Origin of the sequence: Streptomyces sp. AHU1 (assembly GCF_045343905.1) — a bacterium.
Taxonomy (GTDB): domain Bacteria; phylum Actinomycetota; class Actinomycetes; order Streptomycetales; family Streptomycetaceae; genus Streptomyces; species Streptomyces triticiradicis.
This window is the reverse complement of record NZ_CP174284.1, coordinates 57,672-519,044: the sequence shown is the minus strand read 5'-3', so window position 1 is coordinate 519,044 and position 461,373 is coordinate 57,672. Positions and strand designations below refer to the sequence as shown.

At 64.9% G+C, this 461,373-nt stretch carries 286 protein-coding genes and 55 pseudogenes (2 of these 341 running past the window's edge); 157 read left to right on the top strand and 184 right to left on the bottom strand.

Annotated elements, in window-relative coordinates; all coding sequences use genetic code 11:
* Positions 1-40, bottom strand: partial view of a bifunctional DNA primase/polymerase gene (locus ACICHK_RS43125; RefSeq protein WP_406841806.1) — the beginning only. Its footprint begins 1,052 nt before the window's first position; the window shows 40 of its 1,092 coding nt (coding positions 1-40); the start codon lies at positions 38-40; the stop codon falls past the left edge of the window.
* Between the two features lie 825 nt (positions 41-865).
* Between ACICHK_RS43125 and ACICHK_RS43120 the strand changes: the two genes are divergently transcribed.
* Positions 866-1,042, top strand: coding sequence for a transposase (locus ACICHK_RS43120; RefSeq protein ID WP_406841805.1), 177 nt, complete (start codon positions 866-868; stop codon positions 1,040-1,042).
* A gap of 149 nt (positions 1,043-1,191) precedes the next feature.
* Here ACICHK_RS43120 and ACICHK_RS43115 read toward each other — a convergent pair.
* Positions 1,192-2,420, bottom strand: a pseudogene (locus ACICHK_RS43115) (IS110 family transposase).
* A 664-nt stretch (positions 2,421-3,084) separates the two neighbouring features.
* Here ACICHK_RS43115 and ACICHK_RS43110 point away from each other — a divergent pair.
* Together ACICHK_RS43110 and ACICHK_RS43105 are read left to right on the top strand one after the other, a co-directional pair.
* Positions 3,085-3,813, top strand: a pseudogene (locus tag ACICHK_RS43110) (transposase family protein).
* A gap of 159 nt (positions 3,814-3,972) precedes the next feature.
* Complete coding sequence (locus ACICHK_RS43105; protein WP_406841804.1) at positions 3,973-4,737, top strand: hypothetical protein; 765 nt, start codon at positions 3,973-3,975, stop codon at positions 4,735-4,737.
* Between the two features lie 764 nt (positions 4,738-5,501).
* On the opposite strand, the gene ACICHK_RS43100 is transcribed toward ACICHK_RS43105, so the two are convergent.
* From ACICHK_RS43100 to ACICHK_RS43090, 3 genes and pseudogenes are all read right to left on the bottom strand, one after another.
* Positions 5,502-6,689: a ParB/RepB/Spo0J family partition protein gene (locus ACICHK_RS43100; protein ID WP_406841803.1), complete on the bottom strand. Its 1,188-nt coding sequence runs from the start codon at positions 6,687-6,689 to the stop codon at positions 5,502-5,504.
* Positions 6,686-7,951, bottom strand: a complete 1,266-nt coding sequence (locus tag ACICHK_RS43095) for a ParA family protein (protein WP_406841802.1) — start codon at positions 7,949-7,951, stop codon at positions 6,686-6,688. Before ACICHK_RS43095 ends, ACICHK_RS43100 begins: the two co-directional genes overlap by 4 nt.
* 300 nt (positions 7,952-8,251) lie before the next feature.
* A pseudogene (locus ACICHK_RS43090) lies at positions 8,252-9,249 on the bottom strand (IS5 family transposase).
* Positions 9,250-9,481: 232 nt separating this feature from the next.
* Here ACICHK_RS43090 and ACICHK_RS43085 point away from each other — a divergent pair.
* A pseudogene (locus ACICHK_RS43085) lies at positions 9,482-10,672 on the top strand (IS701 family transposase).
* Here the strand turns inward: ACICHK_RS43085 and ACICHK_RS43080 are convergent.
* Positions 10,602-10,928: pseudogene (locus tag ACICHK_RS43080) on the bottom strand (nucleotidyl transferase AbiEii/AbiGii toxin family protein); the annotation flags it as partial. The pseudogenes ACICHK_RS43085 and ACICHK_RS43080 overlap by 71 nt on opposite strands.
* Entirely contained in the window at positions 10,925-11,377 is a 453-nt protein-coding gene (locus ACICHK_RS43075) for a hypothetical protein (RefSeq protein ID WP_406841800.1), read from the bottom strand. The gene ACICHK_RS43075 and the pseudogene ACICHK_RS43080, both read right to left, overlap by 4 nt.
* On the opposite strand from ACICHK_RS43075, the pseudogene ACICHK_RS43070 reads away from it, so the two are divergent.
* Positions 11,297-11,692 (top strand): annotated as a pseudogene (locus tag ACICHK_RS43070) (toxin Doc). The gene ACICHK_RS43075 and the pseudogene ACICHK_RS43070 overlap by 81 nt on opposite strands.
* Positions 11,693-11,718: 26 nt before the next feature.
* Here the strand turns inward: ACICHK_RS43070 and ACICHK_RS43065 are convergent.
* From ACICHK_RS43065 to ACICHK_RS43055, 3 genes are all read right to left on the bottom strand, one after another.
* On the bottom strand, positions 11,719-12,108 hold the full coding sequence (locus ACICHK_RS43065; protein WP_406841798.1) for a DUF6009 family protein: 390 nt from the start codon (positions 12,106-12,108) through the stop codon (positions 11,719-11,721).
* Positions 12,109-12,253: 145 nt separating this feature from the next.
* The gene (locus ACICHK_RS43060) at positions 12,254-13,828 is read right to left on the bottom strand and encodes a phage/plasmid primase, P4 family (protein WP_406841796.1); all 1,575 of its coding nucleotides are present in this window, start codon (positions 13,826-13,828) and stop codon (positions 12,254-12,256) included.
* Entirely contained in the window at positions 13,825-14,883 is a 1,059-nt protein-coding gene (locus ACICHK_RS43055; RefSeq protein ID WP_406841922.1) for a bifunctional DNA primase/polymerase, read from the bottom strand. Before ACICHK_RS43055 ends, ACICHK_RS43060 begins: the two co-directional genes overlap by 4 nt.
* An 827-nt stretch (positions 14,884-15,710) precedes the next feature.
* On the opposite strand from ACICHK_RS43055, the pseudogene ACICHK_RS43050 reads away from it, so the two are divergent.
* Positions 15,711-16,291 (top strand): annotated as a pseudogene (locus ACICHK_RS43050) (IS5 family transposase); the annotation flags it as partial.
* Between the two features lie 5 nt (positions 16,292-16,296).
* Here the strand turns inward: ACICHK_RS43050 and ACICHK_RS43045 are convergent.
* Complete coding sequence (locus ACICHK_RS43045) at positions 16,297-16,680, bottom strand: hypothetical protein (protein ID WP_406841795.1); 384 nt, start codon at positions 16,678-16,680, stop codon at positions 16,297-16,299.
* Between the two features lie 576 nt (positions 16,681-17,256).
* Between ACICHK_RS43045 and ACICHK_RS43040 the strand changes: the two genes are divergently transcribed.
* Both ACICHK_RS43040 and ACICHK_RS43035 read left to right on the top strand, forming a co-directional pair.
* Positions 17,257-17,538, top strand: coding sequence for a hypothetical protein (locus ACICHK_RS43040; RefSeq protein WP_406841794.1), 282 nt, complete (start codon positions 17,257-17,259; stop codon positions 17,536-17,538).
* Positions 17,538-17,957 carry a hypothetical protein gene (locus ACICHK_RS43035; RefSeq protein WP_406841792.1) on the top strand — a complete coding sequence of 140 codons (420 nt, stop codon included), beginning with the start codon at positions 17,538-17,540 and terminating at the stop codon, positions 17,955-17,957. Before ACICHK_RS43040 ends, ACICHK_RS43035 begins: the two co-directional genes overlap by 1 nt.
* Before the next feature lie 8 nt (positions 17,958-17,965).
* On the opposite strand, the pseudogene ACICHK_RS43030 reads toward ACICHK_RS43035, so the two are convergent.
* Positions 17,966-18,512 (bottom strand): annotated as a pseudogene (locus ACICHK_RS43030) (relaxase domain-containing protein); the annotation flags it as partial.
* 277 nt (positions 18,513-18,789) lie between these two features.
* On the opposite strand from ACICHK_RS43030, the gene ACICHK_RS43025 reads away from it, so the two are divergent.
* Positions 18,790-19,896, top strand: a complete 1,107-nt coding sequence (locus ACICHK_RS43025) for a hypothetical protein (RefSeq protein ID WP_406841790.1) — start codon at positions 18,790-18,792, stop codon at positions 19,894-19,896.
* Between the two features lie 125 nt (positions 19,897-20,021).
* Here ACICHK_RS43025 and ACICHK_RS43020 read toward each other — a convergent pair whose 3' ends face one another.
* The 5 genes from ACICHK_RS43020 to ACICHK_RS43000 all read right to left on the bottom strand — a co-directional run bounded on the left by ACICHK_RS43020 (position 20,022) and on the right by ACICHK_RS43000 (position 24,778).
* The gene (locus tag ACICHK_RS43020) at positions 20,022-20,192 is read right to left on the bottom strand and encodes a transposase (RefSeq protein WP_406841921.1); all 171 of its coding nucleotides are present in this window, start codon (positions 20,190-20,192) and stop codon (positions 20,022-20,024) included.
* Between the two features lie 15 nt (positions 20,193-20,207).
* Positions 20,208-21,536, bottom strand: coding sequence for an ISL3 family transposase (locus ACICHK_RS43015; RefSeq protein ID WP_406841788.1), 1,329 nt, complete (start codon positions 21,534-21,536; stop codon positions 20,208-20,210).
* A gap of 135 nt (positions 21,537-21,671) precedes the next feature.
* Positions 21,672-22,124 (bottom strand): hypothetical protein, encoded by a 453-nt coding sequence (locus ACICHK_RS43010; protein WP_406841787.1) that lies wholly within the window; start codon positions 22,122-22,124, stop codon positions 21,672-21,674.
* 246 nt (positions 22,125-22,370) lie between these two features.
* Positions 22,371-23,519, bottom strand: coding sequence for a ParB/RepB/Spo0J family partition protein (locus tag ACICHK_RS43005; protein ID WP_406841785.1), 1,149 nt, complete (start codon positions 23,517-23,519; stop codon positions 22,371-22,373).
* Positions 23,516-24,778: a ParA family protein gene (locus ACICHK_RS43000; RefSeq protein WP_406841783.1), complete on the bottom strand. Its 1,263-nt coding sequence runs from the start codon at positions 24,776-24,778 to the stop codon at positions 23,516-23,518. Before ACICHK_RS43000 ends, ACICHK_RS43005 begins: the two co-directional genes overlap by 4 nt.
* A 322-nt stretch (positions 24,779-25,100) precedes the next feature.
* Between ACICHK_RS43000 and ACICHK_RS42995 the strand changes: the two genes are divergently transcribed.
* From ACICHK_RS42995 to ACICHK_RS42985, 3 genes and pseudogenes are all read left to right on the top strand, one after another.
* Positions 25,101-25,685 carry a GNAT family N-acetyltransferase gene (locus ACICHK_RS42995; protein ID WP_406841782.1) on the top strand — a complete coding sequence of 195 codons (585 nt, stop codon included), beginning with the start codon at positions 25,101-25,103 and terminating at the stop codon, positions 25,683-25,685.
* A 99-nt stretch (positions 25,686-25,784) separates the two neighbouring features.
* Positions 25,785-26,113, top strand: a pseudogene (locus ACICHK_RS42990) (IS5/IS1182 family transposase); the annotation flags it as partial.
* Positions 26,114-26,331: 218 nt separating this feature from the next.
* Positions 26,332-27,273 carry an aldo/keto reductase gene (locus tag ACICHK_RS42985; protein WP_406841780.1) on the top strand — a complete coding sequence of 314 codons (942 nt, stop codon included), beginning with the start codon at positions 26,332-26,334 and terminating at the stop codon, positions 27,271-27,273.
* A 215-nt stretch (positions 27,274-27,488) separates the two neighbouring features.
* Here ACICHK_RS42985 and ACICHK_RS42980 read toward each other — a convergent pair.
* Positions 27,489-28,417 (bottom strand): annotated as a pseudogene (locus tag ACICHK_RS42980) (NADP-dependent oxidoreductase).
* Positions 28,418-28,509: 92 nt separating this feature from the next.
* Between ACICHK_RS42980 and ACICHK_RS42975 the strand changes: the two are divergent.
* The gene (locus ACICHK_RS42975; protein ID WP_406841778.1) at positions 28,510-28,896 is read left to right on the top strand and encodes a winged helix-turn-helix transcriptional regulator; all 387 of its coding nucleotides are present in this window, start codon (positions 28,510-28,512) and stop codon (positions 28,894-28,896) included.
* Between the two features lie 525 nt (positions 28,897-29,421).
* On the top strand, positions 29,422-31,299 hold the full coding sequence (locus tag ACICHK_RS42970; RefSeq protein WP_406841776.1) for a hypothetical protein: 1,878 nt from the start codon (positions 29,422-29,424) through the stop codon (positions 31,297-31,299).
* A gap of 39 nt (positions 31,300-31,338) precedes the next feature.
* Here ACICHK_RS42970 and ACICHK_RS42965 read toward each other — a convergent pair whose 3' ends face one another.
* Entirely contained in the window at positions 31,339-31,998 is a 660-nt protein-coding gene (locus ACICHK_RS42965) for a hypothetical protein (RefSeq protein WP_406841920.1), read from the bottom strand.
* A gap of 423 nt (positions 31,999-32,421) precedes the next feature.
* Here ACICHK_RS42965 and ACICHK_RS42960 point away from each other — a divergent pair, with 423 nt between their 5' ends.
* On the top strand, positions 32,422-32,781 hold the full coding sequence (locus ACICHK_RS42960) for a hypothetical protein (protein WP_406841775.1): 360 nt from the start codon (positions 32,422-32,424) through the stop codon (positions 32,779-32,781).
* A 13-nt stretch (positions 32,782-32,794) separates the two neighbouring features.
* On the opposite strand, the pseudogene ACICHK_RS42955 reads toward ACICHK_RS42960, so the two are convergent.
* Positions 32,795-33,085, bottom strand: a pseudogene (locus ACICHK_RS42955) (transposase); the annotation flags it as partial.
* A 3-nt stretch (positions 33,086-33,088) separates the two neighbouring features.
* Here ACICHK_RS42955 and ACICHK_RS42950 point away from each other — a divergent pair.
* Positions 33,089-33,373: pseudogene (locus tag ACICHK_RS42950) on the top strand (transposase); the annotation flags it as partial.
* Here ACICHK_RS42950 and ACICHK_RS42945 read toward each other — a convergent pair.
* Positions 33,297-33,845, bottom strand: coding sequence for an SUKH-3 domain-containing protein (locus ACICHK_RS42945; RefSeq protein WP_406841773.1), 549 nt, complete (start codon positions 33,843-33,845; stop codon positions 33,297-33,299). The pseudogene ACICHK_RS42950 and the gene ACICHK_RS42945 sit on opposite strands and share 77 nt — an antisense overlap.
* 613 nt (positions 33,846-34,458) lie before the next feature.
* Here ACICHK_RS42945 and ACICHK_RS42940 point away from each other — a divergent pair.
* The 6 genes and pseudogenes from ACICHK_RS42940 to ACICHK_RS42915 all read left to right on the top strand — a co-directional run bounded on the left by ACICHK_RS42940 (position 34,459) and on the right by ACICHK_RS42915 (position 40,137).
* Positions 34,459-35,319 carry an alpha/beta fold hydrolase gene (locus ACICHK_RS42940; RefSeq protein WP_406841772.1) on the top strand — a complete coding sequence of 287 codons (861 nt, stop codon included), beginning with the start codon at positions 34,459-34,461 and terminating at the stop codon, positions 35,317-35,319.
* 368 nt (positions 35,320-35,687) lie between these two features.
* Positions 35,688-36,374 (top strand): DUF4304 domain-containing protein, encoded by a 687-nt coding sequence (locus ACICHK_RS42935; protein WP_406841771.1) that lies wholly within the window; start codon positions 35,688-35,690, stop codon positions 36,372-36,374.
* A 404-nt stretch (positions 36,375-36,778) separates the two neighbouring features.
* Positions 36,779-37,363 (top strand): TetR/AcrR family transcriptional regulator, encoded by a 585-nt coding sequence (locus ACICHK_RS42930; RefSeq protein ID WP_406841769.1) that lies wholly within the window; start codon positions 36,779-36,781, stop codon positions 37,361-37,363.
* 88 nt (positions 37,364-37,451) lie between these two features.
* Positions 37,452-38,141, top strand: a complete 690-nt coding sequence (locus ACICHK_RS42925; protein ID WP_406841767.1) for a type 1 glutamine amidotransferase domain-containing protein — start codon at positions 37,452-37,454, stop codon at positions 38,139-38,141.
* Between the two features lie 970 nt (positions 38,142-39,111).
* On the top strand, positions 39,112-39,240 hold the full coding sequence (locus tag ACICHK_RS42920) for a hypothetical protein (protein ID WP_406841766.1): 129 nt from the start codon (positions 39,112-39,114) through the stop codon (positions 39,238-39,240).
* Between the two features lie 76 nt (positions 39,241-39,316).
* Positions 39,317-40,137: pseudogene (locus tag ACICHK_RS42915) on the top strand (IS5 family transposase).
* Here the strand turns inward: ACICHK_RS42915 and ACICHK_RS42910 are convergent.
* Complete coding sequence (locus ACICHK_RS42910; protein WP_406841765.1) at positions 40,127-40,483, bottom strand: hypothetical protein; 357 nt, start codon at positions 40,481-40,483, stop codon at positions 40,127-40,129. The pseudogene ACICHK_RS42915 and the gene ACICHK_RS42910 overlap by 11 nt on opposite strands.
* A gap of 78 nt (positions 40,484-40,561) precedes the next feature.
* Entirely contained in the window at positions 40,562-42,007 is a 1,446-nt protein-coding gene (locus ACICHK_RS42905; RefSeq protein ID WP_406841763.1) for an FAD-dependent monooxygenase, read from the bottom strand.
* A 142-nt stretch (positions 42,008-42,149) separates the two neighbouring features.
* On the opposite strand from ACICHK_RS42905, the gene ACICHK_RS42900 reads away from it, so the two are divergent.
* Entirely contained in the window at positions 42,150-42,749 is a 600-nt protein-coding gene (locus ACICHK_RS42900; protein ID WP_406841762.1) for a TetR family transcriptional regulator, read from the top strand.
* Positions 42,750-43,715: 966 nt separating this feature from the next.
* Here ACICHK_RS42900 and ACICHK_RS42895 read toward each other — a convergent pair.
* The 10 genes and pseudogenes from ACICHK_RS42895 to ACICHK_RS42850 form a co-directional block, all read right to left on the bottom strand.
* Positions 43,716-44,048 carry a hypothetical protein gene (locus ACICHK_RS42895; RefSeq protein ID WP_406841760.1) on the bottom strand — a complete coding sequence of 111 codons (333 nt, stop codon included), beginning with the start codon at positions 44,046-44,048 and terminating at the stop codon, positions 43,716-43,718.
* A 43-nt stretch (positions 44,049-44,091) separates the two neighbouring features.
* Positions 44,092-45,204: an IS110 family transposase gene (locus tag ACICHK_RS42890; RefSeq protein ID WP_406841759.1), complete on the bottom strand. Its 1,113-nt coding sequence runs from the start codon at positions 45,202-45,204 to the stop codon at positions 44,092-44,094.
* A 186-nt stretch (positions 45,205-45,390) separates the two neighbouring features.
* Positions 45,391-45,891 (bottom strand): hypothetical protein, encoded by a 501-nt coding sequence (locus ACICHK_RS42885; protein WP_406841757.1) that lies wholly within the window; start codon positions 45,889-45,891, stop codon positions 45,391-45,393.
* A 267-nt stretch (positions 45,892-46,158) separates the two neighbouring features.
* Entirely contained in the window at positions 46,159-46,512 is a 354-nt protein-coding gene (locus ACICHK_RS42880) for a transposase (protein ID WP_406841755.1), read from the bottom strand.
* Positions 46,513-46,913: 401 nt separating this feature from the next.
* Positions 46,914-47,171 (bottom strand): annotated as a pseudogene (locus ACICHK_RS42875) (transposase); the annotation flags it as partial.
* A gap of 162 nt (positions 47,172-47,333) precedes the next feature.
* Positions 47,334-47,629 (bottom strand): annotated as a pseudogene (locus tag ACICHK_RS42870) (alpha/beta hydrolase); the annotation flags it as partial.
* Positions 47,630-48,093: 464 nt separating this feature from the next.
* Positions 48,094-48,714, bottom strand: a complete 621-nt coding sequence (gene wrbA, locus ACICHK_RS42865; protein ID WP_406841753.1) for an NAD(P)H:quinone oxidoreductase — start codon at positions 48,712-48,714, stop codon at positions 48,094-48,096.
* Positions 48,715-50,240: 1,526 nt separating this feature from the next.
* Positions 50,241-50,542: pseudogene (locus ACICHK_RS42860) on the bottom strand (DUF6518 family protein); the annotation flags it as partial.
* Positions 50,543-50,751: 209 nt separating this feature from the next.
* A complete protein-coding gene (locus ACICHK_RS42855; RefSeq protein WP_406841752.1) occupies positions 50,752-53,601 on the bottom strand; it encodes an AfsR/SARP family transcriptional regulator in 2,850 nt (949 codons plus the stop codon).
* Between the two features lie 765 nt (positions 53,602-54,366).
* Positions 54,367-54,594: a hexameric tyrosine-coordinated heme protein gene (locus ACICHK_RS42850; RefSeq protein ID WP_406841750.1), complete on the bottom strand. Its 228-nt coding sequence runs from the start codon at positions 54,592-54,594 to the stop codon at positions 54,367-54,369.
* Positions 54,595-55,555: 961 nt separating this feature from the next.
* Between ACICHK_RS42850 and ACICHK_RS42845 the strand changes: the two genes are divergently transcribed.
* Entirely contained in the window at positions 55,556-56,125 is a 570-nt protein-coding gene (locus ACICHK_RS42845) for a response regulator transcription factor (RefSeq protein ID WP_406841748.1), read from the top strand.
* Positions 56,126-56,356: 231 nt separating this feature from the next.
* Here ACICHK_RS42845 and ACICHK_RS42840 read toward each other — a convergent pair whose 3' ends face one another.
* The gene (locus tag ACICHK_RS42840) at positions 56,357-56,674 is read right to left on the bottom strand and encodes a YbaB/EbfC family nucleoid-associated protein (protein ID WP_406841746.1); all 318 of its coding nucleotides are present in this window, start codon (positions 56,672-56,674) and stop codon (positions 56,357-56,359) included.
* Between the two features lie 442 nt (positions 56,675-57,116).
* Here ACICHK_RS42840 and ACICHK_RS42835 point away from each other — a divergent pair, with 442 nt between their 5' ends.
* A complete protein-coding gene (locus ACICHK_RS42835) occupies positions 57,117-60,425 on the top strand; it encodes a right-handed parallel beta-helix repeat-containing protein (RefSeq protein WP_406841919.1) in 3,309 nt (1,102 codons plus the stop codon).
* Positions 60,422-61,708 carry a S8 family serine peptidase gene (locus ACICHK_RS42830; protein WP_406841745.1) on the top strand — a complete coding sequence of 429 codons (1,287 nt, stop codon included), beginning with the start codon at positions 60,422-60,424 and terminating at the stop codon, positions 61,706-61,708. Before ACICHK_RS42835 ends, ACICHK_RS42830 begins: the two co-directional genes overlap by 4 nt.
* A gap of 364 nt (positions 61,709-62,072) precedes the next feature.
* Here the strand turns inward: ACICHK_RS42830 and eccCa are convergent, their stop codons facing one another.
* Positions 62,073-66,026, bottom strand: a complete 3,954-nt coding sequence (gene eccCa, locus ACICHK_RS42825) for a type VII secretion protein EccCa (protein WP_406841918.1) — start codon at positions 66,024-66,026, stop codon at positions 62,073-62,075.
* Between the two features lie 382 nt (positions 66,027-66,408).
* Here eccCa and eccD point away from each other — a divergent pair, with 382 nt between their 5' ends.
* The 13 genes from eccD to ACICHK_RS42760 all read left to right on the top strand — a co-directional run bounded on the left by eccD (position 66,409) and on the right by ACICHK_RS42760 (position 112,477).
* Entirely contained in the window at positions 66,409-67,806 is a 1,398-nt protein-coding gene (gene eccD, locus ACICHK_RS42820; protein ID WP_406841743.1) for a type VII secretion integral membrane protein EccD, read from the top strand.
* Positions 67,807-67,820: 14 nt separating this feature from the next.
* The gene (eccB, locus tag ACICHK_RS42815; protein WP_406841741.1) at positions 67,821-69,287 is read left to right on the top strand and encodes a type VII secretion protein EccB; all 1,467 of its coding nucleotides are present in this window, start codon (positions 67,821-67,823) and stop codon (positions 69,285-69,287) included.
* 194 nt (positions 69,288-69,481) lie between these two features.
* On the top strand, positions 69,482-69,814 hold the full coding sequence (locus tag ACICHK_RS42810) for a hypothetical protein (RefSeq protein WP_406841740.1): 333 nt from the start codon (positions 69,482-69,484) through the stop codon (positions 69,812-69,814).
* Between the two features lie 55 nt (positions 69,815-69,869).
* Positions 69,870-70,193 carry a WXG100 family type VII secretion target gene (locus tag ACICHK_RS42805; protein ID WP_406841739.1) on the top strand — a complete coding sequence of 108 codons (324 nt, stop codon included), beginning with the start codon at positions 69,870-69,872 and terminating at the stop codon, positions 70,191-70,193.
* A gap of 40 nt (positions 70,194-70,233) precedes the next feature.
* On the top strand, positions 70,234-70,701 hold the full coding sequence (locus tag ACICHK_RS42800) for a type VII secretion system-associated protein (protein ID WP_406841737.1): 468 nt from the start codon (positions 70,234-70,236) through the stop codon (positions 70,699-70,701).
* A 51-nt stretch (positions 70,702-70,752) separates the two neighbouring features.
* The gene (locus ACICHK_RS42795) at positions 70,753-73,341 is read left to right on the top strand and encodes an AAWKG family protein (protein ID WP_406841735.1); all 2,589 of its coding nucleotides are present in this window, start codon (positions 70,753-70,755) and stop codon (positions 73,339-73,341) included.
* Positions 73,342-73,381: 40 nt separating this feature from the next.
* Entirely contained in the window at positions 73,382-73,831 is a 450-nt protein-coding gene (locus tag ACICHK_RS42790; protein WP_406841733.1) for a YbaB/EbfC family nucleoid-associated protein, read from the top strand.
* Complete coding sequence (locus ACICHK_RS42785) at positions 73,828-74,178, top strand: hypothetical protein (protein WP_406841731.1); 351 nt, start codon at positions 73,828-73,830, stop codon at positions 74,176-74,178. The genes ACICHK_RS42790 and ACICHK_RS42785 overlap by 4 nt, the downstream gene beginning before the upstream one ends.
* A complete protein-coding gene (locus ACICHK_RS42780) occupies positions 74,179-107,079 on the top strand; it encodes a hypothetical protein (protein ID WP_406841729.1) in 32,901 nt (10,966 codons plus the stop codon).
* Between the two features lie 247 nt (positions 107,080-107,326).
* Positions 107,327-108,178 carry a type VII secretion system-associated protein gene (locus tag ACICHK_RS42775; RefSeq protein ID WP_406841727.1) on the top strand — a complete coding sequence of 284 codons (852 nt, stop codon included), beginning with the start codon at positions 107,327-107,329 and terminating at the stop codon, positions 108,176-108,178.
* An 853-nt stretch (positions 108,179-109,031) separates the two neighbouring features.
* Positions 109,032-109,652 (top strand): ricin-type beta-trefoil lectin domain protein, encoded by a 621-nt coding sequence (locus ACICHK_RS42770; RefSeq protein WP_406841726.1) that lies wholly within the window; start codon positions 109,032-109,034, stop codon positions 109,650-109,652.
* 571 nt (positions 109,653-110,223) lie between these two features.
* Positions 110,224-110,877: an LAETG motif-containing sortase-dependent surface protein gene (locus tag ACICHK_RS42765; protein ID WP_406841724.1), complete on the top strand. Its 654-nt coding sequence runs from the start codon at positions 110,224-110,226 to the stop codon at positions 110,875-110,877.
* A 415-nt stretch (positions 110,878-111,292) separates the two neighbouring features.
* Positions 111,293-112,477, top strand: coding sequence for a globin domain-containing protein (locus tag ACICHK_RS42760; RefSeq protein ID WP_406841723.1), 1,185 nt, complete (start codon positions 111,293-111,295; stop codon positions 112,475-112,477).
* 282 nt (positions 112,478-112,759) lie between these two features.
* On the opposite strand, the gene ACICHK_RS42755 is transcribed toward ACICHK_RS42760, so the two are convergent.
* The 4 genes from ACICHK_RS42755 to ACICHK_RS42740 all read right to left on the bottom strand — a co-directional run bounded on the left by ACICHK_RS42755 (position 112,760) and on the right by ACICHK_RS42740 (position 118,511).
* Complete coding sequence (locus ACICHK_RS42755) at positions 112,760-113,743, bottom strand: aldo/keto reductase (protein ID WP_406841722.1); 984 nt, start codon at positions 113,741-113,743, stop codon at positions 112,760-112,762.
* Positions 113,744-113,931: 188 nt separating this feature from the next.
* Complete coding sequence (locus ACICHK_RS42750) at positions 113,932-116,100, bottom strand: SpoIIE family protein phosphatase (RefSeq protein WP_406841720.1); 2,169 nt, start codon at positions 116,098-116,100, stop codon at positions 113,932-113,934.
* Between the two features lie 263 nt (positions 116,101-116,363).
* Positions 116,364-117,149: an SDR family NAD(P)-dependent oxidoreductase gene (locus tag ACICHK_RS42745; RefSeq protein WP_406841719.1), complete on the bottom strand. Its 786-nt coding sequence runs from the start codon at positions 117,147-117,149 to the stop codon at positions 116,364-116,366.
* Positions 117,150-117,308: 159 nt separating this feature from the next.
* Positions 117,309-118,511: a cytochrome P450 gene (locus ACICHK_RS42740; protein WP_406841717.1), complete on the bottom strand. Its 1,203-nt coding sequence runs from the start codon at positions 118,509-118,511 to the stop codon at positions 117,309-117,311.
* 942 nt (positions 118,512-119,453) lie between these two features.
* Between ACICHK_RS42740 and ACICHK_RS42735 the strand changes: the two are divergent.
* Positions 119,454-120,223, top strand: a pseudogene (locus ACICHK_RS42735) (transposase family protein).
* 974 nt (positions 120,224-121,197) lie between these two features.
* Here the strand turns inward: ACICHK_RS42735 and ACICHK_RS42730 are convergent.
* Positions 121,198-121,614 carry an organic hydroperoxide resistance protein gene (locus tag ACICHK_RS42730; RefSeq protein ID WP_406841716.1) on the bottom strand — a complete coding sequence of 139 codons (417 nt, stop codon included), beginning with the start codon at positions 121,612-121,614 and terminating at the stop codon, positions 121,198-121,200.
* A 93-nt stretch (positions 121,615-121,707) separates the two neighbouring features.
* Between ACICHK_RS42730 and ACICHK_RS42725 the strand changes: the two genes are divergently transcribed.
* Both ACICHK_RS42725 and ACICHK_RS42720 read left to right on the top strand, forming a co-directional pair.
* Positions 121,708-122,190 (top strand): MarR family winged helix-turn-helix transcriptional regulator, encoded by a 483-nt coding sequence (locus ACICHK_RS42725; protein WP_406841714.1) that lies wholly within the window; start codon positions 121,708-121,710, stop codon positions 122,188-122,190.
* A 219-nt stretch (positions 122,191-122,409) separates the two neighbouring features.
* Entirely contained in the window at positions 122,410-122,610 is a 201-nt protein-coding gene (locus tag ACICHK_RS42720) for an e9imm peptide (RefSeq protein ID WP_406841712.1), read from the top strand.
* Between the two features lie 107 nt (positions 122,611-122,717).
* Here the strand turns inward: ACICHK_RS42720 and ACICHK_RS42715 are convergent, their stop codons facing one another.
* Positions 122,718-123,458 carry an IS5 family transposase gene (locus ACICHK_RS42715; protein ID WP_406841711.1) on the bottom strand — a complete coding sequence of 247 codons (741 nt, stop codon included), beginning with the start codon at positions 123,456-123,458 and terminating at the stop codon, positions 122,718-122,720.
* A 691-nt stretch (positions 123,459-124,149) separates the two neighbouring features.
* On the opposite strand from ACICHK_RS42715, the gene ACICHK_RS42710 reads away from it, so the two are divergent.
* Complete coding sequence (locus ACICHK_RS42710) at positions 124,150-125,724, top strand: ABC transporter substrate-binding protein (protein WP_406841709.1); 1,575 nt, start codon at positions 124,150-124,152, stop codon at positions 125,722-125,724.
* 55 nt (positions 125,725-125,779) lie between these two features.
* On the opposite strand, the gene ACICHK_RS42705 is transcribed toward ACICHK_RS42710, so the two are convergent.
* Positions 125,780-126,109, bottom strand: coding sequence for a hypothetical protein (locus ACICHK_RS42705; protein ID WP_406841708.1), 330 nt, complete (start codon positions 126,107-126,109; stop codon positions 125,780-125,782).
* A gap of 1,039 nt (positions 126,110-127,148) precedes the next feature.
* Here ACICHK_RS42705 and ACICHK_RS42700 point away from each other — a divergent pair.
* Positions 127,149-127,796, top strand: a complete 648-nt coding sequence (locus ACICHK_RS42700) for a response regulator transcription factor (RefSeq protein WP_406841707.1) — start codon at positions 127,149-127,151, stop codon at positions 127,794-127,796.
* Between the two features lie 203 nt (positions 127,797-127,999).
* On the opposite strand, the gene ACICHK_RS42695 is transcribed toward ACICHK_RS42700, so the two are convergent.
* The 4 genes from ACICHK_RS42695 to ACICHK_RS42680 all read right to left on the bottom strand — a co-directional run bounded on the left by ACICHK_RS42695 (position 128,000) and on the right by ACICHK_RS42680 (position 132,898).
* Positions 128,000-129,043, bottom strand: coding sequence for an MHYT domain-containing protein (locus ACICHK_RS42695; RefSeq protein ID WP_406841705.1), 1,044 nt, complete (start codon positions 129,041-129,043; stop codon positions 128,000-128,002).
* A gap of 151 nt (positions 129,044-129,194) precedes the next feature.
* Positions 129,195-131,597, bottom strand: a complete 2,403-nt coding sequence (locus tag ACICHK_RS42690; protein WP_406841703.1) for an FtsX-like permease family protein — start codon at positions 131,595-131,597, stop codon at positions 129,195-129,197.
* Between the two features lie 39 nt (positions 131,598-131,636).
* On the bottom strand, positions 131,637-132,386 hold the full coding sequence (locus tag ACICHK_RS42685) for an ABC transporter ATP-binding protein (protein WP_406841701.1): 750 nt from the start codon (positions 132,384-132,386) through the stop codon (positions 131,637-131,639).
* Entirely contained in the window at positions 132,383-132,898 is a 516-nt protein-coding gene (locus tag ACICHK_RS42680; protein WP_406841700.1) for a PadR family transcriptional regulator, read from the bottom strand. The genes ACICHK_RS42685 and ACICHK_RS42680 overlap by 4 nt, the downstream gene beginning before the upstream one ends.
* A 121-nt stretch (positions 132,899-133,019) precedes the next feature.
* Here ACICHK_RS42680 and ACICHK_RS42675 point away from each other — a divergent pair, with 121 nt between their 5' ends.
* The 7 genes from ACICHK_RS42675 to ACICHK_RS42645 all read left to right on the top strand — a co-directional run bounded on the left by ACICHK_RS42675 (position 133,020) and on the right by ACICHK_RS42645 (position 142,007).
* Entirely contained in the window at positions 133,020-134,288 is a 1,269-nt protein-coding gene (locus ACICHK_RS42675; protein ID WP_406841698.1) for an ABC transporter substrate-binding protein, read from the top strand.
* 182 nt (positions 134,289-134,470) lie between these two features.
* Positions 134,471-136,087: a glycoside hydrolase family 13 protein gene (locus ACICHK_RS42670; protein WP_406841696.1), complete on the top strand. Its 1,617-nt coding sequence runs from the start codon at positions 134,471-134,473 to the stop codon at positions 136,085-136,087.
* Between the two features lie 39 nt (positions 136,088-136,126).
* Positions 136,127-137,455 carry an ABC transporter substrate-binding protein gene (locus ACICHK_RS42665; protein ID WP_406841694.1) on the top strand — a complete coding sequence of 443 codons (1,329 nt, stop codon included), beginning with the start codon at positions 136,127-136,129 and terminating at the stop codon, positions 137,453-137,455.
* A 6-nt stretch (positions 137,456-137,461) separates the two neighbouring features.
* Complete coding sequence (locus ACICHK_RS42660; RefSeq protein ID WP_406841693.1) at positions 137,462-138,826, top strand: ABC transporter permease subunit; 1,365 nt, start codon at positions 137,462-137,464, stop codon at positions 138,824-138,826.
* A complete protein-coding gene (locus ACICHK_RS42655) occupies positions 138,823-139,662 on the top strand; it encodes a carbohydrate ABC transporter permease (protein ID WP_406841692.1) in 840 nt (279 codons plus the stop codon). The genes ACICHK_RS42660 and ACICHK_RS42655 overlap by 4 nt, the downstream gene beginning before the upstream one ends.
* A 469-nt stretch (positions 139,663-140,131) precedes the next feature.
* A complete protein-coding gene (locus ACICHK_RS42650) occupies positions 140,132-140,773 on the top strand; it encodes a hypothetical protein (RefSeq protein ID WP_406841691.1) in 642 nt (213 codons plus the stop codon).
* A gap of 334 nt (positions 140,774-141,107) precedes the next feature.
* Positions 141,108-142,007: a LysR family transcriptional regulator gene (locus ACICHK_RS42645; protein ID WP_406841689.1), complete on the top strand. Its 900-nt coding sequence runs from the start codon at positions 141,108-141,110 to the stop codon at positions 142,005-142,007.
* A gap of 605 nt (positions 142,008-142,612) precedes the next feature.
* Here ACICHK_RS42645 and ACICHK_RS42640 read toward each other — a convergent pair.
* The 3 genes from ACICHK_RS42640 to ACICHK_RS42630 all read right to left on the bottom strand — a co-directional run bounded on the left by ACICHK_RS42640 (position 142,613) and on the right by ACICHK_RS42630 (position 144,902).
* Complete coding sequence (locus ACICHK_RS42640; RefSeq protein ID WP_406841688.1) at positions 142,613-143,710, bottom strand: Gfo/Idh/MocA family protein; 1,098 nt, start codon at positions 143,708-143,710, stop codon at positions 142,613-142,615.
* Positions 143,703-144,095, bottom strand: a complete 393-nt coding sequence (locus tag ACICHK_RS42635; RefSeq protein WP_406841686.1) for an ester cyclase — start codon at positions 144,093-144,095, stop codon at positions 143,703-143,705. Before ACICHK_RS42635 ends, ACICHK_RS42640 begins: the two co-directional genes overlap by 8 nt.
* Positions 144,096-144,296: 201 nt before the next feature.
* Positions 144,297-144,902, bottom strand: coding sequence for a TetR/AcrR family transcriptional regulator (locus ACICHK_RS42630; protein WP_406841684.1), 606 nt, complete (start codon positions 144,900-144,902; stop codon positions 144,297-144,299).
* 147 nt (positions 144,903-145,049) lie between these two features.
* Between ACICHK_RS42630 and ACICHK_RS42625 the strand changes: the two genes are divergently transcribed.
* The 5 genes from ACICHK_RS42625 to ACICHK_RS42605 all read left to right on the top strand — a co-directional run bounded on the left by ACICHK_RS42625 (position 145,050) and on the right by ACICHK_RS42605 (position 147,628).
* Positions 145,050-146,021 carry an aldo/keto reductase gene (locus ACICHK_RS42625; RefSeq protein ID WP_406841917.1) on the top strand — a complete coding sequence of 324 codons (972 nt, stop codon included), beginning with the start codon at positions 145,050-145,052 and terminating at the stop codon, positions 146,019-146,021.
* A 250-nt stretch (positions 146,022-146,271) separates the two neighbouring features.
* Positions 146,272-146,733 (top strand): hypothetical protein, encoded by a 462-nt coding sequence (locus ACICHK_RS42620; protein WP_406841683.1) that lies wholly within the window; start codon positions 146,272-146,274, stop codon positions 146,731-146,733.
* A gap of 57 nt (positions 146,734-146,790) precedes the next feature.
* Positions 146,791-147,033: a hypothetical protein gene (locus ACICHK_RS42615; protein WP_406841681.1), complete on the top strand. Its 243-nt coding sequence runs from the start codon at positions 146,791-146,793 to the stop codon at positions 147,031-147,033.
* The gene (locus tag ACICHK_RS42610) at positions 147,030-147,416 is read left to right on the top strand and encodes a transposase family protein (protein ID WP_406841679.1); all 387 of its coding nucleotides are present in this window, start codon (positions 147,030-147,032) and stop codon (positions 147,414-147,416) included. The genes ACICHK_RS42615 and ACICHK_RS42610 overlap by 4 nt, the downstream gene beginning before the upstream one ends.
* Entirely contained in the window at positions 147,413-147,628 is a 216-nt protein-coding gene (locus ACICHK_RS42605; protein WP_406841677.1) for a transposase family protein, read from the top strand. Before ACICHK_RS42610 ends, ACICHK_RS42605 begins: the two co-directional genes overlap by 4 nt.
* Positions 147,629-147,736: 108 nt before the next feature.
* Here the strand turns inward: ACICHK_RS42605 and ACICHK_RS42600 are convergent, their stop codons facing one another.
* From ACICHK_RS42600 to ACICHK_RS42580, 5 genes are all read right to left on the bottom strand, one after another.
* Complete coding sequence (locus ACICHK_RS42600; RefSeq protein WP_406841916.1) at positions 147,737-148,282, bottom strand: IS3 family transposase; 546 nt, start codon at positions 148,280-148,282, stop codon at positions 147,737-147,739.
* Positions 148,283-148,485: 203 nt separating this feature from the next.
* Positions 148,486-148,644, bottom strand: a complete 159-nt coding sequence (locus tag ACICHK_RS42595; RefSeq protein WP_406841675.1) for a hypothetical protein — start codon at positions 148,642-148,644, stop codon at positions 148,486-148,488.
* Positions 148,645-148,851: 207 nt separating this feature from the next.
* Positions 148,852-149,325 carry a group III truncated hemoglobin gene (locus ACICHK_RS42590; protein WP_406841674.1) on the bottom strand — a complete coding sequence of 158 codons (474 nt, stop codon included), beginning with the start codon at positions 149,323-149,325 and terminating at the stop codon, positions 148,852-148,854.
* Complete coding sequence (locus ACICHK_RS42585) at positions 149,322-149,738, bottom strand: hypothetical protein (RefSeq protein ID WP_406841672.1); 417 nt, start codon at positions 149,736-149,738, stop codon at positions 149,322-149,324. Before ACICHK_RS42585 ends, ACICHK_RS42590 begins: the two co-directional genes overlap by 4 nt.
* Positions 149,739-149,982: 244 nt before the next feature.
* A complete protein-coding gene (locus ACICHK_RS42580; RefSeq protein ID WP_406841671.1) occupies positions 149,983-150,423 on the bottom strand; it encodes an RrF2 family transcriptional regulator in 441 nt (146 codons plus the stop codon).
* Positions 150,424-151,292: 869 nt separating this feature from the next.
* On the opposite strand from ACICHK_RS42580, the gene ACICHK_RS42575 reads away from it, so the two are divergent.
* The 3 genes and pseudogenes from ACICHK_RS42575 to ACICHK_RS42565 all read left to right on the top strand — a co-directional run.
* Positions 151,293-153,056 (top strand): aminotransferase class I/II-fold pyridoxal phosphate-dependent enzyme, encoded by a 1,764-nt coding sequence (locus ACICHK_RS42575; protein WP_406841670.1) that lies wholly within the window; start codon positions 151,293-151,295, stop codon positions 153,054-153,056.
* A complete protein-coding gene (locus ACICHK_RS42570) occupies positions 153,053-153,856 on the top strand; it encodes a phosphatidate cytidylyltransferase (protein ID WP_406841668.1) in 804 nt (267 codons plus the stop codon). The genes ACICHK_RS42575 and ACICHK_RS42570 overlap by 4 nt, the downstream gene beginning before the upstream one ends.
* A 669-nt stretch (positions 153,857-154,525) precedes the next feature.
* Positions 154,526-155,125 (top strand): annotated as a pseudogene (locus tag ACICHK_RS42565) (IS5 family transposase); the annotation flags it as partial.
* Positions 155,126-155,146: 21 nt separating this feature from the next.
* On the opposite strand, the gene ACICHK_RS42560 reads toward ACICHK_RS42565, so the two are convergent.
* Positions 155,147-156,382, bottom strand: coding sequence for an IS110 family transposase (locus ACICHK_RS42560; protein WP_406841666.1), 1,236 nt, complete (start codon positions 156,380-156,382; stop codon positions 155,147-155,149).
* 344 nt (positions 156,383-156,726) lie between these two features.
* On the opposite strand from ACICHK_RS42560, the pseudogene ACICHK_RS42555 reads away from it, so the two are divergent.
* Positions 156,727-156,882: pseudogene (locus ACICHK_RS42555) on the top strand (IS5/IS1182 family transposase); the annotation flags it as partial.
* A gap of 28 nt (positions 156,883-156,910) precedes the next feature.
* On the opposite strand, the pseudogene ACICHK_RS42550 reads toward ACICHK_RS42555, so the two are convergent.
* Positions 156,911-158,120 (bottom strand): annotated as a pseudogene (locus ACICHK_RS42550) (IS3 family transposase).
* Between the two features lie 482 nt (positions 158,121-158,602).
* Here ACICHK_RS42550 and ACICHK_RS42545 point away from each other — a divergent pair.
* Entirely contained in the window at positions 158,603-160,921 is a 2,319-nt protein-coding gene (locus ACICHK_RS42545; RefSeq protein WP_406841664.1) for a M4 family metallopeptidase, read from the top strand.
* Positions 160,922-161,075: 154 nt separating this feature from the next.
* On the opposite strand, the gene ACICHK_RS42540 is transcribed toward ACICHK_RS42545, so the two are convergent.
* Positions 161,076-162,224 carry a HoxN/HupN/NixA family nickel/cobalt transporter gene (locus ACICHK_RS42540; RefSeq protein WP_406841663.1) on the bottom strand — a complete coding sequence of 383 codons (1,149 nt, stop codon included), beginning with the start codon at positions 162,222-162,224 and terminating at the stop codon, positions 161,076-161,078.
* Between the two features lie 947 nt (positions 162,225-163,171).
* On the opposite strand from ACICHK_RS42540, the gene ACICHK_RS42535 reads away from it, so the two are divergent.
* Entirely contained in the window at positions 163,172-163,417 is a 246-nt protein-coding gene (locus ACICHK_RS42535; protein ID WP_406841662.1) for a hypothetical protein, read from the top strand.
* A 446-nt stretch (positions 163,418-163,863) separates the two neighbouring features.
* Here ACICHK_RS42535 and ACICHK_RS42530 read toward each other — a convergent pair whose 3' ends face one another.
* Genes ACICHK_RS42530 through ACICHK_RS42520 form a run of 3 tightly spaced genes read right to left on the bottom strand, consistent with a single transcriptional unit; the run spans position 163,864 to position 166,414 of the window.
* Positions 163,864-164,547: a 3-oxoacid CoA-transferase subunit B gene (locus ACICHK_RS42530; RefSeq protein ID WP_406841661.1), complete on the bottom strand. Its 684-nt coding sequence runs from the start codon at positions 164,545-164,547 to the stop codon at positions 163,864-163,866.
* The gene (locus ACICHK_RS42525) at positions 164,544-165,215 is read right to left on the bottom strand and encodes a 3-oxoacid CoA-transferase subunit A (protein ID WP_406841660.1); all 672 of its coding nucleotides are present in this window, start codon (positions 165,213-165,215) and stop codon (positions 164,544-164,546) included. Before ACICHK_RS42525 ends, ACICHK_RS42530 begins: the two co-directional genes overlap by 4 nt.
* Positions 165,212-166,414 carry a thiolase family protein gene (locus ACICHK_RS42520; RefSeq protein ID WP_406841659.1) on the bottom strand — a complete coding sequence of 401 codons (1,203 nt, stop codon included), beginning with the start codon at positions 166,412-166,414 and terminating at the stop codon, positions 165,212-165,214. Before ACICHK_RS42520 ends, ACICHK_RS42525 begins: the two co-directional genes overlap by 4 nt.
* Positions 166,415-166,498: 84 nt before the next feature.
* Here ACICHK_RS42520 and ACICHK_RS42515 point away from each other — a divergent pair, with 84 nt between their 5' ends.
* A complete protein-coding gene (locus ACICHK_RS42515; protein ID WP_406841658.1) occupies positions 166,499-167,422 on the top strand; it encodes a LysR substrate-binding domain-containing protein in 924 nt (307 codons plus the stop codon).
* The gene (locus ACICHK_RS42510; RefSeq protein WP_406841657.1) at positions 167,419-168,360 is read left to right on the top strand and encodes an AraC family transcriptional regulator; all 942 of its coding nucleotides are present in this window, start codon (positions 167,419-167,421) and stop codon (positions 168,358-168,360) included. Before ACICHK_RS42515 ends, ACICHK_RS42510 begins: the two co-directional genes overlap by 4 nt.
* A 15-nt stretch (positions 168,361-168,375) precedes the next feature.
* Here the strand turns inward: ACICHK_RS42510 and ACICHK_RS42505 are convergent, their stop codons facing one another.
* The 4 genes from ACICHK_RS42505 to ACICHK_RS42490 form a co-directional block, all read right to left on the bottom strand.
* Positions 168,376-169,284, bottom strand: coding sequence for a dioxygenase (locus tag ACICHK_RS42505; protein WP_406841656.1), 909 nt, complete (start codon positions 169,282-169,284; stop codon positions 168,376-168,378).
* Complete coding sequence (locus ACICHK_RS42500) at positions 169,281-170,336, bottom strand: maleylacetate reductase (protein WP_406841655.1); 1,056 nt, start codon at positions 170,334-170,336, stop codon at positions 169,281-169,283. The genes ACICHK_RS42505 and ACICHK_RS42500 overlap by 4 nt, the downstream gene beginning before the upstream one ends.
* A 3-nt stretch (positions 170,337-170,339) precedes the next feature.
* A complete protein-coding gene (locus ACICHK_RS42495; RefSeq protein WP_406841654.1) occupies positions 170,340-172,133 on the bottom strand; it encodes an FAD-dependent oxidoreductase in 1,794 nt (597 codons plus the stop codon).
* A gap of 915 nt (positions 172,134-173,048) precedes the next feature.
* Positions 173,049-173,576: a hypothetical protein gene (locus tag ACICHK_RS42490; RefSeq protein ID WP_406841653.1), complete on the bottom strand. Its 528-nt coding sequence runs from the start codon at positions 173,574-173,576 to the stop codon at positions 173,049-173,051.
* A gap of 234 nt (positions 173,577-173,810) precedes the next feature.
* On the opposite strand from ACICHK_RS42490, the gene ACICHK_RS42485 reads away from it, so the two are divergent.
* Positions 173,811-174,086, top strand: a complete 276-nt coding sequence (locus tag ACICHK_RS42485) for a hypothetical protein (RefSeq protein ID WP_406841652.1) — start codon at positions 173,811-173,813, stop codon at positions 174,084-174,086.
* Between the two features lie 557 nt (positions 174,087-174,643).
* On the opposite strand, the gene ACICHK_RS42480 is transcribed toward ACICHK_RS42485, so the two are convergent.
* From ACICHK_RS42480 to ACICHK_RS42470, 3 genes are all read right to left on the bottom strand, one after another.
* Complete coding sequence (locus ACICHK_RS42480; RefSeq protein WP_406841651.1) at positions 174,644-175,243, bottom strand: TetR/AcrR family transcriptional regulator; 600 nt, start codon at positions 175,241-175,243, stop codon at positions 174,644-174,646.
* 83 nt (positions 175,244-175,326) lie between these two features.
* A complete protein-coding gene (locus ACICHK_RS42475; protein ID WP_406841650.1) occupies positions 175,327-175,785 on the bottom strand; it encodes a MarR family winged helix-turn-helix transcriptional regulator in 459 nt (152 codons plus the stop codon).
* Positions 175,786-176,004: 219 nt separating this feature from the next.
* Positions 176,005-176,811 (bottom strand): alpha/beta hydrolase, encoded by an 807-nt coding sequence (locus ACICHK_RS42470; RefSeq protein WP_406841649.1) that lies wholly within the window; start codon positions 176,809-176,811, stop codon positions 176,005-176,007.
* A gap of 320 nt (positions 176,812-177,131) precedes the next feature.
* On the opposite strand from ACICHK_RS42470, the gene ACICHK_RS42465 reads away from it, so the two are divergent.
* Positions 177,132-180,920, top strand: a complete 3,789-nt coding sequence (locus tag ACICHK_RS42465) for a carboxypeptidase regulatory-like domain-containing protein (protein ID WP_406841648.1) — start codon at positions 177,132-177,134, stop codon at positions 180,918-180,920.
* 696 nt (positions 180,921-181,616) lie between these two features.
* Here ACICHK_RS42465 and ACICHK_RS42460 read toward each other — a convergent pair.
* The 3 genes and pseudogenes from ACICHK_RS42460 to ACICHK_RS42450 all read right to left on the bottom strand — a co-directional run bounded on the left by ACICHK_RS42460 (position 181,617) and on the right by ACICHK_RS42450 (position 187,631).
* Positions 181,617-182,015, bottom strand: a complete 399-nt coding sequence (locus ACICHK_RS42460; RefSeq protein ID WP_406841647.1) for a hypothetical protein — start codon at positions 182,013-182,015, stop codon at positions 181,617-181,619.
* A 461-nt stretch (positions 182,016-182,476) separates the two neighbouring features.
* Positions 182,477-186,544, bottom strand: a complete 4,068-nt coding sequence (locus ACICHK_RS42455) for a S8 family serine peptidase (RefSeq protein WP_406841646.1) — start codon at positions 186,542-186,544, stop codon at positions 182,477-182,479.
* 522 nt (positions 186,545-187,066) lie between these two features.
* Positions 187,067-187,631, bottom strand: a pseudogene (locus ACICHK_RS42450) (YceI family protein).
* An 801-nt stretch (positions 187,632-188,432) separates the two neighbouring features.
* Between ACICHK_RS42450 and ACICHK_RS42445 the strand changes: the two are divergent.
* The 7 genes from ACICHK_RS42445 to ACICHK_RS42415 all read left to right on the top strand — a co-directional run bounded on the left by ACICHK_RS42445 (position 188,433) and on the right by ACICHK_RS42415 (position 197,114).
* On the top strand, positions 188,433-189,581 hold the full coding sequence (locus ACICHK_RS42445) for an FAD-binding oxidoreductase (protein ID WP_406841645.1): 1,149 nt from the start codon (positions 188,433-188,435) through the stop codon (positions 189,579-189,581).
* A gap of 10 nt (positions 189,582-189,591) precedes the next feature.
* On the top strand, positions 189,592-190,167 hold the full coding sequence (locus ACICHK_RS42440; RefSeq protein ID WP_406841644.1) for a DivIVA domain-containing protein: 576 nt from the start codon (positions 189,592-189,594) through the stop codon (positions 190,165-190,167).
* A gap of 632 nt (positions 190,168-190,799) precedes the next feature.
* The gene (locus ACICHK_RS42435) at positions 190,800-190,988 is read left to right on the top strand and encodes a hypothetical protein (protein ID WP_406841643.1); all 189 of its coding nucleotides are present in this window, start codon (positions 190,800-190,802) and stop codon (positions 190,986-190,988) included.
* A 1,085-nt stretch (positions 190,989-192,073) separates the two neighbouring features.
* Entirely contained in the window at positions 192,074-192,721 is a 648-nt protein-coding gene (locus tag ACICHK_RS42430; protein WP_406841642.1) for a LuxR C-terminal-related transcriptional regulator, read from the top strand.
* 131 nt (positions 192,722-192,852) lie between these two features.
* Positions 192,853-195,279 (top strand): hypothetical protein, encoded by a 2,427-nt coding sequence (locus tag ACICHK_RS42425; protein WP_406841641.1) that lies wholly within the window; start codon positions 192,853-192,855, stop codon positions 195,277-195,279.
* A gap of 34 nt (positions 195,280-195,313) precedes the next feature.
* Positions 195,314-196,537 (top strand): ricin-type beta-trefoil lectin domain protein, encoded by a 1,224-nt coding sequence (locus ACICHK_RS42420; protein WP_406841640.1) that lies wholly within the window; start codon positions 195,314-195,316, stop codon positions 196,535-196,537.
* Between the two features lie 175 nt (positions 196,538-196,712).
* Entirely contained in the window at positions 196,713-197,114 is a 402-nt protein-coding gene (locus tag ACICHK_RS42415; RefSeq protein WP_406841639.1) for a hypothetical protein, read from the top strand.
* A 19-nt stretch (positions 197,115-197,133) separates the two neighbouring features.
* On the opposite strand, the gene ACICHK_RS42410 is transcribed toward ACICHK_RS42415, so the two are convergent.
* Positions 197,134-197,942, bottom strand: a protein-coding gene (locus tag ACICHK_RS42410; protein ID WP_406841638.1) for an IS5 family transposase whose coding sequence is annotated in 2 segments (ribosomal slippage) — positions 197,134-197,622 and positions 197,625-197,942 — 807 coding nt in all. Because the reading frame shifts where the segments join, the coding sequence is not laid out codon by codon here.
* 345 nt (positions 197,943-198,287) lie between these two features.
* Here ACICHK_RS42410 and ACICHK_RS42405 point away from each other — a divergent pair.
* The 3 genes and pseudogenes from ACICHK_RS42405 to ACICHK_RS42395 form a co-directional block, all read left to right on the top strand.
* Positions 198,288-198,894 (top strand): annotated as a pseudogene (locus ACICHK_RS42405) (transposase); the annotation flags it as partial.
* Positions 198,895-198,965: 71 nt separating this feature from the next.
* Positions 198,966-200,137 (top strand): IS3 family transposase gene (locus ACICHK_RS42400; RefSeq protein WP_406841637.1). Its coding sequence is split into 2 segments (ribosomal slippage): positions 198,966-199,230 and positions 199,230-200,137, totalling 1,173 coding nucleotides; the frame shifts between segments, so codons are not numbered across the junction.
* 169 nt (positions 200,138-200,306) lie between these two features.
* A protein-coding gene (locus tag ACICHK_RS42395) for an IS5 family transposase (protein WP_406834925.1) occupies positions 200,307-201,154 on the top strand; the annotation gives its coding sequence in 2 pieces (ribosomal slippage) (positions 200,307-200,661 and positions 200,661-201,154; 849 coding nt in all).
* Here ACICHK_RS42395 and ACICHK_RS42390 read toward each other — a convergent pair.
* From ACICHK_RS42390 to ACICHK_RS42370, 5 genes and pseudogenes are all read right to left on the bottom strand, one after another.
* The gene (locus tag ACICHK_RS42390) at positions 201,151-201,495 is read right to left on the bottom strand and encodes a DUF2750 domain-containing protein (RefSeq protein ID WP_406834927.1); all 345 of its coding nucleotides are present in this window, start codon (positions 201,493-201,495) and stop codon (positions 201,151-201,153) included. The genes ACICHK_RS42395 and ACICHK_RS42390 overlap by 4 nt on opposite strands.
* A 143-nt stretch (positions 201,496-201,638) precedes the next feature.
* Positions 201,639-201,818, bottom strand: coding sequence for a hypothetical protein (locus ACICHK_RS42385; RefSeq protein ID WP_406841636.1), 180 nt, complete (start codon positions 201,816-201,818; stop codon positions 201,639-201,641).
* Complete coding sequence (locus ACICHK_RS42380) at positions 201,799-202,161, bottom strand: Imm21 family immunity protein (protein WP_406841635.1); 363 nt, start codon at positions 202,159-202,161, stop codon at positions 201,799-201,801. The genes ACICHK_RS42385 and ACICHK_RS42380 overlap by 20 nt, the downstream gene beginning before the upstream one ends.
* A gap of 417 nt (positions 202,162-202,578) precedes the next feature.
* A pseudogene (locus ACICHK_RS42375) lies at positions 202,579-202,860 on the bottom strand (hypothetical protein); the annotation flags it as partial.
* 47 nt (positions 202,861-202,907) lie between these two features.
* A complete protein-coding gene (locus ACICHK_RS42370; protein ID WP_406841634.1) occupies positions 202,908-203,219 on the bottom strand; it encodes a winged helix-turn-helix domain-containing protein in 312 nt (103 codons plus the stop codon).
* Between the two features lie 602 nt (positions 203,220-203,821).
* On the opposite strand from ACICHK_RS42370, the gene ACICHK_RS42365 reads away from it, so the two are divergent.
* Complete coding sequence (locus ACICHK_RS42365; protein ID WP_406841633.1) at positions 203,822-204,235, top strand: hypothetical protein; 414 nt, start codon at positions 203,822-203,824, stop codon at positions 204,233-204,235.
* A 376-nt stretch (positions 204,236-204,611) separates the two neighbouring features.
* The gene (locus tag ACICHK_RS42360) at positions 204,612-205,628 is read left to right on the top strand and encodes a DUF4331 family protein (protein WP_406841632.1); all 1,017 of its coding nucleotides are present in this window, start codon (positions 204,612-204,614) and stop codon (positions 205,626-205,628) included.
* Between the two features lie 22 nt (positions 205,629-205,650).
* Here ACICHK_RS42360 and ACICHK_RS42355 read toward each other — a convergent pair whose 3' ends face one another.
* From ACICHK_RS42355 to ACICHK_RS42335, 5 genes are all read right to left on the bottom strand, one after another.
* Positions 205,651-205,950, bottom strand: coding sequence for a hypothetical protein (locus tag ACICHK_RS42355; protein ID WP_406841631.1), 300 nt, complete (start codon positions 205,948-205,950; stop codon positions 205,651-205,653).
* Positions 205,947-206,309 carry a DUF1622 domain-containing protein gene (locus ACICHK_RS42350; protein ID WP_406841630.1) on the bottom strand — a complete coding sequence of 121 codons (363 nt, stop codon included), beginning with the start codon at positions 206,307-206,309 and terminating at the stop codon, positions 205,947-205,949. Before ACICHK_RS42350 ends, ACICHK_RS42355 begins: the two co-directional genes overlap by 4 nt.
* A gap of 288 nt (positions 206,310-206,597) precedes the next feature.
* Complete coding sequence (locus ACICHK_RS42345; RefSeq protein ID WP_406841629.1) at positions 206,598-208,235, bottom strand: ricin-type beta-trefoil lectin domain protein; 1,638 nt, start codon at positions 208,233-208,235, stop codon at positions 206,598-206,600.
* Between the two features lie 99 nt (positions 208,236-208,334).
* Positions 208,335-209,258 carry a cysteine/serine endopeptidase inhibitor gene (locus ACICHK_RS42340; RefSeq protein WP_406841915.1) on the bottom strand — a complete coding sequence of 308 codons (924 nt, stop codon included), beginning with the start codon at positions 209,256-209,258 and terminating at the stop codon, positions 208,335-208,337.
* A 436-nt stretch (positions 209,259-209,694) separates the two neighbouring features.
* Positions 209,695-211,380, bottom strand: coding sequence for a non-ribosomal peptide synthetase (locus ACICHK_RS42335; RefSeq protein WP_406841628.1), 1,686 nt, complete (start codon positions 211,378-211,380; stop codon positions 209,695-209,697).
* Positions 211,381-211,681: 301 nt separating this feature from the next.
* Here ACICHK_RS42335 and ACICHK_RS42330 point away from each other — a divergent pair, with 301 nt between their 5' ends.
* Complete coding sequence (locus ACICHK_RS42330; RefSeq protein WP_406841627.1) at positions 211,682-215,683, top strand: non-ribosomal peptide synthetase; 4,002 nt, start codon at positions 211,682-211,684, stop codon at positions 215,681-215,683.
* Between the two features lie 62 nt (positions 215,684-215,745).
* Positions 215,746-216,734 (top strand): IS5 family transposase gene (locus tag ACICHK_RS42325; RefSeq protein ID WP_406841626.1). Its coding sequence is split into 2 segments (ribosomal slippage): positions 215,746-216,520 and positions 216,520-216,734, totalling 990 coding nucleotides; the frame shifts between segments, so codons are not numbered across the junction.
* 265 nt (positions 216,735-216,999) lie between these two features.
* On the opposite strand, the gene ACICHK_RS42320 is transcribed toward ACICHK_RS42325, so the two are convergent.
* Positions 217,000-218,955 (bottom strand): FHA domain-containing protein, encoded by a 1,956-nt coding sequence (locus ACICHK_RS42320; protein ID WP_406841625.1) that lies wholly within the window; start codon positions 218,953-218,955, stop codon positions 217,000-217,002.
* Positions 218,956-219,216: 261 nt separating this feature from the next.
* The gene (locus ACICHK_RS42315) at positions 219,217-220,917 is read right to left on the bottom strand and encodes a serine/threonine-protein kinase (RefSeq protein ID WP_406841624.1); all 1,701 of its coding nucleotides are present in this window, start codon (positions 220,915-220,917) and stop codon (positions 219,217-219,219) included.
* A gap of 700 nt (positions 220,918-221,617) precedes the next feature.
* Here ACICHK_RS42315 and ACICHK_RS42310 point away from each other — a divergent pair.
* Both ACICHK_RS42310 and ACICHK_RS42305 read left to right on the top strand, forming a co-directional pair.
* On the top strand, positions 221,618-222,028 hold the full coding sequence (locus tag ACICHK_RS42310) for a hypothetical protein (protein WP_406841623.1): 411 nt from the start codon (positions 221,618-221,620) through the stop codon (positions 222,026-222,028).
* Positions 222,029-222,413: 385 nt separating this feature from the next.
* Positions 222,414-223,772: a mycothione reductase gene (locus tag ACICHK_RS42305; RefSeq protein WP_406841622.1), complete on the top strand. Its 1,359-nt coding sequence runs from the start codon at positions 222,414-222,416 to the stop codon at positions 223,770-223,772.
* Here the strand turns inward: ACICHK_RS42305 and ACICHK_RS42300 are convergent.
* From ACICHK_RS42300 to ACICHK_RS42285, 4 genes and pseudogenes are all read right to left on the bottom strand, one after another.
* On the bottom strand, positions 223,766-224,071 hold the full coding sequence (locus ACICHK_RS42300; protein WP_406841621.1) for a transposase: 306 nt from the start codon (positions 224,069-224,071) through the stop codon (positions 223,766-223,768). The genes ACICHK_RS42305 and ACICHK_RS42300 overlap by 7 nt on opposite strands.
* A gap of 98 nt (positions 224,072-224,169) precedes the next feature.
* Positions 224,170-225,362, bottom strand: a pseudogene (locus tag ACICHK_RS42295) (IS110 family transposase).
* Positions 225,363-225,671: 309 nt separating this feature from the next.
* Positions 225,672-226,928: a group II intron reverse transcriptase/maturase gene (gene ltrA, locus ACICHK_RS42290; protein WP_406841620.1), complete on the bottom strand. Its 1,257-nt coding sequence runs from the start codon at positions 226,926-226,928 to the stop codon at positions 225,672-225,674.
* A gap of 956 nt (positions 226,929-227,884) precedes the next feature.
* A complete protein-coding gene (locus ACICHK_RS42285; RefSeq protein ID WP_406841619.1) occupies positions 227,885-228,259 on the bottom strand; it encodes a transposase in 375 nt (124 codons plus the stop codon).
* On the opposite strand from ACICHK_RS42285, the pseudogene ACICHK_RS42280 reads away from it, so the two are divergent.
* From ACICHK_RS42280 to ACICHK_RS42270, 3 genes and pseudogenes are all read left to right on the top strand, one after another.
* Positions 228,243-228,862: pseudogene (locus tag ACICHK_RS42280) on the top strand (transposase family protein); the annotation flags it as partial. The gene ACICHK_RS42285 and the pseudogene ACICHK_RS42280 sit on opposite strands and share 17 nt — an antisense overlap.
* A 654-nt stretch (positions 228,863-229,516) precedes the next feature.
* Positions 229,517-230,599, top strand: coding sequence for a multiple monosaccharide ABC transporter substrate-binding protein (gene chvE / locus ACICHK_RS42275; protein ID WP_406841618.1), 1,083 nt, complete (start codon positions 229,517-229,519; stop codon positions 230,597-230,599).
* Between the two features lie 581 nt (positions 230,600-231,180).
* A pseudogene (locus ACICHK_RS42270) lies at positions 231,181-231,399 on the top strand (transposase); the annotation flags it as partial.
* A gap of 2 nt (positions 231,400-231,401) precedes the next feature.
* Here ACICHK_RS42270 and ACICHK_RS42265 read toward each other — a convergent pair.
* Positions 231,402-231,959 (bottom strand): transposase, encoded by a 558-nt coding sequence (locus ACICHK_RS42265; protein WP_406841617.1) that lies wholly within the window; start codon positions 231,957-231,959, stop codon positions 231,402-231,404.
* A gap of 139 nt (positions 231,960-232,098) precedes the next feature.
* Here ACICHK_RS42265 and ACICHK_RS42260 point away from each other — a divergent pair.
* The 3 genes and pseudogenes from ACICHK_RS42260 to ACICHK_RS42250 all read left to right on the top strand — a co-directional run.
* Positions 232,099-233,033: pseudogene (locus tag ACICHK_RS42260) on the top strand (IS3 family transposase); the annotation flags it as partial.
* A gap of 271 nt (positions 233,034-233,304) precedes the next feature.
* A pseudogene (locus tag ACICHK_RS42255) lies at positions 233,305-233,528 on the top strand (IS5/IS1182 family transposase); the annotation flags it as partial.
* 179 nt (positions 233,529-233,707) lie between these two features.
* Positions 233,708-234,043, top strand: coding sequence for an Lsr2 family protein (locus ACICHK_RS42250; RefSeq protein ID WP_406841616.1), 336 nt, complete (start codon positions 233,708-233,710; stop codon positions 234,041-234,043).
* A 6-nt stretch (positions 234,044-234,049) separates the two neighbouring features.
* Here ACICHK_RS42250 and ACICHK_RS42245 read toward each other — a convergent pair whose 3' ends face one another.
* Positions 234,050-234,799, bottom strand: coding sequence for a transposase family protein (locus ACICHK_RS42245; protein WP_406841615.1), 750 nt, complete (start codon positions 234,797-234,799; stop codon positions 234,050-234,052).
* Between the two features lie 714 nt (positions 234,800-235,513).
* On the opposite strand from ACICHK_RS42245, the gene ACICHK_RS42240 reads away from it, so the two are divergent.
* Positions 235,514-236,707, top strand: a complete 1,194-nt coding sequence (locus tag ACICHK_RS42240; protein ID WP_406841614.1) for a cation:proton antiporter — start codon at positions 235,514-235,516, stop codon at positions 236,705-236,707.
* A gap of 1,474 nt (positions 236,708-238,181) precedes the next feature.
* Here ACICHK_RS42240 and ACICHK_RS42235 read toward each other — a convergent pair.
* Positions 238,182-238,637: pseudogene (locus ACICHK_RS42235) on the bottom strand (IS5 family transposase); the annotation flags it as partial.
* Between the two features lie 454 nt (positions 238,638-239,091).
* Between ACICHK_RS42235 and ACICHK_RS42230 the strand changes: the two are divergent.
* Positions 239,092-240,422 (top strand): annotated as a pseudogene (locus ACICHK_RS42230) (IS110 family transposase).
* On the opposite strand, the gene ACICHK_RS42225 reads toward ACICHK_RS42230, so the two are convergent.
* Together ACICHK_RS42225 and ACICHK_RS42220 are read right to left on the bottom strand one after the other, a co-directional pair.
* Positions 240,406-240,945: a GNAT family N-acetyltransferase gene (locus ACICHK_RS42225; protein ID WP_406841914.1), complete on the bottom strand. Its 540-nt coding sequence runs from the start codon at positions 240,943-240,945 to the stop codon at positions 240,406-240,408. The pseudogene ACICHK_RS42230 and the gene ACICHK_RS42225 sit on opposite strands and share 17 nt — an antisense overlap.
* 77 nt (positions 240,946-241,022) lie before the next feature.
* Positions 241,023-241,364, bottom strand: a pseudogene (locus ACICHK_RS42220) (transposase); the annotation flags it as partial.
* A 400-nt stretch (positions 241,365-241,764) separates the two neighbouring features.
* Between ACICHK_RS42220 and ACICHK_RS42215 the strand changes: the two are divergent.
* Positions 241,765-242,244, top strand: coding sequence for an HIT family protein (locus ACICHK_RS42215; protein ID WP_406841613.1), 480 nt, complete (start codon positions 241,765-241,767; stop codon positions 242,242-242,244).
* A 65-nt stretch (positions 242,245-242,309) separates the two neighbouring features.
* Here ACICHK_RS42215 and ACICHK_RS42210 read toward each other — a convergent pair whose 3' ends face one another.
* The 4 genes and pseudogenes from ACICHK_RS42210 to ACICHK_RS42195 all read right to left on the bottom strand — a co-directional run bounded on the left by ACICHK_RS42210 (position 242,310) and on the right by ACICHK_RS42195 (position 245,613).
* Positions 242,310-242,963, bottom strand: a complete 654-nt coding sequence (locus ACICHK_RS42210) for a hypothetical protein (RefSeq protein ID WP_406841612.1) — start codon at positions 242,961-242,963, stop codon at positions 242,310-242,312.
* Positions 242,953-243,747 (bottom strand): IS21-like element helper ATPase IstB, encoded by a 795-nt coding sequence (gene istB / locus ACICHK_RS42205; protein ID WP_406841913.1) that lies wholly within the window; start codon positions 243,745-243,747, stop codon positions 242,953-242,955. The genes ACICHK_RS42210 and istB overlap by 11 nt, the downstream gene beginning before the upstream one ends.
* An 11-nt stretch (positions 243,748-243,758) precedes the next feature.
* Positions 243,759-245,117 (bottom strand): annotated as a pseudogene (locus ACICHK_RS42200) (Mu transposase domain-containing protein).
* A gap of 169 nt (positions 245,118-245,286) precedes the next feature.
* Entirely contained in the window at positions 245,287-245,613 is a 327-nt protein-coding gene (locus tag ACICHK_RS42195; protein ID WP_406841611.1) for a hypothetical protein, read from the bottom strand.
* Positions 245,614-245,757: 144 nt separating this feature from the next.
* Between ACICHK_RS42195 and ACICHK_RS42190 the strand changes: the two are divergent.
* From ACICHK_RS42190 to ACICHK_RS42180, 3 genes and pseudogenes are all read left to right on the top strand, one after another.
* Positions 245,758-246,948, top strand: a pseudogene (locus tag ACICHK_RS42190) (IS110 family transposase); the annotation flags it as partial.
* 61 nt (positions 246,949-247,009) lie between these two features.
* The gene (locus ACICHK_RS42185) at positions 247,010-247,777 is read left to right on the top strand and encodes a hypothetical protein (RefSeq protein WP_406841610.1); all 768 of its coding nucleotides are present in this window, start codon (positions 247,010-247,012) and stop codon (positions 247,775-247,777) included.
* 85 nt (positions 247,778-247,862) lie between these two features.
* On the top strand, positions 247,863-248,597 hold the full coding sequence (locus ACICHK_RS42180) for a transposase (RefSeq protein ID WP_406841912.1): 735 nt from the start codon (positions 247,863-247,865) through the stop codon (positions 248,595-248,597).
* A 52-nt stretch (positions 248,598-248,649) separates the two neighbouring features.
* On the opposite strand, the gene rbsD is transcribed toward ACICHK_RS42180, so the two are convergent.
* From rbsD to ACICHK_RS42135, 9 genes and pseudogenes are all read right to left on the bottom strand, one after another.
* Positions 248,650-249,039 carry a D-ribose pyranase gene (rbsD, locus tag ACICHK_RS42175; RefSeq protein WP_406841609.1) on the bottom strand — a complete coding sequence of 130 codons (390 nt, stop codon included), beginning with the start codon at positions 249,037-249,039 and terminating at the stop codon, positions 248,650-248,652.
* Positions 249,036-249,938 carry a ribokinase gene (locus tag ACICHK_RS42170; protein ID WP_406841608.1) on the bottom strand — a complete coding sequence of 301 codons (903 nt, stop codon included), beginning with the start codon at positions 249,936-249,938 and terminating at the stop codon, positions 249,036-249,038. Before ACICHK_RS42170 ends, rbsD begins: the two co-directional genes overlap by 4 nt.
* A gap of 83 nt (positions 249,939-250,021) precedes the next feature.
* Complete coding sequence (locus tag ACICHK_RS42165; RefSeq protein WP_406841607.1) at positions 250,022-251,971, bottom strand: substrate-binding domain-containing protein; 1,950 nt, start codon at positions 251,969-251,971, stop codon at positions 250,022-250,024.
* On the bottom strand, positions 251,961-253,493 hold the full coding sequence (locus ACICHK_RS42160) for a sugar ABC transporter ATP-binding protein (RefSeq protein ID WP_406841606.1): 1,533 nt from the start codon (positions 253,491-253,493) through the stop codon (positions 251,961-251,963). The genes ACICHK_RS42165 and ACICHK_RS42160 overlap by 11 nt, the downstream gene beginning before the upstream one ends.
* Positions 253,490-254,533: a LacI family DNA-binding transcriptional regulator gene (locus ACICHK_RS42155; RefSeq protein ID WP_406841605.1), complete on the bottom strand. Its 1,044-nt coding sequence runs from the start codon at positions 254,531-254,533 to the stop codon at positions 253,490-253,492. Before ACICHK_RS42155 ends, ACICHK_RS42160 begins: the two co-directional genes overlap by 4 nt.
* 185 nt (positions 254,534-254,718) lie before the next feature.
* Positions 254,719-255,698 (bottom strand): annotated as a pseudogene (locus ACICHK_RS42150) (IS5 family transposase).
* Between the two features lie 96 nt (positions 255,699-255,794).
* A pseudogene (locus ACICHK_RS42145) lies at positions 255,795-256,792 on the bottom strand (IS5 family transposase).
* A gap of 349 nt (positions 256,793-257,141) precedes the next feature.
* Positions 257,142-257,733: pseudogene (locus tag ACICHK_RS42140) on the bottom strand (transposase family protein); the annotation flags it as partial.
* Between the two features lie 31 nt (positions 257,734-257,764).
* Positions 257,765-258,687: pseudogene (locus ACICHK_RS42135) on the bottom strand (IS630 family transposase); the annotation flags it as partial.
* Between the two features lie 168 nt (positions 258,688-258,855).
* Between ACICHK_RS42135 and ACICHK_RS42130 the strand changes: the two are divergent.
* Positions 258,856-260,106 (top strand): IS701 family transposase, encoded by a 1,251-nt coding sequence (locus ACICHK_RS42130; RefSeq protein WP_406841604.1) that lies wholly within the window; start codon positions 258,856-258,858, stop codon positions 260,104-260,106.
* Between the two features lie 142 nt (positions 260,107-260,248).
* The gene (locus ACICHK_RS42125; protein ID WP_406841603.1) at positions 260,249-261,178 is read left to right on the top strand and encodes a hypothetical protein; all 930 of its coding nucleotides are present in this window, start codon (positions 260,249-260,251) and stop codon (positions 261,176-261,178) included.
* 11 nt (positions 261,179-261,189) lie between these two features.
* On the opposite strand, the pseudogene ACICHK_RS42120 reads toward ACICHK_RS42125, so the two are convergent.
* A pseudogene (locus tag ACICHK_RS42120) lies at positions 261,190-261,707 on the bottom strand (transposase).
* A gap of 162 nt (positions 261,708-261,869) precedes the next feature.
* Positions 261,870-262,322, bottom strand: coding sequence for a helix-turn-helix domain-containing protein (locus ACICHK_RS42115; protein WP_406841602.1), 453 nt, complete (start codon positions 262,320-262,322; stop codon positions 261,870-261,872).
* A 418-nt stretch (positions 262,323-262,740) separates the two neighbouring features.
* Between ACICHK_RS42115 and ACICHK_RS42110 the strand changes: the two genes are divergently transcribed.
* The gene (locus ACICHK_RS42110; protein WP_406841601.1) at positions 262,741-263,892 is read left to right on the top strand and encodes a DUF3103 family protein; all 1,152 of its coding nucleotides are present in this window, start codon (positions 262,741-262,743) and stop codon (positions 263,890-263,892) included.
* Between the two features lie 1,257 nt (positions 263,893-265,149).
* Here the strand turns inward: ACICHK_RS42110 and tnpA are convergent.
* Positions 265,150-265,578, bottom strand: a complete 429-nt coding sequence (gene tnpA / locus ACICHK_RS42105; protein ID WP_406841600.1) for an IS200/IS605 family transposase — start codon at positions 265,576-265,578, stop codon at positions 265,150-265,152.
* A 23-nt stretch (positions 265,579-265,601) separates the two neighbouring features.
* Here tnpA and ACICHK_RS42100 point away from each other — a divergent pair, with 23 nt between their 5' ends.
* Positions 265,602-266,834 (top strand): RNA-guided endonuclease InsQ/TnpB family protein, encoded by a 1,233-nt coding sequence (locus ACICHK_RS42100; protein WP_406841599.1) that lies wholly within the window; start codon positions 265,602-265,604, stop codon positions 266,832-266,834.
* Between the two features lie 1,020 nt (positions 266,835-267,854).
* Entirely contained in the window at positions 267,855-269,285 is a 1,431-nt protein-coding gene (locus tag ACICHK_RS42095; RefSeq protein ID WP_406841598.1) for an FAD-binding oxidoreductase, read from the top strand.
* A 361-nt stretch (positions 269,286-269,646) separates the two neighbouring features.
* Here ACICHK_RS42095 and ACICHK_RS42090 read toward each other — a convergent pair whose 3' ends face one another.
* Both ACICHK_RS42090 and ACICHK_RS42085 read right to left on the bottom strand, forming a co-directional pair.
* A complete protein-coding gene (locus tag ACICHK_RS42090; RefSeq protein ID WP_406841597.1) occupies positions 269,647-270,321 on the bottom strand; it encodes a response regulator in 675 nt (224 codons plus the stop codon).
* Positions 270,318-271,082, bottom strand: coding sequence for a sensor histidine kinase (locus ACICHK_RS42085; protein WP_406841596.1), 765 nt, complete (start codon positions 271,080-271,082; stop codon positions 270,318-270,320). The genes ACICHK_RS42090 and ACICHK_RS42085 overlap by 4 nt, the downstream gene beginning before the upstream one ends.
* Positions 271,083-271,223: 141 nt before the next feature.
* Between ACICHK_RS42085 and ACICHK_RS42080 the strand changes: the two genes are divergently transcribed.
* From ACICHK_RS42080 to ACICHK_RS42065, 4 genes are all read left to right on the top strand, one after another.
* Positions 271,224-271,763, top strand: a complete 540-nt coding sequence (locus ACICHK_RS42080; protein ID WP_406841595.1) for a winged helix-turn-helix domain-containing protein — start codon at positions 271,224-271,226, stop codon at positions 271,761-271,763.
* Positions 271,760-272,308, top strand: a complete 549-nt coding sequence (locus ACICHK_RS42075; RefSeq protein ID WP_406841911.1) for a transposase — start codon at positions 271,760-271,762, stop codon at positions 272,306-272,308. The genes ACICHK_RS42080 and ACICHK_RS42075 overlap by 4 nt, the downstream gene beginning before the upstream one ends.
* A gap of 675 nt (positions 272,309-272,983) precedes the next feature.
* Positions 272,984-273,691: an ABC transporter ATP-binding protein gene (locus ACICHK_RS42070; RefSeq protein WP_406841594.1), complete on the top strand. Its 708-nt coding sequence runs from the start codon at positions 272,984-272,986 to the stop codon at positions 273,689-273,691.
* Positions 273,688-276,042, top strand: coding sequence for an FtsX-like permease family protein (locus ACICHK_RS42065; protein ID WP_406841593.1), 2,355 nt, complete (start codon positions 273,688-273,690; stop codon positions 276,040-276,042). The genes ACICHK_RS42070 and ACICHK_RS42065 overlap by 4 nt, the downstream gene beginning before the upstream one ends.
* Before the next feature lie 236 nt (positions 276,043-276,278).
* Here the strand turns inward: ACICHK_RS42065 and ACICHK_RS42060 are convergent.
* The 9 genes and pseudogenes from ACICHK_RS42060 to ACICHK_RS42020 form a co-directional block, all read right to left on the bottom strand.
* A pseudogene (locus ACICHK_RS42060) lies at positions 276,279-277,068 on the bottom strand (transposase family protein).
* Between the two features lie 270 nt (positions 277,069-277,338).
* The gene (locus ACICHK_RS42055; protein ID WP_406841592.1) at positions 277,339-278,331 is read right to left on the bottom strand and encodes an ROK family protein; all 993 of its coding nucleotides are present in this window, start codon (positions 278,329-278,331) and stop codon (positions 277,339-277,341) included.
* A complete protein-coding gene (locus tag ACICHK_RS42050) occupies positions 278,328-280,019 on the bottom strand; it encodes a class I mannose-6-phosphate isomerase (protein ID WP_406841591.1) in 1,692 nt (563 codons plus the stop codon). Before ACICHK_RS42050 ends, ACICHK_RS42055 begins: the two co-directional genes overlap by 4 nt.
* 229 nt (positions 280,020-280,248) lie before the next feature.
* Positions 280,249-281,163, bottom strand: a complete 915-nt coding sequence (locus ACICHK_RS42045; protein ID WP_406841590.1) for a carbohydrate ABC transporter permease — start codon at positions 281,161-281,163, stop codon at positions 280,249-280,251.
* Positions 281,160-282,092: a carbohydrate ABC transporter permease gene (locus tag ACICHK_RS42040; protein WP_406841589.1), complete on the bottom strand. Its 933-nt coding sequence runs from the start codon at positions 282,090-282,092 to the stop codon at positions 281,160-281,162. The genes ACICHK_RS42045 and ACICHK_RS42040 overlap by 4 nt, the downstream gene beginning before the upstream one ends.
* On the bottom strand, positions 282,089-283,474 hold the full coding sequence (locus ACICHK_RS42035) for an ABC transporter substrate-binding protein (RefSeq protein WP_406841588.1): 1,386 nt from the start codon (positions 283,472-283,474) through the stop codon (positions 282,089-282,091). Before ACICHK_RS42035 ends, ACICHK_RS42040 begins: the two co-directional genes overlap by 4 nt.
* Positions 283,475-283,568: 94 nt before the next feature.
* Entirely contained in the window at positions 283,569-284,666 is a 1,098-nt protein-coding gene (locus ACICHK_RS42030; RefSeq protein WP_406841587.1) for an enolase C-terminal domain-like protein, read from the bottom strand.
* A 50-nt stretch (positions 284,667-284,716) separates the two neighbouring features.
* Positions 284,717-288,010 (bottom strand): discoidin domain-containing protein, encoded by a 3,294-nt coding sequence (locus ACICHK_RS42025; protein WP_406841586.1) that lies wholly within the window; start codon positions 288,008-288,010, stop codon positions 284,717-284,719.
* 127 nt (positions 288,011-288,137) lie between these two features.
* Positions 288,138-288,971 carry a FadR/GntR family transcriptional regulator gene (locus ACICHK_RS42020; protein ID WP_406841585.1) on the bottom strand — a complete coding sequence of 278 codons (834 nt, stop codon included), beginning with the start codon at positions 288,969-288,971 and terminating at the stop codon, positions 288,138-288,140.
* A gap of 382 nt (positions 288,972-289,353) precedes the next feature.
* Between ACICHK_RS42020 and ACICHK_RS42015 the strand changes: the two genes are divergently transcribed.
* The 12 genes and pseudogenes from ACICHK_RS42015 to ACICHK_RS41960 all read left to right on the top strand — a co-directional run.
* Positions 289,354-290,190: an SDR family NAD(P)-dependent oxidoreductase gene (locus tag ACICHK_RS42015; protein WP_406841584.1), complete on the top strand. Its 837-nt coding sequence runs from the start codon at positions 289,354-289,356 to the stop codon at positions 290,188-290,190.
* A 3-nt stretch (positions 290,191-290,193) separates the two neighbouring features.
* Positions 290,194-290,517: pseudogene (locus ACICHK_RS42010) on the top strand (L-rhamnose mutarotase).
* 113 nt (positions 290,518-290,630) lie between these two features.
* Positions 290,631-291,464, top strand: coding sequence for an amidohydrolase family protein (locus tag ACICHK_RS42005; RefSeq protein ID WP_406841583.1), 834 nt, complete (start codon positions 290,631-290,633; stop codon positions 291,462-291,464).
* Positions 291,461-292,495 carry an aldo/keto reductase gene (locus tag ACICHK_RS42000; RefSeq protein ID WP_406841582.1) on the top strand — a complete coding sequence of 345 codons (1,035 nt, stop codon included), beginning with the start codon at positions 291,461-291,463 and terminating at the stop codon, positions 292,493-292,495. Before ACICHK_RS42005 ends, ACICHK_RS42000 begins: the two co-directional genes overlap by 4 nt.
* 806 nt (positions 292,496-293,301) lie before the next feature.
* Positions 293,302-294,498: an ATP-binding protein gene (locus tag ACICHK_RS41995; RefSeq protein ID WP_406841581.1), complete on the top strand. Its 1,197-nt coding sequence runs from the start codon at positions 293,302-293,304 to the stop codon at positions 294,496-294,498.
* Entirely contained in the window at positions 294,495-295,343 is an 849-nt protein-coding gene (locus ACICHK_RS41990; protein ID WP_406841580.1) for a roadblock/LC7 domain-containing protein, read from the top strand. The genes ACICHK_RS41995 and ACICHK_RS41990 overlap by 4 nt, the downstream gene beginning before the upstream one ends.
* On the top strand, positions 295,336-295,716 hold the full coding sequence (locus tag ACICHK_RS41985) for a DUF742 domain-containing protein (protein WP_406841579.1): 381 nt from the start codon (positions 295,336-295,338) through the stop codon (positions 295,714-295,716). Before ACICHK_RS41990 ends, ACICHK_RS41985 begins: the two co-directional genes overlap by 8 nt.
* Before the next feature lie 3 nt (positions 295,717-295,719).
* A complete protein-coding gene (locus ACICHK_RS41980; protein ID WP_406841578.1) occupies positions 295,720-296,280 on the top strand; it encodes a GTP-binding protein in 561 nt (186 codons plus the stop codon).
* A gap of 10 nt (positions 296,281-296,290) precedes the next feature.
* On the top strand, positions 296,291-297,652 hold the full coding sequence (locus ACICHK_RS41975; RefSeq protein ID WP_406841577.1) for a cytochrome P450: 1,362 nt from the start codon (positions 296,291-296,293) through the stop codon (positions 297,650-297,652).
* A 104-nt stretch (positions 297,653-297,756) separates the two neighbouring features.
* Positions 297,757-298,995 carry a cytochrome P450 gene (locus ACICHK_RS41970; RefSeq protein ID WP_406841910.1) on the top strand — a complete coding sequence of 413 codons (1,239 nt, stop codon included), beginning with the start codon at positions 297,757-297,759 and terminating at the stop codon, positions 298,993-298,995.
* Complete coding sequence (locus ACICHK_RS41965) at positions 298,992-299,789, top strand: enoyl-CoA hydratase/isomerase family protein (RefSeq protein ID WP_406841576.1); 798 nt, start codon at positions 298,992-298,994, stop codon at positions 299,787-299,789. The genes ACICHK_RS41970 and ACICHK_RS41965 overlap by 4 nt, the downstream gene beginning before the upstream one ends.
* Positions 299,790-300,010: 221 nt before the next feature.
* Positions 300,011-300,210, top strand: a pseudogene (locus ACICHK_RS41960) (hypothetical protein); the annotation flags it as partial.
* Here the strand turns inward: ACICHK_RS41960 and ACICHK_RS41955 are convergent.
* The gene (locus tag ACICHK_RS41955) at positions 300,180-300,548 is read right to left on the bottom strand and encodes a hypothetical protein (RefSeq protein WP_406841575.1); all 369 of its coding nucleotides are present in this window, start codon (positions 300,546-300,548) and stop codon (positions 300,180-300,182) included. The pseudogene ACICHK_RS41960 and the gene ACICHK_RS41955 overlap by 31 nt on opposite strands.
* 1,003 nt (positions 300,549-301,551) lie before the next feature.
* Between ACICHK_RS41955 and ACICHK_RS41950 the strand changes: the two genes are divergently transcribed.
* Positions 301,552-305,433, top strand: coding sequence for a kelch repeat-containing protein (locus tag ACICHK_RS41950; RefSeq protein WP_406841574.1), 3,882 nt, complete (start codon positions 301,552-301,554; stop codon positions 305,431-305,433).
* Between the two features lie 68 nt (positions 305,434-305,501).
* On the opposite strand, the gene ACICHK_RS41945 is transcribed toward ACICHK_RS41950, so the two are convergent.
* Positions 305,502-308,399 (bottom strand): helix-turn-helix transcriptional regulator, encoded by a 2,898-nt coding sequence (locus ACICHK_RS41945; RefSeq protein WP_406841573.1) that lies wholly within the window; start codon positions 308,397-308,399, stop codon positions 305,502-305,504.
* 355 nt (positions 308,400-308,754) lie between these two features.
* Between ACICHK_RS41945 and ACICHK_RS41940 the strand changes: the two genes are divergently transcribed.
* Positions 308,755-309,012, top strand: a complete 258-nt coding sequence (locus ACICHK_RS41940; protein ID WP_406841909.1) for a transposase — start codon at positions 308,755-308,757, stop codon at positions 309,010-309,012.
* Between the two features lie 819 nt (positions 309,013-309,831).
* Here ACICHK_RS41940 and ACICHK_RS41935 read toward each other — a convergent pair.
* Positions 309,832-310,596 (bottom strand): pirin family protein, encoded by a 765-nt coding sequence (locus tag ACICHK_RS41935; protein WP_406841572.1) that lies wholly within the window; start codon positions 310,594-310,596, stop codon positions 309,832-309,834.
* Positions 310,597-310,729: 133 nt separating this feature from the next.
* On the opposite strand from ACICHK_RS41935, the gene ACICHK_RS41930 reads away from it, so the two are divergent.
* The 5 genes and pseudogenes from ACICHK_RS41930 to ACICHK_RS41910 all read left to right on the top strand — a co-directional run bounded on the left by ACICHK_RS41930 (position 310,730) and on the right by ACICHK_RS41910 (position 316,240).
* On the top strand, positions 310,730-311,209 hold the full coding sequence (locus ACICHK_RS41930; RefSeq protein ID WP_406841571.1) for a MarR family winged helix-turn-helix transcriptional regulator: 480 nt from the start codon (positions 310,730-310,732) through the stop codon (positions 311,207-311,209).
* A 1,140-nt stretch (positions 311,210-312,349) separates the two neighbouring features.
* A complete protein-coding gene (locus tag ACICHK_RS41925) occupies positions 312,350-313,696 on the top strand; it encodes a glutamyl-tRNA reductase (protein WP_406841570.1) in 1,347 nt (448 codons plus the stop codon).
* Positions 313,697-314,201: 505 nt separating this feature from the next.
* Positions 314,202-314,459, top strand: a complete 258-nt coding sequence (locus ACICHK_RS41920; RefSeq protein WP_406841569.1) for a hypothetical protein — start codon at positions 314,202-314,204, stop codon at positions 314,457-314,459.
* On the top strand, positions 314,456-314,827 hold the full coding sequence (locus ACICHK_RS41915; RefSeq protein ID WP_406841568.1) for a fic family toxin-antitoxin system, toxin component: 372 nt from the start codon (positions 314,456-314,458) through the stop codon (positions 314,825-314,827). The genes ACICHK_RS41920 and ACICHK_RS41915 overlap by 4 nt, the downstream gene beginning before the upstream one ends.
* Positions 314,828-315,695: 868 nt before the next feature.
* Positions 315,696-316,240 (top strand): annotated as a pseudogene (locus ACICHK_RS41910) (hypothetical protein).
* A gap of 81 nt (positions 316,241-316,321) precedes the next feature.
* Here the strand turns inward: ACICHK_RS41910 and ACICHK_RS41905 are convergent.
* On the bottom strand, positions 316,322-316,831 hold the full coding sequence (locus ACICHK_RS41905) for a transposase (protein WP_406841567.1): 510 nt from the start codon (positions 316,829-316,831) through the stop codon (positions 316,322-316,324).
* A gap of 39 nt (positions 316,832-316,870) precedes the next feature.
* Positions 316,871-317,056 (bottom strand): transposase, encoded by a 186-nt coding sequence (locus ACICHK_RS41900; RefSeq protein ID WP_406841566.1) that lies wholly within the window; start codon positions 317,054-317,056, stop codon positions 316,871-316,873.
* 251 nt (positions 317,057-317,307) lie between these two features.
* Here ACICHK_RS41900 and ACICHK_RS41895 point away from each other — a divergent pair, with 251 nt between their 5' ends.
* The 4 genes from ACICHK_RS41895 to ACICHK_RS41880 all read left to right on the top strand — a co-directional run bounded on the left by ACICHK_RS41895 (position 317,308) and on the right by ACICHK_RS41880 (position 325,688).
* A complete protein-coding gene (locus ACICHK_RS41895; RefSeq protein WP_406841565.1) occupies positions 317,308-318,060 on the top strand; it encodes an aminoglycoside phosphotransferase family protein in 753 nt (250 codons plus the stop codon).
* Between the two features lie 992 nt (positions 318,061-319,052).
* On the top strand, positions 319,053-322,634 hold the full coding sequence (locus tag ACICHK_RS41890) for a S8 family serine peptidase (protein ID WP_406841564.1): 3,582 nt from the start codon (positions 319,053-319,055) through the stop codon (positions 322,632-322,634).
* Between the two features lie 952 nt (positions 322,635-323,586).
* Positions 323,587-325,317 carry a cytochrome c oxidase subunit I gene (ctaD, locus tag ACICHK_RS41885; RefSeq protein WP_406841563.1) on the top strand — a complete coding sequence of 577 codons (1,731 nt, stop codon included), beginning with the start codon at positions 323,587-323,589 and terminating at the stop codon, positions 325,315-325,317.
* A gap of 71 nt (positions 325,318-325,388) precedes the next feature.
* Positions 325,389-325,688: a hypothetical protein gene (locus ACICHK_RS41880; RefSeq protein ID WP_406841562.1), complete on the top strand. Its 300-nt coding sequence runs from the start codon at positions 325,389-325,391 to the stop codon at positions 325,686-325,688.
* A 303-nt stretch (positions 325,689-325,991) separates the two neighbouring features.
* On the opposite strand, the gene ACICHK_RS41875 is transcribed toward ACICHK_RS41880, so the two are convergent.
* The 11 genes from ACICHK_RS41875 to ACICHK_RS41825 form a co-directional block, all read right to left on the bottom strand.
* Entirely contained in the window at positions 325,992-326,648 is a 657-nt protein-coding gene (locus tag ACICHK_RS41875) for a transposase family protein (protein ID WP_406841561.1), read from the bottom strand.
* Between the two features lie 255 nt (positions 326,649-326,903).
* The gene (locus tag ACICHK_RS41870) at positions 326,904-327,461 is read right to left on the bottom strand and encodes a WhiB family transcriptional regulator (protein ID WP_406841560.1); all 558 of its coding nucleotides are present in this window, start codon (positions 327,459-327,461) and stop codon (positions 326,904-326,906) included.
* A 508-nt stretch (positions 327,462-327,969) separates the two neighbouring features.
* A complete protein-coding gene (locus tag ACICHK_RS41865) occupies positions 327,970-328,233 on the bottom strand; it encodes a hypothetical protein (protein WP_406841559.1) in 264 nt (87 codons plus the stop codon).
* 326 nt (positions 328,234-328,559) lie between these two features.
* A complete protein-coding gene (locus tag ACICHK_RS41860; RefSeq protein WP_406841558.1) occupies positions 328,560-329,180 on the bottom strand; it encodes a TetR/AcrR family transcriptional regulator in 621 nt (206 codons plus the stop codon).
* 1,456 nt (positions 329,181-330,636) lie between these two features.
* Positions 330,637-331,905: a cytochrome P450 gene (locus ACICHK_RS41855; RefSeq protein WP_406841557.1), complete on the bottom strand. Its 1,269-nt coding sequence runs from the start codon at positions 331,903-331,905 to the stop codon at positions 330,637-330,639.
* A 60-nt stretch (positions 331,906-331,965) separates the two neighbouring features.
* Entirely contained in the window at positions 331,966-333,228 is a 1,263-nt protein-coding gene (locus tag ACICHK_RS41850; protein ID WP_406841556.1) for an MFS transporter, read from the bottom strand.
* A gap of 1 nt (position 333,229) precedes the next feature.
* Entirely contained in the window at positions 333,230-342,928 is a 9,699-nt protein-coding gene (locus tag ACICHK_RS41845; RefSeq protein ID WP_406841555.1) for an amino acid adenylation domain-containing protein, read from the bottom strand.
* 55 nt (positions 342,929-342,983) lie between these two features.
* Positions 342,984-344,747, bottom strand: coding sequence for an acyl-CoA dehydrogenase family protein (locus tag ACICHK_RS41840; RefSeq protein ID WP_406841554.1), 1,764 nt, complete (start codon positions 344,745-344,747; stop codon positions 342,984-342,986).
* Positions 344,748-344,780: 33 nt separating this feature from the next.
* A complete protein-coding gene (locus tag ACICHK_RS41835) occupies positions 344,781-346,379 on the bottom strand; it encodes an amino acid adenylation domain-containing protein (RefSeq protein ID WP_406841553.1) in 1,599 nt (532 codons plus the stop codon).
* A 177-nt stretch (positions 346,380-346,556) separates the two neighbouring features.
* On the bottom strand, positions 346,557-352,526 hold the full coding sequence (locus tag ACICHK_RS41830; RefSeq protein WP_406841552.1) for a type I polyketide synthase: 5,970 nt from the start codon (positions 352,524-352,526) through the stop codon (positions 346,557-346,559).
* Positions 352,527-352,709: 183 nt separating this feature from the next.
* Positions 352,710-353,405, bottom strand: a complete 696-nt coding sequence (locus ACICHK_RS41825) for an aspartyl/asparaginyl beta-hydroxylase domain-containing protein (protein WP_406841551.1) — start codon at positions 353,403-353,405, stop codon at positions 352,710-352,712.
* A 776-nt stretch (positions 353,406-354,181) separates the two neighbouring features.
* Here ACICHK_RS41825 and ACICHK_RS41820 point away from each other — a divergent pair.
* Entirely contained in the window at positions 354,182-355,975 is a 1,794-nt protein-coding gene (locus tag ACICHK_RS41820) for an asparagine synthetase B family protein (RefSeq protein WP_406841550.1), read from the top strand.
* A 597-nt stretch (positions 355,976-356,572) separates the two neighbouring features.
* Here the strand turns inward: ACICHK_RS41820 and ACICHK_RS41815 are convergent.
* From ACICHK_RS41815 to ACICHK_RS41780, 8 genes are all read right to left on the bottom strand, one after another.
* A complete protein-coding gene (locus ACICHK_RS41815) occupies positions 356,573-357,013 on the bottom strand; it encodes a transposase (protein ID WP_406841908.1) in 441 nt (146 codons plus the stop codon).
* Between the two features lie 646 nt (positions 357,014-357,659).
* Positions 357,660-358,613, bottom strand: a complete 954-nt coding sequence (locus ACICHK_RS41810) for a transposase family protein (protein ID WP_406841907.1) — start codon at positions 358,611-358,613, stop codon at positions 357,660-357,662.
* A 416-nt stretch (positions 358,614-359,029) separates the two neighbouring features.
* Positions 359,030-376,264, bottom strand: coding sequence for a non-ribosomal peptide synthase/polyketide synthase (locus ACICHK_RS41805; RefSeq protein ID WP_406841549.1), 17,235 nt, complete (start codon positions 376,262-376,264; stop codon positions 359,030-359,032).
* Between the two features lie 178 nt (positions 376,265-376,442).
* On the bottom strand, positions 376,443-377,708 hold the full coding sequence (locus tag ACICHK_RS41800; RefSeq protein WP_406841548.1) for an MFS transporter: 1,266 nt from the start codon (positions 377,706-377,708) through the stop codon (positions 376,443-376,445).
* A 78-nt stretch (positions 377,709-377,786) separates the two neighbouring features.
* Positions 377,787-378,512, bottom strand: coding sequence for a thioesterase II family protein (locus ACICHK_RS41795; RefSeq protein WP_406841547.1), 726 nt, complete (start codon positions 378,510-378,512; stop codon positions 377,787-377,789).
* Positions 378,513-378,583: 71 nt separating this feature from the next.
* A complete protein-coding gene (locus tag ACICHK_RS41790; RefSeq protein WP_406841546.1) occupies positions 378,584-378,790 on the bottom strand; it encodes an MbtH family protein in 207 nt (68 codons plus the stop codon).
* Positions 378,791-378,897: 107 nt separating this feature from the next.
* Positions 378,898-381,993: an amino acid adenylation domain-containing protein gene (locus tag ACICHK_RS41785; protein ID WP_406841545.1), complete on the bottom strand. Its 3,096-nt coding sequence runs from the start codon at positions 381,991-381,993 to the stop codon at positions 378,898-378,900.
* 247 nt (positions 381,994-382,240) lie between these two features.
* Positions 382,241-382,474 (bottom strand): hypothetical protein, encoded by a 234-nt coding sequence (locus ACICHK_RS41780; RefSeq protein WP_406841544.1) that lies wholly within the window; start codon positions 382,472-382,474, stop codon positions 382,241-382,243.
* A gap of 1,357 nt (positions 382,475-383,831) precedes the next feature.
* On the opposite strand from ACICHK_RS41780, the gene ACICHK_RS41775 reads away from it, so the two are divergent.
* Positions 383,832-384,683: a class I SAM-dependent methyltransferase gene (locus ACICHK_RS41775; RefSeq protein WP_406841543.1), complete on the top strand. Its 852-nt coding sequence runs from the start codon at positions 383,832-383,834 to the stop codon at positions 384,681-384,683.
* A gap of 34 nt (positions 384,684-384,717) precedes the next feature.
* Here ACICHK_RS41775 and ACICHK_RS41770 read toward each other — a convergent pair whose 3' ends face one another.
* Both ACICHK_RS41770 and ACICHK_RS41765 read right to left on the bottom strand, forming a co-directional pair.
* Positions 384,718-387,720 carry an AfsR/SARP family transcriptional regulator gene (locus ACICHK_RS41770; protein ID WP_406841542.1) on the bottom strand — a complete coding sequence of 1,001 codons (3,003 nt, stop codon included), beginning with the start codon at positions 387,718-387,720 and terminating at the stop codon, positions 384,718-384,720.
* Between the two features lie 786 nt (positions 387,721-388,506).
* A pseudogene (locus tag ACICHK_RS41765) lies at positions 388,507-389,315 on the bottom strand (IS5 family transposase).
* Between the two features lie 548 nt (positions 389,316-389,863).
* Between ACICHK_RS41765 and ACICHK_RS41760 the strand changes: the two are divergent.
* Positions 389,864-390,691 (top strand): annotated as a pseudogene (locus ACICHK_RS41760) (IS5 family transposase).
* Positions 390,692-390,712: 21 nt separating this feature from the next.
* On the opposite strand, the gene ACICHK_RS41755 reads toward ACICHK_RS41760, so the two are convergent.
* Positions 390,713-391,009, bottom strand: a complete 297-nt coding sequence (locus ACICHK_RS41755) for a barstar family protein (RefSeq protein WP_406841541.1) — start codon at positions 391,007-391,009, stop codon at positions 390,713-390,715.
* 56 nt (positions 391,010-391,065) lie between these two features.
* Positions 391,066-391,864, bottom strand: a pseudogene (locus tag ACICHK_RS41750) (transposase family protein); the annotation flags it as partial.
* A gap of 93 nt (positions 391,865-391,957) precedes the next feature.
* Here ACICHK_RS41750 and ACICHK_RS41745 point away from each other — a divergent pair.
* Together ACICHK_RS41745 and ACICHK_RS41740 are read left to right on the top strand one after the other, a co-directional pair.
* Positions 391,958-392,173, top strand: a pseudogene (locus ACICHK_RS41745) (transposase); the annotation flags it as partial.
* Positions 392,174-392,712: 539 nt separating this feature from the next.
* Positions 392,713-393,126: a helix-turn-helix transcriptional regulator gene (locus ACICHK_RS41740; RefSeq protein ID WP_406841540.1), complete on the top strand. Its 414-nt coding sequence runs from the start codon at positions 392,713-392,715 to the stop codon at positions 393,124-393,126.
* Between the two features lie 1,057 nt (positions 393,127-394,183).
* Here the strand turns inward: ACICHK_RS41740 and ACICHK_RS41735 are convergent.
* From ACICHK_RS41735 to ACICHK_RS41675, 13 genes are all read right to left on the bottom strand, one after another.
* The gene (locus ACICHK_RS41735; RefSeq protein ID WP_406841539.1) at positions 394,184-394,765 is read right to left on the bottom strand and encodes a hypothetical protein; all 582 of its coding nucleotides are present in this window, start codon (positions 394,763-394,765) and stop codon (positions 394,184-394,186) included.
* Between the two features lie 217 nt (positions 394,766-394,982).
* Entirely contained in the window at positions 394,983-395,777 is a 795-nt protein-coding gene (locus ACICHK_RS41730; RefSeq protein WP_406841538.1) for a hypothetical protein, read from the bottom strand.
* Complete coding sequence (locus ACICHK_RS41725; RefSeq protein ID WP_406841537.1) at positions 395,770-396,522, bottom strand: ABC transporter permease; 753 nt, start codon at positions 396,520-396,522, stop codon at positions 395,770-395,772. Before ACICHK_RS41725 ends, ACICHK_RS41730 begins: the two co-directional genes overlap by 8 nt.
* Entirely contained in the window at positions 396,522-397,469 is a 948-nt protein-coding gene (locus ACICHK_RS41720; RefSeq protein ID WP_406841536.1) for an ABC transporter ATP-binding protein, read from the bottom strand. The genes ACICHK_RS41725 and ACICHK_RS41720 overlap by 1 nt, the downstream gene beginning before the upstream one ends.
* Positions 397,466-398,647: a hypothetical protein gene (locus ACICHK_RS41715; RefSeq protein ID WP_406841535.1), complete on the bottom strand. Its 1,182-nt coding sequence runs from the start codon at positions 398,645-398,647 to the stop codon at positions 397,466-397,468. Before ACICHK_RS41715 ends, ACICHK_RS41720 begins: the two co-directional genes overlap by 4 nt.
* Before the next feature lie 38 nt (positions 398,648-398,685).
* Positions 398,686-399,795 (bottom strand): glycosyltransferase, encoded by a 1,110-nt coding sequence (locus ACICHK_RS41710; protein ID WP_406841534.1) that lies wholly within the window; start codon positions 399,793-399,795, stop codon positions 398,686-398,688.
* Positions 399,792-400,868: a glycosyltransferase gene (locus ACICHK_RS41705; protein ID WP_406841533.1), complete on the bottom strand. Its 1,077-nt coding sequence runs from the start codon at positions 400,866-400,868 to the stop codon at positions 399,792-399,794. Before ACICHK_RS41705 ends, ACICHK_RS41710 begins: the two co-directional genes overlap by 4 nt.
* Positions 400,858-401,391, bottom strand: a complete 534-nt coding sequence (locus tag ACICHK_RS41700) for a tyrosine-protein phosphatase (RefSeq protein WP_406841532.1) — start codon at positions 401,389-401,391, stop codon at positions 400,858-400,860. The genes ACICHK_RS41705 and ACICHK_RS41700 overlap by 11 nt, the downstream gene beginning before the upstream one ends.
* On the bottom strand, positions 401,381-401,869 hold the full coding sequence (locus ACICHK_RS41695) for an NUDIX hydrolase (RefSeq protein ID WP_406841531.1): 489 nt from the start codon (positions 401,867-401,869) through the stop codon (positions 401,381-401,383). The genes ACICHK_RS41700 and ACICHK_RS41695 overlap by 11 nt, the downstream gene beginning before the upstream one ends.
* Positions 401,866-402,507 (bottom strand): hypothetical protein, encoded by a 642-nt coding sequence (locus tag ACICHK_RS41690; RefSeq protein ID WP_406841530.1) that lies wholly within the window; start codon positions 402,505-402,507, stop codon positions 401,866-401,868. Before ACICHK_RS41690 ends, ACICHK_RS41695 begins: the two co-directional genes overlap by 4 nt.
* Positions 402,504-403,172, bottom strand: coding sequence for a hypothetical protein (locus tag ACICHK_RS41685; protein ID WP_406841529.1), 669 nt, complete (start codon positions 403,170-403,172; stop codon positions 402,504-402,506). Before ACICHK_RS41685 ends, ACICHK_RS41690 begins: the two co-directional genes overlap by 4 nt.
* Positions 403,173-403,285: 113 nt before the next feature.
* Positions 403,286-404,059 carry a GNAT family N-acetyltransferase gene (locus tag ACICHK_RS41680; RefSeq protein ID WP_406841528.1) on the bottom strand — a complete coding sequence of 258 codons (774 nt, stop codon included), beginning with the start codon at positions 404,057-404,059 and terminating at the stop codon, positions 403,286-403,288.
* On the bottom strand, positions 404,056-405,273 hold the full coding sequence (locus ACICHK_RS41675) for a M16 family metallopeptidase (RefSeq protein WP_406841527.1): 1,218 nt from the start codon (positions 405,271-405,273) through the stop codon (positions 404,056-404,058). Before ACICHK_RS41675 ends, ACICHK_RS41680 begins: the two co-directional genes overlap by 4 nt.
* Before the next feature lie 406 nt (positions 405,274-405,679).
* Here ACICHK_RS41675 and ACICHK_RS41670 point away from each other — a divergent pair, with 406 nt between their 5' ends.
* Both ACICHK_RS41670 and ACICHK_RS41665 read left to right on the top strand, forming a co-directional pair.
* Positions 405,680-406,636: a JmjC domain-containing protein gene (locus ACICHK_RS41670; RefSeq protein ID WP_406841526.1), complete on the top strand. Its 957-nt coding sequence runs from the start codon at positions 405,680-405,682 to the stop codon at positions 406,634-406,636.
* 273 nt (positions 406,637-406,909) lie between these two features.
* The gene (locus tag ACICHK_RS41665) at positions 406,910-407,041 is read left to right on the top strand and encodes a hypothetical protein (RefSeq protein WP_406841525.1); all 132 of its coding nucleotides are present in this window, start codon (positions 406,910-406,912) and stop codon (positions 407,039-407,041) included.
* Positions 407,042-407,419: 378 nt separating this feature from the next.
* Here the strand turns inward: ACICHK_RS41665 and ACICHK_RS41660 are convergent, their stop codons facing one another.
* Positions 407,420-408,331 (bottom strand): hypothetical protein, encoded by a 912-nt coding sequence (locus ACICHK_RS41660; protein ID WP_406841524.1) that lies wholly within the window; start codon positions 408,329-408,331, stop codon positions 407,420-407,422.
* Between the two features lie 1,242 nt (positions 408,332-409,573).
* Here ACICHK_RS41660 and ACICHK_RS41655 point away from each other — a divergent pair.
* On the top strand, positions 409,574-409,918 hold the full coding sequence (locus tag ACICHK_RS41655) for a DUF2750 domain-containing protein (RefSeq protein WP_406841523.1): 345 nt from the start codon (positions 409,574-409,576) through the stop codon (positions 409,916-409,918).
* On the opposite strand, the gene ACICHK_RS41650 is transcribed toward ACICHK_RS41655, so the two are convergent.
* From ACICHK_RS41650 to ACICHK_RS41640, 3 genes are all read right to left on the bottom strand, one after another.
* Positions 409,915-410,744, bottom strand: a protein-coding gene (locus tag ACICHK_RS41650; protein ID WP_406841522.1) for an IS5 family transposase whose coding sequence is annotated in 2 segments (ribosomal slippage) — positions 409,915-410,384 and positions 410,384-410,744 — 831 coding nt in all. Because the reading frame shifts where the segments join, the coding sequence is not laid out codon by codon here. The two genes, ACICHK_RS41655 and ACICHK_RS41650, sit on opposite strands and share 4 nt — an antisense overlap.
* Positions 410,745-410,957: 213 nt before the next feature.
* On the bottom strand, positions 410,958-413,750 hold the full coding sequence (locus ACICHK_RS41645) for an ATP-binding protein (RefSeq protein ID WP_406841521.1): 2,793 nt from the start codon (positions 413,748-413,750) through the stop codon (positions 410,958-410,960).
* A gap of 913 nt (positions 413,751-414,663) precedes the next feature.
* Positions 414,664-415,437, bottom strand: a complete 774-nt coding sequence (locus tag ACICHK_RS41640; RefSeq protein WP_406841520.1) for a transposase — start codon at positions 415,435-415,437, stop codon at positions 414,664-414,666.
* 129 nt (positions 415,438-415,566) lie between these two features.
* Here ACICHK_RS41640 and ACICHK_RS41635 point away from each other — a divergent pair.
* A pseudogene (locus ACICHK_RS41635) lies at positions 415,567-416,014 on the top strand (transposase); the annotation flags it as partial.
* A 94-nt stretch (positions 416,015-416,108) separates the two neighbouring features.
* Here ACICHK_RS41635 and ACICHK_RS41630 read toward each other — a convergent pair.
* Together ACICHK_RS41630 and ACICHK_RS41625 are read right to left on the bottom strand one after the other, a co-directional pair.
* Positions 416,109-416,317 (bottom strand): annotated as a pseudogene (locus ACICHK_RS41630) (transposase); the annotation flags it as partial.
* A 538-nt stretch (positions 416,318-416,855) separates the two neighbouring features.
* The gene (locus ACICHK_RS41625; RefSeq protein ID WP_406841519.1) at positions 416,856-417,680 is read right to left on the bottom strand and encodes a methyltransferase domain-containing protein; all 825 of its coding nucleotides are present in this window, start codon (positions 417,678-417,680) and stop codon (positions 416,856-416,858) included.
* A 301-nt stretch (positions 417,681-417,981) separates the two neighbouring features.
* Here ACICHK_RS41625 and ACICHK_RS41620 point away from each other — a divergent pair.
* Both ACICHK_RS41620 and ACICHK_RS41615 read left to right on the top strand, forming a co-directional pair.
* Positions 417,982-418,838 (top strand): IS5 family transposase gene (locus ACICHK_RS41620; protein ID WP_406841518.1). Its coding sequence is split into 2 segments (ribosomal slippage): positions 417,982-418,299 and positions 418,302-418,838, totalling 855 coding nucleotides; the frame shifts between segments, so codons are not numbered across the junction.
* A gap of 9 nt (positions 418,839-418,847) precedes the next feature.
* Entirely contained in the window at positions 418,848-419,219 is a 372-nt protein-coding gene (locus ACICHK_RS41615) for a hypothetical protein (RefSeq protein WP_406841517.1), read from the top strand.
* Between the two features lie 2 nt (positions 419,220-419,221).
* On the opposite strand, the pseudogene ACICHK_RS41610 reads toward ACICHK_RS41615, so the two are convergent.
* Together ACICHK_RS41610 and ACICHK_RS41605 are read right to left on the bottom strand one after the other, a co-directional pair.
* Positions 419,222-419,509 (bottom strand): annotated as a pseudogene (locus tag ACICHK_RS41610) (transposase family protein); the annotation flags it as partial.
* A 108-nt stretch (positions 419,510-419,617) separates the two neighbouring features.
* Positions 419,618-420,088, bottom strand: a pseudogene (locus ACICHK_RS41605) (IS5 family transposase); the annotation flags it as partial.
* Between the two features lie 653 nt (positions 420,089-420,741).
* Between ACICHK_RS41605 and ACICHK_RS41600 the strand changes: the two are divergent.
* From ACICHK_RS41600 to ACICHK_RS41585, 4 genes are read left to right on the top strand one after another with little or no spacing between them, the layout of a single operon-like run.
* Positions 420,742-421,290 carry a dihydrofolate reductase family protein gene (locus tag ACICHK_RS41600; RefSeq protein ID WP_406841516.1) on the top strand — a complete coding sequence of 183 codons (549 nt, stop codon included), beginning with the start codon at positions 420,742-420,744 and terminating at the stop codon, positions 421,288-421,290.
* Between the two features lie 50 nt (positions 421,291-421,340).
* Positions 421,341-421,685 (top strand): DUF1801 domain-containing protein, encoded by a 345-nt coding sequence (locus ACICHK_RS41595; protein ID WP_406841515.1) that lies wholly within the window; start codon positions 421,341-421,343, stop codon positions 421,683-421,685.
* Positions 421,686-421,709: 24 nt separating this feature from the next.
* Entirely contained in the window at positions 421,710-422,138 is a 429-nt protein-coding gene (locus ACICHK_RS41590; protein ID WP_406841514.1) for a YciI family protein, read from the top strand.
* 2 nt (positions 422,139-422,140) lie between these two features.
* On the top strand, positions 422,141-423,400 hold the full coding sequence (locus tag ACICHK_RS41585; protein ID WP_406841513.1) for an RNA polymerase sigma factor: 1,260 nt from the start codon (positions 422,141-422,143) through the stop codon (positions 423,398-423,400).
* Between the two features lie 227 nt (positions 423,401-423,627).
* Here ACICHK_RS41585 and ACICHK_RS41580 read toward each other — a convergent pair whose 3' ends face one another.
* The 3 genes and pseudogenes from ACICHK_RS41580 to ACICHK_RS41570 form a co-directional block, all read right to left on the bottom strand.
* Positions 423,628-424,167: a transposase gene (locus tag ACICHK_RS41580; RefSeq protein ID WP_406841906.1), complete on the bottom strand. Its 540-nt coding sequence runs from the start codon at positions 424,165-424,167 to the stop codon at positions 423,628-423,630.
* Positions 424,164-424,632 (bottom strand): annotated as a pseudogene (locus ACICHK_RS41575) (winged helix-turn-helix domain-containing protein). The gene ACICHK_RS41580 and the pseudogene ACICHK_RS41575 overlap by 4 nt, the downstream one beginning before the upstream one ends.
* A 620-nt stretch (positions 424,633-425,252) precedes the next feature.
* Positions 425,253-427,589 carry a nitric-oxide reductase large subunit gene (locus ACICHK_RS41570; RefSeq protein ID WP_406841905.1) on the bottom strand — a complete coding sequence of 779 codons (2,337 nt, stop codon included), beginning with the start codon at positions 427,587-427,589 and terminating at the stop codon, positions 425,253-425,255.
* Positions 427,590-427,964: 375 nt separating this feature from the next.
* Here ACICHK_RS41570 and ACICHK_RS41565 point away from each other — a divergent pair.
* Positions 427,965-428,156: pseudogene (locus ACICHK_RS41565) on the top strand (transposase); the annotation flags it as partial.
* Between the two features lie 33 nt (positions 428,157-428,189).
* Positions 428,190-429,815: an ISL3 family transposase gene (locus ACICHK_RS41560; protein ID WP_406841512.1), complete on the top strand. Its 1,626-nt coding sequence runs from the start codon at positions 428,190-428,192 to the stop codon at positions 429,813-429,815.
* Between the two features lies 1 nt (position 429,816).
* Here ACICHK_RS41560 and ACICHK_RS41555 read toward each other — a convergent pair whose 3' ends face one another.
* The 3 genes from ACICHK_RS41555 to ACICHK_RS41545 all read right to left on the bottom strand — a co-directional run bounded on the left by ACICHK_RS41555 (position 429,817) and on the right by ACICHK_RS41545 (position 431,781).
* Positions 429,817-430,239, bottom strand: a complete 423-nt coding sequence (locus ACICHK_RS41555) for an SMI1/KNR4 family protein (RefSeq protein ID WP_406841511.1) — start codon at positions 430,237-430,239, stop codon at positions 429,817-429,819.
* Positions 430,240-430,432: 193 nt separating this feature from the next.
* Positions 430,433-431,383 carry a hypothetical protein gene (locus ACICHK_RS41550; protein WP_406841510.1) on the bottom strand — a complete coding sequence of 317 codons (951 nt, stop codon included), beginning with the start codon at positions 431,381-431,383 and terminating at the stop codon, positions 430,433-430,435.
* Positions 431,384-431,385: 2 nt separating this feature from the next.
* Entirely contained in the window at positions 431,386-431,781 is a 396-nt protein-coding gene (locus tag ACICHK_RS41545; RefSeq protein ID WP_406841509.1) for an effector-associated constant component EACC1, read from the bottom strand.
* 883 nt (positions 431,782-432,664) lie between these two features.
* Between ACICHK_RS41545 and ACICHK_RS41540 the strand changes: the two are divergent.
* Positions 432,665-433,599: pseudogene (locus tag ACICHK_RS41540) on the top strand (IS3 family transposase); the annotation flags it as partial.
* On the opposite strand, the pseudogene ACICHK_RS41535 reads toward ACICHK_RS41540, so the two are convergent.
* Positions 433,593-434,390, bottom strand: a pseudogene (locus tag ACICHK_RS41535) (transposase family protein). The pseudogenes ACICHK_RS41540 and ACICHK_RS41535 overlap by 7 nt on opposite strands.
* 233 nt (positions 434,391-434,623) lie before the next feature.
* On the bottom strand, positions 434,624-437,146 hold the full coding sequence (locus ACICHK_RS41530) for an AAA family ATPase (protein WP_406841508.1): 2,523 nt from the start codon (positions 437,144-437,146) through the stop codon (positions 434,624-434,626).
* A 522-nt stretch (positions 437,147-437,668) separates the two neighbouring features.
* Here ACICHK_RS41530 and ACICHK_RS41525 point away from each other — a divergent pair.
* Together ACICHK_RS41525 and ACICHK_RS41520 are read left to right on the top strand one after the other, a co-directional pair.
* On the top strand, positions 437,669-440,410 hold the full coding sequence (locus tag ACICHK_RS41525) for an ATP-binding protein (protein WP_406841507.1): 2,742 nt from the start codon (positions 437,669-437,671) through the stop codon (positions 440,408-440,410).
* A gap of 98 nt (positions 440,411-440,508) precedes the next feature.
* Positions 440,509-441,279, top strand: a complete 771-nt coding sequence (locus ACICHK_RS41520; RefSeq protein WP_406841506.1) for a transposase family protein — start codon at positions 440,509-440,511, stop codon at positions 441,277-441,279.
* A 58-nt stretch (positions 441,280-441,337) separates the two neighbouring features.
* Here ACICHK_RS41520 and ACICHK_RS41515 read toward each other — a convergent pair whose 3' ends face one another.
* From ACICHK_RS41515 to ACICHK_RS41500, 4 genes are all read right to left on the bottom strand, one after another.
* A complete protein-coding gene (locus ACICHK_RS41515) occupies positions 441,338-442,597 on the bottom strand; it encodes a cation:proton antiporter (RefSeq protein WP_406841505.1) in 1,260 nt (419 codons plus the stop codon).
* 1,480 nt (positions 442,598-444,077) lie between these two features.
* Positions 444,078-445,070, bottom strand: a complete 993-nt coding sequence (locus ACICHK_RS41510; RefSeq protein ID WP_406841504.1) for a cytochrome P450 — start codon at positions 445,068-445,070, stop codon at positions 444,078-444,080.
* Between the two features lie 331 nt (positions 445,071-445,401).
* Complete coding sequence (locus ACICHK_RS41505; RefSeq protein ID WP_406841503.1) at positions 445,402-446,427, bottom strand: DUF4331 family protein; 1,026 nt, start codon at positions 446,425-446,427, stop codon at positions 445,402-445,404.
* 35 nt (positions 446,428-446,462) lie between these two features.
* Positions 446,463-446,876: a cupin domain-containing protein gene (locus tag ACICHK_RS41500; protein ID WP_406841502.1), complete on the bottom strand. Its 414-nt coding sequence runs from the start codon at positions 446,874-446,876 to the stop codon at positions 446,463-446,465.
* 339 nt (positions 446,877-447,215) lie between these two features.
* On the opposite strand from ACICHK_RS41500, the gene ACICHK_RS41495 reads away from it, so the two are divergent.
* Together ACICHK_RS41495 and ACICHK_RS41490 are read left to right on the top strand one after the other, a co-directional pair.
* The gene (locus ACICHK_RS41495) at positions 447,216-447,416 is read left to right on the top strand and encodes a hypothetical protein (RefSeq protein WP_406841501.1); all 201 of its coding nucleotides are present in this window, start codon (positions 447,216-447,218) and stop codon (positions 447,414-447,416) included.
* A 235-nt stretch (positions 447,417-447,651) separates the two neighbouring features.
* Positions 447,652-448,904 (top strand): annotated as a pseudogene (locus tag ACICHK_RS41490) (IS256 family transposase).
* Between the two features lie 54 nt (positions 448,905-448,958).
* On the opposite strand, the gene ACICHK_RS41485 reads toward ACICHK_RS41490, so the two are convergent.
* On the bottom strand, positions 448,959-449,663 hold the full coding sequence (locus ACICHK_RS41485) for an alpha/beta fold hydrolase (protein WP_406841500.1): 705 nt from the start codon (positions 449,661-449,663) through the stop codon (positions 448,959-448,961).
* A gap of 420 nt (positions 449,664-450,083) precedes the next feature.
* On the opposite strand from ACICHK_RS41485, the gene ACICHK_RS41480 reads away from it, so the two are divergent.
* The 8 genes from ACICHK_RS41480 (at position 450,084) to ACICHK_RS41445 (ending at position 458,669) form a co-directional block, all read left to right on the top strand.
* Positions 450,084-450,395 carry a chaplin gene (locus ACICHK_RS41480; protein WP_406841499.1) on the top strand — a complete coding sequence of 104 codons (312 nt, stop codon included), beginning with the start codon at positions 450,084-450,086 and terminating at the stop codon, positions 450,393-450,395.
* Positions 450,396-450,582: 187 nt separating this feature from the next.
* Entirely contained in the window at positions 450,583-452,211 is a 1,629-nt protein-coding gene (locus ACICHK_RS41475; RefSeq protein ID WP_406841498.1) for a sulfite oxidase, read from the top strand.
* Between the two features lie 104 nt (positions 452,212-452,315).
* Positions 452,316-452,978 (top strand): fasciclin domain-containing protein, encoded by a 663-nt coding sequence (locus ACICHK_RS41470; RefSeq protein WP_406841904.1) that lies wholly within the window; start codon positions 452,316-452,318, stop codon positions 452,976-452,978.
* Positions 452,979-453,192: 214 nt separating this feature from the next.
* A complete protein-coding gene (locus ACICHK_RS41465) occupies positions 453,193-454,503 on the top strand; it encodes an NAD(P)/FAD-dependent oxidoreductase (protein WP_406841497.1) in 1,311 nt (436 codons plus the stop codon).
* Positions 454,500-455,261: a DUF1365 domain-containing protein gene (locus tag ACICHK_RS41460; RefSeq protein WP_406841496.1), complete on the top strand. Its 762-nt coding sequence runs from the start codon at positions 454,500-454,502 to the stop codon at positions 455,259-455,261. The genes ACICHK_RS41465 and ACICHK_RS41460 overlap by 4 nt, the downstream gene beginning before the upstream one ends.
* Positions 455,258-456,544: a class I SAM-dependent methyltransferase gene (locus ACICHK_RS41455; protein ID WP_406841495.1), complete on the top strand. Its 1,287-nt coding sequence runs from the start codon at positions 455,258-455,260 to the stop codon at positions 456,542-456,544. Before ACICHK_RS41460 ends, ACICHK_RS41455 begins: the two co-directional genes overlap by 4 nt.
* A complete protein-coding gene (locus tag ACICHK_RS41450) occupies positions 456,541-457,857 on the top strand; it encodes a class I SAM-dependent methyltransferase (RefSeq protein ID WP_406841494.1) in 1,317 nt (438 codons plus the stop codon). Before ACICHK_RS41455 ends, ACICHK_RS41450 begins: the two co-directional genes overlap by 4 nt.
* Complete coding sequence (locus tag ACICHK_RS41445) at positions 457,854-458,669, top strand: DUF1295 domain-containing protein (RefSeq protein WP_406841493.1); 816 nt, start codon at positions 457,854-457,856, stop codon at positions 458,667-458,669. Before ACICHK_RS41450 ends, ACICHK_RS41445 begins: the two co-directional genes overlap by 4 nt.
* A 45-nt stretch (positions 458,670-458,714) precedes the next feature.
* Here ACICHK_RS41445 and ACICHK_RS41440 read toward each other — a convergent pair whose 3' ends face one another.
* The 3 genes from ACICHK_RS41440 to ACICHK_RS41430 all read right to left on the bottom strand — a co-directional run bounded on the left by ACICHK_RS41440 (position 458,715) and on the right by ACICHK_RS41430 (position 460,928).
* A complete protein-coding gene (locus ACICHK_RS41440) occupies positions 458,715-459,464 on the bottom strand; it encodes an anti-sigma factor domain-containing protein (RefSeq protein WP_406841492.1) in 750 nt (249 codons plus the stop codon).
* Positions 459,461-460,045: a sigma-70 family RNA polymerase sigma factor gene (locus ACICHK_RS41435; protein ID WP_406841491.1), complete on the bottom strand. Its 585-nt coding sequence runs from the start codon at positions 460,043-460,045 to the stop codon at positions 459,461-459,463. The genes ACICHK_RS41440 and ACICHK_RS41435 overlap by 4 nt, the downstream gene beginning before the upstream one ends.
* A gap of 409 nt (positions 460,046-460,454) precedes the next feature.
* Positions 460,455-460,928, bottom strand: coding sequence for an ATP-binding protein (locus ACICHK_RS41430; RefSeq protein WP_406841490.1), 474 nt, complete (start codon positions 460,926-460,928; stop codon positions 460,455-460,457).
* 199 nt (positions 460,929-461,127) lie between these two features.
* Here ACICHK_RS41430 and ACICHK_RS41425 point away from each other — a divergent pair, with 199 nt between their 5' ends.
* Positions 461,128-461,373, top strand: the 5' end (the start) of a protein-coding gene (locus tag ACICHK_RS41425; RefSeq protein ID WP_406841489.1) for a haloacid dehalogenase type II. The gene runs 495 nt beyond the window's last position; the window shows 246 of its 741 coding nt (coding positions 1-246); it begins with the start codon at positions 461,128-461,130; the stop codon falls past the right edge of the window.

The following is a 461,373-nucleotide window of genomic DNA, read 5'->3' as shown; positions in this document are numbered from 1 at the left end:
TGTCGAATCGCCATTCTGCGCGCCGGTTGTCATCGGCCATGCGCGGAGCACCTCCCCTCGTTCGGTCGCTCTTTCTTCGAACCCGACTGATGATCCATACCGAGGAAAAAGTCCTGGTCAGTAAGTCGTTGTTTGCATCGGAGCGACCGAAGCGACTCAACACTCAAACGGGGTCAACATAACGTAGCCGAGGACCCATCCGGATTGCTTCAAACACGTGAGTCTGGCGAGCCGCAGCGATCAAGCATGGCTTCAGCGACTCGCCGCTCTTGAGTAGCTCGACGCTCTGCGTAGAAAAACCCAAGGTCAGATGGCATTCGACACCTAGATGAGCGACTCAAGCGACTGTAGGTCCAATGTATGACGCGCACACGTGCACACAGGAACGACGACATATATGCGACCTTCGGTCGCTTGGGTCGCTGTTTCGCTTTCCGTGACCCCTCTGACCTGCACCTTTTTGTAGCGACTGGCGACCAGCGACTCAAGAGACCGGCATGAGTCCCCCCTCCTCCCGGAGCACTCCTTGCCCCATCGGGCAGATGCGACGCCTGACCAGGCAGGCCCCCCAAGCCAACCTCCTCCACCTTTTTGCATACTTTTGACACAGCTACTCAAGCGACCCAAGCGACCCAAGCTAGAAGTAGCCTCGACCAGTGCAGAGGAAAAAGTGATGAGCTGCGCTCTGTCCTCGTCGAGGGCCGCGAAACTCTTGAGCTATTCGCAGGAATACCCCTATAGGACCTCGGAATGATGTTTTTCAGAGCGACAACAGCGCTCCTGAAGCGCTAGGGTCCGTCTTCAAAGATCATCGGATGGTGGATCGTGGTGGGGTGATACGCCGTCATGAACTCACCGATCAGGAGTGGGAGTTACTCGCTCCGCTGATACCGAGGGCCGCCACCGGCCGGCCCGTGTGTCGGACCGGCAGGTCGTCAACGGGATGGTCTACAAGATCCGGACCGGGATCTCCCGGCGCGACCTGCCGGAACGCTACGGACCGTGGAAGATGGTCTGCACCCGCTCCGTCGCTACGCCCTGAACGGCGTGTTCACCCGGGCACTGCAGCAGGTCCAGGCACGTGCGGACGCGGCCGGCGACATCGACTGGCCGGTCCAGATCGACTCCACCATCGTCCGCACCTACCAGCATGCCGCCGGAGCCCGAAAAAAGGTGCCTCTATGGCTTTCATCAAGCTGTAGCAGGTGTGGGAGGCTGGTAGAAGATGCCGTCTCTGAGCATGGCGAAGAGGATGTCGATGCGGCGGCGGGCCAGTGCGATGTGGTGCTTTCCCTCGCGTGGTTTGCGGTCGTGGTAGGCGCGTGAGTCAGGCTGGGAGAGCGAGGCGAACGCGGCGAGGTAGAAAGCCCGCTTCAGTTGTTTGTTGCCGCGTTTGGAGGGGTGTTCGCCGCGGATGGAAGCGCCGGAACTGCGGGTTACGAGTGCGAGGCCGGCGTAGGCGGGGAGGTGTCCCGCGGAAGCGAAGCTGTCGCCGACGTCGATGAGGATGCGGGCCGCGGTCCTGGTTCCGATGCCGGGCATCGAAATCAGGACCTGGGAAAGAGGGTGGGCGTCCAGGAGCTTTTCGATCCGGGCGGCGAGGAGTTTGCGGTGGTTGAGCACTGCCTGGAGTGAGTTTGCGAGGCTGGGCGCGATCAGCGTGACCGCGTCGGTGCCGGGGACGACGACGGTCTGCTCGTCGAGTGCGGCGAAGATGTCGTCGGCCAGTCGCTCGGCCAGGCGGGGTGTCTTCGGCCGTATCAGTGTGACCAGACGTCGTTTTCCTGCCTTGCGGATCCGGGCCGGGGAGCCGAACTGGTCCAGCAGTCGGAGCACAGCCGGATGCTGGATTCGCGGGCCCAGGACTCGTTCCGGGGACGGATGGATCTGGGTCAGCAGGCCACGGAGCCGGTTGGCGATTCGGGTGGACTCGCCCGCCAGGTCGTCGTCGAAGCCCGTGATCATGGCCAGTTCCGCGACTGTCTCGTCGGCGAGGTCGAGGGTCCGTAGGGTGTGGGCATCGCTCGGGCGGCATCGGCGATGATGAATGCGTCACGGGCGTCCGTCTTGGCCTCGCCGGGGTATAGATCGGCGATCCGTCGCATCGTCAGGCCGGGTAAGTAGGCCACTGGGCAGCCCACATCGCGGGCAACTGCCAGGGGAAGAGCCCCGACAGAAGCCGGCTGGTCGACGACCACCAGCACCGTCCCGTGCCTGGCCTGCGGCTCGACCTGACCACGCACATCCCGGTCGGAAAACCATAACGATGGGGAACGTTTTCTCGCTGGGGGTTCCCCACGAGCCCAAGTCGGAACACTTTCTGCACTCGCAGCGGCAGCCTCAACCCTTGATGCACTGGTCAGTGCCGAATGCTTAGCGGTCTCCTTGGCGCGGTCGTCAAGACGTCGACACGACACCAGTCGTCCCCCAAGCGCACCGGACGCGCCACAGGTGGCGGGATGCGTTTTCGCGTGTCGGAAGTTGAGTCCCGTCAGTCCCTCTATTGAGCCCGCGTCGGTCGCGGACGGCGGGGCAACCTTGGATCGAGCCTTCAGTCCCGTTTGAGTCCCGCGTTAAAAAACAGCAGGTCAAAGCACGTGCAAGATCGGTTCACGGGACTGACGGGACTGATCCTTGAAGTTATCAGTGCAGGGTGCTGCTGTGTTCTGTATGTTCTCGCGGGCGCATGCGTGCGCGTTTTGACCATAACCCCGAAGGTGGGTCCCGTAAGTCCCGCAGCCTGTCGGAAAGTAGCTCTGACCTGCACTTTTACCTAGCGGGACTGAACGCAACCGTTGGTAGCCGTCAGCCACCTCATCACTCTGCTGTATCCGGACATGACGGTCCCGTCGGTCCCGTGAGCCGCTGCTCGGGATATTCAGAACGTCAGAGGGAGCGATGCAAGAGGACACTCATCGCTCTTATGACTGGGATGCCCCCGAACCACTTTGAGATACTGAACGTTTTCAGGGTGGCCACTGATTGAGTGACGGGGCGGTGTGAAGGGTGGGGCGCGCAAGAGACAGGGCTCCTGTGCCGTTGAGGGAGGTGTTCGACGTCTCGACTCAGCAGCACAGGAGCCCATTGGTTCCGTATGCTGCCGCATTCGACCTGCCCCACGCCCTGGTCGAGTGGGTCACGATGCTCGTCGTCACTCGTGAGGGTGACCGACGGTGCAAACTCCCGCCGTGCGCTGGTGGCTCTCGTGTACCTGCGTCGCCACGAAATCCTCGCTCGTATCGCCGCGGGCTTCGGGATGTCCGTCGGCACCGCCCACGCCTACGTCAGCGCAGTCAGGGGTCTGTTCGCCGGGCGGGCGCCGGGTCTGCTGAAGGGCTGCGCACATACGACCCGGACTTCGTCCTCTTGGACGGCATGCTCGCATAGTGCAACCGCGTCGGCGACGGCAGGGCCGACTGCTCCTCGAAGCACAAGCGGCACGGGGTGAATGTGCAGGTCGTCACGGACCCGGCCGACGAGATTCTGTGGCTGTCGCCGGCCCTGCCAGCCGGGACCCACGACCTGACGGCCGCCCATACACACAAGATCCTCCGGATCTGCGCATCCTGATCCTCGCCGACATGGCCTACATCGGTACGGGCGACTGGGTCCCCCCGCCAGGCGCCGCCCGTCAGGCGGTGAACTCATCCTCACTGACCAGCCCCAGAACCGGGCCCTGTCCGCGGCCCGGCACCTGTCGAACGAGGCATGGCACGGCTGAAGTCCTGGCAGATCCTCCGCAAATCCCGCATCAGCCCCAACCGCATGAGCGTCATCACCAAAGCCGTCCTCACCCTGGAGAAGCAACGCTGAAGCGGCGATCCTTCTCGTAGCGGCGCCGCCCTGTGCAGGCGCATATGACTAACCGTCGGTGGCAAGTGCCTCAGGGCCCGCGCGCTGTCACTGGCGAGTCAGGACACCATGCAAAGATCAACTCATGTGCCCGGCGTCAACGAACGGAGCTCCAGCAGGATGACGACCTCTGCAATCAACAGTGCAGGCCTCCATCCTGCCCAGATACCGGGCTATGACAGTGCCCCCCTCCGAGCCGAAGCCGCGCTCCTTCACGAACCTCTCTTCTGGCTGGGGCACCTCTACTCGTGCGCCCAGAGCGAGAATGCCGAAAAACTCTTGCTGGGTACACACCACGATGCTGCCGATGACTTCCAGTGCCGGCTGTGGGAACGCGCTGAATGGCCGACGTTCACCATCCCGCTTGCTGCAGGCCACAGTCTTCACATTGTGCACCGAACCTTTGTAGACGACGCAAGGACCGACTACCTTCTCCACCACCCCGATTGGGACCAAGCTGAGCTTCTTGCACAGGACGATGGCCACTTCATGGGGCCGGGCCTGTCGTGGCCTGAGCTTGTAGCCGTCGCGGACAATGGCCTGCCTGGAGGCAGCACTGACGATCCCCATGCTCGTCTGTTGCTCCTGCTGCCGGCGTTTGGTGATACGGCGACATCCGATGACGCTTTTGTTCGCCTGACTGCTGCACTGCGAGCTAGAACCGCTGTAGAAGAACCCGATGTCCTTGCCTCAGAGCTCATGAAGGATCAAGGAGTTGCGGGTCCCGTACATTGGACGTTCGATGAGCACGGCTTCTACATCAACGGTGGTGAGTACTCCTTCCGCAACCCTGCCAACAGGTTTGCACTGCGAGCCGATTCTTTGGCTCGGGTGGCCAGCGCGCTGGCACCGCCCCTCATGGATGCTGCTCTGCTGACCTCGTAGGAGAGACGTCGCTCTGATGACTCCGGCTAGCTCTGGCTGCTGTAGGGATCCCTTCAGTAGCCGTCTGTCGGGAGCAAGGGATCGTTTGTTAAGAAAAGGTCCCCCAGGCCGCCATGGCACCGGGAAAAGTCCGCGATCGCGCACCTGACCAAGCCGAGAGATGATTCCCTTTGTCCTGTCTGACCGGGACAGCCTGGCATGCTCCCCGGCATTTTGGTCACGGCAGCATCCTGACAGGGTTGGCTTGAGCACCGATGCAGTCCTTTAGCCGATGAGATCTACTCCTGGGTACCGCGGTCGGTGCTGAGGACTTTTACTGCGTGGCTCCTGTACCAAGCCGGTTCGGACATTGTCATCTCCGCGATGTTGGCCGCGGCAATGCCAGCGAGGCCTCTCCATGAGGTAGACGTGATAGCGGGTGGGTAGTAGCGCTGTCAGGCATTCTGGCGGGGGCTGGGTCTGCCGCACGATCGGGTGACGCCAGGCGTGGCTGTAGCGGTGCAGGGTGACGCTGATGGACAGACCTTCCTGTTCCAGGTTGATGATGTGGCTGTAGGAGCTGCGCTCCTACAGCCACATCCGAACCGGCGATGACGAGCGCACCGATGAGAACCCGGTGCGCTCGTACCCCCGCTCAGATGCGTCACGGAATCAGCGGTCATGCCCGCTCCGCCACAACACCGTCGTTACTGAAGACCATCGAAACTGCCTGTTTTTGGTGGTTAAGCGGTCTTCAGCGAATCCACGTCGCGAGTGGAACCTGATCAACGTGCCGTTTCCGTAGCGAGTGTTGTCAGGATCTCTGCGTACTTTTCAGGGTCACGCTCCTGCCCGAGCTGGTTCAGGGCACGCAGCATCTCGAAGAACGCGGGCAGTTCCATTTTCCGCACCAAGTGCATTGCGATGAACATTGGATCGTCGTACGGCAGCTGACGTGGTGGCTGGTCCTCACTGACGGAATCACCCTTCAATGAGGGTTCACCCACGCCGCGTGGCTTCGGCACGGCCTGTTCGACTTCCGGCTCGCTGTCGGGACCAGACTCAAGTCCTGGTGCCGGAGCCACGCTGGCTGTGTCGGTGATTGCGCCGTGGTCATCCGGAGCCTCCGCAGGCTTGTCCGGCACCGCTTCCACCGGTTGCGGTGGTTCTTGAGGCTGAGCGGATGATGCCTTCATCGTTCCGGTAGGGGCTGGTTCTGCTGGCGTCGGCATCGCAGGTCGAGGCTGAGGAGCCCGGTTCGCGTTCTCCTTGCGGGTCCTTTCAGCCTTGAGTTCTTCCAGCGCCTCTTTTTGCTGGTCGGCAGGCTTGTTACCCACAGCCCGCAGCAGGTCGATGGGTTCTTCGCCGATCCGATGCTGAAGCTCAGGGGTGAGATTGAGGAGTGCCAGGCGCTGCGACACCCACCCTTGCGAACGATGCAGGCGTTTGGCCAGCTCCCGCTGACTTCCGTGTATCTGCAGGAGCCGTTGGAGTGCGCGTGCTTCGTCCAGTTCATCGAGATCCTGGCGGTGAATGTTAGCGACGAGGGCGGATTCGAGAAGCTCCTCGGAAGTACCTCCCTGCTCGTCACTGACCATGACCTTGATTGTGGTGAGCCCGGCTTCGCGGGCAGCAGCAAGCCGGCTGCTGCCGTCGATGACGACGTGAGTAGTGTCCGGTTCGAGGTCGCCTTCGCGCTCCGGATTGGCCTTCACGTATGCGTCGCGGTTCATGACCGTGATCGCCACTTTCTGACCATGGGTGGCGAGGCTACCGGAGAGGTCGGTCAGATCGCCGAGTCTGGAACGCGGATTGTCGGGGTTCGGGCTGATGCGGTGTACAGGGAGCTCTCCGGGCGGGGCGACCCCTTCCGTCGGGACGCCTGTTGCGGCGGCGACAGCCTGGCGGCGGGCGCTGACCGTGCGCACTCCCCCACCGAAACGACCGTTGCCGAGCTGGTCGGCCTTGCTCACAGAACCTCCCTGGCGAGGGCACGCATGCCGACCGCCTGCTGCGACTTCGGTGCGTAGGACAACAACGGCTTCTTCACACGGACGGCTTCCTTTTGTTCCTTGAGGTCGCCGATGAGACCCACAACCCGCGGATCCTTTATATCGACCCAGCCCTGAAGGGAGGATGTGGCGATATAACCGCGGCGGGAGTCGTACAGGTTGACGACGATGCCCAGGTAGTCGATGTCGATCTGCAGGTCACTGCGTAGGTCGTCGACCTGGGTGGTGAGGAGTTCATACGCGTCAGCTGAACTGTCCTCTGCCTGAACGACGACGAGAGCTCCGGACTGTCCGGGCTTCTCGCCATCACGACGCCGGCCGTAGTAGGCAGCGGCGTCCATGCTGAGTCCGAGGCTGGGCGGGCAGTCGACGATGATTACGTCGTAATCACTCTCGAGTGGAGCAAGGGCCCGCTCGAGAGCCGCTTCCCGAGCACGGACCGCGGAGAGCCGCACGTCGAGAAGGAATGCGTCGTTGCAGGCGGGCAGCAGGTGAAGCCGGCCGTCAAAAGCGTCGTCATCCACAGAAACCACGAGATCGCGAAGTTCTCCCTTGGGATCTCCGGCCATGTGGTTGGTGAGGCTGTCCCCATTTAGCGGCAGGGGATTGGCACCGAGCTGGTTCGTGAGGTGGCACTGCGGGTCGAAGTCGACGAGCAGCACGCGCAACCCGGGCCCCGGCAGGTTCTCGATGTCGAGCGGGTCGTCCTCTGATTCCGTGTGGGCTGCATGAGTTTCACTTGCGCGCAGGGCTTTGGTGAGGGCCTTGGCAACACGCACGGAATGCAGTGAGTTGGAATCCTCGGCGAGTGCTTCACCCAGCCCCGCAGTGATGGCGGTTTTGCCGACACCGCCCTTCTGGTTGCACACGACGATGCGTCGCGTGATTGCGGGCCGCTGGATGTCGGGCGCCGGATTGGTATCGAGCCAGAGCTGAACCGACTGCGCGAGACCCTGGATAAGGGAGACGCGTCGGTCAGTGGTGATCTGACGGAACTCTTCCCACTGGCCGGGGGGCAGGAATGTGGAGAAGGAATCGGCTCCCGAGGTGTCGAGCGCAGCGGGGGTGGAGGCGAGGCTGCACCATTCGCGGATGCCTTGCTCGACGGCGGCCTGGATGTCGACGCCGTGCTGGGCGGCTCTGATTTTGAGGTTCTGTCGGAGCCATCCCGGCAGCTTCGAGACGACCTTCTCGCGGTCGCTGGAGGCGGTTGTCGAACTCATGGAGACACCATACTAACGTCCTTGATCCTTAGTGTGATTGACACGTTAGTTAGGCCAAGTTGGTGCCCAGATGGGAAGCTGTATGCAAAAATATGTCCTGTATGATCATGTTTGAGAATCGCAGGGAGTCCACGGCAATACTCCGTGCCGGTTGGTGGTTCCCTCCTCTATGCATCGTCAACAAGCAGCAGCAGGCTGGCCACGCATGATGAACCGGTGATCTGAGAGGCCTGACGCTGTCCCGGAAGCGATATGACTCCGGCACGCGATCAGCGCCCTAGGGTGCGTATCGAGTCGTGATCAATTGGTGGTTCGGGTGAGGTCTTTGATCCAGATCATCGAGGCTCGGAGGTGGAGGCCGGCCAGGTAGCTGTCCGGGGTCTTGTCGTATCGGGTGGCGATGCCTCGCCAGGCCTTGAGCTTGTTGATCAGGCGCTCGACGGTGTTCCTCTCCTTGTAGAGGGCGGCGTCGTGGCTGACGGGCCGACCGCCCCTGGACCCCTTCTTCTTCCGGTTGGCGGCCTGGTCCCTCTTCTCCGGGATCACTGCCTTGATGCCGCGTTCGCGCAGGTGGGCCCGGTTGCCGCGGGACGAATAGGCCTTGTCCCCGGCAACCGCGTCCGGCCGGGTGCGGGGGCGGCCGGCGGGGCCGCGGACCCGTAACTTCCTGAGCACCGGGATGAACTGTGGACTGTCCGCAGCCTGGCCCGCGGTCAGCACGAACGCCAGCGGGCGGCACTTGCGGTCGGCGGCCAGATGGACCTTGCTGGTCTGCCCGCCCCTGGAACGTCCCAGGAGAGCGGCCTTCAGGCGGACTCTTCGCCGACGCCGGACGCGTCGCCGCTCCTGCCTTTCGGGATCGGCGTCCTGCCCGCTTTGTTCTTCGAGGCTGCCCCCTTTGACCTGGCCTTCTCCTCCTCGGCAGCCGCCTTCTCCAGGGCGGTGACGACGTCCTTGTCCAGGTGCATCCCGGCGGCATCGTGGTGTCCCCGCACGGTGGTGGAGTCGATACTGACCAGGGACAGGTCCACCTCGCCCCGCTTCGCCGCTTCCGCGATCAGGCCCTCCAGCAGAGCCTCGAAGACGCCGGCGTCACGCCACTGCCGGAAGCGATTGTGCACGGTCGACCAGGCACCGAACTCCCGCGGCATCTCACGCCACTGCCCGCTGGTCCGAAACCGCCAGATCACACCCTCGAACTGCTGCCGCAGCCGCTCGGGGTACGGGCCGTACTCGCCGACCGGCAGGTACGGCTCGATGAACTCCCAGTCTGCATCAGTCAGTTGCCCTCGCGTCACGCAAGAAGGTCTACCGGACCAGACCCCACCGCGAGAGCGAATCCCGCAGATTGATCACAACTCAATACGCGCCCTAGTACTCCAGCAGCACTTTGACGTTTTCCCTGTTCAGGGGCGGTTTGGGTGAGTGTAGAGAGCTGGCTGCCGACCTGTGTTCTCTTTCCCGGCCCGCCCCTCGATCGTGTGCAGCCGACGCTGATAGTGGCAGCGGTGCGGGCAGTCTCCCGGCGTGATCGACGAGCGTGCAGTTGAGATCTGGAACGACGAGCTCGAGGAACTGTTTCTGCGCACCGGCCACCGTTTCCGGCGTGTCGAGCCTCGTCGCAGGATGCGTGACTACATCCGTGGACTGCTGGGCCTGGTCGGCCGCAAGAACGGCTGGCAGCTGGCCGAATACGCTGGACACCGGACCCCCGACCGCCTCCAGCGACTCCTCAACGGCGCCCGCTGGGACGCCGATGAACTCCGCGATGACCTGCAGCACTACGTAGTCGAACGGCTCGGCGAGCCCGACGGGATCCTCGTCCTCGACGACACCGGCTTCCTCAAGAAGGGCACCACCTCGGCCAGCGTGCAACGCCAATACTCCGGTACCGCCGGCCGCACCGAAAATTGCCAGATCGGCGTGTTCGCCGCTTACGCCACCACTCGCGGACGCGCCCTGGTGGACCGGGAGTTGTATCTGCCCAAGTCCTGGACCGACGATCGCGACCGCTGCCGCGCCGCCCACATCCCTGACGAGCGAACCTTCGCCACCAAGCCCGACCTGGCCAAGGCCATGGTGCTGCGGGCGATCGCCTCACCGCTGCCGATCACCTGGGTCACCGTAGACTCGGCCTACGGGCAGGAGCTGCGGCTGCGTCGCATGCACGAGGAAACCGGCATGGGATATGTGCTCGCAGTCCCCAAGTCCCAGCAGGTGCCGCATTTCGGACGCATCGATCACCTCTTCTCCCAGGCTCCTGCCGAAGCGTAGGAGAGACGTTCGTGCGGTGACGGCGCGAAGGGCCCGCACATCTACCATTGGGCCGCCCTGCAGATCACCGCCGTCGAGGACTTCGACGGCTAGATGCCCACCCACCAGAGGTGGGCACTGGCCCGCCGCAGCCTCAGCAAGCCCGAGGAGATCGCCTACTACCTCGGCTACGTACCGCTGGGCACCACGGTCGAGCAGCTGGTCCGCGTCGCCGGGATGCGCTGGGCCATCGAGGAAGCCTTCCAGGCCGCGAAGAACGAATGCGGCCTCGACCAGTACGAAGTCCGTCGCTACACCGGTTGGATGCGGCACATCACCCTGGCCATGCTGGCGCACGCCTTCCTGGCCGTCATGGCCGCCGACGCCGCGCTAAAAGGGGCGGCAGAAACGGTTCCTGCAGGACGTCCACCTCGCACGTCTCGCGAGTTTTGGAGCGAGTGTCGGTGACGTTGAGGCGTGCGGAGAGCGGGGCTACTTCGATCACCTCAAGGTGCCAGCCACGTTCAGTGAGCCCGTCGGTAAGGGTGCGGACGATCTCGTCCATCGGTGCGGGATTCTCGGTGGCGACGTCGAGGTCCTGGCTCGGGCGTGAAAGGAGATGGTGGGCCTGGACGGCGTATCCGCCGGTAAGTACCAGCGGGTAGGGGGAGCCGATGGCCAGGACGTCCGCCAGGAGGCGGGCGTGCAGGTCGGGCAGTCTCACGCGGCCGCCGGACCCTCATGGGTGCGCCGGGCCGGGGGCTGGGCGGGAGGTACGTCGGCCAGCGCCCGTAGCTCCGCGAACCGGTCCTCCCACACACCCCGGACCGTGGTCGAGACCAGGATCCGCAGAGTAGGCCATGACCGCAGGAGAATGGCGTGGTTCAGGAGAGCAGTCAGGTCCTTGTGCATGCCCTCGGCCAACACGGTGCGGTACAGACTCATCCGCTGGCGTTCATTGCCCAGGTCGAAGGCACGCAGCCCGGACCAGACCACGGTGATGGGCGGCTGCACGACCCCTTCCGCCGGCCCATGCAGCTCCTCCAGCGAATCCGGCAGCCGTCGCCGGAACTTCTCCCGGTACAGCTCCAGATCCGTACCGCCGGAGCCCGCCTTTACAACGGCACCCGCAGGGGGCGGTGCGGGAGCTGGGTGCTGCGGCGTGACGGGCATGCCTCCAATTATGACGGCTGCTACCCGGGACGGGGCGGCAACAGCACGTACCCGCTCACCACATCCTCCGGACCCGACACCGCGTGACGAGCGGCCGCGCTACTGCACACCATCGTGCACCTCGAACCACTCCCCCACCGCAACGTCCTCTTCGCCGCCTTCGTCACCGCGCAGTACATGGGCCAGTCCGGGAACGGGATCGGCCTTCCCTACGGAGCTCTGTGCGGAAAAGTCCGCGAAACCCTGCTGAGCATCTACCCCGTCGGTGACGTGCTCGGCCGGGGGCCGGGCGGTTCAGGGTGCCCGCCGCTGTGATGGTTGGGCACGGTGTCGGGTGGTGTTCAGGATCGGGAGGCAACTATCTCCGTAGTGCCCTGGGATCGGGCGGTTTTCTGTCCGACTTTGCCTACGGCGACGGTGCGGGGGTCGACTGCTTCGAGGGGGGCGCCGACGTTGTAGGGGCAGTCGGCGTCGCCGGGGCGGTTGGGGCGGTCGTGGGGCAGCAGGTAGAAGGTGCGGCGGGCGAAGAGTCCGCTGTCGGCGCTGCGGGGTGCTTTGGGTTCGAGGTTGCTGTAGCCGATGAGGCGGCCGTCGCGTTCGTAGCGGGGTTTTCCCTTGCGGGTGTTGACCTTGTCGAGGGCCTGGCGGACGTAGTCGAGGTCGGTGGGGTCTTCGAGCCAGACGATCTCGGCCTCCTGGGCGAGATCGCCTTCCTGCGGCATCGCGCTCATCGGGCCTCCTGTGTGCGGGCGGCCGGGGTTGGGCCGGTCGTTGTGCTGTTCTCCTGGCTGCGCCGCGGTCGGCGGGTGTGGTGCGTGGGGGTGGAGCCAGGTCCATCGTACGGTCGGTCGGCGGCCGCTCCCAGTACGCGTGTGCTCATGTGCTCTTCGTTTCGTCCGGTTCGGCGTCGTCGGGGAGCAGGCCCAGGCCGGGGTAGAGCTTGGTTGCATTGTTTTTGATCATGTCGGCGGGTGAGGCGAGGCCGAGTTCCTGGCGGATGCGGCTGGCGAAGGCGCGGGGCGTGGAGGAGCGGATGCCTTCGTCGGAGCACCAGCGGCCATAAGCCTCGTAGAGGAGTTTTTGTTCGACGCGCAGGTCGGGGTCGGGCCGGCCGTCGGGGCCCTTGGTGCAGCGTTCGGTGATGAAGCGGCCGATGTGGTCTTCGGTGGTCTCATACGCGGCGGTGGCGATGCGTACGGAGGGCGGGCCGGTGAGAGGGTCGCGGGTGGCGAGGTACTGGCGGGCTCCGTCAATGAGCCACTGGAGGATGCCGGGGCCTTCCTCGGCGACGAGTTCGGCGGCCAGATTGTCGATCTTGCGTTCGTCGGGGACGCGGCGCTCGAAGGGGATGATGCGCATGCGGCGCCAGAAGGCGTGGCCGCCGGTGCCGACTTCGGGGCGGTGGTTGCCGAGCAGCCATAGTTTGTGGGTGGGGGTGAAGTTGAAAAAGTCCTGCCTCATACGGCGGGCGGTAATGGTGTCACCGCCGGTGAGGAGTTTGACGCGGGCTTCGTTGAACTTGTCGTTCGGCTTGAGTTCGCTGCACACGACGATGCGCCGGCCGTGGAGCTCGGTGAGTTCAGTGGAGTGCTCGGTGAACTTGCCTTTCTCCATGAGGAATCCGGGAGGGGCGGCGTTGGCGTAGTCGCCGAGGATCTGCATGGTGACTTCGAGCAGCACTGATTTGCCGTTGGCACCGGAGCCGTAGAGGAACGGCATGACCTGGGCGCCGACGTCACCGGTGACGGAGTAGCCGAGCAGCAGGTGCAGGAACCGGATGGTCTCCAACCCCTTGTCGTCGTCGCCGAAGGTGTCGCGCAGGAAGCTCTCGAAGCGCGGGATCGGCATCTTGTGGGGGGCGACGGTGGTGGCGCGGGAGTGCATGTCGGTGAGCGGGTTGGGCTTACGCAGCTCGCCGGTGCGCAGGTCGACGACGCCGCAGGGGGTGCACAGGGCGTAGCGATCGCCGTCGAGGACGTCGGGGTCCAGGCGCAGGCCGGGGGCGGCCTGCGCCTGGTAGAGCAGGGCTTTGACTCCGGAGGAGGACTCCGAGTGGTTACGGTGGGCTTTGAGCTGGCGGTCGGTGAACTTGCCGCGGGGGTCGTGGTCAGGGATCTGCTCGGCGAGTTCGCCCGCGGCCCAGCGGGCGGCTTCGTCGCCACCGGTGAGCTTCCAGCGGTAGGTGTCCCAGGAGTGCCAGCCCATGCCGATGACGTAGCGAAACCGGTCGCTGAAGTGGCGGGCGAAGAGCTTGGCGTTTCCGCGGTCGGTAAGGGAGTCGGGCATGAACGGCAGAGGCAGTTCCGTCACGCGCGCGGGCTGGGCTTCGATCCCTTGTGCTGGCAGGCTCGCTCCGGGGGATTCGGGCATGACGAGGTCGAGGGCCTGCTGCTGGTTGATCTGGGCGGCGGCGGCTTCGGCGTCGAAGCGGCGGGCGGGTTCGGCGCTCATGAACGTCCCTGAGGGTGAAGCGGGCGCTGCGCGCCGGCGGACAGAGCGGACTCGATGATCGTGGTGTTACGGCGTTCATGCTGCGGGCGGGCGGCATGTGCCACGTCCTGCAGGAGCGTGCGGGCGTCAGCTTCGGTGAGGTGTCCGCCTGCGGTCAGGCCGCCTGCGGTGTAGGCGGCCCGGTTGAGCTTCTCGGTGAAACTCGCGCCTTGGGGGATTGCTGCGCAGGCCGCGACCTCATCGAGGAGCGGCTGCAGCATCCGTTCGGCGGCTTTTCCTGCACGGCGAGAGCGCGGGGCTACAGCCTGGCGCGGGGCGTGGGGCTGGCTCGCAGGGGTATGTCCGGTGCGGACGAGTTCGGCTGCGATCCAATCGGGGAGCGGGGCGGGCTGTCGGCAGGTGCCTATCCGGCGGTAGGTCCCGGCGGGGGTACGGGTAGTGGGCGCGACGATGTAGCCGTTGTCGGCGCGCACGTCGACCTGCCAGGCAAGGGCTGTCCGGGGGCTGGAGCCGGTCGAGGAACGGTAGCGGATCTGCGGGGCGGGGTTGCGGTACCAGATGTGCAGTCCGCCGGAGGGGGTCTGGACGCGCAGCGTCGTGTCGTCCTTGGTGGGGTCCGGCTGACGCCGCAGTGCGGCCAGCAGCGCGAGAGTGTCGAAGCCGGTGGCTAGCCCGTCGAGGTTGACCTGGGGGCCGATCACGATGCCAGGCAGGAGGCGGGAGCGGTCGGGAACCTGGGAGGCGTGCGCGTCAACGTCCAAGACGATGAGATTCGCGGGCCCGCAAGAGACTCCGACACCGAAGCCGGGCTGCTCCTGCCACCATGCGTCGATACGGCCGGGTGCGGTGGTGGCAGCGTGGAATCCGTGGCACCAGCGGCCTCGTACATGGCACGGGCATTCGGCGGCCGGGTGCCCGTGCTCGCGGCATTCGGCACAGTTCGCCGCCGGCACCTTCTGTCCCGGCGCCAGCGGGTGAACCGGCCAGCCCTGCTGCGCGCACCAGCGGGCGACCTTATGGCTTGGACCTACCCCGCTAGGGACCGCGGGTGTGATCGCGGACTGGCTGGCCAATGAATCGTCCTTGCGGATCTGAGCTTCGGTTCTGGGGCCCCGTCAGACCGGCCCCCCTACTGGTTTAACGGGGCTGAAGGGACTGACGTTTCGGGTTTGCCCGACAGGAGCGTAGCCCAGCCGGGGGGCAGCTGGAGGGCAAGGGCGTGCGTGTCCCGAAAGTTTGGTCCCGTCAGTCCCGCGGTCCCGTTCCGCTGGGCGAGACGGGGCGCGCCGTTTCAGTCCCGTGAGCGTCGGTCCCGTTCAGGCCCGTCACATATCTTGGCAGGTCAGGCGGCTTTCGCTACAGGCTACGGGACTGACGGGACCAAGATCTACAGTTATCACACGCTGAAGCGGAAAGAGATCACGTGCGCGCGTACGTGACGTCATTACTCCAAGCCGGTGATAACTGCCAACCTGAGTCCCGTCAGCCCCGTCCCCCGGGAAAGAAACCCGCTGACCAGCACGTTTCCCTGCGGGACCAAACACGGGACTGACTCTCCCGAACCCCTCAGCCCCGCCACCGCCGAGTCTCTACTGATCGTTCTGGAGCGACGTGCGGAGTCGCTGGAGCCAGATGATGTTGTAGGCGAGTTTTAGGAAGCCCTGCTGGAGGTTGAGAACGGTGTTCGTAGCGGGTCCGGAGTCGTTTGAACTGGTGTAGCCGGGCGAAAGCGCGCTCGACGCCCCAAGGGGCTTTGCTCAGGACGATCCGTGGGCGATGCTGCATCGGACGATGAGCGCCTCGATACCAAGTTGCCGCAGCAGTCAGCGGTACTCGTTGTAACTGCGGTCGGCAAACAGCGCAGAGGGCTGAGGACATCGACTGGACCGTGTCGGTGGACTCCCCTGTCTGCCGGGCTCACCAGCGTTCCGCCGGTGCCAGGAAAAAGAGGCTCCAGACCTGGCCGAAACGACGACCACTCGCTGGGCTGCTTCCGTGGCAGCCTGAGTCGGCGGTTGACCTCGCCAGTGACGCCCGTGCATGCCCCCTGGCCCTCCGCGTCACCGCAGGCCAGACGGCGAGGCACCAGCCTTCGAGACCGTCATAGCAGCCATCGGCGTTCCGCGAAGCGGCCCCGGAAGATCGAGGACCCGCCCTGGTGCCGTCTTGGCGGAGCGCGCGTATTCCTCCCGCGCGATTCGGCAGCATCTACGCCGACGCGGAATCCGCGCTGCTGTCATTCCCCAGCCCTGCGACCAGATCGGCCACCGTCTGTGACAAGGTCGCGTCGGCGGCCGACCGCCTGCCTTCGACGCCGAGGCATACAAGCAGCGCAACTCAGTCGAACGCCGCATCAACCGGCCTAAGCAATGGCGCGGCCTGGCCATGCGGACCGACGAGCTCGCCATCGCCTACCAGGCTGCACTCCACCTCGCCGCCGTCCTCATCCGGGCACGGCCATAACCCGCTCAGTGATCGACCACCCAACGCGCGTCCGCAGGCCAAGAGTCCGTGCCAACGATGTGCTCCACGAGCCTGAACGCCTCACGGATGGAGACGGTGTCCTCATCCCGATACTCGTCGCTCTGCCCGTTGGAGAGGACGAATCCGAAGCCCAACCCCTCAGCTCCGGGGTCCACGGCATGCTCGCCGGGATCACCCTCGTCTTCGAGCAGCATCACCATTGCTCGCTCAGCATTCGTCACGAAGGCCAGCGACCGTCCGGACGAACTCGTCAGCCACGTCTCAAGCTGCCCGCTGTCGATCCTCGACCGAAGAGCCTCCAACACCACCGCCGACGACACAGGGACAGAGCTGTCGTCATTGATCACCCAAGACTCGATCACGAGCACGACAATCTCACGGACGGATCCAAGAGACAGGCCCGAGCCTTGACTCCACTTTCTGATCCTCCCAGGCTTCAGCTGCGATAGGGCCGGTTGCCGGCCGCTGAGCTTGCCATTGCGAGCTGCGGTGTCGAACTTCTTCAGTGTCGACCTCAGAAAACCGCACGTCCTGCAACAGGACGTACGTGTCCCGAAAGTTTGGTCCCGTCAGTCCCGCGGTCCCGTTCCGCTGGGCGAGACGGGGCGCGCCGTTTCAGTCCCGTGAGCGTCGGTCCCGTTCAGGCCCGTCACATATCTTGGCAGGTCAGGCGGCTTTCGCTACAGGCTACGGGACTGACGGGACCAAGATCTACAGTTATCACACGCTGAAGCGGAAAGAGATCACGTGCGCGCGTACGTGACGTCATTACTCCAAGCCGGTGATAACTGCCAACCTGAGTCCCGTCAGCCCCGTCCCCCGGGAAAGAAACCCGCTGACCAGCACGTTTCCCTGCGGGACCAAACACGGGACTGACTCTCCCGAACCCCTCAGCCCCGCCACGCCGCAGACCAGGGGAGCTGGCACCCGCCGTTCCTCTACCAGTGGTAGAGGAACGGGGTAGAACCGGGTTATGGGTGAGCGCGGCCGCGCGGGACCGGCTTGCCCAGCTGGCGGCCGAGCACGGCACGAGCATCCGCAGCCTGGTCGAGGAACTGGCGCAGAGCACGCCGACGCAGGCCGAGTATGCCGAGCGTGCCGAGCTGGCCCGCGCCGAGCTTGCCTCCGCTCTTGGTAGCGTGCCGAGTCCGGAGGCCGAGGCGGAGGCCCGGGCTCTGCTGGAGCGTCTGGGCGCCTCTCAGCACGGGCCGCGGGCGGCCGCGTAGTGGCGGCGATCGCGGTCGTTTTGGACCACACCGCCGCTGGGGCTCTGTACGACCCGAAGGACCCGTTCAACGAGGCGGTCGCCGCGTTCTACGTCCAGGCCTCCGGCGGGCTCGGTGATCTGTGTGCGCCGGTGCTGTCGCTGACAGCCGGTGACACGGAGCGGCCCGGGCTGCTCGGCTACATCAAGGGGCTGCGGTTCATCCGGATCGAGGCGTTCGACACCGACGCCGCGGTCACCGCGACCGAACTGCTGCACCGCCTTCACCGACCCCGACCACCTCGTGAGCACGCTTCGACGCGGTCTCCGCCAGATCCAGTACTGCAGCAACCTCATCGACGGATGCCTCGCCGAAACCGGCCTCACCTTGACGACATCACAGCAACAACGTCAGTAGCAGCCCGGCAGGCCAGTGCGTAGGCGGCCTACTCCCCCGGCGGATGCCCTTGCCGTTCCTCGTAGCCCACCATGAGGACATACAGGGCGTCCTCAATTTGCTGGCGGCAGGCTGACTGCCAGCAGATGAGCCACTGGTCGATCCCGGTGATCCCCAGAGCAGGTCGATGGCCGAATATCACCTCACGAGGCTCCCAGACCCACCCGGGCCGGATAGACACCTGCCCATGAAATACAGGGTGCAGAGGGTGTCGGCGGCGACGATGTGGGCCAACACGAGTCCGCAGACAGGTTGCCCCACGTTCCCTTGCTATCCGGCCGCCAGGCGCGAATCAAGACCACAGCATGATCGTGCAGCAGCGGTCTCGACTGGGCAGCTCTCGACTCGTAGTGCCCGAACACCGCGACGATCAATCCGTCCCGAATCGGCTTGCGGTGCTTGCCGCCACTCCCCCACCGGATTTGTGCGACCTCATCCTCCAGCCACGCCAGCACCTTGTCCCGGGAGATGTCCTGGCACAGCTCCAGCACCAGGCAGGTCTCGTCATCGCCGAGCGCCCACGCGATGGTTCTGTTCACGAGAACGGGCTCTGGCGCAACTTCTGTGGAGTGGCGCCGGTGAGTGCTTCTATATGAGCCGGGTCACGCGATTGATCTGCCAGTCCTCGTGTTCGGGGTACCTGGTACGCCGGGCGTTGGCCGATCCACACAGAAGTTGAGCCAGAACCCGAGAATGGGCAGCAGATGTTCACTACTTCGGGAGGGTGGCAGGTGCCATTCCCGCAGCGGATGAGAAGCATGTTGGCCGCCCGCCGGTGAGCTGCGAGGATGCGTCTGTTTCCCAACCGGAGGAAGTTTGTTCGTTTTCGTGTGTGCGGGATGCGGCGCCGAGCTGACCGTCCCGCTGTCCCAGGTCTCACTACCGGTCCATGCCCGTCAGCAGTACGGGAACGGAGCCCAGCTTCCGGTGCTCATGGAGTCGGGGACGTTTGCCGTGGACCCGGATCCCTGGGGAGGGCCGTGGCAGCTGTGGGACGAGATTGATCCGGGCGAGGCTGAGGCGCGCGGCATCTACGCGCCGGTCCATGCCTTGTCCGACGGCGTGCCCGGGGCAAGTGTCATTGCGCCCGGTGATATCCGTGGAACCCGGCTGCTTCCTGAGAAGCGTGGTGGTGCCTGCTGTGGCCTCGACGGGGCCGACGGGCCCAACATGGCCTGCGAGGCATGCGACCTCCCCGTGGCGACCAGGGTCGACGACTGCTCGCTCTGGCAGATGGTGCGACTCGGCTCGGATGCCGTGCACCGCGTCCCCGTCGACGGTATCCACGCCGCGCTCTTCTCCTGGGCGGAGCTGGCAAAGAAGGGGGAGAAAACGCCCCCGTTCGAGCCGATCGCCACGTGGGGAGGACGGCTGGGGCCGAACCACTACTGGTCCTGGAGTCCGCAGTGGGAGGCGGCAGCCGGCCAGGCGCTCGCCCACCTGCTGACTGCCTCCGAGGGGCAGCCGGTGACGGTCCCGGACGGCCTGACCGCGGACGTGTTTCAACGCGCGCTCGACGCCTTGCTGCCGACAGGCACCCTGAAGCGGCGCGCCGTCCTGGCCGGACCGGGACAGCCCTCCCCAGACGCGGGCGTCGACATCCTCCTCGTCCCCGTCCACCCCCAGACGGGCCGGACCTGGGCCCCCGCCGACCCGACCACACCGGCATATCTGGTGCCCCTGCCGCTGGGGGTGTGGCTGTGGCTAACCTCTCCCGAACCGAACTTGCCGGTTCCCGCGTCGGGCCGCATAGCCCAAGACGTCCTCCGCGACGACCCGCTTCCGCTGCTCCCCAACCACCTGTTCCGGGCCGACCGGGGAACGTTCCAACACACCTTGGTCCGGCTACCAGCCGTGCGCAGCCCGTGGCTGCGCACGATCCTCGAGAACCTCACGCAGAACACCTCGGCTGGCCTCTTCTAGGCCTCCGGCAATCGAACAGCACCAGACCCTCGTGCCTCCCAAAGTGGTCGACATCTGCTGTCCAATCTCGGGCTCTGGTCCACTTCCTGGGCTCTGTCGCTGATTTGGGGGTGGTGGCTGGTTGATCAAGGTGACAGGAGGATTCGGCGTCGCAGGAGGTCGAAGTTGGCCCGGCCGTACATCTGTCTCTTCAGCAGCTTGATTCTGGTGACATTGCCCTCGACCGCTCCCGAGGTGAAGGTGGTGGTCAGGGCGGCAAGTACGGCTGCTCGGTCGCGCCGTATGCCGGCGGCCAGGGTGCGTAGTTCCCGTTATCCGTCGAGGCGGACATCGGCGAGCCAGACGTCGAGGGCCAGGTGCTCGCTGCGGCGCTCGCGCACCATCAAGGCCAGGCGCCGGGCGTACTGGGTGGTCGTGGCCAGGGCAGGGCTGCGTTCGCACAGCTCGTCGAGGCACTTGCGCTCGGTGTCGGTGAGGTGTTCGGGTCGCCGCATGATCCAGTCGGTGACCCTGCGGACGATCAGATGGGGCAGCGGGGTATCCGCCGGGATCGTCCCGGTGCGGTAGGGCCGCAGGTGACGGCGGACGGTGTTGACATCTCCGCGGTAGCCCAGCTGCTGGATCTCCCGGGTGAGCGCGGCAGCGTTGGTGCAGCCCTCCATCCAGCGGTGATGCAGGTAGAGGCGGTAGTCGTCGATCATGCTCGGCCTGTGGGTCGCCGCGACGAGAAGCTGTTCGACATCGGCGGCCCGGGCGAAGCGCAGGACGGTGCCGCGGCTGAGGCGGAGCTCCCGGGCGATGGCCCGCAGGCTGTCGCCGCGTTCGATGCGTTCGTGAATCTGCTGGTGGCGCTCGCGGGTGCGGGCGACCAGCGGGCGCGGCCGTCCGTGCACGTCCAACTCGTCCGAGGCGGTGGGGTGGACGCTTGCGGGTGGACGGATCCCGTCCTGATCGGGCCGGGCAGTAAGGGGTTCCCGCAGATCAGCGCGGTGTCGTCCGACGACGCGCTCGACGGCCTCAGCGAGGTTGTGCAGCAGGTGCCAGGCATCGGCCACTTGCCGGGCCTGTGGCGCACCGGCCTGGGCACCATCGCGGAAGGAGCCGGCACGGTCGCGGCAGACAACCCTGACCTCAGGGTGTTCGCGCAGCCAGGCCGCGAAGGTGTGCGCGGTGCGGTCCGCGAGAACGTCGACGGGGCGCCGGGTGTTCATGTCGACGAGGATCGTCGCGTAGGTACGGCAGCGGCGCACGGCGAACTCGTCAACACCCAGATGGGGGACAGATTCGGGAGCCGGGACAGGCAGTGCGCGAAGGAGGCGGAGCAGAGTGTCCTTGCCGGTGGCCACGGCCAGGCGTCCGCACAGATTGGCTCCCGCACGTCCGCCCAGAAACAAGGCGATGTCTGTGAGCTGAGTGGTGAGGGCATTCGTGCGGCGGGCATGTCGACGCGTCAAGCCCGGTATCTGCTCGGCGAATGTCCGACGTTCGCAGCTGCCGTTGCCGCATACGAGACGGCGTGCCCGCAGATCGAGGCGCACCTGACGGCCTGCGACGGGACGGTCCGCCAGACACCGCTGGTAGTAGCAGTGCACACGCGAGGATCTCCATCCGCATCCCGGGCATGCGGCCGATCCCACCATGGACCGCACAGTCAGCCGGACCTCAGTGTCCCCAAGAACCATTCCTCCTACCGCCACCCCAACCCCCGGGAGAAGAAGGTCGGCGAGGCGAACCACATCCCCCACTCCGAGGTGATGCCCACCTGCTCTTGATGGTCACCACCCCCAAATCAGCGACAGAGCCCAAGATCTGTGCCAGAACCGAAACTCGTGAACAGAGCCACACGCGATATGCGCCGTCGGCGGCGTCCGGAACACCGAGTCCACGGCCAGCCAGGACGTCCGCTCTTTGGCCTTCTCGGTTTTCGGCGAGTGATTGTGCTCGATGGGCCTGCCCAGCACGGTCGCCCGCCGTCCTGTCGCCGGATCATCGCCCGCTTCCAGGCGCTCGCGCTCGATCCGGTCGGCATCTGGGTGCCGACCTTCCCTCAAGAGCAGTTCGGCATGCCGCACGGTCACCACACCCCTGGCCGTAAGACCGACTGCAGCCAGGCCCTGCCCCTTCCAGACGCCGGGTGGGACACCGGCTTCGTCCTGGCCGCCGCGCAGCGGCGTACCCGCGGCGCGCCGGCCATCTCCGACCATTACGCCGCAGAAGAGCAGCGCCACCCGTTCCTACGCCCCTATGCACGCCAGATGGCAGAGAAGTGTTCAGAGCTGTCGGTTCTGGCGGCAGTATCTGATCAGCCTTGCCGCGCGCCGATTACTGGATGCTGCGAGCTTTGGGATCAACGCGGTGGGACCGCTGAACAACGTCACGGCCACTGAAGGCAGCGGGTCTCGACGAAGGCTCCGCTTATGCGAAGGTCCCCCTACGGTGAACGGCAGGGGGACCTTCGCATCTACGTAAGCAGGTCAGTTGCGGGGGCGGCTGTCGACCGCGTCCCGGTTTCTGTGGTGCTCGTTGAGCGTGTACAGCATCTTGTCGAACTCGCTGGCGTTCATCTTGCGGATGAGGTGCATGGCGATGAAGACGCCATCGTCGTAAGGGAGCTGCTTGGGTGACATCGTCCCGGGAGTCTCAGCGGCATCGGAGACTGTGGGCCGTCTGTCGCTTCGCGGTTCGGGAACGGTCTCCGCGGGAGAGGTAACGACTGTCTGAGCGGATGGTTTCAGAGCACTCTGCTCCCCCGGCTCGCGGCTCTCGGCGATTACGTCGTCATCACCAGTGCCAGCCTCTGGATTGGTTCGCGAGGCCACGACTTCGGTGATTACGCCGTAATCACCGGCCTGTGGGTCCTGCCCGGTCTTCTTGGGTTCTTCGGTTCTGTCGGGTGTTCGTGCCTGCTTCTTCTCATCCTTGCGGAGCCGCTCTGCCTTCAGCTCTTCGAGGGCTGCCTCCTGCTGGTCAGCGGGCTTGTTGCCGACTGCGCGCAGCAGGTCTATGGGTTCCTGGCCGACACGCGCCTGGAGTTCGGGGGTGAGGTTGAGGAGGGCGAGGCGCTGAGATACCCAGCCTTGGGAGCGGTGGAGTCGCTTGGCGAGGGCTCGCTGGCTGCCGTGGATGGCCAGGAGGCGTTCGAGGGCGCGGGCCTCGTCGAGCTCCTCGAGGTCTTGGCGGTGGATGTTGGCGACGAGGGCTGATTCGAGGAGTTCTTCGGAGGTGGTGCCCTGGTCGTCGCTGACCATGATCTTGATGGTGTCGAGGCCGGCTTCGCGGGCGGCGGCGAGGCGGCTGCTGCCGTCGACGACGACGTGGGTGGTGTCCGGCTCGAGGTCGGCTTCGCGTTCGGGGTTGGCGCGGATGTAGGCGTCGCGGTTCATGACCGTGATCGCCTGCTTCTGCCCGTGGGTCTTGAGACTTCCCGCGAGATCGGTGAGGTCGCCGAGCTTGGAGCGGGGGTTGTCGGGGTTGGGGCTGATCCGGTGGAGGGGCAGCTTGGAGGGTGCGGCGACACCTTCGGTGGGGACGCCGGTGGCTGCGGCGACGGCTTGGCGGCGTGCGCTGACGGGGCGTACTCCCCCGCCGAAGCGTCCGGAGCCCAGCTGGTCGGCCTTGCTCACAGCACCTCCCTGGCCATCGCGCGCATGCCGACGGCCTGCTGCGATTTGGGGGCGTAGGAGAGCAGGGGCTTCTTCACTCGGACTGCTTCCTTCTGTTCCTTGAGGTCGCCGATGAGGCCGACGACGCGTGGATCCTTTATGTCGACCCACCCCTGGAGGGAGGAGGTGGCGATGTATCCGCGGCGGGAGTCGTACAGGTTGACGACGATGCCCAGGTAGTCGATGTCGACCTGGAGGTCGCCGCGCAGGTCGTCGATCTGTGTCGTGAGGAGTTCGTAGGCGTCGGCCGAGGAGTCTTCTGCCTGGACGACGATCAGGGCGCCGGACTGGCCGGGCTTTTCGCCGTCGCGTCGGCGGCCGTAGTAGGCGGCGGCGTCCATGCTGAGGCCGAGGCTGGGCGGGCAGTCGACGATGATTACGTCGTAATCAGCTTCGAGTGGGGCGAGTGCGCGTTCCAGTGCGGCTTCGCGGGCGCGGACGGCGGAGAGGCGTACGTCGAGCAGGAATGCGTCGTTGCAGGCGGGGAGCAGGTGGAGTTGTCCGTGGAATGCGTCGTCGTCGATGGAGACGATGAGGTCGCGGAGTTCGCCCTTCGGGTCGCCTGCCATGTGGTTGGTGAGGCTGTCGCCGTTCATCGGCAGGGGAGTGGCGCCGAGTTGGTTGGTGAGGTGGCACTGGGGGTCGAAGTCGACGAGGAGGACCCGCTGTCCGGGGCCGGGCAGGTTCTCGATGTCGAGTGGGTCGTCGCCCTGGTCGTCGGTGTTGTGGGTCTCGCTGTCGCGCAGTGCCTTGGTGAGGGCTTTGGCGACGCGTACGGGGTGGAGGGTGTTGGGGTCTTCGGCGAGTGCTTCGCCCAGGCCGGCGGTGATGGCGGTCTTGCCGACTCCGCCTTTCTGGTTGCAGACGACGATGCGGCGCGTGATCTCGGGGCGTTCGATGTCGGGTGCCGGGTTGGTGTCGAGCCAGAGGTTCACGGACTGGGCGAGGCCCTGGATGAGGGAGACCTTGCGGTCGGCGGCGATCTGACGGAACTTTTCCCACTGGCCCGGGGGCAGGAAGGTGGAGAAGGAGTCGGCGCTGGCGGTGTCGACGGTCGCGGTGGCCGAGGCGAGGCCGCACCAGTCCCTGATGCCTTGCTCGACTGCGGTCTGGATGTCGATGCCGTGCTGCGCGGCTCTGATTTTGAGGTTCTGCCGGAGCCATCCCGGCAGTTTGGAGACGACCTTCTCGCGGTCGCTGGAGGTGGCTGGCGAACTCATGAGGGACACCATACTAACGTTCATGATCAAAAGCAGCTTCGACACGTTACCTAGACCAAGTTGATAGCTGCCGAACGGTCAGCCGGGTGATTACGCCGTAATCACCCGGCTCCCCAACAGCTGTCTCTGGGCAGTGATTACGGCGTAATCACTGCGGCACCCGCATCAGCGTCCGGAGCCGAACTTGAGCCCGCAGAGCGAGGCAGCGCGGGTTGTTACTCGCTGGAGGGGATGTGCGAGAAGAGGTACGGGCCCGGGCAGCCGCGGGTTGACCGGGCCGCGAGCCTTGATCACTACCGAGCCTGTTGATTAGCTGGCCTGCATGACTGAGTTAGGACCCGCCGTCTGGCCACCTGCCCCGATCAGGGCAGAAAGGCTCGTCCTCCGTGAGTCCGAGGCACGAGACCGTGCGGCGGCCATCGAGCTGTCCGCCTCGCCGGAGGTGGGTACCTACATCGGTGGCGCGCGACCGCGTGACGAACTCGAGCGCACGATGCCTGAGGTGCCCGGGCAACGTCCTGGCGTCTTCGTGGTCGAGCTCGACGGGGCGATGATCGGTTTCGTCGAACTCAACCGACGCGACGCGGAACATCGAAGTCAGGTCCGTCCGGATGCCGGGGAGACCGAGCTCGGCTACATGTTCCTGCCGCAGGTGTGGGGATACGGGTACGCCACCGAGGCATGCGCGGAGGCACTCGACTGGTTCACCGGCTCGCATCCTGGCGAGCCGGTGGTGCTCACCACCCAGACCGCCAACGTCCGCTCGATGCGCCTCGCGGCGAAGCTCGGGTTCACCGAGATGCAACGGTATGAGGAGTGGGGTGCCGAGCAGTGGTTCGGCAGGTGGTGCCCGGTCGCACTGTCTGGCGGAGGTCGTGCTTGGCAATCCCCGCGCTCATCGCGATGAAGCCGGGTGAGCGCGAGAAGATCAATCAAGGTTCAAAACGGGACGGGACGACACGTCAGCTGTGAGAGCGGCGCGCCGTCGAGCCGGTGCCGGTCTCGATTACCCAGTAGCCCGCGGCTGAGCTTGGACGCCGGATACGACTACAGCATGGTTGACCAGAGCCTTCCGACGAGAGGGGGTCATCGGACGGATCGCCAAGCGCGGCGCGAAGACTCCCATCCAGGCCAGCAGGCGCTGAGTGGTTGAACGCACGAACTCATGGATGAACAACTTCGGCAAGCTCCGCCGCTGCGCCGAGCGACGAAGAGCTCCGCTCGAGTTCTTCACCGTCCAGGCCAGCACCATCGTCACCGTCCGGTGCCTTATCCGACACGCTTGGTCCTTCTGCTGCTGGGGGCACCCGCCCTCGAAGCCCCCGTATCCGATGACCCGCTGGTGGACGCTTTGCCCTGCTAGATTGCTGGTCATCAGGTGAGCCTTCTCGGCGCGGATTCCGATCTGCCGGGGAGGCTTTTTTCATACCTGGGGCCCGCTTGCTTCGGTACTGGTGGACCCGCTTCAAGGTCCTCGCCGTGTCGGGTGTCCCGGACGCGCCGCGCCCCACTCATCGCTTCCTTGTTTCTAGTCGCAAGAGGAGATCCATGTCATGAGCCCACGGACGATCACCGCATCTGTCATTGGAACTTGGCAACTCGGTGACCTGACCGTCAACCGCATCGGGTTCGGTGCGATGCGGTTGACGGGTACCGCGCCCTTCGACCACGGCGTGCCGTGCGACCGCGAGCAGTCGATCGGCGTGCTCCGGCAGGCGGTCGAACTCGGCGTGAACCACATCGATACCGCCGCGTTCTACTTTTCCGCGACACGCTCCGCCAACGAGCTGATCAACCGGGCCCTGGCGCCGTACCCGGAGGATCTGGTCATCACCACCAAGGTCTGGCCGGGCCGCGATCCCTCGGGCGCGTGGTGGTGGGCCGCTCCGGAGCAGTTGCGCGGCCAGGTCGAGGAGAACCTCCGCCAGCTGGGCCGCGATCACCTGGATGTGGTGAATCTGCGCGTGCCACCGAGCCGGCGGACCGGCCCGATCAGCGAGCACTTCGGAGCATTGGCCGAGTTACGTGACGCCGGTCTGATCCGCCACCTCGGTATCTCCAACGTCACGTCCGAGCAACTGACCGAGGCCCAAGCCATCGCCTCAGTAGTCTGCGTGCAGAACCCCTACGGGATCGGTGCGTCGAGCGAGGACCGGGCACTCCTGCGGCTCTGCGGTGAACTCGGCCTTGCTTTTGTTCCGTTCTTCGCGATCGCTGGTTTCGGGCGCGAGGCGGGGCCGGCTGCCAGAGACCACGAGGCGGTACGCGCCATCGCCCGCGCGCACGGTGTGTCCGTCGCGCAAGTCCGGCTGGCCTGGACCTTGCAGCAGGGGCCGCATGTGCTGGCGATCCCGGGGACCGGTGACCCAGACCATCTCGCGCAGAACGTGTCGGCCGGAGCGCTGCGGCTCTCGGAAGACGAGATGGCACGCCTCACCTCGCTGCGTCCGGACGAGCTGGCAGGAATCCATTCCACCGACCACCGCTCCCGCTGAAAGGGCCCGCCAGCGTCCTACTGGCGAACCCTCCAAGACGGGACAGCGGTGTCCTGTCTCAACGAAGTTAGTCGTCCGCATGACGGTGACCTGCGTGGACTGAGTTGGACGAGACAGGTCTACTCGGTTCGTTGAGACGAAAGACCGGAGCTGGCCCGTGGGGACTCACAGGACACCTCAGTGGGGCCTCGCTCACACGAGGCCCCGCGACGGGATCAGACGGTGAGGACGAGCTTGCCCTGGAGGTGACCGCCGTCGAGCAGCCGGTGCGCGTCGGCGACGCGCTCAAACGGGAACGTCTCCTGCACGTGGACCCGGAGCTTGCCCTGGTGGACGAGTTCGACGAGACCCCGCAGAGCGACCGGATCGGGTTCGACCGCGATGCCGCTGAAGCGCATGCCAGCCGCCTCGTACTTGGCGATGAGCTCCGAATCCTCCTCGGCGACCGCCGTCACCAGGTGACCGCCCGGGTGGAACACGTCGAGCGACCGCTCGACGGTGTCGCCGCCGATCGTGTCGAGCACGACGTCGATGTTGCGGACCGCTCGGTGAAGTCGACCGCCGTGTAGTCGATCACCTCGTCGGCGCCGAGTTCCTTGACAAACTTCCGCTTGCTTCCGCTGGCGGTGGTGATCACGTGCGCGCCGAGCGCTTTCGCGATCTGGATCGCGACGTGGCCGACCCCGCCGCCACCGCCGTGGACCAGGACGCGGTCCCCGTCGGTCACGCCGCCGAGGTCGACGAGGCCCTGCCACGCCGTCAGACCGATGATCGGCAGCGCCGACGCCTCGACGTGCGAGAGCGATGCCGGCTTGCGTGCCAGGTGCAACGCCGGCGCCGACACGACCTCGGCGTACGCGCTCGCCGCCCGCGGGAACAGCGGCATCCCGAACGCCTCGTCGCCAGGCCTGAACCGCTACGTCCCCGGGGCCTTCTCGACCACGCCGCTGACATCCCAGCCCAGAATGAACGGCGGCTGGCCGATCAGTGGGAACTCGCCGGCGCGCAGACGCGCCTCCAGCGGGTTCAGCCCGATCGCCTTGACGCGGACAAGAACCTCGGTCGGAAGAAGCTGAGGCTCGGGCGCGTCCACGACGGTGAGCACCTCGGGACCGCCGAGCGTCTGCTGGGTGATGACTCGCATGACTCTCCTGGCTTTTGGATTGGGGGAGAGAAGCCAGGCTAGGTTTCCGATAGGAACCAGCAGGTATCTTCGGCGCAGGTGCTTTTGGCGCCATGAGCGGTTTCGGTCCCGGTGATCTCTTTCTCTCCGACTGCCCGGCGCGGCTAGCAGTCGAGCTCATCGCCGACAAGTGGACGGTGGTCGTGCTCTACGGCCTCAGCAAGGGCCCGGTGCGCCATGGCGAACTGATCGAGCTGATCGGCGGCATCTCCCGCAAGATGCTCACCCAGACGCTTCGACGGCTCGAGGCGCACGGACTCATCCGCCGCCACGCCTACGCCGAGGTGCCGCCCCGCGTCGAGTACGAGCTCACCCCGCTCAGGGCGACACTGATCGATCCGATCCACATGCTGACCGAGTGGGCGAGGGCGAACGGCGACACAGTGCTTGATGCGCTCGACCCCGACCCCGACCCCGAGCCGGTCGCTCGTAGCGACTGAGGCCCCCGCTCGGGGCGGGCCTTCCAGATCCACCCCAGCCGGTACAGCCATCCAGCACCCTCAGCGCACTCAGCCGCGCGACTCGGTTTGCTGAGACAGAAGGACGAACGACTCGGTTCGTTGAGAAAGCGACTCGATTGAGTGAGACGGGACAACCGTCCACCTTGCTCAGGCCATAGATCACTTGAGGGCGTGCGGGTGATTACGCCGTAATCACCCGCACGCCCTCAGCGCAGCACTTCCACTGATTACGGCGTAATCAGCTTCCAGTCCGTCGGGTATCGGTCAGCAGCGACGTTTCGTCCTCCCCTCATGCGGAGGGGAACTCTTCTCCCCCCGGGCAGCATCCCTAGGAGTGAGCGAGGCGACCTCTTCTTGGAGCGGCTGATGGCAGGCAGTGGACTATCCCCGCAGGAACAGGTTCTCTGGGACGCCTTCCCTACGGGGCGAGTCGTTGATCTGGGTGCTGGCCCCGCTTCGTCTTCCGCTGGCCAGGTAGTCGTACGTGCCAGTGTGATTTCGCGGTTGCTGTTGGGGGAGCGAGAACCGCGGCCGGGCTTCGTGGCAGCGGTGCGGCTGCGCGGTGCCGCGGTGACGGGGCTGCTGGACTTATCAGAGTGCGATGTGCTGTACGGCTTGGCTCTCACCGCATGTTCCTTCGAAGAGGCCCCGCGGTTGGAAGCTGCAACCACGAGGCTGGTCGATCTCAGCGGCTCCCGGTTTCCCGGCCTGTATATGGGAGGTGCACGCGTCGATGGGCCTCTCCGGCTTGTGTGGTGCCGTAGCAGCCAGCAGATTCTGCTCAGCCAGGCCACCGTGACGGGAACGGCAGACTTTACTGGCCTGCGCGTCTTGGGGGAGCCGGCCCTGTTGGCTGACAGCTTGACGGAGGAGCGGGACCTGCTTCTCAAAGATGCCGACATCACGGGGGAGGTCCTCATGTGGAGCGCGCGCATCGGCGGAACCCTCGTACTCAACGGCGCCCGCGTCGCCAACCCTATGGGAGTGACCCTGAACGGCGACGGGCTCGTCGTTGACGGCGGCTTCTTCGCCGACACAGCGGACCGCCCGTTCATCTCCCACGGCGAACTCAGGCTGAAGGACGCCAGGATCTCGCGCAGCTGCACCCTGGCCGGGGCACAGTTGCGCAATGATCATGGCATCGCGTTGAACGCGGATCATCTCCATGTCGATGGCCCGCTCGCCCTGAACGATCGATTCGCTGCCGATGGATCTGTGGTGCTGACCGGTGCCCGGCTGCAGGGCCAACTACTACTGCACACTTCAACTATCAACAACCCTGGCGGTCTTGCCCTGGACGCTTCCCTCGCCCGGATAGGCGGCGACCTGAATGCTTCCAGCCTGTCCATCACGGGGCAGATGCGTCTGGAAGAAGCACATATCGATGGCTCAGCCGATCTCACCGGGGCCCAACTCGACCACCCTGGAGGCGAGAGCTTTTCCGCCCGTCGCCTGCGCCTACAGGGCCGTCTATACGGCTCCGGCCTTACCTCGTCAGGAGACATCGTCCTGACTGATGCGCACATCGGTGCCAGCGTCGAACTTCCCCTAGCCCAGTTGACCAACTCAGATGGGAACACCCTGACAGCTTGGGGGATGACGGTCGGAGGCACGGTCGACTGCTGCGACGGCTTTGTCTCAGAAGGCCCGGTCTCCTTCACCAACGCCACCATCGCCAGCACCCTGTGCTTCATGAACGCGACGATCACGAAGGACCTGTCCCTCAAGAGCGTCCGTGTCGGCACACTCAAGACGAATGGGGCCACCGCGCTCCGCGGCGAAGTCGATCTACGACACGCACAGATCGGAATCCTGGCAGACACGCCTGCCAGCTGGCCCGACAGAATCCATCTGGACGGGCTCACCTACACACATCTGGAAACAGCCCCTCTCCAGGAACGTCTCGTCTGGCTTCGCCGGCAGACCACCAGATTCCTGCCGCAGCCATACGAGCAGCTCGCAGCCGCCTACACGCGCCAGGGCAACGACCAGGCAGCACGCACCGTACTCCTGGCCAAGTGCCGCCATCACCGTTCCGTTCAATCCGCGGGACTGCGCTTGTGGGGGTGCCTCCAGGACTGGACCGTCGGCTACGGGTACCGGCCGATACGTGCCGCGGCCTGGATGCTGCTCCTGCTCGCCATCTCCACCATTGCCTTCACCTCCCACCATCCATCCCCTGCGAAGGTGTCGGAAGCCCCACCGTTTAACCCTCTGCTCTACTCCCTCGATCTGCTGCTGCCCGTCGTGGACTTCGGACAACAGCAAGCCTTCAACCCCCTGGGCTGGCAGCAATGGCTCGCCGCCAGCCTCATCGCTGCTGGTTGGATCCTCGCCACCACCATTGCCGCAGCCCTCGCCCGAACTCTTTCCCGGCGGTAAGCCCACGGCACTGCGCCAGAAACTGGTGATCGGAGGCAGTCAGCCGCTTGTGACGAGTTGGCCCGCAGCAGCAATCGCCGAACGCGCGTTCTCGCTCAAGACAGCCAAGCGCTCCGCATAGCTGCTCTTACGAACTTCTCGCACCAGGGCTTCCACATAAATGCCCAGACTGACGAACTGGGTAGGTGTCTCACAGTGGGGGAGTACCGCTTCGATCTGGTCCAGCCAGAACTCGACGTCGTCATCGTCGTCAAGCTCGGCGCGATGCTTGAGCAGACGGCTGGCCGCAGGTTCCAGTAGCGCGTGCCGTCGTGCCGCTTCCTCCCCGGCCCGCCGCTCGGCTGCGGCTTTGGCCGCAGCCTGCTGTTCTGCCAGCAGGACTGCCTCGGGAGTTCTGCGCAGGGGCCGTTCGGGATCTGCCGGATTGGAAAGAACCGCAGCACGCAGCCTCAACGCTTTGTTGTATGCGGCGCTGGGAGCCCTGACGGCCAGCGCTGGTGCCAGCTCGGCCCACTCCGCGTTCGCTGCCCTTGCATCGTCCACCGCCCGGACTTGATGAATGTCTGCCTGCTGACGCAAGTACTCCCAGAGCCGGACACGTTCTACTGCGGCGGTACGCCGCGCTTCCGTGCTCTTCAACGCCCGGGCGCGCCCTTCGAGATACAGCAAGGCCCCGAACAACTCCTCATCGGCCGGCATACGGTCCACTTCCACGTCCTCTGCCTGTTCGTGTAGATGCCGCAGCTGGCCAATGAGCGCTGCGGCATCGAGGTTACTGAATCGAACAGGCGCTCTGAGCAGGGGTTTTGTGGCAGGGGACTGTCTTCGAGTTGAACGAACCATGCACGAGAGTCTGCCTCATTCCAGCGATTCACATTCTGTGAAACAGCATCGCCAGATGCTGCCCCTTCTTGTGGTGTAGCCGATCAATGAGTGGTCGTGTTAGTGGTGTTGGGTGGCGAGAGGGCTCGTTCGAGGAGTTTGGAGGGCTCGCGCACCGCAGCATCTGCGGCGTTGAGAAGGTCTAGAGCGGTGCTTTGCCGCAGGTGCGGCTTGCCAGGCCAGCTCAGGCCCGCGAAGGTGATCACCTCAGGAAGGGGCGATCATGCAGGTGGTTACGCGATGAGCTTCGATCTCTATGTCTGGCATGAGCCGACGCCAATCACGGTCGAGCGGGCACTGTTTGTCTGCCAGAGCCTGGCAGACGGCGATGACAGCGTCGTTCAGCCTGACCCCCGCAATCTCGCCCTCCTGGATGATCTGCTGGTCGGATTCCCCGATCCCGATGACCCGGATGACGATGAGATCGACGACATCGTCTGGAGCGTGAGCCCGGACGCGAACGAACACCGGCTGATCCTTGCCGTCGGCTGGTCGCGAGCAGAGGGCTTCTCTCGCGCGGTCTTCGCTCTTGCGCGAAAGCACGGCCTGATCTGCTTTGACCCCCAGCGCAACGAGGTCCACAACCCGTCGACCCTCTGAGGGAGCACGTCGATCAATTGGACCTTGCGTCGGTGGTGTCGGGCAGCGCGGAGGCATGTCCGGGGAGCTCGGGGTAGAGCTGGTCCATGCTGCCCTCGGGCAGGTAGCGGCGCGGGAAGGCGATCCACTCGTCGTGCAGCTCGAAGAGCACGGCGGTGACCAGCCGCAGCAGCGCATCGTCGTTCGGGAAGACCTGGACGACGTCGGTGCGGCGCTTGACCTCGCGGTTGATCCGCTCCAGCGGGTTGGTCGACTGGATCTTCTTCCCATGCCGCTCCGGGAAAGCAGCGAACGCGATCAGATCGTCCTCGCCAAACACGTGCGGACCTTCGCCCATATGGTCACGGACCTGCAGGGCGACCAGCTGCCAGAGTGGATCAAATCAGCCAGAGCAGCTACTGGCCTGCCCAGTCTCAGCCGGTTCGCCCACCACCTCGAACGCGACCTTGACGCCGTTGTCGCTGCCCTCTCCCAACCGTGGAACTCCGGTGTCGTCGAGGGCGATGTCAATCGGATCAAGATGCTCGAGCGTCAGATGTTCGGCCGCGCAGGATTCGAGCTCCTGCGCAAGCGCGTCCTGCTCGCCAAATGACCATGTCAGGAGCCTGATCCGGCTGCCTGGGATCGTCATCGATCCGGCAGGGCATCACGCCGAGGATCAGATTTTCGAGGGCGTGTGGCATTGGCCCGAAGCTGGCGACCCAGGTTTCGACAAGGTAGATCTCACTGCCCTCATCGATACCGAGAAAGAATCGGCCGTGATCGAGTTCGCCGAGCGGGAAGAGACGTCTCCCCAAGGAGTTGCTCCACTCGGAGAACCGGTCATCCTCTCCCCAAGCCAGCTCCGGGTCCAGCTCAAATGGTTCCCGGGCGCAGTTGATTCCCGGGCCGCTGATGCTCACGATCAGCCCTCCGAACTCCTGGAGAAACTTCTCGGCAGCGTCGTGCATGACGATCCCGACCGCTTCGAACCTGGACCGCCAGCCGGTCGTGTCGACCCGCCTGCCCGCCGTCCATCCCGAAGCCTCCAGGACCTCCAGCACCTCCGGTGACCACTCACTCATGACAGGCCCAACTCCCCGGCTTGGAACATGAGGCGATCATCCCAGCAGGCGACCCGAGAGAACAGCGTGTGACCGCACCACAAGAAGTGGATCAGAGCCCGTTTCACCTACGAAGCCAGATGATCCGGGCCACCTCGCACAGAACGTGGCAGCCAGCGCGCTGTGGCTCTCGGGAGATGAGATGGCGCGCCTCGCCTCGCTGCGTCCGGACGAGCCGACCGGACCATTCCACCGACCAACGCTCACGCTGAAAGGGCCCGCCAGCGTCCTACTGGCGGGCCCTCCAAGACAGGGCAGCGTCTCGAGAACCGGTACTTTCGCGAGGCCTGCACGCGCCGGGTGATTACGACGTAATCACCGCGGCACAGCTCATGCGGACGCATGAGCTTCTGGAGACGCGGAAGGGACCGGGGGAGCGCTGCCAGCTGTGCGCCGGTGCCCTCGGACTTTCGGATGTGAGCCCCGGGAAGGGCGACCAGAGCCCTGGCTTGGGCTGCGTCAGCATCAGCGCTCTGGCTTCTCGGCCGTCCAGATGACGTGCCGGGACTCATCCTGGGCAGGCGGAATGAAGGGGTACCGCGGGCCAGGCTCAGGAGTGGGGGAGGGGTATTTCGTGTTCGAGGAGTTCGCCACCAGGACGGTGCGCACCGGTGAGGCTTCCGTCTTCGTTCGGTACGGGGGCGAGGGCCCGCCTCTGCTGTTGTTGCATGGTCACCCGCGCACGTCGGCGACCTGGCACCGGGTCGCGCCCGTGCTGGTGCGGCGCGGGTTCACCGTTGTCTGCCCCGACCTGCGTGGTTACGGGCGCTCCCGCGGTCCGGCGCCCGCTTCTGATCATGTCCCGCATTCCAAGCGTGCCGTGGCCAAGGACATGGTTGAGGTCATGCAGGCGCTCGGGCACCGCCGCTTTGGGCTCGTCGGCCATGATCGTGGGGCCGCCGTGGCGCTCCGGCTGGTGCTGGATCACCCCACTGTGGTGGACCGGGTGGCGTTCCTGGACGGCCTGCCGCTGAGCGAGCACCTGAACCGTGCGGATGCCCGGTTCGCCACCGCGTGGTGGCACTGGTTCTTCTTCGCCCAGCCGGAGATTCCCGAACGCGTCATCAACGCCGATCCCGACGCCTGGTACCGCGGCGACCCCGAGAGCATGGGACAGGAGAACTACGACGAATGGCGGGCCGCTACCAGGAACCCGGACGTCGTCCGCGCCATGCTGGAGGACTACCGCGCCGGACTCACGGTGGACCGCCGGCACGAGGAGGCGGACCGCGCCCGGGGTGCACGGATCGACTGCCCCGTCCTGGTGCTGTGGTCGTTGCGGGACGACCTGGAGGACCTGTACGGCGACCCGCGCGCCATCTGGCGCGATTGGGCCAATGATGTCCGGGGCCACGGTATCGATGCCGGTCACCATGTGGCCGAGGAAGCCCCCGGCCCGCTCTCCGCCGCCCTGGGCGACTTCTTCGCCCGCTGACTACCCCGGTCCGCTGTTGAAACGGCATGCGCCCCCATGGCCGAGGTGGCGTCCAAGGAACCTCATGGCCGACGGCAGGTGCTGAGTACCGCAGTTGGCGAAAGCCGCCAACTGCGGTGTTCAGCCACAGCGGAGCAAGTCACTCAAAAGGCGTTTTTGTTAAAAATCAACACAGAAAGCGAGCCTCAGAATGGGGGTCAGGAGCGGCGTTCACGGCTCCCCTGGTGTGATCGGGCCTTGGGTGACGCGTTCGGCCGCCAGCGGGCCGCAGAGCGCTTTTGGGTGTTGCTGTACCCGCCGATCGGGCCGAAGCTGACGACGCGAGAGGGCGTTAAGTCCGATCTTCCTCGGTTCGTGATCGCTCGCTCGTGGTGGTGATCATCGCGATCTGGCAAGGTGGCCGCATGACAGCGCAGGCGGCCCTCAAGGCGGCGCTTCGGGAGATTGTCGGGCCTGCGGCGCGCACCGCAGGGTTTAAGGGTTCGGGGTCAACCTGGCGATTGACGAACTCGCAGGGCGACTGGGCGGTCGTGAACGTGCAATCGTCCTCGTCGGGTACGGCTCGGTCCGCGCGCTGCGTCATTAACCTGGCTGTGGCGCCGGCCCCGTGGCTGGACTGGAAGCGTGAGTCGCTCGGGTCGCTACCGAAGTCGATCAATGAATCGCTTGGGCTGTACCGCGCACGGCTTCATCCAAATGGCACGCCCGCGGGACGCGACTGGTGGTGGGAGATCAGTAGCGAACGGGATGCCCGTGCCGCAGCGGTTGACATGGTCGTGCAGCTTGCCGATCACGGCTGGCCAACGCTTACACGGTTGCTGGACCGGCAAGCACTACTTGGCTCGATCCGCGCGGGCGATCTTGGGTACCTGAAGTCCGGGCACTTCGACGTGTTCTTCGCGCGAGCCGAAGCTCTGCTTATCGCCGAGGACGGCCCGAGTGCCCGGTTGGACGAGCTCCTGGATCGCGCGACAACGAACGCCATCCCGGCTCAGAAGGCAAACGCTGAGAAGTTCGCGGCATGGGCCCGCTCTCGTGCCGCGCAGGCAAGTTGACTTCTGCGGCGGCAAACCAGACCAGACCAGCTAAGTCCGTTTCTGTTAGCAGCCTCGTCCGGGTTGGGTGAGGAAGCCTTGGCGGGTGAGGCGTCCGAGGCGGCTGCGGGTGACATTATGGCTGACAGGCAGCGTCCAGCCTGAGGGGTACAGCCCAAAGCGCGGCGTCGACTTCCCCCCCAACGCGCGAGCAGGACGCGACCGCGGCAGGTTCGACCAGGCTGCGCGACCCGGCATGGGCCAGGGTCCCTCAAGCGGGGCGCGACCGATGTCGATGTCGAAGAGCGCCCCTGGTGTCCGCCTGCTCTTTGGTGCATTCAGACGAGTACGCGGACACCCGTCAGATCACGCGCCCGACCATGGATTTCTAGACGACTGGTCTACTCCGATGCTACGGTTCTTCCATGCCAGTCGCCACGGACACCCGTCGGATCATCCTCGATACCGCCCAGAGGATCATCGCCCGCAAGGGTTATTCGGCTGTGGGTATCAATGAGGTGCTCGTGGAGGCCGGCGTGCCGAAGGGGTCCTTCTATCACTACTTCGCCTCGAAGGACGCCTTCGGTGAGGCGATCCTGAAGAGCTACTTCGCGGACTACCTCACGGACATGGACGGTATTCTCGCTCGCTCCGGCCAGTCGGCAGCCGAGCGGCTGATGGCCTACTGGCAGCAGTGGCGGGAGACGCAGAGCATTGAGGACTGCCAGGGCAAGTGCCTGGCCGTAAAACTCGGCGCCGAGGTCGCGGACTTGTCCGAGTCGATGCGCTTGGCCCTGAAGGAAGGCACGAGCGTCATCGTCGACCGTATAGAGCGGACGATCGCCAGCGGCCTGGAGGACGGCTCTCTCTCGATCGACGGTGAAGCCCGCGAGGTCGCACAGGCCCTGTACGACATGTGGCTGGGCGCCAGCATCATGGCCAAGATCCACCGTAGTCTGACCCCGCTCGACAGCGTCACAGCGACAACCCGCAGGCTCCTGCACCTGTAGAAGGCCTGCACCTCATGCCCGGTCCGGTCATAGGGAACCCGGTTTCAGCATTACTAGTAGACTGGTCTACTCATACAAGGAGTGTGTCATGAAGGTTCTGATTGTCCTCACCTCGCACGACGAGCTGGGAAACACCGGCCACAAGACCGGGTTCTGGCTGGAGGAGCTGGCGGCGCCGTACTACCGCTTCAAGGAGGCCGGCTGGGAGATCACCCTCGCTTCCCCGAAGGGCGGGCAGCCGCCGCTGGACCCCAAGAGCAACGAATCCGGCTTCCAGACCGACGACACCCGGCGCTTCGAGGCCGACCCCGAGGCGACCAACGCACTGGCCAACACCGTGCGCCTCGACGCGGTCGCGGCCAGCGACTTCGACACGGTCTTCTACCCCGGTGGGCACGGACCGCTGTGGGATTTGGCCGAGGACACCGTCTCCGCGCGGCTGATCGAAACCACCCTCCGCTCCGGCAAGCCGGTGGCACTCGTGTGCCACGCTCCCGGCGTCCTGCGCCACACCGTCAACGAGGACGGCACCCCCCTCGTCTCGGGCAAGAAGGTCACCGGATTCGCCAACTCAGAGGAGGAAGCCGTCCAGCTCACCGACGTCGTCCCCTTCCTGGTCGAGGACGAACTCACCAAACTCGGTGGCCTCTACTCCAAGACCGGCGACTGGCAGCCCTACGTCCTGCAGGACGGTCTGCTGATCACCGGACAGAACCCGGCTTCCTCGGCTCCCGCAGCCGACGCCCTGATCGAACTGGTCACCAAGAGCGGTGTGTGAGCGTCTACGTGGGCATGCTCCGCAAGCGTGTGACCAACCCGGCCGAGCTGGCTCTTTGCGCTAGCTCGGTCCGGGCGGCCCGGACAGGCCACAAGGTGACACCCCTCGTCGGGTACAGGGCGATCGAAACCCTGGAGGGTGCGCCGTTCGACGGTGTCCTGATCCATTGCTTCCCGGGCTCCGCCAGGACGGCTGGTGGTTGGACGACATCATGGCCCAGGGCGGGATACTGCTTGGCCTCGGCCGAGAGGCCTCCTGTTCTTTGCATGGGAGAGCCCCAGCACTGAGCTACGCCACCGCGCGACCATGTTCGAGCTGATCGGAGCCGCGTGGCCGGGCTGGAAGGTCTTGCTGGCGGTACGAGGGACCGACCGGACTGCGCCAGTACGTCGGATTGGACCCGGAGTACGTCCGCCGCCGCGATTCGGACCCCTCTTTGGCCCCGCTGCTTGTTCCTGACGATGAGGACTTGGCCGGCCCGACCCGGACGGTGTGGTGATCATGGTCAGCACCGGTCGCTGTCACGCCGCTTCTGACGCCTTCGACCACGCTGTCCGCGAGGACGCCGCCCTGCTCGACCGCCTGACAGACGCCCTCGGGCACGGCGCCAGTCACCTGCACGTCAACTCCGGCATCCGGCATCCACCTCGATCCGGAACGCCGCAGTCTGGGCCGGTGGTCCCTCTACTCCTCGCCACAGGCTTACCAAGTACCGGAGTTGTGGCCGAACTGGACGGTGGAGTTCTGACAGAACGACTGGGGACGGCACGTCAGGCCCAGCGACCGGTTTTCTCCGACGCCGTTCAATGCCAAAGCGGAAACCAGAGCCGCAGTACTCGCTGAGGCCATGGAGCGCCGGGCTGGCAGGGGCCGCAATTGCGCCCAGGTCATCCGTCTACCGACCGCACCGGCTCGATGCCAGGATCGATGACACCGGCGCGTCCGCGCGCATCGAGCACACCTCGCCCATATGAAGAACTGGAAGATCCTGCGCGACTGCCGTCAGAAGGGAGAGAGCCTTCATCACGCCGTCCAGGCCGTCGACACCATGCACAACCTCGCCCTCACCGGGTGCAAACACCAGGCCAAACACCACTGAGGCCTGCCAGCGAAGGACCTTCTGTAACACCCTTTAGACGTCGTTTCTTATGGCGTGATCGTTCGTTGAGCCGCGCATGACGGATTTGGTCGAGCGGCTAGTGCCGGACGAGTTGTGGATGCTGTTTCGGCGGGTGGTACCGCCGACTGAGGTCATACGCCCCCAGGGCGGCGGCCGACGTCGGGCGGGTGACCGTGAAGCATTGGCCGCGATCATATTCGTGGCCACCTCGGGCTGTACCTGGCGGCAGCTCCCGCCGGTGTTCGGTGCGCGCTGGCAGACGGTCTACTGACGCTTCGCCCAGTGGAGCCGGGCCCGGGTCTGGGCTCGGCTCCACCGCGTCATCCTCGACGAACTCGGCGCCCGCGGGGAACTGGACTGGTCGCGCTGCGCGATCGACTCCGTCAGCATGCGGGCTGCAAAAGGGGGCCTCTGACGGGACCGAATCCGACCGACCGTGGCAAGCCTGGATCGAAAATCCACCTGATCACCGACCGGAACGGACTGCCGCTCTCACTGGGCATCTCGGGTGCGAACATGCACGACAGCCTCGGTCTTGAACCGCTCGTGCGGGGCATCCCGCCGATCCGGTCCCGACGCGGACCCCGTCGACGGCGCCCCCACAAGCTCCACGGAGACAAGGGCTATGACTACGACCACCTGCGTCGATGGCTCCGCGGACGCGGCATCCGCCATCGCATCGCACGCAAGGGCATCGAGTCCTCACAACGTCTCGGCCGCCACCGGTGGGTGGTCGAACGGACTGTGTCCTGGCTCGCCGGCTGTCGTCGGCTCCACCGACGATACGAGCGCAAGGCCGAGCACTTCCTCGCCTTTGTCGGCATAGCCGCAGCCCTCATCGGCTATCGCCGGTTGGCGACCCGCCTCAAGGCCTGAGCCGGTCCTGCTGCACGTCGAAACAGACCAGACCCATGGACTCTGCCACGGCTGCCGCGTAGGCCGACGCCTCCTCGGCCATGCTCCACCGCATGGCGAAGTAGATCAACGGACCGCTGGCCTCATCGATCAACGGACCGGTGGACCAGGGCGAGGTGTCATCCTCGTCCTTGGTGATGTCACACCACCGTTCAAGCAGCGCAGCCGCGTATGCCGCAATGCGTTCGGACGGAGGCTCTTCCACCTCGCCGTCGATGTAGCGGTCGTACAGGTTGCTGAAGACCCGGCCAGCAGACTTGTCATCCGCCGGCCTCTCGCCTTCCCACACAGCCAAGTCGTAGCTCATGCCCGGAGGCTCTCACAGAGCACTGACACACATCGTCGCTGGCCAACAGCACGGACTTCAGCCAAAGGAAACGACGTCTTAACCCAGATGCCGGGCCAGCGCCTTCTCAATTTCCGTCGTGTCCGCGTCCTTTGCCGCCCAGGCCGCGTATCCGTCGGGCCGTACCAGGACGGTCGTCCGGCGGTCGCTCACCCAGCGCTCCACGGTCAGCCACCCCTTATGGACACCAAGGCCTTCGTACGTCTGGGACGTGATGAGTACGAACCGGCCGCCGCGCAGCGCCTCGTAGAGCCGGCCCTTCTTCAGGGCGACGTCGGGGACACGGGTGCCGGTGAGACGGTGGGCGCCACGGGGGGCGGGGTAGGCGTACCCGATCCCGGTGATCTGAGCCAGGGCCTTGCGCTGGACGGGCGGGGCCATGCCCGCGAATGCGGAGACCAGGGCGCGGGCGGCACGCAGCAGCGGATTTCGCGCGCGGGCCAGCCGGACCAGTCCGCCACTACTGCGCAGCACCGCCCTGCCGACCGGGTGGCGCTCGGCCTCGTAGCTGTCGAGGAGCCCTTCGGGCGCCCGGCCCTGGACGGCCGCGGCGAGCTTCCAGCTCAGGTTGGCGGCGTCCTGGAGCCCGGTGTTCATGCCCTGCCCGCCGGCCGGGGAGTGGATGTGCGCGGCGTCCCCGGCGAGGAAGACCCGCCCGGCCCGGTAGTGCGGTGCCTGGCGCTCGTCACTGTGGAAACGGGAGAGCCAGCGGGCGTCGTGCATGCCGTAGTCGGTTCCCAGGGCGCGGCGGGTGATCTCTTTGACCTCGTCGAGGTCGAGCGGGGCGTCGTCGGAGACCTCGTTGCGGCGGTTCCAGCCCATGACCCGGTACCAGCCGTCGCCGAAGGAGGCGATCATTGCGAAGGCGTCGCCGCGGCCGTTGACGGTAAGGACGTCCTCGGACTTCTCGGCCAGCCGGACATCGGCCAGGATCAACGACTTGATGACGGAGACACCGGGGAAGTCCAGGCCGATCGCCTCCCGCACGGCGCTTTGGTGGCCGTCGGCGCCGACGACATAGGCTGCCCGTCGGGTGACGACCGCCCCGTCTGCGTTACGCACGTCGAGGTCGACCCCCTCGTCGTCCTGCCGCAGCCCCACGACCTCGCTCTCGTACGCGAACTCGACCCCGGCCTCTCGGGCCCGCCGCTCCAAGAGCCGTTCGACCTCGTACTGCGGGGTGATGAGCATGAAGGGGAAACGCGAGGGCAGCGTGCTCAGATCGAGGGAGAGGCGGCGGAAGAGCCGCAGACCGGTGATGGTGTCGCCGGTGGTGAGGAGTTCGTCGGCGAGGCCGCGGGCGTCGAGCTGCTCCAGGGTGCGGGCGTGCACCCCAAAAGCGCGGGAGAGGTTGCTGGTCTTGCGGGGCCGCTTCTCGACGAGGGTCACGGTGACGCCGGCTGTGGCGAGGTCACCGGCGAGGAGGAGGCCGGTGGGGCCGGAGCCGACGACGATCACGGTGCGGTCGGTGGAGGTGCCGTTCATGGTGGCCTCCTGCTGCCAGAGCCTGCTTCCCGGCGCCCGTTTGCCAACAAGTGTTGGCCAACGCTCGTTGATGACGATAATGGGGTGCCGGGAGGAATGTCAACAGCTGTTGGCAAACGGTTGTTGACCTACGCTTGTTGGCATGAACGGTAGCGACAGCACCTCCACGATTCCCGGCTCCGGCGCCCCCCGCCGCTCCGACGCCACCCGCGGCGCGATCCTCGCGGCGGCCCGCGAACGCTTCGCGAACGACGGCTACGAGCGAGCCACCATCCGCGCCATCGCCAAGGACGCGAACATCGATCCGTCGATGGTGATGCGTTACTACCGCAGCAAGGAAGGTCTCTTCGCAGCGGCCGTCGCCATCGACCTGCGACTGCCGGACATGAGCGGGGCGGACGGCCAGCAGGATGCGGGGCAGATCCTCGTCGAACACTTCCTCGATATGTGGGAGAACAATGAGGTCCTCACTGCCCTGCTGCGGGTCGGCGTGACAAACCAGGCCGGGGCCGAGCGCATGCAGGACATCCTGCAGGACCAGCTCCTGCCGGTCGCCCGACAGGTATGCCCCGACCCCGAACAGATCCCGGCACGATCGGCACTCATGGCGTCGCAGCTGCTGGGGCTCGCGCTCACACGGTACGTGCTGCGGATGCCGCCGGCGGCGGGGCTGGCGCGGAAGGAGATCGTGGCATGGCTGGCACCGACGATCCAGCGGTACCTGACCGCGCCAAGCCCCTGAGGCGTGCCGGGCACTCGTATCCGCCGGGGCCACGGGACCTACAGGTGCTGGCTGATGACGATTCGTGAAAACGGCTACGGTCGCAGTTCCGTGAACCCACGAAGGACGCGTGCAGAGAGGCGGTGCGTGAAGCTCAGAGAGCCCCGGGGTGTTACCCAGGCCCAGGCCGCTGCTCAGGATACTGCCGGTTAACGATCTCGGTAGCGGTTTCCGGCCGAGCCCCTCCCCACAGGCGGTTTGATGAAATGAAGTGGCGTCGCTGGTGCCCTGTTGCTCGGATGCCCGGCGTGACTTCTGCTGCTTTGACGATCATCCTGAGCGGGCATTGCTGGACCGGCTCGAGGAGTACCACGACGCGGTCCCGCGCCACGGCGCCCGAGTCGAGGACCACGGACCGCTGACCCTCTTCGTGCGGGAGGGCCAGGGCTGACCGTTCTACGCACGTCCCGCACGGGGACGGACCGGACCGCTTGAGACCACCGACGTGCAGAAGGTCCGTGCCCGCCAGCGGGAACTGGGGATCCCGGAGAGTTTCGAATGGGTCGCCGAGACCACGCCCATGCTGCGGGCAGCAGTCGAGGAGTCAGGGCTCGTGGTCCACGAGCATCCGCTGATGGCGCTCGATCCCGGTACTCCCGCAACTCCACTGGAGGAGTTGTCCGGCAACATATCCGTGCGAATCGTAGGCACGGACGATCCGATACTGCCCAGCGCACTGGCCGTTCCTCACCTCGCCTTCGCCGAGCCTGGAACCCACATCGGTCTCGCGGGAACACCGCATCTGGCGGAAGCAATCGACGCCCGCGTCACCGACGGATCGGTGGAACGCATGATCGTGCGTATCCGGGCAGGTCTGACGGCGGTCGCCGCAGCTGTCGAGCATGGGTCAGTGCTGTCCGCAGGCCGGCACCAACCGCTCGCAGAAGTCAGCGAGATCGTCGGCGTCGGAACGCTCCCCGTGCCTTGTCAGCGGCGGGTCGGTTGCAGGCGCTCGATGCGGTCAAGGTCGTCGGCGAGAAGGCTCCGGTGGCTGATAGTGAAGTCTCCGTTGAGCAGGGTCCGCCCTTCGCCGTAGTACCGGCCCACAACGGCGGTAGGAAGGAAGGCGCGCAGGCTGTGGCGCATGTTCCTGGGGTAGTCGACGGGTTCACCCCAGCCGGTAGGGGCTTGGTCGGTGGAGAGCAGGACCCAGTGGTCCACGGTCACGGCGGCGTCGAGGTTCGGTGCCGCTCCGGTGTGGCTGTCCAAGGCCGGCACGGTCAACTGGTCGGGGTCGAGCGGCGGGTACCACAGCAGCAAGGGCTTGGCGCGTTGCGCGTCGGCGTTGATGCCCCTATGGATGTCAAGCGGCGTCCCGGGCTGTGGCCGTGCGGTCTGTCAGGGGGGTTTGGGGGACGATGATTCGGTAGATCTCTCGTGCGACGTACCGTTTGAGGCAGCGGATGATCTCGCGGCGCGTCCTGCCCTCGGCAAGGCGTCGGCGCATGTAGTCCTGGGTGCGGTTTTCCCAGCGCAGGCGGCTGAGGATGATCCGGAAGAGGGCGGCATTGGCCTGGCGGTCGCCGCCTCGGTTGAGCCTGCGGCGCTGGGTCTTGCCGGAGGAAGCCTCGACCGGGCTGGTGCCGCACAAGGCGGCGAAGGATGCCTCGTTGCCAAGGCGTTCGGGGTTGTCCCCGGCAGCGATGAGCAGGGCCGCGGCGCTGTCCGGGCCGACGCCGTTCACCTCGAGCAGTCCAGGAGTGTTCGCCGTGATCGCTTCGGTTATCCGTCCGGTGAGGTCGTTGATCTCCTCGGTCAGGCTCTGGATGCGGCGCGCCAGCAGTCTCAAGGTGTGCCGCGCGGCCCCTGCCGGCCCGGAGATGCCCGGCTGCGCGAGTGCGGCGCACTGCTGGAACAGTTTCGGGTTGCTCAGCCCGGCCAGGGACTCGCGAAGTTCGGCGTCCGCGCAGACCAGGACACTCTTGAGCTGGTTGATGGCCTGGGTGCGGGACTTGATCGCGGACCCTTTTGCCAGTTTGAACAGCCGCAGCATCTCCACCGGGCCGTCGCTCGTCTTCGCTGTGGCCGTGGCCCGGCCGGACAGCACGGCGCGGGCGGCGGCTTCGGCATCGATGGCGTCGGTCTTGCCGTGGCGCCGTCGGGCCGCCTTGTCGGGCTGGTTGACCTCGGTCACCTCGATGCCTTCGGTGCGCAGGTGCCGTGTCAGAGCGGCTCCGTAGGAGCCGGTGCACTCGATGCCAGCCCGTCGCAGCAAGCCGAACGAGCGTGCCCAGGAAACGAGTTGGCGATAGCCCTCAGCAGTCGCCGGGAAGCTCCGGCCGTCCAGGCTGGCGCCGAGCGTGGTGATGACGGCCGCAGCATGGACGTCCTTGTGGGTATCGACGCCGAGCAGGACTTCCCCGGCTGCGTCGGCCGGGATGTGACACGGGGCAGCGGACTGCGTGATGCTGGGCAAGGTCGCCTGTCTCCTGATCGCCTCGGGTGCGGGTGGCCGTCGCCGGGCCGGGGCGGTCAAGACTGTGACGGTGCCTGTCGCGAAGGCCCCTATCGGGACACATCCCCTGCCCGGCGGCAGCGAGTACCGCTCCAGGCAGTGGCCGACAGATCAACGCAAAGGCAACAACGCCAGTCGAAGCACGGGTCAGGCCACCGCCCGAAGCGGCACCTGATCATCCTCACAGTCGAAGCAGCACACGGCGATGGTGTGGTCAGGAAAGTGGTCGGCGTAAAAGCGCAGGAGGTCCGGGTCGAGGTCTGGGCGGCGGTGCAGCGGCACTTGCCACAGCGCGGTGGGCACCGCGGTGGGGTCGGTAGCCAGGAGCACCGTGTAGATGTCGTGGTCGAAGACCTGGACGGGCTGCGGTTCCGCGCTCATCCACGCGATGTCGTGTCCGGCGGCGACGGGTTCGACAGCGGCGACCATGCGGCGCAGGACGTCGCCGGTGCGCCCAGCGGAGAGGAAGTGCCTGGGGGTGAGCTGCCTGGTAGGCAGGTGCAGCAGCATGGCGTTCGGCCCGTCCGTCAAATTGACAGCGGTGTTCTGGTAGCCCAGGACGTGGATCAGGCCATGCACCGGATGATGCTGCCTTCCGCAGTACACGATCGTGCCGGAGAACGCGGCCTCATCTGTCGAGATGCACATGGCGGCAAGGTACCGCTCAACCGTCCGGGATGAGTTCGGCGGTAGCGCGGCAGACGTCGACCAGGTCGGGGCGGTACTGGATCTGCTTGAGCCCGCGCTTCACGGCCCGGGTGATCTGCCCGAGATCGGCGGCGGCGAGATTGCCGAGCTCCCGTTCAACGAGCGACCGGACACCCTCATGCGGATTCAGGGCGGGCGCTTAGGAGGGCAGATGGAAGACGGTGAGCCAGTGGGCGTTCCCGTCGATGAACTCACGCATTCCGGCGGTCAGGGGAAGATGTCGGTGAACTGGGCGCGGAGCCGGTTCACGGCGCGGGTGCGGTCGGCGACCAGGTCCGTGCGTCGGCCGGTGAGGATCTTGAGGCCGGTGACCGTCTCGTCGCCGGAGCGTAAAGGGTGCAGATCGCGGCGGATGCATGTCTGGCCGGCGATGATAGAGAAGGAGGACGCATAGATTCTGATGAGCTGATGTACGAATTTCGGCGCGATGTCACGCGGCCCGCGGATCGCCCGAACCTTCTGGACGTGACAGGGGCGAAGGGACTGGCCCAAGCCGTCGGCATAGCGAGCTTGTGGATCCGCAAGGGGATCGCCGACCGCGTTGAAGTGCTCGGCCGGCAACGACTGGTCCTTGCCGTCTCATGGTCCGATGTTCGCATGCTCGATGATCCCCATCAGCAGGACACCTACCATGTCCGGACGCTGGACGATTAGCATGCCTGGACGCGCGTTGGCCGTGCAGCCCATCTGCGAGACGCGTTGGCCGTGGCCGATGACCACTTGTCGTCTGGAAGCGCGTCTGCTGCGGTCGAGATTCGTCGAGGCTGCTTCAGAGTCGTCCTCCTGATGTGGGCGGACCTGGGCCGGGTGTGGCCCGGCAAGCCCAAGAGGCACGTCGAAGCCGGACCGGCTCGGTGAGCAGCGGCCACGGGAACTTCACCGCGTGGCTGGCCATCGACTGCGGAGCGGAAGATCATTCACGGAATCACGGTCAGAACCAGATTCAAAGAGCGCCATCATTGCTTCGCTGCTTCCGCGATCAGGTCCTCCAGCAGGGCCTCGAAGACGCCCGCGTCACGCCACTGCCGGAAGCGGTTGTACACAGTGGACCAGGCGCCGAACTCCTTCGGTATCTCTCGCCACTGCCCGCCGGTCTTGAACCACCAGATCACGCCCTCGAACTGCTGCCGCAGCCGCTCGGGATACGGGCTGTACTCGCCGATCGGCAGGTACCGCCCGATGAACTCCCATTCCTCGTCAATCAGTTGCATGCGGATCACGCAAGAAGATCTGGCATCCCCGGGTGAGACACTGCTTACGGCGAACGGGCCTGGGGGTCTTGAATGGCCCTCGGAGCGGGGCGGGGCCCGCTGCCAGAGAGGGGAACGGTGAGCCAGGGCCCGGGGTGTGGGCCGTCGTCCGTGTGAGGGCGTCTGCAGCCTTCAGTTTGCTGGCGTGTGTGCCGTGCCCTTGGTGCGGATGTGCTGACGGAGAAAGAGAGCGGCGCGCTCCAGTGCCTCGTCGGCTTCGTCCAGGACGCCAGCGAACGCCTGGAAGACATGTGGAACATCAGCGGTGACGTCCAGGATGACGTCCACTCCGACTTCCCTCCCGCGCGTGGCCATGCGTGTGGAGTCGTCCAGGAGCATTTCGTTGGTGCCCGCCTGCAGAAGTATCGGGGGAAAAAACCGGTCAGGTCGGCGCGGATGGCGGGGCTGAGCATGGGCGGTTCTGGCTCAGCTTTTGGGCTCTGGCTCACTTTCGGTGGTAACGCCGAATAAGTTCGGGTGCGCAGAGTAGTAGCTGCTGGTCAAATCGCGATATGCGCTGTCGGGGCCTCTGAGATGCAGCTCCCAGAGCGTGACCCCGACGGTCGGGAGCGTCTCCCTCAAGCTGCGGCGGAGGCCTTCAGGGGCGACCTCCGCGGCATGACGCTCCGTTACCACCGAAAGTGAGCCAGAGCCCACAACCTGAGCCAGAACCCAATCTCGTGAACAAAGCCAGGCCGGTGTGGGGACGTCGCCGTGGATCGTGTCGGATGAGCTGTCTGGGAATCTTGCGATCTGCACAGCATCGAGGACGTCGAGCCGCACGAAAACTATGGCCCATCCCCAGGCCGGGGGAGGCGTGTGGGGATGGGCCATAGCGTGCCCGTCGGTGCTGAGGACACCAGACCGGACGTTTCGTGGGGTATTGCCGGGCTCAGGCCGCTGTGAAGCCGGTCTTGAGGGCGGTCGTGATGTGGACGATGCGCTCTGCCTGGATCCGGGCGGCCTCGCGCGTCGTGTCGTTGACCGGGTTGTTGCCCTGGGCGTCGACGTGGGAGGTGCCGTAGGGGTTGCCGTCAGCAAACTTCGCGGCGTCGGTGTAACCGGGGGCGACGACGATACCGCCGAAGTGGTGGAAAGAGGTGTAGAGGGCGAGGAGCGTGGACTCCTGGCCTCCGTGAGTTGTGGCGGAGGAGGTGAAACCGCTGTAGACCTTGTTCGCGAGCTTGCCCTGAGCCCACAGGCCCCCGAGGGTGTCGATGAACTGCTTCAGCTGAGAGGCGATGTTGCCGAAGCGAGTCGGGGAACCGAAGATCACGGCGTCGGCCCACTCGATGTCGTCGGGCGTGGCGTGCGGGATCTCGGCGGTGGCAGCTGCGTTGGCGGCCCAGGCAGCGTTGGAGTCGATCGCTTCCCGGGGGGCCAGTTCGGCGGCCTTGAGCAGGCGGACTTCGGCGCCTGCCTTTTCCGCGTACTGGGCGATCTCCTTGCTGACCTCGGCGATGGTGCCGGTGGAGGAGTAGTAGACGACAGCTACCTTGATCGGGACGCTCACGGTTCGGGCTCCGTTTTCTCGAGGAAGTTCGTTCAATGTTGAACAATACCTCGTTGAATCTTAAACGATGCCCAAAGTGGGGCAGGTCACACCAAGGGGAATCGTGCGACTGCGGGCGGTTGAGATGTCCGGACCGCAGGCTCCCGTTGCCCGTTCTTCGGGAAATTCCGACCCGCGATGCGTGCGCCCTGCAGCTCCGGCTCCTCAGTGAAGCCTCACGAGGTGATCCTGTGAACCCTCCAGAGCTACCGAGCCCGGACTGCTTTACTCAGGGTGTTGACCCCGGCTGCGGTGGTGACTGCCCTTTTGGGTAATCGACTATGGCCTTCGGAGCACGCCGATCGAATCAGGCTTGTTGTGCAGTCGCGAGAACTGCCAGGCTGGCGAAGCAATCCGGTCCGAGTAACTCTCTAGATCGGAGGGCGGGCGAAGCAGTCTGGTCGAGTTCGAACAACTGCGTGCGGGACCCAGGTACGTGTAATGGATCAGGGGAGACCTGGGGCGAAGCAATACGCCTTATGCGCGAGAGCCAGGGCCTTGCTACTGAGTTGGCCCTGGCGCTCAAGTTCCACCAGCCGTGTCCCGGCGATGGTGGGATGCAGGTGGTCACTTCAAGGTTGTGGGAGGTGACCACCCGCACGCTCTCGCGCATCCTGTTAGCTGTGGGGGCAACAGGGCCCGCACGGTGGAGCCCGGCTCACGCTTCCCTGATTGAGGGTCGGGCTTCGCCCTTCAGGTACCTGCTCCTAAACTCCACAGGAGCAGCCAGGGGACACGTTGCAACAACCCTCCACCGCCCCTGGAGTTGTGACGTGTCCCCTACGTACCCGCGTTGCGGCTGCCTGCCCGTCGCTTGCTCTGGCAGGGAGCAGGTCGTACACGACCTCGCAGCTGTCGCTGGTGCGTCCCGTCCGCCGCGCCGGCATGCCGCCTGACCCCGGCTGCCATCGCGGCCCTCGGTGGGCTCTGCCTCATGCGTCCCCCCGTCAGAGGCAGAGCCCCCATTAGTGTGAGAAACCTGTTTGGTTTCGGGAGTGACCGGTAGCGCCCGTGGATCGACGCACCGCTGTCCATGACCGACCAGTAGCGGTGATTCGAAGTAACACGCAAGATATGCGACGGTCCGTTGTCCTTGAAAATTCTCCGGGCATTAAATGCGCTGTGCGATGTCTTCGAGCTCATGTCGGTAGAGGAGACAAACCCTCGATGTGAGGACAGACGGGTGCCGATCAGCAGCTTTCAAACGCTGTTGCGCTGAAAGACATGGCCGGTCACCGGATCACTCTCGAAGCCTTGGTCGTGCTCCTGACATAGTCCTGGCCGGATCAAAGCGGAACTTGTGCCCCGCGACGGTGCCACCCGTGCTCATCAACTGCCCGAGTAGGGCCGATACGCCGCCGACTGGGGGCGTGTCAATTTAAGCGCTGATCTTGATTGTTGGGATTCAGTTTTTCGCTGGGTGAGCCGCCCTTCGAAGGCGATCTGGAAGGCATTCAAGGGCGCCTTTCTCTTGCGGCTTTTCCCCGGTCCCATTCCTGGCGGGAGGCGTATCGGAACGAGTTCCGCAGCAGGTGCACCACACATCTGGACAGTCGTGCGAGGCCAGACGGTCTCCATGGCTTTTGGAAGACCCTTCAGCCCGTCGCAGACCAGCATCAGCACGTCCTCCAGGCCGCGTTTTTAGCTCGGTGAACACATGCAGCCAGTGCTTCGCGCCGTCGCAACCGGCCCAGATGCCGCCGCTCTCGGCCATCTGGGTCCAGGTTCCAGGAAGCCTCCCCTGGGCCAGATGCGTCAGTACGCCGAGCACCGGGCCGCCGGGTGCAGCGATCATCGCGCTGCGCCCGGCGATGTCAGCTGTTGCTTCGACCAGGTTGCCTGACCTGAACTCGTTGTCGCCTCTACCTCAATGTGGAGCTGTTGTCAATGGAGTCGCACTCGGGTCATGTACTTCGGCGTGCATGGTTCTGGTGTGACGCGGAGATCACACAACGGTGATACATATCTGTCCTCAGGCAGGATCTGCGGCGAGGCTGCTCAGCGAGCCGCGTCCCGCTGCAGGCGGTCGCGCACCTCCGCCGCCTTTGGATGGCGCAGGGTTTCCAGGAGGGTGAGTGCTTTTTGGAAGGTGGTTCGCGCGGTATCACGGTTGCCTGACTGCAGGTACGCCGTGCCGAGGTCTTCGAGCGTGAGGGCTTCCTGCAGGCGGTGGCCCGCCTGCTGAAAGAACATCAACGCTTGTTGGAAGGACGAGACAGCCTCTTCCGTGTGACCATGCCGATGATGCGCCAGGCCCAGGTCTCGCCAGACCCGCCCACGGTCCTGGGGGTCCGTGAGGAGATCGACACTTTCAAGAGCTTGCAGTGAGCTGGCCAGTGCCTCCGTGAGCTCCATCCGTCCCCTATGCGCGGCGCTGAGACGGCTGAGGAAGAGAGCGAGGGCTGTTTGGTTGTCCGACGTGCGATAGAGGGCCACTGCTCGCCTGACCTGATGGAGGGTGGCGTCCAGGTCACCTGTTTCCTCGGAGAGATAACTCGCGTTGTACAGGGTGCGGGCCAGTTCCAGGGGATCGTCGAGTTGCTCGAAGAGTCGGTGAGCCTGGTCGAAGTGGTCCTTCGACTCGATGAAGCGGTGTAGTTGGGCGTAGGCATTGCCCAGGCCGCGGTGGAAGTAGGCCTGTAGGCGGGGATCCTCCATGCGCTGTGCCGCAGCCAGGCCGATCGCGTAGGCCTTTGCGTAGTCATGCACCTGGTCGATGGTCTGCAGGTACGCCATTGCCCATGCCAGCTGGCAGGCATGCTGGTCGAAGTTCTGCTGGGCGGCGCGTTTCAGCAAAGAGAGGAGAACTGTCCTTTCCGCGGCGAACCATCGACCGGCGTGCGCGACATCCCGCAGAGCGGGGCCACGGGCGTGCCGGCTGCACGCGTCATTGACTGAGACCGGATCTCGAGCGGGCAGCAGCAGCCGATCGGCCGAGCACGCGGTGACGGTGTAGTGATCCAGAAGGAAATGGAAGGCGTCACGGCGCTTGCTGCCGGCGTCGTGTTCCTGGGAAAGCTCGGAGGCGTAGGCGCGCAGTAGGTCATGCAGTGTGTAGCGTCCGGGGAGCCGTTCGGTGACGAGACGTGCGCAGACCAGTTCACTGAGCAAGTCCCGGGTATCGGGAATCTCGCGTTGTATAAGTGCGGCAGCTGCTGCGGTTGTGACATCCGGTCCCGGATGGACGGCGAGGAGCCGGAACAACTCGGCTGCGCCGTCACTCAATGCGCGGTAGGACCAGGAGAAGACAGTCCTGGCATCCAATGTGGGTTCCGGGTCGCTGAAAGCGTCGAGGGTGCCTTTGCTTTCCTGCAGCTGGTCGGCGATGGCCGCCAACGGCCAATCGGGGTGAGCGCTGGCGCGGGCCGCCATGACAGCCAGAGCCAGCGGCAGGCGATCGCAGAGCATGATGATTTCCTGTGCTGCCTCCGGCTCGCTGTCCACGCGGTGCGCTCCGAGGCGTCGGACGAGGAGTTCGTGTGCTTCTTCGTCCGACAGTACGTCCAGCCGGATCATCTCCGCCCCAGTGAGGGCTGCGAGAGCAGGCAGTGGCCGCCGACTGGCGACGATGGCCATGCATCCGGCCGAAACGGGCAAGAGGGGCAGTACTTGGTCTGCATCGAGAGCATTGTCGAGGACGACCATGACGCGGCGCTGTGCCAGCACACTGCGGTACAGGGCGGCACGCTCGTTGGTGCCGTGTGGAACGTGTTGTCCCGGTACGCCCAGCGATTCCAGGAAGAACCGGAGGGCGTCTTCTGCAGGCAAGGCGGATTCCCCGGCAGAGAACCCCCGCAGGTCAACGTGGAGTTGGCCGTCGGGGAAGTGTTCGGCCAGTTGGTGGGCCAGGTGTATAGCAAGCGTGGTCTTCCCGATTCCTGCCATACCGCTGAGTGTCATGACACGCGCCGCCGACACATGACTTCCGGGTGTCTCGAACGGCTCCAGAGCATGTCGCAGTTCGTTGTGACGACCGGCGAAGGTGGCTTGGTCACGGGGGAGTTGTGCGGGAGTGACGGAAAACATCGGTGCCCGGTCGGGAGCCGCTTGGTTTGACGAGGTCGAAGAAAGGTCGTGAACCGGAACATCCGAACGCAACACTTCGAGATAGGCCTCGCGCAGTTCGGTGCCGGGGTCTATGCCGAGTTCTTCGCGGAGTCTGAGACGCGTGGTCTGGTAGACGGCGAGCGCCTGGGCGGAATTGCCTGATGCGGCGAGCAGTCGGATAAGAGAGGCATGCAGTGGTTCGTGGTGGATGTTCACCACTATGGCTGCCTGGACCGCCTCCAGTGCGAGTTTGGGCTTCCCTGTGCGCAGAGCCCATTCGGCTGCATCTGTGGCGGCAGCCGCCTGTTCTCGGTCGAGAACCTCGAAGGCAGGATGTGAACGAGCGTCCGGAACGATTCCTTGTGCTGCCTGACCGTGCCAGAGATTGAGTCCTTCCATCAGGAGAGTGAGGGCGGACTCATAGTCATGTTCTTGCCCGGCTCGACGGGCCTGGTCCCAAAACTCGCGGAACTGTAGGACGTCGAGGTCGATTGCTTCCTTGCGCAGCTGGTATCCGCCTGCCGCGCGATGGATCCACTGTCCTTCGGCGCGTGAGGGCAGGTTGGGTTCCAGGAGTCGTCGTATCGCGCTGACATGCCGATGAACGATGTTTGTAGCTGTCTTGGGTGGATTGTCTCCCCACAAGACGCTGCAGATCTCGGCTGCGACCACCGGATGACCGCACCTCGCTGCGAGGAGGGAGAGGAGTGTCCGCTGTTGGGCGGAGCCCGGGTCCACCTCGAGGTTGCCACGCCAGACGCGAACCGGACCGAGTATCTCGATCCTCGGACCTGGCGTCATGATCTTGCCTCATTCCTCGAAATTCACCCGTGTGCTCCGGCGGGTCAGACCCCTGGAGGCCGGATGCCATGTCAGGTCAGCGTGATCGTTGACATCCTTGTCTCAGCGCTGACCAGCTGATCGGCATGAGGCCAGTGGGCGTGTCTGGCCCGATGTGTAGCGGGTTACCTCCAGGCATTGAGGATACCTATTCAGCCGAACGCTATCTAGTTGTACACAATATAGTGATGCACGTCATTTTTTGCCATTCAGAGGAGCGGCGGACTTTCCGAGAGCGCTCGTGCTGGCTCGTCAAGCGGCCACCCGATCCAGTCCGGCAAGCTCCGCGTCCCCGTATCTGCCTGCTGCTTTGCGACCCACGAGGCCGAGCACAGTCTGCGGTGGCTCCACCGACGCGGTCGATCGATGGCGTGTGGAGCAGGCGCGGCAAAGAACGGGCCTGCACCTGAGAGCGATCGGCCACCAAAACCCAGTCACGGGAATGAGCAGCGGTTCTGTGCAGGGCCCAGCCGGCCGGGATCCGCGAGATGGTACGGCAGGCAGTCCTCGGCGCTGGCGCGGACAGATCCGAAGATCGCCGCGCACGATTTTCCTGCGTCGACCGGCTGGCGCATCGCTGTGCCAGCCCCGGCCGGGCTACGGCATCGCCTGGATCTACTCTCGGCCAGGCCAGATCCTTCTAGGCCACTCCGGTGGGTGGGCAGCCTGCTCCTCGGCTCGTGCACCCATCATGGGGTGCTGCCAGCGGTAAGAGGACGCCAGCAGTCACCGCCAGTAGTTGTTGGCGGCTGCGACCGTCTGAAAGTTCATGGCCACGACCTGCGAGGACGCGATGAGACTGTCTGCATCCTCCGCGTAGACGGAACGCAGCCGGGTGCGCACCTCGTCCGACGGCTGCGTCGCCTTAACCCCCATTCGGGACAGCTTTACCGCCAGGTTCCACCCGTCTTCCGGGGTCTCCGTCTGCAGGGTAGCCAACCACGTACCGGACATTGCATTCTCCAATTCTTGATCTCATTAGCCTGCCGCCTGGATGAACGCCTGCGATGGGACACGGCCGCGCACTGACTGGCGACCCCTCGACGCGTTTGCGAGTGCGGCACAGCCGTCTTGGACACTCGCCGCGCGACAGCGTCAGGTGTTTCCTGGCGCATCCGCGTGCGATCTCAGCACCGTCGAAGCGGTACCTCCCGCCCCATACGTGGCCGGCTGAGAAGACTCTCCGGGGTCCGAGAGCCGCCGTTCGTGTTCTTGCGACGCCACGTGCCGCCTGGCGCCCGACATCCCACAGGCTCCGGACCATGTACGGGGTGGGCATGATCCGGAGCATGCTGGGCGGTTTTCGGATCACCGATCCGGCCCCTGGATCCGCTGATCACAAACATCGGATGCGAGCAGCCGAACAGGATCGTCAGGCCCCTCGCTCCGCTCGTCTGCGAGGCGGAATCATCTAGATCAGATATGCCCCTTGCATCCGGGCGCAAGGAGTGACGGGAGGTGATGCCCGAAAAGGCACTCAAGCTACGCGAACGGCACTAAGGGCCCCAGCCTTGCACGCGGTCGAGCGAGAATGCAGACCAGTCGAACTCCAGGACACTGAGTCAGAAATGTGTGAAGGGCCCATGACACCAGGGACGCCGGTACCGGGGACCCTGGCAGCGTGATCGATAGGCCAGAGCCGAAGCCTCCACGAAACGTCGGGTCAACGCATACTCCGAGGCGCAGCGGCGATCGGACGCGGCACGATGATGGATCGCCGACGCTCTGACTCTGATCGAGTCGCGTCAGCCTGTCAGTGTCTGCTCAGAGTTTGATTCCTCCGGCGTACCTACTGTCGTCTCCCATCGAGAATCAGCGCTGTGCGCGGTAGGAGGCCCACGTGCCGGGCGGTGAACGTCAAGCGCATCCAGTAAGTGTCGTAGTGCGAGCCGGGGACCCCGTGACAAGGGATGGCGTGTACGCCTACTTGGCCTCGTGCCCGAATGTCGTCGTCCTTCCACCCGATCTTGAGCAGCGTGCCGATGTCCTGCTCAGCGTGACGCACGAGGTGGACGATGAGCTCATTGGGTGGATGGCCCAGCTGGCTGCGGGGCGGGAGGAGAACCTTCCGCGCCACATCCTGGTGTCCACTGCTCTGAGCGAGAAGCAGGCGATCCGGGCGGTGAGCCACGGCTTGGTGGCGTTCATGCCTCGAGACTGCGCCACTCTGCCCGAAGTTGTGCGTGCCCTCACGGCGGCAGTGTCCGGTCATGCGCATATGCCCACGGAGCTGATTCGGAGTCTGACAGAGGAGATCCGACGGCTGGAGTCGGGGAAGCCGACTGACCTCGCTTCGGGTTTCTCGGAACGCGAGATCGACGTTTTGCGATTGTTCGCGGAGGGGTTCGACACGGCCGACGTGGCCTCAAAGTTGTGTTATTCCGAACGCACCATCAAAAATGTCGTGCACCATCTGACGAAGCGGCTCGGTTTGCGCAATCGCACCCATGCCGTGGCCTACGGCGTGCGGCTTGGGGTGCTGTGATCGCCGTGGCGCAGCCGGGCGGTCCGAACGAGAAGTGAACGGATGCGGTGCGGGGCACTGCCGGTTCAGTGTCCAGGCTTGACCACCTGTTGTCTGATGTGGTGACAAGACCTGCGCCCTGGTTTGTCTGGGCCCGTCGATGCGCCCGCAGCATGAAGCCGCCGCACTGTACGGGCACGGTGTCGATGCGCTTGTCTTGGAGTGCTCCGCCACTGCTTTCCGCCGAGCGTTTCATGCGTCGAAAAGGGCCGCGGCGGTGTACAGCCGCGCATCGTGCGCGTTCAAAGCCTGGCGTCGTGCCTCTGCCACACTGCACAGAACCAGCTCAGCAAGGGCTTGAGCTGTATGCTCCTGAAGCGCTTCTGAGGTGATGTGCAACCTGCGCAGCCACCCAAAACCATTGACTTCTGTGATCACGTGACCGTTCCCGCTGCTGCCCGTGAACACTGAATGATCGGCTCGCTGCAGGATGCTGCCCAAGCGCTCCTTGGCCTCTGCAGTCTCGTGGAGGAATTGGTCGACAAGTGCGTGGGTACTCGACAGAGCCATTGTTACCAGTCCTCCTTCACGATTTTGGAACGGCAACACCATTGCTTCGGCATGAGGAGTTGTGCAAGTCCGATACGCTGCCTAGTGGAAAATTTTCACCGGATATAGTCGAGCTGATCGCGACCCTCGGCCAAAAGCCCGTTTAGTGATCCGTTATGGCTTCGTGTTGATTCCGCACTGGCCCGCATGCTTTAGATGCACGGTACTTCCGAAACCGACAGATATCACGGGCCGCCGAATTTCTTACGAGGATAGTCCCTCGGGATCTCATCCGATCTTGTCCTTTCGTGCAGAAATCAGGTACCAACGGGCAGGAACATGCCCGGGCTCCTCCTTGTGTCCTATCCGTGTAGGGATTGCAGCGCCAGCCCGGCATGATGGGTCCGTGGTGTACGGCACCGAGTTCCGCGCTTCGTTCGGTGCCCCGAGAAGGAGGTTCTGCGTGTCACGCCAGGTACTCACGGTCTGTCCGGAACGGTCGGACAGCTATCGGACGATCGGCGAGGCACTGGCGAATGCACGCACCGGGGCGGTCATCAGCGTCATGCCCGGACAGTACGAAGAAAATCTCGTGGTCACCACACGCGTCACCATCGTGGCCCAGCAGTCCCGCGGAACGGTCGAGATATGCCCGAGAAGCGGGAGTGCCGTCGTACTTCAGTCAGACTCGATGATGCTGACCGACCTCGTCCTGCGCGGCCGGGACGAGGAAGTGCCCACCATAGACTCGTTCCGAGGGCAGATCGCCATGGACGGGTGCATGATATCCGGCGCCGCGTGGACTGCCGTTCTTGCCCGTGGAACAGGCTCGCTGGCCATGCGCGACTGCCGGGTGACGAATGTGGCGGGTGCCGGCATCGTCGTTACCTCCTCCGTCGAAAGCTTCGTGGAGTCCTGCACCGTCGAACATCTTGGAACCACCGGTGTGGTGGTCAGCGAACGAGGACGGGTAACCGTCAGAGGAAGCACCGTTCGCGATGCGCGAGGCAACGGCCTCCTCGCCAACGGCGACGCCCACACCGTGATCGAGGACTGCGACATCGCCTCGACCGACAAGCCGGCGATCGCTCTTGAAGGGGACAGCACCACCCGTGTGCTGCGTACGGTCATCCACGACGGTGAGATCGGCGTCAGCCTGGCCAGTGCCTCACGAACCCATCTGGAAGAGGTACGGGTCACCGGAACGTCGGGCCCTGGGATCATCCTCTCGGGCAGAACCGATCCAGTCGTACGACGCTGCCGCACGGCACGGACCAAGGGCAACGGCATCGTGGTCACAGACCGTTCCCGTGGCACCTTTGAAGACTGCTGGCTGGAAGACTCTGAGGCGGCTGCCCTTCGTGTGGCGGGCTCATCCTCCCCTGTTTTCACCGGCCTTGTTGTACGTGACTGCAAAGGGACGGGCGTGCTCTTCGAAGAGGACAGCGCCGCCGAGCTCGATCGTCTGGAAGTTCTCAACGCCGCGGGGGCCGGGGTCACCGTACGGACCGGCGCCAACCCGCTGCTGCGCAGGGCCCATGTGGGCTCCTGCGGAGGTGACGGCGTCGTCGTCCTGAACGGAGGGCGTGGACGCCTGGAAGATTGTCTTATTCAGCAGCCCAGCGGCGCAGGCATCTCCGTTCAGGACGGTGCCAATGTCTACGTGGGGGGCGGCGGTGTGGAGGAGGCCGTTGCTGCAGGCATCGTCGTCGGATCAGAAAGCCGCGTCACCGCACGGGACTTCCGCATCACATCCCCGGGCAAGGAAGGCGTAATCGTGGAGGCGGGAGGCGACCTCACCGCCACGAGGATCACGGTCCACGCGAGCAACGCCAGCAGTGTGCTCGTCGCCGCAGGCGGCCGCGCATCCCTGAACGCAGCCACGGCAGCCAGCAGCGCCGGGGACGCCTTCCGCATCGAGTCTGCAGAACCTACCTCCCTGGTCAACTGCGTTGCTCGCGACAACGAGGGCGCAGGCCTCATTCACACGGTCGAGGGCAGCCGCCTGGCAGTCGAGAACCTCGTCAGCGTCGGAAACAATCGCGAAGACTCCTGGGGTGCCGAACGCAGCCAGACCGCCCCGGCCACCGGCGCGACGCAGGCCATCTCCGGCCCGCTGGCCGAGCTCGATGCCCTCATCGGCCTGGACAACGTCAAACATCAGGTGCGTACCCTCGTCAACCTCACCCAGCTCGCACAACGGCGGGCCCAACTGGGCATGTCTGCACCACCGATGAGCCGGCACCTTGTCTTTGCAGGCCCTCCCGGCACGGGCAAGACCTCGGTGGCCCGTCTCTACGGCGCGATCCTGGCCGAACTGGGCACACTGCGCTCTGGGCATCTCGTCGAGGTGTCCAGAGCCGACCTGGTGGCACAGGTAATCGGCGGCACAGCTATCAAGACCACCGAAGCTTTCCAGCGCGCCCTAGGCGGAGTCCTCTTCATCGACGAGGCGTACACGCTGACAGCCGACGGCCGCAACTCCGGCGCCGACTTCGGCCGAGAGGCTGTAGACACGCTGCTGAAACTGATGGAGGACCATCGCGACGACATCGTCGTCGTGGCGGCCGGCTACTCCAAGGAGATGGATGGTTTCCTCTCCTCCAACCCAGGACTCGCCTCCCGGTTCTCCCGCACCATCGAATTCGAGAACTACAGCGTGCCCGAGCTCGTCGACATCATGCAGAGCATGTGCGAGCGCCACCAGTACCAACTGGGTGACGGTGCCCGTGAAGCACTTGCCCAGCACTTCCAGCGCATGCCTCGTGACGCCACGTTCGGCAACGGCCGCGCGGCGCGCCAGGTCTTCGAAGAGATGGTCGACCGTCAGGCTCACCGGCTGGCATCCGTTCAGGACGTCAGCAGCCATGACCTCTCTCTCCTGATGCCTGAAGACGTCGCGTCATCTGCCGGGGGTGCCGCAGCGGGCAAAGCCGACGGTGGTGAGGAGGAAGACGCCCTGGCTCGCCTGCACGACATGGTCGGACTCGGAGCGGTCAAACGTGACGTCACGGCGATGGTCAATTTGCTGGCCACTGCGCGACAGCGCGAGGCGGCGGGCCTTCCTGTGCCTCGGATCAGCCACCACCTCGTCTTCACTGGGCCTCCTGGCACCGGTAAGACGACGGTGGCCCGACTCTATGGCGAACTCCTCGTCTCCCTTGGCGTCCTTCCTCAGGGACAGCTGGTCGAGGTGTCCCGGGCAGACCTGGTCGGAAGGTATGTGGGCCACACGGCGCAACTCACCGCCGAGGTATTTCGACGTGCCCTGGGCGGAGTGCTCTTCATCGACGAGGCGTACACCCTCACTCCGGAAGGCGGATCCGCCGGCGCCGACTTCGGCCGCGAGGCTGTGGACACCCTCCTCAAACTCATGGAAGACCACCGGGACGAGGTGGTGGTCATCGTCGCCGGATACACCCGTGAGATGGAACGCTTCCTCTCATCCAACCCGGGACTGGCATCGCGTTTCTCCCGGAGGGTGGAGTTCGAGGACTACTCGTCTGATGAACTTGTCACCATCGTGCGCCATCATGCTGTCACCAGCGGCTATGAGTGTGGACCCGGCACCTCGGTGGCACTCCGCGAGCACTTCGAAGCGATCCCTCGAGACCGCTCGTTCGGTAACGCACGTCTGGCGCGGCGCGTCCTTGAAACCATGATCACACGTCAGGCCGGTCGGCTCAGCACCATGACAACGCCACCCGCGCTGGATGACCTCCGGCTGCTCATGCCGCAGGACCTCGCCGACCACGGAGCTGTCCCACGATGAGGAACGGAACCCGGAGCTCCTTCCTGCGGAAGTCTGCGTGCAAACCCGTCCCGGAGCAGGCGGATCACCAGCCTCGGTCGACAACAGCTACGCGGTCGCACCGACTTCTCACACTGTTCCTGACTTGCGGGGCTGCGATGGTCATGCTCATACCGCAGGCCGCTGCCCGCCCCGGGGAGAAAGCCGTGCGCCTGCCCGTCATGTACGCCCAGGTGTCAAAAGGACAAGACTGCACAAAATCGTCGCCCCGGAAAGTCACGGTTCTCCCCTGGCAGCAGCGCCCGCTGACCTCGATAAGAAGCCTCACGCAGGGCTTTGGCGTCACCGTCGCAGTCGTTGACACAGGAGTCTCCTCCGATGCCTCCGCTCTCGCAGGGCGTGTAACCGCGGTTGGTTCAGCTGCACGGGACTGCGTCGGGCACGGTACCTTCATGGCCGGTATCGTCGCCGCAGGCCCCACTCGGGGCACGCAGATTCTTGGCGCGGCTCCCCAGGCACGGATTCTCGCGGTGCGCGGCACCGACGAGCTGGGCGTGGCGACAGCTGCTTCCGCCGCGACGGGGATCCGCGAGGCGACGGAAGCAGGAGTCCAGATCATTGTCGTCTCGGCAGCGCTGCCGAGATCCTCCTCCGAACTCACCGCAGCCGTTCAGGATGCCGAAGCCCACGACATCCTCATTGTTGCGCCCGCGGTCCCCGACACCGCCGCCTCACCCCAAGGCAGCAGCGAGTCGCAGCCGCTCAAAGCCTGGCCTGCCGTACAGGCCGGCGTCCTGTCCGTACTGGATGTCGGGCAGAACGGACTTCGACCGCAAAATGCCCCGCAGCCGGTGGGCGCCGACCTGGCCGCCCCGGGCGACGGGGTAGTGGGCATCGGTCCGCACGGCTCCGGGCATTTCATCGGTACCGGCTCGTCGTTCGCCACCGCCTATGTTGGGGGAGTAGCTGCGCTCGTGCGCTCATCGCACCCTGACTGGTCGGCAGCCCAGACCGCACGGTGCCTCGTCGCCACCGCGTATCCCGCCGACGTGCCCAGACTCGACCCGTACGCGGCCCTCACCTTGGCATTGCCAACTGACAGCAAACCTGCTGCAGCCCAAGACAAATCCGCTGTGCACTTGACGTTCCCTCCGTCTCAGGGACCTGTGCTGCATCGAGCCCTTCTGATCAGTGGCCTGGGATTTTCGTTGGGGCTCCTGGTGATTTGGGCAGCAGTGATTGTTCCCCGTGGCCAGCGCCGCCGCTGGAGTCCACCCGAGGAAGACGGCATGAACGCGGGCTGAGTCCGCGTGCCGGGCAGGATCCCTTCCCGCTCGAGATCTGATTTGTCCTTCGATATGGCAGATGGGTTCAGCACTCTGTGGAGGCTTACAGCTGCCCGGAACTGTTCTGGATGGCGGCCCGTGGGTTCGGAGTGCGCGGTTACCACGCAGTCTGTTGAAGCGCTCGTAGGCCGCGCTCACGGCGTTGTCCTGGGCTGCCGCACTGCCCCGGATGTTCGTCGGAAATGACAGGCGCCGGCCGGCCAGGGTTTGTACCCTGACCGCCGACGTGTGTTGACTTCGGGCGAGGTCTACTGCCACGCGTCGGATCTGGCAGGCGCGAGCAGTCGAGAAGCCGTCGTGGTGTCTGATCCCTAGCCCACACCTACATGAGCCCGTCCTGACCAGCTGAATCTTCATCCAAAACCGCCAGTTGGATGAGCGACGCCTTGCGGCGCACCACATGCTGGGCGCGTCCGGCGGGAAGTTCACGGGCTTTGACGCCGCCGAACAGGAGCCCTTCCGAGGGCGGGCAGGACAGCAGCAGACCGGGCGTGTTGACTTCGTCCATCCGCCGCAGGAGTGCATCGTTCAACCCGCGTCCGGATCCGGTGGCGCTGCGGGAGACGATCAGATGCAGGCCGATCTCATGCCCCAGGGCCAGGTATTCCATGAACGGCGCGAACGGGTGGTCGTGCATCATGCCGTTGCTGACCATGTCGTAGTCGTCAATAAGTACGAACAGGCGGGGGCCCGTCCACCAGTCGGCGGCGCGCATGCGTGAGGGAGAGATCTCCGGTCCGGGCATACGGGCTTTCATCGCCCGGGCCGAACCATCGACGAGTTCCCGCAGAGCGTCGCCAGACACTGCGTGTCCCAGCCGGTAGGCATCGGGTACCTCTTCGGCAAGGGTTCGCCTGTAGTCGACCAGGAGAATGCGTGCCTCGTCGGGAGAGTGCTTGTCCATGACCGCTTTCGCGACCAGACGCAGCAGGTTCGTCTTGCCGCTTTCGCTGTCGCCGACCGCCACAAGGTGCGGGGTGCGGCTGAAGTCGTGCCAGACAGGTTCCAGCCGTTCTTCGTCGATGCCAAGAGCGATACGCAGGTTGGCGTCGCGTGTGGCGACCGGGAGCTCGGTGGCCGGGAGCCGAGCAGGCAGCATGCGGACGCTGGGGGCTCTGTCTCCTTGCCAGTAGCCGTTCACGAGGCTGACCAGGCCGGTGACTCCGTCTGCGAGATCCTCGGTGGTCTGGATGCCGTCGAAGCGGGGGAGGGCACCCAGGAAGTGCAGCTTTTCTTCGGTCAGGCCGCGGCCGCCGGTACGCGGCACCGTGTCGGCTTTGCGGATGTCGATCAATGAGTCCATGTTGTCACCGAGCCGCAGTTCCAGCTTGGTGGCGGCCTGGTCACGGACCTGGGCGGACAGTTCCACCCAGCGGGTTGTGGTGACGATGAGGTGGATACCGTAGTTCAGCCCGCGTGCGGCGAACTGGTTGAAGGTGGGGATGTAGGCGTCGAAGTCCTGCCGGACAGTCGACCATCCGTCGATCACCAGGAAGACGTCTCCGTGGGGTTGGTCGGCGAAGCGCCCTTGTGTGCGCAGGCGGCGATAGGTCGCCATAGAGTCGATCTCGTGGTCCAGGAAGAATTGCTCCCGGTCGTTGAGGATGGCGTTGACCTCGGCCACGGTGCGGCTGATGCGGTCACGGTCCAGGCGGCCCGCCACTCCGCCGACGTGCGGCAGTCCGGTCAGCGCCGAAAGTGCGCCACCACCGAAGTCCAGACAGTAGAACTGCACTTCGGCGGGCGAGTGGGTGAGAGCCAGGGCTGTGATCAGTGTGCGGACCATAGTGGATTTGCCGCTCTGGGATCCACCTGCCACCGCGACGTGTCCCCCGGCCGCCGACAGATCGACAATCATCGGGTCGCGACGCTGCTCGAAGGGCTTGTCGACGATGCCCAGCGGGATACGGAGGTGACCCGTTCCGGGCCAGCCCGCAGGGCTCATTCCGCGGCGGGCATCTGGCTGCAGCGCGGGTAGCAGCTGGTCCAGGGAGGGAGGCATGTCCAGGGGCGGGAGCCACACTTCGTGGGCCGGCGGCCCGGCGTCGCGGAGTCTGTCGAGGGCTACGGACAGCAGTGTTTCGCTCTTGCCATCGGCCATCTCATCGTCATTGCTGGGTTCGTCCGGGACCGGGGTGACAGGAGCCCGGGGCACTACATAGCCGGCCGTCCAGGGGACGACCTGGCTGGCGACCTTGGCCTGCGCCACGGCACCGCGGCGCCGGAGGTAGGTGCCGGAAACATACGCTGCGCGGAAACGGATCAGTTCCTCGACGCCGCTCTTGAGGAAGCCGCTGCCCGGCTGCGAGGGAAGTTCGTAGGCATCCGGAACGCCAAGCACACCGCGGCTCTCCATCGCGGAGAAGGTCCGCAAGCCGATGCGATAGGACAGATGTCCTTCGAGCTGGTGCATGCGGCCCTCGTCGAGGCGCTGTGAGGCCAGCAGCAGGTGTACACCCAGGGACCGGCCCAGGCGGCCGATCATGACGAACAGTTCCATGAATTCGCGGTGGGCGGAGAGAAGTTCACTGAACTCATCGACCACCACGAAAAGGCTGGGCATGGGGGTCAGCGGTGTGCCTGAGGCGCGTGCCTTCTCGTAGTCCAGGGCTGATGTGTAGTTTCCGGCCTTGCGCAGGAGTTCTTGTCTGCGGATCAGTTCGCCGTGCAGGGCATCCTGCATACGGGCCACGAGGGCGACTTCGTCCGCAAGGTTGGTGATGACGGCAGAGGTGTGGGGCAGTTCGTCGAGTCCCAGGAAGGTGGCGCCTCCCTTGAAGTCGACGAGGACAAAGTTCAGTGTCTCCGATGAGTTGGTGAGCGCCAGGGCGAGGACCAGGGTGCGCAGGAGCTCGCTCTTGCCGGAGCCGGTGGCGCCGATGAGCATGCCGTGCGGTCCCATGCCGCCGAGCGCGGACTCCTTGATGTCCAGGTCGACGGGGGTGCCGTCGGCCCCCACTGCGATGGGTACGCGCAGCCGAGAGGAGCCGACGGCTTTGTGCCACAGGGTGGCGGGTGTGTGCTCGTGCAGGTCGCGGATGCCGAGCAGGGTGGTCAACTGCACATCGGCTGAAAGGGGCTCTGCGATGTCGGTGTTGAGGCTCATCCGGTATGGCGCCACCAACCGTGCCAGCGCCTCGGCGCCCACAGATCCAAGGGCGTCAGGGACGCCGAGATCCGTGACCTCCTCTTTACGGTTGCGGTCGGTGCGGACCAGTTGCACGTTGTCGGGGTGCACCTCGAGTCGCAGGGTGGTGCGGCCTGGCTTCCACTGCAGGGCTCCGCCGAGGTCGAGGACGACAGTGTTCCTGAAGCCTTGGGTGTTGATGCGGTGCCCGGCGGGGATCACTGCACCGTCCAGGACCAGAACCGTGAAGGGCTCGTCCCGGCTGGACATCGCCTCCGGGTCGAAGGCCGGACGCTCGGAGAACTCCGGTCCGAGGAGATCCTCGAGCACCGTCAGCGACCCTGCGATCATCCGTGCGGGACCTGCCCCGTCCTGTTCCTGAGGGTGCAAGGTGTGCGGGAGCCACTTCGTCCACTCCCATTCGGCCCGCCGTTCGTCGGCGGCGCACACTGCGATCCACACGTCGTCGGGCGCGTGGAAGACGGCTACCTGGGCCAGCATCGCGCGGACTGCAGATCTGATGGCGTCGTCATCGCCACGGAAGAGGACTCGTGACCAGGCGCGCAGGTAGACGGCGATAGGCTGGTCGGGGACGGTGGTGTAGGCCCGAAGCATGCGGCGCAGGGCATGGGCGCACAGGGGCTCGAGATCTTCTACCGGCTTCGTCGCCAGGGGATTGAGGCGCAGTTCCAGCTGTTGTGCGCCGACGGCCAGACGGACTTCTGCGAAATCCTCGTCGGTGGCCCTGCGCTCCCACAGCCTGCTGGTGCGCACCATGGACCGCAGCGTGTCCGGTGCAGGGTGGCGCCAGGCGAGAGCCACCTGTTGCTGTGCCACTGCTTTGCGCACCTTCTGGCGGATTTGGTCCAGATAACGCAGGTAGTCACGTCTTTCGCCACGCAAGCGCTGTTTGCGCTCACTGCTCTTGCGGACCGTCTGCCCGACCAGCATGGCCGCAGAGGCGACGACCATGACGCCCAGTGCGACGTAGCTGAAGACTCCGGCTGCGCCCCGGCCGGGAACGACGAACATCAACATCATCGAGACCGACATCATCGATGTCGGCAGGTAGGTCCATATTGCCGAGGTATCGGAGACGACTTCGGGCAAGGAGGGCGGCTCTTGGAGGTTGATCTCTCCCTCGGGCATCTCCGGTCCCCTGCGGCGGGCCGGCCTGCGGAACAGCACCACGGTCAACGGACATTCTCCTTCAGGCGGCCATGATCGCGGGCACGGCGACAGGTGCCCGGCTTCTTCTGCCTGCGGGGTGCGCACGATGCGGCGCTGACTTCTCCCGGCTGGCACACGCGCTCGAGCGAAGGCGCGCGAGAGCGAAAAACGTACCTCGTGCGGTGAGTTCTTCCGAAGCTAGGAATCAGGACGAAGACTTTCCCTTGCCCGAAAGTTCACGGATCAGAGCCGTTGTGCCCTCAGCCCCGGCCAACCCGTTCGGCCGTCAGTAGGGTGCACTCGATCGGCGGCGTGTCAAAGCCGCTTACCCCATTCACTCCACGGAGAAGCGGTTTCTTCGATGACCGACTCCTCGGCCGCAGCCCTGTGCCGGCTGACCGTCCGCACACCCGGCCGCAGCATTGATCTGGCCGTTCCTTCCGATGTGCCGGTCGCGGACCTCCTGCCGGCATTGCTGCGCTATGCGGGCGACGAAACAGAGGAGAAGGGGCTCGAGCACGACGGCTGGATACTGCAGCGCCTGGGCAGCGCACCTTTCGACGAAGAGGCGAGTCTTGAGGCAGCCGGGCTCTCGGATGGAGATGTCCTGTATCTGCGCCCGCGCACTGAAGCGATGCCCGAGGTCCAGCTCGACGATCTCATCGACGGCATCGCGACGACCATGCACGAGCGTCACCACGGCTGGAGTACCGAGGCGAGCCGCCGGCTGCTGTACGGGGTGACCGGTGCGCTCCTGGCAGCGGTCCTTGTCGTGCTTGGATGGCCGGGGGAGCCCGCAGGCTCCAGCGCAGCTGCCGCAGCCGTTATCGGTCTGGTGCTCCTTGCGGGCTCGGCGTCCGCCAGCCGAGCCATGGCCGACGCCACGGCAGCGGCCGTGCTCGGATTCGCAGCGACGCCGTACCTGGCTTTCGCCGGGTGGCTCATGCCTGGGGTCGGCATGCATGGCAATGCCGTACCGGCGTTGGGAGCTCGCCTCCTGGCAGCCGGGTCCGCGGCGGCGGGAAGCGCGGTCCTCGCCCTGGCTGTCGGCGGTGTGTTCACTCCCTGGTTCGTCGCCCTGGCTTTGGTTGGCGCCGTCACCACAGCAGCCGGTTTGGTCATGGGCTTCATGGGGCTGGGCTTGGCGTCTACAGCCTCCCTTGTTGCGGCCACCGCCGTAGTCCTGGGCGGCACTGTTCCATCGGTCGCCTTCCGGATGTCCGGTATGCGGATGCCGCCCATGCCCACCAACCCCCAACAGCTGCAAGAAGGCATCGAACCTCACTCCATGAGCGATGTTGCGACACGTACGGAAATTGCCAGCACGTGGATGACCGCTCTGTACGCGGCTACGGGAGTTCTTTGCACGGTGTCCGTGCTCGTGCTCGCCAGCAGCCCGAAACTCCCCTTCGACCTGACTTCGTGCACCTTGTCCTTGCTGCTTCTGCTGCACGGCCGCAGCCTGGTCAACGTCGCTCAGCGTCTTGTTCTGGTCATCCCCGGAGTTATCGGCTTCGCGGGATTCGCTCTCACGTGTGCCGAGAGTCTCGCGCCGACGAGCCGACTGGTTCTCGTAGCGGCTCTCATAAGCCTGACCGCCGTCGTCACCATCGCGGCGTGGACCGTGCCCGGGCGCCGCCTGGCCCCGTACTGGGGCAGAGCCACCGAACTCATCCACTCGGCTGCGGCCATCAGCCTGCTTCCGCTCATCTTGTGGTCCACCGGTCTCCTCGCCGTGCTGCGCGGACTCAGCAGCTGATACGGGACATCCACATGCAATCCAAACGCGATCAGGTCCAGGCGCACATGTTCGTCATGGAACGCCTCTCCTCCGGCATGCTCGTGGCCAACCCCGATGCGCCCGAAAGCCCGCTCTCACGCACCGGCAGGGGAGCCGTCGTCGGGATCGTGCTGGCCGTACTCGTGGCTGCGGGCGCCTACGTCTTCGGATTCTTCTCACCCGGCCAGGACAACAGCTGGCGTGCCCCAGGCACTCTGGTGATCAACAGCGACACCGGCGCCCGTTACCTCTACAGCAACGGGCGGCTGCACCCGGTCCTCAACTACGCGTCAGCCCTGCTGCTTGCCGGAAAGGACCTCAAGACCACAACCGCGCATTCCGGCACGCTGTCCGGGGCCCCGATCGGATTGCCCGTCGGCATCCCGGACGCCCCCGACTCGGTGCCCGCCGCGTCGTCCCTGGACACCAGTTCCTGGAAGGTATGCGTCGCCACCAGCGCTGCAGGACGGACCTCCACCACCCTGGTTGCAGGCGCACCGATTGGAGAAGTACCCGCGAAGGCTGACGAAGCTCTGCTCGTCAGCGGGCCGGACAAGAGCAAATACCTGGTGTGGCGCGGGAGTCGTCTCGAGCTTGACAAGTCCACCCATGCAGCGGAGTCGTTGGGTTTCGCCGCCGTGGAACCACGGCACGTCTCGGCTGCGTTTCTCGGTGCGTTGTCGCAAGGACCGGCTCTGAAGGCGCCCACGGTCGCCGGCCGCGGACAGCGCGGACCTCGTGTCGGCGGCATTGACACAAGGGTCGGACAGATCCTGAGTGTCATCGTCCCTGGCTCGAGTGCCACGCAGGCATACCTGGTGACCCGGCAGGGACTTCTGCCTCTCACACCGACGGGCGCGGCTTTGATTCTGGGAGACCCCGCGACGCGGACCCTGGCATACCAGAATGCCAACCCCGTTGCGGCCCAGGTGGGCTCCGCCGCAGTGAGCCAGTACCTGGCGCCGAGCGGTTCACGCCTGCTTCCCACCACCCTGCCTGAGACCCCGCCGTACCCCATGTCCGTACCCGATGACACAGCGGCCTGCGCCGTGCAGCATCCCAGCCGGGCCGGCGTGCAGATCTCCCTTGGCCTGGTCCGGGCCGAGACTCTTGGCCCCCGTGCACAACAGCCGACGAGCACGGTGAAGCCGGGATGTCTGCCTGTCGACGCCGTCGTCGTACGTCCAGGCCACGCAGTGCTCGTCAACGCCCTGGCGGGAGACGGCAGCGCGATTGGTGACACCACCTACCTGGTCACAGAGACTGGGGTCAAGTACCGGATCCCTAGCACTGATTCCCTCACCGCTTTGGGCTTTGGGGATACGGACGCCGAGCGTCTGCCAGCCCCGTTGCTGTCCATGCTTCCCAGCGGACCAGATCTGGGTACGGACGCTGCCGCCGGTAGTGCTCAGGTCCGCATAACAGCTCCTGATTGCGGTGGCCCGCTTCAGAGGCAGTAGGCCGATCCTTCGGGTTGCCCGATAAGGCAGCAGACCCTGCCCGTATTTGTATTGATTCCCGATCACCAGCGATCGAGGATTGCCGGGCTATCTCTTTGGCCGCGGCCGCCCTGTGACGGTTGGTGAATCGTCGGCCGTGCTCTGTGCAGCCCAGCCGGCCGCCATACACATGACTGTTCGAAGGAGAACCGCTCATGGCATCCAACGCCCAGATTTCTGACGAGGCGGCCACCCGCAACGGCATCCATGCGCTGGACCAGGCATACAAGGCCATCAGCAAGTGCAAGGGCGATGTGGACAGTACGGCCGGCAATCTCGCCAACAGCTACAAGGGCGCGGACGGCGCCGCCTACACCCAGTTGCTGCAGTCCTGGGATGCACAGGCCAACGTCATCCTGAAGAACCTCAGCGAGATGATGGATGCGCTGGACCAGAGCCTGAAGCAGCACGGTAAGACCGTGGAGGCGCACAGCAACTGGATCTCCTCGGCCTCCTCGAATCAGGCTTACAACTTGCTTACCCCGTGACAGCGCCCCTCTGTTCCCCCTGTAACGGCCCTTAGCGCGAGGAGACGAAGTCGCCATGCCAGACAACCTGACCGACGGCAGCATTTACGTCGACTACAACCACGTCGACAATGCGGCGGAAGACATGGTCATGCAGACCAAGGCGATCGCCAACACCATCTCCCACTTGGAAATGGAGCTGAACGCGCTCGTGAAGTCCTGGTACGGCGAGGATGCCTCGGCCTACCACGACCGGCAGCGCGCCTGGGACCAGGCCGTGCGCAACATGGAAACGATGCTCAACTCGCATGCGAACCTCCTGAACGAAATCTCAGGCAGCTACAAGTTCAGCGAAAACGGCCTGGCTGACATGTGGTCGCAGATCAAGATCGGTTCGTGAGCAGGCTGCCGGCGCATCCGCCGTTTCTCGGGACAGACATATGACGAACCTGACGCATCTCGATGCGAAGACACTGCAATCGTTCATGGACCACGATCTCAGTGACTTCATCACTGCTTTGAAGAACATTCGGCTCGACCAGCCGTTCGGTGCTCGCGCCCTGAAGAGCCTGCTCGAGGGAATCGGCACGCCGGATACGCTTCAGGAGAACACGATCCTTGGCATCGGCCTCATGGCTGCGGACGGAGCTTCGGTCAAGGGATCAGCCCTCATCAAGGCTGTGACCAATGGAGCACAGTCCATTGACACTGTCCTGGAGCGGCAGGGCAAGGTTTTCAACGAGATCCACAATGATCTGATCGAGACCATCTCCACTTTGCTGAAGACGCAAGGCACATCGCTCGACTCACTTGAAGACAGCAAGTTCCTTGATGTCTTTTCCGACGTGAACCGGGATCTGGGCCCGGGCACGGGAGCAGGCACCGGTACCGGTACGAAGCCTGCCTGATCACCGGAGCCTGACCGCCGTCACCCTCCACGCCGCGCCTCGGAGCCAGCCATGCCCGCCACCTATTCCCCTGATGACTACTGGGGGGCCATCACCACCCTGTTCACCGGATACTCCATGCCAGACCGGGCCAAGCTTTTCGAAAAGCTCGTCGACACGCACGGCGTGCCTCTTATGCGTGTCGAGATCGATGACATGCGCTACGACAACGGCGGTGGTGCGAACGCCGGATGGCTGCCCATCGATGGTGATCAGGACTACAACCTCTTCTTCGCCCCCAAGGACGGAGTCCAGAATCAGATCGCCCCCTTTCAGGTGAGGATCTGGCTCATGGGTGCCAGCCACGGAACCAATCGATTTGGGTTCAGTGTCGGAAAGATCGCAGGTGGCGGCGGCCTGGGAGTTGGTGGCGGGTCGGGGAAGATCGGTGAAACCGACTATTCCGCCGCTGACCTCTTCAAGTGGGTGGGCGGCAGCCGCTCGGCGCTGCTCACTCTGCAGACCAATCACACCACCCGCGGCTTTCAGTACGATGGTGTCACCGTGGCTGACGCCGATGCGGTCGACCTTCGGTCCTTCGACATCACAGCGCTCGCCTTCGATCGGTCTCACGGTTTTTTTGCGCAGCAGGCCGACGTCCTTGCAGCATGGGAGAAGAGCCTCGGCGGCGAACACTCTTCGTGGCATGGAAAAGCAGCAGGTGTTTTCTGGAACTTGGTCCACCATCTGCACACCAACTACGAGAGTTACGTAACCCAGCAGGGCGGGCGCAACTACAAGGGCACCAATACCACGGTCTTGGGCTATGTGCCCCGGTCCAAGTTTGCTGATGCCGTCGCGGGTGCGCAGAAGCACCTGGCAGAGTCGGTCGACAAGATGAACAATGCATGGACGTCCTGGGCGAGTGAGGGCAAGCACGACCCCTACTGGTGGGCCTTGAACTACCTCGACCAGATCGCTGCCTGGTCCAGCGCCCACAACATCGGCAAGCTTATTCCGGCAGTGCGGTTGGTCGACGGGCAGCTCACGGTGGAACTGCAGCCTGCCGAAGGTTTTGAGGCCACCAATCCCATGTTCGGGGATCCCAAGTCTTACGACTTTTGGAAGGCGCTTGGGCAGCGGGCTCTCAGCGACTGGAACAATCACACCGATACAGAACTTGCGAATCCTGCAAAAGTTACCTTGTCGGGCCTGGCGTCCACGTGGTTGGCGGATGCCGGCAACTTTGACTTCGGCCTGGAGGACAAGGACACCAGTCCCCTTTCCTCGGGGAGTAGCAAGGACGGCGGCGACGGCGGCCTCGACGACCTCAAGAAGAAGATGGGCCAGGGCTTCAAAGGGCTCGGTAACGGTCTGAACGGGCTTGGGAACGGTCTGAACGGGCTTGGGAACGGTCTGAACGGGCTCGGGAACAACTTCAAGGGGCTTGGCAACAACCTCAACACCGGGTTGAACAACCTCGGAAACGGCTTTAAGAACAACTTCAATAACCTGGGATTGGGCCTCGGTAACGGCCTCAACCAACTCGGTACCGGACTCAAGGGTCTGGGTGACGGCTTCAACTCCAGCTTCACCAACCTCGGAGCGGGCCTGGGCAACGGCTTCAACCAACTCGGGTCTGGCCTCAATGGCCTCGGCAGCAATCTTGGCGGCATCGGCGGGATCCTGGGCGGCCTGGGGGGAGGAACAGGCGGGAACTCCCTCCTCGGAAACAACGATCTCGGCGGAGCTCTCACCCCCGGTGGCGGGCGCACCCACCTGAATCCTGACGGCACGATCAGCACTACCTTCCCCGACGGCACGGTCCAGACCATCGACCCCAAGACCGGCAAGGTGACCACCAAGGCGCCCGACGGCACGATCAAGACGTCCCAGCTCCACGACAGCCAGATCCTGCACAACCCCGACGGAAGCACGACGGTGCTCAATCCCGACGGCACCCTCACCACGTCGTACCGGGACGGAACGACCACCACACTCGACCCGACGACAGGCCACCTCACTACCACCAACCCCGACGGCACGAAGACCACCCAGGACCTCCTGCACCCCGCCCAGAGCGGAAGCGGCAGCGCCGGAAATTTCCACCTCACGCTGCCCAAGGGATTCGGGAGCACCTCCGGACTCCTGAGCGGACACTCCAACAACTTCGCTGGCACGGGCGGTTCAAGCGGCGCCGGACAAAGCTATGAGGAGTACGACAGCAGCCCGCTCGGAGGCGGAGCGCTGGGCGCCCCCGGTGTCGGCGCCGGCATGGGAGCCCTGTCCTCGTCCGGTGGCATGGGAGGTATGCCTATGGGGGGTATGCCCATGAGCGGGCCTGCCGGCGGCGCAGGGGGCGGAGGTGGGAACTCCGGCGAACGCCTCCGCAACGTCCTGACTGACTCTTCAGGACCCACCAACCGCCGCGGTACCAAATCTCGAACGTCCTCCACCGGTGACGACGAGAACGACCTGGTCGTCAACAAATCCAGGACCCCAACCACCAGCGGCGCCTCTCCAACGGATCGGTCGAAGGACTCGCGAAAGTCCGGCCGATCGGTACAGAGCGTGGGGCCAGCGCGCGTGAACTGGGACACAGAGGACGACGATGTCTGGGGCGCGGAAGAGGGCGGCGCACCTGCAGTCCTTGGGCGCTGAACCCAGTACACAGACGCATTTCTGAAAGAGGCGATACGGCGTGGATGAAATTGGTGAAAAGCTTGTAAAAGCTATGGAGCAGCTTGAATCAACCCAAAAAGCTGTTCAGCGGGCGGAGAAAGAGTTGAAGACCTCGTCGGTCACCATCAGGTCCAAGGACCTGGCCGTCGAGGTCACCGTAGGGGCGCAGGGCGATCTGACCGGGCTGCGCTTCCTTGGAGACAAGTATCGGTCTATGTCAGGCTCGCAACTGTCGTCCTCCATTCTCGACGCCGCGCTTGAGGGCCGCCAGATAATGGCACGTAAGGTCGTTTCCACGTTCTCCGAGATTGCTGAGAGTGAGCGGACCTTGGAGGAGTTTGGGTTGATGGATTTTCAGTGGGAGAGGGTTTTCGGTCCGGAGGTCTTGGAGGGCGGGGAGTCGATGTCTGGGGGGCGTTCGGGCGGTCGTGTTTATCGGGATGAGATTATTGAGGATGGGGAGGGGTGAGTGGGGTGTCGGGTGGTGGTGCGTACGACGCGAATCCTGCGCAGGTTCATGCTGCGTCGCTCGAGGTGGGGTCTCTGTCGAAGGATTTGATCGAGACTTTCGGTAATCTGCTTGATGGGATTCATTCTCTGGGTGCGTGGTACGGGGAGGATCCGCATGATTCATACGCGCAGAAATTGAAGGAGAGGACGGGCAAGGAGAACAAGTCGCTGATCGAGACGGCGTCGGCTATCGGGAAGGCTTTTGAGCTGACGGTAGACGGTACGATCGCGAGTGTGAAGAATATTCTTGGGACGCAGTCGGGCATTGTGGATGCGATCCACGAGTCGGGTTCCGGGCGTCACTAAATGTACGATCTTCATTTTACCGACGAGCAGATTGGGGTTTTTGTTCTCCTGATTGGTGAGCGCCCGCCTAGCGCCGATGTGGTGAAGGCTTTGCTGAGCGGGCAGGGTTTGCTGGGTCATGCAGATAATGTTGACAAGCTGGTCGACCATTTGGAGAAATCCGTCCGGTCGGCGGGTGGGGCGTTGCCGGGGTCGGCGGGGCGTGCGTATGTGTCGATCGTGGGGGAGCTGACCTCGGGCGACGGCGGGGGTTATCTCCGGGCCCACGGGAAGAATGCCCGGGATGTGGGCCGGGGCCGGATCGAGACGGCCAAGAATATTTATGAGACGAAGTGCCAGCTGTTGGCGGAGCTGGTTCGTTTCATGGTTGAGCTGATGATCGCCACAGTGTTGTCGGTTTTCAGCGGGGGTGCAGGTTCGGCGCGTTTGTTGTTGGCGCAGGCGCGTGCGCGGGCGGCGATGCTGGCGTATTTGGATCTGCTGATGAAGCGGACACATGCGATGCCGACGATCTCCGAGGCGATCGAGGAGATGGTTCAGGATCTTTTGGTGCGGCTTGCGTTGACGAAGCATGCGCCGAAGGTGTTGCGTCCGTCGGGGGTGGACTGGAAGTCGATCGGGATTTCTGGTCTTGCGGGTGGTCTGACGGGTTTCTTCCATGGTCCGTTGCACGGGCTGCTGCCGGGGGTGGGGAAGGGGCTGGGGAAGGGTTTCGGTCCGTTGTCGGGCCGGGGGCCGGGTGGCGGGGTGCCGAACCCGGTGCGGAATCTGCCGGGCACGGGTGCGGCGGGTGTAGGTCGGGGTGTGGGCTCCGGTGTGGGTGCGGGGGCGGCCGGCAAGGGCCTGGGCAAGAGTTCCACGGGTGGTTCGGGGGTGGGGGGTTCCGCGGGGTGGGGTCCGCGGAATCAGGTGGCGCAGGATCTTGCGGGTGTGCGTGCGGTGGGCGGGCTGGCGAACTCGGCTGCTGCGGAGGGCACGGCGGAGGGCCTGGGCTCGGGCTTTGCGAATCTGGCGACGGGCAGTGCGTTCGGCGACGGTTTTGGGATGACCGTGGGCGGGGCGGCACTGAGCAGCCTGTCCGAACGGGGCGCCATCGGTGGTGTGACACAGGGTGCTGCGCTGGTGAGGGAGCTGCATTCGCCCCAGAGCCTCGGCACCGGCCAGCCCACCACTGGCACCAGCAACGGCACCGGCACCGGCACCGGGACCGGCGCGGGAACCGGTGCGGGTGTGGGGAGCTCGGGCCGGGCCGGGGGCGGGCAGGGTTTGTCGGGGGTGGGGTCGTCCGCGGGTGCCGGCGTAGGGACGGCCGCTACTGGGGGTGGCGGGCGTTCGGGCGGGCCGCAGGACGGTGTGCAGGTGCCGGACACCACGGTCCACGGCCCCCACGGCCAGGACCTGGACCTGGATGTGCCGTCGGTGGCGCACGGTCAGGGCCTGCCCGGTGTTCCTGGTGTGCCGGGTGTCGCGGGGCCGTCCACCCAGACGAGCGGGGTGCCGGACAGCGTTCACGGGTCGGGGGCATCGGCGACGGCGCAGCCCGCTACGGGTGGGTCGGGTGGGGGCCTGTCTCGGGCGGCGGAGTCGGTGCTGTCACCGAACTCCCCGGCCGCTGCCGGGGGTCCGGGCAACGGCGCTGCGGCTGCGAACTCGCCGGGTTCGGCCGCTGCCGGTCCTGCGAGCACTCTGGGTGCGGGTGCGGGTGCGGGTGCGGGTGTGCAGGCGGGTGGTCCGGGCCGGGTGGCCACGACCAGTGCTGCCACTTCGATGGGAGCTTCACCCACAGCGACCGGGGGTGCTGCGGCTGCGGGGACACCCCTGCCCGGAACTGCCGGAGCGCAAGCCCCCACAACGACCCCGGCCGGCGCGGACCTGCAGCGCGGGCAGACGACAGCCGACGCCGTGGACATGTCGGAGTCCGGGCCCGCGCAGCCTGTGAGTACGGTCTCCTCCACGGCTCCCGGCACAAACGGGTCTCACGACCAGACCACCGACACCGACGCTGACAGTGACAGTGATTCGGAGTGGGAGCGGGACTCGCTGTTCGGGTCCGAGACCGATGACGACTCCGGCGACGGCTACTACAGCGACGGCGACGATGAGTTCACCGGCCCGGTCATCGCCACCATCGCAGACGCCGCCGGTTCGCCCGCCGCGCAGCAGGCCAAACCCGACACGGACACGAGCAGGCCCGCACCCAGCGACAACGACCCCACACCCGCGGCCGACCCCGCGGTCGAGGAGGCATTGAACGCCTATGTCACCGCCCGTGGTGACTTGGTCCGTGCCCTGGAGGCAGAACAGGCGATCGCCCAGGAATCCATGGACCAGGCCGGCCCCTCCGCAGGCGACCCGCTCGCCGACGCCCGCGCCCGCCGGATCACCGCACAGCAGTCACTCACCGCGGCGCAGCGCGACCTCGACCGCCTCGGCGTCACCCTCCCCGCCCCCGCCCCTGCCGACGGCCGCCTCCCCGGCGGAGCACCAGCGTTCCCGCTTCCCACCGAGAGCTCGTCCTCAGCAGCCTTCGATCCGGTTTCTACCAGCAGCACGGGCGTACCCGACGTTGACCCGGGCTCCGCTGGCGATATACGCGGAGCCCAGAGGGAGACTGAATCTGGCTCCGACCTTCCCAGTGTGGTGCCTTCGACGACCTTTGCGTCCGTCAGGCCGACGACACAGCAGACGGACGAGACTGGGAACACGCTTCAGGATGTCTCGGGCGAATCTGTCGACGCCTGGAGTGGTCTGGACGGCTCCGGGACGCCAGGTCCCGTGCCTTCTGACGGTGCGCCAGCCTCCGCCTGGGTAGAGGCGGGACTTACCGCACGAGGCCTCGGGGCTCTGACCGTGGTCGATTTCACGTCGCCCAGCCCTGGTACCTCGGATGAACTGCGGTCGTATCGGGCTGTTGCACGGCCCGAGGGTATTGCTTGGCTTGATGAGCAGGGACAGCCGATTGAGGCGGGACTGCCGGACGACGCTCAAGTGGCGGAGATCCGGGAGTTCGGCGCTTATCAAGTGCTACCAGCGGCGGCTGCGACCCGTCCCGTGGCTGGAGTGCCCGACGACGGAGACGGCCTGTTTCACAGCGTCAACATCCTGTCCGGACATGCACCGTTGCCCGCGCACGCTCTGTGGCTACGGACCCACGTCGCTGAGTGGATGCACGAAAATGCAGATCTCGTCCGGGAGCATTTCGAGGGCCTCGCGGACTACTCAGCCCTGCACCGGACCGTCGCGACGAGCCGGGCCTGGACGAATGATCCGACCGCTGTCTTCGATGAGGGGGACGCCCTCCCCCTGCTGATCGCGAGCGCGTTGAATGTCCGGTTGGTCATCCGTATCGGCGGCAACGAGGTCACAGTCGAGCCCCTGTCCGGAGACGAGGCAACCCGCCGCACACTGCACCTGGACCTGTCCGACAACACCTACACCCCTGCCCGTCAGCCTGAGACCGATGTCGCGCCTTTGAACACCGCGACGACGACTGACCTGGATACCGGAACACCAGGTGGCCGTGGCCCGACCGTCCCTGAGCACGCCGCTGGTGCTGAGGGCCAGGGCATTGTCGTTGCGCCGGCGGGTGCGGAGATGTCCGTGAGCCCGGACGGTGTGGCGGGCCTGGAAGTGTTCGCGTTCGCGCAGGGCGCGACGCGGCTTGGGAACGATTCGGAGCAGGTTAAGGCGATCGCCACGTTGGCGAGGCATATTTGGAACCTGGCAGTGAGCCACGCCGAGCGTGAACTGCCGCCGCCGGTGGTGACGATCACCGCGGGTGGCAACGAGACGATGTGGTCGGCCAACTACAAGCATCCGCAGACCGTAGGAATGCGCCGCGCTCGAGCGATCGAGGCGCTGCTGACTGCGCAGTTGAAGACACTAAGCGCGCAGAACAAGAACGCGTCGAACGCTCCTGTGCAATTCAGGGTGGTCTCCGCAGGGTTCGACATGCACACACATCTTCCGGAGGGGCAGTCGGGCTCGGACCCGGAACGGCGGCGTCGCGCCGTGGTGACCATCGCAACCACCACCACTTCGGACGAGGCCTGGCATCAAGGTGTCCTGTACAAGCGTGTGCCTGGCGATGCCACGGACACGGGCAACCGAGAGAACGTCACGCCTCTGAGGCCAGTCACCTTGCCGTCCGAGTCTGCGGACGGGCCAGTTACCGATCCCGTCGATGAGGTCGTCACCGCGACGGACGGTGGTGTGAGGCGAAGCGTTGTTGTGGTGCCGGCGGGTGGGGTGGTGCCTGCGCGTCCGGATGGTGTGGCGGCTGTGGAGGTGTTTGCTTTTGGTCAGAAGTCGACGAGTTTGCGGCGTGACCCGGAGCAGGAGCAGGCGGTCAAGGACCTGGCGCGTTATGTGAGGCAGGTGGCGGCGGTCAATGCCGCGCGTGGTCTGCCGATGCCGGTGGTGACGATCACTGCTGGTGGCAACGAGACGATGTGGTCGGCTGGTGACGAGCGTCCGCGTTCGATCGGGATGCTGCGGGCTCGTGAGATCGAGCGACTGCTGCTGCCGGCCCTGAACGGGTCCCAGGCGAAGGTGACCGTCAACCTGGTATCCCGGGCGGCGTCGATGGAGACGGTGCTGCCGAAGGGGCAGTCGGGCACTTTGCAGGATCGGCGGCGTCGGGCCGTGGTGGAGGTGAAGACCGAAACCGGTGATAAGAACAAGCCGGTGTGGCACGACGGCCGTCTGTACGAGGTCTCCCAGGACGGTCAGAGCCGTCCCCGCACGCTCGGCGACACCCCCGCCACCGACACAACCAACCACCAAACAGATCTCGGCGAGACACCTTCGGGCCAGACTGAATTCGAGGATCTGCGGTCCCAGGGCGAAACTTCGCCAACGCGGTCGGCGACACCGACCGGTTGGGACACCGGCGCAACAGCAGACGCCGTCGGCTCGAACACGCCACAGAACGGCTCAATGGTCGTCGCGGAAGATATGGCTCAACCGACGATTTCCTCGGCCCTTGCTGCACTCCCGGCAGCTGACCGGCCACTCGTGATGGACCTATTGCAGCGGCGCAGGACACTCGAATCCGACCTGTACAAGGCACTCGAGAAAGAACAGCTGCACCTTGAGAAGACTGCTGGTCAGAACCACATCCCGGGACCGTCGGCTGTGCCTCTGTCCAGCGAAGCGGTCAGCGAGCGCCGCAGAGCTGAGCAGGCGCTGGACACCCTCGACAGTGAACTGACTGCACTCCTTGCCGGGCACAACGTGACTATCGAGTCCTTGCTGTTCCCGGCTGACAGCAGGAACGAATCGACCACAGACCTGCCTGATCCTGACGCGCGCCCGGATGGCAGCCAGGTAGACAGCAGCGTCATTCCGCGGCCTGTTGCTTTGCCGTCACAGGTTGTGGAACTGCCGGTTGATGATCGGACGGAGGCTGCTGAAGCAGATTCTGGTGCTGAGGCGGGGCGGAGCGTTGTCGACGTCCAGACCGGCGAAGGACCGCTTGCCCAGTCAGACGCTGTGGGGGATGGGGAGGCAGCTGACGTTGATGTACCGGCCACAGCGGTCAGCCTGGAAGTCGCACCTGAGGGTGCCGCAGGCGCGGCGGCCCACGACATCCGTGCCACCCTCAGCTCATTGCCCAAAAATGTCGCACTGCACGTGGAGCGTCTGCAGCAGCGCAGGATCAAGCTCTTGCGCACCGCGCGCGAGGTCTACGCCGAGATGGGCAAGCTGCGGGAGCAGGCGCAGGTCCCTGGTGCAATCAGCTCGTATCTGGAGTCCGAGCTCAGGTATTTGTCCGGTTTGAGAACTGATGTTCTGAAAGACATCGATAACGCCGAGGAGGAGATCAGCTCGGTTCTCGGCCCGTACGGCGACCTCGGCACGGCCGCGCTGCTGTCTCTTGACGATGCGCTGCACATCACAGCAGACAGGCGCGTAGAGACTGTTTCACCATCTGGTGTCGATGTGGTGCCGGCGGGTGGGGTGGTGCCTGCGCGTCCGGATGGTGTGGCGGCTGTGAAGGTGTTTGCTTTTGGTCAGAAGTCGACGAGTTTGCGGCGTGACCCGGAGCAGGAGCAGGCGGTCAAGGACCTGGCGCGTTATGTGAGGCAGGTGGCGGCGGTCAATGCCGCGCGTGGTCTGCCGATGCCGGTGGTGACGATCACTGCTGGTGGCAACGAGACGATGTGGTCGGCTGGTGACGAGCGTCCGCGTTCGATCGGGATGCTGCGGGCTCGTGAGATCGAGCGACTGCTGCTGCCGGCCCTGAACGGGTCCCAGGCGAAGGTGACCGTCAACCTGGTATCCCGGGCGGCGTCGATGGAGACGGTGCTGCCGAAGGGGCAGTCGGGCACCTTGCAGGATCGGCGGCGTCGGGCCGTGGTGGAGGTGAAGACCGAAACCGGTGATAAGAACAAGCCGGTGTGGCACGACGGCCGTCTGTACGAGGTCTCCCAGGACGGTCAGAACCGTCCCCGCACGCTCGGCGACACGACCAACCAAACAGACCTCGGCGAGAACTCGCTCGAGGACAACCGCCACCAGGCTGACCTGGGCACGTCACCTGCCCAGGAACAAGGCACATCACCAACAACGTCCGAACTCCCCATGGACGCAGCCTCGGCTCCGGCATCCGATCCAGCGGCCACAGCGAGGAATGCAACGAACCCAGCCGATCCAGGCGTTCCGCTGATTCTTCAGGACCTGCCCACGAACGACCGCCAGTTGGTGATGAATCTCCTGCTGGACAGGAAGGTGGCCCAGCGCAGCTACGAAGACGCACTTTCCCTCCGTCAGAATGCAGGAGCACCAGCCAATCAGACGGGTCAGAAGGTTGCGGAGGCCCGGGACCTGTTGCTGGACATCGACGGCAAGATCAAGTCTGCTCTGGACGAACATGGCTTGGATCTCGACTCCGTCCTGGTGTCCCTGACCGACAGCGATGTGGCACTGAGCCTCGCCACGGATAACGCTGCGCCGCTGCTCCGCCCCTCCTTGGGCCAGGAGCGCACCCCAGTTCGTCCGGAAACGCCCACCATCCCCAACGCGGGCACAGTCTCCCTTGACACCACGTCGAACGAAACGTTGAACCCCTGGCCGACGTGGGACCCGCTGATGGTCCCGCCGGCTCTGGAGGGCCTGCCCGAGGAAGTGGTCTCGGATGTGATGCGTCTTCTGGGGATGCGGCGTGTGCGTGCCTACGTGTATGAGGACGCTCTGGCACGGCAGCGGCGTCTGTCGGCGGATGGTGGTGTCGATGAAGCCCGCGACGCTCTGCACGCCGTGGATGAGGCACTCAATAGCGTCATTAGTGGATACAACATTGATCTCAACCTCCTTTTGGGCTCCCTCAGGGAAGAGAGGGATGAGGAGGATGCCGACATTTACATGCCGGCAAATGGCGGTGGTTTGAGTGAAGCTGTCGATCTAGCGGCTGACCCATCCTGGTTGGATCAGGGCTCCACCGTGCCGCCGCCCAGCACGCTCGCCAATCAGGGCACTCTCCCAGGCCCCCAGGCTGCTGATGCCGACGATGTTCTTCAGACGACGGACATCTCTCCGCGTGACGCGCGGACCGGTCTGACTGAGACGCAGGCCGTAATCGCTTCGGGCGTGCTGCGCTGGCATCTGATCATCGGCACGGACGCCCAGGCCGAAGCTGAGCGAGCAGCCAGGAACGCCTATCTTGTGCGAATCAACGCCGCGCTGGCAGCTGGAGATGTGCTGACGGCGGAGAACATCGCCCGTGAGGCCGAAAGGGAATGGAATCTCGCTCCCGACCGCAGGGTCGGGGGCGCTGCTGCCGTGGGCCCAGAGGACAGTGATGCCGCCGAACTGACGGCCCTCGCGCCACAGCCACTGGCCAGCGGTTCTTCTAGCTCCATTGCGCCGTCGCCACCCGGTCCTGTAGCGGACCGTACGCCGTCGGTAGTCGAGGACAACCCACAGCCGGCTTCGCCGACGGACGCCACTGACTTCCCGGACGGATCCGGTGTGCAGTTGGCTTCCACCACAGACGCCGCGCAGGCTGATGCGGTCGTCGAAGTCGCGTCGGCGACCGACGTTTCTGGCGCGGTCGCCACGGTGGTCGACGCCGACGGAAATGTGATGGGCAACCCGGTTGCTACCAAGCCATCCACCGGAACCGTCGATGCTGTCGCCGATGGGCAGCACGATCACGTGGCAGACGTTTCGCAGGGGATACAGGTGCAGGAGGTATCTGCCCCGGACGCGAACCAGACCGCACGTGACGGGGCCGATCAGTCTGCAGTACCGTCTCCCACGCCTCCAGTCGCTCCGACAAGGCTTGTCGTCGAATCAGGGCCGGTCGTGCCGACCACACCGGTCCCCCTCGCGACCGGTACTACATCGGCTGATGCGGAACCGGACCCGGCCTCGCAGCGCGAGGTCCCCACTGACGCGCTGGTGGGCCTGGACGTCCCGCAGGCCTCTCGAGACGACCTCACTCCCGAGATCCTGAACCAGGACATCGAAGCGATCGAGGAGGCTGGGGACCGGTCCTCTGTCCGCGCCGTCAGTGAAACTCCCGAAGCCACTGACATTGCCACGGACGTTCAGAACGTGGTGGACGCTGGGGTTCAGACCGCAGGTACACAGATGGAACAAGGTGTCCGAGGGCAGCAGGGGCCTGACCCTCAGGCTGAGGATCCGTCGACGAATGACGACGTCGCTCGGGAGCGTGCTGCGAGCCAGTTGCGGGCCGCACTTGCCGCGATGGACGCCGACGATGCTGAATCCATTTTCGCACCGCCGCGTGGTCGCGCTCCGATGACGGTCGAGCTGCCCAACAGTGAGCTTATCGATACGATTCGCCAACAGGTCGGAATTCTTGTACCAGAATCAGTTGGCGATCTGCGGGAGTTGATCAGAGAAGACCTGATTACCGAGCGGTGGTCCACTGTGGTGGAGACGGGCGTCATGCTGTATCTCCGCCCCGATGTTGCCGTTCATATTAGTGCCCAGATGGGTGAATGGGAGCAGCTGACCGGTCCGCAGGGTAATGCGGTGACGGATCTCAGTGACCTCGGTGAGGAATATAGGAAGTTTCTTACCAAGCCGGAGCCTCGTGTCCAGGAGTTTTTGGAGACAGCGTATCCGATTTCCAGCAGCAGCAGCAGCGACCGGGGAGGTCGACTTGCTTACGTTGTTGCTGCTCTCGGTGTATTGCAGGCTGTGGCCCCGAGCAGTATTGTCAAAAATATTGGCGGCTCATTTAAGGAGACGTTTGCCAGCGTCACACACACAAGGGGGAGTGCCGCCAGTCTGACTGTGAATGAGATGCACCATGCCAAGAATTCCTCCTACCGGGCTGCAGCTTTCCAGACGGATGTAGTGCTGCACATTGTTGTTCAGCGCCCGAACGCCAGGCCTGACATCTGGAATGGTCTCGTGAAAAATGGTGTGGTGGTTCGCTACGCCAGGGAGGAGCTCCGTCGTCGGCGGGCACCCGCGGGTGTCACAAGCGCCACGGCCCGTACTTGGGACCCGAGCGGTGCTGAGGAGCCCAGCAACAACCGCCTTCTGGGACTGCTGCAGCCGGTAAAATCGATGCATCAGTTCGGGCGTTCGTTGGGTCTTCCCGGTTCGCATGTCGGCTACACCAATTTGCCCATGAGACCCGGGGCAGATGTGAAGCCGATGGGGTCTCCGCAAAATTTGCCCCAGCAGGCATGGCCCCATTCTATCTCGAACGTTAGAGACGTTCAGAACGCAGCCTTCCGCGTCACCGGTCAGTTTGATGTTTTCGATCCAGCTCACCAGGTGCTGCGAGAATTTACGGAGCCCGATTCATTGCTTTCGAATCTGAGAGCTATGGCGATGGGTGAGCTCTGGTCACCTCCTCTTCCTCTTCCTGGCGCAAACGGTAAATTCGAGGCCGTGTCGTTGAGGTTGACGCTGAGCAACCCCAGAGCGGAAGGGATTGACTATCAGACGCTTCCCGATACGGCCGACACCACCGTTCTAGGCACTGGCCTGAATTCCTATCATGGGGACGGCTACGGCCTCGTTGATGTTGATGTCAACAATAAACTCGAGTATCGCATATGGGATTATTCGCCGCAGGTGCCTGTCGGCTATAGCGCCCACGTGGGTTACAGTCTGCAGAGCGAACAACTCAACGCGGTGGAACAGCGCAAGACCAAGTTCGCCAACCCGGTCTTCCAGCCGACGACAAAGGTCTCTTACACGGGGCAAATCCTTGTCACCAGTCACCGCACAGGGCTCCAGCAGGCAGTTCCCGTCAATGTGGTACTGCGCATTTTTGCGTACGAGGCTGAGGCGCTCGGACTGCTTCCGCGGCCCGCTTCTTCAATAACGCCGAAGCGACCCACGGAGCTGGTCGGCCAAGAAACAGTCAATGCCCTGGAAAGCGAGTCGAGCGACTCCCCGGGCGACTTCCGGGTGATCCAGTCTGCGCCGGGCGCCACTACGACAGGCCTCGTCGTCGACGGGGAACATGTAGAGCTCCCCCCGGCGGTGATCGCACGTCGGGCGCCTGGTCGGCACCTTGAGCTTCCAGACTTCTTCGCCACCTGGATGCCGCCGTTCAGCCGTGTGGTGGGACTGCGCGACCTCGAGGCTGCCCACGCGGTTCTTGCCCAGGCTGTCGACTTGGTGCGGCTACACCATCCGGACCTTCTTCCCGCGGAAAGGGCGGCTGCCTCGACAGTCAGTGAGGACCAGTTCGCCAACCTTCGATCACTCGAACTCGCTCTCGGCGCCGGCCACCTGGCAGGAACGCTTCCCGAAATGGTGGGAAGGAAGCTTCATGTCGTTCTGAAGCTGGGCAATACGAGCGCCCTTGTCACCATATCGGCCAGCCTGAACAGAGACTTCACCCACGTCCGGGCCCTGGAGGGCAAGGCAGAGGTCTACTCCGGGGAATTCTCCAGCCCCTCCTCCGTCGCTCAAAGCCGAGGCGCCTCTGGCTCGGTCGGAGTCCGCGTTCCCCTCCCTGGCAACTTCTCGTTCAGCCCCAAGATTTTCAACGTCCAAAGTTTCGGATCCACAGCCAACCCAGGGCTGGCAACCGGTTGGGGAACCGACACCAGCGCGGGCCTTGGCGCCGGCGGCGGATCCGGCGCCGGCGCGGAGAACCTTTCCCTGCTCGACGGCTCGGCCACACTCGTCATCACTGTGGAGCGCAAGCGATCCACCGCCTACGGCTTCCGGCAAGTTCGTGAACAGGCCTCGACGAAACCGCTCGACCTGCCGATCACCCTGCTGGTCCCGGAGGATCTTCTGCAGGAGAGGGATCCCGTCACTGGCGCACTCCACCCCACGACGGACTTCGGGACCCGGCACGACTCCCGGTCGGGTCAGTCGACCAGGGTCTACAGTCCCTTCACCCGACGTCCTCTCGACCTGAGGGAGGGCGAGCGCTTCTCCCACGACACCCTCGTCCTCCTCGATCCGGCGCCGCTGATGGAGGCCGCCAGGCAAGCGCTGGGCGATGTAGGTGTCACGTCTTTGTCGCCCCACGACCTCTCCAGTCTTCGTCATGCACTCGTGGGGCTTACTCACCATGCGCGTGACTACGTCGACACCGAGCCAGGCGGAACGGCCACCTACCCTTTCTTCACTCGCCGTCTTCCCACGGACACGTTCGGCCGGACGATCTGGGTCGAACTCAGGGCTGGCATCAGGTTCGGCCGCCGCCTCGACCACAGGGGCCCGGTCAGCCAGGGCTATCACTACGACCACGCCTCAACCAACGCTGCGCTGTCCACCACCAAGCGCATTCCGCGCCTGGCCACGAGCATTGCAGGCAACGTGGGCCTCAATCTCACGCTCGAAAAAAAACCCGCAGGTTACAAGGAGACAGCTGCCGAAAAGGGTCACGTCCACAAGAACGGCAGCGTGCTCCCTGGACTGCGCTGGGCCCACAACCCCGGCCAGTCCACGACGAAGGAGACTGGCGCCCGTGTCGATGCGGTGGACATCCACATCGGTCGTCAGAACTGGTACGAAGGACAAGGAACGGCCACCATTACGGCAGTGATCCTTGCCCAGGATTCACTGCACCCCTTCCACTCACTCCGTGGAATCCAACAATCCCCACGCGCAACTTCAGTCGACACCAAGCTGCTCGTCGCGATGCCTCAAAGCGCAGCCTCCGAACTGGAGAACCCGCTTACGAAGCCCGCCGTCAGACCAGCCGAGTCTTCTCAGCTGCAGCCTCCGGTAGCACCACTGAACGGCAGCGGCATCGACCACGGGCTTGTGCTTCAGGTCCCAGACCTCAGATCTTTCGTCGACGGCACCGTCGAGACGCTGCGCCCGCACTTGGCTGCCGAGCATCTCATGGCAGTCCGCCAACAGTTGTGGAAGATTGCGACCACCAGGACGACACGCGCCCTGCTCGAAGAACTCATCCACGGCATGACCGTGCACATTCCTTACCGGAACCTCACGGGGACCGTAGAGGTAGAGGTTGACCTTCAAGCGCGCCTGAGCGCACCGACTGACCTGGGACCAGCACCCGACCTCCATGTCATCGAGCGTAAAAACACGGCCTACGCCGTTGCTGGCGAAAGCATCTCGGATGCGGTGGACCGACAGTTCTCCTTCGGACTGACTTACGCGCACAACAACCTTGACCGCTTCGACGAGCGTCAGGCCGCTGCAGGAAACATCACATACACCGGCAAAAAGAGCCAGGCCAGGGGAATAGGCAACCAAAGAACGAACCAGAAAACAAAAGGCCTGCTGGAGATCGAATACCTCCGGCAATTCGCCTTCGATATTGAGCTCACGGCCAAGGCGCGGGTGAACTGGGCTCTGTCCGCTTCATTCGGCGGCCTGCCCATCCTGGGCAGCTGGATCGGACGCCAAGGCAAACCGATCACCATGCCCAGCCAGCGCTTCACCCAAGGTGTCGTCCTCGCCTATCCAGCACCGCTCGTCCGGTCGAAAACCGTTTCGCCTAGCCCCGCTCCGGTCGTGACCAAGCGTCCTGCCTACGCTGCAGCGCTTTACCAGGGCATACCGCTCACCTCCGACCATCTGAGGGAGGCGTACGTCGGGGCGATAGCCGGGATATCGGAAATGCGCGGTCATATCGACAAGCTCGTCACTGATGCCGCGCACAGTTATGACAGGTCGATTTCCGGGGCCTCCTTCTTCAGAAGTATGGCGGCTGTCAGAAAAACCATCGACACCATTATGAGCCCCACCTACCTAAGGGAGGCACTCCTTGACCTTGTGGAAAATGGCCTCAAGGTCCCTCTGACTCTGCCGGGTTCTGTTTATGATGTTCCCGCTACGCTCCATATCAGTGTTCAGTTCAGCGGAATTGTGGCCGACCGCAGGCCTGACGGGAGTCGCGTTGAACTCGGTCCGGGGCCCGACAATCCCATCGGAAGTCTCATAAAGGATTTCGGGAGCACCAAATTCTCGGCATCCGCCTTCCAGAGCTCAGCGGTTAACCACAAGATTGAGCTGACTCTCCGCCAGGAGACGCAGCCGACCAACCATGTCCCTGAGGGCTATGTCGAGGATCCGCCCCCAGGCGACGAACTGAAGTTCCGGCCCCTGGCGCCCCAGCACGTGACTCCCGCCGTAATCGGAGAACTAGCAGTCAAGACAGCCACCAGCATCAGCCCCGGTGCAGTGGGGGCGCTCCGGGAAACTGGCGACAAGACCAACAAGCGCACCGTCGTCCGCACCACAGTGCCCCAAATACTGTGGCGCTTCGAATTGCGTCACAGCCACCCATTGTTGTCGGAACCCGTGATCGAGTGTCTCGTCGAGGGCGATGCGGCGACCATTTACCTGGTTAAAGAACAGGTCGACGCCATCGAGGCACTGCGACCTGTCGCGCCCGAGGCCCCGGAAGCAGTCGTCATCGACCCACCCCAGGCCACAGAGGGCGCAGCCGACTCTGGCGTTGACCCCAGTGCTCCGAGAGGCACCGAGAGCCACCCACTCCAGGACCTCCACGTCACAGACGAAGCCATCATCCCCGATCCTGCCCCCGTCTCTGAGGAGGGTGATACCGCATCCAGCCGCACCCAGCCAGCCATACCCGCCCGCGGCGACGAGGCGACACAGTCCCTGCCAGAGGCAGAAGCCACCCCGGCCCCGAGCCTGCCCCGGACAGACATCCCTTCGGAGGTTGAGGCCTCCGTCCCGGACCCGGTGCGCTCCCTGCACGAAACTGCCACATCACCCGCCGCCGTCACCGGTGCCGAATCCTCGCCCGAAGTACCTTCCGACAACGACGTCCCGACGGCGCTCCCGGAATTGCACGATTCCCTCCTCGGCCAGGACCCGGCCCCCCAGCCGAGCTCCGGTAAAACCGCCCCGCTCTCCGCAGCTGACATGGCGTTCAGGACACTCTCCGGCAGGGTCCGAACCGTCCCGGGGGCCGACCCGAAGCGCCCGCACGAACTCCTCTTGACCCCCTCGTGGATCAAGGACAAATTCTCGGACGTCGCCATGAAGGAACGCCGGGAGACCCGCAAACTCGTCGTGAACGGCCGCAACTTCAGTGTGCTTGAGGTCGAAGGAGACGGTGACTGCTTTTTCACCTCTCTGATTGCCTCCGCTGCGTGGCAGTTGCCCGACGACGCCTTGGGCAGGATGACCGTTGCGGATGTCCGTCAAAGAGTCCATGACTGGTTCGTGGGCCCCCTCGGCGCGGACATGCGCGCCGCCGTCGACGGTGGCGCAAATCCCACGCGCCGGCCTGCCGACGTACTGCTGAGTGACATCCCGACACCAACGCTGCGTGATCTCCTCAACCTTGCCGGGTACCCGCCGCTGACGGCGCAGCAGCAGGATCTGATCGACGCGGAAATCAGCAAGAGCGAGTACCGCAAGCACCTTCGGGCACTCCTGCCCCAGGCGGACCACGGGATCATCGGCGACCTGCCGTCCGCAGCGGTACGCGAGCTTCTGCCCGACTTCCGGCCCGACCTGGCAGCGGACCCAACGCTCGCTGATGGATTGGCTGCTGCTCAGCATCGACGCAATCTGCTGGACCTGACAGCCGAACGACTGGCTGGAGACGAGGGTGATGCCCTCTGGGAAGAGGTGATGAGGCGGTATCCCAGTCTGCGCGGAGTTGCTCTGGATCGTCGGTCGTTCAACGCGATGCGCGTCAGCGAGATCGTCGCCATGACCATTCTCGACAAGCGTCTTTGGACCACACCGTTCTTCGATCCGGTGACACAGGCTGCTGGCCCGGCTCTGGGCGAGATTCTCGGTGCCACTCAGAACAACGGCACGGATGCCCGCGAGACCTTCGTGCACAACCTCGGTACGGGAACGGAAGAGCCCTCCCTCTATATCCACTACAACGGGTACAACCACTACTCGGCGATGGCTGCACCCGATGAGCCGAGGCTGAACACGATCACCCGGCCTCGACACCGGCGAGGAACTACCGATCCGGCGACCTTCCGTACAGTCCCAGAGCCCGATGTGACCGAGGTCCTCCAGGACAACGGATCTGCCTCGCCCCTGGCCGACCTCATCCGCCACCACGATGCGAGTGAAGATCTCATTGCGCGCCTGGGCGGTCTTTCGGATGCGGCATCGCAATTCCTGAACGCCGCAGCCGCGGCCGCATGGGGACGCAAGGGCTCGTCCGTCCCGGCCGGGGCCTCCAGTCTCGTCGCCGACCCTGCGGAAGGAAGCCAGGAGACGACATCGGACGGGCCTGACCTGGAGGCCGCGGCATCCGGACAGGCGTCCCGGTCAACCACCCCCAGAGTGGACGTGGCCGCGTCGACGCCGGGCGAGGGATCTGCGAGTGCTTCTTCGCCGTCGCCAGACCCGGGCGCCGTAGACCCGGCTGGAACCCCATCGCTATCCCCGTCGGGCGTTTTCCTGGCGACGCCGAGCAGCCGGCTGTGGTTGTTGCCGGTGAAGGTGGTAGAGCCGATGCTCGACAGGGCCGTGGCGGAAGCGAGCCCCTCGACGTTCTCGGGGCACACGGAAAACAGGTTGGTAGAAGGGGAGGCTGGTGCGTCAAACGATTCCGATGCGGTGAGATCGGCGGAATCGCCGATGCAGGTTGCGGGCAGGCCGACAGGGCAGACACCTTCGAGCGCAGGCCCTGCGCGCCCGGTGTCGGGCCGGGTGCTGGCCGACGAGGTCCGCGCTGCGGAGGTTCGATGGGGCAAGCACGGCTGGAGTGAGTTCAGCGAAGCCGACCGAATGCGCGCGAAGGATCTCGTCACCGACACGGTGGGGCTGCTGCCGCCGGCCATCGATGAGTTGGGTGCACCGTTGAATCAACTGCCGCGGGAGTGGCAGGCGGTGTATCTGGTCGCTGTGGCCGTCAAGGAGCACGGACCCGAGAGCGAGGAAGCCAGCAACCTTGCGGCGGACTTTGGGCTACAGGCCATGGAGCCTGAGCCGGGAAGGCCATTGCGTTCGCGGGGAAAATTGCAAGGTGGCGGAGCGAAGCGCACCCCCAGGCAGGGTCGTGAGCGTCGGCAAGCCGAGACTCCGCCACCGCCTCGGGTGAGAATTGCCTATTTCCACGACGGTAATCGCATACGTGGTCTCGACCTGACGGGTAATTACCCGATGGGTGAGATGAGACGGATCGCCGAAACCCTCGGTCGCGGGCTGCACAGCTTTGACATGACTGGGCGTGTGGGCGTGCCGAAATACGCTTTGGAGCAGGAACACCTGCTTCCGGAAAACACGCAGGTATTCGCGGCGATAGGGGATGTAGAGGTTCCGGGTAACGTCATTGTCCGGTTTGACAATCGGACGGTGACGTCGTGGTCGCCCGCCAAGGTGGCCGAGCTGATTGCCAGTGATCTCAATTTGCCTTGGGTGCCCGGGGCCCCGATTGTGCTCGTTGTCCCCAACATGGGTGCCGCCATTGTTGAGCTGGCGAACGCAGTTGCCGAAACCGGCCGTGAGGTTATCTACAGCACCGGCGAAATCACCCTTCAACCTTATGAGGCGAATGGCCCTCTTAATTTGGGTATCGAAATCGATCATGTAGAAGATGATATTGAAAATAAGTACTACATTGCGGATTGGTTTAGCGCGGAGCCCGGACGGTACGTTGGGAGCGCGCTTTCTGTCGCAGTAAACGATGACGGACGAGGGCTTGATGGGTCGAAAATCGATCTCCTGCCCATCGCTGCCCCGGATGGCACAATCACTGGATACACTCTATTTTCATTCGATGATCTCAAGCTGCGCACCAGGGCAGAAAAGCTTACGCATCGTGAGTTCACAAATTTTGATCTCGAAACGGAGATGGTGAAGAGTCCTGTACGAGTTCCGTGGCCTAAGGAAGCCGCTGTCATCGAAGGGCATGGACTGCCGGGAGTTATTCTGGATAAATTTGACAACATCCTTTCGGGTGAAGTGCTCGTAAAAGCGTTGGAGAAAAATCCTGCGTGGAGGCAACGCGTATATGAAACACAGGCAATTGTTGTTACGGCCTGTGATGCAGGGCAGGCGGACGAATCCGGCCGTATCTTGGCGCGGGACATAGCTGACCAGTACAAGGAAAGTGGAGTAAATATTCGAGTCTTCGCTGCCACCGCAACGGTGGTGACGAGTAGGCATCTCCTCGGAGGAGGGCGAAATGACGTAGTCGGTGAAGGTGGTTGGGGGGAGTTCAATTCTGATGGCACCCCGCCTTCTTTCACTTATCCCCAGGGTCCCTTGAAGCGCATGGCGAACGCCCGCCGAACCTGGGGGCCTGGTGAGAAAATTACTTTCACGGTTGAGGAAGCAAGAGAAAAGGTAGTCCATCACCTCTTTTATGGCACGCAGGTTGCCGGGCTCTCATACATGAATCTATCGGCCAAAAATTTCTTTGAGCCCCTTCCCGCGTATGAGATCTATCTTCCGGGGGATGCGCCCGGCAAATTCCATCGCATTCCCGCGCGAGTCTCTCCATGGGCCAACGGGACTAACGTATTCGTTTTGGCAGGACGATGGTCGGAAAATCATCCGGGTCAAGTCGAAGTGTACGACAGCGACATGGAGATCTGGTCCGCGATGAACGAGAGGGACGCCGCCCTCATGTTCGCCGATCATGAATATGTTTTCTTCCTTCCTGAAAATACTCGACTAGTGCTTGCCTTCTCGGGAAGTCCTCGGCGCAGTGAAGAAAGCGGAAACGGGGGAGCCGAATTCGTGAATTGGCTGCCGCAGATTCTCGCCACCGCATCAGGGCGCGAGGTATATGCGACAGATGCTGAGGTCTATCTGACTCCGAAGTCCACAAATCAAGCGCATCTCGAATTGATGGTCTGGGTGCCGGAGGAAGAACTTCCCAACCCGATGTGGAAGTTGTACAAGCCGCAGCGCGGTCCGCTACCAATTTCACCCGAAATCGTATCGTCTAACTTCTTCGATGCTCCTTCTGAATTGAGGATCGATTCTAATGAAGCGTTGACGAGGATGTCCGAATCGCTGCCAGCAACCTCTGGGTCGTTTCAGGCGCCGGTGGTCTCTCGGGGGTCTTTGCCGGCGATGTCGAATGAACCGGCCGCGTCCGTGTCCGCTAGGAATCTGGACCTGGCTGAGGAAATGGCCGCGGCCGAGCATGAGTGGAGAGAGCGAGGCTGGGACGAGGCGTGGTTCGGTGAGACATTGCACCAGGCGATGGAGGCGGTTCAGTCTTCTGCCAGACAACGGCTCTCACGGTTGAACGTGGTACCCGGTGCGATGCTGCGTGATCTGCCGCAGGAGTGGCAGGTGGTATATCTGCTTGCTCGACGTATCCGGTCGGATGAGCTGGACGTTGACGCTGTGCGTGTGTTGGCGCGTGAGCTGACGTCGCAGATGTCGTGGGCGTCAGAGCCGGCAACTCAAGTGGAGCCGGGATTGGCGGCTGATCTGGTCGAGACCGGCGCGATAAATCCGTCGACCGGTTCCTTTGTGGATGTACCCGGTGCACAGCGCTTGTGGGCTTCACCGGTTCCGGTGTTGGCGGTTGAGGTTGCGAGGGCAGAGTCGGCGTGGGGCAAGCGGCGTCGGCAAGGTGCGTGGGAAAGCCCGGCAGAAGCGCAAGCGGCCGAGATGGTCGAGAACTATGTCGGGCCTTTGCCGCCGCGGATCGATGAGCATGGTGCGTCGCTGGCACAGCTGGCCCCTGAGTGGCAAGCGGTCTATTTGGTTGCTCAGCGGTTGACGGACGCGGGTGACGTGGCGGCGAGCCAGCTGGCGTGGCATTTTGCGCGGCAGATTCGCCCGGTTACCGCGGATGGTGAGCCGATTCCGAAGGCCGTTGTGAAGGGTGGAGCTCCTGGGCAGGCCCGGCCGGCGCGCGATATTCAGGGACGTGTCCTGTCCCTGAATGATCTGCATCTGTCGTTCTTCCACACTGGTTCGACAGCCGTGGGCATCGACTTCACCGGTGAGCAGCCACGTGGCAGTTGGCAGGCGGTGGCCGAGGGGATCGGGCGGGGTCTGCATCTTTTTGACCCGGCGTGGTCGCCTGTCGCTCTGCCGCTGCTTGATGTGGAGGAAGCAGATCTCTGGCACGGCAAGCAGCCATACCTACTCAAGGTGCTGACGCATCCGACAGTGCGGGACTGTATGGCGGTGCGGCATAGCAGCGGCGAGATTCTTGCGGTTCCTGACGAAGACTTCGCCCGACTGATCGTTAATGATCCGGGTGTGCGGGCACTGGGGCCGGACGGTGCGTTGATCTTTGTGACACCGTACGGTGCCGTGGCGGGTCTGGGGCGTCTAGTGAAGATGGCCGTGCGAAGCGGGCTTGATGTCTGGGGCCACAACCTCCATCCGGCGCTTCGCTCCTATCAGCCCGGCGGCCCCCTGCACCTGGGCAGTGAAATCCCCGACCTGGATTCGTTCCAAGGGAACTGGATCCGGGTCCCTGGATCGATTCGCGATCCGTTCCGCGGGGTCGATGAGACCTATGCATACTCCTACCCGGACCTTGGCCTCATGCCCGTATCGAGCCCTGACGGGACCTTCAACGGCTACAGCACCATGCCGCTAACAGACCTCAACACCAGGGGGTCGGCGGACCACTCAGCACATAGAACATTTACCAACCTGCTCGATGGAACAATTCTGTATCGTCGTTCTGTAGCTGTTCCCTGGTCTCAAGACGCATTCTTTATCTCAGGCCACGGAGCTCCTGGCTTCTTCTACACGCCCGCTGGATCACCGGTCACCGGAGAGCAGCTGGGTGCTGAACTGAACCGTCAGCCGGTGTTGCGTGCGCTGCTGTCCAAAAAGAAGACGATTGTCATGGCATCCTGTGAGACAGCAAAGCCTCTGCCCGGCAGCGGACAGTTGGCCCTACCGCAAGTCTTGGCAAATTGGACTGACTGCGTTGTTTTCGCTCCTGAGGAACTACACTCAACTGCTTTGCGACTCCTGGGAGGTGTGGAGAGCAAAGTCTTGAACTACGGCGGGTGGGCAGAGTTCAGGCCTGGAGGCCAAGGCCCAGTATCCGTCACCCGTCCTTCGGGACCGTGGATGCGACTCGCGGAATCGCGCCGTACCAACTGGGGACCCGACTTCGAACCTATTCCACTGGACGATGACCCTGAATTCGGACTCACAAAGTTTCTATACTATGGCATTCAATATGCAGGGCTTTCGTATGTACGTGCGACGCAATCGAACCGCTTCGCTAACCGCATTTCTTCCTATGGAGTGGTAGAACGTCGGACAGACTACTCGGGAGCGGAGTTTTATGTCGATGTCATGACGCCTCAGCCTTCCCCGTGGTCACCGCGAATGATCCCCTTCGTGGTCGAAGCAAACATGCAGATGGGCAACGCGTGGCAAATAGAGTTGCATGGGGATTCTGGTAGAAGCCCCTCTCTGATGAGTCTGAAGAAATTCGCTCAGATGATTGCCAACCATCCGTACGTGCATGGCGCAGAGATCAAGCATGCAATCCTCTTGGTAGTCCCTGGCGGCTCTTTGGCGACCCCTCGGGATGCCTCGCTAGCGCAGTATGTGGCCGACGCTACTGGCCGAATTGTATTTGGCTACCGGGGGGACATAAAACTCATTACAGACTCCAGAGACGGACGCCTCCGACTGGTGGTGGTCGCCGATGATGAGCTGCCAGCCATGTTTGAGGAGTTCCGCCCCCGGCACCGTGGGACGCCTGGGCTGGTTATTGGATCCGCGACGTCTACGCTTCCGACGTCGACAAGCGGCTCAGTATTCGTCCCTGGATCGAATTCCCTTTCCTACTCTGCGCACGCTGAGAGCAGTGCAGTGCATCGGGAAACTGGTCCATCGGACACGAGTCATTCGGAGGAACTGTCGGGGCGGCCGGGAACGGTTATGACTGGCGAGTGGGCGGCGACTGCTGGTGAGGGGAGGTTGTGGGCCTCACCGGTTCCGGTGTTGGCGGTTGAGGTTGCGAGGGCGGAGGCGGGGTGGGGAAAGCGGCGTCGGGAGGGTGCGTGGGAGAGTCCTGCGGAGACTAGGGCTGTCGAGATTGTCGAGAGCTATGTCGGGCCTTTGCCGCCGCGGATCGATGAGCATGGTGCGTCGCTGGCACAGGTGGCCCCTGAGTGGCAAGCGGTCTATTTGGTTGCTCAGCGGTTGACGGACGCGGGTGACGTGGCGGCGAGCCAGCTGGCGTGGCATTTTGCGCGGCAGATCCGACCGTTGACGGCGGAGGGTGAGCCGATCCCTAAGGCGACCCTGCTGGCGGGAGCACCCACGCGCATCCCGAAGGGGCAAGCCAGTGGCAGTGGCCGCAAGATGCAGCCCAAGCCACGTGAACCCCGGATACAGATGAGGTATTTCGTTGTCGGCGATCAGGTCAGGGGTGTCGATTTCACGAGCGGGGCGGGTGATTCGCTTCAGCTCAGCGATCAACTTGGTCGCCGAATGCACGCATATGATCCGGATACGAAACTAGGAGCTCCGTGGACTAGCCTGGAAAGCGAGGATCTATTTCCTGCGCAACCTTTCATAGTCCGGATCAATCCGCATAGGAGTTTGTACCGCCGTGTTGCGATGCCTCATGTAGGCAGAGCCGCGGCAGCGTGGACCTACGAGCAGCTCGTTGATTTTGTTTCTGAAATTCCTGAGCTGGCCGTTATGCCACTGGAGTCCCCGGTGGTGTACGTGCTCTCGGATGGCGCAGCAGCGGACACTCAACTGCTGGAACGAACAGCAAGGGTCATGAAACGTGACGCCTATTCCAGCAACCAGCGGATCTCAGTTCTGCCGTACAGCCCCGGGGGCCCTCTTCATCTGGGTGTCGAGGTCGACGCTCAGGCAAGCTATGCACCCGACTGGCTTGTCGCCTTTGCTGAGCCAGAAAAGCGCGTTTACGAAGAATCGGAGCCCAACCCTTACGATGCCACTGCCCCGCGCGATCCGAAAAGTCTCATATTTAGACCCATCGGTGGTAAAGACGGCCGCCTCATCGGGTACACGACAAAGTCTCTGGCGGACATCAAGAAGTTTAAAGGAACAAACAAGCTTGATCACTCGGAATTTACTAACGTTCGCCGAAATGAGGCGGTCAGCCGTAACTCCGTGAATGTTCCTTGGCTTGAAGATGAAAATAGATTCATTCTTTTCAGTCACGGCAAGCCCGGATATATGCGTACGCATACCGGTGAACATGTGAGTGCTGAGCAAATGGCGGCGGCTCTCAAAAGGCGTCGCTCCTTCACAGAACTCAACGTGAAGTCAATCGTTGCCGTTTCATGCTTTTCAGGTGCACCGGATGCCGAAGGGGAATCCTTTGCGCACAAACTGGCCTACTTGATGAACATGAAGGTCTATGGTGCGACTACTCAGGTGGGAGGAACAATTGGGTTTACTGGTGGCCCGCGAACCGATGTCCTAGACGACGGTGCGTGGGTGACTGTCGACCCGGTGACGGGGATAACGGTGACTACCGCGCCCGAAGGGCCCTGGGCATCTCTCGCTGATGCCCGCCGCACTTCGGGTAATTCGGACATCCCTGCCTGGCTTCAGACGAGTTCGCTCGGGCAACCTAGGAAGTTCATCAGCTACGGCACTCAGACAATTGGGTTTTCTTACACTGAAATTCCGGGCACAAGATTCTTTGATCGTGCTTCGAAGTATGTAGTTGCTGTACGCCGGCAGGGTGAAACTGGGTATCGTCAAGAGGCAGAAATCGATTCGCCCTGGCGTAGCGATGTCATGCCCCTTGTTCTCGTTGCGCAGTCGGGCAAGCAAGGTTCAAGCACTATCCTGCTACGTGACCCCGCAACGGGAGAAAATGCAACTATTAGTTCAGTAAATCTAGCTGACCTGGCATCTGATCAAAGAGTTATGCGCTTTACTCGTGCTGATATTCCAGTGGTTCTGGTGGTCTCGGGTGGCGCGCGTGGGGGCAGCTTGGTAGAGATGCCTGGGAACAGTGCAAAAGTAGATGGAGAAAAGAGGCCTCTGGCGGAATTGCTGGCATCTGCTTCGGGGCGTGAGGTTTTTGCGCACCGAGGAACGGTGGTTCTAACTACGAACCCCGAAGGGTTTCTTCGCGTGGCCGTGCTGGTGGACGAGGGCGAGTCGCCGGAGGATTGGACCGTTTTCAAACCACAGGCCGGTTCGGATCAGGCCGTGGCCCTGAAGGACTCTGCTGAACAACTGCTCGTCCCCTCGGGATCGGGTGTGGTTGGCGTGGGTGAGCCGGCTTCGTCAGCGCCGGGCACTGGGGGTGTCGGTAGTGGTGACCTGACGGCGACGGCGAGTGGCATGGTGCTTGTGTCGCCGGTGTCAGGTGCGCTGTTGGACCATGCGGTCGCGGTTGCGGAAGTGTCGTGGGGGAAGCGGGGGTGGGACGAGGGGTGGTTCGGTGGTGCTCTGAATGAGGCGGAAGCGTTGGTGGCGCCGCGTGTCGGGGGGATGCCGCCCAGGATTGCTGAGCCGGGCGGGCTGCTTGCTGATCTGCCGCGGGAGTGGCAGGTGGTGTACCTGGTGGCCAGACACTTGAAGGAGCATCCAGGCGACATGCAGGGTGCGGAGCGGCTGGCAGCGGAGTGGGCTCCACAGGCGTTGGCGTCGCCGTATGGCCAGATTCCTCGCTCAAGGGGAAGGCTGCCTGGTTCAGGACAGTTCCGGCGCAAGAAGCGGACCGAGACAGTTGCCGCCCCCATCCGCGCCCGCGAGATCGTGGCGGCTGGCCACTTCTACGACAGCACAGGGGAACGAGGAGTCGATTTCCTCGGCACGCCCGGAGTCGGGCAGCGTGTGGCTGACACCCTGCACATTCGTACGCACGAGCGCGGCCCGCGTAATTTGGGGATCCCGCAGACAGCTCCCGAGCCGGAGAGAAGCTTTGATAAGCAGCCCTACCTTGTGAGGGGGCAGCTGGCCCCGGGTCGGCGCCACATGATCGTCTTGATGCAAGACGGCAAAACCAGAGAAATCACTTTTAACCAGTTCGCAAGCATCGTCGTCGGCCGTTACCGCATGAAGGCGAAGCAGAATACTCCGCTCATGCTGGTTATCTCTGAAGCAGCAAAAAACAGTCTTGGCCTTGCGCAAGAAATTGCCAAACTTGCCAAGGCTGAGGTTTACGTCACCAACGGCGAGATCACCATGAGGCCCTACGAAGACGGAGGACCTCTGCATCTCGGCCTTGAGATTGCCGCCCGGCATTCAGGCGACGAGACTGATGACGGCGCCGGAGGATTTAGGGGAAATATTTTCATTGTCTCCCCGTCGCCGGAGGATCAAGCAGTGGCTGCTCCGGAGCAGCCACTGCTTGATCCTCCGGCGACGGGAATCGATGAAATAGACCCCTATGATGACGTTCGGTGGGGATTCGAACTCATGCCTATCTCCGATGCCGAAGGAAACTTCAACGGCTACAGCCTCATGCCGGATGATATCCTAGGGGAGTGGCGAAGGGTCGAATACCTCAAACATGAGGAATTTGTCAATTCCTACGAAGCGACACGCACGGTCAGAAAGCCGCAGCCGGTGCCGTGGCTGGGACGACGAGTAATCGTCGTCGCAGGGCATGGCAACGTGGGACATTTGGCAGCCAAGGACGGCTCCCATATTTCCCCTGATCGTCTGGCAGCCCGGTTGAAGCGGCGCAAATCCATTACCGCGCTCGCGCCTGACATGACGGCCATTGTTCTGGCGGCTTGTCATACGGGTGAGGCGGATTCAAGCGGCAGCAGCTATGCCGAGAACCTGGCCAAGAACGGTCCGTACGATGTATTCGCTCCGATCGGAAAAAAGGCGACCCATACTCGAATCCTTGGCGGGCTGCGGACGGATATTCAAGGAGACGGCGCATGGGTGCTCTATCGCGCTAATGGAAGGCAGTCGATAGTTTACCGCGCGAAAGGTCCTTGGATTCCGAGAGAAGTAGTGCGGAACACACTGCCCTCAAACAAAGCTGTACGTGATTTCAGTAATGATACGTCAGGGTATGCATCTCTGAAATATGGAGCTCAACTCTGCGGCCTGTCTTATCTGCAGGCAGATTCTGATAAATTCTTTGATCGAATCCAATCGTATCGGGTGATCGAACGCAGAATAGACGGTTCGGATAATTCGAACTATGTTGACGCCGCAGAGGCTGTACGGACCCCCTGGTCGAATAAGTCGATCCCGCTCGTGGTTGCGGCGCGCCGTGCTGCGGACAATCAGAGCCTTCTTGAGCTATTTGACAACGATGGCCATCGCTCGATCGTGAGCGAAGAGGAACTCGTCGCCCGGATAGCCAATATGTCGATCTTCTTCTTCGCAGGTGCTGACATTCCCGTTCTGTTGGTGGTTTCAGACGGTTCCGTAGTTATCGACTCGCGGGATAAAAAATCGCCAAAGGGTTCAAAGAGGTCACTGGCGGCAAAGCTCTCCACTGCTTTGAACAGGAATGTGTACGCGTTCAAGGGGAACGTGGAACTGCTCACGGAGGACGGCTATCTACAGGTAGCCGCGGTCGTCGATGAGAGTGGGACGCCAGCGTCCTTGACCATGACGAGTCCGGAGCGTGGAACGCTTCTTGACGCGGCCGCCAGCGATTCTGTTGCTGCACCTTCCGGGTCTGGCCTGGGTGAAGACGCGGCGAGCCAATCCCTGAACACAGCTGGACCGTCTTCGTTCACGACGGGCGAGATGAGCCCGGGAGAAGCCGCGGATTCAGACCCTGCAGAGCTGGCTGGCACAGCCGGCGATGAGGAAGATCTATACGATGAGCCTCCGCCCGATCAGCGGCTCAACGCGCAGGTGATGAGGGAAGCATTTCAGATCCTGGGCGCCCGGGTCGGGCCGGATGAGGCCACGAACCGGTTCTTGGAACTGATGCGCACGGTGCCCGCCGTCATCGAAAAGTCACAATCCGCGAGCCGCAATTGGACCGTTCCGGGCCTGGCGGCGATTGCCGTGGACTCCATGCTCAGCGGCGGTCCAGTTCGGCTCCCCGGTGACGAGGGCTTCTCACTTGGCGAGACTGATAGGGACATCCACAGCGGTGATGCCGAGGACAGAGCCCACGTCGGCAATTCCGCCGCTCTCCTTGCCGCCTCAAACTCCGAGCCGGCCCTCAACGGAGCACATGGCGCTGGTTCCTCACCGGTGCCGGATGTAGTCGCTTCGAGTTCGTCAGCTTCTTTCTCGGCCGACAAGGACACCTATGTCGGTGGGGCGGACGCGCACCGGGAGGTCCACGGCCTCTTCCCGCTTGAGGACGTCGTACCATCCGCCACCCAGCAGTCCGAATTCACCTCTGCGGCACCCGTTACCACGGGAGTCGATCGTGCCTTCGAAACCTTGACCGCAGACCCCGAGACGAGCAGCGAACGCTCCACGCGGGACACCGTCGCGCCGCCTCAGCCCGAGCGTCAACCCACGTCAGCCACTCCTTCTCCAGCAGCTCTTGCGCAGCCCACGGAGCCGACAGGGCCTGTGGCCGACAGCGGACAGGGCAGATCTATCGCGCCCTCGCCGCAGCCCGACCGTCAGCGGCGGTCCCGACCTGGTCGTGATTTCACCTCAACTCTTCCCTCCATCCATGAGGTCGAGGAGGACTCTCAGAACACCGCCCCCGCAAACACGGGGACGCCTGCGCACGGGTCCCAAATCACCGACCAGGTCTTCGCAGTACTGAGCGGATCACCCGCGACCACGGTGCCGCAACCGAGCTCCACGCCTGGAGGCTCAGGCCACTCCTCGACTGCCACCGCGCCCGAGGCAACCTCGACGGATGCAATCATCTCCCCGGTCAAGATCCCGCAGGAGAGCCTGCAGTTCGCCTTTGAGGAAGGCCGCATTGAACTGTCTCCGAGGGAACAAGCGCGAGTAAGGGAACTGGCTGTGGAGCTCGCCCGCGTGAAACAGGAGCGGGAAGCACGCGGTCTTACCATGCCTGTAGCTAGTGTCACCGCCGGAGGCAACGGCAGCCGGCTGACTTCGGACAACAGCCGCAGTGATCGTGCGCTTGAGCGGGGAGCGGCACGTGCTCGACACGTCATTGGCATTCTGATGGAGAACGAAGGCCTCGAGGGCTGGACACCGGAACCTGTCAGCCGCGGGCGGGCTATGACTCTGACGCGATCGCAATCGGGTCGCGATGCCGCAGCTGAGCGTCGTTATGCCGTGGTCACGTTCATGGAGAATCCACCACCGTGGTGGCCGGCGTCCGCGCAGCCGTCCGATCCGGATGGATCCGGTCAGGATGGTGGCCCCGCACGACCGCCCCGCCGTGATCCGGGTCCCTCTTCGCGGCCGGAGCGCAAGCCGTCGAACGGCCAGCCACCGGCGCCCAGCAGAGGAAAAGGACCCGCCCCGGCAGGAAACACGGGCGACGCAGCACTCAGCACACATCCCGGCGACACGAGGCCGCGGCGGACACGGCCCGCGCCGACCGCTTCGCACCAGGCCAACGGGCAAAAGCGTCTGCCTCCCGCTCGGCTCAGGGAAGGACGGCTGGGCAACTCCGATCTAGTGCTCGCCCTGAGTGACGAAGCCTCCACCGTCATCGATAACGCCACCCATGCCCTCACCGGCGTGCTGCCGGGAGACCGTGTGGCGATTCAATCCCTCGTCTCCGACTTCTTCGGTCCGCAGACCCTGCGCCCACTGCTGACCACGCTCAGCCGCGGCCAGAGCTGGACCGCCACCTACAACAACGGCCTGTGGGCCGGCGAAATCGTCCTTCGGGCCTCACTCACGCGCCTCGACTACCTCCGCACCGAAAAGATTGAGTTCGAATGCGGCTCCGAGTCCCAGACCGCTGCAGAGATCCAGAGTGACCAGCGCTGGCAGAAACAGGGCGGAGTCCAGGGCAGGCTCACGTTTTCCGGCTGGACCGTGGCACTGCCTTTCACCTGGATCCGCGATCGCGTGCGCGGCACGCGCCGCTCCAACGCTGGACGCGTCGTCACCCGGAGCAAGACCGAAGAGAGCGGAACGCTCTACGACGCTGACTTCCGCATCGACTTCGACTTCAGCGGCCTGAAAAGATGGGGAGGCAACCTCATTCCCGCGGCGCCCATTGCTGCGCCCGCCTCCGTGACGATCGGCGCGGTCGTCGCGGTACCCACCCGGGAGACACAGGCATCCCATGCCGAGGCCTCCCCAGCACCGTTGAACCTTGCACCGCCCCCGAGGATCATCCATGACCGGCGCCTGGGGCATACCGATGTTGTCATCGACGTGTTCACCCAGGAAGGAGGCGACTGCGCGGCAACGATCCTTGCAGCAGTCGATGCACAGGGACGCGAAGCCCTCGGCGCTTCTGCCTGGACCGACATACGCCGTCGGCTGGCCACCCAGTTGGACGCAAACAGTCTTCAGCAGAACCTTAAGGACCTGATGTCCGGGCAAGCGCTCCGCGTCCGAGGAGTGGCTATTGCCAGCAGCCCGGGAACCGTCGTCGAGGTCACCGCAACCGTGTCGGACATGCGTGCCGACGGAGGCACGACCGAAAGTACCGAATTCAACTCGGGCACGGGTATTGTCCGCTCCTCGTCCGAACAGAAAGCATCCGGGAAGGCCAGACGCCTCCCTGCACCTGGCCAGGCGGGGACCACATCGCTGGGCGGCGACCCGATGCTGTTCGGCGCCGGCGGTGTCGTTCAGTTGGGATCCGAACAGATATCGGTCTGGGGCACCACGCACGAGACTGTGAGAACAATCAAGAACAAGGTGCCTGGCGTCTTCTTCACAGGGCGTGCCGACCTCCACTTCACCTTCCACTCTGGCAGTCGGCAATCGTCCGGGAGCGCCGAGGCCCGCATCGGGTTCACTGCTCTCGTCGAACGCAGCGAGACCCGCCCGTTCGAACCGGGCATCGCATCAGACACCTTGCTCACAGAACTGGCTGCTGCCGGACCGAAGGACGACGCGGCAAGCCCGCTGCCTTCACCCCGGCACCCGGCGGGAACGATCGTCCACCAGCCGCCGAACAGCGTCTGGGGGCCCATCGGAGGTCTGGACGACCACGCCACTGTCCGCGACCTGGTGGACATCACCCCGTTGGCTCGTGCGGTGGAACAACTCGGGCGACGGATCGGCAGGAGGGCCTGGGACGATGTTGCCGCAGACGTCGAGGCTGCCTTCAGCCGCTCACGTGTCATGGCGCATCTTCCTGCCATGACTCGGGGTCTGCCACTGACCTCACCTCGTGTGACAGCCGCCCGCAAGGGAGGGACCTTCCATTTCTCCGCGACAGCCCGTGTCGTCGAACTCACCTACGTGAAGCAGGAGCCCAAAGCGACGAAGAACATCGTCAACGAAACAACCTCCTCCGTGGGTGACCAGGCGCTCCACACCGGCCTTGCCAGCGCCCAAGGCAGCTTTGGAGGCATCCCTGTCGACGGCACCAGCACTCAGTTCGGCATCGGCGGAACTGCTGGCGGCCTGGTGCAGAACCGCAAGGGCCACCGCAGAGGAGAGATGCGGAAGATTCACTCCAGCGGCAAGTATCCAGAGCCCCAGACGGTGTACGAAGCAGGAGTCATAGTCACCCTGCGGGCCGAGGGCACCGACCCTGTCGAAGTCCCTTTGCGCCTGCAGATCAGCCTCGACACTGCGGTGACGACCACTCAGCAGGTGGGAGATGACGGCCTGGCTGTCTACACAGGCCCTGAGGCACCGACCGCGGTGGAGCCCGCGGCACCGCAGGTTGCGCTCGGCGGACTTCCCCGACGTCTGGCACGTGCGCACATGATCGGAGCGTCTGATGTCGTGCATGATCTGAGCCTGCAGGCAGCACAGGTCCTCGAACACATCGAGCGCGAGGTGCGCAAGCAGCTCGGACGGATGCCTGCTGATGTGGAAGCTGGGCTGCGGGAGAGCTTCGACCCCCTTGCTCTGAGGGCCCAGCTGTCGGTGCTCACCCGAGGGGAACTGGTCCAGTACGAGATTGGCACAGGTGCCGGCTCGCTATTTGTCACGGTGGGCGCGCATCTGACCGGCTTCTCGAACACGCAGCCTCTGAGCTCATACGAGTTCGAGTTCGGCACGCAGCACCGCACCTCGTCCGGTGTGAGCGCCAACCACTGGCGGCGGGGATCCTATGGCGTGCCCGTGCGGGTGAAGCCGCCGCACATGGACATGGCAGTCTCCTACATGAGGCTGATAGACCACGCTTCTGGCCAGCTCAGGGACAGCGGAGGCGGCACAGTCAGCCGCGGCAAAACTGAAGAAGCAGCAGTGCTTGTGACCTGCGAGGTCACCTTTGACGTGATCGTGAGGCACCGAGGATTCTTCACTGCGTCGACCATGGACCGTCACCAGGTCCAGGCCCAAGCGCGAGTTGCCATCCCCCAACGCGACTTGTTGACAGCGGGAGAGGCAGCGGCATCAGGGCCGCTCCCAGAACTGCCCGGCCGCATAGGTCGCCACAGGCTCGAGTCATCGGACACTGTCACAAATGTCTACCCGCTGTACCGTCGGCCCGTCGCCACGACGGCGCTGGACCAGACGCTGCAGGCCTTCGACGAGAAGGGCCGATCCGTCCTGCGCGAGGACTGGCCGGAGATACGGCGCCTGCTCCGGCAGGAACTGGATCTCGTCAGATTGCAGGCCGTGATCAAGGGACTCACATCCGGCGGGCAGATCGAGGTGCGTCACGGCGCCAGCAGAGTCGTACTCTCCGGTGCCGTCGAGCTGAAGCAGGTCACCGGTCGTACCAACAAGACAGAATTCAATACTGGAACCGTCGAACAAAGGTCTTTCGCCGGCGTCGACAGTTCCGCTATGGAGGGGGCGGGCACCGGACACATGCTCTCGGCAACCCTGCTCGGCACCAGTAGTCCCTTCCCTGTGGGCCCGGCGGCGGTGGCAGGCGGTTCCCTCACCCTTGCGTGGGGCAGGGACATCCAGGACAACACGGTGAATACTGTGACCTCGGGAAGGACGGTCAAAGAAAAACGCCCCGCTCTGGCGTGTGAGGGCGAGGCAGTAATCATTGCGCGCATGGAACGTCGCGGAATCGGTGACCCCAACCGGGCGGTGCCTCCCGAGTCCGCCTTCCCGCTCGACGGTTTGCGCGTGACCGCCCTGCCGCAGATGCTGCAGCGCTCGCTCCAGCGGATCGGGACGTCCGCTCGGACGACAGCCGTGGCCCGCGTCGGCATTGACGTACTCATCGAGGCGACGGACCTTTACTCGAAGCACTCTTCGGCCTCGACAGTCAGCGCGCCGCGACCGGTTCCGGTCCGAGTGCCCCCCATGCACATCTGGAATCATGGCCTGAGAGACACCGATGTCCTGCGGTGGCTCGCTGACAGCTCCGGCGTTCACCAGCTGATTGAAGTATTCGGGCCACGTGTCTTCGGGCAGAAGTCCGCCGAATGGCGTCGCCTCAGTTTCTCGGGGAACAGCCTCGCCAGCCACAGCCAGCTGTCCGCCCAGATCGCCACGGCGTTCGGCGGGAGTGGAGCTGTCACCCGAGGGCCTTGGCGCTACTTCCGCAACGAGGGCGGGAGTCTGGAATTGGCAGTGAGGATCGTCCGCCTGCGCTATGAGGGCACCAGGGACGGTGCACAGTTCAGCCCCTTGAATGAAGTGGCATCCGTGCACCGGAGATTCCGCCAGGACTGGACTCAAAAGGAAGTGACTGTCCAGGGCGGAGTCAAGGCAAGTCTTAGTGATGCTGTCGATGGGAGCCTTTTGGGCGGCGTCGGCGGACAGTACCGAAGCAGACGCGGTAGCGGACTCAGTGAACAGACCCGCTCCGGCGTAGCCATCAAGTCTCCAGAGCCCATGGTCAGTTACAGCGGTGATGCCGAAGTATTTGTCACCTTCACCTCGTCTACCAGAAAAGAAGTGCAGAGTGGTGTGATTCCGTTGATGATCGATATTCCCGAGCGGGACACTACTCCTGCAGCGGTGATGAGTGACCATGCACTGGATTTCACTCCCGACAAGCCTTTCGGCGAGGCGGAACCGCTTCGTCGGTTCACTGCGCCGGCGGGTGCCGCGTTGAGCGGAGGCCTGTTCACTCAGAAAGCGCCTCTGCCTGCTGTCACCTCCGTCGCCTTCGCCGACGTTCCCCCGCGTGTAGTTCACCTCGAAACCATCTTGCTCGACGGAAACCTGCAGGTCATGGCTTTCGAAGGGGAAGGCGAACGTTCCTCCGTGACCCCGCTCGACCTGGCTGGACGTCTCAGGAAGGCTGCCGTTCCGACCGGCTCCCCCCTGCTGTTTACCTTTGACGCCGGTCAGATAACGCCCGAGATCCTGAACTGGGCGCAGTTCGTAGCCATTGCCCTTGACACGACGGTCTACGTGGCGGGACATGTTCAGGAGATAGCGAAGCACGATGCATGGCTGCTGGACGAGTTTGCATGCTTCGGCGCGATCACTCCAGCCGGTCCACCTCAAGCCTTGTGGGTCGAAGGGGCACTGAGGCTTCCCGAAATACTCGTGATGCTGCCCCCGCGAACCCGATTCCGCCCCAACTGGCCCTGGAGTTCGCCGATTGGGCTGATCATGACCAACCGGGAGCCCTCAGCCACCGGATGACTTGCGTTCCTGCTCCGCTCCTGACAAAGAATACCCTGCAGGGGCCTCTAGGGGAACAACGGATGAACTAATCATTGCTAGCAGTTTCTGTCACCGGCACGCCCTATGTGGTCAATCCGGCCGAACCGGAGGAGACCGTGTCCGCTGGCAGCTTCACCGCCCTGTCATTCCAGGGCGGACCGAGATGGGCACCTGTCTGGTATGCCCGGGCAGTTCAGTTCTGCTCCAACCGCTGGGAGTCATTTCCATGTCCCTTGAGGCATCTTCCGAAGGCTTCGAAACCTTCGCTCCGGCCACTCAGTCGTCCGCTGTCGCGGACGTTCTGTCAGGTGTGGTCCAAGAATCGGACGGGTTCGAATCCCCGAGGGATGAAGACTTGTCGGACGAGGCCGAAGAAGACCCCCTCAAGGATGTACCCGACGACATCCGCGAAGCCGCCCGGCTGGCGCCTGACCACTGGATCAGCCCGGTGGATCCTCAGTGGGAGGGTGAGGGGCCGCCGCCGCCCTGGGCGATGATCGGCCAGTGGAGGTCAGGATCCGACGGCGAAATCGAAGAGTGGGCCGACAACCCCCTCTATCGTCCCTCGCCCCGGGCGCTCGGCATGCCCGAGCCGCGTGACCCGATCGACAATCTGGTACAGCTGGCCGTCGCCGGCTGGGGATCCGGCCAGGACGTCATGGACGCCCTGGCATCCGCCACCGTAGCCGTACTGATGGACACCGACGGCAGACTGTGGACCGCCTTCACTCCCGACGGTTCGCCCGTGGTCCCGGTGCTCACCACGGTCGACGACGCCCCGACCACTCTCTTTCTCACCTGGAAGAACCTTCCCGTTCGCGAACTCGTGGAGCAGCTGCCCGACGGCCACCGGATCTACCTCAACCCCGCAGGTCCGATTTCCATGATCGTCGAAACGGAGTCGCTGAAGGAGACCATCGCCGCCGCCGACGCAGAGGAACCTTCCACCGAGGCCGTCGTGGGACGGCCTGTCACAGAAGCTGAAGCGCCAGCCGGCCTCGTCGAGACCCCGGGCCCCGAAACCTCCGCGGCAGCACCGACGATCATGGATGTGCCTGTCAACGCAGAGCTGCTCTAAATCCTCGGCCCTGATGAAAGAGCGACGGCTCGGCTTCGAGGAGTCCCGGACACACCAACTTCGTTTCCGGTAGGCGGTGTTCCTGCCGTGCCGACGGCGAGCCGCAGCGGATCGTCGGCACGGGCCGGACAGGACGAGCGATGCGACAACTCCTACGGCGGCGCACAGTACCGTCGCACATCCCCTGACAGGTTTGCTACGAGCACCGCCTGCAAATGACGGGTGGCAAGAGCAGCCACCCAATGTGTGGCCATGCATCAACCCCACGTCATGAACGCAACCAATCTTGAAGGACACCATGACGAATTCAGAGCGCACAGACCAGCGAAGTTCTGCTGCCCCTCTGGGTCTGACCGCGTCGGCAGCGGCTCTCCCCAGTGCCCCGGCCGAACCCCCGTCCGGCGCCGCCCCTGATGCTTCCACGTCACCAGGTGAGACCGGCACAGGCCAGAGTGTGGAAAGCGTGCTGCTCGGTGGCGTTCCGGCCTCGACCTCCGTGCCCGGCGGGGTAGCCACGGCTTCTCCTGAGTCTCCCAGCGCCGCTCCCGAAGCCACGGCAGCCGGTGCTGCTACTCCCGGCACGGCGGTCACGAACGGGGATGCGGAAGCTGACGAAAAAGGGGACGCCGGAAACGCAGTTCCCCTGGCTGAGGCTGATGACGACCACTCCGCCGGCGGCGGCGCGACCACTACCTCATCGGTTCCTGCCGAGCGCGACCCCTCTAGGCCGAGCAAAGGAATTCTCGCTGGCGCTGCCATCGCCGGATCTCTTCTGATCGCAGTGCCGCTGCTTCTCAGCAACACGGGTGGAGACGGCGGTCCACAGACGCCCGTACGCCCGCACTCCACACCGATGACCGTCCTTGGCGGTGGCGCACTGGACCCTGCGGTCGGCGGCTTTGCGAGTGAAACGCCCGGTAGCAGCCCATCGGCGCACGCCAGTACCAAGGAAGGCCACCATGCCACGTCCACCCAGGCCGTCAAGAAGAGCCCGACCGCCAAAGCGTCTTCGTCCGCGCGCCCTTCCTCCCATACTTCCACCGCCAAGTCCGGTGTTCATGTGGTGACTGACAAGACCAAGACGACTCCGGCCTTGCCAGTGTACGCTTTGTACAGTTCGGTCTCCGGACGCTGTATCGACGTCATGGGTGGAACAAGCAATGGCGGTACGCCCCTGCAGATCTGGGACTGCAACGGAACTCCCGCTCAGCAGTGGCAGTTTGCCTCCGATGGGACGATACGAGCCCAGGGCAAGTGCATGGAGGTAGCCGGGGGTTCCAGTATTGATGGCACCCCGATCGAGCTTGCCGGTTGCAACGGCACCCATGCACAGCAGTTCCGGCTCAACACAGCGCACGATCTGACCAACGGCAGCATGTGCGTGGATATCACGGACAGCGCAACCGCCAGCGGCACCCGACTTCAACTCTGGCAGTGCAATGGCCACTCGAATCAGAAATGGTGGAGGTCCTGAAACACCTGGTGCCACTCGCTGCCTGACTGCTGGGAGCCGCTGACGGCCGAGGCGGAAGCGATGTGCGCCGAAGCAAGGCGATGCCGGACTTGGCCGCCAACGTGTAGTCGGGCAGTGCTCGTTCGGGCAAGGTGACAGCTGAACCGTGCAGACTGTGGCGAGCTGAGGCATGCCCCGATTGACGGGTTAAGCAGCGACCCAGACGATGCAAGTCATTCCCAGGATCGGGACCCCCTCTGGCTCCGCTCAGCACGCGTGAGTTCCCGCGTGCGAAGACGGTGCAGATCATGGCGGTCTCCAAGCCTTCCTCACCCTCGAAGGGTTGATTTCTCTCATGCTGAGACGCGCTGCGGTGTGCCTTGCGGGATCGGTAGCCGCCTTCACCGTCCTGTCGACAGCGGGAAACGCTGGAGCCGTCGGGCTCACGGACGCATCGACTCTCACCCGTTCCGGCTCGGCGTCGACGACGGCTGGTGGCATCTGCGAGTTCTCGGTGGACGGCACCACGTGGATGCCCGGATCGCAGATCAAGGCACTCAGGCCCCTGTCCGACGGCGAAGTAGCCGTAGCGGTGCGAAGCAAGGATGATCGTGAGGCTTGCACGGTCTCCCTGGCCTCCTACCTTGCCCACGGCTCCACGTTTGCGACGTCGGGCAAGCAGGAACTCGTCGGATTCGCGACGGTAGCGGCCCACCACAGTCGAGCCGAAGTACTCAAGGTCAAGATCCCTGACACGGGCTGCTTCTCGCAGGTGGACCTCTACAAGGGTGACGTGCGCTACGACGGTGGCGTCGGCGAGGGCCACGGCCCCGTCCCGGTGGGTCCCGACCACCCGGTGATCGGCAAGAATCTGATCGCCTCATGGCACGCCGGCAAGGAAGACTGCGTGACCAAGTCCCCCTCGCCGACTCCGACGAGCAGTGCTCCTGCCTCCGCGAGCCCGAGCCCCACTCCGACTGCTACGCCCAGCGGCTCCCCGTCGTCCCCGGCGCCGAGCGGGACGCCTCAGCCGTCGGCGTCGTCCCCCTCGGATTCCACGGCTCCGGCTGTGCCGCAGACCCACGACTCCACGCCGCCACGGGAGGACGGCGTGCCGCCCACGGGCAGCCTGGCCTCCACCGGAAGCTCTGGCACCGCCTGGACCGCGGGCGCGGCCGCCCTATTGCTCGCTTCTGGCGGTGGGCTCGTGTTCCTCCAGCGCCGACGCAAGCAGGCCGGAAACTGACGACGGCCTTTCCTGTCGGCGACTCGGAGGTCCCTCCATCTGTTGGTTGTGGCCGAGTCAAGGCCGCCGATTGCACCAGATCTGGTGAGGTGGGCGCGGTTGGGTCCGTACTCGCTGCAGGGTGCGTGACCGAGTAGCTGCGAAGCTGTCCATCGGTTCTGCCGCCAGTGGTTGCTTGTCGCGGTCCGGCTCGTTCTTGGGGCCGGACCGCGACAGCCAGGAGATGTCAGCTGCGGCACGCGGATCCTCGGCTGCGCGGCACCGTACTGCAGCGCGTGCGGTCCGGTTGCTGCAGGCCGGCAAGGTTTCGGCGGACGTGTCCGAGAGAGGAGGCACACACCAGAGAAAAGTTGAATATGAGATGCAAATTTTCTAGGGTGGGCTACGGAAGATTCCTCAACTCCCAGGAGTGGACATGCTGTCCGAGCAGTCAAGCCATGTTGTACGCGCCACACTGCCTGCCGTTGGTAGTGCGATTGAGGAGATCGCGGAGCGCTTCTACACCCGGCTGTTCGACGCTCATCCCGATCTTCTGCGAGACCTTTTCAACCGTGGCAATCAGGCCGCCGGCACGCAGAAGCAGGCGCTCGCAGGCTCCATCGCCGTCTTCGCCACGCACCTGCTGGACAATCCAGATCAGCGCCCCGACCTGATGCTCAACCGCATCGCCCACAAGCACGCTTCGCTGGGCATCCTGCCCGAGCAGTACCCGATCGTGCATGAGCACCTCTTCGCGGCCATCGTGGACGTTCTCGGCGACGCGGTCACGCCCGAGGTCGCCGCGGCCTGGAGCGAGGTCTACTGGCTGATGGCCAATGCCCTCATAGCGATCGAGAAGCGGCTGTACGAAGAGAGCGAGCACAAGGTCTGGCGCGATTGGGAGGTCGTGGAACGCGTGCAGGAGACGAAAGACGTCGTCACCTTCCGTGTCCGGCCTGTCGACGACGGCCCCGTTCCCGAGTTCGGCGCCGGTCAGTACCTCTCTGTTCAGGTCGAACTGCCTGATGGTGCCCGCCAGATCCGTCAGTACAGTCTGTCCGGCGCACCCGCGGACTCCGTCCGTCAGTTCAGTGTCAAGCGCGTCCACGGCGCCACCACGCCGGATGGAGAGGTCTCCAACCACCTGCACGCGGGGGTGCGCGAGGGAGAGGTGCTCCAGCTGTCGGAGCCGCGGGGCGACCTCGTGCTCGATCACGCTGACGGCCGGCCCGTGCTGCTGGCCTCGGCAGGCATCGGCGTCACGCCCATGATCGCTATGCTGGCCCGGCTGGCGACCGTCAACCACGAGGCCCCGGTCATCGTCGTCCACGGCGACCGCTCTCCCGCTGATCACGCACTGCGTGATGACCACGAGGGGTACACCGAGAAGCTTCCCGACGGAACCGTGCACTTCTGGTACGAGCAGGGAGCCGAAGACGGCGCCTACACCGGCCGAGTGGACCTGACGGCCCTTGAGATACCTCAGGGGGTCCGGGCGTACCTCTGCGGTCCCCTGCCTTTCATGCGTGCGGTCCGAGAGCAGCTCATCGGCAAGGGCGTGGCGCCGGCAGACATCTTCTACGAGGTCTTCGGCCCCGACCTCTGGCTCGCCAAGGGCTGACCTGTACAGGGCTGTGGGTGCGCGCCGGGATGACGGGTGGGCCGGCGCCGTGTCAGCGCAACGTCCAGCGCGGCACCGACGACCGCCCACTTCGACCTCGCGACCCGCGGGACGACCGGTGGGCTATCTCGCACGCTAAAACTGCAGATCCCCTGATAGATGCGATGCGGCGAAACCGCCAGGCCGATCTCGGTCTGGCGGTTTCAGCTGCTTTGCGGGATCAGTCGCAGAGGAGTGTGGCCTGGGGGACCTGAAACGTGCCCCCCGTGCATCAGGCGATGCCTACCATTTTCCTTCCACCTGAGACTTGATCCGGCGGTCGTACAGATCGCGGATCGCTGTGAATGTCTCCTGCGACAGCTCCGGCAGCTTCGCGGCCTCCGCGTTGGCGTGGGCCTGTTCGGGTGACCGGGCTCCCGGGATGACCGTGGTCACTCCGGGCTGCGCGACGATCCACCGCAGCGCGAGCTGGGCCGGCGTGTACCCCTCGGGGACGAGGGCGGAGAACTCGGCCGCCGCCTCCACGCCCGTCGCGAAGTCGACCCCGGAGAAGGTCTCGCCCTGGTCGAAGGCCTCCCCGTGACGGTTGTACGTCCGGTGGTCGTCGGCGGCGAAGACGGTGTCCTTGGTGTACTTGCCGGAGAGCAGCCCCGAGGCCAGCGGGACCCTGGCGATGATGCCGACGCCCGCCTCCCGGGCCGCCGGCAGGACCTGGCGCAGGGGCTTCATGCGGAAGGGGTTGAGGATGATCTGGACGCTCGCCACGTTCGGGCGGGCGATGGCGGCCAGTGCCTCGTCACACGTCTCGACGCTCACGCCGTACGCCGCGATCCGCTCCTCCTCGACCAGCGTGTCGAGGGCGTCGTACACCGCGTCCGAGGAGTACACGGGTGTCGGCGGACAGTGCAGCTGCACCAGGTCGAGGCGGTCGACGCCGAGGTTGCGGCGCGAACGGTCGTTCCAGGAGCGGAAGTTGTCGAGGACGTAGTTCTCCGGGATCTGGTCGACGCGGCGGCCCATCTTGGTGGCGACCATGACGTGCAGGTCCGGCCGGCCGCGCATGAAGCCGGCGATGGTCTCCTCGCTCCGCCCGTCGCCGTACACGTCGGCGGTGTCGAAGAAGGTCACCCCCGACTCCGCCGCCGCGTTCAGTACAGCGAGGGCTTCCTTTTCGTCGACGTTCCCCCAATCGGCTCCCAGTTGCCAGGTGCCGAGACCGATCACGGAAGCATGCTGGCCGGACCTGATGAAATCACGCTTGTCCATGGAGGCAGTTTGTCATTTGAGGACTCAACAAACGGAATCCCATGCTCCGGTGGCCGCCGAGGGTGGCGCTCAGGGGCAGCAGTGTTGCCCGCGAAGGCATGTGAACCGGTTGTTGGCCGGTGAGGAAACCGGCTCTGCGCCGCGGCGGCAGGCTGACTCGTATCGCCTGCCGGCAGCCCTGGAGGAGGTCAGGCCTTCTTCGCGAAGTTCATCCATACGGCCTTCCCACGACCGTTCGCTGACGTCCCCCAGGACGAGGCGAGCAGGTCGACGATTGTGAGCCCCCGGCCGCCTTCAGCGTTCGCGTTGGCCGTCTCGTCAGAAGTGACATCGATGGGCATCGGCGCAGCAACCGTACTGTCGCGCACCTCCAGATGCACCTTGTCGTCGTATTCGCGAACCCTGATGTCGACCTCGCTTCGCGCATGTACGAGAGCGTTGGTCACGATCTCGGACGCGGCCAGCGCGAGGTCATCCGTGAGGTCATTCAGGTTGTGGTACGTCAGATACGAGATGAGCCACTCCCTGGCTCTGGACACGCCACGGTAGTCGTTCATCGCAATCTGCAATGAAGCCGTACTCCGCACGCTGGCACCCGATGGGCCCTCGAACAGCGCCAGAAGAAGAGCGGCGTCGTCCCGATGGCCTTCAGATGGCCGGTCCAGGAGTGAGACCATCTTGTCTGCGACCATGTGCAGTTCCCCCTCCACGTTCGGGGCAGCCGAACCGAGTGCATTCTTGGCCGCTGTCTCCACATCGCTCAAGCCGCCGAAGAGGCCGTCCGTGTACATCATGATCAGATCGCCCGCCGATAGCGCGACCGTCTCTTCGCTGTAGACGAAACCCGGCTGCACGGCCAGCGGTAGGTTCCGAGGTGCGTCGAGCAGGACGACCTCTCCGGTGGCACGTCGGAGAAGAGGTGCGCAGTGACCGGCCAGCACGATGTGTGCCTGCGCATTCTCTGTATCGATCACAATCAACGCGCACGTTGCATACCTGTCCACCTCGAGCTGAGCCAGAAGATCATTGGCTCTGGCAATGATGGCGGTGGGCTCATGCCCTTCAGAAGCGTAGGCGCGAATGACGCTGCGTAGCTGACCCATCACTGCGGCGCTGTCGGTGCCATGCCCCTGCACGTCTCCCACGATCAGTGCGATCTTGCCGTCAGGCAGCTGGATCGCCTCGTACCAGTCGCCTCCGATGTCACTCGTTCCGAAGGCGGACGAATACCGTGCCACCGCTGTGACGGAGCAGAAGTCCGGCAGCGAGCGCGGCAGGAGACGTTGCTGCAGCGCTTCGCTGAGGTTCCCTGCGGATTCACTTGCCTTCGCTCTGGAGATCGCCGTAGCCAACTGGGCAGCCATCATGACCAGAAGCGCCTGCTCGTCGCTTCCCCACGTGCGAGGGGAATTGAATGTAATGAACAATGCGCCATGGAATCTTTGATCCCGCAGGGGGAGCAGTGCGAGAGCCTCGACGGAGGTCGGTTCAAATTGTGGAAACTGTCTGATCAGGGCTTCACGGTCGGACACGAATACAGGAAGGCCCATTTCCATGGTCTTGTATACAGGTGATTCGAAAGAGCTCCTGTCCACATTGATGCGCTTGACCACGTCCTGTAGCGGTCCACTGAATCCCACCACGCTGAGCCGCTCGTCGCTGCCGCTCACAACGAGATGACCCTGGGCCCCGAGAGGTTTGGCGATTTGCTCGTGGACGACTGCCAGGACCTCATTCAGGTTGTTTGTCCTGTTGAATGAAACAGGAAGCTTGTATGCTTGGTACATCAACGAGAAGGCGCGGGATACGGAATTTCCCCGCAATCCCCAGACATCATTTTCTTGCAAGTCGACCCGCGGTGCAGCTTCGACCCTGGGGAGGACAATGGGAGGGTAGTTCAGCCGCTCGACGAGGGCTTCAGAGTCGAGCACGGGGCGCAGGCGCTCACACATCTTGCTGACTGAGCCGTGCAGGGCGGAGAGTTGCTGTGAGGATGGGCGGGGCGTCCAGACACCAGCAATTACTGCGGTGGTCTGGCTGCCGGAGACGGGTGCGGCCAAGGTCACCGCGTTTCGCACCGGAGCTATGACGGCTTCACGGGGTACCAAGCCTGTGTCGATTGAATCGGTCGTCGATACCAGGCCAAACCGGAGTGCCAGGGCGGGTGCCTGATGACTCTCGAGGGGGAGGCGTTCCGGAAGACTGAAGACCGTCAGCGCCGTGCCAGTGATCATGACGACGCGGAGATCTTCATTGGCACGGTCTTCGACATAGATGCCGGCAGCCAGAGCTCCGAGATCCTCCGTTAGCTCGTTGAGGATGTCCCTCGCGAGCATGGACCACTCGCGGTCGGTCACGGCTGCATCAGTACTTCGACTCATCGCACACCCCCGCTCTCCTTACGTCCGGATAAAGGACGATGGCGTTCTCGGAGGCCTTCAGGCGCATCGCCGCTACCCATCGTATGACTGTCCCGCCTGAACAGCAGCGGCATGGTCTGGACTGTCAGCCGGTCTGCCCACAGCCGAGATGCCATGTGCGAGCCGAAAGTGGCAAGGCGCGGGCTGGGTCTTCGTTCGTTTTGAACCAGAGCGGAGCAGTCGCTTGCCGATGCCGAAGATCACCGGGAAGGACGGATGGGGGGCAGGCGATGAGGCATGGGTTTGCCGTCCGGCCACGACGAAGGCAACGGCCGGACGCTCGCCGGCATGCGCTTCGAGTTGAGGAGATCGGTTACCACTTCAGCCAGGTCATCGAGAGACAGCGTGCGGTGACGGTCGGTGCGGCCGACCATATGGTCTGCAACGAAGTGCCGGTAGGCTCCGGCGCGACGCATGACGTTCTTTTCGAGGTGCTCTGGAAGATGGCCCGGCTCGATGCTCGCCTCCACAAGGGCCACGCCGATGTTGACGGCTGCCGCTACGGGAGTCAGCGCATCCATATATGCGGAAAGAGCAGCCTGGGCGGCTCGATAGGATTCGGAGAAATGCGTGGTGTCGGGACCACTGTCTGTGACTGTTATGACCCGGCCACGCGTACTGCGCAGATGCGGTAGTACGGCAGCAGTGGCTTCCAGGACACGGAAGTAATTCCGTTCCATCACTTCGCGAGCGCCAGTCACCCCGTCCCATTCGAGAGTGCCGAAATGCGGATGGTGGCTTGTGTTGACCAGGGCGTCCAGAAAACCGAACTCGACGGCCGCTGTATTGATGGCGCGGACGACGCCCGCGGCGCTGTTCTCACTGGCCTCCCTGACGTGCACGTTGGTGGACATCTCGCTGGCCAGCCACGTTGCTCCTGTCCCGGGAGGGACAACAGCCACGACGTTCCAGCCGGCGGCAGCGGCCTTCAGAGAGATTGCTTTGCCCGCGTCGGTGCATCCGTCTGCAACGACTACCGTTCGCACTGTTCGATTCCCCTTGCACGATGGTGGCCTTGGTGATTTCACAGGAGACCGGCCCGAGACCGCAGTGGCTCGGGCCGGTCGTCTTGCGGAGAATGTCGGACCCGCTTCCGGTCCGTCCACTTCGGGCCCGCGAGGCTGACGGATCGGTTCCCCAGGATGTTACAGATTCACGGGCAACTGCAACTTTCCGTTGAAAATGAACGTGGGAAGGGGGTCCAGGTCTTCGGACCTGCGTGCAAGTGAGAGCTTGGGGAAGCGCTCGAACAGGGCAGGGAGTGCTATCTCGGCTTCCAGACGCCCAAGCGGCGCCCCGATGCAGTAGTGCACTCCGTAGCCGAGAGCCACGTGCTCCTTGTTGCGACGATGGATGTCGAACACGTCCGCGTCCTCGCCGTGCAGTTGTTCATCTCGGCCAGCGGCTCCGAAACCCATGAGGATGGGCTCGCCACGCCGAATGACGACGCCCTCGCCCAGGTCGAGGTCTTCGAGGGCGTACCTGAGGGGCATGTGCTGCACTGGTGCGTCTGCACGCAGCGTCTCCTCGATCACCTCCGACCACGGCGTCTCGCCTTCTGCGACGGAGTGAAGCTGACGGGGGTGGTGGAGAAGGTTGAAGACAGCATTGGAGATCAGATCCGTGACGGAAGGTACACCGCCGGCAATGGTCACGATGAGAGCCAGTACCCGCTCCTCGTCCGTCAGATCAGCGGAGCGGACAAGTGTGGTGGCCATGTCGTCGCCCGGGTCCTTGGCCTTTTCGGCCAGGAGATCAGCCAGGATGCCGCTTGCGGCACCCATTCCGGCGGCTGCTTCTTCCGGATCTTCCGACGGCTGGAGCAGGTTGGTGATCGCCAGCTTGCCGAGGTCCCATTTGTCTCTGGTGAAGCCGAACAGCTCGCACAGCGTTTCGGCAGCAACCGGGAACGCGTACTGTCCGCGGATGTCGACCGCCTGCTCGGATCCAGCCGCCTCCAGATCATCAAGGTAGGCCCCCATTCGTCGCCGGAGACCCGTCGCCAGGGCGTCCAGGCGCTCGGAGGTGAACGCCGCGTTCATGATGCTGCGCAGCTTGCGATGATCGGAGCCGTACGCGTTGAGGACCGTCGGAGAGATCAGGAACGGTGCCAGCGGCCAGTCGGCAGGAATGTTTCCGACCTGCGGCCAGTGCTGACGTGCATCTCGGGACACACGGTCGTCTTCGGCCAGTTGCTTGACCATTTCATATCGAGTGATCGACCAGGCGACGATGCCGCCGGGAAGCTCCACGCGAGCTGCCGGGCCCATGGACTGAAGTGTGGCGTTGTCCTCGTGCAGCTTTCGACCAGTGGGGTCGAACTGGTACGCCGGTGCATGGTTCTCCATGGCAGATCTCTCCATTTTCCTGACCGCTGGCCTGTTTGCGTCAGCTCTCCTGACGAACGGTCCCTGTCCTTGGGGTCTGCTCGTCGGGCGAGCGATCGGGAGGCCGGTGGTGTGGGTGGGGCCGCCGTCGTCCCAGGGCGCCGTTGTGTCGGCGTCAGGGGCGGAGGGCTTTTAAGTAGTGTACAACTAAATAGTGCACAGTTAGTTCATCGGGCGGCACATAGGCGCCCGCAAAATGCTCTTTCTGTGCGTTTTGTCATACGTGATTTGACTCTTCGAGACAATTGCCACACTCCGGCATCCGTGATCCCTTAGAGCCCCCAGTCCTGCCGTCCGCCCGTCCGCGGCATGAGGGGCCTGTAGCCCGTTGCGAGTGCCGGCGCGGGGAGCGGTTATGGCGCCCTTGATCTCTCCCCGTACGACGCGGATGCGCATCGGACATCGGGGAACCCTCAAGGCACGACGTTCCTCAGTCGGTCATCGAGGCTAGCCACCGCGCACTGGCGAAACTCTGATTACGCAATGACATTGCCTCGGCAGGGCTTCGTTCGCACTTTCGTTAGACCGTTGGGGCGGCGCGGTTGCATCGGTGAGGAACGGGCTGATGTGAGCGCTGCTGTCACGCCGGCCCGGCCAGCCTCGTGCGATTTCCCTGGCACCGTCTCGGCAACGGCTACCGAGACAAATCGCAGCGGAAGCAGTGGATCGGTACTTCGCGTCGTTCGTGGTGGTGACTGGCGGGGAGGTTCTGCCCGATGCGACAGACGATGCCGGTATCGACCGGCGGCCGACCCACTTCGCGGTTCTGGCCGACGGCCGCTAGATCACCGCTCCGAAGTTCTGCCGTTGCGTGGAAAAGAAGCTTCTCAAAGTGCGGCAGATCCTGAGTTGCACTCCCCTAAAGGGTGTTGCGCAAGGTTCTGAGCTGGGCATCTCTCCTGTATGGCTGGGGTGTTAAGGGCTGAGCGGGTGTGGGTGGAGACGTTCGCGGGGCTGCGGGTGACGCAGTTTGCTCGTCTGCTGAGGGTGGTGCGGGAGCGGGGCGGCGACGGCACGTTGCGGGGCCGGCCGTGGTCGTTGCCGTTGGCCGAGCGGGTGCTGATGGTCGCGGTGTACTACCGCACGAACCTCACGATGCGCCGGCTCGGCCCGCTGTTCGGTGTCTCCTCCTCCACCGTGTGCCGGGTCGTCCGGCGACTGGGCCCCTGCTCACCATCGAGCCGGTCAGCCCTCCGGCGGAGGCTGCGGACCGGTTGTGGATCGTGGACGGCACGCTGATCGCTGTGCGGGACCGGAGCGTGGCGGCCTCTTTGCGTACCTGCCGGTTCTCGGCGAACGTGCAGGTCATCGTGGACGCTGCCCCCGGCTGGTGGTCGCGGCCGCCCGGCCGGTGCCGGGGACGACCGCGGATGCCCATGCCGGGCGGACCTCCGGGCTGAGCCGGCACTGCCGGGGCGTGACCGTGCTGGGCGACGGCGCCTGTCTCACCTGCGAGATGGCGGTGCCCCACCGCAAACGTCCCGGACGGCCTCTCCTTATGGCCGAGGAGGACGACAACGCCGAGCACCGCAGGGTCCGTGCGCGAGTGGAGCATGTCATCGGCCGGCTGAAGAACCACAAGATCCTGCGCGGCTGCCGCCAGCGGGGCGAGGGTCTCCATCACACGGTCCAGGCCGTCGCCCCCCATGCACAACCTTGTTCTCGCACCATGAGCAGACGACCCCGCTCACCCACTCTGACCTGCCCACACCCAGCCTTGCGCAACACCCTTTAGGGGGCGGGGAAACGTAAGAAGGCCGTACTGAAGGTGGCACGGGCCCATGCCGGGATCGCCGATGCGCGTAGGGGCCATCACAGGCTTTCCACGATGCTGGTCCGCTAGAACCAAGCTGTACACCTCGAAGGCCTCACGCTAAAAGGTCTTGCCCACACACGCCTGGCCACGTTCGTCCACGACGCCAGCTCGGCCCAGTTCGTGGCGGTTCGGGAGTGCAAGGCCGACTGGTGCGGGTGGACCTTCACCCCTGGAGACGGGTTCTTCCCCTCCTTGCAGATTTGCTCCGCCTGTGGGGGCAAGGACGGGTCCATGCTTCTGGCCATCGGGGAATGGACTTGTCCGGCTGTGACGCGAATGTGGCCTGCAGTGTCCGCACGAAAGGATCTAAGGTCGCCGCAGACCCAAAACGCCCGGGGGGGCGCAGGTAAGACCAGCCCCATGCCAGCACAGCGCGCAATACGTACCCCATGCGGAAGAAGCAGGAACCCAGCGAAGCATCCAGCCGACCGGCTGCGTGTAGACGGGAACCCCCAGCCTTTGAGCCGAGGAGGATGTCGATTCGGCGCTGGTGAGGTCGGGCGGCGGCACTTCGGCCGACATCGGGATTTTGCTCGGTCCAATCCGTCGGACCGTGGGCCGCAAGGACGAGCCCGGCGCGCGGGCGTCTCTGGGCTGAAGACGGATGGCCGTCAGCGATGCATCATTGCCGGAGCGTTCCGATTCCTGCTGGTTACACCGATGCAGTCAGCGGCGTCTGTGACCCCATTCCTAGGCACCGCGTCACTTGGCTCAGGCCGTGCACGCCTGGCCGCGTCGGAAACAGCCCTGCGCGGTGGAGCTGTTAAAGGCTGCTCCACCGCGCAGGGTTTCGGCCGGCGCGCTGAGAACGGCCGGGCATGGCGCTTCTTGCTACTCCACCACGAGCTCGACGGGGATGTTGCCGCGCGTAGCCTTGGAGTACGGGCAGAGCTGGTGGGCCTGCTCGACGAGGCTGCGGCCAGTGGCATTGTCGAGCTCTTCAGGAAGTTCGGCTCGCAGCACGACCGAGAGGGCGAAACTGGTGTCGTCCTTGCCTATGGACACCTCGGCAGTGATTGAGATGTCGCTGGTGTTCACCTTCTGCTGCCGCCCGACCAGGCTGACCGCACTGGCGAAGCAAGAGGCGTAGCCAGCGGCGAACAGCTGCTCGGGGTTGGTTCCCTCGCCGGTGCCCCCCAGTTCCCTCGGCGGTGCCAGGACCAGATCGAGGCGGCCGTCGGAAGTAGCGGCGCGGCCCTCGCGGCCGGCGGAGTTGGCGGTGGCGACAGCGGTGTACAGCGCGTCCATGGGTCTCTCTCTATTGGTGGTGGTGCGACATGAAGAGTGAAGCACACGATTAAGTTGACCGCAATCTAATGGCTTGGGGGCTATCCTTGTGGAATGACCGCTGTCTCAGCTGGCTTCGCCGAGGACCCCCTTCGGCTCGACCGCCACATCTGCTTCTCGCTGCATGCCGCTTCCCGGGCCTTCGGCAGCGTGTACCGCGTGGTTCTCAAGGACCTGGGGCTGACCTACTCGCAATACACCGTCATGCTGGTGCTGTGGGAGCATGGCCCTTTGCCTGTTAGGAAGATCGGTGATCATCTCCGTCTGGACTCGGGCACTCTTTCTCCCCTGCTCAAGCGCCTCGAGGCCAATGGGTTGGTGCACAGAGAGCGTTCGATGGACGACGAGCGTTCTGTCACGGTTCGCCTCACCGATGCCGGTAACGCCCTGCGTGATCAGGCGATGGATGTTCCACGACGCATCGTGACTGCTAGTGGCCTTGACCCGAACGAGATTCGGGATCTTCGGGACCGGCTCGATAATCTCACCGCGACTCTTGACCGCGTCGATCTTGAGCCCAGTCCCGCAGCGCAGTGAGGGCGGGAGCGGCGAGTCGTGCGTCCACGTCTGCCGTTGTGATTCCCCCTCTGACTGTTCCTGAAGGCCAGTTCAGCCGAAACAAGGCATGCGCACCAGGCTGGTCGGGCCCTGCCGCGTCTATGCGGAACTGAGCGGCTTCTCGATCACACGGTCAACCGAAAGTGTGTCGAGCGCCTGATGCACCACCCCGCCCTGCAACGTGGGCAAGGCGCGGAGATGGTCGCGCTCGTGCAGCGGATCGTGCAAGCGGACTACGCCTCAGACGATGAGGTGGACGGCTGGCTGGAAAGGCTCGATACAGCCCTGGGATGCCCGTTCGGTCATGTCATCAACTTGGTCTTCTGGCCTCCGGAGCGGGAGCTCTTGGCTGATGAAGTAGTTGATCAGGCTTTGGCGTATCGGCCGATCGCAGTATGAGGTCGATGCTCAACTCTGAAGCCGGATAAGCAAAGCCACGCTGGTTGCAGTGCCGAGGAAGACGTATCCGTGCTTGTCGTAGCGCGCGGCCACTGCTCGGTACTGCTTCAGTCTGTTGATCGCTCGTTCGACGGTGTTGTGCTTCTTGTGCCGCTGTTGATCGAAGCCGGGTGACCGTCCGCTGCATGAGCCTTTGGATAGGTGACCGGACCGGCTGCCGGTCTTCTCCGAGATCTTGTATCGGATGCCTCGGGGCCGCAGGCATGCGCGGTACGGGCCGTTGCTGAATACCTTGTTGGCCGCGATGCTGTCGGGCTTCGTGCGGGGCCGACCCGCGGGACGCGGATCTTTTTCAGCACGGTCTGGAACTGGCTGGAGTCCGCCCGCTGGCCCGGGGTGACAACCAGGAACAGTGGACGACATCGGCCGTCGGCGCGCAGGCTCTGCCACGGCGTTTCGCCCTGATGTTCTGGCGTTTCGGCTCCTTTGAAGCAGGGGCCGGCGCAGGCTTGAGCGGCCACCGGTCGCGTGCTGATGGGCTCGCACGATGGTGGAGTCCAACGGATGTCCCAGCCGATCTCGCCTGCGACATCAGCAGTCGCCTGGACCTGTTCCAGCAGACGTTCCCACGTGCTGTCGACCGACCACGGCCGGTGGCGTTCGTAGACGGTTTTCCACGGCCTGAAACGCTCGGGAAGATCCCGCCAGTGCACCCCGGTCCACGCCCGGTGCAGAATCCCGTCGATCACCTGGCGGTGATCCCGCCACCGGCCACGACGCCCGCTGCTCACCGGCAAGAACAGCCGCAGCCGTTCCCACTTTGCACCAGTCAGATCACCTCGCCCCATGTTCACAACAAAGATTGCCCAGGACAGCTCCTAGCCGGTGAGTGAGACGTCCAGGCCGTCCAGGTAGGGACCCCGTATTGATCCTTACGCGATACTCGTCGCGCTGTGCTATGGAGAAGCTCACGTCATGGACCTCGCGGCACCGCTCCCGATGACCTGCATCAGAGTGTCCTGGCGCATAGGCGTTCTGGTGAAGACTGCTTGAGCTTATTGATGCAGCGCCCGATCATGTCCCGCTGTTTGCACGCCTCGCGGTCGAAGGGCAGCGGGCGGCCTCCCGCTGCCACCTGGAGTCCCAAGAACGGGGGTACCGTCACCCGAGATGGTGGCGTCGAGCACGAGTCAATCAGCAGATCCGGCTCGAAATCGGCGACCTCCTCGGGCGCCCCCTGTCGGAGTTCGGGTCGCACGTCGCACCACAGCCCATGCCGTCCCGTTTTCCGGTCCAGCCCCCTCGGTTTGCTGGGACCGCCTTGCGCAAGCGTCGGGTGTAGCTCCGGACTGCCCTCTGTGCCACCTCCTATTGCCCTAAAGATCCCAATTCCTCTCGCCGTCCCATTTTGTGCCGAGGAAAATGATAGAAATGCGCTGTTGTGGGCGTCTGTGTCTTGAGCCAGCAGGCCGCCGTCAATTCTTGCCCACCACCTCTTCCGGTAAGTGTGCACATGGAATCTGAACAGAGGTTTTTCAAGTGAGCAAGTACAGAAAGTGGACGGTCTTTCCGGCCTCGATGGGGCTCACGTTCGCCTTGTTGACTGGTTGTGGATCCGGGATCAGTACCGCGGGCGCCTCCCAGATGGTCATCGGAATGTCTGACGAAGTTCTGGCTACTGACCCCGCATCCGGATATGACCCGGGATCCTGGATTGTTTTCAACAACGTATTCCAGTCGCTGCTCAGTTTCCCCAATGGGGGAACGGAACCAAAGCCGGACGCAGCTGAGAGTTGCTCTTTCACGGACACTCGCAGTGAAGTCTATCGATGCACCATCAAAACCGGCCTCAAGTTCAGTAATGGTGACCCTCTCACTTCCCGGGACGTGAAGTTCTCCTTCGATCGTGTGCGGAAGATCGATGACCCGGCTGGTCCAGCTGTCATGTTCCAAGGGCTCAAGCGTGTCGAGACGCCGGACGACAGAACCGTGATTTTTCAACTCGGTGCACCCGATGCTACTTTCCCCAGCAAAATTGCCTCTGGCGCCGGGGCCATCGTCGACAGCCGCGAGTACGACGCTGCAGCCCTGCGCCGGGAGCACACGGCGATCGGATCTGGGCCGTACAAGCTTGACTCGTTCGACAAGAAGAAGGCGATCTTCTCCGTCAACAGCACCTACAAAGGCGCTGTCAAGGTCAAGAACTCGGGTGTCACTCTTCGCTTCTACCACGGGAATCGGAGCGCCCTGAAGGATTCCCTCTTGGGCGGTCGGATCGATGTGGCATTCCGGGGCCTGAGCGCCCAGGACATCGCGAATCTTGACAGCCAGAATCAGCATGGGAAAATCCGCGTTGTCGAAGGCAACAGTGCCGAAGTTCATGACCTGGTCTTCAACATGAATGACCCGGTGGTGCGACGGCTTGGCGTGCGACGAGCGATAGCTTATCTGATCGACCGAAATGCGCTTATGCAGAAGATCTATCAGAACACGGCGACGCCGTTGTATTCGATCATTCCGAGTGGTATAGGAAGTCACAATACTTCCTTCTTCGATCGCTACGGTGATGCCCCGTCTCGCGCGAAAGCAGCTGCTGCTCTAAGAGGGGACGGCATCACTGAGAAGGTGCAGCTGACTCTGTGGTCCACCCCGTCCCGCTACGGGCCGGCTACTGACGATGAAATCGCGGAGATCGCAGCGCAACTCAATGCGAGCGGCCTGTTCGATGCTCGCATGAAGTCTGTTTCCTTCGACGCGTACGAAAAGGGCATAGCCGCAGGGCAGTATGGCGTCTACGTCAAGGGATGGGTCCCTGACTATCCGGACCCTGACAATTTCACCGCACCCTTCTTCGGCTCAGGGAACGTGCTGGGAAACAAGTTCGTCAACACGACCATAACTCAGGTGCTCATTCCGCGAACTGCCGCTGAGAGCAACCGATCGGAGACCGATGAGGACTTCGAGAAGATTCAGAACATTGTGGCGGAACAGTTGCCGATGCTTCCGCTGTGGCAGGGGAAGCAGTACGCAGTCATTCACTCAGATGTGAGCGGATATTCCTACTGTCTGGACGAGTCCACGGTCTTTCGATTTTGGGAACTGTACAAGTCCTGAGCCGGTGTGTGCTGGCGTGGGTTGTAGCAGCCTCTGGGTAACGTACCTCGCAAGATCAGGAAGCTGAGCGGGCCCGAGCACGCGCTTGACACGTTGCTCTGGCCGTCCGCCAGACCGCTTCGAACGCGTCGCTGCTGAGGGACTCGGTGGCATCTGCGACCGACGCCTCTACGAAGAGTCCAGCTGGTGTGCCGAATGTCAATGCGTATTCATCGAGCGTTCCGGCCAGCTCTGCAGCCTGCCACTCCGTCAATGAGGCTGCCGCCAGGGGCCTTTCGAGAGGACCGCGCAGTTCGATGTGACGGGTGAGCATCCCTTCGCCGTCGACCTCGAAGTAGAACCAGGAGTCAACCTCAGCCCAGTGCCGACGGAACCAACGTGTCATGACGGCATTGTCTCCGATCTTCGGGCGAGACGAGCGAGGCGCACCCGAGGCGAGATGCCGGGTGGCCAGCCGCGAAGCAATGTGGATCTGCGTCGATCGGCTTTCCTCTGCGGCAGTGTGCTTCCCTGCAAGGTGCCTGGCCATGCCGCGGTAGACAACAGCGTCGGTTCGCATGCAATTCCACAGGAACAGCCAGCTCTTGGTCGATCGCGCAACGATGCGGCCCGAAAGGGTAAGGGTGAACGCCTAGGGCCAAGTTGTGAACGGTAGTGTCGAAGGGCGCCTGTAGGGTCCCTCGGAACGAGCAAGCTTGCGCATGGAACGACGGTGAGCATGGACGGTTATGCGACTGATGCGGCGAGGCAACTGTGCGTCGAAGTGCAGGTGTTCGCACAGAGCCGTCGCACGACGACATGTGCCTTGCGAGTGCTCGACGTTCCGTCCAGACGTATCCTTCACATTTCGCGGTACGAGACTGTCTCAGCTACACCGCAGTTGCTGTCTTGGCTCGCTTCAGAGCACCACTGGAAGGTGTTCGAGCTTTGTAGCCGTACCGCCTCACCGCTGTCGAGACTGGTGGTGGATGCCGCTGTCGACGTGCACGGCTGTGCACTGTCGGGGAGAGATCATTACTGCTCCGCTGCGGGATCCAGCATCCGGTCGGGGACATCGGTGTGTATAGCGCCCCCGGCACACATTGGCCCGAAGCAGCAGATGCCACACTCTTCGGCCCGTCAGTGACGGTGATGTGTGCCTTGATATCGGTGCCTGGTCGATGTGCCGGCTGTACTTGCCACTCGAGTTGAGGCCTAGAACTGACACTGAGCGGCCGCTACATCGTTGTGACATGCGCTTTTCCTGACCGACGAGCCGGGGCGCAGTGCGGAATCGTCACACTCGTGCCGCACTTGGTGCTGCGCACCCGGAGAAAACCACGGTCTCCACCTGTCTGCAGTTCAACGGCGAGGCCGCTGCTCGTTGAGCCCACATTCACGATCGTGCGTCGAGACCATGTCGTGCCGATCCTGGAGGACCTGAGTTGACCAACAAGGAGAAAACTCCCGCCTCGGTATCGATTGCCGTCAGAGCGGCCGATCCGGTGTCGTTGCAGGGCGTCGAAGTCCTGCTGCGTCGTTCGGAGGGGATGACGGTCCTGGCTGCCGAACAGGCAACAGGCGCGGATGTCGTTCTGGTCCTGGCGAACGAGGTCACCGAGGTGGTCATGTCCTGGATGGAAGCAGCATCGGCGATGTCGGCGAATCCCGGGATGAGGATCGTCCTCGTTGCCGACCGCATCAGCAAGCCACGTTTGGCCCGCGCCGTTCGGTACGGGCTTGTCAGTATCTTGCCTCGGGCTCAGTCCGGTTTTGCCGAGATACTCCAGGCTGTCTTGAACAGCCGTGCGGGCGGGGCTCAGATGCCGGGGGAGCTCCTCAGGTCTGTGATCGAGGAACTGCGTGCTCTACTGCGCGATACGACGGGTTCGGCGCTCCCCGGCGGGTTTGAGAGCCGCGAGATCGAAGTGTTGCGGCTGTTGGCTGACGGCTTGGACACGACAGAGATCGCGGCCAAGCTGAACTACTCGGAGCGCACGATCAAGAACATCATCTTTGCGGTCACAAGACGCCTCAACCTGCGCAACCGTACACATGCTGTGGCCTATGCGATTCGGATAGGCGCTCTGTGACCTATTGCCACGTGATCGCTGGCAAGTCGGCGACAGTGTTCTCCTGACGATGCACAGTGAACGCGGATCAAAGCTCTGCCCGGCGAGGGAGTCTTTGGTGGCGTCTGGCATTCAGGTGCTGTCGCCAGCGTGGAGTCGTTGGCTGTGCCGGCCCGCACCGGGGCGGGCCGGCAGCCGAATCTGGCCTTGGGGTGGCCTTCGCCCTAGCTGACGGTCTGCATTACGGGACCAGCTTCGATGGCAACGTCGGGCGCCGGCCGGATGGCTGTGGAGTGTTCGATGACCCGTACGACAGCAGGGGTGGGTATCGCCGCCGGCGGCGGATAAGTCTGTGCTTCCCACGTGGCCGGAAGGGTGCGGTTGTGCAGGATGTCCTGGATCGGAGTGACATACAGATTGAATGCCGTTGTGAGGATGACCATGCCCAGGACGGCCGCCACCGGAACAGCGAGGCCCGCTCCGCTCAAAGCACCACTGCCATGACCCGACAGCTCAGTGGCCGGTGTTACGGTCGCTGCACCGAGGCCGGTGTACTGCGCAGCGCACAGCAGCGCCGCCGCAAGGAATGCAGCCGCGGTGGTCAGAGCGCTGGAGACGGCTGTGCGAGCCAGCCACACAACGCCGGCGGCCCCTAGTCCGGTCAGGACGATAGAGATCAGTGCGATTCCCAGTGACCAGTGGAATACGGCGGGCGCGTCCAGGGCGGCCATGCTCAGCAGTTGCGTTCCGGTCAGGCCGACTGTCAGCACAGTGCCAGCACTCACGAGCCCCTGCCAGGTATGGAATGCGTCCGCCAGGGACAGACCGAGCGTGACTGCACCGAGGCAGAGCAGTGCGGAAACGATGGTCAGAGTGGCATCGTGACTCTCAGGCATCCCGGTGACGCCGAACCCGAGCAGGGCGATCACGTGCATACCCCACAGCCCGGACCCGAGTGCCAGGCTTCCGAGGATGAGCCACGCCCGATTTGTTCGACAGGCTCGGAACCGGGCCAAGCATGCCCGGCCCTGGAAGAAGCCGATGCACACAGCCACGTAGGCCCATACGGGGAAGACTGCATGCGTATAAAGATGTTGGTGGCCCACGGCCAGACTCCCACTCCGAGCAGAACTACGCGTCAGAACGGGGACGCGCGTGACCCGTCCCCCTTGCAACGGCAGAGAGGGGTTCGCAGGCCCGGGCGGTCGTGTGTCTGAATCGGCCCAGCCGCAGATCTGACCCGGGGCTCTCGCGATCTGCCCAGGCATTTACATTCTGACGGAATAGGTATCGCGCAGAAACCGGCGAAGAGGCCAACAAGACTGCCCTTTGGGGAAATCGGGGTGTAGCTCTTGGACGGCTTACCGCGATTTCATGGCGCAGCGCCGAAAGTGCCGCGCAGGACTCGGAAGCGGAGAGTCAGGCCACCGCGGCCAGCGTGTCAGTCAGCCTTTGTCGTGCCGACCGTGCTGCAGGAAATGCCGCGAGGCTTGCCGCACCCAGTACCGTAGCGGCTCCGACGAGACCAAGCGTCGTCGGTGACGGGCTCTGGGCAATTCCCGCCCCAATACCGCTTGACCTTCCTTGAGCATCGATCAGCCAGTGGGCGAGTGGCGTGCCGATGGTGGCTCCTGCCACGAAGGCCACGAAGGCGGTGCAGGCTGTGGTCGTCATCGTGATGGCGGTGATCTGGCGCGGTGACAGGCCAATTGCCTTGAGGGCCAGCAGGTCGCGTTCGCTCTCGCGGATGGTGCCACCGATCGCGGTGAGCATCTCGACGAGCCCTATGAGGCCGAGCACGAGAATGAGACCGGCCACGACTCCGCGCAGAGGCGAAAGCTCGTCAGCGGGGTTGGTCGCGATATGTACGTCCAGTTGTTCGTGCCCGGCTGTGGTGAGCCGGCGGACGACGGCGTGTGGATCGGCACTGGGACGCAGACGGAGCTGGTACAGCGTCGGCGTGAGATGAGGGTCGTTCTCGCGGAGGGTGTCGAGCGAGGTGGAAATGACACGGCCGCCGTTCTGCGGTTCGATGCTGCGGCCCACGATGTGCAGGATCTGTGGCTGGTCGCCGACTGTCATGCGTACCCAATCGCCGACTTTCACGTCGAGCAGGTCGAGGAGACCCTGTCCTGCCACGGCCTCGTCACTGGTGTGGGCGCTCCGGCCTTCGACGACGGCGTAGGGATAGGGGGAGTCGTGGGTGCCCAAGCCGCGCAGAGCGATTGTGGACGTCTGTCCCGGAACCAGTGCAGCAACCTCGACCCCCGGATAGGCCGATACGACTTGTGGGTCGCGCTGCAGCACACTGCGGGCTTCTGCGTAGCTCAATGCCTTGCGGGTGTGCACAGTCAGGACGGTCGGTATCCCCATCTTTTCCGGCTCGCTGTGGAAGCGGTCGATGGTGGTCCAGGCACTCATCGCCACAACGATCAGCAGCAGGGGCAGGGCGAGGCGGGCTACGGTCGTCAGAGAGCGGACCGGACGGGTAAAGGCGGCGTGCCATCCCAGCACCAGTGCGGCTGGCACTCGGGCACTGAGGGTTCGCCGCATCAGCGCCGACAGTTGGTGTCCTGACCAGGTCCGGGCGGCCTGAGACTCCAGTATTTGGCGGACGGCGTCCAGCACACGCCTTCGGGGCAGATGGGTGGGCCTCGTAGCATTCTGCTCGGTGTGTGAGAATTGTTCGACCGTGTGAACTTTTGGTCGTGTTCCAGGTACAGGTGGTACCTGGCCAGCTCGCCAGGCCGCGAGCCCTGTTGTTGCCGCGATGAACAGGACCGCGCTTGCGGGGATGGCGAACTGCGCTGCCGTATGTCCGGGCAGGACGCGCCACATGCGGACTGCCTCGCCGAGACGGCCCGGGACATGGCTTCCCAGCGCTTCCGTGCCGGTGGTCGCCGTGATGGCACCGAGGAATGCGTACGCGATGTGCTGGCTGAGGAAAACGCGGACGACCTGGCTCGGAGTGAAGCCGATGGTTTTCAGGACTGATATGTCGCGCAGGTGTCCGCGGATACGAGTGGCGATCGCTCCGTGGACGGCGAATCCGGCGGCCACGAGTGCGCCCAGACCGAACAGACCCAGTACTTGGCCGAGGAGCCGGTTGTCGCCTTGTGCTTCTGCGCGTGCCTGCTGCCAGGTGGAGACTTCGCCGATAGCCCCAGATCCCAGGATGGTCACGGCACGCTGGACGGCATAGTCCGTCTCAGCGGGGTTGATCAGACGTAGTCCGATGACTTGCCCTGTCGGATGGCGCACGATCGTTGGAAGTGCCCATACGAGCCCGGGCTGTTCGCCTGGACGGTAGCGGGCCTCGGCGCTGTCGGCTATGCCAACGACAGTGACCTTTCTTGTTCCTTCAGGCAGGGAAAGCGTGTCACCGGGAGCGGCGAGCAGTGCACGGGCGAGCCGGCTTTCCAGGACCACGCCGTTGGGGGCTGCGGGGTTCAGCCAGTGGCCAGAGGTGATGAGGGGGCGGCCCACAGCGGGGAGGGTGGTGGATGTTGCCCGAAGCTCTACGGAGGCGCGCGTCCCGCGGGAGGTGAGGGTGCTCGCAGCTGTGGCATACGGTCCGGTAACGGATTCGACGCCGTCCACAGCTGCCAGTCTTCCGAGGTCGGTGGACCTGCTGGTGTGGATCCAGACATGGGCCCCGTGGGTCTGCGAGAAGACACGCTGCCAAGGGTTGGTGGCATAGCCGAACAATGCGGTGGCCAGCAGCAGCGACGCGACGATGCCTGCGGTGGCGAGGACGAGGAAGAGCGCCTCTCCGCGGTGCGCGCGCAGGTCGGAATGTGCCCAGCGCAAAGTGGCGCGCATCAGATCCAGCCCTTTCGAGGGTTGTCGTACGTCTGCACGTCAGTCGTGGAGTCTCAATACTCCGGATGCCCCCTGCCGATGGGACGGGGTGCTTTCGAGCGTGGCATCGTCGGCGATCCGGCCGTCGAAGAAGCTGATCACTCGGTCCGCGGCGCTGGCCAGCCGGGCATCGTGGGTGACGAGTACGATCGTCTGCCCACGCTGGTGGAACCGGGACAGCAGCCGCATGACCTCGCGCGTGCCTCTGCTGTCCAGGCTGCCCGTCGGTTCGTCGGCCAGCAGCAGGGGCGGATGATTGACCAGGGCGCGCGCCAGGGCGACGCGCTGCTGTTCGCCGCCTGATAGTTCAGCTGGCAAACTGCGTTCCTTGCCTGTGATTCCGAGTTCGGCCAGCAGTTCTTCCCGTTCGGCGCGTGCGCGTTTGGGCGATGCACCGGCGAGGAGTGCGGGCAATTCCACGTTGTCGGCGACGGACAGGTTGGAGACGAGGTTGAAGAACTGGAAGACGATGCCGATCCTCTTGCGCCGTTCCACCGCCCAGCGGGACTCCCGCCAGGCATCGGTGCGCTCGCCGTCGAGCCAGATGCTGCCGGTGTCGGGCTGCTGCAGCCCGCTGAGCAGATGCAGCAACGTGGATTTGCCTGCTCCGGAGGGGCCGGTGATCGCCACGAACTCGCCTTGGCGGACGTATAGATCGGCCCCGCGGACGGCGTGGGCCGGGCCACTCTCTCCGTAGTGTGTCTTGACCAGGCCCTGGGCGCGCAGCACGGGAGCGGGGTTGTCGTTCACTCCAGCTCCTCCAGCTCTTCCTGGCACCGTTCGAGCCAGTCAAGGTCGGCCTGAAGGTGCAGCATCGCGCCCTCGATCAGGAGATGGGCGATGCGGTTGTCGCGGTCTTCGGTGGCGGACAGTTTCGACAGGTTGCGCATGGAGGTGAGGTATTGGCGCCGTTGCTTGTTGATCAAGGCGATCTGGTCGGCGATGCCGCTTTGCGGAGCCAGGGCCAACTTCATGAAGAACTCGTCCCGGACCCGCGGCTCGTCCTCGGGCTTGTCGAACCAGGCGCGCAGCGCTTCCTGTCCGGACTCTGTGAGGCGGTAGACCTTCTTGTTGGGCCGGCTGGACTGTTCGATGTCCTCGCCCTCGATGAGTCCTTGTTTTTCGAGCCGGCCGAGCGTTACGTAGATCTGGCCGACGTTCGGCTGAGGGTACGCGGAGCCCAGGAGTTGCTCAAGGCCTTGCTTGAGTTCGTAACCGTGGGCCGGTCCCCGTGCGAGGAGTGCGAGGAGGGGCAGACGCACTACCGCGGTCCTCCTGTCCTCATAATGTGTGCCTGGCTCTAGTATCGCCCATACCTAACGGGTATACATGGCATTTGACCCTGGCGACGATGCCGATGGGCATGTGTACAGGGAGGAACCTATGCGGTGGATCAAAGCCGCGGGTAGGTGCCTTCTTGTAGTCGGCGTGGTTCTGACTGGATGCGTCTCGTCGAACGGTCATCATGGTGATGACGACGAGGGCCGTGGGCCCCTGACTCTGGCCACTGCTGGAGATCTGACCGGCTATCTGGGTTCAGTGCTGGAGGGCTGGAACCGCACCCATCCTCGGGAGCGGGTCACACTCGTTGAGTTGCCTGACTCTGCAGACGAGACCCATGCGCAGATGGTCACCGATCTGCGCGGCGGCGACAACAGCCGGTTCGACGTTCTCAACATCGACGTCAACTGGACATCGGAGTTCGCGGCGGCGGGCTGGATACGCCCGCTGCCCCGGAACCGCTTTCCGCTTACGTCCTTTTTGCCGCCGGTCGTGGACACTGCGACCTACGAAGGGCGGTTGTACGCCGTCCCGTACGTCACCAACGCCGGGTTGCTGCTGTACCGCAAAGACATCCTCGACAAAGAGGGCCTCCCGCCCCCGAAAACCTGGGCGGAACTGGAGCACGACGCGAAGACCGTCGCACCGAAGTACGGGTTGGACGGCTACGCGGGTCAGTTCCTCCCCTATGAGGGGTTGACCGTGAACGCTGCCGAAGCAGTCTATTCGGCCGGCGGCACCATCCTCGGCGGCGAAGGCGACCGGGTGACGGTCAACTCTGCCGCGGCCCGTGAGGGAATCGAATTCCTCGCCCGAGGGGTGCGCGAGGGCTGGATCCCGAAGGCAGCGCTCACGTACAAGGAGGAGGAGTCGAAGCAGGCATTCCAGGACGGCCGGCTGCTCTTCCTGCGTAATTGGCCCTATGCCTATGCCGTTGCGTCGGCAGCCGGTTCTCCGGTTGCCGGGAAGATCGGGGCGGTGCGACTGCCGGGTCCGGACGGTCAGGGCACCAGCGTGCTCGGTGGGTCTGACCTGGCCGTCAACGCCCACGCCCGCCATCCTGATTCGGCTGCCCGGCTGATCGCCTACCTGACCAGCAAGCCGGTTCAAAGGCTCGTTCTGACTCGCGGCGCGTTGCCGCCGGTGCGTGCGGCGTTGTACGAAGATCCTGACCTGGTGCAACGATTTCCCTACCTGCCCACCCTGCGCGCGAGCGTTCTCACTGCGGCTCCTCGTCCCAAGAGCCCGCGCTATGGCCAGGTCAGCCTGGTGGTGCAGGCGGTAGTGCACGACGCCATGACCGGGGCCGAGACGACCGAGGATGCGGTCCGGCGGTTGGCCCGGGAGCTCGCGGCCATCTCGCGCCGGTAGCGCAGACTAGCTACCTGTTAGGTAAACCAGTTACCCCGTGCGAGGCTCTTTGGTCCATTTTATATGGATAAAAAGGGCCACTCTCCGGCGTCTTGTGCCCTTCTCATTGACACGCTCTGGACATGTCTACTTAACATGCATGCATAACCACGAGCACCACAGAGACAGGCAATGGGTTGAACATGCACCGCTGGTGGCGCGACGCAGTCATCTACCAGGTGTACGTCCGCAGCTTCCTGGACAGCACCGGAGACGGCATCGGCGATCTCGCCGGAGTCAGGGCCGGGTTGCCCTACCTGAAGAAGCTCGGCGTCGACGGGATCTGGCTGAGCCCCTTCTATCCCTCACCGCAGCATGATCATGGCTACGACGTAGCCGACTACTGCGACGTCGACCCGACCTTCGGAGACCTCGCCGAGTTCGACCTGCTGATGACCACCGCGAACCGGCTCGGCATTCGGGTACTTCTCGACATCGTCCCCAACCACTGCTCCTCCGACCACCCTTGGTTCAAGGAGGCACTCGCCTCTGAGCCCGGCAGCCCCGCCCGCGCCCGCTTCCACTTCGCCGACGGTCTCGGCCCTGACGGCTCGGAACCGCCCAACAACTGGCACGCCATGTTCGGCGGACCCGCATGGACCCGGATCACCGAGGCGGACGGTCGTCCCGGCCAGTGGTACCTGCACATGTTCACGCCGGACCAGCCCGACTGGAACTGGCGCAACGCCGAGATCGGCAACGAGTTCGACCGCGTCCTCCGCTTCTGGCTCGACCGAGGCATCGACGGTTTCCGAATCGACGTCGCTGCCGGCCTGTTCAAACACCCCGAACTGCCTAACTCCCCAGACCCCGAAGCTGACGCCCGCACCCGCGACTCGGTTAACCCCCTCGCCTGGAACCAGCCGGAGGTCCATGACGTCTGGCGCCGCTGGCGAGCAGTCTGCGAGGAGTACACAGCGCGCGACGGCTCCGAGCGCCTCCTGGTCGGTGAGGTCTCCGTGCCCACTGCCCGTGAACACGCCCAGTACGTTCGGCCCGATGAACTCCACCAGGCGTTCTTCTTTGACCTGCTGAGCGCGCCGTGGGACGCCGATGCCTTCCGCAAGGTCATTTCCGAGGCGATGCTGGACATCGCGGGCACGGGCTCCACCGTCACCTGGGTGCTCAACAACCACGACCAGGTCCGGACCGTCACCCGCTACGGCGAACCCGCCACCGAAACCACCGGGCTCGGCCCGGCCCGAGCCCGCGCCGCAGCACTGCTCATGCTGGCACTGCCCGGAGCCGCCTACATCTACCAGGGTGAAGAACTCGGCCTGCCCGAGGTTGTCGACCTGCCCGACGACGTGCTCACTGACCCGATCTTCCGGCGCACCGGAAGCCGCGCCCGGGTTCGCGACGGCTGTCGGGTCCCTCTGCCCTGGTCCGGGCAGGCATCCCCGTTCGGCTTCACCTCTGGAGCCGAGAGCGCCAAACCCTGGCTGCCGCAGCCGGATTACTTTGCGGACTACGCCACCGACCGTGCACTCGCAGATACCCGCTCCTTCTGGCACCTGTACCGCGAGGGACTGCAACTCCGTTCGTCCCTCAGCCAGCTGGGAGAAGGATCGCTCCGCTGGCTCGACACCCAGCCTGACGTCCTCGCGTTCGTCCGCGGTGACGGCCTGGTCTGCGCTGTCAACTTCGGCACGGCGCCCGTGCCCGCACCGGTCTCCGGCACCCCTCTGCTCTCCAGCGGCCCCTGCACAGCCGGAGTCCTTCCCGGCTCGACGGCCGCCTGGTGGATCAACGACCTCTGACAACACAGCAGTTAATAGCACTCGAAAGGGACATCAACGATGATGCGACGCCGTACGACCCTGCTCACCAGCTGCACCGCCCTCGCCCTCGCCTTTGGCTCGACCGCTTGTGGAGGTGGCAGCGACACCTCCTCCTCCAGCGGCGACAAGGCGCTCAGCGGCCAGACCGTCACTGTCGCTGGTGTCTGGACCGGCAGCGAGCAGAAGAACTTCCAGAAGGTTCTCGACGCCTTCAGCGCCAAGACCGGTGCCAAGACGCAGTTCGTGTCCACCGGCGACAACGTCTCCACCGTGGTCGGAAGCAAGATCGAGGGCGGCAACGCGCCCGACGTGGTCATGGTCCCGCAGGTCGGCGTACTCCAGCAGTTCGAGCAGAAGGGCTGGCTGACGCCCCTTTCGACCGCCACGCAGAAGTCGGTCGACGCCGGTTACGCACCCGTCTGGAAGAACTACGGCAGCGTCGATGGCACGCTCTATGGTCTCTACTTCAAGGCCGCCCACAAGTCCACGGTCTGGTACAGCCCCAGCGCCTTCGACCAGGCCGGCGTCAAGCCTCCGACCTCGTACGACGACCTGCTGAAGGTCGGACACACGATTTCCGACTCCGGTCTGGCCAGCTTCTCGGTCGCCGGTCAGGACGGCTGGACCCTGACCGACTGGTTCGAGAACATCTACCTCTCCCAGGCCGGCCCCGAAAAGTACGACGCCCTCGCGGCCCACAAGCTGAAGTGGACCGACCCCTCGGTGGTCGAGGCCCTCACCACGCTCGGCAAGCTGTTCAAGGACAAGGAACTTGTTGCGGGCGGCCAGAAGGAGGCCCTTAACACCGACTTCCCTGGCTCGGTGGAGAAGGTGTTCGGTCCCAAGCCCGACGCCGGCATGGTCTACGAGGGCGACTTTGTCGCCGGGGTTGCCCACGACCAGTTTAAGAAGACCATCGGCAAGGACGCGAACTTCTTCCCCTTCCCTGCGGTCGGCGGCGGTACCGCGCCCGTCGTCAGCGGTGGCGACGCCGCGGTGGTCCTCAAGGACGGCAAGAACGCCAAGGCCGGCATGAAGCTCCTCGAGTACCTTGCCACTCCGGAGGCGTCGGCCGTCTGGGCGAAGCTGGGCGGCTACCTGTCCCCGAACAAGAACGTCTCGCTCGACTCCTACAGCGACGATGTGACCCGCGCCACCGCCAAGTCCCTTGTCGACGCCGGTGACTCCGTCCGCTTCGACATGTCGGACCAGGCCCCCGCCGCGTTCGGCGGCACCAAGGGCGCCGGTGAGTGGAAGCTCCTCCAGGACTTCCTGCGCGACCCCTCCAACCCCAAGGCGACCGCAGCCAAGCTGGAAGACGCCGCAGCCAAGGCCTACAAGGGCTGACGGATCATGACATCCACCCTGGTCAAGGAGACGGCAAGCCCGCCGTGCACCGACCACGCCGAACGTGCCCGCCGCTCCCGGCGGCGGGCACGGCTCGGCGCCGTGCTGTTCGTCTTCCCAGCACTGCTCCTGCTGGGCGCGCTCGTGGTCTATCCCGTGCTGTTCTCGATGGGCCGCAGTCTCTTCGACGCCTCAGGAAACCACTTCGTGGGCGCCGACAACTACACCGAGATGTTCCGTGACCCAGCCACCCTCAAGGCCGTCCGGAACACGGCCATCTGGGTCGTCGTGGCACCGACGCTGCTGACCGGCCTCGGCCTGGTCCTGGCTGTTTTGGTGGAAAAGGTCCGCTGGGCTACGGCTTTCAAGCTTTTGATGTTCATGCCGATGGCCGTGTCCTTCCTGGCCGCCGGCATCATCTTCAGGCTTGCTTACGACGAGGACCCCTCCAAGGGGGTACTCAACGCGGCTATTGTCAGCGTGCACGACACCTTCGAGAGCCCCTCCGAATACCCGACGGCCAGGGCCCGCGAGGGCCATGGGCTGACGAGCGGCTCTGACGGTTCCTACCGCACGAGTCGACGGGTGTCGCCTGGCACGGCGGTGGACTTCGGAATGGTCGGCCTTGCTCCGGGCGATCTCCCCGCCGGTGCCCGGCCCGCTTACCCGGCAGCCAACCAGACAGCCGCGGCGGACGAGGTGAGCGGAGTCGTCTACCTGGACTTCACCCCCGGTGGCGGAGGCGAGCAGGGCAAGGTCGACTCCAAGGAATCCGGGCTGCCGAAGATGCGTGTGGAAGCAGTCGGCGCCGACGGAAAGACGGCTGCGAGCACGACCACAGCCTCCGACGGCTCCTTCCGCTTGTCTGGCCTGAAGCCCGGCAGTTACACGGTGAAGCTGCCCAGCTCGAACTTCGCACAGCCCTACCAGGGTCTGTCGTGGCTGGGACCGGCCCTCGTGACACCGGCGATCATCGGCGCATACCTGTGGATCTGGACCGGATTCGCCATGGTCTTGATCGGAGCCGGGCTTGCGGCCCTGCCGCGGGACGCACTGGAAGCCGCGCGGATGGATGGCGCCAATGAGTGGCAGATCTTCCGACGGATCACCGTACCGCTGCTGGCACCTGTACTGACCGTGGTCTTCGTGACCCTGGTCATCAATGTGATGAAGGTGTTCGACCTCGTCTACATCATCGCGCCCGGGCCCGTGCAGGAGGACGCGACCGTCCTAGCCACGCAGATGTGGCTGGTGTCATTCGGCGGCGGCAACAACCAGGGCTTGGGAAGCGCGCTCGGCGTGCTGCTGTTGCTCTTGGTCGTCCCGGCCATGGTCTTCAACGTCCGCCGCTTCCGAAGGAGCCAACGATGAATGTGATCCGGCGAGGACTGAGCAACGGCCTGGTGCAGGCGTTCCTCGTGGTGACTGGGCTGGTGTGGCTCACCCCGCTGGCCGGACTCTTGGTGTCATCGCTTCGTTCAGCCCAGGACCAGGCAACAGGCGGCTGGTGGACTGTTTTCTCCAGTCCTGGCCAGCTCTCCTTCGACAACTACACGGCATTGCTGAAAAACGCCGGCATGACGCAGTCCCTCTGGAATACGGTGCTCATCTCGGTGCCAGCGACGTTCCTGGTCGTCGTCATCGCTGCGCTGGCGGGGTACGCCTTCGCCTGGCTGGACTTCCCGGGCCGGGACAGCATCTTCCTGGTCGTCGTGGCCCTGCTGGTGGTGCCGGTGCAGATTGGTCTGCTACCGATCGCGAAGCTCTTCGGAGAGCTGGGACTGTTCGGCACGATTCCGGGTGTCGTGCTCTTCCACGTGGCCTACGGTCTTCCCTTCGCCGTGTTCCTGCTGCGGAACTACTTCGCCGAGATGCCGAAGGAAATGCTCGAAGCGGCGCGCATGGACGGCGGCACAGAGTGGCGGATCTTCCTCCAGTTGGTCCTGCCTGTGGGGCGGCCGGCGATCGCCAGCCTTGCCATCTTCCAGTTCTTGTGGGTATGGAACGACATGCTGGTGGCCCTGCTCTTCGCGGACAGTTCCTCGCAGCCGCTGACCGTGCAACTTCAGTCGCAAGTCAGGCAGTTCGGCAGCAACATTGACGTGCTCGCGCCGGGCGCGTTCGTGTCTCTCGTGGTTCCCCTGGTGGTGTTCTTCGCCTTCCAGAAGCACTTCGTACAGGGCGTGATGGCGGGTTCAGTGAAGTGAGACTTGTGGGGGTGCTGAGAGCGCGTCTGTGCCGAGGTCGCACCCTGAGCAGCTGCCACCATGTACATCCAGAACTGTGGTCGTAATCCCTTACGATGCCCGCGGTTGCCGGATGACGTCCGTGCCCGCTGGGCCTGCGCAAGCAGGGCCAGCGGGCACATTCCGTGTCGGCGTGTCCGCGTGGAGGAAACAGGACGCGGAGATCGGTGGGGCAATGCAGCTGCCTCATTAGGAACAGCGGGGCCAACTGTGTGGTGCCCCCATTCGTGGTCGAGGTAGATCGGTTACGGTCCCACGGACTTCCGCGGCGGACCGGCCAGGTCTTACCCATGTTCTTTGTCACGATTGAGAGCCACACGTGTTCACCCCAGGTCGTCGGAGTGTGCGTATCCCCGCCGTCACTGTGATCGGCGAGCCGACCGAGACGGCTAAGGCCGGTCGCAGCGCTGTACGACGTCATGCCAGCGGTATGAGCCATGCGGACGTTGTGCGCGAGTTGGATCGCATTCGCTCCGAGAAGCGGATTGGCGCGACTGGGCGGAATTCTGCTGCCAGCCCCCGCAGCTTGGCTGAGGCCGACGAGTGGGGACGTATCGAACGCCTGCTTGCTGGCACGGGTGGGGTGTACGACGTGAACGCTGATCCCATCGTGCGTGCAGAGCGTGTCGCGCAGATCGACCTGCTGGTTGCACGTGAGGAGAGGAAGAAGAAGCGAGAAGAGGAACGGACATATGACTTCCTGGCTCATGTGCGGATCTATGCGCTCCAGGTGATGGAGGAGGCCGGCTTCCTAGAGGAGGGGCTCGGAGAGAGCCTCGGGGCCGAGGGGCCTTTGATTCTGTTCGACGCGGGAGACCTGAGAGCCTGGCGTCATGTGAGCGAGCGCACGCGACACACGTCAGCATCACTGGAGGAACTGATACCGCTTTCGGTACAGGATCCTGCCGATTTTGCGCCGTCAGTGAGGGCGCACAGTGCACTGCTCACCGCGATGGCTCTCATGGGGCCCCTGAAGGAGGTTGATCCGGCGAGTGTGGTCCGTTTGGCCCAGGCAGATCCAGAAGCCGTCCTGTCGCTCGCTGCCTGGGTGTCAGCAGTTGACCGTCGCTGAATGCAACTGATGTATCACCTTGTGTCAACCTGGAATCTTGCCGAGAGTGCTGCGCAAGGGCCGTGCCTCTCGCTGGATCGCGGTGAGGAGAGGCCCTATTGCTTTGATGCGCCTCTTGGGGGTGCCGGTTCAGCAAATGTGATGTAACACCCATATCCCCAAAATGATAGTGCACATTTAAGTTGTACACTGTCCAAATGTTGAGGTGAGACGCATCCCCTGATTCCGCGCGAACCCTGAACCCGTCCAAGTGGTTTCGCCAGAACGGATGTACCCGTGCCACTCGACACATCGGTCACGGCAAGCCCCCGAACGCAGAGAGATGCGCTGAGCCATGCAGATCCGACACCTCGAGAACTTCCTGTTCCTCGCGGAGACGCTGAACTTCCGTCAAGCCGCAGCGAGGTCGAAGATCACCCAGTCGTCGCTAAGCCAGCAGATAGCCAAGCTCGAACAGCAGATGGGAACCGCCCTGTTCACGCGGACCACCCGCTCGGTGAGGCTCACTGCTGCTGGTGAACTCTTCGTGCCTCTGGCCTCGCGCATTCTGGCAAGCGTCGACGACGCACAAGCCCAGCTCGACGCCCTTCAAGCAAGGCGACGCGGACGCCTGCGTCTCGGTTTGCTTGACACCCATGGAGACGTGGGAGGTTTGCTGGAGGTCCTGGCTCTCTTTCACAGTCGCAACAGCGCGATCGAAATGAACGTAACTACGGCGTCGGGCGACCAGAACGCCGAAGGGGTCAGAGCGGGAACACTGGATCTCGCCCAAGTTGATCTCGGCCGCAGCGTCATCACATCCGAGATGAAGGTGATTGCGCTGGCATCAGTGCCCTTCGTGCTGCTGGTCCCGGCCAACCATGCGCTGGCTGCCGAAGAAACCGTAGAGCTGGCAGATCTCTCGCCGTCGGAGCAGATGGTCCAGTGTCTGCACGGGCCGGAGCTCCAAAGCCACATCGACGCCATCTTGTTGGGCTCGGGCCGCGACCCCAGAAAGAGCCTGGTACTCAACGACATGCTTGATGTGAACACTCTGGTCGCACGTGGAGTCGGGGTAGCGGTGATCCCCTACTCCGCAGCGCTGGAAGGCGTTCAACAGGAAGACGTTTGTGCGGTGCGGCTGGGTACTTCTGCTGTGTACACGACCGGTCTTTGCTACGACCCGAACAGGCTTTCTGCCGCTGCAGAGGAATTTTTGCGGATCGTCGCCCGGCTGAAGGAGCAGATCAGCTGACCGGCAACCCGTGAAAGCCCCACCCGGTCGTCGTCGCGGTTTCCGCATGTCTGCACCGCTGACATCACCGACCTGCCCAAAGTGCGTTGCCGGCTGGCCTGGCCACTGCGAACCGCTTCACGCGAGCTGATCGACGCCGGATGCGATTGGCACCACCCCAGCACGAAGGTGGTGGGTCTTCGACCCGGATTGTGGAGACGGGTTGTCATGCAGTGATGGCCAGGGTAGTTGATCTCTGTTCGAAGGCGGCGGGCGCGAGGTATCCGATCGCCGAGTGCCTGCGCTGGTGGTTGTAGCAGCCGAGCCAGCGGAACACCTCGAGACGGGCCGCCTGTTCAGTGAGACCTGTGCAACATGAAGTACGCAGGTCACGGGTCTGGTGTGCGGGGCGGGCGGGGTACTCGCGCTGGTCGTCGGCGGGTGTCCATGGTGAAGATCGTCTGACCTGTCGCCAGGGCCGTTGTCGGGTTCTGCTGCGCCGAACGCCACGCTCGCTCGTGTCCGCTCTCGACCGGTCAGCGTGCGGCCGAGTGTGCCGGCACACATGGCAGGGGCCGATGCGGCGAAGCGATGTCGGACAGTGTCAAAATCGACTGGCTGCGCGTCTAAGGATGGAGAGCTTTTCGTTGGCCTGTGGCGGCGGACCGTACGATCGCGTCAAGGAGTTGGTGGCGCTTGACGGCGTGGGTGAAGCCCGGGGCGACAGCCGTTCCGTGGACGAGGTCGTCCCGAATCGCGGCGTAGGCGTGCACCAGCGTGTGGATCGCTGTTCCGGCCAGCGCGGGATAGTCGTCGTAGCCGCTGGGCAGCGTGACCTTCGTCGGCCGACCGCCGCTGCGTGTGACGCACACCGTGACCGGACCGACGTGCGGGAACTCGGCGGCGGTAATCTCGAGTCTCCCCTCCGTGCCGTCGATGATCAGAGAGAACCCTGCACCCGATGCCGCGCCTCCACGGTGGTGGACGGATAGGATCGCCCCGCCCGCCACGGTGCCCGAGATCGCGATCTGGTCCTCGGCGGTCATCGGAACGACCTGCCCGGTGCGTCCGAGGGGAACCTGGCGGCGCCGGGTCGCGGTCGTAGCAACCACTTCCTGAAGCTCGCCGACGGTCATCGACACCAGGTCGATCGCGTGTCCGAACGCGATGGTCAGCATCGTGGCCCCGAGCTTGCGGTCGAGCGTGTAGACCATGTTCGGAGACACCGGAGTGCCCCATTCGGTCGAAGACGCCACGACGGTGGCGGAAAGTACTTCCCCCACGAATCCTTCGGACACGAGGTCGGCCAGCCAGCGGAAGGTAGGCGAGGAGCGTCCCTGAAGACCGACGAAAGTGCGCGTCGTCCCGGCGGCACGCTCCATCTCCTCGGCCTCGCGCAGGTCGACGGCGAGCGGCCACTCGGAGAGCACCGGCACGCCCGCCTTCAGCACGGGCAACACGAGTTCGCGATGCTGAGGCACTTTGACGGCGACAACAACGAGGTCGACGTTCTCGTCGCTGGCGAGCTGTTCGACCGACGTGTACGCGGGTACGCCATACATCGCTCCCGCGGCCTGGGCCGATGCTTTGGAGCTCGCCGCCAGCGCGCGAAGCTCGATCCCGTCGACGGCTCTCAGCGCGGGCAGGTGAGCCCCGGCCGCCCAGCCCCCCGTGGCGCTCAGGCCGACGATGCCGACGCCGATCGGCTTACGGGGGTCAGGCATCGAGCTGCCGCCTCAGGTTCTCGGCGTCGTGCAGGGCCGTCATGTGCACGAACCGCCCGTCACGAACCTGATAGATGGCGTACTCGACGATCTCGAACGAGGCGCCGGTGGGAGCCACACCGAGCCACTCCTTGGCGGGCGTGCCCGTGTTGGTCAGACGGGCGGCCAGGCGATCACCATCGACCGCGATCTCCCGGGGCTCCCAGTGGAAGTCCGGGACCGCGTCGATATCGCCATTCAGCACAGCGATGACCTGGTCCCGAGTGCCCGGCTCGCCGTTCAGGGTGGTCTCGTCGTTGATGAACTCGTCCATGCGGGAGATCTCGTGGGCGTTGAGCGCCCCGATGTAGCGCAGGTAGAACTCGCGCAGGTCGGTGTCGGACATGATCCCCTCCTTCGGCCTCCGGAGCGGAGGTCATGCTCGGTGTTTCGCGACGGCCCTTGACGGTTTCGTCGCGGTGATCGTCGGTAGGGGAGGAACCACTGCTCGAAACTTCTGTCCCGGACGGTACCGAAGTTTTGCCGCACCGTCACTGCCCTCATGCGCGGAGATGGTCTCGCCGGGGCGAGCGAAGGGGTGCAGCCGCTATGCGGGCCAGCCGAGCAACGCCGTGTCGGCGATCTCATCGAGCTCAGCAGGACCGAGGCCGTTGGCGGCCTGCACTGCGATGCCGAAACCCATCGCCATGATGAACCGGGCAAGACGCCGAGGGTCGGCGTTGCGCGGAAGATCACCCTCGTTGACGGCACGCCGGAAGCGCTCCTCAAGGCGGACCCCCGCGTCGTTGCGCCAGTCGACAAGCAGGTCGTGCACGGCCCGGCTCTCGTCGCTCGACGCCAGTGCACCCTGTACGGTCAGGCACCCGGAGGGGCCGCCGGGAGGGGTCGTGGTGCAGACCGCTCCGCGGAGGAACGCCAAGGCCACAGCCCGTGCAGTGGGCTCCTCCAGGGCGCGCGTGGCGTAGGCGGCCGGCCCCGCGCCGTAGCGCTGGAGGGCCTTGCGGAACAACTGCTCCTTGTTGCCGAAGGCCGCATACATGCTCGTCTTGGTGATCCCCATGGCGCCGGTCAGTTCAGCGAGGCTTGCACCTTCGTAACCTCGCGCCCAGAACACCCGCATCGCGCGTTCCAGCGCCTGGTCGATGTCGAATCCTCGAGGCCGACCCATGACGGCCCTACGTGAGTCACCCATGCCACAAGTGTACCCCTCGGTACAGATCCCCGCTGACCAGCAGTTTCATCTCACAAGATGGCGAACGCAATTCAGTACCGGACGGTCTTGATGTGCTAGGGTTCTGCACCGACCGGTACTTAATTAATGGGAAGGGAAGCCCGCGCCATGAAAACCGTTTCGCTCGGCAGCCTCAAGGTCTCGCGCATCGGTCTCGGAGCCATGGGAATGTCGGCGTTCTACACCGGCGCCGGCCAGTTCGACGACGAGTCGATCCGCACGATCCACCGCGCTCTGGACCTCGGGGTCACCCATATCGACACCGCTGAGGGGTACGGCCCCTTCATCAACGAGGGGCTGGTCGGCCGGGCCCTGCAGGGGCGCCGAGACGAGGTCGTGCTGGCGACCAAGTTCGGACTGATCTCCCACACCGGTGGCTCGGCTCCGGACAGCACCCCGGCCAATATCCGCCTGGCCGTGGAGGGATCACTGAAGCGCCTGGGTACCGACTACATCGACCTCTACTACCAGCACCGGGTGGACCCCGGCACGCCCATCGAAGAGACCGTTGGCGCGCTGGCCGAACTGGTGGCCGAAGGCAAGATCCGCCACATCGGCCTGTCGGAGGCCAGCCCCGCCACGATCCGCCGCGCTCACGCCGTGCATCCGGTCACCGCGGTCCAGTCCGAATACTCGCTGTGGACCCGCGACCCGGAGGCCGAGATCCTGCCCGTCCTGCGCGAACTGGGCATCGGCTTCGTGCCGTACTCCCCGCTTGGCCGCGGCTTCCTGACCGGCAACATCCGCTCCCTGAACGATTTTGACGCCGACGACTGGCGCCGCACCAACCACCGCTTCGCCGACGGCAACCTGGAACGCAACTTGCGAATCGTCGACGAGGTCCGGGCCGTAGCCGCCGAGATCGACACCACGCCCGCACAGGTCGCCTTGGCATGGCTGCTCACCCAGGGTGACGACATCACGCCCATCCCCGGCACCAAGCGAGTCGCCCGGCTTGAGGAGAACGCCGCCGCCGACCACATCGAGCTCACTGCCAGCCACGTCGCCCGCCTGAACGACCTGCCCCCGGCCTCCGGCGAGCGCTACGACGCGGACAACATGGCCGCCATCAACCGCTAATCGAAGCCGTACCACCACGCACGCCGCGGGTCGGCATCAGGGCGAAGAGTGCCGCATTCCCAATGAAACTGCACAACATGAAGTACGCAGGTCACGGGTCTGGTGTGCGGGGTACTCGCGCTGGTCGTTGGCGGGTGCCCGTGGTGAAGATCGTCTGACCTGTTGCCGGGGCCGTTGTCGGGTTCTGCTGCGCCGGCCGCCGTGCCCCACCTACGGTCCCTGACCGGGCCGGTGCCGGGAAGGCATGGGGATGCTGGAGCTGGAGCGGATCACGGCTCGCCGGAATGAACTGGACACGCTCGCCGAGGAGTTGGTCAAGCAGCTGGCGGAGTTCCAGGCCGAGCGGGAGGACTTGGTGATCGCCGAGCGGGTCCTGCGCCGGCTGGTCGAACAGGATCGGGCTGTGGCGGAGGCCGCCGCGGCCGTCGCCTCGACGGCGGCCCGGGTGGCGGGACGGGCGGTTTTGCTGATCCCGCACCGCGGCGGGACGGGCGATGAGGCCGCGCTGCCCGCTGACTATCGCAAGATCCTGGCGATCGTGCGGGCTGCCGACGGCCTGGTGCAGGTCAGGGCCGTCGGCGAGGAACTGGGCCTTGAGGTGACGGTGCGCGGGAAGCTGGAACCGTTGCGGGCGAAGATGACCAAGCTCGCCGACCGCGGCTGGCTGCACAAGCGTCCTGACGGCAAGTTCGCCGCACGCTCCCAGGCGTAGGGAGGCGGGCGCTGACATGGCGTAACTGGTATGCCCCCGGAGGCAGTTGAGTTTGGTGTGAAGAAAAACAACCATCCCGTCGAGGGCCCTGACGGTCTTGTCTACACTGCCCGCCTACCGCTGTCGAGTGCCACCCTGAACTGGCTCGCCGGCCTGATCCGCGGCCAGCTGAAGAAGATCAGGTCACGGTGGCGGGCCCTGCCTCCGGGTCGGATCGCCGCCCTCGTGCTGGCCGTACTGCGCTGTGACCAGCGGCCGGGTGATCTGGCCGGTGACAACGGGATACACGCACCACTGTGACCCGGTGGGTCAGGGAAGTTGTCGGCCTGCTGGCCGCCCGCGCCCCGCGCCTGGACTGCGCTCTCAAAAAGATCGCCCGCAAGGGTGGCGGGATGGTGCTGCTGGACGGCACGCTGATCCGCACCCGCTGGCGCTCCGGCAAAAAGAACCGGAAGAACTACTCCGGCAAGAGAAAATGCCATGGCCTGCTCGTGATCGCGCTCACTGACGATCGCGGCCGGCTGCTCTGGGTCTCGACGGCCCGGCCCGGACGGACCTCGGAGATCACCGCCTGTCGACACGACCAGCTCACCGCTAAGCTGCGGACGGCCGGTCTCGGGGCGATCGCCGACCTGGCTTCGTCGGGCTCGACGACAGCGGCCCCGACACCGGCCCCGCAGTGATCACCGGTTACAAGGCCGCCCGGAATCGGCCCCTGACACGAGGACAGAAGCTGTCGAACACCGCACTGGCAGCGGTCCGGGCACCGGTGGAGCACGGCTTCGCCCACATCAAAAACTGGCGCGTGCTCGGCAAAGTCCGCACCGACCCGACCTGGGCGACCGCCCTGGTCAGGGCCCTGCTCGTCCTCACGAACCGCGAAGTGTCCCGGTGACCGACGATCTTCACCGAAGTCATCCACCCACGACCAGCACGAGCATCCCGAACCCCGCGCACACCAGACCCGTGACCAGCAACTTCACGATGCACAGTTCTCAGTGGGTCAGCCGCGCCGACCGGGCAGAATCTCTCGTTTGAGGGAGGCGAAGAACGACTCGGCTGCCGCGTTGTCCGCGCTCGAACCGGCCGCTCCCGTGGACCGGCGGATGCCAGCGATGCGGCAGGCGCCGGCGAACGCCTCTGAGCCGTACTGGGCTCCGTGATCGCTGTGGAAGATGACGCCGTCGACCCGACCGCCGCGGGTGCGGACGGCCGCGGCCAGGGCGTCGGTGCCGAGTTCCGTGCGCACATGGTCGCCGATCGACCAGCCCAGCAGGCGCCGCGAGGAGACGTCGATGAGCGTGGCCAGAGAGAGGAACCGCCCGCCGTTGATCGGCAGGTAGGTGAGGTCACCGATCCAGGCGGTGTCAGGCGCGGCGGCGGTGAAGTTCCGCTGCAGCAGGTCCGATACCGCCCGGCGGTCCGGACCGGGGATCGTCGTATGATGCCTTTTCCTCAGCCTCCTGACCGCGATGGTGTGTTGGCGCATCAGTCGCTCGATGCGTTTTCGGTTGACGATCAGACAGTTCTCGTTGAGTTCGGCGGTGATGCGCTTGGACCCTTATGTCTTCCCGGACTTGGTGTGAATCGTGTGTATCCGCCGGGTCAGTACCGCGTCGGCGGCCTTCCTCGCGGCCCTGGCCAGCGCGGTTTTCAACCAGCGGCAAGACCCCGAGCGAGAGAGGTTCAGTACGGTGCACAGCTGCTTCACGCCGAAGGCGTCACGGTGGTCGGCGACAAACTGGAAACGGCTCACCAGCTGGTCTCGCCCGCAAAATACTTGGCTGCTCGGCGCAGGATGTCGCGTTCCATCTCCGGCTCGCGGACCTGCTTGCGCAGTGCGGCAATCTCAACGTCCTCCTCCGACGCGGCCACGGCTTCGGGACGCACGGCCTTCTCCGCAGCCTTCACTCACTGCCGCAGCGTCTATGCCGAGCTTGGCCGCGATCTGCGAGACCGGACGGTCCGACGAGCGCACCAGCTTGACGGCGTCAGCCCGGCACTCAGCCGGGTACTTGCAGGCCCCCACCTGGGACTTCTTTTCTGGACTCAAGATCCAGTGTCAAGTTGTCCACAATCAAGGTGGAGGGCCCGGTGTCGAACTGAGCTCCCGGCAGATCACACATCATGCCGGTCCGGTCCTCTACCGATCACGAGAACTTCCTGGGCCGGCCGGAGGCGTCCCTCCCCAGTGGTGTTGCGGAACAGGGCCTGCGCTACAGCGTTTGCTTTGACAATCGCCCTGTCGGCCACAGGCCCTGTGTAGAGACTGCGCACGGTCGTGGTCCACAGCTGAAGCCAGCGGGCGAAGTGATCTGAGCTCAATGGGCTCTTCGCATGCAGGTCTCGGTGCGCACGCAGGGCGTTACGGCGGTAAATTCCCGGCATCAGCAGAGCGCTTTCCCAGAAATCAGCCATGACGGGTAGATGACTCGCCATGTCTATGTGCGCCACTTCAGTGAACAGCGGACCAATGAAGGGGTCCTGGAGAACCTCGTGGTAGAACGCCCGGACCAGTTCTTCGATGTCCTTGCGGTCCTGGATGTCGGCTCGTTCTCCCACCGGCCCAGGCCGTCCGTCGTCTTCCATCATGAGGTTGCTCCAAGGACGAATGCGGCTACGGCGAGCGTCATGAGCTTCAGGAACTCGCCTGCGACGTACATGAGATGCAGTCGCGAGCGAGGGACGGGCTGTCCGCTGATGACACGTTGCGCCCGTAGGTCCAGACGCGGACGCAAGATCAAGGCCTGTGTGGTCAGGATCGCTGCAGGTGGCAGGAGGACCAGGGCGGTCGTTCCGTAGGGGAGTGCGGCTGCGCAGGCAAGGACCAGCAGAACGATCTCTACTCGTATGAGAGCCCTGAAGACCACACGCCCCAGAGACAGGCCGAGAGGCAAAGTGATGCCGGGCGCCCGGAACTTCAATGGTGTCTCCAGGAAGGAGATAGCCAAGATCGCACCGAACCATATGCAACACACGAAGGCCGGTATATCGGCGGAGTTCATGCGTACAACACCCTTCGAGTCAGGGTCGACGGCTGGCGTCGCCCGGTCTGCTTCTCACCTGCCGAGCCAGAATCGAGCGTTCTGCACTGGCGTTCACGGCTCGGCTTGTTCGGTAGTGCCGCCCCTGCGCGGTGGACTCCGAGAGATAAAATATGCATCTAAAATTCATATTTTTAGCTGTGGCTAGTGCGTCGTCGGCGTCAACCATGTCTGACCGCTCGGACCGGTCTCCGCTGGTGCCAGCTCAGTCTGGTGATGCGCCCAACGTCAGCAATACGGGCCCGGTCGGGGATGTCACAAGATCGGCCACAGTCAGACCGTTCAAGGATGCAAGGAACGCTTCCTGTGCTTGCCGTAGTGCCGACCGCAAGTGGCATGCCCCCGCGAGCGGGCAAGGGCTGTCACCCTCGCACACCACGACTTCCCGGTCCCCCTCCAGCTCTCTGACCAGGTCGCCCACTCGCGTCCTGCGGCCGGCGTCCGTCAGCGAGAGCCCGCCGTTGCGCCCTCTGCGCGCCTCGATCACTCCCAGGTGCTGCAGCTCCGCGATGGCCTTCGCCATGTGTGTGTAGGGAACATTCATGGAATCGGCGATGCACCGGGTGGTCAGCAGTTCCCCGCCGTGCACGACAGCCAGGCGCATTATGGCCCGGAGCGCGAGATCCGTGTATCTGGTCAGTCTCACGGTACGACTCTATCAATCTTGCATCCAAGATGCATATTTTTCTTCTCGTGTGTTGCCTCATAGTCGACCAACGCGGGCGACGCTCGCTGTGGCAGACATGCACAGCTCGCCGACCGTCTTGGACCCCGAGTGCAACCAGGATCGCGCCCGCGATCACTCACCGCTTTCAGAGTGACCACTGATCGGGTGACGGAAAGCGGTATGAGCCAGCCCACGGGGTCGAGCGGGACGTGACTGGAGTTCTCCAGCCGGCCTATCGAGCGGTGGGTCCTCCGCGATGAGGGACTTTGAGGACCTGACCCATGGCGAGAACAGCTCTTCTGGCGTGCGTTTCAGGACGGGGCATCAACGGGCGGTCAACGCGCTAAGGAGGCTGGACTAGGGGGCTGTCCGATGGGTGGCTCTGGCTCACTTTCGCTGGTAACGCCGAGTAAGTTCGGGTGCGCAGAGTAGTAGCTGCTGGTCAAATCGCGATATGCGCTGTCGGGGCCTGAGATGCAGCTCCCAGAGCGTGACCCCAACGGTCGGGAGCGTCTCCCTCAAGCTGCGGCGGAGGCCTTCAGGGACGGCCTCCGCGGCATAACGCTCCGTTACCACCGAAAGTGAGCCAGAACCAACTTCTGTGACGCCATCACTGCCCGTCACGACGACAGGACTCTGTTCCGCAGGAGTTGGGAGCCAGAGTTGCCGAACATCTGTGCCGGGCACGGCCGGTGCCGGTGGTTCGGCACCTGCCCATGGACTCGGCTCTGACCTGGACCGCTTCCAACTCCTTTGCTGTCCGGCTGAGTATGCGTACTCAGGTGCTGGCTGCCGGACTCCTCCATGCTGGGGCGGCGAACGCCGGACCGTCTCAGGGGGACATACGCATGGACCACGCCCTGCAACTGCGCACTGCCACGCCTCGGGATCACGACTGGATCCACGAACTGCGCCACCGTGTGTACGCGGAGGAGCTCGGTCAGCATCCGGTGGATCCGTCGGGAAGGCTGAGTGACGGACTCGACGGCGACAACATCTATCTCGTGGCCGCGCGCGGCGAGACGCGGATCGGCTTCGTCAGCCTTACCCCGCCGTGGGTCGGCCGCTACTCCCTCGACAAGTACCTGACGCGCGAGGAGCTGCCGGTCCTGACCGAGGAGGCGCCGTTCGAGGTCCGCGTCCTGACCGTCGAGGAACACTGGCGGTCCACCGCGGTGGCGCCACTCCTCATGTACGCGGCGCTGCGCTGGGTCGCGGCGCGGGGCGGCCGCCGGGTGGTGGCGATGGGACGCACGGAACTGCTCGACATGTACCTCGCCGCCGGGCTGCGGCCGGTGGGACGCACGGTCCGCTCGGGCGCGATCTCGTTCGAGGTCCTCAGCGGCTCCGTGGCCGAGCTGACGAGGACGGCCGCGGAGCGCCACGGCCGGGTCCTGGGGCGGCTGAGGACGGGCCTCGACTGGCGGCTCGACGTGCCCTTCGCGCCGCGTGCGGACGGCTGTGAGCACGGCGGAGCGTTCTTCTCGGCGATCGGCACGGACTTCCGGACCCTGACCCGCCGTCACGAGGTGGTCGCGGCGGATGTGCTGGACGCCTGGTTCCCACCGTCCCCAGGCGTCCGCGCGGTCCTCTCGGAGGATCCCGAGTGGGCGGCCCGGACCTCGCCACCGACGGGCGCGGAGGGACTGCTCGCGGAGATCGCCGCGGTCCGCGGGCTCCCGGTGGAGTCGCTGGTCGTCGGGGCGGGCTCGTCCGATCTGATCTTCCGCGCGTTCGGCCGGTGGCTGACGCCGGGGAGCCGGGTGCTCCTGCTCGATCCCGGCTATGGGGAGTACGCCCATGTCACCGAGCGGGTGATCGGCTGCCGGGTCGACCGGCTCCAGCTGCGCCGGGAGGACGGCTGGCTGCTCGACCCGGCCCGGCTCGCCACCGCGACCGGCGACGGACGGTACGACCTCGTGGTGGTGGTCAACCCGAACAACCCGACCGGCCGCCACGTCCCGGCCGACGTGCTGCGCGCGGTGATCGAAGCCTCGCCCGTGCGGACCCGGTGGTGGATCGACGAGGCGTACCTGGGATATGTCAATCCGGCGGACTCGCTCGCCGGGCTCGCCGCGGTCGACGCCCGGGTCGTGGTCTGCACCTCGCTGTCGAAGATGTACGCGCTGTCGGGGATGCGGGCCGCGTACCTGGTGGCTGGTCCGGAGACGGCCGGGGATCTGCGGCGCTGGACGCCGCCGTGGCCCGTGAGCCTGCCGGCCCAGCTGGCTGCCGTGACGGCGCTGCGCGACCCCGCGTACTACGCGGAGCGCTGGGCCTGCACCCATGTGCTGCGCCGGGGACTGGCGTACGACCTCGAGGAGTTGGACGGGTTCTCCTCGGTCGACGAGGGGGTGGCGAACTTCCTCACGGTGACCTTGCCGCCGGACGGACCGAGCGCGGCGCGGCTGGTGCGCGAGTGCCGGCGGCACGACGTGTTCCTGCGTGACCTGTCGCCGATGTCCCCGGCGTACGAGGGGCGGACCGTCCGGATCGCTGTCCGCGACACGGCGGAGAACACGAGAATCGTGGCGGCGTGCCAGAGCGCCCTGGACGCGCTGCGCACGCCGGCCGCACGGGTGTCGGCTGCGCCGGGAGGGGCCTCCCGGTGACGACGGTCGCCGGTCTCGTACCGTACCTCGGCGGGGCACTGGCGGTCGGAGGCGTCACCGTGGCGGCAACCCGGCGCCGTGAACTGATGGTCCGCTGGTGCGTGTGGGCGCTCGGAGTGCCCTTGGTGACCGCCGCGTTCTGGCTCGGTCCACCAGGGATCGCGGTGCTCGTGGCTGTGGTCGGTGTGGTCGCCGTGGCGGAGTTCGGCGGGCTGCTCCTGCTGGGTCCGGTGGACCGGGCAGTGCTGGACGCGGCGATCGTCGGACTCGTCCTCACCGCCTGGCTGGCCCCCGGGGAGGTGCTCCGGGTGGCGGCGGCCGGGGCGCTTGCCATCGCCGGGGTGCCGTTGCTCTCGGGCGACGCGGAGCACGGGCTCCGCCGCCTGGGGGCGGGCCTGCTGGGGCTCGTGTGGCTGGGCACCCTGGCCGGCCTCGTATCGTCCGGCGCCCTCGGCCTCGTCCTGTTCGTGGCCGTGTCGATCGCCGACATCGTCGCGTACGCGGCGGGTCGCCGAATCGGCGGCCCCCGGCTCTCCCGGCTGTCGCCCGCCAAGCGGTGGAGCGGCACGCTGGCTGGGGCCGCGGCCGGTCTCCTCACGCTGGCCGTGCTGTCCTCCCTGACGTGGCAGACGGCGGTGGCCGTGGCGGTCGGCGGCCCGCTCGGGGACCTGCTGGAGTCGATGATCAAGCGGGGCGCCGGCGCCAAGGACGCCGGCCGGTGGCTGCCCGGCTCCGGCGGCATCCTCGACCGGATCGACTCCCTCCTCGTCGCTCTGGCGGTGCTGTTGGTGCTGAAGTGAGCCACGGGGCGGTAATCCTGGAGGCAGCCTCCGCGCCTACCTGCATGAACAACTCCAGCTCAAGACCGTCCGCACTCAATACCCCGACCTCAACGCCCTCACCCGCCACGTCCGCTCCTTCGCGACCGTGCTCACCGACCGCCAGGGCGAGCGTCTCCTGGAGTGGCTCGACGCCGTCTGACAGGACGACCTGCCCAGCCTCCACACCCTCGCCGCCGGCATCGACCGCGACCTCGACGCCGTCATCGCCAAATTGACCCAGCCCCGGAGCTCTCTCGAGGTCCATGGGCATGCCAATCGGATGAAGATGCTCGCTCAAGCGCCAAGTGTTCGGGCGGGCAGGCTTCCAACTTCTCCCCAGGCGCGTCCTGTTTAGGTGACAGAAAGTGGCTGCGCCACAGAAGTTGGCTCTGGCTCACTTTCAGTGGTAACGGAGCGTCATGCCGCGGAGGTCGCCCCTGAAGGCCTCCGCCGCAGCTTGAGGGAGACGCTCCCGACCGTCGGGGTCACGCTCTGGGAGCTGCATCTCAGAGGCCCCGACAGCGCATATCGCGATTTGACCAGCAGCTACTACTCTGCGCACCCGAACTTACTCGGCGTTACCACCGAAAGTGAGCCAGAGCCCGATGGGTTGTGTGACGCTCCTTGTGGGAACTTGCTCCCTGGGGCATGGGGCGGGGAGATCTTTTGGATGAGGAGTTGGCTCGGCTGGAGCCGCACTTGCCGACGAATCACGGGCGGGGTGGACGCTGGCAGTGTCACCGTCGGGTGATCAACGGGATTCTGTTTCGGCAGCGGACCGGTCTCCCCTGGCGGGACCTGCCGCCTTGCTTCGGTAGTTAGAAGACGGTTCACGATCGTCATCGCAGGTGTTCGGCGGACGGTACGTGGGAGAGGATCCTGCGGGCCGTCCAGGCCGACGCCGATGCCGAGGGCCGGATCGACTGGAGCATGGTCAGCGTCGATTCCACGACCTGTCGCGCTCACCAGCACGTGGCTGGTGCCTCCACCCGGACTCCGAAGATCTCGGGTCGACGCAGGAGCCCGGCACGTCATCGTTCCGATGAGGCCCTGGGACGCTCGCGAGGCGGACTCACAAGCAAGATCCACCTTGCCGGGGAAGGCGGGTGTCGCCCGCTCGGGTTCGTCGTCACACCCGGCCAGTAGGGGGACGCACCGCAGATGATGCCCGTCCTGGAAGAGATCCGCGTGCCCCGGCAGGCTGGTGGACGCCCGCGTACCCGGCCCGACCATGTCGGGGGCGATAAGACACCCCATGCAGCTATCAGGTCAAGCAACTGCCGCGAGTGGGGTCGATGAGCTGAAGGCGATGGCTTCGTCGAACTTCTGGTGGTTGTTCAGGCAGTGATGGAGCTGGCCGAGCATGCGGTTGAACAGATTGCGCAGGGCCGCGTGGTAGCGGTCGCCGGTGCTCCGGCGACGGTTGTAGTGGGCATGGGCGCCGGGTGAGGCGGTCAGGGCCGCGAACGCCCAATGCCGGCCGGTCGCGGCCAGACGACTGTTCTTGATCCGACGGTGGGTGACGTGACGGCTCTTGCCGGACTCACGGGTCACCGGTGCACTTCCCGCATAGGTCTTCAGATTGCCGGCATGGGGGAAGCGGGCACGGTCGTCGCCGATCTCGGCGAGTACCCGCGCGCCGGTGAGAACCGCCAGGCCCGGGAAGCTTGTGATGATCTCCGCGTCGGGATGCTGCCAGAACAGCTCCTCGGTGTCGGATGCGAGGTCGTCGCATGCCTGGCAGGCCGCGTCGAGCTGGGCGAGGAGAGCGAGTGTCTGCCGTCCCATCGCCTTCTCGACCAGGGCGGGCTGACGGAGTCGGCTCTGGTGGAACACCTCGAGCAGCCGGTCGGTCTCGGCGTCGATGCGGCGTTGGCGTCCGGCTCTGGTGACCGCGGTCCGTAGTCGTCCGCGGGTCAGCCGGGTGGCCTCGGCCGGAGTCGGCGCGATCGCCAGGAGCGTGCGGGCCTCCCGGGACAGCAGCCGCTCGCGCTTTGCCGCGAACGCCTCGAGGATCGCGGGATAGTACTCACGCAGGTGTGATCGCAGCCGGTTGTGGGCGCGAGTGCGGTCCCAGACCGCGTCCTGCTGAGCTCGCGCGAGCACGGCGATCGCCCTGACCAGCTCGGAATCGCTCGGCAGCGGACGGTGGAACTCGGTGTCCGTGCGCAGGATGTTCGCCAGGACGACGGCGTCCTGGTGGTCGGACTTCTTGCGGGAGACGGCATGCCGGTCGCGATAACGGGCAACGGCCATCGGATTGATCGCATAGACCTGGCGGCTGGAGGCTCGCAGGCAGGCGACCAGGAGACCCCGGGAGGTCTCGATGGCGACCGGGATGGGATCGTCCGGGCTGTCACCGTGCTCGGCAAGCAGGTGCAGGAGGTCCTGGAAGCCGGCCGCGTCGTCGCTGATCCTGAGTCTGCCGAGCAGTCGGGCTCCGGAGTCGACCACCGCGATGTCGTGGTGGTCCTCGGCCCAGTCGATTCCGCAGGTTGCGTGCACCACGCGCTCCTCTCAGAGGCTTCACTGTCCGTCGGCATCGAGCCGCGGCAGGACCACCCGGTGACCTAATAGAAGCGCTCGCGGGCGCATCACCCCATCAGCCGTCCGTGGTCCCAGCCCTGCTCAGGGGCCCTCACTCTCGTGAAGAACTCGACGGCTCCGGCTGATGGGGAGGTGGCCCTGAAAATGGCTCGAATCACGGAACGGTACGGCGAGCGAGCCCGTGACGGCAGGGGCCAGAACCGCATCCCTCTTGTCGAAGCACTCACGGTGCTGCATACAGACCAGATGTCCCGTCCAGCCCCTGCCTGGGCTGACCAACGGCCAACTCACGCGCCTATTAGGCGTACTCGTCACGACGCATCCGGCGTCACCTGCGCAGGCGTCAGATCAAGCACACGATCCCCGAGCCGAGAGACCAGTGGGCCAACCGCTGGCGCCGCGGCAGCCAAGGTGGTCGGCCCACAGGGTTCGACAAGGCGATCTACCACCGCCGAAACGGGCCTTGACCCCGGACTTTGGACACGTCTATGCGGCTTGGGCCAGAGTAGTTGCTGTTGGTTGGAAGTCGTTCTCGTAGGCGATCGGGGACCGCTGCCCGAGGCGGGAGTGCCGGCGTCGGGTGTTGTATCGGGTCAGCCAGCGGAAGGCGTCGAGCCGTGCCTGGCGCTCGTCCGGCCAGCCTTTGCGGTCCTTGAGCGTCTCCCTCTTGAAGCCAGCGTTGAAGCTCTCGGCTGCGGCATTGTCCGCGCTGGACCCGACCGCTCCCATGCTCTGCCGAACCCCTGCTGACCTGCAGATTTCAGCGAAAGCCCTCCTCGTATAGTGCGACCCGTGATCCATATGCATGATCGCTCCCTTGAGACTGCCGCGGGTCTGCTCGGCGGCCGCCAGGGCGTCGATGACGAGCTCGGCTCGCATGTGACCGGCGATCGCCCACCCGGCCAGTCGGTGTGAGGCGAGGTCGATGACGGTGGCGAGGTAAAGCGGCTTCGCACCGTTGACCGGCAGATACGTGATGTCGCCGACGTACTTCGTATTCACCGCGGCCGCGGTGAAGTCACGTCCGATCAGATCCGATGCCTTCGCCGTGGCCGGGTCGGCGAGCGTGGTGCGGTGTCGGCGGCGCAGGCGGAACCCCTTGAGCCCGATGCTTCGCATGATTCTCGCGACGTGCTTGTGGTTGACCACCGGGCCGCCCTCGTCGCGGAGTTCGGCGGTGATTTTGGGGCTCCGTAAGTGCCGTCGGAGTCCTGGTGGATCTTGTGTATCCGGGCGGCGAACTCGGCCTCGACGGTTTGCCGGGCCGCTCGTGCGGCTGCGGTGCGGCGCCGGTAGTAGAAGCTCGAGCGGGAGCGGCCGAGGGTGTCGCAGAGCCGCTTCACGCCGTGCCGGCGCTGGTGATCCTCGACGAACCGGCAGCGCTTCACCAGCGCGTCTCCGTCGCGAAATACCGGGCCGCCTTGCGGAGAATGTCACGCTCCTCCTCCAGCTCGCGGATCCTCTTGCGGGCAGCGGCCGGCTCCGCCTCGACGGCGTCACCACCGACCGGCACGACGGCCGACGGCGAGGAGTGGGCGCCGGAACGGCGTCCGTCGGCAGCGCGGATCCAGTTCCGCAGTGTCTCGGTGTTGGCTCCGAGATCGCCGGAGACGGACTTGATCGTTGCTCCTGGCCGCGACCGGTACAACGCGACCGCGTCCGCCTTGAACTCGGCGGGGTAGTGCTTCATTCCCACGGGGACTCCGTTCTCCTGGACCATCAAGATCCAAGTGTCTCCGGTGTCCAAAACCCGAGGTCAGGGCCCAGCACTGTGCCGACCTGTGCCCTGCCGCAGGGTGGTGAGGTGCTGGGCTGCACAGGTGAGCACCGTCCCTCATGGCACTTTCGCTCGTTACCAGTTGCAGCGCATCAGGCGGTGATCGCAGGGGAAGCGATACTGCCCCTCCGTCTCGAACACCCTTGTAACCGGATGATTTCGTTTGGGTAAAGCCCCACGACAGCAGCCTGTTTCGCAGTTTTCGCCGCGCTGGGAAAGGGTGTTCGGGCACGCGGGCTGCACCTATGTAGCGGCTACTGTCACCTCGCCACCGTACCGATCGCCGCACGCCACACATCCGTGCGGTGACATGTGTGCCTCCACAACGGGTTGCCCACACGATCGGCGGTTGGCGAACTGACCGGCTGTCATCATACGGCCGGATGAAAGGAGTTGCTGGAGTGACAGACATCCACGGAGGGCCCAACGCCCTCCGCCGCCAGTTGACGCGTCGGGTCGGTGTCACGGTGGCGGTGGCGGTTACGGCGTTGTTCGCCCCGGCGCTTCCCGCCTCGGCAATCGCACAGGCCGAGAAGGTGTCGCAGGCGGCCCCGATTGCCGTCCCCCTGCCTGCCCCTGGCGCCCGCATGCTCGATCTGACCGCAGGACAGCGTACGTCCCTGCTGAAGGCGGCCGCGAACAGTGCTTCTTCCACGGCCCGCTCGCTGAAGCTGAGCCAGGACGAGAAGCTGATCCCCAAGGACGTCGTCAAGGACGCCGACGGCACGGTCCACACACGCTACGAGCGGACCTACCAAGGTCTTCCCGTCCTCGGCGGTGACCTGGTCGTGCACGACCACGGAACGCGGCGTACTGCCGACCGTGCCGTCCGTGCAGTCATTTCGGTACCGACCATCAAAGCTGCGGTCAGCGCGGGTACGGCGCGTGCTTCGGCTCTGGCTGCGGCACGCAGGGCGGGGGACAGCAAGCCTGCCGTCAAGACCGCTCCGCGACTGGTGGTCTGGGCCGAGGAAGGTGAGCCCACCCTGGCGTGGGAGTCGTTCGTGACCAGCAGCCAAGCCGACGGCACACCGAGCAAGCTGCGTGTGCTGACGGACGCCCGTACCGGCCGGCAGTTGAAGAGCACCGAGCAAAACGAGACCGGCGTCGGGCACAGCCAGTACAACGGCACCGTATCGATCGACACCGAGCATGGCAGCAGTGGCTACCTGCTGTCCGACCCTGCGCGCGGCGGCAGCTCTACCATGAACATGACTGCCACCGCTACCGGCATACCGTTCATAGATGCTGACGATGAATGGGGCGACGGGACACCGGCCGACCCCCAGACCGCGGCTGTCGACGCCACCTATGGAGCCCAGCGGACTTGGGACTTCTACCACGACCGCTTCGGCCGCAATGGCATAGCGAACGACGGTGTCGGTGCCGCCTCCTATGTCCACTACATGGACAACTACGCCAACGCGTTCTGGAACGATGACTGCTTCTGCATGACCTACGGCGATGGGCTGGGCAACGCGCACCCCCTCACCGAACTGGACATCACGGGGCACGAGATGACGCACGGTGTTACCTCCCACACTGCGGGGCTCGTCTATTCAGGCGAGTCCGGTGGCCTCAATGAGTCCACCAGCGACATCATGGGCACTGCGGTGGAGTGGTTCGCCAACAGCCTCGGCGACAAGCCGGACTTCACTCTGGCCGAACTGGCGGACATCCGCGGTAACGGCAAGCCCGTGCGCTACATGGACCAGCCCTCCAGGGACAACGCTGACGGTGGCACGTCGCAGGACTACTGGACCCCGAAGACCAAGAACCTGGACGTTCACGCCAGTTCCGGCATCGGCAACCACTTCTTCTACCTCCTGTCCGAGGGCAGCGGGAAGAAGAAGATCAATGGTATTCAGTACAACAGCACCACCTACGACGGTCTGCCCGTCACCGGGATCGGCCTGAAGAACGCCACTGACGTGTGGTATAGGGCGCTCACGGTCTACATGACCAGCACCACTGACTACGCTGGGGCACGGACCGCCACCCTTGAGGCGTCAGCAGACCTCTTCGGAAAGTCCAGCAAGGCTTATGAGTCGGTAGCCGCTGCGTGGGCAGCGGTCAACGTCGGGCCGCGCTTCATCCACCACATTGCTGTCTCCTCCGCGGCACCGCCCAAGGCAGCCTTCGGCCTGGCGACCAGCTGGCAGATCCTGGCGACCAGCACCCGGCGCGGCGCCCTGACCTATTCTGTGACTGGCCTGCCCAAGGGACTCTCGGCCAACCCCGTCACCGGTCTGGTGAGCGGAACGCCGGAGGAGTCCGGCGCCTTCCCGATTACCGTGACGATCCGCAACAAGCGTGCCGGTCTCACCCGCAAGATCGCCTACACGTGGACGGTGCTGCCGAACGGCGGCAACCACTTCGTCAACCCGGCGCGCTTTGACATCGCACAGTGGGGAAGTGTCGAGTCCCCGATCACTGTGAGCGGGCACAAGGGCACGGCACCGGCCACTCTCAAGGTGAGTGTCGACCTGTACCACGACTTCATCGGGGCACAGGTGGTGTTCCTGGTCGCTCCGGACGGCACGGAAATCCAGCTCAGCCGGTGGAGCTGGGACTACGGCTCGGAACTGCACACCACATACACCGTGGACGCATCTGGGTACCCCGCTAACGGCATTTGGAAGCTGCGCGTGCTGGACGCGGTCCCTGGGAACATGGATTATGGGCCGGGCTACCTCGACGGCTGGGCACTGGACTTCTAAGACTGTACTGCCGTATGACGACCGCCGTGCCCAGGTGTTGACGGGCGCGGCGGTTCGTTTGTCACTGCGCGATGGCTACCGACTGTCTGCTGTGGGGTCAGCACCGGGTTTGTTGCTGAGGTGAGCCCGGACACGATTGTGTTCGGCTGGGATGTCAGTCGCTGTGTTCCTCCGCGACGGCAGGCGGGGCCAGTCCCGCTGTCCATCTTTCCTCAATGCGGCCGACTTTCCAGACCAGCAGAGCTGTTACCCAGGTGGCGAAGAACAAACCGACGATGGCGTAACCGATGATGTTGAGGTCGAGTCCGGATACCCAGTCCCAGAACATCCCGTGCAGGTTGGCCTTCTCCGCGATCAGGCCGAGGAGTTCGACGGTTCCGATGACCAGGGCCACGACGACGGACAGGCCGGTGATGGTGAGGTTGTAGTAGACCTTGCGCACCGGCTTGGAGAACGCCCTGCTGTAGGCGAAGTTCATGAACGAGCCGTCAATGGTGTCAAGCAGAACCATGCCGGCTGCGAACAGGACCGGCAGGCACAAGATGGCGTACCAGGGGAGGCCGGAGGCGGCCCCGGAACCGGCGAGAACGAGCAGCGCGATCTCGGTAGCGGTGTCGAAGCCCAGGCCGAACAGTAGACCCAGAGGGTACATCTGCCAGGGCTTCGTGATCGACTTCATCAGACGGCCGAGGATTCGGTTCATGAGGCCGCGCTTGTCGAGCTGTTCATCGAGCGCTGCCTCGTCGAAATGACCCGAGCGCATCCCGCGGAAGACCTTCCAGATACCCGTCATGATCACCATGTTCATGATCGCGATGAGGTACAGGAATGTCCCCGACACTGTCGTGCCGACCCAGCCTGTGACGCTGTGCAACGCGGACTTGTCATTTTCGACAGGTGCGGCCAGCGCCTTCACGCCCAGAGAGAGCAGGAAGGCAAGGGCGAAGACGATACTCGAATGGCCGAGGGAGAACCAGAAGCCCACTGATAGGGGCCGACGGCCCTCGTTCATGAACTTCCGGGTGGTGTTGTCGATGGCGGCGATGTGGTCTGCATCGAAGGCGTGCCGCATGCCCAGCGTGTATGCGGTGATGCCGATGCCAATGCCGAAGGTCTTGGCGCCCAGGCTGTAGTGCCGGGGGTCTACGATCGCCACCAGTGTGAACCAGCCGATGATGTGCAGGGCAAGGATGAAGGCGGTCATGCCGCCTGCGCTGGCCCATTCCTTGCGGGTCATCGATGTGCGGATGCGGTGCCATGAGCTGCCGTGAGCGGCAACGGGACGGTCGGGAGCGATTGTCATGAGGCGCTGCCCCTACTCTTCGGCGAACTGCTCTGCGATGCGCCTTCCAGCCTCCTGCATACCCGCTGCAACTGCTATTTGAACGCATATGCCGTTATGTTGCAATTGCGCCATAATGGTGCATTATGGTGATGGTGTGGCCCGGCCGACTCTCGCTGCCCGGCCACAGAATCTGACTCCGTTTCGGGACCTGGAGCTGGTTGAACTGCGTTTTCGGCGGCTGCAATTGTTGGGGCGGTGACTGGCGCCTGAGACCATTGAAGCCGTGAGCCTGCTGTGCCCCCCGTACGCGTGATCATGAATTAGCAGGTCACGTTGTGGGTGACCGGCTTCCTGATGGGGGCAGGTGGGCGTATGAGAACTGCTGGGGGCGTCCGCTCCTGTGAGCGGTAGCCTGGCTGGGTGCCGTGCTTGCCGACTGTGGACGGGGCGCCTGCTGTGCGTTCCGGGATGAAGTTCGTTGTCAGCCTGCTGGGTTCAGGCGGTCTTGAACGCATGAGCGCGGTTGCCGACATGCCAGTCACCGTTCCAGCCTGCCCTCGGGTGATCCATAGGGCGAATCGACTCATGGCGACGGGGATCATTTCGTTCGCGATGGGTGTAGTGGGCACAGTCTGATGCGCGGTTGCTGACGCTCCGGTCTTCTGCGGTTCGGTCCAGGGCGCTCAGTCGATGGGTGCTTGGCCTGTAGGTCCGCATTTTGCCATCGCCGATCGCCGACCAGTGAAGCGGCAAGTCGCAATGGCGCTGAGACTTCCTCGTGAAGATGCACATGCCGGGCGGTCGTTGGTGGACACCGTACGACTTGCGGCATCGTGGACCGGGTCCGGCTGGAGCTCCAGATTCTCAAACGGGGGCGGCTGGCAGACTCGAGGCTGCGGGACGCTGCCCGCCATGAGAGGGCAGTCGATGGCCTCCATGTTCTACCAGCGGTAGAGCGACGTTTTGTGGGCAAGGCGACCAGCATCAAGACCAGTGAAGAGGTGCGCGACCGGCTGCGTGTCCTGGCCGACGAACGCGGTACCACTGTCATGGATCTGCTCGAGGAACTGGCTTCCCAGGAGTTCACAGCCGCCGAGCGGGAGGAACGTGCTCGCGAAGCGGCCCGAGAGTTGGGTGTCCAATATACAAAGCAGGCCGGTCAGAATGCCTGGACGAGGGGCGGTGCTCACCAGGATGGCGCGGTCGCGTGAGCCTGACGGCGGTTCTCGACCACACGGCGCTGACCGCTCTCTACCGCACGGGTCCTTTCTTCACGGGTCTGTATATCGAGGCCTCCCGGGGAACTGGCCGCGTGCTGATCCCCTCTTTGTCCCTCCTCGCGGCTGAACGAGCAATGCATGGAGCCGGGCTCCATGCTGCATTACTGCGGTTCGCCGAGAGCATTCCTTCAGGGCCGCACACGCCGTGGACGCGATGTACTGGCCCAGCGCCGACGAACCCGTGGCCCACGCCGCTGCCATCGCATAGCAGGCACTCAAGGCAGGCGAGCCACTGACTGTCCTCTCGCTCCAGCCCACCCTTTACACCGGAACCGGTATCACCCTGCTTGATCCCACCTGACCGTGCCAGGACCTTCGGCCCTGGCGGCCATCGCCGGTGTTGAAGTGGCGGCACGGTCGGCCGCAGCCGAGGCTGTTCAGGCGGCTCGCTCCGGCGGTGTAGTCAGCAGCGGCATGTCCAGAGCGTCGGCGAGGTCCTGCACGTCGATGCCGAAGGTCTGCCGCACACTGACGCCGTGCGGGGTGATGTCGAACACCGCAATGTCCGTGTACACCCGGTTCACACAAGCGAGACCGGTCAGCGGGTAGCTGCACTCGGGCACTAGCTTGGGCGTTCCGTGGCGAGTGAAGAGGTCCATCATCACGAAGACCTTCTTCGCCCCGATCGCGAGGTCCATGGCTCCGCCCACAGCGGGGATGGCGTCGGGGGCGCCGGTGTGCCAGTTGGCCAGGTCGCCGCGTGCGGAGACCTGGAACGCACCGAGGACGCAGATGTCGAGGTGACCGCCGCGCATCATTGCGAAAGAGTCGGCGTGGTGGAAGTAGGCGGCGCCGGGCAGTTCGGTGACTGGGACCTTGCCGGCATTGGTCAGGTCCGGATCGACCTGCTCCTCATGGGCGGCGGGTCCCATGTTCAGCATCCCGTTCTCGGTGTGCAGAACGACGCCGGAGGTGGGGGAGAGGTGGTCGGCGACCAGGGTCGGCTGGCCGATCCCGAGGTTGACATAGGAGCCGTGTGGGATGTCGCGAGCGATCAGAGCCGCGATGTCGTGCTTGCTCAGCGGGCTCTGTCCGGGGGCCTGCGAGGATGTCGGGCTCATATGTGATCAGCTACCTTGACTACACGGTCGACATAGACGCTGGGCGTAACGACGGTCTCTGGGTCGATGCTGCCGGTCTCTACGATCTCGCGGACTTGGACGATCACGGTGGCCGCCGCGGTGGCCATCACGGGGCCGAAGTTCCGAGCGGTCTTGCGGTAGACGAGGTTGCCCATGCGATCGGCTCGGTGTGCGCTGATCAGAGCGAAGTCTCCGTTGATGGGATATTCCAGTACATGAGGGTGTCCGTTGATCTCGCGGACCTCCTTGCCCTCGGCGAGCAGTGTGCCGGCACCGGTCGGACAGAAGAAGGCGCCGATGCCGGCCCCAGCCGCCCTGAGTCGTTCTGCGAGAGTGCCCTGCGGGACGACCTCGAGTTCGATCTTGCCTTTCCGGTAGAGGCCGTCGAACACCCACGAGTCGGCCTGGCGAGGGAAGGAGCAGATCACCTTGCGTACCCGCCCTTTGGCGAGTAGCGCGGCCAAGCCGGTGTCGCCGTTGCCGGCGTTGTTGGAGACGACGGTGAGGTCGTCCGCTCCCTGCCGTATCAGGGCGTCGATCAAAGCCACGGGCATACCGGCCATTCCGAAGCCTCCGACGAGCACCGTCGAGCCGTCCTGAATGCCGGCGACCGCCTCGTCCGCATCGGAGTAAAGCTGCGCGGTCATCGATTGCTCCCGGTGACGTTCTCCAGTACGACAGCCAGCGCCTGACCGACGCCGATGCAGATGGCGGCGACTCCCCAGCGCTGCCTGGATTCCTGCAGACGGCGGGCGAGCGTGCCTAGCAGCCTTCCGCCGGAGGCGCCCAGGGGATGGCCGAGAGCGATGGCGCCCCCCTTCGAGTTGACGATCTGCGGATCGACGTCCCAGGCGTCCACGCATGCCAGCGCCTGGACGGCAAAAGCCTCGTTCAGCTCGATGGCAGAGACATCGGACCAGGTGATGCCTGCATGCTTGAGCGCCCTGTTCGCCGCCTCCACAGGGGCGAAGCCGAACAACTGTGGATCCAGAGCAGACACGCCACGTCCCGCGACGCGGGCTATGGGATCGCTGCCGATACGTGTCGCGGCGGCGCCCGAGCCGAGGAGCACGGCTGAGGCGCCGTCGCTCAGCGGAGAGGCATTGCCGGCCGTGATGACGCCGTCGGCGCGGAAGGCGGGAACGAGTGAAGCGAGCTTCTCCGTGGTGGATCCGGGACGGATTCCCTCGTCCCGTTGGAGAGCGGTGCCGTCTTCCTGCGTGACAGGGACGACCAGATCGTCGTAGAAACCCGCATTCCAGGCTTTGTCGGCGAGATGGTGGGAGCGAACGGCGAATGCGTCCTGGCGGTCTCGGGAGATTGTGAAGCGATCGGCCAGTTGCTCGTTGGCCTCGCCCAAAGAGACCGTCCAGTCTTTGGGCATGCGCTTGTTGATCAGCCGCCATCCGAGGGTCGTGGACACGGCGGTCGTGTCCCCGGCAGGGAAGGCGCGCTCGGGCTTGGGCAGCACCCAGGGGGCGCGGGTCATCGACTCGACCCCACCTGTGAGGACGATGTCCATGTCACCGCTCTCGATGCCGCGCGAAGCGATGAGAGCAGCGTCTAGAGATGATCCGCACAGGCGGTTGACGGTCGTGGCCGGCACAGAGGTGGGGAGTCCTGCAAGAAGGACGGCCATCCGGCCGACGTTGCGGTTGTCCTCTCCGGCGCCGTTGGCGTTGCCCCAGACGACGTCATCGATCTCCGCCGGGTCCAGGCCCGGCGTCCGGTCCAGTGTCTTGCTGATGAGCTGGGCCGCGAGGTCGTCGGGCCGGACGTGGGCGAGCGCGCCCGAGAACCGGCCGAAAGGAGTCCGCGCTGCCGCATAGAGATAGCTGTCGGTCACCCCGCCACCGTAGGAACTTGCATATCAGTACGTCCAAGACGTAATCACAATCGATTGATACAGAGGGCTTATAAAATAGGATTCATGGAGCTACGGCAGATCCGCTACTTCCTGGCGCTCGCCGATGAATGCCACTTCGGACGTGCGGCCACCCGCCTGCACGTGGCGCAGCCGGCCCTCTCGCAGCAGATCAAGCAGTTGGAGAAGGATCTAGGGACCGTGCTGTTCACCCGTTCCACCCGGCATGTCGCGCTCACCGAAGCCGGCCGACACCTCATCGAGCACGCACGGGCCCTGACTGCCGAGGAGGAACGCACCCGACTGCACATGACGGAGCTGGCCACCGGCTACGCCGGCCGCGTCTCCATCGGTTTCATCGGAACCGCCACCTACGATCTACTGCCGCATGTCGCGCGCACCGTACGCGCCCGACTGCCCAAGATCACCATGGACCTGCGGGGAGAACTCCTCACCCCAGACCTGGCCGATGGGCTGCTTACTGGCACCTACGACCTTGCGGTCCTGCGAGACACGGTCGACCATGAGGACATCCACACCACGCCTCTGCGCTCGGAATCACTGGTGGCCGTACTGCCCTCCCACCATCCGCTGGCGGGCAGACGGCGCATCTCGCTCGCCGAACTGGCCGACGAGCCCTTCGTCATCCACCCCTCACGCTCCCGCTCTTCCATGTACGACCGTGTCCTGGCCGCCTGCAGGCACGCAGGATTCCAGCCCTCCTCACTGATCGAGGTCGGTGAAACGGCCACTCTCGTCGTCTTCGTGGCTGCAGGTCACGGTGTCGCCCTCGTCCCGGCGTCAGTCCAGAGCCTGAGCCTCAGCAGCGTGTCCTACGTGCCGATCACCGAGAGTGAATCCGTCAACCTGGTGCTGGCGGGCCGCGCCCGGGGGAGCACACCCGCGACCAAACAGGTCGCCTCTGTCATCGAACGATGCGTCCACGACCTGGAGCATCACCAGAGCCCCACATCTACCCTGGAGGAATGACGAACGGGACGACGACAGGTGCTCCGGTGCGCTTCAGCACCGTTGGCCTTCCCGAAGCCCAGCGCATCGCCCTGTGGGAAGAGCACAATGCCCAGGCCCTGATCGGCCTGCGCTGTCGCGCCCTGCAGGAAATCGCTTTGGACGCAACGGAGATCAATCTGCAGCTTCCCAGAGTGCACGTGGCCCAAGTGTTCGGCACTCCGCATGTCGTAGAGCGACCCCAATCGGAGATCCGCCGAGTTCCATCGGACGCTGTGGCCTGCTATCTGACCCTGGCCGGCGACGCCTTCTTCTACTACGACGACGGCGTCCGGCTCCTGCACCCTGGGCAGCTGCTGGTCTGCGATGCAGACCAGCCCTTCATGCGAGGCTTCTCTCAGGGCCTCGAGGAACTTGCCCTCAAGGTCCCCCGTGACATGTGGCGCGAGCTCGGAGGGCCGGCATCCCTGACGCAGCCGATCGTCATCGACGACGGCGTCGTCCAGACCAGGACACTTGCCACGCTGGCCGCTCAGGCGTTGAACCCAGAAACCTCCGCCGGAGTGGATGAGGAGGTCCTGCTGGACCTGCTCACCTCCGTGGTGACCGGCCGGACAGCATCCCTCGCCGCTGTCCACCTGAACATCGCGAAGGCCTACATCGGTGAACATCTGACCGACCAGAGTCTCTCCGCAGCCCGCATCGCCCGCGGTGTCGGGATCAGCGAACGTCACCTCTCAAGAGTCTTCGCTTCGGGCGGTACCACCGTCCCCCAGTACCTGCTCCACCGCCGCCTCGAGCACGCCCGAACACTGCTTCAAGAAGGAAGCGAAACGACCGTGGCCAGCGTTGCGGCGCGCTGCGGTTTCGGATCGCCAGCTCACTTCTCGCACCGGTTCAAGCAGCACTTCGGCTTGCGCGCCACTGACATTTTGCGTCAGGCCCGCGCACAGGCCTGACGCAGGCGGCCCCAGTCAGCTGCCAGGAGCCAGCACGATGTCGAAGCGGACCCGGGACCACGACCGCTCGCCCAGATCACGTCCGTCCGGTGTTGGCGTGCCCGGTGGCTGTTCCTGGAAGTCCTTGACCAGCGACTCCTTCACACCGAACACAGAATCACTGTCGAGGAACACGTCACCACAAACAAAGATGTGCGTGACCAACGTGCGCAGGGCGGGAGCACTCACCATGAAGTGCAGGTGAGAGGCCCGCATCGGCGAGCGGCCCGTCATCTCCAGCAGCCCTCCCACCGGGCCGTCGTGGGGGATGGGATACGGCGTCGGTGTCAGGCCCCAGAAGCGGTAGCGACCGTCGGCGTCAGAGAACAGATGCGCGCGAGCCGCCATCCGATCGTCACCGTACTGCGTGTCGTAGAAGCCGTCCTCATCCGCCTCCCACACCTCGATCCGCGCTCCGGAGACCGGCTTTCCCGCGGTGTCGGTGACAGTGCCTTCCACCCAACACGGCTGTCCGACAGCACCGAAGGCGAGGTCGCCGCCCAGATCGATCTCCGGACTGTTCTCGACAAAGAACGGTCCGAACACAGTTGCCTCAGTGGCATCACCGTGTACCTCGTTGTTGACGGTGACCGTCTGCATGGAGGCCCCGAGAACGTCCGACAGCAGGATGAACTCCTGACGGCGCATGTCGGTGATGTGACCGGTGCGGGTGAGGAACTCGATCCCCGCATTCCATTCCTGCTCGGTGAGGCGAACCTCCCGCACGAACCCGTGCAGATGACGGACCAGGGACTGGAGTACTTCCTGCAGTCGGGGATCGGCGCAGCCTTCGAATGACTCGAGCACCCGGCGGGTAATTTCCTCCTCCCGATCCCGCTGCTCGGCCGGGACCAGGCCACCAGGCGTGGCGAGATAGTCGGTCATCGGGGATCAGCTCCTTCCCAGGCGGCACGGACAAGACCGGTGATTGCATCCACAGTGATCGGCCGGGGGTTGCCGGCCGGAGCGGCCGTCACAACGGCCTGAGCAGCTTCGGTAATGCCCTCAGAAGGCATCCCGAGACTACGCAGCGAGCGCGGTGCCTTCAGACGGTTACCCAGTCGTGCCAACCCCTCCGTGGCGGTGGGAGCATCCAGGGCAGCCGCCAGGCGGTGCTCCGCGTCCGAGACGCCAGGAGCATTGAAAGCGAGAACGTGCGGAAGGACGACAGCGTGGGTCTGGGCGTGCGGCAAGTTGAACATTCCGCCCAGCACATGGCAGATCTTGTGGTGCAGCCCGGATCCAGCGGACGCGAATGCCGCCGCCGACAGATAAGCGCCGTACAAAGCCTTCTCTCGGCCCGCCACCGCATCCGGTTCCGCCGCAACCAGCGGCAGGCCCACACGCAGCGCCCGGGCACCCTCGATCGCCAGAGCCTGGTTGATGGGGTCCGCCCGTGGAGCCCACAGAGAGTCCACACAGTGGGCCAGCGCGTTCAAACCCGAAGCGACACTCAGCTCGACAGGAAGCGAGAGCGTCAGCGCGGCATCGTAGACGATCGCGCGCGGCAGGACTCTTGGATCCGAGCCGGTGGTCTTGGCCGAATTCTCGGTGAGCCCCCATACGGCTGTGGCCTCCGAGCCGGCATAAGTGGTAGGTACGGCGACGATCGGCAGCCCCGTCGTCAGCGCAACGGCCTTTGCCAGGCCGGTGGTCGAGCCGCCGCCAACGCTGACCAAGACATCGACGTCCTGCTTGGCGGCTGCGGCTCGTGCCCGCAGGGCCACCTCCAGGGGGACGTGCATGACGACGTCAGAATGCCGGTGGACCACAGGCAAGCCTGCAGTAATGCGGTCGGCCAGGTCCTTCTCGGCCGCTCCCGCGATGACCATCACCCGCTGCGCGCCGAGCGCGGCGACCTCTGCAACCAGCCCTTCTGCCGCGGCGCCAGAGGCGAACCGAACCCGCTGTGGCAGTGTCTCGTGTACGAATTGCACAGGTCAGTCCCTTCCCAGGATGGACAGCAGGGCGTCACGCAGTTCGCCCTCGGGGTTCTCGGGGAGCTCTGCGGCTCGCCATGCGATGTGCTTGTCGGGTCGCACCAGCACGACCCCGCTCTCGCCGACCTCGCGCAGCTTGGCCCAGTCGTAGTACAGGTCGGTGACCTCGCGGCCGGGGCCGATGACCACGGTGCTCAGCGGGATACCGAGGGAGTGGCCGACCTTTTCGGCGGCTTCCTCCCATGCCTCGCCGGCGATACCGGTCAGCAGGGTCCAGCGGTCGTAGGGGGCCAAGTCCATCAGTGCAAGGCGCTTCGCGCTGTCACCTACCCAGGCGTGTGGCAGGTGCGCGCCGGGCACGGTGGACATCTCGTAGTAGAGGTCGGCATCGCGTGCGGGGGTGGGCAGTTCACTCCCGTTGGAGACCACTGCGGTCGAGGCGTAGTGCTGGCCGAGTTCGACGCCGTGAGCGTTGAACTCGTAGTTCTTCAGGTCCATTGCCCGCACCAGGGCGGCACGCTTCGCGGCGCCTGCGGGGGTATTGGCCTTTCGCTCCTCGATGGCGGCAGCCATCTCCGCCTCGCCTGTTGCGCCGAGGACACCGAGCGCCTTGAAGATTTCCACGAACTCGCGGCTGGACCTGTTGGCCCGCTTGACGATGCGTTCGGCGACCGGAGCCCGTTCGGTGGTGTAGGTCTCCAACAGGTTGGGATCCGCATGCCCCTTGAGCACCGCGGCAATTTTCCAGGCGAGGTTGTAAGAGTCCTGGACCGATGTGTTGGAGCCCAGACCGTTGCTCGGCGGGTGCCGGTGGATGGCGTCGCCCGCGCAGAACACCCGGCCCCGCTGGAGATGGGTCGCGTACATCTCGTTGTTGCCCCACAGGCTCGTGCCGGTGATCTCCACCTCGAGTTCGGGGATGCCGAGCAGGTTGCGGACGATCTGTACGGCGGCCTGCTCGTCGATGACCGGAGGCTCCTCGGCGATGTCATAGCCCCATACGATCAACCACTCATTCCACGGCCGCACCATGCGGACGAGTCCGGCCCCGATACCACCCACGTTGGATCCTGGCTGCAGGACCCAGTACAGGACGGACGGTCGGTGGGCGACGAAGCGGGTGATGTCTGCCTTGAACGTGATGTTCATCGACCCCGCGATGTCCATCGCGCCTTCGAACGGCAGATCGATGTCCGCGGCAACCTTGGACCGGGCCCCGTCCGCGCCGATCAGATACTTAGCCCGGATGCTGTATTCGTGGCCGGTGAGCCGGTCCAGCACCTGGACCGTCACCCCGTCGGCGTCCTGGACGTGTGAGAGGTACTCGGTGGAGAACCTGGTCTGGGCACCACGCTGAGTCGCATTGCGCACCAGGATCGGCTCCAGATAGGACTGAGGAATGTCCACCGTCAGACAGGGGGACGCGAGGCGGTAGTCGGCCTCCCGGTCGGGACGGGTGCCCCACGTGTGGATCCGCCCGATCTCCTCACCGGAAATGCTGGTGCAGAACACGGTGTCACCGACCAGACCGTGCTCGGTGGCATCCGCCAGCACCTGGTCCTCGATGCCGAGGTCGCGAAAGACTTCCATGGCGCGCTGGTTGGTGATGTGCGCGCGGGGTGTGTTGGCCGTCCATCGATATTTCGTGATCATGATGGTGTCGACCCCGAGCGTCGACAGCATCAGCGCTGCGCTCGCTCCCGCGGGTCCAGAGCCGACGACCACCACGTCGGTTGTCACGGCCGATTCGGTGGGCAGGTCGGTCTCGGAGATCCCGTCGTTGAATATGGGCATCGTGATGGGCCTTTCATCGATCCGGCATCGTCGCCGAAGTGGTCAGTCTGGGACCGACTGCTCGGTTGTGGAACGGCCAGACACCCAGGTGGGCGGGAAGACCAAGAGTTGGCGGATCTGCGAAGAAAACGAGTTCAGCGATACGGTCTGCGCACAGATGGGCTCGCGCTCGGGTTGAAGCGGCTGCTCGACAGGTGTGGGCACGTGGGCGGGGCACCAGTTTGAAACCGTCCGCACTTACTGCTCTGAACTCGACGCCCTCATCCTGCACGTCCCCGCCTTCGCGATCATGCTCATTAAGCGCCGGAGCGAATTGCCGCACGGTTCGACACCGCAGTAGGGCGACCTGCCCAGCGGCCGTACCCTTGCAGTCCGCATTGCCTGCGAGCTCGACGCTGTTATCGCCGGATTGACCCTGCCCTGGAGTTCGGGCACGGTTGAAGGGCATGTCAACCGGAGCAAGATGGTGAAGCGCCAGATGTTCGGGCACGCCGGCTTCAACCTCGTACGGAAACGCACCCTGCTTTACACATGGCAGCCCGCGCCCCGTCGGCTCGACGTTGCAATAGCCTCCGCATGTGACCTAAGAGCTGGCAAGCCGACGTCGATGGGCTGGCACCCGTGCTCGCTTAGTTGAGCGGCAAAACCGGTGGCTGTTTCAGGATGGATCACCTGACGGCCGTTGGTCATCGCGTTCATGGTTGAAGATGCCAACGCCGTGGGGACCGGCCACTGGCGTGTCGGAGAAAGAGTCGCTCAGCACGGTGCGGCTGCGGGCAAAGAAGACTGCTGGGCTGTAGGCGACCAGGTCCGGAACGGTTGCGGCCAGTGTGGGGTCGGGGTGGTAGAAGTGCGGGTCGACGGCTTCGAGACCTCACGGGCTGGCCGAACAACTCCTTGGCCTGGCAATGCGGTTCAGGGCCGTTTCAGCAAGTCGAGTGCGATCATCTCGCAGTAGCTCAGCGTTGTTGCCGTCTGGTCGAGGTCGCCGTTTTCCGCAGAGCGGCAGGCCAGCATCATCATGGTCATGATGGCCTCCAGGGGTCCGCTTGCAGCGGGGTTCGTGCCATGCCTCAGTTGGTCATGAAACGCATGAAGGGCGTCTTCCAGGACGTCGGACCAGACTCCGGCATAGATCTCCGGGCGCACATTGGTTAGGGGAGTCAGCCACAGTTCTGCGTGTGAGTCGAGCAGCTGCTCGATCGGCCGGAAGTCCATGATGGATCCGCACGGCGCAGACCCGAGGAAGGCATGCGTGGCTACACCTCGCCAGTTGGGCAGGTTGGCATGCGCGGGGCACAGGAATGCAATCCAGGACGTTGCGGGTTGGCTGCTAGTTGCTGGCCCTTCAAGCACCATCGTTGCACTGGCGGGGCATTTCACGACAGTCCGCAATGCGCTGGGCTGCCGTTGGGCCGACAACTGCTCAACGATGGACGGCACGCAGGCTCCTTCAGCAGCTCGATCTGATTGCTCATGCACGGCCAGGACAGGATGTCGGAGGGAAGGTGGGTGGGGCAACGATGTTCACTGTCCTGGTGCGTGGCGGCTGCACAGCATTGACGCGCGGGTACTGACCCGCGCTCGGCGGTTTCATTGGTTTCTGGCGTCTGTTTATGTAGCGAGCAACTGATCGTCCTGTGTTGCTGCCGCCCGCGACGGAGCGGAACTCCCCTCATGCTGGGTGATTTGATCGATCAAATTTTCGTGGATGTCTCCCTTTCGGGCAACGACAGAAGGCTGCGGTGGTTCGTTGGTGCAAGTAACTTGCCTAAAAGTGCAATACCGGACCGCCTGGCCTCCGCCGACTTGGTCGCCAGCCCGCTGTGGAAGGAAGGTTTGAGTCTGCGAGCCGATGCCAAGACCTGGAAGGCCTGGCATGTTGACCGCGATGCCCAGCTCTGCTGGCTGAACGCGCGGCTGCGCGGACATCGGGACGCCGGTGTTTGGTGATCGGTGTGTGCTTCATGACCAAGGGCTGGCGGGCTCCTGCTAGAAAGCCGGGCACAGGTGATTGCCAGTCCTTGATGGTCAAGACGTGCTTCCCCAGTCCGAAGTAGGTTATTCCTTCGATTCGGTGGCGAATGCACGGTTGTGTTCGCTGTTTCCCTCGATCCGGCGCTGGTGGCGGGCTTCCACCTGGCAGGAGGAGGGTTGCGCCAAGCTGAGCGTGGCGGCAATCAGGTGCCGTCTGCGTCCTGCTGCGTCCCCGATCATGGAAGCGTAAGGAGGTGTCGTTCGCCTCCCGTTGTGTCTAGTGGCGTAGAGCAGGACGCTCTTGTGTGTTGGGAGGTCATACGGCCGGACCCTCAGGAATGCTGGTTCAGTTGACGTCGAGGATCACGTTGATGATCTTCTGCAACTCAGGCACCTGAGCGCCGTTCCAGGGGCGGTCCGCCTGGCTTGGCAGGCCGTCAAGACCGGCCCGGCTAGGGGCCCGGCGCGCATCAGAGAAGCGCGAACGCCTGTCGGCTCGTATAGCAGTGACCTTTACTTCAGCGACACCGGTGTCAGCCTGTCAGTTTGGTGTCGTCCTCGACGAGATGCCTGACACCCAGGATCAGGATTGTTCTTGCCTTTTGTGGGTCTTCGAGATAGCCGGCGATCATCGCGCCGTCGCGTAGGGCAACCATCAGGTCCGTCCGCTCGGCAGCATCCGTACGGTCCAGCCGGTAGAAGGCATCTTGAAGGAGGCTGCGGAACCAGGACCGGTGGTCGATGACCACCTGATGTACGGGGCTCTGCGGATCGGGGAACTCCGATGCCGCTTTAATGAAGGGGCAGCCGTGAAAGTCGGCTCCGCAGATCTCTTTTCCGATTCCCTCGGCCATGGCCATGAGAAATTCGGAAGGGAGTAGGTTTTCTCTTGCGGATTCCAGTTGCTCCTTAATCCGGGTGTCGACAGATTTCAGGTATGCGCGGACCAGATCATCTTTCCCTGGGAAGTGTCTGTACATAGTGGCCCGGGCGACATCTGCCTCTGCCATGACGCGGTCGACTCCGACAGCCCGGATGCCCTCCTTGTAGAACAGGCGACCAGCGGTCGCCAGCAACCTGTCGCGAGCCGCCGACCTTCCACCCGGTGATTTAGCCGATGAAATGCTTGTCATGCCTCCACTCTAACTGTAAAACAGACCGTTCTGTCTCTTGCGTGCGAAGAGTGAGTCAGGAAGCAGTGTTCGAGTGATGGGTCTCAGCGCCGTAGGGAAGCCGTGGTTGCATCGAAAGCGGTGATGAGCTGGTCCAATCGGTCGCGGAGGTCCACCAGTGCTGCTTCATCCATGTCCATGGATGCTGCGATTCGGCGAGGGACGCTGCGCAGACGCTCCTGCAAAGCGGCACCCTCCCTCGTGATGTGAACCCGTACTGAGCGCTCGTCCAGCGGGTGACGGCGACGTCTGACATGGCCTGCGGCCTCCAGGCGCTTGAGCAGAGGGGAGAGCGTTCCCGACTCGAGACGGAGAGCGTTCCCGAGTTCTTTGACGGAGACGTTGTCACGCTCCCAGAGCACGGCCATTACCAGATACTGCGTATGAGTCAGGTGTGCATCATGCAGCAGAATCCGATAGAGGGCGGCACAAGCCCGATTGGCGGCATCAAGAGCAAAGCAGACCTGGCTCTCAAGTGCCCATTCATCATCCGAGCCTCCCATGACGGTCATGTTAGGTGGACAGCCCTCCTTCTGTCTCTCGGGGATCCCTCCGGTTGGTCAGCCTGCCTGATTTTGGGATGAGGCTGGACTGTTGGCTGTGCCTGCTGGATTTGATGGAGAGGCACTTGGCTGAAGAGAGCCGCGAGGGAACGTGTGGGATGCGCGATCGACAGATCGCCGGGTGGTCCTCGAGGGCCGCGGCCGGTCTCGAGGGTCCTATCAAATGTTGCTGGAGGCCCAGGCGAGGGCGTAGTCGGCGACTTCCTCCCACCCGTCCTGCCCGATGATGAAGTGGGAGCGGCCGGAGAATTCGTGGTAATCAGTTACAGCGGATGACTTCCTGTACAGGCGCCAGTTGGCTCGGTTCACCTTGGGCGGGGTGATGTTGTCGTTCTCCCCGGAAAGGAAAAGCAGGGGTGCGCGTCGGTCATTCGCAGAATTGACCTTCGTGACTGCGTTGGGATTGAAGTTGGCGAAGGCTCCCTGGAACAGCACGCGGGCGGATCCGGGCACGTGATATCGAGTGTAGGCGGCTGCTGATTCCTCCTTGGTCAAGATGTTGGTGAAAGCGTAGTGGAATTGCTCGGGCGTCAGGGGGATGGCTTTGTCCTTGTTGCCTGGGTTGCCGAGAACCGGCCACGCTGAACGCAGGGTGGACAGCGGCAGCGGCAGTACCCCCTTCACTGCGGCTGAACTGATGGCGACGCCTGCCCGCCCATGGCTGCGATCCAGCAGCAACTGGGTGAGGGCCCCGCCGAAGGAGTGCCCGATGATGATTGGTTCCTGATCGAGACCGCTGATGACCTCTTCATAGTGGGCCAGGACCTCCTCCAGTCCCACGCCGGCTATGCCTTCGGGGTTGGTGCGGATGTCCTCAACCTCGCGGTCCAGGCCCGGCCAGGCCGGGGCGATGACCTGGTACCCCTGCGAGGTGTAGCGCTCCGTCCACTTTTCCCAGCTCCTGGGTGTCAGCCACAGGCCGTGGATGAGAAGGATTGGCGGCAGAGGATGACGGGGGGAGTCCATGCATACTCCAAGCTAGATAGAACGTTCTTTCTTGTTTGAGGTTAGCCTCCACCATCGATTCGGGCAATCCCTCCACCTGCGACGACGAGGGCGCGTCTGGACCTGTTCCGCTGCAACCCCCACCAGGCAACGCTCTCGAGTCGCCAGCCTTGCCGAGAAGCCTGCACTTGTGCCCCTTGGGGCACGGTCATCGCCGGAAAGAGAGGCCCGCACCACGAACTTTTCTGGGGCTGGCTGCAACTCACTACTCTGCACGCGGCATGTGTCGCCGCCTTCAACGAACGTGCAGGAGCTGTGCTTTGCCCATATTCCGGAGATCGGTGACCTACCGCAGACGACCGTCCACGGCCAGCATGATCGTGCTCGGTACCGCACTGATGGCAGTGCTCGGCATCCAGGCTCCCGCCCGAGCCGACATCACTATCAAGCCCGCTGCCCCGCCTACCCCTGGCGACCTGCCGGGCCACGTCGCGCCACTGTGCGGCCCGGCCAAGCCGCACCAGCTCACCTGCTTCGGGCTGCGCCGTACCGACATCACGCCGCGCAAGGGACTGCGGACAGCCGACGACGCACCGCAGGGTTTCGGCCCGGCCGATCTGCTCAACGCCTACGACCTGCCTGCCGACGGCGGGGTAGGCAAGACCATTGCCATCGTCGACGCCTTCGACAATCCGAGCGCTGAGGCGGACCTGGCCGTCTATCGAGCGCAGTACGGGCTGCCACCCTGTACCACCGCCAATGGCTGCTTCACCAAGGTCGATCAGCGCGGCAGAACCGACTACCCTGCTTCAGAACCTGGTTGGGCCACCGAAATCTCGCTGGATCTCGACATGGTCTCTGCCGTCGCCCCCAAGGCCCGCCTTTTGCTCGTCGAAGCCGACGAGGCCAGCATCGAGGATCTCGGGAGTGCGGTGGACCAAGCGGTGGCGCTGGGCGCGGGGTATGTCTCCAACTCCTATGGTTCCGACTATCTGTACGCCCCCGAGGACCCTGCCGAGTCGGCGGCGGACGTGCACTACGACCACCCTGGTGTAGCGATCGTCGCGTCCTCTGGTGACGAACGCTACGGTGTCGCCTATCCCGCTGCTTCCCCGCACGTCACAGCAGTCGGAGGTACCACGCTCACCAAAGACTCAAACGTCTCCCGCGGCTGGTCCGAATCGGTCTGGGACCACGACGGCAGCGGGACCGGATCTGGTTGCTCCCGTTACGAGCCCAAACCAGCTTTTCAGAAGGACACCGGATGTCCCGGCCGCACCGTCGCCGACGTCTCAGCGGTGGCCGACCCAGCCACCGGAGTGGCGGTCTACGACTCCTTCGGCGCAGCGGGAGGATGGGCGGTGGCCGGCGGCACCAGTGCATCGGCCCCGATCATTGCTGGCGTGTACGCGAACGCTGGAACCCCAGTGGCCGGTACCTACCCCAATGCCTACCCCTATGCCGCCACCGCACTGCACGATGTCGCGACGGGCTCGAACGGTAGATGCTCCCCGGCCTACCTGTGCAGCGCAGGTCCCGGATATGACGGCCCTACTGGCCTCGGCACTCCTGATGGGGTGACGGCCTTTCGCATGGGAGCGCACGGCACCCTCACCGGCACCGCCACGGATAGTGTTACCGGCGCTCCTATAGCCGCGGCACAGGTCACTGCCGGTATCTACACCGCCACCACCGACCGCAGTGGGCACTACTCCCTACCGCTGCCCGTCGGCACCTATGACATCAAGATCAGCGCCTACGGCTACGCGTCGGGCCGGGCCTCGGAAGTCGATCTGACCGATGGCGCCACCGTAAAACGCGACTTCAATCTCCGTAGATTGGCCACCCACAGTGTCTCGGGCACCATCACCGACGGGTCGGGCCACGGATGGCCGCTCCACGCAAAAATCGCAGTGGAAGGGATGCCCGGCGGTCCCGTCTGGTCGGATGCCTACACCGGCGCCTACACGCTCGACCTTCCCGAGAACGGCACCTACACCCTCCGCGTCGTCAGCGACGACAGCCATTATCAGCCCCTGGTACGCCAGGTGAGTGTGGGCGCAGCCGATCAGCGTGTTGAACTAGCCCTGCCGGCCGACACCTGGGCGACCGACAACCCGGCATACACCCTCAAGGTCCACCCGCTCGATGAGCAGACCTTCGACTCGGCCACCGGCCCACCGCAGGGATGGCACGTCACCAACGCTGCGGGGACCACGGCAGGGTGGACCTTCGACGACCCGGGCGCCAGAGGCAACAACACCGGAGGATCCGGCGGCTTCGCCATCGCCGACAACGATCACAACGGATGGGACACCGCACTCGACACCCAACTGGTCAGCCCCGTCTACGATCTGCGTCGTGACGGTGATCCTGAACTGGCCTTCAACACCGACTACGAGGGAGCCGGCGACCAGAGCGGCGACGTCGACGTCACAGCAGACGGCGGCAAGACCTGGACGACCGTATGGCACCAGGACCAGCTGTGGACGAACGGCCGGGTAGAGATTCCGCTGACCGCCTACGCTGGCAAGGCGGCCGTACAGGTCCGCTTCCATTTCACCGGCCCGGGCATGCTCTGGGCTGTCGACGATGTAACGATGGATGAGCGCGTGCTGACACCGGTCGCCGGTGGCATGCTCGTCGGCGCTGTTACCGACGCCAACACCGGCCACGGAATCATCGGTGCAGTGGTGAGCACCCGCCCGGCCGGCGGGCCAACCGCCCTCACGGAAGCCAGCGCAGGCGACCTCCAGATCGGCGATGGTCTCTACCGGTTGTTCGTACCCGGCGGCGGACAACACACCTTTGCAGCAACGAAGCCGTCCTACAATCCCGTCTCTCTCACCACCACCGTCCGCCAAGACCGAAACTCCATCGGTACGTTCGTTCTAAAGGCCGCACGCCTCTCCATTCGTCCTGCTCATATCGAGGCCACCACCACAAGGCACGGCAGGGTCACGCGTACGGTGACTGTGCGGAACACCGGTACTGCTCGGACCACCGTCCGGATCGGTGAGCGAACCGGCACCGCACCGGGTACTGACACACCTGGCACTGCCTGGCGCGAGCTTCCTGACTTGCCTGTCGCCGTAATGGACAACGTAGTCGAGAACCATCAGGGCAAGCTCTTTTCCGCCCTCGGTACTACTGACGGTGACACTCCGATAGCAGACCTCTACATCTACGACCCCTCAACGGCTTCCTGGAGCCACGGTGCCAGCGCGCCCGAGCCTCGACAGGCCACAGCGCACGGTTTTATCGGCGACCACCTCTACACCGTGGGCGGGTGGGCGCAGGATGAGGCAGTGAGCCGGACCCTTCAGGTGTACGACGCTGCCCACAACGCATGGACTAAGGGCCCGGATATCCCCCAGGGGCACTACGGAGCCAGCGGCGCTGTGCTCAACGGACGCCTCTACGTAATCGGCGGGTGCACCAACACCGACTGCACGAAGAACGTCTATGTCTTCGACCCCACTTCCCACACCTGGTCGAGGGCCGCCGACTATCCCCAGACGATCAGCTGGACCTCCTGCGGAGTGATCAGCGGCAAGCTGTACTGCGCAGGCGGCACTCATGACTACGTCGAGACCGGCGCCGCTTACGTCTACAACCCGGCATCCGACAGCTGGCAGACCATCGCCGATATGCCAACGGGTCTGTCCACTGCGGTCTACGCATCCGCCAACGGACAACTCCTCATTTCCGGCGGATTCAAACGTGTAGGCGTCAACAGCGTTCTCACCGGAGAGGGATATGCATACGATCCTGACAAGAACACCTGGAGTGCCCTCCCGGACGCGCCTGACGCCGTCTACCGCGGCGGCGGAGCTCCGGGCTTGTACCGTGTGGGCGGCAGCAATCAGGCACGCTTCCCGATCCCGGTGGCCACGACCGACCTGTTGCCGGGTTACGACCAGACCGAGTCGGACGTACCCTGGCTGTCGGAAAACAGGCACCAGCTCGTGCTCCAACCCGGACAGAGTGCATCGTTCACTGTAACGATGAACGCGAGCGAACTCAGCCGATCCGGCACGTGGACCGCGTCCCTGACCGTGCTCCACGACACTCCCTACTCGGTGGCGGCCTTGCCTGTGTCTTTGAAGGTCACCCCCAACACCAAGTAGTTCCGCTTCCACACTCGCAGGGCCTGATCGAGGACGAAATCCCGTCTGTGATCAGGCCCTGCACTGTTCGAGCGACCAACACGACATAGCCTTGACGAGATCGGAAAATTTAGGGTGGCTGCCGCACACACGCCGAAGCCGACATAGGCCGGACAGGCGTCTCCCGTTCCCTCGGCCTGCCCAACTCCCTGATGCCGACGGCACGGCCCGATCACAGCCCTGGCAATACCTCGGCATCTGGACCACAGGCGGACGCGGTTTGGCAACGGCCGCGCTTGCACACAGCGTTTCGCTGGTTGTATGGCTATGGCCGCCCACGACGGCCAGACCACCTTCGCGGTCGATGACTTCTGTGAGCGGTTGACGCCGCAGGAACCGCCTCGGTAACGCGGACGGCTGTGCTCAACCGCTCCTACCGACGGCAGGAGTGCCTCCGGTCGGGTCTGACCTGCACACGGAGGTGATTGATCTGATCGCCTCCGCTGGGGCAGCCGGGATAAAGGTCATCACGCTTGCGGACAGTTGGCACTGTCATACGGGCTGTCCTGCAGACGGTGCCGAGAGAAGCAGTTGGCCTGCGGGGAATACGACACGCAGACCTCCGTCGTCCGCTTCAACTGCTTGGAATAGAGAGACAGTTCTTGCACACGGCAAAGCCCCCGGTCGGTTCGTCGCACCGACCGGGGCCATGGACTATCAGATGCTGGACCACAGGTAGTGGTGCGTGGTGGTGCCGTAGGTGCGGATCAAGACGCCCTTGGAGGCCTTGACGGGCACAGTGTCAATGTAGAACGTACCGCTGTTCGTGTTCCACTTGCCCCGGACAGTCGCGGTCGTGGTCTTGCTGGCCAGGCTGAGGGAGGCGCACTTGCCAGGCTTGACCAGGATGGTCGACACACCACCCTGCTGCGGAAGCACCGCATAGGAGCTGTAGTTCCCATTGGAGCAGATGGTCAGCTTGTACGGCGTGACGCTGGCCGCGGAGGCGGACCCCGTGCCGCACACAACCAGTCCGGTGGTCAGCGCGCCCAGGCTCACAGCAGTGACAGCACGCTTGACACTCTTTGCGATGTTCACGATTTCCTTCGCCTTCATCAAGTTCCTTGATAAGAAACTCACTTGGTCGATGGACGGCGGGCTAAATCTCTCAGCCCGCACGCCGTGCACCACAACGTAGGGAGCGACAGCAACCGTCAACAACATCCGCTACGGCACATGTGGCCGCGCGGGCATAGGAGTGCCCAAAAAGGTCCTGGCAAAGCCGCGGATGTGTTTGTGACGGTGAGGCAGTGGCGGGGTCGAGCTCTCTTCGTGTCCGGTCGCCGTTCCCTTGTCAGCGGATGTGCTGGCCGCGGAAGCTGTAAAACCATGCGGCCGTCTGATTTTTAGTCCAACCGAAGGCGGCCAGGCCGGAGTCGTGTATTTAACGTTCGTCGATGACACGCGGCAATGCCCCCGCGACCAGTTGGTGGCCCGTGACCAAAGACTCCCCAGACCCGAGGACCGACCGGATATCCGCTGGTCGGCCCTCGGGTATCAGTGCAACTGCCTCCAGCTCAGGGAAGCAGAGCCAGCCGGTGTACGCCGCCGTTGACCGTGCCGGCGTACAGGGCCGTCCCATCCGGGGCAGCCGCCAGGCTCACGACATCACTGCACTGGAGTCCAGCGGACACGTTGCGCCATGTCAGCCCATTGTCATCGCTGCGCAGCACTCCGCGCCCATTCTTGATCAGTCCGCTGGTGCTGTAAGGGCCGGACGCCGCGTACAGCGCTCTGCCGGCGCGGACCACATCAAAGATGTGGGCGGGCAAGCCGCCGGTGTCGGCGGTGCGGAATGTCCGGCCGTGGTCAGCGCTTACCCGGATCCCGTCCCCGCCCAACAGGAGACGTGACCCGTCCGAGGTGATGCTGTACACGGGGCCGTCTGCCACCTTCGAGACCGTGACGCCCGCATCGTCGGAGTGGTAGAGACCGTTTTCGTTGCCCAGCCACAGTTGTCCGGGCTTGCCGGGGTCGGCGGCGAGCACCGTGAATGACGTTTTGTGGTACCGGGTGTGCCACGATGCTCCACCGTTGTCGGTGGTGTAGAGACCGACATGGTCGATGTTTACGAAGGCTACGTATACCCGGTCCGGATCCGTGGCATCGACTGTGAGGGCCAGAGGCTTTTGCGCATACTGTCCTCGCACTTGCCAGGTGCGCCCTGCGTCCTCGCTCCGGTCCACGGTGAAGGTGCCGTCCGCGAGGGTCGTCACCCGCCACACGGTCGTGGGGCGGCTTGCGCTGATGGCCACCTTTGGTACGCCCACGCCAGTGTGGCCCTCGCCGCCCGAGCGGCCCCACTCGGAGTCGAGTGCCGGAATCTTAGTCTTGAACACACCGTAAGCGGTGGCTGCAAGTAGGTTGCCGTCGCTGACGGCCAGGTCGTTGACCGTTGTCCCCTGAACCCCTATGCGGTGCGATCCCGTGCCGTCGGTTGCGCTGCGGTACAGGCCGTCGCCCTCCGAGGAGACGGTGATTGTGCCGTCGGGCCAAGCGTCGTAGTCGGCCACGACCGCTCTGTCCGTGGGCAGCGGGAAGTCGGACCAAGTCCTTCCGTGGTCACGACTGAGATGGGCGATGTTGTCGCTTCCCGCCCCGAGGAACAGCGTGCCGCGCTCGTCGATCAGGTTGTTGCCAGTGACGGGCAGGTCGAGAGCGGTGGACCACGTGGCGCCCTTGTCGTACGACACCCGGACACCGAGATTCGAATCGTGGAGAGCGATCACGTCTTTGTCAGCGACGATGCGATGGATGCTCGCGCTCGCGTCGGAGAAGAGACGACGTGCCGGCCCAAGGGCACCGGTATTGACCCCAGATCTCACCCACACGGTGTCGAAGGTACTCAGATACAAGCTGTCATCGACGATCGCAGCGGAACTGGTGTAATCGCCGGTGCCGGTCGGTACCGTGCGCCAGGTGATGCCGCCGTCAGTGCTCGTGAGCACCTGTGTGCCGGACACCAGGACGAGCGTGTGTGTTTGGTCGTCTGAGAGGAAGGCGGTGAGGAGACCGGGGATCGTATTGAGGACGGTCCAAGTCAGGCCGGAATCGTCAGTACGCAGGACCCAAGTACGATTCAGAGTGCTGTTGTCGACGGTGTACCACCAGCGTTTGGGGTTGTGCGCGTCGATGACCACCTTCCCCCGGCCATCGGTGGAGGCGACCGGAAGTCGTCCGCGCTGCGTCCACGATCTGCCGTTGTCCTTGGTGAACCACAAGGCTGCCTTCTGGTACTGCGCAAGGACCGCCTCGCCAGGGGCACCGGGGACTTCAGTCACCTCACCCGCTTCGCTGTTAGGTCCGATCGCCTGCCACGAGCCTGCTGACGATGACGGCTGGGTGACCTCAAATGCATCGGAACCCATGAGGACCTGTCCGGTTGCCGCGACTGCGCGCGTCTCAACCTGATACGTGCCTGCATCGCGCACAGTCACCGCGAGGTTGTACCACTGATCGTGATCGAGAGCAGCGGTGTACGTTCGGGTTACACCCTGGCGGGACGTCACGGTCACCGCGGGCGGCGCCTTCAGCGGCGTCGGGCTGTGGATGTATACATTCGTATAGCCGTTGCTGGGATCAGGGGACGCCTCGGTGTCCAGGTGGCGGACGGCGAGGAGGTAGGGAACATTGAGAGGCGAACCGTGATCGGGCTTTATGCTGACCAGGCCGTCAAGATCAGCGTCAGTTTTGGGGCGTGAAGCGTTCATCGTCACCGTGATGCGGCTTGTGGCGTGAGGTTTGACCCTCACCCGGGCCGGAGTTGCCTTTGCCTGTCCGGTTGTGGTGACCGACGCTTTGACAGTCCTGCTGCCGGTGTTAGTGACAGTCACGGATGCGCTGGCGTTCAGAGTGCTCGACGAGAGGTCGGCCAGCCGGAACGACACCGATGCGGGTGCGGCAGTCACCTGCGCATGCGCAGCCGCGGCAACGTCGATTCGGCCTGCACCCTGGGCAGTTGCCGGAAGACCCTTCAGATGAAGTGCGGTTCCGACAAGCTCGGACTTGATCTGCTCAGGTGCCAGATCGGGACGGAGCTGGCGAAGCAATGCGGCTGCGCCCGCCACATGGGGAGATGCCATGGACGTGCCAGACATGCGGTACTGCCCCGGCGCCCACAGGGCACTGGGGACGGTAGAGCGGATCTCTACACCCGGGGCAACGAGGTCGGGTTTGAGATCGAAGCTAGGGGAGGGGCCGCGGGAGGAAAAAGATGCGAGCTCGTCCGTGGCGTCGACGCTCCGCAGCGTCAGGCGCAGTGTCCCCTTCGTGACCTGGTCGTGAAGGTCCCGGTACTGCAGATCATCTGTGCTCAGCGTGACAAGCGTGTCCATGCGCAGGGAGTCCCCTGACTCCTGCACGCGCCCGGTGCTTGGCTGTGCGGGTATCACGCCGGGAACGGCAGGCACGGCGGGTACAGACTGAGGGCCTGCGCTGGCATCGGGTGGGCCGCCGACGAGGGCCAGGGCTCCGCGTTTCTCAGCCTCACGATCGAGCATCATGTGATCGCCGGTCAGTTCATTGAGCTGCACAGGCACGTAATTTGAGGTGAGTACGATCTTCCCTCGTACGTCACCTGCCTTCTTCCACTCTTCAAGAGTGCCGGCGCCGATGTCGACAACCTCGGCGGTCACAGGGTGAGCGGGCGGATTGGCCGACACCACGCCTCTTGAAGCCTGGACCAGTTGAGGCTTCCCGCTTGTCGTGAAGAGACTGGGAATCCGCAGGTTGCTCGTGGACGCACCGACCGAAATCACGCCGTCGGCGTTTCCCGGTGTGCTCACGGTGCCCGCATTCGGGCCGGTGTTGCCCGCTGCGGCCACGACGACAACGCCCGCCCTGACAGCCGCGCTCGCGGCCTCACCGACGGGATCGGTTCCGTCCCCGTCACTACCCAGGCTCATGTTGACTACATCAGCGCGGAAGGGATTGGTCGGATCGGTCGCTGCCTCGAGCCCGGCTATGATGTCGGAGGCGAAGGCGCTTCCGGAACTGTTCGCCACTTTGTAGGCAGTCAGTGTGGCATCAGGAGCAACTCCAGTGATGCCGCCAGGGCGTGTTGTTCGTGCCGCGGCAATGCCAGCAACGTGCGTGCCGTGACCGTTGTCGTCCATCGGGTCACTGTCATCATTCACGAAGTCGTAGCCAGCGACGACCTTGTGCCCCGGTCCGATCCCATCACCCAGATCTGGGTGGGTATAGTCGACGCCGGTGTCGAGGATGGCAATGGTGACACCGGCGCCGCGAGCGGTCTTTCCCTCCGGCGCGCTGCTCTTCCACACCTCCGGTGCCCCGATCAAAGGAACGCTCACGTCGGTGCTAGTGTGGAAGAAGGCGTCAGGAACGACCGAGGCGACACCAGGCAGGTTGGAGAGTCTGCTCACCTCACTGCTCGGGACTGTCAGGGCCACGGTGTCGGTGAGAAGACTCAACCGCCGCACTGCGTGCGGATGCACACCAGCGTTTTCCGCTTGCCGCAGGAATGTCGTTTGCCTGGTGCCGATCTGGCGACGTCGGTCTCTGACCGTGTCTTCGTTGGTGCGGTCCAGTCGGCCGAGCGAGGTAGCAGCAGGTTCCGTGGTCATTTGGACCAGGACTCTTCGTGCTGGATCCGAAGGTATTGCAGTTGCCGTGGCCGGCAGCGCGCTCAGGAGTCCACTGGCCATGACGACGGCTGTGCCTGCGCCAAGTGAACGTCGTACGAATGTTTTCATAGCCGCACGTCGTACGCCGAAACTGATAGCCGCGGCAATCGACATAGCGCCCAGGCGTCAATAACGGCCCCAAGAGGCGGAGTTCTGTCCTTTTGGGACAGCCTCAGAAGCCAGTGAAATGTCTGCCTCTCTCCTTCTTGGACGGATACGTGTCGCATCCCTTTCTGTCGTGTGAAGCCTCGCTAAGCATCCGCCGTGCGGATCCTGGCGGAGGACCAATGGACATGCGAGCGGGGGAAGTTGATCCGTTTTGGAGTCACTCCTGTTGCAATGCGAGCGGAGCTTGAGTTCCCCAAGGGCGCTGACGGGGACGGAACGCGGGATCCTTGGTGCACGGCTTACCTGCGCACTCGCTTTGGCCGCCCAGGTCCGGGCCGGGGCGCACGTCAGGCGTCAGGCATCCTTGATGGCGAAGACCTTGAACTCGAGCTTGATCTTCTCGCTGAGAGAGACGCCGTCGGTCTCCAGCGCGGTGTTCCAGATCACGCCGTAGTCCTTGCGATTGATGGTGACTTCGCCCTCCAGGCCGACGCGCAGATTGCCGAACGGGTCCGTGGCTGCGCCTTCGTAGGTGAACGGGATGGTCACCGACTTGGTGACGCCCTTGACCGTGAGTCGCCGGTGAGCTCGAAGGCGGTGTCGTCACTGCGCTGCACGGAGGTTGAGACAAAGGTCATCTCCGGGTACTCGTCCATGTTGAGGAAGTTGTGGCTGCGCAGATGCTGGTCGCGGTCGGCGTTACGGTGTCCACGCTGGTGACCTCGATGGTCACCTTGCCCGACGACTTTGCCAGGTCGGCGCCGTCGAAGTAGGCGCTGCCCTCGAACTCGTTGAACGTGCCGCGGACCTTGGTGACCATGGCGTGCCGAGCCACGAAACCGATCCTGCTGTGCGCGGGGTCGATGGTGCAGGGGCGGTCAGAGCCGCCAGGTCGGTCGGAAACGTGGTCATGGAAAATGCACGGAGTCGACGATCATAGTGGATATATAGAACATATCCGACGACTCTCCAATGTGCGCTGCAAGGCAGAGTGCCCTCAGCGTCGCAGCGGGCAAGCATCCCGCGACGTCAAGCACTGTGGTTACGAGAAGCCAAGCCGTGTACGCAAAGCCGACCGAGACATTCTCAGACCGGCGGTGGTCGGTGCACCTGAGGCGGCCTTGCAGGTCGAGTCGTACTCGAATCCCGCCTTCACCTCCTCATCGGTCATCCGTCGCGGAGGGCAGGCCCAGAAAAGGGATACCCAGAGCAGCCGCCCCGTGCTGGTAAGCGTCCTGCAGTCGGTCGAGGTCGGGTTTCCCGCCCGCAGCGAACACCACTTTGCGCTTGGCTGAGAGCTTTCAGAACAGCTCGCAGATACGTGAATCGGTGGTTGAGTAGCCGGTACGTGGACACGTTCGCCCCGGCCGGCGTCCGCGCCCAAGCTGTCCGGTGTCCTCGGCTGCAGGGGCGCCTGGTCAGCCCTCAGTACATGTCCAGCATGTCATCGCTTATCTACGCAGGGTGATCAAACTGCGGTTCCCAACATTCCCTTGAGGGCATGGAGAGGGCGGTACGGGCAGAGCTGGCGGAAGAACGGGCATTTCCCAAAGGTGCAAGCGCATCGTGCCCTTTCACACCGTCAAGATGTGACTAAGCTCCGCGAGCTGTCATGAAATCTGGTCGGGACGTTTCCTGTCGGCTCGCTCCGCCCGTCATGTTCGATATCCCGGGAAGAAGAAGCTCCTATGATGCTGGGCCGCAACGCCCGAACCACGGTGTGGCGCTCGCCCTCGACGATTTTCGGCGCAGGGGTCTTCGAGTGATGGATGCACGTGCCCTGCGTGAGTCGTTCGAGATGGCATGCAGGTCAGGGGACGAAGTTCCGCAATATTTCTATGCTCAGCTGTTCCTGCGAGCGCCTGAGGTCCGGTCGATGTTCCCTGTCTCCATGGGGGCTCAACGCGACCGGCTGCTTACGGCACTGGGACACATCACGAGCCAGGCTGACCAGCTGGATCGCTTGACGCCCTACCTGCAGCAACTTGGCCGTGATCACCGGAAGTTCGACGTGGTGATTCGGCACTACGAGGTGGTGGGTGAATGCCTGCTGGCGACCTTGGCGTATTTCCTCGGTGAAGCCTGGACGCCGGAACTGGAGATGCAGTGGATCTCCGCATACGAACTTGTGGCACAGACGATGGCCCAGGCTGCGGTGGACGACGAGCGCGTCAATCCGGCCTGGTGGCAGGCGGAGGTTGTGCGGCATGAACGGCGAAGCGTGGATCTGGCGGTCGTCACGCTGCTCCTTAATCAGCCGATGCGTTACACCGCGGGTCAGTCCGTCATGCTCGAGCTGCCGCTGATGCCCAGTACGTGGCGTGCTTTCACGCCGGCCAACGTCGCGCGGACGGACGGTACGGTGGAGTTGCATGTGCGGGCAGTGGACGGCGGGCTTGTCAGCCCGGCGATCGTGTACGGCCTGAACGAGGGCGACGTTGTGCGCCTGGGAGCGCCCATTGGGAGCGTGCTCACGCTTGCGTCGTCACGCGGCCGAGACCTGGTGATGGTCGCAGGAGGAACGGGACTGGCGCCGATGCGCGCGATGATTGAGGAACTTGCTGTCACCGGTGCGCAGCGGCAAGTGGACCTCTTTGTTGCAGCACGTGAGGAATCCGGTTTCTACGATCTTCCCATGCTCCGCCACATGGAGCACAGCTATCCCTGGCTCAGGGTCTGGCCGCTCTCCGGTTCGGACGCGGGCACCCTGGAGGACCGCAGCCTTGCCAAACCGGTGCTGCGTGGCGGTCGCTGGGACGAACGTGCGTTCTATGTGTGCGGTTCTCCGCGCATGGTGTCAGCCACGGTGAAGGATCTGACTGAATCAGGGATTCGGGGCGATCTGTTGTTCTTCGAGGAAGATCGGTGATCCGAGACAGATGAACGCGACGGACAACTTCAGGGGATCTGGTGAGCTTCCGGTGCGACCGGTGACACCGGACGAGCTGCGCTCGGCCACCTTCAGCCGTGCGCCGCTGACGCGGCGGGGCTTTGCGGAAGACGAGGTTCGGTTGGCCATTCGTCGTGCTGCTGACGCGCTCGGCATGCAGTTGGAGGACAACCGTAGGTTGAGGGCAGAGTTGCAGCGCCAGCGGGACTGGATCCGGGCTCACAATGTCGGCGGCGGTGCAACATCGACGGGTGTTCCGGGCGTCGACACTGTGCTGCAGGTCGTTCGTGACCAACAGGCTGCAGACCGCACCATCGCGTATGCACGTGAGCAGGCCAAGGCGTTGGTCCAGACAGCTCGTGCGCAAGCACAGGCCTTGGTGGAGCAGAGCAAGAAGGAGGCCGCGAGACTGGTGGCGGAGGCGTCCGGGCCGAAGGGCTCGCCCTTCGACGAAGCTGATGTGACTCGGTTGGTGACGCTCGTGAAGCACGCGGCACGGCAACTCGCAGCGGAGGCCGAGGCCTTTCCGACGAGCGAGGTAGAGGCAGTCAGGCCCATTGTGTAGATGTTTCCCTCCGGTGTGCTTTATGGCCGTCCCGATGCGAATCTTCCTTGGTAGCTGACGTTTCCTCAAGAGAGCGCACGTAGCGACATACTCTGTGGCTTGCTACAGGGGTGCATGGATCCCTGCTTCTTCGGTAATGGGCAGGGCGAGATGGTCGGGAGTTAAGGTCAGAGCATCTGATCGGTTCCAGGGAGACCTGGTCAGATTCATGACCGCGGGTGCGTGAGTGAACACTCACGCTGGCTGCAGACGAACAGAAGATGATTAGGTGGCGGTCAGCTGCCATGGTTGGCGCGGCAGTGGGGGCGGATCTCTCCTCCTGGTTTTGAAGTAGCAGCCGTCGCCGGTGCATTTATGTGGTACTGGGGAGCAACGCGATGAGGGCGGCACTGCTGTAGAACGCACACGAAGTCCGGTCTCGTATAGAGACTAAACGCCTGGTGAGACAGGTTTCACCATGAGTTCAGGTCTGAACCGGCCACAGGCTCTTCCGCTGGTCATCTGCGCTGCCATGCTCGATGTCCTGTGAGGTCGTGGACGATCGGTTCCGTCTGTTGACCGTGCACCGAGGCCGCTTCGGTGCATAAGGGGGCTGTTTTCGGGCGTTGGGCCCGTTTCGCCAGGCCGTACCGGTGCTGCGCTGGTTCTGCGAACGCGGCCGCGTGCACTGCCCCGCGCACGGTGCTGGCGTTTCGCAGGCCGCGCCCTCTGCCGGCCATCTCTACAAAGGAATCGACGTTTTCGCGGACGAGACCCTGGACCTGCACGAGGTCCTGGGCCACTGCCAGCAAGGGTATGGCCCGGTGATTCTGGACGCTTGAGTCTGACCGTGTCGTCTGCCTTTGGGAGAACGGCAAACAAACGTCGATTCCGGGTTCCCCTGACACGGCCGCCGTCCGCATTACTACGAGGGCCGGACAGGGCCGCAGCCGCCAGGCTGATCGCGTGGGTAGGTGAGGGCTGCATGAGCGCAGCTTGGGCCTCTGCATCCCGGTCCTGAGCGCTGGAGTTCAATTCGAGCACGGTCTACACGCAGACGAGGAGCACAAACAGCCTGAATGTAGGCACCGTGCACTCGGTGAACGAGACGCTGAACTTGAAGAGGGCTGGCGCACCCTGCAGCTCAGCGCCGCTTGCCCTCGCCGGGATCTGCTAGATCGCCCACGCCGCACTCTTCTCAACGGCTCTGGCAATGATCACCGCTGAGAAGATGTCATGGTCATCGCGTTACTGCAGAGCTTTTCGTGGTCTCGTCTCATAATGAACTGGCTCCGCGAAGCGCCCCCGAGGTTCAGCTGCACCTGAGAACTCAAGCACGCCGTTGCTCAACGAATCGCGCCTGGCGGCGCAGTGGAGTGCATGAGGGGTTTATTGAATGATCATATGTCTACTTTGTAGTGATTTGCCGAAAATCGACGAACCGGCATGCCGTATTGAGGCAGTTCGGTGGCCCGAAAGGGCACGAGAGGGCGCCATGTTCGATCCGCGCCCATAAATGGCCAATGGTGTCGGTAAACTTCTTCGTCGGTGCGCGTTTTCGGGTAGGAAATGATGGCGGACATGAACGGTCAATGGATCGAGTGCGCGTCGCGGAACCATGCGGCACAGCCGGATGATGTCTGCCCTTCACGGTGATGTGCACCCCGTCCCCTCGATTGGCCGTCGGCGAGGTGTTTGCTTGCCGCTGGGTAGCGTTGCCATGCCCGTCGGCACATGAGGGGTGCGTGAGGCGATGGGGCAACCGGCTGAAGCAGTTACCTGGGGCCCGGAGTCGCGCCTCGTCGGCCCGACCGGTGTTCATCAGGCGCATGCGTTGTCGCTGGTGAGCACGATTTTTCCCATGAATTCCCCTGCCCTCTCAGTGCCGACGTGTGCCGATGCGTCGGGTTGATCTTGGAGAAGCCGCGTGACGACCAAGGAGACAACCGCTGCGAGCATCTCGATACTTGTTCGAGCTGCCGACCCTGTGTCCTTGGATGGTGCTGAAGCCTATCTTCGGGGCGTTAAAGAAGCTGATTTCAATATTGTTTCAGACGCCGCGCGCGCCAACGTTGTTCTTGTTCTCGCTAATGATGTCACCGATGACGTGATGATGTGGATCGAAGAGGACACGGCGGAATTCAAGGGATCCGATCGCCGCATTATTTTGGTGGCCGATAGTATCGATCGAACGAGGTTGATCCGTGGTGTCCGTCGCGGGTTGGTGAGCGTTCTGCCCAGATCCAGAACGGACTTTCAGGAGATCGTCCAGGCTGTCTTGGTAAGCCATTCCGGTGGGGCGCAGATTCCCGAGGAATTTGTGCGGGTCTTGGTCGAAGAACTGCGCAGCCTCCATCAGGAGTCCGGGAGGAATAGATGGCCCGGTGGCCTTGAAGGCCGGGAAATTGACGTTTTGCGCCTTCTGGCTGATGGCCTGGATACCACCGAGATCGCCCACAAGCTTAACTACTCAGAGCGGACCATAAAAAACATCGTTTCTGCCGTCACCCGACGTCTGAACCTTCGTAATCGGACCCACGCTGTTGCTTACGCGCTGCGAGTAGGTGCCTTGTGAGCGTTGTCCGACCGATCAGGCACAACACCCGGCACGCACCGTCGCTCTTCCACATGCGAGCACAAGCCGCGTGGCAGTCGAGCCGAGTTGTCGAGGGTGCGTGAGCAATGGCTTTTCGGCGTAGGCGTCTCGTGCCCAAGCGGCAGGAAGGCGACCGGGACACTCACGTCTCCGACGAGAACCCGCAAGACGAGATCGTGGCCCCCGGCGTGCACATCATTCATGAGCAGGTCAACGACGTGCTCTTGCTCCGCACCTCGGACGAAACAAGCATTGCCCCCGCCGACCTCGCGGACCTGGCCCAGAATCTTCAGGTTTCCAGAGGTGCGCGCGTGCTCATGGCCGACGAGAAAGCACAGACGCACGGCCCTCAGTTCCGCGATGCGCTGAAGCACATCCTCGACGATCTGCGGCAGTCGGATGTCGAGGATCTGACACTGTTGATCTCGGGGAGCGGTTCAACGGGACCGGAGGGACGCCCGTCCCTGGCCCGAACCATTGCGGACTGTTGGGGTCTGCGGGTGACTGCCCCCGCCGGCGACGTGATATTCGTTCCCGGGGGCCATGTGTTTGTCACCGGACAGCGGGATACGACCGCTGGAAGCTGGCGATGCTTCCTTCCCGGGGCAGAGGACGAGGAGCTGGGGTCACGGCTGCCTGCCCCCGCATGGCAGGAGACCGTCGACGCTCTTCCCACGCGAGTAGCTGGTGGGCGAGTGGTGGACCGGATACCTGCTGGCCTGCTGATACGCCCGGCTGAGGCATCCCCCGCTGAACCAGGCGATCTCTACCACTCCATCCCTGTCCATCCACGACTCCCGTCCGTTGTGGTCGGCACACTCGACAGCGACGAGGTCACGCCCAACGAAGTCACGGCCCTATTGGCGGCGGCGCCTGGCGTTGTCCGTTCAGGTGTCCTCCTGATTCCAGGAGGACGGCGGGACATATTGCCGTTGGCCGGGGCCGTGGCGACCGCGTTCGGCCAAGAGGTGCATGTCTGCACCGGAATGCCTTTTCTGAGTGACGACAGTGCCGAGGGCGGCTCCATCCGAAACTTCCTTTTCGACCGTGATGGCTCACCCCGATGGCGCCCCTTTGTGGAGGCGGTTGCATGCAGGCCCGTTGCGCCCGGAGCGGACCCGGGTGCTGGTGTTCGTGTCACGCGCTGGACACCCGCTCTCGCCTCCAAGCGCGGACCTGATGCAAAGCCCGGAGTGACGGTGCTTTCCGATCGTTGGCAGGTGACGGCAACCCGTGCCGGACTGTGGATCGGGCCGAGGGACGTCACGGTCTCCCCCGTGGGGCAGCCGGTCAGTGCTGATGGCATCGTCGTGCAGGTTGGACTTCCGGGCCATGCATTGGACGGCACTCTATGGCCGTGCCTTTCGCGCGTTTTGTCAAGTTTTGAACCGTCAGTGCTGGAGCATGCCGTCTTGCAGGTGCACGGCCACTGCGCGGACGGCGGCACTGTTTTGCGAGAGGTCGCTGCCCGCCACGGCGTACAGACCATTCGCTACGCCACCATGAACGGCCGACGCGCACTTTCTCCGTCCCAAAACAGGCTCGCAGCGCTTGCCATCGCTGCTCCCGCGCAGACACGGCAAACGGCAAAACCGACACCCCGGCAGGCGTTTCGGGCGTTGGCCGCGTCCGTGTGGGAGCGTCAAGCGGCTGCAGCTCTGCAGGATGCGAAGCGAGCTTTGCCGCCGGGGGACGTGCAACCGCACGATGTTGTCGAGGACTTCGTTGCTCTGAGGCTTTATCTCACCTCTCTTGACAGTCCCTGGGATCACGAGTCCCTGACACGAGCGCTGCAGGAGGGACGCGAGGAGGTCGCCCCGTATGTGGAATGTCTCGCTTCCGGCCTGCAAAGACTGCCGTCTTACCAGGGAATCGTGGCTAGGGGAGCACACGAACCGGGCCTTCCGGCCGATGTGCGACCAGGCACGATGTTGCGCACGGAAGGACCAGTTTGCGGACTTCCCGTGGCGCCCGAAGGGTTCATCCCTGGCGGCGCGCAATACATCATCTGGTCGGTGGGCGGCCGCCGGGTGAGATTTGCCGGGCCGAGTCCGGCCCCCGATGAGATTGTCTTCCCGCCAGGCAGCATGTTCCGCGTCGACGCAGTCCGCCAGGGACGATCAGGGCCTTGCGTGCTCATCCGTGAGATCACGCCTGCCCTGGCCGGGAGCACGAAGTCCGGAGACGAATCCATCACGCCTCATCACGATGTGCTGAAGAGGATGGAGCAGTTCGTCGTCGGACGACCTGTCGGCGGCCACACCATGTGGCCGCGGCGCTGCGCGGGCGTGCCAGGTACGGTGACCACCGCGCCGCAGCCGGCGAAGCAATCCGGCGGCGCAGGTCTCCAGGAGGAGGCGTCCGGTGTTTCGGGTGCTGGCCAGTCTGCGGTTCAGCATCTTGCGCTGCAACGCGGCGCCGCCGCCCGTTTCCAAGACGGGGTACGGGCTGCCGAGAGTCGGCTGACCACGGGAAAGAGTCCTTCGGGGGCTCCAACCGCTTCTGCCGAGCAAGCCGGGGCTATGCGACGCGCCTGACGGGTCCTGACACATCTGCGAGAAAGGACATCGCATGGCATCAAAGATCGACAATAGCGTGCCGGGCAATGGACCACCCAAACCCGAGGGCAGCAGAGGCATCAGGCGGGCCTCTGTCCTGCCCTCGGCGGATGGACTGCTGGTGGACTGGCTGGTTCAGCATGCGGACGGACCCAAGTCCATTACGCCTGGGTCCGGTTCAGTGACGGGTAAATCGGCGCCTGGCGGCCGGGGGTACGACCTCGAGACCAACGCCGTGCCGACGCCCATGTCAACAAGAACGGAGCTGGAGGTCCACGCTAGGGAGGCCGATGCAGCAGCCCTTCCGGTCGACGCCGTTGACGATGCCAGCCGCAAGACGGCGCTCATCGGCTCCGCTTCCATAGGCGGACGGACGAAGAGGTTTCTGACGCGAGAAGCCAGCCCGACAAGGACTGCGCTGATCGCCGCGGCGGTGGGAGCCGCACTGCTTCTTGGCGTGCAGAGTCTGGTCGGGCCGGCTTCTCCGAACGTCTCGGACGACGTCGCTCTGGCACCTCCAACCTCTGGTCCGGACGCGACTGCCTCCCTCGTCCCACGCGGGCAGCAGGCGCTCGTTCCCGTGCCGGCTGCTGCCAAGTTGGCTCCTGGCGGCAAAGCGGGCACCTCCGGCGCGGTCGGTCAGCCCGACATTCAGCTGGTGGACGGGGTGGTCGTGACTACTTCGACACCCAGTGGGCATGGCTCTGGGAAGTCGGGCGGAAACGCTTCAGATGGTTCCAGTGGTCAGGAGCCGACGCAGAAGCCGGTGCCAGGGGGGTCCTCTGGTGCGACGCCGATGCCGTCGTCCTCTTCTGGGGCGAAGCCGACTGCGAAGCCAGTGGCTTCCGCTACACCGTCGGGGCGATTCATCGTCAGTTTTGCGGCGGATCAGTGCATCACATCCACCTCGGGCAAGGACGGCCAGCGGCTGAAGGTGGAGCCCTGCTCGTCTTCGTCGGTTATCCAGCATTGGCAGATCATGGCCAATGGGACGATCCAGACGATGGGGCTGTGTATGGACGCTGCCGGGGCTGGGACCTACAACGGCACGGTGGTCCAGCTTGCCTACTGTAACGGTGGTGAAGCCCAGCACTTCGTCCTCAACAGCTCCTACGACCTGGTCAACGTCAACGCACACAAATGCGTGGCGTTGGTAGGCGGGGGAACTGCCGCGGGGACCGCCCTGGAACTGCGAGACTGCAACGGCAAGGGTTACCAGAAGTGGCGTTCTTCCTGAGGGGGCATTTGCCCTGAAGGGGTGAGGCGGGTTGCTGCTGACGCAGCGACCCGCTTTTCCTTGCTTAGAGCTCGTAACACGATCATGCGGCCCAGCCCCAGTAGTCCTGTCGTGGTGGAGCGTGGGAGTGTGGCCCTGGATCTTGGGCGACGGCTTGTGCGGGGATGAGAGCTGGATGAGCGTGGTGTGGGCGGCGACGTCGCCGGAATCTGGACTGTTCCATCCGGTTGAGAGACGTTCAGAGGTGAAGGATCTGTCGGATCGCTTCAACGAGCTGCGTTCCTGTGGCCAGGGGTACCTCGAGGTTCGGTCGCCGGACAGGGAATTCCCGGTGCTGATCCTGGCTTTCCGAGGTGATCACGCGGCCGTCCACCTGATGAGTGACACCGAGCGGATGTCTTTGCTCGCAGGAGACGGCACCGTGCCCGCGGGTGCCGAGGTCGAAGTCCCGATCATGGACGACCTCGCCGTGTTCATGGGCAACTTTGTCCTGGATACCGATCGGGCGTGGGAACTGGTGCATGACTTCACGCAGACGTGGGCGGCCGGCCCTCTGGGTGAGTGGTGCGAACTGTAGCCAAAAGCTCGTGCCACGATCACGACCGGTGCTTCTTCAGCCGCCTCCAGCAGATGAGGCCGCAGGCCAACGAGACGAAGGCGTCGTGGAGCTCGGTGCGGCGTTCCCATCGCACGGCGAGGCGTTTGAACTGGTGGAGCAGGGCGAAGGTCTGCTCCACCACGTAGCGGAGCTTGCCCATGCCCTTGATGTTCGGGGCGCCCTTGCGGGAGATGACCGGCAGGATCCGCCGCTTGCGGAGCTCTTCGCGGTTCGGATCGGAGTCGTAGCCCTTGTCTCCGAGCAGGGCTTCTGGACGCCTTCGAGGACGACCGGGGCAGCCGGCGACGGGCGGGATGCCGTCGACCAGGGCAAGGGTCTGGGTGACGTCGTTGACGTTCGCCGCGGTAGTGATGACCTTGAGCGGAGTTCCGCGTCCGTCGCAGATCAGGTGATGTTTGCTGCCCGTCTTGCGCCGGTCGACCGGCGACGGACCGGTGTCGGCACCCCCTTTTTCGCGTGGACATGGGAGCCGTCCACGCAGGCCCGCGACCAGTCGAGTCGGCCGGCCGCGTTCAGCTCGGCCAGCAGGATGCGGTGCAACTGGTCGAAGACTCCTGCCTGCTGCCACCGCTCGAGGCGGCGCCAGCAGGTCTGTCCGGAGCCGAACCCCAGCTCCAGCGGCAGGAGTTGCCAGGCTATGTCGTTGTAGAGGACGTAGAGAATGCCCTGGAGACAGAGCCGGTCCGACACCGGCCGCGGACCTGGTGACCGCTCGGGCCAGGGCGGCAGCAACGGTTCGATCAGCGCCCACAAGTCGTCGTCCACGATCCACGGCCGAGTACTCACACCCTCCCGAACGGCAAGATCGTCGTATCGGTCACCCTCGGCCAGGACACCTCAACAAGATCGTGTTACGAGCTCTTATGAAACGGCGATGCAACGGCCATGCGCTTGGATGCCGCGTGGGCATGCTCTGCACGAGCGGATCATGGGCGTGCCGTATCAGAAAATGGAAGCGGATGAACCGAATCTGAGTGAGCACGGAGTAGGTCACTTGCAGCACCGGCGTAACGAGACGGATCGGCGTGGGTTGGCTTTTGCGGGTGGGGATTCGGGCGCTTGGTCACGTAGTGGGGTTCAGTTGCTGAAAGCTGCCCCGTAACCGCTGGCCACAAGTGGGACGTTGTTGGCGTGGCTGGTGTGATCACGGCGTCCGATCTGTCTTGGATAGCTCCGTTCACGGCACTGTCCCCTCGGTCCTTTGGCACGTTGGTCAGGGTGCTGCAGCGAGAAGAAGCGGGTGCGTCCCGCTCGGGGCGGCTCTGGTCACTGCCGCTGGAGGACCGGGTACTGCTCGTAGTCACTTATTGGCGCTCTAACCTGACGCTACGGCAGTTAACCCCGCTGTTCGGAGGGTCGAAGTCTGCGGCGGCTCGGATCGTCGGCTGTACTGGCCCGCTGCTCGCGCTCAATCAGCCAACGCTTCCGCAGGGCGTTCGTTTTGATCGTGGACGGCACATCGGTGCCCACCCGCGACCGCACCATCGTCCAACAGCCCAAGAAATACCGCTACTCCACCAATCACCAGATCGCGCTGGACGCGGAAAGCACCTTGGTCGTTGCCGTGAGCCGGCCGGTACCCGGTAACCGCAACGACTGCAAGGTATGGGAGGAATCAGGGGCAAGGGCCATGGCCGGCAGGGGCACCACCATCGCTGATGGCGGCTATCGCGGCACCGGGCTGCTCATTCCGCATCGGCTTGCTCTAGGCCAGGATCGTGCGGCATGGAAGCAGCAGACCCCAAGGGCCTTCCACCTTGATCGTGGACACCTCGACACTGGATCTTGAGTCCAGGAGAGGAGTCCCAGGTGGGGACCTACAAGTACCCGGCTGAGTTCCGGGCTGACGCCGTCGAACTGGTGCGCTCGTCGGGTCGTCCGGTCTCGCAGATCGCGGCCGAGCTCGGGGTGAATCACGAGACGTTGCGGCAGTGGGTGAAGACCGTCGATAAGGAGGCTCGTCCCGAGGTGGTGATCGAGTCGGTGAAGGACGCCGAGATTGCCGCACTGCGCAAGCAGGTCCGTGAGCTGGAGATGGAACGCGACATCCTGCGCCGGGCGGCCAAGTATTTTGCGGGCGAGACCAGCTGGTGAGCCGCTTCCAGTTTGTCGCCGACCATCGTGACGCCTTCGGCGTGAAGCGGCTGTGCACCGTCTTGAACCTGTCGAGGTCCGGGTTCTATCGCTGGTTGAAGGCCGCGCCGGCCAGGGCCGCGAGGAAGGCCGCCGACGCGGCCCTCACCCGGCGCATACGCACGATCCATGCACAGTCCGGGAAGACATACGGGTCCAAGCAGATCACCGCTGAACTCCGTGAGGGCGGTCTGCTTGTCAATCGCAAGCGCATCGAGCGGCTGATGCGTCAACACGCCATCATGGGGCGGAAGTTGCGGAAGAGACATCGCACGACGATCCCGGATCCGGACCGTCAGGCAGTGCCTGACCTGCTGCAGCGGAACTTCACCGCCGCTGCCCCCGACACCGTCTGGATCGGCGATATCACCTATCTGCCGATTACCGGCGGGCAGTTCCTCTACCTGGCCACGGTCATCGACGTGCACTCCCGGCGCCTGCTGGGCTGGTCGATCGCCGACCATATGCGCACTCGGCTCGTCACCGACGCCCTGGACGCGGCTGTCCGCATCCGCGGCGGCCGGGTGGACGGCGTGATCTTCCACAGCGATCATGGAGCCCAGTACGGCGCGCAGGCGTTCGCCGATGCCTGCCGCACCGCCGGGATCCGCCGGTCCATGGGAGCCGTCGGCTCGAGCGCGGACAACGCAGCCGCCGAGTCTTTCTTCGCCTCACTCAAACGGGAGATCCTGCCCGGCCGACGCGGCTGGCCCACCGCACGAGCCGCCCGCCTCGCGGTGTTCCGTTGGCTCGGCTACTACAACCACCAGCGCAGGCATTCGGCGATCGGCTACCTCGCACCGGTCGTCTTCGAACAGAGATCAACTACGCTGGCCATCGCTGCATGACAACCCGTGTCCACGATCAAGGTGGAAGCCCCCAACGCCTCGTACCGGCGGGTCACGCTCGCATCGAGCATGCCTTCGCGTGGATGAGGACCTGGAAGATTCTCTGCGACTGCTGGCTAAGAACCCCTAACGAAATGATCTTCGAAGTGGTTGGATCACTCCGGGACCGATGATCCGGAGGTGTGCGGTGGCGCGGCCGAAGCCGTGGGAAGTCGACGACGAACTGTGGGCAGTGATCGAGCCACTACTGCCCAGGGTTGAGCGCCGGACCCGCCACCCAGGACGCAAGCGGCATCCGGACCGGCTGGTGTTCCAGGGCATCCTGTTCGTGCTGCACACCGGGATCTCCTGGGAACACCTGCCGCAAGAACTCGGCTTCGGGTCGGGCATGACCTGCTGGCGCCGCCTGGCCGAGTGGACCGAGGCGGGGGTGTGGTCCCGGCTGCACGAGGTTCTCCTCGCCAGGCTCCGCAGTGCGAACGCGCTGGACTTCTCCCGGGCGGTGGTCGACGGCTCTCATATCCGAGCATTAAAGGGGGAGCCAAGACCGGACGAAGCCCTGTCGACCGGGGCAGAGCGGGCAGCAAGCACCACCTGATCACCGATGCCACCGGCATCCCGCTCGCCGCCACCTTGACCGGCGGCAACCGCAACGACGTCACCCAGCTGATCCCTCTTCTCCAGGCCGTGCCGCCCGTGCGGGGCAAACGCGGCCGGCCCCGGCGCCGCCCGGACGTGGTGCTGGGCGATCGGGGTTACGACCACGACAAGTACCGCCGACTGGTCTGGGATCTCGGCGTGAAGCCGCTGATCGCCCGCCGCGGCACCGAGCACGGCTCCGGTCTGGGCACCCAACGCTGGGTCGTGGAACGAGCGTTCGCCCATCTGCACTGGTTCCGCCGTCTGCGGATCCGCTGGGAGATCCGCGACGACATCCACGAAGCCTTCCTCACCCTTGGATGTGCACTCATCTGCTGGCGGCGACTGTGCGCCCTGGCGAGCGATGCCCTGGTCTAGTCAGCCGCCGCCAGTCGGTTGAGAACTTCCATAGGGGTGAAATCCCAGCCGACCAGGCGCGGCCCGCTCCAGTTGATGCCGATCTTGAGTCTATCCCGGGCACAATCGGGCAGTTCGCGATCGCGCCAGGTCTCCAACGGCATGGATTCAACGCGTAGCCCATGCCCCCAGATCTTCGCTGCCCTCTGGGCGCGGGCCGAGGTCGACCAGAAGGGAAGACTTCGTGTGCCGTCCGCAGAGAGGTGGGTCGGCATTCCGTCGTCATCCCGGACAAGCCAGACGACTCTGCTTTGGCGGACATCTCGGAAGAACACTGCCGCTTGCGAACCGCTCTGACTCATGGCCACTGAGACTAGCGGTACCCGCCACTCATTTCGTTAGGGGTTCTAAAAGGCGAGGGCGTCCACCACGCGATGCTTGGCATTGCCCATTTGCACAACCTGGCACGCCGCGCCTGACCGCACGCATCAGAGCTCCTGCCGGTTCAAGACTCGGTGGGCAGGAGCTGGACCAGACCTGCCCAGCTTTCCTCGTCTGCCTTGGTGCGCGTGGCCCGGACCCTCCAGCGACCGGCAAGCAGCGGGGCCGGTGCCTGGGCGGGCATCCCGCCGCTGGGACACTCGATGTCGAGTTCGGAGCCCGCTTCAGCGGAGTCCAAGAGCATGGCCAGACCATCCGACATCCACGTGTCTCACTCCTTCACTCAATGGCCGGGTCGGCATGGACAGCCTCTGCTGAGGCCTGTAGCCCTGTCTCGGAATCGGCGGCAAGCCATCGCAGGAAGGCTTGGCGTTCGGGCAGATAGCAGCCGTGGCCGACTCGTCCGCCAGCACCAGTGCCTGCATACCGTCCTTGCCAACGGTGATCACACCGGTCAGATCGTCCACCGCGCAGGCCCGATCGTAGTCGTCTGCAGCGGTGGCATCTCCCGCCATGACCCCGCTCTCCGTGCACCCGCGCCATGCGGCCAGCAGGGAAAGGGGGACGACGATCAAAGGTCTGCCCATCGACTCCACCCAGACTGGGGAGGTGTGAGATGTATCGGCTGCGGTAGACGAAGAGACGCTCATGCCAGCAGTGCGCACTCGCCCATGGGCACCGCCCGCGCCGCTTCATTCGCGTCCGGCACGGAAGCGCTTGGCGCCCGGGGTGACCAACGGTTATGCGAAAGCCTTTACTGATCTTTTCGTAAATTGCGTGGGTCTGGTGGGCGGATGGTCAGACCTGTGTGGGCGAGGAAGGACCATGGCAGTTGGGGGATGCGGTGGATGCCTTGCTCCGTGGTGTCGGCGACATCGGCAAGGTGGTCGCCGGCGAGGTTGGCGAGTTCGCGTTTCTTGAGTGAGGACCACAGGAGTTCCACCGGGTGTCAGCTCAGGAGCGTAAGCCGGTAATCGCTCCAGGGTGAGACAATCCTGTTCGGCAGCCCAGGCCCGCATCGCCTGGCTCCAATGAGCCGACAGGCCGTCCCAGACCAGCACCACCCGCTCGCCGCGGTAGAACACCTTGACCTGCTCCAGAACCTCGATCAGGGAGGTGGTGTCGTAGCTGCCGGGCTGGAGGTGGAAACACAGACGGGGACCACGGTCGGGATCACTTGCGTGGTAGCCCAGGGCCGCGGCCATCGACGCGCGTTTCCAGTTCAGCCGGTGCCGCAAGGTGGGAGTGCGGTTGCGGGGCGCGTAGGTGCGGCGGACCTGAGGCAGCAGAGAAACACCCGATTCGTCGAGGAATACGATTCAGGCACGTTTCTTCACCGCCCCCTTTTGATGCGCGGCCACTCATGTGCAACCCAGCGGGCGATCTCCGACTGGTCCCGCTCCACCGCGCGAGGCTCGGGCCGTTGCAGACTCCAGCCGAGTCGGCCAGTCAGCAGGCGCCAGACCGTCGCCCGCGACAGCGACACCCCTGTCACCCGCTCCACCACCACGCCGACCCGCTCCAAGGTCCACAGATCTGCCTCGAAGCCATGCGTTTGGGCGCACTGCTCCAACGCGGCCCGCACCTGCTCGACCTGGGCGTCGTCCAACTTCGGCCGGCGACCGGGGGCCGGCTTTCGCCGCAAGGCTTGAGCTCCACCGTTCTCCCAGGCACGTCTCTAGCGCCGCACGCTCTCCGCGTGCACCCCCACCATCCGCGCGACGTCGGAGTTCGAGCGACCCTGCCCGAACAACTCGACCGCACGAACACGCCGCGCCTCCGCCAACTGAGGCCGTGACAAAGGAGGAACACGAGAGCCGGACACCGAAGACGAAGGCTTGTAGGACACCTAAACAGACTCCCACCGACAAGCCCGCCACACCCACAGAACCAACGAAAAGATCAGTAATGAGGCACCACTTGCGCCGCGAGCACGAGTGCAGGGCGCCAGGGCTACTCCTTGTTCCAGTTCGGGTAAAGACCCAGCAAAAAAATAGCGGTAAATGAGTACGGGAAAACCCCTCCGCCTCGTGAGTGGGTGACCAGCACGGCTGAAGTGCGGAGGAGGTCGATCTCAATTAGCCTAGATCCGGTCGAGTCGCACCGAACCCACCACCATGAACCCTTGGCGAGTCGATGTCCGACTCTGGCACTTGAGGCTGCGTAGGGTCTGCAGCTGAGCGGCTGTTCGGTGGAACGAGACGTGACGGCACAGAATGCGCGGCACGCACAGGAAAGGCACCCGCAATGGACGAGTTTGGTTCAACCAGCAACGATCCGGTCGGTGATGTACCCGAGAACCTGCGGTCGTTGTTCAACAAGCCGGACGATGTGAAGGTGCAGAAACTGCCGTGCAATCTGCCGGGACTGAAGTCCATGGCCGTGCACTTCGGCGCCGGCGCCCGTACGGTCCCGCACATCCACCACGAAGGCCAGCATCTTGTCTTCGTGGAGGGGGTCGGCGTCGTGGGAGATGAGACCGGTGTTCGGGTCGTGCGTGCCGGTGATGTGGTGAGCAGCCCGCCCGGCGGTTGGCACTGGCACGGAGCTACGCCCGGATCGGCGGCAACGCACGTGACGTTCGAGCAGCCGGGCGACTTCGATCGTGACGTCGAGCGTCGGGACTGGGACGACACCTATCCGTCCGATTTGGGACGGTAGGCGCTTCGCTTCGGCTATCGCTCGTGACCCCGCCAAGCTGCTTTGTTCGTATGACGGCAGACATCACCGCCCGCCGCGGTGCAACTCACCTTGCCGCGCGGCGAAGCACTCGAAGCGGGGCTGTAGGCATCAATGCTTCCAGGCTTTCCCTGAGGGCGTCGCCTGTGAGTGGTGCCTTCATGGCCGCCGTAGCGTGAGGCCGCTGCGCCAGTCGCCTCACCAGTGAATGGCGCCCGGTTTGGACGCTCGCTCGTCCATTGGAGTGGAATCGCGGGCGCTACTCCTAGGATCGATTCCCGGACTGGCTGGTCCCCAGCGTTATCTTGACTCAGCCAGCGAAAAACCATCCTGCTTTGCGCGAGACAAGGGTACAAAGATGTCCCATCACCTTGATTCACCTGGCGCTCGATCTGACGTCCGCCTCAACATCACGGATTTCTACGTCTTCCAAGGTCAGGCAGGCACGGTTTTCGCCATCAATGTGTGCCCCTCCTTGGCCGGAGAGGGCGCGCCCACGGGATTTCACCCCGAAGGCCGCTACGAGTTCCATGTAGATGGCAACGGGGATCTGACTCCCGACCTGACCTATCGCATCACGTTCGGCGAGACGGACGGTTCCGGCGCCCAGAGCGTGGAGCTGAGCCGAGTGACGAGTGACGGAAGCAGTGACGTGCTGGCTCAGGGATCGACCGGGGCCACCGTGACAGGAAGTAACGGCGAGAAGCTCTGGGCGGGCAAGGCCCACGATGCCTTCTACCTCGACGCAGTCGTGCTCCACGCCATCGGTGACGCTTTCGCGCAGGGGACCAGGGCTGACCTGTCCGAGTGGAGCATCGCTTCGTCGAAGAACGAGCCGTTCGGCGGGAACATCGTCTACTCCATCGTTCTGGAGGTTCCCGACGGGGACCTTCTCGGCGTCGCCGACAATGGTCGGATCGGTGCCTGGGCCCTGAGTAGCCTCGCCACGGACGCGGGCGGCTGGCACGCGATCAACCGACTCGGCCTTCCGATGATCTCGCCGATCTTCGCGCAGCACGACGACGAACTTGCCGACCGTCTGAACGACGCCGACCCTCGCCGAGACCTGGAGCAGTTCGGCGACCGTATCGCTTCCGCGGTGGCGGCCGTGGTCCGTGCTTACGGTACCGCCGTGGACCCTGACTCGTACGGGCAGGCCGTGGCGAACAAACTCTTCCCGAACGTTTTGCCCTACGAGGTCGGTACGCCGGCAGTCCTGGGCTTCGGGCACTGGAACGGCCGCTCCCTGACTGACAGCGCACCCGATGTGATGTTCTCCCTCGCCACCAACACCGCCTTCACCACAGGGGTAACGAAGGAATCGGTCCCGGTCAAGCCGACCTCGACCTTCCCCTACGTTCCGAAGACCAGCTGAGCAGTGCCCCCGTTGCCTGGGCTCATCGGCGTCGTTCGGCACCGCCGAGCGGATGGCCACGGCGCCGATGGCCAGCGGCGGTCTTGCCGATTGCGGAGTAGCTCATCCCGATCAACCGTCTGATGGCGACGATGCTTGCTGTCATGACGACACTGGCGTAGGACAGGACTACGGCCAGGTGAAGCACGCCAGCGGCAGTGAGCAGGTCGAGAAAGACGAAAGCCGAGAACCTGCGGCTCTGGGGCTTCACTGCTGCGACGGCGGCGGCCACAAAAGCTGCAAGAGTAGCCCCGAGCGTTGCGGTTTGCAGGACTGCGTTCACGCGTCGCCATCTTTCGCGCGGCTGGCTAGGGCTTCTTCCATGCCCCGGGCCTCCACGATCTCCCTGGTGAGAAAGTAGTTGAGGACGGTACGCAGGGTTGCGACAGCCGCCAGCTGGCCGATGTCGTAAAAGGTCGGTGATACGGCCGACCTGAGGAGATCAGCTGCGAGCTGGAACTCCAGGCCAAGGATCAGGTGCTGGCCCAGGTCGATCCGGATGGCAATGAAGGTCATCGACTTCACGGTGCGCGTCGTGAACAGCAGATACCGCACGAAGGCCAAGGCTGTGCCGATGCAGATGATGGCAGCGCCGCCGGCTTCCACAACGCTGACAGCAGCTTTGAGGGCATCTTCCAACAAGGGTGCTCTCCCGGATCGGGCACTGTCCAAAGATCGACATGGTGCCCAAAAGGAACTGGGGATTCGTTCAGGTACCGTATCGCGTTAATCCGCTGATACATGAGCAGGGGCACTGAAAACGGTCTATAGGTCCTTGAGGAACCGGTCCGACTAGCGGTCGCGGATACGGATGTTCGACCGGGAGCAAGGTGGTGGGCCGTGCTGGTCACCATCCAAGGCGAGCGATTACCTGCGGGCACATATGTGGGGCGGGCCCCGAGGGGGCCCGCCCCACATATAGTTTCTCAACTACGCGGGAACCAGACTCCACTTCTGGTTGCTGCCGCCCGTGCAGTCCCAGATCTGCAGAAGCGCACCAGTGTTGGTGTTGTGGTTCCTGACGTCCAGACACCGGCCCGACTTCACGTTGACCAGGCTCTTGTCAGTGCCCAGCTTCCACACGTGGCCGGAGTTGCCATTGCAGTCGAAGATCTGAACCCGACGGCCCTGCTCGGTCCTGGCGTACGTCGGGTCAAGGCACTTCCCCAGAGCCTGCAGCGTGCCATCGGATCCCCAGGACCACGCCTGGGCGGTGTCTGAACCGTTGCACTCGGCCATCACGATCTTGGCAGCATTTACGCTCTTGCCGCCCTGGACGCTGACGCACTTTCCGGCCAGGCCCAGGATGTGGAACGGCCCGTCACTTGCGCCTGAAGAAGACGGCTGCGGAGACGGCGAAGTCCCGGGGGTACTGCCAGTTGCCGTCGGAGTTGGCGTGGAAGAGCCGCTAGGCGATTGGGACGGACTGGCCGAGATGCTGCCAGAGGGTGACGGTGCGGGCGTGGTGGAGGGGCTGGCGCTGCTCTGGCCGCCGGATGAGCCTGTTCCACTCGCCAGGGCGTTGAATGTCCGAGCGAACTCCAGCTTGCTTTGGGGCGTGCCGCTGCAGGAATCGGAGAGCTTGCCGTTCGAGGAGCACGCCTTGTCCCGTCCCAGTGACCAGAAGGACAGTTCCTGGATGCCATGGCTGTGCGCGAACTGCTCGAGCGACTTCGCGTCTTCCGCTGTGAAGCGTTCGACCTGGGCGTCGTTCACGCCGATCATCGGCGTGTTGCCCTCCATAGCCCACAGCTGAGAGTTCGACCGGTCGCTCCACACCTGCTTCAGCTGGTTGTGTAGCCCCTGGGCGGCGCTGATGGCGGCATCACCCATGTCCATGGCCGGCCCATAGTCCATTGTCATGATGTTCACGAGGTTCACCCGCAGCCCGTGCTGCTTGGCGCTCCTCAGGAGACTCATCGAGTTGCCCTCGAGACCGTTAACGCTGGCAGGCAACGTGTATTGAACGTCCAGCTTTCTGCCTGTTTTTGCGTATTCCTGCTGCAGTTCGGCAAGTGCCTGATTGCGGCGGTCGTTTGCACCAGAGTTGTTGAGAGCGCCGCCTTCGACGTCGAAGTCGACGCGCGTGAGGTTAAGCGTGTCAATAACCTTCTTGTACTGGGCTTTGAGTGCTCCCACGGACGTGCACGCGACTCCCAGTTCGGTGCCAGCGGCGCCACCGAATGAGGCGATAACGTCGCCGCCGGAGCCGCGCAGAGCGTTGATCGCGGAGATCCAACCGCTGTTGGAGACCGCCGTGTCACCGTTCAGAGTGGCGTTGCACGACCCCTTGCCGTTGATGACGAAGGCCAGGGTGAAGTACTTGAGCCCTGTGGAGGCATGCGCTTCGGTCATCACCGAAGGCGAGTTCCACATTTCCGTGTAGGGGGCTGCATAGTGGGCGGGGAAGCCCTTGCCCGGGTTCGCCGTGCCGTCGGCCTGGGCGTTCGCGCCGGCGAGGAGGACCGCTCCGACGGTCATAACAACAGCGGTGCCCACGGCCACCGTTGCTTTCATCGGTGGTCGCCTCTTGAGGCTTATTGCCATACCGCTCTCCTGTTTGAACATGAATTGGGTCTGTCCTGTGTGGCCGTGCTGTGCCGCCAGAGCGGCCGTCCAGCACATTCCTCAGGACCGGGGGAAAGGCTGCGGCCGATGCCACCGGATTCAGTCGCGCAGCAAGGACCATCGCTGGTTGCTGCCTCCAGTGCAGTCCCATAGCTGCAGGCGGGATCCGTTGGCAGTTGTATGGTCTCGGGCGTCCAGGCAGCGTCCCGACTTGACGTTCACCAGGGACTTGTTGGGTCCGATCCGCCATTCTTCGTTGGGCAGCCCGTTGCAGCGGTACACCTGAATGTCGGTTCCGTTCATGGTCCGGGCGTACACGGGGTCCAAGCACTTGCCGAGGGATCGGTAGCTGCCGTCAGGGGCGATCGTCCAGCGCTGGCTCTTGCTGTCGTTGCAGTCGTGGAGTTCGACTCTTACTCCGTCGGCTGCGTGGCCTCCGGGTATGTCCACGCATCTGTCACCCGAGCCGACGATGCGGAAGGTGCCGCCGTGACCGTCAGAGCTGGGGGAGGGCGGGAACGTGATTGCCGGAGTCGGGGACGAGGGAGAACTCGAGGTGGTGATGCGGGGCGAAGGCGTGGTGTGCGATGTCGATGGGCGAGGTGCGGCTGGTGCAGACGGCTGTGGCGTCGGGCTCCCTGCCTCGCGGACAAGGGGGCTGGGGGGAGCGGGGGCTGATGCCGGGCCGTTGACGAACGACCAGGTGATGCCCGTGACCAGACCGCGGGCCAGCGGGGCCAGCTTCTGGAACGCCGTCTGACTGAGATCGAGGTGGTTCGATCCACAAGTCGGACACTGGTCCTTGACCGGAACGGTGATCGTTTTCCCGTTGTAGGTGACCTGGACCGAAACGCCCTTGCAGAGTTTGTCCTCGTTCGGATTGGCAGCTGTCCAATAGGAGGCTGGGACTGCCACTAGATCCTGTGAGGATGCGTCGATCACGGTTCCGCACGCCCCGTAGCCATGGTCGTTGTAGTAGGTCATTTTGCCCGTGATCGGTTGGGCAAGGACCTCAGGGGACATGACGGTCGGTGGATGGTCCCAGGACAACGTCAGGCAGAGGAAAACGGCCGCGATCAGAAGACCTGCTGTCCACCGTGACCGTGCGGGCACGTGCTTCTCCTGACGTAATCGATCAGACGACATCGACTCGAACAAGAGGATCATTGAGGCTACAGGGAGTACTAAGACGCCGTGACGGCGAAGTCGCACCCCTTCGGGCGTATCTGGTGCCCTTTCAGGTTGCGCCCTGAACTGGGTGTCGACGCCTGAGTGTCCACGCCTCACGGATGCCCGACGGGCGGATCACGGCTGTCGCGCACGGCTTACTGCTCTGGCTCCTCCAGATCGCCAGATGTTCGGTGGCCCTAGGGTTGCGATGTTCCCTGGGGCCGTGTCCGGTAGCGGCAACTGCTGTCCAGCGGCTGGGTTCTTGCCGGGTGATCCTGCGCCGCAGTCTTCAGGCCTCACTGCGCAGATAGGTGATTACCGCGGTCAGGCCTTCGATCGTAGGTGCGTCGAAGAAGGCGTGCAGCGGCACTTCGATGCCGAGTCTGTCCTGGATCCGCGCAGAGATCCTGGCAATGGTGATTGAGTGCCCGCCCAGGTCGAAGAGGTTCTCGTTGTCGCCGACCTCCTGCACGCCCATCACCTCGCACCAGATCTGCCGTACGGACTCCAGCAAATTCCCCTCGTGTGTCTCGTGCAGGTGAGATTCCTGTGCTGGAGCGGGGAGCGATGCGCGGTCCACTTTGCTGTTCGGGGTCACCGGAAGGGCGTCCAGGGTGACGAAGGCTTCGGGCACCATGTAGGGCGGGAGGACCGCCGCCAGTGCACGCCGAAGGCTGCCCTCGTCCGCGGTGCCGACGATGTAGCCCACCAATTGACCGTCCCGCACCGCAGCAGCTGCTTGGCCGACGCCGGGGACAGCCTGCAACTGGGATTCGATCTCGCCCAACTCAATCCGATATCCACGGAGTTTGATCTGATCGTCGACTCTTCCGACGAACTCGAGCCGCCCGTCTTCGCGTTGGACGACTCGGTCCCCCGTCCGGTACATCCGGCTGCTCGACGGCCCGAACGGGTTGGGCAGGAAACGCTCCGCGTCCAGTTCCGGCCGTCCAAGATAGCCGCGTGCGAGACCTACGCCGGCGAGGTACAGGTCACCGGCGACGCCGGCCTCGACCACAGCCTGGCGCTCATCCAGCACGTAGGCCTGGGTGTTGGCCATTGGGCGGCCGATCGTCACCTCATGTGGTTCAAGATCCAGCTCGTCCGCCATTGCCCACACGGTTGCCTCGGTCGGCCCGTACAGGTTGATGAGTCTGCCGACCTTCGCTCGCAAACGCCGGGCCAGTGCTAGGGGGAGCGCCTCACCTCCGGTGACAGCCGTGAGCGCAGGGTTGTCGAAACCAGCGTTCAAGAGCATGGCCCAACCAGTGGGTGTCGCCTGCATGTGGGTCACGCCCTGCCGGGCAATCAGCGCGCAAAGTGCCGCGCCGTCCCGGGTCTGGCCCTCGCTCGCCACGACGACCGTGCCGCCGGTGACCAGCGGCAGGAATAGTTCGGGAACGGACATGTCGAAGGAGACCGAAGCTGCAGCCAGCCAACGATCACCTGGCCGGGCGGCCATGAGATCCCGCATCGACTGCAGCAGATTGACCAGCGAACTGTGCTCGATCTGCACCCCCTTGGGGCGACCGGTGGAGCCGGAAGTGTAGATGACGTAGGCGAGATCGTCCGGGGCCGCTGCCGCAGGCACAGCCGGATCGGCTGAGTCGGCGTCCTCGAGGGCCGTCACGAGATCGGACTCGCCCAATTCGTAGGCGGCACGCGCGTCCGCGACAATAAAGTCGAGCCGCTTCGCTGGATACTGAGGATCCAGAGGGAGATAGGCAGCACCTGCCTTGAGGACACCGAGAAGGCCTACCAGCAGCCGCTCAGTCCGGCTCGCCCGTACCGCGACGATGTCTCCCGGACCAATGCCCTTATTGTGCAGCTGCCCAGCGAGGCATGCCGCAGCGGCGTCCAGCTGCGCATAGGTGAGCTGCTGGTCTCCATGGACGACGGCGACAGCATCAGGCGTGCTGGTGACCTGTTGGGCGAACAAATGGCTGAGCGTGATCTCTGCAGCGTCGTCAGCCATGGGAATGCTTGAAGCGATGGGGCGGGAAGCGGATATTTCGGGCATGGGGCGGGTCCTGTCGCGTCATGGGAATCGAAGTTGGGCTGACTGATCCTTACTGGCTCAGGCCGCATTTTGCGAGCCCAGAATTGACTTGCCCTAAAGTGCAATGGGTGTGCCCGGATAGTCGTTGACGATTCCTTGGGGGGCGTCAAATGATCGGTATGTTTTCGATGTCCGGAAACAGATGACCGAAATTCATTCCGCGGTACTGGTGTGTGGCACTGCACGAAGCGGACAACCGCGAGAGGAAAAGCCGACCTTGTCCGCCAACCACATCACCCAGAATGCCGTCCCCGAGCACACGGCAGCAGGATCACAGCAGACCGCTGTCGCATCACCCTGCTCCTTCTCGCAGCAGCGACTCTGGTTCCTCGCCCAGATGCAGGGCGCAAGCGAGGCCTACCACATACCACTGGCCTTCGAGCTGCAAGGACCGCTGAATCAAGACGCATTGACCCGCGCGCTTGACACGATGGTTCAGCGCCACGATGCCCTGCGGACCCGCCTGATAGCCGTCGGCGGCGAGGTCCACCAGCACGTCGACCCACCCGGGCAGCGCTTCCCACTTCAGCACCACGACCTGACCAAGCGGCCGGACTCGGAAGATCAGCTCGTCCTTTTGAGGCAAAGCGAGGCAACCACACCCTTCGACCTGGCTCAGGGCCCCCTGTTTCGCGGCCGGTTGGTAGCCATGGCGGCGGACCGGCATGTGCTGCTGATCACCGCCCATCACATCGCCTCTGACGGCTGGTCGACCAGTGTGTTCACGCGGGAACTAAGTGCTCTCTACTCGGCGTTCCTCGCCGGCGATGACGACCCGCTTCCGGCGCTGCCGGCACGGTACTCCGACTACGCGGCGTACCAGCGACAGCAGATCTCAGGCAACGCAGAGGCCCGACAAGCGGCTTACTGGCGTGAGGCTCTGGCGGATGCCCCCGCTCTCCTCGAGCTGCCCACCGACCGCCCACGCCCGGCCGACCAGGACTACCGCGGTGCACAACGGCACATTGAGATCGATGCAGAACTCACCACCGCGCTGCACCAGCTCAGCCGACGCAACGGTGTCACCCTCTTCATGACCGTCCTGGCCGGGTGGGCGACCGTGCTCGCCCGCACATCCGGGCAGAGTGACCTTGTCATCGGCACACCTACGGCCAACCGAAGCCGTGCCGAATGGGAAGGCCTCATCGGCTTCTTCGTCAACACTTTGGCCCTGCGCGTCGACCTCTCCGGGGATCCATCAGCGGCCGAGCTACTCAAGCGGGTGCGCGGTGTGACGTTGTCGGCGCTGACACATCAGGACCTTCCATTCGAGCGCGTGGTGGAACTGGTGAAGCCGACGCGCAGCCCGTCTCACACTCCGCTGTTCCAGGTGATGTTCGCCTGGCAGAACGCTGGAAGTAACGCCCTGGCTCTGACCGGCATGCAGGTGACCGAACTTGAGCCCTTGGGTGCCGGAGCCAAGTTCGACTTGGCTCTTTCACTGGGGGAGCGGGACGGGTGCATCGTTGGCACCTTGGACTATGCCTGTGCACTGTTCGATGCCGAGACAGTCGAGCGTCATATCCAGCAGTTGCGGCGGGTCCTCGTTCAGATGGCCAGCCATCAAGACACATCGGTGACCGCACTGGAGCTACTGTCCGAGCATGAGCGGGCGCAGCTGCTGACGGGGTTTGACGAAGCCGCCCGGGAGATCACCCCGGTGCCTTTCCCCACACTGTTCGAGCGGAACGTGGACAAGTCGCCGCAGGCAGTGGCAGTGGAGTTCGGCTCCCTCTCATTGACCTATGCGGAGCTCAACGCCCGAGCCAACCGACTCGCCCGGCACCTGGTCGAACGGGGCGTGGGGCCGGAACGCGTGGTGGCTGTTGCGCTTCCCCGATCGGTCCAGTGGCTTGTTGCCATTCTGGCCGTTATGAAAGCCGGAGGCGCCTATCTGCCGGTCGACCCCACCTATCCGCCCGACCGCATCGCCTACATGCTCAAGGACGCCGATCCGACGTGCGTCCTCACCGACACTGATACTGCATCCGGACTTCCCGCCACTAACGACCTGCTGCTCGTGGACGACTCCGCGATGCTCGAGTTGGTCGGCTCCATCGACCCGGGAAATCTTACCGATACCGAACGAAACGCTCCACTCGAGACAACCGCCCCCGCCTACATCATCTACACCTCAGGGTCGACCGGCTGGCCCAAGGGCGTGGTCGTCACCCACGCCGGTATCGCCGCGCTTTCAGTGACCCAGAGAGAGCGTCTCGGTGTCACCGAGGAGAGCCGCGTCCTGCAATTCGCCTCACCCAGCTTCGATGCCGCCACCTGGGAAGTGTGCATGGCGTTGCTCTCCGGCGCCCGGTTGGTTATGGCGCCTGCGACGGACCTCATGCCGGGCGAGGGTCTGGCAGAGGTGGTGCGCCGGCACGCCGTCACCCATGCCACCCTGCCTCCCGCAGCACTGGCAGTCATGTCACCGGACGGGCTGCCCGAAGGCATGACCCTCGTCGTGGCGGGCGAGGCATGCCCTGCGGCCCTGGTCGAGCAATGGTCGGTCAACCGCCGCATGATCAACGCATACGGGCCGACGGAGACCACTGTCTGCGCAACCATGAGTGCGCCCCTGTCCGGCGCGCTCACCCCACCCATCGGTAAGCCGGTAGCCGGTAGCCGTGTGTACATCCTCGATACGCACCTCCAGCCCGTCCCTCCAGGAGTCCGCGGAGAGCTGTACGTCGCCGGTGCCAGCCTGGCCCGCGGCTACCTCGGCCGCCCCGAGCTGACGGCAGAGCGTTTCATCGAAGATCCGCATGGTGTCCCGGGCAGCCGTATGTACCGCACCGGTGACCTGGCGCGCTGGCGCGCCGACGGCCAACTGGAGTTTGTCGGACGCGTCGACCATCAGGTGAAGGTGCGTGGTTTCCGCATCGAACTGGGCGAAGTCGAAGCCGCGCTGCTGGACCAGCCAGGCGTCGTCGAGACCGTCGTACTGGCTGAGAATGACGGCGCCGGCGGGACACGCCTGCTGGCAGCAGTCGGCCTGGGCGAGCCGGATGAGTCCGCCGCCCAACGGCCCGCCCAGGCAAGGTCGGTGAGCGAATGGCGAGCCTCTCTCGCCCGCCGACTTCCGGGATATATGCTTCCAGAGCTCGTCATTGAACTGCCGTGTCTGCCGCACACGCCCACCGGCAAGATCGACCGCGAAGCCCTGCTGTACCTTGCACGGACGGCTGGTCCCAGCCAGGTCAACACCTCGACCCCGCGCGACCACATTGAGCTGACGCTTTACCAGATCTGGAAAAGGCTGCTGCTGCACCCCGACATCGGTATCGACGACAACTTTTTTGACATCGGCGGCACTTCGATCTCTGCGATCAAGATGGCCCACGCCATCCGCGAAGCGTTCGACGAGACTCTGCCCCTGCGTGACATCATGCTTCACCCGACCATCGAGGCGCTCGGCGGACGGCTTCGGCAGGGAGCCGCGAGCCACGGATCCGACAACCTCCTCGCACTGCGCGAAGGCGACGGGAAACGCCGTGTCATCTGCATCCACCCCGGTGGAGGTACTGCCTTCTGCTATCTCGCGCTGGCCAGAGCACTCCCGGAGGACTGCGGCGTCTACGGGATTCAGTCCCCGGGGCTGAATCCCGGCGAGAGTTTCCTGCCCACGGTCGAGACCATGGCCAGCAGCTACCTTCAGCTCATCGAACACCTCATCGGGGACGGCCCGCTGGTCCTCACTGGTCTGTCCTTCGGCGGCCTGGTCGCTCACGAGATGGGCCGCCGGCTGGCTCGCGCCGGACAAACCAACGTCAGCGTTGTGCTCCTCGATACGCACAGTACGGACGACGACACCATGCGCAGAGCAGTCGAACCCGTGGAGATGAGTGAGTTCCGCGAAAAGCTTGTCAAGTTCAACGGCATGTACCCCGGTATCGAGGACGAACAGATCGAGCGGTACTTCCAGGTCTACAACCACAACCGGGCAGCGGCACGTGCCTACCGGGTACCGTCCACCTTCGCGCGACTTGTTCTCCTCCAAGCCACGAAGGGACTCGATGAATCAGAGCTGAAGGCTGGTGCAGACTTCTGGCACCGCCGTGCTGGTTCCGGCCTGAACGTCGAGCAGCTGGACTGCGACCACTGGGAGATCCTGGAGTCGGACGAGGTATCGGGCGTCGCCGCATCGATTCGCTCTGAACTGTCGCGTCAGGTCGCACCGAGACCATCACCGGACGCTGCCGTGACCACTTCGCATGACTAGAGGTTGTCTTTAGTTGTGATCAAGCTGAAGGCGGAGTGTCGGTCCGGTAGGACCGTGGTGTGATGTGTGGGCAACTTACCGACAGTGAAAGGCAGTTCATTGGGCCGTTCCTGCCGGTCGGCAGGTTCGGCCCGTACCCCGAGCGGCTGCGTGAGCAGTTCGAGGGGGTGATCTGGCGGTTCCGTACCGGCAGTCAGTGGCGGGAGACGCCGGAGCGGTTCGGCGCCTGGCAGACCGTCTACAACCGCTTCATGCGGTGGCGGGACGCGGGTGTCTTCGAAGCTCTGCTGGAAGAGGCGATCGCCGAGGCCGCCCGCAGGGACGAGATCGACATGTCTATGGTCGGCGTGGACTCCACCACCACGCGAGCTCATCATGACGCGGCAGGCATGCGGGTCGGTGAGGAGACCCTGGCCGCGCTGGAGGAAGCGGCCTCGCAAAAAAGGGGAGCGTCCGAGGAACAAGGCGGGCAGGACGGCGAAAGCGATCCGGTCGGCGCCGAACGCCGACGCGTCCGCCGCAGGCGGCGGGCCCGGCTGAAGGCCGCCCTCCTTGGCCGGTCCCGCGGCGGGCTGACCAGCAAGATCCACTTGGCCCCCGACCGGCGTTGCCGGCCGATGGCGCTCCTTTTGACCGTCGGGCAGGCCGCCGACAGTCCTCAGTTCGTCCCGGTGCTGAGCAAGGTGCGGGTCCGTCTGTCCGTCGGACGCCCGCGCACCCGGCCCGCCGCGGTGGCCGGCGATAAGGCCTACTCCTCCCGCGCCAACCGTACCCACCTGCGCAAACGCCGCATCAAGGCGGTCATCCCGGAGAAGAAGGACCAGGCCGCCAACCACAGGAAGAAGGGCAGCCGGGGGGCAGGCCCGTCACTCACGACGCCGATCTCTATCGCGATCGCAACACGGTCGAGCGGGCCATCAACAGGATGAAGGACTGGCGAGGCATCGCGATCCGCTACGACGAAACGCCCGAGAGCTACCTCGCCGGACTCCATCTCCGCGCAGCGACCATCTGGATCAGCAGCATCCTGAAGCCCATTGATCACAACTGAAGACAGCCCCTAGTGACCTGAGTCAGAGATTTTTCGCTAGATACGACGTTTGATTGCCCTGGCCCCTCCCGTGCGAGGCAGGCGATCGATCCGGCCCAGGAGGCGAAAGCGTCGCGGAGATCTAGCAGGAGATCTCTGACTCAGGTCACTAGTGGGGCTGTCGGTCCGCCGTCGCGTGCGCTGGAGAAGGCCGCCCGATCATCTGCTCCGGCACCATGCCCGGCGGCTCGGTCACATGACAGACATCCGCCGGACAGGCCTCACGTCATGACAGGGAAGAGGGACGGACGGCGTTGTGCGGGTGCAGAGACCTTGCCTCCTGCGGCACGTACGCTGGGATGTCCCGACGGGGGTCAGGACGAGGAACAAAGACCGGCACGTCCGACTGGTAGAAGATGTCAACGTCGACCTCTTCACCACTGACGATCAAGGTGTCCCACGCTCCGCTCTCGTGCAGCGTGCGGAGTGTTTCGGGCGCCAACGTTGCCAGATGGGAGTGCAGTTCTTCGTCGGTCGGCATCCCGGGCAAGCGCGCCTTCAACCTGTCACGGATGGCAGCCATGCGCTCGAGCAGGAGACTGATGTCGAAACTCTGAGCAGCTGCATTGTCGGTCGCTTCCATGCTGCGAGCAACGACGTCCTTGATGGCATGGGTCACTCCTTGTTCGTCGGTGGTCACCATGGCGTTCCAGGCGCGAGACTTGTGCCGGTACTGGAGCATCGACATGGCCGCCTCGTGCCGAATGAAGTCGGCGTCACGCAGTGGTCGGCCCTGCCAGGCACGGCTCAGAGAACGGGCCAGGGAAGTAGCCGAAGCCAGACCGCTGTTGAGACCACGACCGGGCCAGAAGTGGATGGCGTTCGCAGCATCGCCGATCAGAAAGCCGAATGTTCCCGGAGTCGTGGCGGTAGGCCTACTGAGCTGAGCCGTGAACCGTGGCCGTTGGACCATGTTCAGCCGGAAAGACGTCACGGCTGACAGGTCCTCTTCGGCGACCCCGAACAGCTTCAGTCCCTCAAGGATCCGCTTCCACAATGCGGAGCCACGCAACAGTGCTGGCAAGAAGAGAGTCCCGTGTGTGGGGCATACGAATTCGTTGTGCTCTCCACGGGTCATGACACAAGGGCGAGACGCAATGCATTCTTCGAAGACCTTACGGACAGGATCGATGCCGACAATGCTTTCTGCCTCCTGACGGGTCAGTCGCATATTCAAAAACCCTTCCCCGTGCAGCGAGTTGAGAAGAAAACGGTTCTGTGCGACGGTGAGCAGAACGCTCATCGGGTCCGACAGTGCAGACTTGACCCGCAGACCCAGGACGACGTCCTGAAGGTGCTCGCCGTCCAGGGAATAGATGGAGGCGTCCGCTGCTCCGAAGCGGTCTGCGTAGAACTCACGAGTGCGTGAACGTCCCCCCTCCGCGATCACGAGGACGTGGTCATGGGCGGTCCGACTCTCTTGTTCTTCGGCATCGAAGCGTTTGGGCACGAGGGTGATGGCTGCCCGCCGGTTCGCCAACTCAAGTAGGCGATCTTCGATGTAAGCGATGCGGATGTTGCGTGGCGCGAGGCCCTCGACGGAGTCAGGGCCGACTGGCCACATCTCCGAGTAGGCACCTTCGTCGAAGAGTGCCGAGCGGACTTCGTCGGACAGTGCCATGTACTGCCGGCTCTGGATGGTCACTACCTGTTGGCGCCGGACGTTGCCTTGTTCCTTGTCCTTCCACACGATGGCGGATCCGTTGCTGAACCACCGATTGTCGTACACAGTGATGTGGACCTGCCCGCGTAGTTGTTCCTCCAACGCGAGGGCGCAGGCGAGGCCGACCGGTCCGCCGCCGGCGACGGTGACGAGCAGCGTGCCAGGATCAACGGACGGTTCACTGTGAGGTATGTGCAGCAGGGAGAGGTCCATGACCGTCTCCATCGCCTCGTGGGACTCGTATAGGAACGTCTCGTCGCCGATCCGGATGCGATCCTGAGGGCGCAGTACGTGACGCGTCACAGGTTTGTCGTTGACGTAGGTTCCGTTGCGGCTGTCGCGGTCGTACAGGACGAACCCGGCGTCCTCGGAGACGATCTCCGCATGCAGGCGGGATGCGTTGGCACTCACGATCACGATGTCGTTGTCGCTCTTGCGGCCGAGTGTCAGCGGCCCGCGGTCCAAGACGACACTCTGACCGGTGAAGGGACCTGTCTGTCCCACGATGATGGAGGGCATTCTGCAATTCCTCGATAGCGGTACTCAGGGTTAAGTGGCCGGGGCCTGGCCCGGCGCGCTGTAGGGGACAGGCGATGACCGTCATGGCGACGTCCTTGTGAGGGGGCATCGCGATTGTGGGTTTGCACCCAACTCAAGACGGTGGCAGGTACCCGCAACGCACGTTCGGTTTCAGCGGTGTGGTCACCATCGGCACGGATCAGACGCAGGCGCAGGTGACCAGCGAGGACGATGGCTAGGCTTTGCGTTAATGCACTGCGTCTACTCACACGTCACGGAGAATGGAACTGTGTTCGATCTGGCATTTGGTGAGCTCTTGACTTCCACTCCGATCTCGCTTGCGAGTGTTCCGCCCGATTGGTACGTCGTTAGGCGCACGGTGTCCTGGCCCGTTCGGTCCTCATTTGCACCGAAGGTAAGGGACCGCCATTCGTGATCCACCACCGACCCGTCCTTCGAGAACCACCTGTAAGTGATTTTGGAGGGTGCTTGGTCTACCGCGAATGTTGCGGTGAAGGTTGGTGCTTGATCGGCAGGAGGTGAGCAGGAACCGACATAGGTTGTGTTGTCTCCGGTAACAGTCACACGGACGGTCTGAGAAGCAAGGGAGCCGGGATTCGTGGGGGTTGCTTCCATTTGACGACGGATGACGCTGCCACGCTGGCCCGTGTTGGATGTTTCGCCGTCTTTGGGAGAGGCGTCATTGGCACTGTGAGACAGGCCGTCCCCGTTAGCCGCGCCGTTCGTGTTGTTCCCGTTCCCCTGTTCGGCGTCGAGCAATGCGTAGCTCAGTCCGGTGATGAGGAGCACGCCAATGCTCAGGAAGGTGGTCATCAGGATGGCCGAGCGGCGCTTTGGGGTTCTGCCATCGCTGATGGGATGGGACGAGGCCGCAGGCTGGCCCGGCGCGGTCAGCGCCGTGGTTTTTCTGTGGATTGCCTCCTCGGACTGACCGGCCTCGCCGGCGGACTGGACAGGAGGATACGCCGTTTGTGCGGATGTGAGAGTGGCGGCCATCGACTCCGTTCGTGCAGGTAGCCCCTGCGTCCGGGTGCGTCCGTTGGGGTCTGCCTCGTTGGGTATGGCTACGACAGTTGATGGTGTGGGCGATGCTGTGCTGTCTGATGCCACCCGCTGCAACTGGTTTACAGCCTGTTCTGCTGAAATGCGTTCGGCAGGCTCTTTGCGCAGCAGCCCTTCGATGACCGGAGCGAGAGGACCGCAGTGCTTTGTGGAGGGAAGTGGTCCATCGACGATGGCCCGCATTGTGCCGAGCACAGTGTCCTGTCGGAAGGGAGTAGCACCTTCCATGGCTGCGTAGAGAAGGATGCCGAGTGACCACAGATCGGACTCGGGGCCAGGTGTACGACCAAGAGCGCGTTCAGGAGGCAGGTACTCGGGAGAGCCCACCACTTCACCGGTCGCGGTGAGTGAGGTGTCGCCCTCGACGGTGGCGATACCGAAGTCGGTCAGGACGACGCGTCCGTCATCGGCGAGCAGTACGTTTGCTGGTTTTACGTCTCGGTGGAGTACCCCTGCGCTGTGAGCGGCACAAAGGGCGGAAAGGATTTCGACGCCGATCTGTGCTGTTAGCTGCGGGGATTGAGGTCCTTCGTCACGCAGAAGGTCCGCGAGGGAGCGGCCGCGGACGAATTCCATGACGATCCAGGGACGGCCGTCATCGGTCGCGACGTCGTAGACGGTGACAACGTTTTGGCTGGCGATTCGGGCTGCTGCCCACGCTTCGCGCTCGAGTCGCGTATACATCTTTGCCCTGTCGGCGGCGGGCAATCCTGCTGAAACACGTACTTCCTTGACAGCCACTTCGCGATGAAGAGTCTCGTCCTGGGCTCGCCACACGGTTCCCATACCGCCCTCGCCGATGGGTGCCAGCAGTCGATAGCGACTTGCGATCCGTCGTTCCGGCACGGGTTGGATTCTTGTGGTCTTTACATCTTCCATCCGAACGGTTTTCTCTTTTCATTATCAGATAACGTGACGGTAGCTGGTGTAGCGATTCACGTGTGATTGCAATTTCGGTACAGAGGGTATCGACTGTCAGATCTTTTGATTTGCAGTCGTCCTTGATTCCTGTATTGCTTGGATCCTGTGGCTCGTGGAAGTCGCTGCATAATTGGTCGGACGTGCCGAACCGTCGATTTTTGAGGCGACGGCGGTAGGCGATTTTCTTTTCCTTCGATACCTCGAATGAGGCGCGGAGGAGAAAGGAACCGGCAGATTTTGATGGCTGAAATCTTCTGAATTCCGACAGGAGAGGCTAAGGTGCATAGCCTGTGCGCAAGGGTTTCGTTCCGCCGGGCGATCTGGATCTGCTCCATTTTTTTACCGCTCTCCTCTGGAAGTCCTCGTTCCTCCATTTTGCAAAAAAGTAGCTCAGTCTTTCGAGTTTCGAGTCCACTATAGAGGAGCCTAACAATGGTATTCAGTTGCTGACGGGTTGCGCTAAACTGTCACACGGAGAGATGCCTCAAAGGGAACTAAGGTGTGCCTCATCGTGCCGTAAAGATGTGAGCCTCTCGGGGCGGAGTCTTAGGCCGTAGGCAAGGCAAGTGGAGCATGGGGCCGCGTCGGGCAACGTTTTGTCACCCTGGGATGATCATGGCTCCGCGTTGCTGTGGTTGCTGCCTCTTGGGCCAGCAAAATGATCCAAAACCAGCTGCTCAAAGGCTCACAGGAGAGCGCACGTCGCCGTGGGGGTGTTGACGAAAGGACCGGAGCCCAAAACTGGATTAGACTCACTTCAGATGCTTCGTGGCTGACGCGTGCATCTGCTCTCGATGGCGCCTCAGAACTCGATGTCACGGTCAAGCAGGTCCGGATGCCCTACCGACATCTCGAAGGTGACGTGATGGCGAATCAACCTCAGCAGGCAGTGCCCAGCCCCCTGGTACCGCCTACCGAAACCCCGCCGGTGGAAGGCTGCACAGCCGAGGCGCACCAGGAAAGGGCTGACGGAGGACTGTGGGAGCACCCGTACATGTGGCTGGGTTTGATCGTTCTCGGCTCGATCGCGATCGCAGGCTACTTTATTGCTCGTATGGTCGACTTGTGATTGCACACTGTGAGTGCCGGTTGGCAAGCGCGGTGAGTGGCCCCGAAGACCATGCATTTCGTATGACTATCTCCTGACCCAGCCTCGCTTCGCCGTCTCGAAAGCAGCAGTCGCAGGGCAGCGACGTGAGCCAGCGCAGGAGAGTACATGGCCATGGCCGGGCTCAAAACCAGTCGGAGACCTCAGTCGTCTGCCGACGGCAGAAGGCTGACCTTCTGCTTCCCGCCTAATCAGTCGGTATTCGAGGATCGCTGCGTGAAAATTCTGTCTGATTCTCACCGCACACGATTCTATTCTGCACGATCAAGGCGACGAACTGAAATCGCGGCCTGCGGATAGGGGACGCGTCGAAAAGACAGACACTCCGTCGGCGGAGGTGGACGGTGTGCGACACTACGATCTCGTGATTCTGGGTGCCGGGACCGGAAACATGCTGCTCGACGAACAGCTTGCTCATTTGAGCACTGCTATCGTCGAACCCGACCGCTTCGGGGGAACATGTCTTAATCGCGGCTGCATTCCGAGTAAAATGTTTGTCGCTGCTGCCGATACGGCTGAGAATGCCCGTTCAGGCGCTCTCCTCGGTGTTCACGCTAATGTCGAAAGCGTAGACTGGAAAGCTATCCGAGAAAGAGTGTTCGGTCGCATCGACCCGCTCCACGACAGTGCGGTGGACTACCGTCGGGCGAACGGTGTCGATGTGTTTACCGAATCGAGCAGATTCATAGCGCCGAAGGTGTTGCGGGTCGGACCGGAAGAGATTTCTGCAGAAACATTCGTGATATCTGTCGGATCACGACCTGCGATGCCGAGCATTCCCGGACTCGACACTGTGCCCTATCAGACGTCTGACACCGTCATGCGAACTGACGAACTACCCGTGTCCATGGCCGTCATCGGCGGAGGCCTTATAGCCGCGGAGTTCGGGCATGTTTTCGGTGCTTTCGGAACGGATGTCACCATCGTGCAGCGGGGGCCGCGCTTGCTGATGGCCGAGGACGAGCAGGTGTCGGAGCGGTTTACAGAACTGGCATCACGACGGCACCGAGTTCTTCTCCAGGCTTCCGTCACCTCCGTCGAACCTCGTGCCGGCGGCGTGGCGCTTAACGTTAACAATCCCGATGGCAACCAGGTCGTGGAGGCGGAGATGCTGCTGATATGTGTCGGCCGTCGCCCCAATACGGATCGGTTGGACGCTGTCGCCGGCGGACTTGCTCTCGATGAGCACGGCCACATCTCGACCGACAGCAACTACCGCACGTCGGTGCCGGGGGTCTGGGCGATGGGCGACGCTGCGAACCACTTCCAGCTCAAACACATGGCGAATGCCGAGTCACGGGTTGTGCGCCACAACATGCTTCACCCGCAGGACCTACGAACGCTGTCGAACAGGGTTGCGCCACACGCAGTTTTTACCAACCCCCAGATCGCGAGTGTCGGCCTGACCGAGCAAGAGGCACGCCGAAGGGGAACCGAGTTCCTGGTGAGCGTCCGCAACTACTCGGAAACCGCATATGGGTGGGCCCTGGAGGACACGACCAGTTTCGTCAAGGTCCTCGTGAACCCACTCGATCGTGCGATCCTGGGTGCCCACATCATCGGACCCCAAGCGGCTACTCTCATTCAGCCGCTCATACAGGCGATGTCTCTGAAACTGACGGTGGATCAAGTAGCCCGCGAAGTTCTTTACATCCACCCTGCTGTGACAGAAGTCGTGGAGCAGGCGCTGCTGAACGTCTACTGACGTTGTTGCCGTGATGTCGTCAGGCCGAGGCCAGTTTCGGCGAGGCATCCGTCGATGAGGCTGCTGCGGTAATAGAGTTGGCGGAGACCGTACCGAAGGGCACTCATGAGGTCCTCGGGACTGGCGAATGGGGTGTTGGCCTGGCTGCTGCGTCGCATTAGTGCCCAGATGCCCTCGACGGGGTTGAAGTCGGGTTCGTAGGACGGCAGGAAGTAGCAGGTGATCCAGTCGTGGGTGTCGATGAGCTGCCGCATTCGGCGGTCTTTGTGGACGTTGAGGATGCCCCTATGTTGCGTCAAGCGACAGAATTAGAGGCGGCAGGGGGCGATGCCGGCTGAATCTCGCGGTAGATCTCACGGGCGGCGTAGCGTTTGAGACATCCCATGCTGAAGCGGTGTCAAGCGGTGCTGGGAGGGGTTGCGTGGTGTGACCAGGCGGTGGCCTCGTCATAGAGGGTGCGAGTTTTGAGGCATCCGTGGAGGATGCCGACGAGGTGGTTGCCGAGCTGGTGCAGGGCAGGGTTGTAGCCGGCGTCGCGGGCACGCTGCTTGTTGTAGTAGCGACGGGCGCCTGGTGAGCTGAGCGCGGAGAAGGCCTGTTTATGGAGGGCGTCAGCGAGGCGGTCGTTGCGCGCGAAGCGGCCCTGGACGGTGTGGGTCTTGCCCGAGGCGCGGGTGATCGGACTGGTGCCGGCGTAGTTCTTGCGTGCCTTTGCGCTGGTGTAGCGGATGGGGTCGTCCCGAACTCGGCCAGCACCCGGGCGCCGGTGACCTCGCCGATGCCAGGCATCGACAGGTAGATCTCAGCGTCCGGGTGCACGAGAAAATGCTCGCTCACCTGCTCCTCCAGCGCGACTATCTGCTCGTTGAGTGCGATCAGTACCTTCGCGTGCGCCACCGCCGCGGCAGCGTAGACGGCGGCGACCGGTGTGGGGACGCCGAACTGGGGCTCACGCAGCCCGACCTGGATCGCTGCGGCTCTCTGCTCCCGGCGATGGCGGCGATGGCGGCGATGCCAGGCCAGGACAGTGGTGATCTGCTGTTTCGTCAGCTTCGCCGCCTGGTCGGCCGTCGGTGCCTTGATCAGCAGTTCCAGGGCATCGGTGCTGGTCAGCTCCAGCCCGGCGTAAGCGGCCAGCACGCCGGGAAAATACTCGCGCAGCGTGCTCCGTAGCCGCTGGAAAGTCCGGGTCCGCTCCCAGATCAGGGTCTGATGGGCGCGGGCGACGACCCGCACGGCCTGGGCTTGCTTGCTGTCCCCGGCCACCGGCCGCAGCTGGGCACCATCGATACGGACCATGTCCGCCAGCGCGTGGGCGTCGCTGCGGTCGCTTTTAGCCCCTGAAGTGCCGTACCGCTCCTTGAACCGAGCCACCTGCTTCGGGTTGATTCCATAGACCTGATAGCCGGCAGCGATCAGCGCCTGAACCCACGGGCCCCGGTCCATCTCGATGCCGACCACCACCCGCACCGGGTCCAGGTCCTCAGCACCGTGCCGAGCGAACAGACCATGCAACTTGGCGATACCTTCGACCCCCTCCGGCAGCCGGGCGGCCACCAGCCTGCGGCCCGACTCATTCTGGATCTCCACATCATGGTGGGGTCGGCGCGGAGCGCGGTACTGGGATTCCTCCCAGCCCGTCTCTCCACGCCGCCCTCCCGAACCGGACGTGCGAGTTGGCCCCGCATCCGGCTCTCCACAAGCCCCGTTGACCAGTTGCTTTGCTCAGATCGTGCTGGGCCAGGGCGACGGGATGGTCGTCCCCCGAGGCCGGTATCGCGTAGTGACTACCGAGCCCGGGTTGAACAGGACGGCGTCATCGTCGTGTGGCCACCATCCGCCGTCGCAGTAGCGGCGACGGAGCTCCTTCCAGCCGGTGCCGAGGTGTTTGCGCCGGAGTCATCCAAAGACCTGACGCCAGACGATCATGCGCAGGTATCGGAAGGCTCGGGCGGATACCCCGGGGCGGGAGTAGGCGGTCCAGCCCCGCAGCACCTGGTTGAGCCGATGCAGCAGGACTGTCGGCGGCAGGCTGACGTTCATCCGGCACAGCGTCTTCGTCTTGGCCTTGATGGACCGAAGTGCCTTCTTGGCCGGGTAGTTGTAGACGTACTGCCGGTCGGTTCCTCGCTTCTGGTGACGCTGGATGCGCCAGCCGAGGAAGTCGAGGCTCTCATCGATGTGCGTGATCAGCGTCTTCTCCTCCGACAGCCGCAGGCCGACGGTGGAGAGGATCTTCGCCACTTCGGGAAGCAGTGCTTCCGCGTGTGCTCGGGTGCCCGACACCAGAATGACGAAGTCGTCCGCATACCGGATCAACCGGTGGTTGGCCAACCCCTTCTGGCGCCGGGTGAACCGTCGCTTCGGACTGGTCTGCGGCCCGCCCTCGATCTGGGTGAAGTGCTCGTCCAGGACCGAGAGGGCCACATTGGCCAGCAGCGGCGAGAGAATCCCGCCCTGCGGGGTGCCGGTGACCGTCTCCTTGGAGGTGCCAACCTCGGTGAGGATGCCCGCCTTCAAGAACGCCTTCACCAGCGCGAGCACGCGCTTGTCCCCGACCCGAGCCCGCCCCCGGTCCATCAGGGCCGAGTGCGAGATCTCGTCGAAACAGGCCGTGATGTCGCCCTCCAGCACCCACTCATAGGTCTTGGATGCCAGAAAGCGCGTCTCGGCCATCGCGTCGTGCGCCCGCCGGTTGCGGCGGAAGCCGTACGAGCACGGAGCAAAGTCCGCCTCGAAGATCGGCTCCAGCACCAGCTTCAAGGACGCCTGGACCACCCGGTCGGCCACGGTCGGAATCCCGAGGCGACGTCGCTTGCGCGACCCCGGCTTGGGGATCATCCGTTCCCTGACCCGCACCGGACGGAAACTGCGGGACTTCAGCTGTTCCCGCAGGTCGGCGAGGAATCCTGCCTCGCCGAACCGTTCCCGGACGAAGGCGACGGTCATGCCGTCCACTCCGGCCGAGCACGCGCCCTTGTTCCCCGCGGCCCGTTCCCAGGCCATGGCCAGGAAAGCGGGATCACAGACGAGGTTGTACAGATCGTCGAACCGATGATGAGGATCGTCAATCGCCCAACGGTGCAGCTTGGTCTGGATCTCCAGTACCCGCCGCTCGGCCCGGAACGAGCCGGACGGCAGATTACTCGTATTCACCAGCGTCCTCCTGGTCTTCCAGCACTTCCACCACTGACTTGCTGGCCCCCTTCGCCATGCGGTCGGCTTTCCCGGCCTCGGACTACTACGGAGCCTCCGTCCCGCCCGGCGCCAACAGCAGACGACGCGCCTGTCCTTCCACCGCACTGGCTGCACGAGGCGAGGACGACACCGGACGGTTCCCACGTTCACTTGAAAGTCGATCGACGGGTGAGGCGCCCAGCTCTACCCCTGCGGCATCGCCACGACTACGCCGCAGACATTCACCGTGGCCTCCTGGCCGTTGATCACATGGCGACCAGGAGTTACCCGCTCTCGCACAAGAAGCAGGTACGCACCGCGACCAGCCCATATCCGCCAGATTTGAGCTGGTGGGCCGTTAAGGGGCGTCAGACACCGGTTCCTCTCGTACACCTTCCCGTCTCGCTGACCGGACCCGCACCATCTGGCAGTACTGGCACGTCCCGGCGTTGTCAGGGCTGCTCCCACCCTCCCCGGCGTCTCCCGGATCAGGTTGCCCTCAGCTTCACCCGACCGCTGCGACGGCCAGGAGTCGAAGGTCTCTCACCCCCGCTCGACTTCAAGCGCCTCGTGGCGCGCGTGGTCTTCGGCCCAGTCGTCGCCGATGAACAGCACCTGCATCCCCGCCCTTCCCCGCCCGTCGCTCTGAAGCAGCCTGCAAAAGGCGCGGCTCTCGCCCTAATGGATCCAGTGCTCACGCCCAACCGTCCGGCGGGCACGCCATCCCATCAGAAGTCAGGCCTCCCGGCCGATCAGCAAGGGCACGGTCTCAAACCAGAACTCGCAATGGTTCAGGCAACGGTAATGCTCACCTGCTGACGGCTACGGACCGTAATCTCTCCTACGACCCGCTGAGCTCCATTAGGCAGCGGATGATCTCGCGCTTGAACATGCCCTGTTTCGTGCGTCGCCTGAGGTAGAGCTGTATGTGGGCATCACGGCGCAGGCGAGTCACAACGATGCGATAGAGGGCGGTGTTGCCCGCGGTTCAGCCTCCGACGCTGGGTCTTCCCAGAAGACTGCTCGACAGGGCTGACGCCGCATAGCGCAGCGAACGACGCCTCACTGCTCAGCCGCTCTGGGTTGTTGCCAGCGGCGATCAGAAGGGCAGCGGCACTGTCGGGCCCGACACCGACGACGTCCAAAAGCTGCGGATGGCAGTGGCGCACAGCCTTGGTGACCCAGTAAGCGAGCTCCTTCACCTCGGCGGTCAGCTGCAGGGTGCGCCAGGCCAGCAGCCGGAGCGTGAAGACGGCCGCATCGCCGGTGTCGGGAAGGTCGGCGCATCTGGCGATGCGCGAGCACACCATCCTGGCGAAGATCGCTGCCGGGTTCGGGATCAGGGAGTCCACCGTCCACGCCTACCCCAGTGCAGTCCTCCACCTGCTCGCCGAACGCGCACCGGGTCTGCTGAAGATCCTGCGCGATGCCGATGCCGATGCCGATTTTTCCTGCCTGGACGGCACGCTCGCCGAGTGCGACCGGGTCGGCGACGGGCGGGCCGGCTACTCCCACAAGCACCGTCGGCACGGGAGGAACGTGCAGGTGGTCACCGATTTGGACGGCGGGCTGTTGTGGCTGTCATCCGCATTGCCGGGCCGGGCTCACGACCTGACCGTCGCCTGCACCTACCGGATCATCCGGATTTGCGAGCGCCAGGGCGTCCCCGCCCTGGCCGACCTCGCCTATCAGGGCGGCGGCCCCTGGGTGACCACGGGCATCAAACGCAGACCCCGGCAGGAACTCACCCTCACCGAGAAGACCCTCGACCGGGCCCTGGCCGCGACACGGGCACCGGTCGAGCGCTGCGTGGCACGACTGAAGCGCTGGCGGATCTTCCGCAGATCCCGAGGCAGTCCGAACCGCAGATGTCAATCGCCAAAGTCATTCTCACCCTGGAGCAGCAACGCTGAAGAAGCTAGCTGAGTCGCAACAAGCTCGTTACCAGGACATATACCCAACTAGAGGCGAATAGGGCGTCAGGCCCGTAGGTTTTCACGAAGCGAAAGACGTTCTCGAACGTGCGTCGATCGGTACAGGTTTCGCACTGAATTTTCCATCATTTCGGTTTTCCATGAAGCGAAGCCCTGCCTCTTTGTGCGCTACTTGTGCCCTTTGGTGTGATAGAAGCGCTTCGAATGCTTGACGGCATTTCGCTTACCTCTAGCATTACCGCATGCTGGCCGGCGCAGCATGAAATCTGACAAGTTGCCGAAGGTGTCACAGAGGTCAGATTCCGGTTGGATGCGTGCCGCGACGATGCGTGCCGCCACATCGATGTTCTGTATTCTGACTCCTTTGCGCTGTTCCTTCAATGCGTATCGGGCAATCGGGTCGAAAATCTCAATTCAAATCTCGCGTCTATAAAAAAGATCCAGTTGTCTACTCGATGATCCGGCCATGGTCCGAGTCGTGAGAGGGAGCTCGGCTTTGTTGAGGTAGAAGAACCCGACGCGATGCAGTTCGCCATCGTGGGGATGCGTCATGTCGCTCCCGTGTAATTCTTTTGAGGGCAGTATGGCTTTGGCTGTCTCCCAAAGCTTCGAGAGAGTAAGGAAAGTTCGCTAATGCGCTACCGTAGGTCCGCTCTGGTCGGCATTGCCGGAGCAGCCTCCCTTTCCCTTGTCTTGTCAGGGTGCGGCCAGAGTGATGCTGGCGGTACAGAAGGGAGCGGTGTAATCGGTATTTCCATGCCGACCCGGACCTCTGAGCGCTGGATCAGGGATGGAAATGACGTCGTGAAGAACCTTCATAGCGGGGGGTACGAGACGAACTTGGTTTACGGGGACAACATTCCCTCCCGGCAGGTTTCCCAGATCAATCATCTGATCGATCAGGGTGTTGACGCATTGGTTATTGCCGCGATTGACGCCAAGTCGCTCACCGATGTGCTTCAGCGGGCCTCCGACGCGAACATACCCGTCATCGCCTACGATCGCCTGATACTCAACACGCCCAACGTTGACTACTACATCACTTTTGATAATGACCAGGTAGGTCGCCTCGAGGCCCGATATATCATTGACAAGCTTGGTCTTGAAGAAGGGAAAGGCCCATTCAACATCGAACTTTTTGCTGGCTCTGCAGATGATAGTAATGCGAAGCTTTTCTTCAACGGCTCAATGGATTTGCTGCGGCCCTATTTGGAAAACAAGCAGCTGATCGTTCAGTCCGGTCAGACCGAAATCAGCCAGATCACCACGCCGCGTTGGGATGGCGCCAATGCGCAGAAGCGCATGAAATCGCTGCTTACTACTGCTTACGACAGTAAAAAAGTCGATGCGGTGCTGTCACCGTATGATGGCATCTCTTTGGGGGTTCTGGCCGCCCTCAAGGAAGATGGGTATGGTTCCGGTAGTAAACCTCTCCCGATCATCACCGGCCAGGATGCCGAAAAGCCGTCTATAAAATCCATCATCGATGGACAGCAGACCGAAACTGTCTTCAAGGACTTCCGCGAGCTGGCCCGGAAAGCCGCGAACATGGTCTATGAAATGGTCCAGCATCGGCAGGCCAAGATCAATACGAGCACGGACAATGGGTTGAAGATTGTACCTACGTACGAGCTTGAGCCGCAGTCTGTCGACAAGACGAATTACGAGAGCCTTCTGATCGAGAGTGAATTCTACACAGCCGCCGATTTGCGCTAGTGCTGTCGGATCGACAATCTATTCCAATTATCCCGAAAAAGGGTCGAGATTTGTTCCCGGGGGGTATCGGCTGAGCTAGACCAGTTCACGGGTCTGGCACGAGTGCCAGACCCGTGAACCTTTTCGGGGCGCAAATTTCTCTCGGGTGTCGTAGGTCGGAGGGCCGGGTGCGTATCGCGTCGCATGATTGCTGCGCATTCCGTCTCGGCCTGGGGCCCAAAATCGGGGTCGGACCGATCCCCAAGGGCTGCGGCCTCATCCGACTGACGACATCGCCGAGAAACGAGCACGCCACTCCACTGCAAGCCCACCAGATTTCACAAGGCGGCGGCAGCTCTGCCTCAGTCAAGCTGGACCAGTCGTTGATTGCCCTTTGCGCTCATCGACTCAACGCACCGGGACAATTTAGCCACCGAGCAGTACACATTGGCGCACGACAGTGCTACGGCTCAGATCGCCAGCCACGTTCCCACCAGGTCGGTAGGGTCTGCTGCACGATCGGGTGACATCTTGACCTGCCCCACGTCCTGGGTTCCAGTTCTGGTGGCTGACTGACAGTCCTTCACGGAAGGCTGGCAGTCATGCCTCGTCCCTGTCCTCCGGAGTTCCGGGCGTGTGTCGTCGCGCTGGCCCGTGCCGGCAAGCAGGCCATGCAAACCGCGGTGGAGCTCGGTATCCATCCCGTCACGTTGTCGAAGTGGTTGCGGCAGGACGGCATCGACAACGGGCGGCGGCCGGGAACGCCGTCGAGCGAGTCTGCGAAGTTGCGGGTCGCTCGTCGGCGGATCTGTGAGCTGGAGACCTACTGATCTCCTCGGATTGTTGTCGGGTGGTGGGTGAGGCTGAGTCCGGTGCCAGCAAGGCAGCCGTCGATGAGGTCGGGCCGTAACTGGATATGGCGAAGTCCGCGGCGGAGGGTGCGTTCGAGGTGGTCGTCGTTGGTGAAGGCGGTGTTGGCCAGCGGGCCGCGCCGTAACAGCGACCAGACGCCTTCCGCCGGATTCAAGTCCGGCGCATAAGAGGGCAGTTGGACGATGGCGAGCCAGTCATGATCGTCCGCGTACTGGCGCATGCCGGCGGCGAGATGGGTATTGAGATTGTCCCAGACGAGCACGATCGGGGCCTTGAGCTGGAGGTGCGCGCGCACCGCCAGGTCGCGGTAGTCGCGCCAGGAGAGGCTGTCGCGCCCTTTGCCTTTGTGCTTGCGGTGGCGCCGCGGCCGGTAGATCAGCCGGGAGGTTTCTCCTTGCTTGTAGCAGCACATGGCGGCGATCGACCAGCGGCGCCAGGAGCGGCCGCGCACCCGGACCACGGGCGTGTGCCCACGTCGGCCCCAGGTGCGGGCCCGCGGCGGTGTCATGGAAAACCCCACCTCGTCCTCGAAGACGATGTGCCTGGACGGACACGGACCCACCCTCCGAGCTCCAGGCCCTGATCGACGCCGTCACCACCGGGCACGGCATTGACCTCTACCGCCGGATTTAACGAACTACCGGTAACTGGGGATCGTCCGGCAGGCGGCGACGTTCCTCGGCGAGGACAAGCCGGCCCCAAAAGGCTTTACCCGGTGACCTGCCGCCTCGTCGATGCCGGGGACCGGTCGACCGGTGCTGCCGGATCCTTGGCGTTGCCCGGCAGAACCACTCCAAGCACAAGCGCGCACCGGCCACACCGCGGCAGCTGCGGCGGGAGTGGCCGGCCGGGCTGATCCGGGAGGTCCACGTCGCCTCCCGCGGCACCTACGGCTACCGCCGTGTCCACGCCGAGCTCACCCTGGGCATGGGTATCCAGGTCTCCTCCAGGACCGTGTCGGTGCTGATGACGCAGGCCGACATCCATGGCCTGCCCCAAGCCGGTGCGGATCAAGCGGCTGCGGGGCATCGCCACCGCCGAGGACCTGGTCACCCGGAAGTTCCATCGGCTGCGTCCCGACGAGCTGTGGGTCACCGGCATCACGCAGCACCGCACCAGGCAAGGGCGGGTCTGCTGCGCGGCGGTCCTGGATGCGTTCAGCCGCAGGATCGTGGGCTGGTCCATCGATTCCAGGCAGGACTCCACCCCCGGGGTCAACGCGCTGGACATGGCCCTCCGCAACCGCCGCCCCGAGCCGGGCGGGATCGTTCACGCCGATCACGGCACCCAGTTCACCTCCTGGGTCTTCGGGAAGCGGATCCGCTCCGCCGGCCTTCTGCCCTCGTTCGGCACCGTCGGGGACGGCCTGGACAACGCGATGACGGAATCGTTCTGGTCCTCGATGCAGATCGAGCTGCTCAACCGCCAGCGGTGGAAGACCCGGGTCGAACCGGCCAACGCGATCTTCGAGTACATCGAGATCTTCCACAACCGCCAGAGACAACACTCAGCACTGGGCTACCGCACCCCCATCGAGCACGAACTACTCTCCGAGAACGACACCATCCCGGCTGCCGGTTAGCCACCGCAGCTGGAACCCAAACCGTGGGGCAGGACAACCTCACCCAAACCTGCAGCAGACCCGAGCTCGACGGTTCCGGCTGATGGGGAGGTGGCCCCGGGAATGGCTCGAATCACGGAACGGTACGGCGAGCGATCCCGTGACGGCAGGGGCGAGAGCACATTGCTCTTGTCGAAGCACTCACGATGCTGCTTACAGACCAGACGTCCCGTCCGGCACCTACCTGGACTGGCCAACAGCCAACCCACATGCCTATTAGACTTGCGGCTAGCTGGAGCGGTGGCTCGCTTACAGCGACATCCGGCACCGCAGCGCCCCCAAAGGCATCGAGTCGTCCCCGGCCCCTCGGGCCAGCACCGTTGGGTCGTGGAGCGAACGGTGTCCTGGCTCGCCGACTGCTGAAGCCTCCAACCGCTACGAGCGCGGCCGGAACACTTCCTCGCCTCCACCGCCATCGCCGCGGCCCTCATTCGGCAGCGCGGACTGACCAAATGAAAGGGCGTCCAAGTTACTGCGCTCCCAGTTGAAACGGAGCGTAGCCGCGCAAGCGTTTTGGTCCTGAATGTCTGACTCGTCGAGGTTCGAAGCCTCGATCATCATGATTCTGGGACACGGAACGAGCAGAAATTGATGTTCCAGGTGATTTCAGTCGGCGATCTAGGTAGCATCCGACCATGGCCCAGAAAATTGTTACTGTTTACACGGACGACCTCACAGGTGTTGAATCCGAGGAAGCCCAGACCCACGACTTCTCGCTCGACGGAGTGCGTTACGAGATCGACCTCACGCCGGATAGCTACGACAAGCTGTACGAGGCGCTCGCTCCGTTTATTGACAAGGGACGCAAGGCTGGACGAACGAAGTCTGTGGTGCGATCGCGTAAGGCTGAGTCGGGCGATGGTCCCACCGCAGACGAGATGCGCGCGTGGGCGCGGGAGAACGGTCACCAGGTCAGCGATCGGGGCCGCATCCCATCCAAGATCCGTGATGCTTACCGTGAGGCTCACTGAGCATTTTCAGCGTTGCTTCTCCAGGGTGAGGACGGCTTTGGTGATGACGCTCATGCGGTTGGGGCTGATGCGGGATCTGCGGAAGATCTGCCAGGACTTCAGCCGTGCCATGCCTCGTTCGACGGTTGTCCGGGCTGCGGACAGTGCTCGGTTGCCGGTCCGCTCGGTGAGGGTGAGTTCACCGCCTGGCGGGCGGCGCCTGGCGGTGGTGACCCAGTCGCCGGCACCGATGTAGGCCATGTCGGCGAGGATCGGGACGCCCTGGCGTGCACAGTTCCGGAGGGTCTTGTGGGTGCGGGCGGCTGTCAGATCGTGGGTCCGGCCCGGCAGTGCCGGCGACAGCCACAGAATCTTGCCGGCCGGGTCCGTGACGACCTGCACGTTCACCCCGTGCCGCTTGTGTTTCGAGGAGTAGTCGGCCCTGCCGTCGCTGACACGGTCGCACTCTGCGAGCGTGCCGTCCAGGAGGACGAAGTCCGGGGCGTGCGCATGGAGCGTCTTCAGTAGACCCGGCGCCTGCTCGGCAAGCAGGCCGGTGACCGCGGTGACGTAGGTATGGGCGGTGCCGACGGATATGCCGAAGCCCGCAGCGATCCTCGTGAGGGTGTCGTGACGACGCAGGTACACGAGTGCGACCAGCGCACGGCGGTGCGGCGGGAGTTTGCACCGTCGGTCACCCTCACGGGTGACGATGAGCATCGTGACCCACTCGACCAGGGCGTGGGGCAGATCGAGTGCGGCAGGATATGGAACCAATAGGGCTCCTGTGCTGCTGAGTCGAGACGTCGAACACCTCCCTCAACGGCACGGGAGCCCTGTCCGTTGCGCATCCCAACCTCCCACACCGCGCTGTCACCCGATCAGTGGCCACACTGAAAACGCTCACTGAGCCTGTGAGTCCGCTGGTCCTCAGCGACCTCTGGCACGCCTGAGTCTGGCCGATCGAGGCTTGTGGTGCCGAGGTGTTCACCGGGCCGATGCTGCGCGAAAGGGTGACGGGCTGCCGAGGAGGAAGTGGCTCGGCGAAAGCCTGGACGATATCACCGGGTTGTCGGTGCTGGCCCGAGCCGACCGTATGGACCGGGGGTCCCTAAGTCAATGATGCTCCACCGCCGCGTGGTCGTGACGGCGAGACCCTCCCCGGCTTCCCAGGCCATGATTCACGCATCGCCCGCGCGCGTGGATCATGAGTCGCGTCGAGGCGATATGGCCGCCCGCTTACCCCGTCTAAAGCTTGCGCAGCATGAGCCCTCAAGCTTGAGATACCTGTACAGGTAGTCGGGCTGGACCGCTGGTCAACACGCAAGGCGGGGCTGCGCACTCCTGAAACACGCCGATCTTCCAGGTGCGCGGATACTGGCGTGTGCTTAGAGTGAGAGGTCGAAGTTGTGAGAGATCGCGGGCACCAGAAGTAGTACGTGTCGAATGATCTGGTGCAATGTACTTTTCCCACCGAGCAAGGGGCGCCTTATGTCGCTGACCTCGGCAGCGGTAGTGGCAGTATTGGCGGTCGTTGCACCGCTACTGGTGCGGGTCATACGTTTGCCCATACCTGAACTGGTACTACTGATCCTGCTCGGTTCAGCTGTAGGCCCGCAGGGGCTCGAATGGGCTCACAATGATGAACCCGTCAAGGTACTGTCCACGATCGGACTCTCGTTCCTTCTCTTTATCGCGGGCCTTGAGATTCAATTCGATCAGCTTCGAGGTCCTGTAGCCTGGACGGCGCTCAAGGCGTTCGCTGCGTCAGCCGTACTGGCCGTCGTGGTGGGCTTTTTTCTCGGGGCAGTCGACCTGGTCAAAAGTCCGTCATTGATCGCTGTTATTCTCTTGGCCACAGCGCTTGGGATAATTATCCCTGTTCTCAAGGATAACGGGATAATTGACACAACTACCGGGAAAGTAGTCGTCGCTGGTGCGTCCCTGGCCGAAGTCGTGCCTGTGGTGGCGCTGTCGCTTCTGTTCTCTGAAAAATCCCACGGGATAGGATCCCAGATCACGCTCCTCATCACGTTCGCAGCAATGGTGGCCGTCATCGGCCTAGTATTTTTGGGACTTCAGCACTGGCGTTGGATTTCGGAAAGTCTGCAAGCTCTGCAAGAAACTACAGCGGAGATTCGTGTTCGTGCAGCCGTGGCTCTCTTGATGGGGTTTTCTGCACTGGCGACAGCGTTCGGACTCGAAGCTATTCTAGGGGCCTTCTTCGCTGGTGCCACTATTTCCTTGATCGATCGTGACAGGGCTATGACGCACAGGCTTTTCAGGGTAAAGATCCAAGCGGTTGGATTCGGTGCCTTGATCCCCTACTTCTTCGTTTCAACCGGCATGGCGCTTGATGTTCGTGCATTCATCAGCAGTGGGTCTACGCTTGCGAAGGTTCCTATTTTCCTGGGTGCCATTCTGCTTGTGCGTGCTGTTCCGGCGTTGCTTTATCGCTCTGTTTTGAATGGTCGAAAGGAAATGTTGACAGCAGGGCTTCTTCAGTCCACAACGCTCAGCATTCCCGTCGTCGGTGGCACGATTGGTGTCACTCTCAACCTGATACGCCCACAAAACTACGTTGCTCTTGTGGCTGCGGCCCTACTTTCTGTAGTTATCTTTCCGCTCGTTGCGTCTTATCTTGTAAAGCAACCCTCAAAGCCAAGCGAGCTTGGATCTTCTTGACGGACTCGAGTGCAGCCTGATAGCCCCACAAGATGGCTGCTGCGAGGGCTGTGCCAGCGAGAAGGAGCCAAGGTCACAATGTGTGCTGCGTCCCGGGAGGGGCCAGCACCCCCACTTGCGAACCGTCCGTTCCGCCTCGCCTGCATCGGCGCTATGAGCGCAAGCTCGAACCCTTCATGAGCTTTGCCGCAATCGCGGTCATGCTCATCTGCCTGCGACGTCTGGGTGTCAGCGCTGGCCGGTAGCGTCTGTCAGGTGACTGACGATGCTGTCATCTGGAACCGGCTCGCAGCCTTGCTGCCGGAAGCCGAAGCTCAGGAAGTCAAAGACTGCTGGGACATCGGAGAGCAGTAGGCAAGGCTTGGCCTGCTCATCTCCGGTATCCTCAACCACTAAGCGTTGTCCCGTAAATGGCGGCTGAGGCAGGTGGGGCACGGCTGCCTCAGCTGGCAGCGGACGAGCGGTGGCAAGATCGCGGTTTCGACCACCCGGAGAGGCCGGCCTGGTGCCCACCCCCACTGACTATCTTGCCCTTGCGCATACAGAGAGGGACGGCTCTGCCCTGCAGCGTCTCGCGCAGTGTCCGTATCCCTTCGTCTGGCAGGCCCTGGCAACCAATCCCCACACCCCCTCTGCTGTCCTCTTTGATCTGAGCGCAGCTCGCGACAGTGTCTGGAACGACAACAGGCTTCTTCGTCTGCTGGCGGAACATCCCTCCGCGGACTCCGTCGTTCTTCGCGCTGTCCTTGATGCGGTGGCAGCGAAGCTCGAAGCAGGGGAACGACCCTACGCGGCTGTGCTGGCACTCGCCGACCGTCTGGAACTTGAGGCGGAGGAGGTGGCAAGACTTGGGACGCTTCGCGGGGCCTCCGCTCGGCTACGCCGTCTGCTGGCCTTGCGACTCAGCACCCGCACCTGAATCGTCTCGCCGATCACGATGTGATGATCTTGGTGTGGCTGGTGTGATCACGGCGTCGGAGCCGTCCTAATTCCTTGGTAACGGGCCGTGGGAACCGGGGTTAGCCACCAGTCCGTTCGAGCGCCGGGGGACCTATGCCCTTCGCTCATCCTGGCCTTCCACAGTGCAGGTGGTGGCAGCCTCGCGGGCACCGAACGTACGCCTGGAGCCGTCTGGGCAGCGGCGGCGCTCGGTGTCCTCGAGGTCGCCACCGTCAGCACTGGCCGCTTGATCACTCGTTGGTGTTGGTGGTGCGAGCCCGCCGCACGGTGACCTCCTGATACTCCAGAGCCCTCAGAGCTCCCGATGAGACCGGGGCCCGTGGGGTGCGCTGGTGCCACGAACGGCTAGTGAGGTGGCGGACCGACCGGATGGTCGAGTCCTGGAATTAGGTCGCTGCGTGGCCCGCATGCGCTCGCAACCAGCGCAAACACCGCACCTCTGGGGAGGAAAGAGTTGATCTACTGCGGCATCGACTGGGCCGAGAGGACACACGACGTTGCCTTACTGATCGTTTCAGAATGAGGTCCGGAGGCATATGAGGCTGCAGGCCAGGTCGAGCAGACCTTGGTGGAGGTCGGCGCGTCGTTCGTAGCGGGTGCGGAGCCGTTTGAACTGGTGCAGCCAGGCGAATGCGCGCTCGACCACCCAGCGGACCTTGCCCAGTCCAGAGCCGTGGGCGACGCCACGTCGGGCGATCACGGGCTTGATGCCACGCTTCCACAGCAGGCGGCGGTACTTGTCGAAGTCGTAGCCCCGATCGGCGTACAGACGCCGGGGTTTGCGGCGTGGGCGTCCCCGAGCTCCCCGAATCGACGGGACCGCGTCGAGCAGGGGCAGGAGCTGGGTGATGTCGTGTCGGTTGCCGCCGGTGAGGGTGACGGCGAGCGGAGTTCCGTGGCGGTCGACGATCAGGTGGTGCTTGGAGCCGGGGCGTGCGCGGTCGACGGGTGAGGGGCCAACGTGGTCCCCCCTAATCCAGTGCGTAAGCAGACGGCCCGGGCCCATGCAACGACCGGGGACGACTGCTCGAGCTGGTCAGCGAATGCCTGGATCCCCCCTGGCCGTAAAGGCCTCCTCAAAGAGCGGCATCGCTGTCCGTTGCGGGGCTCGCGGTGATGACGCGGGCGTCGGGTTGATGCCTCCGTTTCTCCAGGCCCGTGAGGCCTCTGTCAAGAGCGGCGCAGCTCGGCGCCTCCGTGGTCACCGCGAAACTCGCAGGGACTACTCGGACGTTGATCGTCACGGCGCGAGCCCGCTCCAGGGTCGACCTCTTGTTCATCCGCGAGCCCGCGAGCTCTGCAGAAAGAACGAGCCCTTGGAGTGCGCTGGTGTCGCGAACGGCTACTGAGATGGCGGACCAACGAGTCCTTGGATTAGGGCGCCGCGTGACCCGCATGTGCTCGTGACCTGCATAAACGGACGGATCTGGGAGGACAGCTTGGCCGTGTTCTGCGGTATTGACTGGGCAGAGCGTCACCACGACGTCGCCCTCGTCGACGAAGCCGGCACTCTGCTCGCCAGAGCCCGTATCACCGACGACGCGGCCGGCTACCACAAGCTCCTGGACCTCTTGGCCGAGCACGGTGACAGCCCAGACGATCCGATACCGGTGGTCATCGAGACCAGCCACGGCCTCCTGGTCGCGAGCCTGCGCACCGGCAGCCGTCGGGTCTTCGCGATCAACCCGCTCGCCGCCGCCCGCTACCGCGACCGCCACGGCGTCAGCCGAAAGAAGTCCGACCCGGGCGACGCCCGGTCCTAGCGAACATCCTGCGCACCGACATGCATGCCCACCGGCCTCTGCCGGCCGACTCCGAACTCGCCCAGGCCATCACGGTCCTGGCCCGAGCCCAGCAGGACGCCGTCTGGACTCGGCAGCAGGTCGCCAACCAGGTCCGCTCGCTCCTGCGCGAGTACTACCCCGCTGCTCTGCTGGCCTTCCAGAGCAAGCAAGGCGGTCTGACCAGGGCTGACGCCCGCGTCGTCCTCACGCTGGCGCCGACCCCGGCCAAGGCCGCGAAGCTCACCCTCGCCCAGTTGCGGGGCGCTCTCAAACGCAGTGGCCGCCTCCGCGGCTGCGACGCGGAAGCCGAGCGGCTGCGGGACGTCTTCCGCGCCGAGTACGCCCACCAGCTGCCCGGTGTCGAGGCTGCCTTCGGTCACCAGCTTCTGGCCCTGCTCAAGCAGTTGGACGCTACCTGCCAGGCCGCGGACGACCTTGCGGAGGCGGCCACAGCCGCCTTTCACCAGCACGCCGACAGCGAGATCCTGCTCAGCTTCCCGGGCCTGGGGCCCATGCTCGGGGCCCGAGTGCTCGCAGAGCTGGGCGACGACCGGGCACGGTTCGCCGACGCCCGGGCGCTGAAGTCGTACGCCGGATCCGCACCCATCACCCGGGCCTCTGGCAAGAAGCGTTTCGTCGGCCGCCGGTTCGTCAAGAACAACCGCCTCATCAACGCCGGCTTCCTCTGGGCCTTCGCCGCCCTCACCGCCTCACCAGGAGCGAACGCGCACTACCGACGCCGACGCGAGCACGGAGACTGGCACGCCGCCGCACAACGGCACTTGCTGAACCGCTTCCTCGGCCAGCTCCACCACTGCCTCAAGACCCAGCAGCATTTCGACGAACAGCAGGCCTTTGCACCGCTCCTTCCAGTGCCTGCCTCCCCCGCCAACCCGACCGACTTCGTCGACGAGAACAACGGCACTTCGACAGAGCCACCTGTCGAGCGCGAACTCAATCAGAGGGCGTGAGCGGGGCCCGCAGGCCGAGCCACTGATCGGCGTCCCAGGCTCGGAACCTCTCCGCTTCGGTGAACCCCAGCTTCGCCGCTAGGCGCATCGAACGGGCGTTGGCGGTCTGGGTGGCGAGCACCACCGGCTCACCCGGAAGGACGTCTTCGAGCCAGTCCAGCGCCGCCGCGCACGCCTCGGCGGCATACCCGAATCCCCACGCTCGCGGCAGGAACAGGTAGCCGAGATCGACCTTCCCCACGGCAGTGGGGCAAAGGTGCTCCGTTGCTCTCCTGAGCAGGATCTGGCCAATCATCGCCCCTTCGAGATCGACGACGAAGATCCCGGGCCGCCGCCCGGGCACTTCGGGCATCTCGCGCTCCAGCTCGTCACGCGGGCGGGGGCCGCCGAGGTAGGCGTGCACCTCCGACGAGGCGTGCAGCTCGATGAACGCCGCACGGTCCCGGGCCTCGGGCTCACGCAGCACGAGCCTCTCGGTCTTGATCGGTGCAGGCGGCCACGCAACGGGTCCGAGATCATTCATGTTGGCCAGCCAATCAGCGGCCTCAGTGGTGATCAAGACTCGCGGTCCCTCTTGACTTCTTATCCCCCTGAGATGTCTTTGAGGGCCCGGACGTGCGATCCGTCCACGGAGCAGTCGTCCAGGTCCAGCAGGTCGGCGCGGCGAAGCTCGGTCAGCAGGGCGGCGTGCAGACGTGGCCAGACGCTGGCCTCGGTCCAGTCCTTCAGCCGGCGCCAGGCCGTCACGCCGGAACAGCCCACGGTCTCCGCCGGGACGTCCCGCCAGGCGACACCGGTCCGCAGTACGAACAGGACGCCGGCGAGTGCTGTTCGGTCAGGAACACGCAACCGCCCGGGATTCCGGTGGCGTCGTTCGGGAGCGGGTGGCAGCAATGGGGCCACCCGCTCCCACAGGCTGTCCGGAACAAGATCAGCACGCATCCGAACACCTTGCCGACCAAGATCGTCGAGTGCAAGACCCACGGCATCTCATCGTGTTTTGAGCGCAGGGCCCGGCGTCGTTCGCCAAATCGAGCGCTCAGCCTGAGGCGCCCTCCAGCGGAAGGTGGTCTCGGAAGTACTGCGACTCCAGCCACTCCTCCTTCACGAAGAGCGGACGTGTCAGGCGAGCTTCCCCAACCTTCTGCGAGCGCAGAAGAACCCCGAGATCAGTCAGGGAAAGCGAGTCGTCAGGCGTGTAGAGCACCCAGTTCCCATGCTTGATGGCGATTCGTGAAAACGGCCAGGGGCGCTCCTTGCCTCACTTGGTTGGTTCTTGATGTATGTGGGGAGGTTGGGGAGCGAAGAGCAGGCCTTGATCACTGGTGGCTAAGTTGGGGCCATGACTGGTGACTGGCGGATGGATCGGATCGGGGCTGCTCTGCGGGGTGAGAACCCGACCGTGCTGCGGCGGCTTGAGTCGGGATTTGCGGTGATCGGCGACGTTCAGTTCTTGCCGGGTTACTCGGTTCTCCTCGTGGACGAGCCAGGTGTTCAGCGGCTGTCTGATCTGCCGAGGGCGAGGCGGCTGTCGTTTCTGTCCGACATGGACCGGCTCGGAGAAGCCGTTGAGCGCGTCTGTCGACGCCTGGACCCCGGCTTCCGCCGGGTCAACCTGGAGATTCTGGGGAACACCGACCCGTTCTTGCATGCTCACGTCTGGCCGCGGTTCGAGTGGGAGCCGGCCGAGTTGGTGGGCAAGCCTGTGTGGCTGTATCCGGGTGACCGGTGGAGTGACGAGGGGTTCAGGCTGGGGCCGCAGCATGACGTATTGCGGGACGGGATCGGGAGCGAACTGGATCGGTTGCGTTCGATGGGCTGACGGCGTGAGCCCGCCGACCGTCAGGTCGGCGGGCTCGGTGATCAGTGACGGTCAGTGGACGACGGTCACTGAGTCCTTCGCAGCGGAACGATGTCGGGGCTGGTGGTGGGGACGGATGGGCGGGCGGCTTCGGGGGTCGCGAGAAGCGCGACGATGGTGACCGGCTGCTGGCAGTGGGGACAGTTGCGGGTCGCGGTCGGTTCCAGCGGGTCACGTTCTGCGGCTGCTTGCTGACGCGCGAGGGGTCGGCTGAGAGTCTTGGACGGCGGAGAAACCTCAGGCCACGACGGCAGAGAAGCGGTCTCACCGAGACGACGCGCGCGGTCTTCGTCTCGTGCCTGGTCGCGGCGGCGCTCGGCGTCTTTTCGGCAGGCCGGGGAACAGTAGATCTGGCGGGTGGTTTTCAGGGCCTCGAACGGGCCGTTGCAGACCAGACAGACGCGCCGGTCCCGGATGTCGTCGTTGGTGCGGGCAGCGCCGCGGCACTCTTCCGAGCAGTAGGTCCGGCGGCGGGCGACCGTCGTGGTGAATTCGTTCTCGCAGACCGGACAGGTCTGCCGGGCCGGTTTGCTGTTGCGGTTGGCCGCTTTGCAGGTGGGCGAGCAGAAGACCTGTCGGCTGAAACCGTAGGCGACGGTGAAGACGGTCTCGCAGACCGGGCAGCGACGTGCCATCTCGGGTTCGACCTCGGTGGTGTCGGGGGTGTTGTCAGGAGACACGGGCGTTCACCCCGGCTCGGATGGTTTCGGCCTGGCTCTGGTGACCGCGGAGCCGGTAGGAGGGCCCGTCGATGCCGGCGACTGCGGCCCGGTGCAGGAGCCGGTCGAGCATCGCGGCGGCGACCGTGGCGTCGCCGAAAGCGGTGGCCCAGTCGGCGATGCCGACGTTGGTCGTCAGGATCGTGCTTGATTTCAGATACCGCTGGTTGATCACCTGGAACAGGGCTGATGCGCCGTCCTCGGGCAGCGGAAGATAGCCCAGCTCATCGATGATCAAGAGCTTCGGGCCGGCGAAGAAGTTCATGCAGGTCTTCCACCGGCCCTCCAGAGCGGCCTTGTGGCAGCGGGCGGCCAGGTCCGCCGCGGTGGTGAAGTAGACGCGGTTGCCCGCCTCGACCGCCGCCCGCCCGAGCGCGACGGACAGCATGGTCTTGCCGACCCCGGGCGGCCCCACGAACAGAACGTTGCTGGCGTCGTCCAAAAAACGCAGGGTGGCCAGGTCGCGGATCAGCTTCTCGTCGACGCCGGGCTGCGCGGCGAAGTCGAAGTCGGACAGGGTCCACGGCTCGGGCAAGCAGGCGAAGCGTTCCCGGGCCGCGAGCCGACGCGCCTCGGTGGCCTCGACCTCGATCTCCAGCAGCCGCTCCAGTGCCGCGGTCAGCGACATCCGCTCGGTGCGGGCCTGGTCCAGCACCCGGTTCAGTGCTTCGGCGGCGTCGTTGAGTTTGAGATAGGACAGATGGCCCCGCAGCTGCTGGAAGCGGCGTGCTTCGCTCACCTGCATCGGTGACGTACTCAATCCGCGTTCTCCTCCTCGGAGTTGGGGGCGGTCCGCAGCCGGTCAGCCACGGCGGCATAGTGGGACAGGTCGATCACGACCCGTTCGGCCGGATTCCCGGTGGCAGTCCGGCCGCGGAGCCGTTCGGCTTCCGCGAGGGCGGCCTCCGAAGGCGGGCGGCGGACCTTGGTCTTGCAGGGGGCTCGGTCGGTGAAGGCGGCCAGCACCGTCCGCTCCAGCGCGATCACGTGTCCGGCGTCACGGACGGTCTGGCCCGCGCCGTCGACGGCCCGCCGGTGCTGGGCGATCACGGCCCGGCCGGCGGTGACGATGTGGAGATGGTCCTCGCCGAGCCGGTGCACCAGGCGGACCTGAACACCGGGCATGCCGGGCGGCACCGAGTAGAAATTGCCACGGAAGGACACCAGGCTCTGCGGGCTGATCGTGCGTTCCACTTCGAGTTCGGCCGGGAACGGCCTGACCGGAAGGTCCAACAGCGGCTCACCGGCAGCCAGTTCGGCGACGGTGACCGTGTTCCCCTCCACTCGGCGGCGACGTTCGTCCATGCGCAGCGCGAGCTTGTCGACCCCCGACTGGGCCTGCTCAACCGTCAGATGGTCCGGGACCGTCCGCCACCAGCGTTGAGCTGCCGAGTGGTTGACCTTCTCCACGACGCCTTTGCGGTTCCCGCGCCGTGGAGGGCAGATGTCGACGCTGGCCCCGTAGTACTTCGCGACGCCAGCGAAGGCCGCGGTGACCTGCCCGCTGGAGGGATAGCAGACAGTGGCCATCCGGTCGAAGCGCCAGCGCCGGGCGGTCCCGCCGAGCTTGCGCATCACCTGGTCCAGGGCGTGGACCAGGTGCGGGAAGTCCTCCGATTCCGCAAGGACCGCCCGCCACCTGCCCTAGTGCGCCAGCGCGCCGACCAGCAGATGCGCGTGCCCGCCGACCGCCCACTCCTCCGGCGGGTCGGGCAGCTCAAGCCAGTCGAACTGGATCTCCTCGCCTGGTGGATGGGCGATCACCGCGACGTCCCGGCCGGTCGAGGTCTTGCACGGCTCGCAGTGCGGGCGCACCTGATAACGGCGCAGCGCGCGGGTGAAGGTGGAATAGGCGCCCGCATAGCCGAGCTCAGTGACTTCGTCGAACAGCGTGGACGCCCATAGATGTGGATCGTCCGCCAGCCGCTGCCGGCAGTAGTCCAGGAACGGCACGAACGCGTCTGCAGACTGACGCCGACAGCCAGGAACCCGCTCGCCGTTCAGATAGGCGCGGATCGTCTTGCGGTCCCGGCCCAAGTGCCGGGCGATGGCCGAGATCGTCCAGCCCTGCCGACGCAGCGCATGAGCATCCACGTCTTCCTCCCTGGTGAGCATCCAGGCCCCCGAACAGGCCGAACTCGAAGCTCACGCAGGCTTTCCAGACGCACCGCTGCCACCCCGACACGCCGATCAAGATCACACAAAGCGCCCAACCCGACCACACGAAAGGCGGGGAGATCAACAGAGCAGGTTTGCCCCATCCCTGAGCACTACGTGGGGAGATTCAAAGAGCGCCATCATGCTCCGCAGCGTGGTCCAGCAGGAACTGCCGGCCCTGCTCCGGATCGCTTCCCGCCAGCGGGAAGCCAGACAGGAAGACCTGCGGACCGGTGACCGCATCCAGCGCAACACAGGCGAGCTCGCCCGCGTCGTAGAACGCTTTCACCCCATCCGGGAAGTCCTCCTGCGCATACGGACCGCCAACCCGTTCCTGCGGTCCAAAGACCAAAAGCGCTTGGGCGACCTCGGCTGGAGACATCCCGAACCGCAACGGACCCACACCGGCTCCCGACCGCAGCTCCCAGCACTCCCGCTCCCCATCCACGCCCATCCACCCACTCCTATGTCCGACCGGTCCAGATCTGCTTCCGTTGCCCAGACCACATACACAAGGCCAAGGGCCAAGGTGCCAACTCAGCTGCACAAGCGCCAACGGGAGTACTGCGCTCGGCCGGAGTCATTCTGAAACGATCAGTTAGTCGACGACACCGGCCAGCTACTTGCGAAGCGACACATAACCGACGACGCGGCCGGCTACAGGAGCCTGATAGACCTGCTCGCCGAGTACGGCGACACGGAGGAGACTCCGATCCCGGTTGCGATCGAGACCTCCCGCGGTCTGCTGGTCGCGGTGCTGCGGGCAGGCAAGCGGAAGGTGTTCGCGATCAACCCGATGGCTGCCGCCCGCTACCGCGACCGGCACACGGTCTCCCGCAAGAAGTCCGACCCCGGCGACGCCCTGGTCCTGGCGAACATCCTGCGCACGGATATGCATGCCCACCGGTCGCTGCCGAACGACAGCGACCTGGCCCGCGCCATCGCCGTACTGGCCCGCGCTCAACAGGATGCGGTCTGGAACCGGCAGCAGATCGCCAACCAGCTTCGCTCGCTACTGCGCGAGTACTACCCCGCCGCTCTGGAAGCCTTCGCCAAGTGGGACAACGGCTTGTGCCGACCGGAGGCCCGCGAGCTGATGAAGCTCGCGCCGACACCGGCCAAGGCCGCGAGCCTGACTCGCACCCAGATCACGGCGGCTCTCAAGCGTGCGGGCCGCAAGCGCGGCATCGAGGCGGACGTCGAGCGGCTGCGCGAGGCATTCCGCACCGACTGGGCCCGTCAGCCCGAGCTTGTCGAGGATGCGCTCGGCAAGCAGACGCTCGCCCTACTCGGACAGCTCACGGCCGCCTGCACCGCCGCCGCCGACCTCGCCCTAGCCGTCGACGAGGCGTTCCCGCAGCACCCGGACTCCGAAATTATCCTCAGCTTCCCCGGCCTCGGTATCCAGCTTGCCGCCCGGGTGCTGGCCGAAATCGGAGACGATCGCACCCGCTTCGCGGACGCCCGCGGCCTGAAGGCCTACGCGGGCGCCTCACCCGTCACCCGGGCCTCCGGCAAGAAATCCAGCATCACCAGACGATGGGTGAAGAACAACCGGCTCAACCACGCCGGCTACCTCTGGGCGTTCTCAGCGATCACCGCCTCGCCCGGTGCCAAAGCCCACTACCGGCGGCGACGTGACGACCACGGAGACTGGCACGCCGCTGGCCAGCGCAATCTGTTCAACCGGATGCTAGGCCAGCTCCACCACTGCCTCAAGAACCGCCGCCTGTTCGATGAGCACACCGCGTTCCCGGCGCCGCAGGCCCCAGCGTTGGCGGTGGCGTAGGTGATCCCGCTCACGACTCACCTCCCCTGGAGATCGCTCCGCTGCGTGCTTGAATCACCGGATGATCGACTGGTCCACACTCCACGACGCCTACGGTCCGGCACACGCGATCCCCGGGCTGCTGGACCGAGCCATCGGTCGTGACCAGGAGGCCATTGACCGGCTTTGGGGGCGCCTGTGCCACCAGGGGACGATTACCCCAGCGAGCATCGCCGCACTGCCGCAGCTGGCGGACATCGCGAAGACCGAGGACGCCGGGGACTGGGCGCTCGATCTCGCCGCAGCCATAGCGAGTGGCCTCCTTCAACATCACGGCGCCGACGAAGAAGTCGCTCGCTGTGCGGCGACCTTGGCCGAGCTTCGCGCCATGGCCGCCGCCCGGCTGCAGTCTGGCCTGGACGGAAAGATCTACCTGAGCCGGCTGCGGGCCATGCTCGCGTTCGACGGCCAGATCCTCTGGTTCGAGGCCCTGGACGACTTCACCGATTCCTTCGTCACTGTCGCCTGTCCGCACTGCGACGCACCGGTGACGATCGCGGTCGGCGACTACGGTTGCTACTCCTCGATCCGGGACTGGAATCTGGGGGATGTCCACCAGGTCCCGCTCCGGCCGGCCGTCCCGCACGAGCTGATCGGCACTGGGAGGATGTTGCACGAGTCGGCCGTACGGGATGGCCAGCAACGGCTCGCCTGGGGCCTGACGCACCTGTTCGGCCAGGCGGAATGCCCAGGATGCGGGAGCGTCTTCGGCATCGCAGACGAGTACGCGGCCGCCAATGCACCCGCCCCATGGGACTTCGCCCGAGGCCACACTAAGGACGCTTTCTGATGACCACCGGCAGGGCCCTCGAAATCGAACGGTGAGCTCGTGCCCGCTGTCCCGACTTGACGGCTTGGCGCCGTGAGGTGTCTGGATAGCCCCGTTCACCGGGCTGAGCCCGCGGCAGTTCGGCAAACTGATCACCGCACTGCGGCGTGAGGGTGTCGACCCGGTACGCAAGGGTCGGCCGTGGAGCCTGCCGCTTCAGGACCGGGTCCTGCTGGTCGCCGCGTACTGGCGCACGAATCTCACCCTGCGCCAACTGGCCCTGCTGTTCGGAGTGTCGAAGTCGGCCGCCGACCGCATCGTCGACCACCTCGGCCCGGCGCTCGCGCTCCGGCCTCGTAGGCGGTTCCGGAAGGACACCGTGCTGATCGTGGATGGCACCCTGGTTCCCACCCGCGACCACACCGTCGCCGAGAAGTCGAAGAACTATCGGTACTCCACCAACCACCAGGTCGTCATCGACGCCGACACCCGGCTCGTCGTCGCCGTCGGCCGGCCGCTGCCCGGCAACCGCAACGACTGCAAGGCATGGGAGCTGTCCGGCGCCAAGGACGCCGTCGGCAAGGCCATGGTCATCGCGGACGGCGGCTACCAGGGCACCGGCCTGGTCATCCCGCACCGCCGCGAACACGGACAGGCCGAACTCCCGGACTGGAAAGAGGAACACAACGCCTCCCACCGCAGGGTCCGCGCCCGCGTCGAGCACGCCTTCGCCCGCATGAAGACCTGGAAGATCCTCCGCGACTGCCGCCTGAAAGGCGATGGCGTCCACCACGCCATACTCGGCGTCGCCCGCCTATACAACCTCGCCCTCGTCGGCTGACCAGCAGACAAGCAGGTCGGTAGCAGACCCGAGGTCATTTACGGGACAACGCTTAGAAGAACACTCCGCAGCGCAGCAGGACGTTTGCGTACGGCCGGGCTTCACCTGTGCGCACGACAAGACGCGCGCCTCCCGATAGCGCCTTCAGCTCCTCGTGCGTGACCAGCTCCAGATCGGCAACCTGTGTTTTCAGCAGCTCTGCTGCCGCAGGATTTGTACCCAGCATTTCGCGTGCTGCCATTCCGCCATCGACCACCAGTTCGGCCATCAAGCCGTCCAGGACTTCCGCGAACGAAGGCACACCCGCGCGAAATGACAGGTCGACGACGTGTGGTCCCGTTGGGATCGGCATACCCGCGTCACACACAAGCACTGTGTCCCCGTGGCCCAGTTCCGCGAGAGCGCCTGCCAGATGGCGGTTCAAGATTCCGCCCCGCTTCACAGCGCAGCCACCTCCTCGGTAGTCGGGTAGGACTCCTGTGCACCGGGCCGAGTGACGGCGACGGCACCGACTCGAGCGGCGTATACAGCGGCTTCGGCCAGAGTTTCCCCGAGCCCCAGACGCCAGGCCAGTGCTGCGGCGAAGGCGTCGCCCGCGCCTGTGGTATCCACGGCCTCAACCTCTACCGACGGAACCCAGACTCGGGCGCCGGCCTGCTCCGCTACCAGAGCGCCTGCCGCGCCCAGGGTGATCACTACGGAACGTGGGCCGAGGGAGAGAAGCGCCGTGGCCCAGTCATCGGGGGAGTCTCCGAGGTCGCTTCCGGCGATCACCCGTGCTTCGTGCTCGTTGACGATCAAGGGATCGCAGGCGGCGAGCACTTCATGAGGAAGCCGCTGGGGCGGTGAGGGGTTCAGCACGAGGCGCCCTCCATCTGTGACACTTCGTGCAACCTCCACCACGGTCTCCAGAGGAATTTCCAGCTGCGTGGATACCACTCGAGAGGCACAAAAGAGGCTGGCGGCGGAACGTACATCCTGGGGTGTGAGCCGACCGTTGGCGTTCGGTGCTACCACGATGCTGTTGTCGCCGGAAGGGTCCACCGTGATCAGCGCGACGCCGGTCGGGGCCCCGCCGACGAGAACGCCGACGGTATCGACGCCCGCCTGTCGCTGGGAGTCGAGCAGTAGACGGCCATGGGAGTCGTCGCCGACCCGGGCTAGGAGCGCGGTACGCGCTCCTAGCCGGGCGGCGGCGACCGACTGGTTGGCGCCTTTTCCACCTGGGTGGACGACGAGATCGGAGCCGAGCACCGTCTCGCCTGCTGCTGGCCGACGCTCGACTTGGACCACCAAGTCTGCATTGGCCGATCCCACGACCAGAAGGTCGTAGTTGTCCATGATTCGTCTTCCTGTAGGTGTGGAGCTGATGTGCAGAGGATGCAAGGCGGTGGGCGGCGTGCTCCGCCGCCCACCGCCTGGTGTCAGTCGCCGAATCCGGCGACGTTTTCCTTCGTGACCACCTTTACGGGAACCATCACTGTTTCCTGGACCTTCTTGCCTTCAGCGGCCCGCAGAGCGTTGTCCACCGCGATTCGGCCCAGTTCCTTAGGCTGCTGGGCGACGGACGCGTACAACGTGCCGGCCGAGACCGCCTTCAGGCCGTCGGGAGTGCCGTCGAAACCGATGACCGAGACCGACTTGCCAGCCTTAGAGCCCAATGCCTTGACTGCTCCGAGCGCCATCTCGTCGTTCTCCGCGAACACACCATTGATGTCCGGGTGTGCCTGAAGCAGGTTCGTCATCACGTCGAGGCCCTTGGTGCGGTCGAAGTCCGCGGGCTGGCGTGCGACGACCTTGATACCCGGGTATGCCTTCAGCCCTTCGGCGAAGCCCGCTCCGCGCTCTCGACTTGCAGAGGTGCCTGCCAGGCCCTGAAGGATCACGATCTGGCCCTTGCCGCCCAGCTTCTCCGCCAGTGCCTTTGCGCCCAGCTTGCCGCCCGCGACATTGTCGGAGGCGACGAGTGCATCCGTCTTCGCCTTGTTGACGCCCCGGTCGACGCCTACGACGGGGATGTTGGCTTTGTTGGCTGAGCGGACAGAGGGACCAGCTGCATCCGAGTCCACCGGATTCACGATGATCGAACTAAGTCCCGAACTCGTGAAGTTCTGCAGTTGATTTGCCTGCTGCGAAGCGTCGTTCTGCGCGTCGGTGACGGTCAGTTCCGCGCCACGCTCCTTCGCCTCCTGCTGCGCCCCCTTCTTGATCTGCACGAAGAACGGGTTGTTCAGAGTGGAGAGTGACAGGCCGACCTTCTGCTTTGCTGAGGCGGACGAGCCGCTGTGTACGAAGGACGTCACTCCAACGATCGCCGCGGCGACCGCGGCCGCGATCACATACGTCGTCGCCTGCTTGCGGCGTCCGCCGCCAGGAGCGCCCCCGGTGGCCGGAGTCGCCCCGGCCTTGCGCCGCACTGTGTCCAGCAGAACCGCGAGTGCGATCACCACACCGATGACGACCTGCTGCCAGAAGGCCGATACCGAAAGGAGGTTAAGACCATTGCGCAGTACTGCGAGGATCAGCGCGCCGATGAGTGTGCCGGACGCTTTGCCGGTGCCGCCAGCGAGCGAGGCGCCACCGATGACGACCGCTGCGATGGCGTCGAGTTCATAGCCCTGTGCTGCCTGCGGTTGTGCGGAGGAGAGCCGCGAGGCGAGCACAATGCCCGCGACGGCGGCGAAGAGACCGGAGAGCGCATAGATTGCGAGCTTCTGCTTCTTGACCCGAAGACCCGACAGGCGCGCAGCCTCCTCGTTGCCGCCGATCGCGTACATGGAGCGGCCGATGTAGGTACGTCGCAGGATCACTGCTGTGGCCAGGCCCATGACGATCATGATGAGGACCGGGACAGGAAGCCAGCCGCCGAGCGTGTCGCCGAGGTGTGAGACGGAGTCGGGGAAGGCGATGGGGCTGCCCTGCGAGATCACCAGGGACAAGCCGCGTCCCACCGACAGCATGGCGAGCGTCGCGATGAAGGGTGGCAGTTTGCCGTACGCGATCAGTACGCCGTTGACCAGGCCGGCGGCGATACCGGTGGCGACGGCGAGGAGAAGAGCTATCCACACAGGTACGCCGGCTGAAGTTGCCGTCCAAGCGAGGACCGTGGACGACAATGCGGCGACCGAACCGACCGAGAGGTCGATGCCCGCTGAGATGATTACAAAGGTCACGCCGAAGGCGAGGATGGCTGTTACGGCCGCCTGGACGCCGATGTTCAGCAGGTTGTCGGTGGTCAGGAAATCCCCGGACAGAGCCGACAGCGCGATGACGAGGACGATGAGCGCGGTGAGTGCTCCGTTGTCGAGCAGGAGGCGGCGTACTGCGGATGCGCCGCTCAGGCCTGTTGTTCTCGATTGCGTGTCAGTGGCCACGGCGGGCCTCCTTGTCGTGCTCAGCTGCGGTGGAGGGAGTGCTTACGGCGAGTGCCATCACGGAGTCCTGGGTAGCTTGGTCAGCTCTGAGTTCACCCGTGATTCGGCCTTGGGCCATTACAAGGACTCGGTCGCTCATACCGAGGACCTCAGGCAAGTCGCTGGAGATCATCAGGACGGCAGCTCCTGCTGCTGTCAGTTGGTTGACGAGCTGGTAGATCTCGACCTTGGCGCCGACGTCGATGCCCCGCGTCGGCTCGTCGAGGATCAGTACCTTGGTGTCGGCGAGGAGCCACTTGCCGATCACGACTTTTTGCTGGTTTCCGCCGGACAGGGTCCGGACCTGTTGGCCGAGCCCGGTCATCCGAATGCCAAGCTGTTGGGCGATTCGCGCGGCGGCGGCTTGCTGACCTCTGAGGTCGACAAATCCGCCATGTGTCGCGGAACGCAGTGTGACCAGGCCCAGGTTCTCTCCGACAGGGGCGTCTAGGACGAGGCCTTGGCCTTTACGGTCCTCGGGCACGAGTCCTACGCCGGCGTCCATGGCGGCGTTCACGTCGTGTTGACGCAAGTTCGCCCCGGCTACCTTCACGGATCCCTTGTCGTAGGGGTCGGCGCCGAAGACAGCTCGGACCACTTCGGTGCGGCCTGCACCGACAAGACCGGCGATGCCGACAACCTCCCCGGCCCGGACCTCGAAACTGACGTCGTGAAAAGCGCCGTCCCGAGTCAGTCCTTCGACGGTCAGCAGTGCGGCTCCGGTGTCCGTCTGTTCGCGCGGGTACTGCTGCTCGATCGAGCGTCCCACCATCAGGCGGACGAGCTCGTCCTCTGGCGTGGAGGCGGGCACCTGGCCAACGCTCCTGCCATCGCGGATGATCGTGACCCGGTCGCCCAGGGCGGCGATCTCGTCCAGGTGGTGCGTGATGAAGACGATGCCGACGCCGTCCTCGCGGAGTCTGCGCACGATCCGGAAGAGCTTGTCGACTTCCTCCGAGGTGAGCACGGCGGTCGGCTCGTCCATGATCAAGACGCGGGCGTCCAGGCTGAGCGCTTTGGCGATCTCCACCATCTGAAGTCGTGCAACACCCAGTTCACGTACCAGCGTCCGGGGGGAGACGTTGATCCCAACGCGTTCCAGGAGACTGGCGGCGTCTGCCTCCATGGTCTTGCGGTCGATCATCCCGAAGCGGCGCGGCTGTCGGCCGAGGAAGATGTTCTCGGCGATCGTCAGATCGGGGACGAGGTTGAACTCTTGGTAGATCGTGGCGATCCCGAGACGCTCGGAGTCCTGTGCGCCGTGGATACGCACCTCTTCGCCGTCGACGACGATGCGTCCCGCATCAGGCTTGTAGGCGCCGGAGAGCATCTTGATCAGTGTGCTCTTGCCTGCACCGTTCTCGCCGAGCAGTACGTGTACCTCACCGCGGCGCAGATCGAAGTCGACCCGATCGAGGGCGACCACACCGGGAAAGGTTTTGCGTATGCCCTCGATGCGCAGCAACTCAGCATGGTTGCTCACGACTTGCTCCTTCGTGCCGGTGTCTGTTGTGCGGGGGTAGCCCCGGTCGCTGGCTCACCGCATGAGCGGCGCACGACGAGGTGGGCGGGGAGAGAGACGGATTGCGGGGTCCGACCTTCGATGCGGTCGACCAGGGCTCGGACGGCGGCCCGACCCAGTTGGTCCGTCGGCTGGGCGATCGCGGTGATGGGCGGATTGGTGTGCACGAACCATGGGATGTCGTCGAACACGGCGAGTGCTATGTCGTCGGGGATTTGCAGTCCCCGCTCGCGGACTGCGTCCAGTACGCCGAGCGCCATCAGATTGTCGGCGGCGAAGATGACCTCAGGCGGTTCGGCCAGGTCAAGCAAGGTCATGGCGGCACGGCGCCCGCTTGCAGCCTGGAAGTCGCCCTGTCCTATATAGCTATCGGGCAGCACGATTCCGTACGCTGCGAGGGCCTCTCGGAAGGCTTCCACCCGCTCGCGGCCGGTTGTCGTGGTGGCCGGGCCCGCGATGATAGCGAGCCGGCGGTGTCCGAGGTCGTGCAGATGGGCGACCAGGTCCCGCACGGCGCCGCTGCCGTCTGCCCGTATGACGGGAACCTCCAGGCCCGGGATCCAGCGGTCCACGAAGACCATGGGTGTTCCCGCGTGTGCGGCGTCCAGCACACCGGGGGAGCAGCCGTCTGCGGGAGAGAGCAGTAGGCCGTCGATACGCCTGTCCAGCAGTGTTCGTACGTGATGGTCCTGGAGGTCGGGCCGCTCGTCGGCATTGCCGATGATGACGCTGTAGCCGAGGGAGCGGGCTTCCTCCTCGACGGAGCGGGCCAGTTCGGTGAAGTACGGGTTGAGCACGTCACTGATGATCAGGCCGAGAGTGCGCGTCTGGTCGGTGCGCAGGGAGCGGGCGACAGCGTTGGGCCGGTAGCCGAGTGTTTGGACGGAGGCCAGCACACGGGTGCGTGCCTCTTGGCTGACCGAGGGATGGCCGTTCAGCACTCGTGAGACCGTGGCGACGGATACACCTGCCTGGGCGGCGACGTCTTTGATGCTCGCCATGATCGTTTCACCTCCTCATGGAATCGATTACAAACACGATTGGAAACGATTACACGAGTCTGTAGCAAGTGTTCGGAGGCTTTGATTCCGGTTTGTGATGGAGGACACGCCATCGGGTGTCTCGGCGCGGCTTTCGCTGTGGGCTTGAGCTGTCCCCGTTGACTAGGGCCTGTGTGACGTCGTGATCAGCCTGGAGTCTTCAGGAGGTCGTCGATCCAGATCATCGAGGCGCGGAGGTGGAGGCCGGCGAGGTAGCTCTCGGGTGACTTGTCGTATCGGGTGGCGATTCCTCGCCAGGCCTTCAGTTTGTTGATCAGGCGCTCGACGGTGTTGCGCTCCTTGTAGAGATCGGTGTCGTGGCTGACGGGCCGGCCGCCCCTGGCGCCCTTCTTCTTCCGGTTGGCGGCCTGGTCCTTCTTCTCCGGGATGACCGCTTTGATGTTGCGTCTGCGCAGGTGGGCGCGGTTTCCGCGGGACGAGTAGGCCCTGTCCGCGGCGACCGCACCGGGCCTGGTGCGGGGACGGCCGACGGGCAGCCGGATGCGCACTCTTTGCAGTACGGGGATGAACTGCGGACTGTCACCTGCATGCCCTGCGGTCAGGACGAGCGTGAGCGGGCGGCATCTGCGGTCCGAGGCGAGATGGATTTTGCTGCTCAGGCCACCCCGGGACCTGCCGAGCAGGGCTTGCTTCAAGCGGATCCTGCGCCGGCGTCGGATGCGTTGCCGCTCGGCCTGTCCGTTCTGCTCGTGCGGCCCGCCCCCTTTTGCCGGGCCCGCTCCTGCTCCCGCGCGGCCTCCTTGAGGACTTCCATGAGGTCCTCACTCACTCGCATCCCCGCGGCGTCGTGGTGGGCACGGACCGTCGTGGAGTCCACACTGACCAGCGACAGATCCGTCTGGTCCACGCGGGCTGCTGCGGCGATCATGCCTTCCAGCAGAGCGGAGAAGACACCGGCGTTGCGCCAGACCCGAAATCGTCCGTAGACGGTGGCCCAGGGGCCGAACTCGGCGGGCATCTCCCGCCACTGGCCACTGGAGCGGAACCGCCAGATCACTCCCTCGAACTGCTCTCGCAACCGCTCGGGATAGGGACCGTACTCCCCGATCGGCAGGTACGGCTCGATGAACTTCCACTGATCGTCGGTGAGTTGCCTACGAGTCACAACCGATGTCCTACCGGTTTCTACTGCCCGAAGAGGGAAGAACCCGCCAACTGATCACGACATCACACAGCCCCTAGGGCGCGTATCGAGTCGTGATCAATTGGTGGTTCGGGTGAGGTCTTTGATCCAGATCATCGAGGCTCGGAGGTGGAGGCCGGCCAGGTAGCTGTCCGGGGTCTTGTCGTATCGGGTGGCGATGCCTCGCCAGGCCTTGAGCTTGTTGATCAGGCGCTCGACGGTGTTCCTCTCCTTGTAGAGGGCGGCGTCGTGGCTGACGGGCCGACCGCCCCTGGACCCCTTCTTCTTCCGGTTGGAGGCCTGGTCCCTCTTCTCCGGGATCACTGCCTTGATGCCGCGCTTGCGCAGGTGGGCCCGGTTGCCGCGGGACGAATAGGCCTTGTCCCCGGCAACCGCGTCCGGCCGGGTGCGGGGGCGGCCGACGGGGCCGCGGACCCGTAACTTCCTGAGCACCGGGATGAACTGTGGACTGTCCGCAGCCTGGCCCGCGGTCAGCACGAACGCCAGCGGGCGGCACTTGCGGTCGGCGGCCAGATGGACCTTGCTGGTCTGCCCGCCCCTGGAACGTCCCAGGAGAGCGGCCTTCAGGCGGACTCTTCGCCGACGCCGGACGCGTCGCCGCTCCTGCCTTTCGGGATCGGCGTCCTGCCCGCTTTGTTCTTCGAGGCTGCCCCCTTTGACCTGGCCTTCTCCTCCTCGGCAGCCGCCTTCTCCAGGGCGGTGACGACGTCCTCGCCCAGGTGCATCCCGGCGGCATCGTGGTGTCCCCGCACGGTGGTGGAGTCGATACTGACCAGGGACAGGTCCACCTCGCCCCGCTTCGCCGCCTCCGCGATCAAACCCTCCAGCAGAGCCTCGAAGACGCCGGCGTCACGCCACTGCCGGAAGCGATTGTGCACGGTCGACCAGGCGCCGAACTCCTGTGGCATCTCCCGCCACTGCCCGCTGGTCCGAAACCGCCAGATCACACCCTCGAACTGCTGCCGCAGCCGCCCGGGGTACGGGCCGTACTCGCCGACCGGCAGGTACGGCCCGATGAACTCCCACTCTGCGTCCGTCAGTTGCCCTCGCGTCACACAAGAAGGTCTACCGGACCAGACCCCGCCGCGAGAGCGAACCCCGCAGATTGATCACAACTCGATACACGCCCTAGGGCCGTGGTCAGATGGCGTCCAGATCCACAACGGCTCGATCGTGTCCGACGGCACCTGGGCCGAGCGTGAGCGATTCGCAAGCTTGACCGCTCGGCTCACGGTTGCTGGCGGTGCTTTGGGCTGGGCCGTTATCGGTGGGGCTCGGCAGGTCCACGCCAGCCGCCGTCAGTGTTCCGTTCGCAATGGTTGCTGCTGTGTTTTCGGATCGCACTCTGCAGTCGCCCGAAATGCTGGATCCGCCATACTGCGAATGCTTGAGCCCTTTCCAACCTCAGGTTGAGGCGTGGTGAAGGACGACGATGGCCTTCATGATGTTAGTGATCCGGTTGGTGCTGCTGCGGAGCTTGCGTAGAGGCGCCAGCCCTTCAGGACAGCTATGGCCTGCTCGCCGAGGCACCGGATTTTGGCGTGGGTGCTGTTGTCCCGTCGCTTCCAGCGTTTGAGCCAGCGGCCCCGGAAGGTACGTGGACATGGCGGCCGGCCCCTTGGTACGCCTTGTCCGCCCAGCACTTCAGCCCTGCCGTTGCGAGCGCGTCGATGATGCCGTGTTCGCGCGGTGATCAGGTCGTGGGCGGAGCCGGGCAGGGCTGCGGAAGCCCACAGCAGTCAGCCGAAGGGATCAGTGATGACCTGGACGTTCATGCCGTGGCGCTTGTGTTTTCCGGAGTAGTACGGAGTGGCGGCGGCGATCTCCCCCAGTCTTCGGCCGGGAGGTGCCCCCAGTCGATGGGCAGGAGGGGGCCGTCCAGAATCACGTACGCCTTCGCCCGGATGATCGTCATTGCATAGGCCAGGGTCTGTGCCTGGGCGGCCAGCACTTCGACGGCCTCGCGTATGTAGCGGTAGACAGCCACGCTGCCGATCGCCTGGGTGACCGCGGATGCCGCCTACGGCCCGCAATGGTCCGAAGTGGGCCTCGATCGGGTTTGCCCAAGACGCATAGGTTGGGGTGAAACACAGCCTGACCATGTTCCTCTTCGCCCAGCGACGGACATCGGCGCCTTCGTGGGCGGACAGATTGTCCAGAATGACGTAGATCGGAGCGCCGTCAGTGCGGCCAGGGTGTTGCCGGCGCCTTTCTTCCTGCGGTTGACGCCTCACAGGGCGTCGTCGCCGATCGAATAGCAGCCCGCACCCCGTGGGTGCGGTGGTAGGTCGCGGGACGCAGCTCGGGCCGGCCCTGCTCGGCCCAGCACGACCCGGCAGTGGGCCGGATGCCGAGCGGCCCGAACTCGTCGAACACAAATACACGGTTCGTGAAACGCTCCAGCACCTCCTCGATGCGCTCCAGCTTGGCGTCACGCTCGGGGTCGGGCGACTCCTTCCACGTCTTGGTCCGCTGGAAGGTCACGCCGCGGCGGGCGAGCAGGCACCGTAACGCCTCGCGGCCGATGCGGATCACGCGGCCGTGCACTTTGCGCAGATAGGCGGCGAGTTTGCGGATGGACCAGCGAGTGAAGGGCTGGCTGAGCTTGCTGGGGCGGGTGATGGCCGTCTGGACCACGAAGTCCTCGTCGTCAGTGCTGAGCAGGCTGGGGGTACCCCCGGGCGGAGCCTGGGGGAGGACGGCCTCCCGCCCATCGAGGATCCAGGCAGGCCAGGCCGATCTCGTTGAACCGGTGGATCACGTCGCGGACAGTGTCCTCGTCGGCCCGCATCAGCTTCGCGATCACCGGGGCCCGGTTCCCGTCGGCTGCGGCCAGCAGCATCATCGTGCGCCGGTATCGCACCGAACTGGTGCTGTCCTGGCGCACGATCTGCTGCAGCTTCTGTCCCTCCTGGTCGGTCAGCCTGCGCACACGGACAGGCTCAGCCACCACACCCCCCGGCAGTCGGAACGGACGTCACCGCACATCCAACCGTTGGAACCACCACCCCGGCCAACCTTCCCGGTCAGAGCACTAGTAGGGCTTGGTCATCTTCACTCGTGAGTGGCGTGTCCGCTGGTGCATGAGCGTCGTTGACGTGCTGTGACACCTGAGGAGATGGCCGGGATCCGGGAGGATCTGGAAGCGTTCGCGGCGGAGTTGTTCGACGGGTTCTTCCGTGCCGATCAGCGGCGCTGGGGACAGGCATACGTGCGCGGGCTGCTGCTGGACGGGCGGCGCAAGTCGGTCGAGCCGATGGCGGCCCGCCTGGGCGAGGACGGCAACCGGCAGGCGCTGGCTCACTTCATCACTTCCAGTCCGTGGGATCCGGCGCATGTGCGGGCAAGGCTGGCCTGGCGGATGCACGAGGTGATCGGCCCGCAGGCGCTGGTCGTCGACGACACCGGCTTTTTGAAGGACGGGGACGCATCGGCGTGTGTGTCGCGGCAGTACACCGGGACCGCGGGCAAGGTCACCAACTGCCAGGTCGGGGTGTCGCTGCACCTGGCCCGCGACCATGCCTCGGCCGCGATCGACTGGCGGTTGTTCCTGCCCGCGTCCTGGGATCCCGCTTCCCCGGAGGCGGATGCGGACAAGGTCGCCCGCCGTGCTCGTTGTGGCATCCCCGCCCAGGCAGGTCACGTGGAGAAGTGGCAACTGGCCCTGGACATGATCGACGAGACCCGGTCCTGGGGCATCGATGTCCCCCTGGTCGTCGCGGACGCCGGATACGGGGATGCCGCCGCTTTCCGTCACGGCCTGGAGGAGCGCGATCTGCCCTATGCGGTCGGTGTCTCCGGCCGTCACACTGCCCATCGGGCCGAGGCCCGGCTGGTCCAGCCCGCCTATGCGGGCACCGGCCGGCCACCGAAGATGCAGTACTGCGAGCCTGCGCAGACGGTGAAAGATCTGGTCATCACGGCCGGGAAGACGGCCGCGAGGCCGGTGTCCTGGCGGGAGGGCTCCCGACCCGGCAAGGGCCAGAACGGGTTCAAGCGCATGTATTCACGTTTCGTCGCCCTGCGGATCCGGCCTGCAGGACGCGGCGTCCGCCGGGCCGCCGACGGTCCGGAACTGCCCGAACGGTGGCTGCTGGCCGAGTGGCCGGCCACCGAACCCGAACCCGTGCAGTTCTGGCTCTCCAGCCTGCCCTCCGGGATGCCGCTGGCCACTTTGGTGCGGCTGGCCAAGCTCCGCTGGCGCATCGAGCACGACTACCGCGAGATGAAACAGGCCCTGGGACTGGCCCACTTCGAGGGCCGGACCTGGGGCGGCTGGCACCACCACGTCACCCTGGTCTCGGCCGCCCACGCCTTCTGCACCCTGCAACGACTGGCACGAGAACCAAAAGACATGGTGCAGGCCTGAGTCTCTACCGGGTCGTCCGCGAACTGCAGACACTCCTCGCCACCTGGACCGGCGTCTGCCTCACCTGCCACCAAGACATACCCACACCCATACGAACCTGACCAAGCCCTACTAGCATCGCGGCAGTCTCTGGGGAGGAAGCATGGGTTACTCTGGCGATTTTGTCCTGGTGCGCAGCAGTTCTTCGTTGCCGGACCTGCCTATATTCGACGACGCGGAGTGGTGCATCGAGGAGCGTGCCGATTACTTCCACGAGTGCCGACCACGCCCCGGGGGCTGGCAGACGCTGCAAGCGAATGACTATCTGCCGAAGAACGACGACGACCGGTGGCTGCACCGGCTGGTCACAGCAACTGGCTCGCCAGTCATGATTGCAAGCGTCATGGACAGCGATGTCTGCTACGTCCGCGGTCTCACTCCGTCCGGGGTGAGATGGTCGACCTTCCTTGATCCGGTGATGGCTGCCGACTACGAGGTGTCGGTGCCGCCCCCTTCGGAGGATGAGGCGCCACTGGGGGAGACCGACAAAGAGGGGAGGGTCCGCTGGTTGCTCGCGGACGTGCCCAAAGCAGCGGAGCAGATAGCAGTATGGTCGGCCGAGGGCGGGTTTACCGCAGATCGGGAAGCACTGCGTACGGTCCTGACCAAGAGGGCGGACCCGTTCGTGGAAGACCTCTTCTTCGAACTGGTCGATGCCTGCGGACTGCCGTCGGCCGAGCCTGACCGGGAAGATCCCGCAGTCTCGGACCCCCCTGCGCACCCAGGTCACCACCCCGAGCAGAACTGCCCACGCGGCGCCAGACTGGAAGCAACTGTGTTGAACCTTCCCCGTGACGGCCACCTCGTGTTGCAGTGCGCCGCGGAGGCGGACTGCTACGCCCAGGTCTGGCTCCGGCCTGACGGCACCTACCAGCTCGAATACCGTGATCGCAGTCCTGCCGAGCACTATCAGACACGGACGCTCTCAGCGGACAAGGTCATCGCAGCCCTGACAGGCTGGGCAGCGGGCGAGATTGCCTGGCGGGATGCCTTCCAATGGAACTCGATCGGCTCCTGGTTCAGCGATTCCTAGTGCTGGATTCCTCAAACGAAGTAAGCATATCGGCGTCGTAGTCGTCGGGCTGGGGGGTGTGGGTCTGCCCCATGTCCATGGTTTCGCGCGGAAGTTGAGTTGGCTGGTGGTGAGGGCGGTGGCGTATGCGATGTCGTCGGGGGTGGCGAAGGATCGGCCGGCGAGGGCGGCTTTGCGGAAGGTGCGCCACCAACCTTCCTGGAGATTGAGCCAGCAGGCGCCGACGGGGATGAAGGCGTGGTGGATACGGGGGTGGTCCTCGAGCCAGGTCTGGGTGGACAGGCTGTTGTGGCTGGACAGATTGTCGGTGACGATCCAGATCTCGCCGGTCGGGTTGGCTTCTTCGATCTGTTGCAGGAACTGCTGGCAGAAGACGCTGTCGCGGGACGACGCGGTCGTGGTGATGGCCTGGCCGCCGGCGGCCGTAGATCCAGGTCTTCTCCGGTCCGCGGCTGTAGTCGAGCTCGGCTTTGATCCGGTGCCCGTCGGGTGACCAGGCGGGTGCGGGCGGGAACGCTCGGGGGACCACCGGCCCCAGCTCGTCGGCGCAGATCACCGTCACGTCGTCGGGCGGCTGGGTGCAGCGGCCGATGATCTGTGTCTTTTGGGGGGCGAAGTCGGGGTCCTTTGACCGCATTCAGGACCGGGTGCGGCGCCAGCACACCCCCTCGGCGAGCAGGATGCGTCTGACCTACGAGCGGCCCGCCTTGATCCCCTCGGCCCGCGCTGCTGTGGCCAGGGAATCCAGCGTCCACTCGGACGGCCCGGACTCGTCGAAGGCCCACAGTTCCCCGACGGGCTCCCACCGCAGTCGCCCCGGCGGCACGGTCTTGACCAGGGAAATGATCCGGGAGCGTTCCTGCTCGGTGATCCGCCGCCTGCGGCCCTGCCCGCCCAGATCATCCAGCCCCTCAAGGCCCAAGCGGCGCAGCCAGCAGCGAACCGTTTTCTGGCTGCAGTCCAGCTCCTCAGCGATCGCCGGAACTCGCAGCCCCGACCAGCTCAGCTCGATCATCCGGGCCCGCATCACCACATCCCGCGGCGCCTTCCGCGCCCGCGCGAGCCGACCGACGATGGCCCGTTCTTCCTCATCACGCCCCGGTCGTGCCCATAAAACCATGGCCCAGCACTCGTCCCCGAGCACCCACAACTACCCCGCCACCAGGACATATACCCAGCTAAAGAGGAATCCAGCACGAGTTCGGATCTGAACACTCCGGCCACTCAGTGAAATTGTGTCGATCGCCGACTTCTGTGGCGGCCGGTTGAGTTGTTTCGGCGAAGACTCGAACGAGCGGTATCCATTCTGTAGTTCCACTGGACCGGCCCGTCCGAGGCCATACCGTCCGGTCCGGTGGGCGGAACCTTTTTTGATCTCGGCTTGCCTGCCATGTGCTGTGGATGGTGGCTGAGGTGTTTGCCGAGGTGTCCACGTGCAGTCACTGCCTCTTGCCTCAGTGTCATGAACCCGCCATAGTGGCTCAGCAGGTCTACTCGCATAGACCTGTAATTCCGCCGCTCCACCTGACAGCACTCGTACTTGCTCCCGGGAGGATCGCCCAGTGAGACCCAGTCAACCGCGCCGTCATGGCGCCGTCGCCATCGTGGTGTCATTACTCGCATTGTCCGCTGGCCAGGCCGTTGCCGCCCAGCCCGCCGCCGCGGCCCCTCCGCCCGCCGCAGCGACGGTTGCCACGGCGCAGGACCAAGCCGCGCGTGCCATAGCCCGTTCCCTGTCCGACTCCGACTGGCGTGCCCGCATTCAGCATGCCGCTCTGACGGCTGACGAGGTGCCTGTCACGGCGCTGGCCAACCGTTCCGATAAGGGCCTGAAGTCCGCACTGGCCGCGGCGGATCACCAGATCGCCGCTGCCAAAGGCCTTGACGCTGGCATCGGATCACTGCTCCGGTTGAGACTTGGCGACCGTGCAATGCGCGGCGCGCTGTCTGCCGGAAAAGAACCCTGGGTGGCCCCCGCCACCACCGATGACAATGCTGCCACCATCGTCGCCTACGACAGTCGGGGCCGAGCCCACACGCTCAACGCCCGCCACGTGCCCGCCCGTCCCGTATACGTCGTTGACATCGACGGCTCCAAGGCACTGGCCGTCGGCTTGAGTGTCCTGAACAGGCAACTGCGTCATTACGGCCTGACCTCCGCCGCAGCGGCGCCAGCCCCGAAGGCGGAAGCAACGAGCAGGCAACAAGCTCAAGCAGCAGCCGGCGGCTTCTGGACCACACGCATCAGCGCGGTGGAGCTCTCGGACGACGAGGAGCCCTGGATCAAGGGTGACGCCGAGATCTACACGCTTGTCACCGGCTTCGGGCAGGACGGCACTGTACGCGTCGACCCCGTCGACATGCCCTACTTGGACAACGATGGCACGGTCTACCGGCCCAGCCAGATCCTGGTCAACTGGTCGAACTACAAGTACAACCTGGCCGATGCCGTCATGATGGAGGACGACGGCAGCACCAACTACCGCGACCTCGCCAAGGCCATCGCCACTGCCCTGCTCACCATCACCGACCAGGGAACCTACGTCCCTCTGGTGAACGCGATCCTCGACGCCATCCCGAACGACTGGTGGACGGACGATCCCGACTACGTCGACTCCTGGTACACCCTGGCCAGCAGCGACAACGGCACCCGCTACGGCGCTCGCGGCAACGGCTGGATGACTGTCGAGCCGTACTTCGTCCAGCAGTTTTGACCCGCGCGATCGACGCCCGAGGGCAGCGGAGCCGGCGAAAACAACAGGCCGGTGAGTAACACCACCAGCCCATGCCACACGCTTACGAACCTGATTGGGACTCGTCGTACCCCGTACGCTGATCCTGGTCCGTTGCTTGCTGCGTGCTGGACAGGTCTCCTGGAGCCGCAACTGAAGCCCTTGAACGCCAAAGATCATGTTGTCCTGCAGCCGTCGCGGATTGCACCGCTCCGATGCCACGGCGGCTGCACTGCTCCCCCGGCTTCCAGCGTCTTGTCGAGGCCTGCCGTCGAGGAGCCCCCGGATATGCCGTGTCGGTGTGACGCCGTCCAGGTCTCGGGGCCACGACGCTGCCAGACTGAACGGGGCAGGCGGCACTCTCAGCCCGGACATCACACACCGGCCTGGAGGCCAGAACCATGAGGCTATTGCCCGAAGATGTCAGGTCGACGGAGCGCAAGTGCAGGCTTTTCATATGTGATCGCAAGAACCAGTATCGCGACCACCGCTCCAGCCACGGTGCGCGGCCCGCCCGGATCGGGTGAAAGCACCCGTACGGGTTAGGGGAAATTCGGACCAGCATGCGCTCGATCCGAAGGCGGCGTCCGCCGGTCCATTGAGAGCCAGCCGGATGTCCCGGGCAAGACGATACGTGTTATGACAGTCGACTTCTCGGAAAGAAAAGGAAGACGGCGGAAGCTGCGATCACAGGCTCAGTGGCTCAGTCGTTGACCCGCCTCTTGTACTGACCTGTAGATGTGCCTCATTCTCTGGGGCCGGTCACCCCGTCCCGTGCGCCGCGGCGGCATTCAGTCCTGGGCGAGGTCACCCTGTTCTGGTCGAGGGAGGTTCTGTGTCTGTCCTGCGCGTTCGTACCTCCGCAACCGGCTGCGCGCTGGTTCTGAGAGCATCAACGGTGCTGCTCTCTAGCAGAACCGCCGTTGCAGCACCGTCGAAGCCATTCCTTCATGAAAGCACGGGCCGGCGAGTGCGCAGCTTCACAGGGGCCGCCGCCACGTCGGTGGATCCGTTCGCCGAACCGGGATTCGCCGCCAACTGCACATGGCAGGGGTTCGGGGAGGGTGAGCAGCCGCCGTGGTGGCCTGGTCTTGGGAGGTGGTGGGGACAACTCCTACCTCTGATCTTGCGAGAGCGCCCCGGCCTTCAGGCCGGGGGTGAATCGCATCTCAGGGCTGCTCTGACCTCAGCCGTGGGCACGGGTCCGCACTGTCTACCCGGGCCCACGGCCGGCCGCGCTCAGTCCGGGCGCTTCTGCTGCGCGATGTAGTCCTTGACCACCTGGAGCGGCGCACCGCCGCATGAGCCCGCGAAGTACGAGGGCGACCAGAACCGGCCGTGCATGATCGCCCGGTTGACCCGGCCGGGGAACTCCGCGCGCAGGCGGCGGGACGAGACGCCCTTGAGGCTGTTGACCAGGCCGGTGAGCGCGACCTTCGGCGGGTAGTGCACGAGCAGGTGGACGTGGTCGGCCTCGCCGTTGAACTCCTTCAGCTCCGCTCCGAAGTCCTCGCAGACATTGCGCATGACCTCTTCGCAGCGCGTCAGCATCTCGTCGTTCATGACTCCGCGCCGGTACTTCGTGACAAACACCAAATGTGCGTGAAGGTTGTAGACGACTGTTCGACCCCTGCGAATATCAGGATTCGGTTCCCATCGTGGTGACATGGACCAATGGTAGAGTGATCGTTATGCAGCTTCGGTACTCGTTCCGCGTGTACCCGAGCGCCGGTCAGCGCACAGCGCTGGCGCGGGCGTTCGGGTGCGCGCGGGTCGTCTTCAACGACGCATTGCGCGTCCGCGAGGAGGCCCGCGCGGCGGGGCTGCCGTTCGTCACCTCGGCGGAGCTGTCCAAGCGCCTCACGGCCGCGAAGAAGACCCCGGAGCGGGCCTGGCTCGGCGAGGTGTCGGCGGTGATCCTCCAGCAGTCCCTGCGCGACCTGGACACCGCGTACCGGAACTTCTTCGACGGCCTGAAGGGCAAGCGCCCGCGCATGGGTGCACCGCGCTGCAAGTCGAAGCGGGACAACCGGCAGTCGATCCGCTTCACCGCGAACGCGGCCTGGCGGATCACCCCGGGCGGGAAGCTGCGCCTGCCGAAGATCGGCGACGTTCCCGTGCGCTGGTCGCGTGCGCTGCCGTCGGCCCCGTCCACGGTGACGGTGGTGAAGGACGCGGCCGGCCGGTACTTCGCGAGCTTCGTCGTGGAGACGGACGCCTCGGAAGTGCTGCCGGAGACGACGCCCGAGCTGGGCATCGACCTCGGCCTCGGGCACTTCGCGGTCCTGTCCGACGGCACGAAGGTCGACAGCCCGCGCTTCCTGCGCCGGGCCGAGAAGCGCCTGAAGAAGGCACAGCGGGACCTGTCCCGCAAGGAGAAGGGCTCCAGCAACCGAGGCAAGGCCCGGCTGAAGGTCGCCCGCGCCCACGCGCGGGTCGCCGACGCGCGCCGCGAGTTCCACCACCAGCTCTCCACCCGGCTGATCCGCGAGAACCAAGCGATCGCCGTGGAAGACCTGTGTGTCAAAGGACTCGCCCGCACGCGCCTGGCCAAGTCCGTGCACGACGCCGGCTGGTCCGCGTTCGTGAGCCTGCTGGAGTACAAGGCCGCCCGGTACGGGCGCACCCTGGTCAAAATCGGCCGCTTCGAGCCGACCTCCCAGGTGTGCTCCGCATGCGGCGTCAAGGACGGACCCAAGCTCCTGCACGTCCGCATGTGGACCTGCGGGGCATGCGGGGCCGTCCTGGACCGGGACATCAACGCGGCGCTCAACGTCGCCAAGGCCGCCGGACTGGCGGTGTCAGCCTGTGGAGCGCAGGTAAGACGGGCACCCGTGCCCGCACCGCGCAGCGAAGCAGGAACCCGCCAGGAGCTGCCCACCGCGTCGCCGCAGTGGGAGCGGATTGGAATCCCGGGCCTTTAGGCCCGGGAGGATGTCAAGTCTGGCACACGCATGAGGTTGACATGCACAGCAACGATTCGTCCTGCAGCTACAAGTGCGGCGCCGCGGGCGAGTGCATGGATGTGGAGTAGAGCATGATCTTGTACACGAACGGCACAGGTGTGAAGCTGCGCGGGACGCCGAGTGTCGGGATGACCGTGTCGCACAACGTCTTTCGGCATTTGAGTCTGTGAGTGGGTTTGATCCTGCCCATCCACGCTGCGCTCGACCTGCTCGAACGAGGGCCACGTGCTCGACGAGCAAGCCGCCGCTGTTCCGTGAACGCCCCTGCGTAACCCTCCCGGTGCCGTCCTCACGCAGTAGGCGTATGAGGACGGCAGCATCATCGACTCCACGACTTGATCACAGGCGGCGCCGACAGCCACCGCGGGATCCTCAACCTCGGCCTGGACACAGTGTTTTCCAGGAACACGCGTGTCGGTTCCCCTTCCTGCATGCATGCCACGCTCGACGCAGTTTCCGGAAACCGTCGTCTTGATCCGCCTGGTCGGTCTCCGTCGGAGGTGATCGCGGTCCGCGCGGTCATTGCGCAAGCGGCAGAGGTGCCCCATAGGGCAGCGTGTGCTTCATCCTCGGGTACACCTGGAGATGTCATGTTCAAGAGCCAGGCGTGATTGCTCGGGAAATCCCGAGGATGCAGGGTTGGGCGCACATCGTCCGTACCGCCGTCCTGTACCGAGGCCCGCATCGTGCTGCGGCATCATGGCGATAACGAGAGTGTTCGGCCATCGCGGCGATTCTCTCGGCCCCCTTCCGAGGCAAAGGGACAGTGCAGAGATGGCCGCAGAGACTTCGACGTCACACGATGGCACGCTGCCCCTGCCACGCAGGACGTTGATCAAAGCAGCAGCTGCTGGTGGTGTCTTCGCCGCGCTCCTCTCCGGTTGCGGCCCTCACACAGCGGTCAGTGGACGGGAGCCTGGTCGGCGGGCGGGCACCTCCTCACCGTCGGCACTTCCCCGCCCTCGCAGGTCTCCGACATTGCGCCTGTCGGACTGGGCGGCCTTCGCCAGCGATCTGGACGGCCCGTTGATCCGGCCGGGCGACGCTCTCTACAAGAAGGCTCGGCAGAGCTTCCAACCTCGCTACGACGTGGCACGTCCCGCCGCCGTCGCCTATGTCTCCTCTCCCCAGGACGTGGCGACCTGCCTGGCCTTTGTGCGCCGCTTCCAACTTTCTGTCACTGTCCGTAGTGGTGGTCACTCCTACGCCGGCTGGTCGACCTCGAGCGGTCTCGTCATCGACGTGAGTAACCTTGATCGAGTGGTGCCCGGGCCGAAGAGCGCCTCCGTCGGCTCCGGGGTCCGCCTGATCGATCTTTACGCCCAGCTGTCGCAGCAAGGAGTGACGGTGCCCGCCGGGTCGTGCCCGACCGTGGGTGTCGCAGGCCTTGTCCTCGGCGGAGGAATAGGCGTCACCAGCCGCGCCTACGGAGCCACGTCAGACAACTTGATGTCGGCGCAAGTGGTGACGGCCGACGGACGAATTCGTACCGTCGATGCTCACAACGACAGCGACCTGTTCTGGGCGCTCCGCGGAGGCGGCGGCGGAAACTTTGCCGTGGCCACTCGTTTCGACTTTCGCACTCACGTTGCTCCCGATGTGTCCTACGCCTTCTTGAGCTGGCCGTGGAGCCGCGCCGCTGGTGTGCTTCGGGCCTGGCAGGCTTGGGCTCCGGTCGCGCATGACTCCGTCTGGTCGAGTCTGCACATCCAATCGGACGCGACTGAGGGCCCGCGCGTCGGCGTGACCATCGTCGACCTGGAGTCATCTCTGTCCGCACAAAACGCTATCGAACGGCTCACGGCCAGCGTCGGCGCCAGCCCCGGGTCTGCCCTGGTCCACACCCGGCCGTATCTGGAGGCCATGCAGGTGATGGCCGGCACGCAGGGATGGACCGTCGCACAGAGCCACTTGCCGGGACGGCTGCCAGGACGCCGTGCTGATGGTCGCGTCACTCGGGAGTCCTACGGTGCGCGATCGGACTTTTATACCCGTGCGCTGAGCGATCTCGCCATAGACGCTCTCCTTGCTTCTGTGGAGAGGTACATCCGGTCGGTGCCTGCTGGTGGAAGCTGTGCCATAGCCCTGGATGCCCTGGGCGGCGCCATCAATCGTGTGGGGCCCGCAGCCACGGCCTTTGTCCACCGTAATGGGCTCTTTCTCGCTCAGTACATGGCGAACTGGCCCGAAGGTGTTGCGTCCGAGCCACATCAGGCCTGGCTGAACGACACATGGGCGTCGATGCGCCGCTATGCAAGCGGTCAGGCGTACCAGAACTACATCGACCCACAACTGACGGGGTGGGCGCAGGCTTACTACGGCAGGAACCTGCCCCGGTTGGAGAAGATCAAGTCGACTTACGATCCCGATCGTATTTTCGATTTTCCCCAGGCTGTACCGAATGCCTGAGCAGCGGACTGGCGAGTTGAAAAACGCGGAGCCCGCCTGAACACGTCGAGCTCGTCTTCTGCTTGAGCCCGCTTGCGGCATTGCCCCGCGGCCGCTCGGAAGATTGCCGCGGGGCTGTTTTGCGCGGTGGTACCAACGACGCCTGCTCTTTGAGCCAGCCGACAGCACCGCTCAGCGCGGGCAGTCGGCCGACGATCCGGCAGGGCTTTGGGCCGTGTTGTGGCTCAGGCCGCCGGTGGACACGGGTGACTGCGTTCCAGCAGCGGCGCCGCATCCTGACAGTCAGTTTCGGGACGCGAGTCTGCTTGGCTCCGTGGATGCTGCTTCTCCCAGTGCCCCAGCAGGCTGACCGGTTGTGTCGTCAGCCACGTGCCCGGCACAGTCCGTGCTGATAAGCAAAGACCACGATCTGCACGCGGTCTCGCAGGCGCAACTTGCGTAGGATTCCGCTCACATGGGTCTTCACCGTCGACTCGCTGAGGAAGACATGTCGAGCGATCTCGGAGTTGCTCATACCCTCGGCGACAGCACGGAGGATCTCGCGTTCCTTCTCTGTCAGGGACAGGTACGCCTCAGGCAGTGGTGTTCGTGGGGTGAGCCCTTGTTGGAAGAGTGCTTGTAGATCGTTGGGCAGGAGCACGGAATTGCCTGCGTGCACAGTCCTGATCGCAGATCGCAGGAAGTCCGGAGTGGCGTCCTTGAGGAGGAATCCGCTCGCGCCGTAGCGGATGGCGGTCGCCGCCCGATCATCCAGATCAAAAGTGGTGAGAACGATGACACGCATCGGGTGGTCACGGAGCATGGCCATCTCCGGCGCGAAGATCCTGCGAGTTGCTTCCACACCGTCCATGTGGGGCATGCGCAGGTCCATCAGGACGATGTCGGGCCTTGCTGGACCGATCAGCTCTAGCGCTTGCAGTCCGTTTTCCGCCTGACCGACAACGCGCATGTCTGCCTGAGATTCGATGCTGAGAGCCACCCCTGAGCGGAAGAGTTCCTGGTCGTCCGCTAGCAGGACCCGGATCGGAGACTTCACTGGCTGGACTCCATTTGCCGAAGGGGCAATCCTGCGGTGATCGTGTACTGCTGTTCCGGTTCCCCTGTGTCGACCGATTCGACCGTGAGGTGTCCGCCGATGCCGTCCAACCGCTGCTGCATTCCGGAAAGGCCCATGCCGCGTGGGTTGAGGCGTCGAGGCCCGACCACGCAGTTGCGGACCGTCAGCCGGAGTTCGTTCTGCTCCCAGTCGCGACGTACATGAATCGCGTGTGTCTTCATGCCGTGCTTGAGAGCGTTGGTGAGCATCTCCTGCAGTGTTCGGTAGGCGATGGTCTCTGTTTCAGGGGTGAGCGGTCGTGTCTGGCCGTTGACGGTGCTGCGTACGTCGTGGCCTGCGGCCCGGACGCCTTCGATGAGACTGTCGAGGTCGCTCGGAGAATGCTGCAGACCATCGGCTTGCTCCGGTGAGGTTTGTTGGGCGCGAAGCACCTGCCGGACGTCATTGAGGGAGCGGCGTGCAGAGACGGAGATGTTCGCCATGACTTCGCGCAGGCGAGCGACTTGGTGATCGCTGAGTGCTTGGGCAGAGTCCGCCTGCGCGATGATGACAGCAAGCGAATGTCCGACGACGTCGTGTACGTCGTTGGCCAGCTGCGTCTGTCGCGAGCGGAGACGGGCAAGATTGCGTGCCCACTCTGCTTCGGCCTCTGTTTGGCGTTGGCGGTCGGCCAGTGCGCGATAGCGCTCGTTGATCCTGAGGAGCAGGCCGATGGTCCAGGGGGTGAACACCACCAACATCCCGACGACGATGGCAGTCGACGATCCGAGCGACGGGGTGAGGCTCTCAAGCCTATCAATGGTATGTGCCCCGCTACTGATCTTTGCGGCGTGATGTCGTTGGGGGATGACGATGCGTGATCGTCGCGGTATGCCGGTTGTGTGAGATATCCGCAGGGTGGTGGGCTGACGCCTGAACGGCAGGCGTTTCGCGAGCGGATCCGGCTGGAGGCCGCGGAGCGATTCGCTGCGGGTGCCTCCAACGCCGAGGTCGCCAAGGACTTACGGGTGAGCGTGCGCTCGGTGCAGCGTTGGCGCCGGGCCTGGCACGGTGCCGGAGCCGAGGGGCTGCGCTCTGCCGGGCCTGTGTCGCGGCCCAAGCTGAGTGAGGCCCTGTTCGCCGTGCTCGAGCAGGAGCTGGCCAAGGGGCCGGTCGCGCATGGCTGGCCGGACCAGACGTGGACGCTGGCGCGGATCAAGACGCTGATCGGGCGTCGGTTCCACAAGAGCATGACGCTGTCGGCGATCGCGCGGATGCTGCACCGGCACGGCTTCAGTCACCAGGTCCCGGCCCGCCGAGCCCTCGAGCGCAACGAGGAGGTCGTGGCGGGCTGGGTGAAGGAGGCCTGGCCGCAGGTGGAAGGTCTGTGGCGGCGCTCGACGCCTGGCTGTGCTTCGAAGACGAAGCCGGCTTCTCGATGACGCCGCCCACCACACGGACCTGGGCCCGGCGCGGACGCACACCCGCCATCCGGGTCCGGGGACGCTCCCAGCGCCGCTTCTCCGTCGCTGCTCTGGCCTGCTACAAGCGGGGTGAACGCTCCCGGCTGATCTACCGGCCCAAGCGGCATCTCGATCACAAGCACGGCGGCAGACGCAGTTTCACCTGGACCGACTACCGCGACCTGCTCATCACCGCGCACCAGCAGCTCGGCGCACCCATTGTGCTCGTGTGGGACAACCTCAACGTCCACAAAGACCGCCGATTACGGGAGTTCATCGACACCCACGACTGGATCACCTGCTACTTCCTGCCCGCCTACGCGCCTGACCTCAACCCCGTCGAGGGCATCTGGTCCTTGCTGCGGCGCAGCAGCCAGGCCAACACCGCCTTCACCGACCCCGACCACCTCATCAGCACGCTCCGACGCGGTCTCCGCCAGATCCAGTACCGCAGCAACCTCATCGACGGATGCCTCGCCGAAACCGGCCTCACATTGACGACATCACGACGACAACGTCAGTAACTTGGGTACCGCCTCGCCTGATCATGCCGGCATCAAGCAGCGCCGTGCATGCTGGTATGGAGATCGCGCTGGCCCAGAGCGTCACCCTGCGGCCGTATCGGGCGGCGCCGAAGGCTACGGCCAGACCGCCGAGTTGGACGAGCATCACGTCATGACGTGATGTTGCCTGCAAGACATTCAACAGCCAGGTACACAGGAGGGCACAAGCTGGCGCGAGGCGATAGAGCCCCACCGCCATAGCCGCAAGAAGCACCACTGCTGCTGCGGTGAAACCGAGGGGTCGCGCGGGCCAGGATGACGCTTCGGCATACAGGCCAAAAGCTGCGACTGTGGCGCCCAACGCTATGTCTACCCAAGCGGGTCGTGCCCCCTTGCGAAGAGTCCGTGCTCTGGTGGTCAGTCGGGTCAGCCATGAGTGCTGTGCGGTGGGCGAGGCGCTGATAGCGGTGTCTCCAGGCGAACGGGGGATGGTGGTGCTTCAGAAAAGCACATGCGGTCGGATCCGTAGGTAGGGTCTGCCTCCCCCTCAGGTGCCGAACTGTTGGTACTCAAGGGCCGTTCTCCTCTGATGGATGAATGTATGTCATGAATTGAGCATTTGCTCACTCTTGGGCGGTCCTAGGCTGCGGGCGTTGTCCAGCAAGACGGATGAGTCGGCTCTCTCCACTTGGCCGGATGTCTTCCGTTCGCGAAAGGCTTGAAATGCCCGAATACCTTCTTCATGCTGAGGAACTGCACAAGAGCTACAGCCTGACGCCGGCTCTCACTGACGCATCCTTCTCCATCAGCGCGGGAGAGGTCGTCGCCATCATGGGGCCTTCAGGCTCCGGTAAATCCACGTTGCTGCACTGTCTGGCAGGCATCGTGCCCCCTGACTCCGGTGAGGTCCTCTACCGCGGCCAGGACTTGACCAAGATGAACGATGCCGAACGCAGCGCCCTTCGGCGAAACGAATTTGGCTTCGTGTTCCAGTTCGGGCAGCTCGTACCGGAGCTGAACTGCTGGGAGAACGTCGCCTTGCCTCTGCGGCTGAATGGTGTCAGGCAAAGCGAAGCCCGGGCGCAGGCAACGGAGTGGCTTGCCCGTCTCGACATCGAGGACCTGGCCCAGATGCGTCCCGGTGAGATATCCGGTGGTCAGGGCCAGCGAGTGGCTGTAGCACGGGCTTTGGCCGTTCGTCCTGGTGTCATTTTCGCGGATGAGCCCACTGGTGCGCTGGACTCGGCCAACGGCAGGCGGGTCATGGATCTGTTCACAGAGGCGGCCCGGGACAGTCGGGTAGCCGTCGTCCTGGTCACCCACGATCCGGCCGTGGCGACTTATGCCGACCACGAGATCGAGGTCAAGGACGGTCGGACGTACAGCCGGGAGCTCCAGGCATGAGTAGTTCCACCTCCCTGAAGCGAGACCTTGCTCTGGGCTTGCGGCTGGCAGCATCGGGCGGCCGCGATGGCTGGCTCCGCAACGCTCTGACCGCGCTCGGCATAGGTCTCGGAGTCACACTTCTGCTCCTGTGCTCCTCGATTCCTCACATGCTGCAGGCGCACAACGGCCGCGGAGACGCCCGGCATCCTTCGGAAGTGTCTCTTTCGGGCACATACAACGGTGTCCGCAAAGGGCCTGACACTCTCGTGGTTGCGGCCATCTCCACCGAGTTCGACGGACGGGAGGTCGACGGATACCTCGTGCAGCCCGACGATCTGAGCGGTCACCCTCCCGTCCCTCCCGGGCTGCATTTCGTGCCCGGAGCAGGAGAGATGGCTGTTTCACCGGCGTTGAAGTCCCTGTTGGACTCTCCGCGCGGCCACCTGCTGCACGACCGGTTGCCGTACCACGTTGCTGAGACGATCGGTAGAAGCGGCCTTCTCGGACCAGACGAGCTCTATTTCTACGCCGGCCGCGCTGACCTTGCCGAGTCGAAGGCGCCGCAGATTCAGCGCATTGACCACATCGGTGTCTCCGGAGCTGAAGAGGGTTACGGGCCTGCACTCTCCCTGCTGATCCTCGTTGCCTTCGTGGCGCTTCTCATGCCCGTTGGGATCTTCATTGCTAACGCGGTCCGTGTCGGTGGTGAACGCCGCGACCGGCGCTTGGCCGCACTGCGCCTGGTAGGAGCGGACACCATCATGATCCGGCGCATAGCAGCCGGTGAAACCCTGTTCGGGACTCTTCTGGGTCTCGTTCTTGGCGGCGTGCTGTTCGTTCAGATGCGCGCCCACGCGGGCGCGGTCACTCTGTTCGATCTCACCTTCTTCCCCTCCGACGTCACACCGGCTGCAGCCTTCACCGTTCTCATCGTCGTTCTCGTACCGGTCAGCGCCGTTCTTGTCACACTGCACGCAATGCGTGGTGTCACCGTGGATCCGCTCGGGGTCGTACGCAACACCACCCCCGTTCGCAAGCGTGTCTGGTGGCGGCTCCTCCTTCCTGTTGTGGGGGCAGGCCTGCTGATTCCGTCCTTCGGCAAGACTGGCGCATCCCAGGAGCCGATCGGCGAGGCGGAAATCATCGCCGGGACCGCGCTGCTCTTGGTCGGCGTGACACTGATCATTCCCTGGGTCGTCGAGACCGCCGTACGCCGCCTGTCCGGAGGCTCCATACCCTGGCATTTGGCAGTGCGTCGAGTACAGATGGGTGCTGGGGCGTCCGGTCGTATGGTGGGCGGCATTACCGCCGCTGTGGCCGGTGCGATCGCCCTGCAGATGCTTTTTGCCGCAGTGCAGACTCAGTCGACCCAAAGCACCACCAACGACGTCACACGAGCACAGCTGCAGGTGACCAGCTACCCCCACGATGGCCATCAAGCCATCTCGACACTTGAAACCTTCCAGCGAACCCGAGGCGTGGCGTCGGCCATCGGCCTGACAACCGAGCAAGCCGTCCCGGAACATTCGTCGGCCCAGGTAGGCGATGCCGAGCAGTCGGTCGGGCTCACCGTTGGAGACTGTCGATCACTTCGAGAGGTCGTCTCTGTGCCCGACTGCACAGACGGAGACGTGTACATCGTGCCTGACCCCCAGGCCGACAAGGACGTATCCTTCCAGCCGAAAGCCGGTGAGCAAATCACGCTAGGCGAGGACAAAACCAAGGTGGTCTACCGCGTTCCCTCAGCGGCGCGGTCTGCTTCGCCCCGTCAGGACCCGCTCGGCCAGACGCGTTATGGCATCTTCGCTACACCGAAGGCATTCGACATCGGACTGCTCAACGAGCCGTCCGTGGAGTTCTTGATCCAGGTCGATCCCGCCGTGGCCGGGGCGTCGGACACTGTTCGTACGATTGCGGCCGTGACCGATCCAATGTCGACTGTCATCGATCTGAAAACAACAAAGATTGATCACAAGTTTGACGCTGTCAGTCGAGCCATCTTCGCCGGCGCCGCCGGAGTGATCGTGCTGATCGGTATCGGCATGCTCATTTCGACCCAAGAGCAGCTGCGTGAGCGCAGGGCTTTGGTGGCCTATTTGACCGCCATCGGTATGCGGCGAGTCACCCTTGGCGGATCGATTCTCCTGCAAACGGCGATCCCCCTCGCACTCGGGCTGGCCGTTTCCGCCGTTGGCGGCTCGGCACTGGGATTTGCCCTTCAAGCCATGGTGGGGGTGCAACAACACATCTACTGGGGTGTCGTGGCCACCGCCGTTGGCTCCGGAGCGGCCATCGCGATGTTGATGCTCCTATTCAGCCTCCCCCTGCTCTGGAGGTTGGCCCGCCCCGACGGGCTGCGGACCGAGTAACCAAACCAACAGGCCTGGCCGCGCGGCACCCGTTATCGATGGGCTGGTTGCTGAGCTGGCCGGGCCCGTTTCGGTTCCCGTCTGACAGCAGATAACTGGCTATCCAGCTAGACCTCAGACGGGTACACATCGTATTGACCGTTGCCCGGACGGGCTTGACACCTCATGGCTGACGTGTCCTGGTGCTCGGGGGCCGTGGGTCTTCTGACGGCACTGCCTATGGCACTGAGGTGTTTTCATCCTGATGCGGCCGCGAGGTGAAGGGCGAGGACAGCCTTGACGATCGCGGTGATGTGGTTGGTGCTGCAGCGCAGCTTGCGCAGGAGACGCCAGCCCTTGAGCGTGGCCATCGCCTGTTCGCCGACGCATCTGATCTTGGCATGGGTGGTGTTGTGACGTCGTTGCCACCGCTTGAGGCGGCGCCCCTTGAACGGGACTCGGACGTTGCGGGCCGTGCCCTGATACGCCTTATCTGCCCAGCACTTGAGGCCGGCTTCGGCGAGGGCGTCGATGATGCCGTGCTCGCGGGCCGCCTTCAGGTCGTGTGTCGCGCCGGGTAGCGCGGGCGAGGCCCACAGCAGCCGGCCGAACGGATCGGTCAGCACCTGCACGTTCATGCCGTGGTGCCGCTTCTTGCCGGAGTAGTAGGGCCGGTCCGCGGCGATCTCCCCCAGCCTTCGGCCGGGAGGTGCCCCAGTCGATCGGCGGCACGGTGCCGTCCAGGATCACGTACGCCTTCGAACGGGCCGTCACCATTGCCTCGTTGAGCGTGGGCGCGAGCGCGGCCAGGACGTCGATCGCCTCGCGTATGTAGCGGTACACGGTGGCGATCCCGATACCGAACCCGGCCGCGAGCTGTGCGTAGGTGTCGCCGCACCGCAGGTGGGCCAGGGCCAGCAGGGCCTGGCGCCGGGGAGTCAGTTGCCGCCACCGACTGCCTATCTCCCGACGTCGTGCCGCCAGCTCCCGGCTCAGGTGACGCAGCTGCGCGGTGGACAGGTCGATGGCCGACGGGTAGACAAGCACACGGAGCTCCTGGAACGACGGTTGATCTTGATCGACAACTCGTCTACCAGGAGCTTCGCCATTCCGCAGGCCCGCCCAACACCCAGTCGCCCTTGGGAGGTTGGAAGGGGCTCACCGTCGCCCGACTCATCGTCGACACCTGCTGTACCGCCCTGGACTGGGCCGAACTCGTCTGAGGTCCATCCCAACAGGACCGTTGCCGATGGCGCCCGTTGCCGTGACGGGCGCCATCGGCGTACCGAGACGTTTTCCCGGTCGGGCAGTGTCTCCTCAAACTCCCTGGTCTGCGGGATGGTTGTGCGTCACCGCATGTGCCGCCCCGATCAGCGCAGCGTCTTCATCGGCGCGCGCGATCCGCAGGGCATTGAGGCCACGTGGCGGGCTGGCGGAAGAAGCGAGCCGCGCTTGGAGGGTTTTGTCCTCCCCGAAAATTTTCCCTGCGCCTGGTTGTGAGCGGTTCTCGCAGGCGTGTGCATCGTCCGCTGCCCAGCCTCCGGCCGTCAGTCCGGTCAGTAGTGCCGGGGACACCAGGTCCCAGGAGCGTGCGATCGTTCCCCCCACTGCCAGGGCCGTTGCGCCGAAGTTCACCAGGAAGGGGCCCAGCGCGGCGCCGAGCCGGGTGAACGTATCGTGCAGGACATGGTGCGCTTTTGCCTCCCCTTCCCGGGCGCGCTCGGCGATGTCGCGGACGTCCGCGGCCGGGTCACCGTAGCGGGCGATGATCGCGCGGCGTGAGACCGTCACCTCCAACGGCAGACCGTCGATCTTGGTCAAGTCGATCCGCCCCTCGGGCGGGATGCCACGGTGGTTCTCACAGATCCGCCCGTCGGTGATGAAAGCCGAGCCGACCCCGGTGCCGAGAGTGACGCCAGCAGCGCGCCGGTGCCCGCGGACGGTGCCTACCCTCCACTCCCCGGTCAGAAATGCATGCGCGTCGTTGACGAACACGATGCCAGCGGGCCGCGGCCGCAGCCGTTTCAGGAGCGCAGCACGCACGTTGACGTTGCAGAGGGCATCGAACTTGCCCACCCCTGTGAAGAGGCCGACCCCCCGGACATAGTCGAAGGGACCGGGCAGGGCTACGCCCCATCGTGCCCCTGGCACAGTGGGCAATGATGCGGCGGTATCCCTGAGAGCGTCGAGGATGTCGGTGGCGTCGCCCTGCGCGTTGAGCGGCCTGCGCACGCGACAGACGACGCCGTCCCTGAGGTCGACGAGAGCAGCAGTGACGTGAGTGCCGCCGATCTCCAGAACTGGGATCAACGGACGAGTGCCTTCACGACGCGTACCGGGCCGCCGATGGCCCGGAGGGTGTAGTGACCGACCGCTGCCGGCAGAGTCAGCGTTTCCGCGTAAGCGAGCTCGTGCCGGTCTCCTGCCGCTGTCTCGATCATTACGCCCTCTCCTTCCACCACGTTCAGAATGTGGAAGGTCTCCTGAGTGTCGTCGGTCGCCTCAGCCCCCGCCGCGATCACATGTCGCCTGACCTCGTAGAACATTTCCTCCAAAGCACCTATGACCTCCTCGCGCCACCCGTCGCCGCTGCGCAAGGTGCGTGGTGCCTGCACCAGATCGCGGGCGACCCGCGTCCCACGCCGACCGGTCTCGAGGTTCGCGAAGCCGTGCTCATACGGCAAAGGGCGAGGTTTGCCGTTGGCGCCCGGGCGCAGCCAGTCGTAGAACCTCAGGCTGTACAGGTAAGGAGTGGCGCTGATCTCCAGCACGAGATTGCCGGCACCACTGGCGTGCGGCGTTCCGGCAGGGATCATGAACAGTTGTCCCGGCTCGGAGGGGAAGGCGAGCACATGGTCCTCGGGGTCCAGGTGTACGCCGTCTGTGCTGGATTCCTGCACCTGCTTGCGGAAGATCTCGGGATCTGCGTCTTCCCGCAGCCCGAGGAACACTTTCGCGTCGGTGTCGGCAAGTGTCACGTAATACGTCTCGTGCTGGGTGTAGGGCCAGCCGAAACGTTCACGCATGTACGTTTCTTTCGGGTGGCAGTGCACGGACAGGTTGCCGCCGCCTACCGTGTCCAGGTAGTCGAAGCGGATCGGGAACGACGTACCGAAGCGCGCGTGCACCTGGGGTCCGAGCATGTTCATCGGCTCCAGTACGCACAGGAGCTGGAAGGGCACCTCGACCTGGTCGTGGGCGCTGGTTCCGACGAGGACGCCGGCTTCCGGCGCGATCAGTTCGTAGCCGAGCGCGGTGTTCCGGGCGTTTGTGTTGAAGCCGAGTTTGCGCTGCGCCCAATGACCGCCCCAGGGAGTGGAGTTGAAGTACGGGCGTGTGCGGACGGGATGCCGGGCCAATGCGGCACAGGTGGCCCTGAGGCCTGCGCCGTCGATCATCGTCGGGTAGTCGGGTTCCTGCAGGTCGAGCCAGGCGTCGAACCGGTGGGCGAGCGTGTCGCGGTGCCGGTCGAGCATCGGCCAGTCGATGTAGAACAGGCGTCGCAGATCGGCCCTCTCGTGCGGCAGCCCGAGGTTCACGCCGGTGTGTCCGGCGGTAGCGGCGCCCTCGGCATAGCGCTTGGGCACGTCGGCGTACCAGAGCAGGTCGTGCCTCACCAGGGCGGCACCGGGCCCGTAGACGATGAGCACCCCGCCGGGGGGTGGCTCTGCTGGGGGAAGGCTGTTGAAGCAGTCGTCGAGAAGATTCTCGGCAAGCTTGCAGAAGTAGGGGTCGCCGGCATCCTCCGCCCGCTCGGTGCGACGGCGGACGTCGGCCGGCGCGGCGTAGTGGATGCGCATGTCGAGGAACGTGATGCAGGTTTCTCGTACGGACAGTTGCTGTTCCAACTGAGCGCGCAGTCCTGTCCAGTCGACGGTGGGAGGCCCGTCGACGGCCACCACTGCGCCAGCACGGGGGATGTGAGAGGCGACGTCCTGCCAGCCCGTGATGAGGACGGCCTCCGGCGCGGGGGCGTATCGAGGGTCGAGGGTGTACACGCGGTCTCCTGCAGTGTGAGGTGGGCCGGGGCCATGCAGGGCGCCCGGTACGGTCCCAGCGGACCGCGGTAATTTCTTCGCGGTGTCGGGAGGGGGTGCGACCGGCGGCCGGGAACAGTACGGCGGGGTGGCTTGCCGCGGGTCCGACGCGATTTGGCGGGGGTGCGGTTCGTCCGTCACCGCGTTGCAGTGGCGCGGCGGACCGGGGAGAAGGCGGGGCCAGTCCCGCTCATTCTTTCGTAGCGCCGGCGAGCATCCCGGACACGAGGGTGCGCTGGGAGAACACGAACAGCACCAGCACCGGGAGAATGGCGAGGACGATGGCGAGCGCGAGTTCGGGGATGGTCACGTTCAGTCCGGCGCCTGCAACCGGATTGAACGAGGGGGTGGACGTCAGCAGTTGGTTGAGGCCGACCTGGACGGGGAACTGGTCGCTGTTCGGCAGGACCAGATAGGGCAGGAAGAAATTGTTCCAGTTGCCTACGAAGCTGAAGAAGGCGACCAGGCCGACGACGGGTTTGGCCAGTGGCAGTGCGATGCGCCAGAACAGCTGCCACTCCGTGCATCCGTCGATCCGAGCAGCGGACAGCAGGTCCCTGGGCAGGCTGCTGCCGAAGTATATGTATACGAGGTACACCCCGAATGGGTAGAACGAGAAGGGCAGGATCACGGACCAGACGGTGCCAATCAAGTGGAAGCGGTTGAGTTCCAGGAAGATCGGCAGCACCAGGGTGGCCTGCGGCATGATCATGGTGATCAGGGTGCTCACCAGGAGTGTCTTGCGGCCTCGGAAGCGAGTGAGGGCGAGTGCGTAGCCGGCAGGCACGCTCACGCACAGGACCAGAGCGAGCGAACCGGCCGAATAGATAGCCGAATTGCGTAGCCAGGTGAGCATGACAGCGTCTTGGAATCCGAACAGGTGGCGCCAGGCGATGGCGATCTGGTGGAAGGAGCCGAAGGAGAAGGGGTTGTCGCGGATCACTTCGTCGGCAGTCTTCGACGGGGCGAGGAGTAGCCAGATCACCGGGAGTATGAAGAACACCAGCAATATGGTCAGCATGAGCCCGGTGCCCAAGAAGCTGACGGCTCTGGAGGACTGGGTGCGAGAGCCCTTTGACCGCCCGGGCGCAGCGATGTCTGTCATTCTTTGTCCAATTTGAACAGATTCGAGCGTGTGATCAGTAGGCCAGCGGCCGACAGACCCACGAGGAGCAGCACGACTGAGATGGCTGCGGCGCCGTTGAAGTCACCCTGCTGGAAGGCGTAGACGTAGGCGAGCTGGTTGGGCGACCAGGTGGGGCTGACCCTGCCGAGACTGGCGGTCTGAAGCAGTTGGGGTTCGACGAAGAGCTGGGTGCCAGCTGCGAACGCGAGGATGGTCATGTAGGCGATCCATTGCCGGATCATGGGGATCTGGATGTGCCAGGCGGTGCGCCAGAGGCCCGCGCCGTCCATGCGGGCGGCTTCCATCACCTCGTCGGGAATGTTGTTGAGGGCGCCGTACATGACGACCATCCAGCCGCCCGCTCCCGTCCAGAACGCGATCACCATAAGGACCAGCGGGAGATTCCCGGGTGACAGGACGGCTGCGAAGGTGTCCAGGCCCATGCTGTGCAGCAGCCACGACACCGGGCTGACATCGGGATCTAGCATGAACAGCCAGACCAGTACGCTCGCCACGCCGGAGAGAGCGCCGGGAAGGTAGTAGAGGAAGCGCAGCAGTACCGAGGTCTTGGGCCGTACACGGCTGCGCAGTACCACCGCGCTCAGTACGACCAGCACGACCAGCGTGATCAGCCACAGGATCAGGTAGATCAGCATGTGCGTGAAGGCCGGGTCGAAGCGGTAGTCCCGGCCTACCTTCACGAACTGGTTGAGCCCGGTGAACTGGCCGCGGTCGTTGGTGGTTGCGAGGTAGAAGGAGTAGCCAGTGGGGAAGATACCGAAGGCGAGCAGTAGCAGGGCGTAGCCGGCGACGAAGAGGCAGCCCGTGCTGCTGCGGCCCCTGCGCCGCGGCTGGATGCTGTAGCGCAGGGGGGTGACGGTGACGCGTTCGGTCTCCATCAAGGTCATTGATTGACCACCTTGTAGCCGTGTGCTTCGGCCTCGTTGCTGATTTCCTGCTGCCAGGCGGGCAGCGTCTTCGTCAGGGTCTTTCCTGAGGTCAGGGCTGGCAGTACGACGCTGGACCAGGCGGTGGAGTCAGAGAAGCGAGTGTTGGACCAACCGGTCCACACTGCGTTCGCCGCCTGCTCGAAGGCTGGGGTGACGTCATTGGCGAAGTAGTCCTTGTTGGACGGATTGGCCAGCCAGGCCTCGGCGGCCTTGGTGTAGGCCGGGTAGGTGGGCGCGGTCGCTTGGTTGTCGTCGGAGGTGGTGAGCCAGGTGGCGAGATCTGTGGAGGCCTTGAGGTTCGCGCTGTGTGAGGAGACCATCCACACGCCACCGCCGACGTTGCCGGTGCTAACAGTGGATTCGCCCTCCCAGGTCATTGGGGGTGCGGCGGCTATCTGCTTGGCCGGAGTCTTCAGGCCGGTCTTGAACAGGTACTGCCCGTACCAGGAGGGGCCGTAGGCCATGAGGACTTTGCTGCCGCTGTTCTTGGCGAAGCCCTGGCTGAAGAAGCCCTGGGTGGCGAGGGCCTTCGCCGAGATCAGCTTGTCCAGCAGCGAGGCCATGCGGGTGCAGTTGGGATCCTGCAGGGCGCTGCGCAGGGTATCGGGCTTGACCAGGTCGAATGCCGGGCACTGCGCGGACCAGAAGTACGACTCGTGGGAATTGGTGTCTCCGACGGAGCCGACGAGGTAGCCAGGGTGGTCCTTGGCGACTTTCTCTCCGAGGGCCTCGTACTGCTGCCACGTGCTGGGGGCTTTGTAACCCCAGCGGTCCATGAGGGATTTGTTGTACCAGAGCACTACCTGGGCGATGTCGTTGCGCAGGCAGTATGTGTGCCCGTTGAACTCGCATGGCGCGAGGGATCCCTTGGCGAATCCGTTGAGGATGCTGTCGGGGACGAGCTTGGCGTCGAGGGGGGCCGCGAAGGGCTGGATGCCGGCCTTGGTGGACTGCGATGCCCAGGTGACGTCGGTGGGCTGGCCGAACACGACGTCCGGCCAGCCACTGCCGGTGCGGTCGAAGAGCTGCATCTTGGACTGCAGGTAGGTCGATCCGTCCGCACCGCCGTCGTAGGTGACGACCTTCATCTTCACGTCCGGGTGAGACTTCTGGTACGCCTGCACAGACGCCAGCCGGGTGGAGTCGGCCCACACGGTGATCTGCGAGCCTGCCTGCTGCTTGACCGGTTTGAACTGCTTGTCGGTCGACGCGGAATCGGTGGTGGTGTCGGCGCTGGCGCATCCTGCCAGGACTGTGGTCGCCGTCAGGACGAACGCTGCCACGCAGGCGTGCAGCAGGGGCTGGCGCCGGTTGGCTCTCGAAGTTGTGGAAGACCTCATTGTCTTGCCTTTCTGATCGTGCACGTGCCGGACGGCGCGGAAGGATGAGCGGTGTGCTGATCGTCTGAGGGCGGGCAAGTGGTCGCTGGTGGGGTCAGCGAGGCTGTTCGACGAACGGCAGGAGTTCTTCGCTGTAGCCGAAGTCCACTGGCAGGGCGATTCCCGGACCCGTCGGGGCGTGGACCAGGCCCTGGTCGTCCACGTGGCGCTCGCGGACGACGTCGGTGGCGGTCACCAGTGACTCGTAGTAGGTCGTGTTGGAGATGGCCATGCATAGGTGATGGTTGGGTATGTCCGAGCCGTGCACCTCTGCGCGCAGCCGGTAGGCGTCGGCGAGGTGCGCGGTGCGCATGGCTCCGGTGATGCCGCCACGCAGGGTGGTTCCGGCTCGGACGCCGAACGTGGCGGCGCCAGTGCGGATGAAGTCCGCGGAGTTCATGTGCACGCCGTCGGAGGTCTCGGCGACCAGCAGGGGGATGTCCACCGCCTCTGCGAGTCGTTGGTATGAGGAGATACTGAACTCCCGCATCGGCTCCTCGTACCAGAGGTAGTCGGCCTCGGACAGGGCACGCCCGAGGCGGATGGCATCGGGGAGGTCGAAGCCGGCGGACCCGTCGTACATGAGTGGGACGTCCGGGCCGACGTGGTCACGCAGGGTGTGGGAGAGTTCGGCGTCGCGGCGGGCGTCGCCCCAGGCGTGAAGTTTGATGCCGTGGTAGCCCAGGGCCAGGCACTGGTCGGCCACGTCGAGGAACTCGTCGGTCGAGGAGAACGTGGAAGTGGAGGCGTAGGCGGGGATGGATTCACGGAATCCACCGAGCAGGCGCCACACGGGCTGGCCGAGACTGCGGCCGGCCAGGTCCCACAGGGCGATGTCGATCAGACCCAGGGCGGGCAGGGGCAGCTCGTGGATGCGGTCCAGTTCCCACACCCGGTGCCACAGCCATTCCCGTTGCAGTGGGTCGGCTCCGATGAGTTCCTCCCGGAATACCTGGTCGACGAGCGTCGTCAGGGTTGCGTGGGCGCCGGGTCGGACGAACAGGGCCACTCCCTCGACGCCGTCGTCGGTGCCGAGGTGCAGGACGGCGCCGTCGCCGACCGGAGCGCTGCCGCTCAGCCCGTCGCGCCAGCGGAAGGGCGGACTGGCTGCAGGGACATCGATCCGGTGGACCGTGACATGAGTGATCTTCATCCTGGCTTTCGTTCTCTGGGGGAGACGTGCAGGCTTGAGCGGCGTGGGGGTCAGAGGGTGCCGTAGGCCCGGAGCGCGTAGATGCTGCCGCCGTTCCAGTTGGAGTCGGTTATGGTCAGGCGCAGATAGCGGGCAGTGACGGCATGTTCGGCAACGGAGGAACTGGTCTGCGTCATGGTGGTGAGGTCGGTGTGATCGTCAAGCACGGACCAGCTCTGTCCGTCGGCGGAGTACTCGAGGCGGTACTTGTAGCCGCCGGACTTCTCGAATGTGGTCACGACGCCGGTGATGCTGGCTTCCTTGCTGAGGTCGACCTGGATCCATGACGGATCGGGCAGACCTGAGCCCTGTGCCCAGCGGGTGGACGGGTCGCCGTCCACGGCCTTGTCGGGGGCATAGTCGTCCGAGTATTGGGACGAGGCGGTGACCTGCTTGTGGAGTGCCAGGTCCTGGTCCGCTGAGGGGGTGGTGACGACAGCTGCCTCGCTGGGCTCGGAGGCATTGAGGGAGCCGTCGCGTGCCACGACGGTGAAGGCGTATTGCGTTTGTGCGCTCAGGTCTACGACCCGCAGCGTGGTGTTGTCGGTGACGCCGATGCGCTTGCCGTCTTGGTAGACGACGTAGCTGGTCACGGCAGTGTCGTCGGTGGCGGCTGGCCAGGTGAGGTCCACAGCGGTAGGCATCAAGGGGGTGATGACGGGTTTGCCGGGGCTCATGGGGGCCGCGTGGTCGGTCACCTCGTGGGCGGTGCCGTAGACCTGCAGGTCGTAGATGCTGCCTCCGTTGCCGCTGGATCCGGTGACAGTCAGCCTCACCCAGCGGCCGGTGACCGGGGCGACGGCGTGGACGTAGTCGAACATCGCTGTGGTGTCCGTGTTGGTGCGGTCCGCTAGCGTCTTCCAGTGGACCTCGTCGGCCGACACGTCGATGCGGTACTTGTAGCCGTTGGACTTCTCGAAGGCGGTGATGGCGCCGTCGATGTCGTACAGGGAGCCGAGGTCTACCTGGATCCATGACGGATCGGGCAGGCCCGAGCCCTGGGCCCAGCGGGTGGACAGGTCGCCATCCACTGCCTTGGCGGCGGTGTGGTCGGAGGAATAGGTCGATGATGCGACAGTCGGCTTGTTCAGAGCCAGATCGGCCCGCGTGGGCATGGTAATTGTGACGGGATAGCTGAGCTGTGACTCGTTGGCTGCGGCGTCACGGGCGGTGATACGGAAGGTGTACGTCTTGCCCGCCGTCAGGCTGGCGATACGGACCGACGTCTTGCCTGTGGCGCTGATCAGTTCGCTGTCGCTGTAGACGGCGTAGCCGGTGACGCCGGTGTCGTCGGTGGCCGCCGGCCAGTTCAGGTCGGCCACGGTGGGGAAGTCGGTCGTTGCGGTCGGCGTGCCGGGTCGGCCGGGCGCCCGGTGGTCGGAGACAGAGGGGCCCGGGTCCAGGTGCCGATAGCCCGGCTGTAGGCCGGCGTCGGCGACGATGGAAGCCGGAAGCTGGTCACAGGCGCCGACAGTGGTGTTGCTGGTGGCGGTGCTGTTGGTGCTGTTGCCCTGGGCGGTGTAGGCGGGCTGAGTGGTGAAGTTGCCGGTGGCGTGGGTGTCCAGGGCGTGGTTCATCAGCAGCCACTGATAGGCGACGCCGCAGAATGCGTTGTTGGTGTTTGTCCAGTAGCGGCTGCCTTCGTCGTGGTAGACGGCGCCGTAGGCAGGTGCCGGGATGTCGTGGATGTAGTTGTCGGCGACCAGACCGCCGGGATTGGCGCTGAGGGTGTAGATGGCGCCGCCGTCGGACTGCGACTGCATGATGTCGTAGATCTCGTTGTGGGTGACCTTGTTGTCGCGGCTGATTGTGGGGGTGTTCCAGACGGGGACGCCGGCGTTGCCTGGATAGCTGGTGTTGCCGCCCTGGTCGGTAAGGCCCCAGCCCCAGCCCACGGAGATGCCGCTGTAGGGCAGGTCGTGGACCTTGTTGTGGCTGATCACAGTGTGGTCGGTGTAGCCGGCGAGGATGCCGACGGATCCGTTGTACTGGTCGGCGGCCTGGGTGACGGCGTTGTTGTCGACCGTGGTGTTCCGTGTGAGGTCCCTGGGGTCGTCAGGGTGTGCGTCGCTCGCTGTGACGCCGCCGATCTGGATGCCGGTGGCGGCGATCTCGTGGAAGAGGTTGCCGGTGATGCGGGTGTTCTGGCTGCCGGTGTTCAGGTTGAGGCCGACTGCGCCGAGGTGGGTGAAGGTGTTGTTCTCGAAGGCGATGTGGTCACCGTAGGACACGTTGACGGCGCCGGGAGTTTTCTGCCACTTGAGGCGGGTGGAGTCGAAGTCGGGGTTGTCGCCGATCATGCGGAAGCCTGCCTGGCCTTCGACGAGTCCGTCGGCGGAGCTGGGGGCGAGCCAGGTGGAGTAGGCGAAGGTGATGCCGCGGAACGTTACGCCGCTCACGGGCACGGACCGGGTGCCGTTGAGGTCGACCAGGTTCTGCACCAGGGGGATGGTTACGGTGGCGGTGGACAGGTCCTGGTCAGCCTTGGGCCAGTAGTAGATCTCGCCCTCGCTTTTGTCCAGGTACCACTCGCCCGGTGTGTCCAGCAGTTCGCGGGCGTTCTCCAGCCAGGTGGGGGTCTGGATCTCCTGGCCTTGCTGGAGGTTGGCGTTGTGCCAGCAGGGCTGCTGCATGGTCATGGTGTCGTCGTTGATGGCCTGGACGGGGCAGCGCATCAGCTTCCAGCCCCAGGAACTGACTACCTCGAGGTCGGAGGGGTGCTTGTAGGCTGCCAGGCTGCTGTCGGTGAACGTGTAGCCGGTGGATGTCTTGCTGAACCCGGTCGGGTTCTTGCTGCTGCGGGCGCGGGTCTGCAGTGCACCGTCGACGTAGAGCTGGCGGGTGTCGACGTCGCCCACCCTGGCCTTATAGACGTGGCCTTCTGAGTCGGCGGCTTCCCAGCCGGTGACTTGCTTACCGCCGCTGATTACCGGATGGGTTCCGGGCGCGGCCTCATATACGATCTTGCTGTCGTCGTGGCCGGAGTCCTCCGCGTTCAGCGTGAAGGTGCGGCTGAGCCGGTAGGTTCCCGACATCAGACGTACACGGATGTCGCCCGAGGTGTCGGTGTGCATCTCTCGCACGTAGTCCCGTGCATGTTCCAGCGTCTTGAAGGGATGCTCGACCGTGCCAGCCGCAGTGTCCAGCCCCCGGGGTGAGACATAGATGGTGAGGGCAGTGGGCTGTTCCGGAGCAGCGTGAACGACTCCCGCCGTCGAAAAGACGGCCGCGGCCAGACACACCACGGTGATGAAACTTCTTCGCAGCGGCGCGAAGGCGCCCTTGCGCACAGACGGATGAGGCATGGGTATCCAATCGCCTGAGGAAGGTGATGGTGTGCGAGCCCTGGTCGTCCACCGGGGTTCGTCAAAGCGTGAAGCGGCGTGACGCTTATGCCGCCTCATACAGAGGTCGATCCAGGGACTGGCGTGTTTACGAGGCCGATGTCTCCGGGGCCAGCGAGGCAGACAGGGTGCCGTTCGCTTGGTGCGTTCGTGTCTGAAGGGTGGTCAGGTCGCCGAGGCTGAAGAGACGGTCTCGGATCTTCCGTTCGAACTGGGCCTGGGTTGTGGCAATGTGTTTTGCCATCAGTTGCTCGGCGCGTTCGGGAGCTCCGGAAGCGACGGCATCCGCTATCGCCACGTGCTGATGTCCGGCGACTTCCAGCGAACCGGGCACGTCACCATTGAAGAGCAGCGCGTCGGACTGGGAGGCCAGGCGCCGCACGCCAGCCACGCTGGACCTCAGGAAAACGTTGTGGGAGGCCGCCCCTACCGCGTCGTGGAAGGCCGTGTCCGCCCGGGCGAAAGCCTCCACGTCGTTTCCGATTGCGGCGGCCAGTGACTGTTCGGCCTTCTCCCGCATCGTCCGCACCTCGATGGGTGTGGCAAATGACGCGGCACGCCGGGCGGTCTCCGACTCGATGACCGTGCGGTAGTCGAGCAGCATGAGCACGTCCTCCATGCTGGTCGGGCGGAAGCGGGACAGCTCGTCGTCCAGCAGTCCGCCGGTGGGGGTCCCGACGAAGATGCCGGCGCCCCGCCTGACACTCAGGCGCCCGATGGCGGCCAAGACTTTCACTGCCTCGCGGGTGACGTTCCGGGATGCGCCGAGGATCTGGGCAAGTCCCTGCTCGGTAGGAAGGCGGTCTCCCGGCCGCAGCTCCTCGCGGGCGATGTATTCCAGTAGTTGTTCGGCGACCACCTCGTAGCCAGGACGGTAGGGAGGGGGCGTGCCGTCGCTGGCAGGCACGTGTGCTCCGGTCACGGCGCACCTCCTTGTGCGGTCGTTCGAGTCCGGTACATCGGCGCGGCAACTATGGCACCGGGGTTCAGGGTTGAGAAGAGTCGGAGAGATCGGAGCCAGAACCTTGCCCCTAAAGGCAGTTCAAGCCGGGCAAGTCGCCTTCTAGTAAGGGGTATTGCACGGAATGAATCGGAGACTTATGGTCCTCGCTGCTGGATGAAGCAGATTCATGCTGCGTGGCAGTTAGCGACATGCAGCCGACACCACGCCCGGTGGCAGTCGGCCCGGACGTAGGCGTATCAACTCTCAGAAACATGCCTCGGGGTATGCGCCTGCCGCTGTCGCGAGCCTGGGATCTTCGGACTACGAGCGGGGAGAATCGCCATGACACAGGACCGGCACGATGCAGCAAGTCCTGGCCCCCAAGGGCACCGAACCGCCCGCACCGGAGCTCTGCCGCACTCGTTTTGCGAGAAGGCCTGACGTGGCGGGTGTGTTCGATGGTCTATGCGCACTGGTCACCGGCGGTGCCTCCGGCATAGGCCTTGCCGCCGCCCAGCTGCTCGTCACACAGGGAGCCCAGGTCGCAGTGCTTGACCGAGTTCCGATGGTGTATGAGGAGAAACTTTTCTGCGTCCGGGCCGATATCGCTGACGATGCCTCAGTAACGACCGGCGTCCGGCAGGCGGTCACCCGCCTCGGACAGCTCGACATCCTGATCAATAACGCGGGTGTCGGTGTCCAGGGCGGTATCGAGGACAACCCCGACGACGAGTGGCAGCGGGTACTCGACATCAATGTTCTGGGGCTTGTGCGCGTCACCCGTGCCGCACTGCCGGCCCTGCGCGCTTCCCAGCAGGCCGCCATTGTCAACGTCAGCTCGATCGCGGCGACGGCCGGCCTGCCGCAGCGAGCCTTGTACTCCGCCAGCAAAGGCGCGGTCCTGTCCCTGACCCGGGCGATGGCCGCCGACCTGCTGCCGCAGAAAATCCGGGTCAATGCCGTCACCCCCGGCACCACGGACACGCCCTGGGTCACCAGGCTCCTCGACCAGGCCGCGGATCCTGTCGCCGAGCGCGCCGCACTGACCGCCCGCCAACCCCACGGCCGCCTCGTTACCGCAGACGAGATAGCCGCGGCGATTGCCTACCTGGCCTCACCCTCGGCCGGCTCCACCACCGGAACCGCGCTCGCCGTCGACGGCGGCATGCACGGACTGCGCCTTCGAACCAGAGACTGACCCATGCAACGCCACGCCGCCATCAACCAGCTGCTGCCCGAGGAGGAAGCCGAGTACCGCAATCTGCACGCCGTCGCGTGGCCTCAAGTACCGGCAGCGCTTCACTGCGCCCACATCCGCAACTACTCCAGCATCCTGCACGACGGACTGCTGTTCAGCTACCTGGAATAGACCGGATCCGACTACGACGCTGATACCGCGGCAATCGCGGCCGACCTGGTCCCACACCGATGGTGGCAGCTCACTGACCGCTGTCGGCGGCCGCTGGACTCCGCCGACGCCCCTGACCGCTGGGCCCCTGCCCAAGAGATCTTCCATCTCGACTGAGACTGCGACCGCCGGCAGCCAGGCATCCTCCGTCTGCCACCACCCGATGACAAAAGGGCCGCGAACTGCCAGCCCGCGGACGTCCGACACCTGCGAGACCTGAGGAACGCACCGTGCGTATCGACGCCCATCACCATCTGTGGGATCTCGCCCATCGCGATCAGCCATGGACCCGGGAGGCGCCACGCCTGCGTCGGACCTTCAGCATGTCCGAACTGAGGCCTTCCCTTGAACTCCATGCCATTGACGCCACAGTCGTTGTCCAGACGATCGCAGTACCCGAGGAGACACCGGAACTGCTGGCGCTGGCGATTGAGGATCCACACGCCAGAGCCGTGGTGGGATGGACCCAGTTGACCGATCCGGCCATCGCCGACCGTTTGGCCGAATTGCAGCAACTGCCTGGAGGGTCGGCTCTCGTCGGCCTCCGCCACGGCGTCCAGGACGAAAACGGCCCGGCCTGGCTGGAGCGCCCCGACGTCCGCCGCGGCATCGCCGCGATCGGTGCCGCAGGGCTGACCTACGATCTCCTCGTACGGCCCGACCAACTGCCGCACGCGGTCCAGCTCGTACGAGAGATGCCGGACGTCAAATTTGTGCTCGACCATGCAGGAAATCCCATCGTCTCCGCCGAAGGCCTTGCCACCTGGTCCGCGACGATGACCGCCCTGGCCGCCTGCCCCAACACCGCCGTCAAACTGTCTGGCCTCGTCACCCGCAGTCCGCATGCGAGTGCCGACGCCTTGCGTCCCTTCGCCGACGTACTTCTGACCACAGTCGGCGCGGGCCGCGTCATGTTCGGCTCAGACTGGCCGGTCTGCCTGCTCGCCGCCGACTACGACGAAGTCGTCTCCATCGCCCAAGCCCTCACCGAGGACCTCAGCACAACGGAGCGGGACGCTGTCTTCGGTACTACCGCAGCCCACTGGTACGGGATCACACGATGAGAACCCACACACTCGGCGCAACCGGCATCTCGGTCACCACCCTCGGGTTCGGCGCAGCCCCGATCGGCAACCTGTACAGCGAGGTCGACGACCGCCAGTCCAACGCCACTCTCGAGACAGCCTGGGAGGCGGGATTGCGCTACTACGACACCGCCCCGCACTACGGACTCGGACTCTCCGAACGCCGCCTCGGTGCCTTCCTCGCACAGCACCCCAGAGACCACTTCACCGTCTCCACCAAAGTCGGCAGGCTGTTGGAACCGCACCCTTCTCCCACGGGATCAGATCTGGCAGCGGGCGGCTTCGCCGTGCCCGACACACTGCTCAGACGTCCCGACTACTCACGTTCCGGCATTTTGCGCAGCCTGGAAGCCAGCCTGCAACGACTGCAACTCGACCGCCTCGACATCGTCTACGTCCACGATCCCGACGATCACCTCGAGACGGCCATCGGCGAATCCCTGCCTGCGCTGACCGACCTGCGTGACCAAGGATTCATCGGCGCAGTGGGCGTCGGCATGAACACAGTCGCCCCCTTGCAGCGGATCGTCAACGAAGCGGATGTGGACATCGTGATGATCGCCGGACGTTGGACCCTGATCGATCGGACGGCCCGCCCCTTGCTGGATATCTGCGCTCGGCGAGGAGTCTCGGTCGTGGCCGCGGCCCCCTTCAACTCCGGCCTTCTCAGTCACCCGACCCCGCCCGACGACGCCGTATTCGACTACGGCCCGGCACCGGCGCCTCTGCTGGGGCGGGCGCGATCGCTGGCGAAGGTCTGCGCCTGGCATGGCACTACGCTGCCACACGCGGCGATCCGCTTCCCGTTGCGCGATGATGGCGTCAGCAGCCTGGTCACGGGTTTCCGGACTCCCGCCGAGGTCACCTCGGCGGTGCAATGGGCTACCACCGACCTCCACGAGGCGGTGTGGACAGACCTCGACGCGATCACTGCGGAACATTCGGCTGACAAGTCCGACCCACGACTCCGCTCGGCGCCGGACGCCGATGCCTCACCGGGACAAACATGAGAGGCAGGGACCAGCCGAGACCTGGCGTCGTCCTTGGCCCAGCCTGCCCCAGCGCTGGGGCAGGCTATGAGACCGCGTCTCATCTCTCGCCAGCAGACTGCCCGGCAGGTGGCTGCTCGTGAGGCTGGCCGCGACGCGGCGAACAGAAAGATCCGGTGTTGGCCCCATGTGCCCGGTTTCATTCGCTCAGACGGTGGTCAGCGGCACGGTGATGACGCCTACAGAGGGGCCGTCCGGTCGCTCTGCAGATGTTCTGGCCGCAGCTGCAGCAAACCTGGCAGCAGCAGCTCCGGTGCAAGGCGCGTCCCTTTTTGCTGTGAATCCGAGTCGTTGGGAAGGTACTCGAACGCGACAAGTCCGACAGCGTGGCTCCCGCTTTCGCAAGCCGTGTTCTGCATACCCCTGGACCTTACCGAGGCACCTCGCTCGGCGGCCAGCAGCCCGTATGACGTCGTGCCTGGTGCCAGGTAGGGCTTCGGGTCCGCTGTCCTCTAGCCGCTTCACCCTCGTTTCGATCCAGGAACAGCCTGTCACCGGCCATGCGATGCCTGTATCGAATGGCATGTCAACTGACTTGTGTTGATGCTGTGTTACTCGCCTCGACGTAGTGGCCGGAGAGGTTTTTGCCCAGTTGGGCGGTGGTACCATTCCGGGCGTCCGCGACCTTGATCCACATTTTTTGGTGGGCGGCCTTCAGCCGGCATGCACACCATGAGGCGGCGGCCACGCTGTGCTGAGTGGCTGGGTTCGCGATTCGCGGTTGGTGGCCCGTGGCCTTTCGCAGGTGCGCGCCGAGAAGGGTTTCCATGAGTCAAGACGTACTGATGTGGTGCTTGGTTGCGGTTGCGGTGACAGCCGTCGCTGCGGTCGTCGCACTTGCCGTCCGCAACAGGGCCCTGGGAGGGAACAGACGCCGCTCCGAGGCCGCTCTAACGGAGAAGCTGGACTTCCTTCAGCAACAACTGAACGCTTCACGTGCCGAATTGGAGCGGTTCCAGCGAGGTCAGGACGTCGTCATCAGCGAGGCAGAGCACAGGTCGGAGGAGAGCACAAAGGCCGTTCTGAAGGGCGCCGCCCGGTTTCTTCAGAGCCTCGCGGCAGAGCAGACGTCCCTCCTGGACGAGATTCAGCGCAAGTACGGGGGTCACTCGGTCCTGTCGGACCTGCTTGAAGTGCAGCACGCCAATGCGCAGATGGCGCGCAAGGCGCAGGGCATCGCTGTCATGTGCGGCGCGCCGCTGGGCCGCCGCAACAAGCCCGCCAGTGCCTACGACGTTGTGCGTAGCGCCCAGGGACAGATCCGTAACTTTCAGCGGATCGAGATCATGGAGCAGAGTGGCGTCGCCCTGAAGGCGACCGCGGTCGCGCCCGTCGCATTGGCGGTCGCCGAGTTGCTCGACAATGCCGCCAGCTTCTCCCAGCACGACGCGCCCATCGAGGTCACTTTCCGGCGGGTGCAGAGCAACCTGTGCATCATCATCGATGACGCGGGTGTCGGCATGAACGACGAGGACCGTCAGAAAGCTGCCGCGCTGCTGACCGGTGATGCGGTTCTGCAGTTGTCGCGGCTGGGTAACCAGCCCAAGTTCGGCTTCCCGGTCATCGGGCTGATTGCCCGCCAGTACGGGTTCCGGGTGGACGTCACCGGGGTCTCCCGCTACGGCGGGGTGCGTGCTGTCGTCCTGCTGCCCAAGGAGCTGTGGACCGTGGAGGAAACACCGCCGGTCTCTGAGGAGAACGACGCACCCATCAGCATTCACCGCGCCGACAGCCAGCCTCGTGCTGCCTCGCGCACCACTCACGGCCTGCCCAGGCGTGCCTCGCGCCAGGCGCCGATCGCCAGCATTCCCAACACTGCCGACAATGCCGGCAGCCCCGGCGCGTCGACGGCTTCACGGTCGGTGAGGCACTCCTCTGGCAGCAGCCTGGGCGCACTGCAACGAGGAACCCGCTCCGGGCGAAACCTCGACGCCCCCTCGCCTGAAGGTACCGAAGACGCATGAGTACAGACCTGTCGTGGATGCTGACGGATATTGTCGAGAACGTACCCAAGGCTTTGCATGCCGTACTGCTGTCCGCCGACGGCATCCCCCGTGGGGCCACGGATGGCCTCACCGACCGCAGCGCGCGCACGATCTCTGTGGCCATGGCCGGGATGCAGTCCCTGAGTCGAGCCACGGCTCACTTCGCGGGGACCGTCGAGGATCGGCAGTGGAATCAGACGATCATTGAGTTCGCGCAGGGATGGGTCTTCCTCGTCGGCGCCGGACAGGGGGCATACCTGGCCGCTGCCGCCGAGCCCGACGTGGACATGCAGCAGATCTCCTTCCGCATGCACCGGCTCGTCGCGCGGCTGGGCGAAAACCTCGCCTCACCTCCTCGGGTCACTTCTCCCCAGGGTGCCGCGAATCCGGGAGCCGACGCCGGCCGTCAGCAGGTTTTGGGCGGACGGGGGTTCGTCCTCGACGACCTGGACCGGGTGATCGCCGAGGTGCCTGGCGCCCGGCACGCCCTCCTGCTGGGTGCTGAGGGCCTGCCGCGCGGGGGAAGCACTGGCATCGGCAGGGACCTGGCGGACACGATCTCCGCCGCGATGACGGGTATTCACGCCTATAGCAGGGCCACTTCGCGGTTCATGGGCTCTTCGGAGCAGACCGACTGGCGGCAGACAGTCATCGAGTTCCAGCACGGGTGGATCTTCCTGATCGCTGCTGGGGAGGATGCCTTGCTGGCTGCGGCTGCCGAGCACGACTGTGACATTGAGGAGTTCACCACACGTCTGCACGACGTGGTGCCGTTGCTGGTTCCCGGTGGGGCCGCTCAAGGACAGGGAGCTCGAGATGCGTGACGATGCAGATCGTGGCCTGGAGCTCGCGGGCGACTTAGTTCCTCTGTTCGTGATCACGCAGGGACGTGCGCTGCCCCCGCCGCACGAGTTCTCGCACACCACTTTGGTGACCGCGCAAGAGGGAGTACACGCCGCACGCTCCCTAGGGCCAGAGGCCCGCGCTGTCATGGACCTGGTCGTTGACGGATTTCTTTCCGTGGCGGAGGTAGCGGGTCATACACATCTGCCCCTGGGAGTCGTCCGCATCCTCCTGGCACAGATGCAGGAGAGTGGCCTGCTGGTTGTCAGGAACCCGGTTCCGAGCGCTGTACGTCCCGACCGAGCCCTGCTCAGCGCGGTGCTCGATGGCCTAAAGACCCGATTCGGAGCGTAACGCGTGTATCTGGAGCCAGACGTCTCCCATGCAGTGAAGATCCTCATAGTGGGGCACTTCGGAGTGGGTAAGACCACGTGCATCGGCAGCATCTCCGAAATAGAGCCGCTGCAGACCGAGGAGGAGATCACCGAGGCCAGCGAGGGCTTCGATGACCTCTCGCAGACTCCCGACAAAGTGACCACAACGGTGGCCATGGACTTCGGCCGACTGACGCTCAGCGACACACTGGTCCTGTACCTCTTCGGGACTCCGGGTCAGGAACGGTTCAAGGAGATGTGGGAGGGCTTGTCCCGAGGGGCTTTGGGGGCGCTGGTCCTGGTCGACCCCGAACGGCTCCAGGAAAGTTTTTCCATCCTGGACTTGGTCGAGCGCTTCGGGCTGACATACGCGATCGGCGTCAACCGCTTCGACGGAACGACCGACTACCCCCTCGACGAGGTGCGCGACGCACTGAACCTGGCTGCCGAGACTCCCGTCGTGCACTGTGACGTGCGCGATCAGCAGTCCTCGGCGCAGGCTCTCATCACCCTCGTGCAGCACCTCATGACCACCCTCGGCTAGGAGTCACCGTATGCAGCACCACTTCGACACCGCCGAAACATCGGCAGGCTGCCCCGCTCACCAAAACGTCAAGCTGTACGGGCCCGAGTTCGGCGCCGAACCCGAGAGCCACTACGCATACCTGCGCGCCCAAGGTCCAAGCGCCCCGGTCGACATCGCGCCGGGCGTCGAGGTCGAACTGGTCACAAGCTACGACACCGGCCTGCATATCCTGCAGAACCCGGTGACGTTCGTACGGGACGCCAGACGCTGGAACGCTCTGAACGAGGGCCGAGTGCCGGAGGACAGCCCGGCTCTCCCGATGATGGGATACCGCCCCAATGCCCTGTTCAGCGACGGCGCCGCCCACGCCCGCCTGAGACAGGCAGTCACTGACAGTCTCGCGACCGTCGACGAACTGCAGCTGGTACGGCAGACCCAGCAGTCGGCCGACTACCTGATCAGTCGTTTCAGTTCCGACGCGCGAGGTCAGGCGGAGCTGATGGCTGACTACGCTCAGCCTCTTCCCCTACTGGTCTTCAGCGATTTGTTCGGCTGTCCGCCAGAGATAGGTGACCGTGTCATCACCGGCATCAGCGGTATCTTCGCTGGCACTCCGGGCGCCGATGTCACGCTCGGAGGGGCTCTCGCGGAGCTCATCGCTTTGAAGCACGAGAGTCCGGGCGAGGATCTGACGACGCGCTTGATGCAGCATTCCGCGAAGCTGAGTGACGAGGAGGTACTGCATCAGTTGGTGACTTTGCTGTCCGGGGGCACCGCTCCTCTCGCGGCAGCCATTGGCACCAGTACCGCGTTGTACCTCGACGAGCAGTGGCCGGCTGCTCTGCCGGTGGAGGACGCCGTCCTGCAGACGCTGTGGAACTATGCGCCGATCGCCAACTACGCCGCCCACTATCCGACCCAGGACGTCGAGCTCGGCGGAAGGATCCTGCGCGCCAACAACCCGGTGTTGATCTCGTTCGCTGCGGCCAACACCGACCCCAGACTCACCGAGCATCGTGAACAGCTCAGCTCCAAGGCGCATCTGGCCTTCGGTGCCGGGCCGCACGCATGTCCGGCCAAGGACCCAGCGTTCATGATCGCGGTGAGTGCCGTCGAATCTCTGCTCAACCGGCTGCCCGACATTGAGATGCGCGTCGCTTTCAAAGATCTCGCCTGGGTGCCAGCACCGTGGAGCCGATCCCTGGTTGCCGCCCCGGCGCGGTTCACCCCGCGTGCGGTGAAGCCGGCCGGAGCTCCGGCAGATACTGCGACGGCTCCCGTCGCCCATGTTCCCTCCACCACCGTCCCCCGGATCCCGCACACGGTGCCGCGGTCCCAGTCCAAGGGCGGGCTGTTCAGCCGCTTCCTGGCCTGGACCAGGGGCGAGTGATGTAGGTAACGTCACGAGGACAGTGATGTATTGGATGGTTCAACCACTCAAAGGGTACGGATGACGGCTGTTGCTCAGAGAAAGGAGCCGTCATCACAGGCCACATCATCACCGCGACCACCGACCGCCGAACCGCCGTCTCGCTGTTCTCTCGCCTGCGCACGGCGGAGGGGCAAAAAGATCCCTTCCCGATCTACACGGAGCTCCGGTCGCGTGGGGGAGTCGTTCCCGCCCCCTGGGGCGGTTTCCTCGTGACCCACTACGATCTCTGCGACCGCATCCTGCGCAGCAACAAGTGGCTGGAGCCGGACACCCGATGGCGGGAGAAACAGGGTCTGCGGACCCGTTGGAGCGCTCCCTCCGCCCGTGAGATCAGCAGGACTCTGCCCGCCCTCAACCCTCCAGAACACACGCGTGTCCGCAGAGCCGCCGGGGGTTTCGACCGCAGCACCGTTCAGCAGATCGGACAGAGAGTCGAGCGGATTGTCGAAACTCTCCTCATCTCCCTGACCCGTCAAGTGCATGAAGGAGAGGTGGACTTCGCCGCCCTGATCAGCGAAGAACTGCCTGTCGCGACTGTGGGGGACTGGCTTGCCCTGCCGCCTGCAGACTGGCCCAGGCTGCGTGAACTGACGCACGAGCAGGTCTTCACCCAGGAGCTATTGCCCAGCGCAAGCCAGTTGGCGCGCTCCGACCTGGCCATGGTCGAACTGCGTAACTATTTTGTAGAACTGGTTCGCGAGCGTCGAAGGCATCTGCGTGAAGATCCTGTATCACGGTGGATCACCGCTTGGGATGCCATGGAACCCGACCAGGACAAGGCCGATGAAGCTGTCTACTTCCTGGCCCTGTTCGTTCTCCTGGCCGCTCTGGAGACCACCTCCACTCTGCTGTCCACTGTGACGCTTCAACTCATTGAGAACCCCGATCACTGGAACCTCCTCATTACCCGCCCCAACCTGGTGCCCGCGTTCGTGGAGGAATCCTTGCGATTCGACCCGCCTTCGCATGTCATCAGCCGGGTCGCCGCGAACGACTGCACCCTGGACGGTGTTGACGTCCGCGCGGACGACATGGTTCACCTCATGATCGGTGCGGCCCACCGTGACCCCGCCAGGCACGCTAACCCCGATCGCTTCGACCCCCATCGCAAGCCCGGCCATCTTGCTTTCAGCGGAGGCCTCCACTACTGCCTCGGCGCCCCGCTGGCCCGGCTGGAAGCCCAGACCCTTCTCCGCCAACTCGTTCGTCGCCTGCCGCGACTCACCCTGGTGCGCCGGCCCGTTATGGCACCCCGGGTGGCGTTCAGGCGCCTGTTGAACCTGGATGTCGCCCTCGCATGAATCCTTCCTCCACCTCTCTGACACGCGTCCTGCAGGACGCGATACACACCGAGCAGGACGGGCCTATCCTCCGCGTCCACCTGAACCCCGCCCGGCAGGACGACACACTGAGCGTGGCGGTCCTCGACAGCCTGCTCGCCCTTCTCGATGGTCTCCACGAGCGGCCCGACGTCCGAGTCCTTGTTCTTTCCTCCCTCGGAGAGGACTTCTGCCTGGGAGCAAACCGCGCCGAGTACGAGGCCGCCTTGGCCATGGATCCCTCAGGAGCGGTCCTGCGGCGCATCGGTGACAAGGCTCAACGGCTCTGTCACGCCATCGAGAACGCCCACGCCGTCACTATCGCGCGTCTGCACGGCAAGGTGATAGGCGCGGGCCTGGCACTTGCGGCGTATTGCGACCTGCGTGTAGGAGCTGACAGCTGCCGCTTCCGCATGCCCGAGGTGGGTCTTGGCCTCCCCCCGGCATGGGGCGGGGCCATGGGGCGCCTCGTCGCCGAGGCAGGCGCCGCAAGGATCCGCGAGCTCATGCTCACCTGCACGGACTTCGACGCTGCCACGGCCCACCAGCTCGGTATCCTCCACCATGTCGTTCCCTTCAGCCAGTTGGACCGTGCCGTCAACGCCTGGACCGGGCCATTGTTGCGCCGTGCGCCGGAAGCACTCGTCCTGACCAGACGCATGCTCGCCGGCTACGCCCGCGCCGACCGTATTGCCGACGTGTCTCTGCTGGACTCCCATCTCCTGACCGGCCAGCTCATTCCTGGAGCGCACAAGAACAACGCCCCCGCTATTTAGCTAGCGCTCTGACCGGGAAGGTTCGCCGGGTCGGCGGTTGGAACGGCTGGATGGGCAATGACGTCCGTTTCGACCGCTGGAGGTGTGGTGGTTGAGCCTGTGAAGGTGCGCCGACTGACCGATCAGGAGGGGCAGAAGCTGCAGCAGACCGTGCCATGACCCAAGATCGAGCTACCTGGCAGCACCACATCGCCCAACATCAGCTCGCCGCTTGACATGGAAGCGTCAACGGGCTGCTGCGGCAATACTTTCCCAAGGGCACCGACCTTTCGGTCCGTCCTCGTGAGCACCTTGATGCAGGAACGGCCGAGTTGAAAGCCGCCCTCGCAAGACGCTCGGCTGGGCAACGCCCGTTGATCGTCTGCACGCGCTGACGGCCTCTCCGTCGTATTACTTGAGGTCCTCGCTCTCCCAGGGGTAGACGAAGAGGCCAGGCCAGACGCCCCATGCGTTGAGCACCGTGATCAGTTCAGACTCGTCCGTGGCGTCAGCGGTCCCGATCAGGACTGCTCCGATGTCATAGTGGAAGCCGTCGATGCGTTCGCGGTCGTACTCCCAGTGCTCAAGGCGAAAGCTGCGTTCAGCGTCGCTACGAACCCATCCCTCGCCCTGTGCCTGGGCGTCGGGATCGCTCTTCTTGGGGTGGACGTCCATAAATGCCTGGCGGACCGGCCGCGATGCTGGGACTTCCGCAACGAGCCTTCTGCCGAGGCGGAGTGCGCTCAGTTTGTTCACAGGCCAGCTCGATCCGTCGTTCATGAGGCTTCATCCTGGCCTGGCCACCAGGGACGAGTGGCGCGGCCAGGCGATGACTTTTGCTGGTTGCTCAGCCAGCGGCCACCAGAGCGCAACACCACCCCGCCACCGCTGCTTGCAGCTTGGTCAACTCACCGCGTGTTGCAACGATCCCTTGAGTCCATCCCTTTCGCCGCCAGCCAGTTCTTGCAACACGCCAGCTCGTGTCGAGGACATGTGTGGTGCTTGAACAAGTTCGTGACACCGTGGCGCTGGCCAGGGTGGGATGAATATCCCGACATGCGCTGCTTTGGCCGCAGGCGCACGATCCGGCGATGCCGTCCAACACCGCCTCAAGTGCTTCGAAGCCGAACGATTGGTGAGTACTCCGTGCCGACGGCGCCAGCCACTGGCAGGCCAAGGGCACGGCAGGTGGCATTTTTTAGGTCATCCACCCGATGGTTTCACGCACCGTCGATCACGAAGAATCGTCCTTCAACGACATCCAGCACCCGGGGCGAGCCCTGAGGAACTGTCGGCCTACTGAAGGATCCGATGGTGTACCGAAGGGCGGCCGTCGCGGGTGTGCCCCGCGCGGTCTGCTTGGAGCGTAGATCAGCGAAGAGGCCCAGAAGAGGAGACCCGGGTTAACAGCGCTGAAAGTCCTCCGCGTTCAGAGCGAACGAACGGTGGCAGTCCGAGACAGATGAGTGTGGTAGGCCACCGCTTCTACCAGTGAGCGCAGCGAGTTTCATCCGAGGCGACGACCGGAGAAATCTGGTCCGATGACGCCTTGTGGCAGGTGTGCCTGACAACGGGGCATTTGTTCATTTCTTGAGCGCAGGTGCACTGCTCCCATCGGGGCGTGGCCCTGCACTTGATGTCAGAGGAGTACGTTGCTGTGAAGGAAACTTCGAATGGTCTCGCCTCCGGGGAGGCGATATCCCCGCCGGGTGGTGGTCCGGGACGGCGTCGGCAAACGGGCCGGCTTGCCCGTGCCCTGGCGGTCACTGGCACGATGGTCTTGATGACGATCGACGCCTCGGCAGTCGGCGCTGCAGCAGCGTCAGGTTCCGGTGCTCAGGCGGAACGGACCCTGAAGATGTGTTCCGCCCCTGTGTCCACGGGCTATGCGCAGTGTTTGTCGGAACTGGTGGTGACTCCGCCCTCGTCGGGATCCCGTACCGCAGCTGTCACTCCCCGAGGCCTGACTCCGGACGATCTATTGAGTGCCTACAACCTGCCCGCTAACGGCGGCAAGGGCGCCACCATTGCGATCGTCGATGCCTTTGACGACCCCAACGCTGCCGAGGATCTGGCGGTCTATCGCGCGCAGTTCGGTCTTCCTGCGTTGGCTCCGGGTCAGTTTCGGAAGGTGAACCAGTCCGGTGAAGAGGGTAATTACCCGGTTCCCGATGCCGAGTGGGCGGGTGAGATCTCCCTCGATCTCGACATGGTCTCCGCGATCGCACCCTACGCCAACATTTTGCTGGTGGAGACGGACACCAACTCGTTCGACAACCTTGGCGCCGGTGTGGATCGCGCCGTAGCTTTGGGCGCGACCGCGGTGTCCAACAGCTATGGCGCTCCTGAACAGGACCCGTCGAGGGAAGGCGAGATCGCTCGCCACTACGACCACCCTGGCGTTCCGATCACCGTCTCAGCCGGAGATTCCGGCTACGGTGTGCAGAGCCCGGCGAACCTGCCGACCGTGACCTCCGTGGGCGGCACTTCTCTCGTCAAAGATTCCTCGACCGCGCGTGGCTGGAGCGAGTCGGTGTGGTTCAACAGCCACGGCGGCACTGGCTCGGGCTGCTCGCAGTACCAGCAGAAGCCTGCCTTCCAGAAGGACACCGGCTGCGAGCACCGCACCGTTGCTGATGTTTCCGCCGTGGCCGACCCGGTGACGGGCGTTGCCGTGTACGACAGTTATGGCGGTGCCGTCCCCGGCGGCTGGGGTCAGTTCGGCGGTACCAGCGCATCGGCACCGATCATCGCTGGCGTGTATTCCCTGGCCGGGCGGGCCGTGTCCGGGCAATACCCGAATACGTATCCCTACGCTAACGCTGACTCTCTCAACGATGTCACCACCGGCGCCGACGGCGCCTGCACGCCCGAATACCTGTGCTCCGCACAGAAGGGGTACGACGGGCCCACTGGCCTGGGAACTCCTGACGGTCTCAAGGCCTTCACCGCCGCAGCGCGGGGTGAGGTCTCCGGAACCGTAACCGACGCCGACACGCATAAGGCCATCAAGAACGCGAAGGTGACGATCGGCAGTCTCAGCGTACGAACGGACAACAGCGGTCAGTACGATGTGACTGTTCTTCCCGGCACCTACAATGTATCTGCCGACGAGTACGCCTATCTGCATATGTCGGTCAGTGGTGTTGTCGTGGGGCAGGACCAGCATGTCACTCGCGACTTCGCGCTGAAGCCGGCTCCCATGACGACAGTCAAGGGGACCGTCACCGACGGATCGGGGCACGGCTGGCCGCTGTACGCCTCGATCGACGTTGATGAGGGCATTCCGAGCGGCGCGGTCCAATCCGATCCGCGTTCTGGCCGCTTCACAGTGAGTGTCCCCCGCAACGGCGCTCACACCTTGCATGTCGCGTCCGAGTACGCCGGCTACATCCCGCAGAACGCTGACATCACCGTGGGCAGCAGCCCTGTCGTCCGTGACGTCCGCCTCACCGCCGACCCCGCGCCTGCGGAGGATGTTGCCGCTCCCGGCTATACGCTGCGCAGCACCGACTACAGCCAGAGCTTCGACGGCCCCGGCCTGCCCGATGGCTGGCATGTGGACACGACAGCGGGGTCCGGCTGGAGCGTCGACACCACGCCCATCGATCCTGGCCTGGGCGGGACCCCGCTGATCAAGGGCGGTTACGCCTCCATCAGCAGCAGCCCGCTCACCCCGGCGGAATCCACCTTGACCAGCGCCGCGATCAAGGTGAACAACACCGGGCGGCAGGTTCTGGCGTTCGACGAGCAGCAGCTGCTGGGACGGGCGACCATCGACGTCAGCGCCGACAACGGCGCTACCTGGACCAATGTATTCACCGACGTCGGACGTATCGTCAGCCCCACACACCGGGAGACCCCCCTTCCTGACTCCGTGCGTGGCCAGACGGTCCGGTTCCGCCTGAAATACAGTGCGGACCAGAACGGTTTCCCCGTCGGTCAGGGCTGGATCGTCGACAACCTGCAGGTGGTCACCAAGGAACTGCGCCTCGTTCCCGGTGGCCTGGTGGTCGGTGTCACCCGGGATGCCAACACCAAGGCAGCCCTCAACGATGTCACCCTCGACATGAGCGGTGCCGCCTCGCAGAAGGCGTACTCCGGCCCCCTGGGCAGTGGGAAGCAGCTCCAGGGCTACTACGTTGCCTTCGTTCCGGGCTCGGGCACCGTCAAGCTAACAGCGTCCCTGTTCCCGTACACGAACACCACGAAGAGAATCTCCGTCGCCAAGAACCGCCTGATCGATGGCGACATCGACGTTGCCGTAGGCCGCCTGGCGGTCAAGCCCGCTGCGGTGTCGGCCATCACCGCCCCCGGACACAGCGTGCACCAGGACATCACGGTGACCAACACCGGTTCGGCGCCCGTCACCGTCGCCGTGGGTGAAACCGACGCGGCAACGACGCATCCAAAGGTGACCGCAATACCCAAGACCCTGCCTACACCGTCAACTGACCTGCGTAGTCAGCTGGCAGCAGCCAGGAAACTCAGGGCCAAGGGCCCCCTCTCCGCGAAGGCTGCCCGCCGCCTGGCCGCCACGCCACCGATGCATGCGGCATCGTCGCCCTCACCTCAGGGAAGCATCGCCGATCTGCCCGGTGCCGTGATGTACAACCTTGCTGAGACGGACCCGAAGAGCGGCAGCGTCTACTCAGGCTTCGGCCTGAACAGCCAGGGCTTTGCTTCCGACTCCTTCGGCGCCTACAACCCGTCCACCGACACCTGGACCGCCAAGGCTTCCCCTTTGAAGGGAACCGCGGATGCCGCGCACGCCTTCATCGGCGGCAAGCTGTACGTCACGGGCGGATTCAACTTCATGGACCCGTCGCTGTTCATCGCGACGACCCAGGTCTACACCCCGGCCACCGACACGTGGTCGACTGCCAGCGACAACCCGGCCCCGACCGTCGGCAGCGGCAGCGCCGTCCTGAAGGGGAAGCTCTACATCGTCAGCGGCATCGACACGCAGCAGGAGCTCACCAGCCGCGTTGAGGTGTACGACCCGGACACCGACACCTGGACCCAGGCAGGCGACTATCCAATACCGGCGCAGGACTTGTCCTGCGGAACCGCTGCCGGCGTCCTGTACTGCGCGGGCGGAGGCACGCCGTTTCCCCAGCAGAAGGTCTTTGCCTACGACCCGGCCACCGACAAGTGGACGGCCAAGGCCGATCTGCCCCGTGGACTCCTCGGCGCCGCAAGCACGGTGGCCGACGGGAAGTTGCTGCTCGCCGGCGGCGTCACCTACAGCGCCGACGGTACTCAGGTCGTCACCAACCAGGCGCTTGCCTACGACCCGGCCGCCGACCGCTGGACGCCGCTGCCTAACTTGGGCACACCGCGAGCCTGGGCGGCAGGTGCCCTCGGCTTCTACGTCCTTGGCGGAGGAACCGACTCGGCCGAACTGATTCCCGGCCATAACCGGACCGAGCCGACCGATCTGCCCTGGCTGGCGGAGAGCAAGAAGCTGATCACCATCGCGCCTGGTCAACACACGACCCTGCGCCTGGAGTTCTCCCCGGAGAAGGTACCCGGCAGTAACGGACAGGCTGCTGTCACCGGCGGGCTGACATTCACCACGAACAGCCCCTACGTGACCGGGGACCTGCCCGTCACTCTCACCGTCCGCCAGCCTGCTGGCTGCGGACACCAACACCACTGCTGATCCAGATCCTGCTGAACGACACCGACTGGGGCGGTCCGGCACCTTTGCCGGACCGCCCCAGTGCGTCGTCACAATGAGGCCGGTTCAATTCCGGCCTGGGTCGCACGGACCGCTAGCGCAGTCCGCGACGTCGTGCCGTACTTGCGCATCGCCGAATTCAGCTGAGCGGCGACCGTCTTGGGCGACCGGAACAGGCGTCTGCCTATTTCCGGCGTCGTCAATCCGGCCAGCATGAGCCGCAGCACCTCCAGTTCCCTGGGCGACAGCTCGGTTCCGTACCCGCGCCGCCCTGGCCCCGGGCCCCCCAGGGCGCGCAGCATGCGATCGAGCCTGAGCGCATCACCGTCTGCTCCGAGAAGCGCGTACTCCTCTCGCACCTCGGCCAACAAGGATCGGCCAGATTGGCGGGAGCCCGCTCGCAATATGGCGCGGGCACGGCGCTCACGGGCCCGCAGTGCGTCGTAGGGCTGCGACGTGTTGGCGCAGGAATCGGCGGCCAACCCCCACAGTTCGGCTGCCTCAATCACCTGGCCCAAGCCCTCGGCCAGTGCCGCCCGGCACAGGGCGAGTCCGGCGTGCGGACCTGGCGCGTCCAAGGTTTTCAACCCGTCGGTGAACGCCTCGGTCAAGCGGCGCGCCTCGTCGACCTGGCCGGACGCCAGCAGGGCGTCCACCCGAGCCGGCCCGATGGCCGATGCCCATAGCCACAGCTTTTTGCCCTCCACGACACGCATCGGGCTGTCCGTCAGCGCAAGAGCCTCAGACGACCGGTCTTCCTCCAGTGCCAGCCGGGCCAGCGCCGCGGCCGGCTCCAGGCACATGTCCATAATCCGGCGGCGCTCGCCCTCCTCGAGCACCCTGCGCAGTGCGCTCCCGGCCTCGTCCCATCTACCACGAGCCGCCATGTGCAATCCGCTGACCAGCATCGCTTCCAGACGGACCAGCGGCTCGTCACGGAACTCGGCCAGAGTCCCTGCCTGCTCCTGGAGCCCCTCCCAGTGTCCGGTTGCCCAGTCGAGGCGCAGCATCGTGCCCAGTGCCATGCGCTCGATGCGGCCGTAGCCGTGGAGCGAGGCCAGGGCGAGAGCCTGTTCAAGACTTTCCCGCGCCCGGGCGTGGTGTCCCCATTGGATGGCGGCGCTGCCGATGTTGAGAAGATTGCGGGTCTGATGCAGCTTCTCCGCCTGCGACGTGGCATTCGTGGGCATCAGGTCACTGAGTTCCCAGCCGGAGTTCTCACCCAGCGCAAGCCGCGCCAGAACACCGTCGGCGAGATGGGACAGGCGCTCAGCCTCGGATAGAGGACTTGCCGTGGCCAGTTTGTCTGCCCGCTCGAGCCAGACCAGATGGTCGGCGACGGTCAGCATCGAGGTGTGGGGCTGGCTCAAGACAGCCATCGCGGTCACTGCTGTTGCCGGGTCGTGCTCCAGGTCGGGTAGCGCACGTTCGAACTCCTCTGCTGCGGCGCCGGGTTCGCCTGCGTGCAGGAGCATCCGGCCCAGCTGGCTGCGGACGACAGCACGGTCAGCAGCGGTCAGGGACTGAGTGGAGAGGGTGTCCTGCAGGGTGCCGACCAGCTGATCGAGCCCGGCGTACCCGGCGAGCATCGGCATTTTTGCGGCGAGCCGGGCCACGGTTGGGGCAGGCAGTTCCGGGTCGCCGAGGATCTGGTGCAGGTGTTCGGTCGCGCTCTGGTGTGCTCCGGTAGCCAGTGCGAGATCTGCCGCCACTTCAGCGTAGTGGAACCATTTGGCCTTCTCCTGTCCTTCTCTGAAGTGGTGCGCGAGGCGTTCGGCCGGCAGGGGGGAGGCTGTCTCCAGGGCCAATGCTGCTCGTTGGTGGAACCGACGCAGATCCGTGGCGGACAGCCGGTCGTACACGGCTCGGGCAGCCAGCACATGCCGGAAGCCGATGCGGCCGGCCCGGTCTTCCGCCAGGAGACGGCTGTGTACTGCTTCGTGCACCGCCGGCCTTGCCTGAAGGTCATCGAGTCCGGCTGTCGCGGCAAGCACTGCCGGATCGGAGTCGACCATCAGTACCGCGGCAGCCCGGAGGACTTTTTGAGCCGGGTTTGAGAGGCGTATGACACGTTCTGTGACGGCATCACGGATGGTGGGAGGCACGTCGATGCCAGCCGACCGGCGGCGTTCCCAGGCGCCGTGCGAGTTGACCAGATCATCGCGCTCGTGGAGCAGCTGGACGCATTCCTCGATCGCCAGTGGCAGTCCGCCGGTGTACTCGTGCAAGGAGTGCGCGAGCTCGGGCGCGACTTGCCCGCCTCCGAGCATCGACGACACGAACGTGCTGATCTGCGGGACGGACAGCGGTGCCAGCGCGATATGGGCGCGCGCGGTCCCGGTGAAGCTGCGCGAGGACATTCTCAAGAGAGGAGATGCGGTCGGCATGTCTTCAGGCCGGTAGGTCAGAACGAGACTGAGGGGGTGGGGAGTCTGGACCAGGAGGAAGAGCAGGAGGTCCAAGGTCGTTTCGTCGGCCCAGTGCACGTCCTCGACAACCAGAACCTCCGTGCCCATAAGGTCGAGCACCTCCGCCACCGCACGGATCAGGCGGTGGCGTACGGCGCTCGGATCGTTCAGTGGCTCGGGGGCAGGCGGCAGCCCTGCGGCCCATTCCGGGAGAAAGGGCCGCAGAGCTCCGGCCAATGGGCTCAAAGGCAGCCCGGCCGCACTGTCACGAAGACGTCGGAGCAACTCGATGATCGGTCCCAGTGTGGCTGGCTGGACGAACGGGGGGCACACCGTGATGAGTGCTTTTTTGTCCTTGAGCTGGTCCAATGCCAGGGCATCTTTGACCAGTCGGCTTTTGCCGATGCCCGCTTCGCCTTCCACCAGCACAAGGCCGCGGGAATCACTCAACGCGCCGATCATGCGTGCCAGATCCGAGTCCCGCCCGATGATCTGCGGACCGCGGAGTCGAAGAGTAGACCGTCCACCTGTTGCTGCCATGTCTCGATCCACCCAAACGCTCCAGGCCATTGGCCACCGCGAGGGTCAACCGTCCAATGCCAGTCGTACTCCAATATGTGATGCGACTACTGGTGCCGAGCCGGGTGCCCTCGAATGGCGGGACCGTACACCAGCGGCATGTGTTGGCCGGGACCCGATGCCACGCTGGTGTCGCCACAGCACAGCACGGAGTTTCCGGCAGTGCACCCTGGTGATGCCGGTTGTCTCTGAAACGGGATCGTATGGGTACTTCGTCTGCCCGATTGGGTAGATCTACCGCTCGCGATCGCGAGATCTTGAGGAGCAGCGCTGATCGAATCACTGCTATTGAGGCCGTCCTGTGAGACGAAGACGGATGACCGGCAGGAGAAGCCCCGCTCGCGGGGAGATCGTCGACGCGATCCGATACGTGGTCAACACTGGCTACGCATGGCGGGCCCTGCCCAAAGACTGCTCGTCCTGGTGGAGCTGTTACGGGTTCATGGCCACAGCGCGCCGCCTGGCTTGGCGCAGAGGGGCATTGGCTCGGATGCGTCCCGGTCCCGTTCTGGTGGGCGTAGTCGGTCTCGGTCTCGGAAGGGGGCGAGACCAGGGCCAGTCGTCCCGCGGCTGAGCGCGGAAAGTAAGGCGGCCCCCCTGTTTCGGGCCTGCCCGCATGTGCGGTCGGCGGATCGGTCGGTCATGAGGCTGCGTCGTGAGAGGTAGCCCGGCCTCGCCAGAGCGCTAACAGAGGCCGGGCTCCTATCTGGGAGCCTACCTGTGCAGCGGGGTTGGATCGCTGGCCGTGAATGCGTCTTTATGTCTGAGTGCGGCCATCGAGGGATGCGGGCTGCTGATGTAGGTGGCGGGTCAGGTGCAGCGCCTCGGGGAGGGTCGATGCTGCTCGACGTGGTCGCATGGGTATCCGCGTGTGTGACGCTGCGCGAGATTCTTCCCGCGTCGCCTGGGCTGCAGGCATGTGGCTTGCTGGGGGAGTGGTGTGGCGGCCCGGGAAGCAACGGAGGAGCGTTTCCGGGCCGCCACATCAACCAACGTGGCCCCGAGTCGTGGCTGCCGCAATCCGACAGGGCCACCCGTGTGAGAGGCATTGAGGGATGAGGCAGTCGGAACTGCATGGCCACGAGGGTTTCGTCTGTGAGGGGTTGTGCTGGGGTCGGCAGCCTGTTCCGTGACGTCAATCTTGCTGAAGACGATGGCTGAGAGGCTTGCAATGAACAGTTTCCGGGCAGCGAGCAGCCCGGCTCCGTAGATGGTGCGGGGCCGGGCTGTGCGCGGGGGCCCGGAACCGGGCAGGGAACGAGAGCCCCCGGTATTGCGCACCCGTTAGCAGCGATGGTGCGCACTGTCTGGCTCAACGTGTGGGTGGGCTGTTGGGTTACGGGTTGCGCTGAGGGTGCGGATAGTGGATAGAGGGACGATGCGGCTGGGGAAGTCAGCCGATGGTCGCGTGCATCTCCCAGACGAGGATTTCCGAGGGCTCGAGGGCGGTTATCCGCTGTCCGCCGGTGGCCGTGAACCGGACGCTGTCGCCGGTGCCCAGCATTCCGGCGTCCTCGAGTGTGACGGCACCTAGAGGTACGAAGAGGTGGATGAAGGGTGCCTGGGGGAGCTCTACGGACTCGCCTGGCTGGAGCCGGGCGACGTGCAGCGCTGCGTGCTTGTTCTTGATACGGATGGCTGACGCGTTGCGATGCCGGTGCATTCCGGAGGCGACCGGTATGAGTTTTCCGGACAGCAGGTCGTTGTCGATTTCCAGCTGCTCGTAACCGGGAGCGATGCCTGCCTCGTCGGGGACCACCCACATTTGCACGAAGTGGACCGGGTCGCTGTGGGCCTCTTCGCCCAGGCGCCATGAGTCGTTCTTCTCAGAGTGAAGGATGCCGGTGCCGGCGCTCATGCGCTGCGCCAGTCCCGGATAGATCACGCCGTTGTGGCCCTCTGAATCCTGGTGCACCAGCGAACCTCGCAGGACCCAGGTGACGATCTCCATGTCCTGGTGGGGGTGGGTCTCGAAGCCGAAACCGGGCAGTACCACGTCGTCGTTGTTGACCAGCAGCAGACCGTGATGGGTGTTGGTCTTGTTGTAGTGGTGGCCGAAGGAGAAGGAGTGCTTGGAGTCCAGCCAGCCGATCCGGGTCTTGAATCGTTCCCCGGCCCGGCGGATGTCGACGTGCGGGGGCGGGGTGCTGCGGCGCATGCGTAGTCCTCTCGAAGGGGCGGACCAGTGGGCGGAGTGCTCCTGGCTGGCCTGCTGCCAGGATAGATGAATAGTCAACTAAATCTCGAGAGGTAGGTATGTGATGAGTCAATCATTTCTGTAGGCTGGCGGCGTGACTACCGAGGGCTTGTGGCTGAACGATGAGCAGCAGCGGGTATGGCGGCGCTGGCTCTGGATGAACACGGAGCTTCCTGCTGCCCTGCATCGACAGTTGCAGGCGGACTCCAATCTGTCCTTGCCGGACTTCGAGGTTCTGGTCCAGCTCACGGACACGCCGGAGGGGCGAGTGCGTGTGCTGAAACTCGCCCGCGCACTGGGGTGGGAGCCCAGCAGGCTCTCGCATCGCATCAAGCGGATGGCGGCCCGAAACCTGGTGCGTCGCGAGGAATGCCTTGACGATGGCCGCGGCGCCTACGTTGTCCTGACACCCGAAGGCCGGACAGCCATCGAACAGGCTGCACCTGCTCATGTGCAGACTGTGAAGGCCCTCGTTTTTGACGCGCTCACCGATGCGGAACTGGCCGGTTTCGCCTCGATGGTCAACAAGGTCCTCACCCGTTTGGAGGCGCAAGCCCTCTCCGGCCGGTCCTAAGCGGCGCGCTGAGGGCACCCCTCCCATCGGTATGCCGATTGCTGATGACCGATGCAAGCGTGTCGGTGAGCCCCTTGCCAGGGGTCTGGCTGATCGGATCTGTCCTTTTTAGGCTGCCTTGATGCCTTTTTTTGCGCCGGACCGTTGTGGATTCGGCTTGTCAGGCTCTTCTTGTTGCCGTATGCGCTGGTCCTCTGTGGCAGTGCCGGCTCTCGCGGGTGCGCCCGGGTGGCCCGCAGAAGGCTGCCTCCTGGTCTGATGCGGTGGTTAACGGTGCGGCGCTGTGGCCCTGCAGGGAGGAGCCGGCGGGCTGGTGTTAAGCGGCGAAGCGGGTCCTCTGTGAGTGATGGCGTCGGCACCCAATGTCGGTCCCCTCGCTGTGCGGCGTCCGCGCTGGTCCTGGAGGCGTCGGCTGTCCCGCTGCTGCGCGTAAGCATGGGGGTCGGGTGGGGTTTTTGGGGGCCGACGGTGGGGCGTCCGAGTGTGTGGGTTCACCTGGGGGATAACTCTTATTTGATATAGTTTAATAGTCAACTACAGTCGCAGGCTCACACGCGCCGCACATGCGCTCGCTCAGCCATCGCAAGGATCAGGACCGGTCATGACCTGGACTGCTGCCGCAGCCACCGCAGCCACCGACCTGACCCTTCGCTACGGCCTGTCGGCCGGTTTCAGTGCGGAGCGGGCCCAGGGCAGGGCCAAGGCCCGGGAAGGCGGAGGGCAGTGCGTCGGTAGTGCCGCCACCCGCTGCAGCAAGCCCGGGGATTTCCAAGTCGCTTTAAGTTTCGGCACTGCTCAATGTTCCGGTGGGCTTCTCAACGATCGAGTTGTGCGGGAGTCGGTGTGAACCGCATGGCACCAACCGGCGGGCGTGGTGTCCAGTCGCCACTCCGCAGTTCACCTATCAAGGGCAGGGAGCGCGCACCGATATCGGGTCAGCGGTCTGCCGTGGCTGGCCTCTGTAACAAAGGTGTCTTCTGTCAGTGAACGGCCAGCACGAGAAGGCTTCACGCTACGCCTCCTGCGAGGATCGATCTACGTCTTGAGAGAAGAGACTCGACTTATGAGCATGGGCAGCATCAACAGCGCCTCCTGTGGCACCGGTAGGCGGGCAAGTTTCGCAACAGCCGAGGTGGAAGCGTGAGTCTGCTGGTGGTGGGTCTAAGTCACCGTAGCGCCCCGGTAAGCATGCTGGAGCAGACAACCCTTGGTCTCGATGACCGGCCCAGGGTGCTTCAGGACATGCTTGCCGGCGATGCGGCCACAGAAGCCATGATGCTTGCTACTTGCAATCGCATCGAGCTCTACGCCGCTGTGGACAAGTTCCACGGCGGCGTAGAGGAGATGGCCAAGCAGTTGTCTGCGCACAGCGGCATAGGTCTCGACGAACTTGCGCCGCACCTCTATGTCCACTTCGAGGATCGAGCGGTCCACCATCTGTTCTCTGTAGCATGTGGCCTCGACTCGCTGGTGGTTGGTGAACCGCACATTCTCGGACAGGTCAAGGACGCTCTGGCGGCCGGACAAGAGCTCGATACCGCTGGGCCCCTGCTCAACAACCTCTTTCAGCAGGCATTGCGGGTCGGCAAGCGGGCGCACAGTGAAACTGGAATCGACCGCGCCGGGCAGTCGCTGGTCACCTTCGGCCTGGAGCAACTCGCCGCAGATGCAACCGTGGAGAAATGGGCTGCTGGCAAACAGGGCCTCGTCATCGGTGCCGGCTCGATGTGCTCGCTCGCGGCAACCACGCTTGCCCGTGCGGGAATAGGACAGCTGACGATCGCCAACCGCACTTTGAAACGTGCACAGCAGCTGGCGGCCGTGCTCGCCGAACAGTTCGGACCCGGCCTTACGGCGCGCGCCGTCCCGATGGCCGAGGTGCCTTTCGAGCTCGGACGCGTGGACCTGGCGGTTTCCTGCACCAGCGCGACGGGGCTCACACTCACCACTGCGGATGTGGCGGCGGCCGTCGCCGGGCGGCCCACTGCTCCAGGTGCCCCATCGGAAGCAAACCGGGTCCCGGCTGGCAGCAGGGGCACGTTGCACCTGCTGGACCTGGCCATGCCGCGCGATATAGATATCGCCGTGCACGACATCGACGGAGCACGACTTGTTGACATCGAGACGCTTGCTGCGACGGCCGCTGATACCCCTGCGGCCGACGATGTGGACCGGGTCCGCAGCCTGGTCGCGGCCGAGGTCGCTGCGTTCGGCGCGGCAGTCCGCGCCGAACGCAGCGTCCCGACAATTGTTGCTCTGCGTGCAATGGCTGAGGATCTCGTCACCAGTGAGCTGGCGCGCTTGGAGCGGCGCCTTCCAGACCTGGATGAAAGACAACGCTCTGAAACGGCGCAGACCGTGCGGCGCGTTGTCGACAAGCTCCTGCATGCTCCGACCACGCGCGTGAAGCGACTTGCGGGTGAGCCTGGGGGCGGGGAGTACACCCGTGTCCTGCGCGAACTCTTCGACCTCCTTCCGACCGCGTAGAGGATGTTTGCTCGGGCTGGCCGCTCAGGTGCGGACGGCCGTCTGCAGCTGACCAGAGCTCTGTTGCCGCATGGGTCGCACGCTGTGCACGCTCTAGGGACTCGTGCACAGCAGACGGGGTGCGGCCCGGGTGACGTGCTGCCCCGGTAGGCGCGAAGGCGGCCGCATCATCAACATCCATCCGTCGATCTCGGCATACCGCGAGACCGGCAGGCGCCGCGCATTCTTTGGTTCCAATGTCGTTGGTGACGAAGGCGGGGGCTGGCAGCTCGCCTTCGTGCGCTCTCTGCCCGTTCCGTGTCCTTGCTGGGCGCCCATCCGGTTCTCCGGTGCTCACATCCTTCTGGTGGGTGCCATCAGTGCTGCCGTCGTCTCTCACGGGCAACACTATGATCTTGAACCGCCCACGCAACGCACAGCCCCGGGGGCCTACGGGCTGTAGGCCTGAGCTCTCGCGTCAAACAAAGCCCTACCTCGCCTGCTACCATCCTGCTACCATGCGGGTATGGCTACCGCGAAGAAGCAGACCCAGGTCAGGCTGGAGGAGGACGTGCTGGAGGCCGGAAAGGCCGCAGCCCGGGCCCGTCAGCTGGACTTCAACCGGTACGTGGAGCGGCTCATCATCGAGGACACCACCGGAGCCCGCGCCGCCGGCATGGCCGCCGCCCAGCGGCTCATCGATACGCACGGCAGCTTCCTCGACGACCTGGAGCAGCAGCTCGACGCCCCCTACGCCGACCCGCAGCCCGGCGCCGCCGCGTGATCCTGCACGTCGACGAATCCTGGATCCTCGAAGCAGCAGAACGGGCCGGACACCGCGACCCGGCCCCCGACGACTACGGCGTGCCCATCGCCGCCGTCGCTCGCCACCGCGGAGAACTCCTCGACACCGCCGTCTACGACGGCCCCTACGCCCGCGCCGCCGCCCTGGTCCACACCCTGGGCTGCTGCCGCTGGCTGGAACACTCCAACCTCACCGTCGCCTGCGCGGTCGCCGTCATGTACCTCGAGGCCAGCAACATCCCCGTCGACCCCACCCGCGAACAACTCACCGCACTCGCCCACGAGCTGTACAACCCGCGCTGCACCGCCGACCGCATCGCCTCCATCCTGCGCACCTGGAAGCCTTGATCGGAAACCAGCGGCAAGATCCCGGACGATGCCGGCCATCGGCTCGGTCGCTCCGACAGGCGAAACCGGCTGCAGCCGTACTGTTCCACGACCTCCTGGGAACGAGGCTTTCTTGCCCATCAGCAGGCTGAGGGCGGGATCGCCGGGACGGGGTATGGAGATGCTCCATCGTCGCGGGGGTAAGGGGCGGGCAGGTGCCAGGAGGGACGGCCACATGCCGTTTCGGCGCGCTGGCCACCGCCTGGCTCGAAGACAAGGCGGTAGCGACTGGGACTTCCGGCCGCTCGCCATCGGTCGGCCAGGTCCTGTAGTTCCTTCAAGATGTCGCACGGCCCCTGGGTGGTGGCGTCCCAGCGCGTGCGCCCCACCGGCTTTGCCCGCAGCCATGGCTCGCAACCGGGCGCGCCGATCATCAGATGCTCAGTGTCGAAGTCCCTGACGAGTGCACCGAAGAGATGATCCGCTGCGAGCCACAGGCCCCGGTCGGTGTCCGTCAGCGGTCTCAGCATGCTCCGCTGGGTCCAGGTGCCTGGCGCGGTGGCGATGCTCCGGCGGAACTCCTTGCAGAGCTAGATTCATTTCGTGTCCTGTCCGGCACAGTGGGCGAACTCGACTGCCTGCAGCTCCGTCGTGATCCGCCCGCCTGCGGTGCGCTCGACGATGGCGAGGCCAGGCCACGACGGGGAAGTGCTAGTGACGTGCGCCAGCAGCCGCCCTACAGGAGCGGGCTGTTCGACGTAGCGCAGCGCACGGCTGGCATTAGTGGCTGTTGTATTTCCGGGCTTGAGGGCTGCGTTTCCGCTGTTCAGGCATAAGGTCGGCGGTCTCGGGGAGTGGTGACGTTTCGTGGCTCTGGTGGAGGTCGGGGATGTTGTCAATCGTGGGGTTGCTGGAAGAGCGTGAGCTGACCGCTCATCGTCGTGTGGACGTGCTGCGGGAGGAGGCGGACCGGATCCAGGCCGAGCTGGTCGTGGTCGAGCAGTAGTGGAACGAGTGGGTCATCGCCCGTTCACGCGTTGGCGAGGTGCTGTCCCTGGGCGAAGGCGACGTCGCCGGCCCAGATGCCGCCGAGGAGCCGTCGGATCGCGGGGAACCGCCGGTTCCGCCGGCATCCTCGGAGGCGGCGAAGCCGAAATCGGTGGTGTCGATGTGGCATGCGGGCCTGGCCTGGTCGGCACTGTCGACGGACTGCCAGCGCATCGTGCAGGCTCTCGCGGACCGCAACCGGCTCGGTCAAGGTCTGCTGACGTGCCAGGAGATGGCCACCTGCTTCGGTCTGGACCCGATGCCTGCGAAGATCTAGGAGTTGCGGTCGAAGGCGAAACGGCTGGTGGTACGGGGTGCCTCGTGGAGTCGGCGCCGGGCCGGTTCACGCCCGCGAAGGCCGTGGCCGGGCAAGGCGCCGGGTCATGAACATCGTCGCCGACCAGTAGACCATCGCCTCAGCGCTGGTGGTGGAGTGTTCGAAGTCCCGCACGAGGCGGCGGCTTCGCATCAGGTAGGCGAAGAACCGCTCCACGATCCACCGCTCGGGCAGTACGACGAAGCCGCGCATGTCGTCGCTGCGTTTGACGATGGCGAGGACCAGACCAGGGCCAGCCAGTGGTGTGCGGCGGCCACCTGGGCGAGCAGGACGTGGGCGGCGGCGCGGTCGCCGATGTCCGCGGCGGTGACCATCACCCCCAGCAGCAGACCGAGCGTGTCGACCACCACGTGGCGCTTGCGGCCGTTTATCAGCTTGCCGCCGTCGAAGCCGCGGCTGTCGACACCGGCGAAGACGTCCGCCTTGATGGACTGGGAGTCGATCACGCCCGCGCTCGGCTCCGGATCCCGCCCCGCCATCTCCCGGGCCCTTCCACGCAACCGGTCGTGGAACTCCTTCACCAGACCATGGCCGCGCCAGCAGCGGAAGAACGCGTAGACCCGGTCCCACGGCGGGAAGTCGGCCATCATCGCCCGCCACTTCGTTCCGTTGTCGACGAGGTAGCGGATCGCGTCCAACATCGCGCGGTGGCAGTAGGCCTCCGGCTGCCCGCCCCGGCCTCACAGCCAGGCCGGCATCGGAAGCAGCGGCCGCACCACCGCCCACTCCGCGTCCGACACGTCCGTCGGGTAGCGCCGCTCGCGCACCCCGTGATCGCCGGCGTTCCCGAACCGGTGAGCTAAACAGTCACACGCAAGGGTGTCCGAGGTGGATTCCAACTCCGCGATGCCGTAGAACTGCGTCAAAAGGGCCTCCTGGAAAGCTTGATGGCGTAGACACCCCTCGAGCTACCAAGAGGCCCTGCTTTCATGCACGACAGCAGTCACGCTCACCCGATCGAGACTCCCGTTCGACTGGCACCCCTCAAGTGCGGAACGACAAAAGCCACTCGACATCGAGTGGCTTCGTTCACTTCGACCCGGCAGGCCTCCACGGCTCACCGCCAGTGGCGCGATAGTCAGTTGCGTCTCGGCCGGCGCTTCGTCACCTTTGCCACGTGACGTCACAAGACCTTGGCCGCGTGGAGCGGATTGGCAACACGGTGCGCCGACCGGTGGGGCCGTGGACACCAGCAGTTCACGGGCTGCTTCGTCATCTTGAGGCCATCGGTTATGAGCAAGCACCCCGTGTGCTGGGCTTCGATGAGCAGGGGAGGGAGGTTCTGACCTGGATTGATGGCGAGTCCGGTCCGGACGGCTGGGCCAAAGTCGTCAATGACCGAGGCCTGATCGCCTTCGCCCGTCTGCTGCGCGAGTACCACGACGCCGTCGCCGGCTACCGCCCTCCTGGCACAACGTGCTGGTCCACCAAGACCGCTGGTCCTGTGGGTGAGGAGGTGATCTGCCATGGGGACTTCGGGCCGTGGAACGTTGTCTGGTGCGGCATTCAGCCGATCGGAATCCTCGACTGGGACCACGCCCGTCCGGCGCAGCGGTTGCACGATGTCGGCTACGCGCTCGAGTACACCGCTCCGTTCCGGGATGACGACGAGTGCGTGCGCTGGCTGCGCTACCCCCAGCCGCCCGACCGGCGTCGCCGCCTTGAGGTGTTCGCCGGCGCGTACGGTGTTACTGACACAGCAGGGTTGGTCGACGTCGTTATTGCCGTTCAGGAAGAGGGCATCGACGCTGTTCGCCGCCTTGCCGAGCAGGGCCACGAGCCCCAGACCACCTGGGTTGCCGAAGGCCATCTGGACGAGCTTCGAGATCGGGTCGCGTGGAGCCGGGCCAACCGGCATCTGATCGACTAGCGGTGGTGCGTTTTGTAGATGTCAGTTCCATGACAGCAGTCACGCTCACCAGATTGAGAATCCCGTTCGATTGGCATCACTCAAGATCGGAACGACAACAGCCACCTAGGTGCCGGGGTGCTGGGAAGCAGCTGTTGGCCCCGTGCCAGCGGATCAATTCGCCGAGGCCGGTACTCAGGCTCAACTGATCGAGCATCTCGGCAGTGAAGCATCGGAGCAGGGGACCCCTTTGCGGGGCTACTGCGTCAGAATCCCCTGGCCACCGGCCTGCATTGGCCTGGACGGGAATAGTAAGACTGCCGACGTTCGCCGCCTCCACGCAGTAGTTGTCAGGTCTTGAGGCTTTAAAGCCGATATTTCTTAGGCGGGTTGGCGGCCCGGTATCGCCTGTAGGCACGGTTTGCCGATCCTGCTGCTGCCACCGAGGAGGGCGAATACATCTGGCACCCACATGCTTTCCCTCATATTCCTTAGATGAAATAGATAGCAACCGTGGATTCGTTGGAGCAGCTTGCCGGTCGCTCATGAGTGGCGATGTGCACCACAGGCCGGTGGCGAGTGATGACGGGCGCCGCATGTGTCGTGGTCGGGCAGGGTGGCAGGGCTGGAGGGGCGCCAGGGCTGTCCAGTACGGACAACAGCCGCTTAGAGCCCCTGCCCATCTGGAATCCGACGTCCGAGATGGGTGCGGGCGAGCACACCTTCTGCCCTTTGGTGTATGGGGCAATCGCTTGGCTTCAGATCAAATTTTTGGAATCTTAACTTTCCTTCAATTAGAGCGGCGCCCGTCCGACTGGGGTGGCGCCCGTGAACAGCAGCGGGCTATCGTCCGCTGCCTGAACCTGTAGCAGGGACTCGTGAAGCAACGCTGCACACCCTGGCGCGCATCGGCCCTTGCCGGCGCCTTGCTCCTATTGTTGACAGCCCCGTCTAACGCGCACGCTGCCACCGCGGAGACCGCAACCGCATCGAGCGCGTCCCTGCCCGATCGCGTGCCCGAGGGCACCCACTCGATCACGCTGGTGACGGGGGACGTGGTCACCACACGTCAGATACCGAGGGCCGACGGCCAGCCCGGTGGCACCGTCACCGTCCGTGGTGCCGACGGCGGGCCAGCACAGGCTCAGATCATGCAGTCGGGAAGGGATCTGTATGTCTATCCCGAATCTGCCCTGCCATTTGTGGCTTCGGGTGCTTTGGACCGACGGCTGTTCAACATCACCGACCTGGTTGCAGACGGCTACGACGATGCGCACAAGGACCAGCTCCCGCTGATCGTTTCGTACACGCATTCCGCAGCTTCCCAGCGGCCCGCCTCAGCGCCTACGGGCTCGGTGCGCGAACGCGACCTCAGCAGCATCCAGGGTGCGGCGCTGGCCGAGATCCGCGCCCATGCTGGAGAGTTCTGGAACAGCGTGGTTGGTCATGCGACTTCGACGGGCGCTCGCGCGCAGGAAGCCACGCCAGTCCTGGGAGGCGGTATCTCCCACATCTGGCTCGACGGCACCGTGAAAGCGGATCTGGCCGACAGCACCTCGCAGATCGGCGCACCGCAGGTATGGGCCGGAGGAAACACCGGCCAGGGAGTCGATGTGGCCGTCCTGGACACCGGCATCGATGCAGACCATCCCGACCTGTCCCACCAGATCGCCGCTGCCCGGAGTTTCGTGCCCGACGAGAACACCGACGACCACTACGGGCACGGCACGCACGTGGCATCCATTATTGCGGGCACCGGTGCCGCCTCTGGCGGCAAAGAGCAAGGAGTTGCACCCGGGGCGCGGCTCCACATCGGCAAGGTGCTGGACAACACCGGTCAGGGCCAGGACTCCTGGATCCTTGCCGGAATGGAATGGGCTGCAGTCGACCAGCACGCCAAGATCATCAACCTGAGTCTGGGATCCGACAACCGGTCCGATGGCAGCGACCCGCTCAGCCAGGCGGTCGACCGTTTGAGCGACCAGACCGGCGCCCTGTTCGTCGTCGCCGCAGGCAACACGGGGACACCCAACTCGATCGGTGCGCCCGGGGTCGCAGACGCCGCGCTGACCGTGGGCGCCGTCGACTCCACGGACGCCGTCGCCTACTTCTCCAGTCAGGGCCCCCGCATCGATGGAGCGCTGAAGCCGGAGATAACTGCCCCGGGGGTCGACATCCTCGCAGCCAACTCCCACTGGAACGACAACGGGGAAGGTTCATACCAGACCTTGTCGGGCACGTCGATGGCGACACCGCACGTTGCCGGTGCCGCAGCCCTTCTGGCCGCCGCACATCCCGACCTCACGGGAAGCCAGTTGAAGGACCTGGTCACCAGCACATCGCAGGAGACGCCGGACTACGACGCCTTCCAGGGCGGCAGCGGTCGGCTGAGCATCGCCGCGGCTGTGCCGGCGGGCGTCTATGCCTCGGCGACGGCCTACGCCCCGCACGTGCCGCAGACGGCCGACGGGGCCGCCCGACGGCCGGTGACGTACACGAACACCACTAACACCCCGGTCACTCTTGCACTGTCGATCGCGGCGACGCACGCCCCTTCGGGGGTCTTCCGCCTCTCGTCGTCCAAAGTGGTAGTTCCCGCTCACGGCAGCGCCAGCGTCACCGTGACGATCGACGGTTCCGGCCTCACCACCGACGGCCGCTACAGCGGCCAGGTGGAGGCTCACGCCGCCTCGGGACGCCTGGTGGCGCACACTGCAGTCTCGCTCGGCTATGTGTCGTACAAGCTGACCCTAGTGCTCAAGGACCCACACGGCAGGCCCACGTCCGGACTTGTCGAAGTGCTCAGGTCCGGAGAGGACGCACCGTCCTTCTTCCAGGTTGATGAGTCCGGAACAGGAGAGATGCGCCTGCCCAACGACGTGTACTCGGTGTTGTCCTATACGACGGTCGAGGGCGTTCACGGCCCCCACTCGATGGGCATGGCCCTGCTGGGTGATCCGGACGTCGTCCTTGACCATGACAGCACGGTCACACTCGACGCCTCGAAGGCCACGCGCATCGACACCACGACCCCGCAGCGGTCCGAGGCGTCCTATCAGCGGCTGGACTACTACCGGTCAATGGAAGGCGCCTCCTTCCGCGACTATATGGAGACGCAGACCAGCTACGACAGCCTGTGGGCCCAGCCCACCACCCACAAGGTCACGCACGGTAACTTCTACCTCGCCGCCCGATGGCGCAAGGAGGAGCCCGCGCTCAGCGTGTCCACCCGCACAACCGACTTCACCGACGTTCTGCGCCAGGACGGTGTCACCGCGCTGACCGAAGGCGAGCGCACCATGCCGCTCGTCTTTGCAGGCCAGGGCACCAGCGTCGACTACGCTCGCCTCAATGTACGAGGCAAGGCCGTGGTGGTCCGCCGCAACGATGACGTACCCGACATGCAACAGGCTGCGAACGCCGCCGCGGCGGGCGCGAAGCTCATGCTGGTCGTCAACAATCAGAACGGCCGCAGTCTCCGCAACTACGGCTCGTTCTCCGGGCCCGTCGCAGTGGACGTCGGACTGCTCAGCACCGACGAAGGTGAGAAGCTCGTCCGGCAAGCCACCGTGCCCGGCGCACAGATCACTGTGGACTCCGAGCCGACAAGCCCCTACGTGTACGACCTCATGCAGACGCACCACAACGCCGTCCCCTCGCATCTGCTTGTGAAAGGAAGTCCCAGCAACCTGGCCCGCATCGACGTCACTTTCGACAGCCCGGACCCGACGCGGACCGGCGGCGAGTTCCGTTACGACTGGCCCGATTACAACACCTGGGCTATCGGCACCAGCACGCCCGAACCAGTGAACGAGCAGCGCACCGACTGGGTCTCCACTGGAGACGACTACACCTGGGGACAGATCGCCTACGCCGACGGCATCGTCTACGAAGTCGATCCCCGCACTTCCTATCGGCCGGGCAGCCGACAGAGCGAGGAATGGTTCAAGCCGATCGAACGCCCCTACCTCAACAACAACTACCGGCAGCCCACGCGCAGCGGCAACCATATGATCCTGGACATACCGGGCTGGGGTAGCCAGGACCATGTCGGTATGAGCCAGGACGGGCTGGACACCCAGGAGGACCTGGCCCTCTACCAGGGCGCCGCGCAGCTGGCCACGGGAAACTTCACGGTCGTCGAGGCTGATGCCCCAAGCGCCAAGACTCTGCCATACCGGCTGGTTCTTACCGGGCGCAGGGATGCAGCCTTCACTCCGTATTCCACCCGCACTCGGACTGAGTGGGACTTTATGTCCAAGGCGCCGAAGGACGATGAGGCCGCAGTTCTGCCTCTCCTGCAACTCGACTACGAGATTGCTACCGACGCTGATGGGCGGGCACGGCGGAACTCGGCTCTGTTCGTGAATGTCGGACATCTGGCCCACGCGGAGGGAGCGGGCGCGACCGGTGCAGTCTCACTACAACTGTCGTACGACGACGGACAGACCTGGCACGCGGCGGAGGGTAAGCAGGGCCGATTCTCCTTCCATGCGCCGGCATCGGCTTCCTTCGTGTCGATGAAGGCGACCGCGTATGACGCCCGGGGCAACTCGGTCACGCAGAGTGTGATCAGGGCGTTCGGGCTGCGCTGAGCAGAGTCGGGTGTCGAAGGTTCCCGCTCGCACGAGAGCCGGCCAGGTTTGGCCTGGCCGGCTCCGACACTCGCAGTGCCGGCCACGCATTACCTGCCTGCTCGACCGGGTCTGCCGGACGAAATTTCGAGTGCTGGTCAATCGGCTTATCCGGGGTTTGGATCGGAGGTTACGCCGTACGAGGTTTCTACCGCTGGTTTGCGGAGAGCGCACTTGCTTGGCTCTGCAACTTTTATGCTGGGGCTACGGGATTGTTATCCAGTTGGCTGCCAAGTTTTCGTACAGGTTGATCGCACGCTGGGTGAGTACCTGGCTGGTTCTAGCGGGTTGCTTGAACAGGGTAAAGGCCGATGTGCGGGTGTAGCTTTTGTGGGATCGATGTGCGATCGGTGTTTTGATCCATGATGAGGTTCCAGCTCAGGTTGGGTCAGATCCGTTCCTGGTCTTGGGTAAGTTCATGTTCCAGCACAGCGGCGAACACTTCGCTGCTGAGTAGCGGTAATGATGCCGTGGTCTTCGAAGTGAGGGCTCTCAAACCATGCTCTGACCAGGCTTCGTGTCAACGCTGTGACGGCCAGTCGCCGACCTGAAGACTGTTGAGCGGGGACTGCGTTCTTGTCACTGGTTTGAACTCCTCTGCTGCCTTTGACCGCAACTTCTCGCGGAGGATCCGCTGTTCGCTGGTCTGCTCGTCTCACACCATGTAGTGGACATCTCGCAACGGTCAGAGATCATACGACAAACTGATGTGAAAGCTCCTCTTTTTCAGGCGTCGGCTTCCCTTGATTCCCGTTCGGTTAGGCCGTCCGGCTACTTCGTGGGCGAATAGGGATGTCGCATGGTGTCATGAGCTGGAGGTGGCGTTACAGTCGTCGGGCACGTGGTCAACCTCCGGCCTGCTGCTGTAGGTCTAGTGCGGCTTTCAATAGGATGAAGTGACTGGGGAGTCAGTGTGGGAGTCCTCTCTCAACCGCCCGGGGGTACCGCCCCGGAAGAAGCCGCATACGACAGTGAATTGCCGGTGCGGAGCAAGCAACCCGGCAGCGTTGTCGTGAAGTGGCTTACCACTACCGACCACAAGACCATCGGAACTCTGTATCTGGTTACGTCATTCGCGTTCTTCATTGTCGGCGGCATCGTTGCATTGATTATGCGAGCCGAACTCGCTCGGCCAGGTTTGCAGATTATCTCGAACGAGCAGTTCAATCAGGCTTTTACTATGCATGGCCTGATTATGCTGCTGATGTTCGCCACCCCGCTCTTTGCAGGTTTCGCGAACTGGATCATGCCACTTCAGATCGGCGCACCAGATGTGGCGTTTCCGCGGCTCAATATGTTCGCCTACTGGCTCTACGTTTTCGGTTCACTGATCGCAGCGGCGGCACTGCTGACTCCGAATGGTGCTCCGGACTTCGGCTGGTTCATGTACACCCCTCTTTCCAGCGCTGCGCATTCGCCTGGCATTGGCGCCGACATGGCAATTATGGGTCTGACTTTCTCCGGATTCGGCACCATCCTGGGTTCGGTTAACTTCATTACGACAATCATCTGCATGCGCGCTCCTGGCATGACCACGTTCCGCATGCCGATTTTCACCTGGAACGTACTGCTGACTGCCGTGCTGGTTCTCTTGGTTTTCCCGGTGCTGGCCGCTGCGCTCCTCGCGCTCGAGGTCGACCGTAAATTCGGGGCACACATCTTCGATGCAGCCAACGGCGGAGCCCTGCTGTGGCAACACCTCTTCTGGTTTTTCGGCCACCCGGAGGTGTACATCATCGCGCTGCCGTTCTTCGGCATCATCTCCGAGGTCATCCCGGTCTTCTCCCGCAAGCCGATGTTCGGCTACATGGGCCTGATCGGCGCGACCATCGCGATCGCCGGCCTGTCCGCGACCGTGTGGGCGCACCACATGTACGTCACCGGTGGCGTGCTGCTCCCGTTCTTCTCCTTCATGACGTTCCTCATCGCCGTGCCGACCGGTGTGAAGTTCTTCAACTGGATCGGAACGATGTGGAAGGGCTCGCTGTCCTTCGAGACGCCGATGCTCTGGGCCACGGGATTTTTGGTCACGTTCCTCTTCGGTGGTCTGACCGGCGTCATCCTGGCCTCCCCGCCGATGGACTTCCACGTCTCGGACTCGTACTTCGTAGTGGCGCACTTCCACTACGTGGTGTTCGGCACCGTGGTGTTCGCGATGTTTGCCGGCTTCCACTTCTGGTGGCCGAAATTCACTGGAAAGATGCTTGACGAGCGTCTCGGCAAGGTCACCTTCTGGACGCTGTTCGTGGGCTTCCACGGCACGTTCCTGGTGCAGCACTGGCTGGGTGTCGAGGGCATGCCGCGCCGGTACGCCGACTACCTCGCCTCCGACGGCTTCACCACGCTGAACACGATCTCGACGATCAGCGCGTTCCTGCTCGGCCTGTCGATCCTGCCGTTCCTCTACAACGTATGGAAGACGGCGAGGTATGGCAAAGAGGTTGGGGTCGATGACCCGTGGGGCTATGGCCGTTCGCTGGAGTGGGCGACCTCCTGCCCGCCGCCGCGGCACAACTTCGTCACCCTGCCGCGGATCCGCAGTGAATCCCCGGCATTCGACCTCCATCACCCCGATATGGCTCAACTTGAATTTTCCGAGGAGCACAGCGATATCCATGAGACTTCCGGTGGGAGCAGCAGATAACCCCCATGGATGCTTCAGTAAAAAGTGGGGGAGGTCAGCCACCACGGTCTGTGAAAGACGGACTGCGGCAGTTGGACGGCTACCTCTATTGGCAGAATGAAATTTCCCAGGCTCGCACCGAAGCCAGAGCGTTCTGTAATCGTTTCCCATGGCTCACCACTCTGGAGCGTCAAGACCTGGAATCTCACTACACGGATTTCCGCGTCGAGGTCGCCAGGGCAACAACCCGACAGGTCGCGCAGCGCTGCGTCGACCTTCGTAAGGAGTACGAGGCGCGCTACCTGCAACTGCGACTTCACTTTTTCGCCCTGGCGTTGACTGCCCTCGTAGTCGCTGCCACTGGATTGGGAATCCTCCTGGTGTGTAACTGAGCCCAACCGGGCCCGATATCGGAGTCCACGCCATCCGACTCGGTACGCAATCGGTGTCGTGGCGCCGTCACACTGACAGAACTCTCCAACGGCATCAGCCGTGTGTCCCTACATCCGGCCCGGCGCCGACAGCGAGAACATCCTGGGCACCGTCTACGAATCGGTGTGGGTGATCGCCTGCGCGCTGGCCAGCCACGACCACTGCATCCAGAAGTGCCGGAGCGCCAGCAGCAGAATGCTGCCTAAAGGGTGTTGCACAAGGCTGGGTGCGGGCAGGTCAGAGCGGGTGACGGACTCGTCTGCTCATGACGCGAGGGCGAGGTTGTGCATGCGGGCGATGGCCTGGGCCGCGTGATGGAGACCGTCGCCCCGCTGGCGGCAGTCGCGCAGGATCTTGTAGTTCTTCAGCCGGCCGATGACGTGTTCCACCCGGGCACGGACCCTGCGGTGCTCGGCGTTGTCGTCCTCCTCGGCCTGCAGCAGGACCCGTCCCGGGCGTTTGCGGTGGGGCACCGCCATCCCGCAGTTGAGATATACGCCGTCGCCCAGCACGGTCACACTCTTGCAGTACTGGCTCAGCCCGGACGCCCGCCAGGCATGGGCGTCTGCGGTGGTGCCCGGCACCGGACGGGCGGCCGCGATCACCAGCCGGGTATCGGCATCCACCGGACGAGCCACGGGTTCGACCGCGAGCAGGGGTCCCAGCCGCTGGACGACCCGGCACACGGTGGAGGAGGAGACACCGAACAGCGGGCCGAGCCGGCGCATCGTGAGGTTCGTGCGGTAGTACACCGCGACCATCAGTACCTGCTCGGCCAACGGCAGCGACCACGGCCGGCCCCGCAACGTGCCGTTGCCGCCCCGCTCCCGCACCACCCTCAGCAGACGAGCGAACTGCGTCACCTGAAGCCCGGTGAACGTCTCCACCCACACCGGCTCAGCCCTTAACACCCCAGCCATACAGGAGAGATGCCCAGCTCAGAACCTTGCGCAACACCCTTTAGGCGTAGTCCTGATGGACGACTGAACCACTTCGTAAGGCGCTGCCCGAGGAAGCGGGCTTGGTTGAAGACGGTTCCTGCTCTGAGGGCTATCGCTTCCTCCCATACGTCGGTTCCTCCTTCAATTCGAGTTGCGCTCTGGCTGCGACAGCATGTTCGGGAAGGGAAACTTCAGCTCAGCGACCAACGAACTGCTGGTGTGGGGACAGGTGCGTCAGGAGGCCTTCGCCGGATTCTTTCGCGGGCGGGTCAATCGCAGGCTGGCTACCAGTCGGTTGCGGTTGCCTTCCTGGCAGGCGGCGGTGAGGGTACCCGGCCGAGGCATCGGGCCATTGACTTGACGGTCCAAGTCCACGATGCGCGCCTGGTTGACCGTCAGCGGCGTGTTGCGGGCAACGGCCGCTTTCTTGCGGCGGACCTCATTCTGGGCAGCCAGTACGTCCCTCCAGTCGGGTCCGAGACGCTCCTTCAAGCGCTTTCGTAGTCCGGTGCGTTGCCGGGGAGTAGTCGTTGCATATATGCGCTCCCGAGTCTCCTGCTCGTGGACGAGTGCCCAGAGCAGGCATCCAGCAGCGACAGGGCAGCCGTTGCATGCGGCGCGCGTCTTGGCCAGGCGCTGTTCCACCTCTCCACCGCCCGCAGAGCGATCGCCGTTCTTGAAATCAAAGTCCTGGGGGCGAACCTGGCAAGGGGTCGGTTGGGTCGTAGAGGGGAAGGGGAAGCGGGCGTCGATGGCAGCCTTCTTGGCCTTGTTGATGATCGGGTGGCTCATGGCGGGGTCTCCATTGGCATCGTTACAAGGTGGGGGAGATCCGAGTCGGGGTCTGCTCGACGAGAGGCAAGGGCGCCGGGCGAGTTGGCCGCACTGCTGGACGCAGCAGCACAGACCGTGGACATTTTCAGAACGAGTTGGGGAGCGCCGGGGTACGCCGACACCGTGCGGATGTCGTTGTGCAGAATGTCAGCGTCCCAGGGGGCATTTCGAAGTAGGTGTTGCATTGATCCCGGGCGGGCATAGCCTGCGTGTTCGGCCAGCCGCCAGCAGTTCTTGCGCTCGACGCCGGAGAGCAGCCCAAGGAGGTAGGAGCGGGTTATGGCGTGGGGTTCGACCCGTCGGAAGCGGTCCGCGATCCGAGCCGTGACCTTGTCGAACATCTTCCGCCATCTGGCCGGGTCTGCGCTATGCCCCGCAGTCAGCGCACGATCTCCAAAAAGTTCACACAACCCTTGATGATCTCGTGGTGGCCGCGAAGGTCACTGGCGTCATGCTGTTCGCTGCCTCAGGAGACGATGCATAGAAGATTTGGGTGGTGGTCGTGCGTGTCTTCGATTTGCTGTTGGTTGGGATCTGTCAGTGTCATCTCGCAGGTTTGGTGGGGAAGTCGGCCGTGCTGTGGCAGGCCGGCCCCGAGAGTTGCCGCCATGCTGCGCGACGCGGGGTCAGGAAGCAGGCTGAGGGACCCGGCGCTCGCCACCAGCCGGTCGACGAACGCCAGCTGGTGTTCGTCGACCGGCTGGTGGCCACGCTGATTCATCTGCGGCATGACCGGCCGCACTCGACGTCAGGACTGTCGGTCGGCGTCGACCGCTCCATCGTCACCCGTGTGACCGGAGAGGTGCGTATGCTCCTGGCTGAGCGGGGGTGCACGGTCTTCGACTGCCCTGGCCTACCTTCGGGCGCTGACGGATGTGTTCGCCTACGCTCAGGCCGACGGCCTCGAGCTGCGTTTGAATATCACCAAGATCTCACGCGCGCCGTTCGATGCGGTTGGCCGGTGTCAGCGAGCCCCCGGTATTCGCAGGGCCTACGGCACAAACCTGCCCTTCTGGTTCATGGCTGGGTAAGCGGAAGCTTTGCAGCACATCATAATCATCGGTATGTATTCGCTGTCCCAGCCCCGGGTGCCCTGATGGCCTTCAGGATGATTTCCAGAAGGTAGTCTGTGCGTGTGGGCTCGGCGGTGAAGTTCATGGATATGCCGCCCACCAACTGAATGATGTCGGCGGTGCGCAATTCGTTCTCGAGCTCGCCAGCATCTTTGGCTCGGTCAAAGACCGTTCTTGCCGCTGAGTGGAGTTGACGGTAGGACTCCTCCGCGAAGTTGGGGTCCCTCTCAAAGGCGGGACTCAGCTCAGCAAAGAGGGTTCGTTTGCTGAAGGTGAAAGTGGCCAGCGCCCTGAGCCATTCTGCGAGTGCGTCCCAAGGGTCCCGGGACTTGCAGAGATCTTCGGCAAGGTTCTGCAAGTCGATGATTTCTTCGCGGTAAAGGGCCTCGATGAGGTCAATGCGCCGCGGGAAGTTGCGGAACAGTGTGGCGATCCCAACCCCGGCACGTTGGGCAATTTCATCCATTCTGGCGCCCTGCGGGTTTTCGGCAAAGACCGACCGGGCCGCCTGGAAGAGCTTCTCGCGATTGTGGTGTGCATCTGCTCGCATTTTTCGACCGGGAGCCGCGCTCCGTGCTCCGGCGGCTCTGGGCGGGTTGGTCATCCGCCCATCCTTCCATACCCTGGGAATTTCTTGCCGGACGGCACGGCCTAGTGCGTCCGAAGTCATGCCCACTAGAGCACGTGCTCTTGGACCACAACGCCGATCTCATGCCGGGTGAGTGCCTGGCAGGTTCAACCGTGCTGCTTGAACCGGGCAAAGCCTCCTTCCATGGGTGTAGCTCTTGTGGAATCGGTGTCTTGGTTCTCGACAGGTTCCAGCTCTGGTTGGGGCAGCCACGTTCTCGGTCCTGTGCCAACTTACTCTCCGGCACGGCGAAAAATCCGTTGCTAGGTAGCGGTAGTGATGCCGTGATCTTCGAGGTGAGGGTTCTCGAACCGTGCTGTGACCAGGATTTGCCTCAGCGCTGTGACGACCGGACGCTGACCTGCCGGTCGTTGAGTGGGACCGTGTTCTTGCCACCTACCTGAAGCCCTCGGCCGCCTCTGACCGCAACTTCTCGCAGAGGGAACGCCGTTCGCTAGAGTGAGCGACCTCCTGTCCGCCACCGCGGCATAACTTCATTAGCCTGCTGCGGATCCGCAGTGAATCCCCGGCCTTCGACCCCCACCACCCGATATGGTCCATCTTCTTTTTCCCGGGGGTGCAGCGATATCGGTGAGGCTTCTGGTGGCGGCGGTAAGTGACATTTATGGATATGTCAGCGACAAGAGGGGTGGTTATCCGTCGCGGTCTGTGAAAAGCGGTCTGCGGCAGTTGGACGGTTACCTCTGCTGGCAGAACGAACTCTCCAAGGCTCGGACCGAAGCTAGAGCGTCCTGTGATCATTTCCCTTGGCCCACCACTTCGGAGCGTCAAGATCTGGAATCTCGCTACCCAGACGTTCGTGTCGAGGTCGCCAACTCGAAATCCGGCAGGTTGCTCAGTGCTGCGTCGACCGCCGTAAGGAGTGCGAGGCGAGCTACCAGCAACTGCGACTACGGCTTTTCGATCTGGCTTAACTGCCTTCGTCATCAATGCATTGGAGCGGAAATCATTCTAATTTAGAACTGATTCGGCCGGGCCGGATATTTGATTTCACTCTATCCGGCCCGGTATGCGATCGGTGTCGTAGCGCTGGCACACTTACAGAACTCCCTGGCCGTACCTGCCGTGTCGCCACGAAGTTTCTGCCGCCGATCAAGGCTCTCCTGGAGATGGAGCCCAAGAGGCGAGAGAAGCTACCAGCCGGGAGGTTCCCAGGCTGGTCACACGATGCAGAAAGACACCAAAGCTGGCGCCTTCCTCTCATGGCGCACCATCGCGAGGTGATCACAGGCTGATATCGATGCCTGGCACACCAAGAGCCCGGGCACCCGTCGTGTGTCGCCGTCATCGCGCCGCGTTCGGCTACCACGGCAAGATAGCCACCCGCCTTTCACTGAAGCCGGAGGAACGCGGAACCGATCACGCTCCCCGGCGACCACCAGTGATGAAGCGCGGTGCTCACCGCACCCCGTCAGTCCACACGGAGCGGAAGTTCGCGCACGCCCCGTACCGAGCCCTGACGGCGCACCAGCTGGTCCGCTGGGACGGCAAGCCGGAGCCGAGGGAAACGGCGCAGAGCCGTAGCCAGGACGATCTCGACCTCCAGCACGGCGAGCCGCGCACCAATGCAATAGTGCAGGCCGTGGCCGAACCCGAGCGCCCGGCTGGATGGCGTGCGGGCGATGTCGAAGGTGTCGGGGTCCTCCCAGTGGGACGGGTCGCGGTTCGCGGCTGCGGTGCCGACGATCACGTAGGAGCCCTTGGGAATGACGGCACCGCCGATTTCGACGTCGTCGAGGGCGTAGCGGGTCACCCCCGGAGTGACGGGGCCGTCGTGGCGGAGGGTTTCCTCGACCGCAGCGGTCACCAGCGAAGGGTCGGCGCGCAGGGCGGCGAGTTGCTCTGGGTGCTGCAGTACAGCGAGCAGGGTGTTGCCGATGAGCTGGGCGGAGGGCTCGTAGCCGCCGAACAGTATGATCCCGATCATGCTGACGAGTTCGTCGTCAGTCAGCGGCTGTCCGTCGGCGTCCGCGCACACGAGGGCGCTGATCAGGTCGGGTTCTGGCACGGCTCGGCGGTCGGAGATGAGGCCCCGCACGTAGGCATCGAACTCGTCGAGGGCGGCGACGGTGCGCATGGCGGCCTCGTCGTCGGCGATGAAGCCGCCCACCACGGAAGCGGCACTGCGGAAGAGGTTCGCGTGGTCCGCTGGAACCCCCAGCAGTTCACAGATCACGCTGATCGGCAGTCGGTCCGCGACTGCCTCGACCAGATCGAACTCGTTCTTCCCGGCCAGGGCATCGAAGAGGGCATCGACATACTCCTGGATACGGGGGCGGAGACTCTCCACCCGCTTAGCACTGAACGCCCGGACGACCAGCTTGCGCAGCCGGTCGTGGTCCGGCGGGTCAAGGTTGGCCATCGCGCGTCCCAGGATCTGGGTCGTGCGCAGGGTGACCTGGACGCGCGGGGGCAGCGGCTTGGGGGGCAGGTTTTGCGTCACCCCCCGAGCGAGTTCGTTGCTGAGACGGGGATCGGCCAGAGCCGCGACGACGTCGTCGTAGCGTGTGATGATCCAGCGTTCCGCGCCGCCAGGCATCCGTACGAGGTGCACAGGGCCTTCGGCGCGGAGCGCGTCCATGGCCGGGTAGGGGTCCTGGACGAAGTCTGGTCCGAGCGTGTGAATGGGGGCGGTGACGCCTGCCAGGTGTGGGCAGCCGTGTTGTGTCGTGGTGGTCATTGGATTTCCCCTTTGTCGAGGTGGTGGACAGACGGTGGATGGTGCTTGACGGCCGGAGTGTTATCGGAGCGGATCGGCCGGCTTGGGGCCCATCGCGCCGGGGCGCGGTGCGACGCGTTCGCGGGCGCCCAGGACGAAGCAGGCGACTGCGAGGACCTGGCACCCCGCAAGGCATATGAACAGCGTGCGGATTGGCACGTTTTCCGCTGCTGCTCCTGCCGCGACCAGGCCGACGGTGCCACCGCTGAGTGCGATTGCCGCGATCACGGTTAGGGTCGCGGAGCGCAGCTCCGCCGGGATGCGGGTGGTGCGGAGTGCAGCGATTGGTGCGTTGGACAGACCATTCAGCAGTCCGGCCGTGAACAGGACGACCCCGAGTCCCAGCGCACCGACCGGGAACAGCAGCCCTGCGAAGGCGAGGGTCTGGCCGACCCGGCCAAGCACAGCGAGACGGACGGCGGACACTCGTCGTAGAGCCGGGCCGACCAGCAGGGTTCCGGCCAGCGCCCCTCCTCCGAATGCGCCCAGCAGCACCCCCGCGAGAGTCGCTGACCCTCCGTACTGCCGCAGGGCCAGGATCGGCAGCAGGGCGAACATCGCTTGCCAGCCCATCTCACCGAGCATCTGGCCAATGGTCCAGCTGCTCAGCAGCCGGTCTCGCCGGATGACGTGGAGCGCGCCGCCGAGGCCGAGGCTCCGGCCGAGGGGGGCAGCCGGCGCTACTACGCCTCGCCGCGTGGCGACACTGAGCAGGAGGGCGGCGCATAGGTAGCTGACTGCGTCCAACACCAGCACGGTTGCCGCGCCGAGCGAACTGATGAACAGACCGGCGGCCGGTGGCCCCAGTAGGACGGCCAGGCGGGTCGCTCCCTGGAGACGTGCATTGGCTCGGCTGAGCAGGATCTCGTCGTCGCCGACGAGCGCAGGCAGGAGCGCCTGCTGGCTTGCCGTATACGGCGCGTAGAAACAGCCGATGGCGAACACCAGCACCATAAACAGTGGCAGAGTCAGCAGGCCCAGCTCGTGCAACAGCGGTACGAGAGCCACCAGGAGCCCGCGTAGCCAGTCGGCGATGAGCAGCACCCGCCGAGGTCCCAGCCGTCCGGTCAGCGAGGCGCCGAGCGCCCCGAAGACCGCGACAGCGGCCATCTGCGCTGCCATCACGATGCCCATGTCGGTAGAGGAGTCAGTGGTTTCCAGCACGAACCACGGCATGGCGACCGCACTCAGCTGCGCACCCGACATGGACAGCACCTCGGCAAACAGGACGAGACGCAGAGCGCGGCGGCGCCACTTGCTATCGGGTGTACGCATCGTCGACATGTCAGTTCCTCAAGGCTGTCGGACGTGCCGCCGCCAGCCTGGCGCTCGCCTGCCTTGCCCTGGCCGCGCGGTTGCGCAGCGTGTCGGCAGGCCCGGTGAATACCGGGTCTGGGGTGTCCGCTCCTGCCGTGAGGGCCTGAGCCAGCGCTGCGACATTCGTGTGCTCGAAGAGCGCCGTGAATGGCAGGTCCGGGGCGATCCGCTGGGTGAGCAGACCGTGCAGTCGTGCCAGGGAGAGGGAGTTGCCGCCGAGGTCGAAGAAGTTGTCGTGGATGCCGACGTCGGGGATGCTCAGAACGTCCGTCCACGCCTGGGCGATCCGCCGCTCCATGTCGTCACGCGGGACGATGCGTTCGATGCTCACTGGAAGATCCGCGCGACCAGGCCGGGGAAGGCGGAACGTGTCGACCTTGCCGCTGGCGTTCAGAGGCAGTTCCGGTAGCCATACGACTGCCTCCGGCACCATGTGGGCGGGCAGCAGCGTGCGCAGCTGCTCCAGCACCTCGGCCACCGAGGACCGGGCCGCGAACACCTGGCTGGGTACCAGATAGGCGGTGAGACTGGGCACGTGGTCCGAGTCGCCGTGGACGTAGGCTGCTGTGACGTCGGGGCTGCGCAGCAAAGCGGCCTCAATCTCGCCAGGTTCGACCCGGTGGCCTCGGACCTTCAACTGGCGGTCCACACGCCCCAGATACTGGATGGTTCCGTCGGTGAGGCGTCGTCCTTGGTCGCCCGTGCGGTAGACCACCGGGGCGTCCCCCAGCTGTACCGTCGCCTCGGCCGCGGGGCGGAACCGTTCGGCGTTCAGGTCTGGTCGGCGCCAGTAGCCCGCTGCCACGCCAGCGCCGCTGATGCATATTTCTCCGGTTACGCCTGCCGGACAGCGCTGTCCGTACGGGTCGAGGATCAGCACGTCCGTTCCAGTGATCGGTCGGCCCGGAACGTTCAGCGGACCCTGGTCGTCGGCGTGCAGGTCGTGGGTGAGTGCGATGACGGTGGACTCGGTGGGGCCGTAAGCGTTGCGCACCCGGTATGTGGTGCCGGCCGGGGGCCGACGGGTGAGGGGCGCGGCGCCGACCAGCATCCAGCGCAGGTGGGGCATGCTCGGTTCGGCTGCCCACAGTGCCTCGGCGAGGGGGGTGGCGAGCAGGACGACCGAGACGCGGCGTTCGTCTAGCCACTGCGCGAGCCCCGCCGCAGCCACCGGTCCCTCATACGGAACTACGCAGCCACCGGAGGCGAGCGCGGACCAGACGTCCCACTGCGTGGCATCGAAAGCGGCGCCGAGGAGCTGCCCGGTGCGGTCGTCCGGCCCGAGACCAAAGGACTCCGCGCCCCAGCGGACAAGCTGGGCCAGGCTGCTGTGCCGCACCATGACGCCCTTGGGCCGTCCAGTGGTGCCTGAGGTGTGGATGATGTACGCGATGTCCGTAGGGGCGACAGCCGTCGGGCCGATGGCCGGCGGCGTGATGTCTGCTCTGGGCCCGGACGCGGGGGCCAGGGGAGCGAGAACAGTTGTCCCGACACGGGTAAGCCGCGCGGTGGCGGCGGCGTCGGACGTAACCACCGCGCAGGCGTCCAGGTCGGCCAGCAGGTTGTCTACCCGCTCCGACGGTGTCGCTGGGTCAATGGGGCAGAATGCCGCGCCCGCGTACCATGCGGCGAGCATAGACACGACCAGGTCCTCGCCGCGTCCCAGCAGGAGGGCCACCACGGGGTCGGTGTCCGGGAGCAGTGGACGCAGCAGCGTGGCCAGATACACGGCCCGCTCGTGCAGAACACGATAGGTAAGGACACCGCCGGTGGTCTCCACGGCCGGAGCGTCCGGAGTCCGTCGGACCCATTGGTCCAGCAGGGCCGGCACGGTGGTCGCGGGTGCCGGTGCGCCCCCGCCCTCCCAGGCCCGCAGCCGCATTTCCTGCCCGGAATCCCCACTGACGAGGTCGAGTTTGTCGAGTCGGGTGCGCAGTGCATCGGGCAGGGCAGTGAGCACCCGTCCGAACAGTGCGGCCAGCTGTTCGACGTCGGAGCGCCGATGCCGGGTGCCCTGGTAGGAGATGGAGCCGGTGAGGGCGTTATCTGTGAGCGAGAGGACCACGCTGAGGCCCAGCTTGCCGAGGTAGCCAGCGCCGTCCAGGGCTAGCGGCAGGTGGACCAGTGGGCTGCCGGCCAGCAGGGCGGGCTCGGCTGGGTGGGTTTCCAGACTGAGCGTGATGTCGGCGTACGGGGTACGGCCGGGCCTGCGCACCGGGTTCAGCCGGTCCACTACGTCTTCGAAGGGCGCGTCGCCGTGTTGGTGGGCGTCGAGCAGTTCGGCGCGCATAGCGGTGAGCAGGTCGAGCAGGGTTGCGTCGGCCGAGGGACGAGAGCGCAGGACCACCGTGTTCAGGCACGGGCCGAGCAGGTCGGCAAAGCGCGGGTCGTCGCGATGGGCGAGCGGCGCGGCGAAGACAACATCGTCCTGTCCGGTCCAGCGGTGCAGCACGGTGGCTAGCGCGGTGGCGGCTAGCTGGTAGAGAGTGCAGTCGTTGGTCCGCTGCACCAGGCGCAGGCGGGTTGCGAGGTCCAGTGGCAGAGGGATGTCCACCGTGCCGTTGGGTTCGGCGGGACCACCCGCGCCGAGGTCCGTGTACTGGGGGGCGCCGGCCAGGTGGGCGCTCCAGTACGCGAGGTCGTCCGCGCGTCGTGCCGTGTCGTGCGCCTGCGTCTCGACGGCGACGAAGTCTCGGTATTGGATAGTGTCCGGGCGGGTCGGAACGGGGTGGCCGCTTCCGCCGGGCAGGGCCACAGGCTGGGTGAGAGCGGAGGCCATCTCGATCATGATTTCCGTGAGGGCATCGGCTAGACGGTGGGCGTCTGCGGCAGCCGCTCGGTCGCCCCGGTGGGCGAGGACACCCCTGAGCTGGCCGTGCTCCTCGACGAGGGTGACGGTGACCGCGAACTTCGTCTCGCGCATGCCGATGGGGTCGATGACCAGGGGCGTGATCGTGCCGTCACCGAGTCCGGTGGTGCGGCCGTCAAAGAGGTTCATGTTGAGGGTGACATCGGTGTAGGGCGTCCGGCCCGGTTCACGGGCCGGATTCAGCCGCTCTAGTACCTCCTCGAATGGGGCACCGCCGTGTTCGTGGGCGTCGAGTGTCTCGGTGCGCATGGCGGTGAGCAGGTCGAGCAGGGTTGCGTCGGCCGAGGGGCGGGAGCGCAAGACCACGGTGTTGAGGCACGGGCCGATCAGACCGGGGAAGCGGACGCGGTCGGGTATGGAGAACGGCACGCCGATGGTGAGGTCGTCGCTGCCAGTGATGCGGTGCAGCGCTGCGGCGAGCGCGGTCGCCGCGATTACGAACCAGGAGACGCCGTACTCGCGCTGGACCGGACGGAGCCGTTCGGTCAGGTCCGCGGGCATATCCAGGGGGATCGCGCCGTGCGGTTCCGGAGCGCTGGGGACGGGGAGCGCGGTGTGGACGGGCGCGCCTGCGAGGCGACGCTCCCAGTGGTCGAGGTCCGCGGTACGCCGTGGACTGTCCTGGGACGCCTTCAGAGCTGCGGTGAACTCCCTGTACTGGGAAGGCACTTCACCTACTTCGATGCCGTCCTTCGCGGCGCGGTAGCAGAGCTGGAGGTCGGCCAGCAGGGCCGGTATTGACTCACCGTCGACGACCAGATGGTGGAAGCAGAACAGCAGCGCGTGGCCCTGCTCTCCGATATCGGCCAGCGCGGCGCGGAACAGCCGGCCGGAGGCCGGGTCGAACGGAGTTGCTGTCTGTGCGTCGGACCAGGCTCGGAGACTGGCGTCAGGATTGGCGCGGCGCAGGTCAAGACTGTCCAGCTGCGGTGTCCATGGTGCGTCGACCCGCTGGCGCAGACGGCCGTCCTGCTCGGCGAACCCGGTGCGCAGGATCTCGTGACGCGATATGAGGAGCCCGAGTGCGCGTTGCAGCAGTGCGTGGTCGAGGCCGGCGGGGGCGTGCCAGGCGCAGACGATGGTGTAGGCAGAGTCCTGGCTGAACCGTTCCGCAAGCCAGATCCTCTCTTGGAAACTGGAGGCTGCTGGGGCGGCGTCCGTCTCGGGCGTGCGGGGGGCGGACGTGCTGGCCTTGGCGTCCACGAGGTCCGCGAAGTCCTGAAGACACGGGTTCTCGAAGAGCAGCCGCAGCGCGAGGTCGACGCCGAACCGGGCGCCGATTCGGCGGAGCATCCGTACTGCCAGCATTGAGTGTCCGCCGAGCGCGAAGAAGGAGTCGTCTGCCCCCACCCGCTGCACGTCCAGCAGTTCGGACCAGAGTCCGGCGACGATCTCGGCGGTGGGCGTGTCGGGTGCACGGCCCTCGTCGGTGTCCAGGGCTACGGCGGTGGCGCGCAGCGCCTCTTGATCGAGCTTGCCGTTAGGGGTCACCGGGAGCGTCCGCACCGTGCGCAGTGGTCCGGGAACCATGTACTCCGGCAGGCTCGCCCGCAGATAGGCGCGGATGTCCCCGGCCTGCGGGGGTTCCCGATGTGGGAGGAGGTAACCGACCAGCCGGTCGTCCTCCAGGATCACGGCGGCGTCCGCCACGGCAGAGTGTTCCCGCAGCAGGACCTCGATCTCGGCGGGTTCGACGCGGTGGCCGCGCACCTGTACTTGGGAGTCGGCTCGACCGAGATATTCCAGGGTCCCGTCCGGGCGGTAGCGGGCCAGGTCACCGCTGCGGAAGAGACGTCCTAGGCCAAATGGGTTCGGGACGAACCGTTCGGTCGTCAGCTCGGGCTGGTTCAGATAGCCATCGGCGACACCGGCGCCGCCAACGTACATCTCGCCGACACTGCCAACCGGTAGCAGTCGCTGTCCGCTGTTTGGGTCGAGCAGGTGGACGGTCGTGGTGGGGATTGGAGTGCCGATGACGCTGGTGCCCGTGTCGGCGTCGGTACGGGTCAGCGTGCGGATGGTCACATGGACGGTGGTCTCGGTGATCCCGTACATGTTGACCAGCCGCACGTGCGGGTGGGCGTCCATCCACGGGCGAAGCAGGGCGGGCTGGAGGGCTTCGCCACCGAAGATCACGTAGCGCAGATGGTCCAGGGGGGCCGGCTCGTCGCGCTCCGCCGCGAGCAGTTCGCGGAAGGCGGTCGGGGTCTGGTTGAGTACGGTGATCCGCTGGTCGCGCAGCAGCCGCCAGAAACGGCGAGGGTCACGGACATCGGCGTCGGCGACGAGCACCACGCGGCCACCGCTGGAGAGGGCACAGAACAGCTCCCACACCGAGAAGTCGAAGGCGTAGGAATGGGCCATCGTCCACACGTCGGCAGGACCGAAGGAGAACGGGAACCGGTCGTTGGCGAGGAGCCGGACGGCGTTGCGGTGGCTGATCACCACGCCCTTGGGACGGCCTGTGGTGCCCGAGGTGTAGATGCAGTATGCAGGGGCGTCAGGCGTGGTATCAGGCAGTGCGACGTCCGTGCCGGGAGAATCGGCCAGATCAGCCGAGGTGAGGACCCGCCCGTCGAACGCGGACGGTACGTCGGCGGCGCAGCCGTCTGGGACGATGACCCAGCGGGTCTCAGAGTCGCCGAGTATGAACTCCTTGCGGTCCTCGGGCAGGGCGGGGTCGAGTGGCAGGTAGGCGGCGCCGGCGAACAGCACGGCGAGTATCGCCTCCACCTGTGCCGCACCGCGCGGCAGCAGCAGGGCCACCAGTTCGCCGGGGTGTACCCCGTGCGCCATAAGACCGCGGGCGAGCAGTTCGGCCCGGTCGATCAGGTCGCGGTAGGTGTGGTGGGTCGGTACGGCGAGGGTGGCGTCGGTGAGCGCGGTGGCGCCGGGCTGCTGTTCGGCCCGCTCGTGCAGCAGTTCGTGCAGCGTAGTGTGCGGGTATCCCGCTCCGGTGTCGTTCCACACGTGCAACTGGCTGTGGCGTTCCCGCTCGGTCAGGGGCTCTACCGTGCCGAGCGGCTGCCCGGGTGCGTCAAGCACGGCCCTCAGCAGCGCGGTGTAGTGCTCGGCCATGAGCTGGATCTGCGCGTCGTCGAAGTACAGCCCGTTGAAGATCAGGCTCCCGGACGCGCCCGATGTGCCCTCGGGGCGCAGGAACAGGTGGAGGTCGTACTTGCCGTGTCCCGCGCCGAGTTCCGTTGCGGTGGGCAGGGAGGCGGGGACCTGCGCCCAGGTGAACAGGATGTCGAACAGGGCGGTGCGACTCATGTCCTTGGCGGGGTCGAGCCGTCGCACCAGTTCGTCGAAGGGAGCCCGGTCGTGCCGCCGGGCGGCGGCGAGTTCCTCGGCGACCTGCGTGGCCAGAGTGGCGAAGCCGATTCCGGCGTCGGGCTCCAGCCGGAGAGGCAGCAGGTTCGCCAACGGGCCGACGACACGGCGGTCGGTGTCACGCCGCGCCGGATGGGCCACGCCCACCATCATCTCCTGACGGCCCGAGTACCAGCCCAGTAGGGCAGCGAACGCGGCGAGGAGCACGTCCTCGCGTGTCAGTCCGTGCCGCTCGGCGAACTCCGCGACCCGCAGAGAGTCGGGGACCCGGACGGGGACGCTGTGCTCCTCGTACACGTGGATGGGTTTGCGGGGCCGGCGTTCGGGAAGCCGAACGGCGTCGATGGGTCCGCCGAGGGCTTCGGCCCGGACGTCGAGGTCGCGGGCGCGCTCCTCGACGGACTGCCCGGTCATCCACTGGCAGTAACTGCTGGGCTCGGTGTTCGCTCCGTTAAGGGCGGCCAGTAGATCCTCGCCCACGACGAGCATCGCGGTGCGGTCGACGACCGCCTGGTGGCCGACAAGCGCTAGCCAGGGCCTGCCGTCCCTTGAGGGCTGGACGGCCACCCTCAGCAGAGAGGGCCCGTCGAGTGAGAAGGGTTCGGAGGCCCAGGTTCGCAGGGTCTCGGGGACCGTCGTGGGGTCCGCGTCTGGGCGTGGGGCGAACCAGTGCGGCTTCACGTGGGCACGTTCGTGGACCCGCTGGGTGATCCGCCCGCTGGTCTCCTCCAGACCGGTACGCAGGGCTTCGTGCGCGGCAACCACCTGATTGACGGCGTCCTGCAGACGGGCGGGGTCGAGGGGGCCGTCCAGCCGGAGATAGAGGGGCAGGTTGTGGTAGACAGGCGCGGTCGGGTAGACGGTGCCCTTTTCGAACTGGTCGATAAAGCCTATACGTTCCTGATGTGCGGAGGCCGGGTGTGTGGCGGAGGAGCTCTCGTTGTCGTCGGGCTCCGGCGTCCCCGTCGTCGTGCGGGACGCCTCGTCGTAGCAGGACGACAGTTCGCGCAGGAAGACGCCCGCCGATTCGCCGTCCCACACCAGGTGGTGCAGGCAGATGAAGAGGACCTGCTCGTCGGCTTCACCGGTTTCGAGGACGGCTGCGACCAGGAGCCTGCCCTCCGCGGGATCGAAAGAGTGATTGGCGGCACGGCTCAGCCATGTGCGTAGCTCGGTCGCCGTGTTGGTGGCGTCCCGCAGGTCCACGTGGTCCAGTCGGGGACGCCAGACATCAGCGACGTGCTGGCGCAGCTTCCCCTCCTCCTCAATGAACCGAGTGCGCAGGATTTCGTGCCGGGCGGTCATCAACTCCAACGCATAGGCGAGGACATCGACGTCCACCCCACCGCCGGGCAGACGCCAGGCGAGCGGCACGTTGTACGAGGCGGCGTCTGGGTCGACGCGCTCCGCCAGCCAGATGCGCTGCTGGAATCCAGAAGCTGGAAATGACCCGATTGCCGGGACGGTCACGGCGGGACGGCCGGATGTGTTGTCCGCGCGGGAGCTGGGAGTGGTGGAGCCCGTGGAGGCAGCGACAGTGGTGGAAGTGACAGTGCAAGGTGGGATATCAGCTTCGGCGGACCATGCTGCTGGCGCGGTCGCCGTCCCGTTCGGCTCGGTGCCGTTCAATCCCAGGTGGTCAACGAAGTCGCCGAGCCGCGGGTATTCGAACAGGGCGCGCAGTGGGACCTCACGGCCCAGCTCGCGTCCTACCGCGAGCACCAGTGACTCGGCGATCAGAGAGTGTCCGCCCAGCTCGAAGAATGAGTCGTCGGGGTCGATGCCATCGATGCCGAGGACCTCTTCCCACACACGGGTCATGGCTGCGAGTGCGGGCGCGGAGACCGACGGATTGGGGTCGCCCTGTTGCTTCCCCTCGGCAACCACCCGAGCGAGGGTGATCCGGAGCCGGGGAGTGTCGCCGCCTAGTTCGGCCCGTACGGCGGCGAGGGCCTCAGCCTCCGTCGTCTCCTCGTCCGTGGTGAGCCGAATGTGCAGCTCGGCATCGCCCGCGGTTGGCGTCACCAGTGCGCGCCGGACGCCAGGCAGCGCCTCCATGAGTGCGGCGACCCGGCTGGGGACGACCTGGCCACGTGTGGTGGCGACCGTGTCGGTGAACGCGCCGGCTCGGGTTTCGGGGGCGTTGGCGACGGCCTCGAGGATGGTGAGGTAGTCGTCGGCAAGGACGCGCAGCAGGGTGGGACCGATAGCTCCTTCCGGGTCCTTCCACAGCACATGCGTGCCCGCGCTGTCCTCGCGGACCATCACCGCGAGCGTGTAGTCGGCACTGCTCTCCATGCCCAGCAGAGCGAGGGAACAGATTTTCTCCTCAGGTCTTTTGGCGCCGGGGGCGCGCAGGTGCAGGTTCTGCACGTCTACGTCCTCGCGCAGACCTGCGTGCCAGTACTGAAAGACTGTGCCGCGGGTGCGGGTGCGGGAGTCCCAGCCGCTCAGGTTGGCCTCGCGCAGGATTGCGGGCAGCGGCAGGTCGCCGTGGCGAGCGGCAGCACGCAGTTCGCCGCCGACGGAACGCACCACGTCGGCCAGGTGGTCCTCGGCCCTGACGTGATGGCGGAGCGGCAGCGCGTTGACGAAGTAGCCGACCGTTTCGCGCAGCGCGGGATCACGGCGCCCGCTGTTGTCGGTGCGGCCGTGGAAGGGGACGGAAGCGAGCAGGTCGTCGTGGCCGCAGTGACGGCGCAGCAGCACGAAGTAGGCACCGAGCAGCGTTGACACGTAGGAGACGCCAAGGTCGATGGCGCGTTCCCGAAGGCGCGCGGCCAGATGCGGGGGTACGGCGCTGTCGAGGACGGTGTAGCCGGGGGTGTCCACGGAGGCGGGCAGCTCCAGCACGGGGAGCGGCTCGTTCAGCATCTCGCGCCAGAAGACGCGGTGGGTGTCTCCAGCCGGGGTGTCGGTGAGCGTGCGGGAGCGGGCCGAGAACGCGGCGAGAACCGGTGCTTGGTCCGTGTTCTCCAGCGGAAGCCCCGCATAGGCGTGCCGCAGACGGTCGAGCAGGACAAGGATGGATGCCCCGTCGAAGACCAGGTGGTGTACAGCGAGGATCAGTACCGTCCAGTCCGGCCCGTACAGTACGTCCACACGCGCCAGCGGGCCGTGCCGCAGGTTGAAGGGGCGCTGCCAGACCCGTCGTATCTCACTGTCTCGGTCACCGGTGACCGTGTGCTCTGTCACTGGGATCGGTGTGGTGTCGGTCCAGCTCAGGTGCGGGCCGTCCGCCGTCTCGACGACTCGGCCGCACAGCTGGGGGTACGCCGTGGCCACCGCGGCGACTGCGTGGCGCAGCTGGTTGCTGTCGAGATTGCCGGTGACCTGGAAAGGAGTGGGGATGATGTGCGACCACTGATCCGGTTCGAGCTTCCAGCCGAGCCACATGGCCTCCTGGCTGACCGACAGGGGGATCTGGGTGACACGCCTGGCTCGGGGGCCATGGGAGTCGGACATACGAACTGGTTCCTCTTTCGTGATGCGGTACGCGAAGTGCGGCGGGGACGACGTGTCAGAACAGGCCGGCGGACAGGTGCCGGGGGCCGTCGGTTGTATGCCAGGCGTCGCTCTGCCCTGCGAAGTCGGCTTCGGTGCCGAAGGCGGCCTCGTCGAGCTGGTTCCACAGGTCCGTGAGCCGGAGCCGGGCCGCCGAGCAGTACAGGTCGGCCAGTCGCTGGCCGTCGCCGTCGGAGTCCTGCGGGGCGGTCTCCATCTGGGAGGCGCGGGACAGGGCCGCGGACATGGTGAGCAGTTCGCTGGTGATCTGGGTGAGCAGGATCAGGGCGCGCTGTTGCTCGGCCAGTTCGGCCCGGTCCGGGTGACGGCGGGCCAGTTCCCGGCAGGTGTGGCCGAAGCGCCGCACGTAGGCGGCGACCGCTTCGAGGTGGGTGCGGTTGCGCTCGGTGAGCTTGGCTCCCGTCAGGTCGGGGGCGGTATGCGTGGTGTTTTCGTCAGGCTCGGGGTAGTAGTAGGAGATGATCATGCGGGCCGCCACCCAGTAGTTGATCATGAAGTCGACGCCGCCCGAGACGCGCATGTTGCGGACGTCGCGCATGGCCTGCTCGATGGGAAGGGCTGGCGCCCCGCGCCGGGCCTTGCTGGATGCGGTTTCGTAACCCTCCGCACCGAGCAGGGAGAGGGTGCGGTCGGCGATCCGCCAGGCGATGACCGAGCCGATGTTCTTGGCGGTGTTCTGCTTAAAGGCGAGATTGCGGCCCAGTCCCAGGTCCTCGGGCAGCAGTGCGGCACGGGCGACGCTCTCCAGTGCGAAGGTCTCGGACAGCGTTGCGGAAACCTGCCGTTTTATCTCCTCGTATGCGCGCAGCGGGCGGCCGTCGACCATTCTGCGGTCGACGAATTCCCGCGACCAGCGGCAGCAGAGCTTGGCCACGGCGAGTGACGGGGCAACGATCATGTGCATGCGGCCACGGATGACGAGCCGGGCGACGGCCGGGGTGAGCCGTGCGAGGGGGTCTTTCGCCTCGTTGAGCTGGTGTGAGGCGGGAACCCGGACGTCCTTCAGCGAGATCCAGCCGTTGGGGAAGCCGCGGACCCCGGCGAACTCGTGCCACTCGCCGTGAGTGAAGCCGGGGCTGTTGGCCTCCACGAAGAACAGCCGGGTGCTGACTCTGTCGCCCTCACGCACCGAGGCGGTCACGCTGAACAGGCTGCCCACCGGCGCGTGGCCGACGAATATCTTGTGCCCGTTGAGAAGGTAGGCAGTGCCCCCTTCCACCGGCTCGGCTGTCGTGACGCGCTGCTGGTTGGCGGCGCCCGCTGGCTCAGTGTCGGCGGTGCCCGACAGACCGCCGGTTCGCTGGTGTCGGGCCAGCAGCTCCTTCAGCGGGCCCTCGGGCACCACTGGAAGGAAGGCGGACGCGCCCACTGAGTTCTCGATCCCCATTACCAGCGCGAACGGGAAGCACCAGCCGGCGGCTGCCTCGATCATTCGGAAGGTGTTGAAGTGGGACAGGCCGAGGCCGCCCAGGGCGGCGTCGAGCTGGAGACTCAGGTAGCCGTGCGCCCTTGCCTGTTCGAGCAGTTCGTCGGGAAGCCGCCCCTCTGCTTCGACGCGGGCCGGATCGACATACTTGCGCAGAAACTTCCCGAGGGCAGTAACGGCCGTGTCGCCGATGGCCCGGTCCGCGGCGTCCTGCTCGGGGAACGGGTGGATGAGGTCCCACCGGAAACGGCCCTGGAAAAGTTCTTCCAGGAAACTTGGCCGGGACGGGTCGGAGTTGAAGTTGCGGCTGCCGTTGAAGGGCTTCTGTGTCATGCCAGGGCCAATCGTGAGGAGAGGAGCGGGGCGTCAGACCGTCCGGGGAGCGCCGCCGCTCGCCGGACGGCTCAGCGACTGGGCCAGCAACCGACGATCGGTCTTGCCCGAGGGGCTCAGCACAAGCTCGGGCAGCAGGACGAAGCGGCCGGGCACCATGTGCTGGGGCAGTACGGTGGCGGCCGTCGTCCGCAATGCAGCGGACGTGAGGTCGGGGTCGGCGCCCGGTGCGACAGTCCAGCAAGCCGCCATCATGGTTCCGCCGATACGGCTGACCACCTTGACCACTACGAGGTCTCGGACGCCGGGGACGCCCTGCAATGCCGCCTCCACCTCGCCGAGTTCGATCCGGAAGCCGTTGATCTTCACCTGGTCGTCGGCGCGGCCTGCGTAGCAGAACGTCCCGTCGGAGGTCAGCCGGGCGAGGTCTCCGCTGCGGTAGTAGCGTCGCATCGGTCCGCCGGCGATCGAGCACTCGACGAACCGTTCGCCCGTCAGGTTGGGCTTGCCCAGGTAGCCGAGGGCCACCCCGTCGCCCGCCACATGGATTTCACCGGTGTCACCGGTGCGTACCGGCTCGCCGCCCTCGTCCAGCACTCGCATGTCCCAGCCGTCCAGCGGCTCTCCTAGATCGAGGGCGAACGAGGAGGCCGACGCGCCTGGTTCGCCGTCCAGTTCGGCGTCGGTCAGGGGACGAGAGGTCACGAACACGGTCGCCTCGGTGATGCCGTACGTGTTGACAAACCGCGTCGTGGTGCCGAAGAGGCGCCGCCAGGCGCGGATGTCACCCACGTCGATGGATTCGCCGCCGAAGATGACGTACCGCAGTGGCAAGGCGGGCGCCGCCCCGGACTCAGCCGCCCGAACCAGGTGACGGAAGACCGAAGGCACGATGTTCAGGACGGTGACCCGCTCGCGCACCAGCAGATCAAGCGTCGCTCGCGGCGAACGAGCGGTTTCCTCCGACACGACGACCAGGGTCGCGCCGTGCGCGAGCGCCCCCCAGATTTCCCAGACCGAGAAGTCGAAGGACGCCGAGTGGAACATAGTCCACACGTCATCCCCGTCGAGTTCGTACCGGTCATCGCAGGCGCGGACCAGAGACAGGACGTTGCGATGCGGTACCTGCACACCCTTGGGGCGGCCGGTTGAGCCGGACGTGTAGATGACGTACGCGGGGGTCGACGGATCTGCCGCGCAGGGTGGGGCCGGGTTCGGCGCGGTGCCCGGGACCGGCTCCGTGATGAGTTCCGTGGGCAGCCCGGCCAATCCGTCTGGCAGGTCCTGGTCGGTGACCACAAGGGTGAGTGCCGCGTCCTGGGCCATGTAGCGGAGACGCTCCGCCGGGTAGCACGGATCGAGCGGTACGTAAGTATGACCGCTTTTGAGGACCGCGAGCATCGCCACCACCGTGTCGGTCCCTCGGCGCAGATGGAGGCCGATGCGTGCGCCAGGCTGCGGGCACGCCCGGTGCAGACGGGCAGCAAGGTGGTCGGCGCGCCGGGCGGTCTCGGCGTAGGTGAGCGACCTGTGGGCGTCCCGCAGCGCTGTCCGGTCCGGGACGCGGGCGACCTGGGCGTCGAAGAGGTGTTGGAGGAGGACAGGGCCGATTAGCGGAGTGCGGTGTGCCATGAAACGACGCCTTCAGTCAGGAAAGAGTGTGGAAGCGGGAGACGGGTCGCGGCCGACGGCCGGGGCGGGCGCCCCGGCGGAGAACCCCGCATGATCCCGTTGTGGGGATACGTCGGGATGCCTCACGACCGGGGTGCCCGGCGTGGGTCGTCGCGCCTGCGCGCGACGGCCCATGGATCACATGACAGCCACAGTCCCGGCCAGGGCGTGGTCGATCCCGGCTGCCAGCGCGGCCACGTGCCGGGGGCCGAGAATGCTGTGGTGGGTGCCCGGCATCGGGCACACCGTCACTTCGCCGTAGAGGCGGGAGAGCTGGCGGGTCAGCCGCTTCGCCGCTGCCTCGTCCGAGCCTGCCTTGAGAAGAAGGATTGGGCCGTTTACTGGACTGGGCCGGTGCTTGAGCATCGCCCTGAGGCTCACGTTGTGCAGGCGCACGTAGTCAGGTACACCTGCCCCGGAACGCTGCGCGGCGAGCGAGCGTATCTGGGCCAGCTCGCCATCGAGCCCGGTGCGCTTGCTTCCGCCCGGGTCCATCTTGCGGCGGGCCAGGTGTGCCTTTATCTGGAGGGCGACGCTGGGCAGCAGCCAGGAGGGCAACGCTGCTACCGGAAGCCCCCTGGTTGGCGGCAGGTAGCCGTCGATGGCGACCAGCAGTTCCACCCGCTCGCCCATCGCCTCCAGCAGCCTGGTCATCTCGTGTCCCACCATCGCGCCGTACGACCACCCGCCGAGCAGGTACGGTCCGCTGGGCTGTATCTGCCGCAACACGGTCACATGGTGGGCAGCGATGTCCTCCAGCCGGCCGAGCGGCCTGCGGTGGCCGTCGAGGCCGGGGGAGTCCAGTCCGTACACGGGCCGTGAACCATCGAGCTGTTGGGCGAGCTGCCGGTAGCAGAGGCTGCTCCCCGTAGCCGGGGCCACCAGGAACAAGGGGTTGTGCGGTCCGCCCTCTCGCAGCAGGGTGACATGGTCGGGCAGGAGGTTCCGGCCCCGCGCCGCTATCCCTTCCGGCTCAAGGGGGGCGACGGATGATGCGCCGGTCGCCCCCGGTCCCTCGGAGGATTCAGTCCCCTCCAGAGTTGCCAGCAGGCTGCCGAAGGTCAGCGGGTACGCGAGTGCCGCCGCCGGAAGCTGCCGTCCCAGCCGTACTCGGATCAGACCGTTGAGCTGGACCAGCATCAGGGAGTCGCCGCCGAGCTGGGCGAAATCGTCGCTGTCGTCATCAACAGGGGTGCCAAGGACTTCCTGCCAGAGCGCGGCGAGGTCGGCGGCGAGCCGGGTGAGCCGACGGGGGGCGGACGCTGCGGACGCGACCACCGGGTCGGCGGACGGCAGGGCCTCCGGCTCGCGGGGGAGCGGACCCGACAGCCGAACCAGCGTGGACGGCATTTCGTGCTTGCCGAACAGGTCGGCCAGGTCACGCGCTTCGACGCGGGAGACCTCCAGGTGGCCCCATGCGGGAGAGCACGGATCGGGATCCAGTGTCCGACGCAGCCACTGCTCTGGCCATGCCTCCGGGTCCTCTGTGACGACCCAGGCAGGTTCATCCGGGGCGGCCATGGCACGTAGTTCCGTCCAACGCCGGGCGACGCTCTCCCGCAGGGCGGGCAGGTAGAGAAGGCCGTTGGGGCCGCCCTGCAGGCCAGGGCCCGGCGAAGCGGCGACCAAGGTGATGTGGTCACTGGCCAAACTGGCCGGCACCGGTCGGACATCGGTGAACCCAGCGTTCGCGAGGGCACGCTGCCACGTCTCGGCGTCTAGATGGATGGAGTCCACGCGCAGTTCGTCGCCGAAATCCCACCAGCCGGGCGCCAGCCCCCACAGGACATGCGACCATCGGGCGATTTCCGTCACCTCGACCATGCCGAGCCGGCCCTCCGGCCGAAGCAGCGCAGCCAGCCGCCCCAGGGCGGTGGGAATCGACTCCGCGACGTGCACGACGTTGTAGCCGATCACCAGGTCGTAGCTGCCAAGCGCCAGTCCTTGCTCGACCGGGTCACGACCGATGTCATACGTCGAGAACCGCATGTTGGTCAGGCCCAGTTCGGTGGCGCGCTCCTGAGCGCGCCGCACGATCAGCGGACTTACGTCTGTCACGTGGTACTCGACACCGTGGCGCTCGGGCCAGTCGGTGAGTAGCGGCCAGGTGAGCCTGCCAGCGCCCGCGCCGATCTCCAGCACGCGCAACGGCCTGTCGTCGCCATCCCCCCGTCGGGCGGTGGCCTCGCGGATGACGGTACGCAGCGCAGTGAGGGCTGCCGCGCAGTCGTCCAGGGGAATGTGGTTGTCGCGTAGACAGTTGTCGAGGAAGTCGACATCGGCATCGGGGTAGAGCACCGAGACCGGGGTGCGCCGCCCGCTGAACACGTCGGTGTATGCGGCAGTGACGTGATCCAGCATTCGCTTCAGGCCGGGGAGTTGAGTGAGCTGCGCGCCACCGGCCAGGGCGGCTTCGACGGAGCTGGAGACGTCCTCGTCGACATGGCGTCCGTCCGGCCCGTCACGCAGCCAGCCCTCGTCTGTCAGCACGCGCACACAGAAGTCGGCGAGAGCGGGCAGACGACCGTCGGGGTCGATACGGCGGCGCAGTTCCTCGTCGGTGGCCCGCTCCCCACCCCGCAGGCCCGTAATGGAGAGGATCTGACGGCCGACGAGTCCCGCGCAGTACAGGTCGAGGGTGCGGCTCAGGGTGCTTCTGCGGTTCAGCGGGGGCTCACTGCTGTGCCACGTCACGCCGTCGACCGCCTCGACGAAGCGCTTCCCGAGGGCTGCAGGGGGTGTCAGGTCGGTGAACGCCCGCACCGGCAGACCGCTTTCGGCCAGGTCAGCAGCGAGCAACGCGCCATCTGGACGATCGTCGGTGACGACGGACCAGCCGACAGTGCCGCGGTCGACGGGGGCTGGGACCGGCAGCACAGGCCTGGCGGCGTGAGACCACCAGCGCTGGCCGTGCCAGGCATAGGCGGTGACCGCGTCGTCGAGCACGGGCAGCCGGTCGGGAGCGGGACCCGTGCCGGTGTCAAGCAGCGCGACCTTCCGGCTGCGACCGTGGTGCTCTGCCCATGCTGTCAGTGTGGATCCGTGGCCAGACGGCGTCTGGGCGAACGCGTTCGTCAACCCTGGGCCTGCCAGGAGCAGCGGTGCATCCAGCAGCTCGGCAGCGGCGGTCAGTTCGGCGAGGGCCGCCCCTGCCCAGGGATCGTCCGGGTCGAGCACGTTCGCACTGCGCTCCGGCACGGCGATCACCACAGGACGCTGCGCTCCGCGCGCCCGCAGTTCGGCTGCGGCCTTCTGCACGGCTCCGGTCTCCCACCGGGTGGGCACAACACTGGCGCCGGCCACCGCCGCGCCGAGACCCGGCAGGGCGTCGCCCACCAGCAGCAGGGCGTCGAAGCTTGCCGACGCGTCGAACGCGGACTCCGTCCAAGCCGGGGTGGACAGCACCGGTGCCCTGCTGGACGACGTTGCCGCGGAGAGTGCCACCGAAGGCTGCTGGGAGTCAACGGATGGCCCGGTGAGCTCTGGCCGATTGATGACTGTGGGGGCGAAAGGGTGCGGCGGCAGCGAACAGACCCTGCCACGCGGGGTGCCGCGCAGTGACGGCCGGTTCACCGCCACGCCCTCCTCCCACAGTCTGCCAACCGCGGTCAGCAGGGCGGTCGGCTCGTCCTCGGGCGTGCGGCCGAGCAGCGCCACCGGCACCGCGTCCGGCATGCGACGCACGGCCTCGCGCACCAGCTGGTCGCCAGGGCCCAGCTCGATCACCAGCCGGGGACCTACCTGCGCCAGCGTCTGCATCCCCTGGCGCAGCCGCACCGTACCGAGCAGCTGGTCGGCCCAGTGGCTGGGCCGCACGGCCTGCTCCGGGTCGGCCCAGCCGCCGGTGAGGCCGGAGACGAACCCGAGGGTGGGCGCCTGGGTCGGCACGGCCGCCAGGGCGCGGCGCAGTTCCTCTGCGGCATCCGTCATCATCGAGGAGTGGAAGGCGTGGTGGGTGTCAAGCAACCGCGCGGCGACTCCGGCAGCCTCCTGGGCTGCGGCGAGTTCCTCGATCCGCGCGACCGGTCCCGACAGCACGACGTGGTCGGACCCCTCGGTGGCGAGGGTGACACCGTCGCCCAACAGGGCGGCGGCCCGCTCGGACGCCATGCGCAACGCGACCATCCGGCCGGGCGCCGAACGGTGCATCGCACCGGCCCGAGCCCACACCACGTCAAGGGCGTCACGCTGCGTCCAGATTCCGGCGACGGCCGCGGCCACGCACTCGCCGATACTGTGCCCCAGCATGGCGACAGGCGTAAGGTCCCAGGCCATGAGCTGCCGGGCCAGTGCGTAGCCGTGGACGAATAGGCCCAACTGCTGATGGCGGGTATCCATGCACCACGCGGGGTCGGTCTCAGGGTCTAGGACCCGGCGCAGATCCACGCCGTGCTTGGTGAGGACGTGGTCCCGGCATTCCTCGAAGACCTCGCGAAAGACGGGCAGCTGGGCGTGTGCGGCATGGCCGTGGCCGGGCCGCAGGGTGCCCTGGCCGGGGAATAGGAAGGCTGCCTGCGGGCGGGACGCTGCCTCGGTGACGCGATCGGTCCCGCGCAGCCGTCCGGCCGTGCTGGCCGCATCGCCGACGGTGACGACAGAAAGGCGGTACGGGAAGCTGCGGCGCCGGCTGAGGGTGTGGGCGGCATCCGCGGGCGACGGCGCATCGTCCGCGCCGAGCCGGTCGGCGACCTGGTCGCGGAGCGTACGCAGAGCCTCGGGCGTGGCAGCGGAAAGACACAGTACGGTCCGCTCGTCACCAGCGTGGCCTTCGTCCCCGGTGCGGCGCTCGTGCGCGGCGAGGCGCTGGGCGGGGTCGTCGTGAGGTGCTTCCTCCACGATGAGGTGTGCATTGGTGCCGCCGATACCGAACGAGCTGACACCGGCGAGCCGGGGGCGGGTTGATTCCCAGGCGCGGTGCTCGGTGCTGACTTGGAAAGGGGACCTGTCCAGGTCCAGCGCCGGGTTGGTGCGGGTGAAGTGCGGTGTGGGCACGAAGGCACGATGACGCAGCATCAGCACGGTCTTGATTAGTCCGGCGATGCCTGCCGCGGCGCCCGCGTGACCGATGTTTGCTTTGGCTGAGCCGATCAGGCAGGGTGCGTCCCGGACGGTTTGGAGTTCGTATTCCGTGAACGCTGCCTTAAGCGCCGCGATTTCGATGGGGTCGCCGACCGGCGTTCCTGTGCCGTGTGCCTCCACGTAGCCGATTTCGGAGGGGTCGACTCCCGCCTGTGCCAGCGCCATCTGGATCACAGCGCGCTGACCGGAGACTGAGGGAGCTGTGTAACCCACCTTCTGGTCGCCGTCGTTGTTGATGGCCGATCCTCGTATGACGGCGATGATCCTGTCGCTGTCGGCCAGTGCGTCGGCGAGCCGTTTCAGGACGACCACTCCGATGCCACCGCTGCTGACGGTACCGGTGGCATCGGCGTCGAAGGGCCTGCACCGGCCGTCCGCCGAGAGGATGGATCCCTCCTGGTAGAGGTACCCGCCGGTCTGCAGCGGTCTCACGGAGGAGGCGCCAGCCAGCGCAATGTCGCACTCGTAGCCGAGCAATGCCCGGCACGCCTGATGCACGGCTACCAGGCCGGTGGAGCAAGCGGTCTGGACGGTCACGGCGGGGCCGCGCAGCCCTAGCTTGTAAGCGACACGTGTGGCCAGAAAGTCCTTCTCGCGACCGATCACACGCTGCGTGGCAGCAGCGGGATCGACGGGGCCGGCCGTGGGAGCTGGTGTGTGGTCGCAGCCGGCGTACACGCCGGTCCATTCACCGCAGCGGTGCGGGTCCAGCCCCGCGTCGTCCAAGGCCTGGGCGGCGCATTCCAGGAAGAGTCGGTGCTGCGGGTCGATCCCGGTGGCCTCGGCGGCGCTGTAACCGAAGAACGCGCGGTCGAAGCGGTCGCCGTCCGGGACTATGCCTGCGGCGGGGACGAAGTCGGGGTGCCCGGCCAGCACCGGGTCGACGCCCGCTGCCAGCAGCTCGGCGCGGCTGAACCGGCTGATGCTGTCCGCTCCGGTGCGGAGGTTGTGCCAGTACTTCTCCAAGTCGCGGGCGCCGGGGAATCGGCCGCTCATGCCGATCAGGGCGACAGCGTTCTCGTAACTCATCGGACCACTTCCGAACCGTTGCCAGGTGGAAAAGCGAGGTGGCATGACGCGGACCTAACCACCGGCTGCAGACGATGGATGAAAGCCTTCAGCTCCCGTTCTTTTGTGGACGGGGCTCTGGCGGGACGAACGCGGATCACGTCGTGGCGGGCGAGTGGCGCGCGCCGACGCGTCCTGTTCCGGCTACTGGGCGACCAGGATCCGGGAGGCCTCGAGGATTCCGCCGGCTGCCTTGCGGCGGGTCCGGGTGTGCATCCGGTTCAGGAGGTCCGCAAAGCGATTCATCGGACGGTAGATGTCCACGATAAGGACGATGCGGCGCTCGTCGCTTTCGTTGTAGACCTCGTGGTCGAAGGTGTCGTCGAGGATGATGCTCTCCCCTTCGCGCCAGGTGTACTCCTCCCGGTCGACCCGGATGTAGGGAGCATTCACCTCCGGCGCCTGGAGCGTCAGGTGGTACCGCAGGAAACCACCGTTGGTTCCCACGTGGGCCTTCAGCGTCACGCCGGGTTCGAGAATCGAAACGATGGTGCTCACGACATTCGGAGACTTCTCTGCGAAGGACGTGATGGAAGGAATAAGTGTCCTGGCTTCCGGGCTGATAGCGCCCATGAGGCTGCCGTAGTAGATCTTCCAGTCCGTCGAGACTTCCGCCGCGCGTCCGGGGTCGATCTCGCTGTACTTCTGAGGCTTCTTCAGATTGACGAGAGCGTCCACCTCGGCCTTGATGGTCTGGAATTGCTGCTCAAATTCCCTGGCTTCCGGAAAAATTTCGTACGGAGAGGTGATACGGAACCTCTTGTCCCCTCCGCTCACTTTGAGGAAAAAGGCACTCATGATGCGGCGGACGGTTCTCCTGCGGGCATTAGCCAGGTTCATACGGGATCAATTTCCTTTTCTGCAGCGGACACGTGGGCCCTCGAGTGCGGGGCGTGGCGGGCCGATCCATCGCCGGGTCGCCCATCTCTTCGTCCACGCCGAGCTGAATCCTCACAGGCAGGGACCTTCTGGAGATCACCGCATGATCACCGCGTAATCACAGCAGTCGCATGACGGATCAGCGCCGACGCTTGCGCAAGAGTTGAGGGTGGGACGGAACGAGGGATGCGGCATGAACGCTGCCCCGGACCGGAGCAGCACCCACCCCACCGGTCCCCTCCCTCAAGCCCGTGCCCTATGCGGTGAGGGGGAGGTCGTTTGTAGCAGCAGAGGGTGGAGGCGAGTCCGAAAAATGCCAAGAAGTTCAGAGGTTTTCGTGATGTCGGCGAGACGGACGTCGTCAAGCCTGTGAAGCGCATCTTTGCGCAGACCACCTCAGGCACCAACGGCGATGTGTCAAAGTAGGGAGACGGCGATCTCCAGGCGCAGCCGCTGGCCCTGGCGTAGATGAGGTTCGCGAACATGCCGATCGAATTCCCTTTCAGGCAGCCATTCCATATCGCGCCGCTCGGGTGGAGTGCACACCCTAAGCGCCTACCGGCGTTCTTTCCCCGCATTGACAGACTCGGGGCTCTCGGAGATGATCTGCGCTGCCCGGCGGGAATGGGCAGCGAGGATGAAACTCGCCCCCGGCACGTGCATTCCCACATCGGCTGTGCAGTCGTCCGACGGCCGTGTTGTCGTCCGGCCACCACCTATGAAAACCGTGAGGAATAATGTCTGGATTGCTGGGCTGGTTCGACCCCGATCTCGACGTACGGCGCGAAGGCCAGACCGCTATGGCGCTGATGATGGACGCCTCCTCCCGAGGGGAGGGGGAAGCGGCCACCTGGGCGGGGCCAGAGCTGGTTCTCGGACTGACCGGCTCTGCCCTGTGCGGGCCTGCTATCACGGAGCGAGCCGGACAAGCGATCGTCGCAGTGTGCGACGGGTACGTCGTGGGCGCTGACACCACGGTCAAGCCTCCCGTCCCTCCCGGCGGAGTGTGCGCGCAGTCCGCCGCCGTGCTAAACGCGTACCTGAGTGGCGGGCTGGCGGCCGTGACACGACTGGACGGCGTGTTTGCCTTCGTCCTCTGGGACGGGCGCACCAGAGAACTCCTGCTTGGCCGCGACCGGTTGGGCATCAAACCCCTCAGCTGGACCGAAGTCGCTGATGGCGTGGTATTCGCGTCCGAAGTGGCGGCGCTGGCTGCACACCCGCGCCTTGAGGCGGAACTGGACGCCGACGGCCTGTGCGCGCTCCTCACCCAACTGCGAACCCCAGGGCATGGAGTACTGCGCGGGGTGCGCGAGGTCCTGCCCGGAACTGTGGTGATCTGTTCAGCCGGCCGCAGAGAGACCCGCTCCTACTGGTCGCTCCGCGCGGCGCCGCACGAGCTCGATCTCCCCACCACCGTCGGCCGTGTCAGGGAAATACTGGAGGACGCCGTCGCGCGGGACCTGCGCGACATCCCGCCCGCCGTCCTGCTCTCCGGTGGCCTCGACTCCAGCGTCCTGACGGGTCTGGTGGCACGCAGTCCTGGCGGCCCCGCTCCGCGCACGTTCACCGTCGTGTTCGGCAAGACAGCCATCGCCGTCCCGGACCGGCCGTACGCTCAGGAGGTGGCGGAGTTCTGGAAGTGCGACCACGAGGAGATCGTCCTGCGGGCCGAGGAACTGACGACGCCGACCGCCCGGGCGTTGTCCCTGGCAGCCAAGGACTATCCCACCCCGTTCGGGGACAAGAACATCACCCCGTACCTGTTCAGCCGCCGGATCGCAGAGGGCACGCCCACGGTGCTCAGCGGTGAGGGTGCCGACGCCATGTTCGGTGGCCTGGGCGGACACATCGACGAGAGTCGTGTCCTTACCTCGTTCCCGTGGATCGAACGGGCTCGGAAGTTCGGCTTGCCGCACGGGCTGGGCACTGGCCTCTTCCGGCAGGACGTTCTCGGCCGCCTGGACGTCACCGGGCACACCGACCGGATGTTTCGCGAGGCCCTCACGGAGGTTCCCTCGCTGCCGGGCGACACTCCGGTCGACCGCCTGGCGCGGCAAGTGGATTACCTGACCACGACCCGCCTGCTGGAGCAGACGGTCCTACACTCCGAGCGTCTAGGCGCCGCCGCAGGTCTCCATGTGCGGTTTCCGTTTGCAGACCACCGGCTTTACGCGTTCTTGTACAACGTGCCAGCTCGGATGAAGTCGTTCGACGGCCGGGAGAAGAGTCTGCTTCGTGCGATTGCCGATGATCTGGTGCCCTCGTCCGTCCTGACTCGGTCCAAAGTGCCGTACCCCATCACGTACGACAAGACGTACAAGGCGGCGCTGGTCATCCGGCTCAGGGACCTCCTCGACGACCGTTCGGCTCCCGTGTTGCCGCTCCTGGACCGGTCCAGGGCCGCCGCGTACATCGAGGACCCCAAGTTGCTAGACCGGGGCGGCTGGTTGGGGCGCGCTGATGTCGAACAGGTCCTGCAACTCGACGCCTGGCTGAGGCGTCTGCGGGTCCGTATGGTCGGGTTCTGACGGAGGCGAACACCCCGCAGCGGCGGGTGGGCTGACCAAATCTGGCGCACCCTTGTCCGCAAGATGCCTCCTGGTCCAGATCAGTCCGGAGCCGGGGCGACACCTGCTCGAGTTTCGATGAGATTCGGCCAGAGTCAGCGATGCGCCGTCCACCTCAGGTGCCGAGCGGGCGACAATCGAGCCCGTCTCGGGTCCTCTTGGTGTCGGCCGTCCTGGGACACGTCGAGGTTCGCGGGCTACCCGAATTAGCGGCCCGATGGGAGGGCTGGGCATCAGCGTCGTCGGGGAGCTTTAGGTCCTCGTTCAGTGCGCGGCACAGTGCGTGGGCGAGAGGACCGTCAGCAGTCATGCTTGTTCAGCGCGGCGGTCGAAACCGTAGAAGGAGCGGGGCTGTCTGTGTCCTGTCCGTGGATCAAGGCGGACAAATAGGCGTGAATGGCGAAGATCCCTTCCCTTCCATCCCTTTAGCTGGCGTTCGAACTCGTGAATAAGAATGATCGTCTCAGCACTCGGCTATGCGTTCCGTGCCGGAATCCCATGTCCGGCCACGCGGGCCCATCTCCGCAAGGAGTTACTGACCTTGAATACGTGATGTCGTCATGGTGGCTGGTGCCGGAGGCCGGTGCTGGTGAGGCAGCCGCCGAGGACGTCGTGGCGGTATTGGAGCTGGTGTAAGCCGCGCCGGACGGCGGTGATCAGGTCTTCGGGGTCGTTGAACGTACGGTTGGCCGTGGTCGTGCGTCGCAGGATTGACCAGATGCCCTCGACCGGGTTGAGGTCGTGTGCGTAGGGCGGCAGTTGGTAGACGGTGAGCCAGTCGCGGTCGGCGATGTAGCGGCGCATGCCAGCGGTGAGGTGGGTGTTGAGGCCGTCCCAGACCGGCACGGTCCAGCCGCCGGGCTGCCGGCGCGCGGTCTGGATCAGGTTGTGGTGGTCCTTCCAGGAGAAGCTTTTGCGTCCGTCGGGCCGGGCTTCCGGGCAGGGCCGGTAGATCAGCCGGGATCGCTCGCCGGTCTTGTAGCAGGCCAGGGCTGCCACTGACAAGCGGCGGCGCGAGCGGCCAAAGATGGGTCCTGGTCCGCCGCAGCATCAGCAGGCCCGACGAGATCGCCTCCTGCCTCGCCTGCGCCCCACTGGATGCAACCGTCACCCATCTGGCCCGCGTCGACGGCTGCCGCTGGAAGATCGAGGAGTGCTTCCAGAGCGCGAAGAACGAGTGCGGCCTGGACCGCTATGAGATCCGCCGCTACGTGGGCTGGCACCGCCACATCACACTCGCCATGTTCGGCCACGCCTTCCTTGCGGTGATGGCCGTGCAAGAGCGTGAAAAAAGGGGAAAGGGGGTGTCGAGGTCGGCACGCCCGACCTTGTGGACCTCACATCAGCCGAAATCCGTCGTCTGCCGGCAGCTCGGCTTCGCCACCGTCCTGCATGTCGCGACCACGTGCTGAACTGGTCACGATGGCGCCGTCGCCGCTCGGCAGGTTCCCAACGTAGTCACTACATGCGACGGACATGCGTTGGTGGGACGACCTGTCCAAGACCGCCCCACGCATGCCCCACCCCCGCTAAAATCCCCACCGCCAGGCCGTTGACCAGCAGAAATACAGAAGTTCGGCTGGAGCGCTAACGAGCTCGTGCACGACAAGCGGTGAGACGTCGAGAACCTCGGTGGGGCCTGTGTTCACTTCTGCCGTGTCGGGTTCAGGTCCGCGGTCTGCTGGTGGGACAGCAGGCCGGCGATGGCTTGGACGGTGTCGCTCATGTGCTCATGGCGGCCCAGGTGCCGGGCCAGGGCCCGCCAGTTCTTCAGATGGGCGATGCCGTGCTCGACCCAGATGCGGCGTGAGGAGTGCGCCTTGCGCCGGCGCTCGTATATCTCCTCGTACCAGTCCGGGGCGTTCTTCTTGAACTTCCGGTGCGGTGGTGTCACCACCCGGCCACCGGTGTGAGCGCCCAGACCCTGATAGCCGGCACCGGCAAGAATCTCGACCGCGGGTCCCTCCGCCAGAAGCTTGACCAGCCCTAACTGCCGGGCGTGGGTGATGTCCGCGCAGCTTGCGGGACGAGCCGGGCTGCACCACAGCAGGCGGCCTGTACTGTCCGTGACCACCATGGACTTGACGGCGTTCGGCTTGTTCTTGTCGGAGATGAATTTGTTGCGGTCCTTGCGCCCTGCGGCAGGGCGTCGGACCCGGATCTCGGTGCCGTCGATGATGCCGGTCGTCCCGCTCGAGCCGAGGTGGTCGACGACCTCGGCCAGGGTCCGCAGCCGCACGTCTGAGCTGACCGTGCAGCCTCGTTCGGCGAGCAGAGGCCGCACCTCGTTGACAGCTCGGGTGATCGTTGAACGTTCCACGCCGAACCAGCAGGCCAGCACGTCATGGGTGGCTCCATGGCGAAGATGGCCAAGGGTGGCCAGCAAGCGATCAACGAACACCAGACGGTGTTTCGGCCCGCCGCCCACGGCCCGCTTCCGCGGCCGAGAGGCCAGCCTGGCCTGATGACGCTCATGCCACAACGGGCCTATCTCAGCGACGAGTTCAGCAATCACATCACCCGTCAGGCCCGTAATCCGACGGTTGCCGATGATCACTGCACGAGCCCTGTTCTCCGCCACCTGACCATGATCAACCATCACGGGCTCGACGTCCCACCGCTTGTCGTGCACGAGCTCGTTAGGCGCTTTCGTTTGGATCATCATGCGGACCAGAAGAAGATGCCGGCGACGTGGAGTCTGGCCGGGCAGATGGTGGCGGTCTTCTCGTAGCGGTTGGGGATGCCTTGCCATTGCTTGAGCCGGTTGATGCAACATTCTACGGTTTTGCGCTGCTTATGAGTTTCGCGGTCGAAGGCCGGTGGTCTGCCGCCTCGGCTGCCGCGTTGATGCTGGTGGCCACGTTGGTCAATCGATCCGCTCTGGGTTGGGGCTGTTCGGGAACAGCCCCAACCCGGAGGGATTCATTGCAGGGTTTTCGTGTGTCCCGTGCAATGGATCCGCTCGCCTGCCTGAACATGCGAGCCAGCCAGACAACCGGAGCGTCGGCAGACGTACTACTGGATTTCCTCCCACGCCGCTTCGAATTCGGCGAGTTCGTCGCTGTCCAGTTCGAGCAGCGGCTCTTCCAGCACCGACGCCTTCTCGTTCCCGGCCTTCAGGTCCCGTATCACCTCTGCCACCGCGGCAAGGTTCGCCACGGTCTTGTGTGTGAACACATCCCGGGGAGTGAGTACCAGGCCCGCCTTGCGGGCCCGGGACACCAGCTGGATCGAGACGATGGAGTCGCCGCCGAGGTCGAAGAAGCTGTCGTCGATACCGACCGATTCCAGCCGCAGGACCTCCGTGAACAGACCCGCCAGCACCTCCTCACGCGGGGTGCGCGGGGCCCGGCTGGTGGCCGAACCACCGAAATCGGGTGCGGGCAGGGCCCTGCGGTCCAGCTTCCCGTTCGGCGTCAACGGCAGCTCTTCCACCATCACGAACGCCGCCGGGACCATGTAATCCGGCAGATCGGCGACCAGATGATCACGCAGCACCGCGGGATCGGGAGCATCTCCCTCACCCACCGGCATCACATAGGCCACCAGCCGCTTCACACCCGGCTGATCCTCACGAACCACCACAGCAGCCTGGCGGACCGACTCGTGCCGGGAAAGTACGGCCTCGATCTCCCCCAGCTCGATCCGGAAACCACGGAGTTTGACCTGTTCGTCGGCGCGGCCGACGTATTCCAGTTGTCCGTCGGCGGTCCATCGCGCGAGGTCGCCGGTGCGGTACATCCGCTCACCGGTGGTGCTGTAGGGGTTGGCGATGAAGCGCTCCGCGGTCAGAGCGGCACGGTTGAGATAACCACGAGCGAGCTGGACACCCGCGACGTACACCTCGCCCGCCACGCCGACCGGTACTGGCTGCAGTGCGGCATCGAGCACGTAGGCCTGGGTGTTCCACACCGGACGGCCGATCGGCACGGTCGCTTCGCCCTGGCACTGTGCGTTCCAATGGCCGTAGGTCACCTGGATGGTCGCCTCAGTGGGTCCGTACAGATTGATCAGGGGCAAGTCCCACGCCTGGGCAACCTGGGTTGCCAGGGGTGCGGGAAGAGCCTCTCCGCCGGCCAGGACGAGCCGGAGCCCACCGGGCTTCTGCTCCATCGGGAGCGTCGCCAGGATCGAGGGCACGAGCTGGGCGGCCGTGACGCCATGGTCCACGATGTGAGCCACCAACTGCTGCGGGTCGCGTATCTCCTCCACGGTCGCGATGGACATTGCCGCACCGCTGACCAGCGGCAGCCATACCTCGCAGCCGGCAGCATCGAAGCTGACCGACGTCCGGCTGAGGACGAAGTCACCCCTACTCATTTCGGTGGCCTCACGAAGACACAGCAGTTGGTTCACCACACCTTCGTGCACGGCCACCACGCCCTTGGGCCGGCCGGTGGAACCAGAGGTGTAGATCACGTAGGCCGGATGAGCCGATCGCAGCGGCCTGACCAGATCATTTCCGGTCAGGTTCGTCGACTTCTGCCCGTCCAGCGCGTCGGTGACAGTGGTGCTGTCCAGAAGGACACGACTCAGCCCTGCGGGCAGAGCGCTCTGCACCGCCTCCGATGTGACGGCCAGCACCGGCTGTGCATCGCTGAGCATGTAGGCGATGCGCTCGGCCGGGTACTCGGGGTCGACGGGCAGATACGTCCCGCCGGCCTTGAGCACCGCCAGCAAAGTGATCACAAGCTCCGTGGACCGCTCCAGGGCCACTGCCACCAGCGACTCCGCACCCACCCCACGGCCGACCAGATACCGTGCCAGCTGGTTGGCGCGTGTGTTGAGTTCGGCGTAGGTGAGTTCTTCCGTGCCGAAGACCACGGCCGGTGCGTCCGGGGTCAGTGTCACCTGTGTCTCGAACAGCGCCGGCAGCGTCGCCGCAGAGACCGAATATCCGGTGTCGTTCCAGTCGGTCAGGATCAGGGTCCGTTCGTTGTGGGAGAGGGTGTCGATCCTGCCGACGGGTGTGTTCATGTCGGTGACGACGGCCTCCAGCATTCGCTGCAGGCCCTCGGCCCACCGCGCGATGTCCTCCTCGCCGAACAGATCCGGCTGGTAGCTCAGTTCCATCCTCAGCCGTTCTCCGGGAAGTGCGGCAAGGCTGATTGGGTAGTGGGTGGCGTCCTGGCCCTGGACTGCGGCGACGGTCAGCCTCTCGTCGGGCAGTCCCAGGGTGTTGGGGTCGAGGGGGTAGTTCTCGAAGACGGTGGTGGTGTCGAAGAGTTCGCCGAGTCCGGTGAGGCGTTGGATGTCGGCGAGCTGGAGGTGCTGGTGGGCCATGAGGGTGGACTGCTGGTCCTGGATGTGGGCCAGGAGGTGGCCGATGGGTTCGGCGGGGTTGATGCGGACGCGGAGGGGGACGGTGTTGATGAAGAGTCCGACCATGTTCTCGACGCCGGGCAGTTCGGCGGGGCGGCCGGAGACGGTGGTGCCGAAGACCACGTCCTGGCGGCCGGTCATGCGTCCGAGGACGATGGCCCAGGCGCCCTGGATCAGTGTGTTGACCGTCAGTCCCAGGCCGCGTGCGGTGGTGGTGAGGGCTTGGGTGAATTCGGTGGACAGTTCGGTGGTGTGGCGTTCGGGGAGCACGGGTGTGCGGTGTGTGTCGGATCCGGCGACCAGGGTGGGTTCTTCCAGGCCGGCCAGGACTTCGCGCCAGGCGGATTCCGCGGCCTGGCGGTCCTGTCCGGCGACCCAGGTCAGGTAGTTCTTGAACGGAACGACGGCGGGCAGTGTGCCGTCGGTGGCATCGGCGTAGAGGGCGAACAGGTCGCTCATCACGATCGGCACGGACCAGCCGTCGAGCAGGATGTGGTGGTTGGTGAACACGAACACGTGCTGGTCCTGGGCGATGCGGACCAGGGTGAAGCGGATCAGCGGCGGGTCGGTCATCTCGAACCGGCGGATTCGGTCCTCTTCCAGCAGCCGGCCCAGTTCCTCCTCCCGCGCCTGCTGGTCGAGAGTGGTCAGGTCCACCTCTTCCCAGGGCAGGACCATCTTGCCGGGCACGACCTGGACCGCTTCGCCGGAGGCCGTCTGGACGAATGCGGCCCGCAGGTTCGGGTGCCGCACCAGCAGAGCCTGCGCAGCACCCGCAGCAGGTCGGTCTGCAGCGGACCGTTGAGGTGCACGGTCAGCTGCGCGTTGTAGACATCGATGCTGTCGTTGTTGTTGCCGTCGTTGTCGTAGAGGGCGTGGAAGTGCAGGCCCTGCTGGAGCGGGGACAGCGGCAGGATGTCGGAAAGATCGGGGAAGACTCTCTCGAGTTCGTCGATTCCGTTCTGGTCGATGTCGACCAGGGCCAGGTCGCAGGGTGTGTCCGCCGGCGCCGGGTGTCGTGGCGTGTGCGGCCAGGGCCCGCAGTGCCTGGAACCAGTTTTCGGCGAGATCCCGGACGTCCTGCTCCTGGAGAAGGTCGCCGGCCCAGGACCAGTCGACGACCAGCCGGGGGCCGTCCGCGTGGTCTTCGGTGAGCGCGTTGACCTCGATGGTGTGGGCGAGCGGCAGCTGCGGGTCGGCGCCCGATCCCAGAGCACCGGCCTCGGCCGCGGTCTGCCAGTCGACTGCCCGTGCCGCGGAGTCGACCGCAGCGAAACGGCCCAGGTAGTTGAACCCGATCTGTGCCTCCGGCAGCCCGGCCAGCTCCGCAGCGGTGTCCGGATTCAGATGACGCAGGAGTCCGTAGCCGATGCCGTGATCAGGCAGAGCGTGCAGCTGTTCCTTCACCGCCTTCAGCGCACGCCCGAGATCGATATCCCTCCAGCCCGCGAACCCGCTGCGTGGGGAGCGGGGCGTCGCTCGTTCGGCCCAGTCGGCCGGGCGGCCCGGACCTCCCGCGGGGTCGAGTCGCACGGGGAAGGCGCTGGTGAACCATCCCACTGTGCGGGAAAGGTCCACGCCGGGGATGATCTCTTCGCGGCCGTGGCCCTCGAGGTCGATGAGGACGGTGGATCCTGTGTCGAGGCCGCGGTGCTTGCGCCAGTTTGCGACGGCGAGTGCCAGTCCTGTCAGCAGCACGTCGTTGATGCCGGCGTGGAACAGCGAGGGCAGCACGGTCAGCAGCGGCTCGGTGACATCGGCGGGCAGACTCAGTGACAGGGACGATGCGGTGGCGAGGGTGTCCCGGGCCGGATCCAGGCCACGTTCGGTCAGCAGCGGGTCGTCCTGCTGCAGCATCTCCTTCCACAGATCCAGTTCCGCCACCCGCGAGGGCTCGAGTGCTTCCTGGGCCAGACGTGCCGACCAGGTGCGGAACGACGTCGGCACCGCATCCAGATCGATGTTCGCGCCCTGGGCCGCGGCCCGCCAGGCGCTTTCCAGGTCCGGGAGCAGGACACGCCAGGACACACCGTCGACCACCAGGTGATGAACCATCAGCAGCAGTCGGCCGGAGTCCTGCGCACCCGCGTCGAACCAGACGACCTGCACCATCACACCCGCGGCCGGCGCCAGCCGGCCCTGCGCCGCGGCCGTTTGTTCCTCGATCGTCTCTTGCAGTTCCCGTGCGTCCAGACCCTCGACATCCACCCGGGTGACACAGCCCGTGGCCGGCACCGAGCCCGGGACAGGAATCTCGAACGTCCACGCACCCGACTTAGCGTCCGTGGTCAGGTGCATGCGCAGGGCGTCATGCCGGTCCAGCAGTGCCTGGACCGCGGCCGCCAGCGGCTTTGCTCCCAGGCCAGCCGGGACCTGGAGCAGCATCGACTGGCTGAAGCCGTCCACCGGTCCGTTGCGCTCACGCAGCCACTCCATGATCGGAGTGGGGATCACAGCACCCACCCCGGCGCCCGCGGCCTCGCTGACCGCGGCCGACTCATCACGCACCACCGCGGCAAGGTTCGCCACGGTCTTGTGCGTGAACACATCCCGGGGAGTGAGTACCAGGCCCGCCTTGCGGGCCCGGGACACCAGCTGGATCGAGACGATGGAGTCGCCGCCGAGGTCGAAGAAGCTGTCGTCGATACCGACCGATTCCAGCCGCAGGACCTCCGTGAACAGACCCGCCAGCACCTCCTCACGCGGGGTGCGCGGGGCCCGGCTGGTGGCCGAACCACCGAAATCGGGTGCGGGCAGGGCCCTGCGGTCCAGCTTCCCGTTCGGCGTCAACGGCAGCTCTTCCACCATCACGAACGCCGCCGGGACCATGTAATCCGGCAGATCGGCGACCAGATGATCACGCAGCACCGCGGGATCGGGAGCATCTCCCTCACCCACCGGCATCACATAGGCCACCAGCCGCTTCACACCCGGCTGATCCTCACGAACCACCACAGCAGCCTGGCGGACCGACTCGTGCCGGGAAAGTACGGCCTCGATCTCCCCCAGCTCGATCCGGAAACCACGGAGTTTGACCTGTTCGTCGGCGCGGCCGACGTATTCCAGTTGTCCGTCGGCGGTCCATCGCGCGAGGTCGCCGGTGCGGTACATCCGCTCACCGTTGGTGCTGTAGGGGTTGGCGATGAAGCGCTCCGCGGTCAGAGCGGCACGGTTGAGATAACCACGAGCCAGACCCGCACCCGCGATATACAACTCACCCGCCACACCCACCGGCACCGGCTGCAACCCCGCATCCAGTACGTAAACCCGCATGCCGTCCAGCGGACGGCCGATGGGGATCACGTCCGGCACGTCCTGCAGGGAACGCAGGGGGTGACTCGTCGCGAAGGTCGTGGTCTCCGTCGGACCGTATCCGTCGGTGACGACGGTTGCGGGGCAGGACTCCAGCACACGCCGGACCGTCGCGGCCGGCACCACATCACCGCCTGTCCACACTTCGCGCACACTCGCAAAGCACGCCGGGGACTCCTCCACCAGCAGGCGGAACAACCCGGACGTCACCCACAACGCGGTGACGTTTTGGCCGGTGATCTGCTGCTCAAGGGTACGAGTGTCCAGCTCGCCCGGCGGGGCCACCACCACCGTTCCGCCGGACAGCAGCGGCACCCACATCTCATACGTCGACGCATCAAAGGCGTGCGGTGAGTGCATCAACACCCGCTCATGCGCGCCCGACGCCCACCGGCGGTCCCTCGCCAGAGCGAGCACATCACCCTGCGTGATCGCCACGCCCTTCGGAACACCCGTCGAGCCCGACGTGTACATCACATACGCCAGCTGCTCCGCGCACCCGGCGACACCCGGATCGTCCCAGACCTCCGCACCCGAAGCCAGATCATCGACCACAACCACACGGGCATCGTGCCCGAACACCATCCCCAGCGAGGCACGGTCCGTCAACAGCACCGACGCCCCCGTGTCCGCCATCACCGCCTCCAGCCGGCCCACCGGCGAACGCCCGTCCAGCGGCACATACGCCCCACCGGCCTTCACCACGGCCAGCACCGAGACCACCAGATCGACCGACCGCTCCTGCAGCACAGCCACCCGGTCCTCGGCAGTCACTCCCATGCCCATCAGCACATGCGCCAACCGGTTCGCCCGCGCGTTCAACTCCGCATAGGTGAACTCTCCCTCACCGGACACCACCGCCGACGCATCCGGCGTCCGAAGCACCTGCGCCTCGAACTCCCGCGCCAAAGCCGAACCCGAAGCCACCACTCCCGTATCGATCCAGTCGGTCAGGATCAGGGTCCGTTCGTTGTGGGAGAGGGTGTCGATCCTGCCGACGGGTGTGTTCATGTCGGTGACGACGGCCTCCAGCATTCGCTGCAGGCCCTCGGCCCACCGCGCGATGTCCTCCTCGCCGAACAGATCCGGCTGGTAGCTCAGTTCCATCCTCAGCCGTTCTCCGGGAAGTGCGGCAAGGCTGATTGGGTAGTGGGTGGCGTCCTGGCCCTGGACTGCGGCGACGGTCAGCCTCTCGTCGGGCAGTCCCAGGGTGTTGGGGTCGAGGGGGTAGTTCTCGAAGACGGTGGTGGTGTCGAAGAGTTCGCCGAGTCCGGTGAGGCGTTGGATGTCGGCGAGCTGGAGGTGCTGGTGGGCCATGAGGGTGGACTGCTGGTCCTGGATGTGGGCCAGGAGGTGGCCGATGGGTTCGGCGGGGTTGATGCGGACGCGGAGGGGGACGGTGTTGATGAAGAGTCCGACCATGTTCTCGACGCCGGGCAGTTCGGCGGGGCGGCCGGAGACGGTGGTGCCGAAGACCACGTCCTGGCGGCCGGTCATGCGTCCGAGGACGATGGCCCAGGCGCCCTGGATCAGTGTGTTGACCGTCAGTCCCAGGCCGCGTGCGGTGGTGGTGAGGGCTTGGGTGAATTCGGTGGACAGTTCGGTGGTGTGGCGTTCGGGGAGCACGGGTGTGCGGTGTGTGTCGGATCCGGCGACCAGGGTGGGTTCTTCCAGGCCGGCCAGGACTTCGCGCCAGGCGGATTCCGCGGCCTGGCGGTCCTGTCCGGCGACCCAGGTCAGGTAGTTCTTGAACGGAACGACGGCGGGCAGTGTGCCGTCGGTGGCATCGGCGTAGAGGGCGAACAGGTCGCTCATCACGATCGGCACGGACCAGCCGTCGAGCAGGATGTGGTGGTTGGTGAACACGAACACGTGCTGGTCCTGGGCGATGCGGACCAGGGTGAAGCGGATCAGCGGCGGGTCGGTCATCTCGAACCGGCGGATTCGGTCCTCTTCCAGCAGCCGGCCCAGTTCCTCCTCCCGCGCCTGCTGGTCGAGAGTGGTCAGGTCCACCTCTTCCCAGGGCAGGACCATCTTGCCGGGCACGACCTGGACCGCTTCGCCGGAGGCCGTCTGGACGAATGCGGCCCGCAGGTTCGGGTGCCGCACCAGCAGAGCCTGCGCAGCACCCCGCAGCAGGTCGGTCTGCAGCGGACCGTTGAGGTGCACGGTCAGCTGCGCGTTGTAGACATCGATGCTGTCGTTGTTGTTGCCGTCGTTGTCGTAGAGGGCGTGGAAGTGCAGGCCCTGCTGGAGCGGGGACAGCGGCAGGATGTCGGAAAGATCGGGGAAGACTCTCTCGAGTTCGTCGATTCCGTTCTGGTCGATGTCGACCAGGGCCAGGTCGCAGGGGGTGTGTCCGCCGGCGCCGGGTGTCGTGGCGTGTGCGGCCAGGGCCCGCAGTGCCTGGAACCAGTTTTCGGCGAGATCCCGGACGTCCTGCTCCTGGAGAAGGTCGCCGGCCCAGGACCAGTCGACGACCAGCCGGGGGCCGTCCGCGTGGTCTTCGGTGAGCGCGTTGACCTCGATGGTGTGGGCGAGCGGCAGCTGCGGGTCGGCGCCCGATCCCAGAGCACCGGCCTCGGCCGCGGTCTGCCAGTCGACTGCCCGTGCCGCGGAGTCGACCGCAGCGAAACGGCCCAGGTAGTTGAACCCGATCTGTGCCTCCGGCAGCCCGGCCAGCTCCGCAGCGGTGTCCGGATTCAGATGACGCAGGAGTCCGTAGCCGATGCCGTGATCAGGCAGAGCGTGCAGCTGTTCCTTCACCGCCTTCAGCGCACGCCCGAGATCGATATCCCTCCAGCCCGCGAACCCGCTGCGTGGGGAGCGGGGCGTCGCTCGTTCGGCCCAGTCGGCCGGGCGGCCCGGACCTCCCGCGGGGTCGAGTCGCACGGGGAAGGCGCTGGTGAACCATCCCACTGTGCGGGAAAGGTCCACGCCGGGGATGATCTCTTCGCGGCCGTGGCCCTCGAGGTCGATGAGGACGGTGGATCCTGTGTCGAGGCCGCGGTGCTTGCGCCAGTTTGCGACGGCGAGTGCCAGTCCTGTCAGCAGCACGTCGTTGATGCCGGCGTGGAACAGCGAGGGCAGCACGGTCAGCAGCGGCTCGGTGACATCGGCGGGCAGACTCAGTGACAGGGACGATGCGGTGGCGAGGGTGTCCCGGGCCGGATCCAGGCCACGTTCGGTCAGCAGCGGGTCGTCCTGCTGCAGCATCTCCTTCCACAGATCCAGTTCCGCCACCCGCGAGGGCTCGAGTGCTTCCTGGGCCAGACGTGCCGACCAGGTGCGGAACGACGTCGGCACCGCATCCAGATCGATGTTCGCGCCCTGGGCCGCGGCCCGCCAGGCGCTTTCCAGGTCCGGGAGCAGGACACGCCAGGACACACCGTCGACCACCAGGTGATGAACCATCAGCAGCAGTCGGCCGGAGTCCTGCGCACCCGCGTCGAACCAGACGACCTGCACCATCACACCCGCGGCCGGCGCCAGCCGGCCCTGCGCCGCGGCCGTTTGTTCCTCGATCGTCTCTTGCAGTTCCCGTGCGTCCAGACCCTCGACATCCACCCGGGTGACACAGCCCGTGGCCGGCACCGAGCCCGGGACAGGAATCTCGAACGTCCACGCACCCGACTTAGCGTCCGTGGTCAGGTGCATGCGCAGGGCGTCATGCCGGTCCAGCAGTGCCTGGACCGCGGCCGCCAGCGGCTTTGCTCCCAGGCCAGCCGGGACCTGGAGCAGCATCGACTGGCTGAAGCCGTCCACCGGTCCGTTGCGCTCACGCAGCCACTCCATGATCGGAGTGGGGATCACAGCACCCACCCCGGCGCCCGCGGCCTCGCTGACCGCGGCCGACTCATCACGCACCACCGCGGCAAGGTTCGCCACGGTCTTGTGCGTGAACACATCCCGGGGAGTGAGTACCAGGCCCGCCTTGCGGGCCCGGGACACCAGCTGGATCGAGACGATGGAGTCGCCGCCGAGGTCGAAGAAGCTGTCGTCGATACCGACCGATTCCAGCCGCAGGACCTCCGTGAACAGACCCGCCAGCACCTCCTCACGCGGGGTGCGCGGGGCCCGGCTGGTGGCCGAACCACCGAAATCGGGTGCGGGCAGGGCCCTGCGGTCCAGCTTCCCGTTCGGCGTCAACGGCAGCTCTTCCACCATCACGAACGCCGCCGGGACCATGTAATCCGGCAGATCGGCGACCAGATGATCACGCAGCACCGCGGGATCGGGAGCATCTCCCTCACCCACCGGCATCACATAGGCCACCAGCCGCTTCACACCCGGCTGATCCTCACGAACCACCACAGCAGCCTGCGCCACACCATCACAACGAGCGAGAACAGACTCGATCTCCCCCAACTCGATCCGGAAACCACGGATCTTCACCTGCTCATCGACCCGGCCGACAAACACCAACTCACCGTCCGCGGTCCACCGCACCAGGTCACCGGACCGATACATCCGCTCACCCGCACCACCGAACGGACTCGCCACAAACCGCTCCGCGGTCAGAGCGGCACGGTTGAGATAACCACGAGCCAGACCCGCACCCGCGATATACAACTCACCCGCCACACCCACCGGCACCGGCTGCAACCCCGCATCCAACACATATACCTGGACGTTGTCGATCGGACGGCCGATCGGGGGCGTCTGCCCGTGAGACGGCGGCAGACAGCGCATCAACGTAGCTGTCACCGTGGTCTCGGTGGGACCATAGGCGTTCCAGAATTCCCTTTCGGCTGTGGCCCATTCGTCGACGAGGCTTCCCGCCGGCGCCTCACCACCCACGGACACCAGTCGCAGCGCGGGGAGCTTTTCGGGACGGAGTAGCGGCATCAGCGCAGGAGGCAGGTCCGCCACTGTCACTGCTTTTTCTATGAGGAGTTCCTGCAGCGCATCGGCGTTCAGGCGCTCTTCACTTGAGGCCAGCACAAGCATGCCGCCGCTGACCAGGGTGGAGAAGATTTCAAGGATGGACACGTCGAAGGTGAAAGCAGCGAAGGCGAGTACTCGCGCCCGCTCGTCGATGCCGTACGCCGACGCGTTAGTGAGGATGAACTGGGCGACGGCCTGCTGCTCGATCACCACGCCCTTGGGCCGACCGGTGGAACCGGAGGTGTAGATCACGTAGGCCGGGTGCCCAGGCAGGAACGGACGGATCCGGTCCGCGTTCGTTGGATTGAGCTCCGAGAACTGCTCCGACCGGGCACGAACTTCCTGACTGTCCAGTGCCATGGCCGTCACGGTCTTCGGGAGACGCTCCAGGAACCGTTCAGTGGTCAGCGCGAGGACCGGCCGTGCGTCGGTGAGCATGTAGGAAATGCGCTCGGCCGGGTACTCGGGGTCGACGGGCAGGTAGACGGCACCCGCCTTGAGTACCGCGATGATGGCGACAACAGCTTCCGTGGAGCGGGGCATGGCCAGGGCCACGATCTGGTCGGGGCCGACTCCTTGGTCGATAAGCAGGTGTGCCAGCTGGTTGGCGCGCGTGTTCAGTTCGGCGTAGGTGAGTTCTTCCGTGCCGAAGACCACGGCCGGTGCGTCCGGGGTCAGCGCCACCTGTGTCTCGAACAGCGCCGGCAGCGTCGCCCGGGGGACGGGGTGCGACCCGGTGTCGATCCAGTCGCCCAGGATCAGGGTCCGTTCGTTGTGGGAGAGGGTGTCGATCCTGCCGACGGGTGTGTTCATGTCGGTGACGACGGCCTCCAGCATTCGCTGCAGGCCCTCTACCCACCGTGCGATGTCTTCCTCGCCGAACAGATCCGGCCGGTATTCCAGGATCACCTTCAGCCGTTCTCCGGGGAATGCGGCAAGGCTGATCGGGTAGTGGGTGGCGTCCCGGCCCTCCACGCTCGTGATGTTCAGGCCCCCGGCCAGCCTCAGAGCCTCGGAGTTGACGGGGTAGTTCTCGAAGACGGTGGTGGTGTCGAAGAGTTCGCCGAGTCCGGTGAGGCGTTGGATGTCGGCGAGCTGGAGGTGCTGGTGGGCCATGAGGGTGGACTGCTGGTCCTGGATGTGGGCCAGGAGGTGGCCGATGGGTTCGGCGGGGTTGATGCGGACGCGGAGGGGGACGGTGTTGATGAAGAGTCCGACCATGTTCTCGACGCCGGGCAGTTCGGCGGGGCGGCCGGAGACGGTGGTGCCGAAGACCACGTCCTGGCGGCCGGTCATGCGTCCGAGGACGATGGCCCAGGCGCCCTGGATCAGTGTGTTGACCGTCAGTCCCAGGCCGCGTGCGGTGGTGGTGAGGGCTTGGGTGAATTCGGTGGACAGTTCGGTGGTGTGGCGTTCGGGGAGCACGGGTGTGCGGTGTGTGTCGGATCCGGCGACCAGGGTGGGTTCTTCCAGGCCGGCCAGGACTTCGCGCCAGGCGGATTCCGCGGCCTGGCGGTCCTGTCCGGCGACCCAGGTCAGGTAGTTCTTGAACGGAACGACGGCGGGCAGTGTGCCGTCGGTGGCATCGGCGTAGAGGGCGAACAGGTCGCTCATCACGATCGGCACGGACCAGCCGTCGAGCAGGATGTGGTGGTTGGTGAACACGAACACGTGCTGGTCCTGGGCGATGCGGACCAGGGTGAAGCGGATCAGCGGCGGGTCGGTCATCTCGAACCGGCGGATTCGGTCCTCTTCCAGCAGCCGGCCCAGTTCCTCCTCCCGCGCCTGCTGGTCGAGAGTGGTCAGGTCCACCTCTTCCCAGGGCAGGACCATCTTGCCGGGCACGACCTGGACCGCTTCGCCGGAGGCCGTCTGGACGAATGCGGCCCGCAGGTTCGGGTGCCGCACCAGCAGAGCCTGCGCAGCATCTCGCAATCGGCTGACCAGGAGGGGGCCTTCGATCACAAAGCTGATCTGGAAGTTATAGACGTCAAGACTGCTGTCGCTGTCTCTGTCGTTGTTGTTGCCGTCGTTGTCGTAGAGGGCGTGGAAGTGCAGGCCCTGCTGGAGCGGGGACAGCGGCAGGATGTCGGAAAGATCGGGGAAGACTCTCTCGAGTTCGTCGATTCCGTTCTGGTCGATGTCGACCAGGGCCAGGTCGCAGGGGGTGTGTCCGCCGGCGCCGGGTGTCGTGGCGTGTGCGGCCAGGGCCCGCAGTGCCTGGAACCAGTTTTCGGCGAGATCCCGGACGTCCTGCTCCTGGAGAAGGTCGCCGGCCCAGGACCAGTCGACGACCAGCCGGGGGCCGTCCGCGTGGTCTTCGGTGAGCGCGTTGACCTCGATGGTGTGGGCGAGCGGCAGCTGCGGGTCGGCGCCCGATCCCAGAGCACCGGCCTCGGCCGCGGTCTGCCAGTCGACTGCCCGTGCCGCGGAGTCGACCGCAGCGAAACGGCCCAGGTAGTTGAACCCGATCTGTGCCTCCGGCAGCCCGGCCAGCTCCGCAGCGGTGTCCGGATTCAGATGACGCAGGAGTCCGTAGCCGATGCCGTGATCAGGCAGAGCGTGCAGCTGTTCCTTCACCGCCTTCAGCGCACGCCCGAACAGAACGTCTGCGGGATCCACATCCGTCCAGCCTGCGAACCCGGGGTCGAGTCGCACGGGGAAGGCGCTGGTGAACCATCCCACTGTGCGGGAAAGGTCCACGCCGGGGATGATCTCTTCGCGGCCGTGGCCCTCGAGGTCGATGAGGACGGTGGATCCTGTGTCGAGGCCGCGGTGCTTGCGCCAGTTTGCGACGGCGAGTGCCAGTCCTGTCAGCAGCACGTCGTTGATGCCGGCGTGGAACAGCGAGGGCAGCACGGTCAGCAGCGGCTCGGTGACATCGGCGGGCAGACTCAGTGACAGGGACGATGCGGTGGCGAGGGTGTCCCGGGCCGGATCCAGGCCACGTTCGGTCAGCAGCGGGTCGTCCTGCTGCAGCATCTCCTTCCACAGATCCAGTTCCGCCACCCGCGAGGGCTCGAGTGCTTCCTGGGCCAGACGTGCCGACCAGGTGCGGAACGACGTCGGCACCGCATCCAGATCGATGTTCGCGCCCTGGGCCGCGGCCCGCCAGGCGCTTTCCAGGTCCGGGAGCAGGACACGCCAGGACACACCGTCGACCACCAGGTGATGAACCATCAGCAGCAGTCGGCCGGAGTCCTGCGCACCCGCGTCGAACCAGACGACCTGCACCATCACACCCGCGGCCGGCGCCAGCCGGCCCTGCGCCGCGGCCGTTTGTTCCTCGATCGTCTCTTGCAGTTCCCGTGCGTCCAGACCCTCGACATCCACCCGGGTGACACAGCCCGTGGCCGGCACCGAGCCCGGGACAGGAATCTCGAACGTCCACGCACCCGACTTAGCGTCCGTGGTCAGGTGCATGCGCAGGGCGTCATGCCGGTCCAGCAGTGCCTGGACCGCGGCCGCCAGCGGCTTTGCTCCCAGGCCAGCCGGGACCTGGAGCAGCATCGACTGGCTGAAGCCGTCCACCGGTCCGTTGCGCTCACGCAGCCACTCCATGATCGGAGTGGGGATCACAGCACCCACCCCGGCGCCCGCGGCCTCGCTGACCGCGGCCGACTCATCACGCACCACCGCGGCAAGATTGGCCACGGTCTTGTGCGTGAACACATCCCGGGGAGTGAGTACCAGGCCCGCCTTGCGGGCCCGGGACACCAGCTGGATCGAGACGATGGAGTCGCCGCCGAGGTCGAAGAAGCTGTCGTCGATACCGACCGATTCCAGCCGCAGGACCTCCGTGAACAGACCCGCCAGCACCTCCTCACGCGGGGTGCGCGGGGCCCGGCTGGTGGCCGAACCACCGAAATCGGGTGCGGGCAGGGCCCTGCGGTCCAGCTTCCCGTTCGGCGTCAACGGCAGCTCTTCCACCATCACGAACGCCGCCGGGACCATGTAATCCGGCAGATCGGCGACCAGATGATCACGCAGCACCGCGGGATCGGGAGCATCTCCCTCACCCACCGGCATCACATAGGCCACCAGCCGCTTCACACCCGGCTGATCCTCACGAACCACCACAGCAGCCTGCGCCACACCATCACAACGAGCGAGAACAGACTCGATCTCCCCCAACTCGATCCGGAAACCACGGATCTTCACCTGCTCATCGACCCGGCCGACAAACACCAACTCACCGTCCGCGGTCCACCGCACCAGGTCACCGGACCGATACATCCGCTCACCCGCACCACCGAACGGACTCGCCACAAACCGCTCCGCGGTCAGAGCGGCACGGTTGAGATAACCACGAGCCAGACCCGCACCCGCGATATACAACTCACCCGCCACACCCACCGGCACCGGCTGCAACCCCGCATCCAGTACGTAAACCCGCATGCCGTCCAGCGGACGGCCGATGGGGATCACGTCCGGCACGTCCTGCAGGGAACGCAGGGGGTGACTCGTCGCGAAGGTTGTGGTCTCCGTCGGACCGTATCCGTCGGTGACGACGGTTGCGGGGCAGGACTCCAGCACACGCCGGACCGTCGCGGCCGGCACCACATCACCGCCTGTCCACACTTCGCGCACACTCGCAAAGCACGCCGGGGACTCCTCCACCAGCAGGCGGAACAACCCGGACGTCACCCACAACGCGGTGACGTTTTGGCCGGTGATCTGCTGCTCGAGGGTACGAGTGTCCAGCTCGCCCGGCGGGGCCACCACCACCGTTCCGCCGGACAGCAGCGGCACCCACATCTCATACGTCGACGCGTCAAAGGCGTGCGGTGAGTGCATCAACACCCGCTCATGCGCGCCCGACGCCCACCGGCGGTCCCTCGCCAGAGCGAGCACATCACCCTGCGTGATCGCCACGCCCTTCGGAACACCCGTCGAGCCCGACGTGTACATCACATACGCCAGCTGCTCCGCGCACCCGGCGACACCCGGATCGTCCCAGACCTCCGCACCCGAAGCCAGATCATCGACCACAACCACACGGGCATCGTGCCCGAACACCATCCCCAGCGAGGCACGGTCCGTCAACAGCACCGACGCCCCCGTGTCCGCCATCACCGCCTCCAGCCGGCCCACCGGCGAACGCCCGTCCAGCGGCACATACGCCCCACCGGCCTTCACCACGGCCAGCACCGAGACCACCAGATCGACCGACCGCTCCTGCAGCACAGCCACCCGGTCCTCGGCAGTCACTCCCATGCCCATCAGCACATGCGCCAACCGGTTCGCCCGCGCGTTCAACTCCGCATAGGTGAACTCTCCCTCACCGGACACCACCGCCGACGCATCCGGCGTCCGAAGCACCTGCGCCTCGAACTCCCGCGCCAAAGTCGAATCCGGAGCCACCACTCCCGTATCGATCCAGTCGCCCAGAATCCGATCACGCTCTCCCGGTGCGAGCATGTCGATCCGGCCCACGGGTACGTCCATGCCTGCAGCGGCGAACTCTTCCAGGAAGCGAACGAAACGCTCCTGGTGGGCGGCGGCCTCGGCCTCGGTGAAGTGACTCAAATTGACGTCGAAGTCGATTCCCAGGCCGCTTCCGTTGGACCGCTCGTACACGGCGATCGCCAGCTCGTCCACTGGGCCGTTCGAGAGGTTGTGCGCGGTGACAGGATGCCCGCCGAACTGGAGGTCGTAGTCGAACGCCATGATGTTGATCGATGCCCCGAAGAGCTTCCTGCCGTCATCGATCATCTGAAGGTCGCGGCGGATGTCTTCGTAGCGGTAGCGCTGGTGGCGCAGCAGCTGCCGGATCTCCTGTGAGGTCTGGCGTATGAGGTCGGCCGAGCTCATTTCCGGACTGATCCGCAGCCGCAGCGGCAGATGGTTGGAGGTCATGCCCGGAATGCTCTTCAGAGATGAGGGCCGTGCCGTCACGGCCATGCCCACTGTCAGGTCCTGCATTCCTGTCATGCGCTGCAGGTAGACGGCGGTTGCGGCGGTCACGAGCGCGGACCAGCTGGTCCTGACCTGACGTGCGGTCTTCCGCAGGGCGTCCAGAGTGTCCTGCGGAAGGGTGGCCGAGCAGCGCGCACGCCCCGAGTCGGTCGTGCCATCGGCTCGAACGGCCAGGCTGGCAACGTCCGGGAGGTCGGCGAGCCGCTCCAGCCAGAACTTGCGGTCACGCGTGAACTGCTCGGATGCCCGGTAGGCCGCGTCCTCCTCGAGCAGCGTCTGCAGAGGTCCGATAGACGTCTCGGGGCACGGCGTGCCGTCGGTCAGGCTGTTGTACAGCTCGGCCACTCGACGGATGATCATGGCATCGCTGTACCCGTCCATCACGATGTGGTGGTAGCGGAGGTAAAGGAAGTAACGGTTTTCTGAAAGCTTGAACAGGAGAAAAAGCCTCAGGTCGTCATGCAGTATGTCTATGGGGGTCGACATATTTGCCTGCATCCATATTCGGGCAGTCGCTGCCGGATCCGTCTCACCGCTGAGATCAAGGAACTGCAGCGGGTTCTCAACCTCCGCAACCAGTTCCTGCTGCGGTCCCGCTCCGGGCGTCTCGACCAGTCGGACACGCAGCGTCTCGGCGTCCATCAAGGTCGTTCGGACCGCGGATTCAAGCGCACCGACGTCCATCGGTCCGTTGATTTCGAGGTACTCACCGATGCTGTACGCCACACCGGAGGTGTCGAGTTGGTGGGCAAACCAGACACCGGTCTGAGCAGCGGAGAGAGGCCAGGTGATGTTGTCTCGACTGGACATCTGCATCGTCTTTCCTTGGTTCGCGAGGTAAGAGGATCGGTGCGTGCGGCAGGCACTTCGGCGTGCCGTCTGTCCCGCACCGGGGAAATTCGCAAAGCGACTCGGGGCTTGCCGATGCCTGGTGGTCGCGTTGGAGAAAGGAGGGTGTTCTTCAGGAATTTGGCTGCTGGAAGGCGGCTTACATGCCCGAGGGGACCTGCACGGTGCGAGCGGCGCTCGGTGCGCCGCTGCGGAGCAGCGGAACGGCGAGCACGCCGAGGCCCGCGATCGTGATCACTCCCGCTGCCAGCAGTGGAGTCCGCAGGGTGGTGGCGGCTGCTGTCACACCGGCCAGCGCGCTTCCGACCGGCATGAGCCCCCAGGCGACCATGCGGTACACGCCGGAGACCCGGCCCATCGCTCCGGCAGGCGTCAAGCGTTGCCGGCGGGTGGAACTGAGTACGTTCCACAGCCCGACACCGAGTCCCGACACGACAATGCCGACGATCAGCACCGGGATGAAGGGGTAGAGGCCGAGCAGGATGAAGCTGGTGCCGATCAGCCCCATCCCGGAGACCAGCACCGGCCCGTCGCTCACCCGTGCGGCAAGGCGAGGAGCGATCCAGGTGCCTGTCAGGCAGGCCGCACCGGAGACCATGACTAGAAGGCCGATGGTGTGGGAGGTCAGCTTGAGCTCACTGACCGCGTAGAGAGGGAGGAGGGTGTTGAAGACCGAGCTTGCGATGCTGCAGATCATCGACATGGACAGCAGGGTGCGCAGTCCGCGGTGGCCGAAGAGCATACGAGCACTGTCGGCGATGCCGGAGACCAGCTGAACGCCGTCGCTGGCCTGAACCGTAAACGCTGGGAGGGTCGCGGCGAACAAGGCGGCCAGAGAGAACGCCACCGACACCACGGTGAAAACCCACGCCGGTCCTATGGCGAACACGACACCGGCTGCCATCGGACCGATGAGAGTCAACGCGATTGTGCTGGACGCGTAGAAGCGGGAGTTGGCCGCTTCGAGTTCGTCCGGGCCTGCGAGGTGCACCATCATGACCTGCGAGGCCGGATCGCCGAAGGTCTCCGCCGTGGTCAGCAGGAAGGCGAAAACGCAGAGTAGAGCCACCGAGCTCATGCCCGCCGTGACCAGCGCCGCCAGCAACGCGGAGGTGCCTGCCCGGAACGCGTGGGAGGCGATGAGTACGGTTCGCGGCGGTAGCCGGTCGACGAGGGCCCCTGCCGGCAACGCGCTCAACAGCCACGGGAGCGCTTCCGAAGCGGCCACTGCGGCAGCGGCGAGGGGGCTGCGGCTCTCCACGGCGACGTAGAGCGGGAGAGCGAGCAGTCTGATCCCGTCACCGCACAGAGAGAGCATCCATGAGTACGCGAGCCGGCGAAAGTTCGGGGTACGTATGCCGACTCGCAGCACAGCTTGGCTTGTGACAGTCGATGGCTTGGACATGGATCTCCCTATGCGGCGCGGTACGGCGCCAATGGGCTCCAGGCACTCGAGGAGACTTCGAGTGCCCGGAGCCCGGTACTAGTTCAGAATTCCGGAGCAGATTTCGCTGATCAGGCCGGCTGGGTTCGACAGGAGGTAGAAGTGGTCGCCCGGAAAGATGCGAGTACTGAATCCGCCCGCGGTGGCCTCCTGCCAGGACGACAAGTTGGTCGGCGCGCAGCCGGGGTCCGTGTCACCACCGCAGGCGGTGATCGGTGTCCTCAGCGGTGCACGGTGCTTCGGACGGTAGACGGCGAGTGCCCGTAGATCGGCGCGGAGCGATGGCAGGAGCAGTTCGCGCAGTTCGGGCACCTCGTACGCCGCGGAGACCGCGGCGTCCTGACCTTGAGCCCAGGCGATGAGGGCTTCGTCGTCGTCAACGTCGGACAGGTCGTCGTCCTGCGGTAGCAGAGTGCCGCCTGCGCCACTGTCCGGTGCGGACCTCCCGGAGACGAAGAGCCGTACCAGTGCCTCGCCGTACCGGTCCTCCAGCTGCCGGGCCACCTCATGGGCGACGGCCGCACCCATGCTGTGTCCGAACAGCGCCAGCGGCCGGTCGAGGAAAGTCACCAGTTCTCCGGCGATCTGGTCAGCGAGTTCCTCGATGCTCTCGATGACGGGATCACCGAGCCGCTCCTGCCGACCGGGGTACTGGACGGCGAGCAACTCGACGTTTGGCCCCAGTTGTTGGGACCAGCCGTGGAACGTACTTGCCGCCCCTCCCGCGTGCGGGAAACAGACCAGCCGGACGGCCGGATCGTCCACGGGGTACCGGCGAAACCACGGAGAGTGGTCCAGAAGGGCCGCCAGTTGTACATGCGGAAAGCCGGTCGTCGTCATCCCATGCTCTCAATGAGGCTCTTGGGACGAAGGTCTGTCCAGTTGGCCTCGACGTAGTCCAGGCAGGACTGCTTCGTGTCGGCTGGGTGGGCCACCGACCAACCCGCCGGGACCTCGGCGAAAGCCGGCCACAGGGAGTGCTGGTTCTCGTCGTTGACAAGAACCAGGAAGGAGCCGTCGGTGTTGTCGAAGGGGTTGCTCATAATGCTTCCTTTGGTTGAGGGCTGAGTGCCCTTAGGAGTGGTCGCGGCATCGGGTGACCTCGGAGGCTGCGCCTTCTGATCGGCTGATGAAGCGTCCAGGTGTGTGGTCAGACGGCGATCAGGGTGTCCAGACGGACTGCCAACTTCGCGGGAGTAGGAGCCTCGAAGACGACCCGGATCGGCACGGTCTCCTTGAGGGTGCTCTTGACACGGACGACGAGCTGATAAGCCAGCAGCGAGTCACCGCCCAAGGCGAAGAAACTGTCGTCGACGCCGACCCGGGACAGGTTGAGCACATCAGCGAAGATCGCGCACAGTGCCTCCTCCTGGGGGCTGGACGGCGCGCGGTCCGTGGCGGTGGTGAATGTGGGGGCCGGCAGGGTGCGCCGGTCCAGCTTTCCGCTAGTGGTCAGAGGCAGTTCGGCCAGTTCCACGAACGCCTGCGGAACCATGTACTCCGGCAGCCCCGCGGCCAGGTGCGCCCGGAGGGCCTCCGGGTCGGCGGCGCCGTCTGTGGTGACGACGTAGGCGACGAGCTGCTTGACTCCGGCGCGGGCCTCACGGACCACCACCGCTGTGCGGGCCACGTCGGGGTGCTCACGAAGGAGGGCCTCGATCTCTCCCAGCTCGATCCGGAGACCCCGGATCTTGACCTGGTCGTCTGTACGGCCCAGGAAAACCAGCGCACCTTCGGCGGTCCAGCGAACCAGATCCCCTGTGCGGTACATCCTGGTACCAGGCCGGCCGAAGGGGTCAGCGACGAAACGGTCAGACGTCAGACCCGGCCGTGCCAGGTAGCCGTGCGCGAGCTGAACTCCCGCGAGGTAGAGCTCGCCCTGGGTACCCACCGGAACGGGTCGCAAGGCGGCGTCCAGCACGTACGTCATGGTGTTGGTGACAGGACGGCCGATCGGTACGGATACGGTGTCCGCGTCGGGCCAAGACTTCCACCAGGTGACGTCGATGGACGCCTCGGTGGGACCGTAGAGGTTGTGAAGTTCGGCATCCAGCGTCGCGTGGAAGTGGTTCGCGAGGCTCTGGGGCAGCGCCTCCCCGCTGCAGATCACCCGGCGCAGCCCCGTGCAGTCGACCGCTCCGGGCGTCTGGAGGAAGGATTCCAGCATGGAGGGAACGAAGTGAGCGGTGGTGATGCCCTCCTTCTTGATCAACGCAGCCAGGTACTCGGGGTCCTTGTGGCCGTCATGTCGTGCCACCACCAGCGTGGCGCCTACGGCGAGAGGCCAGAACAGCTCCCACACCGACACATCGAACGTCGACGACGTCTTCTGGATCAGTTTGTCGTCGGCGCTGAGCTGGTACTCGGACTGGGCCCACCGCAGACGGTTCACCACACCTTCGTGGGGCACGAGCACCCCCTTGGGGCGGCCAGTGGAACCAGAGGTGTAGATCACGTAGGCAGGGCTTCGCGGATCCAGCTGCTCAACCGGCGGCAAGGCATCGTCGACTGCAGCCTTCTCGAGTTCCCGGTAGGAGTCGGGAGTGATCACGAAGGCTGGGCGGGATTCCTCGAGCACGTACCGCACACGGTCTGCGGGGTGGCTGGGGTCGATCGGCAAATACGCAGCCCCGGTCTTGTGCACCGCGTAGAGAGCGATGAGCATCTCGAAGGAACGGGGCAGGGAGACCGCCACAAGCCGGGAGGGTCCTGCCCCTTGTGCCCGCAGCGCCCGCGCCAACCGAGTGGCGTGCTCATCGAGCTGGGCGTATGTCATGGACCGGCCCTCGAACACCAGCGCCGTGGCGTCAGGTGTGCGTGCCGCCTGCCGGGCGAACAGCTCCGGCAGAGTCGCCCCGGGAAGGTGACTGATGTCGTCGGAGCTCGTGTCGTTCCATTCGGAGACGACCTGCGCCCGCTCATCGGCCTCGATGAAGTCCAGCCGGCCTGTGAGTTCCTGGGGGGCACGGACGAAGGCACCGAACAGGAGACGCAGTCGCGCCGCGATCCGCTTCGCGGTCCGCTCGTCGAAGACGTCGGATCGATAGCTCAGATCGAACTGCAGCCGTTTCCCCGGATAGGCGATCAGACTGAGGGGATAGTGCATCGCCCCGGTCGTGCCGTTGTCCTCATGGAGACCTACCTGCAGTTCGTCGGCTGCTTCGAAGAGCGATTCCTCGCCTAGCGGGACGTTCTCGAAGACCACCGCGGTGTCGAACAGTTCACCCACCCCGGCAAGCCGCTGAATGTCACTCAACCTCACGTACTGATGTGCCATCAGTTCCGATTGCTCGCTCTGAATGCGCTGGAGCAACTGCTGGAGGGGCTCTGCCGGGTTCAGTCGCACCCGTGCCGGGACGGTGTTCATGAACAGCCCGACCATGTCCTCCACGCCCGGCAGTTCCGCGGGACGGCCGGACACCGTGGCACCGAAGATCACGTCCAGCCGCCCGATCAGCTGTGACAGGTTCAGAGCCCAGGCCCCCTGTACAAGGGTGTTCAGCGTGACTCCGCACGCACGGGCCGTTTCGGCCAGCGCAGCAGTCTCCTTCTCAGAGAGCTCCAGCACGACCTTGCGCGGCAGCATCGGTTCCCGAGGGGCGTCGGCTCCAGCGACGAGGGTCGGCTCGTTTACGCCGTCGAGCGCCTGCCGCCAGGCGGCCTCGGACTTGGAACGGTCCTGCGCGCCAAGCCATGCCAGATAGTTCCCAAATGACTCGGGCGCGGGCAGGACGGAAGCGTCACCGCCGATCGCGTAGAGCTCGAGCAGGTCTTGCAAGAGGATGGGCAAGGACCATCCGTCCAAGATGATGTGATGATTAGTCATCAAAAGTATGTGCCGTTCCTCGGCGAGCCTCACCAGGGTGAAACGCACCAGCGGCGGAACAGCAAGGTCGAACCGGACAGCCCGGTCCTGCTCCAGCAGGGCGTCGAGTTCCCTCTGCTGCCCGGCGGCGTCCAGGCCAGACAGGTCTGCCTCCGTCCAGGGAAGCCTCGCCTTACGGGCGACCACCTGCACGGCTTCGCCGGACTTCCGGGAGAGGAAACCAGTGCGCAGTACGGCATGCCGTTGCAGTACGGCCTCGCCGGCGGCGCGCAGGTCGGCGACCCGCAGGACCCCGTCGAACTGGATCGGCGTCTGCATGATGTAGACGTCCACGCCCCGCTCATCGTAGGTGGCATGAAAGAGCATGCCTGCCTGCAATGGCGCCAGAGGGAGGACAGCCTCCATCACGGACTGCGTCACAAGAATTCTCCATTCCAGTTTTGAGATTCGGCTGACGGACAGGCGCCCGATCGAGAACTGTCAAGTGCGCTGTCCGACCGTTTCTGCTGCAGAGCACGACTCGTCCCGCGAGAGTGAAACCCGCCTATCAAGGCCGGCTGCACATTGCTGCCGCTCAGGGCTGCGCGTCAGCCGGTCACGCATGGTCATGCGTGACCGGCTGAGAACCGACCATGGACTCGTCGGAGGGCGTCATGTCCGTGACTGCTTAGGGATGTGTCCCGGTGGCCACCCGAGAGCCGGTGCTGTTCCAATCGTCCGTGGGGGGGCCGTCGGCGCGGACCACCGAAGCGGTGTGGTTGGACGCTGTGCCGCAAGTGAGCAGCGGGCTGGCGAAGAGTGTTACCGCGAGAGCGGTCGTCGCCACCGACGCGGTGAGCCGCGCCTTGCCGCGGAAAGTGAGCTTGCCCAGGCGGGTGGTGACTGCCTGCTGCTGCGTCATCGGTTTGTCCTTCCAGTGGTCCAGTTCGATGGAAGAAAGAATCGCAAGGCGTGTTCACCACGGGATCTGTCGCTGATACCGGCCGATATACACGCGATCGACGCCCCATCCACACGGTGTAACCAGTTCTGGACCGTGGGTCGGATACTGCTGAATCCAGAAGTTTGATGCCAACCGCAACGCGGCCCTCTGGTATATTTTCGTAAAATTGACGAGAGGCGACTTGGGCAAGGAAATCAGATCGCGAAAGGAAAGCGTGACTAGCGTGACGTCACGTATCGATATCGTATCGGACTGTACCTATGTCGCCGACAATGCGATATTTCTAGCGGCAACGTTGCATCCTGAAGCGGATACGAGGGTTAAATCGCTGGCGGGAGTTCAGTCGTTCTTGGAGATCGACGCGGCTTTACTGGTCCGACTAATAGCCGAATGTGCCGCCTCGGAAAAAATGATCATGTCTTTCTGCGGTAGCCTGCCTCAGAGAACCGAACGCCTCGTTGGCCGAACGATGCGAGGCAATATGGTCTACCCCGCAGCAAGCACCGGCGCTTTGAGATGGCCGGTCAAAGGCTTCGGGGTGACGGAATTATTCCACATCGGCGGTCCCGGTTTTGTTCAGTTCGGCGGCAAGGCGATCTACGCACCCATGATGGGGGCTCTGGCCGCTGGTAGATCGCCATCGGACCCGGGGAAGCCGTTCCCGATCAGCGCGGTGCGTCGAATCCCAGTGTCCGAGGGGCTAATTGTTTGCGCTGACAACCTTGGCAAGGCCAAGTTCGTCTTCGGCGTTGATGGCCTGGCCTCAGGCGATGTGCTGAAAGTCCCCTTGCGACCGAACGATTTACGACGCCGTTTAACGATTTACGACGCCGTTTATGGACAGTGCATGACGGATCACAAGGACGGGATGTGGGTGGTACCCGGGCGGCGCCCTCGGTCTCCACGAGCTCGGCCCGGTCCGTTCCAGAAGCCTGCTGGAACACGATTGCGGTGCGGGTCACAACGTGAAGATCCAGCGACGGAGCCCTCGTGTCTCATCGGAAGCTACGGGGAGCTGACGACACACCGTATGAGAATTCCAGGTGGACAACTCACTTACAGTTTCGGTTTCATAGACACTGCTGAGGCGCACAGCTTCAAAATCGGACGACACAGTTCGTGTGGTGCTCAGCGATCGATTTGCCAACGCTCGGGTACCAGCTTGGAGGCCATTTGCGCCTTCTCGCTGCCGGCCTCGTAACCCACCTGCGACCAGGCTGTTGAATCCCTTCGCTCGCGGGCGGACCACAAATCTCGACCCGGCGCGAACAAGCTCTTTTGTCGCGCTCCCCGTTCAAGGTGGAAGGATCGTGTCATGTTTCATGAGGACGACGCGTCAGCTGTGGGACGAGACTTCTTCGAACGCAAAGTCATCGGCTATGACGAGAAATGGCGTGGAGCGTACGCACGTCTGGTGGATGCCCTGCAGTGGTCGGTGCTTGAGCTGTCAGTGTTCTGTCGGCTGCCGCATGGTTTCACCTTCCTGGACATCGGAGGTGGAGCGGGGCGCTGGACCCACCGGATAGCTACCCACTTCCCTGACAGCAGGGGAATGCTGTGTGACCTGTCGCCCGGCATGGTCAGCCAGGCCAGGGACCGGGCGGTCCGGCACGGTTACGAACAGCGGGTCCGCTTTCGGAACGCCGATGTCCACGACGTGGCTGCCCTGTTGTCCGGACAGACCTTCGACTTTGTTTTCAACAGCCATCACCTGCTCGGCTTTGTCCCGGACCCAGGGGCGGTGATCATCTCGCTCACGCGGTTGCTCTCAGTAGACGGGCTGATGGTCTCGTTTCTGCCGAACCGCTGGCACGCCGCTTTTGAAGATCTGGCCGCAGGCGAGACCGAACACGTTGTGCAGAGCCTCGAAGGTAGCCGGTGGGCCACCAACTCAGCGCCTTACCGGCATCTGTTCACTCCGGGAGAGATCCGCGCTACTCACGCAGCGGCGAACCTTAAGGTCGACCTGCTCACGGGATTCCCCAGCCTCATCTACCCCGACATCCACGAAGCGCCGGATGCGCGGTCGGAACGCACGCTCCAGGACGAAAAGGTTTTCCAACGCGTCCTGACCATGGAGAAAGAGCTGCTCATCGACCCGGACTCGGGAGGCCGGGGCGCCAACCTCTTTGTGGTTGCGTCGCATGCGACACCCCATATCCGCTGACGGGGCCGAGCGCTCCCGATCTCACACTTCAAATTCAAGGCCGGCCACTGGTCTCCCGGCCACTGGGCAACGCCGTGAGCGGAGCAGACTGTCTCACACTCGAGGGCTGCCGCAGACTGGCGACGACCTCATCCGCGCGGGTGAGGTTCTCCCGGGCCGCCGGCTCCTGTCCGAGATCGCGCAGAGCATGACCCAGCACCGACAGCGCCCGGCTGAGGGTGCGCATATCGGCCACTTCCTCACACAGCTCGACTGACTGCTTGGCTTCGGCGACGGCCCGGTCAAGGAGGTTGACCGCCATCAGTGACTCCGCGAGTCGCAGCCGGACCTGGCCCTCGCGAGCACGCAGCCCGTGAGACATACAGACTGAGAGGCACTCCTCGAACCACCTCAATGCCGACTCATAGCGACCGAGGCTGTGGTTCGCCAGCCCCATGATGTAGTAGGTGTAAGCAATTCCCTCAGTGTCCTCTTGGGACACCATCCCGGTGAGGACTTCCTGACAGATCTTCTCCGCTTCGCTTGCCTCGCCCATCTGTACCTTCAGCAAGGCGACGTTCAGTGTGGTGGCCACTCTGCCCGTAGTGTGCCCGAGCTGGCGAGCCAATTCGATGGCCTCGTCGTAGCACTTGATGGCTTCGGCGAACATGCCCTGCATCTGCTTGGCCAGGCCCAAGTCATTGAGCGCCTGGCGCAGGATGACCAGATCCTCGGCGGCCCGGCAGTAATGGACCGCGCTCGACGCCCACTGCTCCGCGGGCACAAAGTGGCTCATCGTGAGTTCGAGGTTGCCGCGCAGGAACCGCACCCTGCCCATGGTGCGTAGGTCCCCCGTGTTGGCAACAGCCTGCTCCAGCAGGTCGACGGCGGCTTGAAAATCATTGGAGTTCAGGCTTTGTCTATACGCGCTGAGGACGATCAGCAGGTCGACATTGGAACGCAGCAGGGTGTCAGCCTCAGCATGCACCAGCTCGGTGGCATGTCCTGCGGGGCCGGTTGCCATGGAGCGGGACAACTGTCGAACCAGGGCGAGCGCGCACATACCCTCCTCTGTGGCCCAGTTTCGTGCCTCTCCGGGGCCAGCGAACCATAGACCAACCGCACGTGTCGGGTAGAGGGCGCGCTCGATGGGATCTCCGGCCACCACTTGGGCGAAGGCGTTCTTCGCTGTGGCAAGCAAGAAGTCCAGCAATCTGGCCATTGCCTGCTGCCGTTCCTCCGGAAGAGTCTTCCGCCGTGCAAAGTCGCGCAGCAGACCGTGGAACCGATAGCGGCCGGGCTCCGGCGACTCCAGCATGGCATGGTCCACGAGCGCGTCGAGCAGTATCTCCGCGTCTTCCTCTGACGCATCCAGCAGTGCCGCGGCGCACGACAACGAAAGCGAGGGGCTGTCGACTGTGGCCGTCCGGCGCAACGCGCTCGCCTCTGCTTCTGGGAGGTGCTGATAGGTGAGGTCAAATACGGCGGAGATCGTCATGCTTCCCGAGCGGAGTTCCTCGATGCGCTTGAACTCGTCGGTAAGGCGGGCGCTGAGCGATCGGAGTGACCAACTGGGCCGGGCAGCTAGCCGGGCGGCGATGATCCGGATGGCAAGCGGCAGCATCGCGCAGGATTCGACGATCTCCACCGCTGCGGCATGCTCAGCCTCGACGCGTCTGGAACCGATAGTTCGTGCCAATAGATCCAGGGCCTCCGACTCGTAGAAAGCCTGGACTTCTACCTGGAGCGCTGGCAGGCCGCCAAGCCGTGTGCGCGCGGTAATGAGCACACCGCAGTCCGGCGAGCCTGGTAGAAGTGGGCGAACCTGTTCAGCCGTGACCGCGTCGTCTAGAACGAGCAGCACACGGCGCTCGTTGAGTACGGTCCGAAACAGGGCGGTCCGTGCCTCCAAGGTTGCTGGCAGATCGTCGGGGCGGTACCCGAGCGAGACGAGGAAGCCCGCCAGTACGTCGTCCGGCGGTACGGGGCCGCCGTCCCCGGCTCGCAGTTTGGCGTAGAGCTGCCCGTCGGGGTAGGAGTTGCGGATGGTGTGGGCGACGTGCAGGGCGAGGGTCGACTTTCCTACGCCCGCCATTCCCACCAGTACCGTCACGGGCAACGCAGATCGTTGAGGACTGTTCATCAGGGAGCTGATCGTCAGCGTGAGGTGGCCTCGCCCGGTGAAGTCGACTAGGTCAGGCGGTAGTTGCGCGGGATGTGGGTAGGGATGCGGATGGTCACCGCGAGCAGGCGGCTGGGCGGGCAATTCCTCCGACGCGGGCACGACTGCCGCGTCGACTGCTACGGGCAGGGGCGGCTCGGCGAGTGCCGCCTTGGGCCGCGAGGCCGGCGGGGTTGCCAGCAACTCCTGGGCCCCCGCGAGGACGCGTTGGTGCAGTGCGTGTAGTTCCGGTCCCGGCTCCATACCCAGTTCGTTGATCAGCACGCCGCGCGCCTGGCGATAGGTGTCGAGCGCATCGGCTCTTCGCCCGGACTGGTACTGGGCGTGCATGAGCAGCGTGTAGAGCCGTTCCCGCAGAGGGTAGCGGTGGATTAGACCGGGCAGCTCGGAGAGGTAGCGGATACCTCTACCGAGGGCGAGACCCACCTCCATGCGTTCTTCCTGCAACGACAGACGCACTTCGTTCAGCCGGTCTCGTTGGCGATCGGCGAACGGCCCAGGAATTGCCGCCAGCGGCTCACCGCGCCACAGGGAGAGTGCTGCCTCCAGCAGATCGTACGCGTCTTCCAGATCGTCGGCCTGTCGCGCGCGCTGTGCACTGCGCGCCAGCTCCTCCACGTTCTGAAAGTCGACGTAGTCACCGTCCAGGGCCAGGTGATAGCCGTCCCCAATCGATACCAGGACATTGGGAGACTTGGTGTTGTCCTCCAGTACCTTGCGCAGCCGCCAGGCGTACGTGCGCAGGGTTCTTCTGGCCGAGGCGGGCTCGTCTTCACCCCAAAGGCCCTCTATGAGGGCCCCCGCGGTAGCAGTCCGGCCCTCCCTCATGAGCAGTGCCACGAAGAGGGACTGTTGCTGCGGGCTGCCCAGATCCACTTGCGTTTCGTCCCGGGCCACTCGAAGCAAGCCGAGGATGGAAACGTGAAGTTTTGGCACCCTTCGTCCTTACTGCTGGAGGGGTTTGCCTAAAAAATTACGGAAGCAGCGGTGTTGTTGCGAAGATCAGAGTAGCTGATCATTCCTTGCCGTCGCTGCTGGCCGCTCGATCATCCTTGCTTCCACGTCGATGACCTGTCCGCTATTCGAGACGCGGGCACCATCTCGTCGGCATCCACCTAGCAGACAAAACCTGTGCCGGCCCTAGCGCGGTGAACCCTCGGATGCGCCGACTGGTTCCGCGCTCAATTGGAGCTTTCGCGCTCTTCTCGAAAAACAGCTCACCGTCACTGTCGCAAACCGTTCCCGGTATCACCTCGGCAGCACCGTGCAGCAGCTCCCCCAGATCCTCACGTGGCAATGCATGCTCCCCCGTTGACGACGGTGACAAACGATCGGTGTCCATCCTCCTGACCGCACGTGTCGGTTGCCCGCGATCAGTGTGACCGTGTGGTTTCCGGGCGGCGCAACGGCCAAGGCAGATTCGCCTGTGGGCGTCGCGCAAGGCATCAACCAGCGCGGTCATCGGGACGGCCTGCTCTAGAACCGAGATGCTGGCTTCGGCGAGTGGGCTTCATCGTCTAGCAGCTGCTTCATCGGGACCTCCATATTGGTCTGAGAGTGCAGAAATCGTGACCCTGAGGGCACTTGTGTCGGCTCTTCCGGGTTCTCCATCCCGTAGATCTACAGTCAGCGCCTACACACAGTGACTTCTTACACCGTGTGCTACATGCACATACTGACGAGTCGCTTGTAGCCACGGAAGACCGCGGCAAGGCCGGGAAGTGCCAGGTAGTTGCGTGGGTGACGCTCGTGGCGGGGTTGAGTCTGCAGTAGCCAGACAGTCAAAAGATGGTCCGTTCGATGACTCATCGGCGACGCCCTAGTCGTTCGCTGGTGTCGACTCCCTTGCGGCCGATGCGGACGCCGATGCGCTTGGCCCATAGCCATTTTCGCAGGTGAGGGATGTTGTAGGCCTTGTCCGCACGGAGGTGCCGGGGTTTGAAATGGGGCCTTGGTGGGGGCGTGTTTCGTTCGGAGGCCGGAGGTCACCGCCCTCAACCTTGGCTGCCGTGGACGTTTGCCGCGGAGACGGCGAGGGCCAGGGGCGGTCCGTTCGCATCCGACACGATGTGCATTTGGAAGCGGGCTTGCCTCGGTCCACGGGGTTCGGGCCTGTGTGTTCGCCCCCCTTTAGCATGCACATGAGCCGAGTTGAGGACTGCGCGGGAGACATCGACTTGACCGGCGTTGTCGAGGTGATGCAACACCGCTTCATGCGGCCGGCCCACACATGGCTTTGGACAGATTATGAACCGGCGGTGCGCTGGGCGACTGCGATATCCCAAAGCACGGCGGCGAGGCCCGCCAGACGCAACCGCTGACCAGCACGTAGATGATCGCCGAGACTGCGTTTCATCAGGCGCGTCCTGTTTCCCGCCGCCCTGCGGCCGCACCCGGTTCTCCGGGATCACCGGCTTGGCAATCTCCCACAACCAATCCGGAACAATCCAAATCCATATATTACGCCTCATTCTTAACTTAATGGTCAACTGACCATGTAGGATGCAGTATTTGTAGCGAATGTTTTGTCAGTAATTCTGATGGTTTGCTAGTCGGCACAGGAACGGAGGCTAAGCGTCGCGTCCGGCCTTCAGCGCAGGTAAATTTCCAAGGCGATGTGTATCCGTGCATCGTCATGTATGGGATGTATTTTCCGCTCGCACCAAGATGACACGAAAACCTTGCCATGACATGCACGACGGCCGCATTCTCCAAACCAAGCAAACATGAACTTCATGCTAAATCTCCCTGGAATTTGACTCCGACATGGCCTTGTTTCTAACGGTTTGGTGCGTGATAGCGGATGGGACGTGTCTGTCCTGTTCGCGGCCGTTCTCAAGTCATGGTGGTGCGGTCGGAGACGAGGCTGCCAACGGCTTGGCAGGTGTTGGGCAGGTGGTCGCGTCGGTGAGTCCAGCGCGTCATCTGCTTCCAGTGTTTGTGGTCGGCTAGAGCGTGTCTCTTTGACGTGGTGATCAGTTGATCGGATGTGTCTGTCCGGTTGGTGATCACTGATGCGATGTGGGCCCGGATCGAGCCGCTGATGCCGGCCGATCCAGTCCGTGGACGACGGTGGGCTGACCATCGCCGGACCCTGGAAGCGATCGCGTGGAAGTACCGCACCTGTTCACCCTGGCGCGACCTGCCAGAAGAGCTCGGCTCCTTTCAGACCGCGCAAATGCCTGATCAGGTGGGCCATGGACGGGACTTGGCAACAGGTCTTCGCGGCGGTTCTTGCAATGGCTGATGCCGATGACGACGTGGGCTGGACGGTCTCCGTGGACTCCACCGTCTGCCGGGGTCACCAACATTCGGCCGGGGCCCGGAAAAGGGGGCGCCCGGCAGATCCGAGCCCGAGGACCACGCGCTCGGACGCTCCCGCGGCGGCTTGAGCACGAAGGTCCATCTGGCCAGTGACAGCCGGGCAAGACCTCTGTCCATCCACGTCACCGCGGGACAGGTCGGTGACGCGCCGGCCTTCGAGGCAGTCATAGCTGGAATCCGGATCCCGCGGAGCGGGCTCGGCAGGCCAAGAACCCGCCCTGCGGTCGTCCTTGCCGATCGCGCCTACTCTTCTCGCGCCATTCGTAGGCACCTTCGTCGACGCGGCATCCGTGCGGTCATCCCGCAGCCCGCCGACCAGATCGGCCACCGTCTGCGGCGAGGCCGCGCCGGTGGCCGCCCGCCCGGCTTCGACGCCGAGACATACAAGGAGCGCAATACCGTCGAGCGGTGCATCGCCCGACTCAAGCAGTGGCGCGGCCTCGCCATGCGGACGGACAAGCTCGCCATCGCCTACCAGGCCGCGCTCCACCTTGCTGCCATCCTCATCTGGACCCGGCGATGAGCAAGGCGTCCGAAGGGCTCGTCAGGCCGGCTCATGGACAACGAGCCGGTTCTGCTCTCCATCGAAGGTGTCGGCCAGGGCATCGGCCTCCTGCCGGCTCCCGTCGAAGAGACCCCGCTGGTCGACGTGCACGATCAGGATGTCGTGGTTGTCGATCACCTCAGAGATGCCCCGGGTCTCGATCGTGTCCGACCATGCATCAAGGTTCCGGCCGAACCACTCCGGCAGCCCGCACGGCTCGCTCACCGCGTCCCAGAAGTCGTCGAGTGTCTCGATCAACCGACCGCGCAGGTCAACAATCAGCTCGCTGTCCGTCATCACAGCAGACTAACCAGCCCCACCAGGAGTCACTCACCAGTCAAAGAGACAGGCTCTAGGGCGTGCTCGACGGTGATGCTGTCGGATGAGTGATCGTGCCGGTCCTGTTCCCGCGGTGTGACTCTGCCGGGGAGCGCCCCGGGCGGTGGCTTTCTGGGCGGGATGACGGCGTGGCCGGGATGGGCACGACTCAAGCCCAGATTCCCGTCATCAGGTAGCACTTCAACCAGGTCGAAGTGCTCCAAAAGCATCCGGTGATATCGGCAATGCGAGCCACAGTCGCATTGTGCATCCGCCCCGGCCGCAGCCCGTCTGTCCACAGGGTGCGGCCCCGATGGTCGGCGATGAGGGTGGCTTTCAACGTATTCTGCTTCTTCTTGCCTGGCACAAAGGCCCGCCTGCTGCCGAGGCCCGCCACCGGCCGATGTACCTGGATCTCGATGGCATCCAGGCGCAGTTCGACGCCCTCGGCTTGGGCATAGGAGAATACTTCCTCCAAAGTCCGAAGGTGCAGACCAGGAAGGTCGGGAACGGCAAAGCCTCGCTCTGCCAGCAGTCGGTGTACCTCACCGGCGGCACGGGTTACCGTCGAGCGATCGACACCGAACATACCCAGGGCCGCGTGCGGCAAGTCGTGCCGCAGATGAATCAGCGTGGCTACCAGCCGGTCCACGAAGACCTGCTGGTGCCGGGCTCAGCACCCGGTGCACGCTTCCTCTCCCCGTGCCTCGCCTGGAACCGGCGCCCTTCGACTCCGGCCACCCACGGGCTGAGCAACTCCTCTACCACGTAAGGCAGATGAGCCATCGACGTGCCGGTGAACAACGGATGCGACAGTACCGAGCGGTCAGCGATGCCCTTCGCCTGCACAGCATGCCCAGCCGCTAGCACGCGCCAACTCATGAGATTTCCTCTCATTTGGGCTGGCTGGGTAGGCTGTCGGTCGTGGTGGGGATCGTTGAGCGGCTAGTTCCGGATGAGCAGTGGGAGTTGTTCCAGCTGGCGGTGCCGTAGCCGCCGACCTTGCCGCAAGGCGGAGGCCGGCGTCGGCATGGTGACCGGGAGGTCCTGGCTGCGATCGTGTTCGTGGCCACGTCAGGCTGCACCTGGCAACAGCTCCCGACCGCCTTATGCAGACCGTCAGGTGCGACAGATCACCAGCGCTCCATTCCATGATGACGACATCGCCCTCCCCGAGTCCGGTCAGGGCTTCGTACATGCCAGGTGTCCAGGAGGCAAGTACTTCGATCGTCTCTTGTGGCACGGACTTTACAGCCGCTTTCGCGTGCCACGCGATGGAAGCTGTCGGACTCGACGCCCTGCCTGTGACCTGTGGGTGCTTTCACCGGCGCGGCCCAGAAGCTGATGGAGAACGCGTGTGTTGGTTCTCAGAGCTGACGCTGCACGAGCTGATGGACAGCGACGCAGTCGCACGGCGTGCATGTCCACTGCCCCCGTGCCTCCGTTGGACGCGGAGACGGTCGAGCGATGACGCCCGAGGCGGTGTCGCCGCTACCAGCCGTGACTCGTGCCGCACGCCAAGCGACTGTGTGGGACGCGGACGTCCCTGTTGATCGGGCGGCGACCCCCCGCAGATCGAGCCCTGCGAACCTTGTTCCAGTGCGATCCGGCGTTGCTCCCGGCGCAGCGGAGAATGTTCTGCCTGTCACCGCTGACGGACTCGCACGAGGACCTGACGACGCATGGGAGTCCTGGTGAAGGATGATAAGCCGAGCTTGGGGCCAGATTTCCGTCCGCGCAGCAGTAGCACGGAACAGAGATCCACGCTTCATCTGCCGCTCGACGAACGACAGCGCATGCTCATCTATCTCCTCCTTGCCGGGCACACGGATGCCACCGCAGCCAGTCGGCTCGGCGTGAGCTCACGCACGGTGACCAACATCCTCAGGAGTCTCATGGACCGTCTTGGCGTCGACAACCGCTTCCAACTCGGCGTGGCCCTGGGCACCCGGATGCACCAAGCGGACTACCCAGATCCTCGAGTGCGTGCCGCGCGCGGATCAGTCCTGCGTGGCGCCACGGCGCGGTCCGGGAGACCGCTTTTTCCGACACCCGGGTCCCCGGCTCGCCCGCGCGACAGCACAGACGCAGGGTGAGACCAACATGGCGATCGTCTTGGAAGCATAGGTGGCGGACGTCGGGGACGCGGTCGGCCTTTGAGGGATCGACGCTTGGTGCGAGCGGGCCGATGCTTTCCTGCGGGCCTCCTCAATGGGTGAGCCACCTACTGACCTGGTGGACATGAGTGAGGCCTTGCGAAAGTTCCGTGTTCGACAGCCCGTGCACTGAAATGGGCTTCTTCCACGCGGCGGCCATACGATCATGGTTGTTGCTATCGGCGTTCCCCTCGGCGTGGACGTCGAGTCGCGGCCCGGATTCAGCCTGGTCAAAGGACTGACCAGGCTGCGCCGTGCTGGCGAGCGGCGGGATCTGGCCGCGGTGTTGGCAAGTGCCCTGGTATCACGAACTCGCTCCTGTTTCCTACTCGTGGGCCCCTGGTACCAGCGAAAGGCCTTGGGGGCGCCACGACTGACCAGATGCCTCGAGGTGCAGTGGCACAGCGCGCTTGGTCGAAGACACCGCTGGCCCCTCCTCGTCACTGCACGCGATTGCCTGAAAATCCTCGACCACGACACCGACCGGCACATGCCAGATCAGCCGGTCGTGGATCGAGGCCGTATCCACGAACACGTTGTGACGTTGCGATCACGATTGTCCCCTCCTCCGACGGCGTCATACGAACCGCAATCGACCCTGCTACGGACGCGCCACATCAAGTCACTGGGGACTTATGTGACCATCCACACCTGGCTACCTGGAAGTGGGACAGCGCGAGTGGAGACAGGGGCCGGATCGCCTCCATCACCAGCACCGACACCAGCGACAACGAGCACACCGTCAAGACTGGGGCCTTCGACAGCCGGGGTCGACCGACCAGTAACACCATCACTTTCCCCGCCGCCCTTACGGGCCTGGCCGGCGACTGCACCACCAAGTACGACTACACCGGCGCCGACCACATACTGCGGTCGCTTACCCTGCTGTTGGCGGTCTGGCCGAAGAGAAGGTCACCACCACCTACAACGACCAGGGGCAGCCCACCAATCTCGCTTCCTCCACGCAGACGTATGGCAAGAGCGCTGGCTGTGACTCCTACGGCCTGCTCACCGAGCGCGATGCGGTTCGCTCGCCGTCGGCGCCAACAAGGTAACCGCGCTGCGCAACTATGACTACACCGACGGCACCCAGCAGCTGACGGGCATCACCACGACCACCAGAGTCGACCAGGTCACGACCCAGCAGCGTCAGCAAGACACGCACACCTACGACCCTGCTGGCCGTGTCTCCGAGATCTGGGAACAGACCACCGGCCAGACCGCCCAGTCGCAGTGCTTCACCTGCGATGAACAGGGCCGTCTGGACGATGTTTTCGCCCGCAGCCTCCTCAAGTGTGCGGCCCCTGAAGAGACATCTGACTTCTTCGGCCAGTTCTCCTACCAGACCGACTACACATACGACCGACTGGGCAACCTGCAGCCCGTCACCGACACCGACGCCGCCAAGGCATCCGTCAACCGGGACTATCTCTAAACCGGTTACGACGACACCGGAGCCTGGAAGACCTCCAACGCCGCCCAGCCGCACGGCGTCCGCAAGACCAACATCAAGACCGGCAGCAACGTCACCGGATCTGAAGACTTCACCTATGACACCGCTGGGCAGATACTCAAGCACACCGAGCGCGGCAACCCCCCCGGCTACATGGGACACCTGGCGAGCCACGTCCTGTGAGGACGAGTGCGGCCACCACGTGTTGGCCCGGTGCCCGCGCTGCAAGGGCGGCACGCTGGTCAACTGGGGCGGGGACGAGGCAGTCGGCCTGGTGTGCAGTGAGGCTGTTCATGGGGGTTGGCCCGCGCGGTCGTACAGGTCCGGTTCGGCCGGTAGCGGATTAGCTGAGCAGGAATGAGAGCCGGCGGCCGGAGCGGCGGAAGGCCAGGGTCATGCTGGTCCAGGCGATCGCGGCCCAGCCGAGCATGACCGCGAGTTCGGCGAGTACCTGGCCGAGGGGTATTCCGTGGCCGGCGAGGGCCGTGCGTATTGCGGTGAGGCCGTGGGTGGCCGGGAGCAGGGCGGCGAGGTGGGCGGCCGGGCCGTGGTCGGGGCGGGGGACGTTTACTCCGGTCAGGAGGAGCAGGAGGATCGTGGTGCCGCCGGTCAGGTACATGCGGGCCTCGGGCCAGCGCAGGCTAACACTGGCCAGGGTCAGGGCGAGGCCGTAGCCGCTCAGGGTGATCAGGGCCTGGAGGGCGAGGACGAGGGGCAGTGTTGTCCAGGGTATGGGGAACGCCACGAGGAGGGGGAGGAGGGTCAGGACCGTGCAGGAGGTCAGGAATCCGTCGGCCACCCAGTACAGTCCGCGCGATGCGATCACCAAGAACGGGCTGGTGGGGCTGATGACGATGAACTGCAGTGTGCCGCCCCGCCGTTCGCCGACGCAGGAGGACACGACGCCCAGGGCGCCCAGGGGGCCGAGGATTGCTGCGTTGCCCAGGGCGATGGCCTGCTCGGTGTGGACGGAGCCGACCAGTCTGCCGAGCGAGGCGAAGAACAGCACCTGGGAGACGAGGCGCAGCATCCAGCCGAACAGCCAGGAGCGCCAGGTGAACATCGCCCGGTAGTCCTGGAAGCTGCTGATCACCCCGAATCGCAGGCGGGTGAGGAACAGTGCGAAGCAGTCAGCCATGGAGGATCACCTTGCCGTCGCGTGCCCGGTGCAGGATGCGGCGCAGGGCCGCGTAGCCGGCGCCCGCCTGGAGGGGGGCCAGGATCGCGAGGGCGCACAGGGCGGTGGTGTCGAGGTTGGTCGCGTCGACGGCCGCGCGCAGGGATCGCGCTCCCCAGGAGAGGTAGAAGGCGTGGGCGGGCCACTGGAGCGGGAGGGGCAGTGCGGCGACCGGGAGGACGAGGCCGCCGAGCAGGTAGAAGGGGTATGTCATCGCGTTCTGCAGGGTTCGGGCGCCGCGTACCACGACGAGCAGTCCACTGATGGTCAGCGAGATGCCCGCGCTTCCGCACAGGATCAGCAGGAGGGTCAGGCAGGTGGCGAGGGGATGCTCGACCGTGATCGGGTAGCCGAAGCCGAACCGTCCGATGAGCAGGATTTCGGCGAACGCGGGCAGGCTGACGGCGGTGGTGGTCAGCACTCGTACCGCCAGGGCGTCGGCGTAGCGCCGGGGGTTGAGCAGTCCGGCTTCCAGGGTGCCCTCCCAGCGGTCGTAGTCCACGGCGTCGGAGGCGACGAAGACCGCCTGCGACCACATGCTCATCAGGAAGGCCGTGGTCGCGGCTGTGGTGGCGAGGCCTACGCGGTGGTGTTCGCGCAAGACCGAGAAGAACACCAGGGAGTACAGCGGAGTGATCACCAGGGGGCCGAGTAGCCGGGGTGAGCGCAGCAGCAGCCACCATTGCGCGCGGAAGTAGGCGCTCATCACACCACCAGTTCCCGGTCCTCGATTACGCTGCGGTAGACCTCGTTGAGGCTCGGTGGGGTCACGGTGACGTGGGAGGCGTGGGTCTTGGCTAGGAGGCCGAGGACGGTGGTGGGGACGTCAGCTCCGGTGGCTTCGACGCGCAGTGAGCCCTCGTCGTCGCGTTCGGCGCGGTTGACGCCGGGTACGGCGCGGATGTGTGCGGTGGTCGCCTCGTCCACGCCGGCGGCGGTGATGACGTAGCACTGCCCCAGTTCGGTGAGGAGTGCCGCGGGAGTGCCGATGCGCAGCAGGCGGCCACGGTCGATCAGGGCTACCCGGGAGCAGAGTGCCTGGGCCTCGGGCATGTCGTGGGTGGCGAGCAGAACGGTGACGCCGGTCGCCCTCAGTTCGCGTACCAGGGTGCGGAATCCGGCTCCGGCGTTGGGGTCCATTCCGGCGGTCGGCTCGTCCAGGACGATCAGTTCCGGTCGGTGCAGCAGCGCGCGGGCCAGGTGGACGCGTTGGAGCATGCCGCGGGAGAACGTCTCCAGGCGGTCGTCGGCGCGCCTGGTCAGGCCCATCCGTTCGATGAGTTCCTCGCTGCGGCGTTTGGCGTCGGACGCGACGAGCCCCTGCAGGGCTGCCCAGTAGCGCAGGTTCTGGCGGGCGGTGAGCCTGCCGTACAGGCCGCGTTCGCCGCCGAGGACCAGGCCGACCTGTCGGCGTACCGGTTCGGGGTCGGTGGCCACGTCGTGGCCGAGCACATGGGCGGTTCCTGAGCTGGGCAGCAGGAGGGTGGTCAGGATCCGGGAGAGGGTGGTCTTGCCCGCGCCGTTGGGGCCGAGCAGGCCGACGACCTCGCCGCGCTCCACGGTCAGGTTGACGTCGTCCAGGGCCACCACCTCGGCGCCGCGCCGGGTGCGGAACCGCCGTGAGAGGTGCCTGACTTCGAGGGCGCTGGTCAAGAGGTCCCCTTGTGGAGGGCGGTGCGGGCGGCCTCGTGCAGGGCGGGATCCACGATCTCGCCGTCCACGAGGAGGAAGACGCCGAGGGGGGTGCGCAGCAGCGTTCCGGTGGTGGTGTGGCTGGGGTCGGTGGAGGACTTCTGGGTGCCGGTGGAGAAGTCCTCGGTGGTCGCTTCCGTGCCGGGTCCGGCGGTGGGGGCCAGTTCCAGGAGCATGCCGTGGACGGGCTGTCCGGCGGCGAGGCGGTCACGTACGGTGCCGACGGTGTGCGGGGCGGCAGGTGCGGAGGGGTCCGGAGCGTCCGTGTCGGTGGTGGGGGTACTGCGACGGTCGTGTTCCGCCGGTGCCAAGGCGCGCAGCGCTCGGGTCAGTTCCTCGGGAACGGCGGGGGCCAGCGACTTGTTTCCGGTGGCTGCCTCGCACAGTTCCAGTAGCTCCGGTGCCAGCCGGAAGTCGTCGGCGGTACGGGCGATTTCGGCGTGGGACGGCAGGTCGGGGGAGGTGAGGACCACCGCCAGGTCGAGCATGTCCTTGACGGTGAAAGGGCGCTGGAAGCGCTCCTCGGCGAGGGCGAGCAGGTCCGCGTGGACCTGTTCGGCCGGTGTCGCGGCGCGCAGCGGGACCGTGCCCGGCTGTCCCGGGTAGGCGAACGTGGAGATCTCGACCTTGAGTTCGGGGTCGAGCATCGGGTCCTCGGAGGGCCAGCGAAGGGCGAGGGCGATGTGCCGTCGCCCTGCGTCTCCGAGGACGGTGATGTCGATGCCGTCGACCGGCTGAGCGGCGTACACACGGGCGGCGGCCTGCCACAGTCGGGCCTCATCGGGGACCACCACGTCGAGGTCGCCGAGCGGACGCAGCACGCCCTCGGGGTAGCGGGCGGCGAGCGAGGGGCCCTTGAGGACGCGGGTACCGGGGATGAGCGTGAGTTCGTCCGCGAGGGCTTCGTAGGTGGCCGCCCGGCGCCGCATCCGGTCGAGTTCCGCGAGCGATCCCGGCCCCATCGCGACGCCCGACCGCTGTGCCACGGAGAGCACCAGCGGCGGGAGGTGACCGCGTACGGCGCGGGCGTTGCGCAGCAGCACGATGGGTTCCCAGTGCCGCTCGATGCCGAGAAGCTCGTACAGCAGGTCGAGGGTGATCTCCACGGGTTCGCGACGTGTGGTGAGCTGGGGGTCCAAGGTGTTTCCTTCTCCGGTGCGGTGGTGTGGGCGGGCCGCTATCGGGTGCGCGCGGTGCCCACACGGCCGAGATCGTCAAGTGGTGTGCGGTTCGGCGCCGTTGCCGGGAGGGTCCGGGCCGTCGTGCGGTCCGCCGCGTAGTGCGTGACGAAGCCGAGTCCGATGACCAGGTCGCGGACCGGTTTGACCAGCAGGTACGCCGCCTTGTCGCGCAGCGGCACGCCTCGCAGCTCACGGGTGTGGGCGCGGGTGTTGAGGACCACGGGCAGCAGCGCCCCGGCCGCGACCCACGGGTGCACGGTCGCGGCGGCCAGACAGGCCAGTGCCGTGGTCCAGGAGACCAGGGCCCGCCAGGGGCGCCACCGGCACCGTTCCCAGAACGCCGCCGTGTGCCGGGTCGCGCATCTGGCCATGCCCTTGCCCGAGTGCCACGACTTGCGCAGCAGGGTGGGCACGTCGAGTTCGTCGTAGTGGTCCACCTGGAGGCCGCCGAGGAACTGGACGGTCCAGCCGTGCCGACCTGCGCGCAGCTGGAAGTCGACGTCCTCGAAGGCAGTACGGGCGAACACCGGTCCGGTGAGACCGAGTTCCCTGGCCGCGGGCACGCTGACGATGATGTTGCCGCCGGCGCACAGGGCCTTCGGATCGACCACCTTGTCCGGGGCACCGGGCCGGGCCGCCAGGGCCAGTTTCCGCGAGGTCCGGGTCTCCAGCGTGCGCACTAGCGGTCCCACTCCGCTGGTCGGGGCCGGATGGCGGGGCCCGAAGAACAGGGCAGTGGGCAGCGGGTCCGCGCAGGCCTCGTACGCCGCCTGGGTCCATCCCGGCAGGGGCACGCAGTCGTCGTCGAGGAACGCCACGAACCTGTACGGCGCGGAGCGTTCGACGAGGAACTGGCGTGCCTCCCCGATGCGCATGGCACGCGGGGTCCCTATCACCTTCACGCCGTGCCGCTCGCACAGCGCGTCCAGGGTGCGGGCGGCGGGGCTCTCGGGGGCGCCGGTGTAGAGCACGACCACATCCCTCGCCGGGGCTCCGTCCGCACATAGTGCGGCCAGCACCTGGGACAGGACCGGTTCGGGGACTGTGTGGGTGACCACGGACACCAGCAGTTCGTCCTGCGGGCGCTCGGTGGCGCGGGCGTTCATCGGCAGGTCCCGATCGCGGCGAGCAGCCGGTCGACGACCCGGCCGACGGTGTCGGCGGCTGCGGCTTGGATGGCCGCGGCACTCATCCGGCGCAGACGTTCCTCGTCGAGCAGGAGCGCGACCGTCTCCGCCACGAAGCGGTCCTCGACGGCCGGGTCGGTGATCTCGCCGTCCACCAGTATGCCGGTGACGCCGTGGTCGACCCGCTCGCGCAGCGCCGCGACCGAGGAGAGCACCGGCACCGTGCCGAGTGCCACGCACTCCAGCGCGCTGATGCAGCACATCTCCTCGTACGCGGTCGGGTAGAGCATGACCTCGCTCTCCCGGATGATCTGCGCGTAACGGTCGCGGGGTACCGGTCCGAGGCGGGTGACGCCGTCGACGGGTGCGGTGAGTTCGGGGACCTCGTTCGCGGTCATGGCTCCCGCCTGCTGGGCCGAGTACCCCCACAGTTCGTAGCCGCCGAGGACGGTCAGCCGCGCCTGGGGGACCTGTTCGCGGATCCGGGGCCACAGGCGCAGCAGCCCGGCAAGGCCGCGGTAGGGAGCGGCCATGTGCACGCACTGGAAGCGGCGGCGTTCGATGCCGTACGTGTCCGGCAGCGCGTGGCCGAGGTTGTCCACGTGGTAGCCGTGGCGGGGGGTCAGGAGCGGTGCGTAGCGGTCGTGTGCCGCGTGCGAGCCGACGAGTGCCAGGTCGCACGCGTCCGCGGCCTGAAGGGCTTCGACGCCGGGGGTCTTGCGGTCGCCGACGAACAGCACCCGCAGTGTTCCGGCGGGCGCGTTCAGCAGGGGTGCGCCGTCTCGGAAGGCGATGAGAATGTCGGCACCGGCGGGGCCGTGATACTGCTCGCGGCCCAGCCAGCCGGTGGCCGGCAGGTCGGCCATGCCGGTGTCGTGGTCGGTGCCCTCGCCATCGTCCGGACCGCCGAGCACGATCCGGATGTCGATGCCGCGGGCTCGTAGTTCGCGCCACCAGAGCACGAGGGTGGCTTCGTTGCCGCCGAGGCCGCGTCCGTCGAGGTCGGCAGGGTTGAACCAGGAGGTTCCGGGGGCGATCAGATCAACGCGCATGCCCGGTACCTTCGTTCGTGGTGCTTGGTGGGCGGGGAGTAATGATGTCGGGGGTGGTGGTAGGGGCGCGGTGGGCGTAGGAGGTGAGTACGTCCATCGCGTCCTGGCGGGGCAGGCGTACGCCTCTGGCCCGGTAGCGCCGCAGCGCCTCGTTGAGCGTGCCAGTGTGGCGCAGCAGCAGGGCGAGTGCGACGACTCCGGTGCGGTCCAGGCCGAGCGTGCAGTGCACGAGTGTGCGTTCCCGGGCTGCGAGGACGGAAATTTCCTGGACCAGGCTGTCCAGCAGGGTCACCGGTGCCTTGGACTCCCAGTAGGTGAAGGGCCGGTGCAGTACCCGTAGCGGCGGCGTTGCCGCGCGGGCGTACACGTCGGCGTCCAGCGGCGTGCGGGACAGGCTGACTACGGTGATCGGGCCGGGCGGCAGTTCCCAGGCCTCGGTGCGGGCGCCGGCCACGAGCAGGTTCGGCAGGACCGGCCAGGCGCGGTCCGCGGTGCTCGTACCGGCGAGCGATTCAGTCGGCATACACCGCCTCCGAGTCCGTGGCGGCCAGCCGGACACCCAGGTCGCGGTGGGCGACCTCGGCGGCGGTTTTGGCCTGTGCGGAGCCGTGGGCGCCCCAGTCGAGCAGTGCGGGGGCGTTCTCGATCGGCGTCATCAGCCGCCGGTAGACGCGCCCGGTCGACTCGTCGGGGGCTCGGTCGAGGAAGCGGGTGATCCTGGCGGCCATGCGGACCTGCGCGTAGGGTTCGGCGCCGGGGTCCTGCACCAGGACGTAGCCCATGTAGGCCGCTGCCCCGATCTCTACCTGGCTCTCCTCGACGCATTCGCGTGCGAGGGTCTGCTGGAAGTCCTCACCGGCCTCCGGCTTTCCGCCGGGCAGGTTGTGGCGTCCGAGGTCGTCCTGGACCAGGACGCGTCCCTCGTTGTCGAAGAGGAAGCCGTAGACCTGGCGTACCCGCAGGTCGTCGGGGACCTGGGCCGCGATCCAATGTGCCTTCATGTTCTCGCTTCCATGCGTCGGCTGACCATGCGCTGGTCGATGAGTGCGGTGATCCGGTCGACCACGTCTTGGTGGTCGTCCCCGGTGTTGTCGATGAATGTGTATCCGGCGCGTTTTGCCAGTTGCCGCAGTTCGGTCTCCAGCCTTTCCTCGAAGGGCTGTTGGCCGGGAGAGAAGCGGTGCTCGTCGCGCTCGTCGCGTTGTCCCGAGGCGCGGTAGCGGCGCTGGCGCCGGTCGAGCGGGCAGTCCAGGTAGATCCACAGGTCCACCTGCCGGCGCAGCTGGCGGGCGAGCCGTGCGGCGATCCAGCCGAGCACCGGCCGGTCGCTCGCCCGGTCGTAGGCCAGCACCCGGTGGATGTAGCTCTGCTGGATGAGCACCCCGCCCTTGCCGCGTCCGCTGTGCGCTGCGGGGAACAGGTCGGCCACGTAGGCCGCGTGATACACGGCGCTGCGCAGCAGCGACGGCAGCCGCCGGGCCTGGTAGACGGTGTCGACGAGCCGGTCCATGGCGCCGCCGGACAGGCATGTCGTGGACTCCGTGACCGCAGTGCCTGCCGCGGTAAGCCGTTGGCCGACCTCCCGGCAGATCGTGGTCTTGCCCGCGAAGTCCAGTCCTTCCACTACTACAGTGATCACCGGAAGGCCTCCTTGCGGTGCTTCTCGCGATCTCCGCCGCGGCTGCCTTTGCCGTCGCTGAGCAGTTGGGTGACGTGCTCGGTGATCTGCTCGGTGATCAGCTCGGTCGAGTGGCGCGAGGTGTCGAAGGTGAGAACCCGGCGGTGCCGGCGTCCGGCCATTGCCAGTGCCGTCATGAAGTCGTCATGGAACTTCTCGCTGAGTACGGACAGCCGGTCGATGGAGTTGGCCCCCACACGTCTGCTCAGCCGCTCCCTGCGCACATGCAGGGGGGCGCCGAGGTAGACCGCGAGGTCGAAGCCGACGAACATCCCGGGGGTGCGCAGGGCGAGCCTGGCTGCCGGCCAGGGGCCGCTTGCGTATCCGTAGGCCAGGCAGCGGTCCACGTAGGACTCCTGGACGAGCAGCCCGCGCCGCTCCCAGCCACGCGCTCCGCCCAGTGCCTTGTCCAGTACGCAGCCTGCGAGGTACGAGGTGTTGAGCAGGGCACTCATGGGGTGGTCGGGTGCCTTGACGGTGTCCAGCGGGCTGGTGAGGGGGTTGTGGGGTGCGAGGAATCCGCGATGGTGGATGGGCCGGAGGTTCCGTTCCTCCAAGGCCGTGGTCAGCCGGGCCGCCAGCGTGGACTTTCCGGACAGGTCCAGTCCGTCGATGAGTATCCGCATGGGGTCCTGTCACCTCCGCTCTCTGGCCGAGGGATTGGCCGTCGTGTTCATCGCTGTCCGCTGACGGGGCACGGCCGGTGCGTGCCGGCGGCGGCGGCCGGTCAAGTGGGCGGTCACCATGTGCTCTCCCAGAAAGCGTGGTCGACGGACCAGCCGCTGCGCAGCAGTGACTGGAGCACCGTGTCGGCCTGACGGGCCGCTGCGGGTTCATGGGGGTGCACCACGTGTCCGCACAGCCGTCGTTCCCCGGTGGCGTCCGCGATGGCGGCGACCAGTGCGGAGGTGGCGGCGCGCCGGTGCTCCGCGTCGTCGATCAGGATGTCCACGAGTTCGGCGAACGCCTCGCCGGTGACCTCGTCCCGCTCGTCGGTGAGCACCGTGCCGTGTCCTACGGGTTCGCCTGCCACCTCGGCGATGAACGACAGGCGGCCGTGGTTGGCCATGGTGTCCGCGATGCCGGAGTGCTCGGCGTCCACCTCCTGGCCGGGGTAGGCGTTGCGGAACGCTTGGACCAGCCAGTCGCGGACAAGAGTGGCGTCGGCGGGCCGGGCGGCGCGTACACGCACCACCGGGTCGGCGGGCGCGGGATCCGGGCGGCGGTCGTGACGGACGTAGGTGAAGCGGGGCCGCCATGGCTGCGGAAGCGGCACACCGTCCGGTACCCGCAGGAGAACCGCCTCGGCCTGCCCATGCCGTTCACGAAGACGGTCGCGCAGGGCGTCGAGTGCCTCGGGGTTGCCGGGCAGCCCGGGGTCGCAGTACTCGACGAGGAGCTGCGGGCGTCCGGAGACGGGGTCGTCGTACTTGTCGGCTACATACTGGTGGCCGAGGATCTCGTCGAGCAGACCGGCCTGGCGGGCCCGCTCCAGATAGGCCTGGGTACTCACTGGGCCACCGGACTGGCCACGGCCCGCAGGCCGTCCCGGACCTGGGCGGCGGCGCGCCGCACTCCGTCGGCGTCCACCGCGTCGATGTGGGCGACTTCGTCGGCGGGCGACCATGTTCCGGGGCCGCCGCCGCGCATGGCCAGATAGCGCGCGCACTCCAGCGGGGAGTCGACCGAGGTGAGGACCCGCATACGTTCCTGACGGCGGGCGGAGACCAGGTCGTCGGGGTCGGGGCCGTGCGTGGCGATCTCGTCCAGAACGGAGCGGATCACATCGAGCGCGGCTTCGCCGTTGCCCGGCTCCACGCCGGCCAGGACGCGCCAGGCGCCGGTGTCGGCGTATCCCCGGTTCCACGACTGGAAGGTGTAGGCGAGCCCGGCTTCCCCGCGCAGCCTGCGGTAGAGCACCGACGAGGGGCTGGATCCGAGCAGTTGGGCGAGCACGTTGAAGGTCGGGCGCAGCGGGTCGTGGTTCGCCACCGACCGCGCGCCTGCGCACACCCAGGTGAACTTGTCCGCCCACTGGACCGGGGCGGCTGGCTCCGGCGGTGGCGAAGCGGGCGGTGTCCACGGCGATGTGCCGATCGCGGCGAGCGTTCGCGGATCGATGCCGGCCACCACCGGGTCGACGGTCTTCGGGAGCGCGGGGCCCACCACGATCACCGACAGCGGCGCGGTCAGCAGACGCTGTCCGTGCGCCGCCGCGACGGACGCGGTGTCGCACCGCTCGACGTCGGCCTTGGTGCCGGCGACGGGGCGGCCCAGCGGGTGGTTGGGAAAGAGGTGTGCGAGGAACTCGTCCTGCACGACGTCGCTGTCGTCCGCGGCCGCGACGGCGAGTTCCTGGAAGACCGCGCGCTTCTCCCGCTCCAGGACGTCGTCGCTCCAACTCGGCTCCAGGACCGCCTGGTAGAGCAGGCTGGTCACCTCGTCGGCGTCGTCCGGGTGCACCTGCGCGTAGAAGAGCATGCGGTCGAGACCGGTCTCCGCGTTGGCGTGGCCGCCGAGTCGCTCGACATGCTCGCTGAGCGACGGGACGGTCCCGACGGGCGTCGACATCAGCACGTGCTCCAGGACGTGGGCGAGTCCGCACTGCCCCACCGGGTCCTGCTGGGCACCGTACTTCGACGCCAGGCAGATGGTGGTGGTGCTCAACCGCTCATCGATCAGAGTGACGACCGGTATCGGGCCCTCCACCGTTCTGAACTGATGCACAACAGCCCTCCCTGCAGACCTGTGGAATTCACTTTCGGCAAGCAGGTATGCCGCCACCCGAAGGTGGCGGCATACCTGGCTACATCACTTCTCAGCGGTCCTGCGGCTTTACCTTGTCGAGACGCGGACGCAGGATCGCGGCGTGCTTGGCCATTTTTCCTCCTGAATTGTTGCTGCAACTGTTCGAACGAGAGCAAACATAGGCGGCTCCGCGCCGGATCGGCAATACCGTTTTCCGTATTCCGCAATCAAACTCCGGACAGAGTCACAGCTCAGGCGACCGAGGGCCATTGAACACTGCTGAACACCAACGATTCTGCGGGATTCAGAAAGAACGGGTCAGGCGAGGCGACAAGTCCATTAGGCTGGCCCTTCATTTGACTACCGGGAAGGTGCGGCGCCATTCATGACGGCACGAATACTTGACCAGTTGGTTGGCGATGCGGACTCCTTCTGGTCCTACTGGAGAAATCGTCCCGGTTCCTTCACGCCCGGAGCCGGACTGCGCAGCCCCTTCACTCTCGCCGACCTCGACGCGGCACTTGCGGGCGGGCTTTTCCGGGAGCCGTACATCGAGTTGTGGCGGGACGGCCGACGGCTGCCGGCCACGGATTTCACCTCGTCCCGGACCGTCGGGCTGCAGACGCCGGGCGGATTCGCCGACGGGGCGAGGATCCACGCGCTCGTGAACGACGGCGCGACGGTGCTGCTGCGCTGCATCGACCAGTGGCATGGGCCGACCCGCGACATGCTGAGCGTTCTCGCTAGTGAACTCGGCCGGGCCATCGAGGCGTTCTACTTCGTGACCCCGGCTGGGCAGCCGGGGCTCCCCCTGCACCGGGACGACGGCGATGTGCTGGTCCTCCAGGTCGCCGGGAGCAAGAGCTGGAACGTCCACGAGGGGCCGGTCTCCGCCGACTGGCGGGCCGGGCGGGTGACGGCCGACGAACCGCAGCCCGCCGAGCTGTTCCGCACCGTGCTCCAGCCCGGCCAGGTTCTCTACATCCCGCGTGGCTTCGCGCACTGTGCGACCGGACAGGACGGGCTGTCCGCGCATCTGTCCCTGGCCGTGCGGGAGATCGGGGTGCCCGACCTGTCCGGAAGCCTCAAGGAGTGCGTGTTCTCCGACGGCGGCGCCGGGGCCGGTGGCATGGAGCCACTGCCCCTCTCGGACGACGCGATCACCGCGGCGGCGACGGAGCTGCTGGAGAGCGCCCGCCAGCAGCTTGCGGCCCTGACCCCGGACGGCTTGGTTGCGCACGCCCGAGAACGGCGTCTGGCCGGGATGCCGCAGTCGTCGCTGGGGGCGTCGCTCTCTGACCTGGCTTCGGCATGGCCGGGAGCCGCGCCGCCGGGAGCATGACGGGCGTAGTCGGGCAGGGATGAACGTGGACGGCAGCTGCCACGTTCATGCTCTGTAGATCGGGAACGGTCTCTCACCGGCAGCGAGTGGCGTCTAGTGACCTGAGTCAGAGATCTCCTGCTAGATCTCCGCGACGCTTTCGCCTCCTGGGCCGGATCGATCGCCTGCCTCGCACGGGAGGGGCCAGGGCAATCAAACGTCGTATCTAGCGAAAAATCTCTGACTCAGGTCACTAGCACCTGACCTGCAGTCACTCCCCGTTGAGGGGCCGCCATGATCGATGCCGGCGTCATCCACCAACTTCAGGGCCGCAATCCGGACCATCAGCCCTTCTGTACCTATCTCCGCAACCTCCTATCGGACTACGCCGACATGGCCCTCGAACAAGCTGATCACGATTGGTGATCGGAGGGTGCCAACTAACCTGCATCACTTTTGTCAACTACAAGGCGTCACAGGTCCTCTGACCAGTTGGTAGCCACTGCCGATCCTTGCCAACCAGCCTGCGTCGTCACAGCAGGGCAGCTGAGCTGGTGCGCAATCTGGCAGCCGACGGCCGATGCGGCGGCACCACAGAAGAGCTAACAATCGGCGAAGGCTCTCTCCTGTTGCCAGCGCCCCCGCTCAGTAGATGGCAAGCCGCCCTGGCGAGGTTTGCGCCCTCGGCCGGCGCGGTGGCCATTCCTAGCCATCTCACCGAAGGCCAGCAGCGACGGCCAGCCCGGAGCCGGCGCCCGATGCCGGGTCGTAGCCTGGTGGCCGCACATGAGCAGGCCCGCGCTGCTATCGCGCCGTGCGGAGGTCCTGAATCCACGCGCCGATGATGCAGTCGCCCGCAGTCACGCCAGCTGGATCAGCGGCGAGGTCCCAGACGGCCACGGTGGAGAAAGTTCTGCTGACCACGGCGTCGCCCTGTAGCTCGTCTGTCCCGTCGCCATCGGGGCGACTGCAGACCAAGGAGGCCGAGAGGCTAGCCTCGAAGGCGCCACCGAAGGTGAACTCGATCGCGTCGGCGAAGCGACGGAAGTCGAACGAGTCCACACTGATCGTGACGAAGCCGCCGGTGGGCTCCCCTGCTGCGATTGGATCCTGCGACTCCAGAGCCTCAAACGCGGCGGTCACCCGGTCGCAAACCTCCTCGACCAGCTGTACGACTGGTTCGTTGAGCACGTCATTGAGACTTGACTCGCATACCTCCTCAAGCAAGGCCACCGCGGTGCGCGCTCGATTGTCCAGAGCCACATCGACGCGTTGGTAGTCGCCCAGCTCCGCTCGGACCGCCACCTCCACCAAGCGGAAGGAGCGGTAAGCCTCCAGTCCTTGGTCTGTCATCGCCAGAATTTGGACGACCGCAGGGGCGTGTTCCAAGAACTCCTTCCTGATGCCAGGATCGCTGAGATCGGCGGTAGCCGCTTGCAGCAGATGTTCGGCCACCTTGCCGGACTGACCGAACTTCCGCACGTGCGCGATGACCCCGGGGCGGCGCTTGTGGGCGGCCTTCAGCCGGGTGAGCACAATGGGTGCTTCGTACGTGGCGTTGCCTTTGCTCTCCAGCCCGTTGCACGGGATGCAGATCGGGGCGAGGTTGCACGGATCGTACAGATCGAAGTCGATCGGCAGGCCGTACAAGCCCCTGAGTTCCTGCAGGCGAGCAGGGCTGATGTCTTGGGGGATGATGTGGTTGATCTGGTTCACGTTGAACTCAACAAGCTTTCCGCACCAGTAGCACCTCCAACTCCAGGCCTGCCACAGCGCCAGCCGCAGGATCCTCTTGGCGCCTCCCTAGCGGTAGCGGACGCTGCCACTGCCATTGCGATCCATGCTGTTCCCCTGGCTCTTGCTGCGAATGGGGCGGTTGTACCGCAAGCCATGAGGATGTGCTGGAATACTCAGCAGCAGCTGGCCGGTGCCCAGAGAGCTGGACAGAACGACCAATCAGGCAGAGGACCGGGCCCGGCGACCTGGAAACCCAGCGGACTCGAGCGCTGTCGGTGACCATCTTCAGGCATTGGACCCCGTCGCAGGCCGGTCTCTTCTACTGTGCCCCGGCGCCTGTCCCGGGTCGGAGCGCGGATCCCGCCCTCGGCGCAGGAGGTCGATTCCCTGTTCACCGCCTGGCGTTCCACCTGCCCGGCCTGCGAGGACAGCGTTCCTGTCAGCGGCGCGAGACTACGTGATGGCGTCGCTGTGGCGGCGCCTGGGCCCGCGCATCAACGAGACCCGTCTGGCCGCGCGCGGGGGACTGGTACCCGCAGGTGGGTACTCACGGGATTCTCCACGTGTGCTGCGGGAAAGGAGCCAGGGGTAGCGGACCGTGCGAGCGGCTGGTGCCGGCCATCGACGGCACCGACCGGCTGCTGGCATGGGGCTGACTCAGGTGCGCCCGCAGTTCGGCGACAAGGCGGTCGACGGGCAGGCCGTACTGCTGCCCAGCCGCCAGCACACCTTCGAAGGCAGGCGACGTTGCTCTACCGAGGGGCCCTGCCGTCCGCCGTGGCGGCATCGCTGTACGACTTGACGTGCCGGTGCCAAGCTGAGGGGCGGTGGTAGAGGTGGCGGTTAAGGGCGATGCCTCGCGTTTCCTTGTGAAGGCCGGTGAACAGATTGCCGCCATGGGCACCGTCACCTTGCTACGACCCTGAACAGCACCCGGCCCGTGGACCGTCGTCCAGCGCAGCGGCTGGGTCATGCGGTAGGCCGCGCTTGCCCGCGTCACCGACGGCGCTGGTCACGCCCTTGTCGAGTTCACCGCGCTCCTTGGCCGCATCGTTGAACAATCCGTCACCGGCCGTGCAGTCAAGGTTGGACTCGGTGGGGATGGTGGAAACGACGTGTTTCCTATGGAAAGGGGGCTGGTTGCGTCTTGCTCGCAGAGCAAGTACGGGCAATAAGAACTCCTAACGAAATGAGCGGCGGGGAACGCTAGGATCGGCGGCCATGAGTCAGAGTGGTTCGCAAGCGGCAGCATTCTTTAAAGACGTCCGTCAAAGCGGAGTTGTCTGGCTTGTCCGGGATGACGACGGAAGTCCGACTCACCTCTCCTCGGACGGCACGCGAAGCCTTCCTTTCTGGTCGACCTCGGCACGCGCCCAAAGGGCAGCGAAGATCTGGGGGCATGAGCTACGCGTCGAATCCATGCCCTTGAATGCCTGGCGCGATCGCGAACTGCCCGATGTCGCCCGGGACGGACTCAAGATCGGCATCAACTGGAGCGGGCCACGCCTGGTCGGCTGGAGCTTCACCCCCATGGAAGTTCTCAACCGGCTGGCGGCGGTTGACTAGCCCACGGCATCGCTCGCCAGGGCGCGCAGTCGCCGCCAGCAGATGAGTGCGCATCCGAGGGTGAGGAATGCTTCGTGGATGTCGTCGCGGATCTCCCAGCGGATCCGTAGGCGGCGAAACCAGTGCAGGTGGGCGAAGGCGCGTTCCACGACCCAGCGTTGAGTGCCCAGCCCGGAGCTGTGTTCGGTGCCGCGGCGGGCGATCAGTGGCTTCACGCCGAGGTCCCGGACCAGGCGCCGGTACTTGTCGTGGTCGTAGCCGCGGTCGCCCAGCACCACCTTGGGGTGGCGCCGGGGCCGGCCGCGCTTGCCACGCACGGACGGCACAGCCTGAAGGAGCGGGATCAACTGGGTGACGTCATTGCGGTTGCCGCCGGTCAGCGTGGCGGCCAGCGGGATACCGCTGGCGTCGGTGATCAGGTGGTGTTTACTGCCCGTCCTGCCCCGGTCAATGGGACTTCGTCCCGTCTTGGCTCCCCCTTTAGCGCCCGGATGTGGGAGCCGTCGACGGCCGCCCGGGAGAAGTCCAGTGCGTTCGCGCCGCGCAGCCTGGCGAGGAGGACTTCGTGCCGCCGGGGCCGCACGTCGGCCTCGGTCCACTTGGCCAGGCGTCGCCAGCAGGTCATGCCCGACCCGAACCCCAGTTCCTGCGGCAGATGCTCCCAGGCGATCCCGGTGTGCAGCACGAACAGGATGCCCTGGAACACCAGCCGGTCCGGATGCCGCTTGCGACCCGGATGCCGGACCCGACGCTCGACTCTGGGCAGCAGCGGCTCGATCACCGCCCACAACTCGTCGTCGACTTCCCACGGCTTCGGCCGAGCCACCCCACACCCCCGAATCAACGCTCCCGGAGCGATTCAACCACCTCGAAGATCATTTCGTTAGGAGTTCTTAACGCGGCGCTCGAAGCGTCCTGCTGAGAGCACTGGCTCGATCAACTCTCAACGAGCTGTTCGTAGATCACCTGCCCCCGAGCTAAAAGTGACTACCAATACCGCGATCTGTCGTTCAACTGGTGGCTTTACAAGCCGTATCCGTCACAGTTGCTTGAGCATCTCCGCGAGTTGACTACGAGCAGTCACGCCTAGTTTTGGGAACAGCCGATAGAGATGGGAGCCAACAGTCCTCGGCGAAAGGTACAAAAGCTCACCAATCTGCCGGTTCGACAAACCTTCAGCCGCAAGACGGGCAATCTGCATCTCCTGGTCTGTCAACTCGACTGCCGTGATGCGCTGCTGTGTGTTCGTGCTCATGCGTTCGCCGGCAGCACGTAGTTCCTCACGCGCTATCTGCAGCCAAGGCACTGCACCGATCGCTTCGAAGGATGCCGCCGCGGCGCGCAGTGGTGCCCGCCATTCCGTGCCGCGACGGCGTCGACGCAGCCAGCTGCCGTAAGCCAGCTCAAGTCGCGCACGCGGCCATGGCCAACGCGCAAGATCTCTTCTCAGAGCGCGCTGGTAGAGCTCCTCTGCGCACGCGTCATCGGCAAGGACTGCTTCTGCGTACTCCTGATTGATACGTAGTAGCGCGGCCTGGGAGTCTTCGTACCTCTGTTGTATCGACCTGAGTAGAGGTCTGGCCTCGTCAATCCTTCCACTGCGAACCGCTGCATCCGCAAGAAAGCCGATCGCACCATAGCTCTCCCGGTCATCCCAGAACGGGCTGTCCTTGTCAAAGAGGGATTGCAGTACGTCATAGGATTCCTCTGCCCTGTCATTCAACAGCAGGGCAATACCTCGAACCAATTCTGCGCAGGCCAGTAGGTCATTCATTCCTTTCGGACCCACCTGAGCTTCAACCTCATCAGCCAAGCGGAGTGCTTCTGCCGTATCTCCTTGGAAGACTGCCACCTTGGCATCACCAACTAGTGTGCCAACTGACCAGATGGGTTGGCCTGTATCGAGAGCAAGCCGGTGGCCCTCGGCTGCTGCTTGAGCAGCCATACGCCAGTCACCCAAATCCAGACGGACCTGTACCTGCATTCCGAGAACATGGGGGAGAAGTCCCAGGCGGCCTTGAGAGCGCAGTCGCGTCTCGGCACGGTCCAGGAACTCTGCAGCGAAAGCCTGCTCACCCACAGCATGAGCTGCCTGGCCAAGGAGCAACAACCCGTCGGCGTCTACATTTAGCTCCACATCCTGGAGGGCTTCAAGCACTATTTCGCGGACGGTGGCTCCCTCCCGGACGGGAGATGCCACTGCAATTGCGGCGACGTACCGTGGATCCTTGGCCGAGTCCCTCAGACTCCGAGTGACAGAAACAACCCTCTCCCTGGCCTCCTCGCCTGTGTAAGCCCACCAGCAGCGCAACGCGGCACCTTGCAGCAGGTTAAGGGCAAGCGAAAACTCGCCCGCTTCGGCCGATCGCTCAGCCAAGGCGCAAAGTTCAAAGACGGGAATGGGATCACCGGGAACACCGTCCTCGAATATCTCTTCCAGCCACCTCATCCGAGCGCGTTGAAGTTGTCTCAGGTCTTCTCTCGCTGCTGCGTCGAGCAGACGGCGCACGAGATCTGCTCGGCCAAGCCCGAAGCCTTGCTCAGCCGCGAGTAAAAGTCTTCTTCCCGCGTCGGCAGACTCGGGAGACAATTCTGCTGCTCTCCTCAGCATCTGAATTGCCGTCAAACTTGATCCGCGTTGGATTGCTTGAAGGTGATTAGCCTCCAGACGAGCCGCGACATCCTCGTCCGGTGTGTCGAGGGCGAGCGCTTCGTGCCAGGTTGCTCTCATGGTGTCCGTCTCTAGCAGCTGTGCAAGCGCTCTGTGTGCTGCAAACAGCCTTTCCCGTCCGACAGCCTGCAGGATGCCGGACCTCACCAGGGGATGACGAAACCGGACACGGAAGTTATCCAATTGCACGAGGCCGGCTGTCACGGCAGGTTGCAAGTCGTCTGCTGTCACGGACTGCCGTGACAGGGTGGTCGCACCTGCCAGGATCTCAGCAAGTTGGTCACCAGAGTTGACGGCAGCGATCAAGACGAGGTCCTGTGCCAGCCCGGGCAGATCACGCAGCCGGCCGAAGAAGGCGCGTTCCAATCGTGACGTCAAAGGAATGCCGTCATCAAGATCACTTCTTTTCGACTGCTGTTGTGAGCCACTGCCCGTCCATGCAGAACCCACCTCCACCAGTGCAAGCGGGTTGCCCTGCGCGAGTTGGAGAATCGTGTTTTTGACTGCGGTGGGAAGATCACCACGCAACTTGTGCAATAGCGCTGTCGCATCTTCCTGTTTCAGAGCCGTCAAGTCGACTCTGGGTAGTCCCGCAGGAACAGGTCGCTCTCCTGAGTGCGTGCGAGATGTTGCCAGCAGAACGATGGGGTCGTGGCCAAGGCGGCGAGCAACGAAGGCCAGAGCTTCGGCACTGGCCTGATCAACCCACTGCAAGTCATCGATACAGATGAGCAGAGGTTGCTCGGCGGCACGCTCGGCAAGGAGGTTGAGGACAGCCAAAGCGACAAGGAACGGCTGCGGGGCCACATCCTTGCGTAGTCCGAGTGCAGTAAGCAGGGCCCGACTCTGTGCTGATGGAAGGGCGTCGACAGCATCGAGGGCTTCAGACAGCAGCTGTTGCAGGCCATGGAAGGGAGTGTCGACCGAGGTCTCTGATCCCGACACGGCAAGCACGCGATAGCCGGACTCGGAGGCCATGTGATCAGCTGCCATCAGCAGACTTGTCTTACCGATGCCGGGTTCCCCTCCCAGGACCAGCGCTCCGCCGCCTTGGCTGGTGAGCAGGTCGCTCATCATCGCCAGCACAGCACCCCTGCCGAGCAGCTCTTGCGCCGGGACGTCGGGGGAAGCCGTCGCGGAGTTTCGTTCATTTCCTCGCATGCAAGGATCATAAAGAAAGAACAGTGACCGAATAGACACAGAAGTGTTTCCTGGTGCTTCATCTCACCATTCGGTATCGCCCTGCCGATCCAGTCGCCTACGAGGCATCCAGTTTTGCGAACGGGAACATCGGGCCGCGCCCTGGCGCCTGCGTTCGCAGCTCTCTCGCCCTCCAAGTAATCAAAAATTCTATGAATTTAAATAGGTGAGAAATAGGCAATACCCAAAGCTGCCGCTTCGACCCAAAAGGGCAGCCACGTTGCGTTAGCAGAGGCCATGGCCCTTGCCACACGCTCCCACTGCGGCGCGGCGTCACTGCCGACCTAGGGCTTACGAGAAGGTCTTCGGACACCCCGAGTCGGAGCAGATTTTATAAAAGCGCGCCCGAGCCTTCACCTCAACGCACGGAAAAGAATCGCCGAATTAACACAAATGATCGCCCAGCCGGATGCATTTTAATTTGATGAAACCGCACTAGATATTTGCGCTATTGGGAGAATCGAAAAATGGCGACATAGCCATGTGTCGTATCATCATGCGTCCTCCCTCTCGGCAGGCGATCTGCTGGAGAAGAGAACTACCTTATCCGCCGGGATTTATTTTCCTGAAGCGGGGAATCCAGAGCCGGGGCAGAGACACCCGCAGATTCCTATCCACCTGTTCCGGGATGTTCCATGCTGTCGATACTCCCACCATCTCTTCCGTGGAGCCCATCTGTCGGCGTACGCGCTACTACGCGTGCACACACGGCAGCGACGAACAGCGGTGGTCACGATGAGGCCTTCATCAGGCGCTCGTTCACCTTCGACACCCTACGATCCGTCGGCAATCTCGATCTTCAGTCAACTGACTGATCCTAGAGGTTGTCCCGTAAATGCCCTGGGGCATGCAGGTTGACCTGCTTGTTTGTCTCTCATCCGGTGAGGGTGAGGTTGTGCAGGCGGGCGATGCCGAGCATGGCGTGGTGGACTCCGGCGCCTCTGAGGCGGCAGTCGCGGAGGATCTTCCAGGTCTTCATGCGGGCGAAGGTGTGCTCGACGCGGGCGCGGACCTTGCGGTGGGAGGCGTTGTGATCCTCCTTCCAGAAGGGCAGTTCCTCGTCCTTGTGTCGGCGGTAGTGAGGGATGGTCAGGCCGGTGCCCCGGTAGCCGCCGTCGGCGATCACCGCGGGGGTGGTACCGACAGCGGCTTTCGCGCCGGAGTCCTCCCAGGCCCGGCAGTCGTTGCGGTTGCCGGGCAGCGGTGCGCCGACGGCGACGATTAGGCGGGTGTCGGCGTCGATGACGACCTGGTGGTTGGTGGAGTAGCGGTAGTTCTTGCTCGAGGCGGCCACGGCTCGGTCCCGGGTGGGCACGAGCGTGCCATCCACGATCAATACGGTGTTTGTGCGGAACCGCCGTCGGGGCTGGAGTGCGAGAGCCGGCCCGAGGTGGTCGACGATCCGGTCGGCCGCCGACTTCGAGACGCCGAACAACGGCGCCAGCTGGCGCAGGGTGAGGTTGGTGCGCCAGTACGCGGCCACCAGCAGTACCCGCTCCTGAAGTGGCAGCGACCACGGCCGGCCCTTGCCGACCGGGTCGGCTCCCTCACGCCGCAGCGTGGTGATCAGCTTGTTGAACTGCCGCGGGCTCAGCCCGGTGAACGGGCCTATCCAGGAGGGTTCCGACGCCGTGATCACACCAGCCACAGCAAGATCATCTCACCTTTGACCAGCAGTTACGGGACAACCTCTAGAGGGTTCTTCGAGACTGACATCCAGGCAGGTGTCGTTCCTCGGGCTTGAGGCGTTTCGACCCACGTACCAGGGCTCGCGAGTCCCTCGGCCTGCGTGATCGACACGCAAAGCGTCAAGGCTTCCACCAGCGTCCCTGCCAGCAGCAAGGGCATCTATGCAGGCAAGCAGATCGTGGGACGCAAACTCAGCATCATCACCGACACCCTCAGCCTTCTGCTCGCCGTCGCCGTCACCGCCGCCAGCGTCCACAAGTCCGCCGCCGGCACCCACCTCCTCAACCAGATCCACCGACGCCACCCCACCACCACCAAAGCCTGGGCAACAACGGCTACAAGACCAAAGCCCTCGAACACACAGCCCACCTCGGCATCTACCTCGAAATCGTCCAGCGTGATCCCGCCGTCCGCTACTTCCACGTCCAGCCCCGCCGCTGGGTCATCGAACGCACCCTCGGTCGGCTCATGCACCACCGCCGCCTGGCCCACGACTACGAAACCCAGCCCACCGATCAACCGCCATGATCCAACTAGTGACCTGGGTCAGAGATTCTCTTGCAGTAGGCGGCGACCTTATCGAGGATCTCGGGACTGTCAAACGAGTCCTGTAACTGGGGTAGTTGAGCGTTACTGACGGGCCGCTGAGAGGCGTCCGCCGAAGGTGATGCCGAAGGCACGTTCAAGGCGCTCTTGCAGCGCATGGTCCAGCGGGCTTGGCCCTTGCCGGTGGGCTCCAGGGACATGTTCGCCATGTAGACGCACTTCAGGACGGCCTGCTCTTCAGGGAAGTGTCCGCGGGCCTTGACCGCCCGCCGGATGCGCGCGTTGACCGACTCGAACCTCTCCAGGGCGGCCTCTTTGGTTGCTGTAGCAGCCCGCTCTCATCGGTCATCTGCCGGCCTTCGGCCTGGGCCCGGTGCACCAACTCGTCGGTCAACTGGTCGTCCACAGCCTTCGCCGACACCACCTCTGCCGACCCGACAGACTTCGACTCGGGCACGTTCTCACTGGCCATCGATGCATCTTCCTTGATCGGGAGTTACACCGAACGTCTTGCAGTCCCTTGCTCGGCAAGCCGGGTGCGCACCGAGTTACGGGCGCACAGAGCACTCACGTGATCACCCGGAAGCGGCTGATCGACGACTGATCAGGCGACGGCTTGTGGACCATCAGGCGACGCCGTGTCCCGCTTGATGAATTTCAGGCGGTTCTTGAACCGGTGGCCAGGGCCGTAGACGAAAGTGACGTCGCAGTGGTGGAGGATGCAGGATGGCAGCGGAGCAACTCATCGCCGGTCAACGACCTGGCCCACTCACTCAAGGTCTTGTTCGAGGTCAAAATCATGGAGGCCAGCTCTAAGCGCTTACAGGCCCGTCAGAGCCGTGTGCGGCGGGCAACGATGGAGACCGCAGCCAGGGAATCCTTGTGCCGCGTCAGAACGCGGCGCATCTCCAGCACACGCGAGCGGGCGTCAGGCTGTGTTGCGACGTTGCGCACGAAGCGCAAGGTCCCTGACAGTCCCTCATCAGCAACCATGCGGCGAGGTTGAAGCAGGGTCATAGGCGCGGTGTCAACAGACTCCACGGTGAGCCCTGCATCCGACAGCAGTTCCCTCCACTCTTTGATCATCAGTGGCCTGGCGTTGACCTTCATTGCCCGTGCCAAGGAGGTGCGAATGTCTGTGACGATGACGTCTGCGACATTGTCAGGGACCAGAGCGAGTTCGTGAATGGCATAGCGGCCACCGCTCTTCAGCAGGCGTACTGCTTCGGCCACGATCCGCCGCTTGGTGGTGGCCGACTGCATGGTCAGGACTGCTTCACCCAGTACAACATCGGCAGTGTCAGCAGGTAGGCCGGTAGCACCGGCATCGGCGACCACGCAGGTACCCCCGGCCGCGATGGCTTTCCTGACCAAGGCTGCAGCCTGAGGATCGGCTTCAACTCCCGTGTAGGAGGCAGGCTTACGGCTCAAGATGCTGCGAGCGGTCAGCCCGAGCCCGGGGGCCAGTTCGACCACATGAGCTCCGGTCAGCTCTGCCCTGTCGAGGAGTTGCTCTGTCATCCGGGCGCCACCAGGACGCAGTACGCGCTTACCCAGACTTGCCAGCAGCCAGTGACCAGGCAGGGCTTCGGGACGGCGCCCGCCTGTGGGAAGCTCGGCGTTGAGGCCCTTGTCGGGCAGGTGGTCGGGTTCCATCGGTGCTCCTTGGGACTCATGCCGCACAAGTCTGTCCCTTGCGGACATTGACACCAGTGAAGGGCGATGTGCCCCATCCCTGCGGAGATGCGTCAGCATGGCTGGGCACGGGATCCCGACACGGAACGTATCACCGAGTGCTGGAAAGATCATTCTCCTTCAAGGCTTTGAACGCCAGCCGAAGAAGTCAAAGGGGAAGAGATTGTTCCCATTCTCTTCTTATAGCGGCTAACACAATGAGGTGGATCGCTCCTGGTTCCCGTGTCCAGGGCGAGAGTTGAGCGTTCGGTCCGTTGTGGGGATGTCGCCGTGGATCGTGTCGGATGAGCTGTGGGATCACCTGGAGCCGCTGCTGCCGCAGCGCGAGCGCAGGTTCCGGTATCCGGGCCGCAAGCCGTTGCCGGACAGGGAGGTGCTGTGCGGGATCCTGTACGTGCTGCACACCGGGATCCAGTGGGAGTACCTGCCGAAGGAGCTGGGCTTCGGCTCGGGCATGACCTGCTGGCGCAGGCTGCGGGACTGGAACCAGGCCGGCGTCTGGCAACGGCTGCACGAGGTCCTGCTGGCCGAGCTGAACGCGGCCTCCCGGCTGGACTGGTCCCGCTGCGTGGTCGACTCCTCCCACGTCAGAGCGCTAAAAGGGGGATCCGCACGGGCCCCTCGCCGGTCGACCGAGGCCAGGCCGGCTCGAAGCACCATCGGATCACCGACGGGCACGGCACCCCGCTCGCGGTCCTGCTGACCGGCGGCAACCGCAACGACGTTACCCAGCTCCTGCCCCTGCTCGACGCGATCCCACCGGTCCGTGGCCGGGTCGGCCGGCCCCGCCACAGGCCAGACTCGCTGTTCGCCGACCGCGGCTACGACCACGACATCTACCGCGACCAGGTCCGTGCCCGCAGCATCGTGCCCGCGATCGCCCGCCGTGGCACCCGGCACGGCACCGGACTGGGCACCTACCGCTGGGTGGTCGAGCGAAGTTTTGCGTGGCTGCACGGCTTCCGACGTCTGCGCATCCGATGGGAACGGCGAACCGACATCCACGAAGCGTTCCTCAAACTCGCCTACTGCCTCATCACCCACCGACAACTCGGCTCACTGAGCCCATTCCAACTTCCGGCGGCAGCCGATCGTCGCTGTGTCACGGACATCTGGTAGACCCTGGCTATGACGTTCTTGGTGGTGGTCGAGGGCGATGCGGGCGGATGGTGCGTCGATCGGGATGCGCTGACAGACGCGATCCGTGCCCGGTGGCCTGCGGTCGAGATCGACTCGATGCACCGCAGCGAAGCGCGCAGCATCACATGGGAGATTGAGACGGAGAACGGCCCGGGTGAGGCGTATCTGCACCAGGACGGTACCTGCCTGTGCATGGACGCCTGGCAGGAAGACGCCATCTGGTTGGCGATCGTCTTCCGCAGGCTGACACCCATGGGCCTCGACCTGGTGTTCTGCGATGAGGGCTACACCTTCGACGTTTGTCTGCGGGCCGGGACTACCGAGGCCGAATTGGCGGACTTGGTGAATGCTGCGGGTTGATTTCAGCCCGTGGCAGCGAGCTGGATGACCAGGACGGCTTGGACAAGGCTGGTGATCCGGGTCGTCGAGCAGCGGAGTTTGCGGAGGAGGCGCCAGGACTTGAGGGTGGCGATGGCCTGCTCGACCAGTGCGCGGATCTTCGCATGGGACCGGTTGACGGCCTGCTAACCGGTGGAGAGGCTGTCCCATCGGCCGCGGTAAGGCAGACGGACCGTGGCGCCTGCACCCTGGTAACCCTTGTCTGCCCAGCAGGTGATGCCAGCCTCGGTGAGTGCCTTGAGGATGCCGTACTGCCCGACTGGCACGTGAGGTTGGAAAGGACTCAGGGGCTCGAACCCCTTCGCCCGAGGCCGCTGCACCACCTCGACATCGATGCCGAGTCCGGCGCTGTGGTTGGGGATGCTGGTCTGGTAGCCGCCGTCGGCCCACACCTTGGTCACGCCGGGATGGGCGGCGGCCAGGTCGTTGAGGAGGAGCTTGCCGCCTGCGGTGTCGTGCACGTTCGCGGCGGTGATGAGGACGGCCAGGACCAGGCCGAGCGTGTCAGTGATCAGGTGCCGTTTGCGTCCTTTGATCTTCTTGCCGGCGTCGATGCTCTGGCTGGTCTCGGCCACGTTTGCCGAGGTTTTCGCGCTCTGCGCGTCGATCACGGCGGCGGTTGGCTCCGCGTTGCGGCCGTGGGAGCGTCGGGTCCGTTCACGCAACAGGTCGTGGACCCGCTGGGTCGTGCCGTCCGCTTCCCGCTTCGCGTAGTAGTCATAGACGGTCTTGTGCGGCGGGAAGTCGTGCTGCAGGTGCTCCCAGGGAATACCGGTGCGGTTGACGTAGAGGATCGCGTTGACGATCTCTCGTAGGTCGTGGACGCGGGCCGTCGTGCCGGGGCCGGTCCGGCCAGCTCGCTAAGCCGTGAAGACCGGCTCGATCAAGGCCCAGCGGGCGTCGGAGACATCACTGCGGTACGGGCGACGAGCGTTCACGCCTCGCTCAACGACAGCTATTCCCGACAGTCACAAAAACATCCCTAACTACCAACTACCTAGATCAGATGCTCTCAAGGCTGCGGGCTTACTAACGCCGAACCCCAGCAGGCGTCGTGCACTCCCGTGACACGCTACTCCGGACCCCGCGGCTGCCACGATCCACCTCCACTGTCGCGGCCACCGACAGTCGGTCAGCGCAGCGGCAACTTCTGACTTTTTGCGATCGGTGACCGGCAGGCGACAGTCACACCGATTGTCGCTATGCCCCGTAACCTCTGCGCAGGGCCATCCATCGTCGTTTATATCGCCTGCTCTTTGCCAGCCTGCAACCAGACGACCCTACGTCTCACTGTGAGACAGCGGCGGCGGTGCTTCCAGCGGCTGCAGGCTTGGTCGCGATCGACTCTGTGCAGTGCCGCTGGTCGGCGACAGTGTGATTGCCGCGAATCTTCTTTCATGCGGATGTCGAAATCGCGGCTCCTCGTTCGAAGACCAGGTGTCAGGGCCGCGAGGCCCGATCATTTCGTCACAGGAGGACTGCCATGCGCAGGATCATCGCTTCGACCTACGCGACGCTCGACGGCTACATCGACAACCCGCACGAGTGGTCGCTCCGTTTCAACGACGAGGGGGCGCAGAAGTACTCCTTCGAGCTCACACTCGGTGCCGATGCGCTACTGCTTGGTCGCGTCACCTACGAGGGCATGGCGCAAGCATGGCCGAACATGGGCGGCAACCCGTTCGCCGACCACGTCAACTCAGTCGCCAAGTATGTCGTCGCCTCGGAGCCTGTCGACGTCGCCCTGTGGGGGCCAGCGACCGTGGTCCCGGGGGGCGAGTTGGTCGAGGCAGTGGACCGACTCAAGCAGCAGGACGGCGCAGACATCCTCATCTGGGGGAGTGGCCGGCTCACCGATGAGCTTGCCGCAGCTGGTCTGCTCGATGAGTACCGCATCTGGATCTACCCGGTGATCAAGGGCCACGGTCAGCCGCTCTTCCGGCCGGAGAGCACCGGTCCGGTTCAGCTCACCGCAACGGTGACCTTCGACTCCGGCGTCGTGGTGCTCACCTATCGCCCGTCGGCGTCCTGATCAACGAGACACCACCTTTGATCGATCGCCCACTCACCCCGGAGCACAGGATGAACGACAACGTAAGCGACTACATCGGGAAGACAAAGCACTGGCAGGCGGAGGTGTGTACCAGGCTGCGCGAGATGGTGCACCGCACCATTCCCGGGGTCGAAGAGGCGCTCCAGTACGGGAAGCCCCACTTCCTCCGCGACGGCCGTCACTCAGCGGTGATCCATGTTGCCAGGGATAAAGTCTCGTTCATGGTGCTCGACGCGGCCGGCGTCGAGGCCGTGCCAGGGCTGCTTCGGCCGCTCGGCAACGGTGAGCGCAAGGCCGTCGATATCCGTGAAGGCGACGAGGTCGATTACGACTTCATCTCCGACATTCTGCGCCGTACCAGCGGCGCTCATTAACCAATAACGAAAGGGAACGACAGCGTGCGCGTCATGGTGATGACAAAAGGGACCGGCGCCGACGAGGGCAAGGGCCAGCTGTCCCAGGAGATGTTCGAGAGAATGCAGACCTACAACGAGCAGCTCGTTAAGGCTGGCATCCTGCTCGCCGGAGAAGGACTGAAGCCCAGCAGCGCCGGGGCCCAGGTCGTCTTCGCGGCCGGAGGAACCTCTGTGGTCGACGGGCCCTTCACGGAGTCGAAAGAGATCATCGCCGGATACTGGATCTGGGAGGTCAGCTCCCTCGCGGAAGCCGTTGAGTGGGCCAAGCGGTGCCCCTTCGACTCCCGCTACGGTGCAACACAGAGTCTCGAGATCAGGCCGCTCTTCGACATGGCGGACTTCGCTGAGGTCGTCGACACCGAGACCCTCGGAAAGGCCCAGCGGCTTCACGAGCGGGCCGAAGACGCCTGATCATGGAAATCCGCCAGTCGATCGAGGCGCTGTGGCGCATCGAGTCGCCACGGATCATCGCCACGCTCGCCCGGCAGATCGGGGATGTCGGAGTAGCGGAGGACCGCACCTCCGAGACGTTCGTAGCCGCCCTCGAACAGTGGCCGCGTGATGGCATTCCTCCGCAGCCGGGCGCGTGGCTGATGTCCACCGCCCGGCACAAGGCGATCGACCGTGCCCGACGCGAGGAAATTGGTCGGCACAAGACTGCGCTGGCAGGCGCAGACCTGGACGACAGGGTCCCGGACATTGCCAAGCAAGCGCTCGACCCGATTCCCGACGACTTGCTCACGCTGATCTTCATTGCCTGTCACCCGGTCCTCGCGCCGGAGTCCCGTGTGGCGCTCACTCTGCGCCTGGTCGGCGCTCTCACGACCGACGAGGTCGCCCGCGCTTTCCTTGTTCCCTCCGCCACGCTCGGCCAACGCATCTCTCGGGCGAAGCGCACGCTGTCGGAAGCGAAAGTTCCCTTCGAACCCCCGCCGGCGGACCAGCTGCCGGCCCGGGTCAGCGCAGTGCTCGAAGTCGTCTACCTCGTCTTCGGTGAGGGCTACGCGGCTACGTCGGGCGAGACCTGGGTACGACGAGACCTGGCTCGGGAAGCGATGCGGCTCGGACGGATCCTCGCCGGACTGCTACCCCGCGAACCCGAGGTTTTCGGGCTGGTCGCGCTCATGGAGCTGCAGGCTTCCCGTTTCTCCACCCGCGTAGACGCGAACGGCGCACCAGTGCTGCTAGAACACCAGGACCGGACACGCTGGGACCGGACACTCATCACTCACGGTCTCGCCATGCTTGACCGGGCGACTGGTCTTGGCCGCCCGCTCGGGCCATACACAATTCAGGCCGCTATCGCCGCGTACCACGCCCGGGCAGCCACCTTTGCCGACACCGACTGGTCCGCCATCATCGCTCTCTACGACGCCCTCGCCCAACTCGCCCCGTCCCCCGTGGTAGAGCTCAACCGGGCGGTAGCGCTGTTCTACAGCGACGGGCCGGAAGCAGCGCTGGCGGCAACCGACCCGCTCCTGGAAGACCGAAGGCTGGCCCGGTACCACCTACTTGGCGCGGTCCGCGGCGATCTCCTGCTCCGCCTCGGCCGGAACACCGAGGCAGCCGAGGAACTTGAGCGCGCGGCCGAGCTCGCGCCCACCCGACATGAGCGACTGCTTCTCCTCGAGCGGATGTCTCAAGCGCTTGCCGAACCTCCATCTGCTCGATGACGCGGTTTCTATGACAAACCTTCACCAGGGCCAAGCGCACACTCTGTCGATCTAGGTCCTGTGTGATGTTGTGATCAGCCTGGGGTTTCAGGCGATCGTCGATCCAGATCTTTGCTGCGCGGAGGTGGAGGCCGGAGAGGTAGCTCTCGGGTGACTTGCCGTAGCACGTGGCGATCCCTCGCCAGGCCTTCAGCTTGTTGATTACTGACTTTGAAAGCGTGATGTCGTCATGGTGGGGGGAGCACGAGCCTAGTTCCGGTGAGGCAGCCGTCGAGGACGTCGTGGCGGTACTGGAGCTGACGTAACCCCCGTCGGACGGCGGCGATCAGGTCGTGCGGGTCAGCGAAAGCACGGTTGGCCATGGTGGGCCGCAGTGCCGACCAGATGCTCTCGACCGGGTTGAGGTCCGTTGCGTAGGACGGGAGTTGGTGGGCGGTGAGCCGGTCCCGTCCGGCGATGTAGCGGCGCATCCCAGCTGTCAGGTGGGTGTTCAAGTTGTCCCAGATCGGCACGCTCGAACCGCGGAGTTGCTGGTGTGCGGTCTGGATCAGGTCGCGGTAGTCCTTCCAGGAGAAGCTCTTGCATCCGTCGGGCCGGGTGTTTGGGCAGGGCCGGTAGATCAGCCGCGAGCGTTCGCCGGGTTTGTGGCAGGTCAGGGCGGCCATCGACAAGCGGCGGCGGGAAAAGCGGCGGCGGGAACGGCCCCGCACCCGCACAACGGGACTGTGGCCGCGGCGGGACCAGGTCCGGGTGGTCGGCGGCGTCATCGAGAAACCCGCCTCGTGCTCGAAGACGAGCCAGGCACCGAGCGCCGCCACGGCCCTTCCACCTGGGGCCAGGTCTCTTTCACCCAGCCGGCCACCGCCGCCTCGTCCCGCTCCACCGCCCGGCACCTGACAGCTTCAGCCGTGCCGCTTGAGCAGCGCGGCAACGCTCTGCACGGTATAGCTCTTGTGGAACCGGCGCCCGATGAGCGTCTTGATCCGTGACAGGGTCCAGGTCTGGTCCGGCCAGCCATGTGCTACCGGTCCCTTGACCAGCTCCTGCTCCAGCACAGCGAACAGCTCGTCACTGAGCAGCGGCAAGGACGCAGGCCCCTTCGAGGTCAGGGCTCTCGGTCCGTCCTGAGCCCAGGTCTTGCGCCAGCGCTGTACCGACCGGACGCTGACCCGCAGATCGTGCGCGATGGCCTCGTTCTCGTCGCCCTGGGCGAACCGCTCGGCCGCCTCCATCCTCAACTTCTCGCGGAAGGCCCGCCGCTCGTCGGTCAGCCCGCCCCCTTGCGCATACCTCATGCAGTCGGCATAGCGCAGGGATCAAGGACCGTCAGCTCCTGCCGACACCACGCTTTGAAGCTCAGTAGCCGCTACAAGCTTCGGGCGCACGTCTCTGATCGGCAATCAGGTGGTGCGGGAATTTAGCGTGGGCACCACCTGATTGCGCTGCCCTCATTTAATCATGCGGTCCGAAGGACTCCTCTTCGCAGTCCATATGCGACGGAGCCGGGGAATGAACTGATGGAGCAGAAAGACCGTCAGTACCAGATGAGCCAGGACGGCTCCAGACAATACTGAAGTCTCTACTGGGCGGTGGTTGCGGGCTATTTCGGCGAGACCAAGAAATACCGCGACGACACTTACAAAGGCAGAGATCACATGATGAAACCGGTGAGCTTCTGAGTGCGGCCAGTCCAGCTCCTCGTCTGGAGAAGGGGCCTCTCGTACCGCGCGTCGATGTCCCGCGAAAAGCCGGGAAGACCAGGCGCTTGTGGGCTGTCGACCGTAGTTGACCAACAACGCTGACACGCCGAGTAGCGCCATCAGGTACCACAGGACGAAAACTGCCTCGTTGCTCATCCCAAGGCCGCCTCGCCCGAGGTGTTCGTGCTTTCAATTACCTCCGTGAACAGTAGGTCATTTTCAGGGAGATCCTTCAGACTGAGAGAAGGCCTTTCGGAGTTCCGGTATCGGACACCGAGCCAAGTCATCCACAGAACGGGCAAGATACCGCCGACGATGAACAGCACGTCACCGGGCAACCGCAGCCACTCAAGGAATCCGTTGGTCCCGTGCTGAATGTAGCCAAGGCTTCGTGCGTCGGCATAACCGTCATTGACCACCTTGTAAAGTTGCAGGACGCCACTGGGAAGAAGAGTGGCAAAGCTCATCCAAGCCAGTCCGAGATTGAGGGACCAGAAGGCGACTCGAGGCCACCGGTCTGTCCAGTGCGCTTCCGGCACCAGGTAGCGGAGGGCGAAGAAGGCAAATCCGATGGCGAGCATGCCGTACACCCCCATCATCGAGGTGTGCGCATGGTTGGCGGTGAGACCAGTTCCCATTTCATAGTATGAAACGATTGGCAGGTTGATCAGGAAGCCGAATACGCCTGCCCCCAGGAAGTTCCAGAAACCGACGGCCACCAGAAACATGACAGCCCAGCGATGAGGGAACGGGGTTGCGGATCTGCCATGCCGGCGCGAACCCAGCTGAAGAAAGCTCCAAGCTTCCACAGTAAGGAACAGCAGTGGAACTACCTCAAGTGCAGAGAATGTTGCGCCCAGAGCCAAATGTTCCGCAGGCTCGCCTGAGAAGTAGAGATGGTGCATGGTGCCAATAATTCCGCCAGCGCTGTACAGCACGACGTCTAGAAAAATTACCGTCAGCGCTACTCTTTCCCGTACGACACCAAGGAGCACGAAGAGGTAGGCCACCGTAACCGTGGTGAATAGCTCCAAGAAGTCTTCAACCCACAAATGGACAACAATGAAGCGCCAGAAATCGGCCGCAGTATATTCGGTGCTGGGTGTTGCAAGCAGGCCCACGGCATAGAACGCAGGGAGCGCCAGGGCCGCAAGAAAGAACAGCCAAGGCATATTTGCGGCACTCTCTGTGCGCAACCGCCGACGAAGTCCTCGGAAGAGAATGGCGACCCAGACTATGAGGCCCGCAACCAGGAGTACCTGCCAGAGTCGACCGAGGTTGAGATACTCCCAGCCTTGGTCGCCTAGAACACTCCACCATCCCTTGAACCAACCGCGCTCCCCAGCCAGCTCGCCTATCAAACTTCCGGAGACGACCACGACGAGTGCGCCGAGCAGTATTCGGGTAAGCAGATCCTGATTTCGCGGTTCCCAGCCACGGGAGATGAGGGGGGCGAGAAAGATTCCGATAGCCAAGAAGGAAGTCACTACCCAGAATATGGCGAGCTGCGTGTGCCAAGTGCGGCTCAGGTTGTACGGGAGGACTTGGTCGAGAGGAATTCCGAAGAAGCTGCCAAGGTCTGCTCTGTAATGTTGGGCTGCTGCACCCACGAGCGCCTGAACCAGGAAAAGAGCCGCCATAACCAGGAAGAACCAGGCGGTAGCGCGCTGTGCAGGTGTGAGGTTTACCGAGTCGGGGGCTCTAAATCGTATTTCTCCGCGGTCGCGTTGGTGCCATCCCAGAAAGTTCCAGCGACCAAATGCAGCGAAAAGTGCCCCCGCGCCTACCAGGAGGAAAACTAGCGAAAGGACACTCCATGTTACGGTGTGGGCCGTAGGTGAGTTGTCGACCAACGGTTCTGCCGGCCAGTTGTTTGTGTATGAGTATTTCTGGCCAGACCTGTCCGTCGCCGATGCCCAGGCGGACCATGCGAAGTAGGCGGTCAACTCATGGATTTCGGTGGCAGAGGTAACCGCTTTGGGGCGAAGTCCTTGCTCGCCGTTCGGCCGCCCTAGCAGCTCGGCGTAATGTTTGGTCAGCTTGATGAAGGCTGCTGACTGGGCATCGCTAAATACGAGGGTGCCAGTTTTCGCATTGTAGTTATTGGTGCGGAAGTCGGCCACGGTTTTGCTGCGAGCATCGTGATCGTGCTGGCTGCTGTAAGTCTGTTCCACTATTGTGGCGCTGCGGTGCAGATAGTCGGCGGTGAAGTCAGGTCCCAGATAGGCCCCATGGCCGAAGATGGATCCGTACTGCATGAGGCCATTGCGGAGAAACGCTTCCTGTCCATGCGTGACGTCGTCGCCAGTGAACAGTTCGTTCCCGTCAGTCGTGGTGACCTTCTCTGGGATTGGAGGCTCAGCTTGGTAGGTGCGGTATGCCAGGAAGCCGAGCACCAGAAAGCCGAACAACGTGACTAGGGCAGCTGCTTGGATCCAGCCTTTGCTGATCAGTCTGGGGCGCTTGGTTACAGCGGCGGCATCAGTTATCGGTTCCTTGTTGTTGAGGCCCGGATCTGATCCGGTTTCAGACGATTCGTTCAACGGTATGACTCTCCTTGTTGCTTGAAGGACGGCAGACTTAGGCCGAAGACGCAACTAATCGTAGGAATGCAGTGAACAGGCCGCTTCAGTCACCTGACTGAGCCTCTTTGATCCTGAATAGCTGCAGGTCAGCGGTGCGTTGAAGGCTTGGACGATGCAGTTGATGCGGTGGGTGGAGCGGCGTGCTTTGCGTGCGGTGCGCCAAGACTTGAGCAGGGCAACGGGGTCTGCTGCAGGTTTGGGTGACAGGTTGACCTGCCCCACCTCTGGGGTTCCAGTTCTGGTGGCTATCTGACAGTCCTTCACGGAAGGCCGGCAGTCATGCCTCGTCCCTGTCCTCCGGAGTTCCGGGCGCGTGCCGTCGCGCTGGTCCGTGCCGGCAAGCAGGCCAAACGGATTGCGGTGGAGCTCGGCATCCATCCCGTCACGTTGTCGAAGTGGTTGCGGCAGGACGACATCGACAACGGGCGGCCGGGAACGCCTGCGAGCGAGTCTGCGAAGTTGGCTCTGGCCGCAGTTCCGTGAATCCCCAGGTCAGCGAAGTGAGTGAGAGATCGTTTTGGCAGAGTATGTCCCGGCATCGCGATCGAGACGGTCGAGGCTGTGCTGTTTCCCGGGATCGATGTGCGAGTGGAGCGCGTCAGCGACTCCTCCGATGTCCTTGTGGTGGAGGTGGTGTCCACCGCTCGGCCGGACCGGTGCCCGGACTGCCGGAAACAGGCGAGACGCATACATAGCACATACCAACGAGCCCTGGATGAGAAGCCGTTGGGGCCTCGCCGCGTCATAGTTCGGTTACGGGTGCGCCGGTACTTCTGTGACCGGAAGAGCTGTTCTCGCACGACGTTCGTCGAGCAGGTGCCAGGGCTGTCCGCGCGCTATCGCCCTTCCAGCACCGGGCTTGCGGGTTGGCTGCGGTCGATCGCGATCGAGCTCGGTGGCCGCCCTGCCGCACGGCTGTGTCGCCGACTGCGGCTGACCGCGGGCCGAACCCGGCTGCTTATGCTGCTGACGGTGCCGGCGGTGCCGGACCGTGTCCTGCGGGCGCTGGGGGCGGACGAGTTCGCCTTTCGCAAGGGCTGCACCTACGGCACCGTGCTGGTCGACGTCGAGGTCGGCCGGGTCGTGGACGTGCTGCCCGACCGCACCTCGGAGACGTTCGCGGCCTGGCTCACCGAGCAGCCTGGAGCCGAGATCATCTGCCGGGACCGGGCCACCGCCTGCACCAAGGCCGTCAAGGAAGCCGCCCCTCACGCCCTCGAAGTGGCCGACCGGTGGCATCTGCTTCAGAACCTGACCGCCGCAGTGGAGAAGGCCTGCCATCAGCACCGCGACTGCCTGCGCAAACGCGCCGAGGAGGAGCCGGTGACCGAGGTGCCGGAGCCACCCCTGATGCAGTTACCACCTGCGGAACTGCCCCGCACCCAGATCATCGAACGCACCTGCCACCGCTACGAGGACGTCCACCGCCTGCTGGAGAGACGCTGGACGTCAGCGCCATCGCCCGCCGTCTCAACCTCGACCGCAAGACCGTGCGCCGCTTCCGCGACATCAACTTCGACAAGCTTGGCCTCCGCCCGCGAGCGCCGCCCAGGCGGCGTCCTGGAGCCGTTCAAGGCGTACCTCAACGCTCGCTTCAGCGAGGCCCAGGGCCAGGTCAGCGGCACCCAGCTCTTCCTGGAGATCCAGGCTCGCGGCTATCGCGGCAGCCGCCAGGTCGTCCGCAAACACCTCGTCGCCCTCCGCGCGGGCACCGCCGAACCGATCCGGGCGGACATCCCGAGCCCCCGGAAGATCACCTCGTGGATCATGCGGCCCCGGGAGACGCTCACCGACAGCCAGGACGAGCGACTCCTTCAAGTCCGGCTCGCCTGCCCCGACATCACCCGTGCCTGCGACCTCGCCCGGGCCTTCGCCGATCTGGTGCGTCACCAGCGCGGGTACCTGCTGCTGGAGTGGATCCGGCAGGCCGAACAGGACGCACCGAAGCCCATGAAAGGCTTCGCCGGCTCCCTCCGTCAGGACCTCGATGCAGTGACCGCCGGTTTGCCCCTGTCCTGGAGCTCTGGAGCCGTCGAGGGACGCGTCAACCGGGTGAAAACGATTAAGCGAGCCATGTACGGCCGGGCCTCGTTTCGCCTTCTGCGGATCCGGATCCTCACCCGGCCGTGATCTACAACCGATACCAGTCGTCCCCACTGACGCGCAGGGAACGGCCGAGGTAGTCACGCAGATTGTTTGCCACCCATCGGCGGCTGTCGGTCTCGTGCTCCCACACGAAGACGTCCGGACGCTGCGGCTTCTGCACGAGGGCGAACTGATCGCCACCTCCGTTGTCCCCGAAGAACATGAAGGCATCGAAAGGCATGTAGAGCTCGGCGAACGTCCGGTCGGACCAGAACTGGAGGTTCTGGTCGACGATCTGCTCCAAGGTCCAAACGGTGTCAACGTGGGTGCGGCCGATCACCCCGTTGCTCTCCAGGAGCAGCCTCTTGAGATCCGCTGGCACGGGCCGGCCCAGACGTCCTTCCGCTGAGACGATCTCGGAGGCATCGACCGGCTCCCGAAGCCCTGCGTCAGGGAAGGCTTCCAGCACTGACTCTCTCCACATGATCGCGAGCATAGTTACGCCCCAGGTTCAGATCGCATCAGCATGTATCAGTGGAATCGCCAACCGGCCGCTTCATGATCATTCACGGAACCACGGTCAGAACCAGTTTCAAGGTTTCGGCCGCGCTTCTGTGATGACTACGCCTGGGTGCGACTCCCGCGCTGAGCAAGGCAGCGTGTCAGGAACCGGGCTGTGGAGGCTCTCCACTTGCCTGGGGCAGGCCGATGCGGTAGGGCTTGAAAGCGGTGTCAGCGGCCTGAGCGTAGGGCTTGGTGGACATACGGGTGACCAGCTGCCACATGCGGCGTTCGTCTTCCAGGCTTTTGGGGAGGGCGAGTCCAAGCCCGTCGGCAAGGGGCTTGCGGCCCAGGTTGACCAGGGCCCGTACGGCTGCGGCCCATTCGTCCGTGGCGGCCACTGCGGCGTGGTACCAAGCTGGGGTCAGGACGATCAGGCTGACCCCAGTGATGACGAGCACTGGTCGGTGGGCGTGGGAGGAAGACAGCGAGGCAAACGCGGTGGCGGCTACGACCGCATGCCCGTACAGCAGGGCCACGAAAAAGTCGACGCTCGTGCGGGCGGTGACGACCTGCTTGGTGGTCGTCTCTGGGGCGGCGCTCGCCAGTTCGTTCCACAGCACCTGAGTGTCGAGGCGGTAGCGGTCGTATCCGTACTCCTCAAAGCGGCGGATGGCGTTGCCGAGCCGGGTCGGGGTGATTTGTTTGTCGCTCGCCGGATAGCGGTTGAATCTCTCTTGGAAGACGGCGCGTTGTATGGGCGACGTGAAGGTGGGGTCGGCGAGGCGGTCGGCTGTCCTTTGGCGCCGGGATCGCTGCACCCGGCAGCCTCGCTCGTATGCAGTAGTCGGCCACAGGGCGTACCCCTCCAGGACGCGGTAGAGGGGTGTCTGCAAGGCGTTCAGGACGAGTCCGAGCAGGACGGCGGCCACAAGCAGCAAGAGTCCGGTTGAGCCGTTGGATGCCGGCCACAGAGGATCCAGCACGGTGGGGCGGTGCAGGCTCGGGGCAACGGCGAGAGTGAAGATGGCAAGGTTGAGAGCTGTCGGCAAGATCCACCCCACCAGCAGTGCCCAACCGCCTCCGAGTACGCCTTTCGCGATGTCTCCCACGATTACCGGTCCGGTGTTTCCCGCGGCCAGTCATCATCTGGATCGAGCGGAGGCCCGGGAGGGGTGTGGCCATCTGGTGTGGCGATCGATTCGTCCCGCTGCTGACTCCCTGGTGCCGCCAAGATGCGGCTGAGCTCGACTGCATCGTCGGAACTCCCGGCTGTGAGGATCACCCGCTGGCCCGACGGACCCTCAATGGTGAGCTGGACGGATGCCCTCTGCATACGCAGCCAGGCTGTGATCGTCACAACCACCGAGGTGAGCGCCGGGGTTGAATCAACAGCCACCTTGATCTGCGGCGGCAGACCATGAAGGGTCGCGGGCGTCGGTGGATCTTGAATCACAGTGACGGGCCCGAGCGAGGGGTCGTTTCGGAGCCAGGCGGCCAGTTCAGCCACTTCGGACTCGTCAGTAAGTGAGATAAGTAGGTCCATGCCGCCCCGTCCGCTGATGACCTGTTCGCGCAGCCAGCATAAGGCCGGGTTCGTCGGTGACCTCGACTCGTAGGTCTCAACTGTTAAGTAAATTAAGCCCGTTAGGCTGCTACATCGCTTCCTGCACGGCCGCGAGACGCATCTTCACCGACGCCGTCCCTCAGAACCCTGCCTCGTCTCTGGCGGCCGTGTTCCGGCCGAAGCCTGCAGCCTCGTTCAGGCGTAGGCGTCACGGAAGCGCGGCCAGACCCGTTTTCACGGCTCTGGCCGCAGTTCCGTGAAGATTTCGTTGTGTGGCAGCTCAGGGGAGCGGGACCCTCGAAAATTGACGGGACGAGGGCTCTGTCCATCGACACACTGGGCCACGTACTCCGTCGCCGAAGGAGGTGTGTCCGTGGAGGAGCCAGGGTTCGCCGTGCTTGTGACCGAGCCCGGGAAGGGCGGACAGGAGGCTCTGCAGGCAGTCAGAGCGGTGACCGGACTGAGCCTGTGGCATGGCAAGCTTCTCCTCGACCGCGCCCCTGTGACGGTTCTGGAGGAAGCCCCGCTCGGTCGGGCGAGCGTGGCGGCCCGGCGGCTTCAGGACGCCGGCGTCCCTGCAGCAATCCGCTGTACCTGGTGCGACAGGACGGTGCCCCGCGACGGGAGGCTGCTCGATCCAGGCCCCTGTGCATCCCGCTTCTGGCCGACCGCCCATTGCCAGGCGAACTGTCTCGCCGGCTGTGATTGCGAGTTCTGCAGCGCTTACGGGCCGACCGTCCTGACCCTGTGACTGCAGGCTCATCCCGTGACTGAATGATCCTGCGAGCGGCTCTCCTACCTGGGGTTTCACGGAATTCCGGTCAGAGCCGCGAAGTTGCGGGCCGCGCGCCGGCGGATCTGTGAGCCGGAGACCGAGCTGGGGATCGTCCGGCAGGCGGCGACGTTCCTCGGCGAGGACAAGCCGGCCCCAAAAGGCTCTACCCGGTGACCTGCCGCCTCGTCGATGCCGGGGACGGGTCGACAGGTGCTGCCGGATCCTTGGCGTTGCCCGGCAGAACCACTCCAAGCACAAGCGTGCACCGGCCACACCGCGGCATCTGCGGCGGGAGTGGCCGGCCGGGCTGATCCGGGAGGTTCACGTCGCTTCCCGCGGTACCTACGGCTACCGCCGTGTCCACGCCGAGCTCACCCTGGGCATGGGTATCCAGGTCTCCTCCAGGACCGTGTCGGTGCTGATGACGCAGGCCGACATCCATGGCCTGCCCCAAGCCGGTGCGGATCAAGCGGCTGCGGGGCATCGCCACCGCCGAGGACCTGGTCACCCGGAAGTTCCATCGGCTGCGTCCCGACGAGCTGTGGGTCACCGGCATCACGCAGCACCGCACCAGGCAAGGGCGGGTCTGCTGCGCGGCGGTCCTGGATGCGTTCAGCCGCAGGATCGTGGGCTGGTCCATCGATTCCAGGCAGGACTCCACCCCCGGGGTCAACGCGCTGGACATGGCCCTCCGCAACCGCCGCCCCGAGCCGGGCGGGATCGTTCACGCCGATCACGGCACCCAGTTCACCTCCTGGGTCTTCGGGAAGCGGATCCGCTCCGCCGGCCTTCTGCCCTCGTTCGGCACCGTCGGGGACGGCCTGGACAACGCGATGACGGAATCGTTCTGGTCCTCGATGCAGATCGAGCTGCTCAACCGCCAGCGGTGGAAGACCCGGGTCGAACCGGCCAACGCGATCTTCGAGTACATCGAGATCTTCCACAACCGCCAGAGACAACACTCAGCACTGAGCCTCTTTCATCCTGAATGCATGCAGGTCATCAGTGTGTGGATGGCCTGGACGATGGTGCCGATGCGGCGGGTGGAGCATCTGGCCCGCCGGAGCAGTCGCCAGGTCTTCAGTTGTGCGAAGGCACGTTCTCCAGGAGCCTGCAGCCGGGCATGATCGGGATTGAACGCCTGGTAGTGCTCGGGTTGTTCGCGGTGGTGGTAGTAGGGGGTGCGGACGGTGGCGCCGGCTCCCTGGTAGGCCCGGTCTGCGAGCACGGGGATCTGCCGGGTCAGGCAGGCCTGGACAATGCCGTGGGCTCGTGCTGCGGTCAGGTCGTGGGTGCGTCCCGGTGTTGCGCGCGATAACCAGAGCGGGGTTCCGTCCGGCCGTGCGATGACCTGGACGTTCATGCCGTGCTTCTTGTGTTTCTGCGAGTAGTACGGCTCACCGGCTCTGATGCGGTCGGTGGGGATGAGGGTGCCGTCGATGATGACGAAGTCGCCCTCGCCCAAGCCCACCAGTGCCTCGTGCAGGCCAGGCGCCCAGGATCTCAAGTGTCTCGTCGACGTACCGCCACACGGTCGCCTCTGACACTCCGAACCCGGCTCCCACCTGGGCGAAGGTCTTGTTCTTGCGCAGGTGGGCCAGGACCAGCAGGACCTGCTTGAAGCAGCCCAGTTTCCGCCACGGCAAGTTCAGTTCACGCCTTCGGGCGTAGATGAGCCAGGAGACATGCTCGACCAGCTCATGCCGGATATGGAGCATGGAAGGATACGGAACCAACAAAGCCCCTTCATCGCCGGTGTGATGAGTGAGATCACCACGCCAACGACGAGGGGCTCCGCCATGTCACCGACCCTGCTGACCAGCCCATTTGACCCCCGCAGCACAGGATCAAAGAGGCTCACTGGGCTACCGCACCCCGATAGAGTACGAACTGCTCTTCGCACAGAAGACCACCCCCGTCGCCATTTGGCCACCAGAACTGGGACCTCAGAGGTGGGGCGGGTCAAGAGGTCACCCGATTGTGCAGCAGACCCATACACGATCAGAGTTGCTATACGAGAGCCCTCAGCTCACGTTCAGCCTGCCCAATCCAAGCAGTTGCTCTCATTGTTTCTAGTCGATTGTGTGCGTCCTTGAGTACAACCAGTGCCGCAGCGCGACGACCCTGCTTGTGCAGCCATTTTCCGTGAGCCAGTCGCAGCCTCGCATCAAGCCACGGCCATTCGTGCAGATCGATGGTTCGGGCCTGCTCGTACGCGTGGTCAGCTTCAGTTTCGTCTGCCAATACTGCTCGGGCGTATGCGAGTTGCACATGAAGCAGAGGAGAGGTGGTGGTCTGTGCCGTCTTCTCGAGCACTTGCAGCAGGGCCTGCCCTTCTGCGAGATGTCCCGCTTGCGCTGCAGCTTCGGCGTACAGTGCGATGGCGTCCATAGACTGACGTTCGTGATAGCTCTGGTTGTTGGGATCGAAGAGTGATTGATATGCCTTGAAGGCCTGCTCTGTCTTTCCTTCTTCAGCCCAGAAGATTGCTTTGGCGAGTCCTACACAGGAAAGTAGGCAGTTGAGTCGTCGGCTGCGGGCAGGAAGTTCCGTCTGAGTCACTGCAAGCGATGCTTCTCGAACGTATCCCCGCAAACCACGGATTTGAGTATGGCAAACCTTGGTTCCCGCTGTCCAAACGGGCTGTCCGCTCTCCTTTGCAAGCCGTAGCCCCTCCGAGGCTGCGGCCTCAGCCCGGTCCCAGTGGCCGAGAACGCCGTACACTGAGGCCTGCATGCCGAGCACGTGTACCAGCAGCCCCAATCGGCCTTGCGATCTCAATACGCTTTCAGCCTTGGACAGGAACATGGCCGCGCGTACTTCGTGGCCGATCGCGTGGGCCGCCATGCCGAGTAGGCGAAGAGTACCTGGGTCACTCTCGCTGTCGATATCTACGGCGTCCAAGATGACGTGCACGGAACTACCTCGCTGGATGGGCTCTGCCACAGCCAGGATGGCGATCCATCGGGCGTCGTCGCGTAGTTCGTCGCATGCTTCGGCCAGTAAATCAGCGGCATTGGTCACGGCATTGCGCGCTGTCGTCCCGGTCTCAGCCCACCAGCACCGCAAGGCTGCTCCAAGCAGCAAATTGAGTGCTAGGTCAGGGTCCCCCGCCTCGGCTGCCTGGGCTGATGTGTCGCACAGCTCGAGGACTCGCGGGGCGTCTCCGGGATGGCCATCGCTGAAGATCTCGCGCAGCCACTGCCCTCGTGCCCGGTCCAGAGTGTTGACCTCGTGGGTGAGCGCCTCGGCGACAAGGCGATATACCGTTCCCTCTTGCCCCATGTCGAAGGCCAGCTCTGCCGCTCGCAGAAGATGACGTCCACAGTCGCCTGAGCTGGTTGCCAGTTCGGCGGCCAATTCCAGCGCTGCTGCAGCAGCCATCACTGCCCCCTGTTGTAGGGCTTGGTCGGCAGCTTTGACGAGGAGGTCGGCAGCTTCGTCGTCGCGCCCGGTTGCTGCTCGCGCGCGGTGCCAGGCATGACGATAGGGATCCGCGACCGCCCGTGCCAGCGCTCTGTGTGCTTCCAGTTGGCGTGATACAGACTCTGATTCCAGCACCCCTGATCTTACAAGAGGGTGACGGAAAGTCAGATTGCCTCCCTCCACTACAAGCAGTTGAGCATCGACGGCCGGAGTGACATCCCGTGGGTCCACATTATATTGGCTGAAAATAGAAACCGCGCGAAATATCTCATCGATGTCGGAGGAGCTGTCTGCCGCTGCGACGAGGAGGAGGTCGCGCGTGGCAGCTGGAAGATTTGCGCTGCGGACGCCGAAGGCTCTTTCAAGCTGTTCGGTCAGTGCCGTCGTTGTGGCTCCGGGAACCTGACCTACAGCAAGCTCGCACAGCGCTAGGGGGTTCCCCGCAGCCTGTGCGAGAATTCGATTTACTTCCTCATTCGAAAGATTAGGACTGTGGCGTTGCACCAGCGTTTTTGCGTCTGGATTTGATAGTGGATGAAGCAGGATCCGAGGATATCCTTGCATCCCAGGCATTTCATGAGACCCGGTACGTTGCGCTATAATCATCGTAATTCTGGCGTGAGCCCGTCGCGACAAGAAGATCAGAAAGTCGCGGGTTTGCAAATCAAGCCATTGCACGTCGTCGACGATCAGAACTAGAGGTTGCTGGACGGCCGACCTCTCCAGTATGAGTCCTGCACCCCGGTTGATAAGGGCCGGCTCCGGCCTGTTAGCCCTGCCCATACCGAATGCGGAACGCACAGCGTCACCTTCCCCCTTAGGGAGAGCGGCCAAGCTGTCGAGGAAAGGGTGAATTAGTTGGTGCAGACCGGAGAACGGGAGCTTCGCCTCCGCCTGTACGCCGACAGTGCGCACAATGCGCTCTCCCCTCTGCGCGAAAAGACTTTCGATCTCTTTAAGGAACGCAGATTTCCCGATTCCCGCCTCGCCTTTGATGAATAGTATGCGAGAGTCCTCTCGAGGTGATTCCCTCTCTTCGCTGATCCCTAGATGCCGCTTAACTTCGGCTAGATCGGTAAATCTGCCCAACAATTCTTCGGAGAGCATGAGAATCTCCTCACCCTGCGCATACGAATTGATTTCAATGGCATGCTATATGTAACTTGTGGCAATGTGCTTGAGTCGGACGGCTCAAGACGTCTTCTGGTCACTGGAGAGCGAGGCGGCTCTCAGGCTGCCCTGTCGGGCAACCACCTGACTGCCCTTTCGGGCAACTCCGAATGCCCCCGAGTATGGACTTAACGGCAGAGGCCTCTGGAATTAAGCTGCAGGGATAGCGCAGCGATAGGCTTGTTCGCCTCATGACCCAAGAGATTCACCGATCCCACGGCCAGAAGTCGCTAGCTCTTGAGGCGCTGTGCCGGTTCAGCCTACGCTGCCCCAGCCGCCTTGCGGACACCCGCACGGTCGACGCGGGGGTATGGAGATCCGTTTACCTCATCGCTTTAAAAATGTGCTCGAGGCACTTGGGAACCGTGGATCGACGCCTGAGGTTTCGTTCGACGGTCTCTCGAAGGCCTCTACCCATGAGTCGCATCGCTGTGACCACCTGCCGATAAGGAGCTGGCCATGCACCGTGTCGACTCCAGCCACTTCCTGGGCCGGGACCGCGAGCTGTCTGAAATCCGCCGCTGCTGGGAGGGTCTGGCCGAGCGTAGCTGCCATGTGCATCTGTGGGGGCCGCCGGGCATCGGCAAGACAGCCTTGTTGCAGGTATGCACTCGTGAGGCGGCTGACCGTGACATGCAAGTCCTGCAAGCAGCCGGCAGTCGAGCTGAGCAGGGACTGCCTTTTGCCACACTCCACCAGCTTCTGCGACCTTTGCTACCAGGCATGAAGCACCTGCCACCAACACAACAGAATGCTCTGCTGGCAGCGTTCGGGATGATCGACGCCAGTCCCGTGTCTGAACCGACAAGTATCGGCCTCGCTGCTCTGGAACTGCTTGCGGATGGTGCTGCCAGCCAGCCGCTCTTGGCAATCGTCGATGACGTCCAATGGGCGGATCCCTACAGCGCCCAAGTTATTGACTTTGTCTCTCGTCGGCTGACCACGGAGCGGGCCATGCTCTTGGTGGCAACACGTGAGCCGCCTGCTCCTATGCCTTCCATGGCAGAGTCTCAGCGAATCGGCGTATGCCTGCAGCCACTGGACGGTCATGACGCCAGAAGGCTGCTGACGCTGCAGGCACCACACGTAGCCCCAGGCACTCGCGAGAAGATACTCGTCCTGGCACAAGGAAACCCCCTCGCAGTGACAGAGCTCCCGCGGTCCATGGCGCCGCTTGAGCCTGTGGGTAACGTTCACCTCACTGATCGCCTTCATCAGACTTTTGCCTGCAAGTTGGAGGAGTGCACACCCGACGCCAAATCACTGCTGCTCGTGGCAGCACTACTAGACAGTGATCGATCGGCCGAGGCGGAGCAGGCCGCGTCACTGCTCCTCGGACGGGTCATCGGTCCGGACGACTGGCAAGCCGCACAGCAGTCAGAGCTTGTGTCTTGCGACGGTGAGACGGTGATGTTCCAGCATCCCTTGATGCGCTCAGCCGTTGTACGTAGCGCAACCCCTGAAGCCGTCTCGGACGTTCACCAAGCGCTCGCTCAGACGCTGTGCGGCAATCCAGACCGTGCCATCTGGCATCGAGCCTCAGCGCTACAGCGGCCCGATGCTTCCGTTGCGGATGAGCTTGAGTCTTCAGCCAACCGTGCCCTTCGACGCGGTGCTCCCATACTTGCTCTCTCCCTTCTCGAGCGGGCGGCCCAACTAAGTCCGGCACCCGCGTCCAGCGGGCACAGATTGTTGCGGGCAGCGGAAATCTCGTTCGAGCTGGGACGTCCGCAGACCGTTCGGCGTCTGCTGGACCAGGTTCAGGCGCATCCTCTGCTGCCGGAGGACGCCGGGCGTCTCATAGCACTCGAGACGGCTTTCGATGACGGGGTGTCGGGTGGCGAGCGTCTTGTGCAAAGACTACGAAAATCAGCATCCGAATCCATTGAAGCAGGTGACAGTGAAATCGGGGTGAAACTTCTCATCCGCGCTGTGCGTGCCTGTTACTGGGGAGCCTCAAGAAACGAGTACCTGCTGGAACAGCTGCGCACGGCGACAGCCAGCCTGAAACTGCCTCCTGATGATTCCAGACCCGCCGTGTTGGATGCGTTCCTCAACCCGTTTTCCAAGGGGCCTCAAATTGTGAGACATCTGGAAAAATGGAGCAATCAGGAAAGGGTAAACCCAGTTCAGACTGGTCTGCTAGCTATGGCCAGCTTCGTCAGCGGCTGCTTCGAGCGGACTGTCCCGCTTACTGATCTCGCAGAAGGGGGTCTGCGTGAGCAAGGTAGACGTGCAGATCTCGCCCAGCTTCTCGTCCTCAGAGCCTTTGCGTGTCTGTATCTGGGGCGCTGGGAGCTGAGTGCGGCAGCTGCCGACAAGGCGCTGCGACTTGCGAAAGAGACGGAGCAGACCACATGGGCAGCTTGCGCGCAGCTAGGCCTGGCCAGTGTTGCCGCTATCCGGGGTCGACAGCGGCAGGCGATGCGTCTGGTCAACGAGGTTCAAAAAGCAGTCGTCCTCAGCGGAAACGTATCGGTGGCCAACGGGATACAGCTCACACGTGGCCTGGCAGCACTGGGCCAAGAGAACCCGGGAGCCGCATTCGAGGAGTTCGATCGTATGATCGATCCGGAGTCTCCGACTTACCAGTCTCCTCAATGTGTTTGGGTGCTCGACTACTTTGCTGAGTCTGCCTACGCAGCTGGTCGCCAGGACGAGGCTTTGGAACGTATTCGCCAAGTGGAACAGCACGTGCGTGAAACACCTGCAAGCGGCATGCAAAGAGCTGTTGCTCTTGCCCGTGCTGTGCTAGTCCTGAGCGACGATGCCGAGAAACACTTCGAGTCAGCCCGCCGACACTATGGCAAAGGTGCCGTCTGGTACGACGCTCGTCTGGACCTGGCCGAAGGATCCTGGTTGCGACGCCGGCGTCGCAATATCGACAGCCGAAAACTGCTTATCGCTGCTCAGCACGCCTTCGATGCCATGGATGTACCAGCCTGGTCTTCGAGAGCCCGCCGTGAGCTTGCTGCCACAGGTCACGCAGGTAGCAACGAGACATACACCCGCCGCACGACGCTGTCCCCTCAGGAACTTGAAATTGCGCGACTTGCTGCGCAGGGCCTTTCGAACCGGGAGATCGGCGAGCGTCTTTATCTCTCTCATAGGACTGTAGGAAGCCATCTGTATAGACTTTTCCCTAAGCTAGGGATTCAAGCACGGACCCAACTTGCATCGGCACTAATGGAAATTGGATAGTGCTTCAGTGGCACTTCGCCATTTCTGCTGGTCAGGGTTCTGAGGGTGGGGATTCTAAAGGGTGTTGCGCAAGGTTCTGAGCTGGGCATCTCTCCTGTATGGCTGGGGTGTTAAGGGCTGAGCGGGTGTGGGTGGAGACGTTCGCGGGGCTGCGGGTGACGCAGTTTGCTCGTCTGCTGAGGGTGGTGCGGGAGCGGGGCGGTGACGGCACGTTGCGGGGCCGGCCGTGGTCGCTGCCGTTGGCCGAGCGGGTGCTGATGGTCGCGGTGTATTACCGCACGAACCTCACGATGCGCCGGCTCGGCCCGCTGTTCGGTGTCTTCTCCTCCACCGTGTGCCGGGCCGTCCGGCGGCTGGGCCCCCTGCTCACCATCGAGCCGGTCAGCCCTCCGGCGGAGGCCGCGGACCGGTTGTGGATCGTGGACGGCACGCTGATCCCGTTGCGGGACCGGAGCGTGGCGGCCTCTTCGCGTACCTGCCGGTTCTCGGCGAATGTGCAGGTCATCGTGGACGCTGACCCCCGGCTGGTGGTCGCGGCCGCCCGGCCTATGCCGGGGACGACCGCGGATGCCCATGCCGGGCGGACCTCCGGGCTGAGCCGGCACTGCCAGGGTGTGACCGTGCTGGGCGACGGCGCCTGTCTCACCTGCGAGATGGCGGTGCCCCACCGCAAACGTCCCGGACGGCCTCTCCTTATGGCCGAGGAGGACGACAACGCCGAGCACCGCAGGGTCCGTGCGCGAGTGGAGCATGTCATCGGCCGGCTGAAGAACCACAAGATCCTGCGCGGCTGCCGCCAGCGGGGCGAGGGTCTCCATCACACGGTCCAGGCCGTCGCCCCCATGCACAACCTTGTTCTCGCATCATGAGCAGACGACCCCGCTCACCCACTCTGACCTGCCCACACCCAGCCTTGCGCAACACCCTTTAGTCGTCATCCACGATCTGCGGCCGCGTACTTATGGCCTTCCGAACGGAGCCATTGATGCGTGATTCGCTCTGGCTCTGGGATCCTTCATTTTTTGCGCTGTTGCGCATCAATATCGACGCCGTAACAGGAAAGACCACTACTGAAACCAGAGCAGCGGCAACCATAGCAACAAAGTTCTCGGACGGGATTAGGCCTAGGTGTACTCCGATTGTGCCCCCTACGACCGGGATGCTTAGAGTAGTTGACTGGAGCAACGCTGCGGCCAGCACTTCGCGTTTTCCGCTGAGAACGCGACTATAAAGGAACGCCGGGATTCCGCGGGCGATAATTAGCGCTGCCAAGAAAATAGGGATTCTGGAAATGGTCGTGACACTGTGAAAGGATCGCACATTCAGCGACATTCCTGTCGCCACAAAGAAATAGGGGATCAGGGCGCCGAACCCTACGGCCTGCAGTTTGGTGCGAAATAGCGGGTGGGTGTTTTCCGTATCCTTATCGAGCAAAGAAATGGCAACGCCGGCGAGGAAGGCGCCGAGAATGGCTTCGAGTCCGAACGAGGTAGCCAAGGCTGCGAAACCTAGGAGCAACGCTACCGCTGCCCTCACCCGGATTTCTGCCGTAGTATTTTGCAAATTCTGGAAGGCCAGTCTCAGGGTGTGCCATTTCTCAAGGCTAAATATCAGCAAGCCGACAATAGCCACTAGGGCACCGAAAATCGTCAAGAGAGTGACCTGGGAACCGAGCCCCCGGGCCTTTTCGGAGAAAAGTAGCGACAGCAGAACAACCGGGAATATTTCGGCGAGTGATGCTCCGGCTACAACAATTTTACCCACAGGCTCGTTGATTGCATCTGAGTCCTTGAGAACAGGGACGATGACACCGAGAGCCGTTGCTGAAAAAATAACCGCCACAAGCAAGGCGCTGTGCACCAGATGTACGGAACGCAGAAAGCCGCCGACCGCCAAAGCGAGCACGGACGACAGAATGAATGATTTTAGGGCAACCTGTGCTATCTTTCCGCCAAGTTGGTCTAGGCGGATCTCGAGACCGGATACAAAGAGCAAAAAGGACAGGCCGATTGTGGAAAGGACCTGGACTGGTTCGTCAACTCGAGCCCACCCGATTCCTTGCGGGCCGACGATGATGCCGAGAATGATGAGCAGTACAGCATCAGGAACAGGTAGACGGCCGAGTCGTATGACTAGGGGGGCGAGGAGTGCCAGGACGGATACCAAAGCCGCAGAATTGAGTGACATGCCGGGTCCTGATCTCCCTTAATGGCTTGCTGCTCCGTCGTTTGATTTCGACTGGGCTTGACCGTAATTTTCCCTCGTAGCCTAAAAGCTTGTCGTCTCAGAATTATGGACGAGGAAAACCCGACCAATTCTTTGCGACACGGATAGGTAGATATCCGCACGCTTGTCAATTTTTGATCATCGCCAGTCGAAAGATGGAGCCGTGAAGAACAGTCTCGCCGCTGAGAGACGGTTCTCGCTTGAGTCACATGACTGCTCTCGCTCGTTCCGGGAGTGTGATCGTGCCCGGGTTACATCTATTTGCGTACGCCCAACATCGTCAACATCCCCTCCCGCATACCTTTTTGTTCCAACCCAGAGATAATCTGCGAGACAGCACTGGGTTGTTGGGGTGCCACTCGTAGCGGTGGTTGAGTCTGCGGTAACCGGTCAGCCAGAACAGCGTTCGCTCGATGACGTATCTGCGGCGTGCACGTTGTTCGCTGGATCAAATGCCCTGCGGCGTAGCCATCTCCACAGGTGAGGACTGTCGTATGCCTTCTCGGCGCGCAGCCATTGGGCTTGAGGGGGCGACCGCGATAGAGACCGTTTCCCGTCAGGTTCGGGACGAGACTGTCGTGGACGTTAGCGGCTGAGAGGCTCGACGATGAGCGGCAGCCCGTCTGCTTCGACAGGTCGTGCAGATCGGAGCCCGGCCTTCCCCGACTCATGAGGTTCCGACCTGCGTGTTTGCCCTTCTTTTTGCTCTGACGTGGGCTAAGTCGAGTGCGGCGCGGGCAAGGTCTAGCAGGTCGGCGGCGTCCAGTCGGTGCAGGACCTCTTCGTGCGGCCGGCCTCAGACGCCGATCCTCGAGTAGATAAAGAACCGGCGATGATCCGCCGTGCTTCGAGATTCCGAAGCACGGCGGCAAAGACCGTCGGGCGCAACCGCTGACCAGGACGCAAATTGATGGTCACGAACAGCGTCCCATCAGGAGTTTCCTGCGTCCCAGTCGGTGGCCAGGGGGCGACTCAAGTGGCGGCTGGCGTCTTTCACACCAGGCGCTGCCAGGAAGCCTAGTTCGACATTCCAGCTCCCGGGGTGAAGAAACCTGTTCCAGTAGCCTGCGCCAGCCGCCAGGATGTGGAGCAGAATCACTCCTGGACCTGGGGGATTGGCCCGGTGACTGAAACATGTGGATGGTGGCACCGTGCTCAGGTCACCCGCAGGCGAGTATGTGAGGGTTCGAACCTCTGTGTCTGGTCTCCGGTCCACAGCAGTTCCTGCCGGATGTCTTGGCAGTGGCTCCAGCCTTGCGCCAAGATTCCATGCTATTCAGGCAGACCACTTCGGTCAGACCAGTGTATTCATGCAACAGCCCCAGTGGCCTACTGCAAGCTCCATGCTGAGCCGATGGCGGCACCCCAGCTGTCAGCGCACTCGCCACGCTGGAGGAGCTGGCCGCCGCAGCCTGATGGCGAGTACGGAGGCCAGACCCGCTTAGAGGCGAACGGGAAGGGAAGCCCATCCGCTGAAGAGATAGGAAGGCACGGGTTCCAGGGCATCCGCATCGACGGCGAGCTGGATATCTGGGAAGCGTTCAAAGAGGGCCGGCAGAGCAATTTCTGCCTGAATTCTTCCGATGGCGCCTCCGATGCAATGATGCACCCCGAGGCCGAGAGCGAAATGCGCCTTGTCCTGTCGCTGCACATCGAAGACTTCCGGTCGGTCTGGGTGTCGCCGCGAATCACGTCCGCATGCACCAAAGCCCAGAAGGATTGCATCCCCCTGCCGGATGACAACACCGTCTCCGAGATCGATATCTGCTATCGCATATCTCAGAGGCATGTGCTGGACTGGACCGTCCTTGCGCAACGACTCGTCGATAGCCTCGGACCAGCCGACCGTACCGTTTAGCACGAGCACTCGCTGTTCTGGCTCTGTCAACATGTTATACACGGTGTTCGTGAGCAACTCCGTTGGGGACTGAATTCCACCCGCAATTGTCACGATGAGGGCTGGCAGACGCTCCTCTACGTGTGCTGCCCGTTGGACAACACTCGCCAGGTCGTCGCCGACGGAACCCTTCTTGCTGTCAAGCAGCGATTGAAGGAATGAGATGGCAGAGTTCGAAGCGGCCGTGGCCTCATCGGGGTCTTTCGGCGGATCAAGAAGGCTCGCAATTGTTGAATGCGCCTGCGCCCAGTCACTCTCTGGTATTCCGAAAAGGTCGCAGAGTGTGTCCATCGCGACCACTGATGCATAATCCCGGCGAATGTCTACAAGATTCACGGGATTCATAATGGCCAGATTTTCCAGATAGCCGCTTACTCTGGTGCGTAGATTCTCTCGCAACTCCACCGTTCGCTGTTCATTGAAAGCCTGTTCCATAATGGCGCGGATACGAGCACGGTCGGCACCATAGGAGTTCAGAACGGTCGGCGAGATAAGAAACGGCTCGAGCGGCCATCCCTCCGGGGTGGTGTTGACCATTGGCCAATGGTGTACGGCATCCCGTGACACTCTGTCGTCGGTCACCAGATGCCTGACTGTGTCATACCTGGTTACAGACCAAGCTTCGACACCGTGGAGATCGACACGTACGGCCGGTCCTCGGGATCGAAGAACAGCGTTGTCGTCTTGAAGACGGCTACCTGTGGGATCAAAACGGAAGACGTCACCGTTCATCGTGCACCACTCCGCTCATCCATCGATTCTTACATTTCGTTACGTGGTTGCGGCCCAGCCTTACCTTCGTGCAGCTGGTCCGCAACCGCGAGATCTTTCACGACGATGCCTGGCTAAAGCATCGTTCGAGTCGCATCTAGGCAACCGGAACGACGTACGGGAAGCTTTCCTGGCGCCGCTTGCTGTCGTCTGCCTTGAGTCCGCCGGGAATCGCGCTGTTGGTAGCGAGCGAGAACATGACTTCGGGGGCGTTGTCCGCCAGACGCCGGCCGTTGAACCCGGCAAAGCTGAACAGGGCCGTCGAACCAACCGTGTAGGGCAGCAGATCAGGGACGATACGCTCAACGAGCGTACGAGCGTAGCCTTCCGGCTGGTCCGATGTCCCTCGGCGCCGCACGACCGACGCGATCAGGTCAGTGATCGCCTGTCCATAGTTGGACACATCATCAGCGGGGTGGGTTTCGTTGGCCGCGCTAGCACCGTCGGTCTGCGCGTCGCGGAAGATCGGCCAGATCATGGGCAATCCAGTACGCCCGATCTGACGCCAGCCTCCCGCATCCGTCGCCAGCTTACTGGTTGCCCAGGTGGCAATAGAGCGGCCGAACTCCATCTCCGCAGCGCCCACGGGCACTGCGAGCACGATGGACCAGACACTGGACCCAGCGAAGGTGTCAGCGGATACTCCCGCTACCCAGTGGGTGAGGTCGGCGTCTCCGCCATGTATCACGGTCTCATCGACTGCTCCGAGGAGTGCCAGGTCGAGGTAGAAGGGCTCAATCGCGTTGCCCGCCCAGACGCGGCCGCCATCCTCCGTGGAATGCGCGGTTCCGGTCCATCCCGATGCGATGATCGTGCCGCTCGCTTCATCGTCTCGGGCTGCTGCCCCGTTCAGCCGCTCGAGGATGTAGGCCTGCTTCCCCTCGGTATCAGCCGGCTGGAACGTGAAGCGGTAGGTGACGGCTTCCAGAGAGTCGCCGTCAAGGTGCACCTTGAACTCGTAGCGGCCTTCGGGATGGAAAGCATCGGTGTGCTCGTCTCCGGCCAGCGACGTACGCACATTCATGACCAGGACTGTGCTGCCGTCGGCATCGAACAGATATTGGTCCGTAATGTTGAGCCGCGGATCCTGGCGAGCCTGCGGTGAATCAAGATGATGTGACATTTTTTTTCTCCGTTTCAAACGTAGTGATGGTTTGGCTAACGGCCGACTTCGGGGCCGTAAGCCTGTTCCCAGTCCTTCGGATCGACGTCCATGTCGAAGTCGCCCGGTGATTCGAAAGCCACGTGTGTCATAGCCGTATGGGGGGTGGCCCCGTGCCAGTGCCAGGCGCCTGGTGGGTTGCTGATCACATCGCCGGTGCGGACGATGTGGACTCCGCTCTCGTCGGCAACCACACCGACCCCGTCGACCACGACGAGGTGCTGACCGTTTACGTGGCGGTGCGGCACAGTACGAGCCCCTGCACTGAAGTGCACTGCAAGCGAGTCCAGCCCAGACAAGGCACAAGGCAGGTGTTGGACGCGAACGTCGTCGGGAGCATTGAAGAGCGCTCGCAGCTGATCTGGAACAGGATCGCCCTTCGAGTTGGCCGTCACGCCGAAGTCGTCCATAACTCCTCCAGGGGGCGCGGTTTCAAAGCTCATCTATGTCTCAGGTCACACCCTTGCCGATGCCTGCAACCGTGGCTTGAGTAGCCTGACTGTTGCCGCTGGTGGTGCGGTCTTGGCCACTAGGTTCTGTCCCGCCAATCTTGGGCTGTGGGAGGATGCCGTCCATGACGTGCATCCGAAGGGGCCGTGCCTCGTAGAACACCAGCTTCACTTCGGCCGCGGGAACGCGGCTGGGGTAGACCCCGGGTGCGGTATCGCGATGTCCCGGGTCTGTCGGGAGCGGCGAATGCCGCTGTCCGTGTGATCAAACGGGAGCGATTGTCTCCGGGTATCGTGGCGGTGGCGCTGAGCGTGTGGTCCGTGCGTGTCCACGGCACGAGGCGCCGGTGGAGGGGATGGGAGGCGGAGTTCGCCTGCCCCTGCTGCGGCGAGGGTTGGGCCCGGGACAAGCTGCAGGACGCCCTGTTCATGCTTCTGCCTAGGGCCGCCGGCGAACTCCGGCTGCAGGTCGAGCGCCTGGACGCGGTGCTCCTCGGGTGAACGCATCACGAGCCAGCGGAGGAAGCGGAGTTGGGGTGGTGGCATCGCAGATGCTGACCGTACCCATGGCACCCGATCGTGCGGCAGACCCGTCGTCCGTGATGAGGCCGGGAGCAATGCTCAAGACCTGTGGATCAGCCTCGGGAGGGCGTGCGGAGGGCGTGCCTTCCCGAATGATCCTGTGATGGTCACCGAGTAGGCCTGCGTTCGTAGCACGGGACGGGAAGGCACGTCCGTGCTCAGCGTTGTGAACACCGAGGGTTCCATCGAGTTCGGCTCCCTGATCGATCAGATCGTCCGGGAGGGCGCCCGGCGAGTGCTTGCCGCCGCACTGGAGGCGGAAGTCGACCAGTACATAGCCGAGTTAACTGCCGAGACCGGCGAGCGCGGGCACCGCCTGGTGGTCCGCAACGGCCACCACCGGCCCCGCATCGTCGCCACCGCGGCCGGCCCCGTCGAGGTCACCGTGCCCCGGGTCAACGACCGCCGCGTGGACGATGCCACCGGCGAGCGCAAGCGGTTCTCCTCCAGGATCCTGGCCCCATGGTGCCGCAAGTCGCCCAAGGTGAGCGAGGTGCTGCCGCTGCTCTACCTGCACGGGCTGTCGTCCGGGGACTTCGTGCCCGCACTGGAGCAGTTCCTCGGCTTCGCCGCCGGACTCTCCCCGGCCACCGTCACGCGGCTGACAAAGCAGTGGGGCAACCATCACGCCGCCTTCCAGGAGCGCGACCTGTCCGACCGCGACTTCGTCTACATACGGGCCGACGGCGTGCACCCGAAGGTCCGGCTCGGCCATGCGCACTCGTGCGTGCTGGTCCTGCTCGGGGTGCGGCTGGACGGCGTCAAGGAGCTATCGCGCTGGCCGAGGGGCTGCGGGAGTCGACCGAGTCGTGGGCCGACCTGCTGCGGGACTGCCGTCGCTGGGGTATGCGCGACCCCGAGCTGGTCGTCGGCGACGGCGCGATGGGGTTGTGGAAGGCCCTGGCCCAGGTGTTCCCCGCTGCCCGGCACCAGCGCTGCTGGGTCCACAAAGCCCGCAACGTCACGAACGCGCTGCCGAAGTCCGCGCAGCCGGGCGCGACGAAGGCGTTGCAGGAGATCTACAACGCCGAGGACCGTGCGCACGCAGAGGAGGCGATCGAGGCCTTCGCGCGCACCTACGGCGCAAAGTGGCCCAAGGTCGTAGCGGAGATCACCGAGGACAGGGAGGAGTTGCTGGCTTTCTACGACTTCCCGGCAGAGCACTGGATCCATCTGCGGACCACGAACCCCATCGAGTGGACGTTCTCCACGGTCAAGCTGCGGACCAAGGTCACCCGCGGGGCCGGCAGCCCGGCCGCGGCCCTCGCGATGGTGTTCAAGCTGGTCGAGTCCGCCCAGGACCGCTGGCGCGCGATCACCGGTGCCTTCCTCGTCGCCCCGGTCCGCTCCGGTGCCACGTTCAAGAACGGCGTCCTGGTCGAACGCGGCGAGGATACCGCGGCCTGATCACACGTCACCCAATCCATGGCTCTTGACAATTGCTCACGTCGGGGGGAGCCGTTACAGCACAAGAGGGTCGGTCGCTGCGTAGCTGGTGGCGGTCAGGCCGGAGGGTGGCGCCTTTGGGCGCAGGAGGTCGGTGACGACGGTGGTGACAGTGCGGTGCCAGAGGGCGGAGCGGTGGAGCATGGCGTGGTCCCCGTTGCGGATGAGGATGATGCCGGCGTGGACCCCGGCCGCTCGTGCCCGCCTGATGTAGTCGGTGGAGGTGTAGGGGCTGGTGATCCGGTCGCGTTCGCCGTGCACGACGACGGCGCATTTTCCGCTCAGCTGCCTGGTGGGTTCGCCTGGCGGCAGCCATGGTGCGAGTGCGAGGACACTGTGTACCTGGGGGTGAGAGGCTGCCCGCAAAGCTGCTCGGCCTCCCATGGAGTGTCCGATGAGGATGGTCGGCACCGCTCCGGCGATTTGTTGAAGCTCGCTCAGGGCGCGGTGGGCGTCGTTCAGGGGATCGTTGTGGTTCCAGCCGCGGTGGCGGTAGCGCACGTGTGCCAGGACGATGTCGTCGAGGGGCATGGCGGATGCCGCTGCGTGCAGTACGGGGCGCATTCTCAGTGCCGTCAGGTGCCAGGGCAGTGATGTCTGGTAGCCCTCTGCTCGTCCTCCGTGCAGGGTGATGATCGCAGCACGGGACTGCTGCGGGCAGTGCCGCAACCACAGTGCTGATGTGGCTGACTCGCCGTCGTGATCTTGCACGGTCGACACGGTGCCTTCCTCCCAGGGGCCACTGTGCTGTGACCTTTCGCGTCAAGAATCCGCAGCCGCCGGTAGAAAGGTTTGGTGCCCGTCAGCATTGGGTGTGTGCCGTGTGCCCGCTTTCCTCGGCGCGATGAGCGCGGACGAATCGGTGGCCACCGTTCCGCGCGGCTGTTCGGCTTTGCTCGTGCGGTCTCCCGGGTGGGTGCGTGACGGCGGACGCTCGGCCGGGACAGCCTGGCCGACGCTGTTGTCGGTTGATGGTGCGGGCGAGAGGGCTTCGCCGGTTTCCGCAGTGTAGCGCGATCGGGTGATTTAGGCCGTTGTGGGCAGTCCGTACGCGCGGTGGCGGCGCATTACCGGTGCTGGTCGCGGCACGCGGCCAGCCGGCGGCGACTGCCGCCGCGACGATTAGGAAGGCGCGTGAACATGACGAATCTGCAGTCTCGAGTGATGCGGGGTGCAGGGCTGGTGGCCGCTGCGGGCGCGGTGGTGCTCGCCGGAGCGGTGGCTGCGTCGGCGGACAGCGGTGCGCAGGGTGCTGCGGTCGGCTCGCCGGGCGTGCTGTCGGGCAACGTGGTGCAGATCCCGATCAACATCCCGGTCAACGCCTGCGGCAACACCGTGAACGTGATCGGCGTGCTGAACCCTGCCTTCGGCAATGCCTGCGTGAACACCGGCTGGCACACCGGCATGCAAAGCGGCCGGCACCACCGCAGCGGGCCGGGCGGTCGTGGCTGAGTTCCTGCGCAGGTGCGCCCTGGCCGCCCCGCGCCCCCGCCCTCAGACACGGTAGTGAGGGCGGAGGGCGCCAGCGCCCAAGCGGGTAATCCGTAGCGGAATGCGAGGGCGGATTGGTCCGGGATCTTTTTTCACCTGATCAGGTACAGGACCAATCCGCCCAGCTGTCCAGAACCGGATTCCCCCCGTGAAGGACGAAGAGAAGGATCAGCGAGTACGGCCGGGCTGGCCCCGTGTGGCGCTGGGTGCGCTGAGCGGGGCGCTGGCCGGCTTCGCGTCGCTGGCGGTGGCCGAACTGGTCGCCGCGGCGGTACGGCCGCAGTCCAGTCCGGTCATTGCGGTGGGCGGGGCGTCCATCGACGCAACCCCCGCTGCGGTCAAGGACTGGGCGATCCGCCACTTCGGCACCGACGACAAGCTCGTCCTGCAGCTCGGCATCCTCGCCGTGCTGGCCGTGCTGGCTCTGGCGCTGGGTGGGCTGGCTGTGCGATTTCGGCGGGCCGGAGCCGCCGGGGTCCTTCTCTTCGGGGGTATCGGGGCGGCGGCCGCTGTCAGCCGGCCCGACTCCACCAGCCTCGCCGATGCGCTTCCCTCCGTCGTGGGTGCCGTTGCTGGAGCACTGCTGCTGTACGTCCTTGTAGGGCGCCTGACCATGGTGAAGACACCAACGTCGGCTTCCGGGGCTGTGACCGAAGAAGCCGGTGACGGCCCGTCTGCGTCCGCTGGATGGGACCGGCGGGAATTCGTCCTGGCTGCCGCCTTTGCCGCAGCGGCTTCTGCCGCGGTCGGCGCGGTCGGCCGGTCATTGAACGCCTCGCGCGGCCAGGGCGCGATTGCCTCCCGTGACAAGCTCGTGCTGCCTTCTCCCCAGTCACCATCGCAACCAATTCCCAAAAGGGCCGGGCTGCGAATTCCCGGCATCAGTCCCTTCGTCACCCCCAACTCCGATTTCTACCGCGTGGACACCGCGCTGGTGGTGCCCAAGGTGGACGCCACCACCTGGCGGCTGCGCATCCATGGCAAGGGCGTACGCCGTCCGACCACCTACTCCTTCGACGATCTGCTGCACCGTGAGCTGATCGAGCGGGACATCACCTTGACCTGTGTCTCCAACGAAGTCGGCGGCCCGTATGTGGGCAATGCCCGCTGGATCGGCGTACGGCTGGCCGATCTGCTCGCCGAGTGCGGCGTCAAGCCTCCGTCCCGTGGAGGGCCGGCGGACCAGTTGGTGTCCCGGTCGGTGGACGCCATGACGATCGGCAGCCCGGTCGAGGACCTGATGGACGGACGGGATGCGATGCTGGCCCTCGGCATGAACGGCGAGCCGCTGCCCTTCGAGCACGGCTTTCCGGTCCGGATGGTCGTCCCGGGCCTGTACGGGTTCGTATCTGCGTGCAAGTGGATCGAGGACATCGAACTCACCACCTTCGACTCCTACGACCCGTACTGGGTCAAGCGCGGCTGGGCCCGCAGGGCCCCGATCAAGACCGCCTCGCGGATCGACACTCCCAAGCCGTTCGCCCGGCCCACAGACGGCACGGTGATGCTGGCCGGGGTCGCCTGGGCCCAGCACCGGGGCATCGACAAGGTCGAGGTCCGCATCGACGACGGCCCCTGGCAGGAAGCCGATCTGGCTGCCGAGGACACTCGCGACACCTGGCGCCAGTGGTCGTTTCCCTGGCGGGCCACCAAGGGCGGCCACACCCTCGCTGTCCGCGCCACCGACCGGACCGGCGTCGTGCAGACCGACAAACGCACCCGCACGATCCCCGACGGCGCCAGCGGATGGCACTCCGTCGTCGTGGCCGTCGAGTGATCACCCGCCCCTCCTCAAGGGCTTCGCGCCCTTCCCCTGAACCACCTTTCCGCAACACCCCGAATGCAGCCGCATCACGCTGCACTGTCCAACAGGAGAACATGATGAACACCCGTATCCGTCGTACCGCCGGTTTCTTCGCCGCGGCCGCCGTGCTGCCCCTGGCTCTGACCGCCTGCTCCAACGACAGCAGTGACTCGGGCAAGTCCGATGCCTCGAACAAGGCGTCGGCTCCGGCCACGAAGAGCAGCGACGACATGGGCGGTTCGACGGCCTCCTCGAGCAGCATGGACCAGCCGTTCGGCCCGGCCTGTGCCTCCGTGCCGAAGAGCGGTGCCGGCTCCTTCGACGGCATGGCCAAGGACCCGGTCGCCACCGCCGCCTCCAACAACCCCGCGCTCTCCACCCTCGTGACGGCGGTGAAGAAGGCGGGCCTGGTCGACACCCTCAACAACGCCCAGAACATCACCGTGTTCGCGCCGACCAACGACGCCTTCGCCAAGATCCCGAAGGCGACCCTGGACAAGGTCCTCAACGACAAGGCCCAGCTGACGAAGATCCTCACCTACCACGTCGTCGGCCAGAAGCTCGCCCCGAAGGACCTGGAGAACGGCTCCTTCACCACCCTGGAGAAGTCGAAGCTCACGACCTCCGGCTCCGGCGAGTCCTACACCGTCAACGACTCCGCCAAGGTCGTCTGCGGCAACGTCAAGACCGCCAACGCCAACGTCTACATCATCGACACCGTTCTCATGCCCAAGAGCTGACACCACCACGAGCCGAGGATGCACGCCTGCCCGGTCGCTGTGACGGGAGCGACTCGGGCGGCACGCCTCCCCCTACCGGGGCGTCCGCCAGCCGCTCCACCGGCAGGGGCCAGGCGGGTGCCCCTCATCAGAGGGCTGGTCCGCAGGCTTCAAGGCCTGCGGACCAGCCCTCCCAGCTTGCCGTTTCACTCGTCCGGGGAGGGAGAAAAAAACTATGGAACGACTGTCCGAGGTGGCCTCGAGCGTGCAGGTCACCCGCGCGGAGAGCCGACGCCGTACGGCCGTCATCGGCAGCGGAGTAGCGGGACTGACCGCCGCATACATCTTGAGCAAAGCCCATGACGTGATCCTGTATGAGGTCGACGACCGCCTTGGTGGCCACGCCCACACCCACGCACTGACCGGCTCCGACGGACGCGCGCATCGCGTCGACTCCGGTTTCATCGTGCACAACCGCCGCACATACCCAAACCTGCTTCGCCTCTTTGGCGAGCTCGACGTGGCCACGCAGGAGTCGGAGATGAGCATGTCCGTGCGGTGCGAGGGCTGCGGCCTGGAGTACGCCGGCGCCCGCGGCCCGCGCGGACTGCTCGCCCAGCCGCGCAACATCCTGCGCGTGCCGTACCTGCGCATGCTGGCCGAGGTGCCGCACTTTCATCGGGCCGCCCGGCGCCTCCTTGCCACGGGCGCCGACGACACGCTGACGCTCGGCGCCTTCCTGGACCGGGCCGGGTTCTCGTCCTACTTCCGGGCGCATTTCATGACGCCGGTGGTGTCCGCGGTGTGGTCCTGCGACGCACAGACGGCCCTGAAGTATCCGGCCGTATACCTGTTCCGCTTCCTCGCCCACCACGGCATGCTCTCGGTGACCGGATCACCGGTGTGGCGAACCGTGACAGGCGGGTCGAAAACGTACGTCGACCGGATCGCCGCCGGCCTGCACGAGGTACGCTCCGGCACCCCTGTACGGTTCGTGCTCCGGCACACGGACGGCGTGGACGTAACCGCTGGCGACGGAACCACCACCTCCTACGACCACGTCGTCCTCGCCACCCACCCCGACCAGGCGCTGCGGCTGCTCGCCGACGCCACTCCCGAGGAGAAGGAGGTCCTCGGCGCCTTCCGCTACTCCCGCAACGCCACCCAGCTCCACACCGACATCTCCCTGCTTCCGCGGGCGAGCGGGGCCCGCGCCTCCTGGAACTACTTGATGCCCGACTGCCAGGCCGGCGCCGACCGGGTACGGGTGAGCTACGACATGAACCGGCTCCAACGCCTGGATGCCGCCCAGAGCTATGTCGTCACCCTCGGCGGTCAGGACCGCGTCGACCCAGCACGGGTGCTGGCCCGCATGACCTACGAACATCCCATCTACAAGCCCGAGTCGATCGCCGCCCAGCGCCGTCTGCCGGAACTGAACAGCCCGGTCGCCGCCTTCGCGGGCGCCTACCACGGCTGGGGGTTCCACGAGGACGGCTGCCGCAGCGGCGTCGAGGCCGCCGCCGCCCTAGGGGTGCGCTGGTGACCGCTCCATCAGCCCCGCGACCGCCACACCCAGCGATACCCGCCCTGTACCCGTGCACCATTACCCACGTGCGCCGGGCCCCCCAACGCTACGCATTGCGGCACCGCACCTACCTGTGGCTCGTCGACCTCGACCACCTACCCGTGCTGCCGCGCCCGCTCCGACCGCTCGCCCGCTTTAGCGCCCGCGACCACTTCACCGGGCGGGCCCCATCGATCAAGGCCGCGCTCGGCAGCTTCCTGGACGAGCACGGTATCGACCTGCACGGTGGCCGGGTGCTGATGCTCGCCCACGCCCGGATCCTCGGGCATGTCTTCAATCCGCTGACCCTGTACTGGTGTTACGACCTCGACGGCGGCCTGCGCTGTGTGGTGGCGGAGGTCCACAACACCTACGGCGAGCGCCACGCCTATCTGCTGCACACCGACACGGCCGGCACCGCAACGGCCGCCAAGGACTTCTACGTGTCGCCGTTCCATCCGGTCGACGGCCACTACGACATGCGACTGCCGCCGCCCGGTGAGCGGCTGCGTCTGTCGATACAGCTGCAGCGGCCCGGCAGCCCGCCCTTCACAGCCGCTGTCCACGGCACGCGCCACGAGGCAACCGCCCTAGCTCTGCTGCGCCTGGCCCTGCGCCACCCCTGGTCGACCCTGAGGGCGTCGGCCGCCATCCGCTTCCACGGTATCCGCCTGTTTCTGCGGGGCCTGCCGGTGCAGCCGCGCCCGGGCCGCCGCACCCCGGAGAGAGCCTCATGACCACAGTCGAACCCTGCCCCGCCGACCGCCATCGCACCCACGGCCCCCGAACCCTGCCCGTCGACGCCAAACGCTGGCCCGATGTGGCCGCCGTACCGAGGGCGTCCTGGCCGGTTCGGACCGTGACCGAGGCCGTACTGAACCACGCCCTGCAGCGACTGCCCCTGCGCGTGCGGTTCGCCGACGGCGTCACCCTCGGCCTGGGGGGCCCGTTGATAGAGGTGCGCGATCCGAAGGGGTTCTACTCCCGCATCGGCACGCACGGGCTCATCGGGTTCGGTGAGTCGTACATGGCTGGCGAGTGGGACGCTCCGGATCTGGTCGGCGCGCTCACAGTGCTCGCCGCGCACGCGGCCGACCTGATTCCGCCCCGGCTGCAGCGGCTGCGCGGCCTGTGGGCGCAGCGACAGCCCGGCGCACAACGCAACACGCCGGACGGGTCGCGCACCAACATCAGCCGCCATTACGACCTGTCCAACAAGCTGTTCGCACTGTTCCTCGACGAGACGCTCACCTACTCCTCGGCCGTCTTCCGAGGTTTCCCCGCTGACTGGCCGCTGCTGCCGACCGCCCAGCACCGCAAGATCGACAGTCTGCTCGACCTGGCTGGTGTCCGCGAGGGCACCCGCCTGCTGGAGATCGGCACGGGCTGGGGCGAACTCGTCCTGCGGGCCGCCGCCCGCGGCGCACATGTCACCTCGCTCACCCTGTCCCGGGAGCAGCGCGCCCTGGCCCTTAACCGCGTACGCCAGGCCGGGTACGCCGGCCGGGTGGCGATCGAGCTGTGCGACTACCGCGAGGCCCGCGGCACCTACGATGCGGTGGTCAGTGTGGAGATGATCGAGGCCGTCGGCGCCGAGTTCTGGCCCGCCTACTTCCACACCCTCGACGAGCGTCTGGTGCCGGGCGGCCGGGTCGCGCTGCAGGCCATCACCATGCCGCACGCCCGGATGCTGGCCAGCCGTGACACCCACACCTGGATCCAGAAGTACATCTTTCCCGGCGGCTTGATCCCCTCGACGACGGCCATCGAAGAAGCGGTCCGCGACCACACAAGGCTGGTGGTCACCGACCGGGACGGCTTCGGCGCGCACTACGCCGAGACGCTGCGCCTGTGGCGCGAGCGGTTCACCGACCGCGCCGACGAGGTTGCCGCCCTCGGCTTCGATGAGACCTTCCGCCGCCTGTGGACCTTCTACCTGGCCTACTCCGAAGCCGGATTCCGCTCCGGCTATCTCGACGTCCAGCAATACCTGCTCACCAAGGAGGACCCGGCCCGATGACGACCGCCCGCACCCCAGTCCGTACCGCTGCTGCGCGCCGGCTCGCCGCCCTCGCGGAGGGTGTGCTCGGCGGCCCACTGCCGGTGCGGCTGCGTACCTGGGACGGCAGCGAGAGTGGCCCCGCCGACGCTCCCGTAGTCGTCGTGCGCTCCCGGCGCGCACTGCGCCGCTTGATGTGGCAGCCCGGCGAACTCGGCCTCGCCCAGGCGTACGTCACGGGCGAGATCGACGTGGAGGGCGACCTGGCCCAGGGGCTGCGCGCCATGTGGGCCGCCGTGCGGGAGCGGGGCCTGCACGCCCCCCGCCTGTCCCCGGCCGACTGGACCCGCACGATCGCTGAGGCGGTGCGGCTCGGCGTGGTCGGCCCGCGCCCGCCTACCCCCGCGACCCAGGCACGGCTGCGCGGCGGCCTGCACAGCAAGGCCCGCGACCGAGCCGTCATCAGCCACCACTACGACCTGTCCAACGACTTCTACCGCCTGCTGCTCGACGACACCATGGCCTACTCCTGCGGCTACTGGACCGGTGAGGAACCCGAGGCCGGCCCGGCCGAGGCGCAGCGCGCCAAGCTGGAGCTGATCTGCCGCAAGCTTGCTCTCGTGTCCGGTGCCCGGCTGCTGGACATCGGCTGCGGCTGGGGATCGCTCACCTTGTACGCGGCCCAGGAGCACAAGGTCCAGGTGACCGCCGTCACCCTGGCCCGGGAGCAGGCCGCGTACGTCCGCGAAAAGGTCCGCGAGCGAGGGTTGACGGACCGGGTGGAGGTGGTGTGCCAGGACTACCGGGACATCACCGGCTCCTCCTACGACGCCGTGGCCACCGTCGAGATGGGCGAGCACGTCGGGGGCGACGAATACTCGGCCTTCGCCGCTGCCCTGCACCGGCTGGTCCGCCCACGCGGGCGGGTGCTGGTCCAGCAGATGTCCCGCAGCGCGACCGCACCGGGCGGCGGCGCGTTCATCGAGGCGTACATCGCTCCGGACATGCACATGCGACCGATGGGCGAGACCGTCGGGCTCCTGGAGGCGGCCGGGCTGGAGGTCCGTTCGGTGGAGTCGCTGCGCGAGCACTATGTGCGCACCATCAACGCCTGGCGCCGCACGCTGGAGGACCGCTGGCCGGAGTTCGTCCGGCTGGTGGGTGAGGAGACGGCCCGGGTGTGGCGGCTGTACCTGGTCGGCGGGGCCTTGGCTTTTGAGGAGCGGCGCATGGGGGTGGACCAGTTCCTGGCCGTACGCCCGACGGCCACGGGTGACAGCGGCCTGACCGTGGCGGAAGCGGCTGGCTGGTACCGGCATCTGGAGGAGCGGTGAATGCAGCATTCGCCTGGGGTGATTTCGCCGCCAACCTTGAATGGGCGGCAGCGACCGCCCTGATGGTCATGCTGGGCACCTTCGCCGTCGCCCTCAACCTGGACATGCACCGTGTCGTTGATATTGCTTGGGGGATGGCTTTTGCCGCGGTGGCCGCGGTGACCTTCGGTCTTTCTGCTGGCCACGGTGATCCGAGCAGACGTCTGCTGGTCACCGTCCTGACCGTCGCGTGGGGGCTGAGGCTTGCGGTACACATCGCCCGGCGAGGCCGCGGCCACGGCGAGGATCCGCGGTATGAGGCGATGCTGGCCCACGCGCGGGGCAACCGGAATCTGTACGCCCTGCGGATGATCTACCTGCTGCAAGGGGCCCTGGTGTGGCTGGTGTCCCTGCCGGTGCAGGCCGCCCAGTACACGTCCCGGCCTCTGTCCGCCCTGGCCTGGGCCGGCACGGCCGTCTGGGCTGTCGGCCTGTTCTTCGAGGCCGTCGGTGATGCCCAGCTGACCCGTTTCAAGGCGGACCCGGCCAACCGGGGCCGCATCATGGACCAGGGTCTGTGGCGGTTGACCCGGCACCCGAACTACTTCGGGGACTTCTGTGTCTGGTGGGGGCTGTTCCTCATCGCCTGCGACGGCGGATGGCAGGCCGCCGCGGTGTCCGTCGGCTCACCGCTGACGATGAGCGGACTGCTGATCAGCGGAAGCGGGAAACGGCTGTTGGAGAAGCACATGGCCAGGCGTCCCGGCTGGGACGCATACGCGGCCCGCACCAGCGGTTTCTTTCCCCGGCCACCGCGCCAAAACCGGACGTAACCGCATGGGGAGCCCGCCCGACGAGCGGGCTCCCCATGTGTACCGTCAGGTCGGCACGCCGAGCAGGGCGACCGGCGTCGAGGTCGGCTGCTTCGATCCCCCGGCCGGCTCCACCGTGATCCCGACCCCGGAGGCGCCGTCGACCGCACCCTGCATCAGCACCGCCTGGCTGCCGCGGTCGGGATCCATCAGGCCAGCCGAGCGCATCTTCCCGCCGTCGGCGAACCACAGCTGGTACACCTTGCCCCGCGGAGGAGCAGTCATCCCCGAGGTGACGAACACGGCTCGACCCCGGCTGGCGGAGACCACCAGTGTGCCCCCACCGCCCGCCACCTTCACCGAACGCGACTTGGCATCAGGCGCGGCCAGCACCCCCGCCAGATCCTGGACGTGCCGCTGTGCCTGCGCGGCCCCGCGTGACGCGTCCTGGGCGCGCTCGTACTGCCACACGGCGGTGCCGCCGAACGCGGCCGCGGCGGCCACACTCGCGGCCAGCGCCCACCGGGTCAGGCTCCCTCCGCGCAGCACGCCACGGCGTACCCGCTCCAGCGGCGCGGCATCGGGCGGCACCTGCCGCACGATGGTGATCCGCTGCAGGACTTGCTCTCGCATGACGGGGCGCGTGCGCACCGTGGAGGCCAGGGCCAGGCGCCCGGTAGTAGCCGTGAACTCGGAGACCTCCTGCTTGCAGGCGTCACAGTCGGCCAGGTGACGCTCGAAGGCGGCACGTTCCTCAGTGTCCAGTGCGTGCACGGCGTAGGCGCCGGTCAGCGCGTGCAGATCGGTCGTGGTCATGCGGTCACCCCCAGGCAGTCGCGGAGCCGGATGAGTCCGTCGCGCAACCGGGTCTTGACCGTTCCGAGCGGCAAGGCCAGTGCTTCGGCGACCTGCCGGTAGGTCAGGCCGCGGTAGTAGGCGAGCGTGACCGACTGGCGCTGCAGTTCGGTCAGGGTACGCAGGCAGCGCCTCACCTGCTCTTGTTCCAGCCGCGTTTCGACCTGCTCGGTCACCTCGTCGTAGGCCGGCTGATGCTCGAGCAGGGCGGCCTTGGTGTCACGGGCTGCCGCGGCCTCCACCGACCGGACCCGGTCCACAGCCCGCCGGTGGGCGAGGGTGAGGATCCAGTTGATGGCCGTGCCCCGCTCGGGCCGGTAACGCGGGGCCGTGCGCCACACCTCCACCAGCACATCCTGCGCCACCTCCTCCGACTGCGCCTGATCACGCAGAACGGCCCGGGCGACCCCGAGAACGGAGCCGGCCACAGCGTCGTAGACCGCGGCGAAAGCCGCCTGATCACCCAGTGCCACCTCGTGGACCAACTGTTGCAGATCAGGCTGAGAAGTCGGATTACTGCCGATGTACACCGGTTCCTTCACAATGGCTCTCCCATAGGCACGGAGGGACGGAACAGCCCTGTGTAATCCGAAGCCACGCGATCTGCGGATTGGTCGCGTACGCACGACGGCGGCGGGTCTCGCCAACATCCCCGCCCGGTCAAGAATCGCCCATCGGCCGCTGGGCAGGTCAGCGTCTGGCCACCTGCCCGCGCTCTCGACAGGACCGGCGTCCCGACCTCACCTGCGCGAGACGCAGTCTGCGGGTCTTGCCGTGTCGTCAGGCGGGACCTTGCCCCGCCCGGCGTGAGGCATCCAGCCAGGGGATACGGGTGGTGCAGGCGGCGGTGGCGGGTCTGCTGGTCCGGTGCGGGCACACGACGGTGGAGACACCTGACGGGAACGGCATCGTGGCGGACGCTGCGTGACCGCCTGTCCAGGTCTTGCCCGGTCACAGTTGACGGCCAGCAGCATCTCCGCCGGGGTCGTCGGCCAGCATGATCGCTGTGGTGATCCGCTTGCCCACCGGTTCGCGATGGACGGCGAAGCTCAGGCCGACAGCCATCACGATCTCCAGCCCATGCTGGCCGATCCGGGTCGGATCGGGCGCGAGAATCGCGGGCGGGGTGGGGTTGCCATCCCAAACAGTCACTTCGATAGCGCCGCCGTTGATCTCCAGAGTGAGCAGGCAGGGGCCGGGTGCATACTTGCGGGCGTTGGTGACCAGCTCGCTGACCACGAGCTGGACCATGCCCATAGCGCGTGCGGACACCGGCAGCCCGTGCACGGCCTGCACGTCGGTGAGGAAGGTGCGGGCCAGGTCGCGGGCGACGGCGATGTCCTCGCTGCCCTCGAACGCGCCGGACACCGTTATGACGTCCCCCAGCACTGACTGCTCGTCCTCGCCGCCCGCTGTTTGTTCCATACCAGTTCCGCCTCGCCCTGCGCCAAACGTGCTTCGCTCGTTTACCCCCGTACCTTCACATCATGCGAAGGCGCCGGACAGGAGGTGCCGGGGTCGCATGCGCGGGCCTAGGTGTCTTGTCCTCACCCGGATCAGGCCACCCGCCGAAGGGTCAGCCCTGATCGAGCCGAGCCCCGAGAGCTGGGGCGCCCTTCATGCGGTGAATGCTGCAGGTCGCACACTCACGTTCCCCTTCGACGTCAACGAGACCCTCAGCGATCTCGCGCCGCTGCGCGGTCGCTTCGAGGACGTCGGCGCCCCGGGGCATCTGCTGCCGACGTGGTTCACCGGGGTACTGCGGGACGGTTTCGCCCTGACGGCCGCCGACGGCTACGCCGACTTCGCCTCCCCGGCCCACGACGGACTGCGAACACTGCTGTCCCGGCTGGAGAACCTGCCAGCGGAT

Bases quoted from the DNA above. Each gene is read 5' to 3' on its own strand.
- ACICHK_RS41845 (WP_406841555.1), bottom strand. From the start codon at position 342,928: ATGTCCGACTCCCATGGCCCCCGAGCCAGGCGTGTCACCCAGATCCCC.
- ACICHK_RS41530 (WP_406841508.1), bottom strand. From the start codon at position 437,146: ATGCTCTCCGAAGAATTGTTGGGCAGATTTACCGATCTAGCCGAAGTT.
- ACICHK_RS42695 (WP_406841705.1), bottom strand. From the start codon at position 129,043: ATGCCTGGGCAGATCGCGAGAGCCCCGGGTCAGATCTGCGGCTGGGCC.
- ACICHK_RS41440 (WP_406841492.1), bottom strand. From the start codon at position 459,464: ATGACCACGACCGATCTGCACGCGCTGACCGGCGCCTACGCCGTGCAC.
- ACICHK_RS41655 (WP_406841523.1), top strand. From the start codon at position 409,574: ATGAGTCAGAGTGGTTCGCAAGCGGCAGCATTCTTTAAAGACGTCCGT.
- ACICHK_RS42250 (WP_406841616.1), top strand. From the start codon at position 233,708: ATGGCCCAGAAAATTGTTACTGTTTACACGGACGACCTCACAGGTGTT.
- ACICHK_RS42505 (WP_406841656.1), bottom strand. From the start codon at position 169,284: ATGACCGACTATCTCGCCACGCCTGGTGGCCTGGTCCCGGCCGAGCAG.
- ACICHK_RS41695 (WP_406841531.1), bottom strand. From the start codon at position 401,869: ATGAAGGCACATTGGATCGCGGCCCAGGTCCCCGACGACCTGCGGGTA.
- ACICHK_RS41740 (WP_406841540.1), top strand. From the start codon at position 392,713: ATGGGAGTCCTGGTGAAGGATGATAAGCCGAGCTTGGGGCCAGATTTC.
- ACICHK_RS41585 (WP_406841513.1), top strand. From the start codon at position 422,141: ATGGAAATCCGCCAGTCGATCGAGGCGCTGTGGCGCATCGAGTCGCCA.
- ACICHK_RS41975 (WP_406841577.1), top strand. From the start codon at position 296,291: ATGCAGCACCACTTCGACACCGCCGAAACATCGGCAGGCTGCCCCGCT.
- ACICHK_RS42930 (WP_406841769.1), top strand. From the start codon at position 36,779: ATGCCAGTCGCCACGGACACCCGTCGGATCATCCTCGATACCGCCCAG.
- ACICHK_RS42155 (WP_406841605.1), bottom strand. From the start codon at position 254,533: ATGGCGAGCATCAAAGACGTCGCCGCCCAGGCAGGTGTATCCGTCGCC.
- ACICHK_RS41580 (WP_406841906.1), bottom strand. From the start codon at position 424,167: ATGACGCCGCCGACCACCCGGACCTGGTCCCGCCGCGGCCACAGTCCC.
- ACICHK_RS41685 (WP_406841529.1), bottom strand. From the start codon at position 403,172: ATGCGGATACTCATCGACGGACTGGACCTGTCCGGAAAGTCCACGCTG.
- ACICHK_RS42690 (WP_406841703.1), bottom strand. From the start codon at position 131,597: ATGCGCGCCACTTTGCGCTGGGCACATTCCGACCTGCGCGCGCACCGC.
- ACICHK_RS41825 (WP_406841551.1), bottom strand. From the start codon at position 353,405: ATGAACCTGGCTAATGCCCGCAGGAGAACCGTCCGCCGCATCATGAGT.
- ACICHK_RS42365 (WP_406841633.1), top strand. From the start codon at position 203,822: ATGGACGAGTTTGGTTCAACCAGCAACGATCCGGTCGGTGATGTACCC.
- ACICHK_RS42415 (WP_406841639.1), top strand. From the start codon at position 196,713: ATGAGCGTGGTGTGGGCGGCGACGTCGCCGGAATCTGGACTGTTCCAT.
- ACICHK_RS42475 (WP_406841650.1), bottom strand. From the start codon at position 175,785: ATGGGAGGCTCGGATGATGAATGGGCACTTGAGAGCCAGGTCTGCTTT.
- ACICHK_RS42945 (WP_406841773.1), bottom strand. From the start codon at position 33,845: ATGAGTGAGTGGTCACCGGAGGTGCTGGAGGTCCTGGAGGCTTCGGGA.
- ACICHK_RS42045 (WP_406841590.1), bottom strand. From the start codon at position 281,163: ATGACAGACATCGCTGCGCCCGGGCGGTCAAAGGGCTCTCGCACCCAG.
- ACICHK_RS43105 (WP_406841804.1), top strand. From the start codon at position 3,973: ATGACGACCTCTGCAATCAACAGTGCAGGCCTCCATCCTGCCCAGATA.
- ACICHK_RS42040 (WP_406841589.1), bottom strand. From the start codon at position 282,092: ATGACCTTGATGGAGACCGAACGCGTCACCGTCACCCCCCTGCGCTAC.
- ACICHK_RS42015 (WP_406841584.1), top strand. From the start codon at position 289,354: ATGCAGCAAGTCCTGGCCCCCAAGGGCACCGAACCGCCCGCACCGGAG.
- ACICHK_RS41430 (WP_406841490.1), bottom strand. From the start codon at position 460,928: ATGGAACAAACAGCGGGCGGCGAGGACGAGCAGTCAGTGCTGGGGGAC.
- ACICHK_RS41985 (WP_406841579.1), top strand. From the start codon at position 295,336: ATGCGTGACGATGCAGATCGTGGCCTGGAGCTCGCGGGCGACTTAGTT.
- tnpA (WP_406841600.1), bottom strand. From the start codon at position 265,578: ATGTCACCACGATGGGAACCGAATCCTGATATTCGCAGGGGTCGAACA.
- ACICHK_RS42195 (WP_406841611.1), bottom strand. From the start codon at position 245,613: ATGGGCGTGGATGGGGAGCGGGAGTGCTGGGAGCTGCGGTCGGGAGCC.
- ACICHK_RS42810 (WP_406841740.1), top strand. From the start codon at position 69,482: ATGGCATCCAACGCCCAGATTTCTGACGAGGCGGCCACCCGCAACGGC.
- ACICHK_RS42130 (WP_406841604.1), top strand. From the start codon at position 258,856: ATGGCCGGGATCCGGGAGGATCTGGAAGCGTTCGCGGCGGAGTTGTTC.
- ACICHK_RS42515 (WP_406841658.1), top strand. From the start codon at position 166,499: ATGGAGCTACGGCAGATCCGCTACTTCCTGGCGCTCGCCGATGAATGC.
- ACICHK_RS42420 (WP_406841640.1), top strand. From the start codon at position 195,314: ATGGCATCAAAGATCGACAATAGCGTGCCGGGCAATGGACCACCCAAA.
- ACICHK_RS41665 (WP_406841525.1), top strand. From the start codon at position 406,910: ATGATCGATGCCGGCGTCATCCACCAACTTCAGGGCCGCAATCCGGAC.
- ACICHK_RS41455 (WP_406841495.1), top strand. From the start codon at position 455,258: ATGACCACAGTCGAACCCTGCCCCGCCGACCGCCATCGCACCCACGGC.
- ACICHK_RS41865 (WP_406841559.1), bottom strand. From the start codon at position 328,233: ATGCCGCAGATGAATCAGCGTGGCCACCAGCCGGTCGACGAACACCAG.
- ACICHK_RS42315 (WP_406841624.1), bottom strand. From the start codon at position 220,917: ATGGAAGATGTAAAGACCACAAGAATCCAACCCGTGCCGGAACGACGG.
- ACICHK_RS41520 (WP_406841506.1), top strand. From the start codon at position 440,509: ATGGCTGGGGTGTTAAGGGCTGAGCGGGTGTGGGTGGAGACGTTCGCG.
- ACICHK_RS42085 (WP_406841596.1), bottom strand. From the start codon at position 271,082: ATGTTGGTGGTGTTCACCCCCTGGACCATCGGCCTGCTCCTCAGGATC.
- ACICHK_RS43060 (WP_406841796.1), bottom strand. From the start codon at position 13,828: ATGAGCGCCGAACCCGCCCGCCGCTTCGACGCCGAAGCCGCCGCCGCC.
- ACICHK_RS42665 (WP_406841694.1), top strand. From the start codon at position 136,127: ATGATGCGACGCCGTACGACCCTGCTCACCAGCTGCACCGCCCTCGCC.
- ACICHK_RS42800 (WP_406841737.1), top strand. From the start codon at position 70,234: ATGACGAACCTGACGCATCTCGATGCGAAGACACTGCAATCGTTCATG.
- eccCa (WP_406841918.1), bottom strand. From the start codon at position 66,026: ATGCCCGAGGGAGAGATCAACCTCCAAGAGCCGCCCTCCTTGCCCGAA.
- ACICHK_RS42850 (WP_406841750.1), bottom strand. From the start codon at position 54,594: ATGTCCGGTACGTGGTTGGCTACCCTGCAGACGGAGACCCCGGAAGAC.
- ACICHK_RS41700 (WP_406841532.1), bottom strand. From the start codon at position 401,391: ATGCCGACTGAATCGCTCGCCGGTACGAGCACCGCGGACCGCGCCTGG.
- ACICHK_RS43000 (WP_406841783.1), bottom strand. From the start codon at position 24,778: ATGAGTTCGCCAGCCACCTCCAGCGACCGCGAGAAGGTCGTCTCCAAA.
- ACICHK_RS42920 (WP_406841766.1), top strand. From the start codon at position 39,112: ATGAAGAACTGGAAGATCCTGCGCGACTGCCGTCAGAAGGGAGAGAGC.
- ACICHK_RS42780 (WP_406841729.1), top strand. From the start codon at position 74,179: ATGTACGATCTTCATTTTACCGACGAGCAGATTGGGGTTTTTGTTCTC.
- ACICHK_RS42590 (WP_406841674.1), bottom strand. From the start codon at position 149,325: ATGATGGAAGACGACGGACGGCCTGGGCCGGTGGGAGAACGAGCCGAC.
- ACICHK_RS41835 (WP_406841553.1), bottom strand. From the start codon at position 346,379: ATGGCACACCGCACTCCGCTAATCGGCCCTGTCCTCCTCCAACACCTC.
- ACICHK_RS41945 (WP_406841573.1), bottom strand. From the start codon at position 308,399: ATGGCAGCAACAGGTGGACGGTCTACTCTTCGACTCCGCGGTCCGCAG.
- ACICHK_RS42575 (WP_406841670.1), top strand. From the start codon at position 151,293: ATGGACCACGCCCTGCAACTGCGCACTGCCACGCCTCGGGATCACGAC.
- ACICHK_RS41990 (WP_406841580.1), top strand. From the start codon at position 294,495: ATGAGTACAGACCTGTCGTGGATGCTGACGGATATTGTCGAGAACGTA.
- ACICHK_RS41800 (WP_406841548.1), bottom strand. From the start codon at position 377,708: ATGTCCAAGCCATCGACTGTCACAAGCCAAGCTGTGCTGCGAGTCGGC.
- ACICHK_RS42480 (WP_406841651.1), bottom strand. From the start codon at position 175,243: ATGACAAGCATTTCATCGGCTAAATCACCGGGTGGAAGGTCGGCGGCT.
- ACICHK_RS41670 (WP_406841526.1), top strand. From the start codon at position 405,680: ATGACGGCACGAATACTTGACCAGTTGGTTGGCGATGCGGACTCCTTC.
- ACICHK_RS42620 (WP_406841683.1), top strand. From the start codon at position 146,272: ATGCTGGAGCTGGAGCGGATCACGGCTCGCCGGAATGAACTGGACACG.
- ACICHK_RS43065 (WP_406841798.1), bottom strand. From the start codon at position 12,108: ATGAGCGCGATGCCGCAGGAAGGCGATCTCGCCCAGGAGGCCGAGATC.
- eccB (WP_406841741.1), top strand. From the start codon at position 67,821: ATGCAATCCAAACGCGATCAGGTCCAGGCGCACATGTTCGTCATGGAA.
- ACICHK_RS41525 (WP_406841507.1), top strand. From the start codon at position 437,669: ATGCACCGTGTCGACTCCAGCCACTTCCTGGGCCGGGACCGCGAGCTG.
- ACICHK_RS42380 (WP_406841635.1), bottom strand. From the start codon at position 202,161: ATGGGCAGACCTTTGATCGTCGTCCCCCTTTCCCTGCTGGCCGCATGG.
- ACICHK_RS41870 (WP_406841560.1), bottom strand. From the start codon at position 327,461: ATGAGCCACCCGATCATCAACAAGGCCAAGAAGGCTGCCATCGACGCC.
- ACICHK_RS42925 (WP_406841767.1), top strand. From the start codon at position 37,452: ATGAAGGTTCTGATTGTCCTCACCTCGCACGACGAGCTGGGAAACACC.
- ACICHK_RS41940 (WP_406841909.1), top strand. From the start codon at position 308,755: ATGACCGGCAGGAGAAGCCCCGCTCGCGGGGAGATCGTCGACGCGATC.
- ACICHK_RS41705 (WP_406841533.1), bottom strand. From the start codon at position 400,868: ATGCGCGTTGATCTGATCGCCCCCGGAACCTCCTGGTTCAACCCTGCC.
- ACICHK_RS42975 (WP_406841778.1), top strand. From the start codon at position 28,510: ATGAGCGGTTTCGGTCCCGGTGATCTCTTTCTCTCCGACTGCCCGGCG.
- ACICHK_RS41615 (WP_406841517.1), top strand. From the start codon at position 418,848: ATGACGTTCTTGGTGGTGGTCGAGGGCGATGCGGGCGGATGGTGCGTC.
- ACICHK_RS42885 (WP_406841757.1), bottom strand. From the start codon at position 45,891: ATGTGCATCTCGACAGATGAGGCCGCGTTCTCCGGCACGATCGTGTAC.
- ACICHK_RS42740 (WP_406841717.1), bottom strand. From the start codon at position 118,511: ATGGAGAACCATGCACCGGCGTACCAGTTCGACCCCACTGGTCGAAAG.
- ACICHK_RS41595 (WP_406841515.1), top strand. From the start codon at position 421,341: ATGAACGACAACGTAAGCGACTACATCGGGAAGACAAAGCACTGGCAG.
- ACICHK_RS41780 (WP_406841544.1), bottom strand. From the start codon at position 382,474: ATGACGCAGCAGCAGGCAGTCACCACCCGCCTGGGCAAGCTCACTTTC.
- ACICHK_RS42000 (WP_406841582.1), top strand. From the start codon at position 291,461: ATGAGAACCCACACACTCGGCGCAACCGGCATCTCGGTCACCACCCTC.
- ACICHK_RS41710 (WP_406841534.1), bottom strand. From the start codon at position 399,795: ATGAACGCCCGCGCCACCGAGCGCCCGCAGGACGAACTGCTGGTGTCC.
- ACICHK_RS42525 (WP_406841660.1), bottom strand. From the start codon at position 165,215: ATGACCGCGCAGCTTTACTCCGATGCGGACGAGGCGGTCGCCGGCATT.
- ACICHK_RS41730 (WP_406841538.1), bottom strand. From the start codon at position 395,777: ATGGCTGACTGCTTCGCACTGTTCCTCACCCGCCTGCGATTCGGGGTG.
- ACICHK_RS42630 (WP_406841684.1), bottom strand. From the start codon at position 144,902: ATGGGTGACTCACGTAGGGCCGTCATGGGTCGGCCTCGAGGATTCGAC.
- ACICHK_RS42640 (WP_406841688.1), bottom strand. From the start codon at position 143,710: ATGCCTGACCCCCGTAAGCCGATCGGCGTCGGCATCGTCGGCCTGAGC.
- ACICHK_RS42725 (WP_406841714.1), top strand. From the start codon at position 121,708: ATGACCGCTGTCTCAGCTGGCTTCGCCGAGGACCCCCTTCGGCTCGAC.
- ACICHK_RS41920 (WP_406841569.1), top strand. From the start codon at position 314,202: ATGGCTACCGCGAAGAAGCAGACCCAGGTCAGGCTGGAGGAGGACGTG.
- ACICHK_RS42770 (WP_406841726.1), top strand. From the start codon at position 109,032: ATGACCGTCCTTGGCGGTGGCGCACTGGACCCTGCGGTCGGCGGCTTT.
- ACICHK_RS42510 (WP_406841657.1), top strand. From the start codon at position 167,419: ATGACGAACGGGACGACGACAGGTGCTCCGGTGCGCTTCAGCACCGTT.
- ACICHK_RS42650 (WP_406841691.1), top strand. From the start codon at position 140,132: ATGAGCCATGCGGACGTTGTGCGCGAGTTGGATCGCATTCGCTCCGAG.
- ACICHK_RS42495 (WP_406841654.1), bottom strand. From the start codon at position 172,133: ATGCCCATATTCAACGACGGGATCTCCGAGACCGACCTGCCCACCGAA.
- ACICHK_RS42035 (WP_406841588.1), bottom strand. From the start codon at position 283,474: ATGAGGTCTTCCACAACTTCGAGAGCCAACCGGCGCCAGCCCCTGCTG.
- ACICHK_RS42335 (WP_406841628.1), bottom strand. From the start codon at position 211,380: ATGGCTGACGACGCTGCAGAGATCACGCTCAGCCATTTGTTCGCCCAA.
- ACICHK_RS41810 (WP_406841907.1), bottom strand. From the start codon at position 358,613: ATGGTTGATCATGGTCAGGTGGCGGAGAACAGGGCTCGTGCAGTGATC.
- ACICHK_RS42065 (WP_406841593.1), top strand. From the start codon at position 273,688: ATGAGTAGTTCCACCTCCCTGAAGCGAGACCTTGCTCTGGGCTTGCGG.
- ACICHK_RS42755 (WP_406841722.1), bottom strand. From the start codon at position 113,743: ATGGACAAGCGTGATTTCATCAGGTCCGGCCAGCATGCTTCCGTGATC.
- ACICHK_RS42440 (WP_406841644.1), top strand. From the start codon at position 189,592: ATGAACGCGACGGACAACTTCAGGGGATCTGGTGAGCTTCCGGTGCGA.
- ACICHK_RS42075 (WP_406841911.1), top strand. From the start codon at position 271,760: ATGACGCCGCCCACCACACGGACCTGGGCCCGGCGCGGACGCACACCC.
- ACICHK_RS41850 (WP_406841556.1), bottom strand. From the start codon at position 333,228: ATGTCGACGATGCGTACACCCGATAGCAAGTGGCGCCGCCGCGCTCTG.
- ACICHK_RS41470 (WP_406841904.1), top strand. From the start codon at position 452,316: ATGAACACCCGTATCCGTCGTACCGCCGGTTTCTTCGCCGCGGCCGCC.
- ACICHK_RS41950 (WP_406841574.1), top strand. From the start codon at position 301,552: ATGACGATCGACGCCTCGGCAGTCGGCGCTGCAGCAGCGTCAGGTTCC.
- ACICHK_RS41820 (WP_406841550.1), top strand. From the start codon at position 354,182: ATGTCTGGATTGCTGGGCTGGTTCGACCCCGATCTCGACGTACGGCGC.
- ACICHK_RS42855 (WP_406841752.1), bottom strand. From the start codon at position 53,601: ATGACGCCAGGTCCGAGGATCGAGATACTCGGTCCGGTTCGCGTCTGG.
- ACICHK_RS43015 (WP_406841788.1), bottom strand. From the start codon at position 21,536: ATGGTGGGATCGGCCGCATGCCCGGGATGCGGATGGAGATCCTCGCGT.
- istB (WP_406841913.1), bottom strand. From the start codon at position 243,747: ATGCAGGTGAGCGAAGCACGCCGCTTCCAGCAGCTGCGGGGCCATCTG.
- ACICHK_RS42460 (WP_406841647.1), bottom strand. From the start codon at position 182,015: ATGAAGGCGAAGGAAATCGTGAACATCGCAAAGAGTGTCAAGCGTGCT.
- chvE (WP_406841618.1), top strand. From the start codon at position 229,517: ATGCGCTACCGTAGGTCCGCTCTGGTCGGCATTGCCGGAGCAGCCTCC.
- ACICHK_RS41790 (WP_406841546.1), bottom strand. From the start codon at position 378,790: ATGAGCAACCCCTTCGACAACACCGACGGCTCCTTCCTGGTTCTTGTC.
- ACICHK_RS42345 (WP_406841629.1), bottom strand. From the start codon at position 208,235: ATGTTCAAACAGGAGAGCGGTATGGCAATAAGCCTCAAGAGGCGACCA.
- ACICHK_RS41500 (WP_406841502.1), bottom strand. From the start codon at position 446,876: ATGGACGACTTCGGCGTGACGGCCAACTCGAAGGGCGATCCTGTTCCA.
- ACICHK_RS42660 (WP_406841693.1), top strand. From the start codon at position 137,462: ATGACATCCACCCTGGTCAAGGAGACGGCAAGCCCGCCGTGCACCGAC.
- ACICHK_RS41480 (WP_406841499.1), top strand. From the start codon at position 450,084: ATGACGAATCTGCAGTCTCGAGTGATGCGGGGTGCAGGGCTGGTGGCC.
- ACICHK_RS42485 (WP_406841652.1), top strand. From the start codon at position 173,811: ATGCTGGGTGATTTGATCGATCAAATTTTCGTGGATGTCTCCCTTTCG.
- ACICHK_RS42215 (WP_406841613.1), top strand. From the start codon at position 241,765: ATGACTGGTGACTGGCGGATGGATCGGATCGGGGCTGCTCTGCGGGGT.
- ACICHK_RS42100 (WP_406841599.1), top strand. From the start codon at position 265,602: ATGCAGCTTCGGTACTCGTTCCGCGTGTACCCGAGCGCCGGTCAGCGC.
- ACICHK_RS42585 (WP_406841672.1), bottom strand. From the start codon at position 149,738: ATGAACTCCGCCGATATACCGGCCTTCGTGTGTTGCATATGGTTCGGT.
- ACICHK_RS41860 (WP_406841558.1), bottom strand. From the start codon at position 329,180: ATGACCAACCCGCCCAGAGCCGCCGGAGCACGGAGCGCGGCTCCCGGT.
- ACICHK_RS42805 (WP_406841739.1), top strand. From the start codon at position 69,870: ATGCCAGACAACCTGACCGACGGCAGCATTTACGTCGACTACAACCAC.
- ACICHK_RS42185 (WP_406841610.1), top strand. From the start codon at position 247,010: ATGATCGACTGGTCCACACTCCACGACGCCTACGGTCCGGCACACGCG.
- ACICHK_RS41600 (WP_406841516.1), top strand. From the start codon at position 420,742: ATGCGCAGGATCATCGCTTCGACCTACGCGACGCTCGACGGCTACATC.
- ACICHK_RS42675 (WP_406841698.1), top strand. From the start codon at position 133,020: ATGCGGTGGATCAAAGCCGCGGGTAGGTGCCTTCTTGTAGTCGGCGTG.
- ACICHK_RS42320 (WP_406841625.1), bottom strand. From the start codon at position 218,955: ATGCCCTCCATCATCGTGGGACAGACAGGTCCCTTCACCGGTCAGAGT.
- ACICHK_RS42670 (WP_406841696.1), top strand. From the start codon at position 134,471: ATGCACCGCTGGTGGCGCGACGCAGTCATCTACCAGGTGTACGTCCGC.
- ACICHK_RS42455 (WP_406841646.1), bottom strand. From the start codon at position 186,544: ATGACCACGGAACCTGCTGCTACCTCGCTCGGCCGACTGGACCGCACC.
- ACICHK_RS42225 (WP_406841914.1), bottom strand. From the start codon at position 240,945: ATGAATGATCTCGGACCCGTTGCGTGGCCGCCTGCACCGATCAAGACC.
- ACICHK_RS41465 (WP_406841497.1), top strand. From the start codon at position 453,193: ATGGAACGACTGTCCGAGGTGGCCTCGAGCGTGCAGGTCACCCGCGCG.
- ACICHK_RS42240 (WP_406841614.1), top strand. From the start codon at position 235,514: ATGTCGCTGACCTCGGCAGCGGTAGTGGCAGTATTGGCGGTCGTTGCA.
- ACICHK_RS42025 (WP_406841586.1), bottom strand. From the start codon at position 288,010: ATGCCTCATCCGTCTGTGCGCAAGGGCGCCTTCGCGCCGCTGCGAAGA.
- ACICHK_RS42340 (WP_406841915.1), bottom strand. From the start codon at position 209,258: ATGTCCCCTGAGGTCCTTGCCCAACCGATCACGGGCAAAATGACCTAC.
- ACICHK_RS41840 (WP_406841554.1), bottom strand. From the start codon at position 344,747: ATGACACAGAAGCCCTTCAACGGCAGCCGCAACTTCAACTCCGACCCG.
- ACICHK_RS41955 (WP_406841575.1), bottom strand. From the start codon at position 300,548: ATGAACGACGGATCGAGCTGGCCTGTGAACAAACTGAGCGCACTCCGC.
- ACICHK_RS41775 (WP_406841543.1), top strand. From the start codon at position 383,832: ATGTTTCATGAGGACGACGCGTCAGCTGTGGGACGAGACTTCTTCGAA.
- ACICHK_RS41995 (WP_406841581.1), top strand. From the start codon at position 293,302: ATGAGTCAAGACGTACTGATGTGGTGCTTGGTTGCGGTTGCGGTGACA.
- ACICHK_RS42830 (WP_406841745.1), top strand. From the start codon at position 60,422: ATGAGGAACGGAACCCGGAGCTCCTTCCTGCGGAAGTCTGCGTGCAAA.
- ACICHK_RS41805 (WP_406841549.1), bottom strand. From the start codon at position 376,264: ATGTCCAGTCGAGACAACATCACCTGGCCTCTCTCCGCTGCTCAGACC.
- ACICHK_RS42730 (WP_406841716.1), bottom strand. From the start codon at position 121,614: ATGGACGCGCTGTACACCGCTGTCGCCACCGCCAACTCCGCCGGCCGC.
- ACICHK_RS42540 (WP_406841663.1), bottom strand. From the start codon at position 162,224: ATGACAATCGCTCCCGACCGTCCCGTTGCCGCTCACGGCAGCTCATGG.
- ACICHK_RS42360 (WP_406841632.1), top strand. From the start codon at position 204,612: ATGTCCCATCACCTTGATTCACCTGGCGCTCGATCTGACGTCCGCCTC.
- ACICHK_RS42775 (WP_406841727.1), top strand. From the start codon at position 107,327: ATGTCCCTTGAGGCATCTTCCGAAGGCTTCGAAACCTTCGCTCCGGCC.
- ACICHK_RS42385 (WP_406841636.1), bottom strand. From the start codon at position 201,818: ATGCTCTTGGACTCCGCTGAAGCGGGCTCCGAACTCGACATCGAGTGT.
- ACICHK_RS42715 (WP_406841711.1), bottom strand. From the start codon at position 123,458: ATGGGGCGAGGTGATCTGACTGGTGCAAAGTGGGAACGGCTGCGGCTG.
- ACICHK_RS41515 (WP_406841505.1), bottom strand. From the start codon at position 442,597: ATGTCACTCAATTCTGCGGCTTTGGTATCCGTCCTGGCACTCCTCGCC.
- ACICHK_RS42965 (WP_406841920.1), bottom strand. From the start codon at position 31,998: ATGCCGGCCGATGAGGAGTTGTTCGGGGCCTTGCTGTATCTCGAAGGG.
- ACICHK_RS42655 (WP_406841692.1), top strand. From the start codon at position 138,823: ATGAATGTGATCCGGCGAGGACTGAGCAACGGCCTGGTGCAGGCGTTC.
- eccD (WP_406841743.1), top strand. From the start codon at position 66,409: ATGACCGACTCCTCGGCCGCAGCCCTGTGCCGGCTGACCGTCCGCACA.
- ACICHK_RS41725 (WP_406841537.1), bottom strand. From the start codon at position 396,522: ATGAGCGCCTACTTCCGCGCGCAATGGTGGCTGCTGCTGCGCTCACCC.
- ACICHK_RS41505 (WP_406841503.1), bottom strand. From the start codon at position 446,427: ATGTCACATCATCTTGATTCACCGCAGGCTCGCCAGGATCCGCGGCTC.
- ACICHK_RS42530 (WP_406841661.1), bottom strand. From the start codon at position 164,547: ATGAGCCCGACATCCTCGCAGGCCCCCGGACAGAGCCCGCTGAGCAAG.
- ACICHK_RS42285 (WP_406841619.1), bottom strand. From the start codon at position 228,259: ATGGTGTGCTCGCGCATCGCCAGATGCGCCGACCTTCCCGACACCGGC.
- ACICHK_RS41645 (WP_406841521.1), bottom strand. From the start codon at position 413,750: ATGCGAGGAAATGAACGAAACTCCGCGACGGCTTCCCCCGACGTCCCG.
- ACICHK_RS42070 (WP_406841594.1), top strand. From the start codon at position 272,984: ATGTCTTCCGTTCGCGAAAGGCTTGAAATGCCCGAATACCTTCTTCAT.
- ACICHK_RS41755 (WP_406841541.1), bottom strand. From the start codon at position 391,009: ATGACGGACAGCGAGCTGATTGTTGACCTGCGCGGTCGGTTGATCGAG.
- ACICHK_RS43075 (WP_406841800.1), bottom strand. From the start codon at position 11,377: ATGCCCGTCACGCCGCAGCACCCAGCTCCCGCACCGCCCCCTGCGGGT.
- ACICHK_RS42985 (WP_406841780.1), top strand. From the start codon at position 26,332: ATGAGCCCACGGACGATCACCGCATCTGTCATTGGAACTTGGCAACTC.
- ACICHK_RS42470 (WP_406841649.1), bottom strand. From the start codon at position 176,811: ATGGACTCCCCCCGTCATCCTCTGCCGCCAATCCTTCTCATCCACGGC.
- ACICHK_RS41905 (WP_406841567.1), bottom strand. From the start codon at position 316,831: ATGTTGGACGCGATCCGCTACCTCGTCGACAACGGAACGAAGTGGCGG.
- ACICHK_RS41875 (WP_406841561.1), bottom strand. From the start codon at position 326,648: ATGGCTGGGGTGTTAAGGGCTGAGCCGGTGTGGGTGGAGACGTTCACC.
- ACICHK_RS42265 (WP_406841617.1), bottom strand. From the start codon at position 231,959: ATGACACCGCCGCGGGCCCGCACCTGGGGCCGACGTGGGCACACGCCC.
- ACICHK_RS43095 (WP_406841802.1), bottom strand. From the start codon at position 7,951: ATGAGTTCGACAACCGCCTCCAGCGACCGCGAGAAGGTCGTCTCGAAG.
- ACICHK_RS41830 (WP_406841552.1), bottom strand. From the start codon at position 352,526: ATGAGTTACGAGAACGCTGTCGCCCTGATCGGCATGAGCGGCCGATTC.
- ACICHK_RS42125 (WP_406841603.1), top strand. From the start codon at position 260,249: ATGGGTTACTCTGGCGATTTTGTCCTGGTGCGCAGCAGTTCTTCGTTG.
- ACICHK_RS42705 (WP_406841708.1), bottom strand. From the start codon at position 126,109: ATGACACGTTGGTTCCGTCGGCACTGGGCTGAGGTTGACTCCTGGTTC.
- ACICHK_RS42910 (WP_406841765.1), bottom strand. From the start codon at position 40,483: ATGAGCTACGACTTGGCTGTGTGGGAAGGCGAGAGGCCGGCGGATGAC.
- ACICHK_RS42795 (WP_406841735.1), top strand. From the start codon at position 70,753: ATGCCCGCCACCTATTCCCCTGATGACTACTGGGGGGCCATCACCACC.
- ACICHK_RS42030 (WP_406841587.1), bottom strand. From the start codon at position 284,666: ATGAAGATCACTCATGTCACGGTCCACCGGATCGATGTCCCTGCAGCC.
- ACICHK_RS41965 (WP_406841576.1), top strand. From the start codon at position 298,992: ATGAATCCTTCCTCCACCTCTCTGACACGCGTCCTGCAGGACGCGATA.
- ACICHK_RS42995 (WP_406841782.1), top strand. From the start codon at position 25,101: ATGACTGAGTTAGGACCCGCCGTCTGGCCACCTGCCCCGATCAGGGCA.
- ACICHK_RS42390 (WP_406834927.1), bottom strand. From the start codon at position 201,495: ATGAGTCAGAGCGGTTCGCAAGCGGCAGTGTTCTTCCGAGATGTCCGC.
- ACICHK_RS41450 (WP_406841494.1), top strand. From the start codon at position 456,541: ATGACGACCGCCCGCACCCCAGTCCGTACCGCTGCTGCGCGCCGGCTC.
- ACICHK_RS41935 (WP_406841572.1), bottom strand. From the start codon at position 310,596: ATGCGCCGCAGCACCCCGCCCCCGCACGTCGACATCCGCCGGGCCGGG.
- ACICHK_RS42645 (WP_406841689.1), top strand. From the start codon at position 141,108: ATGCAGATCCGACACCTCGAGAACTTCCTGTTCCTCGCGGAGACGCTG.
- ACICHK_RS42905 (WP_406841763.1), bottom strand. From the start codon at position 42,007: ATGAACGGCACCTCCACCGACCGCACCGTGATCGTCGTCGGCTCCGGC.
- ACICHK_RS41625 (WP_406841519.1), bottom strand. From the start codon at position 417,680: ATGGAACCCGACCACCTGCCCGACAAGGGCCTCAACGCCGAGCTTCCC.
- ACICHK_RS42310 (WP_406841623.1), top strand. From the start codon at position 221,618: ATGATCCAAAACCAGCTGCTCAAAGGCTCACAGGAGAGCGCACGTCGC.
- ACICHK_RS42635 (WP_406841686.1), bottom strand. From the start codon at position 144,095: ATGTCCGACACCGACCTGCGCGAGTTCTACCTGCGCTACATCGGGGCG.
- ACICHK_RS42840 (WP_406841746.1), bottom strand. From the start codon at position 56,674: ATGGCTCTGTCGAGTACCCACGCACTTGTCGACCAATTCCTCCACGAG.
- ACICHK_RS42625 (WP_406841917.1), top strand. From the start codon at position 145,050: ATGAAAACCGTTTCGCTCGGCAGCCTCAAGGTCTCGCGCATCGGTCTC.
- ACICHK_RS42900 (WP_406841762.1), top strand. From the start codon at position 42,150: ATGAACGGTAGCGACAGCACCTCCACGATTCCCGGCTCCGGCGCCCCC.
- ACICHK_RS41855 (WP_406841557.1), bottom strand. From the start codon at position 331,905: ATGACCACCACGACACAACACGGCTGCCCACACCTGGCAGGCGTCACC.
- ACICHK_RS42960 (WP_406841775.1), top strand. From the start codon at position 32,422: ATGAGCTTCGATCTCTATGTCTGGCATGAGCCGACGCCAATCACGGTC.
- ACICHK_RS42720 (WP_406841712.1), top strand. From the start codon at position 122,410: ATGGTCGCGCTCGTGCAGCGGATCGTGCAAGCGGACTACGCCTCAGAC.
- ACICHK_RS41510 (WP_406841504.1), bottom strand. From the start codon at position 445,070: ATGGTCAACACCACCCCGGAGGGATGGCCGCTCGAGCCGTTTCTTATC.
- ACICHK_RS42170 (WP_406841608.1), bottom strand. From the start codon at position 249,938: ATGGACAACTACGACCTTCTGGTCGTGGGATCGGCCAATGCAGACTTG.
- ACICHK_RS42760 (WP_406841723.1), top strand. From the start codon at position 111,293: ATGCTGTCCGAGCAGTCAAGCCATGTTGTACGCGCCACACTGCCTGCC.